The sequence below is a fragment of the Clostridium sp. B9 genome (assembly GCF_050509515.1).
Lineage (GTDB): Bacteria > Bacillota > Clostridia > Clostridiales > Clostridiaceae > Sarcina.
This window is the reverse complement of record NZ_JBNWKA010000003.1, coordinates 1,030,244-1,491,616: the sequence shown is the minus strand read 5'-3', so window position 1 is coordinate 1,491,616 and position 461,373 is coordinate 1,030,244. Positions and strand designations below refer to the sequence as shown.

General features: G+C 28.5%; 402 protein-coding genes, 1 tRNA gene, 4 pseudogenes, 2 CRISPR repeat arrays, 2 riboswitches and 1 other annotated feature (1 of these 412 running past the window's edge). Of the genes and pseudogenes, 65 read left to right on the top strand and 342 right to left on the bottom strand.

Annotated elements, in window-relative coordinates:
- Positions 1-117: 117 nt before the first annotated feature.
- The 3 genes from ACQZHJ_RS06690 to ACQZHJ_RS06680 form a co-directional block, all read right to left on the bottom strand.
- Positions 118-2,157, bottom strand: a complete 2,040-nt coding sequence (locus tag ACQZHJ_RS06690) for an FtsX-like permease family protein (RefSeq protein ID WP_430484768.1) — start codon at positions 2,155-2,157, stop codon at positions 118-120.
- Positions 2,147-2,923, bottom strand: a complete 777-nt coding sequence (locus ACQZHJ_RS06685) for an ABC transporter ATP-binding protein (protein ID WP_430484767.1) — start codon at positions 2,921-2,923, stop codon at positions 2,147-2,149. Before ACQZHJ_RS06685 ends, ACQZHJ_RS06690 begins: the two co-directional genes overlap by 11 nt.
- A gap of 176 nt (positions 2,924-3,099) precedes the next feature.
- Positions 3,100-4,029: an AAA family ATPase gene (locus tag ACQZHJ_RS06680; RefSeq protein ID WP_430484766.1), complete on the bottom strand. Its 930-nt coding sequence runs from the start codon at positions 4,027-4,029 to the stop codon at positions 3,100-3,102.
- A gap of 418 nt (positions 4,030-4,447) precedes the next feature.
- Between ACQZHJ_RS06680 and ACQZHJ_RS06675 the strand changes: the two genes are divergently transcribed.
- On the top strand, positions 4,448-4,774 hold the full coding sequence (locus ACQZHJ_RS06675; RefSeq protein WP_430484765.1) for a bacteriocin immunity protein: 327 nt from the start codon (positions 4,448-4,450) through the stop codon (positions 4,772-4,774).
- Positions 4,775-4,971: 197 nt separating this feature from the next.
- Here ACQZHJ_RS06675 and ACQZHJ_RS06670 read toward each other — a convergent pair whose 3' ends face one another.
- From ACQZHJ_RS06670 to ACQZHJ_RS06625, 10 genes are all read right to left on the bottom strand, one after another.
- Entirely contained in the window at positions 4,972-6,120 is a 1,149-nt protein-coding gene (locus ACQZHJ_RS06670) for a GNAT family N-acetyltransferase (RefSeq protein ID WP_430484764.1), read from the bottom strand.
- A 465-nt stretch (positions 6,121-6,585) separates the two neighbouring features.
- On the bottom strand, positions 6,586-7,629 hold the full coding sequence (locus ACQZHJ_RS06665) for a Fic family protein (protein WP_430484763.1): 1,044 nt from the start codon (positions 7,627-7,629) through the stop codon (positions 6,586-6,588).
- 264 nt (positions 7,630-7,893) lie between these two features.
- Positions 7,894-9,705 (bottom strand): DUF2357 domain-containing protein, encoded by a 1,812-nt coding sequence (locus ACQZHJ_RS06660; protein ID WP_430484762.1) that lies wholly within the window; start codon positions 9,703-9,705, stop codon positions 7,894-7,896.
- Entirely contained in the window at positions 9,689-11,644 is a 1,956-nt protein-coding gene (locus ACQZHJ_RS06655) for an McrB family protein (protein WP_430484761.1), read from the bottom strand. The genes ACQZHJ_RS06660 and ACQZHJ_RS06655 overlap by 17 nt, the downstream gene beginning before the upstream one ends.
- Before the next feature lie 15 nt (positions 11,645-11,659).
- Positions 11,660-12,832: a hypothetical protein gene (locus tag ACQZHJ_RS06650; protein WP_430484760.1), complete on the bottom strand. Its 1,173-nt coding sequence runs from the start codon at positions 12,830-12,832 to the stop codon at positions 11,660-11,662.
- A 258-nt stretch (positions 12,833-13,090) separates the two neighbouring features.
- Positions 13,091-14,398: an L-fucose:H+ symporter permease gene (gene fucP, locus ACQZHJ_RS06645; protein ID WP_430486870.1), complete on the bottom strand. Its 1,308-nt coding sequence runs from the start codon at positions 14,396-14,398 to the stop codon at positions 13,091-13,093.
- A gap of 41 nt (positions 14,399-14,439) precedes the next feature.
- Positions 14,440-15,144 (bottom strand): class II aldolase/adducin family protein, encoded by a 705-nt coding sequence (locus tag ACQZHJ_RS06640; RefSeq protein WP_430484759.1) that lies wholly within the window; start codon positions 15,142-15,144, stop codon positions 14,440-14,442.
- Between the two features lie 27 nt (positions 15,145-15,171).
- Positions 15,172-15,609, bottom strand: a complete 438-nt coding sequence (locus ACQZHJ_RS06635; RefSeq protein ID WP_430484758.1) for an RbsD/FucU family protein — start codon at positions 15,607-15,609, stop codon at positions 15,172-15,174.
- Positions 15,603-17,105, bottom strand: a complete 1,503-nt coding sequence (locus ACQZHJ_RS06630) for a rhamnulokinase (protein WP_430484757.1) — start codon at positions 17,103-17,105, stop codon at positions 15,603-15,605. Before ACQZHJ_RS06630 ends, ACQZHJ_RS06635 begins: the two co-directional genes overlap by 7 nt.
- 97 nt (positions 17,106-17,202) lie before the next feature.
- A complete protein-coding gene (locus ACQZHJ_RS06625; RefSeq protein WP_430484756.1) occupies positions 17,203-18,996 on the bottom strand; it encodes an L-fucose isomerase in 1,794 nt (597 codons plus the stop codon).
- Between the two features lie 162 nt (positions 18,997-19,158).
- Between ACQZHJ_RS06625 and ACQZHJ_RS06620 the strand changes: the two genes are divergently transcribed.
- Positions 19,159-20,031 carry an AraC family transcriptional regulator gene (locus tag ACQZHJ_RS06620; RefSeq protein WP_430484755.1) on the top strand — a complete coding sequence of 291 codons (873 nt, stop codon included), beginning with the start codon at positions 19,159-19,161 and terminating at the stop codon, positions 20,029-20,031.
- Between the two features lie 158 nt (positions 20,032-20,189).
- Here ACQZHJ_RS06620 and fucO read toward each other — a convergent pair whose 3' ends face one another.
- The 4 genes from fucO to ACQZHJ_RS06600 form a co-directional block, all read right to left on the bottom strand.
- Complete coding sequence (gene fucO, locus ACQZHJ_RS06615; protein WP_430484754.1) at positions 20,190-21,338, bottom strand: lactaldehyde reductase; 1,149 nt, start codon at positions 21,336-21,338, stop codon at positions 20,190-20,192.
- A gap of 348 nt (positions 21,339-21,686) precedes the next feature.
- Positions 21,687-22,715: a hypothetical protein gene (locus ACQZHJ_RS06610; RefSeq protein WP_430484753.1), complete on the bottom strand. Its 1,029-nt coding sequence runs from the start codon at positions 22,713-22,715 to the stop codon at positions 21,687-21,689.
- An 11-nt stretch (positions 22,716-22,726) separates the two neighbouring features.
- Positions 22,727-22,978, bottom strand: coding sequence for a YkgJ family cysteine cluster protein (locus ACQZHJ_RS06605; protein ID WP_430484752.1), 252 nt, complete (start codon positions 22,976-22,978; stop codon positions 22,727-22,729).
- Entirely contained in the window at positions 22,978-24,537 is a 1,560-nt protein-coding gene (locus ACQZHJ_RS06600) for a hypothetical protein (RefSeq protein WP_430484751.1), read from the bottom strand. The genes ACQZHJ_RS06605 and ACQZHJ_RS06600 overlap by 1 nt, the downstream gene beginning before the upstream one ends.
- A gap of 294 nt (positions 24,538-24,831) precedes the next feature.
- Between ACQZHJ_RS06600 and ACQZHJ_RS06595 the strand changes: the two are divergent.
- Positions 24,832-25,163 (top strand): annotated as a pseudogene (locus ACQZHJ_RS06595) ((deoxy)nucleoside triphosphate pyrophosphohydrolase); the annotation flags it as partial.
- Positions 25,164-25,287: 124 nt separating this feature from the next.
- Here ACQZHJ_RS06595 and ACQZHJ_RS06590 read toward each other — a convergent pair.
- The 19 genes from ACQZHJ_RS06590 to ACQZHJ_RS06500 all read right to left on the bottom strand — a co-directional run bounded on the left by ACQZHJ_RS06590 (position 25,288) and on the right by ACQZHJ_RS06500 (position 50,169).
- Complete coding sequence (locus ACQZHJ_RS06590; RefSeq protein WP_430484750.1) at positions 25,288-25,863, bottom strand: helix-turn-helix transcriptional regulator; 576 nt, start codon at positions 25,861-25,863, stop codon at positions 25,288-25,290.
- A 297-nt stretch (positions 25,864-26,160) separates the two neighbouring features.
- The gene (locus ACQZHJ_RS06585) at positions 26,161-26,388 is read right to left on the bottom strand and encodes a DUF4318 domain-containing protein (RefSeq protein WP_430484749.1); all 228 of its coding nucleotides are present in this window, start codon (positions 26,386-26,388) and stop codon (positions 26,161-26,163) included.
- A gap of 76 nt (positions 26,389-26,464) precedes the next feature.
- Positions 26,465-26,737 carry a hypothetical protein gene (locus ACQZHJ_RS06580; RefSeq protein WP_430484748.1) on the bottom strand — a complete coding sequence of 91 codons (273 nt, stop codon included), beginning with the start codon at positions 26,735-26,737 and terminating at the stop codon, positions 26,465-26,467.
- A gap of 244 nt (positions 26,738-26,981) precedes the next feature.
- On the bottom strand, positions 26,982-27,935 hold the full coding sequence (gene fmt / locus ACQZHJ_RS06575) for a methionyl-tRNA formyltransferase (RefSeq protein ID WP_430484747.1): 954 nt from the start codon (positions 27,933-27,935) through the stop codon (positions 26,982-26,984).
- A gap of 453 nt (positions 27,936-28,388) precedes the next feature.
- Positions 28,389-29,539: direct repeats of the CRISPR family, unit length 30 nt; unit sequence GTTTAAATACATATCATGTTAATGTTCAAT.
- A gap of 225 nt (positions 29,540-29,764) precedes the next feature.
- A complete protein-coding gene (locus tag ACQZHJ_RS06570; protein ID WP_430484746.1) occupies positions 29,765-30,454 on the bottom strand; it encodes a CRISPR-associated endoribonuclease Cas6 in 690 nt (229 codons plus the stop codon).
- A gap of 127 nt (positions 30,455-30,581) precedes the next feature.
- A complete protein-coding gene (gene csx2, locus ACQZHJ_RS06565; RefSeq protein WP_430484745.1) occupies positions 30,582-31,883 on the bottom strand; it encodes a TIGR02221 family CRISPR-associated protein in 1,302 nt (433 codons plus the stop codon).
- Between the two features lie 271 nt (positions 31,884-32,154).
- Positions 32,155-33,450, bottom strand: a complete 1,296-nt coding sequence (gene csx2, locus ACQZHJ_RS06560; protein ID WP_430484744.1) for a TIGR02221 family CRISPR-associated protein — start codon at positions 33,448-33,450, stop codon at positions 32,155-32,157.
- Between the two features lie 162 nt (positions 33,451-33,612).
- On the bottom strand, positions 33,613-35,781 hold the full coding sequence (locus ACQZHJ_RS06555) for a TIGR03986 family type III CRISPR-associated RAMP protein (RefSeq protein WP_430484743.1): 2,169 nt from the start codon (positions 35,779-35,781) through the stop codon (positions 33,613-33,615).
- Between the two features lies 1 nt (position 35,782).
- A complete protein-coding gene (locus ACQZHJ_RS06550) occupies positions 35,783-36,241 on the bottom strand; it encodes a hypothetical protein (protein WP_430484742.1) in 459 nt (152 codons plus the stop codon).
- Positions 36,241-37,497 carry an RAMP superfamily CRISPR-associated protein gene (locus tag ACQZHJ_RS06545; protein WP_430484741.1) on the bottom strand — a complete coding sequence of 419 codons (1,257 nt, stop codon included), beginning with the start codon at positions 37,495-37,497 and terminating at the stop codon, positions 36,241-36,243. The genes ACQZHJ_RS06550 and ACQZHJ_RS06545 overlap by 1 nt, the downstream gene beginning before the upstream one ends.
- Complete coding sequence (locus ACQZHJ_RS06540) at positions 37,487-39,076, bottom strand: RAMP superfamily CRISPR-associated protein (protein ID WP_430484740.1); 1,590 nt, start codon at positions 39,074-39,076, stop codon at positions 37,487-37,489. The genes ACQZHJ_RS06545 and ACQZHJ_RS06540 overlap by 11 nt, the downstream gene beginning before the upstream one ends.
- Entirely contained in the window at positions 39,077-39,718 is a 642-nt protein-coding gene (locus ACQZHJ_RS06535; RefSeq protein WP_430484739.1) for an RAMP superfamily CRISPR-associated protein, read from the bottom strand. It lies immediately after the preceding gene.
- Positions 39,718-41,256, bottom strand: a complete 1,539-nt coding sequence (locus ACQZHJ_RS06530; protein WP_430484738.1) for a hypothetical protein — start codon at positions 41,254-41,256, stop codon at positions 39,718-39,720. The genes ACQZHJ_RS06535 and ACQZHJ_RS06530 overlap by 1 nt, the downstream gene beginning before the upstream one ends.
- Positions 41,257-41,463: 207 nt before the next feature.
- Positions 41,464-42,717: direct repeats of the CRISPR family, unit length 30 nt; unit sequence GTTTAAATACATATTATGTTAAGGTTCAAT.
- A 580-nt stretch (positions 42,718-43,297) separates the two neighbouring features.
- The gene (locus ACQZHJ_RS06525; protein ID WP_430484737.1) at positions 43,298-43,432 is read right to left on the bottom strand and encodes a hypothetical protein; all 135 of its coding nucleotides are present in this window, start codon (positions 43,430-43,432) and stop codon (positions 43,298-43,300) included.
- A 224-nt stretch (positions 43,433-43,656) separates the two neighbouring features.
- Positions 43,657-44,178: a transcription elongation factor GreAB gene (locus tag ACQZHJ_RS06520; protein ID WP_430484736.1), complete on the bottom strand. Its 522-nt coding sequence runs from the start codon at positions 44,176-44,178 to the stop codon at positions 43,657-43,659.
- Positions 44,179-44,340: 162 nt separating this feature from the next.
- Positions 44,341-44,571 (bottom strand): DUF4318 domain-containing protein, encoded by a 231-nt coding sequence (locus ACQZHJ_RS06515; RefSeq protein ID WP_430484735.1) that lies wholly within the window; start codon positions 44,569-44,571, stop codon positions 44,341-44,343.
- A gap of 242 nt (positions 44,572-44,813) precedes the next feature.
- On the bottom strand, positions 44,814-45,620 hold the full coding sequence (locus tag ACQZHJ_RS06510; protein WP_430484734.1) for a nucleotidyltransferase domain-containing protein: 807 nt from the start codon (positions 45,618-45,620) through the stop codon (positions 44,814-44,816).
- Positions 45,621-45,779: 159 nt separating this feature from the next.
- A complete protein-coding gene (locus ACQZHJ_RS06505; protein ID WP_430484733.1) occupies positions 45,780-46,361 on the bottom strand; it encodes a sigma-70 family RNA polymerase sigma factor in 582 nt (193 codons plus the stop codon).
- 430 nt (positions 46,362-46,791) lie between these two features.
- On the bottom strand, positions 46,792-50,169 hold the full coding sequence (locus tag ACQZHJ_RS06500; protein ID WP_430484732.1) for a DNA primase family protein: 3,378 nt from the start codon (positions 50,167-50,169) through the stop codon (positions 46,792-46,794).
- 721 nt (positions 50,170-50,890) lie between these two features.
- Here ACQZHJ_RS06500 and ACQZHJ_RS06495 point away from each other — a divergent pair.
- Positions 50,891-51,427 carry a helix-turn-helix domain-containing protein gene (locus ACQZHJ_RS06495; RefSeq protein WP_430484731.1) on the top strand — a complete coding sequence of 179 codons (537 nt, stop codon included), beginning with the start codon at positions 50,891-50,893 and terminating at the stop codon, positions 51,425-51,427.
- Positions 51,428-51,792: 365 nt separating this feature from the next.
- Complete coding sequence (locus tag ACQZHJ_RS06490; RefSeq protein WP_430484730.1) at positions 51,793-52,218, top strand: ImmA/IrrE family metallo-endopeptidase; 426 nt, start codon at positions 51,793-51,795, stop codon at positions 52,216-52,218.
- Here the strand turns inward: ACQZHJ_RS06490 and ACQZHJ_RS06485 are convergent.
- The 6 genes from ACQZHJ_RS06485 to ACQZHJ_RS06460 form a co-directional block, all read right to left on the bottom strand.
- Positions 52,202-53,140: an HNH endonuclease gene (locus ACQZHJ_RS06485; protein WP_430484729.1), complete on the bottom strand. Its 939-nt coding sequence runs from the start codon at positions 53,138-53,140 to the stop codon at positions 52,202-52,204. The two genes, ACQZHJ_RS06490 and ACQZHJ_RS06485, sit on opposite strands and share 17 nt — an antisense overlap.
- 189 nt (positions 53,141-53,329) lie before the next feature.
- Positions 53,330-54,214 carry a hypothetical protein gene (locus tag ACQZHJ_RS06480; RefSeq protein WP_430484728.1) on the bottom strand — a complete coding sequence of 295 codons (885 nt, stop codon included), beginning with the start codon at positions 54,212-54,214 and terminating at the stop codon, positions 53,330-53,332.
- Between the two features lie 237 nt (positions 54,215-54,451).
- Positions 54,452-56,317 (bottom strand): DrmB family protein, encoded by a 1,866-nt coding sequence (gene drmB / locus ACQZHJ_RS06475; protein WP_430484727.1) that lies wholly within the window; start codon positions 56,315-56,317, stop codon positions 54,452-54,454.
- Positions 56,310-59,897 (bottom strand): helicase-related protein, encoded by a 3,588-nt coding sequence (locus tag ACQZHJ_RS06470; RefSeq protein WP_430484726.1) that lies wholly within the window; start codon positions 59,895-59,897, stop codon positions 56,310-56,312. The genes drmB and ACQZHJ_RS06470 overlap by 8 nt, the downstream gene beginning before the upstream one ends.
- Positions 59,898-59,899: 2 nt before the next feature.
- Positions 59,900-62,473 (bottom strand): DrmE family protein, encoded by a 2,574-nt coding sequence (locus tag ACQZHJ_RS06465; RefSeq protein ID WP_430484725.1) that lies wholly within the window; start codon positions 62,471-62,473, stop codon positions 59,900-59,902.
- Positions 62,474-62,669: 196 nt separating this feature from the next.
- Complete coding sequence (locus ACQZHJ_RS06460; protein WP_430484724.1) at positions 62,670-63,251, bottom strand: hypothetical protein; 582 nt, start codon at positions 63,249-63,251, stop codon at positions 62,670-62,672.
- Between the two features lie 180 nt (positions 63,252-63,431).
- On the opposite strand from ACQZHJ_RS06460, the gene ACQZHJ_RS06455 reads away from it, so the two are divergent.
- Genes ACQZHJ_RS06455 through ACQZHJ_RS06445 form a run of 3 tightly spaced genes read left to right on the top strand, consistent with a single transcriptional unit; the run spans position 63,432 to position 65,299 of the window.
- Positions 63,432-64,229: a hypothetical protein gene (locus ACQZHJ_RS06455; protein WP_430484723.1), complete on the top strand. Its 798-nt coding sequence runs from the start codon at positions 63,432-63,434 to the stop codon at positions 64,227-64,229.
- Positions 64,222-64,575: a hypothetical protein gene (locus tag ACQZHJ_RS06450; RefSeq protein ID WP_430484722.1), complete on the top strand. Its 354-nt coding sequence runs from the start codon at positions 64,222-64,224 to the stop codon at positions 64,573-64,575. Before ACQZHJ_RS06455 ends, ACQZHJ_RS06450 begins: the two co-directional genes overlap by 8 nt.
- On the top strand, positions 64,562-65,299 hold the full coding sequence (locus ACQZHJ_RS06445) for a hypothetical protein (protein ID WP_430484721.1): 738 nt from the start codon (positions 64,562-64,564) through the stop codon (positions 65,297-65,299). Before ACQZHJ_RS06450 ends, ACQZHJ_RS06445 begins: the two co-directional genes overlap by 14 nt.
- A 117-nt stretch (positions 65,300-65,416) precedes the next feature.
- On the opposite strand, the gene dcm (ACQZHJ_RS06440) is transcribed toward ACQZHJ_RS06445, so the two are convergent.
- From dcm (ACQZHJ_RS06440) to dcm (ACQZHJ_RS06410), 7 genes are all read right to left on the bottom strand, one after another.
- Positions 65,417-66,655 carry a DNA (cytosine-5-)-methyltransferase gene (gene dcm, locus ACQZHJ_RS06440; protein ID WP_430484720.1) on the bottom strand — a complete coding sequence of 413 codons (1,239 nt, stop codon included), beginning with the start codon at positions 66,653-66,655 and terminating at the stop codon, positions 65,417-65,419.
- Positions 66,656-66,790: 135 nt separating this feature from the next.
- Positions 66,791-67,186, bottom strand: coding sequence for a hypothetical protein (locus ACQZHJ_RS06435; RefSeq protein WP_430484719.1), 396 nt, complete (start codon positions 67,184-67,186; stop codon positions 66,791-66,793).
- 35 nt (positions 67,187-67,221) lie between these two features.
- Positions 67,222-67,812: a Bsp6I family type II restriction endonuclease gene (locus ACQZHJ_RS06430; protein WP_430484718.1), complete on the bottom strand. Its 591-nt coding sequence runs from the start codon at positions 67,810-67,812 to the stop codon at positions 67,222-67,224.
- 21 nt (positions 67,813-67,833) lie between these two features.
- Entirely contained in the window at positions 67,834-68,238 is a 405-nt protein-coding gene (locus ACQZHJ_RS06425) for a hypothetical protein (protein ID WP_430484717.1), read from the bottom strand.
- Positions 68,239-68,286: 48 nt separating this feature from the next.
- Positions 68,287-69,348: a 5-methylcytosine-specific restriction endonuclease system specificity protein McrC gene (gene mcrC, locus ACQZHJ_RS06420; RefSeq protein ID WP_430484716.1), complete on the bottom strand. Its 1,062-nt coding sequence runs from the start codon at positions 69,346-69,348 to the stop codon at positions 68,287-68,289.
- 3 nt (positions 69,349-69,351) lie between these two features.
- Positions 69,352-70,617, bottom strand: a complete 1,266-nt coding sequence (locus ACQZHJ_RS06415) for an AAA family ATPase (RefSeq protein WP_430484715.1) — start codon at positions 70,615-70,617, stop codon at positions 69,352-69,354.
- 116 nt (positions 70,618-70,733) lie between these two features.
- Positions 70,734-71,957, bottom strand: coding sequence for a DNA (cytosine-5-)-methyltransferase (gene dcm, locus ACQZHJ_RS06410; RefSeq protein ID WP_430484714.1), 1,224 nt, complete (start codon positions 71,955-71,957; stop codon positions 70,734-70,736).
- A 302-nt stretch (positions 71,958-72,259) separates the two neighbouring features.
- On the opposite strand from dcm (ACQZHJ_RS06410), the gene ACQZHJ_RS06405 reads away from it, so the two are divergent.
- The gene (locus ACQZHJ_RS06405; RefSeq protein WP_430484713.1) at positions 72,260-73,747 is read left to right on the top strand and encodes a Sau3AI family type II restriction endonuclease; all 1,488 of its coding nucleotides are present in this window, start codon (positions 72,260-72,262) and stop codon (positions 73,745-73,747) included.
- Positions 73,748-73,780: 33 nt separating this feature from the next.
- Here ACQZHJ_RS06405 and ACQZHJ_RS06400 read toward each other — a convergent pair whose 3' ends face one another.
- The 10 genes from ACQZHJ_RS06400 to ACQZHJ_RS06355 all read right to left on the bottom strand — a co-directional run bounded on the left by ACQZHJ_RS06400 (position 73,781) and on the right by ACQZHJ_RS06355 (position 83,760).
- Entirely contained in the window at positions 73,781-76,246 is a 2,466-nt protein-coding gene (locus ACQZHJ_RS06400; protein WP_430484712.1) for a hypothetical protein, read from the bottom strand.
- Between the two features lies 1 nt (position 76,247).
- On the bottom strand, positions 76,248-78,539 hold the full coding sequence (locus ACQZHJ_RS06395; protein WP_430484711.1) for a UvrD-helicase domain-containing protein: 2,292 nt from the start codon (positions 78,537-78,539) through the stop codon (positions 76,248-76,250).
- A gap of 12 nt (positions 78,540-78,551) precedes the next feature.
- Entirely contained in the window at positions 78,552-79,394 is an 843-nt protein-coding gene (locus ACQZHJ_RS06390) for a phospholipase D-like domain-containing protein (protein ID WP_430484710.1), read from the bottom strand.
- 147 nt (positions 79,395-79,541) lie between these two features.
- Positions 79,542-79,865 carry a hypothetical protein gene (locus tag ACQZHJ_RS06385; protein WP_430484709.1) on the bottom strand — a complete coding sequence of 108 codons (324 nt, stop codon included), beginning with the start codon at positions 79,863-79,865 and terminating at the stop codon, positions 79,542-79,544.
- A gap of 127 nt (positions 79,866-79,992) precedes the next feature.
- Positions 79,993-80,610: a hypothetical protein gene (locus ACQZHJ_RS06380; protein WP_430484708.1), complete on the bottom strand. Its 618-nt coding sequence runs from the start codon at positions 80,608-80,610 to the stop codon at positions 79,993-79,995.
- A 24-nt stretch (positions 80,611-80,634) separates the two neighbouring features.
- On the bottom strand, positions 80,635-81,429 hold the full coding sequence (locus ACQZHJ_RS06375; RefSeq protein WP_430484707.1) for a M28 family metallopeptidase: 795 nt from the start codon (positions 81,427-81,429) through the stop codon (positions 80,635-80,637).
- 84 nt (positions 81,430-81,513) lie between these two features.
- Positions 81,514-82,281 carry a Tim44 domain-containing protein gene (locus ACQZHJ_RS06370; protein ID WP_430484706.1) on the bottom strand — a complete coding sequence of 256 codons (768 nt, stop codon included), beginning with the start codon at positions 82,279-82,281 and terminating at the stop codon, positions 81,514-81,516.
- A gap of 396 nt (positions 82,282-82,677) precedes the next feature.
- Positions 82,678-83,160, bottom strand: a complete 483-nt coding sequence (locus ACQZHJ_RS06365; RefSeq protein ID WP_430484705.1) for a GNAT family N-acetyltransferase — start codon at positions 83,158-83,160, stop codon at positions 82,678-82,680.
- 129 nt (positions 83,161-83,289) lie between these two features.
- Positions 83,290-83,493, bottom strand: a complete 204-nt coding sequence (locus ACQZHJ_RS06360; RefSeq protein ID WP_430484704.1) for a hypothetical protein — start codon at positions 83,491-83,493, stop codon at positions 83,290-83,292.
- Between the two features lie 45 nt (positions 83,494-83,538).
- Positions 83,539-83,760, bottom strand: a complete 222-nt coding sequence (locus ACQZHJ_RS06355; RefSeq protein WP_430484703.1) for a DUF4318 domain-containing protein — start codon at positions 83,758-83,760, stop codon at positions 83,539-83,541.
- A gap of 216 nt (positions 83,761-83,976) precedes the next feature.
- Here ACQZHJ_RS06355 and ACQZHJ_RS06350 point away from each other — a divergent pair, with 216 nt between their 5' ends.
- The gene (locus ACQZHJ_RS06350; RefSeq protein ID WP_430484702.1) at positions 83,977-84,807 is read left to right on the top strand and encodes a CPBP family intramembrane glutamic endopeptidase; all 831 of its coding nucleotides are present in this window, start codon (positions 83,977-83,979) and stop codon (positions 84,805-84,807) included.
- 189 nt (positions 84,808-84,996) lie between these two features.
- Positions 84,997-85,830, top strand: a complete 834-nt coding sequence (locus tag ACQZHJ_RS06345) for a CPBP family intramembrane glutamic endopeptidase (RefSeq protein WP_430484701.1) — start codon at positions 84,997-84,999, stop codon at positions 85,828-85,830.
- Positions 85,831-86,060: 230 nt separating this feature from the next.
- Here the strand turns inward: ACQZHJ_RS06345 and ACQZHJ_RS06340 are convergent, their stop codons facing one another.
- Positions 86,061-88,337 carry a bifunctional diguanylate cyclase/phosphodiesterase gene (locus ACQZHJ_RS06340; protein ID WP_430484700.1) on the bottom strand — a complete coding sequence of 759 codons (2,277 nt, stop codon included), beginning with the start codon at positions 88,335-88,337 and terminating at the stop codon, positions 86,061-86,063.
- 287 nt (positions 88,338-88,624) lie between these two features.
- On the opposite strand from ACQZHJ_RS06340, the gene ACQZHJ_RS06335 reads away from it, so the two are divergent.
- The 3 genes from ACQZHJ_RS06335 to ACQZHJ_RS06325 all read left to right on the top strand — a co-directional run bounded on the left by ACQZHJ_RS06335 (position 88,625) and on the right by ACQZHJ_RS06325 (position 91,387).
- Positions 88,625-89,101 (top strand): YbaK/EbsC family protein, encoded by a 477-nt coding sequence (locus ACQZHJ_RS06335; RefSeq protein ID WP_430484699.1) that lies wholly within the window; start codon positions 88,625-88,627, stop codon positions 89,099-89,101.
- A 57-nt stretch (positions 89,102-89,158) separates the two neighbouring features.
- Complete coding sequence (locus tag ACQZHJ_RS06330) at positions 89,159-90,838, top strand: MutS-related protein (protein ID WP_430484698.1); 1,680 nt, start codon at positions 89,159-89,161, stop codon at positions 90,836-90,838.
- A gap of 381 nt (positions 90,839-91,219) precedes the next feature.
- Entirely contained in the window at positions 91,220-91,387 is a 168-nt protein-coding gene (locus ACQZHJ_RS06325) for a hypothetical protein (RefSeq protein ID WP_430484697.1), read from the top strand.
- Positions 91,388-91,647: 260 nt separating this feature from the next.
- Here ACQZHJ_RS06325 and ACQZHJ_RS06320 read toward each other — a convergent pair whose 3' ends face one another.
- The 3 genes from ACQZHJ_RS06320 to ACQZHJ_RS06310 form a co-directional block, all read right to left on the bottom strand.
- Entirely contained in the window at positions 91,648-92,805 is a 1,158-nt protein-coding gene (locus tag ACQZHJ_RS06320; protein ID WP_430484696.1) for an iron-containing alcohol dehydrogenase, read from the bottom strand.
- Between the two features lie 127 nt (positions 92,806-92,932).
- On the bottom strand, positions 92,933-93,328 hold the full coding sequence (locus ACQZHJ_RS06315) for a cupin domain-containing protein (RefSeq protein WP_430484695.1): 396 nt from the start codon (positions 93,326-93,328) through the stop codon (positions 92,933-92,935).
- A gap of 24 nt (positions 93,329-93,352) precedes the next feature.
- Positions 93,353-93,676, bottom strand: coding sequence for a carboxymuconolactone decarboxylase family protein (locus ACQZHJ_RS06310; RefSeq protein WP_430484694.1), 324 nt, complete (start codon positions 93,674-93,676; stop codon positions 93,353-93,355).
- Positions 93,677-93,900: 224 nt separating this feature from the next.
- Between ACQZHJ_RS06310 and ACQZHJ_RS06305 the strand changes: the two genes are divergently transcribed.
- Positions 93,901-94,785, top strand: a complete 885-nt coding sequence (locus ACQZHJ_RS06305) for a LysR family transcriptional regulator (RefSeq protein WP_430484693.1) — start codon at positions 93,901-93,903, stop codon at positions 94,783-94,785.
- 122 nt (positions 94,786-94,907) lie between these two features.
- On the opposite strand, the gene ACQZHJ_RS06300 is transcribed toward ACQZHJ_RS06305, so the two are convergent.
- The 3 genes from ACQZHJ_RS06300 to ACQZHJ_RS06290 all read right to left on the bottom strand — a co-directional run bounded on the left by ACQZHJ_RS06300 (position 94,908) and on the right by ACQZHJ_RS06290 (position 99,540).
- A complete protein-coding gene (locus ACQZHJ_RS06300; protein WP_430484692.1) occupies positions 94,908-97,178 on the bottom strand; it encodes a bifunctional diguanylate cyclase/phosphodiesterase in 2,271 nt (756 codons plus the stop codon).
- 588 nt (positions 97,179-97,766) lie between these two features.
- Positions 97,767-98,546 (bottom strand): HD domain-containing protein, encoded by a 780-nt coding sequence (locus ACQZHJ_RS06295; RefSeq protein ID WP_430484691.1) that lies wholly within the window; start codon positions 98,544-98,546, stop codon positions 97,767-97,769.
- Positions 98,536-99,540: a DNA polymerase beta superfamily protein gene (locus tag ACQZHJ_RS06290; RefSeq protein WP_430486869.1), complete on the bottom strand. Its 1,005-nt coding sequence runs from the start codon at positions 99,538-99,540 to the stop codon at positions 98,536-98,538. Before ACQZHJ_RS06290 ends, ACQZHJ_RS06295 begins: the two co-directional genes overlap by 11 nt.
- Positions 99,541-100,088: 548 nt before the next feature.
- On the opposite strand from ACQZHJ_RS06290, the gene ACQZHJ_RS06285 reads away from it, so the two are divergent.
- Positions 100,089-100,925 carry a CPBP family intramembrane glutamic endopeptidase gene (locus tag ACQZHJ_RS06285; protein WP_430484690.1) on the top strand — a complete coding sequence of 279 codons (837 nt, stop codon included), beginning with the start codon at positions 100,089-100,091 and terminating at the stop codon, positions 100,923-100,925.
- An 817-nt stretch (positions 100,926-101,742) separates the two neighbouring features.
- Here the strand turns inward: ACQZHJ_RS06285 and ACQZHJ_RS06280 are convergent.
- From ACQZHJ_RS06280 to ACQZHJ_RS06230, 11 genes are all read right to left on the bottom strand, one after another.
- The gene (locus ACQZHJ_RS06280) at positions 101,743-103,032 is read right to left on the bottom strand and encodes a family 16 glycosylhydrolase (RefSeq protein ID WP_430486868.1); all 1,290 of its coding nucleotides are present in this window, start codon (positions 103,030-103,032) and stop codon (positions 101,743-101,745) included.
- A 28-nt stretch (positions 103,033-103,060) separates the two neighbouring features.
- Entirely contained in the window at positions 103,061-103,945 is an 885-nt protein-coding gene (locus tag ACQZHJ_RS06275; RefSeq protein WP_430484689.1) for an HAD family hydrolase, read from the bottom strand.
- Positions 103,946-103,959: 14 nt separating this feature from the next.
- Complete coding sequence (locus tag ACQZHJ_RS06270; protein WP_430484688.1) at positions 103,960-106,305, bottom strand: glycoside hydrolase family 65 protein; 2,346 nt, start codon at positions 106,303-106,305, stop codon at positions 103,960-103,962.
- A gap of 20 nt (positions 106,306-106,325) precedes the next feature.
- On the bottom strand, positions 106,326-107,192 hold the full coding sequence (locus tag ACQZHJ_RS06265) for a PIG-L deacetylase family protein (RefSeq protein ID WP_430484687.1): 867 nt from the start codon (positions 107,190-107,192) through the stop codon (positions 106,326-106,328).
- 195 nt (positions 107,193-107,387) lie between these two features.
- Positions 107,388-108,245 carry a carbohydrate ABC transporter permease gene (locus tag ACQZHJ_RS06260; RefSeq protein ID WP_430484686.1) on the bottom strand — a complete coding sequence of 286 codons (858 nt, stop codon included), beginning with the start codon at positions 108,243-108,245 and terminating at the stop codon, positions 107,388-107,390.
- On the bottom strand, positions 108,242-108,376 hold the full coding sequence (locus tag ACQZHJ_RS06255) for a hypothetical protein (protein WP_430484685.1): 135 nt from the start codon (positions 108,374-108,376) through the stop codon (positions 108,242-108,244). Before ACQZHJ_RS06255 ends, ACQZHJ_RS06260 begins: the two co-directional genes overlap by 4 nt.
- A gap of 25 nt (positions 108,377-108,401) precedes the next feature.
- Positions 108,402-109,148 carry a carbohydrate ABC transporter permease gene (locus ACQZHJ_RS06250; protein WP_430484684.1) on the bottom strand — a complete coding sequence of 249 codons (747 nt, stop codon included), beginning with the start codon at positions 109,146-109,148 and terminating at the stop codon, positions 108,402-108,404.
- 141 nt (positions 109,149-109,289) lie between these two features.
- Entirely contained in the window at positions 109,290-110,552 is a 1,263-nt protein-coding gene (locus tag ACQZHJ_RS06245) for an ABC transporter substrate-binding protein (RefSeq protein WP_430484683.1), read from the bottom strand.
- 166 nt (positions 110,553-110,718) lie between these two features.
- Entirely contained in the window at positions 110,719-112,437 is a 1,719-nt protein-coding gene (locus tag ACQZHJ_RS06240; protein WP_430484682.1) for a sensor histidine kinase, read from the bottom strand.
- A gap of 10 nt (positions 112,438-112,447) precedes the next feature.
- Positions 112,448-113,974: a response regulator transcription factor gene (locus ACQZHJ_RS06235; RefSeq protein ID WP_430484681.1), complete on the bottom strand. Its 1,527-nt coding sequence runs from the start codon at positions 113,972-113,974 to the stop codon at positions 112,448-112,450.
- 91 nt (positions 113,975-114,065) lie between these two features.
- Complete coding sequence (locus tag ACQZHJ_RS06230) at positions 114,066-114,809, bottom strand: Type 1 glutamine amidotransferase-like domain-containing protein (RefSeq protein ID WP_430484680.1); 744 nt, start codon at positions 114,807-114,809, stop codon at positions 114,066-114,068.
- Between the two features lie 250 nt (positions 114,810-115,059).
- On the opposite strand from ACQZHJ_RS06230, the gene ACQZHJ_RS06225 reads away from it, so the two are divergent.
- Complete coding sequence (locus ACQZHJ_RS06225) at positions 115,060-115,860, top strand: aminoglycoside N(3)-acetyltransferase (protein WP_430484679.1); 801 nt, start codon at positions 115,060-115,062, stop codon at positions 115,858-115,860.
- Positions 115,861-116,256: 396 nt separating this feature from the next.
- On the top strand, positions 116,257-116,643 hold the full coding sequence (locus ACQZHJ_RS06220; protein ID WP_430484678.1) for a hypothetical protein: 387 nt from the start codon (positions 116,257-116,259) through the stop codon (positions 116,641-116,643).
- A 107-nt stretch (positions 116,644-116,750) separates the two neighbouring features.
- Here the strand turns inward: ACQZHJ_RS06220 and ACQZHJ_RS06215 are convergent, their stop codons facing one another.
- The 10 genes from ACQZHJ_RS06215 to ACQZHJ_RS06170 form a co-directional block, all read right to left on the bottom strand.
- Entirely contained in the window at positions 116,751-116,930 is a 180-nt protein-coding gene (locus ACQZHJ_RS06215) for a MarR family transcriptional regulator (protein ID WP_430484677.1), read from the bottom strand.
- A gap of 155 nt (positions 116,931-117,085) precedes the next feature.
- Positions 117,086-117,379 carry a hypothetical protein gene (locus ACQZHJ_RS06210; RefSeq protein WP_430484676.1) on the bottom strand — a complete coding sequence of 98 codons (294 nt, stop codon included), beginning with the start codon at positions 117,377-117,379 and terminating at the stop codon, positions 117,086-117,088.
- A 110-nt stretch (positions 117,380-117,489) separates the two neighbouring features.
- The gene (locus ACQZHJ_RS06205; protein ID WP_430484675.1) at positions 117,490-117,861 is read right to left on the bottom strand and encodes a DUF4440 domain-containing protein; all 372 of its coding nucleotides are present in this window, start codon (positions 117,859-117,861) and stop codon (positions 117,490-117,492) included.
- A gap of 48 nt (positions 117,862-117,909) precedes the next feature.
- A complete protein-coding gene (locus ACQZHJ_RS06200; protein WP_430484674.1) occupies positions 117,910-118,293 on the bottom strand; it encodes a hypothetical protein in 384 nt (127 codons plus the stop codon).
- 269 nt (positions 118,294-118,562) lie between these two features.
- Positions 118,563-118,697: a hypothetical protein gene (locus ACQZHJ_RS06195; protein ID WP_430484673.1), complete on the bottom strand. Its 135-nt coding sequence runs from the start codon at positions 118,695-118,697 to the stop codon at positions 118,563-118,565.
- Positions 118,698-119,134: 437 nt separating this feature from the next.
- Positions 119,135-119,269, bottom strand: coding sequence for a hypothetical protein (locus ACQZHJ_RS06190; protein WP_430484672.1), 135 nt, complete (start codon positions 119,267-119,269; stop codon positions 119,135-119,137).
- 166 nt (positions 119,270-119,435) lie between these two features.
- Positions 119,436-119,687 (bottom strand): hypothetical protein, encoded by a 252-nt coding sequence (locus ACQZHJ_RS06185; RefSeq protein ID WP_430484671.1) that lies wholly within the window; start codon positions 119,685-119,687, stop codon positions 119,436-119,438.
- The gene (locus tag ACQZHJ_RS06180; protein WP_430484670.1) at positions 119,684-120,277 is read right to left on the bottom strand and encodes an MBL fold metallo-hydrolase; all 594 of its coding nucleotides are present in this window, start codon (positions 120,275-120,277) and stop codon (positions 119,684-119,686) included. The genes ACQZHJ_RS06185 and ACQZHJ_RS06180 overlap by 4 nt, the downstream gene beginning before the upstream one ends.
- Before the next feature lie 108 nt (positions 120,278-120,385).
- Positions 120,386-121,354, bottom strand: coding sequence for an arsenic resistance protein (locus ACQZHJ_RS06175; RefSeq protein WP_430484669.1), 969 nt, complete (start codon positions 121,352-121,354; stop codon positions 120,386-120,388).
- Positions 121,355-121,580: 226 nt separating this feature from the next.
- Positions 121,581-121,829, bottom strand: a complete 249-nt coding sequence (locus ACQZHJ_RS06170) for a YgiT-type zinc finger protein (RefSeq protein WP_430484668.1) — start codon at positions 121,827-121,829, stop codon at positions 121,581-121,583.
- Positions 121,830-122,192: 363 nt separating this feature from the next.
- Between ACQZHJ_RS06170 and ACQZHJ_RS06165 the strand changes: the two genes are divergently transcribed.
- Both ACQZHJ_RS06165 and ACQZHJ_RS06160 read left to right on the top strand, forming a co-directional pair.
- Positions 122,193-122,387 carry a hypothetical protein gene (locus tag ACQZHJ_RS06165; RefSeq protein WP_430484667.1) on the top strand — a complete coding sequence of 65 codons (195 nt, stop codon included), beginning with the start codon at positions 122,193-122,195 and terminating at the stop codon, positions 122,385-122,387.
- Between the two features lie 48 nt (positions 122,388-122,435).
- Positions 122,436-123,161: a carbon-nitrogen hydrolase family protein gene (locus ACQZHJ_RS06160; protein ID WP_430484666.1), complete on the top strand. Its 726-nt coding sequence runs from the start codon at positions 122,436-122,438 to the stop codon at positions 123,159-123,161.
- Positions 123,162-123,672: 511 nt separating this feature from the next.
- Here ACQZHJ_RS06160 and ACQZHJ_RS06155 read toward each other — a convergent pair.
- The 8 genes from ACQZHJ_RS06155 to fliB (ACQZHJ_RS06120) form a co-directional block, all read right to left on the bottom strand.
- Entirely contained in the window at positions 123,673-124,371 is a 699-nt protein-coding gene (locus ACQZHJ_RS06155; protein ID WP_430484665.1) for a hypothetical protein, read from the bottom strand.
- Between the two features lies 1 nt (position 124,372).
- Entirely contained in the window at positions 124,373-124,705 is a 333-nt protein-coding gene (locus tag ACQZHJ_RS06150; RefSeq protein ID WP_430484664.1) for a PadR family transcriptional regulator, read from the bottom strand.
- Positions 124,706-124,952: 247 nt separating this feature from the next.
- Entirely contained in the window at positions 124,953-125,459 is a 507-nt protein-coding gene (locus ACQZHJ_RS06145; protein ID WP_430484663.1) for an N-acetyltransferase family protein, read from the bottom strand.
- 86 nt (positions 125,460-125,545) lie between these two features.
- Entirely contained in the window at positions 125,546-126,055 is a 510-nt protein-coding gene (locus ACQZHJ_RS06140) for a GNAT family N-acetyltransferase (RefSeq protein WP_430484662.1), read from the bottom strand.
- Between the two features lie 15 nt (positions 126,056-126,070).
- On the bottom strand, positions 126,071-126,529 hold the full coding sequence (locus ACQZHJ_RS06135) for a GNAT family N-acetyltransferase (protein WP_430484661.1): 459 nt from the start codon (positions 126,527-126,529) through the stop codon (positions 126,071-126,073).
- A gap of 15 nt (positions 126,530-126,544) precedes the next feature.
- Entirely contained in the window at positions 126,545-126,991 is a 447-nt protein-coding gene (locus tag ACQZHJ_RS06130) for a GNAT family N-acetyltransferase (RefSeq protein ID WP_430484660.1), read from the bottom strand.
- A gap of 215 nt (positions 126,992-127,206) precedes the next feature.
- On the bottom strand, positions 127,207-127,572 hold the full coding sequence (locus tag ACQZHJ_RS06125) for an Imm3 family immunity protein (RefSeq protein WP_430484659.1): 366 nt from the start codon (positions 127,570-127,572) through the stop codon (positions 127,207-127,209).
- 111 nt (positions 127,573-127,683) lie between these two features.
- Positions 127,684-128,838, bottom strand: coding sequence for a flagellin lysine-N-methylase (fliB, locus tag ACQZHJ_RS06120; RefSeq protein WP_430484658.1), 1,155 nt, complete (start codon positions 128,836-128,838; stop codon positions 127,684-127,686).
- A gap of 1,014 nt (positions 128,839-129,852) precedes the next feature.
- Between fliB (ACQZHJ_RS06120) and ACQZHJ_RS06115 the strand changes: the two genes are divergently transcribed.
- From ACQZHJ_RS06115 to ACQZHJ_RS06095, 5 genes are all read left to right on the top strand, one after another.
- Positions 129,853-130,536, top strand: a complete 684-nt coding sequence (locus ACQZHJ_RS06115) for a class I SAM-dependent methyltransferase (RefSeq protein ID WP_430484657.1) — start codon at positions 129,853-129,855, stop codon at positions 130,534-130,536.
- 168 nt (positions 130,537-130,704) lie between these two features.
- Positions 130,705-131,427 (top strand): class I SAM-dependent methyltransferase, encoded by a 723-nt coding sequence (locus ACQZHJ_RS06110; RefSeq protein ID WP_430484656.1) that lies wholly within the window; start codon positions 130,705-130,707, stop codon positions 131,425-131,427.
- A gap of 11 nt (positions 131,428-131,438) precedes the next feature.
- Positions 131,439-132,164, top strand: a complete 726-nt coding sequence (locus ACQZHJ_RS06105; RefSeq protein ID WP_430484655.1) for a TIM barrel protein — start codon at positions 131,439-131,441, stop codon at positions 132,162-132,164.
- A gap of 44 nt (positions 132,165-132,208) precedes the next feature.
- Positions 132,209-132,598 (top strand): SdpI family protein, encoded by a 390-nt coding sequence (locus ACQZHJ_RS06100; protein WP_430484654.1) that lies wholly within the window; start codon positions 132,209-132,211, stop codon positions 132,596-132,598.
- 240 nt (positions 132,599-132,838) lie between these two features.
- Positions 132,839-133,225: a DUF4829 domain-containing protein gene (locus ACQZHJ_RS06095; RefSeq protein WP_430484653.1), complete on the top strand. Its 387-nt coding sequence runs from the start codon at positions 132,839-132,841 to the stop codon at positions 133,223-133,225.
- A gap of 92 nt (positions 133,226-133,317) precedes the next feature.
- On the opposite strand, the gene ACQZHJ_RS06090 is transcribed toward ACQZHJ_RS06095, so the two are convergent.
- From ACQZHJ_RS06090 to ACQZHJ_RS05950, 29 genes are all read right to left on the bottom strand, one after another.
- Positions 133,318-133,557 carry a hypothetical protein gene (locus tag ACQZHJ_RS06090; protein ID WP_430484652.1) on the bottom strand — a complete coding sequence of 80 codons (240 nt, stop codon included), beginning with the start codon at positions 133,555-133,557 and terminating at the stop codon, positions 133,318-133,320.
- Positions 133,558-133,855: 298 nt separating this feature from the next.
- A complete protein-coding gene (locus ACQZHJ_RS06085) occupies positions 133,856-134,314 on the bottom strand; it encodes a 4Fe-4S cluster-binding domain-containing protein (protein ID WP_430484651.1) in 459 nt (152 codons plus the stop codon).
- A complete protein-coding gene (locus ACQZHJ_RS06080) occupies positions 134,311-136,071 on the bottom strand; it encodes a ribonucleoside triphosphate reductase (protein ID WP_430484650.1) in 1,761 nt (586 codons plus the stop codon). Before ACQZHJ_RS06080 ends, ACQZHJ_RS06085 begins: the two co-directional genes overlap by 4 nt.
- 271 nt (positions 136,072-136,342) lie before the next feature.
- Complete coding sequence (locus ACQZHJ_RS06075) at positions 136,343-136,576, bottom strand: hypothetical protein (protein WP_430484649.1); 234 nt, start codon at positions 136,574-136,576, stop codon at positions 136,343-136,345.
- Positions 136,577-137,073: 497 nt separating this feature from the next.
- A complete protein-coding gene (locus tag ACQZHJ_RS06070) occupies positions 137,074-137,382 on the bottom strand; it encodes a hypothetical protein (protein ID WP_430484648.1) in 309 nt (102 codons plus the stop codon).
- A 145-nt stretch (positions 137,383-137,527) separates the two neighbouring features.
- Positions 137,528-137,896, bottom strand: coding sequence for a hypothetical protein (locus ACQZHJ_RS06065; protein WP_430484647.1), 369 nt, complete (start codon positions 137,894-137,896; stop codon positions 137,528-137,530).
- Positions 137,897-138,341: 445 nt separating this feature from the next.
- Positions 138,342-139,958 carry an EAL domain-containing protein gene (locus ACQZHJ_RS06060; RefSeq protein ID WP_430484646.1) on the bottom strand — a complete coding sequence of 539 codons (1,617 nt, stop codon included), beginning with the start codon at positions 139,956-139,958 and terminating at the stop codon, positions 138,342-138,344.
- A 551-nt stretch (positions 139,959-140,509) separates the two neighbouring features.
- Positions 140,510-140,986, bottom strand: a complete 477-nt coding sequence (locus tag ACQZHJ_RS06055) for a cupin domain-containing protein (RefSeq protein ID WP_430484645.1) — start codon at positions 140,984-140,986, stop codon at positions 140,510-140,512.
- A gap of 1 nt (position 140,987) precedes the next feature.
- Entirely contained in the window at positions 140,988-142,088 is a 1,101-nt protein-coding gene (gene eutH / locus ACQZHJ_RS06050) for an ethanolamine utilization protein EutH (RefSeq protein ID WP_430484644.1), read from the bottom strand.
- Between the two features lie 98 nt (positions 142,089-142,186).
- Positions 142,187-142,738, bottom strand: coding sequence for an ethanolamine utilization microcompartment shell protein (locus ACQZHJ_RS06045; RefSeq protein WP_430484643.1), 552 nt, complete (start codon positions 142,736-142,738; stop codon positions 142,187-142,189).
- Between the two features lie 33 nt (positions 142,739-142,771).
- Positions 142,772-143,044 carry a EutN/CcmL family microcompartment protein gene (locus ACQZHJ_RS06040; protein WP_430484642.1) on the bottom strand — a complete coding sequence of 91 codons (273 nt, stop codon included), beginning with the start codon at positions 143,042-143,044 and terminating at the stop codon, positions 142,772-142,774.
- Positions 143,045-143,268: 224 nt separating this feature from the next.
- Complete coding sequence (locus ACQZHJ_RS06035; RefSeq protein ID WP_430484641.1) at positions 143,269-144,039, bottom strand: TIGR02536 family ethanolamine utilization protein; 771 nt, start codon at positions 144,037-144,039, stop codon at positions 143,269-143,271.
- Between the two features lie 251 nt (positions 144,040-144,290).
- On the bottom strand, positions 144,291-144,917 hold the full coding sequence (gene eutD, locus ACQZHJ_RS06030; RefSeq protein WP_430484640.1) for an ethanolamine utilization phosphate acetyltransferase EutD: 627 nt from the start codon (positions 144,915-144,917) through the stop codon (positions 144,291-144,293).
- 9 nt (positions 144,918-144,926) lie between these two features.
- Positions 144,927-145,703: a cobalamin adenosyltransferase gene (locus tag ACQZHJ_RS06025; RefSeq protein WP_430484639.1), complete on the bottom strand. Its 777-nt coding sequence runs from the start codon at positions 145,701-145,703 to the stop codon at positions 144,927-144,929.
- A gap of 250 nt (positions 145,704-145,953) precedes the next feature.
- Complete coding sequence (eutM, locus tag ACQZHJ_RS06020) at positions 145,954-146,244, bottom strand: ethanolamine utilization microcompartment protein EutM (RefSeq protein WP_430484638.1); 291 nt, start codon at positions 146,242-146,244, stop codon at positions 145,954-145,956.
- Positions 146,245-146,508: 264 nt separating this feature from the next.
- Positions 146,509-147,987: an acetaldehyde dehydrogenase (acetylating) gene (locus ACQZHJ_RS06015; protein ID WP_430484637.1), complete on the bottom strand. Its 1,479-nt coding sequence runs from the start codon at positions 147,985-147,987 to the stop codon at positions 146,509-146,511.
- The gene (locus ACQZHJ_RS06010; RefSeq protein ID WP_430484636.1) at positions 147,987-148,751 is read right to left on the bottom strand and encodes a BMC domain-containing protein; all 765 of its coding nucleotides are present in this window, start codon (positions 148,749-148,751) and stop codon (positions 147,987-147,989) included. Before ACQZHJ_RS06010 ends, ACQZHJ_RS06015 begins: the two co-directional genes overlap by 1 nt.
- A gap of 12 nt (positions 148,752-148,763) precedes the next feature.
- Positions 148,764-149,417: an ethanolamine utilization microcompartment protein EutL gene (gene eutL, locus ACQZHJ_RS06005; RefSeq protein WP_430484635.1), complete on the bottom strand. Its 654-nt coding sequence runs from the start codon at positions 149,415-149,417 to the stop codon at positions 148,764-148,766.
- Between the two features lie 47 nt (positions 149,418-149,464).
- The gene (gene eutC / locus ACQZHJ_RS06000) at positions 149,465-150,352 is read right to left on the bottom strand and encodes an ethanolamine ammonia-lyase subunit EutC (protein ID WP_430484634.1); all 888 of its coding nucleotides are present in this window, start codon (positions 150,350-150,352) and stop codon (positions 149,465-149,467) included.
- 16 nt (positions 150,353-150,368) lie between these two features.
- A complete protein-coding gene (locus tag ACQZHJ_RS05995) occupies positions 150,369-151,736 on the bottom strand; it encodes an ethanolamine ammonia-lyase subunit EutB (RefSeq protein ID WP_430484633.1) in 1,368 nt (455 codons plus the stop codon).
- 18 nt (positions 151,737-151,754) lie between these two features.
- Positions 151,755-153,188 (bottom strand): ethanolamine ammonia-lyase reactivating factor EutA, encoded by a 1,434-nt coding sequence (gene eutA, locus ACQZHJ_RS05990; RefSeq protein ID WP_430484632.1) that lies wholly within the window; start codon positions 153,186-153,188, stop codon positions 151,755-151,757.
- A 308-nt stretch (positions 153,189-153,496) separates the two neighbouring features.
- Complete coding sequence (locus ACQZHJ_RS05985; protein ID WP_430484631.1) at positions 153,497-154,903, bottom strand: histidine kinase N-terminal domain-containing protein; 1,407 nt, start codon at positions 154,901-154,903, stop codon at positions 153,497-153,499.
- 4 nt (positions 154,904-154,907) lie between these two features.
- The gene (locus ACQZHJ_RS05980; RefSeq protein WP_430484630.1) at positions 154,908-155,483 is read right to left on the bottom strand and encodes an ANTAR domain-containing response regulator; all 576 of its coding nucleotides are present in this window, start codon (positions 155,481-155,483) and stop codon (positions 154,908-154,910) included.
- A gap of 16 nt (positions 155,484-155,499) precedes the next feature.
- Complete coding sequence (locus tag ACQZHJ_RS05975; protein WP_430484629.1) at positions 155,500-155,934, bottom strand: EutP/PduV family microcompartment system protein; 435 nt, start codon at positions 155,932-155,934, stop codon at positions 155,500-155,502.
- Positions 155,935-155,937: 3 nt separating this feature from the next.
- Complete coding sequence (locus tag ACQZHJ_RS05970) at positions 155,938-156,288, bottom strand: BMC domain-containing protein (RefSeq protein ID WP_430484628.1); 351 nt, start codon at positions 156,286-156,288, stop codon at positions 155,938-155,940.
- A gap of 405 nt (positions 156,289-156,693) precedes the next feature.
- Entirely contained in the window at positions 156,694-157,824 is a 1,131-nt protein-coding gene (locus ACQZHJ_RS05965; RefSeq protein ID WP_430484627.1) for a 1-propanol dehydrogenase PduQ, read from the bottom strand.
- Positions 157,825-158,073: 249 nt separating this feature from the next.
- Positions 158,074-159,561 carry a phytoene desaturase family protein gene (locus ACQZHJ_RS05960; protein ID WP_430484626.1) on the bottom strand — a complete coding sequence of 496 codons (1,488 nt, stop codon included), beginning with the start codon at positions 159,559-159,561 and terminating at the stop codon, positions 158,074-158,076.
- 327 nt (positions 159,562-159,888) lie between these two features.
- Positions 159,889-160,311 (bottom strand): DUF5412 family protein, encoded by a 423-nt coding sequence (locus ACQZHJ_RS05955; protein ID WP_430484625.1) that lies wholly within the window; start codon positions 160,309-160,311, stop codon positions 159,889-159,891.
- A gap of 102 nt (positions 160,312-160,413) precedes the next feature.
- A complete protein-coding gene (locus ACQZHJ_RS05950) occupies positions 160,414-161,061 on the bottom strand; it encodes an NUDIX hydrolase (protein WP_430484624.1) in 648 nt (215 codons plus the stop codon).
- A gap of 180 nt (positions 161,062-161,241) precedes the next feature.
- On the opposite strand from ACQZHJ_RS05950, the gene ACQZHJ_RS05945 reads away from it, so the two are divergent.
- The 3 genes from ACQZHJ_RS05945 to ACQZHJ_RS05935 all read left to right on the top strand — a co-directional run bounded on the left by ACQZHJ_RS05945 (position 161,242) and on the right by ACQZHJ_RS05935 (position 163,193).
- The gene (locus ACQZHJ_RS05945; protein WP_430484623.1) at positions 161,242-161,400 is read left to right on the top strand and encodes a hypothetical protein; all 159 of its coding nucleotides are present in this window, start codon (positions 161,242-161,244) and stop codon (positions 161,398-161,400) included.
- A gap of 103 nt (positions 161,401-161,503) precedes the next feature.
- On the top strand, positions 161,504-162,055 hold the full coding sequence (locus ACQZHJ_RS05940; RefSeq protein ID WP_430484622.1) for a class I SAM-dependent methyltransferase: 552 nt from the start codon (positions 161,504-161,506) through the stop codon (positions 162,053-162,055).
- Positions 162,056-162,425: 370 nt separating this feature from the next.
- A complete protein-coding gene (locus ACQZHJ_RS05935) occupies positions 162,426-163,193 on the top strand; it encodes a LysM peptidoglycan-binding domain-containing protein (protein WP_430484621.1) in 768 nt (255 codons plus the stop codon).
- Between the two features lie 288 nt (positions 163,194-163,481).
- On the opposite strand, the gene ACQZHJ_RS05930 is transcribed toward ACQZHJ_RS05935, so the two are convergent.
- The 6 genes from ACQZHJ_RS05930 to ACQZHJ_RS05905 all read right to left on the bottom strand — a co-directional run bounded on the left by ACQZHJ_RS05930 (position 163,482) and on the right by ACQZHJ_RS05905 (position 168,496).
- A complete protein-coding gene (locus ACQZHJ_RS05930; RefSeq protein ID WP_430484620.1) occupies positions 163,482-164,555 on the bottom strand; it encodes an ATP-binding protein in 1,074 nt (357 codons plus the stop codon).
- Positions 164,552-164,908: a hypothetical protein gene (locus ACQZHJ_RS05925; RefSeq protein WP_430484619.1), complete on the bottom strand. Its 357-nt coding sequence runs from the start codon at positions 164,906-164,908 to the stop codon at positions 164,552-164,554. The genes ACQZHJ_RS05930 and ACQZHJ_RS05925 overlap by 4 nt, the downstream gene beginning before the upstream one ends.
- Positions 164,892-165,566 (bottom strand): response regulator transcription factor, encoded by a 675-nt coding sequence (locus tag ACQZHJ_RS05920; RefSeq protein WP_430484618.1) that lies wholly within the window; start codon positions 165,564-165,566, stop codon positions 164,892-164,894. Before ACQZHJ_RS05920 ends, ACQZHJ_RS05925 begins: the two co-directional genes overlap by 17 nt.
- 123 nt (positions 165,567-165,689) lie before the next feature.
- The gene (locus tag ACQZHJ_RS05915; RefSeq protein ID WP_430484617.1) at positions 165,690-167,348 is read right to left on the bottom strand and encodes an ABC transporter permease; all 1,659 of its coding nucleotides are present in this window, start codon (positions 167,346-167,348) and stop codon (positions 165,690-165,692) included.
- A 4-nt stretch (positions 167,349-167,352) separates the two neighbouring features.
- The gene (locus ACQZHJ_RS05910; RefSeq protein ID WP_430486866.1) at positions 167,353-168,096 is read right to left on the bottom strand and encodes an ABC transporter ATP-binding protein; all 744 of its coding nucleotides are present in this window, start codon (positions 168,094-168,096) and stop codon (positions 167,353-167,355) included.
- 211 nt (positions 168,097-168,307) lie between these two features.
- The gene (locus ACQZHJ_RS05905; RefSeq protein WP_430484616.1) at positions 168,308-168,496 is read right to left on the bottom strand and encodes a hypothetical protein; all 189 of its coding nucleotides are present in this window, start codon (positions 168,494-168,496) and stop codon (positions 168,308-168,310) included.
- Between the two features lie 444 nt (positions 168,497-168,940).
- Between ACQZHJ_RS05905 and ACQZHJ_RS05900 the strand changes: the two genes are divergently transcribed.
- Positions 168,941-169,261, top strand: coding sequence for a heavy metal-binding domain-containing protein (locus tag ACQZHJ_RS05900; protein WP_430484615.1), 321 nt, complete (start codon positions 168,941-168,943; stop codon positions 169,259-169,261).
- Positions 169,262-169,579: 318 nt separating this feature from the next.
- On the opposite strand, the gene ACQZHJ_RS05895 is transcribed toward ACQZHJ_RS05900, so the two are convergent.
- The gene (locus tag ACQZHJ_RS05895; RefSeq protein ID WP_430484614.1) at positions 169,580-173,533 is read right to left on the bottom strand and encodes a beta-N-acetylglucosaminidase domain-containing protein; all 3,954 of its coding nucleotides are present in this window, start codon (positions 173,531-173,533) and stop codon (positions 169,580-169,582) included.
- A gap of 214 nt (positions 173,534-173,747) precedes the next feature.
- Here ACQZHJ_RS05895 and ACQZHJ_RS05890 point away from each other — a divergent pair.
- Both ACQZHJ_RS05890 and ACQZHJ_RS05885 read left to right on the top strand, forming a co-directional pair.
- Positions 173,748-174,515 (top strand): annotated as a pseudogene (locus ACQZHJ_RS05890) (DUF1189 domain-containing protein).
- A 319-nt stretch (positions 174,516-174,834) separates the two neighbouring features.
- Entirely contained in the window at positions 174,835-175,488 is a 654-nt protein-coding gene (locus ACQZHJ_RS05885; protein WP_430484613.1) for a YitT family protein, read from the top strand.
- Positions 175,489-175,710: 222 nt separating this feature from the next.
- Here ACQZHJ_RS05885 and ACQZHJ_RS05880 read toward each other — a convergent pair whose 3' ends face one another.
- The 9 genes from ACQZHJ_RS05880 to ACQZHJ_RS05840 all read right to left on the bottom strand — a co-directional run bounded on the left by ACQZHJ_RS05880 (position 175,711) and on the right by ACQZHJ_RS05840 (position 183,202).
- Positions 175,711-176,157 carry a GNAT family N-acetyltransferase gene (locus ACQZHJ_RS05880; protein ID WP_430484612.1) on the bottom strand — a complete coding sequence of 149 codons (447 nt, stop codon included), beginning with the start codon at positions 176,155-176,157 and terminating at the stop codon, positions 175,711-175,713.
- A 102-nt stretch (positions 176,158-176,259) separates the two neighbouring features.
- Positions 176,260-176,754 (bottom strand): DUF1648 domain-containing protein, encoded by a 495-nt coding sequence (locus ACQZHJ_RS05875; protein WP_430484611.1) that lies wholly within the window; start codon positions 176,752-176,754, stop codon positions 176,260-176,262.
- A gap of 115 nt (positions 176,755-176,869) precedes the next feature.
- Positions 176,870-177,997 (bottom strand): aminopeptidase, encoded by a 1,128-nt coding sequence (locus ACQZHJ_RS05870; RefSeq protein WP_430484610.1) that lies wholly within the window; start codon positions 177,995-177,997, stop codon positions 176,870-176,872.
- A gap of 15 nt (positions 177,998-178,012) precedes the next feature.
- Entirely contained in the window at positions 178,013-178,243 is a 231-nt protein-coding gene (locus tag ACQZHJ_RS05865) for a hypothetical protein (protein WP_430484609.1), read from the bottom strand.
- Positions 178,244-178,354: 111 nt separating this feature from the next.
- A complete protein-coding gene (locus ACQZHJ_RS05860) occupies positions 178,355-178,834 on the bottom strand; it encodes a hypothetical protein (protein ID WP_430484608.1) in 480 nt (159 codons plus the stop codon).
- Between the two features lie 106 nt (positions 178,835-178,940).
- Positions 178,941-180,716, bottom strand: coding sequence for an aminopeptidase P family protein (locus ACQZHJ_RS05855; RefSeq protein WP_430484607.1), 1,776 nt, complete (start codon positions 180,714-180,716; stop codon positions 178,941-178,943).
- A gap of 278 nt (positions 180,717-180,994) precedes the next feature.
- The gene (locus ACQZHJ_RS05850) at positions 180,995-181,186 is read right to left on the bottom strand and encodes a hypothetical protein (RefSeq protein ID WP_430484606.1); all 192 of its coding nucleotides are present in this window, start codon (positions 181,184-181,186) and stop codon (positions 180,995-180,997) included.
- Positions 181,179-181,751, bottom strand: a complete 573-nt coding sequence (locus tag ACQZHJ_RS05845; protein WP_430484605.1) for a GNAT family N-acetyltransferase — start codon at positions 181,749-181,751, stop codon at positions 181,179-181,181. Before ACQZHJ_RS05845 ends, ACQZHJ_RS05850 begins: the two co-directional genes overlap by 8 nt.
- Before the next feature lie 191 nt (positions 181,752-181,942).
- The gene (locus ACQZHJ_RS05840) at positions 181,943-183,202 is read right to left on the bottom strand and encodes an MFS transporter (protein WP_430484604.1); all 1,260 of its coding nucleotides are present in this window, start codon (positions 183,200-183,202) and stop codon (positions 181,943-181,945) included.
- A gap of 483 nt (positions 183,203-183,685) precedes the next feature.
- Here ACQZHJ_RS05840 and alr point away from each other — a divergent pair, with 483 nt between their 5' ends.
- Positions 183,686-184,846: an alanine racemase gene (gene alr / locus ACQZHJ_RS05835; RefSeq protein ID WP_430484603.1), complete on the top strand. Its 1,161-nt coding sequence runs from the start codon at positions 183,686-183,688 to the stop codon at positions 184,844-184,846.
- A 112-nt stretch (positions 184,847-184,958) separates the two neighbouring features.
- Here alr and ACQZHJ_RS05830 read toward each other — a convergent pair whose 3' ends face one another.
- The 11 genes from ACQZHJ_RS05830 to ACQZHJ_RS05780 all read right to left on the bottom strand — a co-directional run bounded on the left by ACQZHJ_RS05830 (position 184,959) and on the right by ACQZHJ_RS05780 (position 204,144).
- Positions 184,959-185,168 (bottom strand): hypothetical protein, encoded by a 210-nt coding sequence (locus ACQZHJ_RS05830; RefSeq protein ID WP_430484602.1) that lies wholly within the window; start codon positions 185,166-185,168, stop codon positions 184,959-184,961.
- A 235-nt stretch (positions 185,169-185,403) separates the two neighbouring features.
- Complete coding sequence (locus ACQZHJ_RS05825) at positions 185,404-189,261, bottom strand: discoidin domain-containing protein (RefSeq protein ID WP_430484601.1); 3,858 nt, start codon at positions 189,259-189,261, stop codon at positions 185,404-185,406.
- The gene (locus tag ACQZHJ_RS05820; RefSeq protein WP_430484600.1) at positions 189,192-191,717 is read right to left on the bottom strand and encodes an alpha-N-acetylglucosaminidase TIM-barrel domain-containing protein; all 2,526 of its coding nucleotides are present in this window, start codon (positions 191,715-191,717) and stop codon (positions 189,192-189,194) included. Before ACQZHJ_RS05820 ends, ACQZHJ_RS05825 begins: the two co-directional genes overlap by 70 nt.
- Positions 191,718-192,010: 293 nt before the next feature.
- Positions 192,011-195,316, bottom strand: a complete 3,306-nt coding sequence (locus ACQZHJ_RS05815; protein ID WP_430484599.1) for a collagenase — start codon at positions 195,314-195,316, stop codon at positions 192,011-192,013.
- Between the two features lie 432 nt (positions 195,317-195,748).
- The gene (locus tag ACQZHJ_RS05810; protein WP_430484598.1) at positions 195,749-195,922 is read right to left on the bottom strand and encodes a small, acid-soluble spore protein, alpha/beta type; all 174 of its coding nucleotides are present in this window, start codon (positions 195,920-195,922) and stop codon (positions 195,749-195,751) included.
- A gap of 275 nt (positions 195,923-196,197) precedes the next feature.
- A complete protein-coding gene (locus ACQZHJ_RS05805) occupies positions 196,198-197,574 on the bottom strand; it encodes an MATE family efflux transporter (protein WP_430484597.1) in 1,377 nt (458 codons plus the stop codon).
- 283 nt (positions 197,575-197,857) lie between these two features.
- Positions 197,858-198,316 (bottom strand): hypothetical protein, encoded by a 459-nt coding sequence (locus ACQZHJ_RS05800; protein ID WP_430484596.1) that lies wholly within the window; start codon positions 198,314-198,316, stop codon positions 197,858-197,860.
- A 200-nt stretch (positions 198,317-198,516) separates the two neighbouring features.
- A complete protein-coding gene (locus ACQZHJ_RS05795) occupies positions 198,517-199,953 on the bottom strand; it encodes a DEAD/DEAH box helicase (protein WP_430484595.1) in 1,437 nt (478 codons plus the stop codon).
- A 393-nt stretch (positions 199,954-200,346) separates the two neighbouring features.
- Positions 200,347-201,468 carry a glycerate kinase gene (locus tag ACQZHJ_RS05790; RefSeq protein ID WP_430484594.1) on the bottom strand — a complete coding sequence of 374 codons (1,122 nt, stop codon included), beginning with the start codon at positions 201,466-201,468 and terminating at the stop codon, positions 200,347-200,349.
- A 200-nt stretch (positions 201,469-201,668) separates the two neighbouring features.
- Positions 201,669-202,925 (bottom strand): GntP family permease, encoded by a 1,257-nt coding sequence (locus ACQZHJ_RS05785; protein ID WP_430484593.1) that lies wholly within the window; start codon positions 202,923-202,925, stop codon positions 201,669-201,671.
- Between the two features lie 157 nt (positions 202,926-203,082).
- Positions 203,083-204,144 (bottom strand): CdaR family transcriptional regulator, encoded by a 1,062-nt coding sequence (locus tag ACQZHJ_RS05780; RefSeq protein ID WP_430484592.1) that lies wholly within the window; start codon positions 204,142-204,144, stop codon positions 203,083-203,085.
- A 288-nt stretch (positions 204,145-204,432) separates the two neighbouring features.
- Between ACQZHJ_RS05780 and ACQZHJ_RS05775 the strand changes: the two genes are divergently transcribed.
- Positions 204,433-204,840, top strand: coding sequence for a hypothetical protein (locus tag ACQZHJ_RS05775; protein ID WP_430484591.1), 408 nt, complete (start codon positions 204,433-204,435; stop codon positions 204,838-204,840).
- A 235-nt stretch (positions 204,841-205,075) separates the two neighbouring features.
- Here the strand turns inward: ACQZHJ_RS05775 and ACQZHJ_RS05770 are convergent, their stop codons facing one another.
- From ACQZHJ_RS05770 to ACQZHJ_RS05730, 9 genes are all read right to left on the bottom strand, one after another.
- Positions 205,076-206,248 (bottom strand): iron-containing alcohol dehydrogenase, encoded by a 1,173-nt coding sequence (locus tag ACQZHJ_RS05770; RefSeq protein WP_430484590.1) that lies wholly within the window; start codon positions 206,246-206,248, stop codon positions 205,076-205,078.
- Positions 206,249-206,411: 163 nt separating this feature from the next.
- Positions 206,412-207,575 (bottom strand): Sapep family Mn(2+)-dependent dipeptidase, encoded by a 1,164-nt coding sequence (locus tag ACQZHJ_RS05765; RefSeq protein WP_430484589.1) that lies wholly within the window; start codon positions 207,573-207,575, stop codon positions 206,412-206,414.
- A 182-nt stretch (positions 207,576-207,757) separates the two neighbouring features.
- Complete coding sequence (locus ACQZHJ_RS05760) at positions 207,758-208,732, bottom strand: N(4)-(beta-N-acetylglucosaminyl)-L-asparaginase (RefSeq protein ID WP_430484588.1); 975 nt, start codon at positions 208,730-208,732, stop codon at positions 207,758-207,760.
- A gap of 93 nt (positions 208,733-208,825) precedes the next feature.
- Positions 208,826-209,701 carry an ROK family protein gene (locus tag ACQZHJ_RS05755; RefSeq protein ID WP_430484587.1) on the bottom strand — a complete coding sequence of 292 codons (876 nt, stop codon included), beginning with the start codon at positions 209,699-209,701 and terminating at the stop codon, positions 208,826-208,828.
- A 354-nt stretch (positions 209,702-210,055) separates the two neighbouring features.
- Positions 210,056-213,124, bottom strand: a complete 3,069-nt coding sequence (locus tag ACQZHJ_RS05750; RefSeq protein WP_430484586.1) for an alpha-mannosidase — start codon at positions 213,122-213,124, stop codon at positions 210,056-210,058.
- Positions 213,125-213,572: 448 nt separating this feature from the next.
- The gene (gene rbr, locus ACQZHJ_RS05745) at positions 213,573-214,112 is read right to left on the bottom strand and encodes a rubrerythrin (RefSeq protein WP_430484585.1); all 540 of its coding nucleotides are present in this window, start codon (positions 214,110-214,112) and stop codon (positions 213,573-213,575) included.
- Between the two features lie 112 nt (positions 214,113-214,224).
- Positions 214,225-215,139 (bottom strand): hypothetical protein, encoded by a 915-nt coding sequence (locus tag ACQZHJ_RS05740; protein WP_430484584.1) that lies wholly within the window; start codon positions 215,137-215,139, stop codon positions 214,225-214,227.
- A 395-nt stretch (positions 215,140-215,534) separates the two neighbouring features.
- Positions 215,535-216,677: a pyridoxal-phosphate-dependent aminotransferase family protein gene (locus ACQZHJ_RS05735; RefSeq protein WP_430484583.1), complete on the bottom strand. Its 1,143-nt coding sequence runs from the start codon at positions 216,675-216,677 to the stop codon at positions 215,535-215,537.
- Positions 216,678-216,895: 218 nt separating this feature from the next.
- On the bottom strand, positions 216,896-220,876 hold the full coding sequence (locus tag ACQZHJ_RS05730) for a discoidin domain-containing protein (RefSeq protein ID WP_430484582.1): 3,981 nt from the start codon (positions 220,874-220,876) through the stop codon (positions 216,896-216,898).
- 169 nt (positions 220,877-221,045) lie between these two features.
- Between ACQZHJ_RS05730 and ACQZHJ_RS05725 the strand changes: the two genes are divergently transcribed.
- Entirely contained in the window at positions 221,046-221,348 is a 303-nt protein-coding gene (locus ACQZHJ_RS05725; protein WP_430484581.1) for a Dabb family protein, read from the top strand.
- 203 nt (positions 221,349-221,551) lie between these two features.
- On the opposite strand, the gene uhpT is transcribed toward ACQZHJ_RS05725, so the two are convergent.
- The 12 genes and pseudogenes from uhpT to ACQZHJ_RS05665 all read right to left on the bottom strand — a co-directional run.
- On the bottom strand, positions 221,552-222,973 hold the full coding sequence (uhpT, locus tag ACQZHJ_RS05720; RefSeq protein WP_430484580.1) for a hexose-6-phosphate:phosphate antiporter: 1,422 nt from the start codon (positions 222,971-222,973) through the stop codon (positions 221,552-221,554).
- Positions 222,974-223,146: 173 nt separating this feature from the next.
- Positions 223,147-224,688, bottom strand: a complete 1,542-nt coding sequence (locus ACQZHJ_RS05715; RefSeq protein ID WP_430484579.1) for a glycoside hydrolase family 31 protein — start codon at positions 224,686-224,688, stop codon at positions 223,147-223,149.
- 165 nt (positions 224,689-224,853) lie between these two features.
- On the bottom strand, positions 224,854-226,896 hold the full coding sequence (locus ACQZHJ_RS05710) for an FtsX-like permease family protein (protein ID WP_430484578.1): 2,043 nt from the start codon (positions 226,894-226,896) through the stop codon (positions 224,854-224,856).
- Positions 226,886-227,653 (bottom strand): ABC transporter ATP-binding protein, encoded by a 768-nt coding sequence (locus ACQZHJ_RS05705; RefSeq protein WP_430484577.1) that lies wholly within the window; start codon positions 227,651-227,653, stop codon positions 226,886-226,888. The genes ACQZHJ_RS05710 and ACQZHJ_RS05705 overlap by 11 nt, the downstream gene beginning before the upstream one ends.
- Positions 227,654-227,804: 151 nt before the next feature.
- On the bottom strand, positions 227,805-228,815 hold the full coding sequence (locus tag ACQZHJ_RS05700) for a sensor histidine kinase (RefSeq protein WP_430484576.1): 1,011 nt from the start codon (positions 228,813-228,815) through the stop codon (positions 227,805-227,807).
- The gene (locus tag ACQZHJ_RS05695) at positions 228,812-229,480 is read right to left on the bottom strand and encodes a response regulator transcription factor (protein WP_430484575.1); all 669 of its coding nucleotides are present in this window, start codon (positions 229,478-229,480) and stop codon (positions 228,812-228,814) included. The genes ACQZHJ_RS05700 and ACQZHJ_RS05695 overlap by 4 nt, the downstream gene beginning before the upstream one ends.
- Before the next feature lie 284 nt (positions 229,481-229,764).
- Positions 229,765-230,199, bottom strand: a complete 435-nt coding sequence (locus ACQZHJ_RS05690) for a hypothetical protein (RefSeq protein ID WP_430484574.1) — start codon at positions 230,197-230,199, stop codon at positions 229,765-229,767.
- A gap of 12 nt (positions 230,200-230,211) precedes the next feature.
- Positions 230,212-231,549 (bottom strand): MATE family efflux transporter, encoded by a 1,338-nt coding sequence (locus ACQZHJ_RS05685; RefSeq protein WP_430484573.1) that lies wholly within the window; start codon positions 231,547-231,549, stop codon positions 230,212-230,214.
- A 71-nt stretch (positions 231,550-231,620) separates the two neighbouring features.
- Positions 231,621-232,019 (bottom strand): arsenate reductase ArsC, encoded by a 399-nt coding sequence (locus tag ACQZHJ_RS05680; RefSeq protein ID WP_430484572.1) that lies wholly within the window; start codon positions 232,017-232,019, stop codon positions 231,621-231,623.
- A gap of 128 nt (positions 232,020-232,147) precedes the next feature.
- Positions 232,148-232,429, bottom strand: a complete 282-nt coding sequence (locus ACQZHJ_RS05675; RefSeq protein WP_430484571.1) for an ArsR/SmtB family transcription factor — start codon at positions 232,427-232,429, stop codon at positions 232,148-232,150.
- Positions 232,430-232,911: 482 nt separating this feature from the next.
- Entirely contained in the window at positions 232,912-234,444 is a 1,533-nt protein-coding gene (locus ACQZHJ_RS05670) for a PH domain-containing protein (protein WP_430484570.1), read from the bottom strand.
- 2 nt (positions 234,445-234,446) lie between these two features.
- Positions 234,447-234,656, bottom strand: a pseudogene (locus ACQZHJ_RS05665) (PH domain-containing protein); the annotation flags it as partial.
- 260 nt (positions 234,657-234,916) lie between these two features.
- On the opposite strand from ACQZHJ_RS05665, the gene ACQZHJ_RS05660 reads away from it, so the two are divergent.
- Positions 234,917-236,113, top strand: a complete 1,197-nt coding sequence (locus ACQZHJ_RS05660) for an IS110 family transposase (RefSeq protein ID WP_430484569.1) — start codon at positions 234,917-234,919, stop codon at positions 236,111-236,113.
- Here ACQZHJ_RS05660 and ACQZHJ_RS05655 read toward each other — a convergent pair.
- The 14 genes from ACQZHJ_RS05655 to ACQZHJ_RS05590 all read right to left on the bottom strand — a co-directional run bounded on the left by ACQZHJ_RS05655 (position 236,085) and on the right by ACQZHJ_RS05590 (position 253,200).
- Entirely contained in the window at positions 236,085-236,537 is a 453-nt protein-coding gene (locus ACQZHJ_RS05655; RefSeq protein ID WP_430484568.1) for a hypothetical protein, read from the bottom strand. The genes ACQZHJ_RS05660 and ACQZHJ_RS05655 overlap by 29 nt on opposite strands.
- 452 nt (positions 236,538-236,989) lie before the next feature.
- Complete coding sequence (locus ACQZHJ_RS05650) at positions 236,990-238,780, bottom strand: ABC transporter ATP-binding protein (RefSeq protein ID WP_430484567.1); 1,791 nt, start codon at positions 238,778-238,780, stop codon at positions 236,990-236,992.
- Positions 238,780-240,594: an ABC transporter ATP-binding protein gene (locus ACQZHJ_RS05645; protein ID WP_430484566.1), complete on the bottom strand. Its 1,815-nt coding sequence runs from the start codon at positions 240,592-240,594 to the stop codon at positions 238,780-238,782. The genes ACQZHJ_RS05650 and ACQZHJ_RS05645 overlap by 1 nt, the downstream gene beginning before the upstream one ends.
- Positions 240,595-241,069: 475 nt before the next feature.
- Positions 241,070-241,696 carry a DUF4004 family protein gene (locus ACQZHJ_RS05640; RefSeq protein ID WP_430484565.1) on the bottom strand — a complete coding sequence of 209 codons (627 nt, stop codon included), beginning with the start codon at positions 241,694-241,696 and terminating at the stop codon, positions 241,070-241,072.
- A complete protein-coding gene (locus tag ACQZHJ_RS05635; protein WP_430484564.1) occupies positions 241,681-242,421 on the bottom strand; it encodes a hypothetical protein in 741 nt (246 codons plus the stop codon). The genes ACQZHJ_RS05640 and ACQZHJ_RS05635 overlap by 16 nt, the downstream gene beginning before the upstream one ends.
- 30 nt (positions 242,422-242,451) lie before the next feature.
- The gene (locus ACQZHJ_RS05630; RefSeq protein ID WP_430484563.1) at positions 242,452-243,168 is read right to left on the bottom strand and encodes a hypothetical protein; all 717 of its coding nucleotides are present in this window, start codon (positions 243,166-243,168) and stop codon (positions 242,452-242,454) included.
- A 289-nt stretch (positions 243,169-243,457) separates the two neighbouring features.
- A complete protein-coding gene (locus ACQZHJ_RS05625; RefSeq protein ID WP_430484562.1) occupies positions 243,458-244,345 on the bottom strand; it encodes a CAP domain-containing protein in 888 nt (295 codons plus the stop codon).
- A gap of 48 nt (positions 244,346-244,393) precedes the next feature.
- Positions 244,394-245,890 carry a glycine betaine uptake BCCT transporter gene (locus ACQZHJ_RS05620; RefSeq protein ID WP_430484561.1) on the bottom strand — a complete coding sequence of 499 codons (1,497 nt, stop codon included), beginning with the start codon at positions 245,888-245,890 and terminating at the stop codon, positions 244,394-244,396.
- Between the two features lie 390 nt (positions 245,891-246,280).
- On the bottom strand, positions 246,281-248,689 hold the full coding sequence (locus ACQZHJ_RS05615) for a glycoside hydrolase family 2 TIM barrel-domain containing protein (protein ID WP_430484560.1): 2,409 nt from the start codon (positions 248,687-248,689) through the stop codon (positions 246,281-246,283).
- 350 nt (positions 248,690-249,039) lie between these two features.
- On the bottom strand, positions 249,040-249,690 hold the full coding sequence (locus ACQZHJ_RS05610) for a Crp/Fnr family transcriptional regulator (RefSeq protein ID WP_430484559.1): 651 nt from the start codon (positions 249,688-249,690) through the stop codon (positions 249,040-249,042).
- On the bottom strand, positions 249,653-249,868 hold the full coding sequence (locus ACQZHJ_RS05605) for a hypothetical protein (protein ID WP_430484558.1): 216 nt from the start codon (positions 249,866-249,868) through the stop codon (positions 249,653-249,655). The genes ACQZHJ_RS05610 and ACQZHJ_RS05605 overlap by 38 nt, the downstream gene beginning before the upstream one ends.
- Before the next feature lie 154 nt (positions 249,869-250,022).
- On the bottom strand, positions 250,023-251,723 hold the full coding sequence (locus ACQZHJ_RS05600) for an FAD-dependent oxidoreductase (protein WP_430484557.1): 1,701 nt from the start codon (positions 251,721-251,723) through the stop codon (positions 250,023-250,025).
- 43 nt (positions 251,724-251,766) lie between these two features.
- Entirely contained in the window at positions 251,767-252,087 is a 321-nt protein-coding gene (locus ACQZHJ_RS05595; RefSeq protein ID WP_430484556.1) for a rhodanese-like domain-containing protein, read from the bottom strand.
- A gap of 168 nt (positions 252,088-252,255) precedes the next feature.
- Positions 252,256-253,200 carry a hypothetical protein gene (locus ACQZHJ_RS05590; protein ID WP_430484555.1) on the bottom strand — a complete coding sequence of 315 codons (945 nt, stop codon included), beginning with the start codon at positions 253,198-253,200 and terminating at the stop codon, positions 252,256-252,258.
- 443 nt (positions 253,201-253,643) lie between these two features.
- Between ACQZHJ_RS05590 and ACQZHJ_RS05585 the strand changes: the two genes are divergently transcribed.
- A complete protein-coding gene (locus ACQZHJ_RS05585) occupies positions 253,644-254,852 on the top strand; it encodes an NAD(P)/FAD-dependent oxidoreductase (protein ID WP_430484554.1) in 1,209 nt (402 codons plus the stop codon).
- Between the two features lie 179 nt (positions 254,853-255,031).
- Here the strand turns inward: ACQZHJ_RS05585 and ACQZHJ_RS05580 are convergent, their stop codons facing one another.
- The 6 genes from ACQZHJ_RS05580 to ACQZHJ_RS05555 form a co-directional block, all read right to left on the bottom strand.
- Positions 255,032-255,538 (bottom strand): GNAT family N-acetyltransferase, encoded by a 507-nt coding sequence (locus tag ACQZHJ_RS05580; RefSeq protein WP_430484553.1) that lies wholly within the window; start codon positions 255,536-255,538, stop codon positions 255,032-255,034.
- A 286-nt stretch (positions 255,539-255,824) separates the two neighbouring features.
- Positions 255,825-256,310 carry a GNAT family N-acetyltransferase gene (locus ACQZHJ_RS05575; RefSeq protein ID WP_430484552.1) on the bottom strand — a complete coding sequence of 162 codons (486 nt, stop codon included), beginning with the start codon at positions 256,308-256,310 and terminating at the stop codon, positions 255,825-255,827.
- A 20-nt stretch (positions 256,311-256,330) separates the two neighbouring features.
- Positions 256,331-256,498 carry a hypothetical protein gene (locus tag ACQZHJ_RS05570; protein WP_430484551.1) on the bottom strand — a complete coding sequence of 56 codons (168 nt, stop codon included), beginning with the start codon at positions 256,496-256,498 and terminating at the stop codon, positions 256,331-256,333.
- 31 nt (positions 256,499-256,529) lie between these two features.
- Positions 256,530-257,552: a spore photoproduct lyase gene (gene splB / locus ACQZHJ_RS05565; protein ID WP_430484550.1), complete on the bottom strand. Its 1,023-nt coding sequence runs from the start codon at positions 257,550-257,552 to the stop codon at positions 256,530-256,532.
- A 193-nt stretch (positions 257,553-257,745) separates the two neighbouring features.
- The gene (locus tag ACQZHJ_RS05560; protein ID WP_430484549.1) at positions 257,746-258,666 is read right to left on the bottom strand and encodes a polysaccharide deacetylase family protein; all 921 of its coding nucleotides are present in this window, start codon (positions 258,664-258,666) and stop codon (positions 257,746-257,748) included.
- 156 nt (positions 258,667-258,822) lie between these two features.
- Positions 258,823-259,170, bottom strand: a complete 348-nt coding sequence (locus tag ACQZHJ_RS05555; protein ID WP_430484548.1) for a hypothetical protein — start codon at positions 259,168-259,170, stop codon at positions 258,823-258,825.
- 353 nt (positions 259,171-259,523) lie between these two features.
- Here ACQZHJ_RS05555 and ACQZHJ_RS05550 point away from each other — a divergent pair, with 353 nt between their 5' ends.
- Positions 259,524-260,102 carry a hypothetical protein gene (locus ACQZHJ_RS05550; RefSeq protein WP_430484547.1) on the top strand — a complete coding sequence of 193 codons (579 nt, stop codon included), beginning with the start codon at positions 259,524-259,526 and terminating at the stop codon, positions 260,100-260,102.
- Positions 260,103-260,175: 73 nt separating this feature from the next.
- Here the strand turns inward: ACQZHJ_RS05550 and ACQZHJ_RS05545 are convergent, their stop codons facing one another.
- The 4 genes from ACQZHJ_RS05545 to ACQZHJ_RS05530 form a co-directional block, all read right to left on the bottom strand.
- Positions 260,176-261,003: an HAD family hydrolase gene (locus tag ACQZHJ_RS05545; RefSeq protein ID WP_430484546.1), complete on the bottom strand. Its 828-nt coding sequence runs from the start codon at positions 261,001-261,003 to the stop codon at positions 260,176-260,178.
- Positions 261,004-261,128: 125 nt separating this feature from the next.
- Positions 261,129-262,034 carry a D-alanine--D-alanine ligase gene (locus ACQZHJ_RS05540; RefSeq protein WP_430484545.1) on the bottom strand — a complete coding sequence of 302 codons (906 nt, stop codon included), beginning with the start codon at positions 262,032-262,034 and terminating at the stop codon, positions 261,129-261,131.
- 255 nt (positions 262,035-262,289) lie between these two features.
- The gene (locus tag ACQZHJ_RS05535; protein ID WP_430484544.1) at positions 262,290-263,504 is read right to left on the bottom strand and encodes a M50 family metallopeptidase; all 1,215 of its coding nucleotides are present in this window, start codon (positions 263,502-263,504) and stop codon (positions 262,290-262,292) included.
- Positions 263,505-263,744: 240 nt separating this feature from the next.
- Positions 263,745-267,128 (bottom strand): endo-beta-N-acetylglucosaminidase, encoded by a 3,384-nt coding sequence (locus tag ACQZHJ_RS05530; RefSeq protein ID WP_430484543.1) that lies wholly within the window; start codon positions 267,126-267,128, stop codon positions 263,745-263,747.
- 211 nt (positions 267,129-267,339) lie between these two features.
- On the opposite strand from ACQZHJ_RS05530, the gene ACQZHJ_RS05525 reads away from it, so the two are divergent.
- Positions 267,340-267,666: a hypothetical protein gene (locus ACQZHJ_RS05525; protein WP_430484542.1), complete on the top strand. Its 327-nt coding sequence runs from the start codon at positions 267,340-267,342 to the stop codon at positions 267,664-267,666.
- A gap of 238 nt (positions 267,667-267,904) precedes the next feature.
- Here the strand turns inward: ACQZHJ_RS05525 and ACQZHJ_RS05520 are convergent, their stop codons facing one another.
- From ACQZHJ_RS05520 to ACQZHJ_RS05505, 4 genes are all read right to left on the bottom strand, one after another.
- A complete protein-coding gene (locus ACQZHJ_RS05520; protein WP_430484541.1) occupies positions 267,905-268,111 on the bottom strand; it encodes a DUF4177 domain-containing protein in 207 nt (68 codons plus the stop codon).
- A gap of 339 nt (positions 268,112-268,450) precedes the next feature.
- A complete protein-coding gene (locus ACQZHJ_RS05515) occupies positions 268,451-269,059 on the bottom strand; it encodes a hypothetical protein (RefSeq protein ID WP_430484540.1) in 609 nt (202 codons plus the stop codon).
- A gap of 112 nt (positions 269,060-269,171) precedes the next feature.
- Positions 269,172-275,810, bottom strand: coding sequence for an NPCBM/NEW2 domain-containing protein (locus ACQZHJ_RS05510; RefSeq protein ID WP_430484539.1), 6,639 nt, complete (start codon positions 275,808-275,810; stop codon positions 269,172-269,174).
- Positions 275,811-275,971: 161 nt separating this feature from the next.
- A riboswitch (cyclic di-GMP riboswitch) is annotated at positions 275,972-276,057 on the bottom strand.
- Between the two features lie 168 nt (positions 276,058-276,225).
- On the bottom strand, positions 276,226-279,612 hold the full coding sequence (locus ACQZHJ_RS05505; RefSeq protein ID WP_430484538.1) for an endo-beta-N-acetylglucosaminidase: 3,387 nt from the start codon (positions 279,610-279,612) through the stop codon (positions 276,226-276,228).
- A gap of 202 nt (positions 279,613-279,814) precedes the next feature.
- Between ACQZHJ_RS05505 and ACQZHJ_RS05500 the strand changes: the two genes are divergently transcribed.
- Together ACQZHJ_RS05500 and ACQZHJ_RS05495 are read left to right on the top strand one after the other, a co-directional pair.
- A complete protein-coding gene (locus ACQZHJ_RS05500) occupies positions 279,815-280,348 on the top strand; it encodes a DUF6143 family protein (protein WP_430484537.1) in 534 nt (177 codons plus the stop codon).
- Positions 280,349-280,675: 327 nt separating this feature from the next.
- On the top strand, positions 280,676-281,296 hold the full coding sequence (locus ACQZHJ_RS05495; RefSeq protein WP_430484536.1) for a YdcF family protein: 621 nt from the start codon (positions 280,676-280,678) through the stop codon (positions 281,294-281,296).
- 140 nt (positions 281,297-281,436) lie between these two features.
- On the opposite strand, the gene ACQZHJ_RS05490 is transcribed toward ACQZHJ_RS05495, so the two are convergent.
- The 3 genes from ACQZHJ_RS05490 to ACQZHJ_RS05480 all read right to left on the bottom strand — a co-directional run bounded on the left by ACQZHJ_RS05490 (position 281,437) and on the right by ACQZHJ_RS05480 (position 285,215).
- Positions 281,437-281,988 (bottom strand): hypothetical protein, encoded by a 552-nt coding sequence (locus ACQZHJ_RS05490; protein WP_430484535.1) that lies wholly within the window; start codon positions 281,986-281,988, stop codon positions 281,437-281,439.
- A 127-nt stretch (positions 281,989-282,115) separates the two neighbouring features.
- Positions 282,116-283,516, bottom strand: a complete 1,401-nt coding sequence (locus ACQZHJ_RS05485) for an SEL1-like repeat protein (protein ID WP_430484534.1) — start codon at positions 283,514-283,516, stop codon at positions 282,116-282,118.
- Between the two features lie 115 nt (positions 283,517-283,631).
- On the bottom strand, positions 283,632-285,215 hold the full coding sequence (locus tag ACQZHJ_RS05480; protein WP_430484533.1) for a metallophosphoesterase family protein: 1,584 nt from the start codon (positions 285,213-285,215) through the stop codon (positions 283,632-283,634).
- A 304-nt stretch (positions 285,216-285,519) separates the two neighbouring features.
- Here ACQZHJ_RS05480 and ACQZHJ_RS05475 point away from each other — a divergent pair, with 304 nt between their 5' ends.
- A complete protein-coding gene (locus ACQZHJ_RS05475; protein WP_430484532.1) occupies positions 285,520-286,035 on the top strand; it encodes a hypothetical protein in 516 nt (171 codons plus the stop codon).
- Positions 286,036-286,203: 168 nt separating this feature from the next.
- On the opposite strand, the gene ACQZHJ_RS05470 is transcribed toward ACQZHJ_RS05475, so the two are convergent.
- The 5 genes from ACQZHJ_RS05470 to ACQZHJ_RS05450 form a co-directional block, all read right to left on the bottom strand.
- The gene (locus ACQZHJ_RS05470; protein WP_430484531.1) at positions 286,204-287,493 is read right to left on the bottom strand and encodes a serine dehydratase subunit alpha family protein; all 1,290 of its coding nucleotides are present in this window, start codon (positions 287,491-287,493) and stop codon (positions 286,204-286,206) included.
- A gap of 202 nt (positions 287,494-287,695) precedes the next feature.
- Positions 287,696-288,214, bottom strand: a complete 519-nt coding sequence (locus tag ACQZHJ_RS05465; protein ID WP_430484530.1) for a hypothetical protein — start codon at positions 288,212-288,214, stop codon at positions 287,696-287,698.
- Between the two features lie 19 nt (positions 288,215-288,233).
- A complete protein-coding gene (locus tag ACQZHJ_RS05460) occupies positions 288,234-289,097 on the bottom strand; it encodes a polysaccharide pyruvyl transferase family protein (protein ID WP_430484529.1) in 864 nt (287 codons plus the stop codon).
- Complete coding sequence (locus tag ACQZHJ_RS05455) at positions 289,051-289,287, bottom strand: hypothetical protein (protein WP_430484528.1); 237 nt, start codon at positions 289,285-289,287, stop codon at positions 289,051-289,053. Before ACQZHJ_RS05455 ends, ACQZHJ_RS05460 begins: the two co-directional genes overlap by 47 nt.
- 9 nt (positions 289,288-289,296) lie before the next feature.
- A complete protein-coding gene (locus tag ACQZHJ_RS05450; RefSeq protein WP_430484527.1) occupies positions 289,297-291,129 on the bottom strand; it encodes a glycosyltransferase in 1,833 nt (610 codons plus the stop codon).
- Between the two features lie 152 nt (positions 291,130-291,281).
- Between ACQZHJ_RS05450 and ACQZHJ_RS05445 the strand changes: the two genes are divergently transcribed.
- Both ACQZHJ_RS05445 and ACQZHJ_RS05440 read left to right on the top strand, forming a co-directional pair.
- Positions 291,282-291,578, top strand: coding sequence for a hypothetical protein (locus tag ACQZHJ_RS05445; RefSeq protein WP_430484526.1), 297 nt, complete (start codon positions 291,282-291,284; stop codon positions 291,576-291,578).
- A 2-nt stretch (positions 291,579-291,580) separates the two neighbouring features.
- Positions 291,581-293,776, top strand: a complete 2,196-nt coding sequence (locus tag ACQZHJ_RS05440) for a glycosyltransferase (RefSeq protein ID WP_430484525.1) — start codon at positions 291,581-291,583, stop codon at positions 293,774-293,776.
- 222 nt (positions 293,777-293,998) lie between these two features.
- On the opposite strand, the gene ACQZHJ_RS05435 is transcribed toward ACQZHJ_RS05440, so the two are convergent.
- Both ACQZHJ_RS05435 and ACQZHJ_RS05430 read right to left on the bottom strand, forming a co-directional pair.
- The gene (locus ACQZHJ_RS05435) at positions 293,999-295,825 is read right to left on the bottom strand and encodes a glycoside hydrolase family 13 protein (protein WP_430484524.1); all 1,827 of its coding nucleotides are present in this window, start codon (positions 295,823-295,825) and stop codon (positions 293,999-294,001) included.
- Positions 295,826-296,206: 381 nt separating this feature from the next.
- Complete coding sequence (locus ACQZHJ_RS05430) at positions 296,207-296,398, bottom strand: hypothetical protein (RefSeq protein ID WP_430484523.1); 192 nt, start codon at positions 296,396-296,398, stop codon at positions 296,207-296,209.
- A gap of 471 nt (positions 296,399-296,869) precedes the next feature.
- Between ACQZHJ_RS05430 and ACQZHJ_RS05425 the strand changes: the two genes are divergently transcribed.
- Together ACQZHJ_RS05425 and ACQZHJ_RS05420 are read left to right on the top strand one after the other, a co-directional pair.
- Positions 296,870-297,415 carry a sigma-70 family RNA polymerase sigma factor gene (locus ACQZHJ_RS05425; protein WP_430484522.1) on the top strand — a complete coding sequence of 182 codons (546 nt, stop codon included), beginning with the start codon at positions 296,870-296,872 and terminating at the stop codon, positions 297,413-297,415.
- Complete coding sequence (locus ACQZHJ_RS05420; RefSeq protein ID WP_430484521.1) at positions 297,408-298,802, top strand: DUF4179 domain-containing protein; 1,395 nt, start codon at positions 297,408-297,410, stop codon at positions 298,800-298,802. Before ACQZHJ_RS05425 ends, ACQZHJ_RS05420 begins: the two co-directional genes overlap by 8 nt.
- A 91-nt stretch (positions 298,803-298,893) precedes the next feature.
- Here ACQZHJ_RS05420 and hisJ read toward each other — a convergent pair whose 3' ends face one another.
- The 21 genes from hisJ to ACQZHJ_RS05315 all read right to left on the bottom strand — a co-directional run bounded on the left by hisJ (position 298,894) and on the right by ACQZHJ_RS05315 (position 317,927).
- The gene (gene hisJ / locus ACQZHJ_RS05415; RefSeq protein ID WP_430484520.1) at positions 298,894-300,762 is read right to left on the bottom strand and encodes a histidinol-phosphatase HisJ; all 1,869 of its coding nucleotides are present in this window, start codon (positions 300,760-300,762) and stop codon (positions 298,894-298,896) included.
- 246 nt (positions 300,763-301,008) lie between these two features.
- Complete coding sequence (locus tag ACQZHJ_RS05410) at positions 301,009-301,485, bottom strand: hypothetical protein (protein ID WP_430484519.1); 477 nt, start codon at positions 301,483-301,485, stop codon at positions 301,009-301,011.
- A gap of 81 nt (positions 301,486-301,566) precedes the next feature.
- On the bottom strand, positions 301,567-302,196 hold the full coding sequence (locus tag ACQZHJ_RS05405) for an HAD family hydrolase (protein ID WP_430484518.1): 630 nt from the start codon (positions 302,194-302,196) through the stop codon (positions 301,567-301,569).
- Between the two features lie 61 nt (positions 302,197-302,257).
- Positions 302,258-302,449: a YwbE family protein gene (locus ACQZHJ_RS05400; protein ID WP_430484517.1), complete on the bottom strand. Its 192-nt coding sequence runs from the start codon at positions 302,447-302,449 to the stop codon at positions 302,258-302,260.
- Positions 302,450-302,462: 13 nt separating this feature from the next.
- A complete protein-coding gene (locus ACQZHJ_RS05395) occupies positions 302,463-303,365 on the bottom strand; it encodes a sensor histidine kinase (protein WP_430484516.1) in 903 nt (300 codons plus the stop codon).
- Between the two features lie 166 nt (positions 303,366-303,531).
- Entirely contained in the window at positions 303,532-304,392 is an 861-nt protein-coding gene (locus tag ACQZHJ_RS05390; RefSeq protein ID WP_430484515.1) for an ABC transporter permease, read from the bottom strand.
- Positions 304,392-305,309: an ABC transporter ATP-binding protein gene (locus tag ACQZHJ_RS05385; protein ID WP_430484514.1), complete on the bottom strand. Its 918-nt coding sequence runs from the start codon at positions 305,307-305,309 to the stop codon at positions 304,392-304,394. Before ACQZHJ_RS05385 ends, ACQZHJ_RS05390 begins: the two co-directional genes overlap by 1 nt.
- 344 nt (positions 305,310-305,653) lie before the next feature.
- Positions 305,654-306,343, bottom strand: coding sequence for a response regulator transcription factor (locus ACQZHJ_RS05380; RefSeq protein WP_430484513.1), 690 nt, complete (start codon positions 306,341-306,343; stop codon positions 305,654-305,656).
- A 194-nt stretch (positions 306,344-306,537) separates the two neighbouring features.
- Positions 306,538-307,158: a hypothetical protein gene (locus ACQZHJ_RS05375; protein WP_430484512.1), complete on the bottom strand. Its 621-nt coding sequence runs from the start codon at positions 307,156-307,158 to the stop codon at positions 306,538-306,540.
- 166 nt (positions 307,159-307,324) lie between these two features.
- The gene (locus ACQZHJ_RS05370; protein ID WP_430484511.1) at positions 307,325-307,780 is read right to left on the bottom strand and encodes a hypothetical protein; all 456 of its coding nucleotides are present in this window, start codon (positions 307,778-307,780) and stop codon (positions 307,325-307,327) included.
- Complete coding sequence (locus tag ACQZHJ_RS05365) at positions 307,761-308,183, bottom strand: nucleotidyltransferase domain-containing protein (RefSeq protein WP_430484510.1); 423 nt, start codon at positions 308,181-308,183, stop codon at positions 307,761-307,763. The genes ACQZHJ_RS05370 and ACQZHJ_RS05365 overlap by 20 nt, the downstream gene beginning before the upstream one ends.
- A gap of 81 nt (positions 308,184-308,264) precedes the next feature.
- Entirely contained in the window at positions 308,265-309,509 is a 1,245-nt protein-coding gene (gene fliB / locus ACQZHJ_RS05360; RefSeq protein WP_430484509.1) for a flagellin lysine-N-methylase, read from the bottom strand.
- Between the two features lie 100 nt (positions 309,510-309,609).
- Positions 309,610-310,365: a hypothetical protein gene (locus tag ACQZHJ_RS05355; RefSeq protein WP_430484508.1), complete on the bottom strand. Its 756-nt coding sequence runs from the start codon at positions 310,363-310,365 to the stop codon at positions 309,610-309,612.
- Between the two features lie 12 nt (positions 310,366-310,377).
- Entirely contained in the window at positions 310,378-311,097 is a 720-nt protein-coding gene (locus ACQZHJ_RS05350) for a M48 family metallopeptidase (protein WP_430484507.1), read from the bottom strand.
- A 119-nt stretch (positions 311,098-311,216) separates the two neighbouring features.
- A complete protein-coding gene (locus ACQZHJ_RS05345) occupies positions 311,217-312,146 on the bottom strand; it encodes a phosphotransferase family protein (protein ID WP_430484506.1) in 930 nt (309 codons plus the stop codon).
- A gap of 123 nt (positions 312,147-312,269) precedes the next feature.
- The gene (locus ACQZHJ_RS05340) at positions 312,270-313,232 is read right to left on the bottom strand and encodes a phosphotransferase enzyme family protein (protein ID WP_430484505.1); all 963 of its coding nucleotides are present in this window, start codon (positions 313,230-313,232) and stop codon (positions 312,270-312,272) included.
- Between the two features lie 128 nt (positions 313,233-313,360).
- A complete protein-coding gene (locus ACQZHJ_RS05335; protein WP_430484504.1) occupies positions 313,361-313,633 on the bottom strand; it encodes a CD3324 family protein in 273 nt (90 codons plus the stop codon).
- 277 nt (positions 313,634-313,910) lie between these two features.
- Entirely contained in the window at positions 313,911-314,336 is a 426-nt protein-coding gene (locus ACQZHJ_RS05330; RefSeq protein ID WP_430484503.1) for a MarR family winged helix-turn-helix transcriptional regulator, read from the bottom strand.
- A 303-nt stretch (positions 314,337-314,639) separates the two neighbouring features.
- Positions 314,640-315,569 carry a 2-dehydropantoate 2-reductase gene (locus tag ACQZHJ_RS05325; protein ID WP_430484502.1) on the bottom strand — a complete coding sequence of 310 codons (930 nt, stop codon included), beginning with the start codon at positions 315,567-315,569 and terminating at the stop codon, positions 314,640-314,642.
- A gap of 34 nt (positions 315,570-315,603) precedes the next feature.
- Positions 315,604-316,674 (bottom strand): PTS sugar transporter subunit IIC, encoded by a 1,071-nt coding sequence (locus tag ACQZHJ_RS05320; RefSeq protein WP_430484501.1) that lies wholly within the window; start codon positions 316,672-316,674, stop codon positions 315,604-315,606.
- Positions 316,675-317,159: 485 nt separating this feature from the next.
- Positions 317,160-317,927: a DUF2087 domain-containing protein gene (locus ACQZHJ_RS05315; RefSeq protein WP_430484500.1), complete on the bottom strand. Its 768-nt coding sequence runs from the start codon at positions 317,925-317,927 to the stop codon at positions 317,160-317,162.
- 285 nt (positions 317,928-318,212) lie between these two features.
- On the opposite strand from ACQZHJ_RS05315, the gene ACQZHJ_RS05310 reads away from it, so the two are divergent.
- Positions 318,213-318,449 (top strand): phosphatase PAP2 family protein, encoded by a 237-nt coding sequence (locus ACQZHJ_RS05310; RefSeq protein ID WP_430484499.1) that lies wholly within the window; start codon positions 318,213-318,215, stop codon positions 318,447-318,449.
- A gap of 148 nt (positions 318,450-318,597) precedes the next feature.
- Here ACQZHJ_RS05310 and ACQZHJ_RS05305 read toward each other — a convergent pair whose 3' ends face one another.
- The 15 genes from ACQZHJ_RS05305 to ACQZHJ_RS05235 form a co-directional block, all read right to left on the bottom strand.
- Positions 318,598-319,095 carry a hypothetical protein gene (locus ACQZHJ_RS05305; RefSeq protein WP_430484498.1) on the bottom strand — a complete coding sequence of 166 codons (498 nt, stop codon included), beginning with the start codon at positions 319,093-319,095 and terminating at the stop codon, positions 318,598-318,600.
- Positions 319,096-319,197: 102 nt separating this feature from the next.
- Complete coding sequence (locus tag ACQZHJ_RS05300) at positions 319,198-320,022, bottom strand: pentapeptide repeat-containing protein (RefSeq protein WP_430486865.1); 825 nt, start codon at positions 320,020-320,022, stop codon at positions 319,198-319,200.
- Between the two features lie 235 nt (positions 320,023-320,257).
- Positions 320,258-321,262 (bottom strand): TDT family transporter, encoded by a 1,005-nt coding sequence (locus ACQZHJ_RS05295; protein WP_430484497.1) that lies wholly within the window; start codon positions 321,260-321,262, stop codon positions 320,258-320,260.
- A 244-nt stretch (positions 321,263-321,506) separates the two neighbouring features.
- Positions 321,507-322,217: a Crp/Fnr family transcriptional regulator gene (locus ACQZHJ_RS05290; protein ID WP_430484496.1), complete on the bottom strand. Its 711-nt coding sequence runs from the start codon at positions 322,215-322,217 to the stop codon at positions 321,507-321,509.
- A gap of 187 nt (positions 322,218-322,404) precedes the next feature.
- Positions 322,405-323,103 (bottom strand): iron-sulfur cluster repair di-iron protein, encoded by a 699-nt coding sequence (gene ric / locus ACQZHJ_RS05285; protein ID WP_430484495.1) that lies wholly within the window; start codon positions 323,101-323,103, stop codon positions 322,405-322,407.
- Between the two features lie 48 nt (positions 323,104-323,151).
- Entirely contained in the window at positions 323,152-323,964 is an 813-nt protein-coding gene (locus tag ACQZHJ_RS05280) for a DUF438 domain-containing protein (protein ID WP_430484494.1), read from the bottom strand.
- A gap of 264 nt (positions 323,965-324,228) precedes the next feature.
- Positions 324,229-324,591, bottom strand: a complete 363-nt coding sequence (locus ACQZHJ_RS05275) for a hypothetical protein (protein ID WP_430484493.1) — start codon at positions 324,589-324,591, stop codon at positions 324,229-324,231.
- A gap of 22 nt (positions 324,592-324,613) precedes the next feature.
- Positions 324,614-325,435: an MFS transporter gene (locus ACQZHJ_RS05270; RefSeq protein ID WP_430484492.1), complete on the bottom strand. Its 822-nt coding sequence runs from the start codon at positions 325,433-325,435 to the stop codon at positions 324,614-324,616.
- Positions 325,436-325,498: 63 nt separating this feature from the next.
- Complete coding sequence (gene hisS, locus ACQZHJ_RS05265; RefSeq protein ID WP_430484491.1) at positions 325,499-326,797, bottom strand: histidine--tRNA ligase; 1,299 nt, start codon at positions 326,795-326,797, stop codon at positions 325,499-325,501.
- A 452-nt stretch (positions 326,798-327,249) separates the two neighbouring features.
- Complete coding sequence (locus tag ACQZHJ_RS05260; protein WP_430484490.1) at positions 327,250-328,674, bottom strand: sensor histidine kinase; 1,425 nt, start codon at positions 328,672-328,674, stop codon at positions 327,250-327,252.
- 1 nt (position 328,675) lies between these two features.
- Positions 328,676-329,389 (bottom strand): response regulator transcription factor, encoded by a 714-nt coding sequence (locus tag ACQZHJ_RS05255; RefSeq protein ID WP_430484489.1) that lies wholly within the window; start codon positions 329,387-329,389, stop codon positions 328,676-328,678.
- A 189-nt stretch (positions 329,390-329,578) separates the two neighbouring features.
- Positions 329,579-330,292: an ABC transporter permease gene (locus ACQZHJ_RS05250; RefSeq protein WP_430484488.1), complete on the bottom strand. Its 714-nt coding sequence runs from the start codon at positions 330,290-330,292 to the stop codon at positions 329,579-329,581.
- A gap of 13 nt (positions 330,293-330,305) precedes the next feature.
- Positions 330,306-331,052: an ABC transporter permease gene (locus ACQZHJ_RS05245; RefSeq protein ID WP_430484487.1), complete on the bottom strand. Its 747-nt coding sequence runs from the start codon at positions 331,050-331,052 to the stop codon at positions 330,306-330,308.
- Positions 331,049-331,993 carry an ABC transporter ATP-binding protein gene (locus ACQZHJ_RS05240; RefSeq protein ID WP_430484486.1) on the bottom strand — a complete coding sequence of 315 codons (945 nt, stop codon included), beginning with the start codon at positions 331,991-331,993 and terminating at the stop codon, positions 331,049-331,051. The genes ACQZHJ_RS05245 and ACQZHJ_RS05240 overlap by 4 nt, the downstream gene beginning before the upstream one ends.
- A 183-nt stretch (positions 331,994-332,176) precedes the next feature.
- The gene (locus ACQZHJ_RS05235; RefSeq protein ID WP_430484485.1) at positions 332,177-332,983 is read right to left on the bottom strand and encodes a MerR family transcriptional regulator; all 807 of its coding nucleotides are present in this window, start codon (positions 332,981-332,983) and stop codon (positions 332,177-332,179) included.
- A 143-nt stretch (positions 332,984-333,126) separates the two neighbouring features.
- Between ACQZHJ_RS05235 and ACQZHJ_RS05230 the strand changes: the two genes are divergently transcribed.
- Positions 333,127-333,753, top strand: a complete 627-nt coding sequence (locus ACQZHJ_RS05230) for a GNAT family N-acetyltransferase (RefSeq protein WP_430484484.1) — start codon at positions 333,127-333,129, stop codon at positions 333,751-333,753.
- 262 nt (positions 333,754-334,015) lie between these two features.
- Here the strand turns inward: ACQZHJ_RS05230 and ACQZHJ_RS05225 are convergent, their stop codons facing one another.
- Positions 334,016-334,471, bottom strand: coding sequence for a hypothetical protein (locus ACQZHJ_RS05225; RefSeq protein ID WP_430484483.1), 456 nt, complete (start codon positions 334,469-334,471; stop codon positions 334,016-334,018).
- 279 nt (positions 334,472-334,750) lie between these two features.
- Between ACQZHJ_RS05225 and ACQZHJ_RS05220 the strand changes: the two genes are divergently transcribed.
- Positions 334,751-336,115, top strand: a complete 1,365-nt coding sequence (locus ACQZHJ_RS05220) for a DUF4317 domain-containing protein (protein ID WP_430484482.1) — start codon at positions 334,751-334,753, stop codon at positions 336,113-336,115.
- 149 nt (positions 336,116-336,264) lie between these two features.
- Here ACQZHJ_RS05220 and ACQZHJ_RS05215 read toward each other — a convergent pair whose 3' ends face one another.
- Positions 336,265-338,385: a S8 family serine peptidase gene (locus ACQZHJ_RS05215; protein ID WP_430484481.1), complete on the bottom strand. Its 2,121-nt coding sequence runs from the start codon at positions 338,383-338,385 to the stop codon at positions 336,265-336,267.
- A gap of 266 nt (positions 338,386-338,651) precedes the next feature.
- On the opposite strand from ACQZHJ_RS05215, the gene ACQZHJ_RS05210 reads away from it, so the two are divergent.
- Both ACQZHJ_RS05210 and ACQZHJ_RS05205 read left to right on the top strand, forming a co-directional pair.
- Positions 338,652-338,978, top strand: a complete 327-nt coding sequence (locus tag ACQZHJ_RS05210) for a PadR family transcriptional regulator (protein ID WP_430484480.1) — start codon at positions 338,652-338,654, stop codon at positions 338,976-338,978.
- Positions 338,968-340,326, top strand: a complete 1,359-nt coding sequence (locus ACQZHJ_RS05205; RefSeq protein WP_430484479.1) for a DUF2812 domain-containing protein — start codon at positions 338,968-338,970, stop codon at positions 340,324-340,326. Before ACQZHJ_RS05210 ends, ACQZHJ_RS05205 begins: the two co-directional genes overlap by 11 nt.
- 137 nt (positions 340,327-340,463) lie before the next feature.
- Here the strand turns inward: ACQZHJ_RS05205 and ACQZHJ_RS05200 are convergent, their stop codons facing one another.
- A complete protein-coding gene (locus ACQZHJ_RS05200; protein WP_430484478.1) occupies positions 340,464-340,874 on the bottom strand; it encodes a peptide deformylase in 411 nt (136 codons plus the stop codon).
- Between the two features lie 377 nt (positions 340,875-341,251).
- Here ACQZHJ_RS05200 and cls point away from each other — a divergent pair, with 377 nt between their 5' ends.
- Both cls and ACQZHJ_RS05190 read left to right on the top strand, forming a co-directional pair.
- A complete protein-coding gene (cls, locus tag ACQZHJ_RS05195; protein WP_430484477.1) occupies positions 341,252-342,709 on the top strand; it encodes a cardiolipin synthase in 1,458 nt (485 codons plus the stop codon).
- 335 nt (positions 342,710-343,044) lie between these two features.
- Entirely contained in the window at positions 343,045-343,602 is a 558-nt protein-coding gene (locus ACQZHJ_RS05190; RefSeq protein WP_430484475.1) for a hypothetical protein, read from the top strand.
- Positions 343,603-343,742: 140 nt separating this feature from the next.
- On the opposite strand, the gene ACQZHJ_RS05185 is transcribed toward ACQZHJ_RS05190, so the two are convergent.
- The 8 genes from ACQZHJ_RS05185 to ACQZHJ_RS05150 form a co-directional block, all read right to left on the bottom strand.
- Positions 343,743-344,840: a linear amide C-N hydrolase gene (locus ACQZHJ_RS05185; protein ID WP_430484474.1), complete on the bottom strand. Its 1,098-nt coding sequence runs from the start codon at positions 344,838-344,840 to the stop codon at positions 343,743-343,745.
- Positions 344,841-345,246: 406 nt separating this feature from the next.
- Positions 345,247-345,399, bottom strand: a complete 153-nt coding sequence (locus tag ACQZHJ_RS05180) for a zinc-ribbon domain-containing protein (protein WP_430484473.1) — start codon at positions 345,397-345,399, stop codon at positions 345,247-345,249.
- 143 nt (positions 345,400-345,542) lie between these two features.
- A complete protein-coding gene (locus tag ACQZHJ_RS05175) occupies positions 345,543-346,142 on the bottom strand; it encodes a Gfo/Idh/MocA family protein (RefSeq protein WP_430484472.1) in 600 nt (199 codons plus the stop codon).
- 34 nt (positions 346,143-346,176) lie between these two features.
- The gene (locus ACQZHJ_RS05170; RefSeq protein ID WP_430484471.1) at positions 346,177-346,695 is read right to left on the bottom strand and encodes a topology modulation protein; all 519 of its coding nucleotides are present in this window, start codon (positions 346,693-346,695) and stop codon (positions 346,177-346,179) included.
- Between the two features lie 141 nt (positions 346,696-346,836).
- On the bottom strand, positions 346,837-347,805 hold the full coding sequence (locus ACQZHJ_RS05165; protein WP_430484470.1) for an HD domain-containing protein: 969 nt from the start codon (positions 347,803-347,805) through the stop codon (positions 346,837-346,839).
- Between the two features lie 767 nt (positions 347,806-348,572).
- The gene (locus tag ACQZHJ_RS05160) at positions 348,573-349,910 is read right to left on the bottom strand and encodes a hypothetical protein (protein ID WP_430484469.1); all 1,338 of its coding nucleotides are present in this window, start codon (positions 349,908-349,910) and stop codon (positions 348,573-348,575) included.
- A 298-nt stretch (positions 349,911-350,208) separates the two neighbouring features.
- Complete coding sequence (gene katG / locus ACQZHJ_RS05155) at positions 350,209-352,419, bottom strand: catalase/peroxidase HPI (protein ID WP_430484468.1); 2,211 nt, start codon at positions 352,417-352,419, stop codon at positions 350,209-350,211.
- 278 nt (positions 352,420-352,697) lie between these two features.
- Positions 352,698-353,711, bottom strand: coding sequence for a DUF4932 domain-containing protein (locus ACQZHJ_RS05150; protein ID WP_430484467.1), 1,014 nt, complete (start codon positions 353,709-353,711; stop codon positions 352,698-352,700).
- A 354-nt stretch (positions 353,712-354,065) separates the two neighbouring features.
- Between ACQZHJ_RS05150 and ACQZHJ_RS05145 the strand changes: the two genes are divergently transcribed.
- Positions 354,066-354,227: a hypothetical protein gene (locus ACQZHJ_RS05145; RefSeq protein WP_430486915.1), complete on the top strand. Its 162-nt coding sequence runs from the start codon at positions 354,066-354,068 to the stop codon at positions 354,225-354,227.
- Between the two features lie 279 nt (positions 354,228-354,506).
- Here ACQZHJ_RS05145 and ACQZHJ_RS05140 read toward each other — a convergent pair whose 3' ends face one another.
- A complete protein-coding gene (locus ACQZHJ_RS05140) occupies positions 354,507-357,905 on the bottom strand; it encodes an FtsX-like permease family protein (protein ID WP_430484466.1) in 3,399 nt (1,132 codons plus the stop codon).
- 16 nt (positions 357,906-357,921) lie between these two features.
- The gene (locus ACQZHJ_RS05135; protein ID WP_430484465.1) at positions 357,922-358,623 is read right to left on the bottom strand and encodes an ABC transporter ATP-binding protein; all 702 of its coding nucleotides are present in this window, start codon (positions 358,621-358,623) and stop codon (positions 357,922-357,924) included.
- A 397-nt stretch (positions 358,624-359,020) separates the two neighbouring features.
- Between ACQZHJ_RS05135 and ACQZHJ_RS05130 the strand changes: the two genes are divergently transcribed.
- Together ACQZHJ_RS05130 and ACQZHJ_RS05125 are read left to right on the top strand one after the other, a co-directional pair.
- Positions 359,021-359,578 carry a TetR/AcrR family transcriptional regulator gene (locus ACQZHJ_RS05130; protein ID WP_430484464.1) on the top strand — a complete coding sequence of 186 codons (558 nt, stop codon included), beginning with the start codon at positions 359,021-359,023 and terminating at the stop codon, positions 359,576-359,578.
- A 290-nt stretch (positions 359,579-359,868) separates the two neighbouring features.
- Complete coding sequence (locus tag ACQZHJ_RS05125; protein WP_430484463.1) at positions 359,869-360,078, top strand: DUF3955 domain-containing protein; 210 nt, start codon at positions 359,869-359,871, stop codon at positions 360,076-360,078.
- Positions 360,079-360,193: 115 nt separating this feature from the next.
- On the opposite strand, the gene ACQZHJ_RS05120 is transcribed toward ACQZHJ_RS05125, so the two are convergent.
- Positions 360,194-361,630: a carbon starvation CstA family protein gene (locus ACQZHJ_RS05120; RefSeq protein ID WP_430484462.1), complete on the bottom strand. Its 1,437-nt coding sequence runs from the start codon at positions 361,628-361,630 to the stop codon at positions 360,194-360,196.
- A 537-nt stretch (positions 361,631-362,167) separates the two neighbouring features.
- On the opposite strand from ACQZHJ_RS05120, the gene ACQZHJ_RS05115 reads away from it, so the two are divergent.
- Positions 362,168-362,875 (top strand): ATP-binding cassette domain-containing protein, encoded by a 708-nt coding sequence (locus tag ACQZHJ_RS05115; protein ID WP_430484461.1) that lies wholly within the window; start codon positions 362,168-362,170, stop codon positions 362,873-362,875.
- Here ACQZHJ_RS05115 and tnpA read toward each other — a convergent pair.
- The 6 genes from tnpA to ACQZHJ_RS05085 all read right to left on the bottom strand — a co-directional run bounded on the left by tnpA (position 362,827) and on the right by ACQZHJ_RS05085 (position 370,664).
- A complete protein-coding gene (gene tnpA, locus ACQZHJ_RS05110) occupies positions 362,827-363,282 on the bottom strand; it encodes an IS200/IS605 family transposase (protein WP_124044959.1) in 456 nt (151 codons plus the stop codon). The two genes, ACQZHJ_RS05115 and tnpA, sit on opposite strands and share 49 nt — an antisense overlap.
- A gap of 463 nt (positions 363,283-363,745) precedes the next feature.
- Positions 363,746-364,759 (bottom strand): serine hydrolase domain-containing protein, encoded by a 1,014-nt coding sequence (locus ACQZHJ_RS05105; protein ID WP_430484460.1) that lies wholly within the window; start codon positions 364,757-364,759, stop codon positions 363,746-363,748.
- Between the two features lie 497 nt (positions 364,760-365,256).
- Positions 365,257-365,559, bottom strand: coding sequence for a hypothetical protein (locus ACQZHJ_RS05100; RefSeq protein WP_430484459.1), 303 nt, complete (start codon positions 365,557-365,559; stop codon positions 365,257-365,259).
- Positions 365,560-365,700: 141 nt separating this feature from the next.
- The gene (locus ACQZHJ_RS05095; protein ID WP_430484458.1) at positions 365,701-367,032 is read right to left on the bottom strand and encodes an APC family permease; all 1,332 of its coding nucleotides are present in this window, start codon (positions 367,030-367,032) and stop codon (positions 365,701-365,703) included.
- Between the two features lie 527 nt (positions 367,033-367,559).
- Positions 367,560-368,846: a YeeE/YedE family protein gene (locus tag ACQZHJ_RS05090; RefSeq protein ID WP_430484457.1), complete on the bottom strand. Its 1,287-nt coding sequence runs from the start codon at positions 368,844-368,846 to the stop codon at positions 367,560-367,562.
- Positions 368,847-368,963: 117 nt separating this feature from the next.
- Positions 368,964-370,664 (bottom strand): FAD-dependent oxidoreductase, encoded by a 1,701-nt coding sequence (locus tag ACQZHJ_RS05085; RefSeq protein WP_430484456.1) that lies wholly within the window; start codon positions 370,662-370,664, stop codon positions 368,964-368,966.
- Between the two features lie 337 nt (positions 370,665-371,001).
- Between ACQZHJ_RS05085 and ACQZHJ_RS05080 the strand changes: the two genes are divergently transcribed.
- The gene (locus tag ACQZHJ_RS05080; protein ID WP_430484455.1) at positions 371,002-371,898 is read left to right on the top strand and encodes a LysR substrate-binding domain-containing protein; all 897 of its coding nucleotides are present in this window, start codon (positions 371,002-371,004) and stop codon (positions 371,896-371,898) included.
- A gap of 242 nt (positions 371,899-372,140) precedes the next feature.
- On the opposite strand, the gene ACQZHJ_RS05075 is transcribed toward ACQZHJ_RS05080, so the two are convergent.
- Together ACQZHJ_RS05075 and ACQZHJ_RS05070 are read right to left on the bottom strand one after the other, a co-directional pair.
- Complete coding sequence (locus tag ACQZHJ_RS05075) at positions 372,141-372,827, bottom strand: diphthine--ammonia ligase (RefSeq protein ID WP_430484454.1); 687 nt, start codon at positions 372,825-372,827, stop codon at positions 372,141-372,143.
- 211 nt (positions 372,828-373,038) lie between these two features.
- Positions 373,039-373,896: a helix-turn-helix domain-containing protein gene (locus ACQZHJ_RS05070; RefSeq protein WP_430484453.1), complete on the bottom strand. Its 858-nt coding sequence runs from the start codon at positions 373,894-373,896 to the stop codon at positions 373,039-373,041.
- 294 nt (positions 373,897-374,190) lie between these two features.
- On the opposite strand from ACQZHJ_RS05070, the gene ACQZHJ_RS05065 reads away from it, so the two are divergent.
- The 3 genes from ACQZHJ_RS05065 (at position 374,191) to ACQZHJ_RS05055 (ending at position 376,470) form a co-directional block, all read left to right on the top strand.
- The gene (locus ACQZHJ_RS05065) at positions 374,191-374,949 is read left to right on the top strand and encodes an HAD-IA family hydrolase (RefSeq protein ID WP_430484452.1); all 759 of its coding nucleotides are present in this window, start codon (positions 374,191-374,193) and stop codon (positions 374,947-374,949) included.
- An 81-nt stretch (positions 374,950-375,030) separates the two neighbouring features.
- Complete coding sequence (locus tag ACQZHJ_RS05060) at positions 375,031-375,528, top strand: hypothetical protein (protein ID WP_430484451.1); 498 nt, start codon at positions 375,031-375,033, stop codon at positions 375,526-375,528.
- A gap of 210 nt (positions 375,529-375,738) precedes the next feature.
- The gene (locus tag ACQZHJ_RS05055) at positions 375,739-376,470 is read left to right on the top strand and encodes a hypothetical protein (RefSeq protein ID WP_430484450.1); all 732 of its coding nucleotides are present in this window, start codon (positions 375,739-375,741) and stop codon (positions 376,468-376,470) included.
- Positions 376,471-376,623: 153 nt separating this feature from the next.
- Here ACQZHJ_RS05055 and ACQZHJ_RS05050 read toward each other — a convergent pair whose 3' ends face one another.
- From ACQZHJ_RS05050 to ACQZHJ_RS05020, 7 genes are all read right to left on the bottom strand, one after another.
- Positions 376,624-376,917, bottom strand: a complete 294-nt coding sequence (locus ACQZHJ_RS05050; RefSeq protein WP_430486914.1) for a hypothetical protein — start codon at positions 376,915-376,917, stop codon at positions 376,624-376,626.
- Positions 376,918-376,954: 37 nt separating this feature from the next.
- A complete protein-coding gene (locus ACQZHJ_RS05045; RefSeq protein ID WP_430484449.1) occupies positions 376,955-377,260 on the bottom strand; it encodes a hypothetical protein in 306 nt (101 codons plus the stop codon).
- 158 nt (positions 377,261-377,418) lie between these two features.
- On the bottom strand, positions 377,419-378,759 hold the full coding sequence (locus ACQZHJ_RS05040) for an MATE family efflux transporter (protein WP_430484447.1): 1,341 nt from the start codon (positions 378,757-378,759) through the stop codon (positions 377,419-377,421).
- A 78-nt stretch (positions 378,760-378,837) separates the two neighbouring features.
- A complete protein-coding gene (locus ACQZHJ_RS05035; RefSeq protein WP_430484446.1) occupies positions 378,838-379,662 on the bottom strand; it encodes a MerR family transcriptional regulator in 825 nt (274 codons plus the stop codon).
- Positions 379,663-379,911: 249 nt separating this feature from the next.
- Entirely contained in the window at positions 379,912-380,805 is an 894-nt protein-coding gene (locus tag ACQZHJ_RS05030; protein ID WP_430484445.1) for an SPL family radical SAM protein, read from the bottom strand.
- Positions 380,806-381,078: 273 nt separating this feature from the next.
- Complete coding sequence (locus ACQZHJ_RS05025; RefSeq protein ID WP_430484444.1) at positions 381,079-382,380, bottom strand: PTS sugar transporter subunit IIC; 1,302 nt, start codon at positions 382,378-382,380, stop codon at positions 381,079-381,081.
- A 256-nt stretch (positions 382,381-382,636) separates the two neighbouring features.
- Complete coding sequence (locus tag ACQZHJ_RS05020) at positions 382,637-383,251, bottom strand: hypothetical protein (RefSeq protein WP_430484443.1); 615 nt, start codon at positions 383,249-383,251, stop codon at positions 382,637-382,639.
- A 77-nt stretch (positions 383,252-383,328) separates the two neighbouring features.
- Between ACQZHJ_RS05020 and ACQZHJ_RS05015 the strand changes: the two genes are divergently transcribed.
- Positions 383,329-384,024 (top strand): MurR/RpiR family transcriptional regulator, encoded by a 696-nt coding sequence (locus ACQZHJ_RS05015; protein WP_430484442.1) that lies wholly within the window; start codon positions 383,329-383,331, stop codon positions 384,022-384,024.
- Between the two features lie 296 nt (positions 384,025-384,320).
- Here ACQZHJ_RS05015 and ACQZHJ_RS05010 read toward each other — a convergent pair whose 3' ends face one another.
- The 8 genes from ACQZHJ_RS05010 to ACQZHJ_RS04975 form a co-directional block, all read right to left on the bottom strand.
- Positions 384,321-385,109 (bottom strand): HAD family hydrolase, encoded by a 789-nt coding sequence (locus tag ACQZHJ_RS05010; protein WP_430484441.1) that lies wholly within the window; start codon positions 385,107-385,109, stop codon positions 384,321-384,323.
- 144 nt (positions 385,110-385,253) lie between these two features.
- Entirely contained in the window at positions 385,254-386,018 is a 765-nt protein-coding gene (locus tag ACQZHJ_RS05005; protein WP_430484440.1) for a DeoR/GlpR family DNA-binding transcription regulator, read from the bottom strand.
- A 267-nt stretch (positions 386,019-386,285) separates the two neighbouring features.
- Positions 386,286-387,137, bottom strand: coding sequence for a zinc transporter ZupT (gene zupT / locus ACQZHJ_RS05000; protein ID WP_430484439.1), 852 nt, complete (start codon positions 387,135-387,137; stop codon positions 386,286-386,288).
- 318 nt (positions 387,138-387,455) lie between these two features.
- Entirely contained in the window at positions 387,456-388,625 is a 1,170-nt protein-coding gene (locus ACQZHJ_RS04995) for an AI-2E family transporter (protein WP_430484438.1), read from the bottom strand.
- A 176-nt stretch (positions 388,626-388,801) separates the two neighbouring features.
- Positions 388,802-389,797 (bottom strand): glycosyltransferase family 2 protein, encoded by a 996-nt coding sequence (locus tag ACQZHJ_RS04990; protein WP_430484437.1) that lies wholly within the window; start codon positions 389,795-389,797, stop codon positions 388,802-388,804.
- 88 nt (positions 389,798-389,885) lie between these two features.
- A complete protein-coding gene (locus tag ACQZHJ_RS04985) occupies positions 389,886-391,088 on the bottom strand; it encodes an alanyl-tRNA editing protein (RefSeq protein ID WP_430484436.1) in 1,203 nt (400 codons plus the stop codon).
- 266 nt (positions 391,089-391,354) lie between these two features.
- Complete coding sequence (locus tag ACQZHJ_RS04980) at positions 391,355-392,824, bottom strand: DUF4179 domain-containing protein (RefSeq protein ID WP_430484435.1); 1,470 nt, start codon at positions 392,822-392,824, stop codon at positions 391,355-391,357.
- Between the two features lie 3 nt (positions 392,825-392,827).
- Entirely contained in the window at positions 392,828-393,355 is a 528-nt protein-coding gene (locus tag ACQZHJ_RS04975) for a sigma-70 family RNA polymerase sigma factor (protein ID WP_430484434.1), read from the bottom strand.
- Between the two features lie 211 nt (positions 393,356-393,566).
- Between ACQZHJ_RS04975 and ACQZHJ_RS04970 the strand changes: the two genes are divergently transcribed.
- A complete protein-coding gene (locus ACQZHJ_RS04970; protein ID WP_430484433.1) occupies positions 393,567-394,391 on the top strand; it encodes a hypothetical protein in 825 nt (274 codons plus the stop codon).
- Positions 394,392-394,442: 51 nt separating this feature from the next.
- Here the strand turns inward: ACQZHJ_RS04970 and ACQZHJ_RS04965 are convergent, their stop codons facing one another.
- The 6 genes from ACQZHJ_RS04965 to ACQZHJ_RS04940 all read right to left on the bottom strand — a co-directional run bounded on the left by ACQZHJ_RS04965 (position 394,443) and on the right by ACQZHJ_RS04940 (position 399,536).
- The gene (locus ACQZHJ_RS04965) at positions 394,443-394,949 is read right to left on the bottom strand and encodes a GNAT family N-acetyltransferase (protein ID WP_430484432.1); all 507 of its coding nucleotides are present in this window, start codon (positions 394,947-394,949) and stop codon (positions 394,443-394,445) included.
- A 182-nt stretch (positions 394,950-395,131) separates the two neighbouring features.
- Positions 395,132-395,680, bottom strand: coding sequence for a GNAT family N-acetyltransferase (locus ACQZHJ_RS04960; RefSeq protein ID WP_430484431.1), 549 nt, complete (start codon positions 395,678-395,680; stop codon positions 395,132-395,134).
- 403 nt (positions 395,681-396,083) lie between these two features.
- Complete coding sequence (locus ACQZHJ_RS04955; protein WP_430484430.1) at positions 396,084-396,992, bottom strand: sensor histidine kinase; 909 nt, start codon at positions 396,990-396,992, stop codon at positions 396,084-396,086.
- 61 nt (positions 396,993-397,053) lie between these two features.
- On the bottom strand, positions 397,054-397,851 hold the full coding sequence (locus tag ACQZHJ_RS04950; RefSeq protein WP_430484429.1) for an ABC transporter permease subunit: 798 nt from the start codon (positions 397,849-397,851) through the stop codon (positions 397,054-397,056).
- Positions 397,844-398,764 carry an ATP-binding cassette domain-containing protein gene (locus tag ACQZHJ_RS04945; RefSeq protein ID WP_430484428.1) on the bottom strand — a complete coding sequence of 307 codons (921 nt, stop codon included), beginning with the start codon at positions 398,762-398,764 and terminating at the stop codon, positions 397,844-397,846. The genes ACQZHJ_RS04950 and ACQZHJ_RS04945 overlap by 8 nt, the downstream gene beginning before the upstream one ends.
- 82 nt (positions 398,765-398,846) lie before the next feature.
- Positions 398,847-399,536, bottom strand: a complete 690-nt coding sequence (locus ACQZHJ_RS04940; RefSeq protein WP_430484427.1) for a response regulator transcription factor — start codon at positions 399,534-399,536, stop codon at positions 398,847-398,849.
- A 164-nt stretch (positions 399,537-399,700) separates the two neighbouring features.
- Between ACQZHJ_RS04940 and ACQZHJ_RS04935 the strand changes: the two genes are divergently transcribed.
- Positions 399,701-400,171 (top strand): hypothetical protein, encoded by a 471-nt coding sequence (locus ACQZHJ_RS04935; RefSeq protein ID WP_430484425.1) that lies wholly within the window; start codon positions 399,701-399,703, stop codon positions 400,169-400,171.
- A gap of 245 nt (positions 400,172-400,416) precedes the next feature.
- On the opposite strand, the gene ACQZHJ_RS04930 is transcribed toward ACQZHJ_RS04935, so the two are convergent.
- From ACQZHJ_RS04930 to ACQZHJ_RS04795, 28 genes and pseudogenes are all read right to left on the bottom strand, one after another.
- Positions 400,417-401,439, bottom strand: coding sequence for a zinc dependent phospholipase C family protein (locus ACQZHJ_RS04930; RefSeq protein WP_430484424.1), 1,023 nt, complete (start codon positions 401,437-401,439; stop codon positions 400,417-400,419).
- Between the two features lie 121 nt (positions 401,440-401,560).
- Positions 401,561-402,736, bottom strand: a complete 1,176-nt coding sequence (locus ACQZHJ_RS04925; RefSeq protein WP_430484423.1) for an aminotransferase class I/II-fold pyridoxal phosphate-dependent enzyme — start codon at positions 402,734-402,736, stop codon at positions 401,561-401,563.
- The gene (locus ACQZHJ_RS04920) at positions 402,733-403,215 is read right to left on the bottom strand and encodes an Lrp/AsnC family transcriptional regulator (protein ID WP_430484422.1); all 483 of its coding nucleotides are present in this window, start codon (positions 403,213-403,215) and stop codon (positions 402,733-402,735) included. The genes ACQZHJ_RS04925 and ACQZHJ_RS04920 overlap by 4 nt, the downstream gene beginning before the upstream one ends.
- Before the next feature lie 278 nt (positions 403,216-403,493).
- Positions 403,494-403,838, bottom strand: a binding site (T-box leader).
- Between the two features lie 88 nt (positions 403,839-403,926).
- Positions 403,927-404,916 (bottom strand): choloylglycine hydrolase, encoded by a 990-nt coding sequence (bsh, locus tag ACQZHJ_RS04915; RefSeq protein WP_430484421.1) that lies wholly within the window; start codon positions 404,914-404,916, stop codon positions 403,927-403,929.
- Positions 404,917-405,187: 271 nt separating this feature from the next.
- A complete protein-coding gene (locus ACQZHJ_RS04910; RefSeq protein WP_430484420.1) occupies positions 405,188-406,402 on the bottom strand; it encodes an ABC transporter permease in 1,215 nt (404 codons plus the stop codon).
- Between the two features lie 2 nt (positions 406,403-406,404).
- Positions 406,405-407,295 carry an ABC transporter ATP-binding protein gene (locus ACQZHJ_RS04905; RefSeq protein WP_430484419.1) on the bottom strand — a complete coding sequence of 297 codons (891 nt, stop codon included), beginning with the start codon at positions 407,293-407,295 and terminating at the stop codon, positions 406,405-406,407.
- 315 nt (positions 407,296-407,610) lie between these two features.
- Positions 407,611-408,093, bottom strand: coding sequence for a thioredoxin family protein (locus ACQZHJ_RS04900; RefSeq protein WP_430484418.1), 483 nt, complete (start codon positions 408,091-408,093; stop codon positions 407,611-407,613).
- Positions 408,094-408,114: 21 nt separating this feature from the next.
- Positions 408,115-408,264, bottom strand: a pseudogene (locus ACQZHJ_RS04895) (GNAT family N-acetyltransferase); the annotation flags it as partial.
- Between the two features lie 21 nt (positions 408,265-408,285).
- The gene (locus tag ACQZHJ_RS04890) at positions 408,286-409,143 is read right to left on the bottom strand and encodes a permease prefix domain 1-containing protein (RefSeq protein ID WP_430484417.1); all 858 of its coding nucleotides are present in this window, start codon (positions 409,141-409,143) and stop codon (positions 408,286-408,288) included.
- Positions 409,130-409,477 (bottom strand): PadR family transcriptional regulator, encoded by a 348-nt coding sequence (locus tag ACQZHJ_RS04885; RefSeq protein WP_430484416.1) that lies wholly within the window; start codon positions 409,475-409,477, stop codon positions 409,130-409,132. Before ACQZHJ_RS04885 ends, ACQZHJ_RS04890 begins: the two co-directional genes overlap by 14 nt.
- A 247-nt stretch (positions 409,478-409,724) precedes the next feature.
- Positions 409,725-410,240 carry a hypothetical protein gene (locus ACQZHJ_RS04880; protein WP_430484415.1) on the bottom strand — a complete coding sequence of 172 codons (516 nt, stop codon included), beginning with the start codon at positions 410,238-410,240 and terminating at the stop codon, positions 409,725-409,727.
- 20 nt (positions 410,241-410,260) lie between these two features.
- Positions 410,261-411,109 carry a prephenate dehydrogenase gene (locus ACQZHJ_RS04875; RefSeq protein WP_430484414.1) on the bottom strand — a complete coding sequence of 283 codons (849 nt, stop codon included), beginning with the start codon at positions 411,107-411,109 and terminating at the stop codon, positions 410,261-410,263.
- 273 nt (positions 411,110-411,382) lie between these two features.
- On the bottom strand, positions 411,383-411,712 hold the full coding sequence (locus tag ACQZHJ_RS04870) for a hypothetical protein (RefSeq protein WP_430484413.1): 330 nt from the start codon (positions 411,710-411,712) through the stop codon (positions 411,383-411,385).
- Positions 411,709-412,011, bottom strand: a complete 303-nt coding sequence (locus tag ACQZHJ_RS04865; protein WP_430484412.1) for a DUF2089 family protein — start codon at positions 412,009-412,011, stop codon at positions 411,709-411,711. Before ACQZHJ_RS04865 ends, ACQZHJ_RS04870 begins: the two co-directional genes overlap by 4 nt.
- Positions 412,012-412,208: 197 nt before the next feature.
- Positions 412,209-412,430 (bottom strand): hypothetical protein, encoded by a 222-nt coding sequence (locus tag ACQZHJ_RS04860; RefSeq protein WP_430484411.1) that lies wholly within the window; start codon positions 412,428-412,430, stop codon positions 412,209-412,211.
- A gap of 20 nt (positions 412,431-412,450) precedes the next feature.
- A complete protein-coding gene (aroQ, locus tag ACQZHJ_RS04855) occupies positions 412,451-412,885 on the bottom strand; it encodes a type II 3-dehydroquinate dehydratase (protein WP_430484410.1) in 435 nt (144 codons plus the stop codon).
- Positions 412,886-413,345: 460 nt separating this feature from the next.
- Positions 413,346-413,855, bottom strand: a complete 510-nt coding sequence (locus ACQZHJ_RS04850) for a shikimate kinase (protein WP_430484409.1) — start codon at positions 413,853-413,855, stop codon at positions 413,346-413,348.
- A gap of 155 nt (positions 413,856-414,010) precedes the next feature.
- A complete protein-coding gene (gene aroE, locus ACQZHJ_RS04845; RefSeq protein WP_430484408.1) occupies positions 414,011-414,829 on the bottom strand; it encodes a shikimate dehydrogenase in 819 nt (272 codons plus the stop codon).
- Positions 414,830-415,047: 218 nt separating this feature from the next.
- Entirely contained in the window at positions 415,048-416,169 is a 1,122-nt protein-coding gene (locus tag ACQZHJ_RS04840; protein WP_430484407.1) for a chorismate mutase, read from the bottom strand.
- Between the two features lie 278 nt (positions 416,170-416,447).
- The gene (aroC, locus tag ACQZHJ_RS04835) at positions 416,448-417,524 is read right to left on the bottom strand and encodes a chorismate synthase (protein ID WP_430486864.1); all 1,077 of its coding nucleotides are present in this window, start codon (positions 417,522-417,524) and stop codon (positions 416,448-416,450) included.
- Positions 417,525-417,846: 322 nt separating this feature from the next.
- Positions 417,847-419,163 carry a 3-phosphoshikimate 1-carboxyvinyltransferase gene (gene aroA / locus ACQZHJ_RS04830; protein WP_430484406.1) on the bottom strand — a complete coding sequence of 439 codons (1,317 nt, stop codon included), beginning with the start codon at positions 419,161-419,163 and terminating at the stop codon, positions 417,847-417,849.
- Between the two features lie 13 nt (positions 419,164-419,176).
- Entirely contained in the window at positions 419,177-420,229 is a 1,053-nt protein-coding gene (gene aroB, locus ACQZHJ_RS04825) for a 3-dehydroquinate synthase (protein ID WP_430484405.1), read from the bottom strand.
- Positions 420,230-420,275: 46 nt separating this feature from the next.
- Positions 420,276-420,764, bottom strand: coding sequence for a hypothetical protein (locus ACQZHJ_RS04820; protein WP_430484404.1), 489 nt, complete (start codon positions 420,762-420,764; stop codon positions 420,276-420,278).
- 70 nt (positions 420,765-420,834) lie between these two features.
- Positions 420,835-421,848 carry a 3-deoxy-7-phosphoheptulonate synthase gene (gene aroF, locus ACQZHJ_RS04815; RefSeq protein ID WP_430484403.1) on the bottom strand — a complete coding sequence of 338 codons (1,014 nt, stop codon included), beginning with the start codon at positions 421,846-421,848 and terminating at the stop codon, positions 420,835-420,837.
- Positions 421,849-422,627: 779 nt separating this feature from the next.
- A complete protein-coding gene (locus ACQZHJ_RS04810; RefSeq protein WP_430484402.1) occupies positions 422,628-427,685 on the bottom strand; it encodes an endo-alpha-N-acetylgalactosaminidase family protein in 5,058 nt (1,685 codons plus the stop codon).
- Positions 427,686-427,865: 180 nt separating this feature from the next.
- Positions 427,866-428,756 carry a potassium channel family protein gene (locus ACQZHJ_RS04805; protein ID WP_430484401.1) on the bottom strand — a complete coding sequence of 297 codons (891 nt, stop codon included), beginning with the start codon at positions 428,754-428,756 and terminating at the stop codon, positions 427,866-427,868.
- A 257-nt stretch (positions 428,757-429,013) separates the two neighbouring features.
- A complete protein-coding gene (gene fsa / locus ACQZHJ_RS04800) occupies positions 429,014-429,661 on the bottom strand; it encodes a fructose-6-phosphate aldolase (RefSeq protein ID WP_430484400.1) in 648 nt (215 codons plus the stop codon).
- 435 nt (positions 429,662-430,096) lie between these two features.
- Positions 430,097-430,639: an NADH peroxidase gene (locus ACQZHJ_RS04795; protein WP_430484399.1), complete on the bottom strand. Its 543-nt coding sequence runs from the start codon at positions 430,637-430,639 to the stop codon at positions 430,097-430,099.
- Between the two features lie 464 nt (positions 430,640-431,103).
- On the opposite strand from ACQZHJ_RS04795, the gene ACQZHJ_RS04790 reads away from it, so the two are divergent.
- On the top strand, positions 431,104-432,000 hold the full coding sequence (locus ACQZHJ_RS04790; protein WP_430484398.1) for a hypothetical protein: 897 nt from the start codon (positions 431,104-431,106) through the stop codon (positions 431,998-432,000).
- A 196-nt stretch (positions 432,001-432,196) separates the two neighbouring features.
- Here the strand turns inward: ACQZHJ_RS04790 and ACQZHJ_RS04785 are convergent, their stop codons facing one another.
- A complete protein-coding gene (locus ACQZHJ_RS04785; protein ID WP_430484397.1) occupies positions 432,197-432,559 on the bottom strand; it encodes a YccF domain-containing protein in 363 nt (120 codons plus the stop codon).
- Between the two features lie 350 nt (positions 432,560-432,909).
- Here ACQZHJ_RS04785 and ACQZHJ_RS04780 point away from each other — a divergent pair.
- Positions 432,910-432,998, top strand: a tRNA-Leu gene (locus ACQZHJ_RS04780).
- A 326-nt stretch (positions 432,999-433,324) separates the two neighbouring features.
- Here the strand turns inward: ACQZHJ_RS04780 and purD are convergent.
- From purD to ACQZHJ_RS04660, 24 genes are all read right to left on the bottom strand, one after another.
- The gene (gene purD, locus ACQZHJ_RS04775; RefSeq protein WP_430484396.1) at positions 433,325-434,575 is read right to left on the bottom strand and encodes a phosphoribosylamine--glycine ligase; all 1,251 of its coding nucleotides are present in this window, start codon (positions 434,573-434,575) and stop codon (positions 433,325-433,327) included.
- 442 nt (positions 434,576-435,017) lie between these two features.
- Entirely contained in the window at positions 435,018-436,523 is a 1,506-nt protein-coding gene (gene purH / locus ACQZHJ_RS04770; protein ID WP_430484395.1) for a bifunctional phosphoribosylaminoimidazolecarboxamide formyltransferase/IMP cyclohydrolase, read from the bottom strand.
- Between the two features lie 12 nt (positions 436,524-436,535).
- Complete coding sequence (gene purN, locus ACQZHJ_RS04765) at positions 436,536-437,150, bottom strand: phosphoribosylglycinamide formyltransferase (RefSeq protein WP_430484394.1); 615 nt, start codon at positions 437,148-437,150, stop codon at positions 436,536-436,538.
- On the bottom strand, positions 437,138-438,139 hold the full coding sequence (gene purM / locus ACQZHJ_RS04760; protein WP_430484393.1) for a phosphoribosylformylglycinamidine cyclo-ligase: 1,002 nt from the start codon (positions 438,137-438,139) through the stop codon (positions 437,138-437,140). Before purM ends, purN begins: the two co-directional genes overlap by 13 nt.
- Complete coding sequence (gene purF, locus ACQZHJ_RS04755; RefSeq protein WP_430484392.1) at positions 438,140-439,588, bottom strand: amidophosphoribosyltransferase; 1,449 nt, start codon at positions 439,586-439,588, stop codon at positions 438,140-438,142.
- A 29-nt stretch (positions 439,589-439,617) separates the two neighbouring features.
- A complete protein-coding gene (gene purC / locus ACQZHJ_RS04750) occupies positions 439,618-440,325 on the bottom strand; it encodes a phosphoribosylaminoimidazolesuccinocarboxamide synthase (protein ID WP_430484391.1) in 708 nt (235 codons plus the stop codon).
- The gene (gene purE / locus ACQZHJ_RS04745; protein ID WP_430484390.1) at positions 440,325-440,804 is read right to left on the bottom strand and encodes a 5-(carboxyamino)imidazole ribonucleotide mutase; all 480 of its coding nucleotides are present in this window, start codon (positions 440,802-440,804) and stop codon (positions 440,325-440,327) included. The genes purC and purE overlap by 1 nt, the downstream gene beginning before the upstream one ends.
- A 117-nt stretch (positions 440,805-440,921) precedes the next feature.
- Positions 440,922-444,701, bottom strand: a complete 3,780-nt coding sequence (locus ACQZHJ_RS04740; protein ID WP_430484389.1) for a phosphoribosylformylglycinamidine synthase — start codon at positions 444,699-444,701, stop codon at positions 440,922-440,924.
- 282 nt (positions 444,702-444,983) lie between these two features.
- On the bottom strand, positions 444,984-446,294 hold the full coding sequence (gene thiC, locus ACQZHJ_RS04735; protein WP_430484388.1) for a phosphomethylpyrimidine synthase ThiC: 1,311 nt from the start codon (positions 446,292-446,294) through the stop codon (positions 444,984-444,986).
- Between the two features lie 167 nt (positions 446,295-446,461).
- A riboswitch (TPP riboswitch) is annotated at positions 446,462-446,567 on the bottom strand.
- A 157-nt stretch (positions 446,568-446,724) separates the two neighbouring features.
- Positions 446,725-447,375 (bottom strand): dUTP diphosphatase, encoded by a 651-nt coding sequence (locus tag ACQZHJ_RS04730; protein WP_430484387.1) that lies wholly within the window; start codon positions 447,373-447,375, stop codon positions 446,725-446,727.
- A 199-nt stretch (positions 447,376-447,574) separates the two neighbouring features.
- The gene (locus ACQZHJ_RS04725; protein WP_430484386.1) at positions 447,575-447,880 is read right to left on the bottom strand and encodes a hypothetical protein; all 306 of its coding nucleotides are present in this window, start codon (positions 447,878-447,880) and stop codon (positions 447,575-447,577) included.
- A 121-nt stretch (positions 447,881-448,001) separates the two neighbouring features.
- A complete protein-coding gene (locus ACQZHJ_RS04720; RefSeq protein WP_430484385.1) occupies positions 448,002-448,739 on the bottom strand; it encodes a DUF4184 family protein in 738 nt (245 codons plus the stop codon).
- 62 nt (positions 448,740-448,801) lie between these two features.
- A complete protein-coding gene (locus tag ACQZHJ_RS04715) occupies positions 448,802-448,957 on the bottom strand; it encodes a hypothetical protein (RefSeq protein ID WP_430484384.1) in 156 nt (51 codons plus the stop codon).
- Between the two features lie 194 nt (positions 448,958-449,151).
- Positions 449,152-449,811, bottom strand: a complete 660-nt coding sequence (locus ACQZHJ_RS04710; RefSeq protein WP_430484383.1) for an MATE family efflux transporter — start codon at positions 449,809-449,811, stop codon at positions 449,152-449,154.
- Between the two features lie 53 nt (positions 449,812-449,864).
- Positions 449,865-450,470 carry a DUF4352 domain-containing protein gene (locus ACQZHJ_RS04705; RefSeq protein WP_430484382.1) on the bottom strand — a complete coding sequence of 202 codons (606 nt, stop codon included), beginning with the start codon at positions 450,468-450,470 and terminating at the stop codon, positions 449,865-449,867.
- A gap of 446 nt (positions 450,471-450,916) precedes the next feature.
- Positions 450,917-451,945 (bottom strand): GH25 family lysozyme, encoded by a 1,029-nt coding sequence (locus tag ACQZHJ_RS04700; protein WP_430484381.1) that lies wholly within the window; start codon positions 451,943-451,945, stop codon positions 450,917-450,919.
- A 113-nt stretch (positions 451,946-452,058) separates the two neighbouring features.
- Positions 452,059-452,310, bottom strand: coding sequence for a phage holin family protein (locus ACQZHJ_RS04695; protein WP_430484380.1), 252 nt, complete (start codon positions 452,308-452,310; stop codon positions 452,059-452,061).
- 15 nt (positions 452,311-452,325) lie between these two features.
- The gene (locus ACQZHJ_RS04690) at positions 452,326-452,559 is read right to left on the bottom strand and encodes a hemolysin XhlA family protein (RefSeq protein ID WP_430484379.1); all 234 of its coding nucleotides are present in this window, start codon (positions 452,557-452,559) and stop codon (positions 452,326-452,328) included.
- A 14-nt stretch (positions 452,560-452,573) separates the two neighbouring features.
- Positions 452,574-452,807, bottom strand: coding sequence for a hypothetical protein (locus ACQZHJ_RS04685; RefSeq protein WP_430484378.1), 234 nt, complete (start codon positions 452,805-452,807; stop codon positions 452,574-452,576).
- A gap of 12 nt (positions 452,808-452,819) precedes the next feature.
- Positions 452,820-458,705, bottom strand: a complete 5,886-nt coding sequence (locus ACQZHJ_RS04680; RefSeq protein WP_430484377.1) for a phage tail spike protein — start codon at positions 458,703-458,705, stop codon at positions 452,820-452,822.
- A gap of 12 nt (positions 458,706-458,717) precedes the next feature.
- A complete protein-coding gene (locus ACQZHJ_RS04675; protein WP_430484376.1) occupies positions 458,718-458,951 on the bottom strand; it encodes a hypothetical protein in 234 nt (77 codons plus the stop codon).
- A 73-nt stretch (positions 458,952-459,024) separates the two neighbouring features.
- Positions 459,025-459,291, bottom strand: a complete 267-nt coding sequence (locus ACQZHJ_RS04670; protein WP_078209908.1) for a hypothetical protein — start codon at positions 459,289-459,291, stop codon at positions 459,025-459,027.
- Between the two features lie 25 nt (positions 459,292-459,316).
- Positions 459,317-459,967, bottom strand: coding sequence for a phage distal tail protein (locus tag ACQZHJ_RS04665; RefSeq protein WP_430484375.1), 651 nt, complete (start codon positions 459,965-459,967; stop codon positions 459,317-459,319).
- Between the two features lie 3 nt (positions 459,968-459,970).
- Positions 459,971-461,373, bottom strand: partial view of a phage tail tape measure protein gene (locus ACQZHJ_RS04660; protein ID WP_430484374.1) — the 3' end only. The gene runs 2,389 nt beyond the window's last position; the window shows 1,403 of its 3,792 coding nt (coding positions 2,390-3,792); the start codon falls outside the window, past its right edge — the gene reads right to left on this strand; the stop codon is at positions 459,971-459,973.

The following is a 461,373-nucleotide window of genomic DNA, read 5'->3' as shown; positions in this document are numbered from 1 at the left end:
TAGTTTAAATACCTTGCTATATAATTTTAAAATATACTTTAATCAACATAATATAAATTCAACTATTTCTAATAGAAAAAGAGATTCATTAAGTGAACCTATTTTTAAACATAACTTTTAACTATCTTCTCTCTTGGTATCCATAAGTTTTGATATTTGCTTATCACTTATTCTCATTACAAAAGTAATATAAGCAAGTTCTACCAGACAAAGGATAATAATTGTAGGTAAGGCAATCATCATTAATGAAGTGATTTGGCTTTTCATTGCTGATGTTGAAACCCCTGTGAATAATGCTCTTATTCCAAATCCACTTCCAATTGCTGCAATGACTATTGGGAATGAGAAATACCATTTTATTTGGGCTCTAGCAGATTTGCATAACTCTTTATAGGTTCCACCTATGCGTATTAATGTTTGGTAACGTCTGCTTGTCTTTTGTTGCTGCATTAAGAATTGAACTCCTATAACTGTGTTTGCAATGATTAAGAATATTAAAGCTAGATAAATTGTTGTGTAACTAGCTGCTACTTTATAGAACAACTCTCTTCCCATATTTTGAAGATAACTTTCATATTCTAAGCCTGTATTATCAAGTAATCCATTTACTTTTAATATTGCTTGCATTAAGCCCTCTTTTTTCACAATACCATCTTTTAAAGTTGTATCCCAATAAGAACTGTAATCACCATCTACAAAATTATTAAAGTTCTCATCTGAAACAATTATGGCATAACTTATGTTTATGGATCTATCTGTGACTATATTATCTCTGTAAAACTTATCCACAAACTCATATTCTTTTCCTTTTATATTAACTGTTATGTTATCTTTCAGAATTTCTTTTAAAATTTCTGCTGAGTTTCCATAAGAAAAGTCTAACCCATTAAATAGAGCGACTTGGTTTTCATTAAGTTTAATTGGCTCTTTCCCTGCTGCTTCTAAAACTTTATTGTAACCTGATAAAGATATTATGTGAGGATACTCAAAGCACTGAAGATTATTAAGTAATACATCCTTCCCCTTAGAATCTTTTTGTTTTTCAACTACTTCTAATAAGTTTTTTGCAGAAAAGTCCTGTGAATCCTTTATCATGCCAAGCTTAACATCCCATGCCTCATTTAGATATCCATTCAATGGTTCTTCATTTAATTTCTGCTTTATCTCTTCTCCATCACCTAAAAAAGTATAATCTAATACATGCTGATTTTTTGAACTTGAATTAAAACTTACAGAAACCCCATATCCAAAGCAACAAAGTGCTAATAGGAGTAATAAGGATGATATAGCAAGTGAGTTTGATTTTAAGAATACATTCTCCTGTAGCTGCCTAAATGTGAATACTGATAATCCATTTCTATTTTTTCTATTTTTAAGGATAATCTCAAAAACTATTCCAATACTATTAAATAAAAGAAATGTGCCAATAACTCCCAAAAGAATTGTTATCCCCATATTTCTAGGATGTTCCCATGCAAAGCCTTCAATAGCTAAATAATAGGCAGTAACTAATATACCTACGCCTAAAACTAACTTTATTAAGGTAAAAACTTTATTATGAATCTTATGCTTCTCCCTTTGAGAAGTTGATAATAGCTCTGTTATGTCCTTTTTTGCAATTCTTCCACTTAAAATTAATAATGCTATTAATCTAATTATGAAGTATCCAAGTATTGTTAATCCTACTGCCTCTATGGAAAATGAAAACTTGTGTCCTATAACTCCTAGCCCAACAACTCTTGCTGTAATCATGCTGATCATTTCTGATATGAAAACTGCTATAGGAATCCCTATTAGGACTGAGATTATACTGTTCCAAATCTCTTCTAATAAAAGCATGGACAGTAATTTACTTCGCCTCATTCCTAGCATTAGATACATTCCAAGCTCATGACTTCTTCTTTCTAGCTGATACTTTCCTGCAAAATATACTAGAAAGAATAAGATGAATAATGAGAATCCATATAAAACTGGTGTTATTAATAATAGCTTATTAACTGCATCACTTTCCATTGTTTTTAAGAATAGAATTACATCCTGATTTTTTAAGGATAGTATGATGTAAAATGCTATTATGGATACAATCAAGGAAACAAAGAAGATTCCATTTTCCTTTCTGTTTTTCTTACTATTTTTCTTAACTAAATCAAAGAACATTTGCACTTCCTCCCCCTAACTGTGCCATTACTGAAATGATTCTCTTATAGAAATCTTGATGTGATTCCTCTGGAACTCTTTTTCTAAGTTCATGGAAAATCACTCCATCTTGTATAAATAGAATTCTTGAACAGTAACTAGCTGCATTTGGATCATGAGTAACCATTAAAATTGTTGCTTTTTGTTCTTCATTTAATCCTAAGAATTTCTCCATTAATATCTTTGCATTTTTTGAATCTAAAGCACCAGTTGGCTCATCTGCAAGTATTATCTCAGGATTTAAAACTAATGCTCTAGCTGCTGCTACCCTCTGTTTTTGTCCCCCAGACATTTCAGAAGGAAACTTTTCAATAACCTCTTCAATCTCTAAATATTTTATAATTTCATCAATCCTTTTTTCATCCTCTTTGCCCATCATGTTATGAATTGCAACTGGTAACATAATATTTTCTTTTCCATTTAAGTTATCAATAAGCTCAAAGTTTTGAAATAAATAACCAATACGATTTCCTCTATAATTTGCTAATTTCTTCCCCTTGAAACTTCCTATATCTTCCCCCTTTAAAAGAACCTTTCCATCTGTTGGACTAGTAGTTGTGGCAATACAATTAAGTAATGTTGTCTTTCCAGAACCACTGCTGCCCATTATTCCAACAAATTCTCCATCTACAACTTGAAAGCTAATTCCATCTATAGCCTTTGTAAGGTTATCTTTTTTTCCATAATATTTACGTAAAGCTTGAACTTCTAATATCTTTTCTACCATCTTATTCTCTCCCCTTCTTAAACCTGTTGTTTTCCTAACTTCTATCTTGAGTTCATTATACAAAACAATAGCTCCATATAAAACTTACAGTTCATGAAAGGTTTTATTTTAAATATAATAAACCCAAAATGGTCACTAAATTTTAATGTCCATTTTGGGTTTATATCACTTTTTATCTATATATTCATAATCATTCTAATTAATTCTTCATTGCTATCAATATTAATTCCATTGTTGTCTCTTTTTATAACCCTTAATTGCTTTGACTCTATATCCCCAATGATATGAGGTGAATGTGTTGCAATTATTAGTTGATTATTTTCACCTATACTTTCATATACATCAATAATCTTCTTTTGCCATTGTGGATGAAGAGATATTTCTGGTTCATCTATTAATATTATTGAGTTATTAGGATTTAAAAACTTAAGTGCCAATGCTCTTAAAAATAACTGCTTTTCTCCTGATGATAACCCTCTAATATCAAACTCTTTTCCTAAACTATTTCTGAAAATAGGCTTTGTTTCATTGGTTTCAGATAATCCAACTAACTTAACATCTAAATCCATAATTGAGAAAACACTATTTATCTCCTCACAAACCATATCAATAACTTCACCAATTGTCTTATTTCTATTCTTAAATATCTCTTTATTTATCTTAGTTGCTATAAGTGATGGTATGTTTTGCGTCATGTTTTGGTCAATTATATTTTGAAAAGTTGGTTCAAAGTTAAATGTGTTATCAACTTTATTAACTCTTTCAAAGTTGATTTCTGTTGGCATATAAATAACTTTAGAGTCAATTATAAATTTTCCAATTTCAAAGCTTCCAGGTATATCTAAATCACCAACTTCACCTTCATTTAGCATAACTGTTGCCGTATATGATTTAGGTGATAGTATCATCTTTTTATTAATCACTGCACATTCATCATCTTGTACACCAAAAGAATCATAAATGCTTTTTAGCAGTGTTGTCTTACCAGATCCATTCTCTCCAATAAGAACAATAGTATTTAATATTTCTCCATTATTATCTCTAAAATCTATATTTAAATCATTGAATACTTCATGATTGTTAAACTTAATTTTTTCTACCTTCATTTTGTCATCTCCCTTCAAAGAATAAAGTAAAAGCTTTACTCCTAATGCAAAATTATTTTCTTCATCTCATAATTAAGCATATATCTCATTATATCTCATAAAATAAATTTCTAACTATATTTCTTTAATTTATTTTGTAATTTTTATTTAAATTGAATGATATTCATACTTTCAGCAAAGATTACACTCTAAAAAACATTAAATTACTTACTATCTAAGCAATACTATGATTTAAGAAGCTTTTTGATGAAAAAGCCTATTATACGTACTTAATTTATTAACATTTCAAATTAAATTACATGATGAATTTGAATTTTACCATTTAAAGTTTTATATTGGGATTAGAAGTAATTTTTCAAATAATAGTAATTAATTACTTTACTACAGATGAATTTTTTAAAGAAAGTTGGGGATTAAGTTGAGTGAAAAAGAGAAAAGAATAGAATTAAAGAATGTTTTAGTAGCTAGAGTTTATGATTTAATTTTAAATACAGAAACTCATGATGATGAGCGTTCTAGACTAGTTGAATTTAAAAATGCAGTTGAATCTGGTGGAAATTTTGAAAAAGAAGTAATGGATTTAGCAGAATCTTTACGCTTGCTTGCTCTTAAGAAATATAAGAATAAAGAAACTCTTAGCAAAGATGTGGGCAAGCTTTATATGGATATTTCTACTACTGGATTCTTTGAGAAGAATTTAGCTTATGGAATAATAGTACTTGGTGCTGTTTTAAGTCCACATTAATTTTAAATAATAGGCATTGTTTTAAACCTTAACTATTTAAGAGTCCTTGTTTATCAAGATTTACTGATAAACAAGGACTCTTTTATTATTTGTTTAAATCTATGTTACTTTCTTCTGTAGTATTTTTTATCCAATGCTTAATTGCCTTTAGCTCTTCCTCTGATAAGCTATTGTTTACATCAAAAAGACATCATATATTATACACAGTCTGGATTTTCTATATATAATGGTAGTGGGAACCAACTATGTAGAAAGCTTGGGATTTCCTTGTCAAAATCAAAGTAAGACTTTATTGGTGAAAATAAGAATTCCATTGCTTGAAGTTCATTTAATTCAATATCAAAATCACCTTCTATTTTATTAACCCATACCTTATTTCCTTTAACTTTGATGTTTAGAATTCCATAATCTATTATGCTTATGTTGTACTCTCCATCTTCTAGCTTTGAGTAAGTTGATTTCAGCTTTAACATTAGTCTAACTATTTTTTCATAGTTAAAGATTCTAAAGTTATTATTTTTGCTTATAAAGTAATTTTCGCATATCTTTATTAGCTGTGATATCTTCTCTTTTTCATATGTTGGTACTCTAAAACTCACTTCATTATGATTGAAAGTTTTTATGTATGAGGCTATAACAATGTTCAAATCTTCATTATCCTGAAGAACTATTTCATCAATTAATCCATTGTTGGCAGAAATATATCCAATGAAGTTCTCTTCTTTAAACACAGAGTAAATACTGCAATTCCATGACTTTAATACATCTAAAAACTCCTCTTTTTTCCTAAGTACTTTCACACTTTTCTTTGAATGAAGTTCATATGCCCTTCCTAATATATCTTCATCATTTTCATCTAATAATTTAAGGCTTATGCTTTTATCAATTAACTCATTATGCTTATAATTTATGTTTAACTCTTGAATATTAAAGGTTATTTGTTCCCCACAAGGCTCATACCCAAAATATTCGTACCTTTGTCTATATCCACTAAGAACACTTATGTCCACATTTTCACTTTTCATCTCTTCAATAGCTTTATTCATAAGCTCCTTCATGTAACCTTGTCCCTTTGAATAAGGGTGAACTGCTACAGTTCCTATTCCTACAACATTTATATTTTCATCTAATAGGCTTAAAGTAAATGGGAATGCCCCTACTACACCTCTTATCTTGTTATCTACCTTTATTATGTGATGGTATTTAGCCTTGTCCTTATTCTTATATAATTTAGGCAATAATGATGGAAAATCAACTGCTCCACCTGAATGACTAAATACATAGTTTATGAAGTCAATTAACTCTTCATAATCCTTTTCTTTTGCTTTTAAATATTCTTTCCCCATAATTCTCTCCCATATTATCCAATGTTTAATTATATTACTCTGTTTTGAGTGAATGTTGATTTATAAATATATCTTTATACCTAGCTTAATTTTATCTATATCTATAAATACTATATTAAAACAGAGCTAATTATAAAAATAGTTCATAACATGCTACTTATGAAAATCAACATTTTAATTATTATGATTTTTACATTTCTTACATGTTTCTCTCCAATTTTCACACTCTAATATCTCACTAGATAAACCTCTTTTTTTATACATTTTTCTACAACATAAACTATAATTACGCAGTCACTAATATCTATATCCCTATTAAATATGGGATTGGTGCGTATTCTATGCTTACTTATATATTATTAAGTTGATTCTCCTCCACCAAAGAAGCTACAGTATCCATGTGTAGTTTCCTTACTTATATGTTATCACTCTTTATTAACATAATATAACACTTTTATTAATAATCTATATCTTTTTCCACTTAGTATTTCTTCCTTTTCCTACGCTTTCTATTTTTCCTTCATTTTTCATTTTCTCAAAAACTCTGTTGATAGTAGCTTCTCCTACATCTGGACATATAGTTCTTATTTCACTTTTAGTAAAGTATCCAAGTTTTTTCTCTATAGCTATTTCTATTCTTTCACTTTTGCTTCCTTTAGCATTTTCAACATAGCCTACTCTATCCTCTAATTCTTTATATGCTTTTATGATAACCCCAAGGAAATATTCAAGCCATATATTCAGATTATTCTTTCCATCATGCCATAGCATAGAAGCTTTATTTAATGATTCATAATAGGTTTCTTTGCTCTCTTCAATGATTTTTTCTAAACTTATAAACCTTCCAACCTCAAATCCATTTTGGTAAAGAAGTAAAAGTGTTAGTATTCTAGACATTCTTCCATTTCCATCATTAAAAGGATGTATGCAAAGAAAGTCTAATATAAAATCAGCTATTAAAACCAAAGGCTCTACTTCACCCTTGTCAATTTCCTTTCTGTACTCATCACAAAGTCTCTCCATATAACTTGGAGTATTGAAAGCATCAATAGGCTTAAATCTTATGAATTTACTTCCATCAGGTAATATCTCTTCAATAACATTATCAGTATTTTTATAGTTTCCACCTTTAGCTGATGAAAACTTATATAGGTCTCTATGTAATTGTAATAATACAGATGCTCTTATAGGTATAGCCTCAAAAGCGCTATGAACTGTATTTAATACATCTCTATATCCAGCTATTTCACTTTCACTTCTATCTCTTGGCTCTACTTTATTATTCATTATTTCACGTAGTCTTTTATTGGAAGTATAAATCCCCTCTATTCTATTAGATGATTCTGCACTTTGTATAACCGCTACATCCTTAAGTGTGTTTAATATTTGTGGTGATTGTTTTTTATATAAATCCTGTTTTCCCTTATATTCATTTATTGTAGTTAACATTCTTACTATATTCATTGGCAAACTTAAATTGTTTAACCTATTGTTTTCAAAAGAAATCATTTTATATTCTCCTTAATTAATTATTTAGGTTATTTATATTTTACCATAAACCTTATCATTTATACCAAAATGATAAGGTTTTTTATTAAATTAATATATTCAAAACCAAATAAACCTTATCATTTGCATGTAAATGATAAGGTTTATTTTTAAAAGCTATATTTTAGGTATGTTTTAAAGCCTTAAGTATTATTCTGGAGTAAACAATAGAAACTCTTTGCAAAATTAAATTAAGTCTTAAACTCTAGCTAGAAATCAACACACTTAAAGCAACTCATTTTCTAAGATAAGTTCTATTTCTTCTTTTAGCTCATTTTTTAAAAGTTCTAGGTTTTTGTTTGGTTTGAATTTTATGAATTTTAGGTTATAATCCTCTACTTCATCCATATTTATATATTCCGAATTAGCTTTTGGATATAGAATGATAACTTTATTTACTGGGAAGATTGGTAGTCTTTTTTCACTCTTTTCATCTGCTTTTCTTAGTATGAATTTACTTGCACAGCTTGTTCCATATGCTATTAATTGTTTTTCTATGCCTTGATCCATGCGCTTATAAAACTCATTATCCCAAATCACTTCTCTTTTTCTGTATTTAAATTCAAAGATTATACTTCCTAAGTATCTTCCATCCTTATAAACATCAAGTCTTCCATCTGGCTTATTATTTGAGGCTCTTATAAATAATGGATTGTTGTTAAAGTCACTTCTCTCACTGGAATTTGGAATTTTGGCATCATAATAAACCTTTATTTTAATATCATCCTTTAAGAATTCCTTAACTGTATTTTCTTCTAAATCATAGAACAGCTTTCTATTGTTTTTCCTTCTATAAAAATTTTCTTTATTATTAATAGGTTCATATCCTAAATCATTTAATGTCCTGCAAAGCTTTATGTAACACCACATTTCATAAAGCTTGTCCGTTCTTTTCCACTGAAGTGAAAGAGTCTCTTCATCATTAAAGTTAAACTCTTTAGAGTGCAGTCTTTCATAAACCTTGTATAAAATATTGTATCTAGAGTCTTGAATCAATACATGGGGCAAGCTAAAAATCTCCCTACTTTTTATGCTAGAATACCATTCAGTTGACTTTAAGATATTTATGGAGCTTATCATCTTCATTGCCTTGGTTCTAAGTTCATTTATATAGCTTAAGGTCTTCTCCTCTTTGTTTAACATTATGGTATTTCCATCTTGAGAGTACCTTTTCATTTCTTCTATTCTCTTTTTCTTTTTTATTAGTATAAATTCTACTTCATTTACAAAATCATTTAGTAGTGATAAAACCTCTAATACTATCTTTTTAACCCATCTATTTTCTGGCAAATCGTATTCCATATTCTTTATTGGTGCTTTCATAAATCCAGGTTTTCCTGAGCTGCTTAGGTGATTTCTGATGGTAACATTGTCTATATACCTAACCTTTTCCTCTGGTATTTGCCTATAATTTTTCACAACCTTATAGTTTGGCCTTACTCTAAGCTCCATAAGAGAGTTCATAATATTAGGGAATTCATTAGCTATTATAAAGAATTTATACAAGCTCTTTGGTAAATCTAAAAGCAAGTCCTTATCATAAACTGATAGCTTTTTTTTAATAAATTCAAAGCTTATTCCTTGAAGTTCCTCTTCTAAATCTCTTATTATTTCATTTGCCTCATCACAGCTTATCATTTTATTTGTAACTTTAAAAGCTGTGTAAAATTCCTTGTTATTTGAGATAATCCTTATTAAGTATATTCCTGGTATGAAAGGAGAAACCCCTCCTTTACATAGAAATATTTTCCTTTCTGAAGGTGTTAAGTAAACTTCATCACCTTTTACATGAATATTTTGATTTATAAGCTCTTCCTCTTTTAAATCCTCATAAAGTATAAGATCAAGCTCCTCCATATAAAGCCTTGCATCTTTGTTTTCTCCTCTAAAGATCAAGGATATTATCCTATTTTCCTCTATACTAACTATATTTTCATAGTCTATATCATTTAAATCCTCATAAAACTTTAAAAATTTAACTTCATTGTTGTATTGCTGGTGAAAACTTAGTTCAAACTCTTTATAATGTGTATCCATAAATACTAAGCTCTCTTGCCTTATTTAGAATATGTTTCTTTGAGGTTTTAAAATCTGATACATCACTATAATTCTCTAAAATACTTATTAATTTACTGTTTAAATCCTTAGAATGTATTCCCTCTTCATCATAAAGATTATATTCACCAATAAACTCTCCCCATTGCTCCTTAGTTCCTCTTATTTTGGGAAGAATTCTTTGAGATAACTGAATATCTATTCCCTCTTCCCTTGAGATTAAGGAACCACTTGGTATATTCCTTATATAATCATTGATTTGAGTTACTATTCTAAAGCCAATTCCAACATTTTTATTTAGAAAATTCATATTCTCATTTATCTCTGATAAAAACTTAAGCTCCCTATCACTTAGCTCAATGCTTTCATCCTTATCTATCATTTTATTATATTCTTCAAAGGAAATCTTTTTAATAGCTTCCTCATGATTAATTGCTATATTTTTTATTCTCTTAAGCTCTAAAAAGTTTGCTTGCTTTAATGTTATAACATTTGCTCTATCTAAAACCTTATCTGAAAAATGGTAGGTAGATTCATCTAAGTTTACAGTGCCAACTAATAATATGTTGTCCCCAATTCTTATATTAGCCTTGTACCTATTTGAATTCTTTATCTTATCCTCTAGCTCCTCATTATATAGCTTTAATACTCTCTCATCCTTATCTAGCTCTAAAACAGATAATATTTGTGAAAAATAATGTTCAACTCTAGCTAAGTTCATTTCATCTAAACATACTATGTAAAGCTCGTCCTTATTATTTTCAGCCTCTATTAAAGTATCTATAAACCCTGAATCTCCTGGTCTATATACATTGTTTATACTATCAACATAACCTAATAAATCACTATCATCTCCCCAAGAAGGTCTTACAGAAATAAAGTTTAGTCTATTTCCCTCCATTCCTAAGGCCTTACCATAAGCTTGTACAATCTTTGACTTACCAGTTCCACTCATACCTGCTAAAATAACAAGCTTTGATGACTTCATTGCAGTATGAAAGTTTATTAAGTCCTTTTCCTCATAAAGTAAATGCATTGACTTGCAGGTATCAATAAAAGTATTTAAAAATTCACTTTCATTTATATTGTGAGAAGATGTTCTTATTCTTTTAGCCTCCGCTTCAATTGTAATATCCTCTTTTTCACCTTTTTCCTCTAAATTATTTTTAGTGGCAGCAGACTCTTTTTCACTGCAATTTTCTTCTTTTCTTTCATAACTATAAGAACATTCTAAACCCTCAACAGAATCATTTGCTCTTGCTAATTTTTCTATCTCTAAGGCTGTATTACTCTCAACAAAGATTATATTTTCAAGCTCTGGACTTCTAACAAAATTATCATACCAAGCTTCATTTTCTTCTATAAAATAAATCTGTTCATATTCATATCTAACCTTTCCATATTGATGAAACTGTTTTGTAAAGCCTGTTAGTGCATAAATCTTCTCTTCATCCTCAAAAAATATTATGTTTGGAACATCTCCAATATTTTCTGAAACCCCTTTAACTTCCTCTATAAACTCTCTAGCCCCTAACTTCTCCCTAAACTCACTAAAAGTCAATTTCAAATTCTTTTTAGAAAAGACTGGTATAGCTTTATACTTAAGCTCTTCATTAAAATTAACTGGCTTTTTAACGAAAATTTCATTACAAGTATTTAAGTTTGTATTTTTAATTATTTTGTTAAATATAACAAGTCTTTCTTGCAAAAAGTCATAAAACCTCTCATCTTTGCTTTCATTTTCTCCCTCTATTAACCCATATTTATAAATAGAATCAACAAAGCAAGTAAATTTGTCACCTTCTATATTTTTATTATTGTCATCTATTATTGATTTAAGAGTAAACTGCAATACATCTACTGAATTTTCAAATACGTTGCTATCTAATTTTCCTAAAAAGTATCTATTTAAATTATCCATTATTCCTTAATCTCCTTATCTACCATTGTTTATGTGATTTTTTACTTCTTCAAATGTTTTGAACTTAAAAACCTTATAATTATTTTCTGCCCTTAAGATTTTGCTTTGTTCTAAGGAAGATAACTCATATAAAGTAACCCAAACCTCCTCATAGTCTTGAAGAAGATCATCTAAGTTATTGATATTTTTAAACTCTATATTTTTAAATTCATAGTCGCTTCCCTTTAAATGAATCTTTTCTATATCACCAATAATAGCTATCTTTTCCTTTGATACCTTCTCTAACATTTTCTTTATATTTTCAAGCTCAAAAGCAAGTTCCCTATTTTTCTCTTTTAGCTCATCCTCTTTTTTTCTTATACTATTGCTCTCTTTGGTTAAATCCTTATTTTCCTTTAAGAGTTCCCTTTCCTTCTTTATAAGCTCATCATATTTATTCTTTAAATTAATATAATTCTCATTACTCTTTGATTCCTTGCTCTGGCTTGTTTCTAGTTTTCTTTTTAAACTATTAACCTCTTGAGTTAAAACATTAATCTGCTTATTTAAAGATGATTTTTCATAGTTTATACTCTTCTTGTCCTCTTTAAGCTTTCTTATTTCAATGTTTAACTTTTCATTGCTACTCTCAAGCTTTGTTAAGCTCTTCTTTAATTTATTAATATCATCATTCTTTGTTTTTTCTGCTTTTATGCTCTCTTCTTCTAATTCTAAAGATTCCCCATTTTGATTTTCAACTTTACTTATTGAGTTTTTTGATTTGCTTGCAGTGGATTTATTCTTTTTTGAAATTTTATCCTCTTTTTCTTCCAAGTTTAAAGTCCCACTTTTGATTTTTTCAAGTAAATATTCTTTTTCTTCTAAATAAGCATCTTCATTACTACCAACTAAAAACTTTAAGATTTCTTCTACTTCCTTCCCCTCTTTTAATAAATCTATTATTTCATTATCCTTGACTTCATCCATCTCCAAAAAGGATTCTGCAAACAAGTGTTGAGTAAATCTTTCATAATTTTCTTCATCTTCTAATATATTTTTTATTGCAAACTTTGAAGGAATGATAGACTTATTTTTAATCTTTCTATTGCTAGAGAATCCTTTAATATTTAGTTTCACTCTATTTAATATTTCATTCAACTTCTTATTATCAATATAATTTAAATACCATTTTAAAATCTCTTTGTTCATCTTTATAACCTCTCTCTTCGTATTTCTAATAATTTATCTTCTAAAAATTAACTCATCTTACATAATCTATTATATAAGAAATAAGAGGTGTATCAAAATAACTTTTTAATAAAATAGGCTCTGTTTTAAGTTAATGTTGATTTCTAACTATATCTAGAAATCAACACTAGTTTAAAACAGAACCATAAAATAAAATTAATCCTTATTTATTTTTATTTTCTGAAATATATTAATATATTTGAAAATTCTTTAATATATTTATGCTGACTTTTTCTTTCTAAAGCATAATGAGTAAATAAGAACAACTGCAAAACAAATTACAGGTATAAAGAATGCTGAACGAACTGCAGCCTCTGCTCCTTGATATGATGAAACTAATCCTGATAAATTTCCACCATCAATAAATAATCCCATTATAGGTGTTATAACTGCACCACCTAATATTGCCATTATAAGACCTGCAGCTCCAACTTTTACTTCTTTTCCTAAGCCTTCAAGAGCTATACCATAAATTGTTGGGAACATTAATGACATACATGATGAAATTAAAACTAAAGACCAAACAGATAAACTTGTAGGTAAGTATATTGTTCCTAAGCTACATAATATTCCAAGTATTGCAAATACCGCCATCATAATAGCTGGTTCTATATATTTCATAAGTGCTGTACATATCCAACGACATGCTATAAATCCAAACATTGCTATAAGATAATATTTAGCTGCAGATGATTCATCTGTTCCAACAGTAACCATTACATATTTTATAGTCCAAGTCCAAACTGCTATTTGAACTCCAACATAGAAAAACTGTGTGATTACTCCAAAAGCATAGCGTGGAATTTTTACTAATTTCTTTATTGATTCAACTATATTAAGTTCACCTGAATTATCTTTTTCTGAACCTTTACTTCTCTTAAAGAAACACCAAATTATTATTGCTATAACAACTAAACTAACATATGGTACACACACCCATATTAATTCATTGTTTTGTATTTGGCTTAATGCCTCTGATTCCATTGAGACTCTCTCTTCATAAGTTGCTGGATGTAAGTTTCCTAATATTATATATTTAGCCATTATAATACCAGCTAATGAACCAATAGGATTAAATGCTTGTGCTAAATTTAAACGACGTACACTTGTCTCTTCACTTCCCAAAGAGATTACATATGGATTACAAGTAGTTTCTAATATTGAAAGTCCACCTGCTAAAATAAAAACTGACACTAAGAATAAATTGAAGTTTTGTAGCATTGCAGCTGGGATATATCCCATTGCTCCAATTATATATAATCCAAGACCTACTAATACCCCATTTCTATAGGAATATTTTTTAATAAGTATTGCTGCTGGTAAGGCAAGTACTGCATATGATCCATAGAAAGCTACTTGTACCAAAGATGAATCAGCAGCTTCTAACATAAATATTTTTCCAAAGGCTGGCACAAGGTTATCGGTCATATTGTTTAAAAGTCCCCAAAGTACAAAACATGATATAAGCATTATAAAATGCATTCTATATTTTTTAGGTACAATAGCTGCTTTTTCCATAGCACTCATTTTTTCCACAATAAACACTCCTCTAATATCTAAAATTAATATTATTCTTTAACTCTATAACGCTTAAATCCTGGGTGTCTTCCACTTACTCCATAGTCTTTTCTCATGTTTATTAATCTATCAACATTTTTTCTTGATATTTCCTTTTCTCCCCCTAAAAGATGAGCTGTTAAACTTATTTTTGCATATAGTTCTAGTGTTTCCATTCTATAATAAGCTGTTATCAAATCAGCTCCAACTGCTAATGCACCATGATTTTCTAACAATAAAACATCATGCTCTTGAAGATATGGTGCTATTGAATCTGGAACTTCATAAGTTGAAGGTGTTCCATAAGGAGTTACTGGAATTGAACCAATTGCAATTACAGTTTCTATCATGGTATATCTATCTAAATCAAGATGAGCTACTGCAAATCCTGTTGCAGTTGGTGGATGTGCATGAACAACAGCTCCAACATCTTCTCTTTCCTTATAACATCTTAAATGCATTTTTATTTCTGATGAAGGCTTTGCTCCTTCTGGTTCATCAAGTACTTCCCCATTTTCATCAATATGAACTAACTTTTCTGGTGTTATAAAGCTTTTGCTAATTCCAGTTGGTGTTGCTAAGAATGTACCATCCTCTAATTTTACTGACACATTTCCATCATTTGCTGCTACCCACCCTAACTGCCACATTTTATGGCAAACATCACATATCTGTTCTCTTACTTCCATATATCTTAAATTCTTTGTATTCTCCATAATAATCTCTCCAATCTATATCTTTTACTAAATTACTACCCCTTTTTGTAATATAACGTTTGCATATAAGGCTTTTTCTCCCGTTGCAATTATTGCATAAGCCTTTTTTGCCTCTTCATAAAACTTAAATCTTTCTATAGTTGAAACTGTATTGCTTCCACGATTATCATGCTTTACTATAATATTTTTATATTCATCCCAAATAGATGTTTTAACATTGTCACCTTTCATAACTTCCATTAGATTTACTGGATTTTCAACATAAGTATCAAGTGGGAATACTTCTAGTATTGCATCTAATAGCTCTGGAATTCCATGACCATCACATCTAACTACTATACAGTCCTTTCCCATACTTTCTGTTGGAAAATTGCCATCTGCAATTACTATTTTGTCACTATGTCCCATCTCACATAGTATTTTAAGTAACTCTGGTGATAATATTTGTGGTACTCCTTTTAACATTTAATTACCTCCTGAAGTTTAATTACACTTTTAAATCTTTCATATTCTTCATCCCATAATTCATAATTTTCAGGCTCATAATAACTCATATCATTAGAATTTCTTATAATCTCACGAGCTTCATATAAATTATTTATCTTCTTTGTTGCCATAAGCTGTATTGCTATATTTCCATAAACTGTGGCTTCAATAGGTCCTGCTGAAACTCTAATATTACATGCATTTGCAGTCATCTGGCATAATAATTTACTTTGAGTTCCACCACCAACCATGTAAATAATATTATAGTTTTTATTAGTACAATCCTTTATTTCTTCTAAAGAATACCTATACTTCATAGCTAAGCTTTCATTTATACACCTAACAATTTCTCCAAAGCTTTCTGGCACTTCTTGATTAGTCCTTAAACAATATTCTCTTATTCTACTTGGAATATCTCCAGCTTGTACAAATATAGGATCATCTGGGTCTATAAAGCATTTAAAAGGCTTTGCCTCACTTGCCATTTTTTCTAAAGCTGAAAAGTCACACTCTTTTCCTTCTCTTTCCCACTGTCTTTTACTTTCTTGAATTAACCACAATCCAATAATATTTTTAAGAAATGAGGCTTTATCTTCATATCCACCTTCATTTGTAATATTATACTTACTTGATTTTTCATTAATAATTGGATCACTAAGTTCAGTTCCAAGTAAAGACCATGTTCCACAGCTTAAAAATACAAAATCTGTTTCAGTAGTTGGAACCGATACTAATGCACTTTGAGTATCATGTCCTGCTACTGCAATAACTTTACACTTCTCTATTTTAAGTTCATCACATATTTTTTCTGATATATCTCCTATGAATGTTCCACTTGGAACTATTTCAGTAAATATCTTTCTTGGAAGCCCTAAATCATTTATTACCTTATCTGACCAAGTTCTATTCCTAGCATCAAATAACTGTGTTGTTGATGCTATTGAATTTTCAGTAACCATTTTTCCTGTTAGTAAATAATTAAATAAATCAGGCATTAGAAGCATTACCTCTGCTCTTTCAAGTAGATGTGCTCTCTTCTCTTTTAAGGCTAATAATTGAAATGCTGTATTTATTTCCATGAACTGATTACCAGTTATACTATAAAATTCATCTTTTGATATTTTTTCAAAACTCTTTTCTACCATTCCAATGGTTCTTTCATCTCTATAATGAACTGGGTTTTCAATTAATTGTCCATCCTTATCTAAAAGGGCAAAATCAACTCCCCAGGTATCTATTCCAATACTATCAATTTCTCCAAATTGTTTTGATTTTATAAGACTTTGCTTTATCTCAAAAAATAATCTTAAAACATCCCAATACATAGTCCCATTTATAAATACAGGGTCATTTGAAAATCTATGAACTTCTTTTATATTTATTTTTTCCCCATCAAACTCCCCAAGAATAGCTCTACCACTTGATCCACCAAAATCAAAGGCTAACACTTTACTTTTTAAATTTATATTTTTCATAGTATCACCTACTAAGTTTTTTATTTATGTCTCTTTTTTAAGTGAGTGTTGATTTCTAGAGAGTGCCAGAAATCAACACTTATTTTAAAATATATCCTTATTTATACATTGGGCCATAAGCCTTACAAGCTCTGTAATCTTGTCCCTCTTTATCCATTCCAAAAGCATTCCAAGCTGCTGGTCTAAATATTTTCTCCTCTGGAACGTTATGCATGCTTACAGGTATTCTTAAGATAGAACATAAAGTAATTATGTCTGCCCCTATATGTCCATGACTTATAGCTCCATGGTTAGCACCCCAGTTATTCATTACATCATAAGCAGATTTAAATGCTCCTTTTCCTGTAATTCTTGGTGCAAACCAAGTACAAGGCCAAGTGTAATCTGTTCTCTTCCATATCTTATCTGATACCTCATCTGGAAGTTTTACAGTATATCCTTCAACTAATTGAACAACTGGTCCAAGCCCTTTTACAAGATTTAAACGCATCATTGTCACTGGCATTTCAGCTTCTGTTAGGAATCTTGATGAATATCCACCACCTCTAAAGTAGCCATTATCAGCAGCATTCCATGTAGTTGCAGCAAGTATTGCTTCTTGGTCTTCTTCTGTAACATCATACCAAGCTTTCATTGTTCCATTTCCATTTTCATCTTTAGCTTGTCCACAAGCATCAAGACAAGCTGCACCTGAATTTATTAAATGTATGAATCCATCTGATTCTTTTGCTAATCCCTCTAATTCATATCCTGTAGCTTTTTTAACTGCATCAGGACTCCAATAAGTTCTAACATCTGCAAATATTTGCGCTTTATTTGTAAGAAGCTTTCCAAAAAGCATACCTAATCCATTTAAAACATCATTTTCAGTAGCTAATACATATGGCTCTCTAGCACCATCCCAGTCAAAAGAAGTGTTAAGTAAGGCTTCTGGGAAATCACAGTTTGGATAAAAATCAGTCCACTGTCTTTGTCCTTGGAAACCTGCTGCTATTGCATTATGTCCTAATTTTTCTTCTTCACATCCAGCTGGTAAATTTTCATTTCCATTCATTAAGTCCTTTATAATGCACATCATTTTAACTACAAATTCCCATTCCTTATCCTTTTCTTCTCTTGTCTTTTGAACATCCTCAGGGTTTTTATCAAAACCTTCCTTACATCTTTCCTTAGTCCATTTTAAAGCTCTTTCAAATTCATTCTTATCATAGATTTCCTCAGTCATTCTTCTTATAATTTCTACTTCATCAACAGATTCTACTCTCATACCTAAATATTCTTCTATAAAGCTTGGATCTATGATAGAACCACCTATTCCCATACATATTGATCCAATTTGAAGATAAGATTTTCCTCTCATAGATGCTGCTGCAACTGCACTTCTTCCAAATCTTAATATCTTCTCTTTTACATCCTCTGGTATTTCAGTATCATCTGCATTTTGAACATCATGTCCATATATTCCAAAGGCAGGAAGTCCTTTTTGAGCATGATTTGCTAAAACCGCTGCTAAATAAACTGCTCCTGGTCTTTCAGTTCCATTAAATCCCCATACCCCTTTTATAGTCATTGGATCCATGTCCATTGTTTCTGCACCATAGCACCAACATGGAGTAACTGTAAGTGTTATATCTACACCTTCTCTTCTAAACTTATCTGCACAAGCTGCAGCTTCTGGCACTCTTCCAATTGTAGTATCAGCTATTATAACTTTTACTTTTTCTCCATTTGAATATTTTAAATTTTCCTCTAAAAGCTTTGCTGCTGACTTTGCCATATTCATTGTTTGCTCTTCAAGAGAACCTCTTACATTAAGTCTTCCTCTTCTTCCATCAATAGTTGGTCTTATTCCTATTACAGGATACTTTCCTACTAATCTACTACTTGCCATAATTATTCCCCCCAAAATTCAATTCAAATTTATAACTTTTATGTTTGCTCTTTTTGGTTAATTTTTACTTTAATTTCATTTTACACATTTATATAAACGTTTTCTTGTGTTATAATAGTCAAAAAATGTAATAATATTCACTTTTTTAATAAGGAGGAGTTTATGAAGTATTTTGATTATAAAGAAAATAAACAACATGGGACTTTTGATTTTCCAATAGAGTTTTATCACGTCACTCCAAATCATTCTAGATACAATATGCCTTATCATTGGCATACTGAATGTGAAATAATTAGAATTTTAGAAGGAGAATTTATACTATTTATAGATAAAGAAAAAATAGTAGCCAAAAAGAATGATATTATTTTTATTCATAGTGGGATATTTCATGGTGGGTTACCTAATGATTGTATTTATGAATGTGTAGTTTTTGATATGAAATTAATGTTAAAAGATAATCATGCCTGTACAAAGCAAATATATGACATTATAAATCATAATAAAGTTATAGCACATAAGTTACCTTCAGATATAAAAGATTTAGATTCCTGCTGTACATCATTATTTGAAGCCATGAGACTAAAAAGTACAGGTTACGAATTTATAACTCAAGGTGCTTTATACTATTTAATAGGAACTATATTAAAACATCAACTATATGTAAATAATGATAAATACACAAAAAAGACTAAAGAAAGATTTCTCCAACTAAAAAATGTTATGACATTGATAGAAAATGAATATCAAAACCCTTTAACCCTTGAAGACCTATCTAAAGCCTCTGGTATGTCTCCAAAATATTTTTGTAGATTTTTTCATGAAATGATCAATAAAACTCCTATAGAATATTTAAATTACTATCGTATTGAAATTGCCTGTGAAAGCCTTCTGGCAACAGAGCTTTCTGTTACTGATATTGCTTTAAATTGCGGATTTAATGATATAAGTTACTTTATTAAAACCTTTAAAAAATATAAAGGGGTAACCCCAAAAAAGTATTTAAAATCACTAGATAACATTACTTTAGTAAAATAATAATACACAATGAAATCACTAGAAAAAGTTTTTCTTCTTTAGATAAATAAAAAAACACTCTCTTAAATGAAATAATTCACTAAGAGAGTATTTTTATTTTTAACCTTATTTTAAAGTTAGTTTTGACTTCTAGTTATCTCTTTATGGCTAGCTTACTCTTACATTAAAGATTCATATAAATCCATTATATCGTAAACAGATGTTTCTTTTGGATTACCTGGTCTACAAGCATCATTATAAGCAGATTCTGATAAGAATTTTATGTCTTCTTTTTTAACTATGTCTTTAAGATTAGCTGGTATTCCTACGTCTTGTGAAAGCTTTTTAACTGCATCTACTGCTGCTTTTCTATACTCTTCAACTGTCATATTCTCTGTGTTTTCAACACCCATAGCAGCTGCAATATATTTATATTTATCTCCTGTTTCATCCGCATTATATTCCATAACAGTTGGAAGAATAATTGCATTTGCAACCCCATGAGGTGTGTCATAAACAGCTCCTAAGGAATGTGCCATAGAGTGAACTATCCCAAGTCCAACATTTGAAAATCCCATTCCTGCAATGTATTGTCCTAATGCCATTCCTTCTCTTCCTTCTGGTGTATTTTCTACTGCTCCTCTTAAATGTTTTGAGATTAATTCAATAGCTTTTAAGTGGAACATATCTGTCATTTCCCATGCTCCGCCTGTTATATATCCTTCTATTGCATGAGTTAATGCATCCATACCAGTTGCAGCTGTAAGTCCTCTTGGCATACTTTGCATCATTTCAGGATCAATGATTGCCACTACTGGAATATCATGAGTATCTACACATACAAATTTTCTATTCTTTTCAACATCAGTAATAACATAATTTATAGTTACTTCCGCAGCTGTACCAGCTGTTGTTGGAACAGCAATTATAGGAACAGATTTATTCTTAGTTGGTGCAACTCCTTCTAAGCTTACTACATCTTCAAATTCTTTATTATTAATAATAATTCCTATTGCCTTTGCAGTATCCATTGATGATCCACCACCAACTGCAATAATATAATCTGCACTTGATTCTTTGTAAGCCTCTACCCCACATTTTACATTCTCTATAGTTGGATTTGCTTTAATATTTGTATATAATTCATAACTAAGATTAGCCTCATCTAATATAGAAGTAACCTTTCCTGTAACTCCAAACTTAACTAAATCTGGATCAGAACATAAGAAAGCTTTTTTAAACCCTCTACCTTTTACTTCTGTAACAATTTCTTTAATAGCACCTGCTCCGTGATAAGAAGTTTCATTTAATACAATTCTATTGACCATGCTTGTTCTCCCCCTTTTATTCTTAAAAACATACTTATATATTTATCTATATATTTATTTTAAGTTTATAAAACACACTATTCTATGAATATAATGTCATAAAATATAATAATATTCACATTTATAAAGGTTGTATTTAATAAATATTTTCTAATTCTTTATATCTACCTTATTACCACAAGCAACAAAAGTACTTATAAGTATATATGATTATTCTTTGTAAGATTAATTGAATCTCTTCTTTGAATAATATAAAAAAGAGGTCATATGAAAATAGTTATAAAACCCTTCATATGACCTGAAATTTTCGACTAAAAAAGTCCTCATATATTATAATTAGTTCTCTTATTATAGTCCTTTTTCATCAAGAAATATATTAGCGTTTTCAATAGATTTTTCTACTTCATCTAAATTTATTTTCTTACAGTCATCATTATTTTCTGATTCTAGAGTAAGTTTAACTTTCATCATATTATAAAGTAAATTTACAAATAAACTTGTGTTTTCTGTAATAACTTTTTCTTCATCAGTGAAATCATTCCAATCTATTTTATGATTAATGTATACTATATTCATAAGTTTATCTAAATGTTCTTTATAAATTTTATCTATTGAAGAAATCGATTCATGAAATCTATTTGATATATTTCTTAGCTCATTCATATATGAACATATTTTATTTATTTTCTTTTGATTTTCCTCCATTTGTGACCAAGCTTCTTCAGCTTTATTTGAAAGGGAAGAGCCAGTTATATTAAATATTATTCCTCCAACAAGCAATGAAATTCCAAGAGTTGCTCCACCAAGTATAGCACTTCCAAGAGCAATTCCCCCGCCCCCTGCTGCAAGTGATCCTCCTCCAAGTGCTGCTAATGTAGCATTTACAGCGGCAGCTCCACTTAAAGAAGAAATAGCAGTGCCTGTTGATGCTGCTCCTAATGCCATAACAGCAGAAGTAGTAGCTCCTGCAGCTGCAAATCCTCCTGCTGTTCCAAGTGCAGCTCCTCCTATTCCACCGAGTAATAAACCTGCTCCTATAGAAACTTTCTTTAATTCTTCTATATCACATTTAGGAATATTAACACCATCTTTATCATATGATTTAAAATCAGGCCTACATTGTATTCTTTCTATAACATCCGAAAATCCTTCAAAACTTTTAAGAATCTCAAGTTCTTTTTTACCTAACTTATCCAAAGTAATAGTCGTTATTCTACTTTCAGCTTCAAAATTCTCTATATTTGCTTTATTAATTTCGTCAGCTAATTTCATAGTATCTTTTGCTTTTTTCATTTTAACAGCTCCATGAATACCACTTCCAACTCCTGCTGTTCCTGCAACCGCAGCCCCTATTCCCAAAATTAACGGTAATGGCATAATATACCTCCTTATAGTGAACTATTTTTTAATTTATTACAAAAATTATAATTAATATTATAATATTCACTTTTTGTCATAATTGCTTTAAAAAAAATTTCATAACTTTCATCAATGCGACACAACAATGGTCTCTCTTCATAAATACTACATAAATTACCTTTTAAATATTTACATATACCATCTCCATTATGAAGTTCATCATATATATGTGACTTATTTAAATTCCTACAACATTCTCCACATTTATCACATTTAAACATTATTCAAACACCAACCTGTTATTTTTATCGCTCATAAAATCGTCAAACTCTCCATTCCAAGCCATGTTTGCTTCTATATTATTTAAGATATTCTTAAGCTTAATATTTAATTCATCTTCACTTTTTACATTTTCAATTTCAAGAGCAAAGGAATAATATAGGTCTGTTTCTTCACGAAATTTATTAATATCAATACTCATAAGCTCTGCTGCATATTTATCAAGATATTTAGCTTGTTTAATATAGTAACTAGCTCCTGTATTTAATATATCTAGTTGATCAAGCTTGCTAACTAATTTATTAATAGTCTCACTTCTATCAAGGAAATATAATAAAGAACAACTCATAATCCCTGTAACAAGGGTTCCACAGAATGTTTGAACAATCTCTCCAACTTCCGGGATCGCTCCTATTGGTGTTTTCTTTATTGCCTCACTAAAAACTGTTCCCATAACAATGCTTGCTCCTGTTGCAATCACCTTTACTACAGCACGCATTCTCTCTCCAAAATTTAATTTATCAGGATTTATTAAAAGTATCTTTGTAGCCTGAACAATAGATGCGTATGCTTGTCTAATTATTTTCACAACATTTTTAGCTGTTGTAAAAAATATATTGCATAGTGTAGTTGTAATACTTGAAATAAGTCCTGAACATACTCCTTCTTTAAACCTTTCAAGTAATTCTTTATATTTTTTTTTTGCATTTTCAAATCCACGCTTGATTCCATTTCCAATTGATATTAATAATTCTGAAAAGTCAAAATGACCAATTAAATTATCAAATTCTTCTTTTACTGTGAACCATACCTCTGTAAAAACAAATCCAAGAACTTCTCTAAAGCCCATCTTTAATCCAACGCTTCCAGCAGAATAAGCTACATCTTTAGCAAACTTAGAACTTGTGTAATAGCTCTTTGCTATCTTTGCCTCATATGCCTTTCTAGCTTTAAAATCCATTTCTTTCATTCTTCTTTTTTCTTCTTCAGTATATTCATGTCCATTTTTATCTAAAAATTCATCCATAGTACTTGCTTTTTTAGTTCTATTTGTATGAGGATTTGTAACTTGTAAATTCTCCTCACTATTTGCCAAATCAGCTCCATTTAAATTTGCTAAAACTCTTCCTGCATCCTCATGAACTTCTTTAGCTGAAATTACATGGTCTAAATCGCTTTTTTCGTTAATTCCTATGCTCTTACCAGTATATGAATCTTTTAAAGTACCTTCTTTTTTTTCTTTGCTAATTTGCTTATTTTTTTCTCTATAATTTTTATGATTATGATAAACATGGGAATCATACTCCCCTCTGTTTTCATAGTTTTTTTCGTTTTGCTTATTTTTATAGTACATATTTTCATCTTTACCTATTTTACGAACATTATTTATTGTATCAACATCTCCTCCATGTTGGTCTTTCACAATAAAATCTAATCCAAATGAAGTTATTAAGCTTTCAACAATAACTCTTTCATATTGCTTAAAAATGCTTCTCATAACATTTTCATTTGGATCTGGATAAAAAGTCGATTCACAATCATAAATATATAAATTGCTCATAATATTTACTCCTTTATTTTTTTAATTTACTTATATACTATTTATTCTAAATCACTTTCTATATCAATAATTAAGTTTAACTTCTTAGAATATAGTATTTCATAAAACATTTATAAAATATTGCCTCTTGAGTCTTAAATAACTATATAGTTAAAGTTTACTATTTATATAAGTCTAATATTAAACATTCTCTATTATCTAAAACATATTACTTTAAACAATTTAATAAAATATTGGAATTTGCTCTCAATTATAATTATGATAAAATAATCCTCGAGATGAAAAAAATATTATAAAAAAACAGTAAAAGTAGTTGCGCTATAATTGAAAATGAAAACAAAGAAATTCTTTGTACCTTAAGATCAAAAGATATGACTCTTCCTAAGCAATGTGAATTCCCAGGTGGAAAGATTGAGGAAGGGGAAGGTGTAGAACAAGCAATAGTTAGGGAAATTAAAGAAGAATTAGATTGTGATATAGAATACATATCTATATTTAATGATAATACTCATGAATATGAGAAAGTTATAGTTAACTTAATAACATTAAGATGTAAACTTGTTAATGGGACTCCAAAGGCTAGTAAACATACAAAACTTATATGGCTTCTAGTAGATTACCTTTAAACTCTTTCATTGGCTCCTTCTGATGTTCCAGCTGTAAATCAATTAGTAATTGAGAAGTAAAAAAACAGGATAAATATCCTGTTTTTCTTAATTATAGAACAGATTTTAAAATGTATTTTTTAATTTATGACAGTATATATAGCATAATAGCTGATATTGCTATGGTAATAACCGATACACCTGCTACTATGAAAATTTTCTGATACGGTCTTTTTCCATACTCTTGTTGTTTTTGAATCTCGTCCATACTTTTTCCTTCTGAAAAGGCAAGAATTTCTTTGTAAGTCTGAATATCAAAGTTCTTTTTTTGCTTATCAACTTTAAATCCATAATAATTTGCTGCTATGGCAATAACGCCCCAAATTGCAAATCCAAAATACCCCATGAATACTGTAAGTGGAACAACTAATACCATAGTACATAATAATAATACAACAAAAATATTTCCATCATGGTTAAACTTATCAATGTCTTCTGATTTAATTTTCTCTTTCATTTCTTTAAAATCTCCTTTAATAAGTACGTCAAGAGATACATTAAAGAGAGAGCTTAGTAGTAATAAGCTTTTCACATCTGGATAGTTTTTATTGTTCTCCCAGTTTGAAATAGTCTGCCGAGATACAAATATCTCTCTAGCTAATTCATCCTGTGAAAGCTTCATTTCTGTTCTATATTTTTTTATTTGTTTTCCAATCTCCATAATAATGTCCTCCTGCATACTCAGTGTATAACCTGAAATGAAATTCCACCATCAAAAGCCTTTGATATTGGCTATTTTAACCATGTCAAAAGTATTTTACATAGCTACAAATGGCTATATTGCTCACTTCTTGCTTACTAGTTTTTTTATACCTAAATCTGTTTTAAACCATGATTGATTTCTAAATAGAGCTTATATACCCTCTTAATTATCACTAGAGTTTCATCATATATTGGTATATTTAAGCTACTATTGACTTCTATTCCACTTAATTAAGACTAGATAAATCCCTTTTATCTAGTCAACTTCTCTACAGCTTAAAACCCAACAATTCACTCTACCAATTTGATATTTCTTTGTAATTTCGTACTTATCCCCTTCAATCATAGCAACTATAGGTGAAGTCCTTTTAATAAATTCAAAGGGTAAATTATTTTTCCCACAATATTTTGCAACCTCTAAACAAATCTCATCATCAGTTTTAGGAATACTGTCTAATTCAATTAAAAAGCCTTTTTTAAACATGCTATTTACTCTCTCCTTTAACAAAATTACTTTGTAAAATTTTCTACTTTGAAATATCTTTAATTAACTAAACTTACTAGTCATTTTTCTTTTCTAGTAATATATCTATGGATGTCAGTATAAATTTTAATGCTCTATATAAGGAAACCATAAATAATATTCCCCCTATAAACACTCCAACTTTGCTTGCTATTAATACTGTCCATGTCATATAAAATCCAGTTGCAGTACTTGTTTGAGAAAATGGTGTAATAAATGCAAAGAATGCTGAAATGAATATTATAAGAATTGATAGTTTAAGTTTTCTTAATATAGCAGCAGAGCTATCCCCTTTTATTTTTTCGCTCATCATAACCTCCTAACAATAAATTGTATATATGATTATATTTTACATTATATAGAATGATATGCAATATAAATTTAGTTGTAGCTAGTTATAATCAGATGGTTCATTTGAGTTAGGTTATAACTTAGTACATATTAATCCTATTTTTATAAATTAAAAGGCTCTCTTTTATAAGTGTAGGTTAATTTTTAGCTATAGCTAGGTATTAACACTAATTTATAAAGAGAGCTTAGTAATAAGCTAGGAATTATGTTAATATAATTCCCTTTTCTATTTTATTTCCTTTTAAAAATTCTTTTACCTCAAGAGGCTTTCCCCCTGGAAACTGTAATATTTCTATGTTAAGAATACCATTGCTTGTTGCAACTAAAATTCCTTCATCATTTGCTTCTATAATATAGCCAGGTGGTTCAACAGTATTTGCCTCTATTGATTTTGATTTAAATATTTTAATTGGTGTATCTTTATAATAAGTATGAGCTGTTGGCCATGAGTTTATATTTTTATATGGCCAAGAACTTAATCCTCTTATTAGATTATGTATGTTAATGCTACTATCACTCCAATTAATCTTTGCCATGTTCTTATTAAGCATCTTTACATATGAGCTTCCCTCACTTGGCTGTTTTACTCCACAAATTTCACCTGATGCAATTCCATCTATTGTTTTCTCTAAAAGATCAGCACCATCTATTTTTAATACATTATATAATTCTCCTGCTGTCATAGAGTCAGGCACATTAACTTCACTTGTCATAAGCATATCACCTGTATCTATGCCAGTATCCATTAGTATTGTTGTGTTACCAGTTTTCACTTCCCCATTTATTAAACTCCAATTTATTGGTGCTGATCCTCTATACATTGGTAGTATAGATGCATGTAGACAAATACATCCAAGCCTTGGTATATCAAGTATCTCCTTAGTTATGATTTGACCATATGCTACAACAATTATAAAATCTGGAGCTATCTCTTTTAATTTATCAATTACTATAGAGTCTGTTTTTATTCTTTCTGGTTGTAGGATTGGAATTTGATTGGATAGTCCAACCTCTTTAACTGGTGAAATAGCTACCTTCTTCCCTCTTCCACTTGGTCTATCTGGTTGTGTTACAATTGCACTCACATTATATTTCTCTATAAGCTTCTTTAATGAAGGAACTGCAAAGTCAGGTGTTCCCATAAAAACTATTTTCATTATCTCTACCTCCTTTAATGCCACAAAATATATTCTGTATTCATTCATCAGTTGCATACTATAGTTGAATAACAAAAAATCATAATACATTTAAATAATACCATAATATTCAATATATTATTATTTTTTCATAGTATTTAACATAACTTATTTTAAGTTGCTCTCTAATTTCTTTATTTATTCTTTGATTATAATTTAACTGAATGTTGATTTTGCTCATTAATTCAGACCTATCTAAAATCAATGCTAGTTTAAAATATGGCCTATTCTTTTAGTCTTTTTATTTTTGGCTCTCTTCGAGAAATTATTCAGGGTATGAAAACTTGAATATGATAAGATATGATGTGAATCATGGAGTGAGTGGATTTATTCTTTTTGGGGTTTGCTAGAGGTAGAATGTATAAAGTTCTATGGTAATATTTTAGAAGAAAAGCTGGTTCTCTTTGTGCCTTGATTTAAATACATATCATGTTAATGTTCAATGTTATAGCTTCAGAATTTCAAGAAGTACAAGTATTCAAGTTTAAATACATATCATGTTAATGTTCAATATTAATTTTCCAGGAGGAGATATATTCGCAGCAAGGTTTAAATACATATCATGTTAATGTTCAATTAGGACTAACAAGCACTCAATATGCTAGTGAGTTTAGTTTAAATACATATCATGTTAATGTTCAATACAGAGAAAAAAGGAAAATAGTTATGACATTACTTTGTTTAAATACATATCATGTTAATGTTCAATTTTACTCTAGATTTTATAATTAAGTTTTTTTCAGGTTGTTTAAATACATATCATGTTAATGTTCAATGTGCTACTACTTAGCAGTAACAATTTTAGGCATGAGGTTTAAATACATATCATGTTAATGTTCAATGATGCAACTTGATTAGTTTGGTTAACATCTTGTGGAGTTTAAATACATATCATGTTAATGTTCAATTCTAGAATCAGTTGCCAATTCTCCGTCCTCAGTTATGTTTAAATACATATCATGTTAATGTTCAATTGATTTAACCGCTAAACCTAATAGAATTAATTACACGTTTAAATACATATCATGTTAATGTTCAATTAAGATAGTTAACGATATATTAGAATACGATAAAGAGTTTAAATACATATCATGTTAATGTTCAATAAAATATTTCTATTAATAGTTTGCGTAGCACTTGGTTTAAATACATATCATGTTAATGTTCAATTGATAACATGACTTTAAAAGAAATATTTAATTATTAGTTTAAATACATATCATGTTAATGTTCAATAAAAGGTGAACGAGGTTATTTTTATACACCACACATGTTTAAATACATATCATGTTAATGTTCAATAGGTGGTGCAATAACTTTAATTGGTAGTTCAATTAGGTTTAAATACATATCATGTTAATGTTCAATGCGTAGTACAACGGCTTATGGCACTTTCTCTTGTTAGTTTAAATACATATCATGTTAATGTTCAATTTTAATATAGTATCTCCTTGTAATATTCCTTCACCGTTTAAATACATATCATGTTAATGTTCAATTTTTAACTTCTAAAAAATTATGTAACTCTCTAGCACGTTTAAATACATATCATGTTAATGTTCAATACTTGTAAAATAGCCATTCTTATTTTTTTGTTTTATTGTTAAATATAGTTTTTTCAATGCTTCTATTATTATTTTACCAGTGTTTTAATAAATTTCAATATTCCTTTTTAATACTCTCAAAAACTAGTTATTTAAAGGGGTTAGAAACTTTCTTTTTATTTTATCACTGGTAAAATTTTTGCTTAGATTTATATTATTTAAAATAAGTAGTACTATTAGAGTCCTTTATTTATAATTAATATATCCCATTCCTCTAGCATTTAATTCTAAAATGCCTGTCCCTAAACTCATATATGATAATAGTTGTGCTTTTTCATTATCTAATATTTCTAGCTCTATCTTATCACCTAAAAAATTTATTCCCTTATAGTTAAACTTAATTGGCTTGTTGTTTATAAACTTTATATTACTTATAAGTTCAAAATTTTCACCTATCTCATTACCCATACAAGTATTATATTTTTTTATTAAATTTTTCTTTATCCTATCTTTATATTCATCTAAGGATATATTATTTTTCCAATACCCAAAATCATTTTTCATTATTGCTGGTGTTATTGAATAAAGTTTGTTTATCTTTTTGAATTCCTTTTCCTCAATCGATACTCTTAGTACATTTATACAATTACTGTTTACTTTTCTTAGATTTTCCTTCAAGTAATTTGCTAATTCATTATCTATTGTTCTTATTTGAAATGTGTATATGTAATCCTCTTTATAAATCTTTTCTCTTTCTAGTGGATAAAAGCCATTAAAAACATAATTCTTAAACATATTTTTCTTGTGCATTTCTAAAAACTCTTCACTTTTCCCTAGTGCTAAGTCTAATAAAAAACCTATCTGATTGCTCACGTCTTCTTGCTTTATATTATTATTTAAGTAACATTTAACTGTTAGTTCAAAAACTTTCAACATCTCTATCTCCTATATCTTAATAATAAATTTATTTAAGTTAGCTACATTTACTATATATGTTATAATAAAATCTTTACACCCTCAAAGGACTTAATTAATTCTTATAATTTAAAAATCAATTTTATTCTTAGTACTCTTTCCAATTCATAAATTCTGCTTGTTTTTTAAATTTATCAAAATATGATTTCAAACGCTTTCTTATCTTATCTGATTCTAATGGCTTATCACTAAGTCCAAAGTGGTTTATATCGTTTCTAAGCTTACCTAAATCCATACTAAGGTTAACAAAATCAGTAGGTATTTTATTTTTGCCCATTTTAAGCTTCAACATATTTATTTCATACTTTTCATCCTGACGTAACTTATTGTATCTCCATTCTTCTCCTTCCACCTCTAATAAAGTTTTTACTAGTCTTCTTTTATTATATTTAATATAATCTAGATTAAACTTAATACAAAGTAATACTTTCATAGTTTCATCTAAAGCTGTTATTCCCTGTTGTATTAACCCATTTTTTATACACCAATCTACTGTAGCTATACCTACTCCTACTGGATCTTCATCTTCAAAGAATTTTGTGTCATCTGATACTTTTTCAAGAAGAGGTGTTAATGCCATTGCTAGATTATCATTTTCATTATGTTTGTACTTTTCTATTTTTTTCTTAAATTCATCATGAGCTACTAATATTGATTTTTTACTTCCATCCTTTTTATTTTTAAAATTTATATTTCCTCTGCATGTCATTACTGCATTAGAAAAATCATTTAAAGCTGAAATAGTTTCATTTAAAATATTATCTTCATTTTTGCTTTTAATAGTCAAATTATCATATACATTCATTAAAACATTACTATTCCCTGTGTTTAGCAATGTATTTATACCATTTGTAAAATCCATTATCACATTATACAAAGTTAAGTCAACTATTGGTACTATTTTCAGTGCATCTTTCCCCTGCTCGCCTACTGCAAAAGCTCCATAATATATACCTCTTACTTTTATATTTTTTAGTAATTTAGCATAGTTTAAAATAATCATTAAAAACATTGGAATTGTTCTAAAACTGTTAGTTATATCTACTATTACTTCATCGCCATACTCTAATGAATTAAATATAGTTTCAAAAAGTTCCCACTGTTCATCTGAATTACTTCCAAAAGGAATCATTTTATTATCTGATTTAATTTTTTTTGCCCTTAATCTATCCTTCAAAGTATTTTCTTCATCCCAATGAAGTTTTCTTGATTGTTCTGTAGTAAATATTATAACACTATCTTCTTTTCCCCAATCCTCACAAAATATATTAACTATTGCTTCTTGTATATATTCTGTTTCAAAATTCTTGTTATTCCCCCACGTATATATACATTTTTCATATTTTCCTTTAATACCTGTTCCTAAAACAGAAATAAACTTTTTAGCCATTTTAAATATACTCCTACTTCTTTTTATATCTTTTAGTTGCTTTTAGCTTTTATTATTGGACTGTGTTTTAAACTAATGTTTACTTTTCTTATTTAAGTTAACTCATATAAAATATACTTTTGACAAATCATATTTAGCCCTTATTAATTAATATTCTTAAATTATTACTAATTTAAAACACAGTCCTTTGTTTAATTTTATAAAATCAATTTTTAGAATTTAATTTTTTGCCAATTTAAAACTCTAATTTAAATTTAAACAAATGATTTTTTTAAGACAATTCTTCGATTATTAATAAAAACTTCTTAAAATAAGTTTTTAACTTAGTCTCCATTTTATTAAATGCATTAATTTTTTCTTTTCTCATACCAAAATGGTTTGCATCATTTCTTAAATCTGATATTTGAATCTCTAAAGTTAATAAACTTTCTGGAATTATACCCGAATTAAGAATCTCAATTATTAATTCATAATATTTTTCTTTTTCAGTTATTTCAAACCTTTGACTATTTAAAATTGTATTGCATATTGCTTCTCTATGTTCTTCCTCATACACATCAAAATCTTTATTCAACCTTTTATTTATATAAATACAAGTAAATGTCTTTATTGTTTCTTCTAAAGCAGTTATGCCTTGCTGTATAAAGCCTTTTTTTATACACCATTCAACAGTACTTATACCATTTTTAACAACATCAATATCATCAAAATTCTTTGTTTCTTCTTTTACTTTTTCAAAAAGAGGATTTAACGCCTTTGATAACATATCTTCTGAATTTTCATACTGATTTAAATTCTCTTCCATTTGCTTATAAGCCCAATATATTGACTTATCTTTATCTCCAATCATTATATTTCCTCTACAAGTCATTATAGCTTTTGCAAAGTTATTTAAAGATTTTACTGTCATATTCATATTTTTTAAAGATTTATCATTATTTCTGTAAGCTTGATTATTAATTTCATTACAAAGCTCAGTTAAAATGGTACTATTTCCTGTTTTTAAGAATGTGTTTATTCCATTAGTGATATCCATCAATAAATCATACATTGTTAAATCAAAAATTGGAGTTACCTCAACACCTTCTTCATTTAATTTTCTGTCCTCATATGCTCCATAATATATTCCTAATACCTTTATATTTTTTAATACCTTTGCATAACTTAATATTATTATTAAAAACATTGGAATCGTTCTAAATCCATTAGTTATATCTACTATTACCTCATCTTCATTTTCTAAAGAATTAAATATTATTTCAAAAAGTTCCCATTGTTTTTCTTCATTATCGCCCTTAGGTATCTCTATATTTGAAACGTCTGCATTAATTGAAGATAGTTCTTCACTCAAGCTTAATGCCCCTTCTTCAAGATTACCAAACCAATTATTTTTTTCTGCTTCTTTTGTTGTAAAAACAATTACTTTATCTGTCTTTGTCCAGTCCTTACAAAAAATATCTGTTAGAGCTTTTTGAATATATCTATTTTTAACAATCTCATCTCCATAACAATAATTACAAATACTATATTTACCTGCTCCTAAAACTGATATAAACTTCCTTGCCATTTTATCAATCCTTTCTTTACTATTAAATAAAAATTATCTTATTAATAATTTTCAATTTAATCTCTTATACTTCTTTATACTTTTATATTATTTTTTAAAGGTTTCTGCTAGACTTGATCCACCATAATAACCTTTGTACTCATATGCAGTTCTATTACTATTTTACTTTTTATATGATTTTGAATAATCTCTATTACTGTTTGTCCTATTTCTATTGTTTTTTTGGTTTCTATTATATGAACTTTTATTACCTTTAGAATTACCATTTGAATTATTCTCTTTTGAACCTACTTTATTTTTTACCTTTAATTCTCCATTTAATATTTTTCTAAATTCTACAGCTAATGGTAGTGGTAACAACTTAGAAAATTCATTTTTATCATTAATATTAAAGTCTTTTTTAGGATTTATACTCATGTATCTAACTTCATTCGTATCCTTTTCATGGACTAAGGTTGTTTTAATTGTTATTAAGTCTATTACTGAATGTGACTTATCTAAATCAATTGAGTACTTATCTTTGAAATATGTTTTGTAAGCTTTAATATATTCCTCTTTGTTTATGCACTCTTCAGGTTCGTTTACCATTGAAAAATATTTAAGCTTTAAATTTTCTTTGTAAACCTGTATATTTTCTAAGGATACAGTTCCAAATCCATAAGGTTTTCCAAGACCAATAGTTTCATAAGCCTTTTCATCTACCTTTAATGACCATAATAAAAGTCCTAATTCCTCTTTTTTTAGATTTTTAAAGTTTATTCTTCCTTTAAAAATTGCTCCTTCACCTACTGGCTTTATGTTAATATTTAAATTTTTATTTTTAACTTTATTGTTACTAAGTTCAAAATCCCTTGGCCAGTATTCCTTTATTCCTCTTATTTCAAATCCCTTAGAATTATAATTTAAAATCTCCTTTGCACTTGCTTGTATATCCTGTTTTAAGTAAAGATTATAGGCTGAAGCACTTGGATTTCCCGCAACTATGCTACATGTATTACTTTCTTTTCCCTCTTTTACTAAAGGTGCATCTTGAAAGCTTACTCTTCCCTTAAAACTTTTGTTTTTTCCTTCTTTTAAATCCTTGTTGGCAAATCCAAAAATGCTTTCTAAAAATGAAATTCCCTTTTCATTTTTATACTCATTGCTAACCCCATCTAATATGCTATAAAGGTATGGAATTCTAACATAGGGACTAAATCCAAAGCAATACATTCCATTAAATGAGCCATAAAATAGGGGCTTACCCTTTTTCTTTCCTCTTTCCTCTGGAAGTAAAAAATATGTTCTATGATCCTTTGGTTTCTCATTTGGACTTCTCTTTTTCTTTGTTCTTAAACAGTCGTCTTTATAAAACTCTATATATTTTAACTTGTCATTTTCTTTATTAAATAGTATCTCTGCTTCTTTTTCACTGTGCTTTGGAATAATATAATGAGCTAATTTCCCATCTATATATTGAGAACTCATTAAATATCCTTCATAATGATATTCCCCAGGATTTCCAATATGAGTTATGTTTCTTTTTCCACTTAAATTAAAGGATACTATAACACAATAAGGATGATATTTTCCTTCTCTTGAATTTTTCCCATCATTTTTAATACTCTTTAAAAACCTTTCTTTTTCGCGTTTATTTTCCTTTCCTTTATATTTCTCTTTATTTCGTATAAGCTCTAAAATATCCTTTGTATACATAAAGCTTATGCCCTTAACCTTAGGATTTAGTTTTCTTAAATACTCTTCACTTATTCTAAAATAACTATATCCATTTATGCTTTTTGCAGGTATTATTGAATACTCATTATTACTTTTTTTATAAATAAATCCAGTTTTCATTGTTAAAGGAACTAATATCTTTTCATTATCTTTATCAGTGTTTTTATCATTTTCAGATCTTTTTGGAATCCTCAAAGCATTCCTATACTCCTCTTGACTACTACCCTTTCCAAAGCTTCTATATAAAAACCTTTCATCTTCTATACTTTCAGAAATATTGCTATGGCTTAATATGGCTAAGTTATTTGCAATTACTCCCCTTATACTGCTTCCTGGAATTACTTTCTTTCCCTCTGCATTTTTGAAGAACTCCTTTGCTTTAAAATTATTATGTGAAGTATTTTCTTTACCCTTTGAAAGTTCACTATCACATACTATTGTTGGAGTTTTAGTTTTTATTTCATAATCTATATGACCATTTAGAAGATCTTCTCTCATGTCATTATGCTTTGGAATATCAGAAATTTTCTCATAGGCTACAATAGCTTTTTTAGGTAAGGTAACAAAGTTGTATGGAGCTACACTGTATCCCTCTAGTTTTTTATATGCACACATCTTATTTTCCTCCTTCAAAACTACATGGTTTTACATAAGCTATATAAGCTGTATTGTCCTCATCATATTTAATAATTTTTTGAGTTTTTAATATGCTGTACTTTTTATTTGAAGCAAATCCATTTCTATTTCCATATATACAAGATTCATCATTTATAACCTCACTAGGGTTATTTATAACAACTATATTTCCACTTAATTCTTCCCCATTTACTCTAAGTGCAACTTCCTTAGACTTATTGAAAAATCTTGCTTCAATAATATTATTTATGTTAAACTCCAGCTCCTCTATCTTTCCAAACTGAATTGAATCATAGTTGTAAATAATACCAAATTCTAATCCAAGCTCTTTGTAAATCTCTTTATGGCTTAAAGTTTTATATAAATCCTCTTTTATACGGTTACAACTTAGCCCAAGCTTCTTTAAATTTTCTATATTCAAACTCTTAAACTCATTCATTAGTTTTCTCTCCCTACTAACTTATTTATAAAAGAATCAATTTCATTTACTTCAACCTTACTGTTATCAAAGTTCCACTTAAGAATTGTCTTTTCTCCTTGAGATATAATAAGTTCTTTTCCTCTTATTCTTCCTCTACCAACATTATTTCCACTACCTAAGGATATTTTTCCTAAGGCTATATCTCTAAGAACCATGGCTATTAGTCCAACATACTTGTAATCTTCAGTTCTTAGACTTCCCTTTATGGTAACTGCTCCACTAAAGACTTCCTCATTAAATAAAGCCCCAACTTGTGTTCTGCCTGTAAACTTGTCTATCTTTATTCTCTTGCATATTTTGCTTCTTACATCTTCTATGGTAGAGTCCTTTATTCTAAAATTACTTGCAATATTCTCTTCTTCTTTTTTTCCACCAAATATATTGATGCTTTCTTCACTGTCATAACCTAAATATTTAAGTATTCTTTCACTTTCAGCTCTTATTACTCCTTTTAAGCTTGTCCCAGGTATTATGTAATCGCCATCTCCATTTATATACCCTGTTGCATAAATCTCATCCCCAAACATTTTCTCTGATCCTTTAACCAAAATACTTGTCTTCAATCTTCCTTTTAGCTTGAACTCAAAGAAATTTTCTTCAGTTTTTATTCTACTTAATTTATCTAAATCAACCTTTTCCCCCTTCTTTTCCTTAAGTAAATAATCAAATATATCTTTCTTATCATCAAAGAAAAACTCATCTTTTAATATTTCATTTACTTTAAAAATTCCTGCTCCGCTTGATTTATATGCTCCTAAGAGAATTTCTTCCTTATTTATTGCAATTAAACATGAAATCACTTTTCTATATCTATCTTTCAACTTTTCCTTAGTATCTCCCCAGATTTTTATATTTACATCAAATTTATGCTTTGATGAAACATAGGCTCTTGAAAACTTATTATCACTTGTACCTGTTTCCTTATCTATGGAAGCTGCCTCTCTTATTTCAATACTCTTTAGCGGACAATAACTATCCATGAAGAATATCTTGCTTTTCTCCTTATCTTCTCCAAAATCTTCTTCTATACCTTTTTCATTACAATTATTTAAATACTCTCTAAAAGCGCCAGCTAAAGTAGTACCTGGTAAATATACTTCTCCTTCTTCAAGGGTAATAATAGGCATTCCATTATCATCACCAATATTAAATGGTGTAGTGTTTTCAAGTTGTATTTTTAAATCTATCATATATTTCCCATTATTAAACGCCATTATTTTCTACCTCCCTTAACTTAAGCTTAAAGATTTCTTTTAAGATATTTACCTTAATTTTATTTAAATCGTCTTCTGTTATATCAGAAGCTATTCCCCCTATATTAACTGGTTTGCAATATTTTTCAAATAATTCTTCCTTTGTAATATTTATAAAATCTTTTGTGAAATCTTCTAGTTTTTTATCCTCAATATAAATTTTAGAAAGTGTATTAGCTAAATTCCTATTTATTGTTTTTTGAGTTATATTATAAAAATACCAATCTATACCACTTATAAGTTCAGCTTTGCTTTTTCCTTCTAAACTTTCCATAAGATTAATAAGTTTACCCCACTGACTATTAGGAAGATTATATCTTTTATGCTTTATTGAACCAACTATGTTTAGCACTATTTTAGGAATTTCATTATTAATCTTATTTAAATAAATTCTCTTAGTCATGAGCTTTAATTGACTTTTTTCTTCGTCATTTAAAATAATTCCCTCTGCTTTTTCTGAAAGAATTTTCCCCTTTAAGATTTTTTCAAAATTTATAACTGGAATTAATATAAACCTACCAAAGCCTTCTTGCTTTCTTTCTCCTAAACCTTCCTCCATAAAACTTATAAGATTCTCTTTTAAAAGATTTCCTTTAAATGAATATTTAATTAAACTGCCTGCTTTGATTCCATTTGTTATTGGAAGTCTATATCCCCATTTATTATTAAAACCTGTGAAAATATCTGTATCTATAAAAATTTCTTCTTCAACAGCTTCAGTTATTCCAAGTTTATTCTCTATAAATTTTACATCTGGAGCATTTGTAATTACCCCAAAATCATTTCTTAATATGGCATCAGAAGTGAAAAATAAATAGAATTCATTGCATTTAGAAGAAACTAATTCCTCAAATATGTTTTCTTCTTTTAAATAATTTAACTGTGGATTTTTATTCACTACCTCAATCTTACTTATTTTACATTTCCCATAGCCAGAGCCTCTAGATCCACCTAAATAAAAATTTCCTTTTTTCATTACATTTAAAACTTCCGCCTCATATTCTTCTTTAAACTTTATAATTCCACTAAACTTAGTATTTTTATCTATTGCTTCATATGTGAATAGCTTAGTGTTTTCTTCCTTATTGTTCGGAGTCTTTATATGAATACTTGAAACTTTTTTAACCTTCACAGATTCTATAATCTTATTTTTAAAGTCATAATTTGCAAACTCAATACCCTTAACCTTTTGAAATGCTTCCATGTCATTTCTAGTTATTAACTGCATAACTTCTTTGTCACCAAATCTTTTCATTTCATCTTTGGTAGTGAATAAGTTTCTCATAAAAGGAAGAGTTATCCCTTTTTCTCCCTTTGGATAGGCATTAAAAAATTCTATCTTTCCTTTTAGAAGCATTTCTTTATCTCTCTCATTTAAATCACTTAATCCAGTTAAATTCATATAGTTTGCTATAAAAGCTCCCCTTAAAGCACTACCCTGTATGAAACTTTTAGAAACTTCACTATCTATTTGCACTGAAGTTTGACTTAATTTTAATGGTTCTAAATTTTCTATATCAAAAGAAATATATTTATACATCTAGATAATCTCCTTTCTAAAAGCTAAAATAGATTTTTCCGTTATATCTTTTCCATCTTTATATAAGGAACACTTTACTTCACCTTTACCTCTACTTCTCATCATTCCAATTGATTGTAATCCCCTTAAGGAGGATGCTAAAATCCCCAATTCTTTTTTATTAAGTTCTTTTATGCTTTCTAAATTACAATAAAGAATTAATCCCCTTTTTATTACTCTAGAGCTTCTTAATGAACCATCTATAGCTACTCCATTTTTTAGTCTTGTAAAACTTCTAACCTCTGTTAAGGATTCTAAAACTTCTTCACTATTTAGTTCTTTATTAGAAATTGCTTCTTTAATTATTGCTCTTAAATTTGGACTAATTGTACAGTCTGAAAACTTAAGAGTTTCAAAATCATTCCCAAATTCTACCCCCATTAAATTTTCAAAAATTTTAGTATATTCCTCTGAACCTACGCTATCTAAAAAAGCAGATAAACATTTCATCTCTTCTCTTAAATTACCTTTAAATGTTTTTCCTTTTAAGTATGGTAGTCCTAATTCATCTTTTAAGATTTCATTATCTATAAATTTACTATTTTCTCCACATCCAAAAATACTTTCTGAAAGTAGTTCTATTTTTATTTGAAATAGCTCCATTAAAATTCCTCCTTACTGCTTAGTGATATAAAGAAATCCATTACTTCCATTCCATCTAAAAACAAACATATTCCATCCTCACTAAATCCGAAATTATCCTTAGCATCACTTAAAGCTCCTATATATTCAGGTATTTTGTAGAATTTAAAGAACTTTTCTGTAGCATCTTTACCTTCAAAAAATACATTTTTCATTAACTTAACTTTACTTCTAGCTATTATATCTTTTTCAATGACCTTATTTAAACCTTTTAAACTATTTATGAATGCTCCATATGTTCTAACCTTATTTTCATTACTAATTAATAAAGGCTTCATTGTAAGAATTTCACCATTCTTACTTACATACTGCTCTCTTATGTTATCTAATCCCTCACCACAATCTCCTTGTAAAAACTGAAAATCAATAGCTGATTTGTCTTCATAATTTTTCTCTAGTAAAAAAGTTTTAGCACTTGAACATAATTCCTCTGCTAGTTCATATGCCCTCTTAAATGAGTATCCCTTCTTAGTTATTGCAATACCTGCACATGCACTAAGATTAATATCTTCATATCCAGGAATACTTACTTTTTCTTTTTCTAAATACTCTAACATTACTCTTGCACTTTCAATGGCTATAGATGCATTACATACATAAGTAATATCGTCACCTGCTAGTATTATTGGTCTTAAAGGGAAACTTCTTTTCTCTTCATCTGAATCGTTCTTATTCATAATAATTTCTTTACTTAAATTATTATTTTCATTAATTGCCTTATCTACAACTTTGCACATTTTAAAAAAAGCTTCTCTATACTTTTTGTTTATCTCTTCACTTAAATCACACAAACTTCTCTTATATCTTTTGTTAAATTCCTCTTGAGTTTCTGAGTTACTTTCAGGTATGCCATCTAAAAAGGCTTTTATCTTTTTCCCCATCCCATTTCCATCTATATGAACAACTCCAGTATATTGCTTTCCATTATCTTCAACTAAATCATCTAAGCTTACCTCTAGTTTATAACCACTTGGAATTAATTCTTCAAAATTATCACCTTGTTTCCTATTACAATAATTTCTCTTAACCTTTATCTCATTTGATATAAAATTTCCGTCTCTTTCATCTTTAACTGAACTTATTAGACCTGTTTCGCTACATTTTCTTTCTATTCCAAAACCCATTTGATATAATGCGTTCTTTTTTGTATTTTTCTTTTTATCTAACTTTTTGTAGATTTCATTTATTTTCAATCTCAAATCATCTATTTTAAAATCCATATCAACAGAAGTTATTAAAAGCTCTAATCCTGGGTAATTTTTCAAAATATTGAAACTCAAATTTTTTATAAAAGTATTAGCCTCCTCTTTAGTTTCAAAATAATAAATAGTTTTTCCTCCACCTTTTGTTATAAAATTTTCTTTCTTTAAATATTCATTGTAATAATCCTCTGAAAAGTCCTTAATAATAAGCGAAGCACCTATAGCATCCTTAAGCTTATTGCTATTAAAAATATATGTTTGCTTTTTACCTAATTCCCACAACACTAAACTTCCCATCTTATAACACCTTCTTTCCATTTTTAATTTCAATATTATTTTACCATTGACTCATATTTTGTTAAAATATTACTTTAAATTTTCTAAAAAAAATTAGATATCCCTGTGTAAACAAGGTTATCTAACAAAATTTTACATATATATATTTTTTTGCAACTTCAATTGTGGTGATATAAATATATGCATGAGAAAGTAATTTGTAATAGATTTAAAATACATATCATGTTAAGGTTCAATAGCAGAAGGTAATAAAATTAGTATTTTAAGCCATGGGTTTAAACACATCTTATGTTAAAGTTCAATTATAAACAAGATAAAAAAGATATTTTATTGCCTTTGTTTAAATACATCTTATGTTAAGGTTCAATGCAGCTTGAAGTTATAGAAAAGCTTAAGAGAGAAACGTTTAAATACATCTTATGTTAAGGTTCAATAAGTTCGTATTCTATTGAGAATAGTCTGTTTAAATACATCTTATGTTAAGGTTCAATGTTACATTAAAATAACTGTTTTAATCAAAATTTAATGTTTAAATACATCTTATGTTAAGGTTCAATTGCCTACTTTCCCTGTCCCTAATGGGTTTAAAGAGTTTAAATACATATTATGTTAAGGTTCAATAGTTGAGGTTTAGAACTTTTAAATTTAATTTAGGTGTTTAAATACATATTATGTTAAGGTTCAATTGTTTCCACAGGTGTTCCTAGAACAGATATATTTTTGTTTAAATACATCTTATGTTAAGGTTCAATAAGTTCGTATTCTATTGAGAATAGTCTGTTTAAATACATCTTATGTTAAGGTTCAATGTTACATTAAAATAACTGTTTTAATCAAAATTTAATGTTTAAATACATCTTATGTTAAGGTTCAATTGCCTACTTTCCCTGTCCCTAATGGGTTTAAAGAGTTTAAATACATATTATGTTAAGGTTCAATAGTTGAGGTTTAGAACTTTTAAATTTAATTTAGGTGTTTAAATACATATTATGTTAAGGTTCAATTGTTTCCACAGGTGTTCCTAGAACAGATATATTTTTGTTTAAATACATATTATGTTAAGGTTCAATGTAAACTTATCAGAGAGATTATTTTCTGTTAATGGGTTTAAATACATATTATGTTAAGGTTCAATCTGCTACTCCACCCATCAGAATAATTACCTATTATGTTTAAATACATATTATGTTAAGGTTCAATTTTTTAAATTCTTTAGCTATCTTAGAGGCTAGTTCTGTTTAAATACATATTATGTTAAGGTTCAATTTATCTTTCACACACTTTTTCTCTTAGAATGTAGGTTTAAATACATATTATGTTAAGGTTCAATTTTTGAAAAATTATAGAGTTTTGAGCCAGTTCTTTGTTTAAATACATATTATGTTAAGGTTCAATCCATCACCATTAGATGTAGATTTCAATGCATCTTTTGTTTAAATACATATTATGTTAAGGTTCAATACTAGCAAAATAGCCATTTTCATATTTAATAATACTACTTTAAGCCTATTATTTCAATATACCTAGTAGAACTTTACCAATGTCTACTACACCTTTTATAATTTATAGCGTTATGCTCTCCACCCTTGTGTTTTCAATGGTTCACATGATATAAGCAGTTTTTCATCATTGGTAAATTCAATGTCTAGTATATTCTTTTTTTCTATTTAATATTTATTTTTCTTATCTTTCTTTAACGGCTCTGTTTTAAATCAAGGTTGATAATAGATTGATAAAAATGGACAAAATTACTTGTCCACTTTTGATATAAATTATAATAAAATAATCCTGCCTACTTTATTTTGAAATACAACAAGCACTAATTCTAATTCTTACTCCTAATACACTCTTTTTATCTTTGATTTGCTCTCATTATACATAAAAGTTCCAAATATAATAGAAGCAATAGACCAAATAACAACTTGATATAATTCTATAGTAATTGCTTTTCCTAAAATCCAAGGAAAAATATACTGTGTTACACTAAAAACAAAAATCCCCCATTGAAATGCCTCCCTAATACATTGTCTTTTCAATTTTTTTATTTGCATATTATAACTTTGATCATCATAAAATTCAGTTTCATCAACTCCACTTTTTTAATTTGATCTACAATATAACATGAATTTATACTCTGAAGTACCACTAATGCTACTGTTCCAATTCTTTCTACCATACCCTTGACCTCTTATTAAATTCTATTAAAGAATATAGAGTTATCCTTAATTTACATCACAACTTATATTCAATTCCATTGTCCTATTTCTAGTTGACATACCTAAGGATTTATAAAACCTTATAGCCTTTTCATTGAATTCCCATAACATTTAACTAAATTGATTTTCTGCAACCAAAAAGCCATCGTTAATTGGTCTTTTCTAATCAACAATGGCTTTCTATTTATTCTTTATTCTCTGCAATATCTTTGAAAATTCTTGAATATGCCTCTTCAATATGTTTTTTGTTTTCAATGTCATTATAAAATCCATATTCTCTAAATATTAATTCTCCATTTTTCTTTAATATGCCAGTAGCAAATGGAGGTGAATCTGATAACTGCTCTGCATCCTCATATGTTATCTCTTCTGCAATAAATGGTATAGGGCCTTTAGTATCTTTAATAAAGAAGAATGGAACTACACATTTATTATATACAGGAGCATACTCTTTTTTTGAAGCTTCCTGTAAATTCTCTTCTGTAATAAATATAGCATCATATTTCATTAACTTGCTTTCTTTTTCTAAATCATTGAATTCTAAATTCTCAAATGCTATCATCTTTTCCTTAACATCTGGAATTTCACCAATAACCCCTATATTTAGACTTTTCCCAGTATATTTCTCAAATCTTTGGCTATTTAACCACAATAAACAAGTTAGGATTAATATCCCTATTACAAATACTTTCATATATTTTTTCATTAACTCCACACCCTTAATTAACATTATATGTAATTCATTATATTCATTTAGCTTTATAAGCATTACTAATCTCTGTTCTTTTCTAAAGCTGAAATATAATAAAAATGCCCATGTCTATTAGTCTTCGCTAACAAACAAGGACTCTTTTCTTATAATCTATACTTAACTCACTTCCTTAAAACTCAACACCCAATGATTAAGAAATCTACCATTTTGATATTTCTTTACAATTTCATAGTTATTCTCTTCAATTTTAGCAATAACAGGTGAAGTTCTCTTTATAAGATCTACTGACAAATTATTTTCCCCACAGTACTTTTCAACTTCTGCACAAATATCATCATCTGTTTTTGGCATATCATTTAAATTAACAAGAAAATCTTTTTTTAACATAATGCTTAATATCCCCCTTAATAAAATTTTCTTTACAATTATATTATATGTTAAGGGAATCCTTGTTATACATTTTTTACCATTTAAATTTATTGTTTAGTTCTGCTTTAATTTTATTCCTATATTATTAAGTTCTCTTTCACTCTTCTACATAAGCTTTTTCTTCTTATGCCTAGCTACTCCAAAGCTAAACACAAAAAAGTCATTGTTAACTTTACTTCCTAATCAACAATGACTTAATTTTATTCATCTATTTTTTTATATTTAAGAAAAACTTTATCCTTACTTTCCTCTAAGAATATTTCTAGGTTTGCAAGTTTTACAAAACAAAATTCTTCTATTGCTTTTTCACTATCTTCTCTTAAGTAATAATCATGAGTATATCTATTTCTAAGTCTAACTGATAAAACTAAATATTGCTTTAGTTTATTATCAAAAAAACCCATCTCATGTGCTTTTTCAACTAATTGTGTTGCAGAAGTTGAACTTTTAATCTTCCCATCATTTATTAATATATAACTTTCACACATATCAACAATATATTCTGTAAAATCTTGAAAGAAAGCAAACATAGCTCTTCTTATAATTCTACTATCAGTTTCATTATATTCTTTTATAGCTACTTTTAAATCTGATAAATTATCAGTTGCTGATTGATACTTCTCTTCTAACTTTAGGTTTCTACTAAGTTTTTCATTATTTCTTATATACTTTAAAACATTATGAGTGAAATCATACCACTTTTCATCATTTAATATATATTGCTTTTCACTATCTATTGCTATCCTTGCGAATTTATTAGAAAAATTATTAAATAAAATGAAAGTTAAATGTATATCAGGATAGTTATAAAATTCTTTTGCAATTTCTAAAATCTCATCTTCAATTTCTAAGGTGTCCATAAAAGTTATATTTGGAGCTGTAATTACTAATAAATCAATATCACTTCTATCTTTAATCCATTCTTCTGTTCTAAAACTTCCAAATTCAACTATAGCAATTATACTTTTCAAATTCTTTAGCTTTACTAAGAATTCAGCCTCTATCATATTAATCACCTCATTATATTCCTAGTATTATTATAGCCTAAGAGCTCAAGTTTATAAATACATACTTATGTTATACTTTAATTAGATTTCTAACCTCTTACCCTAACTTTAGTAACTATTTAAGCATTTACATATTCTAATAGAATCATACCTGTTTCTCTATTTTATATTCTTAAATTCCTTCTCAATCCTCTCCATAATCTTTTTCTTCTTATATCTAACAGCTCCAAAACTCATTTCATCCTTATGTGCTTCATAGTACTTCTGCAAGTTTCCTCTCTCCTCATTAATATAGAATATGAATTCTCTTTCCTCATCACTTAAACTTGCCATAGCACTTAATAATAGATTAACCTCCTCTCTATCCTCAAAATCCTTTTCCATTGAAAAATCATCCTCCAAAGTGTCCTTAATTGTGATATCCTCCCCTATTGGTGTATCTAAACTAGAAAACTTCATAGCAAACTCTTTTCTTCTTAACATACTTCCATATTTATTTCTCAAAAGAATAGTTATGAATGCAACAAAATCTATTCCAAAACTTCCATCATACTTCTTAACCCCATCCATAAATTCTATCCATGCTATTTGCTCTAAATCTTCCCTATCATAACCCTTTATGAAATACTTAGTTGAATACTTATATATTAATCCTTTGTGAATCTCAAAAAGCTTTTCCATGGCTTCTTTATTTCCCTTTTTCCCCTCTACTAGCAAAATATCAACCATTTCTTTATTCATAAACCCTATACCCCTAAACTTTATATTTTCCCTATTAAAACACCTTATTTTCATGCTAATCTACTTATAAAAAAGTCAATTCCAATTATAAATTTTATATTATTTCATTGTTTAAAATACTCTACACACCTAAGGTGACACTTTTTATAAAAACCTGTCATCGCTTCAACCCTTGATATAACTTGATGGTAACAGAGGTGACAAGAAAATCCCTATTTTCACTTATTAATAAATACATATATTAATTTATTTTCATTAAATATTTATTTCCTTATATATAGAAGTGAAAAAAAGCTGTCATCACTGTCACCTCATTGAAATCACTGACTTTGAGGCATACAAAACCTGTCACCACTCTGTCACCTTACCTGTCACCCTTATAACATTATTAAAATAGTTAGCTTTAATACTACTTAAATTTATTACTAAATTACATATAGCAACTTTCAACTTTAATCTGTATTCTCTTCCAAAGTCTATAATGTTTATTTCTATCTTTTAATACATTAAAATTAACTTCTAATTCCTTATTGAACTTACCATGTGATAGTGCCTTAACTCCATTTTCTTCACAAAACTCCTTATATCTATCATAAAGTTCTCCTCTAATACACTGAAAAGTTTCACCAAGCTCACAGCATTCCTCAACAAAAGAGATTACATTATTATTTTCACGCTTATAATCCTTCTTAACCTCCTCAGTTATCTCATTCTCACTAAACTCAAAGTTATTCTCATATAACCTTTTTAACCCTTCTAAAGCCCAATTTAATATGCCTTCCTTCTCCTTTTGGAACTTAGCTTTTAGATGCTTGTCCACCTTACTTTTCTCTATCTGTCTAGTAAATGGAACAATTATAATCCTTCTATAAAATCCTTCTGTTCTATCCACATAGTTTCTAGGTAATTCATTACAACTGAAGACAAGTCTTGAAAATGGCTTAAATTTAAATGGATTCTTATTTTTCTTTTCTGCCATCAAATAGTCCTCTCCTGTTACCACCTTAAATATGCCTGTATCATCTATTGATTTACTTGGAAGATCTGAGAATACATTGGCTAATTTCCCTAGAAGCTCTGCTGTTTTAAACTTGTCTCCAATATCTTGCCATGGTATATTACTTACATTGATTTTCCCAAGTAGTAAGTATTCCACCACCCATAAAAGTGTACTTTTACCTGTTCTAGCTGGTCCCCAAAATACAAAGGACTTTTGAGCAGCAGTATTTGTGGTAAGTAAATACCCTACAATCTCCTGAACTAAGGGAATTAGCCTACAATCTAAAACTTCATTTAGAAACTTCTTAAATTGTGGACAATCAGCATGAGGATTATACTCTACATTAAGCTGAACTGTACTTAAATAGCTAGGTGTATGCTCCTTAAAGCTTCCATCTCTAATGTCCAAAAGCCCATTTCTTGTATTAACTATATAAGGATTCCTATTAAAATCATCAAAATCTCTAGAAACAAGTATGTCCCATTGATTCCTACAATCTCTAATAGTCCCCATAGTGCAATAATTAGGTAGCATATAATCCATGATTATCCTTCCTGCTTCCTTCTCTCCACTAATGTTATAAACTCCATTTTCATATATCAAAAAAGATTCTCCTCCATAGTAGACATGCCTAGTTTCACTTAAATGCTTTGCCAAAACAAAAGGTAAAAACTTTAAGCCCTTGTCCTGCTCCTCATACCATGGAAGATTACCACCATTCTTTTGCTTATTATCCTTCTTACCCTTAGCTTCATTACCCTTATCCTTCTTAAACTTCCTAATAATCTCCCTATAAAATGCAATAAGATCCTTTGGATTCTTAATCTTTAAATAATTAGCCAAGTCCTCCTCAATAAGACTCTTCCCTAGGGCTACTCCAATGTTATACATGTAATTCTCTATGAACTTAAGAGCAGTATCAACATTAGTGGCATTAGAAACCTCACTAACTTTTAAAGTTTTTATACACGCTCTAAGCTCCTTCACAGTTAAAGGCTTAAAAGCTAAAGATGCTGGACTTTTACAATTACAGGTCTTTCCTAACTTTTTGCAAGTATATCCCCTATCCTTAAGTGTTTCACAAGTCATAGGACCTGCCCCAGACTTTAGAAAATTACTTATCTTGCCATTAGTTTCCCTCTCACTATAGGTCTTATAACCCTTACTAAGCTCATGAATTCTTGCACTTCCTCCACTAAAAAGAGCAAGGTTAGTAATCATTCCATGCCATAAAGGTTCAGAAAGAGTTTTTGAATTATTCTTGCAGTGCTTTATAAAATCACATTTAAAACAAATAACCTCTAATCCATTTTGAGTATTTATTCCTTCTTCCCCGCCATTACTTCTCTCTAGGTTCTCTGATATTAAGGAAGATTCATTTATTAAGTCAGATTTATTACTTATTAGACTATTGGTAGCTTGTCCACTAACCCCAGTTAAATAATCTTGCCCTTGAAATCCACTCTTATTTATAGTTAAAACTTCTTCATTATTACTTGTTCTAATTACTTCCTCACTTATTAAAGATACTTGTCCACTTACTCCACTTTCCTCATAAATATGACTACTTATTGAAGGTGTTTGTCCACTAAACTCAGTTGAATAACTATATGGTTCTTGTTGTTTCTTATTAGTTAACTCTCTATCTATTATGTTAATTAGTTTATTCTCTGAAATATTATCATCTGACATGCTATGCAAGTTCTCTTCATTCTTATATGAAACTTGCTCTTTAGATCTGTTATTTAGATTTTCTTCATTACTTCTTGAAATGTTATCCCTGTTTATTAATGTACTCTCTTGTAAATCACTATGATAATTTGAAATGTAACTATCTAAATTCTTATTATTGTTTTCAATACCTACCTGGCATAATTCTTCTATATCCCTTTTAAAATCACCTAACTGAATTTCATTCCATGATATCAGTGAAATATTTTTATCATGTAAATTTATGCTTGTCCAATTAGTTTTTCCTATACTGCTTTCACCTAAAGAATAGGTTGTCCACTCTGCTATTTCTAAAGCATCAGTATTTAAATGAATGCTTGTCCACCCTACACCTTCAGCTCTTATTTTCTCTTCTCCATCATATATCCACTCTATTTCTGAATCTGTTTCTTCCTTATTACAATTTTCATTGATTTCTTTACTATTTATTGTTTTATCATCATTTACGCTGAACTCACTTTCGCTATAACTAAGTTCTCTTTCTAATTCATCTTGTGTATATACTAGGCTTGGATTAAGCTTTATGCATTTCACTCTTACTGGCTCCTCTTTACAATGATAGAAACCTGGAACTCTCATTACTCTGCTTTCATTTATACAGCTTCCATCTCCATTAAAATACTTAGCTAATTTCCTCTGTATTCCCCTAAACCTTTCTACCTCTCCATCCTTTATTAGAAAATACACATGAAGAGATTTTCTAGTTTGCACTATTATACTAGGCTCTATAGGAAACCTACTTATATTCTCCAACTGCTCCTCTAAGGAAAGAGTATCACACTCAAAGAACTGAGCATTAATCTTCTTTATCTTACTATCACTATTACCTCCAGAGTTAACCACAAAGAATATTCCTCTCTCAGCCTCATTATGAGCCATTAATATCTTGCTCTTAGAAGAGAACTCCTTAATATCAAAACTTAGGTTCTTCCCCTTAAAGTCTGTCCCCTTCTTATCTGAAAAGACTCTAATATTAATCCTCTCACTAGGTTCCTTAGAGTTGTCCCCTTTAGTAAAACATTCAAGAAACCTCTTAGCCTCATTTAAGTCCCACTTCCTAAAACCATCTTTATTCAATTTTTCAACACCCCTTTATTACTCTGTTTTAGGTCTTATTTCATTTTAGCTAGCCTTTCCACATTATTTATTCCTTGCTGAATTTATACAGCTTTTGAGCTGCATGATTTAATATTTATTCATGTTATAAAGTTATTCAAAATATTTTAGTATGCTTTTCCGTCATTTCCTCTTCCTTTAAATCATCTTAATGTATTTAGATTATTATTTACTCCACTTTTCAAATTTCTTTTGATTAATAACACACACATTTTATTTGCACTACTATCCTTCTTTTAAATAGCTAGGTGTGACACAAGTAACTATAACTTGTACTCCCCTTACCAACTATTTACAATTGCATTATATACTTTTTTTACCATTTTATAAAACCCCATTTTTTACCAATATTTTCAATTATTCTTTAAGAACTCTCTTTTTCTTCCTTTTTCTTACATTTTCTAACACTACGTGTATTTCACTAAATTTATTATTGCTTTATACGTGTGACACTGATACAATTAAGTTGTAATAATTTTACATTTATAGTATTTTAAGAGAAATATCTGTGATTAAACATCTTAAAATTAGGCTAATATCTAAATATCAATATTTTTTAATTATTATTAATCATTGATATAGTAGATAAAAACTTGGGGATAGCTTACGATTTTATCTCTTGAAGTGCTACTGACTTAGTTAATTAAGCTTGTTAAAATATTTATATAAAAGGGGGACTTTTATGCTTATTGGCCATAGGTTACAACAATTAAGAAAAAAACGAAAATTAACTCAAAAGGTATTAGCAGAAAGAGCTGGTATATCACGATCATACCTTGCAGATATAGAACATAACAGGTATAACCCTAGCTTAGGCACCATAGAAGCTCTTACTAGTGCCTTGAAACTAGATATGAAGTCATTCTTTGATGATACTATTTTAGCTGATTCATACTATTTAAAACCACTTAATGAAGAAACTGAAGAAGTAGAAGAACTATCTGACAATGAAATTGAAGAGCTTTCTGAAAATAATATTGTTGAAAAGGAAATATCACGTCCTTTAAACACTTCATGTTTATCAGAGAAAGAATTAAGAGATATTAAAGATGACTTGGATATAGCACTCAGTCATTTAGATGATTTAGAAAAGGATTTAATGTTTGACGAGGATGTAATGGACTTAGAAACTAGACAGATACTGAAAACCAGCTTAGAACACTCAATGCAAGTAGCAAAGGCTATTGCTAAAAGTAAGTTTAATCCTAAAAGAAAATAATACTTGCTAAGATTAATTTTTAGATAAATTTAAATTGGTCGCTAGTTTATCTAAGAATTAATTTAATTCTTAATCAAGTTTTTAAGGCTAATCTAAATTTTATCTAGAACTTAGAAATGATTAAGAACATGTAATCAAAAGAAGCTTGAATAAAAACTAAAAATAATAACTCTATTTTAAGTTAGTTTTAATTTAAAATAGAAGCAAATTAAATATTAAGAATAAATAGATAATTAGTAAAACATACTACACACACTTAAAATTGACACATAACACTAGTATCCTTCAAATAATGACTAAATTATTATTTGAAGGGAGGGAGTTTGAAATCTTAGTGGGACAACCATTAAATTCAAACAATCATTATGGAAATAAAAAACATAGTAAATCAATTAGTCAAAAAATATGGAACAAGAGATCCATTTATCTTAGCCAAAGCTAGAGGAATGCGTATTTGCAAAAAAAGCTTAGGAAAAATATATGGTTATTCAAGTACCTATAAAAGAATAATGTCTATACACATCAATTCAGAATATCCAGAAGAAATACAAAGGCTTGTTTGTGCTCATGAACTAGCTTATCTATTAATGTACCCAAAATCAACTTGCCATGTAGTACTTGATTTGTCAGGAAGCAAAAATCCTGACTTTGAAAAGTATATAAAGCTATTTATGGCTCATTTGCTTATTTCTGATGAGATGCTTAAGAAGTATATAGGGGAAAAGGCTGATAGGCTGGCTGAATGTGAAGGGATTCCTTTGGAGTTGGTTCAGGTTAGATTGAATTCTTAGGATAACAAAAGAGCCATATTACTTTATATGGCTCTAATAATATCACTTTCAAAATAGTACATAATTTAATATAAGTATTTAAATTGAAAGAAGTCTTTAAAATATTTAATCCTCTATTGCAATTTTTACATGATAAAACCAAATTCCAAACTCCATTTAAATTTACTTCTGGCATTAAAGGTTGTAGCATGTGATGGAAAAAATGGTCTACATCACATAAATCTTCAGAACCTTCTATTACTGATATATCATCAAAACAATAGAAACATTTACCCTTTTGGTATCCATTTAATGCTCCTCTTGATGATGTTATATCCTTTCTTCTAAATCTATTATCTTCATCAACAAAGAATAACTTACTTTCCTCATCATACTTTACTGTTAGTAAGCTTTTTGATAAGTTTAATTCCCAAGCCTTTTCTACTAAGTTCCACCTTGATTCAACTTCATTTCTAAAGTTCTCTGAGTTTTCTAACTCTTGCAACTTAAATACTTCATCAGTTAATATTATCTTTTTACTTTGTTTAGAATAATCTTTTTCATAAAATTTCACTGGTATCTCTCCATTAGCTACCACATGAAAAGCATCTATTACATTATTAAATCCTAATTTTGCTGTTATACTAAGAAGTTCATCATATGAAACCTCACCATTATTATATCCAGTGCAAGTATCTAAAACTCTACTACTCTTACTTGTTGCTTGTTTAGGTGAATGCTTTATATGTTCACATAAATGAGCTGAAAATGGCTTTGCAAGTTCTTCTAAAGTAACTTCTGTTTTACCTTCCTTTGATAACTCTAATAATGATTTTGCTAATGCAAATTTATATGATGCTACATTTCTTCCAAATAAAATTACTGATCTCCAGTATGATTCTAAAGATGGATGTTCTTCCTGAAAAGTTATTATATCTGACACTCCTATCCCTCCATTCTATTTAATTATAATAAATTATTAACAATAAAAAAATAAAATAATCCTTGTCTAAAACAAATATTTAGACAAGGATTATACTATATTTGGTATAGACTAATAGAAACCAAATAATTTTAAATATAAAATAATTATTCTCTATTTACAATCTTTACAAATATAAACTATTATTCATTATTTTTTTTTGAATACTTCCTTTAAAACTTTTAACTGCTCACTTGTAACAAAATAATTATCCTTTTGTAAAGTAATCGGGGGAGTTTCTGATATATTCTCATTAATAAATTCATAACATATTTTTTGGCTATTCCACGTTCTTTTTCTCCACGTTTTACCATCTTTATTAAAACGTTCCGGCAAATTATTATATGTTTCTTTATTCTCTTCATTAAATTCACTTCTATTTTTATATATATGCTTTAAATTTGCTACTGTACAAATAATTCCTTTAGGAGCAAAAGCTTTAATATCCCAAAATTCTTCATGAGAAATTCCACCTAATATTTTACCTTCAATAGTTCTATTAGCAATAAGTTTATCGTATGTTAGAAATTCCTCTTTTCTCTGATTATATATCCCCCATCCAAACTCCTTATTAATAGATACTTCAACTAAAACATAACTATCTACTCTTATATTTTTCTCATTATTATTTTTATAACTATATTGACCATTATCAGTGAATCTATTAGTCTCTATCAATAGATTACTTGACCATTGCTTTACCCCTTTAATACTTACAGAATAATAATCTTCGCTATTTACTTCTCCTACTTCAAGATCAGTAGTATCCCATATACCTCTAGGTGATATGCTGAAGTCTAAATCTGTTTTTATATATAAGTTTTCATGCATATTTTTTATTATATTATTCCTAACTTCTATTTCAGCAAATTTCCCCCTAAAATCATCTCTAAAAATTTCCCAATCTTTCCTATCTTGAATTGTATCTGGATTATGGTTTCCCTTCATACCTACAGAAAATTCATAACATAATTTTTTAGCTTCTTCATGTGAAATAACCTGATCATTCTTAAGTTTTAATAAAATATCTTTCATAATACACTCCTTGTCTCACTTAACAAATTCAATATTAATACTATTTACATTTATAATACCATTAATGTAATATTAAGTAATACCAAATTGTTAAATGTTTCAAAAATCTAAGTAATATATAAGCATCAATTATATAATTTATGCTTTAATTACTAGAAAACTAAATGTATTAATATGATAAAATTAAAGCTTATTTTTAAAAATAATAATTAATTTTTTAAAAATAAGCTCATATAATTAAATCATATTACTAAAAAAACCTATATCTTTATCTTCTAATGTTCCAACTATCAACGCTCTGTCTAATAACACATTAAACTCCTCACAGCTTGTCTCTGATATTAGAGTACATGCATGACATGCTGACAAATTCAAACTCTCTCTACCTTGACCTAAACTTTCTATACAAACAGGATCTGATGAACACCACATAGCTTTTCTTACTGAATTTCTCAGAATTTTAGGTAATGTATCATATCTTCCTTGTCTAACAAGACCACCTAATGTTCCTTCCGAATCACCTGATGATGTATATATTAGTATTCCACTCATATTTTCTTCTTGTTCTTCTGTATTACAATAAATTCTCTCAGTTAAAGCGGCAGAATCATAACCACATTGGAAACTTAATTCCTTAATTAATAAATGAGCAATTGTGTGTAGTAATACATATTTAGGCGTTATATTTCTCTCTTTATTACCTAACTTTCTTTGTTTTATATTATATCTTTCATTTACCAAAGAAATTCTATGTGTAATAGCTTCACTATTTTCTACCCACTCTTCTATCTTACTATTATCAAACTCTAAAAATATCCCTTCACCTCTTGTTTCATATGCAGGATACCAATTAGTTTCTTTTTCTTTTATTGAAACAAAGTTTTTTGGAGCATCTTCTTCAAATCCACTAATCACATTCGAATCACTTGGCTCTATCCTACTAAACCCAACTAAAGCTCTAACTTCCCTCAACTTTTTTACCAACGTAACTCTGCTTATTTCTGGGATATTATATTTCTCCAAATCACTTATTAATTCTATTTTAAAATCTCTTTTATTCATACAGTCTTTAGGAATATCTCCTATTAGAGCATTATATTCTTGTAATCTATACTCTTCTCTTGAGAGAATATTATCCGATTTTTCTTTATTCAATATTCTATCTACGATTACTTCAGTAATATTCTCTTCTAAAAGTATTTCTTTAGATATTTTTTCTACATACTTCTTTATAACTTTATCTCTACCTACAGCCTCAATATAGTCACTATCTTCTAATATATCTGTTAGAGTCTTAAACATTCTACTAGCAATAACCATATCATTAAAATCATCAGAATATGGAGGTATCACCAAAGAACTTACCAATTTTGGAAAGTATATATTTAAAGCTCCTCTTTGTATTGCTCTTGGATATAATTCACATACTTCTTTTTTACCTTTCCATGGCATATTTCCTGAACACTTATATCTTCTTTTATGTTTTTCTTGCATTTGCTCAAATATATCTTTATTAAAAGCTCCTCTCATTGTTGCCTTAGCTCCACAACTTACACACTCAATTGTCAAACCTTCTAACCCCAAAGCACTTGAAGTATTTCTCATTCTTAATAAAGATTTACTACACGGCTTATTACTTTTATCATGAACCCATTCACGCCACGGGAAATCATCTATATGCCCATGCTCACAAGCTACAACTATACCAGCAGGAACCAATTGTAAATTACATTCCGAACACATTGGTGTAATCATTTCTGTTTGATTTCCTCTTCTCTTAGGTCTATATTCCTGTTCCCACTCCTTTAATGATTTAAATATTTTACAACGTGGACAAAAATACCACTGTGGAAATCTTACAAATGGTACGCCACTAAGCATATCTTTATCTGGTGGTAAACAAAATTTTTCAACTCCTAATAAAGATTCAAGTCTTTCATCATGTATTTCAATAGATTGTTTCCAAAACTCCGGTGCCGCTGCCATTAAAGTTTGCTCCTTAAAATCAACCATAGCACCAGTCCCATACGTTGATGTAGCCTGAGAAAATCTTAAGGAATATTTATTTTTATTAAGAGGTATAGTTTTCTGTATCTTACTCATTGTTATCATCTCCAAGTTCTATAATATCTACTTTTGCTTCATTATCTACATTTCTTAAAGATTGCATAGTAGGAAATGCATTAGTTTCATTTACTTCTAAAAATGGTATCAATAAATTTTTATTATATTTCTTTGATTTATAACAAACTTTATCTTCTGATGTTGCTGTCTTAACTTTATTATCCCAAATTGATATAACTTGTTCTAACTCGTTTTTTGTATCAATAATAGTATCCTTTAGTTCACTTCTATCTATATCTTCTACTCTTTTTAATATAAATTCTTTTATACCATCTAAATTTTCAATATTACAGCTAAAATCATTAGCTTCTTCATCATCTATTAACTTTAAAAGATGTCTAACCATACTTATAAATACAGCATGTAAGCCACGTTCTCTAGCTTGTTCAGAAAATGGCGTAATACTTGTTGGTTCTACATATTTATAAAATGTTTGATGATAAGGATAGAAAACTTCATAATGAGATCTATCTCTTGTTTTGGATTGATTGTATAATGTAAATACTAATCCTGGATATCTTCTTCCAACTCTACTTGAAGCTTGTATATACTCAGAAGTCTGTTTAGGTTGTCCAGTAACAACCATCACATTTAATCTAGATACATCAACCCCAACAGATATCATATTACTTGCAAGCAATACATCTATAACGTTATAATTTTTCTCTTTATTTCCTTTATAATTATTTTCTAAATTTTTAAGAATCTTAATAATCTCTGTTGACTCAATTCTACTTGTTAACTCTTTTGGGAAATTAACAAATCTCATATCATTTCCTTTAAGTAGCCTCTTCATATATCTAATATTGTTACTTGCAATATCATCAACAACTAAAGTTGATGTTTTCCCCAATTCCCTTATTGAATTAAAATATCCGACAAGAGTCCAATACTTGTCGATAATTTCATCAGTTGAATCAATAAACTTAATTCCTTCTAATATTGCTGTATAAAGTCTTATTTGAGTTGTAGTTGGAGTTTTTCCTGATGGCATAATTCCAACATATTTTCTACCATGTTTTACACTCACAGGTATTTCTTTTATAAAAAATGAATCTTCTATATTTATACCTGATGGTGGAAACTGTTCTACCTCTCTGTTAAATAACATTTTACATTGTTCTTTTGCTCTTTTTATAGTTGCAGTAGATGCTATTATTTTAGGTCTTATTCCATTTTCGTTGCATACATTGCTACACATTGCATCAATAGCAGTTTCATATAAACCAACCATACTTCCTAAGGGACCTGATATTAAATGTAACTCATCTTGTATTATTAATTCAGGTTGTTTTCTTCTACTTTTCTTATCTAATCCAAATAAATTAGAGACTTCACCATTCCATGGTAATGCTGCAAATTTATCTACAGTTCCAAATAAAAGTGTCGGTGGATTTTTATATAATTCTTCGTCAACAACTTGAATCGGTAATTTTCTAGAAAAGTCACATCTTCTCTCTGGACAGAATATTATATTTCTTTTATTATACTCATATCCCCAACTTCCTTTCTTCTTTCCATCAACATAATCAACTTCAAGTTTAGTCCCACACCAAGGACACTTTAAAACTTGGAACTTATTATTTTCTCTTTTTAAGTTTTCAAGTTCATATTCTGATGATGTAGAAGAAGTAAGCTTTTTATATAATTCTTTAGCTTTGCTATTTGTATTTGGTGTAGGTGAACCCCCTACCCATAGACCAATTGATATCTCCTCTTTTCCTAAGTCATAAATCTTAGATTCTCTTCTTATTTTTTCACAAGCACATATAAGTATAGATGCTCTTACAAATTGTTGTGCTGCTAATAATCTTAAAGTATATCTCATTATTATAGCTGTTCCATCACCATTTTTAGGATCTCTTAATCGTCTTAAAAAAATAGTAAATGCTGTTAACCCTAAATAAGCTTCTGTTTTACCTCCACCTGTTGGAATCCATATTAAATCAACTATATCTCTATCCATACTATTTGAATCACTAATACCATCTATATTCATTAGTACAAATGCTAACTGAAACGCTCTCCAACTTGCATCTCTTCTTTCTATAGATAAATAATCAATTTTACTAAATTCCTTATCTCCTGGATATCTATCAAATTCTCCTCCATTTAATTTAGAATGAGCTCTTTGCATAAGCATTGCTTTATTCATTAATAAAAAGGCATTATAAATCGTTTCATTTTCATATAAAATATCTATTCCCTTTTTCATTCTATTAAGAGCATTTTTACATTTAAGCACTTGTTCTTCAGCAACCGATTTAAATATTTCCTCTACCTCTTTACTCCTATCCTCTAGTTCATTAATCCATGCTTCATATGCTTTACAAAAATCATAAAGTAAATTTATTCTACTTTCCTTATCTCTCTCTGAAAAATCAGATAACTCAAACATAGATAATACTTCTTCGCTATTCTGTAATCCTTCTATATTAAATTCTAATTGTGGCACTTCAAAGCTAGGCATAAAGTCAGTGTATATACTACCCTTTCCTGTTTTATAATCTACATCTTGTCCAGTAGCAACACCATGTCCAACAGCATAACTTTTTTTATTTCTATAAAGTAGTTCATACACTAAATCTTCATTGTTTATTATCCCAACACCCTGTCTATTCATATATGAATGCTCAATAAAATCTATATTATTATTCTCAGTTGACACTTTAATTTCTGGTTGGAAAAAGCACTTTTTATAGTTTTTTTCTCCTGTATATTCATTTACTAGCACCACTGTATAACTAAAAATATTCTCGCCATATTCTTTCTTTAAAACGGTTATTTGGATTATGCCTTTTTCAGAATTAATATTGCAATTTTCATCAATGAAGACTCTATTTATATCTTCTTTTAATTCTACTGTTACTATTTTATTCTTTAAAAAAGGATTCCTTGTATATCCATTATTTTTTTTATTAACTGTACATAAATCTGATAATTTATATAAAATAGCAACTAATTCTTTACGTTCTTCGCTTATAGGTTTTCCTGAAACTAAATTAAGAACATCCTTTTTAGTAATATTTTTCTTTAATTTTATAAATCCATCTTCTATATAAACAAAAGATTCTAAATTGTATTCTTTAATATCCTCTACATTATTATATAAAACCATACAGTCTTTAAATGTACTTTCTCTATATGTAGCTGCACTAATGTCTAAATTAATTTTTTCAATATTACCTTTTGCAAAAAAAGTTAACCCCATTGCTGAAGGTAAAAATTGATTTGTCATTGTTATTTGTTCTTGTATTCCATCTTCAGAATAAGAATTTACTGAACTTTTAGCTTCCTCTTTAAAATTTCTTTTATTATCAACTTCAGCTTCTAAAGAATCATCCATACCTTCATTTTCATCAGCGGTGTCATTTCCACACTCATTTTCATCATATAAACTTTGTTTAGGGAATAATATACCAATAGCATATCTCTCTAAAGGCGAATCAGATATAACCTCTTTTTCTATATCACACCCTAAATCTTCTGATCCTGGGCCTAACATCTCTGCTTTACAACGGTTTATTATTTCCTCTCTAACCATTAACTCATTCTTCAAAACTATTCATTCCTTTCAGTTAATCTATTTATAAATTGTCCGCTTATTTCCTCATTAATATCTTTTATATGTGATACTTCACCAATGTAAGCATAATCATCTATGTCTTTTATTAAACTATTCACATACCTATCAATACTCTCTTCCTTAAAGTCATTCGTAACGACTGAATTTATTATAACCCTTGCTATAGCTCTACTTACTTTGCTTTGAATACTTCTAACCTGTTTACAAGAAACTATAATATTATCTATATTTTCTTGTAATTCCTTATCATCAGTAATCTCGGCAATATATCTTAAGAACTTTGTATCTCTAGGCCCAACTATATTTCCATTTATCCAATTTGATATTGTTAATGGATGTATAGCTTGTCCACATATTTTAAACTTATTTGCTATATCATGAAAGGTAAAGTCATTAACTTTCATATATTCATTTAATATATTTTTCCAAAGCATATTATTCTCAAAATATTTGTTATATTCATTTCCAAATTCTTTATTTTCAAGTAACTTTGATATAGTTTCTTTTACAATATCTGTACTTCCATTATTATTAATTACAAATATCATCTCATCTCCAAGTTCTATATGGTTTATATCTTTGGTTACTATATCATTTTTAGTTCTATCAATAATATTAACTGTATAATTTTCAGATAAAAATGCATAATTATTATCTTTAAAAACTATTAATTTTTTTGCTAAATACTTACTTACTCCATTGGTATTATTGCTATTATATACAATTTCATTTTCAATTATCCTAATGAAATTCACATCAATAGTATGATTGATATTTTCCTCTATAGAGCTTAATTTTCCTTCTTCCTCAATATCAATGTCATTACTAAAACTTTGATTTAAAGTATTTTCATTAACACCCAAATTATTTTTTTCCCATATGTCATTTAATAATTGTGCATATTCCCTTTCTTTATTTCTATATCTTTGATATTCTCTTTTACAACATATTAAAGTAACATCTTTAAATTTACTATCATTAAATATATTGTATAAATCCTGATAAAAGGGAAGTATTATATTTTCAAAATTTTCTATTTTTACTTTTCTATTAAATTTATTTATATTTATGTTATTTATTCTCTGAGCCATTAAAAAGCGTTGAAATTCTTTAATTTCAAAGTCATTTTTAACCAAAAGAGTATATCGTTCATTACTACTTTTGGCTATCTCTCTTATTAAATCAAACTTAGCATTCTTATTTGATATTATACCAATTGCTTCGTTAATTAATACAATTATCCTATTCATTAAGTCAAATTCTACTCTAGTAAAATCAAACTCATCTTTTATATCATTCATTATAGAGACTTTTTTTATCATATCTTCTTTGTTGTCAGAAGAATATCTCAATGGAATTATAGTCCCTTCTATTAAATTACTTAAATGATATGAAAGTCTAATAAACTGAAGTATAGTGCCATCTATATCGCTATAACTACAAAGTTCTTTTGTTAATAAAAGTATTCCTTTAATGCATCTATCAAATTTTTCATTTTCTTTAACAAATTTGATGCAAATATTTTTTTCAACTTTATTTTCAAATAATTCTAATGTTTTCTTTTGAACATTACTTAGATTATCTCCACTATTTAACTTTATATTTTCTAGTATATAATCTCTTGTTATAGCATAAAGTTCAAACTCATTATCATTATCTAAAAAGTATTTAATATTTTTTACATCTTCTCCACCAAAAACTACTAATTTTTCTATATTGTAATCCAATCTTATATCTCTTAGCTCAGTTTCAAGATATGATTCACAACTCTTATCCCCAAATATAAAAACATTTTTTATATTTTCATTATTCCATATTAAATCTCTAACATCACCCATTCCACAAGTTATATTAAATAATATATCTTCTTTTCTTCTATTCTTTATAAGAATACAATTTTCATCACTACTCCAGTATCCCATTGGAATTAATTCAGGTAGTGGAGTTATTTCACCATTAATTTCAATATCTATATTTTCAATTAATTCCAATACCTTTTCTTTTCCATTAAAAATCATTAAACTACTATTGTTTATACAACCACTTAAATTATCAATTCCACATCCAAATAACTTATCTATAAATAATTTTGTTATATTATTTTTAATAGTTACTCCATTAACCTTGTTAATTCTTGTTGCACTTCCATTATATATAGTTAATTGAAATGCATTTTCCTTTAATATATTGGTAATTAACTCTTTTGAATCCTTTAATTTTATATACTCTATACCATTTATGTTGTTATAACCTAAAAAAGTGTTAACCTTTCCATCATAGCAAACTTTTTGTCCCTTCTCTATAATATCTAAAATATCATTTTCTGGATCAATCATATTTTCATAATAACTATATATTCCAATTAAAATAAAAGAATAAATAGTTATTAACTCATAATCATCTATGAATATGAAATTATTCTTTTTATCACTCTTAAAAACTTTATCAATAATATCAATTAAAACCTTATCAATATCATTAAGTTTAACTTCTTTGTCAAAATATCTTATACTAAACTTTTCAAAACAATTAACGCTTAAATTTTCCATAATCTACTCCAAATCACATATTATAATTACATTATATATCATATAGTTATATTTTTTGTAAATTTTTTATCAATAAATATATAAAAGTTTATTATTTATTAATTTTTAATACTAAAATATATTTATTTAAGATAAAGTTAAAAGCTAATCTCCTGTATTGGAAATTAGCTTTTAATTTTATAATATTTAATTTCTACTAAATGAATTGATTTTCATAGGCTCCAATTCCAGAAGGCTCAATTGTATAATATAATCTTTCATTAATTATGCTATGAAAAATAGCATTTATTTCATAATCACTTGGTGCTCTGTATCCTTCTATACGAAATATATTATGCTCCCTTCTTCTAAGTATTTCTAACATCTCTTCTTCTAATCTCTCCATTAGTTCTTCATTATCTATATCTACTCTTCTTACACAAACAGAATCTATTCCAGCTGAAAGTAACATGTCATAATTAGCAAGAACCCATGGCTCTATTTCTAATACCTCTCTTAATATCCATTCACCTAAATCTGAATTTGGACAACTCATAAGCGCTTTACAGTTAGATTGACAAAGTTTAGCTATAAGTATTCTTTCATTAGGTAATATTAATGCAAAGTGAGTATCTCTTTCTGGGAAAAATTCTGGTAAATCTGTATGAATTTTTTTAGGAATTGGAATATAAACTTCATTAAAATTTCTAGGTCTGCCATCCGCATTCCAGTGGTTTAAACCACTTCTTTCTTGTACATGTCTTCCTCCTTGATTTGAATACAAAGGTAAGTATCTCATAATTTTCTCTCCTTTTTTTTCTATTTTTTATATTTTTAGTATATATAATTTTAAATTTAATGTGAACGGTCTATAGAACGTTTATAAAAAAAATAAAAAATATTATAATGTACGAAAAGCAACATAAGAAAGCAACATTGCATTTCAGCTTTCATTTTCTAATATTTAGGAGGATATATTATGATACTAAAACCAGTAAGAAAATCGGAACTCATGGAAATCTTTGATGAAACATCACTAGATGTACTAAGATTTTATATTAAAAAAGCTATGCTATCCCAACCCGAAATTTTAATTGGACAAGACCCTTTGTCAGTTCAAGTTCCAAAAGAACATATAGAACAATGGATAGTTCAAGCTATAGGTGGAAAACCTGTTGGAGCAGGAAGTTATCCTGTAGATATAATTCATGGGAAATATGGAATAGATGTTAAAATGCTAGCAGCTAAAACCACTAAAAATGGAGAATTAGCAAACTCAGACTCTGGCGAAACATCTCTAGCACAAAAATTTACTGAATCAGGAGTAGCTTTAGATGAAATGTTTAAAGAACGTAAGTACGGTGATATTGTAGATGGGTGGAAGGATATACTTTTTAATAAGTTAAATAGAGTTTGTAAAGAACAATCATTAGAAAAAATCTATTACTTCTTTATTCTTAGATCCGAAAAGAATTTCCATTTATGTGCAACTTCTGTAGATATTAATGAAATTAATAATATGGATGTACTAAGGGGTACTGATTCAAGTGTATTTGTCAGTGGCCTTATCGATGAAAGATTTGGAAACGGGAAAATATATAAAGCAAAAAAAAGATTGGAACTTAGATTAAAACCAAAGTACTGGTATGAAGCTGGTTATACTCTTGACTTCGATTTAGATTTTATAATCCCAGCTAAAAATATAAGAAACTTAATAAAAGAAGGGTCTTTAGAAGAATATTCTAGAGAATTATATAAATTCTTAATAAATGAGTAATTACAAGAATCATAATAACACTAAAAAATCTAAGTTTCAAAAAAAATTTGATGAAAAACTAGGGATACTTATTATGAAGAAAAGACTTGAAATCAAAAGTAAAAGAACTGATATTTTACCTGAAAATTTATATTTAGGTGAGTATTCTATACTGCCAAGTATTGATTATTACGGAAGAATAGAACGTGGAGAAAAGTCTATATCATTGTTTAAATTTTTAATTATTGTAGATCGACTAAATGATGCTATTGAAAATTATAATAAAGCAAATAACACTTCAATAGAAAAAATCAACCTGAGTCAATGTTTACAACAAATGGAGGGATATTTAAATGAAAATATATAACAATAATTATACAGTCACTAAAAAAGTACCCTTTGATGGAATTGAATTTAATAAATCTACTTATGTAAAAGAAGCATTTGACTTTGCTTATGATATGAGTTTTGGTGGTAAAGGAAGGCATAGAGACCATAGAAGTGGTGGACAAGAAAACAGGAAAAATGGACAAATCTTCGTAAATACATTCCAAGGAAAGTTAGCAGAACTAGGTTTTTATAACACATTTATCAATAATGGATTTGACATATCCTATCCTGATTTAGAAACCTATGATTTAGGTTCTTGGGATAGTGCTGATTTCGAAGTAAAAAAAGATAATAAAACATTTTTATTTTCCATAAAATCCACAAAATCTTATGGAAACTTAATGCTCCTAGAGACTAAAGATTTTAATATATTAGGTGAATATATACCTAACAAAGAAAAGGGAAAATGTAAATATGATATATTTGCATTAGTTAGAATTAAGCCTGATGCTGAATCTATCCTTAAGTCACACAAGCAATTATATTGTGACACTATTGATAAGAAAGATTTAGAAAATATGATACTAAATGAAAAATGGAAATATGACCTTCCTGGTTATATAAAAAATGAAGATTTAGTTAAATCAATAAAATCTAGAAAAATAATTCCTCAAAATTCACTTCTAAATACTAAGACAAAAATGGATGCAGAAAACTATTATATAGAAACTGGAACTATGAGAAAATTTAAAATCAAATAGAACTAATTAGTTCACTTTTAAATTAATATATAAAAAAGCTGACTTATGTACTAATTAGTCAGCTTTTTAATTATTACTATAATAAAATTTAAAAACTAATGATATATTATACTATATTTATTTCAATGATTTTAATATTTCTTCTGCTATTAATCTTATAACTGGAACTGAAACAGCATTTCCAGATTGTTTATAAAGTTGACTTTCTGGATAGTTTCTATTATTAAATTTCTCTGGGAACTCATACCCATCTCCAACAGGAAACCCTTGTAATTTAAATGTTTCTTTAGGTGTAAGCTTTCTTATACCATCTTTCACTTTAATAAGTGGAACATTATGACCACCGGTACCCATATTAGCAGTTAGGGTTGGGCATACATTACTCATATTCTTTCTTACATACATCCCTCTTCTTACTTGATAAAATTGATTTTCTTCAACAATATCTTCAACAAGATTTATTCTTACTGCTCTTCTTTCTTCCTCTGGAGTCTTTAAGTATTCTGCTTTCTCTATAAAGTAATTAGGATATTTATCTTTAGTGTAGTAATACTTAAGATGTTCTTCTTTATTTACACTATTATCTAATATGTTTTTTATATCACTAATTCTTTCATTAGGAGTTTTAGATATAAAATAATCATTTATATTTTCAAACATAGTGAATCTATTTGCTTCCTCTTTATCTAAGAAACCAACAATATATATTCTTTCTCTATTTTGAGGTAAATGTGAAAAGTTCATAGTATTTAATACTTGCTCTTTTATTGTATATCCTGCTTTTTCAAGTTCACTTTTTATAACTTTATATGTATTTCCAGAATCATGACTCATTAAGTTTTTAACATTTTCTAAAAGTAAAACTCTAGGTTTTCCATGTAAAGGTTCAAGCATTTTTATTAAATCTATTACACTCCAGAAAAGATTTCCTCTATGGTCTTCAAATCCTTTTCTCTGTCCAGCTATACTAAATGCTTGACATGGAAATCCTCCATTTAAAACATCTATTCTATGACTTAATATTTGCTTTTTCTTCTCTTCATATAATGGTTTTTCTAGATAACACTTTTCAACTAATTTTCTAAATTTATCTTTTTCATTTTCATCTTTAGCACTCGCCATTAATTCTATAAATTTTTCTTTTTCATTTTCAATTATATTAGGATCTAAAATCTTTTCTATATCCCCAACTATTAATTCATGTTCAAAATTATTATTATATGTTGTTGCTGCATGTTCATCCATTTCATTAGCCCATACTAATTCATATCCTAAGCCCTTATACTGAGCCTGCTCAAATCCTAAACATATTCCTCCAACACCAGCAAATAAACTTCCTACTTTTAATTTTTTCATAAATAATTATGTCCGCCTTTCTTTCTCTACCCCATATCTTTTAAAAGTTAATTATATCATAGGTATTTATTTTAGTTAATAGAAAAAGCAGCTTTACGCCGCTTTTTTATTATATCCAAATTATTCAATTTTAATCTACAACTTAAATATTTCTTTTCCATTAACATATTGAAAAAATTGTGGAGGGTAGAAGTTTTCTATATATAACCTCGGATCAATAGGCTTTTCTAACCATTTAAAATTACCAACTTCCAATGCATACACTAAATTTTTCCCTTTAAAGTATTTCATAAGACTATCTTTTGTGCTACCAGAATCTTGTCCACATCTACTCCAAATTTCATATGGACTTCCTTCTATAACCTGTATTACATCAAATGTCGCTACTATCTTTTTAATTGGTACAGTTGCATATACATATACTTTTCTTACTGTTTTATCTTTATAAATACTTCTTCTAAACTCAAACTTTTTAACTCCAGAAGCCATCTTTTCAATATTTTTAGGATAAAGCGCTAATATTATATCCATTTTAATCCCCTATCAATTCATTAAAATATAGCTCACTAAATCTCTATTATTCTGTCTGATTCTATCTTGAAAGTTTCTTTTGATATATACTTTTCTTCTAATATAAGTCCATTAAAAATACTAAATCTTGGTCTTCTATTTTGTGCTTTTTGATCAGCTACTGTTTCTGAACTATTTACATAAAAATTATTTACATCATCTGTATCTATTTCATAAACATCAAATGTTCCGTCCCAATTTCCTTCTCTAAAGAAATCGACAAAAAATATTCTATCCCACTCTGATCTAGGTCCAAAAGAAGTTAAATCTGGTAAAACACTACATGCTTTAACTTGTATTCTATTCTTATGTCGTTCTCCATTTAAATCATAACAATCAAATGATGAGTTAGCTCCACTTATACTCTTAGTTACCCTACACATATTCTTTGCTAAACAAAATGCTGTTTCTGATAGACCTTCTGGTAAATTAACAGATCTAGCATTAACTTTATTTAGGTTCATACTTAAATGTCTCCAACCATCGTATATTTCTTTTAATGTTGTTATATCCTTAGGCTCAAACTCTAATACTTGACTTTGAAAATCACCTTCTGGTAATAAAAGATCTATTTCTTTAGTCTTCATAAAAAAAACTCCTTAATTTAATTAAATGTACTCAATTGAAATATCTGTTGTTGATGTCCAAGTTACTCTAACTTGTCCCCCAACAACAGCATTACAATTAGCAAACCAATTTCCTATCGCTTGTAAACTACCATTACCTTGAAGATTCTTTGCATAGATATCTCCTCTTTCTGATGATCCACACATTTTTACTTGTCCACAAAATAATCCGTCACTAGAAGTACAATTAAATACATTTGTACCTAAAATATCTTGTCTATTTGTATAATTACTATTATATATTCCAAATACTACTGCAGCTCTTCTTGGAATAGGTATATATCCCTCTCCATAAACATATCCTCTTGAATTGGTATATCTATGTGTTCCCCAATTCAAGTGAGTTCGTCCCAAAGTCACAGTAAATGAATCACCTCGTCTAGGCATTATCATCATCCTCTCTATCTATCTTATATTAACAATTATATCATATTATTAACAATATTTACATATTATTATTTTTTCTAAACTATTTGAAATTTCTTCCCATCTATATGTAAAATTTAATGTAGTAACACCTATTTTTTTGAAATTAATACCAAAATTTATATTAATATCATTGTTTACTGTTGGATATAATAACATCCCCTTAACTTCACCATCAAAATCACTATTATTTACATAAGTCAATATCTGATACAGATGGCTTGTCCTTATTTTCTTTCTGCTTCCCCATCCACTTGAAACTAAAGCTTCTTCATAATATTTCGCATCTATTATTAACTGAGTTTTTTCAACCTTATTTTCTATCACAATATCAGTTCTCATTTCTGGAAGTAGTTCTAGAGCTTCATCACTTACTTCTCCTGTAAGTTTCCACCTTATCTTCGGAGAATGTACTTTATATACTTTTTTATCTAAATGCACCTTATAAAAATTAAGAATAAACTTCTCATAAAGCTTTGCCATTTGATTTTCTTTTATAAATCCTGCAAAAGTAAAATCTCCATTTTCTTCATTAGTTATTAACCCTTCATATAAAAGTTGACTTATGTTAATCAAAACTTTGTAATGATTATTATGTTTATTATATCTAAGAGAAGAAAATAGCTCTTTTCTTAACTTAATTTCATTTATATCTGAAAAGTACACCCTTAACTTAATAAGCTTTTCTCTTAATCCCTTATCTAAATTTGGTGCTTTCAAAAATAAATTTAATGTTGTTTTTAATATTTGATTCAACCTTATATCTTTAGAAAATTCATCAAACTCACAAATTAACTTATTAGAAAACAAAGTTTGTCCTTTTATTGATGATGATACATTTATTTTCCCTCTCAATGTAGAAAGTGCTTCTTCATTTCTCAAATAATATTTATTAAAGCCTCGCTTTGTAAGACTCTCCAGCTCTTTTATATACATTTTACATAGAAGATTATAAATATTATCAAACTCCTCATTTCCTAAAGAGACCTCTTCTGACTTGTCCACCATTTCCCAAGCATAACAGAGCATATAATATATATTTTTAATTGGTATCTTTGATATTCCCTCCATATCCTATCCTCTTAGTAAGTCCTCAATATAATTGTCTGCCTTATCTTCCTCATCAAACCAATACTCTCTTAATAAAGGATCAATCTCATATCTTATAATCTCTTCATACCAATTATCATTATCCTCATAATTACAAAAATAACTATGACCTATTCTAAATCCTTTACCTAAAGTCCTATCACTCTCTATTTCCTTATTAACCTCTCCAATTCTATATACAATCTTATTAACTAAATCTTCATTGGCCCCTTGTGAAATAAGATATCTTTTAAATGAATTAGTTCCAAAAGCAGGATTTAACTCAACAAAACAAAACCTTCTTCTTAATGCATAATCTATAATTGCTAAACTTCTATCAGCAGTATTCATCATACCTATTATGTATAAATTACTTGGAACAGAAAATTCTTCATTGGAATATGTAAGAGCTAACTTTTCACCACGCTTATCACTTTCTATAAGCATAAGTAATTCACCAAAAATCTTACTCATATTACCACGATTTATCTCATCTATAATAAAGTAAAAGTCCTTATTAGGCTCACTAGAAGCTTTCATACAAAACTCATAAAAAGGCCCATATTTAAGTTCAAATCCATTTTCACTTGGTCTATATCCCATTACAAAATCTTCATAAGAATAGCTTTGATGAAATTGCACCATCTTAACCCTACTATAATCTTTTTCTCCCATAATAGAATATGCTAACCTCTTAGCAGCAAATGTCTTTCCAACTCCTGGTGCTCCTTGAAGAATTAAATTCTTCTTTCTCTTTAAAATATCTTTCATAGTTTCATATTCTTTATCACTTATAAAAACATCATTTAAAAAATCAAATTTTGTATATAAATTTTTTACTTGTTCTATTGTTTCTTTTTCTATATTATTATTTTCATTGTTTTCTTCATTAATATCTACTCTTAAATTGAGAAACTCTTTATATTTTAATATTCCTGCTGATAATCTGCCCTTACTATATTTTTCATTTACTTCATAAAAATTCTTAGAATTTCTTATTTTTTTTTCTGCTTCTATCAATACATTTAAGTCACTTATATAGAATAAATTTTTATAATTCAACTCCAAACCTTCCAAATCATAACATGCCTTTTTTAAAGCTAGCGCATAGCCAGTTATAGTACTATAAGAGTAACCTTTCTCTTTATCATCTTCTGTATTTTTCTTAGGCTTTACTTGGTTATTCATCCATTCTTTAAATTTTTTTTCGTTCTCTGTAGATTTATTATTAATCTTTTCTATTTTTCCCATTTAAAATCTCTCCCAATTTAACTAAATTCTTAATTTTATTTTTGTAATAAAATAACTCCATATTTTATAATTTTACCATAAAAAGAGCATACTAAATTAATAGTACGCTCTTAGCTCTAATCTTCTAATTCAAATATTTTATTTAATTTTCTGCCCATTCTTTCAATTAATCCAACAACTAATGCATTTCCCATACAGAAATATCTAAACTTCTGAGTCATTCCTGTATTAGTCCATTCATCATCAAATCCATTTAGTCTTTCACACTCTACCGGTGTTAATACTCTTAATCTATTTGTTTGTGGATCTCTAACTACATGAGTACTTCTGTTTATACTTGCCTCACTTGTTAGCATTGTTCTTGCAGGTAATTCTAAGTTATCTGGGAATCCAACTGCTCCCTCTCTATAGATATACTCAAAACCTTCTTTAGTTGTTCTTGGCTCTGCCTTAGCCCCTTTCATATAAGTCCATCTATCTAATTCTTCTCCTAAATAGAACTCTTCACTTACATCTTTTTGAAGTATTTCTCCAAGTGTAATTGGCTCTTGACTTTGTGGAGTATATCTAGTTGTGTATATCTTATCATTTATTAAGACACCTGACTCTTGGAATCTAAATGAAAAATGGTCTGATACTTCAAGTATATCTTGATCTAAGACTTTTTCATCTTCACTATATATAGTTTCTATTGGAAATGGCTCTGCAAAGAAACCATTCTCTCTTATGTAAGCTTCCATGAATCCTTCATTGTCTAATCCTTGAGTTACTCTTTCACAATAATTAGTATCATGTTTATAAGCAAATATAAATACTCTTCTTCTTCTTTGAGAGAATCCATAATCTGCTGCATTTATAACTCTCCACTCAACGTTATATCCTAAATCTCTAAAGCAAGTTAACATTACTCCAAAATCTCTTCCTCTTTGCTTTGCAGGAGATTTTAATAATCTATCAACATTCTCTAAAAGAACAAATGGTGGCATGTCTCTCTCTAAGAACTTTCTTATCTCCCACCATAAAACTCCCTTTTTACCTTCTATTCCTTTTGATTTTGTAGCAGCTACTGAATAATCTTGGCATGGAAAACCACCTACAAGCAAATTATACTTTGGAAGTCCAAAAGCCTCTGGATTTTCGTTTACTAAAGCTATATCTTCATTAACAGCATTTGTCTCTGGAAAATGCTCTGCATAACATTCATATGCATGCTGTACCTTTCTTGAAGGTTCCCATTGATTCGCCCAAAGAACCTCCCAGTCTGCTGATGATTTGCTTAATCCAAGGTGAAATCCACCAACACCAGCAAACAGTTCACATACAGTTTTTTCTATCGCCATTATATGCACCTCAATCTAATTCGTCTCTTTGTCACTAATTAATTATACATAACATTTTGATAAATTCAAAGGGGAACTTACTCTTCTTTAATTATGTTAATATTAGTAAAAATTTATTCAAAGTGCATATTGTAGCAATACTATTTCATTGTTTTCTTTCAAATTATTTTAAATACTCTATTTACCTATAATTAATTTAATTTAAAAATAATTCTATAGTATAATATGGTTATAATTACTATTTAAATATAAATTACCAAAAGATTATTATATCTTTTTAATATATTAACAAGGAGAAGATTATGTCAACAAAACTGTATGATGAGACAAGCCCTATAAGTATAGAAAATTATGCTCAAAAACTTATAGGAAAAACATTTAATGATGTTTTAGAGGATTATGCAAAGTATGAATCTGAACTTTTAGTAAGTGAAGAAAAAGATGAATATGCAGAGAATCATGAAAATAAAAAAAGAAAAGGTGGACTAGGTGATCTTATAGAAGAATGCTATTTCCACTATAAGTGTAATAATGATTCTAGACCTGATTTTCCTGATGCAGGGGTAGAGCTTAAAGTAACCCCATATAAAATAAATAAAAATAAGTCTCTTGCTGCTAAGGAGCGCTTAATCATAACTATGATTGATTATTTCAAAGTTGTTGAAGAAGACTTTGAAAATAGCCATCTTTTGGCTAAGTCTAACCTTATTTTATTAGTGTACTACTTATATTCTAAAGAAATAAAGAATAGATTAGACTACCCAATAAATTACGTTAAATTATTTACTCCTCCGGAAGAAGACTTAGAAATAATCAAAAATGACTTTAAAATAATTATAGATAAAATTAAGGCAGGTAAAGCTCATGAGCTTTCAGAAGGAGATACAATGTATCTTGGTGCTGCCACTAAATCAGCCTCTTCTTCTAATAGACGTAGACAACCTTTTTCAGATATTCCTGCTAAGCCTAGAGCTTTTTCATTTAAAACATCTTATATGACTTATGTTCTTAATAACTTTGTAATTCCAAATAAAACAACTTATGAACCAATCATTAAAGATGTAAATGAACTTAAATCTAAAACTTTTGAAGAAATCATAATCAATAAAATTAATTCCTATGCAGGAAAAACTGATGAAGAGCTTTGCGAAATATTTGACAGAGAATATAACAACAATAAAGCTCAATGGATTGAACTAGCTTATCGTATGCTAGGAATAAAATCTAACAAGGCAGAAGAATTTGAAAAAGCTAATATAACAGTAAAAGCTTTAAGAATTGAAGAAAAAAATAAAATAGTCGAAAGTAGCCCTCTTCCACCATTTAAGTTTAAAGAGCTTACAGAAGAAACTTGGGAAGAATCAAAACTCTTTAACTATCTTGATCAGCAGAAATTCTTATTTGTAGTTTATAAAAAATATGGTAATAGATATGTTCTAAAAGGTGCTCAGCTTTGGAATATACCTTATGATGATTTAAACACTAATGTACGTGAAGGTTGGGAAAACATAAAAAACATTATAATAGAAGGAATTCAGTTTATTTCTAAAACTGATAAGAATGGTAAGGTAACCTATGGTAATAACTTACCTAAAAAATCAGCTAATGAAATAATCCATATAAGACCTCATGCTCAAAAAGGTGCATATAAATTTGAAAATGGAACTGAAATCGGTAATATCTCAAGAGATGCTAATGAATTACCAGATGGAAGATACATGACAAATCAAAGCTTCTGGCTAAATAACACATATCTATTAAGTAAATTAAATGAATCTTTATTAAAATAATCTAAAAGAGCAATATTAAAAATATTGCTCTTTTCAATCTTGATCTAAATTACTTTTTATATATCTTTGACTGCACATTTCTCTAACGGCACAATACATACATGTTATCTTCTCACTTATTGCTAATGGATTCACTTTATTTTCCCATATAACCTTTCTATTTTCTCTAGGAAACTTATTCTCAAAATTATCTTCTATATCATTCTTAGAAAGCTTACCCCAATCTTCATTTTTTTCACATTTATGATTATCTTCTTTTAAAAACTTAATTGTTGTTCCCCTAAATTTACCTTTTTCTATATTTGAATACTGAGGTAATAATATTAATAATTTATCCAATATCTCTTTTCTTCTCTCATAATTCACTTCATATTTTTTTAATATATTATAAAACAAATGACTTATTGAATGCTCTACTAAAAAATTGTCACTATAAACCTCTAAATCATCGTTAACTCTATAATAGAATCCTCTTAACGGACAATACTTAGTATGTATAACTCTAGTATTATACTTCTTTTTTTCTTTTAATTTATACGATTTTAAATCTATATTTCTCTTAACATTCTCAATATTTTTTTCTTTTGTATCTTTAAGTACTTCAACATTATTCCCTCTAAGAAAGACCTCATAAAAATGAGCATTGTTCTTATCTTTTTCTAACCTAGAAATTATTTTATTTACTGGTGACTTTAAAAGCAACCAAAATACATATCTTCCTATTAAAGCATTATCTCTAAGTAATATTATTTGTCTATCAATTATTTTTTTATTTTCTAAATTTTTTTTATTATTCTTTATTAATTCAAGTTTCTTTATATTTAAGAATATAGAACCAACATTCTTTTTATTTGGAAAATTATCTCTATCAAAGTCAGTTATTATTATATCTGTAATTTCATTACTTATAGATTCTATTGAATCTATAGGAAAAAGATTAACTATATAGTTGCTTTTCTCTTCTTCCTCTACATCATTTATATAAAAATTTATCGCTTCATTTAAATATTTATTACTTATGCTTATATTTATTTTCCTATTTCTCTTTAATATAATCTCTTTTATTTTTTTTAACAATTCACAGACTATTAAGTTATCCTCTTCTAAAATCACATTATTTTCTATAATATTCTTAAGATTTTTTAAATGATTTTCTATTTCTAAATCATAATCATCAGCTACAAATATGGTATTGGTTATTTCATGTATTTTATTTATTATATTGTTAATTTCATCTAATATAACTGGTTCAATAGAAAAAGGACCATAATACTCTTTTAATTCTTTATATTTACATCCTTTTATATTTTTTTTTAATAAATTTAATCTCTCAATAAACTCATTGAATGTTTTACAATCAATAAAATAGTTTGAAATAAGTTTTAACTCTTCTAAAAATAATTTTGAACTAGTTCCATTATCACTTTTTAATATTCCTGTTTCAAAAATCTTACAAAAAGAATCTATATTAAATACTATTTCTCTTCTCCTTCTATCCCACATTGAATATATTTCATTTAGAAAAACACCTATTGGATAAAACTTAATTGATATTTTATTATTTTTATTGAATTGTCCTCCAAAAACAGACAATCTATCAATAAGCAAACTGCTATTAACAGCGTATATATTATTGTTATCCTTTATAATGTCTTTATTATATCTATTTAAATCATCATAAATTTTTATTTTTATGTTTTCTGATTTATGAATATCCTTTATTGAATTAACTAATTTATTATCTAACTTCTTTGCAAAAATTTGATATAATTTATCATTATCCTTTTCAAAATCACCAATACTATCTATATTATAAGAATTGAAAGTTTTAAAAATTATTTCATTAACTTTTTTATTATTTTTATCCAAACATATTAAAGGTGTAATTTTAAAACCACATTTATTTAACAACTGAAATATTATCTCCTGCATAGGAGTAATGTAATAAAACCCTTGTATATATATTTCAATATTTTTGTCAAATATCCCATCATAACTATCTCCAAGAACTTTTTTTGCTACATTATTTAAATCATCTTTAAACCTTTTAATATTTTTGTTGTAATTATAGATTTTTATATCAAAATCTATAAAATTTTCTTCTATATAAAGAATTTTCATTATATCTAAAAATAAGTTTTCTTCATCATTCAATGAAAATTTTTCATAATCATCTATTTCAATTCCTAATTCCTTATAAGATTTTATCGTATAATAAATTTCATTAGATAATTTCGAAAATCTCTTTTTTAAACTTTCATTTTCAATATTATCTAAAAATTTACGTACTTCAACAATATTGCTATATTGTTTTTCTTTATTCTTCCACCCTTCAAAAATATTATCTATTATCTCATTTATAGAAATACTTTTTACTTTTAAAACTTTATTTAAAATCTTACTAGTATCTCTGTATGCTGTTATTATAAAAGAAATCTTGTTTTTTTCATCTAAAAATCTTAAATCTTCTAATTGATTATATGCTATTAATCTATCCATCCTATTCTCCTAACAAATTTGCTCTTTTTAACAATGCACCATGTGTACCATCTTTTAAATATTTATCATATAAAATATATAAATTGTTCTTTGCTCTTGTCATTGCAACATATAGTAAATTTATTTCATCAGCTTCTGTCCTTATAAACTCTTTTTCTTTGCTAATTTCATAATTATTATTTTTAATAAACTTACTTTTTGCATGATTTTTATAACAAATTCCAATATTATTATCATCTATTATCAAATCAACAATTTTATTACTATCAATATCTTGATTTGCAAAATCTTTATCATATTTATTATCAGCTACTAGTATAACTGTATCAAACTCAAGACCTTTGGTAGAATGAAAAGTACTAATTACAACTTTACTTTCTGCATTTAATTCTTCAGAATTCTTAGTTTCTTTATCTGAATTCATACTTACTACTAAAAACTCCTCTATTTCACTAAATGTTGTACACCCTTTCTTTATCAAATCTTCTGTAATAATATTCAAATCTTTTTGGTAATTCTCATTGTCATTCCTAAAAGAACTATCATATATTATGTCTGTTAGAATAGTTAAAGCTGTTTTTTTATCACTTATGAACTTATTTATATTGAACTTTAAATCATCTATTAAACCTAAATCATACTCAGTCACTAAAGTCTTAGAATCTATTCCTAAATCAAAATCACAGTAACCAGTTTCAAGTAATTGTAATCTGTATATTCTATTTTTAGGATATAAAATGTAGCGTACTAAGTTTAATAAATCTCTAGTAGCATCTGACTGATATAGTGATCCTCCTCTTTCTAAATCGCATGATATTTTCTGTTGTTTTAATTCTTTAAAAACTTTATTAGCTTCATAATTGTTCCTAACTAAAATCGCTATTCTATTTTCTTTATTATTTTTATTTATTTTCCTTTTTTCTTCTATTTGAGAAAGTTCATTTTTAACTATTCCGGCTAATTGATGATATTTATTATTATAAGTTGATTTAATTTTTTTAATTTTCATACCACCTAAATTATTGCTATTTAACTCTTTGTAATCATCACCTTTTAAATTCTTAAATGTACTATTTATCTCTTCTAGAATTTCTTTCTTAGTTCTATAATTTTCAATCAAATTTAAATCTAAATCAGATATTTCTTTGAAGTTATTCATAGATTCAGGGTCTGCATTTCTAAACCTATATATTGCTTGAAGATTATCACCAACAGCAAAAATTTTTCCTCCTGTCAATTCCAAAACATTTCTTATAATTTCAAATTGAATATCCGATGTATCTTGGCATTCGTCTATGAACACGTATTTATATTTTGTTATTTTTTCTGCAAAATCAGCATTATATAAAAACATATTGCTTAATTTATAATTTATATCACTCATCATAACTTTATCATTATCAACTAATTCATCAAATAATTCGTTTGAAATCTTTTCACAAACCAAAGTCAATAAATCCACCAAATTTTTTACTCTTTGATCAGAATCTAAATTATCAATATTAAAATCTTTGATTCTGCTAATATCAATCTTTTCATTTGTAACTATATCTCTTATTATTTTAGTTAAATCAACTAAATAAACTCCATACTCATTTTCAGTTAATTTAGATTTTTCAAATTTACTTTTTATAATATCTTCTATAAATTTCTTTAACTTTTCATTTAGTGAACATATAGATACGTTATTTGAATATCCATACCATCCTCCTAACTCTCCAAGAAGTGTTAAAAAATACTTATGTAATGTACATATTTTTAAATTATTTATATTTTCTAAGAGCTCTAAAACTCTTAAATTCCCAGTCAACTCCCATCTACTTATAAGCTCATTGTATATTTTTTCATATATATCATCAGCTGCATTATTAGTAAATGTAGTAACTAATATATCTTCAAGTTCACATTCATTACTAAGTAATAAATTTAATATAGTCTCTATCGTTGTTGTTGTTTTACCAGTTCCTGCTCCTGCATTTATAAGTAAATTAATATCTTTTGAATGGTTTGATGCAATATACTGTGGATAATTAAAACTATTAATATTTTCTAAAAATCTTAATTCATCAATTGGCGTTTCTCTATCTATCCTTTTAAATCCACACTCAAAATTATGCTTATATATTCTAATAAGTTTATTATTTAATTCGTTATTCCTTAAAAACTCATTAATTAGTATTTCATCATCAGCATGATAAAATATATTTATAGTCATTCCTTTTAAAAATTCATCTTGCAACTCATTCAAAAAGTCTTCGCTAAATATAAAATTCCTATTTAGTATATATATCATTTAATTACACTCCTAAAATTCTTTACATTTTTCAATTAATTCTTTTCTACTCAAAATATTAACTGTAGATTCTTCCTCTGGACAATCTTCATAATCCATTGAATTGCTAGCATAATTATAAGATCCTATTAAATAAAATCTATCTATTATTGCAATTTTCTTATGTGTATTTACTTCATGTACTGAAAATTTTTCATACTTGTTCAACTCATATTCTAATTTAAGCATAAGATTTTTAGTTTTTTTATATCTTTTATCATCACTATTAGATTTTATACCAAAATTTATTCTAACTTCCACACCACGATTTAAAGCCCTAATGATAGCATTCTTGTAATAATTAAATGCATTTTCGTTAAACCAAGGACATTCTAAATATATTATATCTTGAGCTATGTTTATACTATCTAGAAGCCATAACTTTATATTATCTTTTTTTAAATACTTTACCTTGTCCCATTTCTCTCTATATTTTATAATATATTTCATTTTCTGATTATAAATATTTTCATGTGTAGGTTCTATATCTATTACAGTTCCTATTACTTTTATTTTTGTATCGTCTAAAGAAATATACCTTATAACCTCATTATAATTTTTAAATTTATCTGCAAACATAAAAATATATGTTTTTTCTTCATAAGAATCTTTATAAATATTGTCTTCTAAAATATATCTGATATTTTTACCGATAATAAGATCTCTATCTTCTAATAAACTTAACACTAGACATTTTATCTTTTCATCCGGGAAAACTACTACTACGTTCTCTGTATCATCAATTCTTACTAAATTATATATTAAAATATTTATCAGCTTATTAAAATCACTATTTGAATAATATACTGTACTCATTTTATTCTCCTCACAAAAAAATTAATAATATCATTTATTATAATACCATAATTTATAGTTAAATTTATTTATTATACCAATTCTTGTATTTCAAGTTAAAATTTAATATTTGTAAACATTTATCCTTAATATAAAACTATAATTTAATTATACACTCAAACTTTCTTTAGTATTAACACCAATAAATTTCTCTAAAATACTATCTAGCTCATACTTACTCTCATAAAACATATCACACTTACATCCCCATTTTTTCTTTTTCCAATAGTATACTGCCTTTTCATATCCCATCTCTAAAACTTTCTCTGGAACTTTTGCTGCTTTATTAAAGGTGTATGTTTCCTCTAGATTTTCTTTACTTATCCTATCTTCCTTATATACTGCTCTATTCCCTTTCATTCCTTCAATGCATTTTATTATTTCTTCCCTTCTTCCTTTTATCTTTATATAATTATCACACCAGTTAGGCATATTATTTTCCTCTATTCTTTTATTTCTTAATCATAAAATCACATCCCTAACTATATCATGATCCATAAAATAGAAAAAGGAACTATTAAGTTTTATCCTACTTAACAATCCCTTTATTATAAAATATTTATAAATACATCCTTGAAAGATTTTTATATTTAATAACTTCATTCTCAATATATTTATCATATAACTTATCTTTACTATAAAAAACATCAAATAAGCTATCCTTTTTTAAAGCATCAACTTCATATATTTTTTCTATTTTAAGGCTATTATTATTTTCTACTAAAATAATCTCATACACATATTGTTCTTTGCTTTCTTCACTTCGTCCAACTAAATTAAAACTTCTATCATAGTTAAACAAAACTTTTAATTTATTATCTTCACCCTTACATATTTCTTTTACATCAATATCAAAATTTACATTTCTTTTTTCAAAGTTTCTTTTCAAGTTTACTAAAAATCGCTTTTCATATATATAAATTAACCTCTCATCATTTTTAGTAAAGAAACTCCCTACATTAGATGTATCAAGAAATTCTCCTATATCATTATTAAAATTTTCAATCCTAAAAAAGTTTTTTAATAAAGTCTCTATATTTTCTTCTAAATTAGTATCCTTTATAGTTATATACTTTTCACTTTTATTAGCTATAAATATTTTTCCTAATACAAGCCCTATTATTATTAAAATAATTACATTACGAAAGATCTTTTTCCTCTTGCTTTTATTCTCCACTTTTCTCTCCCTAAATTATCTATATTAATAAATTAAACTTTCAAGTATTTTTATAATAAAATCTAAAACCATTTTCATAGCCCTTTCTTCAACTATTCCAATAGAATCTCTAGGTCCATTATGAACTGTGCTCATAAATTCTGGTGGATTAGGTATAAGTTCCTTTGTTGGAACTATATTTTCACATTCTAGCTTAATTAATTTTTGTATTATAGCTACATCACTTTTAGGAACAACTCCAATAGATATATTAGGTATTCCTTTATTTTCAAAACTTCTATCATCAGATTCTGGAGTTCTTTTTATAATTTCAATATATTCTTTGTCTAATAACTCTTCACTTAATATCTTTTTCTCTTTCATTATCTCTAAGTTCTTTTCAGGACCAATTAGCATAATATCTCCAAATCCACAGGTGTCAATATTAATCATTGCCGATATATTCTCTATTTTAGTGCTAATAATATATTGCTCACTTCCCCTATCCTCATATTCTTCTCTATCAAAGAACACAATATCAATAGGTATTCCTACCCTATTTATTTTAAGATATTTTGCAATTTCTATTAAAATACTAACTCCTGAACCATTATCATTTGCTCCACAGCTTCCATCAATATTATCATAATGAGCACCAATAACTAACTTAGGAATGTCTATTTCATTATTAAATGAAACAATTATATTACTAACAAAGTGACTTCCTATTTTCTCATTTTGTATCTTATACTCAATATTGTTTTTCATAAGTATATTTTCTAGAGCTTCCCTTCGCTCTTCCACATGAATTTTTGAAATTTCTCTTATATTTCCTAACATAAATCCCCCTAAAATTAATATCTAAAGTTATTTTAACACAAAAGCCTATAACTGTAATTTAATTACAATTATATGCTTTTAAATTTATTTCAACTTATTTTTCTTATTATTAATCTTATGTTCCACTCTTCTAACTTCCTTTTTAAAATACTCTGAATTATATTGTGGTTCATTTTGAAGTATCTCTGCTAGTAACCATTTATTATTTCTATATACAAATTTCCAATACTCCTTTCCATCCTCTATGGATTTGCTTCCTTCAACAACAACTTTTTTATTTCCCCTTGATTCTATTATGTAATCTTTCATGGAAAAATTAATCTCAACCCATAAAAAGCCTTCAAATTCCTCATTTCCTTTAAAATAGGCTTGTATTATTCCATAACTAAACTTTATGTTTTTTAATATGTTTCTTCTATTTTTATTTCTCATATCCTCCAAAAGATTAGTATGTTCAGTATATAATTCATCTGTAAGCAAGTTGGAGACTTCCTCATATTTGTCGTTTGTCCAAGCTTTCTGAACCTTATAGAAATTATCTTCAATCATTAAATTAATATTATCAAACTTCCAATTAGGATTACTTTCTCCTATTTCATCTAACTCCTCTTTATATTTTCTTTTCTCTTTTCTTAAAGATACTAAACCATATGCTATTAAGAATGTAAAACCTCCTAAAAGCAGAAAATCAAATATTTTAAAGTTACCGCCACTAGAACTTCCTGAACTACCATGAGAACCACCATGACCACCACCATGACCTCCACCAGCTCTTGCATACGCAATATTAGCTGGTAATAAAATCAACATAAATAATAAAACTATAACTACTAACTTTTTAACTTTCTTCATTCTTATAACTTACCTCATTTGTTTTATTTTAAAACTCTGTTTTAAAACATAATTTTGATTTCTAGACATAGATTAAGTTAAATTTGAAGATATATCTGGAAATCAACCAATAATTAAAACAAAACTATTTTTGTATAATTTATTTAATTTTTCTATTTTACCCCAAATAATATACACGCAAAGGATTATCATGATAACAATAAATAAAGTGCTTCCCATTATTAACCCCTCCTTAGTGACATCTATCTTAGTAAGTAAAAAATACCCTGTATATAATAGTATTAATTTTGTATAGAACTATAAACCATTTTTAATAAGAAAAGTCTAAAACACCTTCTAAAATCAACATATATCTAAAACTTATTCCAAGCATATTATTAAAGTTATAGCTCTTTTCTAAATCTCTCTAAACTTTTCTAATCTTATATTCCCTTCGTCATCAACTTCTCTAACTCCATCCTTAAAGTCATATCCAAACTTCCTATAGAATTCACAGCCAGTAATTGATGCAGGAATCTCAACTCTTCTTGCTCTCAAAAAGTACTCATCCTTCTCTAATGTTTCTATTATCCTTCTACCTATTCCTTGTCCATGTAACTCTGGTTTAACAAATATAGTTAACAGAATGCTTTCCTCTTCACTTCCCCAGAAGCTTGATATTGCACCTACTCCAACTACTTCCCCATCTACACATACAACATACATATGAGCATAGCTACTAACAAACAAAACCTTTTCTTCATTATAAACTTTAGCTAATTCCTCCATCTCCTCTTTAGGATAATCCTTTATATTAACTTCTAAAAAGTTTCTTTTTATTAATTCTGCTACATTTTTTGCATCTTCATTTCTAAATCTTCTTATACATAAATTCTCCATATAAACACCTCTCCAAAGACTTCAAAACCATTTATTACGCCACAATTTTTAATATCTATATTCTAATAAGTCTTTTACACTTTCAAATATCTTAATTAATCTTTTTAGCCTTTTACTAAATTATCCTCATTAATTCACTTTACTACACTTAAACATTTTTACAGAACTATATATAATTATTGGAAGCATAACCACTTCTATAATCCCTAGCCCTCTTCTCACCATATCTGATAATCCAATCCCAAACATTGAAGAAAAACTATTTATAATCTCTATAATAAAGATTATAAGCAAACTACTTCCCCATATGATTTTATTCTTCTTACTATTCATCCTTTGTAACCTCCCAATAATATTAATTAAATAACTCTTACTTTATTATTCTGTAGCTGTACAAACTAACATATATCCACCACGTGCCATCCTAACTTCAACTTCATATATTGTATTTCCCATCTTAAAAGATACTGGAGTTTCTCTCCTTATAAATTCAACTTCTCCTTTTTCCTTTAAAATAGTCTCACATATAACTTCTGAAGATGGATACTCTACTGAATTCTCTAAATCAACATCAAAACTTTTTCTAAACATTTTCCACATAAAACTCGTCCCCTTTTATTTTTTAGATTTAATTCTCTATATATAAACCGATATCCACTTGGAATAGAATATTTTTAGCAATTAATTATTTAAATTATACTCCATAAATGTATTATAATTCCACATAAAAAGATGAGAACATTAATAATATTTGAACATCATGTTAATTCTTGTTAAAATATGTTTATAATTACAATCTTAAGGAGGTACTACAATTTGACATTAGAAAAAATCAACCTAAAAGAACTAATAAAAAGTATTCTATTCCTATTCTTAATCTTGATAAAAGCTGAAATATTATCAGCCCTAATTTCTGTGCCCTTCTATTTAATAGGTGATCAAGTGCTAGTCCAAAGATTTGGTCTAAGTAATATTGATACTTTACTAGAAATGTTCTACTCATGTTTAACTCAGGTATTATCAATATTTTTCTTTTATAAAATTTATAAGAATAAAGGCTTTAACCTAATTAAGAGTAAAGAAAATCTAAATCTAAAAACTCTAGGAGAATTTTCAATAATAACTATTGGTGCTATAATTTTTGATTATCTTTGGATATCCTTAGTAACATTTTTATCTACATACTCTTCATTTTTTAAAAATAACCTAATAGAGTTAAACAACTCAATGAGTATTCTTGATGAAAATTTCCTATTTGCACTTATCTCAGCTGTAATTCTTGCTCCACTAATGGAAGAGCTAATCTTTAGAGGAATTATATTTAATGAAGCTGAAAAATATAAAAAAGGAGCCTTTCCAATCATAGTATCAGCTATATTATTTGGACTACTTCATATAAATCCACTTCATATTGTTGCTGCATCATTTTCTGGAATCATACTAGGCATTGTTTATAGCAAAACTCGCTCACTAAAAATAACAATATTTATGCATGCCCTAAACAATCTGCTATCTTGCTTCCCTGAAAGCTTTGATACAGCCATATTAATTTTATCAGTAATTTGCTTTATACCGATGATATATTTCCTAATAAAGCTTTATAAACCAAAGAATACTTCTAAAGTTCAAAGTAGTACTACACTTTAACTCAAAAATAACCATAGCCAATAAAAGGTGTTAAGTTTATAGGCTATGGTTTAATCCAGTTTTTATTTCAATTGTAGATAAAAAATATAATTAAAAGCAATTAAAACATAATAATATTTAATAAAAATTGAAATTCACTTAAACTTTATTAATACATACTTACAATTACATATTACAGGAGGAATACCCTTGACTTCATCTAGAATACGACTACTAAAGTTAATAAGAAATTTTATAGTGCTTTTTATAATTTTTAAGGCTACAGAACCCTTAGCCCACATAATATTTATACCAATTGATAATCTATTAAACAAAATACTTCCTTCAAATCTATCTAAGGAAAGCTATGATAACTTAAAACATATTTTTCTTATGTTTACTTATCAAATTTTCTCAATTTTCGTCTTTTATATAGTCTATAGACTAAAAGGCTACAACAGAATAAAGAGAAGAATAAAACTGAACTTAAAAACTTTTATTCAATTTGCAATAATAACATTTGGTTCTACTATACTTTCTGCCATTTGGATTGTATTAGTACTCATTCTTTCAAAGTTTTTTGCAGTTTTCAGAAATAGTTTAAATGCTTTAAATAGTTCCTTCAGTTTTCTTAATGAAAATATATATCTAACATTTATTTCAGCAGTAATTCTAGCTCCAATAATGGAAGAGTTATTTTTTAGAGGGATTGTATTTAATGAAGCTTCAAAGTACAAGAAGGGAGCATTCCCAATAATAGTCTCTGGCTTATTATTTGGACTAGTTCATATGCACCCAATACAAATTGTCTATGCATCAATCTTTGGAATTATATTAGGGCTTGTTTACAACAAAACACATTCACTTACAATCACAATATTTATGCATATGCTAGCTAACTTATCAGGTTTAGCACAAGGAAACTTAAAATTTTTCTTATGCCTATTCCCTGGTATTTGTTTTTTCCCAATGATATCTTTACTAAAAAATCTCTATAAACCACAGAAAAATGGACAAAGCTATAAAAACAACTTACAAAACTAATTCCACCTATAACAAAAAGCCCCACACATTACGAAACCTCATAATATGTGGGACTTTTTTAAATTTATCCTCTGCTCTAAACCATAATTAACCTCTAAATATATAACTAGAAATCCCCCATCTAAAACAAAGCCCTAACTATTATTCTGGAATAGACAATAGAAACTCTTTGCGAAATTAAGTCAGGTCTGAAGATATATCTATAAAGCAACCATCACCTAAAACAGTCATTATTTTAAAATAAAGCTTTCAAGCTCTTCTTTACTAATAGGTCTTGAGAAATAATATCCTTGGAAAAAGTCACATTCTATATTAACTAAAGCTCTAAACTGTTCTTCTGTTTCAACACCTTCAACAACAACCTTAAAATCTAATTCATGACCAATATCCTTTATACTATTTATTATTCCATAATTATTTTGAGCTGCATCATCTAATATACTTTTATCTATTTTTAATGACCCACCTTTAAATTTCTTTAAATAAGAAAATGAGGTGTATCCTGTTCCAAAATCATCTAAAGATAAACTAAAGCCCATCTCTCTTAGCTTATTAAGATTTTTAATAGATGTTTCATCCTCTTCAATCATTACAGATTCAGTTATTTCAATACATAAGTTCTTTGGACTTATATAATTTATATCAACAATGTTTTTCACATTATCAGCAAAACCTTTTTCTAAAAGCTGAATTGAAGAAACATTTATATTTACAACTAAATCCTTATTTTTCTTAATAAGATTTCTAATATCACCACAAACAGTATCAAATATCCAATACCCAATTTTTATAATCTCTCTATTTTTCTCTGCAATTTCTATAAATTCCATAGGAGGAACAAATCCAAGACTTTCATTCTTCCATCTTATTAAAGCCTCAGCCTTATTAACCTTTCCTTCCCTGTCCACAATAGGTTGATACATCATGAAAAGTTCATTTTTATCAATTGCCTTATTAAGTTCCATAGATATAAAATCTCTTCTTTCAATCTCCTTATAAACATCCTTATCAAAGAAACCTAACTTATAAAACACACCTTTCTTCTTATTTGTGTACATCATATAGTCACTTTTCTTTATTAAAGTTTTAATATCTTTTCCATCCTTAGGATAAACAGCAACACCAGCTGAAAAACTAATTTCTAACCCATATCTTAATAGCTTTTTATGTTCGATAATCTTTAGTATTTTCTTTTCATAAAAATCTCTAAGCTCATCATCATTTACAAAGTCTCTATAAAGAATTATAAATTCATCCCCAGATACTCTTGTTAAAACTCCCCTATCCCCTATTAACTTAGATAATTCATAAGAAAACTCTTGCAAGAAATTATCTCCTACAGGGTGACCATACATATCATTTATATTCTTAAATTTATTCAAATCAATAAATATAAGTGCAAAACTACTTCCCTTCTCAACTTCCTTATCAAAAATCTCCTCTAACCCTTTTCTACTTGGAAGTTTTGTAAGAGAATCATAGAAAATATACTCCTTAGCTTTCTCATTAATAGCTGAATCAAAGGCACCAACTATAAAATCTAACTGATCAAAACCTTTTTTATTTTCAAACTCTTTTTCATCATACTCATTTATTTGATGAAGAATTTTCTTAAGCTTAGAAATATTATTAATTAGTGGATTTAAAGCTCTTCTCTTAATAATCCAAAAAGCCCCAATAGTAAATAAACTAAATATTGATAATATAATTAAGTTTGCCTTACTAGTATCATTCATAACCTGATGTATTAATGTCTTCTTCTTATTAAAATCGAAGATAAAGTCATTAGATTTAACAATTAAGCTATTTTTATTTTTACTTATGTCCTCATAACTTTTTATTCCATCATTATTATAATACATACCATTTGGAAGTTTTACATATATCTTAACAACCCCTCTTTGTCCATAAAGCTCTTCCATATATTTAGTGAAATTATCCATATAAGCATTTAAAACTACACACCCTATTATTTTATCATTAGAATTCTTTATAAAAGAAACTACTGAAAGAGTTTCTCTATTATTATAAATATCCTTATGTACAGGAGTAATGATTACTTTTTTACCCTTTAAATCTTCTTCATATGCATACTTATACCAAGGTCTACTTTTCATATCAAACTCAGCATAATACCCCTTGCTACTGTAAAGTTCCATTTCATTATTGTCAACAACATCTATATCTTCTACAAAACTTGTTGAATTTACTAGCCCTTCTGCATACTTTATATGAGTTTTTATTTCCTCTTCTTTAGTTCTATAGTTACCATTCTCCTCAATAAGCTTTATAATCTGAGGGTCACTTGCAAAATCTTCAACTAACCTTTTAAGACCATTAAATGTACTTTCGGTTAAAGTTTGAATTTCTTCACTATAGTTTTCACACACTTGTTTATTTACATTTTCCACAACAACCCTAGACCAAATATATCCTATAATATTTAAGGAAATAATCAATACTAAAATTAAAGTAAAAAACAACTTTAATAATTTTTCTATCTTCACAAAAATATCCTCCCAAATAAACTATATCTATTAAAAATTTATTCACACTCCGTTAATAAACATTATATCACCATTAATCATATTTTTCTTGTATTTACATTTATTTACACCAATTACTAATTTCCCAATATATTTACCTCTATTTTTTAAGCAACCAAATTTGAACTTCTTGTCAATACTTGCTAAAATATGTTTATAATTACAATCTCAAGTTAATTTTGTGATTATTTACATGCAAAATAGATTATAATATAGATATCAATTATATTTAAAGGAAAGTAAAAGCTATGTATAACAATATCAAAAATATTTTAAAAGAAAACAACATAAACTTTGAAGAATATGATCATGAACCTATTCTGTCATTTAAGACAGCAAAAGAGGTAAGAGATAGATTACAATATACTGGTGTAGAAAGCAAAAGTTTATTTATAAAAGACAAGTCTGGAAATTACTACATATTTGTAACTACAGAAGAGAAAAAACTTGATTCAAAAGTTGTAAAAAATATTATAGGTAAAAAAGTCTCTCTCTGTTCTGGTGAAGAACTAATGCAGATAACACACTGTGTACCTGGCTGTGTATCACCTTTTGGATATAAAGAAAACATCTCCCTTATAGTAGATGAAGATATTTTTAATCATGATAAAATAATTTTCTCACCAGGAGTGCCAGAAAAGACATTTATTATTACATCTAATGAATTTAGAGAAGTACTAAACAATTTAAATAATACAGTTTATAAATACATACTAAATGAGTAACGATCTTGACTTTATCTAGAATAATACTTTAAATACAAGAAAGAGAGAAACAAAACCATGTATTTTCACATTTATATTATTATTGGAATACTTCTAATAATACTTTCAGCAATTCTATATAACACTTATAGCAAAAAGAAATACTTAAAAAGCCTAAATGAAACCTTTGGCGATTCACCTAAAGACTTCCTTGATGATTTTGACATGAGTTTTCTTAAACATTACTACAAACTACGTAAGGATAATGAACCCTTTAATGAATCAATTGATGAATTAACATGGAATGATCTAGATATGGATATAGTTTTTAAACGCCTAAACTATACTAAAACAACCTTAGGTGAATCCTATTTATACTATAAACTTAGAGAAATTAACTATAATAAAAGTGACTGGAAAATAATAGAGAAACTATCTAATGTGTTTACTAATAATGAAAAGCTTAGAAATGAGATTACCCTACTACTTCAAAGCATAGGAAAACTTAATGATTTTAACTTAACTAATTTCATATATAATCCAACCTTTGTAAAGATAAAAGGCTATTTAAAATATCCAATTTTAACTCTAGCCCTAGTTTTTTCAGCAGCTCTCTCTTTTATTTATCCAAAGATTGGACTACCACTTTCATTCATATTCCTATGCACAAACATACTTATTTACCAAAGTGCGAAGGTATTTTTAGATGATAAATTTAAACCAATGACATATCTTCTAAGCAATATAAACCTTTGTAGAAAGCTTACTAAGATAAAGTCAGAGGATTTTTCATTCTTTAGAGATATAATTAAAACTAACCTAAATCCTATTAAGGATTTAAACAAGGTAAGATTTTATAGCAGTAGCTTTAAAAAGAAAACACCTTCATTCACAGACATAGATATTATAAATGATTACATAAAGATGATTTTCATGGTAGACATAATATCCTATGAAAACTCAGCTAAATTCCTTGAAAAGAACAAAGACAATCTATTTCAAGTTTATGACCTAGTAGCCAAGCTAGACTTTGCCCTAAACCTTGCTTATTATAGAAAAAGTCTTTCTCAGTATGTTCTTCCTGAATTTACCCCAAGGGATGACATAGAACTAGAAAACCTATATCATCCACTAATTAAAAATCCAGTTAAGAACTCAATCATCATAAATGACAATCTACTATTTACAGGCTCCAATGCCTCTGGTAAATCAGCCTTCATAAAGGCAATAGCTCTAAACTGCATACTAGCTCAAAGCTTAAATACTGCTCTTTGTTCAAAATATAAATGCAGATTTTCTAAGATAATAACATCTATGGCAATAAAGGACAACATACTCTCTGGAGATAGCTACTTTATGGCAGAAATAAAAAGTCTAAAAAGGTTACTAGACTCACTAAATGGAAACTTGCCAGTCTTAGCTTTTATAGATGAAATCCTAAAAGGGACAAACACCCTCGAAAGAATTTCAGCCTCAGCATCCATACTAAACTATGGAAAAACTACTAATGCAAAACTCTTAGTAGCAACCCATGATATGGAGCTAACCAAAATCTTAAGTGGCTATACCAACTATCACTTTAGTGAAAAAGTAACAGAAGATGGAGTAACCTTTGACTACAAGCTAAAAAAAGGGCCCTCAAAAACAAGAAATGCTCTTAGACTCCTAAAGACACTAAACTTCCATGATGACATAGTCTCTAGAGCAAATTCTATATACCAAGACTTCCTAACCACAGAAAAGTGGACAAAACTATAAATTTAGCTTTATTCCATTATAAATTTAGCTTTATTCCATTATATATTTCACTTTATTATATATATTTCACATTATTTCATTATATATAAAGTTCTAGTTAACATTTATCCCTTAGCTCTCTTTTAAGAGCATCTTGTATTTAACAGTATAAAGACTTTATTAGCTCTTATACATAAGGTAAAATATCATATATAAGATAATATTTTGCAATATGTAACTTTGAACTACTAACAATTTTTAAAATAATGCTATGTTCTAAACCAGTGTTGATTTCTAGATATAGCTAAAAATCAACACTTACTTAAAACATAGCCTAAAATAAATATGAAAGGAAAAGTTGCCAAATATACTTCTATAAGTTTTAGGCAACAAAAAACTCACATGAATGGACTAAATAATAAATTTAATATAAAGTATTTAATAATCTTCACAATACTAGGTCTTATATCTGGTCTAGTATATGACAAACTACCACTTTACTTAGGTGTTAGTATAGCCATTGGACTTGGCTTAGATATCTCATCCTCAAAGAAAGACAAATCAAAATAAAAAGAGATTATATCAAATAACTTGTTAATAAAATTTATAAACAGTATGAAGAGAATATCTAGATAAGCTTTAGAATTTAAGTTATTATGGAGAAGATATTACGTTAAGAAGCTGAGGCTGTTCGAAGCGAAGCAAGTTTCTAAGCTTTAGTAATATCTTTGGAATAATAACTATAAATTCTTAGCGAAATCTAGTAACTCTCTGAATATGTTTATAAATTTTATTATTAAGTTATAATATAATCTCTTTACTTAAATTAACTAAAAAGCACCTTCTAAAATCTTACGACTTACTTCTAAAGTTATTTCACCCTTTTCACCTATAGCAGTCATATTATGCTCTTCTAAAGCCTTAACTAAGTCATCAATACTTTCCTTCTTAACTCCATAATCACCTAGTCTAGTTTTGATTCCTAAACTTTCAAAAAACTCTCTTGTCTTATCTATAGCAAGGTCTATTCTCTCTTCCTTACTTCCTTCAGTTATTCCAAATACTCTCTCTCCATATTGTAATAACTTTTCACCCTTACTTTCTCTCATAACATTCCAAAGTGATGGAAGTATTACTGCAAGAGTTTTTCCATGGTCTATTCCAAACATAGCAGTTAACTCATGTCCTATCATGTGCACAGCCCAATCTTGAGGAACTCCTGCACCAATTAGTCCATTTAGTCCCATAGTTGCACACCAAACCAAGTTTGCTCTTAAATCATAATCTGTTGGATTATCTATTGTTTTTCTACCAATCTCTATTAATGTTAAAAGAATTCCCTCTGCTGCTCTGTCCTGGAATCTTCCCTCTGCTGGATAAGTCACATACTGCTCAAGAACATGAACATAAGTATCTACAATACCATTTGCAACTTGAGTTTCTGGTAAAGTATAAGTTAATGTTGGATCTAAGAATGAGAATTTAGGAAATACTAATGGACTACCAAATCCTCTCTTACCAACCTTAGAAGTAATAACTCCCCCACTATTCATTTCTGAACCTGTAGCAGGTAAAGTACAAACTGTTCCTAAAGGAATAGCCTTAGTAATCTTTCTAGTAGCAGTTCTATCTCTTAATAAATCTAATGCATCCCCTTCATAAGAAGCAGCTAAAGATATAAACTTAGTTCCATCCATAACAGAACCCCCACCTACAGCTAAAAGAAAATCAATATTTTCAGCTTTAACTACCTCTACAGCTTTCATTAAAGTATCAAATCTTGGGTTTGGCTCTATACCTGAAAACTCAACAACTTTTCTTTCCTTTAATCCAGCTAACACCTTGTCTAGAGTACCAAACTTCTTAACGCTACCTCCCCCATAAGTTACAAGAACCTTTGCCTCTTTTGGAATTACATCATCTAACTCATCTAATCTATCTTTTCCAAATATTATTTTTGTTGGATTGCAAAAATCAAAATTATACATATATAATCTCCTCTCAAAATTTACTCTTTACATCCTTATAAAATATATTTTAAACAATATTTCTTCTCTATTCTATAAAAATATATGACCAATAACTTTTTATAATTCTAGCCCTATTCTACAAAATCTATTTTAACTTTTCATACTCCTCATCACTTACTTCTTCTAACCACTCATTACTAGCACCTTCTGCTGGCACTTCTATAGCTAAATGAGCAAACCAACTATCCTTTGTAGCCCCATGCCAATGCTTTACTTCAGGTGCAATATTAACAACATCTCCAGCCTTTAATTTTCTTGGCTCCTTTCCCCACTCTTGGTACCAACCTTCGCCAGCTGTTACAAGTAGTATCTGCCCACCTTTATGGTGTACATGCCAATTATTTCTACAACTTGGTTCAAATGTTACATTACCTATAACTATTTGCTCAAGAGAAAGCATGTTTAAATAACTCTGTCCTTTAAAGTATTTTGCAAACATATCATTTTTATCTCCCATTGGGAATACACTTAATTCTTTCATCTCTTAATACCATCCTTCTAAAATCTATTTTTCTGTATACACTTCTTTTGCCATTGTCATAGCTGCCCATGCTTTAGGCCATCCTGCATAAAAAGCAGCTTGAGTTATAATTTCAACTATTTCTTCTTTTGTTACCCCATTATTCTTAGCATTTGATATATGGAACCTTAGTGATCCATCTAATATTCCACTAGCTATCAAAGCTGTAACTGTAACAATACTTCTATCTCTAAGAGAAAGCTTGTCTTCTCTTGACCAAACTTCTCCAAATAACACATCATCATTTAGTCTTGCAAATTCTGGAGCAAATTCTCCAAGTTGATCCCTTCCTGCTGTAACTTTAATCATAATATCCTTCTCCTTTTCATTGTTGTACCTTACACTGAATACACATATGACCATGTACAATTATCTTTAATAATATTTCAAAAAAATAATGAAGTCTCTTCATATCTCACAATGTTAATCACTTTATGTCTATAATAAAATTATATATAAAGCAAAATTGAATATGAATCTCCCATATGTTAAAATAGTTTCAACTTAAAGTTAAAACTAAGGAGGTATTTTTAATGTTTCATCCTCAGATTAATACATTCCTATGTGTTGTGGAATGTGGTAGTTTAAATAAAGCATCAGAAAAATTATATATATCTGCAACAGCTGTAATGAAACAGATGAATCTACTTGAAGAAAGACTTGGAATAAAATTAATCATAAGAAATTCAAAAGGTATAGTCATAACAAAGGCTGGTAAATCTCTATATGATGACCTTATTAGACTAAAAAAGGAAGCAAGCAAATCAATTAAGAAGGCTCAAAAAATAGAGCAAGGTGAAAAAAATATAATAAGAGTTGGAACTTCTATACTAAATCCCTGCAATCCTTTTATGGATTTATGGTATAGCGTAAGCAATAAGTTTCCAGAATTTCAAGTTGAAATAGTACCCTTTGATGATAACCATGAAAACATATTAGGAGTTATTGAGGAACTTGGTAATAAGTTTGATTTTATAATTGGAGTATGCGACTCTAAAAAATGGCTTAATAGATGCAATTTTTATCAGCTTGGATATTACAGAAAAATGGTTGCTGTCCCTATAGGACATCCCCTTTCAAATAAAAAAACTCTAAATTTAAGTGACCTTTATGATGAAAAACTCATAATGGTAAAAGAAGGTGACTCTCCTTTAAATGATTTCTTAAGACATGATTTAAAGCAGAATCACCCAAGAATAATTATTGAAGATACAGACTACTTTTATGATATGAATGTCTTCAATAGATGTTTAAAAGAAAACTGCTTGCTACTTAATATAGAATGTTGGAGTGATGTTCACCCCTCTCTTATTTCAATACCTGTTAATTGGGACTACTCAATACCTTATGGTATATTACACTCACTTAATCCCTCAGAAAATGTTAAAAGATTTTTAGATATGATAAAAACGATCTAATTTAAAAATCAGTCTAATTTAAATATTGATAACATTAAAAATATAAAAGCTCCACACATTATGATTTTTCACAATGTATGGAACTTTTGTATTTTTCTTAAATAAGAATATTCTCTGTAGTTTTATATAAATTTCTTAAGTTCCTCCAGGCTAATAGGTTTTGAGAAGTAATATCCTTGGAAATAATCACATCCTATGTTCACCAAAGTTTCAAACTGTTCCGCTCTCTCAACACCCTCAACAACTATCTTAAAGTCAAGTTCATGCCCAATATCCTTTATGCTATTAATAATACCATATTCATTTTGTTCAGCATCATCCAATATGCTCTTATCTATTTTCAATGAACCTCCCTTAAATTTTTTCAAATATGAAAATGAAGTATATCCTGTACCAAAATCATCTAAAGATAATTTAAATCCCCAAGCCTTTAAAAGGTTAAGATTTCTTATTGAAGTCTCCTCTTCCTCTATCATTACAGATTCAGTGATTTCTATACATATATTCTCATATCTAACTTCATGTTTCTCTACTATATTCTTAATCCTATACGAAAAATCTCTCTCTAGTAGTTGAATTGATGAAACATTGATATTCACAACAAAATCTTTATTCTTTTTAATAAATTCTTTCATATCAGCACAGACAGTATCAAATATCCAGTATCCAATTTTTATTATATCTCTATTTTTTTCTGCAATACCTATAAACTCCTTAGGAGGTACAAAACCAAAAGTTTTACTGTTCCATCTTACCAAAGCCTCTACCTTCTTAACGCTTCTATTCTTATCAACAATAGGTTGATAAGCCATAAAGAACTCATCCTCTTCTATAGCTCTGCCAAGCTCCATAGCCATAATATCTTTTCTTTCTATCTCCTTAAATACTTTATAATCAAAAAAAGCTAACTCATCAAATATTCCCTTTTTCTTGTTTGTGTACATCATATAGTCACTCTTCTTCATAAGAGTATTTAAATCTTTTCCATCCTTTGGATAAACAGCTACTCCAGCAGAAAAAGAAACATCTAAATCACCATTAAGCAATTTTATATTTTTAAAAGCTCCCTTTATATCACTTTTGTAAAATCCCTTTAGCTCCTTATTGCTTGAAAAATCCTTATATAAAATTATAAACTCATCTCCAGATATTCTAAATAAAGTTCCTCTTTTACTAACAGCCTGTGACATCTTTTCTGCAAATTCCTTCAAAAAGTTATCTCCTACTAAATGGCCATAAACATCATTTATATTCTTAAACTTATTTAAATCTATAAATATCAGTGCAAAACTCTTTCCTTTTTCAACCTCTTTATCAAAAATTTCTTCTAATCCCTTCCTATTTAATATCTTTGTAAGTGGATCAAAGAATATATACTCTCTTGCCTTCTCATTAATAGCAGAATCAAAGGCATTAACAATAAAATCTAACTGATCAAATCCCTTTTTATCTTCAAATTCCTTTTCATCATATTGATTTAATTGTTTCAAAAGCCTTTTCAATTTAGAGATATTCTTTAAAAGAGGATTCAAAGTCTTATTTTTAATAATTTTAAATGAAATAATGGTAAATAGAATGAATAAAAAAAACATAAATTCATTTGACTTGTTTATATTACTCATTACATCATAAATAAGTGTCTTTTTCTTATCAAAATCAAAGACTAGATTTTTTCTTTTAATAATAACATCATCACTATTCTCTATCTCTTTTAAAGTTTTTGTTCCTTCACTGTGATTATAGTATTTGCCATCTGGAAGTTCTATATATATGGTTACTCCTCCATTTTGCTCATAAAGTTTTTCCATATATTCAGTAAATGTATCCATATATACATTTAATAAAACGCATCCTATAATATCTCCATTTGAATTTTTTATAAATGAGACTATGGATATGGTTTCTCTGTTGTTAAATAAATCCTTATGTATAGGTGTAGTGATCACATTTTCACCTTTAAGACTCTCCTCATATGCTTCATTAAACCAAGGTCTAGTTTTCATATCAAACTTAGCATAATACCCTTTGCTGCTATAGAGTTCATTTTCCTTAGAATCTACAACATCTATAGATTCTGCAAAGCTTGTAGCTATTAATAATCCTTGAGCATATCTAATACTTTTTTTAATTTCTTCTTCCTTCTCAGTGTAATTATCATCACCCTCTATAAGAGCTATTATCTTAGGGTCGCTTGCAAAATCCTGTACTAGTTCTTCAAGCCCCTTAAAAGTATTTGTAGTTAAACTTTCTGTCTGTTCGCTATTATTTAAACAAACTTTTTCAGTTATATTTCTGACAATGGCTCTTGACCAAAAATAATCTATTACAATCAAAGAAACTATTAGTATTAAAATTAATCCAAAAAACTTCCTCAATGATTTCTCTATTTCCAAAAATACTCCCCCTCATACTTATAATTATATTTTCTATTTTTAAACATTATTAACACTTTATTGATATTATTATAGCATTTCTCTTGCCAAAACAACTTAAACAAAGTATTTCATATTTTCAAAAAAATAAGATAAAAATATGAAAAAGGAGAATTTTTTTCTCTTTTTTTATGTACAATGTCATAATTCAATCTAAAATTTTAATGTATAGCTAAATATTTTTTCACTTATTTACTATTCTTATTTGATTACAAAATCAAAATTAATGAAATATATTTATTTTCATAAAAAAAACTTCAAAAATTTATAATACTATTTAATAAATACAACTAATTAGAAATTCTTAATAATATTTATCTTACTTAAACATATCATTGAAAGGATTTATTATGGATAAAAACAAAGATTTTATTAAAAATATGAAATTAACTCGATTAATACTATTAATAATTACTATCATCGCCTTAATCCTCTCTTCTTTTAAACTAGATACTACTATAGGATTGCTACTTATTTCAGTTAATATCCTTACTATAATAATAGCAAAAGCTAGTAAAGAAACTGACAACACTTAAAGCTTTATTTTAGTTATTTCTCTTTTTCTTGCTCAATAACCTCTTTTAAGGTACCCTTAATCGCCTCTAACTCCTCTAGTCTCTGCTCTGCAAGTTCTGGACTTTGTCCTAAAACATCCGCTCTTTTAACCTTTAATAAATCTAAAAAGCCTTCTTCTCCAACAAGTTTTAAAAGCTTTCTTACAGATTTTTTAGTATTAGCAATCTGCCTATCATGATATTTTATAAGTAAAGCTACTCTCTCTATGGTTTCATCATCATACTTTAACCTCTTTAGTATCTCCCTTGCTTTCTTAGTTGATACCTCTCCATGTCCATAAAAATGACCAATACCTTTTGCGTCAACTGTTTTGCACTGTGGCTTTGCTATATCATGAAGTAACATAGCAAATCTTAACTCTCTCTCTTCATCAATATTGCAAACTGTACTTATTATATGATTATAAACATCAAAACAATGATATGGATTTTGTTGATTCACTCCTACACACTTATTAAGCTCTGGAATTATATACTCCAAAATCCCACAACCTATTAAATCATCTATCTTCCTTGGATTGCTTAAAAGTATTTTTTCAAATTCATCTCTAAGCTCTTCCATCTCAACATTCCTTATATTATGTACTTCCCTAATTATTGCTTCTCTCTCACTTGAATCAATATCAATTCCCTCTTCTGCTGAGATTCTTATTATCCTTATCATCTCTAAAGGTTCTTCTCTAAAAAGCTTATAAAGGTTATTCTCCTCAGTAATCTTCTCATTTTTTATATCATTTACCATATTAATTCCCATTTAAAATCACATCCTTATATATCTCCATGATTAATTTCTCTATCTTCTTATAATTAGGCTCCTTCTGAAGTTCAGTCCTCTTAGCAGCTTCCTTAAAAGCTAACTCATACTTATCAACCATTTCAAATATCTCATCATAAGTATATTTTCCATTTCTAATATCAAGTAAAAATTCTCTTTCATTTTCTCTAAATGTATTAACACCTTTACCTTCTAAAATCTCTTTTCCCATTATAAGAAGCCTAATCAAATGCATAGCATGTTTATTTAAGTGTAACTCATCCTTCTTAGAATTTCTGTGATTTAATTTGCTATAATCCTTAACAACATTACTCATTTCAGAATAGATATTCTTAAAATCTCTCAAAGGATAGTTCTTCAAGTCAATATTCATAAATATCTCCTCTTCCATATCCTCCTTTAAAGATTTATCTAAAAACAGCTCCAACTTCCCATTATTAAGCTCTCTATATCTGTCCTCAATACTATTCATCTGATTTTCTATACTATTTAATATGTGCTTTTCCTTCTCCTTCTGAGGATAATTCTCTCTTGCCAAAGCGTTCTGAAGCCTTCTAAGCTGGGCAGTTGCATACCCTCCAAAGCTTTGAATAGCCTTCTGTGATAGAAATAAATCCAAATTATCTCTAAGCAACCTTCCATACTTATTGCAAACAATCAATTGATCCTCCCTAGTTCCTAGCATCTCTATAACATTAGGATTACAATTTTGCAAAAGCACTATAACCTTCTTTAATCCATAAATAACTGTATCAGTTTTTCTATCCTCAAACTGTTCAAAAGAAGACATACCTATAATCTCCTTTGGCCTCTCCACAGCTATACCTCTTATATCTAAATCACTCCCTGAAACATTAGTCCCATATGCATGAGAACCCCCTAATGTTAAAAGGATAATATTCTTATTTAAATGTTCATCACTTCTCAAAAACTCATACTCTTCACTCTTTAAAAGCTCTTTTATCTTATCCATAACTCCTCCAAGTGCTCTTAACACTTCGCTTTCCATAAGAATTTCTACTTTAATCTTAGTCATATTCTACCCTTTAACAACTTGTTTTTTCAACAAAAATCATTTATGAAATACATAAGATATTATAGAAATTTTTTACAAAATAAAAATAGATATTAATATATAGCTACTAATTAATACCTAACGAAATATACTACCTTTATTTTGTAATTTCTCTTATAATAACCTATATAGACTAAAATATACCAACAAAGTTTGAACTATATGTTAATTCTTGTTAAAATATTAAGTATAATTACAAAACTTGGATTAGGAGGTTTTTATATGAAGTCATTAATAAAATACTTAATAAAACCCTTAGCAATAGTCTCTTGTGTGCCATCAATAGGTTTACTCTCTTACTACATAACAGAAAACAAGACTTTGCTAATAACAAGCTTACTTCTATATTTTGGTGTCATACTTGGTTTCACATTTAAATACTTCTTAACTCTCAAGTGTAACTCAATTAAAAATTAATTTTAGATATATAAGAAAGGATGAATCAAATGTGTAAAAGAACATTATTTCAAACACTAAAAGTAGTATTCTTTTTACTATTACTTTTTTTATTTTTACAATTTGTTATAGCACTTGTGGCATCATTCGCAATTATGTTCTTAGTAGGAGCAATATCAGCTTTTATGAAGATACCTAATAAAGCCATGTTCATAGCAAGTTTTGAAGATTTTACATTATTACTTACAAATTGTATTTTTCAAATAATAGCACTTATATACTTTGCAAGAATGTATAGAAAAAGAAAATTCAATATCTCAAATATAAAATTTGAAATAACTCCAAAATTTTTAGGAAAATGTACATTAATAACCTTTGGTATAGGTGGTTTATCAGGATTATGGATTCTAATTGTCCAAAGTTTGTCTCCATTTGTACCCTTCCTTAAAAATGGTTTAGCTGACTTTGTTTCATCTATGTCATCCTTAACTTCTGATCCAATTCTTGCCTTCATCTCAGTAGTAATACTTGCCCCAATATTAGAGGAAGTATTCTTCAGAGGAATTATATTTAATGAACTAGCTAAATATAGACAAGGTGCATTTCCTATAATACTATCAGGTTTAGTATTTGGACTAGCTCATATGCAATCTATTCAAAGTGTTTATACATTTATAATGGGAATAATTCTAGGATTTGTGTATAGTAAAACACACTCACTTAAAATAGTAATATTCATGCATATGTTAAACAACTTACTTTCAATGCTACCTCAATCCTTATCTCAATTTAATGATATACTAGGATTCATATGCATAGTTCCTATGGCATATTTCCTAATAAAAATGAAGACCCAAAAACTTCCCCAACTAAGTCATTCAAACTAAAAAACATTGCTATTTTTTAATAATTATTAATTTCTAGTATATATTCATACCTAACTTAATTTACACCAAAATTAAACAAGATTATTCTTATAAATTTTCAAAAAATTTTATATGTATAACTTAAGGGGGGTATTATGAAAACAAAATTTATGCTAATATCATCAATTATTCTATTCTTAGTTTCAATACTTTTTTTACTTACCGGTAATAGAATAACTTGGCTTGTATTATTTATCATTGCGATGCTATTAAACCTTACTAGACAACTCATAGATTTAAAAAACAAATCAAAATCAAACTAACTCAAATTATTATTAAAGGAGGTTTATTATGAATGATTTAAATCCGCAGACTTTCCAATAATAATGAATTACTCATGCTCACTAATATTGCTATTTTCCTTACTAAAAATAATCTTTCCATTTGGTGAAGATAGTGGCTTAGAGAAAAGAGGTGTTAAAAAGACAAAAGTACTTTAAGCGAACATTGCTATCTAGCCAATCTTTAAAGCTATATATACTTAAATAAACAATAAAATAATGGAACTCCCCAAAAGAGCTCCATTATTTTATAAAACCTTATTATCATAATAATTTAATTTACAATTTTTTGTAAAAGACTATGTTTTAAAACAGTATTGATTTCTAGATATAGATTAAATAGTCCCTTACACTTACAAATTATATTTCAAAATATAAAAAATGCCCTCAAAACTAGATGCATTTTTTATTCTATAACTTTAATAATAGGTCAAGCTTTTTTTAAATATTATATACCTTTATTATTTGTAAACTTTTTTAAAATTCAATATAATCTTTTATTCTACAGGTATAAATCTCCACTGACTTGTCCAGTATGTCTCTGGAACATTTCCATACTGTAAAACCCCTTCATAGCTTTCTGTATGTAGTGCCACTGGATACTTCCATCTATTTACCAATCTTGTATAATCTCCTTCTGAAATTTCCTTCCATTGAGCACTCCACCATGTATTCGGCACTATTCCATGTTCTACATACCCCGTTTGACTTTCTATATTTATGTACTCACCAGTTGCTTTATTTTTTAATAATACATACCCATCTCTATATTCTTTTTCCCATTTTGCAGCTTCTTCATTTTGAGCACTTATATCTCCATATACCACATTCTTATTATCCTGTGATATATACATATACTTTCCAGTTTGTCTATTTTGAACTAGATAATTATTTGAATGTGATTTTTCTGGATACCCATCAACTGGTTTCCAAACTCTAAAATAATCAATTGCCCATTCCTTTGGCCAAACATCATTATGAGTTCCTGAACCTGCATCTGTATATATGTTTAATATTGTTCCCATTTCATAATCTGGTGAACCATAAATCACTTTAAATAATTTATTGTCATAATAAAACTTTAAACTACTTGGACTCCACTCCATACCATAAACATGATATTCTGATGTTGGATTTCCTTCTGGAACCTTATCTTGTGATAAATACCAACTTGTTTGGAAGTTAGGGTCATTCCATCCATAAGCAGCAATCCTCCAAGTATCTTGCTTACTAAAGAAAGTTTCTAATATATCAATTTCTCCAGTCTGCTTAGAATTAAACCAATCATTAGTGTCATCTTGCATTCCTACCATCCACCAAGCCTGATGACCACCACCACCAACATTTGATAATTTAGCACGAATCTCAAAATACCCATACTTTGTTGTGTATCCCTTCCACTCATTTCTCTCATGATTATCAGTTGTTCCACTAAAATTGTGTACCCAACTTTTATCAAAAGACATTATGGCAGATGACCTAACCTTACCATCATGTTCTGGACACCAAGGCTTTTGATCCTCTTTTATATATTCAACAAGAGAACCATTTTCAAACCTATAATTTGCCTTAGCATCCTCTGGATTATCACACCAATGAGGTAGATAATAGTCTGTCCATTTATTTCGGTCTAAAGCTGGACCATTAAATTCATCATTAAAATCCAACTTATATCCTGGCTTATCCAAAGGATTTGATGGGAAATCCTTTGCTTCTGCATTTGTAAATGGTAATAATATTAAAACTGCCAATAAAAATATAAAACTTAACAAGCTCTTTTTATTCAAAGCTATCCCTCCAATTTTAAAGCCTGACCTATTCATTTTCTTTTTCATTGCCTTGCTCATTTAAGAATTTTAAAAACCTATTTACTCCTCCTGAAATCACCTTTACCTCTTTTGGTCTGTATCCAATAGCATTTGAAACATCAAAAAAATCTCCATCTCTTGATAACTCAGTTATCATAAAACTATCGCTCCCATATAGATTTTCATCAAGTCCTATATATTCATCCCCCCAAAAACTACATTGGTCTGGAGTTATAGAAAAGTTTTCATTAAAGTATTCTAATATACAATCAACATTATCGCTTTTAGTTGATAATCCAACTTCTAAATATTTAGCATCAGTAGTTACACTTAGTAAAAGCCCATGTTTTTCACCAATTTTAACAGCCAATTCAATAAGGCCTTGAACTCCCCCATAAAAATTATGTATTTTCAAATTATCTTTTAAAACCATTAGTTCATCCTCTTGAAAAAACAGATTATCTCCTCTATTACTATCTACCATAAGATCAATTTTACAGTAATTAGGTCTGCTAAAAACAATGTCTGTTTTAAAATCATATTTTTCTAAAAGCTCCAAGTGAATGTCAAAACATACCTTATGAATTTTTAAAAGCAACTCCTTATTAGGAATATTATTGCTAAATATCTCTATTTTCTTATTTTTCCCAAATCTATAATTGTATGCCCCTCTTCCTAAGCCTAAAAACAAATTCTTAAGTTCATCCTCTTCAAAATAATCCTCTAAATTTCCACCTGCTATATTTTCTATAGTTGTACCACTTATTATGGCTAACTTAACATCATTTTTTAAAAGCTTTTTCATTTCAAGAATAACCTCATCAACTGGTGATTTTCTTGAAGTTACTGCTGTTCCATCCCAATCAAAAAATATACCTCTATACTTTCTCATATATACCCCCCATTTTATCTATTATCTATAATTCTACTTATTCTTTTGTCCTCTTTAATATCTATGATTTCACCATATATGCCTAATGAAATTGTATCTCCTTTTATAAGCTTAACTTCAACGCCTCTTTTATTAACCTCTATTTCTATTAATCTTTTTCTGTAATTTATTCTAAATTTATAACTAGTCCACTTTTCTGGTATTGTTGGATTCAATTCTAAGAATCCTTTATTCATTCTAAGTCCTGCAAATCCATTTACTATCCCCTGCCATGTTCCTGCCATGTTAGCTGCATGTATTCCTGCATAAAAATTATTGTGATAATCATCTAAATCCATCCTTGCAGATTGAGAAAAATATTTATATGCCTCCTCGTGATACCCTATTTGACTTGCCAAAATTCCAAATACACAAGTTGACAAAGAAGAATGATGTAATGTAACTTCTTGATAAAAATCATAGTTTCGTTTAAGCTCTTCAATAGTAAACAGATTACTATGTAAATACATTCCTAATATAGCATCTGCCTGCTTTGACATCCTTTGTCTATAAACAAACAATGGGTGATAATTTTCATATAACAAATGTCTTTTTTCCACTGGAATTTTTGAATCATCCCATTTTTTCCTCTTCATAAATCCATCATCTAATGGATAAATCCCAAGTTTTTCTTCATATGGGAAGTACATATTTTCAATTATTCTCTCCCAATAAAAAATCTCATCTTCTTTTAAAGATAATTTCTCAACCAAACTTTCATATGCCTTCTTGTCCCTCTTTTTCAAAGTTTCTAATGCCCAAATAGCATCCTTTAAATTTTCCCTAGCCATAAGATTTGTATAGAAATTATTGTCAACTATTGCATTATATTCATCAGGTCCTGTAACTGCACATATACAATACTTATTATCTTCATACTCTGAAAAATCCCCTACATCAGCCCACACTCTTGCTGTTTCACAAAGAACCTCTGCTCCTTTTTCCTTTAAATAGTCAAAATCATCAGTAACATCCATATAAAGCTTAAATGCATAAGCAATATCAGCATTTATATGATACTGAGCTGTTCCAAGAGGAAAGTATGTTGATGCTTCCTCTCCATTTATTGTTCTCCAAGGATATAATGCTCCCTTATCATGACCAAGAACCCTAGCTCTTTCTCTTGCTTTATCTAAAGTGAAGTATCTGTAATCCAAAAGAGATTTAGCTATTTCAGGCATATTGTAAACAAAGACTGGAATAATATACATCTCTGTATCCCAAAAATAATGTCCTTCATACCCTTCACCACTTAAGCCTTTAGCTCCCATTCCTGTTTTTCCATCTCTCCCAACAGCTTGCATAATATGAAAAAGATTAAATCTTAATCCTTGCTGAAGAGCATCATCACCTTTAACTATAATATCTGCATTCTCCCAAAACTCTTTCAAATATGCTTTTTGATCTTCTTCTCCCTTTTCATACCCTTCTTTTTTAGCATTTTTAAGAGAATCTCCAATAAATGCCTGAAGACTTTCTTTATCAATATCTAGCGAGGATGTATAGCTTATAAACTTTCTAAGTATTATTTCCTCTCCTTCCTTACCACTCATTTCATAATAAATGCCTCCACTTAAATCACTTTCATAAATTCCACCGCTAAGCTTTTCGCCAACTACCTCATGAATGCATCCGCAGGCCATTGTTAACTTACTATTCTTAGTTGTTCCTTCATAATAAATGTCATCATTATTTATTAAAATCAAGTCCTTCATTACTCTTCTTCCAAAAGGACCATAATCCACCAAAGGATTAGTTTTTCTTGTATGATTTTCTACATTTCCATCTATCATAGAAAGCAAGGTTATATTACCACTAAAGTTAAGTGGAGTAACCTTATACTCTATTTCCATAATATTTTTATTTTTAAAACTAACAAATTTTCTTGTTGATATTTTTACTCTCTTACCATTTGGTGACTCCCAAATAAGGTTTCTTGTAACTACTCCCGCTTTCATATGAAGAGTACGCATATATTCTTCAACATTACCTGAGAACATGCTAAACTCTTCATCTCCAACAAACAACCTAATTATTTTGCAGTTTGGAAGATTAATTAAAGATTGGCTTTCTGTAGGAAACCCAAAATTCCATTCTCCATATCTTATATGCTCACTTTCATAAAATCCATTTATAAAATTGCCTTCCAATCCAGTATTAACATCAAAATCATATCCTTCTTCAAAAGTTCCTCTTGTCCCTATATAGCCATTACTTAAAGCAAATGTTGTTTCATTTCTATAATTATTATTTATATCAAAGCTATCCTCTGTTATATTCCAAGGTTCTATCTTATAAATAGACTCTATCTTATTTCCCATTTTCATTCCTCCCATAAGAATTAATAATCTATTTTCCAAAACACCTCATCCATTTTTACAAAAGAAAATAAAAACTCTATAGCATCTGGTTTAAGAGCTGTTTTATGCTGATTAATTACATTCCATTTTAAATTTAAATGATTTATATTTGATTGCATTTCCATTGGAACTCTAAAGCTTAAGCACTCTTCCCTTTTTAAATTTGAAGTTTCTTCCAAACTTTTAGGAACAGTAAATCTTTCAATATTCTCTGTAATAATAGGCCAATTTTCATCTCCATCAAAAGAATGAACTATTCCACTATACAAGTCTATTTTTATTCCCTCTTCCTTTAATTCTCTTAATACATCAACTACAAAAAGATACAAATAACTATGATCTCCATGATTATCAAACTGAGATGTTGTAAAAATATTCATAGGTTTATATTCCTTTATAACTCCCTCTAAATCACCCAAAAAATCTTTTCTACAATAACTGCCCTCTTCACTAAAGTTTTTAAAATGATATGTATTTCCATCTTCTAATGAATATGTTTTTTCAGAACATCCTGAAGGTATTATTCTATTTATGTCACTTTCTTCATAAAGTCTTCCTATAAAACTCTCTTCCTTTGGCATTCCTGTATCTGCATATCCTAAAAAAATCACATTTTCCCTATCTAACCCTAAAAGAGTTAACCCATCTAAACTCTCTTTCATCCTAGTTCTTCCAATCGAAAAATCACTTGCTCCATAATCTCCATTAGTAGCCAATACAACTTTTACGTCAAGCCCACTATTTAAAGCACTTTTTATCACACCTGCTGTCATTAGCAATTCATCATCCTCATGTGGAACTATAATCATAATACTTCCAAAACTTTCATCTATATGCTTATCGATCATAACTTTTCCTCCTATACTATGATTCAATTTCTATAACCATAGAAGCTCACCAAACTTTAACTTTCACAAAATTAAGTAAGCTTTTTAATACTAGTTTTTAATAGCTAGCAAAATCAACACTTCTCTAAAGATAGAATCTTATTTTAAGAATATGCTCTCTTGCTAGCTAAAACATTAATCATATTATTTGAATTTCTAACCCTTTACTGCACCTGTTGTAACTCCACCTATTATGTACTTTTGCATAAACACATAAAATATCATAAGTGGTGCAACTCCTAACATAAGCATTGGGAATAATGCTGTCCAATCTGTTGAGAATTGCCCTATATTTCTTGAAACCTCTTGTAATATAACTCCATTTGATCTACTTTGTAAGAATAATAATGGTGTTAAGAACTCATTCCAAACATTTAGTGTTACAATAATAACTACTGTTGAAATAACTGGCTTTAAAAGAGGTAAAACTACTCTAAAAAACTTTTCAATTATTCCACATCCATCTATATCTGCTGCCTCCTCTAGCTCAACAGGAATAGTAGCTTCAATAAACTCTTTAAAAAGGAATATTGCTTGAGGAGTATTTATTGCCACATTTACCAATATAACAGCAAAAGGACTATTCATAAGATGTAAAGTCTTCACTATTTTATATAAACTAACTATATTCATTTGAAATGGTACAATTAATCCTGCTAAAAATAGCAAGAACATACGATTTCCAAGCTTAGTTTTTGTCCTAGCTAATGCATATCCAGCCATAGATCCTAAAATTACTATTAATATAACGGCAGTAGCTGTTATAAAAACAGTATTTCCTAAAGCTCTTGGGAACTCCATCTTCTTCCATGCCTCTGCATAATTTTCAAATACCCAAACTGATGGTAATCCAAGTGGATTTGCTGTTGCCTCCTTAGGTGATTTAAATGTTGTTACTAATAAATAGTAAATTGGAGTAAACCATATCATAGCTAAAAGAATCATAGCTACTTCTAGTCCCCATAATTTCTTTGTTTTATTATTTGGTGATTCTAAGTTTAATTTACTTATCATGATATAGCCTCACTCCATTTCCCCATTAGTTTTGTTGTTACTCCGCTTATTATAAGAACTATAACAAAGAAACAAACACCAAATGCTGCTCCCGTACTATAAAATCCATCTGATATACCTTTTTTCATCATAACTGTCATAACTGTTTCAGTTGCATTACCTGGTCCGTCCTGAAGTCATTGAGTAGATAATATCAAATACTTTCATACCTCCTATAAGACCTGTAACCACAATTATTTTAACTGAAGGACACATCAAAGGAAGCGTTACATTGAAGAATTGTTTTAAGCCACTAGCACCATCTATGCTGGCTGCTTCATATAGCTCTTTTGGTATAGATTGTAGATTTGCTAAGAATATAACCATTGCCCATCCAGTCCATTGCCAAGCCTGTGTTAATATAACTGAAAATAAGTCTCTGTTAGTTGTAAAGAAATTTACTGTGTCTAGTCCTAATGAATGTAATATATTATTTACTAGTCCATAATCTGAAGAAGATAATATAAAATTCCATAAGTATCCTATAATCAATGAACTAAATACTGCTGGAAAGAAAAATACAGCTCTTAATAAGTTTCTACTCTTAAGCTTTTTATTTAATAAGACTGCCAATGGAAGCCCAAGTATAGTTTGTAAAGCTGTAAGAACTATTGCATATATTACTGAATTCTTTATACCTATTAACATAACAGGTGTTTCAAAGACCTTTAAATAATTCTTTAATCCTACAAAATCTAAATTTGTTGGATTTATATCTGTGTAATTTGTAAAACTATAAAATATTGTATAAACAAAGGGTATAATACTAAATATTAAATAAATTGCTAAAGCTGGTAATATAAAAATATAAAAATACTTTCCTAATGTTCCAGGCTTTCTTCTCCTTTTTTTAGCCAATTCCATATATATTCCTCCTAAAAATTAAAGCTTTGCTTCTTTTATTAATTCCTCATTTGGTATGACATATTTTAAAGAAAGCAAAGCTCTAAATTAAACTGCTTATTATATTTTAAATAAATTTTTATTTCCGCTAATTCTTAAAACCTATTTGTTTATAAGTTCACCTGCAGCATTATCAACATTTTGTAATGTTGTTTTTAAATCTTGATTTCCAAGTAAATAGCTTTGCATTTGTTTACCGTAATCTACATGAACAGCTCCAGCATCTCCCCATTCATTCCATGGACAATAGATATGTCCTGCATCTATAGCCTTTTCAGCACCATTGAAAGCTGCTGGAAGTTCAAATGTTACTCCTTTTAAGTAAGATGATCCACCTTGGTTATTTTGCCATAGAGCTTTTTGTCCCTCTGGAGTTGCTATTGCTTCTAAAACCTTCATTGCTTCATCCTTATTCTTTGATTTAGCATTTACTGCAAATCCACATCCTGGTCCACCAATTAACCATCCATCACTTGGTTTTGTTCCATAGAATGGCATCATATTAAGTTTTAAATCAGGGTTCTTTTCCTTTATAGCTTCTAAATCCCAAGGACCGGAACAAAACATAGCTGCTTTTCCTGTTGCAAATTCTTCTAAAGCCTGATCATGATCTATTCCTGTCATATCCTTTGTATAAATTCCTGACTTTATCATTTCTGACCATTTTTCTAAATACATGTTCCATGTTCCATCTAACTTAACTTTGCCTTCTCTAAATTCTTGTCCAAAATTTTTACCAGCATCTGTTGATAAATACTCTGCAGTTACAAAAGCCATAGAATTTTTAAGCATTGGCTCCCAAGATTTCAAACCTGCAGCCAATGGTTTTATACCTAGTTCTTGCAATTTTTTGCTAGCTGCTATAAATTCATCAAAAGTTTTAGGTAATTCTATATTATTATCATTAAAAATTTGTTCATTGTAATATATTCCTTCAAACCAACTTATACCTGGTAAAGCATATACATTTCCATCATACTTATAAACATCTGTACCCGAAGGAGAAAATCTCTTTGATAAATCGTTTACATTAACTAGATAGCCTAACTTAGCATGTTTTAAAGCTGATGCTGGTGATTCACATATGATATCAGGGCCCTCTTCAGCTGAAAGTTGAGTATCAACTATTGTATTATAGTTAGAGTTATCAATAAACTGATATTCAATTTCTGCATTAGGAACTTTTTCCTTTAAATATTTAAGTAAATCCTTCATTGTATCCTCATTATTCCAGTTTGTCATACGAAGTTTTACCTTCTCACCTGATGCCTCACTATTTGTTTTAGCTTCTTCACTTCCACATCCAACCATAGCAGTAGCTCCAAGTACCACACACAAGATTGAACTTAAAATTTTCTTTTTCATTATGTACATCCCCCTTTTAATATTCTTTCACTCTTTTTTCTGTTTTAGCTTCTCTCTATGATTAAATTATAATCTCTTTAACAAAGTTCATATATAATACATTTTTTCGAAACATTGCACTATTTTATGTACTTTACAAAAAATAGTGCAATATTAAGAATTTAAGCTATTTAATTTTAGGTAACTTTAAACTTACACATACATATATGCCATCTACCTTTTCAACTTTCAAATTACACTTAATATCATAATAAAGCTCTATTCGCTCTCTAATATTAGATATTCCATACCCCTTCCCAGAGCTATTTAAAATAATTTCTAAATCAATATTTTCATCTCCATAATTTGTATTATAAATATTAAAAACCAAATTATCCTTTTCATTATTAAATTCTAATTTTATTTTTCCTCTTTCCCCACCATAATTACAATCAATTCCATGCTTTATAGCATTTTCTGCAATAGGTTGAAGTATGAAATTTAACATTTTACATTCCATACCCTCCTCATCAATTATATATTCCACATCAAAGTTATTTGAATGAGCTAATCTTTGTATTTCCATATAAGATTTTATATTATCAATCTCATTTTTTACAGTTGTAAGTTCCTGCCCATTATTTAAACTTGTCCTATAAAATTTAGCCAAATGTCCTGTTATATCACTTATATCATCATTTCCCTCTCTAATAGCTTTCCACTTAATCGTTGATAATGTATTATAAAGGAAATGTGGATTTATCATAGCTTGAAGGGCTTTTAACTCTGTAGCTTTCTTCTCTAATTCAATTTTATAAACTCTATTTATCATTTCATTTAATTGTTCACTCATATTTCCTAAACTATTTGTAACAGCTCCAATTTCATCTGTGTCTTCTGTAAATATAGGTCTTTTAAAGTTTCCCTCTGCTATTTCCTCTGCCTTATCCTTTAAAAGTAATATTCTTTTACTTAACAATTTAGATAGCACACTAATCAATACCACCTCTAAAACCAAACAGATTCCAACTATAAGCAAAGTAGATTCAATAATTGGCATAAGCTCATCTGTTATATTAGCTTTATTTATATAATAAAATACTCTTAACCCTATGCTATCTATTTCATTATCACAGATTAAATATCTCTTTTTATCAAGTATTTCTCCTAAATCTCCACTAGAATTCAATACTTCTTCCATAACCAACTTATCTATCTTCTTATTATTAGAAACTTTTACAGTAACAATACTGTTTTTATTATCTTTTATAATAATTCCATTTCCTAAGTAATTCATTTTTTCAACTGGTTCATTAATAATACTATTAAAGAACTCCATTCTAAGAACTCCAATAACTCTACTATTAGTTTTAGTATCTAAAATAGCTCGTGTCAGAAAAATCTTACCATCATCATACTGATAAAATGTTTTAAAGTTCCTTTCACTATTTTTATACCACTCTTCATCTTCAACTAAAGTACTTGGCTTTAAAAAAGATCCAATCTCCTCATTTACATTTGGAGTATATATATCTATTTCTTTTATATAAGAATCACTTGTTATAAAGTACCAAAATATTGGCTCTACAGTCTCATTTAATGTTTGTGCTATAGAAATATTATCACTTGATTTATTTTCTATAACTCGCCTAAAATTTAAATTATATGCTAAATATTTTGCATAACTTTCTTCCTTCTTAAACCTAGAATCTAGCTCATTAGTTATGCTTTTCATATTATTAACCATAGTTTTTTCTGTTTGTGCCATTAGATTTTGTCTTGATTCACTAAAAGCATATATTCCTAAAAGTATTATTGGAATAGAAACCAATATGCTAAAGCTTATAATTAACTTTTTTCTTATAGATGCCTTCCCTAAAAACCATTTAATAACTCTCTTTCCCATAAGCTCTCTCCTATTTACAAGCACTTTCTTTAAATACCTTTGGAGTCACACCAAATGTATTTTTAAAAATACGATTAAAATAAGATTGATTTTCATATCCACAAGCCTTTGCCACTTGTACTATCTTCATATTTCCAATTTCTAAAAACTCCTTGGCTTTATCCATTCTAAAATCAGTTATATATTTTACAATATTTGATCCAGTTTCTTTTTTAAATACATAACTTAAATAAGATGATGTAAAATTAACCTTTTCTGAAATATAATCTAAACTTAATTCTTTGTCATATTCAGCTTGTATTATTCTAATAACCTTATTTGCTACCCCTTTTTCATCTATAATTTCATTATTGCTAAACTCTCCAACCTCTTCAATAATCTCATGAAAGCATAATTTAATATTACTATTAGAATTACATCCTAACACTTTTTGAATCATACTTTTCTTTTTCTGCTTATCATAAATATTAAAAGTTACAAAAAGCTTATCCACCAAATCATAAAAAATATGGTGTATATATATTGTGCTTGCAGCCCCTTTTTTTAATAAATAATCTATAAGTTCATCAATATAAAATCCAGTTTTGTTTAAGTCTTTTGATAAAATAGATTTATTAATATTTTCTCTAATACTCTCTATTTCATTTTCAAAAACTTCATTGGATATATTAAAATTATTAATCATAAATACCTTTGGTGTAAATTCATAGATTTTTGACTTTATCTCTTCAATCCTCCTAGCCTCCAAAAAGATATCACTGACCATATTAAGAATATTACCTACAAAAAATATACACTCCTCATTTTTTAACATCCTAATTTCCTTTAACAGTTTATTACAAAACTCTTCCACTTCTAATTCATTTATTCTAGAATTGCTATGTAAAATCAAATATGATTCATTTGGGTAAAAGTTAACATATTCATAGTCATATTTCATATATGCACTAACAAGTGTTAAGAAAACATTTTCATATTCTTGAAAAAAACTATTCTTGCTCTCAATATTTATTATCAATAAATTTTCTAAATTTAAATTTATATTATAAGAACTCAACCTTTCCTTAATACTCTCTTCACTATTATCTTTAGTAATTAAGTCATATAGAACAATTTTTTTATTTGACTTCATTAGAAATATTTTTTTCTCTTCTTCAAGTTTATTTCTATTACAAGACTCTATAACATCACCCATAACCTTTTTGAATTCATCAATTTCTATAGGCTTCAATAAATAATTAAAAACCTTAGCCTCTAAGGCTTTCTTTGCATAGTCAAACTCACTATAAGCACTAAATATTACTGTTTTTATTGTCTTATCAAAATTAAAAACTTCTTTGGCAAGTTCCAATCCATCCATAAATGGCATTTTTACATCAGTAAAAAGTATATCTACACTATGCCTCTTTATATAGTCTAAAGCTTCTTTTCCGTTGGTAGCCTTATATATCTCTAATTGAAAATCAAATTTCTTTATAAGAAACTCTATTCCATCACGCTCTGTAGCTTCATCATCCACTAATAAAATTTTTAACATAAATCTCCACCTCATAACCCAATTTATATATTTAATACTTCTGAAAATTTTTTAAAAACACCTCTTCGCCATAAAACTACTTATAACTATATTATAATAAGTTCATATCTAACAATGAAATACTTCTAAAATCATCATTTTTCTTAATTTCTTCCTTAATTATTTTACCTTCTTTTGAGAAAATCTTATATGCTCTACTTTCCTCTTCAGAAGATAAAACTCTATACTTTCCATCAATTAGTGCTATAGCACAATTATTATCTAGGGCAATTCCAATCTCATTCCTCTCTCTTATCATTCTATAGAATTCTTCTTCTCTTCTTCCTTCATTGAAATGTGGACAATGGAATCCATTAATCAATCCCAAGCCCTCAATTTTTATATACTCAAAGCCATCTTCGCTCTCTTCATCTTCAATCTCACTTTGTCCATACTTAAACCAACAAATAGAGCCAGCGCTAAGCCCTGAAAGTAAAGTTCCTCTTTCATATGCATCCTTTAAGAATTTATCAACCCTTTTCTCTTTCCAAACCTTAAGCATATGGATGGTATCTCCACCACCAACATAAATAATATCTGCCCATTCAATCTTCTCTTCAATCTCACTCTCTGACAACTTGTTATCTAAAAGATATAGAACATCTACTATTCCGCCTAATTTTTCTTCATATAGAGCTCTAAATCTTACACAATAGCCCTCTGGTTCAAAGCTTGCTGTTGGAATAAATAAAACATTAGGCTTCTCTTTTCCATATAACTTAACTATCTCTTCATCAATCCTGTAAGTCTCTCCTTTAGAAAGCTCTCCTCCACCTATTGCCACAATCTTCCCCACAAAATCTCTCCTCTCAAATATACCTATTTATATATTAATCTATGTTTTAATAAAAAGTCTCACTATACAATTCTTATAAAAAAGTATATCACATAAATTGAAACATTTCCCATAATATACAAAACCCAATATATATTTAAAGATAAATGCTATACTTAGTCTAAGCACAAATTTATCTAAATTTCTAGCTAACCAAAATCAAAACTAATTTTGAAACAGATTTAAGTAACTATAAAAGGGAGTGAATTAAATGGGAAAAGATATTAAAAGGGAACTTGTTTTAAAAGAAGACTTAATTCAAGGATTTAAGAAACTTGGATTGGAAAAAGGACAAAACATAATGGTGCACGCCTCTCTTAGTAGCCTAGGCTTTGTCTGTGGTGGAGAGCAAATAGTAATTGAATCATTAATAGATGCTGTTGGTGAAGAAGGAACCTTAATGATGCCAACTCAAACTTGGAAAAACCTAGACCCATCTAGTGGTGTTCACTGGGAAGAGCCTGAAGAATGGTATGAAGCAATAAGAAATAATTGGCCAGCCTATAACAAGGATATAACTCCAACAAACACTATGGGAAAGGTTGCTGAAATGTTTAGAAAATGGCCTAATGCCAAAAGAAGTAATCACCCTGTAAGATCTGTTGCTGCATTAGGTAAAAATGCTGAATATCTAACAGAAAATCATAACCTAGAAAATATATTTGGTGAAAATTCTCCTATAGACAAACTATACAAACTAGATGGCTATGTACTATTAATAGGTGTAGGCTACGATAAAAACACCTCAATCCATTTAGCAGATACCTTAGCAAAGTACCCTTCAAAGCATCATGAAGACAATAGTTGTGCAATGATTGTAAATGGAGAAAGAGAATGGGTAACCTACAAAACTCTCTATGTAGATGGAGAAGATTTTGAAAAAATAGGTGAAGACTTTGAAAAATCCAATAAAGTTAAATCCTTAAAAATTGGTAATGCCACAGTTAAATTTATGAAACAAAGAGATTTAGTTGACTTCTCAATTAAATGGATAGAATCAAACAGAAAGTAAACACACTAATTACTTATGTAAACTTAAACAAATTTATTTAAACTCAATAATAGACTATGTTTTAAATTCATGTTGATTGCAGCTATCTACTCAGTCCTACTTAAATTCACAAAGAGTATTTATTATTCTCAATAGATTATAAAACTCTAACATAAGTATTAGGTGATTTTTCACCTGTATCTAAAACAAGCACTACTTTAAAACATAGTCAAATAAAAAACTTTCAAACAATAATAATTTACTAAAAGTACTTTTTAAACTTATTATATATTAATCACCTCTATTTCACTTTTCATCTTTAAAACTTTTCATCACTACTCCCTTACACTAAAAGGAATTTATTGTATTTAATAGAACTATATATCTATATAATAAACTATTTTTAAGGAGCCTTTCATGAATGAGTTAATTTTAAAAAGATGTAAGTACTGTGATCAGAAATATACTGGTTCAAGTGAAAGCATCTGTTGCTCTGATACTTGCCAAGATAAATACTCAAAATATATAAACTTAAGAAAAAAAGCTAAAATTCCACTTAACTCCATCTATATAACTCTTATGATAATTCTTTTAATAAGTTACTTTTTCTATCCAAACGCTCCACTAACACCATATTGTTCTCTAACTTCCATACTAATCATATACATCTTAGAAATAATCTTCCCCTTTGGTGAAGATGAAGGTTTAAAGAAAAGGGGTGTTAGAAAGACAAAAATTCTTAGAAGATTTCTTTGGAGTATCGCCCTTATCTACTTCTCAATACTTTACTTTAAAGCTATTTAACAGAATAAAATCTGTATCTTAATGATTACTATCTATAAAAAATAAGCAGATATAAATTAAAATTTTCTTCTAACTTATATCTGCTTATCTCACCATAACTAATCATCCTATTTGTTTACTGCGTAATAACATCTTTTTGGTGACATTATTTTCTCATCTTTTTTAAGATCTTTGATAGCTTTATCAACATCCTTTTTCTCTAATCCAGCTTTTTCAGCTATCTCTCCACCTTTTAATGGCTCTTCTGAGTTACTTAAAACTTCTAGTACTTTTTCTTTTATATCCATGTCCTTCACTCCTTCTTAAAAAGAAATTTTCCTGATATATTTATTATAACTCTTTCTATGATTATTTTCAAATAATCATTATTAATTAATTGTAATAATCTATACAGCAATAAATTATCATAAAAAACAATATATTATGTACTATATTCTTTCAACTAAATTTTATTTGAACCTATAGTAGTATTCTTCACCTTATTAAAAAGTAATTTCACTATTAAAAATATTACATAAAATACTATTATATTTTGTATTAAATTTAATACGTTTATTCCAAATCCAGATAAGAAAGTTCTATTCAAATCTTGCTCGTGAAATGTTAAATATTTTAGTGGATATCCAAATGATTTATATCTTTCACCTGTATTTGGTATAGGATATAATAATGTAAATATTAAATTAGTCCAAAGAGCATAATTTAATATCTTTAAGTTAAATATTTTTTTCCTCATTTTAATCCTCCTTCGCTACTCTTAATCAAGGTGTATCGCTTCTTTATAACATTTTCAAATACATACCTAATCTTCTTATTTAAGCCCAACCTTTAATAAGAATAAAACTCTTAATTAACTAGCAAAGTCCCTTGATGAAAAAACATCTTAAAGCTTTTTCCCTCTTTTCTCCATAAAGAGCTACGAAGTGAATATCTCTTTCTTTCATCAATTTCATCATATTTAACCACCTTATAGGTAGCTAGTACACATTTATCATCTATTTCCTTTATATCAAAATTTAAAATCTCCCAATTTAAGCTTCTCTCATCATCTTCCGCTTGGAAAACATCACCTTTTTTATAATGATATTCGCTCCCCGAGCTACTGAATTCAACAAAGTCATCTGCTAAAAGCTCATTTATCTTTTCTGCTGACTTTCTAACATCAGAACTTAATAAATTCTTCTCTAACTCCAATATTTCATCTCTTGTACACTTCATAATAAACACCTCAAATTCATCCATAATATTTTCCCAATCTGCATATATCTATTTAAGTGTCTTAGCTTCTTTTTCTATATCTTTAAGCTTCCCATATGTCTCCAAAGTTTTTGCATCTAAAAATCTCTGGTTTCTCATATAATCATCTTCGTCACAGAATGCTTCATCTTCACTCTCTTCCTTATATTGCTCTCTATATTCCCTAATAGCACAGATCTGCCCATATAACCATTCTGATATATTCCTAACTTCATAAATATTCTCTAAATCGAAACCACCTTTAAATTCCTTTATTAATATGCTCTCTCCATCTCCTAGAATCTTATTTTCACTTCTAGGTAAATCTCCTTCTTCAATAACAGCCTCTAACTTTTGTAAACTTTCTATAAGATTAAGCGCTCTTTCTGCAAGCTTCATCTTTACACTACTCATGGTCTTCCCCTCTCAAATAATCAAATAAATTAAACTAACGAAATTTATTATTTTATCAATTCCTATTTTACATACAAATTATTACAGAATTAAGACAAAACAAAAAAGATTTAAAGCTAATTTAACTTTAAATCTTTCTAATCATTTACTATAAATAATCCTATGTTTCATAAGCTTTATACCTACATTGTATAATAAAAAAATATATAATACCTATTGAAAATCCTTACACTCATATTACAATTTTGAAACTATTCTTAATATGTTATCTAAAACTCTTCATAACTTATGTTATGATCTTCATCTGGAAGACTTTTATTCAAAGTAATGTAAGCAAGCCCTACTAAAATAGGTAAAGTTAATATTGATAATGTTAATAAAATAGATAAGCTAAATAAGTTCATAATAAAATCCTCCTCTTAAATATAATTTAACTAATTTTTAATTATGTTTCCTAAACTTCTTAAATTAATTATATATAAAAATACTAAAATCATACATCGAATTACATTACACTTAGATTACAAAATTGAAACATTTATTAAGAAAAGATAACTCTATACTTCCACAATACTAATTTAAAACAGAGCCTAAAAATAAAAAGTTGTATAAAACCTAGCCTAATAAAACTCTTTTCTAGGAAGGTATCGCCCTTCAAGTTTTATTGTAAGTTTATCATACAACTTATTATTTAAAATTATTCAATTGTAATTTAAGCTTAGCTTTGTTTTAGGTCATTGCTACTCTTTAGACAAATTCAAATCTGCTTTCCAGTTCTATCTAAAAAGAAAACATCAGTTTAAAACAGCTAATTTCTTTAATATCATCAAACCTATTTATATTAAAATTCCTCATAACTTATGTCAACATCTTCTTCAGGAAGATTTTTATTAAAAGTAAGATAAGCCAATCCTACTAAAATAGGTGCAATCAATATTGAAAACGTAATTAAAACAGGTAAACTTAATAATTTCATAATAAAACCCTCCTCTTATTAATTAACAAATAAGTATCTAATGTTATTTGTTAATAATATTATAACACCCTAAAATATAAATAAACAGTCTGTTAATAAAAACGTTTTCATGATATAATAGGAAGGTAGGATATCTTATACAAACCCTCCTTATATTTCAAATAAATTAAATCTCTATTTTCATACCATCATAGGCAAACTCTATACACTCAAGCTCCTTCTCAATCTCAATATAGTCATCATAAGACTTACCCCAATCCTCTTCTAAATGAGTAATAATAACCCTCTTTATACTATACTTATCCTTTAGGTTCTTAACCTCATCCATAATAAATAAATCATTCCTAAGCGGATTATCTTCACCTAATATAACCCCATCCTTAAGTACATCACCAACTATAGTATTTCCTATAATCATGCAATCTGCTCCATTAAATATATGGTCTCTGGAAATGGCTTAACATCACATGGTGCATATATAAGTTTCTTCCCCTTCTTTTCAAAAACAAATACAGTAGCATGATTAACGCCAATAAAACTTATTTTTATATCATCAATAATAATCTCCCTATTAACATCTTTTCTCTTAATAAGCTTTCTAACATTCTCATAATAATCCATATAAGGACCAAACTCAAATCTTATAGAGTTAATACTTTCAATAACATTCTCTAAAGCAATAACCTCAATGGGATTATCACACTCTTTTCCCAAAGAAACATCAAACCAATTAAGCCTAAGCTGTTCAAAAACTCTCATTCCAAGAGTATGATCTGGATCAACATGGCTAAATAAAACTCTATCTATTTCTCTTACTCCACAATTATTCAATCCATGACAAATATCCTCTGGAGTATCAACAAGTAAATTCAAATCCTCTAAAAACAAACTACACCCACATCTAGAATAAGGAATCCCCTTAATTCTAGCCTCTTCACAAACCTTACACATACATATTGGTCTAGGTAATGCCACACATCCACCACTACCAACAATAGTAAATCTCATGACCTTCTCCCCCTTTAAAATCTATATTTCACTCATACTACCACACTTTTTACCAATTTAAAACCGCATCATTTCCCCTTTTTCTCCTAATCATCTCTTAATATAAAACTATATTATAGACACTTTATTTTTTCTTATAAAAAGCAACAATTTAGCAACTAAAAACAAAACAGGTAGCTCTATTAATGGTCCTATTATAAGTGCTAAAGAAATTAGTGGTTTATCTGGAAATGAAGAAACTGCTATAGCTAAAGCTATAGGTGAATTCCTAGCAAGCGTAGTTAAACTTAATGAAACACCATCTTCGTAGTCTAAATTTATTACTCTTCCAATAACTCTTCCAACAAAAAAATTAATTATAAAGAATAATAAAACTGGTATAAGCAATATAAATAGCACCTCATAATTTTCAACTAATATCCTTCCTTGAGAAGCAAACATTGCTACTATAGCTAGATTTAAAAAATGTCCCTGAAAATCACAAGCCCTAGGAATAATCTTTTCTTTAAATTCATAAGTTCCAACCTTTTTTAAAATACCCCATCTAGCCACTATTGATGCCGTCAATGGGAGTATCAAACTTAAGATTACGCCTTTTCCTAAATCTAAGATATTGATATCTATACTAGCGCCCCCTATAAATATTATGTAAAGCGGTAATAAAGCTAACTGAAGTATCAAATTCAAAGGAAGTATAGATGAACCTAAAGCCACATTCCCCTTAGCAATTCCTGTAAATATTAAATACCAATCTGTACAAGGTGTCACCATAAGCATAACAAATCCAACTAAAAGCTCTGGTTGATCTCCCAAAAATAATTTTCCCAAAATAAATATTAAAATCGGTGTCCATAAAAAATTTATACTAACTGACCATACTGTAAACTTTAAGTTCTTAAATGAAGCTCCTATGTCTCTTAAAGGCACTTGTATAAAAACTAAAAATAACATTATCATTAATGAAGGCATTATTAAATATTCTGAATACCTATTAACAATTGCTATTTGTCCAAGCAAAACACCTAATAATACCATAAATAAAATATTAAAACTTTGAAACCTGTTTACATCTTCCATTAATTCACTCCTCATACTTAAACTATCTTTCAATTATGATTTCTCTTTAGTTCAATCTTGATTTTTTTCTCATAATCATCTTCACTACTTTACATACTACTATTAAACACTCTCATCACTTATAGAAATGGTAGTATTCTCTAAAAAACAGATAAATTTCTCTAATCTCGCCATATGATTATGATTATCATTTTAAATTATACAAAATATTAAATTATCTTTCAAGTCAAAGAAGAGTATTTGCTATAACTCCCTCTTCCTCTTCACACTTAAAATAATCTACAACTTTCATATTTTTTTGAAGTGAATACTGAATTATTCTATTTCTAACAATATCATGTACAAATACCATTCCACATTTAGGACACTTTTTCCCTGGAACATTAATTGCCTTAATCACTTTGCCCTCATACTCCACATCAAAATCAGTTGTAAAATCCCTCAACCACTTCTTGCAATCTTTACATCTAAACAAATCCATCCCCCCTATTCACCAAATCTATACTTTCATTCTATTAATGTCACTTTATGTTTTATGTATATTTCCCACAACAAAATATAGCTATAAATTAAAAAGCTTACAAAATCTAGTGTTTTTCATCTTTACTTATCACTAAAGATTATTTAAACCTTTGACTCTTTTTAAATCCAGATATTTCCCCACTAAATCTTCTTAACTCCCTATTTAAATTTATCTAAATTTAACCTATAATCAACTCCAAGTCTAATTAAATAAAGTTTAATAAAAATTAACCTAACTCTAAAAGGAATCTTCATTTGTAATCTAGAAAATAATCTTATGCTAAAATAATTATTTAACTAAGGAGAACTATTAATTATGCTAAGAAAATTTATTACGGGAAGTGAAGTAATAGAGAAATCTTTAGGTTACTTTCCTTCATTCCATGATGATATCATTGAGAAAGTTGAAATATCCAAAGAAGGAATAAAACTATATTTAACCTTACAGTCACATCCTAAAAACATAAAATCACCTAAAATAAGACTTAAATTCCTTCATGTCTTAAGCTAATCATAAAAGTACATTTTTAATAACTCAAAATCTTATAAGGAGAAAAATATGAAAATAGGACTTGCCTCTAAGGAATTCATAAACAATGATATTCAAAAAAATACTTTAACTATAATTGAAACCATGAAAGAAGCTAAAGAAAATAAAGCACAAATGATATGTTTTGGAGAAGCCTTTCTTCAAGGATTTGATTCTCTAAGTTGGAACTATGCTAAGGATAAAGTAATAGCAATAACTAAGTCTTCTCTCCACATTAAAGTCATAAGTAAATTTGCTAATGACCTTGATATAGCAGTATCTTTTGGATATATAGAAAATGATAATGACCTTTTATATTGCAGCTATATTGCGATTGATAATACTGGTAATATAATTCATAACTTTAAAAGGGTTTCCCCTGGCTGGAAGGAATCTTGTGATTTCAAATATTATAAAGAAGGTACTGAATTATCAACTTTTGCTTATAAGGATTTAACCTTCGCTATAGGTTTATGTGGAGACTTTTGGTATGAGGAAAATATTGTTAAAGTCTCAAAACTAAAAAAGGATGTTGTTTTATGGCCATTATTTGTAGATTTTGCTATTGAAGAATTCGAGAAGCAATATAAAGAAGAATATGCCAAACAAGTGAAACCCTTAGGTTCAAAAGTACTATTTATAAATAGTATATGTAAAAAAACGCCCTCCTTTGGAGGATGTCTTGAATTTTTAGATGGTAATATTCTTAGCGAACTTCCTATAGGTAATGAAGGTATCCTTTATATAGAAATCTGAAGCTCAAATATTTTTACTAATCGTATATATTGGTGTTTTAATGTATCAGATATAAAATATCTTATTTTGACTATTGACTGTGCAAATTTAACATCATGCAACCTTACAAAAAAATGCGGTTTTGAACTCTTTGAAAAAAGAACTCCACTTAGTCATAAACAACATAATTTGGAAAGTGATAGCTACTTTTACTACAGAAAATATAGAAACTCTAAATTAAATAGGGAAACTTAAAATATTTTTTCATTTTTTGTTGACAAGCACTCTAAATTGATGTTATTATAAATAAGCAGTTGGTACTAATACAGTGCTAATTATGTAGAGCTTGGTTGTCCTTCGCCGGATTCCAAGCTCTACTACTTTATATAGACTTTTATTTAATTACCCATCTAATTTAATTAACATATAAATATCAACATATGTACCATATAAATAATCATTAAATACTCTAAGCTAAACACTTTCTTATATTTTATTATATATCTCAATATCAACAAAACTTATCCTTAAACTACTCTTTGCTTTTTCCTTTTTTACTATCTATCAATAACTTAATACTCCATATTATAAATATTAAAACCACTATAGTTGATATTATTAGGCATATAAAATAATTTGGAATTGATATTAATATAAACTTTCTAGAATAATATCCTATTAGGACCAAGATTCCTATATAACACAAATTCCCTAAAAACATAAAGACAAAATCTTTCTTTTTTCCGTTTGAACTTATAATTATGCCGAAAACTAAATATATCATTGGAACTGAAAGTATTAATCCTGCTAAAGGTAATAATTTTAAATTAAAACTAGAATTCCAAAGTGAATTAAAGTTTAAAGGGTTTATTGCTCCTAACTCTGTAATACAATTTAAGGCTATAAAGAAAGGAGCTACCTTAATTACTGACAAAATTATTGATTTAATGTTTTTCATTTCATAAAGTTTATTATTTCCTCTATATTCCTCAACTATCCTATTGCAAAATTCTTTGTAATCACCACCTATAAAATCATATAAGTTTTCTCCTCTTTCTTGTGCTCCCAATAGCATATCTAAAATATCATTTATTGCTTCTTCTGAATCCTTTTCTGTTAACTTAACCCTTATGTAACATACAATATCAGTTACTAAATCATTGTACTTTGAATCTATCTTTTGCATATTTTCATAATTAAACTTAATTTCTTCATTTATACTTTTTCTCATGTTATTCACTCCCCTTTACTAATAGTCCATCAACAAATCCTTTTAATTCATCCCAAAGATCTTTAAACCCCTGAAGCTCCTCTTCTCCTAAACATGTTAAAGAATAATACTTTCTTTGTGGCCCTAATGGAGAAGGTTTCTTACAAGAACTTAAAACACCTCTTTTTTCTAATCTAGTGAGTATTGGATATATTGTACTTTCACTTGCAGACTTAAATCCATAATTCCTAAGTTCCGTAACAACTTCATATCCATAAGTCTCTTCCTTGTAATTAATTATTTGTAATATACACCCTTCTAAAACACCTTTTAAAATCTGAGAATTATTATTCAAACATCCACCCCCCTCTACTACGTATTGCATAGTAGCTTTCCCTCATTTTACCACTTGCAACACTACTACGCAATACAAAGTAGTTATTTTTACTAATACTAAGCATTTCAAATTTTATCCTCTAAAAATATATATCAAAATTAATATTAGCAATAAAAAAACCGAATTTATCTTTTTAAAAATATAAATTCGGTAATAGCTTGGATTTATATACTCCATTTAAAACATATTTATTATTATTCAATTACTAACCAATGATTTTTTCATACCTATATTCATTCAAACTTTTTCCTATATTAATTTCTTTAATAGTCCCATCATGTTTAAATCCAACTTTTTCATAGAATTTTCTTGCCTTTATATTATCTTCAAGGACCCATAAAGTTACCTTCTTATAACCTCTATTCCTTAATTCACCTAAGCCCCAGTTGATTAATTTAGTTCCTACGCCCCTTCCAAAATACTCTGGCAATAAATATATTCCCCATACTTCACCATAGCTATCAGTTTTATCTGTATCTCTACATTTTCCTATACATATAAATCCAATTACCTCATTATTACTCAAAATAACTGCATTCTCTTCCAATCCATCTTTTATAACTCTTTCAAAGTATCTTTGTTTTTTTTCTATATTAAAATTATCTAATATCTCATCTGGTATTATTCCCTTATATGATACTTTCCATGAGTTTGAATGTATCTTTGCTAAATCTTTAGCATCACTTATATATGCATATCTAATATCAAACATATTAATCTCCCTTTTAAACTTTATTGCACTATCTAATAGCTTGATAATTCCCCATCTATTCTTACCTTTCAAAGGCAATATAATTTCTACTTAACTAAACTTTTATAATACATAACTTCCTTAGCATTGCTAAACATCTTAGATTTTTCAGTCAAAACAAAGCCATACTTTTCATAAAACTTTCTTGCTCTACTATTCTCCTCAAAAACCCATAGGATTAAATCCTTAAAGCCAGCTCTTCTTACCTCTTCTAAAATATATTCCATCATTATTGAACCATATCCTACACCCCAATTTTCAGCTAAACTATGTATGCAAATCAGTTCTGCGTAACCCTTCATATTTTCTTCTCTTGCATCATTCCAATATGCTATACAATGTGGCTTCCCACCAACTGATAAGATATACCCATTTCCTATATCTTCTTTTAACAACATAGAATACATTTCCTCTGCTTTTTTTACATCAGAGAACTTTTCTATTTCTTCTCTAGACAAAATTTCACCAAAAGCAGCTTTCCATGATTCAGTTTGTATATAAGCTAATACTTTTTCATCCCCAACTTTCACTTTTCTTAAATCAATATTTTTCCCCATAATTCTTTCCTCTCTTCATATAATAGACTTAATATAAATCTGACAAGGATTCCATTCATCCCAAAGTGTATCAAAACACTCAAATTCTTTAAATCCTAAGCTTTTATAAAACATACTTGTTCTATTATACACCTCATAACAACCTTCCTTTACCGTCTTAACTTGCATATATAAATACCCTTGTTCTTTAGCATAATCATAACAAGCTTTAAATAAATCATTACCTATTTTATTCCTATGAAACTGCTTTAATACTCCCATAACATAGACTTCAGCAGTATATAGGCTTGTTTCTTTTAATGCAATAAATCCTCTCACTTGTTCATTTTCTATATCAGCCCAAAAAGGCATCTCCTTACTATACTTAATGTATTCAGCTGTACTATCTGGTAACCCAAACCATTCTGATAGCTCAGATAATATACTTTTTGCAATCTCTTCTTTCCTTTTTCTATCATCAATAGCAAATATCATTAAATTCTCCTTCTATTATTTCTCCATAATATAATTATGTAATAACACTCCATTTCTTTTTATGTTCTGTTTCTTAATGACTTTGTATCCTCTTCTTTCAAAAAATGGCCTTGCTGTAATTGAAGAATGTGTAATTATCTTATCCACCTGAAAAACACACTCTAACTCATCACAAATTGCAGTAGCAAATCCTTGATTTTGGTAATCCTTATGAACATATAATCTATCTAAATATCCAGTCTTATCTATATCTCCAAAACCAACTATAGTGCCATTTTTAACCGCAACAACCGAAAAATTTTCCAATAAAGATTGGTTCCACGCCTCTAAATCTACACTTCCTGTTGCCCATACGCAAAGCTGTTCTTTTGTATAATCCCTTGCATTAATTGAATGTACAGTATCATGAAATAACTTAACTAATTCCTTACAATCTTCAGGCTCATATCTTCTTATAATCATCTATTTTCTCCTAAATAACATATAAATAAATTCTTCTTACTTAAAAGCACTTATCTAAATATATTCTTTAACCCTAAATCAAATCCTCTTTATATATAATAATTCTTTACTCTATCTTAACAAATGCTAAGCCTTATTTAATTCAAGAATTAGAAAAAAAGCATTTTAAAATAACCACAACCGGCAATTTAAAATGCTCTTTACCATCCTAATTCCTAACATCTAGGATCTATACCTATCATCATAGAATTTACTTTCTCTTTAACAGCTTCTATTCTATTCTCTAATTTTATGAATTCATCCTCTGGAAAACCAATTTTTAATTTTTCTTTCAAATCATTAAATATCTTAAACTGCCTATTTATTAACTTTAATTCTCCTATAAATATTTTATCATCCTTTGAATCTTCCTCAGCCACAAACAAAGCCAATATAACATTATTAAAATCATCTATGTTATGTAAATATGTATCTTCAATTAATACAGCTATAGCAAACCTTTTTCCCCTATTCTCTTCAAGATTCATACTGTATAAATAATTTAAAGTTCTCATAGTTTCATTAAATTCAGCAAAATACATCTACCTCACTACCTCCTTCAAATAAACTTCTCACCATAAATCAATAATAACACAATTTAATATGCAATCATAAAAGGATTTAGAATCAAATAGACTCTAAATCCTTTTACTCTAAAAATCAGTCATTAACATAATTAATACTTCATAAACTTCAAATAACTCTTCTGTCTCAAAAATCTCCTGTAAGTTCTCCACATTTTCATCTGAATGTTCTATATCCTTAGAATAAATACGGCTAACTTCCACCATATCCTCTTCAGTAAATTCGCCCTTATCTATGAATCTTATTACAGCTAACTCTTTAATCATTAGTGTACTTATTATAGCTAACTTTATTTTTGCAGACATATCATAGTCAAATATAGACTTCATGAAATATCTAAATATAAAGTAAACTAAGATATTTTTAAACTTGTATAAGTTATCCTTGTAATACTCATTAAACTCTCTGTGTTTCTCAAAGTAGAAATCTTCTCTTCCCTCTAAATACTTTAATCCATTATCTAACCCCATTGGATCATTAGAATTTATATGCTTTATACCTTTATACACATTAAAGTATTTATATAGATTCTTGTATTTCTCACTACTCTTATTCTTATACTCATTTAACTCTTCTATAATTTCGCCTATTAACTTCTCTTCCTTATATTCTGAAACAACTTCTTCTATCTCATCCATATCCCCTAAATCAATCTTGTTTTGAACTTCCTTAACAAATCTAAGTGCTAATGCCCCCTTAACTCCTAAATCTAAATCAGAACGCTCTATAATATTAAGCACAACATCTCTACAATTTAAGAAGTCTAAAAGAATATCCTCCTCAATATCACCTTCAAAATCCATCTCTTCCTCATCTTCACTTAAGTTAAAAGTAGTGTTTTCTGGATTTCTCAAGATAATTCTTGCAGCCTCAGGACATGATAAAGACAATCCTACTTCTCTTAAATCTAAAAACTCCTCTGTATATCTAGGAAACTGCTGACAAGTATAACAAAGATGTTCTTCCCCAAGGTTTATATAAAAATCACACATTTTCTTATCATTTAAAAAGGAACAATTCCCATTATTAAGAAGAAAAATATTATCTCCATCGCTCTTAACCATTCTGCTTCTTAATATATCACCAAACTCACCTTTTACATTCTTATAATACTCATAACTTTCATCATCAATAACTATCTCCCACCCAGCACAGCAAGTGTCTTCACACTCTGATGCAATACATCTAAACTCATTAAAATAATTTGGTACTCTTACTTTCATTTTCTTCCTCACTATTTCTACTAATTCTAAATTTCACCTTCTAATTATATCAAAAAAATTATACATAAGGGCTATATTTTAGACAAGTGTTAATCTCAAAACTATTTTCCATTATTTTATACTAACACCAAAGGAATCTTTTTCACTACCTATCATTTCTATATCAAATATTCTTCCATCAATATTCAGTTTCAAACCCTAGCTAAAAAACCATAATAAGAACTTTATTGTTTCATTATCTATAGAATAATAATGCTAACTATTTATAAAATTAGCTCTAAACCATTAATTATAAATTAATACTCATTAAAAACATAACCAAAACAAAAAAAGATTTAAAGCTTACACTAGCTCTAAATCTCTTTCATTCCAACTTATTCATAATATTCTCTTTTCTATTTAATTTTATTTCTTAAATACAAAACTACTCATTCACTTTTCATTACTTTAAATCTTCCTTTTCGTCATACCCTAAAAATGCTGCCTTAACTAACACTCTTACTAAATTCATCGCTTTCCTCATAACTCATTCTCTCCTTCTCATCTTTTTAATTTATTTATTACTCTCAAACCACCTTTTCATTATCTTAAATCTTCTTTTTCGTCATATCCTAAAAATGCTGCCTTAACTAACACTCTTACTAAATTTATTGCTTTCTTCATAACTCATTCTCTCCTTCTCACACTGTTTTTTTGTTGTTTTCCTTAAACCCTTGACTAAATTATATATCCTAAAGAGAAATCTACATATTTAAATTCATTACACCAATATTACATATTTGAAAGGTAAAACTTATACTTTGAAAACAATAAGCTACTTTTTAGTTTTAAAACTCACCCTAATTCAACCTTTTCCTAGAAAAACTTTTAATCAAAATCTGTTTTAATTAGAATGTGCTTAAAATACAATAACTTTAGAAGTTTGGTTCTATAATATGATAAACTTTGAAATTATGTTATAATTATCCATATAATTAAATAATTGTAATAAAATATTGAGGAGAAGTATTTAAAATGAGTATAGAAAATTTTACAGGTAAGGCCGAATCTTATGCCAAAGGACGCCCAGGATATCCTAAAGAAGCTATAAAAAAAATATTCCAACTTGTCTCATCAGAAGCTATATTTGCAGATATAGGAGCAGGAACAGGAAAGTTCACAATAAAAATAGCAGAGCGTGGATATTCAGTATTTGCAGTTGAACCTAATGCTGATATGAGAAATCAGCTTGCTATTACCCTTGAACCATTTGAAAAATCACATATTATTGATGGAACTGCTGAAACTACAACACTACCTGATAACAGTGTAGATATTATAACCATAGCACATGCACTTCACTGGTTCAATATTGATGAGTTTAAGATAGAGTGTACTCGTATTTTAAAACCTAATGGCTTTATAATTGTTATTTATAATCATTTATCGGATAAAAATACAAATGATGTTTACAAACAGACTGTAGATAAATTTTTGACAAATTATACAATGTTAGAATTTGCAAACCCAATCACTTATACTCTTGAAAATTGGATTAATTATATAGCATCTCAAGATAACAACCCATCACATGGTGAACCAGAATTTGACGAACATATTGCTGCAATAATTTCAGACTTTGAAAGTAATAGTTCAGATGGTCTATTACAATGTGATAGAGTAACTAGAATGTATATAAAATCAGATTTTAACAATTAATGTATCCTATCAAAATTATATTTAGTAGCCATATTGAGGTTTAATATAAAAACAAACAAAACATCATAACTTACTAACTTTTATACTTTCTATCATCAATCATGGTTAAAACAGATTCTAAATATCCAATCGAATTACAATATAATAAATTAGAGGTGAATTTTAAACTTGGATAATAAAATAAACAAAGAAATTATTATTACTAATGAAAATACATTAACTATGCTAGATAATATATTAGAAAAAAGAGATGCTCTATGGTGGGATAAGTTCTACTCTGATAAAGAAAAACCAATACCATTTTTTAAAAATATCCCTGATGAAAATCTCATATCTTATTGCAAGTCTAATATATTAACTAAAGGTAAAGCTTTAGATATCGGTTGTGGAAATGGTAGAAATTCATTATACCTATCAAAGCAAGGCTTTGCTGTAACAGCAATAGATATTTCTAATAATTCTATATCTTGGGCAAAAGACCTATCAAAAAAATATGATAAAGCTCCAAACTTCCTATGTAAATCACTATTTGACTTTACTGATGAACCAAAAAGCTTTAATTTCATAAATGATAGTGGTTGCTTCCACCATATAAAACCTCATAGAAGAAGCAATTATTTTGAAACCATACTAAAATACTTAAATGATGATGGTTATTTCTCAATGACTTGCTTTGATTTGGAAGGTGGTGCAAACATATCAGACTATGATGTTTATAGAGACTATTCTATGCATGGTGGATTAGGTTTTTCAGAATATAAACTAAAAACTATACTAGAATCCCACTTTAAAATCATAGAATTTAGAAAGATGAAAGAATCAAAAGATCCTAATATATATGGAAAAGACTTTTTATGGGTTGTTCTTATGAAGAAAAAACTTTTAAATTAGAGGTGATATTTATGCTAAAAATTGGATGCTTAGCTCGTTTCTTTAATAGATATAAAGATGAAGTTAAATTTGCAAAAGAAAACAACTTTGATTTTATGCAGCTTTGGTATGATAATAGAGGGTTATGCATGCATAAAGATGATAAAGACTTTATTAATACAATAAAAAATCATAACTTTCCAACAATAATTCATGCTGTATTAAATATAAATGAATTTGAAGAACATGTTCCTAAACTGATATACATACTAAATAAACTGAAACACAAAGAACTAATAATACACCCAATATGTGAGAATGAAGAGATTACAAAAGAAACAATTTATAAATTAGATAGTAGTGTCAAATATGCTTTAAATCTACTTAATCCACATGGAATCACTCTCTACTTAGAAAATAACAGTAAACTTGATCCAATATTCTCAAATACTGATGAAATCAAAAAGATAATCACTCAAAATCCTGATTTAGAATTTTTATTGGATATTGCTCATATAGATGATATTCCTCACTTAACTGAAATTATTAATATAAAGACTCCTAAAATTATTCATATTGCAGATAGGCATTTTGATGTGATTCATGAACATTTGCCAATAGGACAAGGTGAAATAGATTTTGAACTCATATTCAACTCCATACTCCCTAATTATAATGGCAAAGTAATTTTAGAAATTGTGAACAGTAATCAAGATATAATTAACTCAAAAAACATAATAAATTCTTTAAATAAGTAAGTAATTTACTCTTAAAGTCTAAATTAATAAAAGGATGTGTTACTTTGTTTGAAAACTTATTTTTATTTATCCTTGAATTAGCATACAACTATTTAACCCCATTAATATTATTCTTAGTTGCATACTCACTAAAAAAGAAACCCTATAAAAAGATTAATTCATCTAATGGTTATTGCAGTAAATCTTCTATGGAATCTCAAAGTTCTTGGGATTATGCTCAGCTAATAGCACCAGAAGTAATGTTTAAATGTGCTTTTGCCTCTATGGTATTCATAGTTATTTTGCAATTATTATCCTTAATAAACTTAATAGATACATCTTCTGTAGAATCAATAAGCAACAATATTTGGTTAATTGTTTTACCTATATACTTTATTCTAGTAGAAATAAAGATACGAAAAACTTTCAAACCAAGTAAAAATCAAAAAAGCTAATAAATATTCCTCTTTAATATAATCCAAAAAGAAAAATTTCATTAGAATTTTTAGAAAAATCATGCTCTATTTTAATAAGGAGGTAATTCATCATTGAAAACTAAATTTAATAAAAGATTCTGCCTTAAACCACTATTAATTTCTAGTTCTAAAAATATAACTAGAAACCAATATTCAATTAAAACAAAGCACAATAAAAAAATAAAGCTGATATTATCCATGTGCCTAATTCTTATTCTATTGCCTTTAGTATCCTGTGAAATTAATGAAGAAAGTAAAAATGTAGGAATAGACATTGGACAATCAACTAAATTCACTAAAGAAGAAATTGAAAAGGCAATAAATGAAATAATATATAACTTTGATTTCCCTGAATGTACTTTAACAAATGTAAGTTATGATGAAGAAAAATCTAATCAAATAATAGAATCCTACCTATCAAATGGAAGTGGTAAAGTAAATGGAGCTATCTCTGAAAATGTTATAGTCCTTTTATCTAGTTTTAATGTTGATGGATCTGGTGATAACCCTGTATTAGAACCAAATACAACATACACAGATTATACATGGACTTTAATAAGAGCTAAAAAATCAAGTGATTGGAAGATAGATGAGCAAGGCTATTAAAACAAATTTAAACGGAATTATTTAGACTGAATTTCAAAATAGGATATATCAAAATAATGTTTAATTAAACTTTGATACATCCTATTTCATTATTAATTTTTTGACTTAACTGGTTTTCCCTTTAAAAAATATATACATAGTGCAATAAAAGCTCCGAAATTTAAAACTGTTAATCCTTTTTCAATAGAATATAAAGCTTCAAAATAATCTATATTCCATTCAGTAAAAATACTACTAAAAATTTGAATTAAGCCTTTTCCAATTGGTTCAACAAGTGCATTAAATAAGCATATAATTGCAGCTAATATTATAAACTTTGCTACCTCTTTCATAAATCCCCCTCCATAATTCAAATTATTTTAATTTATCATAAATTTATAGTTAATTTTCTATATAACATCAATATACTACACATTTTAACAATTATTTTAAAATTAACAATTTATATACAATATATGTATAATATATTTGTTTTCTTAACAATTGGTTAATATTTCTAATTAATATATTTAAATTTTTACATAAAAAAGGTCTATAAATCCACTAAGAAAACTTATTTAAGTATTAAGATGAATAGATAGTTGTTTTTAGAACTAATAAGTTTTCTAAGTCATTATAGACTCTTTTAAGCTATTTAATTAAAATTTTTTGATTTGATGTGGCTAACTTAATATCATACTGAATATTGTCATTTACCTTTAAACTTTCATCATAATTACCGAACTTAAAGTACATATTTCCCTTAAGTTCATAAATGTCTGGAAGCTTTTTTTTAAACTCTTCTTCACTTAATCCAGAATAAATCATAACCTTAAGCCCCTTTTTTCTAGCTAGACTCACAAGTTCCCTAAGTTCCTCTTCTTGAAGAGACCATTCTAGTCCAGCAAGTATTATTCCTTCATTAAAAGGATTTTCTAAAACCTTATTCAATATCTCTTCTGAATCCATTTCTATAGTTTCTAATTCTTTTATATGTTGATTAAAACATCCTTTACAATTTAAGTTGCAATCTATAGCACTAATAAGTGCTCCAATAAAAGGAGCATCCTCTACTCTTTCATGCACTATTCCCTTTACTCTTATATTCATAGACATAGTTGATTTCTATCCTTAAATTCTGATTTTTTACCATCATTAAAGAATTCAACTTTTCTCAAGTAGCCAGTTATTCTTTGATATAAATCAAGTTTCTTTCCACATATAGGACATACCTCTACCTTCTCCTTTATGTAGCCATGATCCTCACAATATCTATTTAAAGGCGAAATACTTACATAAGGAGTTCTATACTTCTCACAAACTGTTTTTACTATGTGTTTTGCCTTATCTCCACTTATAGCTCCGTCACAATAAATATGAACAACAGTTCCACCTGTAAACATAACTTGAAGCTTGTCCTGATGGTCAAATAATTGTTTTAAGCTTTTAACCTCATTAGGTGGTATGTGACATGAATTTGTATAATATGGAGCCTCTTTTCCCCCTCTAACTATAATATCATCAAAATCTTCTACATCCTTTTTAGCTAATCTATAACAAGTTGATTCTGCTGGAGTTGCTTCAAAATTATAAAGATTTCCTGTCTCCTCTTGAAACTCTATTAATTCCTCTCTTATGAAGTTACAAACCTTAGTGGAAAACTCCATTCCTTCTTTAGTTAATATATTTTTCCCAAAGAAATTTTCACACATTTCATTTAATCCAACTATTCCTATGGTACTAAAATGATTTTTAAGAGTCCCAACATAAGTTGAAAAAGCTGGTAACATATCTTTATTTATTATGTTTTCATTTAACCATTTTCTCTTCTTTTCTAAGCTATCTTTAGCTATAACTAATATTTCCTTTAAAGCTTTAAAGAATTCTTCCTCATTATTCTTATGTTTATATGCTATTCTTGGTAAGTTTATTGTAACAACGCCAATACTTCCTGTACTATCTCCACTACCAAAAAGCCCCCCATTTCTCTTTCTAAGCTCTCTTAAATCAAGGTTTAGTCTACAGCACATAGATCTTACATCACTTTGATCCATATCTGAGTTAACAAAGTTTGCAAAGTAAGGATAGCCAAACTTTCCTGTCATACCAAATAATAAATCATTATTTGGATTATCATAATCAAAGCTACTATTTATATTGTAAGTTGGTATTGGATAAGAAAATGGTCTTCCATTGGCATCTCCTTCATTCATAAGTTCATAGAATGCCTTATTTAACATATCCATTTCTTTCTGACAATCCTTGTATGTAAACTCTTGAAGCTTATCTCCAATTAAAGCAGGATCATTTTCTAAATCCTTTGGTGGAAAAAGATCAAAAGTTATATTAGTAAATGCAGGTTCAGCTCCTGCTCTACTATTGCTATTTATACTAAATATAAAATTTTGCATATTCTGCTTAACCTCATCATAAGTTAAGCCATCATTCTTTATATATGGTGCTAATAGTGTATCAAATGAGTTAAATGCAACTGCTCCCATAATCTCATTTTGATAAATGGTAACTAAGTTTGCTATTTGATTTAATATGGCATCAAAATGCTTAGCTGGACTACTAGTTGGTATGTTTGGTATTCCTTGTACTCCCATAAGAATTATGTTTCTTAATGAATAGCCACAACAATATAGTGTTAATCCACCTAAATCATGTATATGCATATCTCCACTTCTATAAGCATCTATTATCTTTTTATCTTTATACACCTCATTTAACCAATAGTCCTTAGAAACCTCTGCAATTATATGTTTATTAAGACTTCCAAAACTATATGGTGAGTTAGAGTTTTCATTAACTCTCCAATCAATTTTATCAATATACTCCCCTACTATCTTTTTGCTAGATAACATATATTATATTCACTCCCTTTTTCAATCCATTATATCTCCTAAAAATATTATACATCAATTCAAAAATTAATAATAAATAGACATATATTATATATGTCATAAGAATTTTCTATTTCATTTTTCATAAACATTGGTTCAATAAGACTAAATCATCTGTTATCTACTATTTCTATATAAAAAAGAAGCCCTACTAAACCTCTAAGAAATTTAATAAAGCTACTTTTTTCCCTTATAATTATTTAATATTCCTATATATCAATTTCATATAATTTTATTTATCACAGGCTTTAAATTTCCAAAAGTAAGCACAAATTCCAATAAACATAATAATAGATATTAATGTTATTGTTTGTCCAACTGAATATACCTTTGAAAAATAACTTAAACTTTCATTTCCAAATCTAATTATATTAGACTCAACTAAAAATTTACTAATTGGTGCTATGAAAGCATTTAAAAGACATAAAGAAACTATTAAACTAATAAATGTTACAACATCTTTCATATTATTCCCTCCATATTAAAATAGCGTTGCTATATTTCATATAAGTACCTATCTTCACCAATTAACCCTTATTCCAATTTAAAATTATGTTAAATCCCCTTATTTTGGTCCCCCATTGACTAAATTGTTACATAAAACACATTCTTTGATAGTTTTTTTAAAATCATAAAAATCCCTCCTAAATTACTAAAAGTTTTTTTGCAATATTTAATCTTTATAGTTTATCAATACCTTCATCATTAAGTTTTAAACTAAAACCCCTAAAAACAAAATGCTATATACTAATTATATCGTATTTAACCCTCTAAACTGGCTATATCACTTAATATAACAAAAAATTCATTTTTTGTTATTTTCTAAATTAAAGAGCATTAAATATTAAAAATTATAAACAATATCACTTAAAATCACATTTATAACCTCTAAATATTTAACGCTCACTTAGTTTTTTAAACACCTTTATTAATTTCTTATTAATAATATATTTATAAAAATTACTAGTCTAAAATTTTTATCTCAAAGACTTTATTAACTATACCAGGATAGCCTTCAATTATATCACTATTATATTTAAAATTAACTCTCATTCCTGGTTTTATATAATCTATATTAACCTTAGACCCATCATAATCAAAAATCTTAACCTCATCATCTATTATTAAAATAAGCATACCTTGTATTCCATCAGTAAGTAACTGATTTGAATCATTATCTACAATTAAAGCAACATCTTCTTCTGTATCATCTACATTTTTTATGTATATAAAAGCACATATAACTACAAAAACAATAACCACTATTACCACGAAATATACACCTCTAATTTCTAGCCAATTTATCCTCAAACTAATTTTTCTAAAATAATGCCTTTATCAATTAATTTACTAGACTTTATAAATTAATTGATAATTTGAATTCATATTATATCCCTAACCCAAATATAAGTTCAAATCATAATCTTATAAATCTACTTAAAACTTTAGGTGCAAAATAACCACAAAATTCTAAAACAGTATAAATAATCCCATATCCTAAAGCTGAATAGTTATAGAATATAATAGCAATTGATCCAAAGCTAATCATAGAAATAATCCATGGACAAATAATTCCCATCTTATTTCTATAAATCAAATACCCTTGAAGAAAGAAGATTATAGGAAATCCTATTATAAGCAGAAAAAACATAACTTCCTTAACCTCTAATCTACTCTCTTTTAAAAATATCTCTGAAGAAACAAAAGTAGTAATCAAAAACATAATAAAAGCTGGGAAAAATATAATACATCCTCTACTCTTATTTAAACTTCGTTCTCCATTCAAAACTTAATCCCCCTATAAATTACTAACTACTAATAGATTCAACCTCTATTGCTTATATAAGCTGAATCATTCTTTATAATTCCATATAAAATTTAAGTTAATTAACTCTAACTTATTCTTTATTTTCCTTCAAAACACCTCCTCCATTTCTCAAAATTTTAGTTATAAGTTTCTTATTACTAGAAATCAGATTATAATTATAAGCAACAAAAAACAAACCATTAACTATATAATACTCATAATCTCCCCAAATTCCTTTTAAAAGCAAAATAATTTACTAAAATTTTTCATTAATCTCTAAACATAAAATATATTTAAATTAAGTATTGATTTTTTAAAATAGACCAAACAAAAAAAAGACAAGTACATATTAAATATACCTTGTCTTAATACCGATATTTTCATCATATATTATTTATCACTTATAAAAATCTACAATTATTTTTTAAGATATTACATTAAAATATTTTAATCTTTCAATATCTAAAGGCTTTGAATAATAGTATCCTTGAATATATATTTTTTCATAGGAAAACGCTTTAATCATATCAACTTGTTTTTTCTGTTCAACCCCTTCAAAAACAATTGTTCTATTAGACACCTTACAAACCTCAGAGATAAATTCTACTATCTTCACATTTATAATATCATCTAAATTATCAACAAAATATTTATCCAGTTTTATTATGTCAGAATCAATCTTATGTAATAAATCTAAATTGGAATACTCAACTCCAAAATCATCAATAGCAATTAAAAAGCCATAATTTTTTATCTCTTTTATAGCATCCTGTATTTTGCCTGCTTCCTTAACTCCAAACTTTTCTACAATTTCTAAACAAATTCTATTATCTATATCATCATATTTTTCAACTCTTTGCAGTAATTCCTTTAAAAACTTAGTATCTCTTATTTCTTCAAAAGAGACATTAAATGAAATGTAGAACTTGTCTCCCTTAACCACATCATAATTTTTTATTATTTCATAATCAGAAATCACTTGTTCATAACACCATAAAGCTACCTCTAAAGACATGTCATACTCTTCAATATCTTTAAAAAAATGATACGGAGTTAATATTTTATCATCTTTTTTTAACCTTAATAATGCTTCAAATCCCTTTATCCTATTTGTCTTAGGATCAATTATAGGTTGATAATACAATAAAAATTTGCCTTTTTCCAAATCACTTCTTATGCTTTCTTGCTTTCTCCTAAATCTTATTTTCTTCTTTTGCTTTCTAAAAATTAATATTCCTAGAACCACTAAAGCTATAATAGCAATCAACTGACCATAAATATTCTTTTCTCCAAAATATTTAAAATATAATTTTTTAAAACTACTTTTTGAACTTATCAAATAATTGCATTCATCAATTTTCTCCATTAAAGCTTTTTCATCTTTTCTTGTTACTATATATACTGGTTCAGTAGAAAATTCAAATATAGACTTAATGCCTTTCTTATTTTTTATATTGTCTTTTCTGTTTTCAACAGTAAAATCCGCTTTCCCATCCTTTAATAATTCATAAGCTTCTGGAGATGATTTTACTTTAATAACATTTATATCCATTCCCTTATCTTCAAGCATATCTAAAATACAAGAATCATTAATATCACCTTCAACATAAGCCATTGTTGAGCCATTCAATTTATCTATATCTCCAAATTTAATATCTTTATTTGTAAATATTGCATAATTTTCATTATTTATATATTGTTGTCCAAATAAAAAGTCTTTCTCCCTCTCTTTAGTCTTAGTAATTCCAAAAGCTAGATCAATATCTCCATTTTTAAGACTTTCTAAAACATCTGCCTTTACACAATCAACATACTCATAGTTAAAATCTGCTTTCTTCGAAATTTCTTCCAGCAAATCATTATAGTACCCAGTTATTGTTCCATCCTGTTTACGATAATAATATGGATATTGACTATAAAATCCAACCTTAATTACTTCTTTATTATTCTTTAATTTGTAATTATAATTTTGAAAGCAAACAATACTTAATGTAGTTATAAAAATTAATATTAAAGTTAAAAAAAAATGTTTTTTTCTCATAAAATTTCACCTTTAGTATTTTTATATTAATCAGAATAATATTACTTAATAGTTATATCTTAACATAAAAATACTACATCTTTCATACTTAAGAAATTTTAACATATTAACTTTTCTTGAAAAATTTTTTATTTAATTTAGTAATATTCCTTAAAAATTTATCATATACATATCATAGTAGGGGAGTTTTTTGTTAATGCAATAAAATCGCTTCTTCACATAAATTGCAAAAAAACTTCCTAATCTATATTATGCCAAACTCTAAATCATATAATAAATCTTAATATTTATCTAACTCTATTAACCAAAAAGAAAGAGCTTGCTTTTCACATGAAAAGTAAGCTCTTTCTAACTTTATCCCTCAATCTACTATATAACTAACTAATTTAATTTTACCATTTATAAAAACTTGCCTGTTAATCGCTTCTCACCCACTACAGTGAAAGCTCTCTTAAACTTCTACGTAACTTAGTCAATTTCTAAAGCTATCTTCATAAATAAAGCTCTAAAAGAATCAACCTAAAACACTTATAACTTTTAAATTCAAACTACTAAGCTTGATCTGCCCAGTCTGCTGGATAAGTTACATATAAATATCTAGCGTATTCTGGCACTGAGAACTCTATTGTACTTCCTTTTGGTACAAGGTAAAGCTCTCCTGGTCCAACTTCAACAGTTCTTCCATCAATTAATATATTTAAATGTCCATCTATAACATATCCTACTTCATCATAGTTTAAAGTCCATGTAAAAGTAGTTTCCTTCATTTCCATGATTCCAGCACCAAGTCTTGGACTTTCCTCTAAAGTGAATAAATCTTTAGTATAAACTACATCACCAGCTTTTCCTGTATCCATTCTGTTTGACTCATCAACCTTAACAGTTGGTAGCTTAACTGACATTATTCCACTCTTGTCCTTTGTTCTAACAAAGTCCACTGTGTCATTACTTCCACTAACTCCTGCTAGCTTCTCTTCTATGATTTGTCTTACTAGTTTCTCTAATAAATCTTTACTTATGTTTTCCATCTTACTTAGCTACCTCCTCTATTTTGTTTAAAGTTTTCTTTGCTATAAACATTGCAAGTATAACTGCTGTAATACCACCAACTAATTTAGCAACTATCATAGGGAATATCATCTCTGGATTAAATCCTGCTGTGAATCCTAAGTGGTCACCTAATACGAAAGAAGCTGATACTGCAAATGCAACGTTTATTATCTTTCCTCTATCATCCATGTCTTTTAACATTCCAAACATTGGGATGTTGTTTGCTAAGCTTGCAACCATACCTGCTGCAGCTATTTCATTCATTCCTAATAATTTTCCAAGTCCCATTAAAGGAGTCTTAAATACTTTAGTTATGATATAAACTAATGGGAATGCTCCTGCTAAAACTATAGCAATATTTCCAACTATCTCTATTCCTTCTCCTATTGGAGCCATTCCTGGTATTAAAACTATTCCTGTTAAAGCTTCTATAATAGCAGCTGCTAAAGCTAAAGTTATTATTATAACAACAATCTTACCAAAGATGTTGAATCCTTTGATCATAGCTTCTTCTGCAAATGCTAATCCTAAAGCTATTAAAATTGCAAATATTATGATTGGAACTAAGTTCTTGATAACCATCATTACAGGAAAACCTGCAACCAATCCTCCAACGAAAGCTCCTACTGGTATAGTGATTATTCCTGCTAGTATTCCTGTTGCTAGGAATTTATGGTCTTTCTTTTCTATAATTCCTAATGATACTGGTATTGTAAATACGATAGTAGCTCCCATCATAGCTCCTATGATTAATCCACTGAATAATCCAGCTTGTGGGTCTTGTGCTAAACTAACTGCAAGAGGTGCTCCTCCCATATCATTTGCTAATATTGAACCTGCAAACATTGCTGGGTCTGCTCCTAAAGCATTAAATACTGGTGTTACTATTGGTCCAAGTACATCTGACAATACTGGAGCTAAACAAATAACCCCTACCATTGCTAAGGCTAATGAACCCATTGCCATAATACCTTCTTCAAATTGCTCTCCAATTCCAAACTTATTTCCTAAGCATTTATCTATAGCACCTAATGCCATACATACAACCATTATATATACTATAATATCATTAATACCCATTTCTCTTCCCCCTTAATTCTCTCATCTTATAAATTTTATTTATTAGGACTTTTTATATTTGATAGTTTTAATTTATAATATTTTAAAAGATTAAAATATTAAAGCAAATTTTGGGCTATTTCATTATGAACAAAAGGTATTGTTGAGATGTTTATAATGTCCCTTTCATTCAAAATAGCCTCAGCTTCTTTTATTCCATTTTCAACACTACTTAAATCGCCTGAAACTATGTACACTAGCTTTCCACCAATACCAAAAGCTAATTGTAATTTAACTAAGTTAACATCACTACTTTTTAGTGTCTTGTCCAAAGCTAATATACCCGAAGAAACCTTAGCTGTTTCTACTATTCCAATTGCTCTATTCTCTATATTTTTATGAGAATACTTATTCTTTAATCCCATTAAAATATCATCATGAACAGAATTAATGATGAAGCTTCCAACTAAAAATTTTCCTCCAAGACTTTCTCCAAATTCAATAGCTTCTTTAACCTCTCCAGCATCTCCATTGATAAGTAAGAAAAACTTCCCTGGACAAATGCTCTTAAGATATGAAACCTCTACGAAAGCCTTTTTTACAACTTCATTTGAAACCTCAATGCCTTTACTGATACTTCTAAACTCTAAAGCTCCCAAACTTTTATTCATTTAAAACGCCTCCAAGAAACTAACATTACTACTTTATTCCTCTTCAACATCTATAGAATCAACAATACCTACTATTGCAGCATCTATAGGAATTTCTCTATTTCCAATAGATTGTCTAGCAGCTCCACCCTTAGTTATAAGAACAGTATCTCCAATACCAGCACCTGCATTGTCGGCAGCCACAAAGAATCCCTCTCTTAGTTCATCCTTGCTCTTAAGAAGTTTAACAACTAAAAACTTCTGGCCATTTAACTTTTCATCTTTTCTAGTTGCCCATACATTTCCTACTACTTTTCCTAATTCCATAATAACACACTCCTAATCCAAATATTGCTATCCTTCTAGGTTATAAAGCGCTACTTTAAAAAGAGCTTCCATTATAATTTTATTTAGCTTCTGAGCCTTAGATATAAATCATTGACTATCTTAATTAGCATTTAGAATTTAATTGCAAAATTAAGCTAAGCCTTGAAGTTATATCTAAAATTAAAAAACAATTTAAAAACTCTATTTAAAATAGCTACTTTATTCTAAGAAAGCACAACATTTAAATTATTTATGCGTATATAATCCTTAGCTAAAGGAGTAATGATAGCCCCTTTGCTAATTACAAGGTTTCTCACCCCATTAATATGAGGCTTTCTTAGATCACCTTCTGAAACTAACTTCTTCTTTGAAAGATTTATCGTAAATTCATCTTCTATTACTTGAGTATTTAACTCCTTACTTTCTTCTTTACAAGGTGATTCTTGCCCTCTTCTATTAGGCATTTCAAGTCCTCTTGTTAATTCACAAGTTGATTTTGCACCCTCCTGATTTAAAGAGATTTGGTTTAATTCACCTTTATTCTTAAGTAAAATCTTGTTTAAGCCATCAATGACTTCTATTCCATATGATAAAAGTTCTTCTTCAAACTTAATATATTTGTTGTATAAAACCTTTGGAGCTGTATGCTTGTACTTCCTGTACTCTATACCCTCCTCAAGAATATAAACCTGCTTACCTTTTAGAAGCATTTCTAAGGCAAAATGTTCAGCCTTTGTTGTACATGTTCCTTGAGCAATATTACTAAGTCCTTTAATACAAAGCTTTGATATAAGTAAAATATCACATTCCTTGCATTCTTCTGTTAAGGGATTAACATCAAATTCTTTTAGAACTTCTTTATAAAAATCAACATTCTTCTCTCCAATGACAACAACTGATTTCCTATTTTCCATAGGAAGATACCCCTTGCCTTCATCTTGAATTCTCTTATAGATCTCATCCACTAAAAATTCAATAAGCTTTTCATAATCCATATTAATTTTTACCCCCTTTCCATATAGAGGTTTTTATATTAACTTTTCATTTCGACATTACTTATAGCTCTTAATTCATCCTTAATTTTATTAAGTAAAACCTTCAAACCTAATTATTTGCTAATAACTCTAAACAAAGACTTATTAACTTTTATGATTGATGCATTTAAACTAATTTTCTTTAAGCTTCACTTTATTTCAACTAAAAACTTATCTAAGCTAAAAGCATCTTGTCAAAATAGCTTTCCAAGTTATTTTCCAACTATTAAAGCGAAAGTTCCCTTTGAAAAACCACAGGCATTAGCCTCATCATAATCAATATGCATATAAGTCTTATAATCATTGCTAACTCTAACAACAACATCATCAAATATAAGAGGTCTTTTTCCTAAAACCTTTACTCTTACATTTTCATTGTTTGAAACTCCAAATTTCTTTGCATCCTCTGGAGTTGTGTGTATATGTCTTTTTGCAACCATTAATCCACTTGTTAAAATAACCGAAGCTCTCTCTGTAGAAATTTTTATTCCTTCAGTTCCATCTAAATCTCCACTTAACTTAACAGGTGGCTTAACCCCTAATATTAGAGCATCAGTGAAAGAAACCTCAACTTGAGTTTCTTTTCTTGGTGGTCCTAAAACTACAACATTTTGAATGCTTCCTTTAGGCCCTGATATTGTAACTCTTTCCTTACAAGCGTATTGACCAGGTTGTGATAAGTCCTTAATCTTAGTTAATCCATGTCCTTCTCCAAATAAAATTTTAATATGCTCTTCACTTAAATGGACATGTCTACCTGAGGCCTCAACTTCAATAAAAGCCTGCTCTTTAACTCTTCTAACTACTTCCTCTATAATGTCATTTAATAGATTGTCCATAGTTTCCTCCTATTTATCGTACTTTCCTGTTCTCACTTTAAAGATCATAATCCAAAATACTGAGGATAGTCTATTTAAGGCTCTTATTAAATCTTCCCTCTCAACTTGCCCATACTCACCCTTAAAGGCTGCATAAGCTGAAAGTTCTGTTTCTCTAGTCAATGTTCTTAAAACATTTAATGCTACAACAACTTCCCCCATTTCATAGCTTGGCATTTCATGTCCTATGCCAAAGTACTTTTTAGGGTTATGTGACTTCTCCCTAAGATCCTTTTCATCCATTCCCTGAAGAGAAAATTCTTTTAAAGGCTCACTTAAAACTTCACATCTTAAAATATTGCCTATAAAGCTTAAAATTTCTTGAAGGTCTTCCACAAGCTTATTCATTCCAAGCTTATGACAAAGAACCTGAGTTTCTATGATTCTTGCTTCAAGAGAGTCTATTTTCCCTCTGAATATTATTCTTTTATGATCCTTAAATACAAGTAGATTACCTACCAAATGAGTCATATGCTCTGGTTTCTCATCTAACTTTGCTCCAAAAACAGTTTCATACTTGTATTCTTTTTCCCTAATAACTTCTCTTATAATTTCTTTAGGTTCTGTTTCTTTTTTTAATTTTTCTTCTTCAGAATCAACATAAACTAAATTTATATTATGTTCTGCTAGGTATGACTTTGCAGATGGAGTAATAATCTCACCTTTAACAACCTTGAATTCCTTAAGACTTCTAAGATCTTCTCTACTAAGTCTCTTCCTAACCTCACCTTCTGTCAAAACAGCCATTTCTATCACATCCCCTATTAGATGTATAAGGAGTGCTTGAAAAGATTTTTAAATAAAACTTATAAATATATTTAGAGAATTAATTACTCATCATTAAAAGAATCACCTTCTCTTCATAATATCTATAAGTTTAATTTTCAATCATCTATACCTATAAGTATTGATAGTCCTCATTAAATACTTATATAAAACTATATTTAGGAAGGGAATTTCTCCCCTCCTAAATTCACTCCTAAGTACAAATTATTAATTATTCAGCTTTTGGTGCCTTTGGTAATATAGCATCAACTTCAAAATGTGGTCTTGGTATTACATGAACTGATATTAAATCTCCAACTCTTTCTGCAGCAGCAGCTCCAGCATCTGTAGCAGCTTTAACAGCTCCAACATCTCCTCTAACCATAACAGTTACTAATCCTCCACCTACTTGCTCTTTTCCTACTAATTGTACGTTTGCAGCTTTAACCATTGCGTCTGCTGCCTCTATTGCTCCTACTAATCCTTTAGTTTCGATCATTCCTAATGCGTTTGCGTTTGCCATAATAAATTCCTCCTCAAAATATCCTTCTTATTTTTAATTTAATTATTTTTTATATAAATTTTAATTTTAAACTTTTAACTTAATTTTTTACATTGAGCCTAAACTCATTTTACATAACTTTTAATATTTATTTTGAAAGTCTTGTAAATACTTTCATATCTAACATAGTATATTGTTTAACTGTAATATCTTAAATTTGTATATCTTTGACTTGCTTTTTAACATATAATTATAAGTACTAATTATATAAATTCATAATCTTAATTATCTTAATTCTTCAATAATCTTCTTAACTAATAAGTTGATCAACTCTTCCTTATCACCTAAATCTAGACCAGCAGCAGCCTCTTTTGTAGCAGTTCCAGCTAGTTCTCTTATATCTTCAAGTTCTCTAACTCCATATGCTACATTTCTTGTATTCATTAAATCTAAAGGTCCAATGTTATGTGAAGTTGAACTTCCACCTACTGCCCCACACCCTAGTGTTAATGCAGGTACTAAGTTGATTGTAGCTCCTATTCCACCTAGAGCTGATGGTGAATTAACAACCATTCTTGAAACTGGCATTTCTAATGCAAATCTCTTAACTAGCTCTTCATTATTGGCATGCATACAGAATGTATGTCCTGCCCCTTCGTTTAATAGAATCTCTTTACATTTTGCTAATACAGCATCTACATTCTCTTCAACATAGAAAGTTAAGATTGTTGTTAACTTCTCTCTTGAGAATGGATACTTGTGTCCAACATGGCACTCTCTTGGAACTAAAACTCTTGCCCATGATGGAATTCCTTCTAAACCAGCTAACTTAGCTATATCTTGTGGAGTTTTTCCAACTATTTGTGGGTTCATTGTTCCATTTGGTCTCATAACAAACTTAGAAAGCTGATTTGCTTGCTCTTCTGTTAAGAAGTAAGCTCCTTGTTCTTTTAACTCTCTAACAACTTCTGCTTCCATAGCCTTTTCAACTACTACTGATTGCTCAGATGCACATATTGTTCCATTGTCAAAAGTCTTAGAATCTAATATTCTCTTAACAGCTAATTTAACATCTGCACTCTTATCTATGAATGCTGGTCCATTTCCAGGTCCAACTCCTATAGCTGGAGTACCTGATGAGTAGGCAGCTCTAACCATTGCTTCTCCACCAGTTGCTAGGATTAATGAAGTATCTTTATTTTTCATTAATTCATCAGTTCCTTGCATTGAAGGTACTGTTATACATCCTATAGCTCCTTCTGGACAACCAGCCCTCTCAGCAGCCTTAGCTATGATCTTAGCTGTTTCAATGATACATTTCTTTGCACTTGGATGCGGTGATAAAACAATTGCATTTCTTGATTTTATTGAAATCATTGCTTTGTAGATAGCTGTTGATGTTGGGTTAGTTGAAGGTATAAGTCCTGCAACTACTCCTACTGGAACCATTACTTTAAATGCTCTTTTTTCAACATTTTCTTCTACTATTCCAACTGTTTTAACATCTTTTATTGAATCATATACTGTCTTGGCTGCGAAAACATTCTTTAGTACTTTATCTTCCCATTTACCAAAGCCTGTTTCTTCCTTAGCCATTTTAGCAAGCTTTTCTGAATTTTCGTAAGCAGCATCAGATATAGCCTTAACTATTCTATCTATGTCTTGCTGACTCATAAGGGCTAATTTGCTTTGAGCTTCTTTAGCCTTCCTTATAAGCCCCCTAGTTTCCTGGATGGAGACTAAGTCTTTATCTAAAAACTCCATTAATTTTCACCCTCTTTACCGTATTTTAGTAGTATTTCTACTAAATCCTTCTTCTTTAGAGATTTTAATTTATTTGTATTAATAGTAGGATTTAAACTCTTTATTTTCTTTCTTAAATCCTTAACCCTCATCTTAGATATCTTTTTAATATCTATTTCAGATTCATCAGCCTTTTCTTCTCTGATTTCATCTTGTACTTCTTCTATATTTTCAAGCTTTTCAAATTCCTGCTCAATGTCTTCCTCAACCTTAACCTCTTCAATTTCAACTTGGACAAAATCTTCATCCTTATTTTCAATTTCTAAAGTTTCAACTTGGATAGTTACATCACTTTCCACAGGCTCTTCCTTGATTTCACTTTCTGACTCTTGAATCTCTTGTTTAAGTTCAGTTCCATTTTGAATAGCCGTATTGGCTTCCTCATTAACTTCTTCAAGCTCTCTAGCTAATTCATTCTCATCTTCAAGCTTTTTAAGTCTTTCTCTTTCTTTCTTCTCATTGATTAAAAGAGCTTCCACCTCATCATCAAGTCTTGGAATAACATGGGCACTTCTTAAGCTTCCTATTCTACTTGCAAAATTCTCAGCAGATTCAACTGCAGCATATACAGCATCTACATCTCCTGTAACCTTTACTGTAACAATTCCACCAGTAACTTTTTCTATTCCAATCAAATCAACATTTGCAGCTTTCAAGGCTGTATCAGCAGCACACACTGCTGGCACATAACCTATAAATTCAATTAATCCTAAAGCTTTTCCCATAATCCTAGCCTATTAGAATCCCATTGGATTGTTTGCTACTGATTGTACTGCTTCTGCGAAAGCATCACATGCTGCCTTACATGCTGATTGTGATCCTGTAAGTAGGGCTCCTGCAAAGTTTGTCTCTGATGGAGGTCCAAAGAATTCACACATTTCAACATCTGCTGCTTTTAGAGCTGCATCTAAAGCATACATTGCTTCTATTGGAGGAGCTATTAAGTAAGCTAATGCCTCTCCTTCTCTTATTCCAGCAGTTTTTGAAAGATATGTTCCTGTTCTTGATACACATTGAGCATAGTAACAAATTGAATCATCTTCATTTGCACTTATGAATCCAACTCCACTTTCAAAGAAATCTAAAGTAGCATTTAATCCACTTCTAACTTCAGCTGGACTTGGTCCTGCTAAAATACCGATTACTTCTCCTGCTAACTTTGTTGAAGCATTTCCAGCTCCAGCATACATTGATCTAGCATAAACTACATCAACCTCAGCAGCTTTTGTTGCTTCATCTAAAGCTGTATATGTTACATCATCACAGTCAGCAGTTATTAATCCTAAACTTTTGTGATGTGGCTCTAATTCTAACTTTTTAGCCATCTCTGGACTAACATTTGATATTATCTTAACGCTTAAAACATTAGGACGTATTAAATCATTTCTCATGTTTAACTCCCCTTTTCAAAACTTTATTAACTTTTTATCTAAGCAAATTATTTTAAATCTATTCCTGAAGCTTTCTTATCTAACATAGTTTTGATTAACTCTGCAATGTGAGCTCCTGCTTCAACGGCAGTAGTTCCACCCCTGTGAATGTTTGAGATAACCGTTCTCTTAGCCTCTGGCATTCCAACCTTTGGTCTGTAAGCTAAGTAAGCTGACATTGACTCTGCAGTTACAAGTCCTGGTCTCTCTCCAACTAGTAAGCAAACTACATCTGCTCCTGTAGCTTCCCCTACAGAATCCATAGCTGGTACTCTACAATATTTAACAAATAGTATTGGTCCAACTTCTAATCCATACATTTTTAATCCTTGCTCTATTGAAGGAAGTATATCTTCTAAGTTAGCTTCTATAGCAGCTGAACTTAACCCATCTCCAACCATAATTTGAACTTTAGGGTTCTTAGCACATTTTTCTTTTATAACTTCTAAAGTTTCTGGTGTAAATTTTCTTCCAAGGTCAGGACGAGTTACATATTCATCTTTATCTGTACACATAGTCTTAACTGGAATTAAGTTATTTTTCTTTATAAATTCTTCAGAAACATCTGAGAATACTGAGTCTTGAGCTGCAGCATGGTCTGCTCTAACTCTTAAAGCTGTTATAGTCTTATATCTAGCCCCTGCTCTTCCTGTTCCAAGTCTTGCAGGTGTTTTAGCCTTCATTTCTAAGTAAGCTTCTCTATCAGCTGGGTCTTCAACTAAAAGTTGCTTTCTTATATCTATTTCTGTGATATCTGGTATAAACTCATCATTCTCTTCGTGGACTTGAGTTTTTGCTACTTCTTTCACTACTTTCTCTACTGATTGCATATCAACTTGTCCAACCATTTGGCTAACTAGTTGCTCAACCATAAGTTTTAAATCCTTTTCGTTCATAACTCTCTTCTCCCTCCTATCTTAAAAGTACAGATGCATCTCCTGCTTTTTTAGTAAGCTTTCCATTTTCATCAACAAAGCCCATTTCAACCATCCAATCTTGGAATTCCTTAATTGCTGTTAACCCAAACATTTCTCTTAAAGCAGCTGTTTCATGATATCCTGTTGTTTGATAGTTAAGCATTACATCATCTCCATGAGGGATTCCCATGAAGTAAGTACATCCTGCTGCAGTTAATAATACTGCTAAGTTTTCTATATCATTTTGGTCTGCTTTCATGTGATTTGTATAACATGCATCACATCCCATTGGTATTCCTGTTAATTTACCCATAAAGTGATCTTCAAGACCTGCTCTTATAACTTGCTTTGAATCATATAAGTACTCAGGTCCAATGAATCCAACAACTGTGTTAACTAAGAATGGTTGGAATCTCTTAGCAAATCCATAACATCTAGCTTCCATAGTTACCTGGTCAACTCCATGGTGAGCATCTGATGAAAGCTCAGAACCTTGTCCAGTTTCAAAGTACATTACGTTTGGACCAGTAGCAGTTCCTTGTTTTAAAGCTAATTGTCTAGCTTCTTCTATAGTTGCTGCATTAAATCCAAAAGCTTCATTTCCTTTTTCAGATCCTGCTATTGATTGGAATATTAGATCTGTAGGAGCACCTTGTCTTATAGCCTCCATTTGAGTAGTTACGTGAGCTAGTACACAAGTTTGAGTTGGGATTTTAAACTTCTGCTTAATTTCCTCAAATCTCTTTAGTACTTTAGTAACACTCTCAACTGAATCATCAACTGGGTTTAATCCTAAAACCGCATCTCCAACTCCATAAGTTAATCCTTCTAATAATGAAGCCATTATTCCATCTGGATCATCTGTTGGGTGGTTTGGTTGAAGTCTTGCTGATAAAGTTCCTTTTTCACCGATTGTTGTATTACAGTGAGCTGTAACCTTTATCTTCTTAGCTCCATATATTAAGTCCATATTAGACATTAATTTTGCTACTGCTGCTACCATCTCAGAAGTTAAACCTCTTGAAACTCTTCTGATATCAGCACCTGTTGTATTATCATCAAGTATCCACTCTCTAAAGTCTGATACTGTCCAGTGTTTTATTTCATCATAAATTTTTTCATTTACATCGTCTTGAATAATTCTTGTAACCTCATCTAATTCATAAGGAACCGCTGGGTTATTTCTTAAATCCTCTAAAGTTATATTTGCTAATACAACCTTAGCAGCTACTCTCTCTTCTGAAGATTCAGCAGCTAATCCAGCTAACCTATCTCCTGATTTCTCTTCATTTGCCTTAGCCATAACTTCATTTAAGTTTTTGAAAGCATAGACTTTGCCAAATAATTTTGTTTTTAAAATCATTTTTTCTCCCCCTTCCAATTAGTTAAAAACCAATGTTTTTATAACAACAGGTAATACTCTTCCTTCTGCAATTGGTGCTCCAAGGTCAATGTAATCACCATTTTCTACCTTAATACCATCAATGCAAATAATTTCTTTATTGAAATTAAGTAAGGAATATATTGCTTGTCCTAAAACCTTAGCCATGTCATTTTCAACAACCACTATTAGTTGGCCGTCTTTTTCAATTAAATCCCTCATTCCATTTACAATACCCTTGGCATATTCTTGTATATCTTTAAATGATGGATTTTTCTTACCATTAACAGCTATTGCAATCTTCTGAAAATCATTTTCTAGTCTGAACCATTCAATTTTCTTCTTAAGAGCCTCGCAAAGTTCATCTGCTCCATGACTTTCATCTTCAATACTTAGCTTTAATATAGGTAAATTTTTAATCGGGAAACTATCCTTTGTGTAAGTAATTGTACTTCCACTTATTTCTGTTGTATGAGAACCTGCTCCAACAACAGTAGCTCTAATGGTTTCAATAGATTTTACTACTTTAAGCTTCTTACATAAGTCTGATTCTCTAATAGCTTGTCCTAGTATTATTCCTATATCACCATATTTAAAATAATCTTTGATTTCTCCCTCATAATATATATAATCTGCAACCCCTCCTGAGAAAGATATGCATTTTATCTCATTATCTAAGGCAATACTTTTATTTGTTACTATGTAATCAAAGTACTTATCCTTTTCTATTAAACCAACACTTTCTTCTAACCATTTGACCATCATATTTACAATTGGCTTAATATTTTCAACTGTTGCTCTAGTTCCTATTTTTAGTCCTAGATTATTCTCATTTATGATTTTTTCAATCTTAGGTGAAATATATGTTATTTCTTTTGTGCTTGGATTAATCTTTATAAGTCTTCCACCTACATCAAGACATCCAGTTTCCTTAACATCTCCTCTTAAGAAAAGTGCAAGGTTACTAGTTCCTCCTCCAATATCCATATTAACAACACTAGTTGAGTGTTCTTTAGAATAAATATGAGCTCCAGCTCCCTTTCCTGCTATAATACTTTCTAAGTCAGGACCAGCAGTAGCAACAACAAAATCTCCAGCAAATCCACTTAAGGTATGTAAGACATCGTTTGCATTTTCCTTTCTAGCTGTCTCTCCAGTTATAATAACTGCCCCTGTCTGAATATCATCCTTACTTATTCCAGACTTCTTGTATTCCTCTTCAATGATTTCTTTTATTCTTCCACCATCTATCTCTGTATTAGAAATAAGAGGAGTAAAATAAACATCACTTCTGTAGATAATCTCCTTATCTACAATACTAATTCTTGGAACAGTAAAAGCTGACGCCTCATTCTCAACAATTAACTTAGAAAATATAAGCTGAGTTGTACTAGTCCCTATATCAATTCCAACACTTAAAAGTTCATCTCTCATACTCTCACCTCCCTTAATACCCTCTAATCCTCAAGATTTATTTTTCATAAAACCTCGGAAATTACCTTTTTATTTCTGCCAAGTTTTTATTCTTAGATAAAACTTGCAGTCTAGCTAAAAAATAAACACACTCTTAGCTAAAAACTTATTTGAAAGAACTAAAAAGGCTTAAAGCTACAGAAATATAAACTATAGACCCTTTGTCTAAGTTTTCATTTTCTATAACCTTAAGCCTCATTGCTCAATTCAAACTACTGCTTCGCAGTTCATAGTTATCCTTTTTAATATTCAATTTATAAAAGAATTAATTATTTAAACTTTAATACTACTGTGGTTCCTTCTTTACTAGATTTCATCTCCATGGAACCTTTTAATTGATCCTTAACATAGCTATTAACTATAAATAGTCCTAAATTACTACTCCTATTAATTGACCCTAAATCAAAGCCACACCCATCATCAACAACAGCTATAGTCTTTTCATCAACACCATTTTGAATAAGAATTTGGATATTCCCCTCTTCCTTTCCTTCAAAAGCATGGTCAAAACAATTTTGTATAAGTTCATTCATTACTAAAAGTAAACCTGTTAATTTTTCACCATCTATATAAAAGTTATTACCTGTTATATAGATATTTATATTAGATCCAAACCAACTTCTCTTTATGTTCTCAGTTAAAACCTCTAATGCATCACGCACTTTTATGTTTCCATCTTGAGACTTAGATAATAAATCATGAGTTGTTGCAATAGCTAGTATTCTATTAACACTTTCTTGTAAGTATTCCTTAGCTTCTTCACTTTCACATCGTCTACTTTGACTTCTTAGTAAAGCTGCTGCTGTCTGCAAGCTATTTTTAACTCTATGGTGAGCTTCTCTTAAAGCTACTGATTTTAAAACCAACTCAGCTTCTTTATTTCTTACCTCACTTATATCCTTTATTACCTCTATAACTCTTAAATTATCTTTATTTATAATAGTTCTATTTATTTCAAAATAAAAATCATTTAAATGTACTTCTAAATTTTCTTCTTTATAGTTTTTATTTTCAAAAATATCTTTAAGTTCTTTAAATTTCATTCCATCTAATGAAAGTATATCAAATTCATCTCCACAACTTATATTTTTATATCCTAAAGCCTTATAAATTTTATCTGCCTTACTATTTTTTATAACCAATCTTCCCTTTTTATCAAAGACAAGAATAGCATCATGTAAATTGTTTGTTATTAATAAGCCATCTTGAAGAAGATTTAAAAAATCTTTTGATTTTGAATTTTCATTAGCTAAACTTATATCTATCTTAAAGTCACTTTCAAGTTCATTACTTATGTCTTTTTCTACTATTACAACTCCTACAACCTTCTCTTCATGAAGAATTGGATGTATTCTTTGCTTAACCACTTTATTTTCTTGGGTTAATGCCTTTATATCTTTATTAACTGTTCCTGTTTCTAGTGTTTTTATAGCACCTGGTTCATTTTCATTTAATGCTTTTTTTCCAATTACTTTATCTTTATATAAGGAAGGCTTTTCTTTTGGAATAGCATGGTCTACTACAATCGCATATTCTCCACTTTCACTTAAAACATCTATGAAAACATCACTCTCATAAAAATCAGCCATAAGTTGTAGAGATTTTGAAACTTCTCTAATCTTATTTATCTCATCATCATTTAAATGTGTGTATCTTCTACACAGATTTCCTATCATTTACCTAGTCCTCATATCCAACAATGATTATTTTAGCTATTTCTGCCATAGTAGTTCTTCTATCCATACTAAGTTTTCTTATTCTATTATAAGCCTCGTCCTCAGTTGTATTTAACTGTTTAACAAGTATTCCCTTTGCCTTCTCTATTAATTTTCTATCATTTAATTTGTTATTTACTTTATCAAAATCCTTCTTTAATGTTTCAAAGGCTTTTGCTCTTGATAAGCACATTTCCACAGTTGGAATAAATACTTTCTCATTTACAGGCTTTATCATATACCCAAAGGCCTCAACTTCTTTAGCCATCTCAATATACTTTTTATCCTCAAATGCTGTTAATAAAATTATGCCCCCAACTAAATTTTCTTTTGTTAAAACTTTACTTGCCTTTAGCCCATCTAGCATAGGCATATCTATGTCCATTAAAACTAAGCTAGGATTATATTTTTTGCAAACTTCAATTGCTTCAAATCCATCAGAAGCTTCTCCTACAACCTCGTATCCATTAGCCTCTAAAATTTCTCGAGTATCCATTCGTGTAATAGGCTCATCATCGACTATTACTATTGTCTTTTTCATTAACGGTCACCTCAAATTAAAATTTGTTTAAGTAGTTAAATAATTCCTCTATCCCTACATCATCTATTGTATCTACTTTAAAGATTTTACTAACTCCAGCTAATTTTAATCTTTCTTCTGCTATGTCTATCTCGTCTTTATCTTTAGCTAGATTTACTTTTGTGATAATACCAATTACTTCTTTACAGAAGATACTTGCAAACCCTGGAGCTATATAATTCTCCTCTGATGTACAATCATAAACTAATGCTATAATTTCAGCATCTGCTGCTGTAACTATCAATGCATTGTAATATCCTCTGTTTTCTATGTACTCACCTGGAGTATCTATTGCATTATCATATAATTCTATGGATTGAGTTTTCTTATAATTTATTTCTAACTTGTCCAAAGCTTGACACAAAGTAGTTTTCCCACATCCTGTCTTACCCATAAATATTACTCTACCCATATTTTAAGTCCTCGTAATCTTAGTTGATGAGAAATTAAGAATATTACTTAAAACATCTAAAACTTCATCTAAGGCTGACTCTACAGAACTTATGTCCCCTGTAATTACTACAGATCCACTAAATCTATCTATAAATCCTAATGAAACTCCTGAAGCCTTTGTTGCAACATCAGCTGCAATTATTGATGCTTCACTTGGTGTTATTGTTAGTATTCCTACAGCATCCTTTTGAGCTACTACAAGACCTAACTTCTTGTATATGTCATCATTAGGATTTGCTATTATATGTGCTAGTGTAACCTGCTTACCTGGTACATATTCTTGTATAATCCTCTGTTTTGACTCTTCTCCCATAATTTTCTCACCTTACTTTCCCACACTTAACCAAATAATTTTAATTAAATTAAATCCTTTTCATAAGAGTTTAATAAAAAAGCTCCTTAAAGTTTCATTTATATGATTTATAAAATGAAATTCCTTTAAGAAGCTACATTGCTCTAAAAAAACTTAATCACACCTTTGTGATAACTTTATTATAAATTTAAATCCATCCATTGTCAACTTGTTCATATTTTTTTAATATTATTTTGTCACTTTTACCATTTTGCTGTATCTTTTTAACCGTTTAAAGGCTTATTTCTGCTGCAAGTTTAATAAAAATTATAATTCATAAAACCATATTAATATTTTATTTATAATTATACTTAACTCTCTATATTGTGCTTAAAAGTCATCTGAATAAAAAACTAAATATTATAATTATTTGATTTTACTTAATATGTTTATTATATCGCTTTCACTAGGAACTCTTGGATTAGCATCTGTACAAGCATCCTTTAAAGCTAATTTAGCTATTTCTCCCTCTAATTGTGTAACATCACTAGAGTTTACTTTACACTCACTTAAAGTTGTTGGCATATTCATAGCTTTTTGCATCTTCTTAATCTCATTAACCAGATTTTTAACTAAACTTCTAGTATTTGATCCCTGTATTCCTATAATTCTAGCTATGTTAGCATACTTTTTAGCAGCTTCACTAAACTCTCTTGAATTATATCCCGCTATATTTGCATTAAACTCTATTACATGAGGTAGTAATATTGCATTAGTTCTTCCATGTGGAACATGGAACTTTCCACCTAAAACATGGGCAATACCATGATTCACTCCTAATGATGCCTCATTAAATGCAAGACCTGCTAAACAAGAAGCGTTGTGCATTTTTTCTCTAGCCTCTAAGTCATTTCCATCATTATATGCCTTAAGTAAATACTTAAAAACTAAAGTAGCGGATTTTTCAGCTAATGCATCTGAAAAATCTGTGGCATTTACTGATACATATGCCTCTAATGCATGAGTAAGTACATCCATTCCTGTATCAGCAGTTATAAAGTTTGGAACTGTCTTAACAAGCTCTGGATCTAAAATAGCTATGTTTGGTAATAAATCATCTGAAACTAGAGGATATTTAACTCCTTTTTCTTTATCGGTAATTACGGAGAATGAAGTAACTTCTGAACCTGTACCACTTGTTGTTGGTATAGCTATAAATTGTATATCATCCACTTTAATTATCTTCTTAGAAAAATCTATTATTGCCTTTGTAGCATCAATAGCTGAGCCTCCCCCTAAAGCAATAACAACATCTGGACAAAAATCCTTAAGCTTCTCAATTCCACTTACAACAAGCTCAATTGGTGGATCTGGAACGATTTCACTAAATACAGAAACTTCAGCCGCCTCTAAATTACAAGTTAATTTCTCTATTGTTCCTGACTTAACCATAAATGGATCTGTAACTATAAATACCTTTTTGTTTTTAAGCTTCTTTAAATAATCCAAGGCTCCTTCTCCAAAAAGTATTTCGGTTTTAATCTTGAATCTCTTCATTTTATCCCGTTGCTAACAGTTATAAACTTTAATTTATAACCTTTACAACACTAACCTCCCTTTTCATCTTATTTTATGTAAAAAAATAAGAAGCTCCATAGGGATTTCCTATGGAGCTTCTTTGCTCTCTTTACACTTCATTGTGTTATTTTTAATATACTATTTTTAAAATAGCTTGTCAATAAATCGACTACTAAGCTTTATTTTTTATTCTTATACTATTTATATTACTAAATCTATTAATTTAGTTTATTTATTATCCAACTTCAAAATTCTCTCTGCTTCAACTATACCGCCTGATATAGCTCCTTCATAACCACCGCCAGGGCTTATCCATGCACCAACTAAACTTAAATTTTCAATAGATGTTTTACTTCCCATTCTATATTTACCTGCTTGTTTAACTGTCTGAGCATATCCATAAACTGCTCCCTTTGGATTACCTGTATATCTTTCCATGGTTTTAGGAGTACCTAATTCTTTTACAACTATATGTTCTTTTACTCCTGGATAATATCCTTCAATCCTATCTATTATTTCCTCTGTAGCAATTTCCTTTTGTTTTTTATAATCTATATTATCTTTAGTCCAATTATCATAATTATCAATATAAGTTACTGTTAGAACGCCTTTATCATTTTCATTCAAACTAATATCCATTCCATTATAATTTGTAAGAAGAAAACTAGCGTTTTTATAATCACTATCTAATGATATCTCATAGTTATGTTCATGACTTCCTTCTCCAATAACAAAAACTTCATCATTAGGTATATTTAATTCTTCTGGATTGCAATCTAAACCTAAATAAAGCTGAGTAAGTGTGCATCCTATTTTATCATCAAAAATCTTTTTAACTTCTTTTTCGCTTAAAGCATCATTAGGAAGCATCTTATATGTACTTATGGGATTTACATTTGAAACTATTCTTTTTGCTGTAAATATTTCTCCATTTTTAAGTACTATACCTGAAACTTTCCCATCCCTATAAAGAATTCTATCTACCTCACTTCTTAGTTTCACATCTCCTCCATTATTTTTTATAACTTCTACAAATGCATCTGATAAAGCTTGTGCACCACCTTTAATATAATATTTCCCATACTTATGATATGAAATCCAAGGAATGAAGAAATATAATGCACTTAACTCCTTAGGCGCAAGCCCATAATACATCCAAAGAGTTGTAAATACTTTTATAAATTCTTCATTCTTAACATATTTCTTCACAACTTCATATGTTGTTTTTCCTGCCCAATTTATAAATAGAAAAACATCCTTATTAATCTTGCTAAAAAGACTTGAATCTTTTTCCAAAATAAATTTATTAAATCCAATTTCAAAACTATCTATTGCACTAAAAAGATTTCTTATTCCTTTTTCCTCTAAAGGAAATTTGCTTATTAAAAGATTCAAGTACAATTCTTTATCATTAGGAATACTTATCTCCTTACCATCTAAATTAATATAATATGATTCTTTATTTCTTAAAGGGAGTATTTTCCCACTTATTCCACACGCTTCAAAAACTCTTCTTAAACTACCGCCCTCATCTAAGCCACCTATTCCATGTAAAGAAACGTCAAAATTATATCCTTTTCTCTTAAAGTTTGTTGCATATCCTCCTGGTATAAAATGTTTTTCAAAAATCCCAACTTTATACCCACAACTAGCTAGTCTACTACCTAATGTTAGTCCTCCCATTCCACTTCCAATTACAATAATGTCATAATCCATATTATCACCTACTCTTATACCTATTTTTCATATTATTTCTATATATAATTATAATGTATTTTTTCCCATTTTATAAGTTCACATATTTTTTCATTTTTTGAAAACATTTTCTTGATTTTCTTAAAAAGATATCGTATAATCAATGTAAAGGTTTTATTGGTGACACCCTCTTTTCTTAATGTCATCAATATAACAATATTTTTTCATTTTTAATGCACTTTTGTGTTATTTTACGTATTATTGAATGTGATTAAAAAAGACAAGTACTTTTGTACTTGTCTTTTTTTTCTTTAGTAAATACTATAAAGTGATTATATAGTATTTATACTAACTCTTCTTTCTCCAGTCATATACTTCTTTTTCTACATTTATTTTATGTCCATTTATTAAAACTGTATCATTGTCTATCCATTTTATATCCATAGTTTCAACCTTATAATCCCAATAAATATTTTTAACTTCATCAGTATTATTATCAACTAATTCACACCTTGCAGCCCAATCAACAGATTCGCCTCTACTACATATATAAGATTTTATTGAATATTCTTCATTTGGAGACTCATAAACGCATTGCAAACTTCCTATTGGCAAGTTATTCATATTCATCTTATTATATCTAAGTTCTTTATAGTAGTAATTAAAAGTGGAAAACAAAACTGCTACTAAAGTAGCCATAGTAATAACAAAGGTAAGTATGATAATTATTTTATTAATTTTACATATTTTCTTAAAATCCTTATTTTTCAATCACTACTCTCCTTTTCCTTATAAAAACTAATACTTCCAAAGTTTTAATTTATCATATTACCATTAAACTAACAATGCTTTTAGTTGAAAGATAAATTATTTTTAAATAGTTTTTATGGATTTTTTATAAAAATTTATAAAGTTTTCTAAAATTCTTGCTGTCATTCCCCAAATTACATAATTTTCATATTTATAAAATAAAACCTTATATTTTCCTTCTCTAAACTTATAGTGTTTTCCACCAATTATATTTTGAAATGGAAAGTCTTCAGCAGGAATGTTTAATATCTTATTATAGGCTATTTCTGCTTCATAGCTTTCAAAATATTCTAAAGGAATTGTAATTAATTTATAGACCTCATCTTTATTTAAAGATAATTTTTCAAAGAACATTTCTTCTTGTTCCTTTATAACACCTAAGAATGGATATATAAGTATATTATTAGGAGAAATATAAAAATCCAATTGACTTATTATATCTATCTTTTCCTTACTTATACCAATTTCCTCAAAACACTCCCTAAGAGCTGCTTCTCTTGGACTTTCTCCCTCATCAATTCCTCCACCTGGAAAACATACTTCCCCTGGATTTGAATTTAATTTGTTATTTCTTATTTCAAAAACAATATTGTATTTTCCATCTATTTTAACTAAAGGAATTAAAACAGAGCATCTCTTCATTTCCTCTGATCCATTAATTCCAATTTCATAATTTTTAAAAGCTTCTTTTAATCTATTAATATCATACATAATTTTCACCAAACACCTTTCATAGTCGCTCCTATTAATTCATATAATTTATTAATAGAGTATATACTTATCTATTCATCTATTTTTAATTTTACTCTAGTATTTATCATAATATAAACTTTTTAAATTTTCTTAAAAACTTAACCAAAATTCACCTTAAATCTAAAGGAGGTCCTCTTTATGGAATTTATTCAAGTTATTATACTTTTAATACTTGGGATCTTGCTTCTAATATTAGGAAAATTAACTAAAAACAAACTTATAACAGTGCTTTCATTAATTCCCCTCTCAATAATGCTTATTCATTTAATTTCAATGTTTACTATTGCAGTTTCTTAAACTACTCTTTACCTCATATGACTTTCTAATAATAAGTTTCACTCTATTAGTTAATACTAAAACTAAATACCAAAAGATATTATTTTTAGAAAGGATTTTTAATATGGACCATAAATTTAATATTGAACACATAGAAAAACTAAATTCTCCTAAAAGACTAACCCTTATCGATTGGGTTGAGGTTTTAAAGGTTTTATCACTTCCTGACAAGCCAGTAATAGCAGATATTGGAGCAGGTACTGGCTTATTCTCTCGTGTACTATTAGAGAAACTACCTAATTCAACAGTATATTCCTTAGATATATCTGATGATATGCTTGAATATATGAATACAAACTTAGCTCCTTCTTATCCTAAAAGATTAACGGTTGGGAAAATGCAAGAAAGTCATATTCCACTTAAAGATAACTCTGTTGATTTAGTCATTATGATAAACATACAGCATGAACTAGCTGAGCCTTCTGAGCTTCTTAAAGATGCTTATAGAGTATTAAAAGAAGATGCCAAGATATTTATAGCTGACTTCAAAGTTGGTGAACACAAACATGCTATAAGCAAAGAATCAATAATATCTGATTTAAAAGAAGCTGCTTTTTCACCTGTTGAAGAAATCATAGCATCAAATGAACTCATTTGCTTAATAGGTGAAAGCTAAAAATATCTTTCACATATTTTTAAACAAAAAAAATGTCCTCCTTAAACGCACAGGAAGACTAAAATCAATAAAATATATAATTAAACTATACATATATAAATCAATATCTTAATACGTTTTCATTATAATTCTATTCTATTATTTAATCAATAGTTTTTTGTAAAAATATAGTTATTTTTTGAACATCGATTAAACTGTGAAATATAATAATATATCCCCTTTATGTTATAAATTTTTGAGAGCTCCAAGTAAATATTTACTTGGAGCTCTTTATTTTTTAAATAAAAAATATATTTTTTTATTATTAACTGTATAAAATTTTAAAAGCCGTCAATAATCCAAGTATAAATTTAAATTGGAGGACTATAAAATGAATAAAAAAGATGTATTAATCCTTGCAGGATCACTAGTATGTGTAGCTTTTCTAGGCTATTTCACTTACTCAACAATCTCAATATTTATGAAAGATAAAACACCCTCTCAAGCAGTATTAAATGAAAAGAAGAATGATACTGATAATGAGAATAAAGATAAAGATTCTAGTACAGAAAGTAGTTTAAACACTAGACTAGAGGATACTTCAGATAACTCTAATGACGCTTCTAGCGAAAGTAAAAAAACAAATGACAAGAACTCTCAACAACTAGAAGAAAAAGAAACTACTTCAAAATCAAATGAAGTAAAGAATACAAATTCAGAAAAAGAGAATGAAAAAACTAATAATGATGATAAAAAAACATCTTCATATGAAGAAAAAGAAGTACTTACATTCTCGTCTTACTTAGATGAGATGGAAACTGAAAAATATACTCTTGAGGAAGAGGAAAGTTTAAGTGATGTTGCTAAAAAGTTTGATGATACTTGTGCTACTAACTCAAGCTTAAACATATTAAAATCTCTCAACCAAGTAAACAATGTTTCAGCTTTAGGAACTGGTGATACAGTATTAATCCCAGTTAGTGCTTTTGAAGATGGCACTAAGTACACAGTTAAAGAAGGAGATACTTGGTATAATCTAGCAAGAGAATATTATCCTACTTATAATCACGAAGTAGTAATAGATTTTCTTATGGATGTAAACCCATTCTCTAATGAAATACTTCCTCTAGGTGAAGATATATTCTTACCTGAATTTTAAAACTTCACTTAGATTATCACTTTAACTAATATACCCAATACATAAAATATGATAACCTCTTTATTGATCTAAGTTTTGGTATAACTTAAAACTTTAAGATTTATGTATTTATTAAACTTAATTCATTTTATCTTTTAAATCAAGTTATATATTTAGATTTAGCCAATTGTAAATACTAATAAAAGGCTATATAAGCCATTCATAAAAATATATTTTAAAAACTTTATAGAATCCACCATTCTTTAAGCATTATTAAAATAGTTCTTATGACCAACTTATATAGCCTAATTATTCGTTATGTGGATTAAAAGATAACCTAAAGATAAACTTACCTTCTTCAGTTTCTATTTCATATTCTAAATGCCCGTGAGCTTCTATCAAAGTTTTAACTATATAAAGACCTAAACCACTTCCAGCAACGTCTTTATTTCTCGATTCATCTCCTCTGTAGAAAGCTTTGAACAATAAATCCTTATCTAAATCTTCTACTCCCTTTGAATAGTTTATTACACTTACCTGGCCATTTTTATTAATATGTATAGTTATCTCTTTTCCCTCTTCTGAATATTTCAAACTATTATTTACTATATTTGAAAATATCATTTTTAATATATTTTCATCACCTATAGTATATAAGAAGCCATCTTCCTCAATTTTTATATTTAAATCATTTTCATTTTTAAAGTAATCATGTCCATAAACCACATCATAAATAATATCATTTAACTTAACTTTACTATATACTATAGATAACCCCTCTTCATATTTAGCTAAATTTATAATTTCTTGTACAAGCACTCTAAGCTCTTCTACACATTCTAAACTCTCCTTTAAGTATTTATCCCTATCTTTATATTGTCCTATATTGTAAAGCATACCTTCTATCTGCCCATTTATAACAGTTATAGGAGTTTTAAGTTCGTGTGATATTGCCTTTAAAAAATCTCTTCTTCTCTTATCTTGTTTTTTCTCTTTTTCAATATCATTAACTAAACTTGCATTAGCTCTTTTTAAATCTTTTATAGTCCTTTGAAGATTATAACTTATAGAGTTTATACTTCTTGAAAGCTGAGCTATCTCATCATCTCCAGAATAATCTAAGGTTTCACTAAAATCTAACTTAGCAATCTTTTTAGAAGCTTCATTTATTTTACCTAATGGTCTACTTATTACTTTTGAGTAAATATATTGAGATAAAATGCATATACCTAGTGTTATTAAAGCAATTATAGGTAATATAGTTACCATTATCTTTTGAATTTCATCTCTCATCCTATTGGGAGAAATTATTGTTAAAAGACATTCTTCATTTATTCCTTTAAAGTAAAACATTCTAGTTATCTTTATATCATCTTTTCTCATAGCAAATGACTGAATTTTTTTTGAGGATCTATTCTATATTTTGCCAACATGTTATTATTTGAAGCATATACAACCTCTCCTTTTATTGTTGTTATGAAAACAAAACTTTCATTCTTATATGAATACTGATTTAGTTCATCTGCATAGTTAATCTCTTCTTTATTTTCTAATGTTCTTAATATCTCATCTGTAGACTTTTCTATACTATTTCTTTTTGAATTCATATATATAGCTGGTATCAAAGCAAAAAGCACAGTATATGTTATTACGGAGGTTATTAAAATTACTGCTGTTGATATTATAAAAAGCTTTTTCTTTATTCCTAAATTGCTCCACTTACTTTTTAAGTACATATCCTATACCCTTAACAGTTCCAATATAATCATGAACTATTTTCTTTCTTATATTTTTTATATGTGCATCAATAACTCTCATATCTCCATAATAATCATATCCCCAAATTTCATTCATAAGCATTTCTCTAGAAAGTACTCTTGGATATGCCTCTATCAAAAATTTAAGTATATTGAATTCTTTTAAAGTTAACTCAATTTCATCTTCATCTATATATACCTTATATGTATCTAAATCCATCTTTAATTTTTCAAAATTAATACAACTCTTATATTCTTTTATTTTTTCTTCCCTTTTACCACTTCTTCTTAAAACAGCTTCAACCCTCTTTATAAGAATATTAAATGAAAAAGGTTTAGTTATATAATCGTCAGCCATAGCATCAAAGGCCTTTATTTCATCATTTATCTCACTTAATGCTGTCAAGAAAATTATAGGAACCCTACTTTTTTCCCTAATAAGTCCACATAGAGAATATCCATCAAGTTTAGGCATCATAGCATCTAAAATAACTAAATCAAAACTATTTTCATTAAACTTATAAAACCCCTCAATACCATCCAATGCAAAATCAACAAAATATCCTTCACTTTTTAAAAACTCAACTATTAACTCATTTATTTTTTTATCATCTTCTACAACTAAAATATTCTTCATAAAACCTCCTAAAATTGTATAATGCAAAGTCTTTAAAACTATTCTATAAAAAAATCTATAAAATATATTTCTTAGCTTTTTACCATTCAAAAACCAACTCTCATATACTTTATAGACTTCTTTTTAAAATTTAATTTTATGGTACTTTCCTTTTGAAACAAAGTGCCACATTAGAGCTATTCCAACCATGATTATTCCTATGAATATATAAATACCAAAGTTTAATTTTGTAACAAAATATTGTATTCCACCTAATACTCCACTTAAAATCCCTATAACAATGGTAATTCCCAAGTCATCCATTTTTTCTGCATCCTTAAAACTAACTGTAAATGGAAGATGCTTATCCATAGCTTTCAAAGCTATTAAGCTTAAAAATATAGCTACTAAAAATATCCCTATTAAGTTTGGAATTACTCTAACTCCAAATATCCAAGTATATAATATTGCTACAAAGATAAATACTGGAAAAATCATTTTATAAAAAACAGCCTTGTAAACACCTTTAAACACATCTGACAGATCAGCTATTGGAGTTGCTTTATATATCCATGCCGCCTTATACTGATCTGAGTATTTTATATACATAATTGTAGGTGCTAATATAAATATTGATAAGTACATTGTATAGTAATCATTAGAAGTTGCCATTCCAACTCTCCAAGCATGAAAACTACTATAATCATCCACCGTATTAATCAAAAATATAAATGGAAATATAAGCCCCATAGCTAAATTCGGATAGGTTCTTAATTTAAAGTTTCTTTCACTCTTTATAATCCCCATAGTAAAATTAAAAAAACTTTTTTCTGTATTACTTCTACATATTAAATTACTTACTCTAAAAAATAATGGAGTTCTATCTTTTCCTCTATATGAGTTATTATTTAACTTTTGAATATAATTTTCAAAATTATTAGCTATCATAAAGTAAATCCCAATAGATACCAAAGGAACTACTATTGCTAATATTGTAAGTATTATTAAGCTTTGATTAATTTGTCCACTTTCTATTATTTCAAGAGGAGCAGCAAACCATAAAGATGGTATAAACCATTGCCACAAACTAGTTACACTGAAAACTTTATCTGTAGTTTCTACAAAATCAAAGACTCTTCCTATTAGCTGATATCCTATAGTTATTACTATTGTAAGCGCTATTTGAATAATATTTATAATATCCTTAAGCTTTTCTCCATCAAAAAACTTAAGAACTAAATAATAAATAAAACAAGTTAATAAGACCATAAAAAGATTTATAAGAATAAGTTCAATTATAAAAACTATTCCAAAAAGAATTCCATATCGAAATGAAACTAAAGCTCCTGGCCCACCTAAATATAAAGTTACAGTAGTCATATATATAATTACATTAGTAAGTTTAGCTGCATTTATTGTCTTAGCATCAACCCCTGTAATTCCAAGAATATTTTTATCCTTAACATCTAATAAAACACTAGCAAAATCTACAATAAAGCACATTCCTATAAAAAACATAATCATCCCAAAATACATTGTCATCTGAATCATTATATTAAACTTAATAAGAACAAATATTGCTATGAATACACCCATAACACCGTACAAAAGCTGTTGTCCACCAAACTTGTCTGTCTTATCTTGATTTTTAGTACTATTAGTCATAATAGCAGGTGCTCTTCTAGTATCCATTAATAGTTTAGTTTTTAAAATGAGTCTCATCATCTCATAATTAACGCCAAATTTTTCATAAAGCCCGCTAAATCTATCAATTACCTTTAAAGCTTTATTCTCCTTATCCATATAACTACACCTCTCTTATAAGTGCAGTAAATTCTTCTGCTAGCTTTTTATGATTATTAAATCCTGTTAGGTCATTAAATATTTCCTCCAGTGATTCTTCATTACAACTTTCTTTAAGTTCCTCAAAACTACCATCTGCTGCAACAACCCCATCATTTAAAAGTATTATTCTATGACTTATTTTTTCAACAACATCAATTATATGTGATGAATAAAATATAGTCTTTCCTTCCTTAACAAGTTCAGATAATATCTCTTTTATAACCATAACACTATTAGCATCTAATCCATTTAAAGGTTCATCTAAAAATAATATATCTGGATTGTGCAAAAGGCTTGATATTAAAAGAACCTTTTGTCTCATTCCTTTTGAAAAACTTGAAATTCTACTATTAAAAACATCATCTATCCCTAGAATTTTCATAAGTTGCTTACTTTTATAAAGAACATCTTTATAATCTAAACCATATAGCTGACCAATAAAAGTTAAATATTCCTTAGCAGTTAATGTATCATATATATCAGCCATCTCTGGAACATACCCTATTCTTTTTTTATAGCTTTCATTTCCTTTTGATATATCTTCACCAAATATTTCTATAGTGCCAGTGTATCCTTCTAAAAGTCCAAGCATTATTTTAACTGTTGTACTTTTTCCAGCTCCATTACTCCCAATATAGCCTATAATTTCCCCCTTGTGTATATCCAAATTTATTCCCTTTAAAACCTCTTTAGTTCCAAAGTTCATTTTCAAATCCCTAATTTTTATAATAAGATCTTTTTCTCCCAAAATTTCTCTTTCCACCTTATTAATTCACCCCATCCACAAAACTTAATTATAAAAAGAACTATATCAAACTAGTGTTAAAACCATTAATAATTATAAATATATTAATATTAAACTATAAATTTTATTTATCTCTGTTTTGATATAGTGCTTTAAAATATGTATTTATTTTTTATTTATCTTTTAATTCTCTCATATAGCCAGCTAATTTATGTGATGTTTCCTCTATTTGCTCTTCTCTATTTTTTTCATCCTCTTCTTCTTTTAGGTCTTTTATCATATCTGCAAAGCCCTTTGTACTTTTTCTAAAAACTTCATCTCTAGCTTCTTTATTATTTTTAAAATCATCAATATTTGTCATCTTAAACAACTTCCTTTTTTTGAGTATTTAATACTAGAGTAAACTCCTGCATTATACAATTATTTTACATTACAAAATTCGTTCATACAAACTTCACATTTTTAAAATAATTCACTAATTCCTCTAATTATCTACCAAATAATTCTTTTATCATATAATACCCTATTATTTTGTTAAATTATTACTATAATTCATATTAATCTTTAAATATAAGTTTAATATTTCAACTTAAAGAATTTTATAATATTATTTAATAAGTTTTTTAATACTATATATTGATTTATTTATTAACTCATGATATTATATATTTAACAACTTAGTTGGTAGCAAATTTCCCCTATCTATTATCATACCAACTAAGTTCCCCCTATAATAATTAAGATTATAAATTTTAAAATTAAACATAAATTATATTATATTAAATACTTTTAGGAGGCGTGCATTATGCTAATATTAACAACTGAATCAATACCTGGTAAAGAAATAAAGGAAATCAAAGGACTTGTTAAAGGAAGTACAGTAAGATGTAAAAACATAGGTAGAGATATAACTTCAAGCTTTAAGAATCTAGTTGGTGGTGAAATGAATTCATATAATGAAATGCTTACAGAAGCTAGACAAATAGCTATAGGAAGAATGGTTGATGAGGCTGAGGCTTTAGGTGCAAATGCAATCATAGGAATGAGACTTATGTCTTCATCTGTAGCTGCTGGTGCTGCTGAAATGGTAGCTTATGGAACAGCAGTAGTCTATGATGCTAAGTAAGGAAGTGTTTTAATATGGTTATAGCCGGGCTTGTAATTCTCTTTTATGGAGCTATGATTTTAGGCTCGATAATACTGCTTATTTGGGCAATCAATAGTAGAAGAAAAGAGAAAAAAATAGAATCAAAAAAACACGAAAAATATAAAAAATATTAATATAAATTAATTAAAAAGCTAATAATTTTTATAACTTATGTAAATTATAATAGTAGGATAGGTTAACATACCCTTATCCTCCTTTAATTTTATATAATATCCCCCTATTAATAAAGAAAGGATAGCTGAATATTATTTCAGTCTATCCTCTCTTTTTATTTATTTATTTTTTTCTCTTTTTAAGAGTTATTCCTCCAACTGTAGCTAAGGCTGCTCCCATTAGCATTAATCCTTCTGTTCCTATTGGACTACCTGTATTTGGTAAATTCCCATTTTCATTATCTTCACCATTGTCATCTCCAGAATTATCATCTCCACCAGAGCCTTCATTATCATTTCCGTCTCCGTTTCCATCACCTTCTGATCCTCCGTTGTCATTTCCGTCTCCATTTCCATCACCTTCTGAACCTCCGTTACCATCTCCATCTGGCTCACAAGTATCGTCTTCCTCATCTTCTGATGCTATAAAGTTATCTATCTTTTCACCTAACTTCTCATAGTTTCTAACAATTTCATCATGAGAAGCATTTCCTTTTATTAATCCCTCTAAGTGCTTTATAGCCTCTTCTAATTCTTCTCTTTCATCATTATTCTTGTCATTAAATTCTATTAAGGCATCTTTTCCTCTATTTATCTCTTCTCTTATTTCATCTATAACATGCTCTAAAGAAACAAATGTTGGCTTAAGCTCAAAAACTTCAACCTTTCCTGCATTCTTTTCCCATAAAAGCTTAACAGAAACTAACTGTCTTGGATTTTCAAGTTCAAACTCATTTAATCCTTTATCCAATGTTCCAAGCTCTAAAGTCTCTCCATTTACAGTTTTACCTATAACCTTAGCGCCTGATAAATTATCAGTACTTTGAGCCACTGTAATCTTTGAAACTAACTTGTCATTGAATATTCTACGAAGTAAATAATCACCTGACTTAATTTCACCTTCTGGAATATATGCAGTATTTAAGTTATTGTCTCTAACATTCTCACTTCTATCAGTGTAAGTTCCTACTGAAGATGCCTTAGTTTCATATTCCTCTACTGTTGTGTTTACAGTAAACTCTCTAACTCTTGACCATCTATCTTTGTATCCCTTAGATAAAACTCTTATATATTGTGCTTCTAAATCTAAGTCCTTTATTAGAGTATCTGTTCCTTCTACTTCTCCAACCTTTGTCCATGTTTCACCATCAACAGAGTACTCAATATCTCCATCAATATAATCTCCACCCGGTCCTTGAACTAAATTTATATCTCTAATATGCTTAACTTTTCCAAGGTCTAATTGGACAAAGTCATCTTTCTTAATAGTATCAGAACATACAAATGATGAACCATAGTCATTATCTATTATGAAGTCTGGGTGTATATTAGGATTTGTACTTATTCTTCTATTTGTTGTAATTGATCCTGATGTATGTCCTTCTATAACAACCTTAATTTCTTCAATATTAGCTTCAGTTTTTTCCTTAGCTCTTATTCTGAAATATTTTCCTACTACAGGAATTTCACTATTAAAGCTTGTTCCACTTCCTACTTCTTCCCATTCTATATTGTCAAAAGAACTTTCTAAAACAAAACTATCTGAATTAATCTCACCTAAAACTTCAAATCCAAGAACATTATTAACATCATTTATAGAAACTCCTATAGAATCTCCCTCTTCAAAAGAAACCTTATTTATATTTCCTAAAGAAACAGTTTGATGCTCTTCCTTTGCCCCCTTAGTAATAGTAGTTCCTTCAACTTTTAAACTACCAACTAATTTCTCTTCACTCTTACCAGTATTAACTTTAAATTCTCTAACATATAATCTGTTTTCTGAATCCTCAATGGCTCTATATCTTATATATCTAGCTTTTATAGAAGTTTCTTTAACTACTTCTTTAGCCCCATTATTAACAAGTAACTCTGTCCAATTTTCTCCATCTTCTGAGTATTCTATAACTCCATTAGTTATTACCTCAGCATCCTTGTTGTTTCTTCCCATTAGAAGATAAACATCTTTTATCTCTTCAACAGCACCTAAGTCAAATCCAACATATTCATCTTTTTTAACATTTTCTGCTGACCAGAATCCAGTATTGTCTTTATCATCAAACATATACTCTGGCACATGAGTTTGTTCTGATATAAACCATTCTGAATATTTATGATCTTTTATATTTCCTATTGATTTATATGAATAAACCTTATCCTCTAATATTGTAGTTTCCTTATTAAAATAGTCATTTCCAACTTCATGAACTTTTCTTATAAATGGATCAACAACATTATTTGCTATAGTTGCCTCTATTCCATCTAAATCTCTAAGATACTTAATTCCTTCAAAATTGTTTGACCAGAAATCTTCCATATCTCCATCTAATATATTTTCTAAAATTTCTATAGCATTTAGTCCTGCTTTTCCATATATCTCAAACTTAGTTAAATGAGAATCTAATTGACTTAACAACTTTTCATTATCAAGATTTTCTCTTAACTTACCTGGAACCTCAACCATTTTAGAGAATTCATCTTCTAACTTCTCTATTTCGACTTCTACACTTTGTCCATTCTCCCACTTTTCCCATAAAGTAGTTATATTATTTTGAATCTCTGGTGAATCTGGTCTTCCAGTATCTAATCTAGTTGAGTGATTAGCAAATATCTTAAACTCTTCTTTCATCTCTCCAGCTATTATTTCTATAGCCTTATCCCATGAACTTTCAGATTCATAACTTACAGTATTCCATCCATAGTCTGCTCCAGTTAAAGTAGAAATCTTTGAAGCCTCTGCAAATCTCATTGGATTTACAATAAATCCTGAAACCTCTTGATCTAAATTCTTATCTAAATCATATATTGGTCCTAAAGCCATTTTGTCTTCCTTATAATCATTTACAGGATAATTCCACCATAGCATCATTTCTCTCTCATATACATCTGAAACTTTCTTAGCATCCTCTAAACTAACGCCATTTGGAGGAATAACATCATTTCCTGTCCACATAACTTCTATATCTTTATCTAAAGTAGCAGCAAAATCCCTAGTATATTCCTTTACATTATCTCCATCAAACATTGAGCTTCCCCAATATTGAACTGGAACAGTTATTAAAGGTTTAACATCTTCTTTAGCCTTTATAAACTCTTCATTAAATCTATTTAAAACCTCTGCTTGTTGGACTCCATTATGGTTTTCTATATCATCCCACAGTATTGAGAAACTTCTAACTCCCATTTCATATAAAGCTTCAGCTTTATTTATTAATGCTTGGAAATCTGCTTCTCCTTCTTCACCTTCAAATCTTATATCTAGTCCTGGAGATATTGCAAATACAAAATCAACTTTATTTTCATTAGCAGTTTGTATAAGTTCACCCATTCTATCTAACTCTGATACTGGATATGGTTCTCTCCACTTTTCTCTGTGATAAGGATCAGATTTTGGAGCATAAATATAAGCATTCATCTTATATTCCCCATACATTTTTATTTGGTCTAATCTTTCTTCTTGTGACCAAGGAGTTCCATAAAACCCTTCAACAACAGCTCTTAATTTAAATGTAGGCTCATCCTTTACAACAACCTCATTTATACTAACATCTTCATCTTTGTTTATTATCTGCTTTAAACTCTGTACTCCATAGAAAGTACCAGTCTCGTCATTTCCTCTTATAACAATTCTATCTCCTGCTTCATCTTCATCAACTGCTAAGATATAACCATCATTCTTAGTTACTGATTCCTTATCGATACTTAACTCATTTAATACAGAATCCATTCCCTCAATATTGTCTTCTGCCTCACCAATATAAATTGTCGTAGCTCCTTCAATCGGAGTTTCATTTATTGTTATAGCACAATCAGTTAATACATTCTTTAATAACTCATAAGCATATGTATCAGCCAAATCTCCCCCAACTATATTTACTGAATTATCTAATATAATTTTATTTTCTCCTACAGTTAACTCTTGTGGTGCAGGATATATACTTACCTCTTTAGTTATGTCATTTTCTTTTATTTCCTTTTCTAGAACTTCATCAGCCCTTACTGATATAGTCATTCCTAAGTTTAACGCCATAACCGATGCTAAGCACATAGTAATTTTTTTTCTAAAATCACTTCTAATCATAAATTTCTTCCCCCATATTTCAGTTAGTATTTTCTGTCCTGTATCAAATTTCACCCTTTTAATACTTATTTTTACATTTAATACAAAATTATATTATCACACAACCCGCATTTTTTGAATCGTTTTCAAGATAATTAAACAAATGTTAATAAATTAGATAACTAATAAATTTTAAGCTAAGTGGCAAACTAATAAAAAAAGAAAGGGTGATTTTATGAATATATTCAAGCGGTTTTATGTAAGCTTATTTAAACCAAAGAAATATAAAGAGCTTCTTAAGTCCTCCGGATTTGCAGCATTTTTCTATTTATTGTTACTTTCTTTATTACTTGGATTATTAGCCTTTAGTAGAAGTTATTCTGATTTAAATAATTTCTTTGTTGCTAGAAAAGAAGCTTTAGAGGAAAAAATTCCTCCTTTTGAAATTAAAGATGGTGTTCTTAATTTAAAAGGATCAAATTTTATCGTCTTCCAAGAAGAAAACTGAACCTTTATATTAAATGATAAAGAAACATCCGATAATCTTCTTAATGATTATCCTTCTGGAATAGCACTTGGAAAAGATTCTGCAACTTTTAAGTATAATAATACTAATTTAGGAACTACAGATTATTCTAGTATGAATTTATCCTTAACAGATACTCAGCTAAAAAATTATTTAACTACACTAGACAATTCCTTAGGAAATACGTATTTGACTCTTATGGTATTATCATTTATGATATTCTCATTTGTAGCATCATTTATATTAGCCATAATTGGAAAAATAATTGCTAGTGCTAAGAAAATAAACCTTAGCTTTGGAAGTGCTTTTAAACTTAGCCTTTATGGTATAACCCCATGTTTAGTAATATTAGCACTTCTTTGCTTATTAAATATGGGATTTGCTTTAGCTACCCCACTTTGCTTCCTAGTATCAGTATTTTACCTTTACTTTGGAATAATAACACTAAATGAATTTACTTTTGGAAGTAGAAGCTAAATAATTTAAACCTTAAAATACATTTACAAATAAGAATAGATGAAAGAATACACACTAAGGAGGAAATCTGATGACCACAGAGGCTATTAAAGTTTATAATGATTAGCGCTTATTAATAGCCATTCCTCTTGTTTTAAATGGTTTGCTATTAATTCTAAGTAGCATTATAATTAAAACTAGTAATTTACATAAATTACTTTTTAAGCAGTTTCATGCTTTTTCTTTTTAAGTAGTAGACCTATATAAAAGTCTACTATTTTATTTTGATAAATTTTTATTTAAAATGGAGAGTGGTATTTTGGATTCGAGGAAAAAGATCTTGAAGAGTGTTACTATGGTTGCACTTGGTTCATGTATCTTAGCATTTGGTAGTTATAACTTTAACTATCAAAATAATGTAACAGAAGGTGGAGTTTTAGGATTATTACTTTTATTTAAAAACCTATTTGATATTTCTCCATCAATAACAAGTTTGATAATAGACTTATCTTTATTTGCATTAGGAGCAAAGTTCTTTGGAAAAAGATTTCTTATCTTTTCAGTTTTCTCAACTATATGTTTCTCAATATCATATAGACTATGGGAAAGCATTGGATTCTTAGTTCCTAGCTTTGCAGACAATATGGTGATAGCTAGTATATTAGCCGGTATAGGTGTTGGAATTGGTGTTGGAATTGTATTACGTGGTGGTGGAGCTTCTGGTGGTGATGATGTTATCGCCTTATTAGGAGATAAATTTACTCCTTTAAAAGTAAACCATGTATATATGATGACAGATGCAATAGTTTTATTACTTTCTTTAGTTTACTTAGACTTAAAGCAGGTTTTATTCTCTATATTAGCAGTTACTATAAGTGGTAACATAATTAACTTAATATATCAATATAAAAATAATGATACTAAAGAAGAAACTAAAGAAAAAGAAAATCTTTGTGAAGAGGCTATTAAAAAAGGAGCTTCTGCACCAGCTTAAATTTTCTTATTAACATAATATAATATTTTGACAGACTAAATTCTCAATTGCTATAAAATATGGAAAGATTATCTACAGTCAAAAAAAGCTCATATCAAGACTTAATAATTTATAAATTCTATTACTAAGTTACTTGACATAAGCTTTTTTTATTTAGGCTCTGTTTTAAGTAGGTCTGAAGGACTAGATAAAATCAACACCAGTTTAAAACAGAGCCTTTATTTAAAGTTTAAAGCTCTTATTCATTAAAGTTAGTTCCTCTGGAATCTCATATCCCATTTTTCTATAAAATTTCTCAGCTATATCTCCTTTTAGTGTCCAAAAATGTATTAAAGAAACACCCTCTTTCTCTAAGCACTTCTCAAGATGTAATAAAAGTTTTTTACCTATTCCTTTTCCTTGTATATTAGAATCTATAAAAAACTCTTTAATATAGAAATGTTCTCCATCATACCACTGCTCTTTATTACCTAAAATAGCTCCATATATTTTCTCATTTTCACTATAAACAAAACCTTTAAATTCTGGACTATTATATGCATCACTAAGCCTTTTCCCAGCCTTCTTAACAGTCCACTTTTCATTCCACGGTTCTTCATTAAATGTTTTTACAAAAAGCTCTGCACATTCTTCTAAATCCTTTTCTTCTATATCATAAATTAATTTCATTAATTTCTCCTCTTATCTATTCTTAATTGATTTGTGAGTTTGAATCGCCCACAGTTATAGAAGCGTGTATATTCTTCATGATTTTATCTAAAACTTTAATCACTATGCTATTGCCTTTGACTTTTTGTTATATATAATTGTAGTTATTATTAATCCCAATATAATTACAGGTATGAATATTAACGATATATGTTCCTTTCTAGTAACAGCTGAATAAAGTATATTAGCTTGTATATACGTAAATAAAATCAATATCTCTAAGCAAAATATTCTTAAAAATTTTGAAACCAAATTATACTGTTCCTCTCTATTTAAGGGAGTTATTCTCACAGTATAATTACAAATATTAGGTCTGTTACTTATAAACCTAAATAATAAGTATATAAAAATCATAAAAGGCAAAATTATAAATAGAGTATTTTTTGATCCATAAGCATCTACCTTTCCATTAAATCCATAATGAGTTGCAATTACAACCGGTAACTTACTCCAAAACATAGTCGTTATACCAGCCATTATAATAATAATTGCTAAATTAACAAAATCTAATATCCTATTAAATCTCCTATTCTCTTCACTACATTTCCATTTAGCCATAATACCACCTTCTCTTTAAAGCAATTATAAACTTTTTATTTTTTTATATACTTTAATATATTCACTATAAAGAAATAGTTACTTAATTATTAAAAAAGCTATCTTACTCTCAAAATTAAAGGTTATATTTTTCTAATATCTCCATCTTAAACTCTCCATTTTCATAGAAAAGCTCTCCATCTGCATATATTTTTCCACCATTTCTCATGTCACAAAGCATATCCCAATGAAGTGATGATTCATTCTTTCCACCAGCCTCTGGCATAGAATCTCCTATAGCCATATGAACTGTCCCACCTATCTTTTCATCAAATAACATATTTCTAGTAAATTTCTTTATTCCATAGTTTGTTCCAATAGCAACTTCTCCAAAATGACTTGCTCCTTCATCAGTTTCTAAAAGTGCTTTTAATAAATCTTCCCCTTTTTCTGCTTTATAAGAAACAACTTTACCATCTTTAACCTCAAGCTCAATTCCTTCTACTTCTTTCCCTGCATATATTCCTGGGAATGAGAAAGTTATATGCCCATTTATCTTATTCTCTACTGGCGAAGTGAATATTTCTCCATCTGGAAAATTCTCTTTACCATCACAATTTATCCATTTTCTACTATCTGTTGAAACCTTAATATCAGTTCCTTCTGCTAAAATATGAAGTTCTTTTTTAGTATCTAAATATTTAACCCATCTTTCTTGATTTGCACTTACTTTCTTCCATTCTGAAACAGGGTCTTCTGAATCTAAAAGTCCTGCTCCATAAACAAAGTCTTCATACTCACTAAAACTCATAGAAGCTTCTTGTGCATCAGCATATGTTGGAAATTGAGTCCCACACCATCTTAAAGAACCATCTCCAGTTCTTCCTGAATAGAATTTTCTCCAACCTTTTTCTCCTGCTCTACTATCTTTTATTTTCTCTGAATCTATATTACTAAATACTCTAGTATTTCTTTCTCCCCAAGCACTTAACCAAACATCTGCTCTCTCAAGCATAGTTTCCATTATTAAATTTCCTGATAATAATTGCTCTTTTGTAGAAAATTTAAGTTTTGCCTCTTTAGCTTCCTCTGATTCTAAAATATACTCAACATGAGCTCCTGCCTTAGTAGCCTCTTTAACTACTTCAGTAAGCCAAGGATTGGCAACTTCATTACAAGAAACAAAAACAAAGTCTCCCTCCTTAACCCCTGTTGAATAATTTACAAGCAATTTAGCTAACTTATTTAATCTTTGATCTGCCATAACTCTCTCTCCAATCTATTTACTAATTTTTGATTCTGCTATTCTCTTAGCACTATTTATATTCATAAGAAAAATTATTCCTATTGGTATAGTATATAAAACTGTTCTATATCCATACTTAATTCCACCATAGAAAAACCAAAATACTAAGAATGCTACCATTAACCAGTTTATTCCCATGTATACTTTTCTTTTACTTTCACTCTCAAATATAGATTGATTCCAAGCTCTTAATCTACTAGCCATAAAATCATCTCCTTCTCTTCAGTTATATAATATTCTTAAGCTAATATTATGATTTTATTATACTCCTGTAAAAATTTGAAAACCATATTAATATAAAATAATATGGAATTATTAACCAACATTATTTTTCTTAATATTTATTATGAAGTAGCTTAAAAATCCTAATAATGTTACATATAACGGTACTATAACTTCTGTTATTTTAACCATATCAAAGCCTACTAATGTCCATATAATTCCTTGGAATGGCATTGTAGTATATATTGCAATAACACTCATAATTGGAAACTTCAGATTATCTGGAGTACTACCTATATAAGTTTCAAAAAAGCCCTTATTTACTATTAAAAATAAAAGTAAAAACATTATTATAACTAAAAATATAACAACTGTTTCAAATTTTACTTTCAATAATCTTATTAAAAGCAAAAATACAATACTAAAAAATATTAATGCTATCCAATATTTTTTAAGTTCAGAGTATGTTGTAAAATCTATTTCGTCTGATGTAGCAACAATTCCTATTGAATAAGCTATTGTTGAAAGAAAATAAACCAATAATATTTTTCCAGTTTCTTTAATCACTGTCATAAACTAAATAACAACTCCTTTATCTATTCCCTATTTAAATCTCATAATAATATTTAAAATAAGCTGTATTAAAATTACTTCCAATACAGCCTAAAAATTTATTTAATTATATTGCTCTTGTTTCATTTTTTAGGAACATTTTCTCCTCTTCATTTAAATATGGTGATAAAACTTCATAAACATTTTTATGATAATCATTTAACCACTTTCTCTCTACTTCACTTAATAAACTTACTTCTACAGCTTCTAAGTCTATTGGACAAAGTGATATAGTTTCAAACTTATAGAATTCTCCAAACTCTTCTGAAATACTATCTCTTACAACCACCATAGTATTTTCTGTTCTTATTCCATATTTTCCTTCTCTATACACACCAGGCTCATTAGTTAAAATCATTCCTGGCTCTAAAGCAATCTTGTTTGGCATTGGACTTATACTTTGAGGGCCTTCATGAACATTCAAGAAGAATCCTACCCCATGTCCTGTTCCACACTTATAGTCAATCCCTTCATTCCATAATGGTTCTCTAGCTTTTATATCTAATGCTGATCCTGTAGTTCCTTTTAAGAACTTAGCCATCATAAGCCCTATATGTCCTTTTAATACTAAAGTATAATCTTTTTTCTGTCCTTCAGTTAAATCTCCTAAAACAAAAGTTCTAGTTATATCAGTAGTTCCATCTAAGTATTGTCCACCTGAGTCTATTAATAGGAATCCTCTTGGCTCTAAAATATAATCACTTTCTTCTGTAGCAGAATAATGCATCATAGCCCCATGTTCTTTATGCCCTGCTATAGTTTCAAAGCTTATTCCCTTAAATAATTCTCCTAATCCTCTAAACTCTTCCAATTTATCAGCTGCTGATATTTCACTTATATCACACTTGCCAATGTTTTCTTTAAGCCACTTCATAAATCTTACCATAGCCACACCATCTCTAACTTGGCATCTTTTTAAATTTTCTAGCTCAGTTTCATTCTTAACTGCTTTAAGCTTAGTAGTTATATTTTCACCTTCAATTATACTTTCCTTATTTTCTATACACTCATAAATAAATGAACTTATCTTATTAGGATCAATTAATGTTTTTCCTTCTAAACTTTTAACATCTTCATAAATCTCATTATATTCTTTTATGATTACACCTTCTGATTTTAAAGTTTCTTCCATTTCCTCTGTAAACTTTTCCTTATCTACATATAATAAGGCTTCCTCATCTTTAACTATTGCATAGCTTAAAACTACTGGATTACATTTAACATCATTACCTCTAATATTATAAAGCCAAGCTATATCATCTAGAGAAGCTACAATGTAATTTGAAGCTCCAAGCTTTCTCATATTTTCTCTAACTTCACCTAACTTCTCACTAGCACTCTTTCCACAATATTTAACTTCATGTAAAAATGCTTTTTCTTTAGGAAGCTCTGGTCTGTCTGACCAAACCTCATTTAATAAATCATCTTCTATTTCAATGTTTATCTTCTTATCTTTTTTAATATTTTGAAACTCTTTATATTGAGAAGCAGAAAATACCTTACCATCAAAGGCTAAAGTTTCTCCTTCTTTTAAATTCTCTTCTAACCATTCAGTTAAGCTTGGCCATCCTAGTATTCTCATTTTAAACATTTCAATTCCAGAACCCTTTAACTGATCTAATGCTTGGATAAAATATCTTCCATCAGTCCATAAAATAGCTTTTTCATGTCCAACTAATAAAGTTCCTGCTGAACCTGTAAATCCAGACATATAAGCTCTGCCCCTATAATATTCACAAACATACTCACTTTGATGAGCATCTCCACTTGGAATTATATAATAATCAATTCCTCTTTCCTTCATAACTTTTCTTAAAGCTTCTACTCTTTCAGTTACCTTCATTTTTTCTAGCCCCCATATCATAAGATTTCTATTAAAATACTATTTAACAAATCAAAGATTATATATTACAGTATTTTCCTAAGCTTTAACTAATAATATCATAAATATTATTAGTTAAAAACGCCTTAAAATTATTTTAACACATTAATTAAATATAATAATTTTAGGCTCTACCTTAAACAAGAGTTGCTTTCTAGATATAGTTAGAAATCAACACTCATTTAAAATAGAGCCTGAGTTTTAATAATATATAGTAATAATTCTGAATAAACTACTAGTTATATACCTATGAACTGCATAGATAATACAGCTCCTACTAAGATAAAGTTACCTATTAATATTTTTATAAAAATCTTATTAAAAAACTTATTATCTTTTAAAGCCTTTCTTATAAACAAAATAAATATTATATAAATTCCAATTGCTATTATATATGTCCATACTACATGAGTTCCAAGTAAACTAGCCAATTAACTCTTTTATTACTTCTATTCCTTTTAAAGTTTGATTTTCAATTCCTCCTGGAAACTTTTCTTCTGTTTCAAATTCAAATCCAGCCCATCTATATAATCTTATAGCCTTATGACTCCATGTTTGAGTTGGAATATACATAATACAATCTCCCTCTATACTAACCATAAGCTTCACCCCATTAGATATTAAGGCTTTTCCTAATCCTTTTCCTTGATATTCTGGCTTAACTGATACCCATTCCATAAAAGGATGTCTTCTTTCACCTGTGTATCTCCACCACGCTGTAAATGTTGCAACCTTTTCTCCATTTTCATTTTCAATAAATATCATTCTTCTTTTTATTTCATCTAAATGTGGTAAAAACTTCTTTCTAAAGTACTTTTCACCCTCTTCAATACTATTGAATTCTAAAACTGAACTTTCAATTTCTGCCCAAGCCCTTTCATCACCTTCCTGAAACTTAACAAATTTAAATCCACTTGGTAATTTAGCTTCTTTTATCTCCCTTCCCTGTTCTCTTTTTAAAACTATTCTAAAAAATTCAACACTTTTATCTAACATTTTTACTCTCCTATATCATTTAAATATCAATTTATACTAAATCATAAAAATTAGTTTATTATAAAATTTTCTTATTAAAATCCTATATCTTTACACCTTAAAGTTATTTTCTTATATAATATTGGAGTAACTGTTTCAAATATAAATAGTGCGTATATTATTTATTTTCCATATATATTTAATTAATCCTTCTATACTGTAGTTTCTAAATTATTGAAATCTTTTTCTTCCTTTATCAACTTTAAAAGTTTAATAGTTCCTAATGAGCATATTAAACTACAAAAACCTATAAATAAGAAACCTGCACTATATCCTAATTTAGTCCCTACCTCAATTCCATAAATATTAGAAAAGATAATCTTGACCAAATCAACTACTACTCCTACAAGTAAATTTCCTATAACAATTGCAACTCCCATGAATGTTAAAATAAATGACATGGCAATTTCTATTTTTTCTCTAAATTCTTTAGCTATAATAGCCATAACAGTTGGATATATTGGTGATATTCCAAAACCAGCTAGTATTAATAAGAAATTAGCTCCACTTCCTATTAAAACTCCTACTAATATAGAAATCCCTGCAAAAGCTGAAAGTATTAAAAGTGATTTTTCAAAACCAACTTTATCTATAATAGGACCAAATATTAATCTAGCTAACATAAAACAGAAGAAAAATCCCATAAGCATTTTTGATGCATCTCCACTAGAAAATCCTTGTGCTTTTTCTAAATAATTAACTAACCATCCTCCAACAGTCATCTCACAAGTTACCCCAAAAGATAGAATAAAAGTTATTAAAAGTATCTTTTTATTTTTACCCATTTCTTTAAAGGATTCTTTTATTGAAACTTGCTCTTCTCCCTCTGATTTTGGGAATTTACCTAATAAAGTTGGTATTATTGGTATTAAAGAAAGCATTAAAACTATTAAATACATTCCTCTCCATCCCAAAGTTTGTCCAGAAATATCTGTAAGCATAAGTTTAGTTGCTATAAGCGGAGCAACCATAGAACTTAACCCATAAAAAAAATGTGCTAAATTCATCATAGTTCCAGTATTCTTTGTAAAAGCTATGGCTGCAATTACACCTAAAGCAATTTCAAGCATCCCATTTCCTAAGTACATAACAAAATATGATCCAGAAAACATAACAAAGTTTTGTGACATACCTATTAATATTCCTGAAAAAGCCATGATTAAAAAGCATAAAACCGTAGTGTTTTTAAGTCCTATCTTCTTTGATAAAAACGGTGTATAGGTACATGCTATCAAATAGCCTATAGAATTTAAAGCTAACATAAACCCTATTTGTGACTCACTTAAAAAGAAATCTTCCTGAATTCTTGGAACAGCTGGTCCTTTAATATTTTCAGATAGGCCAAAAACTAAGAATCCTACAAAAACAGTTAGTATCAATATAGTTCCGTTTAAATTCTTTTTATTCTCCATATATGTTCTCCCTTAAAAATTATAATTTCTACTAAAGTATATATACATAATTAGTTCTTTTATAGTGAAAATTTTCTACCTTAACTTGTCTATTTCAAATAACTTACAGATTTATTTATGTTTCAAGTAAAGTTAATTTATAGATATAAATAAAATACTATCTTAATAATCCTTAGCTATTCCTCTGGCATAGCCAATATAAACTCTTTACGAAATTAAGTTGTATCTGAAAATACATCTAGAAATCAGCACTTTCATAAAACATAGCCTATAAACTTAATTATCTAATGAAGCCACTACCATTTAAAATTACGATTAGGGTGGTTCTTCATTTTATGTTACAATATCTTATAATAGTATTATAGGAATTCACTATTATAAGTTTTACTCTCTTTATGAGTTAAATAATAATAGTAAAATACATTGTATTTGATAATAAAATTTTTAATAAAGCAAAAGATTACTTGAGGTGTTTAGATAATTATGGATATATGTGTTAGACCTGTATGGGCCGAAATAGATTTGGATGCAATCGCAAACAATATGAAAGAAATAAAAAATTTAGTTGGAGATAAAGAGATAATAGCTGTTGTTAAAGCTAATGCTTATGGACATGGTGCTTTAGATGTAGCTCCAACGCTATTAGAAAACGGTGCTTCAAAATTAGCTGTAGCAATAATAACTGAAGCTGATGAGCTTAGACTATCTGGAATAAAAGCTCCAATAATGATTTTAGGATATACTCCTTTAAGCTTTGCAGAGGATTTAATAAATAATAAAATAGAACAAACTGTTTATGACTTAGAATATGCAAAGGAATTATCTCATATTGCAGTTGGATTAAAAAAGAAAGCTAAAATACACATAGCTTTAGACACAGGTATGGGTAGAATAGGCTTCTTACCTAATGAAGAAAACTTGGAAAAAGTTTTAGAAATATGTAAGTTACCTGGTATTGAAGTCGTTGGATTATTCACTCACTTCTCTACTGCAGATGAAGAAGATAAAACTTATACTTATGAGCAATTTTCAAAATTAAAGAATTTCAATAAAGCTCTTGAAGAGAATGGAGTTCACATTCCTTTAAAACATGCTTCAAACAGTGGTGCCATAATAGATCTTCCTGAAACATATTTAGATGGAGTTAGATGTGGAATTATATCTTACGGATATTATCCTTCAGAAGAGGTAAAAAAAGAAAACTTAAAATTACTTCCTGCACTAACATTAAAAACTACAGTTGCATATGTTAAAGAACTTGAAAAAGATATGTATGTAAGCTATGGAAGAACTCATAAAACAGAAAGTAAAAGCAAAATAGCTACACTACCAATTGGATATGCCGATGGATACTCAAGACTTCTTAGTGGAAAAGCTAAAGTTATCATAAATGGACAGTTTGCTAATGTTATAGGAAGAGTTTGTATGGATCAATGTATGATCGATGTAACTCATATAGATGAAGTCAAAACTGGTGATGAAGTAATACTTCTTGGTGAAGCTGATGGACTTAAATTTGATGCTAATGATATGGCTGAAATAATGGGAACTATAAACTATGAAATCCTATGTATGATAAGCCATAGAGTCCCTAGAATATATAAGAAAAATAATGAAATAGTTAAAGTTAGAAACTATATTTAAAGTTAACTCAACTTAGTTTTAATATAAAAATACTCAAAAGGACAAGTAATAAATACTTGTCCTTTTTATATCTCTAACCTTCCGTTCTTCCCTCTTCATATCTATCCACCCTTTAATATTCTGCAAGATTATCTTCTTCTTTCTTTTTACCATCATCTTTTAATACTAGAATTAATCCTAAAGTTGCAAATACTACTACAAGTGGTGTTTCACTAGTAAGCATAAAAGGTAGAAATCTTGCTATTAAATAATCATACAACCCACCGAAAAATGGACCTAAAACTGGACTTAACACAATAATGGCATATCCTAAATATTTCATATTTCTTCTCCCCCTCGCCTGCTGATATGATATCGTCTTAAAAATACTAAAACTTGTCTATTATATTAATATGCTAAATGAAACTATTTAATTACTGAAATATATCACCTTTATCTCCATTTAAATTTCAAATAAAAAAATCCATAGACTTTTCTTATTTACACTGAAAGTTTAATTAAGAAAAAGTGCTATGGATTTTATATATAAATTATTTGAGCGGGCCTTATATTAAAAGCTATCTACTTGTTCTTAAAGTTATAGATTCTTTTGAAGAAATTTCTCCATTACTATATTTAGCTGCTATTTTAAAGTTGTAAATAGTATGTCTACTTAAATCTTTAAATTCATAACTAGTTTCATCTTTTCCAACTTCAGCAACCTCCTTACCATCTTTATAAAGGATATACCCTTCTAATCCCTTAGTGTTTTCTGGCAACTTCCATTCAACTCTAACCTTTTTCTTCTGAACCTTAGTTGCCTCGAAATCTCTAACCGGTTTAACTATTATATCAGTGTTCTCCATAGCATCTAAAGCTTCTTGAATTACTACTTTTAAGTTAACTATAGCAGAATCAACATTTTCTTTTAATGCATTTACATCATTATTAACATTTTCTGCTTCTAAAATAACTTCCTCTAATCTTAATTGAATTTCATCAAGACCACCAAATGCTTTAACATTTTCTAAAACTTCATAAGCTCTTTCTATTTCTAAAACTAATTCTTCCTTATTTGGTATCTTACAAAGTTCAAATTTAGCTTCTGCATCAACTAAAGCTTTAATAGCCTCATCAATTGCACCTTGGCTTGAGTTAGGATTATTTAATACTTCTTTAGCCACTTCAACTGCTATTTTCAATTCATCTATTCCATTAGGAGTATATACTCCTTCTGCATTATTTATCTTATTGCCTACTGAGTTAATAAGCTCTTCTAAAGCACCTTTCTCAACAATATTAGCTGAGTCTTCAAACTTTTCTATAGAAGTTTTTAACTCTTCAACTAAGTTTCTTACTTCATTAGGAGTAGTAGCTCCTTGGAAGTTTTCCTCTGAAACTCTAATCGCTTCATTAAATATATCTAAATTTTCTTGAGTATATTGTCCATCTCCCTCTCCAACAACTGCATTAGCCGCCTTTTCCTTAGCTATTAGAATCATAGATTGATAAGCTGTTTCTGCATCTACTGCATCATAATAAGAATCTAAAGCACTCTTAAGACTTTCATATGCACCATCTATCTCACTTTGAGAAACTGGAACCTTGTTATAAACTTCCTTAGCCTTAATATTTTCTCCATTTAATTTTTGAATTTCTCCTTCAACGATAATTCTTGAACTTAAGTTTAAATTATTCTTTATTTTTGGAAGAATTTCATTTAATAATAAGTCAACATCACTTATTAACGTAGCTAATTTAGTTCTATTTATTTCAACAACACCTTTGTAAAAATCATTTAATGCAACTTTAAGTTTGTTCTGAACTTCCTTGGCTTCTAATGAGTTGATATCATTACTCATAGCATTTCTTGCTTCTTCAATTGCATTTCCTAGACTATTTTTAGCCTCTTCCGTATAATTACCAGCCATATCTCCAACAACTGCACTATTGTATATTCCTTCTACATAGCTTATATAATTTGAAAGTGCTGAAATAGAATCACCCTTATAAATTCTGATTTCATTTATTTTTACATTTTCACTAGAGAAATTAACTTTTATATATCTATTAACTATAGGCTTCTTAAATACTTCTGAATAGACATCTAAACTTACAGTATTATCAGCTTTATTAACTATGCTTGTCCACTCGCTTCCATCATTAGATCCTTCTATACTATATTTTAAAGCTTCATTATTTCCGCTTAAAATTTCAATAGCTGCAATATCTTTTTCTTTGCTTAAGTCAAATATTACACTCTTATCTTCTCCACTTACAGGACTCCAGAATGTACTTTCATTTCCATCTTTTAAGTTATTTACTTCTGATGGATTTGATGTAGCTTGAACAGTAGTGCTATCTGATAATGATAAATTTTCTGGAATAGCAAAAACATTTAATTCTGCTGCTGAAGCAAATCCGCCAATTCCCTCTACAGCTACTAACTTAGCATGAGTGGCCTTCTTTGCATCAAAACTCACTATTTTTAATGCTCCATCGTCAGCCCATTCTCCTTCTGAAACTTTAGTAAAGTTTTCTCCATCTTCACTTAAATGTAATTCATATTTAGTTATTATTCCATTTGGGGAACCTGTTCTTGGTAGATAAGTAAATTTATTAACCATATAACCTCCACCAAGCTCTAATGTTATACTTTGTGGTAATGGTTGAATTTGTGAGTAGTTAGTATGCCATATTGTATTAGGGTTTCCATCTATAGCAAAACTAGCTAATCCTTCACTTCCAACATTCGGATGCTCTGATGTAGCTGTAGCAGTCATATTTCCTTGTGGTATAGCTATTGAAGCTTGCTCTCCCTTATTAGAGCTTTCCTCACCCATAGCTTTTATCTCCGCAATAGCTGCCCATGCTGCTGGATGCTCTCCACCTTCTGCTTTTCCTGTAATTGTCGCATGTATTTTACTTATTTCTTTTCCTACAGGAATCTTATAAGATTTTTCATTATCCTCTATATTTGAAGTCATATCTAAAACAGTTTCTCTATTTCCATTAGCATCTTCAACATCTACTTTAAATTGGAATCTAAATCCTGCTTTTTCAAAATGAAGCTCTAAGAATTCTACAAATTTATTCCCCTCTAAGTCTACAGTAGCATTAGCAGGTATTGACCCATTTGCACTTATCCAAAGTGAATTTAAATCTCCATCTGTTATATTTGATAAAGGATTTCCACCCTGAGAAGCTGATCCAGTAACTGACTTATTTTCAGCAAGATTAACATACTCTACTTTTTCTTCCTTTGACATAGCCTTTACTTCAGCAATAGCTGCCCATGCTCCTGGATATTCCCCACCTTGTGCTTTTCCTGTCATTGTTACATGAACTTTATTTATATTTTTTCCTACAGGAATCTTATAAGATTTTTCATTATCCTCTGTATTTGAAGTCATATCCAAAACAGTTTCTCTATTTCCATTAGCGTCTTCAACTTCTACTTTAAATTGGAATCTAAATCCTGCCTTTTCTAAATGCAACTCTAAGAATTCTACATTTTCTGTTCTTTGTAAATCAATAGATGCAGATGCTGGTGTCTGTCCTCCATTACTTACCCAAAGACTATTTAAATTTCCATCAGTTATATTTGATAGTGGCTTTCCACCTTCCGACTCAGAACCTGTAACTGGCTTTCCTAATGCAACATTAGTATATTCCTCAACTTGCTCTGCACCTTCATAAACCATTATTTCTGCTAACTCTGCTGTTGTGTATGATGGACTTAATTCTAAGTCTACATCAGTTAAAGTCACTTTAACTTTTTGAGCCTTTCCTTTATAGTCAACTTTTTCTATTATTCCCTTACTAGAATAATCAGCTGATTTGTCACTAGCCATAACCCATTGTCCATTTTCATCTAAAACTTCAACCTTATAAGCTACTGCTCTATCTCCTGCTTGATTTCTAAATGCAAACTCTATTCCATCTACGCTCTTAACTCCATCTAAATCTACTATTACACTAGATGGATATCCTTCTCTATCTGCAACCCACATTGAACCAGTATTACCATCAGTAATATTACTTAGCGGGCTATCTACTGCCTCTCCATGAGTATCACTTGTAACTTCTTTTCCTAAGGCAATATTTACTTTCTCACTTGTTTCAATATCACCTAGGATTTTTTCCATATTTGTTACAGAATACCCTTCCATAGCTATCTTAGCTAACTCACCTAAATTTCCATTTGATGCTTCTATTGGATATAGTTTATCTGTATCGCTTTTCTTATTAACCCAGTCATACTCCATCTTAAACCAATCTATCCTAGTTGCATTTGGTCCTCCATCTAACTCTGTCTGCAATCCACCTATCCATTTTTCCCATCTTGTATAATAATAATCCTCAGTTAATCCTGACCACTGTCTATTAGAGTAATCCTTAAGTCCTCCACCATCAGCATTATTTCTTGATTCCAAGTTGTGACTAAAGCTCTAGCATTAAATTCAAATAAATCCTTTGTCCAATCATCCGCTCCTTCAAGCATTGTTCTAGCATCATTTATCCAATTTCCTATTAAAAATTCTGGTCTTGTACTTAAAACACTCTCTTGTAATTTTATAAGTTCCAAGAATTTTCCTGAAACAAATCTAAACTTTTCTGCATCACCATTATTATAGGCATCACACATAACCCCATAATATTCTTGAGCTGAGTTTGCTAAAAGTTGCTTTAAGATGTCTGCAAAATCATAAAGGAAAGCATCACTATCCTTAAACTCCTCATAGTTATCAGCAAATAACTGAATTGCTTTCTCAAATTCTGCCTTATCATAAACAATCTTAGAATGTCCCCATGTAGAAGCACTTTGTATTCCAAATCCTGGTCTAGCATTTATTATTGACTCAGCTGCTCCTTGATAATAATCATTTCTCTTCTTATAAGCTGTATCTAATATAACATTCCAAGCTTCTAATATCTCATCATTAATCTTTCCATATCTTCTCTCAATATATTCATATGTCCAGTTTCTAAAATCTATTTGATCTCTTGTCCAAGACATATCAAATAAAAGTTCATAAGCTAATGGATTTGTATTTATGGCTTCTGGAGTAATTCCTATACCAACCATATGCTCTGAATTGGCTAATGCTTTTGGAATTTCTGTTGCAAGCTTTTCTGGTGCAGCATCCATTCCCATTCTTCCTCCAAAGTTATGAAGCATGTTCCAAACCCAAGGAATATCTCTATCCTCTAGTCTCTTCCAGTCAGGCGTAACTTCTGAGAAAAGGTCTAAAACTATAGCTTGATCCTTCTTAGTTAATCCCTCTAATTTGTTATTACTTGGATTGCCTTGCCAATTCTGAATAACCCAAATAGCCCTTTCATCATGTTCTATCATTTTATCTTGAATTATTTGATATATTCTTCCATTATCTAATCCACCAGTATTTCCCCCCTCATGGAATGGGTCAACACCATAAAAATCAGTAATGTCTCCGAATACTTCTTTTTGCTTTTCATAAAAGACGTCTGCAACTTCTTGGAAGTAATCTCTCTCCCCTTCATTAACGTACGTTTTAAGCATATCTGGTCTGTCAAATCCACACCATCCACCTTGTGAAATAGTTTGAGCCTCTGGATTTTTTTCTCTAAAGTCTCTTGGAACCATTCCTGAATAACCTTGAAGAACAGGGTTAATTCCAAAGCTTTGCATTCTATCGTGCATTTTTCTTCCAAGCTCTGCTCTTTGCTCAAACCAATCATTTGGAAGTGGTCCTCCAAATCCAGTCATGTTCTGCATATAAAACCAAGCAAAATATGCCGGCCCAGAAATAAATTCCTTAACCTCTTCATCACTATAGCCAAATTCATTTAATGTTCTTCTTAATACTTCTTCTTGTCCAATTATATCTAAAACTAAATTAACACCATTCATTGCACACCAATCTAAGAACTCCTCATATTGATCCCAGTCCCAAAAAGACATAGTGTATGAATAAGTACAGAAGTTTAATGCATATCTATGCTCATATGGTGTATCTATAACAATTCTATCTCCAACCTTAGGTAGTTCCTTTGGCATATTTAAATTAGAACCCATTATTGGATTATAGCTAACATTACAATAATTCTTTAAATAATAGTTAAATCCTGATGCTAATGAAACTCCATTATTACCCTTTATTAATATCTTTCCATCTGTAGAATCAGAAACCTCAAAAACATCATTTCCATTTAATTCTTCTCTTAACTCAAAAGAAAAATGTTGAACAAATTCAGAACCAATTACTCTACTAACCAAATTCTTAATCTCATTTATAGTTTTTTCATTAGCATACTGACTATCAGCTTCAAATTTTTCATATTCTTCAGACCATTTAGTCTCACTAAAATCACTTGTTGATATAGGCGCTACTTCTGGTAATGCTTCTCCAGTTTTTTCTCCAAATATATTGATTTCTGCTATATTAACCTTATCCCCATTACTATTTTGAACAACATCAATTCTAAGCTTTCCAGCTCTTATATCCTCAAGAGCATGTACATCTCCACTTCCTGATGCTATATTGTTATCGTTTTTATATGAAACCTTATTAAAAGTTTCTCCATCCTCTGATGCATATATATTATATTTATAGATTGATCCCTCATTATTAAATATCTCAATCTTTGATAAATTATAAATTTCTCCTAAATCGATTTCTATCCATCTATAATCATTTGATGATTCCCAATATGTAGATAAATCACCGTCTATAACTAGATCTGCTGTATTCCCCTCTGTATTTCCTTTTGCAGTTACTGTTATTCCATCTGTAATTTCTACCCCAGTAGATGCAAATACTTTGATTGAATTAGGATTGATAAATCCAAATAAAAATGTACTTGCTAAAACATAAGCCATTTGTTTCTTAAATCTCTTACTAAACAATTTATAATTTCCCCTTTATCCCAAAATTATCGATAAAACTTTTTTTGAATTTACTATTATATCGACATGTTAATTATAAACCAAAATTACATATTTTTTACTAAAATATATAATTTTTACATTATACACATTTTATCCATATTTAATTTTAAAATATAACAACTTTTCTAATTTCCATTTTATTATCATTAAAATAATATAGAATTTTATAACAATATTCTCTACTATAAACAAAAGGTAGATGCTCACCATCTACCTTTTAAAAATCCACCTAAAATATTGAATTTATTATATTACTTATTTACTAATTCTATAGTATAATCACCTGTTCCAGAATTATCATACTGATAAACGCATAAATAATATTTACCTGGATTTAACTTACATGTTTTTGAAAGCTTATCACCATCAATATCCGCATAATCCATATAATTACTTAAATCATTGTCTGAATATAATAACCAGTTCATTTTTATATTGTCCTTATTTTTAACAACTATATCTAAATCACTTGGATTTTCTATATTTATACTAAATATATCTTTATTATCCTCATTGCTTAATTGCCCATTTATTTTGCTATTTGCCTTAACTTCATTTGCATTCTCAAAAGCATCATTATTTTCTGTTTCTTTTAAAACCTCTGGTTCCTTTTGTCCTTCACTATTAGCCACAGCACCTCTAAGAACCATATTATAATCTCCACTTTTCTCATCATAAGTATAAACGTTAATATAATATCTACCAGGTTCTAAGAATTTTTCGCCTTTCATCATATTAGTTGTATTCTGCTCTGGATATAAAATATAATTCTTTAAATCATCTTCTTTATATAAAGTCCAATTTAATCCTATTGAATCTGTATTTTCTAAGCTTATTTTTACATTTCCACCTTCCAAAACATCAAAATAATACTTATCTGCAGTATCTCCATCTCTAAAAGAACCTAAAATCATTTTATTAGCTTTATCTATTTTATTAGCTTCATCAAATGTATTATTTTTTTCTTTCTCATACATATATTCAGTAGGAACTACCTCTTTTATTTCTATATTCTTGTTAGTAGTTCTTGTAGCACCCTCATTATCAGTAACCTTTAATTTTACAGATTGTGTTCCTTCTTCATTGAATATATATTCTACCTTAGCTCCATTAATAATATCTCCATTTGAGAATGTCCATTCATAGTTAACTACTTCTCCATCACTATCCTTTGATTCAGAAGCATCAAGAATAATTTTTTCTCCAACATTTGCTGAATCTTTAGCCCTTATAATTGCCTTTGGCGCTCTATTTTTAGGTGCATTTAAATCTTTATTTATTCCATGAAAAACTACATCATATTCATAATTTCCATCTTGATTTACTCTATGATTAACAAAATATGCAGTAACTGTTCCATATCCATCCCAATCCTTTTTAGCTAATTCTTTTAAAATACCATCTAGCTTTTTATTCATATTATTCCAGTCTTGAGCTTCTCCATTACTTCTTTCCCCTACATAAGTTCCACTCATATCATATGTACTGAAAAATTGTGATTGTTCTGCTTTTATTGAAAGCTCTTTTATATTTGAAGCTTCCTTTATATCATTACATATTTCATTTATATCTTTTTCTGAATGCCCAATTGTGTAATCATCAGATACTAATGGTACATTTAATTGCTCTATATTGTTAACTAAATTATCCATATATTCTTGGTAAGCATTCTCTAGATTATAGTCACTACACATTAATTGAATAGAGTTTTGATAAGCTTGTACATTATCATTCATTATGTAATTTGTTAGATTCTTAAAAGTTTCTATTCCATTATTGTACATGTAATTTGAAAATGCGAATCCATAATGATAGAAGTCCCAAGATCCATACTTAGCATGTAATAACCGATTTAGATTCATTCTTTCACTTCTATTATGTCCAATATTACCTGCAACTGACTTTCTTGGTTTTATTCCCTCTGTTCTAGTTGATCCTGCAAAGAATTCTGCTGTTCCTTCTTCATACCAAGTTAAAACGCCTTCCTTGTAAAAATCTCCTCTTCCCCACATCCCTGGAACTACATATCTTCCTTGAAGATAGTGAGTAAATTCATGACGGAATAACTCTTCTAAAGTATATATACTTTCCTCTGGAGTTCTTTCATATGTATAAAAAGTACCTTTAGGCTCAATATAAATTCCACCATTATCTGTACTATATCCATTTAATAATAGGTTAAGCTTATACTCCTCTGGAGAATTATATATAACAACGTTTAAAACATCATCAGGATTTCCTTCTTCTAATGCTTTGTCATTTTGCACTACTCTAAAGAATTGAGCCTTTACTTCATTTGATGCCCAATATAACCTTTGTATCTTTTCCACTGAAACTTTATCCCCAGCTTTTACAATAAATTTTCCATCATCAAAACTATAAGTTTTTGATAAATATTTATTCTGAGCTGCTTCTTTTATGCTCTTAAAATCTATATCTTCCCCTTGTGAATTCTTTCCTCCAAATTTAGAATCTAACTCACTAGCAGCACTTATATATTGATATGATAGATATGGACATTCATTCATTGCATTTTCTAAAGCTCTTTGAGAAATTGAATTATCCTCTCTAAAAACAGACATTCTTCCTGTAAAGTAGATAGCATTATTTACAACCCATGCATTATCAGTATTTAAGTTCTCCCCTATAGAACATAAACTTTCTAGTTCATTCATGTATGGATTTATTTTTCCATAGTATATTGTATTCTTAGCATTATAGTCTTTAGCATCATATACTGATGTATTTGTACAGTAATCAATGCCTTTCATTACATTAAATACAGCATTTCCTTTATAAAAGCTACTTCCATATTTACCTATATTATCTTTAAATGACTTTAATATTGGTGCTGTATTATTTATAACTTCAGCATCAGCTGTTGTATTACCTATAAGTCTTCCTAAAGCTGATACCACCTCATCTTGAGCTTGAGTCCCTAATCTAAAATTAGCATTTCCTTCAATAGATTTCATTGCTGGCAAACATTTTTCTTTATACTCTAAAGTGTTTAAATATGATAACTGCTCATTGTAATACCCTAAATAATAAGCAGCTCTTAGAAATTCTACTAAACTTGGAATTCCTTTATCATCCTCTGGTGTATAAGTTTTTCCTGCTTCATCTAAAGCATTAATAATAGCTTGTACACGATTTCTATCGCCAAAAAAGCTATATGAATCTGAATTAAACTCAAATAAACCTTGAACTTTTTCATAGCCTTTAGTTTTTATAAAATCAATCAATTCATCATAACTTAACTTGTTTAGTTCTGAGAACGTATATGTTTTTTTATTATCTGTATCCTCTAGTTGAACAGCATAACCAGATAACATATTGTTTTCAGCAATATTTTCTTTGAAATCTTTTTTATTTAAAGAATTCTCATAATTGCTTTCAATAGCAATATTACTATAATCCAACTTAGAATTATTTGTTGCTGCAAAAACAGAACTTGCTCCTCCTACAGTAATAAATGACGTTAATGTTAAAATTACCGACGTTTTCTTTAAGAAATTTGACTTATTTCTTTTTTCCTTAGCTAAATTGACCTTCATAGCTTAGGTTCCCCCTTTGTTTTTTTATTTACTTTGTTTTACCATATGATGATTATCCCCTAATCATAAATATTTACATATAGTATTCCAAAACCAAATATGTATATTTTTTGAATATATACACATTTTCTTAACACATTTGTTAGTATATCATATTTTTATGTAATTTTTTATTCTTTTTTCTAATTTATACAATATTTTTTTATTTTTTATCATTTTTATTTAATTATTTAATATTTTAAATTAAAGCTATTTTGATTTAATCAAATTTTATAACAATATGAAAAAAAGCTATATCAAACACCTTTTAATCATAGCTTCATCAAAATAACTTTTAAGCAAAATCATTTTGATATAGCATACCATTAATTAAATTTGATATAACTTTTATCTCACTTTTAAATAAATTTTAAATAATCTTTAATTTTTTTGTTATTGTGGTCCCATATATGGGTTCTCTCTAGTTTTATCTTTTCCAAGCTTCCTTGATTCCTTAGAGTAACCAATTTCATTAGCAGTTTCATTCTTCATTTTCTCTAGTTCTTTTTTAGTCTTTTGCCCTACTTTTTTGTTTGCCTTACTATTTTTATTGTTTTTATGAGTCAAAATTAAACACTCCTTTCAAAAACTTTAACTATAAATTTATTTCACTAAACTACGAAGTATAAAATTAATGCTTCTAAATTATTATCTATCTTATGTTCATTTACTATTCCTAAATAATTTTCTAAAATTTCTAATTACTTCTTATTTTCCACAAATTATCTTAAAATATTATTTCAACTTTACTTTATAACTAACTACTAAACTAAATTAATATAAATAAGAAATTACTATATAAAAAGACCCAGTTTCATAAAACTGAGCCTTATATATTATCTTTAAGCTTTAACTTCCTCTAATTCATAATCTTTAGTTATGTCATTTACCCACTTTCCACTAGACACTCTAACAACACTCACTACGGACTTTAGAATCTCATCACACTTTATAACTAAAAATACTAAAGCTACTGGAAGTTCTAAAACAAAGGCTGCAAAGAATCCTCCTGGAATAGCTACAAGCCACATAAATATAATATCATTTATTAAGACAAACTTAGCATCTCCACCACCTCTTAAAACTCCCATCATAAAGTTTACTCCAAGTGATTGGAATATTACTATTATTGAAGTTACAGTCATTATCTGCAATGCAATGGCTTTTGTTGCTTCTGAAATATTATAAAAATCAACAATATTACCTTTTATCAAATTTATCAAAATACTTGCTATTATTCCCATAACCAACGCAAATACACCAATACTCTGTGCATACTCTCTGGCTTTTTTCTTTTCTCCTCTTCCAATAGTATTTCCTATTATTACAGCAGTAGCATTAGACATTCCAAACACAAATACTGTTACAAATTGGTGAGCTACTGTGTTTATACTATTGGCTGCTACCACATCAGTTCCCATTCTTCCTACTATAACAGAAATCATTGAAGCTCCTGTTGACCAAAGAAATTCATTACATAAAACTGGTGAAACTAGTCCTATATAATCTTTAAGTATGGTTTTATCTATTTTCAATAAATGTTTAAACCTTAATCCTATTTTTCTTTCATATAAAATCATGAAAACTAAAACTATTAAAAACTCTGTTATTCTAGCACATACTGTTGCAATAGCTGCTCCTTGTATCCCCATTGCAGGCATTCCAAACTTACCAAAAATAAGAATCCAGTTTAATACTGCATTTACTACTAAAGATGCACTATAAACTATCATTGATATCCTTACAGTTTTTACTGAACGTAACATCATTATTGTACAATTTGTTACTGCATAGAATAAATATCCTATACATACAATTCTTAAATAACTAGCACCAAGATCAATTACTGCTAAATCTGTTGTAAAAATCCCCATGAATTGTTTTGGTAGAAATAAAGCTATAACTATGAAAATTGCTGTTATTGCTATACAGAATCTATACATTATAGCTAAAATCTTATGAATTGTTTTAACATTTCCTTTTCCCCAATACTGTGAAATCATAATATTAGATCCACCAGCAAGCCCAAACATTAAAATAGTAAGTACAAAGAATAAATTATTAGCAACTGCTACTGCTGACAATTGAGTCTCTCCCAAGGATCCAACCATCATTGTATCTACCATACTTACCATAAATGTTATTAAGTTTTGTACCGCTATTGGTAATGCTATCCCTAACAATAGTCTATAAAATTTCTTATCTCGCGTTATAAGCATAATTCCTAACCCTCCTATTTACTTATTCCCTATATAAATTTACATAATAACTTTTTAAATTAAGACTATATTTTAAACTAGTATTGATTTCTATATAGCTAGAAATCAAAAATTCAATGTAAATTATAGCACCCTAAGAGAACTTAAAATACACACTTTAATTTAACAATATATTAACCTTTCACTCTAATTGTTCATAATAAAAACAATCTATTTTCACAATTTAAATTGGTAGTTTTTAAAAATAAAAAAGCCTAAGGCTTTAAAACCTTAGGCAACAAATTTAAATTAAATCTCCATTTATATAATGATAAATTCCTTCATTAGTTTCTATCTCTTTTAACATTTCAGAATCAATATAATTTGATGGTAAATAAGTATACTCTATAAGCTTATCTTTCCCAAGCTTATCAGAATTCTTCACAAAAGCTAACATAAACACATCATTTATTTCTGAATTGTATGTTTTGTCTGGTGCATATGTATTTACAGATTCGAAGAAATCACTTACATCTCTATAAGGAGATATTAAGTAAACCTCATCCCACTCAAAAGCTGTGCTCTCACTTAATTCAGAGAAATCAAGCTTTTGATTTTCTCCATTTTCTATTAAATATACTACCTTTTCATTTAAGGATTTATTTTCACCAATATAGTCATTATGGTAAAGACCTAAATAGACTATGGCTAAAATAAATGCCACAAATAAGGTACCAATAGAGAAGGCAACTTTTTTCTTCATACAAACCACCTCTCAACATTTAGTTTTCTACTTAAACCCATACTAAATATATTTTTACTTTTAATTAAAATTAGTAGAAGTTCAATTTAAAAACTATATTAAAAAAGTAAGATATATATATACTATATCTTACTTTTATTTTACCATATTTTACACTTAATAAGCACATTTATAAAAAATTTAACATAAATACTTTATTTCTATTTTTTAGCTCTTTGAATTTTTACCTTCTTACCTTTTATATTAACTTCTTTATATTTTCTAAGAATCATATTTCCTTTTCCGTTTAATATATCAACATATGAGAATCCATCTTGAACATCTATTATTCCTATATCATCCCCTGTTACCCCTTCTAAATTACTAAAACAACCCACAATATCGAAAGCTCTTATTTTCTTTTTCTTTCCACCGTTAACATGTATTTTTACTATATCACTATGAACTTCTTTTTTAGGCTTTCTACTTTCTTTTAATTGTTCTTTTTGACTTTCTTTAAATAACTTTCTTCCAACCTTAACAATATCATCATTTGGTACTGAATCCTTCTTTATTTCATAACCAATATACTCTTCTACCGCATCTAAAAACTTCTTCTCATAATGATTTACAAATGTAATGGCCTTTCCTTCTTTTCCAGCTCTTCCAGTCCTACCAATTCTATGAACATAGCTCTCCATTTCCATTGGAACTTCGTAGTTTATAACAAGTTCTATAGTATCTACATGAATTCCTCTAGCTGCTATATCTGTACAAACTAACACTTTGAAATGCTTATCTCTGAAGTTTTCCATAACTTCAATACGTTTCTTTTGTTCCATATCTCCATGAAGTTCATTACAAGTTACCCCTTCATCCTTAAGCATTTTATAAACTGCTTTAACCTTGTTTCTAGTATTGCAGAAAACTATAGCACTTTCTGGATGATAAGCATAAAGACACTTCCATAAAGCTTTTTCTTTATTCTTCTCTTCTATTTCAATTACACTTTCTTCTATTCTATCTCTATTAAATACTTTAGATTTGATTTCTAAAAGAGATGGATTTCTCATATACTCTTCACAAACCTCTTGTATTTCCTTAGAGAATGTTGCTGAGAATAAAGCTGTAGTTTTATTTAATCTTAACTCACCTAATATATCTTTAATTTGGTCTATAAATCCCATAGAAAGCATTTTATCAGCTTCATCTATAACCACATAATTAACTCCACTTAAATCAAGAGTTCCTCTTTCCATGTGGTCAAATACTCTACCTGGAGTTCCGACTACTATATGTACTCTTTGCTTAAGTTCTCTTACCTGATCATTAAAAGGCTGCTTTCCAAATATAGCTGTACATCTAACTTTTTTTAATCTTCCTATATTTGATAACTCATCCTTAACCTGAATGGCAAGTTCTCTTGTTGGTGTTAGTATTAAACATTGAACATTCTTCTCTTCAATATTTATCTTTTCACATATAGGAATACCAAAACTTGCAGTCTTACCACTTCCTGTTTGCGATTTAACTATTATGTCCTCTCCATTTAAAAGTCTTGGAATTGAAGCTTCCTGAACTTCTGACGGCTTTTTATATCCTAAATTGCTAAGTGCTTTTAAAATATCACTGCTTAAATTTAATTCATCGAATTTCATATATTATATTTATCTCCTTTGTTTAAAGCTTGTGTTTCAACTATAAGTTATACTCTATTTAGTATAACTCACTAAAATCCTAGTATAACACATGAAACTTAAAATAAAAATCATATAAATTTAAAGTATAATAAAATACGAAAGCACCAAACATTAAATAAGTGTTGATTTTACATAGAAATTAAGTAGGTTTTAAGTGCTAGCTTAAATCAATACACACTTAAAATAGAGCTTAAAATTAAATAAAAAGCTATGTAAAAGTTAAAGAACTAGTTAACTAATTCAAACTTTTACATAGCTAATTTTTATTATATATTAGATAAGATTTTCTTTAACTTTATACTAATTCTCTCTATATATTTAACTTAACTAATACTGATTAACAGTAAAATCTTACTTTAAAAGCCTAACAATATTCTCAGTTGTTATCTCTAAATTTCTTGCTCCATCTTCTAGCGCCTTATCCAAAGTAGAAACTCCAGTCATTATGCTAAATATACTCTTTATTCCTATGTCATAAAGACCTTCTACTCCTTCACCAACTCTTCCAGCAAAGGCTATAGTAGGAATACTTGCAGCATTAGCTACAGTAGCTACTCCCATCGGTGTTTTTCCATATATAGTTTGATCATCTATACTACCTTCACCAGTAAATATGAAGTCAGCATCCTTAACTTTCTCAGCTAAATCAGTATGCTTTATAACAAGTTCTATTCCTCTCTTCAATTCTCCGCCTAATAATAATAAGGCTGCTCCTAATCCGCCTGCTGCTCCAGCTCCCTCTATATTTGAAACTTCTTTTCCTAAATCCCTACTTATTATTGAAGCATAGTGAGCTAAATTACTATCTAATTCTTTAACAATCTCTGGTGTTGCTCCCTTCTGAGGTCCAAATACTGCTGATGCCCCTTTTTCTCCAACTAATGGATTAGTAACATCACAAGCAACTTCTATTGATACTTCCTTTAATCTTTCATCTATTGAACTTAAATCTATACTAACTATATCCTTTAATGCTCCTCCACCAAAGGCAATTTGCTCACCTTTGCTATTAAGAAGTTTTCCACCTAGTGCTTGAATCATACCTGCCCCACCATCATTAGTAGCACTTCCACCAATTCCTATAACTAAATGCTTTATCCCTTCATCTAAAGCTGCCTTAATAACTTCTCCTGTACCAAAAGTAGTTGTTATTAAAGGATTTCTCTCTTCTCTTTTAACAAGTTGAATACCTGACGCACTTGCCATCTCTATAACAGCCGTCTCCCCATTTCCTAATATTCCATAGAAAGCCTCAACCTTTGTTCCTAATGGTTCAGTAACCATTAACTTCTCAATCTTTCCACCAGTAGCATGAACTAAAGCCTCTACTGTACCTTCTCCACCATCTGCCATAGGAACTTTTATGCACTCTGCATCACTAAATACCTTCTTTATACCTCTTTCCATTGCATTACAAGCTTCCATTGAAGTCATACTCTCTTTAAATGAATCTGGTGCTAATACAAATTTCATAATATCCCCTCCTGATATTTCTATTCTAACTTTTATCTAATTATTTTTTCATTTTATACATACTATACTTTTAATTATTTGGTTTAATTTATAGCTATGTTTTAATTCAATATTGCTTTTTTACAATACTCAATTAAATCATAGATAATAATTTATATAGGAGATGTATCAAAACAAATTTTGATACATCCCTAAAAATACTATAATATCATTCCAAATATTATTGTTGATACTATTGTCATTGTTAATCCAACTAATGACTCATAAGGTATAAGTCTTAATCTTTCTTTCATATCCATAGCTACAGATCCACCAGTGGCATGGAAGAAGCTTCCGTGTGGTAGATGATCTAATACTGTAGCCCCAGCATGTATCATAGCTGCTGTAGCAAGAGGCGCTACTCCTAACTGAACTATAGTAGGTCCAAATACTGATGTAGCAACTGCCGTACCAGAAGTAGTAGAAGCTGTCGCCGCAGACATAAGTATTCCTGATACAGGCGCTAGCATAAAGCTTGGTAATCCTAAAGTATTAATTCCACTTATAATAACATCCTTTAATCCTGAGTTAGCTATGATTCCTGCTAATGTTCCAGTACCTATTAAAAGTATCGCAACTCCACTCATCTTAGCTAGTCCATAAGTAGCATATTGGTTGATATGTTTAACCTTTCCCATTGCTATTATTCCACATATTCCTCCAACCGGTAATGCTATTAATGGATCTATAGCTATACCTGCTATTGGTCTTAACATTAATAATACTATTGCCACTAATGGCCCAACCATAGCTGGTAAGAATCCAGGCATGTCCTCAATTTCTTTTATATGCTCATCAGAATTTACAAAACTTCCTTTTTTCTTTATTCTACTTGCTAATATACATGTAACTATAACTCCAAAAATGGCAGGAATAATTCCTGCTAACATTACATTAGTTAACGAAACCCCTAAATTATCAGCTGCAGCAATTGTATTTGGATTTGGAGACATGATATTTCCTGCCTTACCTCCACCTACCATTGCTAATAATATAGCTGGTTTACTTAATCCTGATTTATGAGCAATAGCTAATGCTATTGGTGATACTGTAATTACTGAAACGTCTACAAAAACTCCAACCATCGTTAACACCATAGTTGCTATAGCTAATGCTATAAGAGCTCTTGATTCTCCTATTTTTTCAACTATTGTTTCTGCTATCTTAGCAGCTGCTCCTGACTCAATAAGAACCCCTGCTAAAACCCCAGCTGTAAGTATTCTTAAGATAGCTGGCATCATATTTTTTGCTCCATCCATCATTAAGTTAACTGTCCCTGTTAGTCCTGCTCCCCCAACAAGTCCACCTATTAATGCTCCTAATATAAGTCCGTATGCTGGATGAACCTTTTTTATTATAAGAGTAATTGCAACACCAAGCGCAATAACTGCTCCTAAAGCTGTAACTGTTATTTCCACAATAATTCCTCCTTTGCTTTTATAAGCTAAAACTTAACTTATTCTTAATTTTGTTGTTGAATTATATTGTATATGTTTTCATTATTAAAATCATTATTAACTTTAATCAAATAAAATAGGCTTTCTTTATGCATTTGCACAAAGAAAACCTATTCTTTCACCTTATCTCATTTACTATATATGTAACCATAAATTGAAATAAATCTAAGTAACTATCAAAGCTTAATCCCGTTATTTCCTCAATTTTCTCCAATCTATAATTTAATGTATTTCTATGTATATGTAAGGTTTCAGCAGTCTTTTTACGCTCTCCACTAAGCTTCATATACGTTGTGAAGGTTTCCAATAATTCTTGTCCCATATTTTCCTTTAAAATCCTATTCCTTAGATCCTCCCACTCTTCTAAACATATAAAATCTTCTAAAATGCTAAATAGTTTAATCTTATTATATTCATGAAAAATTTCATTTTTATAAAGTTTTCCTCCAATATCAACTGCTTCAACTGCTTCTTTCATTGATTTTAAAATCACCTTATGATTTGTACTAAGTCCAACTCTAGAATTTGTATCTCTTATAATTCCTTTTAACTCCCTTAGCCTTTTTTCTAAAATACTATTATCTAATAAAAGCATGACTATTCTATTTGAAGTTAAATTTATATAATACTCATCATCTTTTATAAATCTCTTAACTTTTTTAATTAACTCTTTAAAATCCTCTTTTTCAAATTCTAATACAGCTACTATTCTATCAAGCGAAATATCAATATTAACATTTGCTCCTCTTTGAATAAATTCACCATCATAATTCTCCTTTAAATAAAGCCACTCATAAATAAATTCCTCTTTTAATCTTTCTTTTACAATATGCTTATTCAACGTATACTCCTGATTTATAAGAAGCTCTGCAGTGACTGTAACTAGTTGAGTAAATTGCCTTACATTCTTTGGATTACCTGTTATTCCAATAACCCCAATAACCTTGTCCCTAAAAATTATAGGTGAATTAACTCCTGCTTTAACCTTATCCTCATCATTTAATATTTCTACTACTTTTCTAACTCTAAGAGCTTCTAATGCACCATTGTGCAAAGTTCCAATTCGACTTGAATCCCCACTACCTATAATAATTCCTTCATGATTCATTATATTAACATTATAAGGTATTACCTCCATCATTTTATTAACTATGTTTTGTGCCAATTCTCTATCTAACATACCCACATTATCAAAATAGTATTAATCTTTAGCTTTAATATTCTTTTTTTACATTCTTAAGATTCATTAAGTAATATTTAGTACTAATCTAACATATTAACCTATTAATTTTAATATATACTATATTGATTTCTCCTTCCCTTAGAACTGATGCTATCAAAAAATTTAAACATTTACAAGACATTTGATAAATTGCTTATAATTTGTTTAAAATTAGACTTAGTAGTATAATTTATATCTTGATACTTTTAAAAATTATAATAAAAAACTATGAAGGAGATTAAACAGATGAAAAAAGCTTCAAATTGGCTATTTGCATTTATACTATTATTTATAATCATGTTTACTTTACTTGTTGGAGTAAAACTCTTATTAGTTATATTTCTAAAATCTAAATTCACAATAAAATCTGAGCTTATAATATCACTTATATTCTCATTATTTTCTGCCTCTGTTTATTCAAAAGTAGAGATTGAAATACCTAAAAAGAAAAGTTATTCTATGGAAAAACTAAAGAGAATTCTTAAAGAGAATAAATTTGAAATTAGTGAATATAGTGATAATAAATTTAAAATAAAGCTTCCATTTAAAGACAGACTGCCATTTCTTAATTTAGAAATAACAGTCCTTGATAAAATATTATTAATTGAAGGACCTAAAAGATACACTGACCTTATAAAAAAGCTTTTAGCTTAACCTATGTTTTAAGGAAGTTTTGATTTCTAGCTATATCTTCAGACCTAACTTAATTTCATATATATCTAAAAATCAAAACTTGGTTATTAAAACAAATGAGCTGTATCAAAATAACTTTTTAATAAAACCTGCAAAGAGTGTGAAAACAATAACTATAAATTCTTAGAGAAATCTAGTAATTCTCTGAATATGCTTGCAAGTTTTATTATTAAGTTTTGATACAACCCAATTTAAATTATAATGCTAGTTTATATATTTTAAGTACATCATTAGAATTTAATTCTACAAAATGACCAACTGTATGTGTATCATTTCCTGTACATTTTTTAGCCATCTCTTCTAATCTATCTTCTCCAATTTCTAACTCTTTTAAAGTTGTTGGAAGATTTATTGATTTAAAGAAATCTTCTAGTTTTTGAATTCCCTCTAAAGCAACCTCTTCTTTAGATTTCTCTCCAACTTGAACATCAAATACTCTTGTTGCAAATTGATTAAATCTATCTACATCATGCTTATAGACAAATTTCATCCAAGCTGGGAATACAACTGCTAAGCCTGCTCCATGAGTTACATCATATATTCCACTTAATTCATGCTCTATTTGATGTGAAGCCCAATCTGTTTCTCTTCCCGTGCTTAAAAGATTATTATGCGCTATTGTACCAGCCCACATAACTTCTGCAAAACTATCATAGTCTTCCTTATTTTCTAAAACCTTAGGAACATTATCTATAACAGTCTTCATTGTTCCTTCAATTAATCTATCTATAAGTTCAACATTTTGTGTATTTGTAAAATATCTTTCCATTAAGTGAGCTAAGATATCTGCACTACCTGAGGCTATTTGATATTCTGGTAAAGTTGCACATAACTCTGGATTTAACATTGAAAATTTAGGATATAAAAGTGGTGACCCAGTTGATCTTTTATACCATCCATCTTCATTTGTTATAACTGTTCCTGAACTTGACTCACTTCCCGCTGCTGGAATTGTAAGTACTGTACCTATTGGTAACGCTTCTTCTATCTCTATATTCTTGCTAAAGAAATCCCATACATCTCCTTCATATGGTACTCCAAGTGCAATAGCCTTAGCTGAGTCTATAACACTACCACCACCAACTGCTAATATAAAGTCTACATTGCATAATTTACAAAGTTCTATTCCCTTTTTAACTAAGCTTAATCTTGGGTTGGGCTTAACCCCTCCAAGTTCTACTACATGTAACCCTGCTTTATTTAATGAATCCAAAATTTTATCGTAAAGTCTACTTTTTCTTATGCTTCCTCCACCATAATGGAAAAGCACTTTAGTAGCTCCTAAACTCTTTATTTCCTCTCCAACAGAACTTTCAACACCTCTTCCAAAATTAATCTTCGTAGGATTGTAAAATGTAAAATTATTCATTCAATTCACCCTTTCTATAATTTTTCATCTATATGTCTTTGCTAAGTTCCTTAGTAAATAATATTTCATTTTATCCTATTATATATCACTTTTATCATTAATGAAATCCTTTTTAATATTTATCCTAAAAGCAAGTTATTATTAATAAATATAATTAATTTTTCTAACCATCTGAAGTTGATAATTTATATATTGAATTAATAAATATTTTTATGTTTATCAATAACTCTTCAATCTCTATATATTCATTAGTCATGTGTGGATTACCATCCAATCCTCCTAATGATGGTCCAAAAGGAACTATATTAGGCATAACTTTAGCATAGGTTCCTCCATTAGTTGGTACAGATTTCCCCACTTTCCCTGTTACCTCTTCAAAGCTATTCTCTAAAATACTTATAAGATTACTCTTTTTATCAAAGCTAACAGATTGTAAATGATTAATTATTTTAATATTAAAAGATTTCTTTTTCGCTATACTAAGTAATTTATTGTTTATCTCTTCAAATGTAATAGTAACTGGATACACTATCTTAATATAGAAATCTAAAGTTCCTTCTCCTAATTCAACTTTGTATTGATTTAAGCTTAATTTTCCTGATTCATCCTCAAAATCTAATTCTTCTAGCTCATTTTCTATGTTTATATTCATTAATTCATTAATTTCATATTCTGTTTTATTAAAATACTTATCTGTAAAACAATCTACATCTTTAGTTAATTTTATAAATAATCTTCCTCGTTCACCATATATAACTGGATATTTACAATCCGGCGTAAATCCCATTATTGGTGGTTTCTCGTTTTTTAGATAATATGCTATATCCTTAAACCCAGATTCTTCATTGGTTCCAAAAATAATTCTTACATTTTTCTTTAGCCTCAAACCCATATCCTTTATTATCTTTAAAGAATATAACGCTGCCATTATAGGCCCCTTATTATCTAAAACTCCTCTTCCATATAATCTCCCATTGCTTTTTGTTACATCAAAAGGACTATAACTCCATCCTTCTCCAGCTTCAACAACATCTACATGCCCTATTACTCCTATATAATCATCACATTCAAAATCTCCATACTGAGCATATCCAATAGCATTTTCAATATTTTTAGTTTTAAAGCCTAGCTCTTCTGAAATTTTCAATGCTTCCTCAAGAGCCAATTTAGGTTTAATTCCAAAAGGATTATCCTTTGTAGCTTCTCCTTGTACACTTTCTATCTTAACCACTCTTCTAATAGACTCTATAATTTCATACTTATAATCATTTATTCTACTTTCAACTTCAAGTAAATCCTCTTTCCAGTTTAATTCTATATTCCCCACTTATCTCTTTCCTCTCATGAACTTTTTTTTTATTTTTGTTTTAATTTTAAACTAGTATTGATTTCTAGATATAGATGAAAGACCATCTTAATAAACAATAGAAACTCTTTGCGAAATTAAGTTAGGTCTGAAGATATAGCTAGAAATTAACACTCACTTAAAATATGTCCAAATTAAATAAACTAGCTTGTAACTAAGTTCTTTACTGGTGATTTTATTCTTTCTAAGTATTTATCTAACCATTCTTGTGAGGCAAGTGAATATAGAGTTTTTCCTTCTTCATTCAAGCTTGTAATGTAAACACTTGGCTCCTCATTATTATTACAAACTGCAAAAGTAAATTCCTTAATATTAGTTGCAACTCCCCATTCTCCATCTTTATTCATAGCTACAACGGATAAATCACCAGCTTCGCCCCTTCTTTCTATTAACTTTCTATTTAATTCAATAACCACCTTATCACAAGCATCTTGAGGACTCATTCCATTTTCCATAAGTCTAACTATCTCATAGGAAATACATCCCTTCATTAAATCTTCTCCAAGCCCTGTAGCTGTTGCTCCTCCAATTTTACTATCAACATAAAATCCTGATCCTATTACAGGTGAATCTCCAACTCGTCCTCTCTTTTTCATAAATAATCCGCTAGTTGATGTAGCAACTACCATCTTTCCATTTTGATCTAATGCAATAGCCCCAATAGTATCATGTCCATCATATGGTGTTAAGTTTTTCTCTAATATTAGCTTCTTCTTTTCTTCATAAAACTCCTTAGCTCTTTCTGTAAGCATCTCTTTCTTTTCAAATCCAGCTTCTTTTGCATATTCATTGGCCCCTTGCCCAACTAAGAAGCAATTAACCCTTCTTTCACTTAGCTTTCTTGCTATAGAAACTGGATTGCTATATCCTTTTAATGCAGCAACTGCCCCTATATCTAATGTATCACCATCCATATAGGCTCCATCTAATTCAACTTCACAATGCTCATTTGGAAGACCTCCATATCCTACTGATTTAAAAAATTCAAAATCTTCAACAATATTTATAACCTTCTCAACAATATCTCCAGCATTCAAAGCACCATTTTTCATATCATTTTCAACTTCATTTATACCATCTATCCCCATTCTCCAAGTAGTTATAACTCCATACTTCATACATTCTCCCCCTAACTTATACATATCTATTATTTAGCCTCTGTTTTAAAGCAACATCCACTTAAAACAAAGCTACTCTTTAAAATAAACCTGTTAATAAAAATAGTTATATGCAGCACCTATAATTCCTGCATTATTTTTATGCTTACAAACTTCTACTTTACACTTAACATATTTCCAGTATGGTATCTTATTAAGCTCCTCTTCGATTTCAGAGATAAATTCTTTTCTTGCACTTATTCCTCCACCTATTAAAATTTTCTCTGGATTTAAAATAGATGCAATATTATGAATCATTATAGCCATATTACTATACCAACCATTAATTAATTCTTTTATTTCTTGATTTTTTTCACTTTCTGCAAACACCTCTTCTCCTAAAACCTTCTCATTCTTATCTAAACTTCTATATTCTCTATAGATGTTTGTAAGTCCTGTCATTGATGCGTTTTGAGAACAAGTTTTATATCCATCTTTCTCTTTTGTTATCATGTAACAAAACTCACCCCCTTTAAACTCCTTTCCCCTTATTAAACCTCCATTCAAGAAAATTCCACCACCAATACCGGTGCCAATAGTTAAACATATGAAATCATCACACTCCTTTGCATTTCCATTAAACTTCTCAGCAAGTGCAACACAATTAGCATCATTTTCAACTAAAACAGGTAAATTAAACTTTTTTTCTAATATAAATTTCAAATTACAGCCCTCTATAACTTTAATATTAGTGCAAGCATTAATATTTCCAGTCTTAATATCAACAAATCCTGGAACGCTTATTGAAATTCCATCAATCTCAAACTCTTTCCTATATTTTTCATTTATTTCAATAATACAACCAATAAATGATTCTAAATTTTCTAAACTAGTAGGTGTTTTTTCACCCTTTAATATATTTCCACTTTCATCAACAACCCCATACTTAATAAAAGTTCCCCCAATATCTATTGCTATTACTTTCCTCATAATTTCACACTCTCCATTATATTAAATATATAAACCTTATTAAGCTATAATCCTAATACTTATAAATAGACCTTTTTACCTATTTTAATAGAATTCTATATCTTAAACGAGTTTAATTTATGACTGAAAATCAAAACTCGCTAAAAAACACCTAAAAGAAAAGACAGCCCTCCATTAAAGGCTGTCTTTTGCTATAAATTATCTAATTTCCCTTAGCAAACAAATTGCTATTTTTAAGTAAATAGATGTCTTCTTTTAATTCTCTTGATATATATTGTTAGTATTATATCTATATTAATTTACTTAAAACCTTATTAATATATTAGTCGTATCTATTTATTAAAATTCACCTAACTACTTTAATTTTACTCTTAAAGTATGCACCTCAAATGGCTTGAATACAAGTTCCATAGTATCTGCATTAAACTCAGTTCCTTCAATGCTATCCTCAATTAAGTTAACCATTTCTATGTTAGCATATGGCACATTTACATTAACCTTAACCTTAGCATCTTCTCCATGACACTCATATAATCTAATTATCATGTCATCTCCATCTTCTGATTTCTTAATTGTATCAATTATTACATTGTCACATTCAACTGAAGCTATTGAATCTTTAACAAGATTATCTCCTAAGTTTTCACTGTAGATTACTTGAATTGGAGCATTAACTTCATGAGCTTCATGAACAACATTTCCTTCAATGTAATCACCTTTGTGTGGGAATAAGCAATAAGTAAACTCATGCTCTCCTCTATCAGCATCTGGATCTGGGTACCCTGGGCTTCTTAAAAGATTTAAGTCAATCTTAGTTTCTGAAACATTATGACCATACTTAGAATCATTTATTAAAGCAACCCCATAATCTCTTTGTGATAAGTCTACCCATCTCTGAGCACAGATTTCTCCCTTAGCCATATCCCATGAAGTATTACTATGAGTTGGTCTCTTTATTGTACCAAACTGTATTTCACAATCTGCTTCTCTAGTATAAACATTAGTGTTAAATGATGTTCTAAGCATCTTACCATTTTCTTTCCAATCTACATTAGTCTTAAAGTCAACTCTCTTGCTTCCCTCTAATATGCTTACTTCTTGAACTAAAGTAGACTCACCAAACTTATAGTTTTGCTTGATAGTAGCTTTTGGTCCATCAACAACAACCTCTGATTTTACTAATTCAAATATTTGAGATGGTCTATCTTCATAAACACCTGAGAAGTCCCAAGCATCTCCATTATCTTCATAAACTCTTAGTTCATTTCCTCTATCATCTCTTAAAACTTCTTTATTTAGCTCTTTATCAAAGATTCTTCCTATTGTTCCATCTTCATTAAACTCAACTTTAACTAAGCTGTTTTCTAAGTTATTTTCTGAAACTTTTAATGTTGAAACTTCGCAATATGGCTCAACATCTTCTTTTCTTATAACTTCTCCACTTAAAGGCTTAACTTGAACCTTTGTCCATCTATCATAAAGCTTAATCCACTGCTTTCTGCTCCATGATAATGAGTTAACTAAAGCTACTCCCACTTCATTACTATCAGCCTTTTCTAAGATATCTCTATATAACTTCTCAGTCATGCCTTCAACCTTAGCAAGCATTTTTTTATAAGCTTCTACTGATTCATCGTACACTCTACCAATTGATGACCCTGGTAAAATATCATGGAATTGATATAAAAGAACTTCTTTCCAAATTTTATCTATTTCTTCTTGTGGATATTCACCTTTTCCTAAAACTTTAGCTTGAATTGCAGCTAACTCTAAGTTTTTAAGTGCTATTTCCATCTTTCTATTATATTTCTTATTCTTACCATGAGTTGTATAAGTTCCTTGGTGTTTCTCTAAGTATAACTCCCCACTCCAAACACTATACTTATCCATGTCTTTCTCTATTCTCTTAAAGAAATCAGTTGATTGCTCTTGCTTAACTGGAGCTAATCCACTAATATTACTTTCTCTTCTTAATCTCTCTAAGTGCTCCTCTCCAGGACCACCACCTCCATCACCAATTCCGAATAACATTAAGCACTCATCTGATAATCCTTTATCTAAGAAAGCTTTCTCTGATTTCGCTACTGCTCTTGGTGCTGCTGAACTATTATAAGTTCCTTCTGGCGGCATATGAGATAATACTCTACTTCCATCTAATCCTTCCCATACAAATGTATGATGAGGGAACTGGTTATGATTATTCCATGATAATTTAATTGTCATGAAGTAATCTACTCCACTCTTCTTAAGAATTTGTGGAAGAGCTGCTGAATATCCAAATACGTCTGGAAGCCATAAAGTATCCATTTCCTTTTTGAACTCTTCTCTGAAATATCTCTTTCCATATAATAATTGTCTAACTAAAGATTCTCCTGATGGAACGTTAGTATCTGGCTCAACCCACATACCTCCTTGAGCTTCCCATCTTCCTTCTTCAATTCTCTCTTTAATTCTTGCATATAAATCTGGATAGTAATCCTTCATCCACTCATAAAGTTGAGGTTGGCTAGCTCCAAATACATACTCTGGATACTTCTCCATGTTAGCTAAAACTGTTGAATATGTTCTAGCTCCTTTTCTTATAGTTTCTCTTATTGGCCATAACCATGCTAAATCTATATGAGCATGTCCAATAGCTGAAACTGAAAGTGATGGATCTCCACCTTTTTTATCTAATTCTTTCTTTAAGATTTCTCTAGCTTTTTTAACTTCTTCTTCTTTTAAGATTGTAACTTCTTGTTGAGTAACAACTCCATCTTTTAAGAAATCACATCCACTCATTCCAGTCTTTATACTTAATACTCTTGATGCTTTATATAAAGCATTTAAGATTGTATGATATCTTGCACTATCCTCTGGAAGTTGATTCATAAGCTCATGTAAAACTTCTACATCATAGTAAAGAGCCTTTACTTCTTCATTACAAGTTGCTATATAAGCATCTTTTATAACTCCATTATCTCTATACTTACCAAATAAATCGTTACAAGCACAATCTGCCCATATATCTATAACTTCTCCACCTTGAGCTTTTTCAAACATAGGAACTTCTCTCTTACCAGGCATTCCTAAGCTTAAATCAAACTCCGAGTTTAAAGTAGTAAGTCCTCTAATTGGAGCTCCCTTTTCATCTACTACGAAAGCTTCTCCACTTACATCTATTAAAAGAACAACCTTTTCACCTTCACAACTAGCTGGAACTTCACCTTTAAAGTTAAACCATCCACAGTCCCAAAGTTCTCCCCAAGACTCTCCTATATTTCCTTTTTTAAATTCTCCACTTAATCTATTTTCATAGCTTACAGGCTCCTTAGTGATGTACATATCTATGTCTAATGGTGCCACTACATTGTATATCGCTTTCTCTAACTTTTCACACAAACCGTTTACAATATTCTTACGTTCATTTATCTGAAATAACATCTCATCTCACCCCTTGATAAATTTAAAACTTTAAAATAAATCTTTAGAGCTGTTTTTTATCAGCTTCTCCTCATTAGATTCATCTAAATTCTATATTTTAAAGATATCTTATAAGCACTTAAGTGTAAAGTGGAGAAATGTTAGTTTTATGTGTCATATTTTTAATACTTTAAATTAATTAAAAAGTTCTTCTAAACTTTAATCTCTATTTTAAATTGGCATTGATTTAAAATATAACTAAACTAAAAAAGTCAGAGACCTTTTTTATTAAAAGCCTCTGACTTCTCGGCCAAGTTGACCTAGTATTTATTTAAAAAGAATAAATTTATTTATCACAGTCTTAATTTAGACTAATTTGCGGAAGAAGTTAAATTCTATGATAAATTGCTTTATTCTCATTAAATGCTTTGAAATTGTATTTTATAAACTTCAACTGACATTTTGATTATTAGTATTTCTCACAAACTATTTCAAAGAATGCCTTAGGATGATGACAAACTGGACACTTCTCTGGTGCAACTGTTGATTCTAAAATGAAACCACAGTTTTGACATCTCCATAATTGTTTTTCTTCCTTCTTGAATATCTCTCCATTCTTTAATAAGTTATGTAATTCTAAATATCTAGCTTCATGATGTTTTTCTATTTCTCCAACCTTTTCTAAAAGAAATGCTATGTCATTAAAGCCTTCTTCTCTTGCTTCTTTAGCAAAATGAGCATACATATCCGTCCACTCATAATTTTCTCCACCAGCTGCATCCTTTAAGTTATCTACAGTATCTCCAACTTCTCCATCATGTAAAAATTTAAACCAAATCTTAGCATGAGCCATTTCATTGTGTGCTGTTTCCTCAAAAACATCAGCTATTTTATTGTATCCTTCTTTTCTAGCTTTTGAAGCATAATAAGTATATTTATTTCTAGCTTGTGATTCTCCTGCAAAGGCAGTCATAAGATTTTTTTCTGTTTTACTTCCTTTTAACTCCATAATATTCACCTCAAAATACAATTTAGGTTTAATTAAATTTATTATTCAATAAACCTTAATACAATTTAATTTTTCCCTTTTTGAGGTTTTCTATTCTAAATATTTTTAAATTTTATATAACTCTAATTTCTTCTCCTGTTTCTTTATTAATAATATATATCTTCATATTTTCTCTATCAACATCATCTAAATCATAAAACATTCTTGACATAAAGAATTGATCATTTTGTGAATTTTCATCATATCTATCATCAATACTACTATATTTTCTTATAGCTAACTCACTGAATCCAACCCATTTTTCTAAATCAAAACTCTTTTCATAATCTCCACTTACTAATTTTATATCATACTGTCTTGCAATTCTTTTACATTCTTCTTCATCTTTATTACCCACAAAAATATACATTAATGAACCAAACTCAAAATTTGCTAAGCTCCTAATTTCAAAGCTAACATCATTAAACTCAACCTTTTTATTTAAACTTAAATAATCTTCATCCGTTACATAAACCTCTTCTTTTATTGATACATCCTTTGATATATAACTACCATCCTTAGATCTAGCATTAATTAAAAAACTTAACTTTGCTGGTGAATCCTTATTCTGTTTAGCAATTATTTCTCCAGTTGAAATACTACGCACACTAGAATATTCCCATGTTCTTTTAACTTCATTTGGAGCTATATAGAACTCTATTCCTTCAAAATCAACTCTTCCAGTAATATTAACATCAGTCGTATTTACATAACCTCCATCAATTTTTTCTACTGAATAATCAAATAATGCATAGTCTTCAAATACTTTAACTGAATTTATGATTATATTATAATCTAAAAATTCTACATTATATGGAAAACCTCCACTCAATTCATTTTCATCTTCTCCACTGCCTACAAAAATCTTCTCAAGAACACTTAATTTATTAACTACATTATTTTTCACTTTAAATACCATAAAAATAACTAAAGAAAATATTAATACTCCAATCAACCCAAACAATATTATCTTAATAACTTTTTTCATAAACCCTCCTATTTTCCCATTTTATAGATAATATCATTTCTTTATAGATTGCCTTTAAACCTCCTATTAAATTTTTGCAAAAAAATACTTAATAAAGATAATTTCATCCTTACTAAGTATTTATGTGTAAAGTAATTATTAATTTATATTCTTATTTTACTCTGTTTTAACCCAGTGTTGATTCTAGATATAGATGAAAGGCCATCTTAATTAGCAATTAGAGTTTCATTGTCTATGGAAGACTAATAGCGTTAAGAAGCTTTTTCTGTTTGAGCGATAGCGAGTTTAAAAGCTTTAGCTATTATTCTGAAATAGAAAATAGAAACTCTTTGCGAAATTAAGTTAGGCCTGAAGATATATCTAGAATCAACACCCTCTCTAAACAGAGCTAATAATTAAATATTTTTCATAAATAATTCAACTAAGTTCTTTTCACTTTTAAATCCTAAAGCTTTTAAAGACATATCTATTGAATTTAGTGCATACACTATTCCTTCTAGTCTTGCATTTTCTCCCATATGTCCTATTCTTAAAAGCTTATCTTCATACTTATCTAATGATGTAGACATTAGTAAATTATATTCTTTATCTAAATATTTTTTTAGATTTAAAGCTCCTATTTCACTTGGAATTTCAACTGCTGTAACTGTATTTGAATATCCATTTCCTAAGAATAAGTTTAATCCGTACTCTTTTAATGCAGTTCTTGTTGCTTCCCCAATTTTTTTATGTCTTAAAATCACATTTTCTTTTCCTTCTTCTAATATATTATCTATAGCAGTTCTTAAAGAAATAATATCACTTATTGGCATTGTGTATGGAAACCACTTATTTTTATAATAATCTTTCCATATATTTAAATTACAGTAGAAACCTATAACTGGAGATTCCCTATTTTCCATAGCTTTACTTGCATCTTTGCTTATACTTACCATAGTTAAACCTGGTTGTGCTGAAAATGCTTTTTGTGATCCGCCTATAGCTATATCAACCTTCCATTCATCAACTTTAAGTTCTTCACCAACCATTGCAGATACTGAATCTACCACAGTTAATATTCCGTAACTTTTTAATAATGGACAAATTTTATCAATTGGATTCAATACTCCAGTTGGCGTATCACAATGAACCACAGTTGCATATTTAAATTCATGATTTCCTTCTAAAAATTTAGATAAAGCTTCAATATCTATTTCTTTTTTATAGTCTCCTGTAAAGTAAGTAACTTCTCCACCATACATACTTACAAAGCCATCAAACCATCTTCCATAAAGACCATTATCAATAACTAAAACCTTATCTCCTTTTTCAGTTAATGAAGCACATGCTGCTTCTAATCCTAAAATACCTTCTCCACAAAGTATATAACACTGATTCTTTGTATTTATAATTTCACCAAACTTTTCACAAGTTTCTTTATAAAACTCAACAAATTCTACATCTATATCTGGATTTGTTGTTTTTAAGGCCCTTGCCATTCTAACATTTTCACTTGCATTAGTTGGTCCTGGTGTATAAATTATTTTCTCACACTTCATAATAAGTTTCCTCCAAGCACTCTAAATTCTCTTATATATAAAAATATCACAAAGATTTAATTTTTAAAATTCTACCGATACAAATAAAAAAATTATAAGGAGTTGTACCAAAACAACTTTTAAATAAAACTTATAGACAATATTAAGTGAATCCTAACTCTTCCCTTAATCTGTCTGTAAGTTTTATTATTAAGCTTTGATTCAACTCCTTATAAAAATTACTCTAGTATCTTATCTGATATAAATGTTAACTCATATTCTGTGATGATTTTATCTCCATCTAAATCCCACTCTTCTTTTTCTTGACCATAATATTTAGATACTAATGATAAATCCCCTAAGTCTACAAAACCATTTCCATTAAAATCTCCAATTATCCCTTCCTTTTCTTGAGGTCCATAAACCTCTAGTTCTAGAACTGAATATGAAGCATTATTGTTTCTCTTAGTACAATTAATTCTTACATACCTAGCACTCGCATCTTCAAATGTTATAGAGTTTATTTTTTCAGAATTATTACTTAAACTAGAAATTTTATTCCAATTATCTCCATCTTCTGATACCTCAACGTTAAAGTCTTTAGCCGAATTTACCCATCTAACTAATAATTCATTAATCTCCTTAATTTCACCTAAATCAACCATAAGCCATTGGTTATCTGAATTCTTGGATACCCATTTAGACCCTTCATTTTTAATATCCCCATCTGTAGCTCTCCATTCTTTTGTATATAACAAATCATTAGAAGAAGAATACGCATCCTTTCCACAAGCTAAGTTAACTTTATAATTTTCATTTCCTGCAATTTGTTCATCTGATAAAACTCTATTGTGAAGTTTAATGTTATCTATTCCCCCTACTAAACCATCACCTATTTTTTCTAAAGGTAAAACGAAGGTAGTTAAGAACTCCTGTCCACTTATAATATTATTATCATGTCTTCTGTAACTATGAAGTTGCTCTACAAACTCTCCATTTACATATAATGATAGTCCTTCAAAAGTACCAACTAAAGTTAACTTTGTCCATTCACCTTCAGGTATCTTGTAATCAAATTCTTGCTCATAAAAGCTTCTTCTTATTCCTAAAGTTCCATCTTCTAAAACCCTTAACTCTCCTTCATATCCTGAGAAAAGATTCATAACACTACCAATTTCATCTACCTTAACATCAAATGAAATTGTATATGGATAAGCTAGGGCTTTTAGTGGTGTTTCAAGTAATGTATCCCCATTAAACTTTAAATATTTATTGGAATCTTCACTTTCAATCACTCCATTTTGAACATTTCCATGATACTCATTTCCACTCTTATCTGTAGCCTCTTCCCCATATTCAAAGTTATAATCAACAACTAGGTCACTCTTACTTTCTATTTCTCTTGAAACCTCTGTATTAGGTCCTTCATCTAAACTATTAAAAGTTTTCATAAACTCAGTGTAATCACTATCTTCTTTATTTCCTCTCCATGTTTTCTCACTTAATGTAGCAATAGCAGGCATTAGTCTTTCATGTAAATCAGCCTCTACTATTCCTTCCATGGATTCATCTCCCCATATAGCCATTTTTCCACCTAAAAGATTTGGCTCTCCTAATGGTAAGAATGTATTATCATTAAATTGAACTGGCTCCCAATTGTTATAAACATATTGAGTATCCATAAAGTCTTTATGCCATCTTGATGGAGTTATATAAGTATATGGCTGAGGCACATTTACCAATTTATATCCTTCATCAATTCTAGCCTTAGGATCTTCCCAACCTAAGCTCCAAACATCTATAACAGTTTCCTTTGGAAGCATAGTATCTCCTCCAAAAGGCTTTAATGAACCCCATACTCTTGGAGTTTTTCCATTATCAATTAAATACTGCGACATATCAGCAGCATATTTTCTAAATCTATCACCAACTCTTGTATCATATTCATCTATTCCTAAATGAACTGTATCTCCTAAGAAAACAGGATTTTCTTCATCTACAAATTCTCCTAGTATCTCTTTTATAAAATCAGCACCCTCTTTACTATCTATATCTATATGATCAAACCAATAATTTTCAGAATTTATTGGTGTTCCTTTTTCTCTCATATATTTTGTGAAAGGAAGTGAGTGTGCTGGAGTATCTATTTCTGATACAACTTCCATACCTCTGTCCATAGCATCTAACTGTAGATTTATATATTCCTCTTGTGTATAGTAAGGATCATTTAAATCATTATTACTAGGCTTTAATCCCGGGTGATTTTTACTTTCCAACCTAAAAGCATTATAGACAGAATCCCAACTTTCCGGCTTATTATAATTTGTTCCAGATGGTGCCCATTGATTATCATTTAGGTGCAAATGGAATTCATTTATCTTATACCATGACAATATCTTTGAATAGTCTTCTAAAAACTCCATTCTCATAGGCATTCTTGCTACATCCAACATAGCTCCTCTTACCTCATATTTTGGGAAATCTCTCATAACTCCACAAGGAATCTTATCATGATTTTCATCTTGCCATAATATTTGAAGTAATGTAGTAGTTCCATATAAGGCACCAGTATAGTAACTTGAATATATTTTTATAGAATCTTTAACCTCAGTTAAGTAGCCCTCTTCTCCAACTTCATACTGATCATCTAATTGAGACTCTATATAAATATCTCCAGGCTTAACATCATTATCTGATTCAACCTCTAAGACCTCAAGCTCGACTCCTTTAAAATCTTTTAAACTCTCATTAAATAACTTAGCAACCTTTATCAAATCTACATTGTTTTTATCATTTATTAATATTCTAGAGTTTTCAGTTAATGTAAAGTTTCCATTAAGTCCATACCATTCTTGAAGACTTGGAATTACTTTTGGCTCCTTATTCCCATTTTCTACTGGTGGAAATAACTCTGAATTTAAAGAAGTTTTTTCTGGAACATTTAAAATTAAACTTTTCTCAACTGTTTTTTCAGGATTATCCTCTTTATATATCTCTAATAAAAGACTTACATCTCTATCTTCAATATTAGAATCTGTTATCTCTCCTTCATGAGTAATTATATTTTCAAACTCACTTCCCTTTAATCTAATTCCAAATCCTTCTGGTACTTCTGGTAATTTAACCATATTATCACTCACATTAACTTCTGGCAAAGAAGTAATTGTATTGGCAACTTGTTCTAAAGTTAGTTCAAAATCTGGAACTATTTTTTCTGTTCCCTCTACCTCTAACTCCCTTATAGATACATTATTATAGGCATTTCCATTTCTTTCTCTTACATAAATCCTTAAATACCTTGCATTTTCTTTTTGGTCAAAAATTATTTCATCAACCTTATTCATTTCATCACTTGGATTATTTCTTACTCTTTTAACTTCTCTCCATTGCTCACCATCATCTGAAACCTCTATACTATAGTCTTCGGCAAAAGCTTTTTTATACCAATGCACCTTAGCACTTTCAATTTCTAATATTTTCCCAAAATCAACATAAACCCATTGATGAGTATTATCTGTAGGTTCTACAGGCATAGTAGGACTTGCCCATCTTGAATCATCTGAAGTAATATCGCCATCTACTATTTTTTTAGAAGTCCAACTTGGATTATTATTTTCAATCCCTGACTCTCTTGTTTCTTTGCCTTGTGCTACATTCCCTTTAAAAAGTTTATATCCCATGATTTCAAATTCTCTAAGACTTACACTTTTCCATTCATTTCTTTTTGTTATATATATTCGAACATATCTTGCTGATTCTTCATTTTCAAAATCAATTCTATTAACCTTATTTCTATCTACTACATTTTTCCCTACAGGATTAGTTAAATTTTCAGTTACATCCTTCCAAGTCTCATTATCAGAAGAAGTTTGTATCTTAAACTCAGTTGCATAAGCAAAATTTTGCCACCTAACATTTATATGGTCTATAACATACTCTTCCCCTAAATCTACAACAAGCCATTGTGGACTTATAGATGTTACTTCTCCACTTGACCATCTAGAATCTTCTGTAACGTAATCTCCATCTACAGCCTTATCACCCATCCAACTATTAGATACCTCTAAACCTGAAACGTTAACATCTTTGTCCAAAGCTAAATTGATATACTCAGCTTTATTTTTTACTAAACTTTCATTAGCCATAGTATTCATAGGAACTTGAACTAAATTCATCATAAAAGCTCCACATAATAAAGCTCCTATCTTTCTTCTATTCATAACACATCCCCCTTTAAAACAGTCATTAAATTAGCAAAATCACTAATAATATATTTTTAAACATGGACTCAATAAAAAATTAAGTTAAAACCCATCTTAATATTTATATTCTTATAACAGATAATATATAATTAGTTTGTAGACAAAATTTTATAAGGAGTGATTTTTTATGATAAAACATATAGTAATGTGGAAACTTCAAGAAGATGTTGAAGGAAAATCAAAAGCTGAAAGCGCTAAGATAATAAAAGATTCTTTAGAAGGATTAAAAGGAAAAGTTGATGAAATAATTGATATAGAAGTTGGTATAAACCTAAACCCATCAGAACAAGCTTATGATGTTGTTCTTTATTCAACATTCAAAACTATGGATGATTTAAATACATACCAAAAACATCCTGAGCATTTAAATGTAGCAACATTCGTAAGAAAAGCAGCCTGCTCAAGAGTTGTAGTAGACTACGAAGTATAAACTTTTAAAAAGTTATTATATTTTAAAAGTTAGCTCTGAATATATCGCTAGAATCAACCTTATTTAAAACAGAGCTTAAAAGTTAAAATAAACAATTTAAAAGCATCAAAGTAATGAGTTGAGCTCAAAACTTTGATGCTTTTTATATTAAGATAAACATTTAACCTATATTAATTTAATTATATTTATATTGATTTATTATGTTAGCCAGCTAACTTTTGTGCGTTCATTTCTCTTTCTGCTTTAAGTGCTTTAAGTCTCTTTTCTTCTCCATAAGCTACAACTAAAAGTAATAAAACTCCTATGATAAGAGCTGCGTAGAATACTACGAAAACATCATTCCAGCCATGAAGATTGAATCCAAATAAAGTTATTCCATTTGACTTTGGATCTGCTATTTTAGCTAATGCAACCTTAGCAGTTGAATCTCCAAAAAGATATCCAAATGTACCACTTAAACCATTTGTTACAGTTGTGGCCTTCTTAGGCGAGAATCCAACAATGGATATACCAATCAGAAGTTGTGGTCCAAATATTAATGCTCCTAAGAAGAATAATGATGTATTTACCATTACAACACTAGTTGCATATCTATATCCAAGTACTGCAAAAGCAGTTATTCCTAAACAAAAAGCAGCAAGTATAGCTCTTCTACCTTTTAAAAGGTCTGATAAATATCCCCAAGTCATACTTCCTAAAAGTGCTCCCATTTCAAAATAGAAGATTGTATCAACTGCATCTCCCATTCCAAATCCTAAATGTTCTGTAACATAAAGTGGTGCCCAGTTATCTATTCCTATACGTACTATGTAAACAAAAACGTTAGCTACACAAAGTATCCAAATCCATGGGTTCTTTAAAACATACTTTTTGAATATTTCAAATTTACTCATAGATTCACTTTCTATGTTATCGTTAGCTACTGGTTCGTCAAATATTTCTTCAACTCTATTCCAGCCTAACTCTTCTGGTTCATCTTTACCGATGAACATAAATACTATACCAACTACAAGTGTTATAATTGCTGGTACTATAAACATACCTGCTACATTACCGTGGAAGAAAGTATTTGCTCCCCATAATGCTAATATACCTGCAAGTGCTCCCCCTATGTTATGAGACATATTCCAAAATCCTAAATATCTACCTCTTTTAACAGTAGGTGTCCATCTTGAAATTGTTGAATATGATGAAGGACCACCTGGTGCTTGGAAGAATCCACTTAATCCCCAAAATAATAATATAATTCCTGATGGTTGTTTACCATTTAATAATAAAAGTCCAATTATTAAAACCATAGCGGCTGACATTGCTAGTAAGAATGAAACTATACGTTTTGCATTTCTACCGTCAATAACATATCCTAATAATGTTTTTCCTATTGCATATGTTATTGAGAATCCAAACCCTATGTATCCAAGCTCAGATGTAGTATATCCTAATTGCTCTTTTAAAAGTGGTTGAGCTGCTTTGAAGTTATTTCTTACTAAATACATACAAGCATAAACCACAAATACTACAAAGAAAGCTTTTAAAAACTCCTTAAACCATTGTTTTCTTTGCTGCTCCATTGGTACAGAAACAGGCTTCTTATGAAGTCCAAAAAAATTACTAATTGTATTCATATAAATCCTCCTATTTAATTATATATATGTGTTTGCAAAATACTCCTCAAATCTTCTGTAAACATTTTCTGAAATATTTTACTCTCTAAGTATAAAAGAGAATATATACAAAACAATCTCTTAAATGTTTCATAAATGTAACATTTAAGAGATTTATAAAAATTCTTTTTATTTTAATTTTCTATTTTTTCAAAAACTAAAAGCATATTTATTTGGGCATCAAATTCCTTTATTACTCCACCAATGATATCTTCTCCATGCTCAGACCTCCACATTCCCTTAGGAAACTTTACAGTTCTTTTTTTTATACCTTTACAAACTACAGGTGCTACCAAATATTTATCACCTAACATAAATTGATCATTTATTTTCTCAAAACCTTCATTAGGAAATTCATACTCCATAAATCTTATTATAGGCTCGCCTGTATTACTAGCCTTTTTAGCTAATTCCCATATATATTCTGAATACTCAACATGTTTCCAAGCCGCTTCTATGCAAAGTTCAAGGTTTTGCTTTGATAAAACCCTCCATGGTGCTACTGAAAATTGCATCATAGGTGTTAATGCTGAACATTGAGCATATCTAACAATTAATTCTTGATCTAAATTATTGCTATTTTCTAAAAAATTCGTATACTCTCCTCCCCCAATTAAATCAGGACAAGTATAGGAATATCCTAACAACCCTTGAGTTAGTTGATTTGGAATAAGCGATTTTACTCCATTATATTCCCAGCTATGATTCTTGTCGGCTAATCTTTGAACAAGAGGTAAACCTGCACATTTAAAACAAGATCTGAATTCATTAAACTCATATCTCAAGCCTATCTCTGCCCATAATCTACTTTGTTCATTAGCCGTTACACTTCCATAAGTTAAATCATCATTATTATAAAAACTTGCATCTCCTGCATCGAACTTAAATCCATCAATTCCATATTCACTAACTAAATAATCATTTTGGTCACAGTACCACTTGACTGCTTCTGGATTACTTAAATCTAAGACTGCTGAATATCCATTCCACCATTTTTTAATATCTACATTTCCATATCTATTCTTTACTAAACAATCTTTTTCTCTTAAATATCTAAACTCTTGAGTATCTGGTGTTATAAACGGACAAGTCCAAAGCATAACCTTAAATCCTAAATCATGTAATTTTTCTATCATTTTCTTAGGATTTTTAAATTTTTCTTTATTAAACCTCCATTTACCATAATAGTCACTCCAACCATCATCAATCATTATTATTCCAACAGGCATATTATTTTTTAAAACTGAATTTGCATAATTTAATATACCCTCTTCATTTTGATTATAAAGTAATTCTATCCAAGTATTATACTGAGGACTTGTAAAAAATATTTTTGGTGGCACTTTTCCACTAGGTTTCATGAAATTATTTATTGCATGTAAAAATGCTTCTTTTAATGTAGTTCCACCTATATATAATTTAGGTGAATCCAATTCACTTTTAATCTCTATCTCTCCATTTAAAACCGATAACTTGAAACCACTTTCGCACCATATATATCTTCCCTTATTAGATAATAAAATAGTATTCACTTGATTTGGGCTTTCATTTGGATATAAATTAACTTCATAAACTGATTCCCTGCTTAAAGGATACTTACACCCATCATTAACTATTGGACCATACCAATATTCATTTTCTAACATATTGAACTTATAAACCTCAAAATTACTCATTTTAATCCCCCTAAAATACCCACTTAATTATTTTTATTTCATGGTAATTCTATATTTCCTTATAATTTAAATAAATTATACTACTTATTTTTCTTTTTAAAATTAATATTTTTTTAATATGTTATTAATAAAAAAACTAAGCCCATCAAGGCTTAGTTTTTTTCTTTATTTTTGTTTCAAAGCATTTTTTACTGTTGATTTATATCCTGTATATGTTGCATAGAAGTATCCGCCATAGATAATTATCATTATTAAAGCTGTTATCAATGATGAAGCACCAATATCTGGTTTATTAAACATAGCTAAGAATTCATTAACTACTTTTATTGCAACTACTGAATGTACTAATGACACTATTAATGGTAGCCCAAAATAAATACTTATTTGTGTAAATATTGACTTATTTATCATTTTCTCAGTTACACCTATTCTCTTTAATGATTTATATCTTTCTACACTATCACTAGCTTCTGATAATTGTTGAAGAGCTAAAACTGCTGTACTTGTTATTAGGAATATTATTCCTAAATAAATAGCTATAAATAATATCATACTTGTAATACCGTTACTTTCTTCAAATATAGCTGTTCTTGTGTATCCATTAATAAATCCGTATTCATCAGTATCAATCTTTCCATCTCTGTAATCACTAAATAACTTTTGTACTCTTACTTCTTCTTGCTTATCTACGAAATTAATATTGATCTTATTGAATATTGGATCTAAATCATTAACCACATCATCAGGAACTATTAAAGTTAAGAAATTACTTGCTATACTAGTACTTTCAAGTGATCGATCTATAACTTCATTTTTCCCAGTAGCTTCTTTATTATCTATCTCATATTCCTTACCAGCTATATTTAATGTACTTTTATTTTTTATAATATTATTCAATGTATCTTTTAATTTATCAGAATTTGAAGAAATTAAAACTTGGTTATTTTTTAGCTTTATTGCCTTTTCACCATTTAATTCGATTATTTTATTATAATCACTAATACTTATGGCATTTACTCCATAAGAAAATAAATTACTTGCATTTTTCTTTACTTCAGATGTTGTAGCATTTTTTTCTAATAATATATTAATATTTGTATTATCCAAATTATACTCACTATAATCTGCAATTTTATCTCCTGGATTAAATTTAAATCCCAGTTTTTTTATTGATTCCTCTGCTGTTTTTATTTTATTATCTTTATCTGGAAAATACATTACTGATGCATCAAAAGGTGTTGTTGCTTCTAATCCCTTTTCTAAAGCATTCTTAAAGCTTAATCCAGTTGATAATGTACTTATTGTTAAAAACAACATAAGGCATATTACTGTCATTGATATAAAGTTTGTATTTATTTTACTATTTATTTGTCTTAATACAAAAATATTAAGCTTTTTTAAATATAAATTTTTATTCTTTTGAAATATAAATAAAGTAAACCCAGCTAAGCTAAAGAATAATAATAATGTTCCTATAACGCCTAATATCACTGAAATCCAAAACATACTATTACTTGGATTTAATCCTACTTTTATTACTATTCCATAAGCACTTCCTAAAATAGCTAGTGATAATAAAAATATTATAGCTGTTAGTATTGGATTTTTAATCTTTATATCTTCACTTTTTCTAGATGCTGTTAACATATCTATAAGTTTATATTTTGAAATTACAATAGTATTTAAAACCATAACTAATACAAATATTATTCCAAAATACAATACAGTTTTTATAATAGCATCTGTTGATAATAAGAATTTGTAGTTACTTAATGGAACTTGGAAAAGTTTTGCTGCAAAAGCTGAAATACCTTGTGAAAGTATTATTCCAATTCCTAATCCTATGATTAAAGAAATAATCCCAACTAATGCTGTTTCATATGTAAGTATTTTAGATATTTTATTTTTCCCCATACCTAAAGTCATATATAATCCCAATTCTTTTTTACGTTTTCTAACTAAAAAATTATTTGCATAAAGAATTAATCCACCTAAAACACATGATATAAATACTGATATTCCTGATATTAAACCTTGTAATACTTTTATGTACTCAGCTTGTTTTGTTCCTATTTCTAAAAAAGCTTTCTGATCTCCTATAGAGTTGAAAGCATAGAATATACACACGCCTAATGTAAGTGTTAGAAAATAAATCGAATAATCCTTAAAACTCTTTCTAACATTACTTAATGCAATCTTAAAATACATCTCTACTGTCACCTCCAAGAAGTGTTATAACCTCAATTATTCTATCAAAGAACTCTTTTCTTGAATCTGTTCCTCTAACAAGTTCATTGAATATTTTTCCGTCCTTTATAAATAATATTCTATGTGCATAACTTGCAGTAAAGGCATCATGAGTAACCATAAGTATTGTTGCTTCAAGTTCCTTATTTAAATTCTCAAAAGAATCTAAAAGCATTCTAGCTGATTTTGAATCTAAAGCCCCAGTTGGTTCATCTGCTAATATTAAAGCTGGATTAGTAACTATTGCTCTTGCTGATGCAACTCTCTGTTTTTGTCCCCCTGATATTTGATATGGAAACTTATTTAATATCTCTTTAATCCCTAAATTATCAGCAACCTTATTTATAAGTTCATCAATTTCCTTTGGTTTTCTACCTTGAATCGTTAAAGCTAATGCTATATTTTCATAAGCTGTTAATGTATCTAAAAGATTAAAATCTTGGAATATAAATCCTAATTCATCTCTTCTAAACTTTTCTAATTGTTTTGACTTTAATTTTGTAATATCTTTTCCGTTAATAACTATGTTTCCTGTAGTTACAGTATCTATAGTTGATATACAATTAAGTAATGTTGTTTTACCACTTCCTGATGGTCCCATTATTCCAACGAACTCACCTTTATCAACTTTAAAATTAATCCCATCAATAGCCTTTGTTATATTATCTTTATTTCCATAATACTTCTCTATATTTTCAACACTTAAAACATTTTTCATTTTTATTTCCTCCTCGTTTCATCTTACAAACTTATTTTATCCTAAATAATAAATATCACATATTTATTTATCTTTCACTTACATTACAATATTGTAAGATAAAATAAAGAGGCAATTCAAAATTAATATTTGACATTGCCTCTTATAATAATTACTTAGCTAATAAAGCATCTCCTATTGGAAATACCAAACTAACTTCTGTTCCTTCATTTTCTTTTGAATAAATTCTTATTCCAAGACCAAGCTTATCACAAAGATTTTTACAAAGATAAAGACCTATTCCTGTAGATTTAGTAAATCTTCTACCATTCTCTCCAGTAAATCCTTTTTCAAAAACCCGTCCTAAATCTTTTTCTGGTATTCCAACTCCACTATCTTTGACCTTTAAAATGATACTATTTTTGTTTTGCTCTGCAAATACACTCACTTTTCCATTATTAGGTGTATATTTTATTGTATTATTTATTATTTGGCTTAATATAAACTCAACCCACTTTTCATCGCTATAAACTACATAGTCAAAGTTTTGTAATTCTAGAGCAATTCTCTTATTTATAAAATCCCTTGAATTTCTCTTTATTACATTTCTAATACTTTTAATTAAAGAAAATTCTTTAATTAAGTAATCTTTGCTAACATCTGTACTTCTAGCATAATATAAAACTTGATCTATGTATCCTTCAACCTTCTTAATTTCTCTTTTCACTCCACTAGCTGCCTCACTATCGCTATTTTCTAAAATAAGATCTATTGAAGCTATGGGTGTTTTTATTTCATGAACCCAAGTTTCTATGTACTCCCTATATTCCTTTTGTTTAACTTTAAAGCTATTAACATGCTCATGCATATCTTTATCTGTTTCCTTCAAAACTTCATAAAGAAACTTTCCATGATAAAAATTAGGTTCTTCTACAACCTCCGGTAATAAATATTTTCTATCTAAATTTTTCAAAGCAGAATCTATCTCATCATAATACTTCTTACTTTTAAAAAAATCTAAAACTATATAACTGATTAGAGGAATAAACCATATGCACCCAATTAAGAATATTATTGCAGATCCAATTCTTCCTAAATATAAAATTACAGTTACTGTAGCAAAAATCAATAGATTAACTATTAAAAAAAATAATTTATCTTCTAAATAATCCTTTATTTTCATGGCATTATGTATCCTAATCCTCTTCTAGTCTCTATAGCACCTTTCATTCCAACTTCTTCCAACTTCTTTCTTAATCTAGTTACATTTACAGATAAAGTATTATCATCAACAAAAATATCTGAATTCCACATATAATCCATTAAATCTTCTCTTGAAACAACATTACCTTTGCTTTTTAAAAGACAAGCTAAGATTTTAAGTTCATTTTTAGTTAACTCCTCTTCTTTTCCATTACAAGAGATAGTTCCATTAGATAAATTAAGCTTTAAGTCTCCGTAAGTTAAAACTTCTTGCTCTGCTAATGAATATGTTCTTCTTAATATTGATCCTATTCTAGCTAATAAAACTTGAGTATTATATGGTTTAGTTATGAAATCATCAGCACCTAGATTCATGCTCATGATTTCATCCATATCACTGTCTCTACTTGTAACTATTATTATAGGTACATTTGAATCTTTTCTAATTTCTCTACAAATATGATATCCATCAAAGTATGGAAGATTTATATCTAAAAGTATTAAATCAGCATTATTTTCTTTTACATATTCTAGTATATTTTCAAAGTCTGTTGGAGCTAAAACATCATAGCCATATCTAGCAAGTAACTTTGTAAGTTCTTCTCTTATAGTATCTGTATCTTCAATTATAAGAATCCTTTTCATAAGTAATCATCCTTTCTTACTATTAGGTTCTGTTTTAAGTAGACATTAATTTAAAATCAGATCCTATTCTTAAAATTAGAATATCATAATAAATAAATATTTCAAATGTTTATTACTTCTAAATAAAATAAAAGTGACTATCTAAAACTTAATAGTAAAACTTTCAAACAAATTCAAAGAATCACTATATGTTCTCTTCATAACGTTTGAATGTTTTATTAAAAAGTTATTTTGATAAAACCACTTTTATAGAATAATTATTTAATTTTTCACTTTATATTTTTTTAAAATATAAAGTAGAATACTAATGAAGAAGCAAATACTAATATAAATCCTAGTATCATCCTATCAAGTGTCTTAGAATATCCTTTTGGCGTAATTTTATTTTTACTATCTAAATATCTAATGATAGGTGATAACTTCCAATAGTAAGATGCTATAGATAATATTAAAGCAACTACACTTAATAACTTAGTTGTTTCATTTCCTATTAATAAAATTACTACCAATAAAACAATAAATATTAGCTTTGTTCCTGCTACCCAGTAAACTAAGTACTTAACAAATTCGTGTAATTCTTTATCTTTTTTTGATTCTTCCCAACCATCAAATACAGCAACTCCATTACCTAATTTAGAATCTGGTTTAAAATATAAAATCATTATGTTTGATGTTTCTAATATAATAAATAAAATTATGGCTATTGATAAAATGTCCATTTTAAACTCCTTTTATCCTACAATAATTTCTTCTTTAAGAATATATTTTTTATAAACTTTAAATCTATAAACCAAGAACGCTGTACTTCCCTTCATTACATTCGATAGGGCAATGCTTATCCAAACCCCATTAATTCCTAAGAATTGAATGAAAAATATAGCCATTGGTATCCTAAGCATTGTAAAAGTTATGCTTATCGTTGAAGGTATCTTTGGAAGACCTAACCCAGAGAAAACTCCATTTGATATCATTTCAAAACTACTAAATATTTGAACTACTCCTAAAACTCTTAAGTAACTTGCTCCAATAACTATTGTTGCTTGATCTTTAATAAAAATCCCTACTAATTGATTAGGCATAAGTATAAATAATGCTGATATAATTAATGAATATATTGATCCTAATAATAAGGCAGTCTTATATCCATCATTAACTCTACTAAACTTCTTTGCCCCAAAGTTTTGTCCTACAAATCCTGATATAGCACCATTTAATCCACCAACAACCATAAAACTTACAGATTCTATTTGAAGTCCAATTTTCTGTGCTGCTATGGCATCTGCTCCAAAGCTTGCAATTATTCTAGCTAAAACTATATTAACTAAAGTAAATAGTACTCTTTGTGAAGCCATAGGAAATCCTAGTCTAGCTATCTCTCTTATCTTTTCATAGTCTAGCTTACTCTTTAAATTTATTTTAAATAATCCTTTTCCATGATACATGTAAATAAAGAACATAAGAGCATTTGCTATTAATGTTGCAATAGCTGCTCCAAACACTCCCATTTTAAATACATATATTAAGATAGGATCTAAAACTATATTTAAAACTATACCTATTGCACTTATTTTTAAAGCTAACTTATTATTCCCAAAGCTTGCTAATATTCTAATAAACAAACTATTAAAGAAGCTAAAGAATAACACTGGTGCACTAACTGCTAAATAAATATAAGAGTCTCTTTCAACTAAAGGATCATTTATATTTAAAAACCCAATAAAATACTTACCTAAAAATATTAAAACTAGTGCATAAATAATTCCCATAAATAAATTCATAATAAGTCCACTACTTATATACTCTTCTGTAGACTTATCATTCTTTCTTCCAACCTCATGAGAAACTTTTATCCCAGTTCCTGTAACTACTAATGCATTAATAGAATATCCAAGACCTAAGAAGAAACTTGAAGAACCTATACTAGCTACTGCACTACTTCCAAGTCCTCCAACCCAGAACATATCTATAAGTCCATAAGCAAACTGAAGCAAAGAACTTCCCATAATAGGTAAAGCCAAAGTAGTAAGTACACTCAGTACTCTTCCCTTCGTTAAATCTATTTTTTTCATATCATTTTCTCCTATTAATATATATAAGCTTTTATTTTAATAAAAACTTATAATTTCTTATTAATTCATAATTAAAGTTGTCCAGTTTTTATACGATTAACTAGTTCTTCAACTTTTTCTTTTATTCTATCTCTTGTATAGATGAACTCTTCATCACTCTTTCCACTTGGATCATCTAATCCCCAATCTTCTCTATGTTTGCAAGGTAGCGTTGGACACTGAACATTACATCCCATAGTTATTACAATATCAACTTCTGGAATTTCATTTAGTAATTTGGGTCTTTGAGTTAACTCCATATCAACTCCAATTTCTTTCATTATTCTAACAGCATCTTGGTTTATCTTGTCTCTTTCTTCTGTTCCTGCTGAATAACTTTCAAAAACATTTAACCCTAATACCTTTCCAAACGCCTCTGCCATTTGTGATCTACAAGAGTTATGAACGCATACGAATGCAACTTTCTTCATAATATAAAATCCTCCTAATTTCCCATTTCATTTAATCTATATTTAAGTTGAAATTCCGCTATGATATCAACTTTAAATACTATCTTTGATATAAAGTAAATAATAAATCCACTTTATAATTGTAAAAACTATTTATTTGTTATTGTTTCCATAAAAAATAGCATTACTTTATTAGCCTCATTTAGATTTAAGCTATAATGATTCCATGTACCTTCTTTTCTACACTTTACCAATCCACATTCACTTAAAATCTTCATGTGATGTGATAATGTTGATTGAGATATATCGAAACTCTTCAATATTTCACAAGCACATTTTTCTCCATCAGATAGTAAATCCATTATTCTCAATCTATTTGAATCACTTAAAGCCTTGAATACTCTTGAATTTATTTCAAATCTATCTTCCATAAAACTTACTCACATCCTAATTTATTTTAATTTCATTATAATTATATCGATATATATGAATATTTGTCAATGCACCAATCATAATTAATAGTATTTTTACGTATTTTATCTTTTATAATAAACTACATATATCTACATATGTAAATATATAATCAAAATAAAGAATACTAAAACATAACATTAGCATACATTTTTTTCAAGTTTCATTATATAATTGGAATATATTTATAATTAGGGGGATTTAAAAATGTAACTTTCTAACTTTTTACTTCTTATGATTTTTATTACTACAACTCTTATGTGTTTCTCTATTTTAAATCAGAATAGCACTATTAAAATGAAGCACTTTAGAGGATTAACCTCATTCTTAGTATGTAACTTGAAATCAACAAGTTCTCAAAGAAATTGCGTATATCTTTATTTACAGTAAAATTTAAGGAACTGTATCAATAATAAAAGTTACCTTGATACAGTTCCTTAATCTATGCTAGTCCTTTAGATGCTTTAACTAACTTTTCTACATATTGTTTGTCCATATATTGCAATTTTATTTCTTCTGAAATTTCACTATAATAATCAATAGTGATCTTACCTATATTATTTTTAGATTGTATAGGATTAGTATTAAAAGCAACTGCTTGTATATCCTTGCCTTTTAAAATATATATAGTCCTAAATAATCCACCATTTGTAGCTCTAACATTTTTATCTTCAATACTAATATTTAAGTTTTTAATTTTTAATATTGAATTTATCAAAGTAAATATACTAAATAAATTAATAAGCCAAAGCCACTTTATTTTAAATATTAAATAAGCTATTACTGAAATAATAAAAATCAATATAATTGGTTTTATTATAATAGAAATTTTTCCATGTCTTATTCCAGTACCCTTTCCTTCAAAGCTCCAATCTGGAATGAAGTTTTCTATAACCTCTTTCACCTCATTAAGATCACCTATTGGATACATTATGATTTTATCATTACCTTCTCCAGTATATCCTTTAACAACCAAGCTCAGCTCATATATATTTAAAAGTTGTCTTAAAGGATTAGATTTTATTTTAACAAGCTTTATATTATTATCCCTAAATGAAAATTCCTTTGTACTAAATAACCCATAACTTATCTTTATATTATTTCCTTCTTTATATAAAGTGAAGTTATAATACTTAATAACATAATATATAGTTGCTATAATCTTTAATATGATTAGTAAAATAAGTAGTCCTATTATCATAAAAATAATAGATGTTCCTATAACACTGTTGCTAATTGCACCATCTATCATACTTGTCAAATAATCTGAAGTAATAAAATCATCTATATTTCCTATAATATTAAAAATAAATACTGAGACAATAACCAAATTAAAACTTGTAAATCCATATAAAAACAATTTTTTAGTTTTTATCTTTTTCTCTTTTATTTCTCTACTATCTATGTCATTATTAATAGTATCATTTGATGAATAAACTTCCTCTTCATTTAAATTTTCTTCATTTGAAATAAGGCTATTTTCCTTATATGAATTCTCAAAAGCAAATGATTTTAATATATCTATTTGCTCATTAGTTAAGCTCATTTTTATATCATCTGTTCCAAAATCCTTTGATGGATTTTCTATCTTTACAACCTTATATCCTAAAATTCTTTCTATTAAATTTTGAGATATATCCATAGATTTAAAGCTTTTCTTTTGAATTATTAGTGTGTCTTTTGAAAATATACCTTTATGATAATGAGCTTCTTTATCCTTCAACTCTATATACTCATAGGTCCTACTTATTATTGAAAATATAACTTCTAAAACAATTAAAAGTATTATAAATAACCAAAACCATTGTTTTAAAAACACTATAGAAATCAATCCTAAACCAATATTCCCCATGGTTCCTTTTGCAACATTATAAATTAAACTTTTCCAGTTATTTTTTATCTTTAAATCACTATCTTTGAAGCTCTTGTTTTCATAATTAGTTTGATTTTCTTTACTATTTAAATCTTCATTCATAATTATGCCTCAAGCTCCTCTCTAACATTTTCATTTATCTTAATTCTTAAAAATTCTCTTATTTTTTCAACTTCTTCTTTATCAATGTTAGGTATCTCATAGCTTCCCCCTGCAGTTCCAATCTTAACAGCAGCTAAATCAAACTTTCTATTTATAGGACCTTCAGATAAATTTATACTTTGAATTCTTACAATTGGAATAGTTACACTCTTTGGTACTGTTTAATTGTAAATAAAAATCATAATATATGATTAAATATTTGCACTTATTTTAATTTATAATAGAGGGTGTAATTGGTCTGACGGCGCACTCTTTGGGTTTATAATATCCGTTTTAAAAACTGTTAGCCTTCCCCTTATTATAAAGATTCGATTAAGCAGGTTGAAACCATTAAGGCGTTCGTGTAACTAACCAAAATGAATTGTAATAAGTGTAGGTAGGATTAAATTACAATACTTTTAGGAGGAATATGATGATTAGTATAGGAATTGATGTCTCAAAAGGGAAAAGTACTGTTTGTGCATTAAAACCTTATGGTGAGGTTTTTAAAGATCCATATGAAATTCAACATACAGAAACAGATTTGAAAAATTTAGTAAATGATATTTTAAGTCTAAAAGAGGACGTAAAAGTTGTAATGGAAGCAACTGGCGCTTATCATTTACCGGTTCTTACTTATCTTAAGGAGCACAATATATTTGTATCTGTAATAAATCCTTTATTAATGAAAAAGTATTCTTTCAGAGGATTAAGAAAGGCTAAGACTGATAAGATTGATTCTATTAAAATAGCTAACTATGGAATTGATAATTGGTTTAAGTTGGTTGATTATGAAATTACAGATGAGATATATTCGGAACTAAAATTATTAGGAAGACAGTATTCTCACTATGTAAAAATGAAAATCGAAAGTAAGCTTGTGTTAGGTAATTTATTAGATATGACAATGCCGAAAATAAAAACTTTATTAAGGAATAGCTTAGATAAAGTAGAGAAAGATAAGTTAAATGACTTTATAAGGGAGTATTGGCATTATGATAATATTACTAAAAAAAGTGAAAAGCAATTTATAGGTAGCTATATGAAATGGTGTAAGAAGAATGGATACCATCAAAGTGAAACAAAAGCAAAGGAAATATATGCTTTAGCACAAGAAGGTATCCCTACATTATCTTCTAATTCTCCATCTACTAAAATGTTAGTATTAGAAGCAGTTAGAGTTCTTGATGAAGTAAATAGAACTCTATATATGATTTTATCACAAATGCAAAAACAGGCAAGAAAGTTAAAAGAATATGATGTAGTTAGAAATATGCCTGGAGTGGGAGATAAATTGGCTCCACGTTTAATAGCTGAAATTGGTAATATAAAAAGATATCACAATAAAAAAGCTTTAATAGCTTATGCAGGAATTGATTCTCCACCTTTTGAATCTGGACAGTTTGTTTCAAATAAACGTCGTATTTCAAAGCGGGGGTCTGCTTTACTTAGGAAAACTGGATATGAAATTATGCAATGCTTAAAAAGTAATAAGCCTAATGATTCCGTATATTTATATATGCTAAAAAAAGAAATTGAAGGAAAAGCTAAAAAAGTAGCTAAAATTGCTGCTTTAAATAAGTTTTTACGAATTTATTACGCTAAGGTAAAAGAAGTTTATATGACTTAAATTTTGATTTGAAAAATAATATGAAATAGGCTAAATGAGAAAACTCATTTAGTCTATTTGGCATGTAAAAAATTAAATACTTAAGCAATAAACCTGCTAATAAAAAACACTTGATTTTTATTAGCAGGTTTTTAAACACAATTCCCTCTGTAAAGAAGATTTCCTCTTCGTTAATTCTGTAACTCCACTGTTTATACTCAAAAAATGGCTCAACATAAGCACTTAAAGCAGTTAAACCAATAATTAAGAAACTAATTGCATTTACCCAAATCATATGGTTGTCCATAACATACTTAACCCATTCTATTTGAAACATAGGTAAAATAAATCTAATTCCTAAATAGATAGCTATTAAAACTACTAAAGCAATTGTTCTTCCTATAATCCAAGATTTAATAGCCTTGTCACTAAGTTTTTTATCCATTATTCATCCCCCATTAAAAATTTGTTAATCTTTCCTTAAAATATCATATATTACATAACAATTCAATTTTTCATATAATAATTAAGATAAATTTAAGTTATTGTAGCGAAAATATTACATTAAGAAACTAAAACTGTTTTTAGGCTCTATTTTAAATTAGTGTTGATTTTAGATAGAACCGTAAGACCCTCTTAATAAGCAAATTAGAGTTTCATTATCTATGGAAAAACAATAGCGTTAAGAGGATTTTTCTGTTTGAGCTATTTTTTAAGGAATACAATCTCACTAAAGTTCGATTGCATAAGTTCAAGATACCAAATTGAAAATTTGGACTTTCACTTAACCCTTAGCTATTGTTTTGGAATAGATAATAGAAACTCTTTGCGAAATTAAGTCAGGTCTGAAGGACTAGCTAAAATCAACACTTACTAAAATAAAGCCTATTAGTTTAACTAAACATAATACTGTGCTTGAGCACTGTACATAGTTTCATATTCATTTCCTTTATCTTTTACAAGTTCATCATGAGTTCCACACTGTATAAGCTCTCCTTTATGGAATACTGCTATTCTATCGCAGAACTTACAGCTAGATAATCTATGAGAAATATATATTGTGGTTTTCCTTCCTATAAGTTCATTAAACTTACTATATATTTCATGTTCTGCCTTTGGATCTAAGGCAGCTGTTGGTTCATCTAGTATTACTATTGGTGCATCCTTATATATAGCTCTTGCTATTGCTAACTTCTGAGCTTGACCACCTGAAAATTCTATTCCTCCCTCATCAAAATTCTTATAAACTGGAGTATTTATTCCCTTAGGTAACTTTTCTAAATCCTTATGAAATCCAGCCTTTCTTAAGACCTCTTCTATATCCTCATCTTTTATATTTTCAATTTTATCTAATGCTATATTTTCTTTAATTGAAAATGACAAAAGCTTAAAATCTTGGAATACTACTGATAAAACCTTCATGTATTCATCATAATCATATTCCCTTATATTCACTCCATTTAAAAGAATCTCCCCTTCTGTTGGATCATAAAGTCTTGCTAGAAGTTTTATAAAAGTAGTTTTACCTGCTCCATTTAATCCAACTACTGAAAGTTTTTCTCCTTCACGAATCTTAATTGAAACATTTTTTAAAGTGAATTCTTTACTCCTTGGATATTTAAATGACACATTTTTAAATTCTATATTTGCCTCTTCTAAATTTTCAATGTGCTTACCATTCTTAACTTGTTTTGATTCAACACTATCAAATTCCATATATGCTTGAAGATATCTGCACATTTGTCTTATTGTTACATAGTTTTTAAAAAGGTTAGAAATTGATGTACTAAAGTTTATAGCTGCATTTGTGTACATTGCAAAATCACCAATACCTATACTTTTATTTAAAACTCTATAAGTTATATATCCATAAACTACAAGCATTTGCAATTGAACAACTATCTGATTAAATCCATCAAAAAGTCCAAGTTTATTAAACATTTTAAACCAAATACTCATACTATTTTTATTAAATTCATCTATCTTATTAACTAAAAGTGGTGCTATATTATAAAGTCTTACATCCTTTGCTGCTCCAAAATCATTTACCGTATTTGCATAATACATATACTCTCTATTTAGTGGAATTAACATATCATAAAACTTGTGTTGTAATCTTTGAGATTTCTTATAAACAATAGTATTTAAAAGTACTATTCCAACTATAATAACTATAATTACCCAGTCTAAAGTTAATATCAAACCTATTAATCCAATGATTTTTATTACTTCAGTTAATATACTTGATAAATTAAATATAAGCTGCCAAATAGCTCCTTGATTTCTTATAGGGAATAAAGCCCTCTCCTTTAGGTTAAGCATTTCTGGATCTTCTATATTTTCAAAATCCATATCCATAACCTTTTTCCCTATTAACAAATCAAAGCCTGCAACTATTTCCTCATTTTTAAAAGCACATTTATTTTCTAAAATTTTATTTATGGCATTTAATATTCCATTACCTATTACTGTTGCCAGTACTAATAAAAGAAGTACTTTTACTCTTTTAGCTCCTAACAATTCATCTATAATATACTTTGGCATTATTATATTTAAGAAAGGAACTGCCGCTGCAAAAAATGATGAAAAGAACAATATAGGCAAATAAGTTTTTGATATGCCATGTGCTGTTTTCAAGAAATATTTTATTATATATAAGTCACTAGTGTACTTTTCCTTATTCTTCATTATGCTAAAGCCTCACTTTCTTCTTTATAATATTGAGACTGTATGTTAAACATCTCACTATACTTTCCATTTTTATTTAAAAGTTCTTCATGTGTTCCATATTCAACAACCTCTCCATTTTCAAAGAAAGCTATAACATCACAGAATTTTGTACTAGCTAATCTATGAGATATATAAATTGCTGTTTTTTCTCCTATTAATTCATCAAACCCTTTATAAATCTTATATTCAGCTACGGCATCTAATGCAGATGTAGGTTCGTCTAATATTACAATCTTTCCATTCTTATATAAAGCTCTTGCTAAAGCTAATTTTTGATTTTCTCCTCCTGATAGCTCTACTCCCTCTTCATCTAATATTTTTAGAAGTGAGTGATCTATTCCTTTTTCAAGTGAATTTATCTTTTCACTAACTCCAGCCTTTTCAATACATTTTAACACTCTACCTCTATCTATATCTTCTATATTGCTTAATGCCACATTCTCTGCAACACTAAATGCAAAGGTTTTAATCTCTTGGAATACTACTGATAAAATCTTGAAATACTCTTCCTTAGAGAAGTTATTTATATTAACACCATTTATTAATATCTCTCCACTTATTGGCTCATAAAGTCTACATAAAAGCTTAACAAAAGTTGTTTTTCCAGCTCCATTAATTCCAACAATAGCAAGTCTTTGCCCTTTTTTTATCTTTAAAGAAAGATCTTTATAAATATATCTTTCTGTTCTTGGATACTTAAATGATACATTTTTAAATTCTATCTCATAAGAATCATCTTGTGGAATTTCTATTGGATTCTCTACCTCATCACCATCTTTCATATCTAAAAACGCTCTCATATCATCTAGGTACATGCTTTGAGCCTTGATATTAGCGATATCCTCTAAGATACCTTTCATCCAATCTCCAAAACCATTAATTGTTGCAAAATACATTGTAAAATCTCCAATGGTCATAGCAGCAAATAATACCTTATATATCAAATATCCATAAACAACAGCTTCCCTCACTACAAGAAGTCCAACATCTCCTAACTTAGCTTTTATTTCTTTTTTTCTTAAAGCCTTAGAAATATCTAGTCTTGCCCCTCTAAATTTTTTAAACTTTTTAACTAAAAGATTTTTCAAATTATATATCCTTATATCTTTTCCATATGAAAAATCATACATAGTATCAAAGGCATAAAAACTTCTTCTATCCTTATCAGCTGCGTCATCTTTTAAACTATACTCATATTTCTTAACATTGAAAGTTAAGAAATAACTTATTAAAACGTTTAATATTAAAAATAATAAAATCCATGGACTTAAGAAAAACAATATTGAAATATATCCAATAAAAGCAGTAAGCTTACCGCAAAGTCCTAATAATAGGTGATATAACCCCTCTACTCCTGTATTATTAGTATTGACTGCTCTATATACACTCTCTATTTTATTTAAAAATTCTGGATCCTCAGTATTCTTAAAATCCATACGCATTGATTTTTCACTTATTTTTGAAATATAATCCATTCTTAGTTTAACAACTCTCGGATAATAGGCATTTCTAAGCCAAGAAACTATAAAATTAGCTATTGATGATAATACAAAAAAACTAGCTAGAATTATTAAAATGACCTCTACTCGTTGTTGTCCCATTAATTCATCAATTAAAAATTTAGGTAAAAATATACCTAGAAAAGTAACTGCTGGTGCTAAAATAGTATAAATACCACATTGCAGAAATAATATTTTATCCTGTTTCCAAGCATATCCTAAAATATACTTTAAATTACTCATAAGAGTCCCCTTTTTCTTATGACCACTCATAAATTCTCATCTCCTACTCCTAATTATTTTAAGTGCATATCTCATATATAAGTTCTAATTATTATTTCGCATATTAAAGTATAATCTAAAATTAATAATAAGATTATTTAAATATATAAAAACTTTATTAGAACATATATATTTATTTTAACATTATATTTTACCTTTTATGGTAAAATAAGTATATTTATTCAATTTATTAACTTAATCTAGAATTTTTACTTTTGTCTCCTTTTTAAATTAGGCTTTGTTTTAAAATAGGGTTGATTTCTAGATATAGATGAAAGACCATCTTAATGAGTAATTAGAGTTTCATTGTTTATGTAAGAATAATAGCGTTAAGAGGCTTTTCTGTTTGAGCGCAGCGAGTTTAAAAGCCTTAGCTATTATTCTGTAATAGACAATAGAAACTCTTTGCGAAATTAAGTAAGGTCTGAAGATATAGCTAGAAATCAATCCCACTTAAAACAAAGACTTAAATTATTAGACTATATTTTCTTACAGACTCTTTTACCCTATCTAAATTTATCTTATGAATTACCACAGCTATTTCATCTAAATCAACCTCTTTTCCTTCATTAACCAAGTAATAAAAACAAACACCCAGCTTTCTTTTTACTACTAATGTCATCTCTTCTTCAATTCTCCCATATTCTCTCTTTAATGCTAGTGCCATATTTCTAGCTTCATCCCCATTAATAAGCCCACTTAAAATCATTTCATTATATATTAAAAGTGAAAATAAACTAACCTCATTATAATTTTCTTCTCTACCAGCAAAGCTTTCAAACATATTTAATACAGTTTCTGAAACAATGTTACGCTCTAATATATAAGCTCTTCTTAAATAAATATTTTTAATATCACTTGAAAACTTTTCTGCTAATTCATCTAATGATGCATCATCCTTAAGCTCAATTATTGCATTAATTCTATCTATTATCTTTTCTCTTGGGAAAAATGTCTCTTGTCCTGTTGAAACACTCTTCTTTATGAACCATTCTTCTGGAATTAAACTCTTTCTCTTCCATCTATATAACTGTCCATATGATATATTCATTAAACTTAGTAAATCTTTTTTTGAAATTAAATCTTCATGCATACCTTCTCACCTACTGTGCTCTTCTTATCTGTAATGTTTATTTCTCCTGTATATTCAACTTTTTCTATTTTGCACCCTTTTCCTATGGTAATATCTCCACCTCTAACAATCTTACACTGAGTATTTTCTAAATATATTTTGTCACCTTCTATAGTATCACAGTTTAAAACACCATCTGAACCAATAGAGATCTTAAAAAACATAATTTTTGTCTTCTTTTCAGCTTTTATTGTTATTTCTTCTCCACCAATTTCTTTTATATATGAATTTCCTTCTGGGATTATACTTATCTTATCTGCTGCTAAAAGTCCATCTATTGATATATATCCAAGACTTGAAAACTCTTCACCTTCACAATCACCTTTAATTTCACATCCACCGCGTGAAATCATCTTTTCAAAACTTACATTTCCACCAACTTCACAGCTACCATTAACAACTATTTCTTTTCCCTTTAAATTTTCTTTTATCTCTCCTGATCCGTTGACTTTTAAAAGCCCTTCAACATTCATACTTCCATAACATTCTAATGTTCCTGATGCTTTAACAAGCTTTGAATTTATATCTCCATGAAATTCACCGGTTCCACTTACACTAACATTCTCTGCCTTTATTGTTCCAAGAACTTCTCCTGCTCCTGCTATTTTTACATTACCATATTCTCCTGCTGAAATATTCCCTGCTCCTGCTATTCTTATATCTTGTATATCACTCTTATTTTCCATATAACTCTCTCCTATTCTTAAAATTATTTATTAAACTGCTATCTTTTCCTTAACCTTACTTCCTTCTTCTATTTTTAATTCTCCTGAACATTCTATCTTCTCAATAACACAGTCTTTCCCTATTGTTATATTCTTTCCTCTTACAACCTTAGCAATAGTATTTTCAAGGTATATATTATCCCCCTCTATAATATTGCAACACAACTGAATTTTTTGAATATAACTGAAACAAAAAATCTTTAAACTCTGAGTTCTTCCTGCTATAATCCTTATATTTTCTCCCCCTAGTTCATTTGCTCTAGACTGACCTAACAATTTCAAGTCAATTTCATCAGCTGATAATAGCCCTTTTACATTGACTTTTCCCTCACCACAAATTTTTCTACCTTCACAGTCACCAATAACTTTAATCAAACCAGATAATTCAATTAAATCAAAGGTTATATTACCTAATGTTTTTAAGCTACCACATATGCTCAAGTTATTAGCAACTATATTCTTATCACATTTAAAACTTCCTGAACATGCTATCTTTTCATTTGCTTTTACATCTCCAAAAACTTTAAAGTAACCAGATGTACAAATATTATTTACCTCCAGATTGTTTAATACCTTACCAGATCCTGATACATCCATAATATTTGCCTTAACATCTCCTAGTATTTTTCCACTACCAGATATATTTATATTGTTATACTCTCCACTTGGAACTTTACCAAGTCCAGATATATTTATATTATTTAGCATTGTTTTAACACCCTCCCTTAAGCGTAACATTGTTACATTACCTTATAAAAAAATATAGATTGTTTTACCAAATCATTCTCACTACCCTATTATTTATGTTCATTTGCGTAACATTGTTACATATTTTTCAAAAAAATATATAAATCTTACTTTTAATTTTAGTATATACTCACTCCCACGTTTTGTAAACAGTTTCCACAAAACATTTTTTGTAAGAGATCACAAAAATAAGCTATATTTAAATAAACATAGCTTATTTTTATATTGTTTAAATACATTACATAAAATTTTATTTTAAAAACTCTTGAGTTGCATAATAAGTATCCCCAGTTTTATAAACACCAACTCCTATTGATGTAAAATTAGTAGATAGTATGTTTGCTCTATGACCTGATGAGTTCATCCAGTTTGTCATAAATTGATTTGCAATTTTTTCATTTCCAGAATATCCTGATAAATATGCTATATTTTCTCCCCAAGCATTATATTTAACTCCATCAGCCTTCATCTGCTCTGTTATTAATTTACCACTTGGATCTTCATGTGAAAAATATTTTCTAACCCCCATATCTTTTGACTTAATTCTAGCATATTTTTGAGCAACATCACTATAATTTAGTGCTGGCACTCCGGCTTTTGCTCTTTCCTCATTCACTTTTTTAAATATTAATTGTTCAATCTCAGAAATAAATTCACTATCTGTCGGTTGATTTGTGTCTGGTTTCTCCTCTGGTTTACTCTCCGGCTGTTTATTCTCTGGTATCTGAGTATTTCCTTGATCAGGATTTGTATTATTACCATTTGGAATATTATTTTGTTCTTTATTAGGAGTTTCTGGGCTTATTGGCTGTTGTGGACTTATCGGCTGTTGTGGACTTATTGGCTGTTGTGGACTTATTGGCTGTTGTGGACTTATTGGCTGTTGTGGATTTATTGGTATAATATTTTGCCCACCATTAGGATTTTTATTTTTATCACAACCACAGCCATCCTTTTTAGGTATATTAAATTTCCATTTACCTCCTCCGCCTTTTTCATTTTCTTTATTACATAGTGATTCGTCTACTAAAGTAACTGAATTTTCTTTTACAATAGGCTTTGCCTGTATTGTAGAAGCACATATTGAGCTCACAACTAAAATTCCAGCTAAAATTGAAACTATTCTGCTTTTGTTCATTCTTATTACCATCCTTTGTCATTAATTGAAAGTAAATTTATATGAAAATTACTTTTTCTCATGCTTATATCTAACTTGTTTAACTAATTTTTCTTTTTTGAGTTCTTTTATAAATGATATTATCATTGCTATCAAAATTATACTGAAAGGAAAAGCTGTAACTATAGCCATAGTTTGCAAACCACTTAATCCCCCACTTAAAAGTAATGCTATTGCTATCAAAGATTGAAGCACTCCCCATATCAACTTAACCTTTGTTGAAGGTTTCATAGACCCCTTAGAGCTGAACATTCCTAATACAAATGTTGCAGAGTCGGCCGATGAAACAAAAAATGTTATAATAAGAATTATTGCTATAACACTTATTATTACTCCCAAAGGCAAACTTCTTAATGTTACAAACAATGTAGATGTTATATCTGTTTCCACTAACTTGATTAAATCTAACTCAGTATTTCTTTGAAGATTTAGTGCTGTTCCTCCAAATACAGAAAACCAAATAAAACTAAATACAGCTGGAACAAGTAAAACACCTAGTACAAATTCTCTTATAGTTCTTCCCTTTGATACTCTAGCTATAAATACACCAACAAATGGTGACCAAGCAATCCACCAAGCCCAGTAAAAAAGAGTCCAGTTTGATATCCACTTCGATTCTCTAAATGGGGTAAGGTTTAAACTTAGTTGAATTATATTTTGAAAATATTCTCCTAATGTATTTGTAAATATCTCAAAAATCTTAGAAGTTGGTCCTGTTATTAATACAAATAACATCAATATGATCGCTATTGATATATTTATATTACTAAGAATTTTTATTCCCTTTTCTAAACCTGTTGATGCTGAAAGCATAAATAAAACAGTTGCTACACCTATTATTATAATTTGATTTAAATTGCTAATTGGTAATCCAAATATATTGTTTAATCCACCATTTATTTGTAATGCTCCTAAGCCTAAAGATGTTGCAACTCCAAAAGCAGTAGCTATAATAGCTAGAATATCTATAAACTTAGCTATATTTGAATTGTTCCCTTCTCCAATTAAAGGTTCTAGGGTAGAACTTATCAAAAAACTTTTTCCTTTTCTAAACCTAAAGTAAGCTATTGTCAATCCTACAAGGGAATATATTGCCCACGCATGTAATCCCCAATGAAAAAAAGAATACGTCATAGCTGTATTAGCCGCATTAGCAGTCAACGGGACTACTCCTACAGGTGGGTAAACATAGTGGTCTAGTGGTTCTGCAACACCCCAAAATATAAGTCCAATTCCCATTCCCGCACTAAAAAGCATTCCAAACCAAGTTATATTCTTAAACTGTGGTTTATCGTCATCTGCTCCTAATTTCAAATGACCATATTTGCTAAAAGCAATCCAAATTATAAAAATCAATATTGCGAAAGTTACTATCAAAAATAACCATCCAAATTTATCTGTGGTAAATTTCAATGCCATATTAGCTGTACTAGCTAATCCACCTGGTGATACTAATCCCCATAAAACAAATAATCCTATTAATACGACTGATATGTAAAATACCATAAAAACACCCCATACTCTAAATATTACATATCTTATTTTGTTTAAATACATCAAAAATATTCATAGGATAATTAACATTTTTATTGCGAATACTAATATTGACCTCTTACTTCTTTTTTACGTGTATTATAGATATTTTCATTTGGCAAGTATTGTCCCTTCTGAAAATCACACAAAAGGATAGACTATAAAACCCACATTAAGGTTATATAGTCTATCCTTCATTTTTATTATTTTATATATTAAATTTTAAGAATTAACTTTAATCCTATTTTATAAAATTACCTATCTTAATAGTTATTAAGCAAGTTAGTTGGAATCACATTACATAAGTAAACATAATAAACAACTATAAGAATACTTACAATATAAAAAATCTTGTAACTTATATTATTTGACTTCTATAGTAACTTCCTCTTCAAAGTACATACTCTTAACCTTTAATTTGCAAACTCCTGCTTGTCCATGAGTTCTAACCCAGAAAGCTGTTGCTCCACCTGAGATTCCAAACTTACTTGGTCCCATTATGCTTAATGGTTCATGAACTTCAACTTCAATAAAGTCATTATTGAAGAACAGTACCTCTCCTAAATTATCTAAAAGCTTAACAACTACTCTTGTAGCATCATAACTTGATTTACTTAATGAAAGTTCACTATCATCTGGAGTAACCTCAAGTCTATCCATACTTCTTAATTCTCCAATCTCTTTTGATGCCACTTCTTCATTATCTATAAATCCTTTTATTAATAAAGAATTCTCTTTATCTCCCCATCCACCAGCTATTCTATAAACTATAGACATTATTTTAAATACTGGTGCTCCTACTCTTTCACTAAACTCTTCAATATACTTATAATCTTCATCAGTTAACTTTGTTAAATTAGCATTTTCCATCTTGTTTAAAGCAAACTGTCTTAACTCATCTTTATCTTCTTCTTTAATTTGTAAATCAGAGTCCATTTCTAATATATGAGTAACCTCTATTGGAGGATGTGGTAAGTTAGGGAATTTTTCTTTGTTTGGATAATAAGTATCTATATATATTTCATCCTTAAATACTTTTATATAATCACAATTTGTAAGAACTGAGAAAGGAAGTATAGCTCCACCATCTCTTTCCCCTTTTGCGCCTAATGAAATTGGTTCTAAAACAACTCCATCTTCCTTTTGGCTAGCATATGAATATGCTGCATATTTAGGGTTTCTAAACATATCAGAAACTCCATGGTAGCAAATCTTATCACTTGAACCAAATGTACTATGAGTATTATAATCAAAAGCACACCATCCAATTGCTCCACTTATTTCATCTAATTTAAATGCTTCATTCATAACTCTTAAGTGTCTATATGCATGCTCAACTCTCTTGCATTCTTGGTCAAAAGTCTTAGTTGGATACATATGTCCATTATACTCAGTTACTAAATAAGGTACCTTGTGAGGTTGTCCAGTAACTTCATCTTGAGTTCTTAATACCTTTTCTCCACCACTATGTATAAAGTCATTCATAGTGTAAACATCTTCTAAGAAATCACTATCTGTTAAATATCTTACTCCACCTGTTTGTCTTACAGGATCTAAACTTTTAGCCATTGCATTAGTTTTTGTGTAGAAATCATGGCTATCTCCAGATTCATTAATTCTAACGCCCCATAAAACTATAGATGGTCTATTATAATCTCTTTTTACCATTTCCTCTACATTCTTAATAGATATAGCCTGCCATTCTTCATCTCCAATATGTTGCCATCCTGGAATCTCTTCAAATACTAATAGCCCAATTTCATCGCATCTCTTTAAAAAGTGTCTTGATTGAGGATAGTGAGAAGTCCTAACTATATTAAGTCCTAAGTCATACTTTAATATATCTGCATCCTTCATTTGAACTCTCTCTGGCATTGCATACCCTACATATGGATAAGCTTGATGCCTGTTAAGTCCTATCAGTTTTATTTTTCTTCCATTTAAGTAGAATCCATCACCCCTAAATTCAGCCTCTCTAAATCCAAAAGTATCAATATATTCATCTAACACTTCTGAGTCTTTAATCAGTGTTACTTTGATTTCATATAACTTTGGATTATCTATATCCCAAAGCTCCACTCTACTTAGTTCATCTATTTCTAACTTTTTAACAACTAGGCCATTTTCTATAGGAACTTTCATTTTTAAAACATCATTAAAGTTATCATCCCCAAATTCGACTACTATCTCAATATCATTTCTCTCTTCTTCAAAGTTATTTATCTCAATATCAAGTTGTAATGTCTTTTCATATTTTAAACAATCATAAGACCTAGCATACAAATTGCTTATATGAATTGGCTCAACTATTCTTAAAGAAACTTCCCTATATATTCCTCCATATGTTAAGTAGTCAACAACATATCCGTGAGGAGGTATATCTGGTCTTTCAGTTGAATCAACTACAACCTTTAATAAATTTTCTTCTCCTAGATTGATTGCCTCTGTTATATCTACTGAAAAGTTAGTGTAACCACCCTTATGTCCACCAACATGTGTTCCGTTCATGTAGACTTCGCAAGCCATCATAACCCCTTCAAAATCTACAAATACTTTTTTCCCATTAATACTATCATCAAACTTAATTTTTTTAATATAAGTAGAAACAAATTGATATGTCTTCTCATCAAAATAATTGTATGGAAGTTCTATATTTGTATGAGGTAAATCTACTCTCTTAAAATCATTAAAATTAAAGTTATTTTCTAAATACTCCTTTTTGTAATCATTTGCATAGAACCATTGATCATTGATATGAACTATTTTTTTCATAAATTCCCCTCCTAAATTTTTACCTTAAATACCATATGAATTTTAGTTAATTTTAGTAAATTATTACTATATATATTATACCTTTTTTCTCTATGAACTTTCTTTTAACATTCCATTTTTTATCCATAAAATATAAAATACTATAAATATTGTTCTTTACGTACATTATACATATAAAGAACAATATTTATAGTATTAAAGTAATTTAAATTAAGCTTTATTTATTTTAACAATTATTACTATGTTTTTTCCATCAAAAATATTAAACATTTTATTCTATTTTAAAGCAGTATTAATTATAAATTTAGTTATAAATAAATACTCACTTAAAATATAGCTAAACACTTTAATTATATATCTTTTAGTAAAGTTATTTTACCTCTTGATAAAGCTAATATCTCTTCTTTTTCCAACTTTTTAAGTTTTCTGCTAATAACTTCTCTAGAAGAACCAATTTCTTTGGCTATTTCATTATGAGTTATGTAAATATTATTTGTATTTTTACTCCTTAAAAAGTTTATAAGCCTAGTATCTAGTGGCTCATGTATTATATTCTCATTTTTATCTATAATCCTTTTAAACTTAGAATATAAGTCCTTATATAGAAATTGTAAGAATTCAGAATCATTGAACAAAAATTTTCCAACTGCATCAGTAGGTACTATAAATATCTCAGAATCTTGAATTGCATATCCTTCTATATTTAATGGAATACAATTCATAAAACATCCTAGAGCCTCATGACATAATTCACCTTTCTTTATTGTGTAAAGATTAGTTTCGTCTCCCTCTTCATTAATTCTCTGTATCTTAAGTTCTCCCCTTATAACAAAAGGAAAACCCGCACAACTTTTATCTTCACTAGATCTTATAAAGGCTCCCCCTTCAAGTTCAATAAGCATTAATTTTTCTTCAAATACTCCATTACTTTTTTCATTTATATCCTTTAAAAATGGATATGTTTCATAGAGTAAGCCAAACTTTTTCTCCATATTTTTCATTAAACCCACTCCTTTTATTTATAATCCAATTACAATTATTCCCATAGTCTATTAATTCAAATGCAGCTCCTATTCCTCCATTAGGTTTAATAAGTAACTTATTTTCATTATAACTCCATTTATTTATAGGTGGAAATGTGCAGTTTATTAGATAATATATTATACCTATAAAAATCATTATAAAACCTACTATTTTTAGAATTTTATTATGTTTTAAATTTATTTAATAGTCTGTGCTAGATTAATACTTGAAAAACTTGATAACATTAATAAAAGGAGGTATCTCCCGAAGAAGATACCTCTAAACCTAATGATTCTGAATCACTTTTAAATTAATTAAAGTTGTATTCTGTAACTATTGGCTCTCTGCCCATAATTTTATCATTAAAGTACTCATATAAAGATATTTCTAAAAAGCTACCTGTTATATTGGTTACATTCTTATATCCTAAGTTTTGTAGAGCTAATGTTGCATTGTAGCTTCTTTGTCCTGATCTACAATGAACATATACCGGTATGTCTTTTGGTATTTCATCAAATCTCTCTCTTAACTGGCTAAGAGGTATATTTTTAGCTCCTTTTATATGACCTCTTTCATATTCATTTTCTTCTCTAACATCTACAATATATGCTTCTGATTCTACTAAGTCTCTAACTTTATCAACATTTACTTGTTTAAATGCCCCTCTTAGAAGATTTGAACCTACATATCCAGCATAGTTTACTACATCCTTAGCAGTTGAGAATGGTGGTGCATAACAAAGCTCTAAATCTCTTAAGTCATCTACTGTTGCTCCAAACTTAATAGCAGTTGCTACAACATCCACTCTTTTAGTAGCATCTCCTTTGCCGATAGCTTGTGCACCTAAGACTTTACCTGTTGGTATTTCATAAATTAACTTAAAGTGCATAGTGCTATTTCCTGGCATAATTCCAACTTTATCTGATACAGCTATCCTAACTATTCCATACTCTATATCCATCTTTAAAGCTTTGATTAACCCTTCATTTAAGCCCGTTGAAGCTCCATTAAAATCAAATACCTTAATAGCTGACGAACCAATATATCCTTTATTTAAAACTGGCATTCCATTTATATGGTCTGCTACATTTCTAGCTTCCTTTTGAGCTGGTCCTGCTAGTGAAATCTTAGCTTTTGAATTAGTTAAAACATTATATACTTCTATAGCATCACCTACAGCATATATATCATCATCTATAGTTCTATAGTTTTGGTCAACTTTTAATGCTCCAGTTTCTCCAATCTCTAAATTAGCTTCTTTTGCAAGCTCAGTTTCTGGTGAAACTCCAATTGCCATAACAACTGCTTCTGCATTAATCTCTTTTCCTGACTCAAGTAATACCTTATTCTCCTCAAAAGAAGTAACTTTATCAGAAACTATCAGGTTTATTCCATGGTCATATAATTCCTTATGAAGAATTTGCACCATGTCATAATCAAAAGGTTTTAATATTTGATCTGTAGCTTCTACTAAAGTTACATTATATCCACCTTCTTTTAGATTTTCAGCAGCTTCTACTCCAATATATCCTCCACCAATAACAGTAACATCTTTAACACCTTTAGTTTTTATAAAAGTATTTAGTCTATCAATATCTACAACGTTTCTTATAGTAAATACATTGACCTTATCTATTCCTGGTATATTAGGAACAATTGGTTTAGCTCCTGGAGATAAAACTAACTTATCATATGACTCAGTATAAACTTCACCTGTGATTAAATCTTTAACTCTTATCTCATTATTTTCTCTGTTTATAGCCATAACTTCATTATTTACTCTAGCTTCAATATTATATTGTTTTAAAAACTTTTCTGGACTCATAAGAACAAGTCTACTTGCTTCTCCTACAGTTCCACTTAAGTGATATGGAAGTGAACAGTTTGAAAATGATACATGAGGCCCTTTTTCAAACATTATAATTTGATCCTCTTCACTATGTCTTCTTAATCTAGCAGCCACAGAAGCTCCTCCTGCAACTCCTCCAACTATTAAAATCTTTCTTCCCATAATTAATTACCTCCGAACTTATATTTAAATACAACATAAATAACTACTTAATTTTACTTCCAACATATGAACCTATTCCACCAGATACATTAACAACATTATATCCTGCTCTGCTTAAAGCACTTGTTGCTCTTGAACTTCTTCCACCTGATTGGCACATTATATAGTATTTCTTATTTTTATCTAAATATTTTTCTGGATTCCCTAAAACCTCTCCCATAGGAATATTTTTAGAGTTTTTTAATGCTCTAGCTTTATATTCATAAGGTTCTCTTATATCAATTAAATTAACCTTTCCTAACATAGAATCCATATCATTTACATTTATACTCTCTACTTTATTTTTTCTTAAAAATGAAAACATACTTATTCCTCCTTTAGTTACTTCTATTTCAATCCGTTATTAATCAACAATTTATATTATTAACAAAAATCTATTATTTATCTTATGTGATTATTATAACTCTAAAAAGAAGATAATTATGTGACTAAGTCACACAATTATCTTCTTTTATATAAAATAATATTTAATCTAATTTATATTTTCTATAATACTATCTATTTTATCGTTTAATTCTCCAACTCTTATATTTATAATATTTTCTCTATCTTCTAGTTTAATCGCTAACCCTTTTAATTTATCTTGGAAAATTTTTATTCTAGTTAGAGAATCATTTATCTCTCCTTGTATTGACATATCTGTAAATATATTATCAAAGAATATATCTAATGTATGAGAAAAACCACTTATATTAAGACTGTCTCTAAAAATATCTGTATTTAAATCACTTAACTCCTTATTTAGCCTTTCAACAGCATATCCTAATCTGTCCATATCACTTTTAGCATCATCAATTCTATTATGTTTAATTACAGAAGAAACTAATCCTCCTCCAACCATGTCATATATTCCCCAACCATGAGCACTATCTAAGGAAGCTTCTACATCTTTACTTAAAGATTTACAAGTATACACTTCATTTAGCGCCTCTGAAACTTCTGTTTTTTCGCTTAATAAATCCTTTATCTGTTCTTCTAGAGCTATTATTTCATCTCTAACATTAAAGTTTAATTTCTTTATTAAATCTCTCTTTTCCTTAACAAGCTCCTTATACCTATTATCTATATCTCTTAAATAACCTAGTCTTTCTATTGTCTTTTCAACATCATTTCTTAAACTCTCTACACTACTCTTAAAATAATCATATTTTGACTTTGCTTCTAGATATTCTTTTTCCTCTTTCTCAATCTTCTCTTCCTTATTTCTTAAAACACTTGCAATAAAATTTGAAAAAGAAAGTGATTTTAGTTTTTGAACATCCTTTAACTCCTTAGCTAAATTCTTTTCTAAAATATATAACTCTTTTTCTTTTCCATCCAAATCAGCTCTTAGTGAAAATAACTTCTTTTCTAAAGTTTCCTTTAGTATCATATCTTCTCTACATTCTTTGATTTTTTCGTTAATATCTTTAATCATAAACTTTATATTGCTTAGATATATTCTTAAAATTATCTAAAACAATATACCCCCTTTCACCTATAAATTTTGAACTCTATTCTAAATTAATTTTTATTATTAAACACTAAATTTAATTTAATAAATATGTAATAAAACATACATTATTCTTAAACCTCTTAAACTTATAGATTAGTTATTATTATATAATTTTAGATAAAATATAACATACAAACATTACCATGTAAATATTGGTAACAAAAAAATATTTATATTATCCCTTATTAAGCTTATGTCTTATGCACATAATATAATATCTACTTTTAAGCAAATTATTATAAGTAACTCTGTCTAATTTAAATGATCTGTTTTAAACTAGTATTGATTCTAGATAGAACTCTAGATCATATTAATTAGCAATTTAGGATTTAATTATACATAATTTTAAAATATGGAGGTGCTTTATGAAAAAACATATAGTCAGAGGAAATCCTTACTTTTCAGATATAACTAAACCTAAAACTTCATATCCAATTTTAGATGAAGATATAACAACTGATGTACTAATAGTAGGTGGTGGAATAACAGGTCTTTTATGTGCTTATTACTTTAACAAAAATAATGTTAATACTACTATTGTTGAAAAAAATAGACTTGCAATGGGCTCAACATCTATAACTACATCATTATTACAATATGAACTTGATGAATTATTATCAGATATTGAGAAGAAAATACCTTTAAAAACATTAATAGATGGATATAAACTTGGCACTTGTGGATTAGAAGAGATTCAAAATATTGTTTCTGAACTTGATATTGATTGCGATTTAAAGCTTAGAAATTGCCTTCTATATACTGATGATAAAAAAACTGTTCCTAAATTAGAATATGAGTACAAAATTAGAAAAGATAATAAATTCCCAGTTGAATTTTTAAATAAAGATGATAAAACTAGATTTGAATTCCCTATGAAAGCAGGTCTTCTTTCTATAGGAGGTGGACTTGAATTAAATCCTGTTAAACTTGCCTATGGTCTTGCTAATAACCTTTCAAAGAGCGGTGTTAAAATCTTTGAAAAAACAGAAGTTTTTGAGGTTAATCATTTAAATGAATGTGTAATAGTTAAAGCTTGCGAAAATACAATTACCTGTAAAAAACTAATAGTTGCTACTGGATATGATATTTCATTATTTACTAAGGAAAAATTTTGCACTCTATACACGACCTATAATATTGTAACAAAGCCTATAAAGGAAAATTTCTCTTGGGAAGATCACTGTTTAATAAGAACTACAGAAGACCCATATATCTATTTACGTACAACACCAGATAATAGAATAATAATAGGTGGCGAAGATACTAGATTTATTCCAGAGGTACTTGAAAATAGTGTAGCAGAACTAAGATATAATAAACTTGAAAAAAGACTACATGAGATGTTTCCTAATATAAACTTTAATGTTGAATTCAAATATAATGGTTTATTTGGAGCTACTAATGATAATCTGCCTTATATAGGACCAGACCCTAAGAATAAAAACATCTGGTATTGCTTAGGATATGGAGCAAATGGAATACTCTTTTCAACAGTCGGTTCTAAAATTTTAAGCGATTTATATTTAGGAAAACTTGACGAAAGAATTTCACTTATACAAGTAACAAGAAAGTAATTAAATTTAAATTAGGCTTTATTCTAAACTAGTGTTGATTTTAGGTAAAACTATAAGGGCATCTTAATAATTAATTTAGAGTTTTATCATATAGGAAAAAATAATAGAAACTCTTTGCGAAATTAAGTAACTCTGAAGTACTCGCTAAAATCAACACTTACTTAAAACAAAACTTAAAATTAATATTTTTTAAATTCATAACCTAATATATCTACAGTTTCCTCTTTATCTAATTTCTTATTATAATTTTTTCTAAGCTGTATTATATTTAAATGGTCAAAACCACACTCTTTATATAATTTTAATGCACTAGTATTTCGAGGAATAACATCAACAAACATAGCTACAATATTCTTTTTGATCATTATCTCATCTAATCTCTCTAAAGCTGTTTTTCCTATCCCTTTTTGTCTATAATCATCTAATATAAATAAGTCCTCTAGCCAAGCAACTTCTTGTCCACCAAACTTAACATACAAAAAACCCACAACCTTATTATCAAGATAAATATTATATATAGTACCTTCGTGCACCCACTCTTTTAATAATAATTCTGATTGCTCATCACTTTGCCAATACTCTTTCGGTGCATTAGTTAATCTTCTATGATAATTCATAAGTTCAGTTATCATATGTACAGTTTCTTTCTTAGTTTTATCACTAAATTCAAAAATTCTTACTTTCATAATATCCTCACTATTTAACATATTCTTTATACCATTTCGGAATAACTTCTTCAAAATAATTATAATCTTCTAAAGCTACTCTTCCTCTTTTTTGCATATCTAAAACCTCTTCTATTCCAAAAGAAATCGCCCATGTTATTGATGTTAAAGATGAATATGCAACATATACGGCTAATATATCCCAAAACTCTTTTGGTGGATTATCGTCAAAATACCCATCTATCTGCCCAACAGAAAATGGTATACTTCTCTCTACACATAGCTTTTCCCCTAATTTATATTCAGCCTAATATCTAGTTACACTAAATGTTCTTAATTCACTATTATCTTGATTTAAAGGTTCATCACTAATCATTCCTAATTTCTTTATTAGAGCAATAGATTTCTTATTATCCGTCACTACTTCTGCAACAACCTTATTTATCCTCATTTCATTGAATGCATAATTAAATATTTCTTTGCTTATTTCAAAGCAATAATTTTTCCCCCAACACCGCTTGTCTATTATCCATCCAATTTCATAAACATCCTCATAATCAAATTTATGAAAAATAATATGCCCTATAATATTACCTTTATTCTTATCAATTAAGGCATAAATTAGAGGATTTGAACTAATCCCATATTTCTTTATAAAATCTTTTGATTCTTTATATGTAAACGGAGCTTCAATATATTTCATAACATCACTATCACTTAAATATTCTAAAGCCCCCTTTAAATCCTCATAATTAAAATTTCTCATAACTAATCTTTCAGTCTCTATATACATGTTATATCCCTAATCCCCCCCTATTTTAAAAGTAAATTTTGATACTTCGCTAACAATCCCAATATTAAAATCAAAAATGCTAATAAACCAAGTTTAATTTTAACTCTTGTCTTTTTCTTTTGTTTTTCAATAATTTTATCTATTCCTCTACTACCATCTCTAATCACTTTGTCAGGAATAAATGCCATAACTACCTCCTCTTTTCACTCCCCATATTACTTATATTATATATTTAATTCCACTTATAGGAAATCTCTTTTCAATTTCTTCTGTAAAGAATATCTTTATTTCTTGCATATCTTCTTTTGTGTAGACATACTTTCCATATCCAAACTGACCATATTTAAACTTTCTTTCATCTTCATTCATTGGAAGTGTTGTCTCTGGAAATATTTCAAGAATTCTATTTTTAGCTTTTATAGTATATCTATGACTTATAACTTCAAATCCTAAATTCTCATCTTGCTCTATTGGTATTTCTTTTCTAAGTACATCTAAAAGTTCTCTGTAGTCATCCTTCCAATTCTCATATAAAAAAACTGGTGCTATTATAAAACCTAATGGATATCCTGCCCTAGCTACCTTTCCTGCTGCCTCTATTCTTATTTTTGATGATGCAGTTGAATGCTCATATTCTTTAATAACCTTATCTGTGTTTATACTAAACCTTATCTCTGTATGTCCATTATGCTCAAGGCTTAAAAGACTATCTACATCATTATATTTTGTTACAAATCTAAATCTAGCTAAATCCTCTTTTCCAAAATACTCTATACATTTAGCTAATGAATGAGTATATGGTTCAACTGGAATAGGATCTGATGTTGCAGCTCCTTCAAATATTGTTATATCAGGCTTTCTTTCATTTATATACTTCTCTGCCTGCGCTAAAATTTCATCAATATTGACATGAACTCTAACAAATGGTTTATCTCCAAGCTGTGTATTTAAATAACAATATTCACATTGACCCATACAGCCTGATACTAAGGGAAGTTGATAATGAGCAGATGGCTTACAACTTTGAAACTTCATGCTTTTCTTAACTCCAACTACTAGCGTTTTCTTTCCTTCCCTATATTGATCATGAAGATTTTCTCCTGGAATAGATGACTTTACTCTATTTGAATTAAGTTTTATAATTTCAACGCTATCATTATCTTTAAATCTTCTATAAATTTCTTTTCCTACCTCATAATCCAAGGCACCTTTTTCAAAAATCACTCTTTTCGGAATAAGCATATATTTTATCTAGCTTAACATTTTTTAAGCTAGAACCTCCTCTCTAAAACATATAAAATTATTTCTTAGTATTCCCAATTCATATAAAATTATATTGAAACATAGTCTAAAAAATAAAGAGTCTTAAATTATAGGCTTGTACATGTTATGTACAAACTTATATTTTAAAACTCTTCTTTATTTATATTAGGTATTAGGCTGATTTTATGCTCTTAAATTCAAAGCCCTTTCCTTTTAAATATTCTATAATTTTTGGTAATGACTTAACAGTCTCCTCTTTACCATAAGTATCATGCATTAAAACAACAACACTATCTGCTTTATCTCCTAATAGCTCTACGCTATTTACAAAGTAGTTATATAGTTCATCAGCATTCTTTTTTTTACCTTCCGCATCACCATTTAATGCATTCCAGTCTATATTTTCTATACCTGTTTCAACCATTTTTTCTTTCATTGGAGTTCTGTCTTTCCAAGACCAATATCCACCTGGGAACCTAACAACCTTAGTATTAAAATCTTCTCCCAAAACACTTTTCATAGCCTCATTAGTCTTATTAAATTCATCCATTATGTTAGAAACATTCATACTTCTATTTGGATAAAGATATCTATAATCATGGCTATATGAATGATTTCCTATAGCATGTCCCTTTTCAGCTATCTCCTTTAATAGATTTTTTGATTCTTCATTCTTTTCTATAGATTTTCCCATAACAAAGAATGTACCTTTAACTCCATACTTGTCCAAAACATCTAAAACATTTTGTGTATTAGTTGTTGATGGACCATCATCAAATGTTAAATATGCTACTTTCTTTCCATCTGTTCTTACAGGGTATTTAAGTGTACCTTTTAAAAGCCCATTTGTATGCTCTGATACAACTTTAGCATCTTCTGCATTAGGATCATCTTTAAGTGCTAAGTATTTAACACCACTAGAATCACTTTCTTTCTTTTCCATTTCTTTATTGTTAGTTACATCATCACCTTTAGCAACACTTACACTTTCCTCAGCATTAGCTTGTACAGTTTTTGAAGAACCACACCCCACTAAGGCTCCCATACATATTAATGTTGTTAAAGCTATTAGTACCTTTTTATATCTTTTCATTTGTCCCCCTCCGATTCTTTAGTTACTATAATAGATTGTACACAAACTTTAATACCTAAAAAAAACAAATTAGAAACAAATAGTTTAAAATTCAACTAAAAATTTATATAAATTTAGTTAAAAATAAAAAATAGAAAGCTACTTAATTTAAGTAGCTTAGATAGATGCCCATGCCATGTAATAATCATCTTCATTATCTTTGTTAAAGTTAACTTTTATAACTTTATAAGAATCATCATCACAGCAACAAGTCATTTTATTGCCATATTCATCATAAGTTCCATTCTCATAATAATCTTTTAGTGAAACAAAGTCATACCCTAAAGAATGTACTATTTCTCCTAAATTCTCTACTCCATTCCCTTTTATACCAAGCTCTTTTATTACATCGCATTGGCACTCATCACATAGTGTCATAGCGTATAGGTTTAGTTCATCATCATAAAGAACTAATTCCACAGTCCCATTTTTATTTAATAAATTTTTAAGTTCATCTTTGAACATGTGCTACTCCCCCTCAAATATAAACAACTTTATTATATTTATATCCCGTAAGTAAAGATTTCATACATAATAAAATTATGTACTATAAAATTTATTATACCCTTCAGAAAATGCTCTATCAAACCGCAATAAATTCCTTAAATCTTTGAAAAATATCAATATCTCACCTTTCCTTAAAATAGTTTACTTTTATACTATTTTACTTATTTGTAATCTTAATAATAAAAAATCTTAACTGCAACACTAAACAAACAAAAATTTAATAGAATATTAACCCTTCCCACTTTCCATATTATTGAATTTTTTCATTTATATTGATTTAATTAATGTATAGATTATTTTAAGGAGGCTATATGAAGAATTATAATATTTCGCTAAAATACAAACTTATACTTATTGCTCCATTTGTATTATTCCTATTGTTTTATGGTATTATATACATGGATAAATCTAATAACATATTTGTTGGTGATCCTTTCGGCAAAGGTACTGATAGATACTGGGGAACAGATGTAAGAGTTGAAGATGTTCAGAACTTTGAATTTAATAATAAAAAATTTAATATTGTCTTAAGCACAAAACAAGGTGATGAAAATTATAAATACTTGAATGTATATGAAGAAAAACTTGGTGGGTTGTATTATAAATGTATAAGAGCCTCTGAACAAGGCGAAAGTGAAGCATTAATTAGTTTTTCCAAAGTGATTCTTGAAAATAATAAAACTTTTACTATAGCTTATGGTGATAATAGAGATTTAAAAGTTAAAAGCTGTGAAATTGGAATTGTAGATAATCATTTTAGTGATTATGATATAAGATTCCAACTACCTGAAAAAAGATTTTTCATTAAAGTTTTTGATGGAACTTTTAATGGTTTAATAACAGCAACATTACAAGATGGAAGTACTAATGTTGATTATTTCATTGATTAAAAATTAGATTAATATAAAAAGTGGACAATACTGTTTGTCCACTTTTTATATTTCTACAAATAAATAACTGCTATTATTTTAATCTTTCAACTAAAAACTTAACAACAGCATCTTCATTGTTATTTCCTATAACTTTAGTTGATATATTTTTTAATTCATCACAAGCGTTATCTAAAGCATAACACTCATCAGCTATTTCAAACATTGGAATATCATTTTCTCCATCACCAAAAGTTATAACTTTGCTATGATCAACATAGTCTGCTAAAAACTTTATTCCATTTGCTTTAGATGCATCTTTATTGAAGACATCTAAGAAAAATGCACCTTCATTATATATGTCTTTATAACAACTACCTGTTACCCCATCAACTTCTAATATCTTTGCAAACATCTCTCTAGCTATCTTTTCATTATTTTCAAAGAAAACAAAGTTTATTATTTGATTATCATCTATAACATCTAAATAATTGTCTACTTTTTTAAATGTCTTTAATGGTTTATTAAATCTGTCTTTATAATATTGCTCTTCAAATTCATATGTAAAGTCCATATGATAAACCCATAAATGGTCATCTTTTATTCCATAAAGGAAAAAAGTCTTATTATAACCTTCCAATATTTCAATTACTTTCTTAACACTTGCCTTATCTATTTCCTTAACGTCTATGTATTTATTATTTTCAATATCATAAATAATGACACCATTCATAAGAACTACTGGAGTCTTTATTTCTATTCCGTCTAATATTTCAGAAACAGTAGCAGGACTTCTTGCCGTTGCTATAGCAAAATTAACACCTGTATTTATAATTCTATTAAGTTCCTTTTTTGAATAATCTGATATAATTTGATCTTTATTTAATAAAGTACCATCTAAATCTGAAACAAATAAATCCATTGTACCCCTCTTTTCATATGCATAAATATTATTGTCTTTTTAATTAATATACACTAATAATTAGAATTATTCAAAATAACCCTAAATCACATAATTATATTATACATGACTTAGGGTGTAGTTTCTTAATTATATTTTCTTAATGAGGTTTCTATAATTAAATCTATGAAATCTGAATAACTTATTCCTCTTTCCCCAGCACTTTGAGGGAATAAGCTTGTAGCTGTCATTCCTGGTAAAGTATTTATTTCTAATATATAAGGAATTCCTTCTTCAGAAATTATCATATCTACTCTTGCATAAACTTCACATTTTAAAGTTTCAAATGTTTTTAATGCCATAGATTTAACTTCATTATATAGAGAATGCTCTAACTCTACCGGTAAATGTTCAGCTCCATTTTCTGAATATTTCTGCTCATAATCATAAAAATCTGTTTTGGCTTTTATCTCAAGAATAGGGAAAAGTTCTCCATTAAATATAGGGCAAGTAATCTCTATTCCTTTTATAAACTCCTCAATCATTACCTCTTCATCATACTTTAATCCCTCTAAAACAGCTTTTTCTATATCATCTTTTCTATAAACCTTAAATGTTGCAACACTTGATCCACCACTATTAGGCTTAACAAAAACAGGATATCCAATTTTCTCAATCTTATCATAATCTATATCTTCTACTGATTTAACTGTAGTCCAATTAGCAGTTCTTATGTTTTCATCTCTTAAAAGCTTCTTACTTAAATTTTTGTCCATACATAATCCGCTACTTAAAGCACCACATCCTGAATATGGTATGTTCATAATATCTAAGAAAGCTTGTACTGTACCATCTTCTCCAAACTTTCCATGTAATGCTAGCAAAGCAAAGTCTAATCCTTTTACTTTCTCTATAATATCACTTTTACTATCTATAACTATTTTACACACATCATATTTTTCTTTATTTATGTGATTAAAAATTGATTCTCCACTTGCTAAAGAAACTTCTCTCTCAGAAGAAATTCCTCCCATAATAATTCCAACCTTCATGTTACAATCCTCCAATTACAGTATTATATTGTGTTCTAATCAAGTATTGATTTTAAAATATCTTTAATATATAACTAAAAATCAACACTCACTTAAAATGTAACCTACTATTATTATAAGATTTTCACATAAAAAGGTAAGAACCACTATGACTTTAAATTTTCATAGTAGTGGTTTACCATTATGGAATATTAACCTAAATTCTGTACCTATTATAGTGTAAGTCCTAAATCAATTTAGCCTTTAATTACTTATTTAATTAGTCATTCTCCACTTAAAGATTTTCTCATTTATACTCTCTTCAATTTCATAGTACTCATCAAAAATGCTCCATATTGGCCATTCTTCAGAAGGTTTAATATTTCTCCTATCAGATAAAAACTCTCTATTATCACTTATGCCAAATAAATGTTCACACTGCTTTATATGATAATCTACAATCTCATTTTTCTTATCATTATTTAACGTCTCACTAGCTTTATCATACAACAATTTAGCTCTATGATATTCTCCTTTTTCAATGGCTAAATACTCTATTACAGAAAACAATACTACTTTTGCACCTAAAAACTTATGATTTAATAATACATATGGATTATTTTCAAAATATTTTATATAGTCCTCTATATTGCTTAAAATATCACCTTTATCAGATAAAGTTATGCTTAAAGAGTTTCCTATGACTCCCAATGTAAATATGTTTAAAGATTTACTCTCAAACTCTTCTTTAATATACTCATTAAGCATTGTACTTAAATAGCTCTCCTTAGACTCATATTCTCCCTGCATAGTTCTATACTGCTGAAGCATAATAGCCATGAATTCCTTATCCTCTTTGCACATTTTATAAGCTGGGAAATCACCAATAGCAAGTTCATTTTTTATTAAACAAGACAAAGCCAAGAAACTATTTATAATAAATAAAGAAATAGTTATAAATAAAAAAACTCCTTTTAAAGTACCATTAGAAGAAGTTATTCCTATTAAGAAAGTTATTAACCCAAAAACTACTGGTATTAATATTGTTACTATAGGTGCAGCTATGATTGAATTAGCAAAAGATTTTTGATAGTATTTTAACTCCTCCTCACTTTTTATCTTTGGAATATAAGGTATAGCCACTCCTCCTCCAAGCATTACTGAATTGAATCTAAATCTAAAACTCCACTTTCCATTTTTCTTTATAAATAACAAAAACATTATATATAAAGCTCTCATCTTTATTCCATTTCTTATAAAAGTAATGAAATGTCCTAATTCATGTAAAGCTACTGAAAATATGTATGCACCTATAAATATCCCTATTTTTATCCATAAAGAAATACTACTAGTTAATGTTTTAATATTAAAAATATCCTTACTATATACTAAGAATATAAAAAATCCTAAGACTCCAAATAACACTCCTATTATTAGTTGAATTAAAGTCTCTTTCTTTTTTGAATATAAATCACTTTTTCCCCTACTCATTTTCCCTCCTAAATATAAACACTACCTAAACTACTTTCTTCCAATATAATTAAATTCCTTCAAAATTTATTAAAGTTCAAAGAAATTTATCTTTTAATAGATTTATAATAAATTAAAAATTCAAATTCTTTTAAATAATTTAACTATACATTGATTAGACTATGTTTTAAGAGATATTAATAAAAAAAGATATTAATCATTGAAAGTTGATTAATATCTTTTTTATTAAGTTTTAAAATCCTATCTAGCTGTTCTTACTGTTAGAGGCTGTTTTCCTGATGTTTTTCCTCCTGAATATTTAGCTGCTACCTTAAAGTTATAAATTGTATGTCTATTTAATCCATCAACCTTTAATTCAGTAGTATCAGCTGAAAGTTCTCCTACTTTCTTACCATCCTTATAGATTATATATCCATCTAATCCATAACTATTCTCTGGAGCCTCCCAAGCTAAAGTTAAACTCTTCTTCTGAACATCTAAAGCTCTAAAGTTTTCAGGCTTACCCTTGCCTATCTCCATTTCTATTTCACCAAATCCTGAGTATGGAACTTCAATTCTTCTAGCTTTTTTACCTTCTGACTTTATTTCTAGTGATAATACCCCACCTTCTGGATTTACAGGTATTCTTTCTAATCTAGCAGTATCGTCACCTTTGGCTACTGGTACACTTGACTTATCTGGGAATACTGATGAAGCATCTGTGAATATACTTACTACATCACCTTCCTCTAAATCCTCTATTTCTAAAGTACCATAATTAGGGTTTACCTCTTCCATTCCTGGCGCTTTATAAGGACTTAATTCAAACTCTTCTGGAGCCTTTGAATATTCCCAATCTTCTCCCTCAAAGGCAACACTCATTCTTAAACTCTCTTCTTTTCCCTCTTCAGATATTCCATAGTAAACTCTTCCGCCTTCTTTTCCTAAGTCTAATCCTTCAAATTGAACTTCACCATCAACGTTTATAGTTCCTGTTGCAAAAGGCATTTCCTCATTTAATGCCTTATAAAGGTTAACAGTTTGTCCTTCTTTACCTCTAGTAACTAGAACAGTATCATTGGCTCCTTTGTTATTATTAGCATATACAAATCTCATAGGTATTTCTTCTGTTTGATCCACAAAAGTATCCTCATATAATTGGAACTCATATATTCTTATAGCTCCCCATGGTGAGTTACCTGAGTCATCTATTCTTAATCTTAAATGTTGAGCTGTTATTGGCTCTTTAAGATTTCTATCTGTAATAGCCTCTTCATTTCCTGTTACAACGTCAACCTCTTGATAAGTTTGTCCTCCATCATATGAAACTTCTAAGGCAAAGTCGTTTGTATTCATGTCTTTAGCCTCTCCACCAGCCTCAGCATGTTTAACAACCCATCTTTGAATAGTTCTTGGCTCTTGTAGGTCAATTGTTAACCATCCATCTTTAGCTCCAGCTGCACACCATTTACTATTATTATCGACTTCTCCATCAACCGCCTTAAGTCCTGGCTCTGCTGCTCCCTCTGCACTTGTTTCAACTGGCATGTTTAATGCAAAGTTAACAAACTCTTTCTCTTCTGGGATTTCAGTAGCATCATGAGGAATTCCCCAATTAAATGTTACTCTCTCTCCCTCTCCTCTATTGTGATTTACATCAACTGGAACTACTTCTATATCAAATGACATTTCTTCACCATATCTATTAAACTCTTGAACATAGTAAGCATCATTTGGAGTTGCTCCCATTAACTCTTTTGATCCATCTGGCTTAATTCTGTAGATTTCATAGAATGCTAAATCTGCTTCATTTCCTTCTTCTAATCCTTCCCAGTATATTCTAGCCTCTGCACTATTTGCATTATGAACCATTGTTTCTTCTAAAACAACATCATTAGTTTTTAATCCTTTATTATTTGCAGCAGTTTCTTCTATAGATATTTGTCCTACATTCATTTTAAAGTTTTCAATATCTTCAGCACTTTCAAACTTTAATGATATTGCAGAAATAGTTTTTCCAACATGCTCACCTAAAGGTATTTTAACTTCAGTCCAAGCTCCATTACTCTCCTTAGTTACATCAAAGAAAGTGAAGTTTTCTTCATCATAAGTCTTTCCAAAACATAATCCAACCTTCATGTTAGGTGTTGATTCTGTCTTGTAGACAATTGATAATTCTGTTGAGTCACTTGCAATAGCTAAATCTGTACTATAAAGTTTTACGTGATTTGGATTTGCAGCCTCTAAATTACCTTCAACCTTTAATGAACTTCCTCCATTGTAAGCAGTTGTAAAATCAAAGTCTGGTGATAGTTTAGAACCATTAGATTCTACTATCCATCTCCAAGTTGGTAAGTAATCCTGCATTGCTCTGTTATTCCACTCTTCACCTCTTGAAAGTAAGCCATCTATATAATAATCTTCTCCATGCCCTAAATTAAAGTTAGTTACAAATGGCAATTGATTTATTGCTGATCTATCTGGAACATAGTTAGCTAGTCCAACCCAGTCTTGCTCTGTATCAGATTGTGATGGATCTCCAGTAGGTCCTATCCAGAATTTTTGATCATGCTTATAAAAATCATACACATCTTTAGCCATTGAGAATGTAGAGTTTGGAGTGTACATTGCTAAAGAAACTCTAAGCTTTCCATCCTCATCTAATAAATAATCATCATTAAATGGTGTATTATACGCATTTTGTTGAACATCTAATCCTGCATAAACATCAAATGGACTTCTTCCTAAAGCTGTTGCCGTATTAACAGTTGTTTCTATTTTCTCTGGTGTCCAATTATAGTTCAAGAAGAACTCATCAGTTGTTCTATTCTCTCCATTTTGGAAGAATGGAGCATTCTTATCATTTAAAGCATCTTGCCATCTTACATTTCCATCTACAGTCATAGAATCATACCAACCTATAACCATATTAGGAGCTTTCTTTTTAATATATTCAAGCATTTCTATCATAGTATCTGCATCTTCTTTTACACAACCATATGACTCTTGGTTAAAGAAATATCCATCAAATCCATAATACTCTGCTATTTCAATCATCTTATCTGCTACTGGGAAATTTCCATTCTCATCTTTTTGAAGGAATGCCCTTACTTGTTCTACATATCCATCTCCAGGTCCCCATGGGAATCCTATTGTAGCTAAAACAGGAACTCCATTCTTATGAGCATTATCTACTACGTCTGGAGTTGGTAATGCAAATATTCCTCTACTTGATCCTCCCCAATAAACATATGAGTTTACATATTGCCAATATGAAAATACATAAGCATCCATTGAATCACTACCTTGTGATGGAGCCTTGTCCACATATGGATTAGTTAATGCAACATTCATTATTTTAGCTTCTGGATGAGCATTTTCATTTACTATGTCTCCCATAAACCTATCTTGAAGTTCAATACTTGCTCTATTGTACTTTGCATCTGGATCACTTTCTGGATTCCAGTTTAATAATGTCTCAATACTGTAAACCTCTCCTAACGGCGCTAGTGATTCTTTTTGGTCGTACGGAATATTAGGTGAAGCTTTAACTTCAACTCCTCCAAAACCAAATAATGAAGTTGTTACTGATGCCATACACAAAACTGCTAGCAAACGTTTACTCATGATACCTCTTTTTCTCATTTCTTTATCCCCCTATAAATCTAGTTATTTAATTATGACTTTATATGTATATGCACTAAAACTCTTAAATATTCCAAAAATCCCAAAAAAATTTTCAGAAAAATTTAAAACTTGTAAAAATTAGTATTATAATTAAGTATAAACTCTATTTTTAGGTTTTTATGTAATATAATTACACATTATTAAATATATTAATAAGGAGTTGTCTGTTATGTTTTTTAATATTATTTTAGTTTTTGGACTAATTATTTTACTAATAGGCTTAGATGTAATAATAAACAAAAAGTTCAAACTAGGATATTATTTGTTTTATCTTAGAAATATAGAAAATCCAGATAATAAGGATGATGTTGTAAATAAAGATGAAATGTCTAAAATAATTGGTCGTACCTTTCTAGTAATAGGAGTATTTTTAATATTAACTGCTATAATATTTTTTATATTTAAACTACCTGATAAATACTTACTGGCTCCACTTATTATATGTATTATCTATTATTGCTTTGAATATTTCAAAATTAACTCTAAAATATCTTAATAATTAACAAAGGCTATAAAAAATAACTTTTTATAGCCTAACTAAAACCAGTAACTTTAATTATTTATTATCTATAAAATACATTTTTGTTTTTCACCTATTTTAACTAGATGCTCAACTAGCTAAAGCTTTATTTATAAATATTAAAATTAATATTATTGTGATTCATAAAAGAGATTAATACATTATTAGGTAAAAATTTCACTACTTTTTTAACATAAATTCTATTACAAAATTATTATTCTATTTTCTTCTCAAGAATTATTTCATAACAAAAAGGTGCATCTGCATATGTTTTTTCATTAACTGGAACAACTATTTGCTTTAATCTCCACCCTTGTTTTGATTGCTCACTTACTATTTCCTTACATTTTTCAAAAGATTCTCCCCTATTAGATCTAAATCTTCTTTCTACTGGAACATTTATAAATTTATAATCGTACATAATTAACTCTCCCTTTTAATTATTTTCATTTACCCTAGCCATTTTCCTAATTTCACTTATGCGCTTATAATCCTGTATATTTACTTCTCTAATTAAAAGTTCCATATTAATCTCCTATATAAATAAATTTAAACATCTACAATATTTATTCATTAAAAAACTTCTAAATCCTCTAACTAATTGTTTCTATACATTTAATTTACTTATAATACTTTATTAACAATTAATGTAAGTTCTAAATATTTCTAATTTAATTATTTTAATTACTGCTTACATTAAATAAAATATAAAAAGCATATTGGAGAAATCTCTAATATGCCTTTATTTAAATATATTAATTTATACTGGTTTTTCCCATTTTTGAGCAATTACAATTATATCAAATACACTTAATTTATTTTCAAATGCTAAAGCAAAATTAAAATTGCCTAAAAGAATTCTTAATCCTACATTAATGTCAGTTACATTTAAAAGAAATTCAGTTGTTAGCGTATTCTCTAATACTGCATTAGGATCATTTGGTATTATTCCATTGTAAACCATAGATGACAAATTCGTGTTATTAGTATCCATTATATTGAATAATATTTGATATACAGAACCAAAAGCTGGTGGTGGATTAGATAATAAAAAGCTCGCTCTTAATGATATCTCTATATGATATAAACCTGTTTCAGGGAATTTTAAGGTATCATTTGTCACTTGTGTTGTCTCTAAACTATATTCACCAGTAGTAAAAATTGGATTAATACCTTCATTAGACAAATTCAATGGTGAATTTGCTGTAAGCTCATTGGTGTAATTTCTATCAAAAAGTTGAACAAAACTTTGAGGTGCAAGTGGTCCTTGAGGCCCTGGTGGGCCTGGTGGACCTTGCTTACATTTTTCATATACACAAGCTGGATAAACTGTGGTGTGTTGAGTAATACAACGTTCGTTATACCTCATAATTTCACATCCTTATTTGTTTTCTCACTAATAATATATGATGTTAACTTTATTATGTTTACTACTAATTACTATGTAACGTATAGTACTTTATTTTATTCTTATATAAATTTTACTCTATATAATAAAGTTTTGAATCACCAAAACTAGCATGGTCAGAGCCATTTCCATTTCCTCCTTCAGTAACTATAAGCTTTAACATTTTAGCTCCTTGAAGGTTTACCTCAACATATTTTTGTGGCATTTTAGCTGTCATTAATCCACTATCATATACTTTTTTATTATCAAGCCATACTTCGAAAGTTACAGAGCCTACTGTTCCATACATTTCTCTATCTACTCCTATATAACTTGAGAAATATCCATAATCTTTTTTAGTTAAATCATAAATTATAGTTGATGTTGAATGTGTTCCTATTCCTTTTTTATAAGTTATACTTTCTCCATCTTCATTAGTTAATCTTAATGGATTTCCACTTACTGATATATCCTTATTAGCCTTTGCATAAGTATTCTTAGCTGATACCCAATCTATATCACTTAAATATATACTATTATTCATGTCAACAACCTTAATTGTTCTAGTTGCCTCAGCAAGATTTCCATCTGAATCCTCTACAGAATAAGTAATTTTATAAACTCCAGCCTTATTGAAATCTACATTCCCTTCAATAACAACCTTTGAAGTTAAATTTCCATCTTCAACATCTATAGCTGTATATTTTCCCGTTATGCTCTCTAATGGTTGACCTACCTTTGTTACAGCATCCTCTTCAATATTTAAAACAGGTTTAGAATTCATTACTAGTAACTTAGCATCAGCAAAGTCTGCATGGTCCGCAGCATTTCCATTGCCACCATCATTTACTACTAGCTTTAATTCTTTTGCTCCTTTAGTTTCAACAAACACATCTTTTTCTGAATCACCAGATTTCATCATTCCACTATCATAGACTTTCTCGCCATCTAAATAAACTTGGAATATTACAGATGAAGCTGAACTTCCTGAAACTTCTTGGTCTACTCCAACTTTAGCCATAAAATATGAATAATCTTTTCCACTTAAGTCATAAACTATTTCTGAATTTGAATGCGTTCCAATTCCCTTATCATAAACTTTATTTTCATCTATTCCTTTTAAAGTTAATTTATTTCTTTCAACACTCTTATCCTTTTCTACATTTCTCCAACCTGAAACGGCTTTTGTCCAATCCATATCACTTAAATAATCTTCTTCTGTTGTTACAATAACACGTCTTTCCTTAGAGGTTTTACGTCCTGAAGTATCAGTTAACTCATATACAACTTTATATACTCCTGCCTTTGAAGTATTCACATCATTTTCCTTAACTACAATTTTATTAGTTATATTTCCATCCTCATTATCTATTCCTCTAACACCATCCATTACGCTAAAGTTATCTTTAAGATGAATTATTGTGCTATCTTCAACTTTTATTTCAGGTTTCTTAGAAATTAAATCCTTAGCCTTTTCAACATCTTCCTTATAGTAATCTTTTAATTCATAATTTTGAAGTTCATTTTCTATATCATTTATTTTGCTTATATCTTTATATTGTTCTTTCAATTCATTTTTAGATGAGTCAACAAATAAATCATCTAAAGTAGCTCTTAACTTATCTTCCTTATACATCCAAAACTCTGATGCACTTGCCCAACCATCTTTAGCATTTTTAAATACAAATTTAAATCTCTTAGCCTTAGTTGGTGAGAATTTTATTTCAACAAAATCTCCAGTATTTCCGCTATATGACCCTTCTGCAATTTTTCTAAAAGTATTTCCTGATTCAACATTTGAAGCATATAACTCATACTCAAGAGGGAATCCCTTTCCTCTTGCTCCATCTTGTCTAGTAGCATATACTAATCTATCAACAACATCATTACTATTTTCCATAGTTAATATCACTTCATTAGTAAAATTATCACTATTTGGAGTACCTGTTTCCCAATGCGTATTTCTATTTCCATCTATTGCTTTATCTATAGAACTTGAACTGTACTGTCTTCCATTATTACTAATACTAACTATATTTTCTTTATATTTTTCATCATATTTAGGTAAGTTCTCATTGTTTAATAAGTTAAATTTACTCATTGTAGAAGTAGTATCTAAGTCCGTATTATTTACCACAATTCCTTTTGCTGTAGCTTCTATATTACCATCAGATTTTGAAACTGCTATTATTTTAATTTCTCCATCATAAGCTACGCCAGTTCCCTTTAGAACCCCATTTTCATCTATTGTTACATACTTATCTACAGGTTCATTAGTCTTGGCATCAAGAACTTTCCACTTAACCTCTTTATTAGTAGCATTTTCAGGATAAGTTTTCACATCTAAATCAATACCTTCCCCAATTGTATTAATTTCATATACATCTTGTATTCCCTTCTTAGATGTAATGTCCATTTTATCAATAGGTATATTTTCCTCAGTTGTAAATGGACTAAATTCTAAGACAGCCATTTTGTCATCACCAAACTGAGTTTCTAAGCACTCAAATCTTATATATCTTGCAGTATAAGTTTTACCTAGTAATATATTTTTACGCTCTTTTACATCTGCCCTTGGCACTACTCCATTATCAACTATTTTAGTAAAGTTTTCTCCATCATTACTTATATATAAATTATATCTCTTAACTTGTCCTTCTGTTGAGTTTCCATTGGCTTTATTATGATAAGCAAATCCGTTAAAGCTAAATTCATTCTTCATATCTATTGTTAAATATTTAGTTCCTTCTTGACTAGCAGATTGGAATATATCATACTCTCCTGTTTTTCCATCTACGGCCTTATTAGGAGCATATCTCCAATCAGTAGGAGCACTAGTTTCAGCTGTCCAACTATTTTTTTCTATATCTTTAAATGTTCCATCTTCAGCTATCTGTGAAGCATTAGAAGTTATAGTTATCTCATCCATTATCTCTTTATTATATTTTGATGTTGCTATTACTTTAACAGTTTCTACCTTTCCTGTTGAATTAGGTGTTAAAATTGCTTTTTCACCTGATACTTTTAAATTGACAGCTTTACTTTTCTCTCCAGTCTTAGCATCTACTGCCTTCCATTCCATTTCTCTTAATGTTGCTCCTGTTGGCTTAATCTTTGCTGTTAAATTTATTCTTTCTTCAAGTCCATTAAGCTCTTTACTATTGCTTTCATTTACTATTTGAATCTTTGACATTTCTATATCTTTTTCTTTTTTAATAGGTGAAAACTCAGAAACTGTCATAAGTCCATCTTTTTGAATACTTTGTACACATTCAAACTTTATGAATCTAGCATTATAAGTTTTATCTAATAAAATTTCTTTTCTTCCCTTTTCTGAAGCCTGAGGTATATTACTATTATCAACTATTTTAGTAAAGTTCTTGCCATCATTACTTATATAAAGATTATAAGTATTAACCATTCCTTTGCCATTGCTATCATTTGTTGAATTGTAATACTCAAAACCGTCAAAGTCTTTATTTTCCTTCATATCTATTAAAAGATATGGGCTTTCCATAGGATTTCTTATTCCTTTTTTGATTTCATCATCAGTAACTTTCCTAGTTTGGAAAATACCATACTTTGAATATTTTTCATCAATTCCTTTTGATGCTTCCATTCTATCAACTGTTAGATAATTTGTTTTAGCTTCCCAGTTACTTTTATCAAAGTTTACATACGCTCTTTGAACTTCATAGTTAACAGGATCACTTTCATTTGAAGTAGATAAATCTTTTCCATATGCTCTTACTTTATACTCATATTTTGTATTAGAATGTGCTGTCTTATCCGTAAAGTTTGTTTCTGTAGTAAATCCAATTACTTCACCATTTCTTGTTATTTCATATCCTAATAATTGCTCTTTAGGTATATCAGAAGAAAATTTAAGTTGAGGTTGTCCAAAGTTATTTTCTTCTATTTCAGAATTCATAGTAGGTTTTTTGCTCTCATCTATTGAAGGTCCTTTATAATTTATAGAGCTGTTGTTTAAATACCATATCTTTTTAGAAGGCTTATTATATTTATTTAACTTTTCTACAATTTCCTTACTTGCAACAAAACCATGTCGTTTAAAATACTCTGACAAATCTAAATTTAATGCATCAGATGAATACTCAACGAATATATCCCTCTTTTCTTGTTCATTCTTAGGTGATGGTTTTCTTTCTCTATAAAGTTTGTTTAGAGTTGGCCAATAATTAGAATCATACATTTGAAGTTGCCAGAACAATCCTAAACTTTCAAAATAATCACCATGGATAAACTCCTCATCTCTTTCATTTGGTGCAACATTAGGATAAATTTCTGACTGATATGGTATTCTATTATCTATATTATTAAATTGAACTCCCATATACATAGGTAGCATATTATTGGTAACTTCTCCCCATGTACGCCCATTAGTATCCATTCTATGGCCTATTTCATGTATGAATCCCCAATAACCCCCTTTTATGGCACTTGGATTTAGCATTGAACTCATAGCACTTTTTTGAACACCAACATGATCTCCGGCAGCATACATTGCTCCAAAAGGCTGAGCTAATCTCATATGTTCTTTTATGTTTTTAGGTGTATTGACTTCACTACTTCCATCAAAACCATAATATTTAAATAACTCCTTCATAGTTTCATTCCAAAAAGTAGTAGTTTCACTTGGTTTAACCCCTTTAGTTATATATGCATCATAGGCTCCAGTTGTAGTTCCCGATAATGTGATTTTATCTGAATCAACCTCAGCAATATCTAAAACTTTATTAGTTCCTGCTTCATTATCTTCATCTAATTTTTTCTTATATTCTACTAAAAAGTTTTTAAACTCCTCTTCATTATCTCCTTCTTTAAATAAAGGAAATCTTTGGGCTCCTTCAATTCTTATAATAGGAGCTTGTCCTTGCTCTTCTGGAGTATATGGATTTTCTATATATATCGCTCCACCTGCTTTAGGATTAGTCTTATAGTTTCCATCTCTATTTATTGTAGGAACAACTATTTCGTTTACTCCATTATGTAAATTTATAGTTCTTCTCCAACTACTATAACTTCCTTCATTTTGTGAAAATATTAATCTTGGCATTGATTTTCCTGACTCAGCATTTACATAAACTTTTAATTTATCCCCTGGTAATGCATAAAGTCCTGTTACTTGGAAGTTCTCTCCCATACTTGACATTCTTAAAACTTCACTACCATATCTAGCTAAATCTCCATATTGAGTAGCAACAAATTTTGTATTTTTAGAATCAATTTTATTATCTAATATTTCCTTTGCAATTTCTAACTTTGAACTCATCTCATCCTTTAAAGGATGCTCTTTAATATCTTGTTCTAAACCATTTATGTATTCAATATTTTTAAACTCTTCCTTTAAATCTGAGTATGTTTTATCTGTAAATATGTTCTCTACCTTATCCGCTAATTCATCATTTTTATAAAATTTAATTTCTGATAAAGTTGCCCAGTTTTGATCAGATTTTTTAAATACAAATTTAAGTCTTTTAAACTCAGTTTCTTTAAATTTTGCTTCTATAAATCCACTTGTTTTATAATATGATCCTGTTGCAACTAATTGATATGTATCTCCTTTAGACGTGGTTGAACCATATATCTCAAATTCTTCTGCAAAACCTTTATTGTCACTAGGCCTTGCCCCATATACAACTCTACTTAATTTAGTATTATTTTTAAAAGTAACTTCTACTTCATTATTAAAATTACTACTATTTGATCTGCCTGTTTCCCAATAAGTTTTTAAATTTCCGTCTATTGCATTCTTTATATTCTGAGAAAGATATTGACCACCATTAGTACTTATTGACTCTATATTGCTATTATCTATTTCAAAAAGCTTATTATACTCTTCATTATCTTGTAAATTAAACTTATTTACTTCAGCCTCTTCCATCTCAATTTTACTACTCTTAAGTATCATTTTTGCATTCTCTATATCTTCTTTAAATGAATTATATAAAGGATGTGTTTTTACTTCCTCTTCTAAAGATTCTAATTTTTCTATTGTATTAAACTCATCATTAACCTGACTTAATGTATTATCTTTAAATAATCTATTCATCTTATCTAAAATTTCATCTGGTTTGTATAACATGAATTCAACAGCACTAGCCCAATCTTGATTTGCTTCATCAAAAACAAATTTTAAACGTTTAAATTCTGTAGGTTTAAATTTAATCTCAACTATATCACTATTTGATTTTGAATAATCTCCATTGCATACTAATTTAAAATCGTCTTCATTTTCACTTGTTGAAGCATATAATTTAAACTTTCTTGCAAATCCTTTTCCCATAGCAGAATCACGTCTTGCACCATAAACTATTCTATTAATTACTGTAGGTTCAGTTAATTCAATTATAACCTCATTCTTAAAATCTGTTCTATTTGGAGTACCTGTTTCCCAATGAGTTTTAAGATCTCCATCTATTGCTTTGTCTATTGATGAACTTCCATATTGTCCCCCATTATTAATTATTGACTTTATTTTTTCTCTTTGAACTTTAAATGCTTTATTATACTCTTCAATATTAGTAGCATTTAATAAATCAAATTTTTTAACTGTAGATTCTGTTGAATTTTCATCTTCAGTATTTTCCTTAACTTCAGTTAATACAACTTTTTCCTTTTGAACTTCATCTGCTAAGGTTATAATAGCAGGCGTAGAAAAATTCGATATTACTGCAGCAACAATAATTAATGAAATTTTTTTCTTTAACATAAGTGTTTTTACCCCCTGTTTTTAGCCCATTTCCCAAAAGAAATACTAAAAAAAGCTACTCTTTTACGAGTAGCCAAGATGCATAAAATTATATAGAAATAAGTCAATAATACTTAAAACTATTAAAATTAATAAAACAAAATGTATAATAATATATACCTTTTGGCAACTGGCTAACATTGTTATTTAAACTTTAGTCCCTATAGCTTTGCGTCCTTAGGTTTCCCTAAGTTTGCCTATTAAATTTTATTTAATAAAATAATATCACATCTTGTACAATTTATGTATAAAATTTATTTATTTTTTTATATTTTTATGCTTTATTTAAAAAAACACTATTTTTTTATTGAATTATTATATAAAAAACTACTGTTATATTAAATAACAGTAGTTTTAATTTTTAAATTTCAAGTTTTTATCTAGCAGTTCTTAAAGTTAATGATTCTTTTTGTGATAACTCTCCACTTGAGTATTTAGCCGCTACTTTAAAGTTATAAATTGTATGCCTGTTTAATTTTTCAACGTTATACTCTGTAATATTCTTTCCAACCTCTGCAATCTTTTTACCGTCCTTATAAATTACATAACCTTCTAATCCATAAGTTGATTCTGGAGCTTCCCATCCTAACTTTACATTTCTTTTTTGAACATCTAATGCCTTTAGATTTCTTGGAGCTTCAACTTTTACTTCCATTTCAAATTCTCCAAAGCCATTATACTTAACTTCATATCTAACAGCCTTTTTACCTGGATTCTTAACTTCTAATATAAATGAGCCTCCATCCTTACTTACTTCTATTCTATCTAATATTGCAGAACTTTCTCCTACTCCAACCTTAACTGAAGTCTTTTCTGGAAGAATTGAATCCATACTTGAATATAGACTTACTATGTCTCCTTCATCTAATCCTTTTATTTCTAATGTTCCATAGTTTGAAGATTCTACAGTAGTTCCTGGTGCTATATAAGGTTTTAGTTCATAACTTCCTGGAATATTAGTTTCAGTCCAAGCTTCATTTTCATATTCAGCGCTCATTCTTAAGCTTTCTTCTTTTCCCTCTTCAGCTATAGCATAATAAACTCTTCCTTCATCACTTCCTAAATCTAATCCTTCAAACTTAGCTTCTCCATTTCCATCAATAGTTTTAGTAGCAAATGGAGTTTCATCTCCTATGGATTTATAAAGATTTACTGTTTGTCCTTCTTTTCCTCTTGTAATCGCTACAGAATCATCTGACCCAATATTATTCTTAGCACTTACAAACCTCATAGGAATATAATCAACTTGTTCTGTGTAAGTGTCCTCAAATAATTGGAATTCATATATTCTTATTGCACTCCATGGTGAATTTCCTGAGTCATCTATTCTTAATCTAAAGTATTGAGAAGTAACTGGCTCTACTAAATTTCTATCAGTAATGGCATCGGTATTTCCTCTTACAGTATCGACTGGCTCATAAGTTTGTCCTTCATCATAAGAAACTTCTAAAGCAAAATCATTTGTATTTGTTTCCTTAGCTTCTCCACCGGCTTCACCATGCTTAACCACCCATCTTTGAACAGTTTGCGGCTCTCCTAAATCAACTTCTAACCATCCTGAGTATGCATTAGTTGCACACCACTTACTATTATTTTCAACAGTACCATCAACGGCTTTCATAGCAGGTTCTCCACTATTTTCTCTACTAGCTCTGACCGGCTTATTTAATGCAAAGTTAACAAGTTCTTTATTTTCTGGAACCTCAGTTGCATCATGTTTTATACCCCAATCAAAAATAACCCTTGAACCAGTTCCCCTATTGTAATTTATATCTACTGGAACTACTTCAATTTCAAAGTTCATTTCATCACCATGTCTTGCGAAATCTTGTACATAGTAAGCATCATTTGGGGTTGCTCCCATAAGTTCTTTTGAACCATCTAGATTAATTCTATATATTTCATAGAAAGCTAAATCTTCTTCATTTCCAACCTCTAATCCATCCCAGTAAATTCTAGCCTCTGCACTATTTGCATGATGAACCATTGAATCTTCTAAAATAACCTTATTAGTTTTTAATCCTTTATTATTTGCTTCAGTATCCTCTATAGATAACTGACCTATATTAATTTCGAAGTTTTCTATATCTGCTTCACTTGCAAATTCTAAAGAAACTCCTGAAATAGTTTTTCCTAAATGATCTCCTAACGGAATCTTAACTTCTGTCCATTTTCCATTACTATTTTCAGTTACATCAAAGAAAGTAAAATTTTCATAATCATAAGTGTCTCCAAAACATAATCCAACCTTCATGTTTGGTGCAGACTCTGTTTTATAAACAATTGATAATTCTGTAGACGCTTTTTCTATATCTAAATCTGTACTATAAAGCTTAACATGATTTGGATTTGCAGCCTCTAAGTTACCCTGAATTTTTAAAGATGAACCTCCATTATAAGCTGTCTTGAAATCAAAATCTGGAGTAAGCTTTGATCCATTTGACTCAACAATCCATCTCCAAGTTGGAAGATATTCTTGAAGTGCTCTATAGTTCCACTCCTCATCTCTAGATACTTGTCCATCTATATAATAACCTTCTCCATGACCTAAATTAAAGTTTGTTACAAATGGTAAATCATTCACTGCTGATCTATCTGGAACATAGTTAGCTAATCCAACCCATGATGCTGAAGTATCTGAACTTGAAGGATCTCCTGTTGGTCCAACCCAGAACTTTTGGTCATGATTATAGAAATCATAAACATCTTTAGCCATTGAGAATGTAGAGTTTGGACAATACATTGCTAATGAAACTCTTAACTTATCATTTTCATCTAATAATTGATCTACTCTAAAATTTGTATTATAAGCATTTTGCTGAACATCTAATCCTGCATAAACATCATAAGGACTTCTTCCTAATCCAGTTGCTGTATTTACTGTAGTATCTATCTTCCATTTGCTCCAGTTATAGTTTAAGAAGAATTGGTCACTAGTTGTTTTATCTCCACTTTGGAAAAAGGGAGCATTTCTATCATTCAATGCATCTTGCCATGATACACCTCCACTAACCGTCATTGAGTCATACCATCCAATAACTATGTCTGGGTCTTTTTCTCTAATATATTCAAGCATTTCTATCATTAAGTTAGCATCATTTTGATTGCAACCATAAGACTCTTGGTTAAAGAAATATCCATCAAATCCATAGTAATTAGCTATTTCAATCATTTTATCTGCAACAGGAAAATTTCCATTTTCATCTTTTTGAAGGAATGCTCTTACCTGCTCAACATATCCAGCTCCGCTTCCCCATGGGAATCCTATTGTTCCTAAAACAGGAACTCCATTTTTATGTCCAGCATCTATTACATCAGCTGTAGGTAATAAGAATATTCCTTTGTTTGATCCACCCCAATAAACATAAGAATCAATATACTGCCAGTATGAGAATACATAAGCATTTATAGACTCTGTCCCTTGTACAGGGGCATTATCACTATGAGTATTAGTTAAAGCACAATTCATTATTCTTGCCTCTGGATGAGCATTTTGATTAACTATGTCTCCCATAAACCTGTCTTGAATTTCTATACTCGCTCTATTATATTTAGCATCTGGATCACTTTCTGGAGTCCAATTTAATAAATCTTCAATACTATATCCTTGTCCTAATGGTGCTAAAGACTCCTTTTGATCATATGGAGTGTTTTGTGAAGCCTTAACTTCAGTACTTGCTCCAAAAGTAAATAAAGATGTTGTTACTGAAGCTAAACATAGTACAGCTAGTAATCGTTTACTCATTACACCTCTAAAATTCATTCTTATTTTCCCCCTTAGAAATAATTGTAGTAGAAATCAACTACTTTATATTTATATTCCTAAAGAATACACTTATGCTTTAAAACTCAACTTATTAATATCATATATGTTATTATCGTTTTTAAAAATATGTAACTGTATTTTTTAATTAATCATAATATAAAGTAAACATGCAAAAAATAAATTATTATAGGTGATTGTTATGTCATATGAAAAGCCTTTTAAAACAATATCTATTCCTTTTGATCTTTATGAATCTAAAATAGAAAATTACTTTATAGGCCAAACTCCTACCATAATTGGTCAGCCAAGTAAAGCAATAGCCTTATTGCTTAATCCTTATAATTCAAGAGTTAATATATATCTAAATGCAATAACAATAACTAATCTTTCTAGTAGCAACTTATCTGGTACAATTTATCTTAAATCTATTGCTACTGGAACAAATAGTAGCCTAGTAAGTTGTGCTAATATCGGTATTAACCCTCCACCAATCCCTAAGGGTAAAATTCAGTCCTCAATTAGCATTAACTCACCATTAAACGGTATTCCAATCTTTAATAGAATTGTTTCTCCAATTTCAACTTTAGTATTAGACGGAAGCCAGATTATTATTTCTCCTGGTGAATCAGTTTTAGTTTCCTTAGGCGAATTAGTTACTACAGATGTAAATGCCATAGTTGCATTTGGTTGGTGGGAAGAAAAAATTTTTTATTATGGGTGTTATGCTGATTAATTATTAATAATTAAAAACTTTTTAGTCTATGTAAAAATAACTTTTTAATAAAACTTGCAGACAATATTACGAGAATAACTATGAAATCTTAAATAAATCTAGTAATTCTCGGGATATATTTATAAGTCTTTACCAAATCCTTATATCAACAAAAATCTTTCTTAAAATATCGTAATGTTTTTTTCATAATTAAATCACAAGTTTGTAAGGTCTTTATGAGAGAATAATATTAAGGATAAAACTTACATTTAAGTAAAAGGAATGTATTTTTATCCTTTGCATTCATTTGTGTAATAACTTAAAAACTAATGAAAAGGAAGTGATAAATTGTTTAAAAAGAAAATAGTTCTTATACCTATAATAATACTAGGATTATTTCTTGCTACTTTAATATTATTTGAAAGCTTTTTAACATATAAAATGATGACTTTCAAAAATATAGATGAACTTAAAGATGTTAAATATGAAATAATTTTAGGTGCTGGACTATATGGAGATAAACCAAGTCCTATACTTCAAGAAAGATTAGACGCTGGACTAGCCTACCTTGAACTTCATCCCAATACCAAAGTAATAGTTTCTGGTGGACAAGGCTCAAATGAACTTATTTCAGAAGCTGAAGCCATGAAAAAATTCCTTGTAAGTAAGGGAATAAATCCAGATAGAATAATTGAAGAAAATGAATCAAAATCAACTTTTCAAAACTTAGAATTTAGCCAAGAGAAACTAGAAGAACAAGGTGTTAAAAATGATGAAGTCCTTATTGTAACAAGCGACTTCCATCTATATAGAGCTATGGAAATAGCAGATTATTTGGGCATAAAAAATGAAGGACTCCCCTCCAAAACACCAATAGTCCTTAGAGTTCAATATATGGTCAGAGAATTCCCTGCAATGATTAAATTACTTCTTCAAGAAGCATTCTTAGACACAAAAGACATAGTATAAGATAATTATTAGGCTATGTCTTAAACTAGTGTTGATTTCTAGATATAGATGAAAGACCATCTTAATTAGCAGTTAGGTCTGAAGATATAGCTAGAAATCAACACTCACTTAAAACAAAGCCAATTATTTTTTAAAGTTAGCTATTTATTTTTAAAAGCTTCATAGTTTTTTATTTTTGTTTTTATTATCCCTATCTCAGGATTATCTTTATCTACATTTTCCATTTTAGTTACTAAATACTTAGCATATTCTGTATTACCTTGTTCTAAGACCTGATTAGCTTGTACAACATAATTTTTTATTATAGCATCTTTACACTTTTTTATTTCAATCTCACTATTTTTACTCAACTCTTCTGCCTTTGGACTAATCTCTTTAAAGACATTAATAGCTTCATAATAGTTATTCATTTCTTCTAAATCCATGCCTCTACTGTAAAGTTGGTTTTGTTCTTGATCAAATTGAATCTCATCAAGCTTTTCATATATTATTGGAGCATTTCTATTGATTGACTTTGCCTTATCTAATAAAACTTCTGCTACTTTATACTCCTGATTGTTTATAGCTTTATTTGCATTATCTATATATTTATTAAATCTTTCTATTTTTAAATTATTATAATGTTTACCTATTAATACTCCTAAAATAACTAAAATACATATAGCTATTACTATTTTCACTAGTTTTTTCATGTAATCTCATCTCCAGTACAACCATGCTAAATATTATGCCTATTTATTTTAATTTTCTCTATTTTTCTGGCATAATGAACTTCTATAATAATTATACCACACCCTGAAAACGTTTCTTAAATTTCTTTTAAGCCTCTTTTACAAATAATTTTTCCAATGACTCTTGTGCATCTTTGTTTCCTTGCTCTGCTGACATATTAAATAGTTCTACTGCCTTTTGCACATCTTTCTCTGTACCTTGTCCTAAATAATACATAAACGCCAAGTTACATTGGGCATCTGCAACACCTTGTCCTGCAACTTCATTAAATAATCTAAATGCCTTATTATAATCCTGTTCTAATCCTTGACCTAAGTAATACATTATTCCTAAATTATTTTTAGCAGGAGCATGTCCTTGAAAGGATGATTTATTGTATAAATCAAAAGCTTTACTAAAATCCTGCTCAACTACTAATCCGTTTTGATACATAAATCCTAGATTACACTGTGAATCAGCATGTCCTCTCTCTGCTCCACTCTTAAAATACTCATATGCTTTTTTATAATCTTGGTCTACTCCTTCGCCTTCATAATACATAGTTCCTATATTGAAATTAGCTTCTAAATGCCCCCTTTCAGAGGCTTTTGTAAATAAAGCAAAAGCTTTATCTAAATCTTTATCTACACCTTCACCATTCTGATACATTATTCCCAATCTATTCATGGCATCTGGTATTCCTTTAGACGCTACATCACTAAAATATTCAAAAGCTTTCTCAAAACTTTGTTCTACACCTTGTCCATAATAATACATTACACCTAAAGTATTTTTAGCTAAGGCACTTCCCTTCTTAGCAGCCTTTATAAATAAAACCTCTGCCTTTTTATAATCTCTTTCTACACCTTTCCCTAAACAATATAATATTCCTAGATTGTTTTGAGCCTCTGTATTACCTTGCTTCTCTGCTCTTCTATACCATCTGTAAGCATTATTAAAATCAACTTTAGTTCCAATCCCTTGCTGATACATTTCTCCTAATTTATTCTGTGCATCACTATTTCCACTCTCTGCTGCCTGTCTAAATAATTCAAAGGCCTTCTCATAATCTCTTTCTACGCCTCTTCCCTCTTTATACATTATAGCCAAATTATTTTGTGCTACATGATATCCTTGTCTAGCAGCTAACAAATACCAAGATACTGCCTTATCATAATCTTGTCTTACTCCATGCCCTAAGTAATACATGTTTCCTAGGTTAAATTGAGCTACTGAATATCCCTGTTCTGCAGCTCTTCTATACCATTTTTCTGCTTTCTTATAATCTTGTTTTACTCCCTCTCCAATATAATACATAACACCTAAGTTTAACTGTGCTACTTCATTTCCTTGTTTGGCAGATTTTAAATACCATTCCTCAGCTTGTTTATAATTTTTCTCACCAATCTCTCCAGAGTAATATAAACTTCCTAAATTTAATTGAGCTATAGGATTTCCTTCCTTAGCTGCTTTAATATATAATTTTTCTTTTTTAATTCCCTTCCCCATGTATTCCACTCCCATTTTTTTATATTTTTACTATTTTTAGTATATAGCATTACATAAACAAAATATAGTTAATACGATTACATGGGAGTTAACTTTTCTTGAATATATTTTTAGCTTAATTAAGATTATTAGTTATGAAATTAATCTGATAAGCATCTCTAACATTTCTCTTATTGACTTTTTCAATTGTTAATATAAGTAATTCATACTCTTTTCCTGCCTCTAAATTAGTTAAAGAAATATATGATTCTCCTTGAGGAACACTTATTCTTTCCTCCTTATTGACTAAAATTTCTCTAACTTCTATCTCTTCATCGATTAAAGCTGTCCAACTTATTATTGCTTTATTTCTTTCCACCTTAATCACAAATGGATTATATGCACTCTCTATTTCTGATTTTTCTAAAAAATCCTTATAAGTTTTTATATTTAAAACATTAAATCCCTGTGATAACTTATTTTCTATTTCATTAACTCTTACTTCTCTTCCATTTAGATATAAAGCTATTTCTCCTAATTCCTCATTACAAAAAGCTAATTCTACTACTTCACCTTGTAGCTTAATTCTTGCTATTATAGAAAAATCTTTATTTATATCATTATCATCAAAACTTATTTCCGAAAACTTCTCAGTACACATTATAAAGTCTTCAAAATTTTTAAAGTTAATTTTATCATCTTCAAATTTTATAATCTCTAAAATCTCTTGAACTTTTTTCTTATTATACTTCTCTAGTAAAACTCTTTCAAAAGCTTCTTTACTTATTAAATCATAATCTATAAATTTTGAAATACTATAATACTTAGAGTTTAAATCAACTATGTAATTGTAGCCTTTAATATATCTATGATTTAAATAATCATATAAACTTATTTGAACTTTATCTTGGTAAACAGTTATATGATACCCTATTTGTCCTCTTGAATCACCTTGATCATTAGAACGAAAACCAGGTACATCAACCATTATTCCATACTTTTTCTTTAATATATCTAAAGTACCAAGCCCATTATGAATATGTCCAGAAAAAAGTATTATTCTGGGATACTTTCTTAATACCTCTTTTATTTCAAAATCTTGTACCCCCTCATCCCATTCATTACTATTCCAAAAAGTTCCTCTCAATGGTTGATGAAGTATTAAGAACACTGGTTTTCCATCTTCATATCCTTCAGCAATCTTTTCATCTAACCAATTTAGCTGTTTCTTTGATATATAAGCTCTATCTTTTATGTTCCACTCAGTATTCATTACAATAAAATGATACCCATTTATCCATTTATCAAAATAAATATTGTCATTATTTTCTCCCATATATGGCTTATTATAATTTATATATCGATTACAGATTGGTTCCCACTGATCTAACCATCTTACTTGATGATTACCTATTGCAGTTATAAACTCTAATCTATCTTTATTTTCATTTAGAATACTAAAATATCCCTTAAACTGTTCCTCATCATTGCTCTCTGCAAAATCACCACAAACTAAAAGAGCTTTTGACTTAGGAAATTTTTCTTTAATATCTCTAATAGCTTTACCAAACTTAAGACTCAGTTCATCATTTGGGTCATCAGTTGTAATGTGAATATCACTTAAAACATCAAACTGAAAAATCCCTTCATCTGGTTCTTCTTCTGTCTTATAAAATCCAAACTTTTTTCCATAAAAACTTTTCACTAAATAATCACTCATAATCTTCTCGCTATCCTAACTTATCGTAAAGATAATATTCCTATATAATAATTAGAATAGCTCCCCCCTAAACTTAATAATAAAAATATAAATCACTATCTTAATTAACCTTACAACTATACCATACTACTTATCATAATAAGTGTACATTGTACATTATTACAAACTCATAAATTTCCAATTATTCTATTTACTACTTTACTTATAACTTTAAAAGTACTATATTAATAAAGGACCAATTCACACTTTGTTCAAATTTAATTAAATTTATATAAATCAAAAAGTATTTTAAGGAGTGAAACAATTGAATAAAAACGATAAACTCAAATCAACTATTTCAACAATAATTATGATAATAGCATCATTTTTCATTATTGGACTTTTACATGATATTTCTAAAGCAATTATAGGTGTGATATGTAATGGAACTTTAAGATTTGATCATGGAATAAAAGTTTCAAATGCTCATTATGGTAGCATAACTTATCCAATTAACCTTTTAATAGGTATAATTATTCCTATATTATTCTTATTTATTTTAGTTCTTATATTTAATAATTCATTAAGAAATGGAGTATATCATAAATTTACTCTTATATTCTTTATATGTTCAGTATTAAGCATTTCAATATACTTAATATTCTATCCATTAATCTTAACATTTACTAATCTTGGGCTACATACTGAGTTAGATGACCTTATAAAAACAACTGGAATAAGTCCATTAATAATAATTATTATAGCTATATTAATAGTATCTTTACTAGTTAAATTAGCTGCAAAGAAACGATTATTTAGACATATGAAAGGCACTAATTAGCTTAAATACAAAGCCCTATTTTAAAGCAATGGTGCTGTATCAAAATAAGTTTTATTATTAAGTTTTGATACACCCCCGCTCACTTAAAGCTCACTTAAAATAGAGCCCACAAAAAATCTGCAGCATGGTTTTATCAGTTAACTTATCCATACTGCAGATTTTTTAAAATTATTTTTCTTTTTTCTTTTTGTCTAGCATTATATTAAGTATTGTATCATCTACATTATTAAATCCATTTCTTATTAAAACCTCTATGCTTTCTATGGTCTTTTCAACATCTTTAGATACTATTCCATCATTAGATGTCGCTGATATGCCATTCATTGCAAGATTTGCACATTGAATAGCTGCATTAGTCCCTGTAGCTATCTTTAATGCACAAGTCTCCTTAGCTCCATCACATATCATCCCTGATAAATCTGATATCATATTATTTATGCAGTAATTTATATTTTCTAAGTTTCCACCTAATAAATATGTTATTCCACATGATGCTCCTGTTGCACCAGCAATTCCAGCTCCACACAAAGGTGATAATCTTCCCATATGCTTTTTAATTCTTATAGTAACTAAATTACTTAATACTAACGCTCTAGCCAATTCTTCTTCTGACTTTCCAAGAAGCCTACATGTTGATGCAACTGGTATTGAACAAGCTATACCTTGATTACCACTACCAGCAGTTGTCATTATTGGCATTGGACATCCATCCATTCTTGCATCAGAGGCTGCCGCCGAAGCTGCTATAATTTTATTTGAAGCATCGTTAGAAAATAAATTAAAGTTTCCCTTCTCTAATATTTTGCTTCCTACTTGAAGACCATATTCTCCCTTTAACCCTTCTTCTGATACCTGCTCATTCATTCTCGCACTTTCTAATATAAATTTTATATCATCAAAATCAGTTTCTTTAGCAAAATTATAAATATCTTTTATTGTAAATAACTTATAGTCTTCTTCTCTCTCTATTGCACTTTCTCCACACTCTTTATCTAATAAGCACTGATCATTTTTTCTAATAACAGTAACATTAGTATGTGAATCCTCTATTATAACCTTACTCTTATCTTTTCCATCTGTAAGTTCTACCTCTATATAAAGAGCCTTGTCTATGTTCTTTTGTCTTATATTTATTATGTTGCTATCAACAATTTGCTTAGCCCTTTCAAGTTCCTTATCTGTAAAGTTTGATAATATTGTTAACTTTTTATAGGATTTTTGAATTGAGATTCCTAAGGCAGCTGCTATTTCTATTCCAACGCCTCCATCTGTTCCCGGTATTCCAACTCCTAGTGCATTCTTTATTACATTTGTACTTAAAAATATATTTACCTCTTTTACTTCTCCATCTAATTGTTCTGCCCCTATTGATGCTGCATAGGCTATAGCTATAGGCTCAGTACATCCTTCTGATGGTACTACTTCTTTTTTTAGTGTTCTTAAATATAACTCTCTCATATTCTCACCTTCTTAAACTCTAATTACATCTTAATTATAACACCTCAAAAGCCTTTTGTAATCATTTACAAGAATATTCATTATTTCTTCACTTTAATCTAATCTTATTAATGCATTTAAATTCTATATTAGTATATTTTTTAAGTGGTTATATCAAAACAACCTTTAATATAACCACTTATTAACCTTAGTTATCAAATTTTTATTTTAACTCTGTTATAAACAGTAATCCTCTTCCATTAAGAAAGCATTCACTTCCTGTAATTAAAAAGTCTAGCGCTGCGGCACATTCATCGGTAATTATCTCAAAGCTTTTAGCAAGTTTAACTTCACCCTTTTCATTTGGCTCATTAGATTTAGCTATTCCAGAAGTAACCTCCTCTTCATTTATTCTTGGTATAACAGTTCCATATCCACTTTCACCAACATATAGCTTAATATCATAGTTAACCATATATCTTCTATTAGCTTTTAAATATATCATTGTTGGTGATACTTGTTTTATAGAACTTCCAGCTATCCATTTAGCTTTGAACGGCACGTTACTTTCACTTGGCAATTCTTCTATTATTGCAGCCCCTTCCCAAAAAACCTCATCTTTACAATCCTTCTTTTTCATCATGTTATTTCCATTACAGCTACTCTGACTATAAGTTCCATAATAACAAATACAATCAGATACTTTTTCTTCACAACAATTTTTAGTATTCTTTGATTTCATATTAAAGCACCTCGCTTATTTAAATTAAGTTATCTAAAGACTTATCTAAAATCTTTTTATATGAACTAATTTTTCTTATAATTTTTCCAGATATAACTTCATTATTTCTTTCTATATTAGCAATGACTCTCTTTACCTCTCTGTAAAACTTAGTACTGCCCGTAGAAACAACTAAATTTTCACACTCTATGGACTTAGCAAAATCATAGCACTTAAGTCTATAACCTAAACATACAAAAGGCACTCCAGCTACTGCTGATATAATATTAGAATGCAATTTAAAATTTATTGTAAAAGTACATTCCCTTATTATATCTACCAAATCTTCACCTTTTCTATTTTCTAAATCACATATAACCTTATGAGGTTTGTCTAAACTTTTATAAAACTTTAAAATGCTTTCAGTATCCTTTGGCCACATTGAATAAAGATATATACTATATCCTGAATCTATAAGCTCATTAGCTATTTTACTTAACTCATTAAATATTCGTTCTTCATCTCCGCCATAAATCCTATTCATAGATGTTCCAACATTTATCCCTACAAATTTATTCTTTTTTTTAAAGCCAAATGGATTTTCCTTTCCCTTTCCCTTAAGTAAGAATCCAGGATCACCAGATAATATAACCTTGCTCATATCTATATTTGAACGCTCTAGAATTTTATAAGTTATTGGGCCTCTTACACCAAAAAAACTAGCTTTCTTAGATAATTCATATAATTTTTCCTCAGTTAAATCTGGATAAATATATACATATTTTCTATTCATTAAACCATCAATACTTTTAAATTCATCAAGTGAATCATATGCTGAACCCCAAACCATTACTTTCTTACCACTCTTTAATGCTCTGTGCAAAACATTTACAAAACCATGCATTAGTATAGAGTCCTCCACCAAGACATACAACATCATATTTATCAAAGTCATTGAAATTCTCACCACACATGATTCCATGCACTACACAGCCCATACCAAACTTTTCTTTAGCAAGATTTTTAAAACAATCTAGCATAAGTTCATCACCTATATTTTTAGAACCAACCCATCCAATGTAAAGAATCTTCATAAAATCCTCCTATTGAAAAGCTTCCATATATATATCTATTACTTGATTAGCTATATTGGAAATTTCAAATATCTTATTACTTTTTTCAAAAACCTTATCTAATCCCCTATCTATCGCTTTCTTATTCAGCCAAAGCTTTTTAATATCATCATAAAGGTAAATAGCATTATTACTCCTTTTAGAACCATGATCTCCAAAGTACATTCTCCAAGCCTCATCAAAGTTCTCCTCATTGACTAATCCAAAATATCCATTATTCCCGGTAGCTATAACAGGCTTTTTAGATGCCATAGCTTCTATAGCAACTCTACCAGTCCCAACCACAAAGTCACTACAATTATAAAAATCTGGCAAATCAGTTTGTCCACCAGTAAAATGTATTAATTCTTTTCCAAGCATCTTGTTAGCTCTATCTCCTATATTCTTAAGCTCCTTGTATCCCGGACCATCACCAACTATTAAGGCATGTACTTCTATACTTTCTTCTCTTTTTAAATCCCTACATACCCTTATTAGATTTTCGCATGTTTTAACCTTTCCCCATGCCATTCTACTGCAGTACATTGCCACAAAATCATTATTCTTTATTCCAAATCGTCCTCTTATATTCTTTCCTAGTAATTTTTCATTAAACTCATCATAATTAACACCATTTGCAACAACCTTACCATTAATACCATATCCTAATAACCATTCATAAGTAGGATAACTAACACAAATAACTTCATTAGCTAAAGGTAATTTTGTAGAAACTATATCATGATAATACATTCCATGAATGGTAAATACACTTGCTATTCCCATTTCATTTGCAACATCTAAAACTAAACTCCCAGAAGGAGATTGATGAAGATGAACTAAATTAATATTTTCTATATTAATTATCTTTTTTATCATCTCTTTATATTCTCTACTTTTAATAGAATCCTTTAAAACAGTGGTTGGAAAATTCACATTGTAGACCCTACAGTTTAACTTTCTAAATTCAGGCTCTAACTCTCCTCTTCCTCCTAATATACTTACTGAAACGCCTCTTCCCATAAGTTCTTTTGCTAAATAAAGCACATGTGTTTCTGTTCCTCCTATGTTAAACTGATCTAATACTAAAAGTACATTTAAATCTTCTTTTTTAATTCCTACTACATTATGTTTTTTACTATAAAACTTTCTAGACCTCTGTTTTTCATGAGCTCTATACATATATAACTCTTCATTTAAATTATCTAATCCATATGGCAATAACTTAACTATAAACTCATAATCTTCAGCACCATCTAACCTTCTTGTTAATCCACCTAACTTATCAAATACTTCTCCTCTTATCAACAGAGTTCCATGAGATACAGCATTTCCTCCTTTTGCGAAAGTATCTTTTATCTCTTCAACACCAAACTGAATAAAAGTTGGAGTATTAATTCTTAATCCATCATCCTTAAAAATTGAATAATCTGTCCCTACAGCATTTATTTCTTCATTTGAAATTAAATATTTAACTTGCTTTTCTATCCTATCTTTATTAGATATATCATCTCCATCTTGCATTGCTATAAATTCACCACTAGCAATATAAAGACCTGTAGTAACAGCAGCTGCAAACCCACAATTTCTAGGCATCTTTAAAAATATTAACTTTTTATTTTTTCTTAATGCCTTTCCCTTTTTTTCAATCCAGTTTTCTATAATTTTCACGCTATTATCAGTAGAAAAATCATCTATAATAATTATTTCTATTTTTTTGTAGCTTTGGTTAATCAGTGAATTTAAGCATTCTTCGATATAGTCTTCATTGTTATAATTAGATATAACTATGCTAACTAACCCCTTTTCTCGTTCTTTAACCATAATTAATTCATCCCTCTTACTCTAAGGCTTAACTACTATATTCTATGAAAACAAATATTTTGCGTACACAATTTTTAATAACATTATCAAATAGTTTTATATTTTCATAGGATATAATTATGGAATTTTTAATTATAATGTGGAGGTTTTTTATGAATAAATGCTCGTGTGGAATCCTAATGCGTCCTGAAAATGCAGATACTTTGGTTATAATCCTAAAGAATGCAAATCCATGCTTAAGCTTTCAAACTATTTCTATATACGACTGGGATACAGGTTCACCTGTGCTAGTACATTTACAAAACTATTTTATTCCTGGCAATGGAACAAATACCATAGAGTTTCCTTTAATTTATAACGGATATGACTGCAGTTATATAATAGATAAATATGAAGTAAAGACAGATCCTCAGATTAAGGGGATAACTGTTAAGATTTCAACAAAGTAAGTATGAATTTTAAAGTAAGTTTATTACTTTTTATTCCTATCTCACAGAATTCATTTAAAAATTATAAGAGTGTTGAAAACATGGATGTTTTATATGAATCTCCCATGAAATCACACTCCTTATTTTTATTTGAAAGCTTAACTAGCATAATAAATCAAAGCTATAATGATTGGGAACTCTTAATCTTTTCTAATAATAAAGAATATATTTCAAATTTAATTGCAACATCCTTTAGTACTAACCCTAAATTGCCTAATGATATGATAAAAGTAATAGAAGTAGATTATGGTTTTACCATTAAAGATATGCTTATTACTGGATATGAGATAAGTAATGGAAAGTTTTTGTGCCCAATAAACTATCACGATATACTTCACAAAGAAAGGATTAAAAGACAAGTTGAATTAATAGAAAAAACTGACTCAGATATAGTTTCATCTTTGGAAATCCCCTTAAACATATCTAAAAATATTTTAAATGAATCTATTCCAATAACTAATATAAAAGATTTTGAATTTAAAACTAATAATAATGAGTTATATTTTTCTTGTAACGATTCTAATAAGTTTATTACAAAAGAAGAAATAGATTTTGCTTGCTTAAGCTCATATATACCTTTAGATTTATATACCTTTATGATAAAAAGAAGCTTTTTAAAAAAACTAAAGATTATACTATCAAAAAAGCAACTAAAAAATGAACTTCATTTAATACTTTTTTTACTATCATACACTGAAATTGAAAAAGCTAAAGATGCATTTACCTATATAAGAATTGCTAGAATACCTCATGAAGAAAATATAAATATAGATAATAGTTCATCTAGTAACAATATTATTTCAGTATTTAACAGGTATAAAACCATAGAAAATAGAAAGTTTTTAAAAGAATCAGTAGAAATTCATGATAACAAACCTCAAAATATATTAACTTATTCTGAGTCACCTAATATCAAAATACTAATTCCTATTGAAGAACTTAATATAGGAGGAACAGAAACATATATACTTTCTCTTTGTAAGGCTTTGATAAATAATAATTTAACTCCATATATTCTTACTGCTGGTGGAATTTTAGAAGATATATTTATATTAAACAATATAAATATTATTAAATCCTCATCAGTTTTTCTTAAAGAAAAAAACTCATCAAATAACTCCCATAACCCTACTTTTCCTAAACTTGATATATACAAATTTCCTAATTTAAAAGAACTAAAAAATATTATAAAAGAAAATTCAATTGATATTTTGTTATGTCATGGTCCAAATGAAATCAATTTATGTTACGAATTAAAAAGAGAGTATTCTATTCCTGTTTTAGCAACTATTCATGGAACATTTTACTCTCATGAAACTATTTATAAAGCAGCTTCTATTTTTGAATCTCTTGTATTTGTAAGTAAAATGACCTTTTTAAACTATAACTCTATAATTAAAGAGTTTAATGAAAACCACTTTTATATAATTCCTAATTCTATTTCTATTGAAACTTCTTCTTGTGTTATTAAAGAAAACTTTTTTTCATCTCACAAGGATAAAAATCTTTTAAACATACTTTTTGATAAGATTACTAACTCCTCTACAAACTCTTTTAAAAATAGAGGCTCTCCTAAGTTTCTTACTTATTGCAGTAGGCTTTCTTTAGGTAAATCAAAACTAGCTCTATTATTTTTAAAAAGCTTTGAAGAACTTCTAAAAGTCCATAAAAATATCTATGCCTTAATCTTAGGAGAAGGTAAAGAAAAGATAAAAATAATAGAATATGCCAATAAAATAAACTCAATATATGGAACAAAAGTCTTTGTTATCGGCTCTGTAAGAGATGTTGATTACTTCTATAAAAAAAGCTATGCAGTAATTGGTACAGGTCGTGTTGCATTAGAAGCTTTAAGACTAGGAACTCCAGTATTTGCATTAGGTCTTTCTGGATTTAAAGGATTAGTGTGTGAAGAAAATATAGAAGATATGATAGATAGTAACTTCGGTGATCACATAGATAACTCTTCTAAAACAAACTTATTGGATGAAGTTACTGCAAATAAACTTAGAGAAGCTTTAGATTATTTTCTAAACTCCCTAGACTATGATTTAATTAGTACTTGGTGTCAGGATTACGTAACCAAAAATCTAAATATAGATATTACAAGTAATAAACTCTCCAATATAATATTAGGTATATATAATAACTTCAAGTAACTGTTATCCAATAATATATCATTATAATTTTTTAAGACAATATTATTTCTAAACTATAAAATACTAAAGGACTGTTAGTAAAATAGTAGAATATTACTTAATAATATTCCACCTTAATTCTACTCCAGTCCTCCTTGTGTTAAACTATATTTTAAACCATTTTTGATTAAAGACTGTATTAATTAACAATTAAAGCCTCGTTATCTTATATAATATAAAAATTTATTTAATTTTATAAATTTTAAATGAAAATGCTTTTAATCTTAATCTATCATTTAAATTTTCTATATCACCATTAAACAATTCTCTCAAAGTCTTATTTCTTAATTCTTCTGGCAATATAATCTCTTCATCATTCTCTGAATTATTTATAACAATGTATATGTCACCTTTAGAGTAAATAAGTATATCACTATCACCTATTATCCAATTATTATCTAGTAAATTGAACTCCTTATTTTCTTTTCTTAACTTTATGAGTCTCTTCATAAATTGAAGCATATCCTTATCTTGCTTTTCTTCGTCCCAAATCATACATCTTCTATGAAGTTCCATTCCCATGCCTTGGTTACCCTCCATACCAACTTCATCTCCATAATAAATACATGGAGAACCAGCTTGCGTAAACATAAATAGATAAGCTAATTTCATCTTATCCTTATTACCACCAGCAACAGTTAATATTCTCGGAGTATCATGACTATCTAAAAGATTAAAAATTGTTTCTCCAACTTGTCTTAAATAACTGACCTTATTCTCTTCTATCATGTATATAAACTCTTCTGCATTAGTCTCATTTAAACAGAAGAATTCTTTAATAGCATCAGTCATAGGATAGTTCATAACAGCATCAAATTGATCTCCCATAAGCCATGGAAGTCCATCATGCCACACTTCTCCTAAAATATAAGTATCTCTTTTAGTCTCCTTTATAACCGCTCTAAATTTTCTCCAAAACACATGATCTACTTCATTACAAACATCAAGTCTCCATCCATCTATATCCATTTCCTCTACCCAGAATTTAGCTACTTTTAGCAAATAATCAACTACCTCTGGATTTTCAGTATTTAATTTTGGCATTGTCTTTATTCTTCCAAAAGTTTCATAATTTAAATTTCTTCCATCTAACATTTTAAAAGTTGTTGGAACAACAGGAAACTGCTTAATACAAAACCAATCTTTATATTTTGATTGTTCATTATTCTCTACAACATCCTGCCATTGAGGTGAAAAATATCCTATATGATTGAAAACCGCATCTAACATTATTTTCATTCCTCTTTTATGTGCCTCCCGAACTAATTTTTTAAACAACTCATTAGTTCCTAAAGCTGGATCAACTTTAAAGTAATCTATAGTTTCATATCTATGATTTTCAGATGCTTCAAAGATTGGACAGAAATATAAACCATTTACTCCAAGTTCACATAAATAATCTAAATTATCTAAAACCCCTTGTATATCTCCACCCATAAAATTATATCTAGTAGGTTCTGTTCCCCATGGTTCAACATTTTCCGGGTCTATACTCCTGTCACCATTACAAAACCTATCTGGGAATATCTGATACCATATAGTCTCTTTAACCCAACTTGGTATCTTGGCAACATCTGCTTTATTCAAATATGGAAAACAGTAAAAATCCCCTATTGCACATAATTTTCTATTGTCATTTTTTCCATCTAATTCATGAACTCTTTTCTCTGTATATAGTAAAACTTCTTCATCTCCATGTAATATAAAAGCATATCTTGAACGTCTTGTTTCTGGTTTGTATTCTATAATCCAATGGTCAAAATATTTAGTTTCACATTCTTTTTTCATAAGATAGTTTTTACCACCAACCCATGATTCTCCTGTAGCATTCATATTTCCACCATCACATCCTCCTTCATCCCAGATGTATGGATCTCCAACTCTTATTTCAACTTTATTAACTTCATCCTTTTTAGTTTTAATTCTTAAATGTAATGTATCATCATTATATCCATAAGAATAATTGCTCTGAGCTATATGATGTATAGCCTCCCTAGTTATCTTTGCCATAAATTTAATCCCCCTATAATATTCTCTCTCTAAATTTAATCGAAGTTTTCGGTAACGGTTCCAAAAGGTTCAAAAAAATTTTTTATCTCTTTTCTATTTAATAAACTTACCCTAAAAAAGATTTCATTCATTATAGAAATTCGATAAAAATACTCTACGCATGTAATTATAAAACAACTAATGAAAACGTTCAACTTTTTTTCACAAATTATTTTATATAATTTCTTATAATATTTCTTTGATTGTTTTGAATTAAGTTAAAAGCTATACTTAACAGCCCTTAACTTAATTCAATAAATATAATATATTTCTTTTTTCAAATTCATACTCAGTTAAAAATATCCTTTATGTCTATCTAAAATTATATTATTTAACTACACATCAATCTCTAGAATAAAACTCTAGATAAACAAGTATTCCTATTAACACACAATTTATAGCTGCACCCATTACAAAATTATTCATATTGAAAATCATATCTAATAAAAATATAAGTGCCCAAATTCCATAAACAAACAATCTAATATCTTTAGCTTTTTTCTTCTTTAATTTGCTTCTTCTCTTTTCTACCATAATTAAATCGCCCCTCTTTTTTGTAAAATATTTCCATACATTAAGAATACATCATTTTCTTATTTTTCCCAAGCTTACTTATGTTAACTTTCTTTTAACTTAAGAAACTCTACGATTCATCTCATTTTTATAGTTTTCTAATCATTACTTCCTATAACTTTACACCAATATGGTTAAATCTTTTTACAAATTAAATATGTGAAAAATGATACTCTATATTAAGATTTACTTATTAATTGGCGTTGTTATTAAGATAATAAACATCTTCTTATATTTATTGAAAGGTTTAAACTTAAAACAAAGCCAAAAATTAAATTAAATCTTATGATATATATCAACATTAATTTAAAACCAGGCCTATTAATTAGGCTAAATAATAATTATTTTAAAAACTAGCGAAAGATAATATAAAATTATTACGACTTATTTTATGAAGGTACTTTCAAAGAAACTAAAGGGGGATAATCTCTTATGAGAGAAAATAATTTTATAAGGCATTTAAAGAAGAAAAATCCTAAAGCCTTAGACTATGTCTTTGATAATTATGGGAATTTAATCTTTAAGGTTGCCTATTCTGTTTTAAATAATAGAGAACTTAGCGAGGAATGTGTAAATGATGTTCTTCTTAAGATTTGGAATAATATAGATTCATTTCATAAAGGCGACGAAAAATTTAAAGCTTGGATAATAGTTATGACAAAATATACAGCTATAGATATGCTTCGCAAAGAAAAAAAGCATGATAATGTTGTTAGCCTAGAAAACTATGATAGAGAAGATACTTCTTTCAATTCACTCTTAGAAAATAAAGAGATGAAAGAAAAAATTCTATCTGTAATAAATAGTTTTGACTATGAAAATAAGGATATTTTTATAAAAAGATTTTTTCTACACTACTCAATTAAAGAAATAAGTAGTTCTATTGGAATTAGCGAAAATGCTATAAGTAATAGAATTAGACGGAGTAAAATTAAACTCTCAGAAGCGTTAAAAAAGGAGGATATTAAAATTGGATAATAAAGAACTTTTAGATATGCTAGATGATTTAAATATAGATGAATGTGAATTTGACAATATAAATGTTGAATTAAATGACATAGAAAAGAAACGCATAAAAAAGACATATAGAAAAGCTATTAAAAATAAATCCTTTGGCTTCAAAAAAATAGCAATGGTAGCTGGATTAAGTATTATGGTGTGCACAGGAGCATTCTATGCTTCCCCAGTTAAAGCAAGTAATATCCCTGTTCTAAGCAGTATATATGAAATCTTAGGAGTCTATAATGAATATATAGACTATAGTCAATATGTAGGTGTATCTCAAGAAGTTCAAGGTGGTAAATATACCATAGAAGAAATACTAGTAACTCCTTATAGATCATTGATTGCTATTAGAATTACAGGTAATGAACCCTTAAAAGAAAATGCATTTAATAACTTTATGGTTTCTTCAGCAATTGGAGATGCTCATTTTGAATCTGCTACTTCATCTGCTCATAGAATTGATGATTACAACATGGTTCAAATTATTGAAGCTAAATATAATTCTAGGATTCCAGAAAAAACAACAGTAAATATAGCTGTTCATGAAATGGAAACTCCTGAATCTAATGCTAGTTTTGGACATGCTAACTTTAGCTTTAAAGTTGACTTTGGAAAAAGCTATGATAAGTTTGATAAATTATCAATAAGGAATACTAAGCTTAATGATTACAAATTAAAGTTTAAAGAAATTAACTCAAGTGTTTTAGGAACTGAAATTTTAGGAACTATCCGCTCATTTTCTGGTGAATCTATTGAAAAATTACGTTCAGTAAATGACCTATTCTATACTCTTAATGTTGATGGAAAAATGTATGGTGGTCTTAACTCAGGTAGCTTCTCTTCAATTGGCAATATAGTATTAGGTGAAAGCTCAACCTTCTTTAAAGGAATAGCCATCGATGAATTCCAAAAAGCTAATAATATAAGCTTAAGTGTATTTAACCCTAAATATAATATAGATGAATTATTAGAAATTTATGAAACTGATTCCTATAAAACACTTCAGCTAAAGAATGAAAGTGAAGAAAATAAAGTCACCAAAGACGGTATATCCTATTTTAAAACTTTATATTATCATAATGGAAGTACAGGCGAGTTTTATAACTCTAAAAGGGATGGTCAAAATATAAAACTTTATTATAAAGGTAACCCTAATGATATAACTAATTTAACTAATATAATAGCTACATCAAAAGATGGATTAGTAGTCCATTACCCTGAAGTATATCCAAACCCCTCTAAGCTTAATGAATATATATTAGAGTTTTCTAATATACAAGAAAATACTGATATTTCAATAATTAATAATACAAACTATGTAAATGACTATACTTTAATTGATGAATTTAAAATAAAGTAATTTAAAATAAGGCTCTGTTTTAAAGTAAGTGTTTAAAACAGAGCCTATTACTAAGTTTTTATTCAATCAATTCTTAATGTTCACCTATAATTTATAAAAACTCTTTTAATGTTTCTATATATTTAGCTGAATGTGAATCACTTCCTAAAACCATTGGTATTCCCTTTTCAATAGCTAGTTCAAATACCTTTCCTTCTATATATAGTTCCTCACAATCATCTTTTCTTAATCCTGCTACATTAAAATCAAGTTCATATCCCTTTTCCTTTATTAAATCTAATATCTCATTTATCTTAGGAATAAACTTTTCATAATCATAAGGGAACTTTTTGTTAAATTTTCTTACCAAATTAAAGTGTCCAATTCTTTTTGGTTTATACGCTCCTAAATCACTATTTAAAGCCATTATTAATGTATCATAATATTTATTATACACTTCTTCTATAGACCCCAAATCATCTATAATCTTTTGAAACTCTTCTATGCTAAAGTCAATACAATAGTACTTATCTTTTTTACCTTTTATCATATGAACTGACAATATACTATCATCTAGTAAAGCCCCATATTTGTTTAAAATACTTTTTATTTCTTCTTCATATCCTTCTATATAATCAACTTCAACTCCAACATTCACGCGAATTTCATCTAAATATTTGAGCTTAAGTGATTTACCTTCATTTATATATAAAATTAATTTTTCAAATTTCATTGCACTATCATTAATTGGAGATGGATCTTTGAAATTTTTAGGCAGTGGTAAGTGTTCTGTAAAACTTATTTCACTTAATCCACACTTTATTCCTTCCTTTATATATTCTTCCATATTATCATCACTTCCATGTGGACAATAATGCGTATGTACATGTCCATCCTTACTTTTAAAGTCACATAAGTCTATACTACTAAAAAATTTATATCCACTTTTATGTTTATTTTTAACCCTATACATAGCAGTATCTGCATTTCTTATAAGAAGCTCAATCTTTTCTCCATCATTAGGATATATTGTTATTCCTATAGATGAATCTACATTACAATTTTTTTCTCCTAAAATTATATCCTCTCTTATAAATTTTTGAATATGTTCAACAATTTCAATAACCTCTTCTTTAGAATGAATATCATTTAATATTATTGCAAATTCATCTCCACCTAATCTTGCAAACAAATCTTTTTTTCTTAAGCATTCACCTATTCTTTTTGCAGTGCAAACTAAAACTACATCACCAGCTTCATGTCCATATTTATCATTTATAGACTTAAAAAAATCTAAATCTAAAAACAACACTGCAAAATTGCTATTTTCCTTTTTACTTTTTTTAAGTATTTCTTTGAAGCTTTTAAAAAATAATCGTCTATTAGGAATGTTGGTTAATTTATCATAATTAGCCATTCTATCTAACTTTTTTTCCATCTCTTTTCTTTCTGTAATATCAATTCTTGACCCAACTATAAACTTTCCATGTTCCTCTTCTAGAACTGGTGTTAACTTTGTAAGTGAAAATTTATTTACATCATTTATTTTTAATTCATCTTCAAATACACATACTTTTTCAGATTCTATACAATCTTTATAGTAGTTCGCAAATCTTTCTCCAACTTCTTCACCAAAAATTTCTTTTGGACTTTTATCTATAATATCCTCTCTGCTAAGATTAAATAAATCTAAATATGCATCATTAATTTTTATATATTTAAAAGTCTCGTCATCAAATATTTGAACTAAAAACAAAGCATCTTGTGTACCATTAAAAACTATTTCATATTGATTCAAGAGCTTTCTAATACTTGCAATTGAATATTTTAATTTTTCATTTTCCTCACAATCTATACACCTAATAGATATTTCATTTAAATTATCTTGCCATTTAAAATCTAATCTATTTTCATTTTTTTTAGTAACTTTTTGATGTTGAACTAATCTATAAGTATTCATTTTGAAATATTCTCTTTTCATTATTTCCTCCAATATATAATAAAAATTATCTCCAATCATTAAATAACATTTATTATATAGTTAATTACAAATTTACATATTATAACTTAATATAATTATATCATAATATATAATAAACATTTTTCTCATTTTCACCTATATATATCAAGTCTTTTCATGAAATTATAAAGGGCTTGTATCAAAATTTAATGATAAAATATAATTTGATACAAGCCCTAAATACCTATTATTTAATTCTAAAAATCATTAAACCGGATTAGATTTACTAACTTTTTTATTTACTCTTAAAATAGCCGCTAATAAAAATGACATACATTCTAAACTAGCAATCCAAAAACTAATCATAGTAACAGCATTAATAATTAAATCTTCTATTTTCACTTTTCCACTTAATCCAATTACAATAAGCATGATTAATAATAAAATAATCAAAACTGAAAAAGCTATTGCTGAAAATTTAAACAATTTATATATAGGCCCAACATTAACCTTTCCTTTTCCACATCTTTCTGAAAGTGATTTAAACCACCTATTCAAAGTTAAATTTCGCCTTTTTAGATCCCATAAATGATATGCAAAGGCAAAGAATACCCAAGTAGTAAACAAAGATAATATAATAATGTTTTCCACTAAAGTATTATCATCTCTAAGCATAAAAAAATAAGCTATTGTAACTATAACTGTTATTATTTCAATCTTTAATTTTCTTTCGTATACCTTCATTTCATCCTCCAACTATTAAATCTCAATTAAATATTATCAATTTATATATTTTTTGTAAACATAATGAAATTTAACTTTTTATTACACCACTAATATATTAACTAAATCAATAGGCGTTTCTAATTCTTTGATACATTCTATACCATCCTTATTAACACATCCCCAAAGAGCTAATGCAAAATCAGTACCAGCCTCTTTTGCACACAAATAATCTGAATATGTATCACCTATATAAAGACACTCACAAGGCTTTGCCCCTAAAATTTCAATTGCTCTCAAAATTGGTTCTGGATGAGGTTTACTATTTACTACATCTTCAAAAAGCACAGTAGCTTTCATATATTTATGGAATCCATTTTTGACCATATCTATTTGATACTGATCTTTAGTTTTAGAACTTGCTACAGCTTGTACATATCCTAACTCTTTAATACTATCTAAAACCTCTGTAATCCCCTCATAAGGAATTGCACCAAACTTATCTTCATTTACATATTTAACCCATCTTTTATGAACATTATTTATATCACCTATACCTAACTTCTCTAAAGTGACCTTACCTGGAAACGCCATATATTTAACTAATTCATTAAATGATAACTCTTTTTCTAATTCTTCATATACGATCCTTTGTAATGTCCTAACATTTATCCCTATAGTATCTAAAAGTGTACCATCTATATCCCAAATTATATATTTATATTTTCTCAAAATATAACCTCCTTATAAATTCTAAATACATATATTAAATAATATACTATTATAATAATAATTAAAGTATTTCTTTTACTCTTACTACAATTCCACCTTCTAACATAACTTTTATTCCATGATGATGATTAGGTGATTTTGTAAGTATTCTTTCTATTATTCCTTCAGTCAATTTGCCTGAACGTTGATCCTGCTTTTGTACACCTCTAACTTTTATTCCTGGTTTTAAATTAGCTCTTATTGTCCCATTCATATTATCTTTCTCCTTATTGTTGCCTTTGGTTCTTTTTCCAAAGTATCTCTATGCTTATTTTATCATACTCCTTATAAGTTCTTATTCTATGTCCTAAATTTTCAACAAAAGCTTTTGTTATTGATAATCCCAATCCTGTATTGTTATTGGTTCTTGATTTTTCACTCACATAAAATCTTTCAAAAATCTTTTCTATATCTATTTCATCTATTTTTTCAGTTGAATTGGTAAATTTAGTTATTATTACATCATCCTCTTCTCTCAAAGTTATACTTATAAAAGTACTACCATGTTTTATCATGTTCCCTATTAAATTAGAGAATACTCTATTTACTGCATTTTCATCAGAAATTATATTACTAACCTTGTCATCAATAATAACTTCTGGTTCAACACCACTATTTATAAAGCTTCCATAGTAAGTTGCTATATTTTCATATAATAAATCCTTTAAATTTATAGATCTTAAATTAAACACATAATCCTTACTATTAAGTCTTGATAAATCATAAAAGTTTGTGATCAACCTTTGAAGACTTTTAGCTCTTTTCTCAACAATATTCAGATATTCTTTCTTTTCCACTTCGCTACTCTTATCACTTTTTATAAGTTGAATATATCCACTTATTGATGTTAGAGGTGTTCTTAAATCATGGCTCATATTTGATATACTTCGTCTTAACTCTTCGTCCATTCTTCTATTTTCCGCTTTAACCATTTGATTTTCATCATAAATACTATTTATATCCTTTACAAGTTCCTCAATACAATTTTCTATGTCATTAGTTCTTATATTAATATTTTCACCATGCCACTCTTTTATTTGCTTTGATATATTTTTTATTTCTAATTTCATTCTTATAATATGCATGACTAAAAATACAATTATAAGAATTAAAAGAATATTTAAAATCATAACTCTCTCCTAAATAACAATAAGGCATTATGTAAAACACTTAAAAATTTATACCTATTAACTAAACAGACTATATAAAATAACTCTCATTATATTTTTATATAGTCCTATTTAGTTTTATATAGACATTTAAGTTATTTTCATAAAGCCTTGTAAAATCTATTCTCTATTTTATATCTTGTTTATTAAATATTCTTGAACCTATAAAAAGTCCTGATAAAATAGTAACTATTGAAACTCCCATAGACCTTAATATATCACTTATTTCTGCATTTTGTGATATTGCTAAAGCATTATTATAATATGGAGTCATCTCATATATAGCATCAAAAGTTGAATTTGTTCCATAGAATACTCCTATTATAGTTGGTACAAGTACAAATAAAACTACTGATATACCTATTGTTGCTCCATTACCTTTAACTAAGGTGCCTATTATCATCATTAATGATATAACAGCTGCACTAGCCATAACTGAACTTAAAAATGTTACTACCATTCCCCCAATTTGAGATAACTCAATTCCTGAAAATCCATTCATAATACCTGTTCCAAGAAAAGCTACTAAGGTTAATATTAATGTAAATATAACTACACCAATTACCATTGCTAGAAACTTAGATAAGTAAAATTTATTTCTACTCTTTCCATAAGCAAGTATATTCTTCATAGTTCCTTCTGTATATTCTTTAGCTAAGAATCCACCTACTAATATTCCTATTAATATTTCAATTACCCCTACTCCAAAAGATACATAATAAATATCTATTGGGCTATTGCTTTTTGGCAAACTAAATCCTATTCTCCCCGTAACAACCACTTCATTATTTGCCATAGCTAACTGCTCAATCATTTGAGCTTGTTGCTCATCACTCATAGCTGACATAGCTTCTTCCATAATACCAGTCATTATATCCGATGCTGCAAATATACTCATGAACGCTAGTATAATACACGCTCCACATAAAACTCTAAAAACCTTGTTCTTTGTTAATTTCAATAATTCTGCTTTAATCAATCTATTCATTACTTAGTACCTCCAACAAGTGTCATAAAATATTCTTCTAAACTTTCACCTTTTAAGCCAATGCTCTCAACAACTACCCCATTCATTGAAAGTGTTGAGTTTATTAATCCAACCTGATCTAAGTTGTTAAATATTTTTATGATGTTGTTTTCTAGCACCTTGTAATTTTTAATTCCCATTTCTTTTTCAAGTAATGTAACGGCTCTATCCTTATCATCAACCTTAAGTTCTATATTTTGTCTACACTTTTCATTTAAAGCTTCCTCTGAAAGCTCTTCTATAAGTTTTCCTTCACTCATTATTCCATAACGAGTTGCAAGTTCTGAAAGCTCTCCTAATATATGACTTGATATTATTATTGTCATATCTTTTTCTCTATTTAATTTCTTTAAAAGTTCTCTTACCTCAACTATTCCCATTGGGTCTAATCCATTTATAGGTTCGTCCAATATAAGTAACTTTGGATTGCCAAGTAAGGCATTTGCTATTCCAAGTCTCTGTTTCATACCTAAAGAAAAATTCTTAACTTTTTTCTTACCAGTATCATCTAGCCCTACTAATTTTAATACCTCATCAATGGTTTCTTTTCCAGCTATATTCCTAACTATTCTAGAAATCTCAAGATTCTCTCTAGCTGTCATATTAGGATAAAAACTTGGAGACTCTATTAAACTTCCAATCATAGTTCTTGCATCATTTAATTCTCTTTCACCATTTCTTCCAAATAGCTCCATATCCCCACTTGTTTTATGAGCTAGCCCTGTAATTATTCTAATTAATGTTGTCTTACCAGCTCCATTTTTCCCTATTAATCCATAGATGTCACCTTTTTTAACAGTAATATCTATATTATCATTTGAAAGTTGCTTCCCATACTTTTTAGTTATACCATGTGTTTTTAAAACTAAATCTCTCATTTAAATTTCCCTCCTGATATCTTATACTCTTATTCTATAAGGAACTTTATAAGATACCATAAATCAAAAGTTAAGAAAGTCTTAAGATTTTATTTAAAGCTCTTAAGATATTTTAGTTTATAGCTAAGCTTCAAGAACTGATTAATTTCACAAAGTATTTCTATCATCTACTCCAAAATAATAGCTAAAGCTTCGAAACTCACTTCGTTCAAACAATCTCAGCTTCTTAACGCTATTATTTTTACGTATATAATGAAATACTAATTGTTCATTAATACGTTCTTTACGCGTTATCTATAAACTAAAATATTTATTAAGACTCTATTAAAATTTAAGTAGTTACTTTATTCAGCTAATTTAAAACCTATTCCCCATATTGTTTTTATATATTCTGAATCTTTATCTGCTTTTGATAATTTAGTCCTTAAATTACTTACATGTACATTTACAGTGTTATCATCACCTAAGAATTCATTGTTCCATACTGATTCAAATAGATTTGCTCTTGTGAATACTTTATTAGGGTTTGATATTAAAAGCTCTAATATTGAAAATTCTCTGCCTGTTAATCCTAATTCCTTTTTATTTATAAAAGCTTGTCTAGATTCTGTATCCAATATAATATTTTTAAACTCAAATTTAGTTTTTCTGCTATCATTTTTTGAAAATCTCTTGTATCTCCTAAGCTGTGCTTCTACTCTTGCAAGCACCTCTTCATTTTCAAAGGGTTTACTTATAAAATCATCTGCCCCTAATTTAAGAACATTGATTCTACTATCTACCCCTTCCTTAGCAGAAATAATTATTATGGGAACAACACTATTCTCTCTAACCTTTTCTATTATCTCTTCCCCAGTAACTCCAGGTAACATTAAATCTAAAATTAAAAGATCATACTCAAATTGTTCTATACACATAATTCCTTCCGAACCTGAGTATGCACCTCTAACAGAATACCCCTCATTTTGCAGTATTCTACATATAAGATTATTTATATCTACATTGTCTTCAACAACTAAAATGTTCAACTTCATATCCCCCTACGTTCTATATACCAATTGTTAATTTTATACATACAAACATCTTATCATATCAAAATTTAAAATAATGCCCATATGAAATTAATTTACTTAATTTTAAAGATTAATTATAAATATACGCAAAAAAGCTGTACCAAACTAAATTTTATTATTAAGCTTTGATACAGCTTTTTCACAAATTCAAATCATTATAAACTTTTTAAGTAATCATCATAATCTTTTCTAGCTTTTATCTCAGCATTCATAGCTTCATTAAATAACTCTTCCTCAGACTTAAATAACTTAGCTAATCTCCCCTCATTATCTTTAAATTGATTTAAAGGAACATCATTAAGAATTCTATCTATATAAAACTTTCCATCCTTTTCAACCACATAAGCAGTATATTCATCACTTCCAGCAGATATAGTATCGTCCTCTTTATCAAATTTTATTTCAAATTCTCTATGAAATTCTACTTTATATTCATCATCTGGCTCTTTCACGATATTCTTTATATCTATATTTGACATTAACAATTCACTATTCAAATTATATTTAACTGTAGAATTAAAAACGGAATTATACTTATCTGCAACATCCTTATTACAAATTATTTCTTCACAATTTACAGGCTCTTTAGCGAAATCAAAAGATATAAATTTGCTTACTAAATCTTCAATAGGCGCTTTAATATTTTCATTATAAGTAACATTAGTTCCTATATTTTTATAATCACTAATCTCCTTCTTAGCAATCATGATAGACGATAAAGTTAAAACTGTTCCAACAGCTAAAAATGCAACAGTTACTCCATTTTTTCTTTTCATAGCATATTACCCTCCCACATTTATATTCCTTATTTTACCACTAATTTTAAATTTGAAAATTACAAAATCTTATCAAAAATAATTATTGCCTTTTATACTCAACTATAAACAAAAAGAGTGAATTAGAACTTGGTTTTAAAGTTCTGATTCACTCTTATAACTCCCACTAAATACTATTAGCCTCTAATTTTACTTTTTCTTCTGTTACTTTAAGAAATATTTCTAATAACTCCATTCTATTTATAGCAAAGTCTAAAATATCCTCTTCAACACGCTCTCTTTTATAATAATCATGAGTATATCTATTTCTAAGTTTTATAGCAGTTGATAAAAACCTACTTAAGTCATTATCAATAAATCCATATAAGCTAGATTTCTTTATAAGTTCAACTCCAGAATAACCATCTATGTAGTTTCCTGACATAACCAAGTATGTTTCAGCCATATCAATAATATACTCAGAAAAATCTTGAAAATATCCTATAATAGCTCTCTTTATATAAATAGATTCAGTGTTTTTATATTCTTTAATAGCTCCTTGCATAAGAATCAATGTCTCTTTTGCACTATTAAATTTTAAATTTAAGCTTTCCTTCTTATATTTATAATATGCTGCCGCCATTATATTCCTCCACTAATTTATTATCTCTATCTATCTTCTTTATTAAATTATCATTTTCTCTAATAAATTTATTAACATATAATCTGAAATCTATTTCCTTAAACTCATCTATTATTAATTTATCTTCACTATCTATGTATTGTCTAGCAAAAATACTATCAAAATCTCTCATATTTATAAATGTTAAATGTATTTTATCATATTCAAAGTACTCTTTTAAAACTGGTTCTAATTCATCCTCTAAATCAAACTCATCCATTACACTATCTCTTTTTTCTATAAGGACTAAAATATCTATATCACTTTTACCTTTAATCCAATATTCAGTTTCATAACTTCCAAAAACAGACAATGCTATTAAATTATTCATTTTATTTATATTTAAATCCTTTAATAACTTCAAACAAATCCCACCTTTAAATAAATACATTTACTCTATAAATAATTATACCATTACTATTCCATAATTATAAAATAATATTTCTTACTTAGCTAACAAAGTTTTTACAAACTCTAAATTATTGTAGTCATGCTGCTTTATATAATTTAAAAGATCTACTAAATAAGTCTTATGATGCTCTACTACCTTAGCAAAACATTGTACAAATCTTACGACTTCTTCTTTTGAAAGAGATATATTTCCTTCACTCTCTTCATTATTTAAATACATTCCAACTAAGTAAAATCTCATAAATGTATATCTTATAAGTAACATTATATAACTATCAAATATTGATTCTATTTCGCAGAATGGGAATAAGTTGCTATATATGAAGTTAACTAAGAAGTTTTCGAATATATAGCTGTTAGGCTCTAAGAACTTTTCTTCATATTCTTCAAAAGCTTTTACAAATCTCTGAACATTCTTTTGTAGGTAACCTTCTTCATTTAAGCTAAATCCATCTACAACTTCTCTTGAATATTCCTTAAATCTTTCACTATCTATATCTTTTTCTACTCTAAGCATAGTAAATATCTTTTTAAAGAAATCAACTTGAATTGCATAGTTTAATGGATTTTCAAAGTAATCTTCTTGAACTGAATTTATATCATACTCATTTATATACTCTAATGCCTTTTCAGGATTATTTTCATATTCATCTTCTAATCCACTTATGAACTCACCTAATATGTATAATCTTCTGCTTAAAGAAAACTTTCTGTTTTTTATTATGTTTATACTTACTTCTCTTATCTCTTTTAAAAACTCAACTGGAAGCCATTGTTCCTTTCCAAGTTCAGTATTTACCTCACTTGAAACTATATGCTTTCCTAAAACCTCATCACTTTCTGAGAAAGTTAATCCATCCTCTTTAAGTAAAAATATTCTAGCTGCTTCAGGACAAGCTACTGCAAGTGACATTTCATATATTCCATCTATTTTATTAAGTACTCTAGGAAAAGATGTACAAACATTTGAAAGATACTCTTCTCCTAAATTAGAATGAATAATGCAATAATTATCGCTTTTTAAGAAAGGACATCTTTTATTATCTCCTAACTTAACCTTAGCAAAATCTATTTCATCACATTGGCATCTTTTATTTTTAATAAGATTACTTTCAAGAATGTTTTTCATTTCACTTTCTTGAACACCTTCATATTGCTCAAAAGTAATCTTATCAATATCAACATCCCAACCTATACAACAACTATCTTCACAGGCTCCCCCTATACACTTAAACTCCTTAAGATATTTAGGGTATCTCATTCTCACGCTTTTACTCATTAATATACTTCCTTTTCACTTTATTTAACTCACTAAATTATTTTATCATAATATCCATATTAAGTTATGTCTGAAGATATAGATAGAAATAAATTTTCACTTAAAATACAGTCTTAATAAAAAAACTTTTTATATGACTTTCTAAATTTTCTTTATTAGCATTTAATTGAGGAATTCTATTTACGTTAGCTCCAGAAGGATGTGGAAATCCTTTAAGAATCTGCTTCTCATTTATTAATCCATCGTCTTGAAGCTTATCTAAAACCTCTTCAACAGCCTTTCCTAAAGGAATCAATAGTATATTCTCAAAATCCTCTAAGCTCTTAAGCTCCTCAACAAAATTTTCATAAACATACTTCATTAAAAACTCACTTTTCATAAGTTTAGGAGTATGTCCAGTATAGTTAGCTTTCTTAACAAATACAGGATAAGGTATTAGAGCAGTTGTATGTAATAATGAATCTTTCTCTCCAAATAGTTCACTACAACTTTCTACGCCTAAGACTTTATTAAGTTCAACCTCATCTAACATTTCAATCATATTTTTTCTTAAACTTCCACTGAATCTACCTGCAACTTTACAGTCATATTGTATCTTTTCTATTGGATCATTATTTTCAAAGCCCTTTCTTGCAGTGGCTAAAGCTGTGCTCATCTGATTAAATCCAGGTGTTATTCCAACTATAAAGACCTTAGCCTTAGGGTTTATAAATTCATTATGTGGTGCATAATAAATTTCAACATTACCTTCCCTATCAATTAAAAAGTCCTCTGTTAGTATCTCATCTTTTGTATATTTATCTTCTAATGGAAGCTTTCTTATAACTTCCTCATAATCATATAATGTTTTTTTCATAATATCTTCACCCTAACTTTCTATATCAAGTTTTATTCCATTCTCTTTAAGCCAATTGCTTCTAATCTTATAATTAGGCATAATTCTAGAAACTTCATTCCAATAATCTTTAGAATGATTTTTATGTATCATATGAGTCATTTCATGAACAACAACATAGTCAATCACCTCAACTGGAGCCATTATAATCTTCCAATTGAAAAGCAAGTCATTATAATATGTGCAACTACCCCATCTTCTTTTTTGTTCTTTAACCTTAATACTTCTTGGCTTCATAGAATAATACTTTTCGTAATAACTTACTCTTTCTCTTATTTTCTTAATAGCCATATCCCTATACCATAATTCCAAAGCCTTCTTTATCTTATTAACCTCTTTAGTATAGCTTTCAATTATAATCTCATCTTCAATTATACTTACCCTTATTTTCTTAATTCTATTGTCTATGATTACCTTAAAACTGTATTCTTTTCCTAAATACAGAAACTTTTCACCATTCTTAAAATCTCTAATAGGTTTATTAGAAAACCTCTCCTTAGCTCCATCTCTCTTTGCTATTATCCAATCTCCCTTTTTAATAACTTGATCAATGATTCTATCTTTATCAATTCCTATTGGTGCCCTAACCTTAACTACCCCATTTTGCAAAACTTCTATACTCATAGTTTTTCTTTTGCTTCTAATAAGTTGAAATTCTACAATTTCTCCTCTGAACTGAAAACTTAAATTCATTTCTCCTCCTAATTTTAAAAAGGCTTAATTTCAATTTTAGGCTCTGTTTTAGACCATGGTTGATTTCTAAATATATATTAAAGACCCTCTTGATAAGAGATCTATAGTTAATTATCTATTTAATTTTTGTATGTATTTAATAGCTTCTCTAAGAACTCAATATTCTCCATATAATAATCATTAGCCCTCTCATAGGACCAACTACAATGCTCTATAACCATAAGAATTAAATACTTATCCAACAACTTATAGAACCCTTTATCAACTCCTATATACCTATTATATCCTTTTAAAAATTCTTTTTCATAATCTTTATTTCCATTAAAATACTTAAAATATAAATTAGCCAAATCATTACAATAATCATCTGGATAACTCTGTTCAAAATCTATTATAGCTTGAATACTATAAACTCCATTTTCATTTTTAACCAATACATTTCTTCCATCAAAGTCATTGTGTGTTAACCTAAAGTTTTCTTTTTGAAATAAACTATTATAATTTTTTCTAACTATCTTAATTCCTTTAATTAACAATTCCTTATAGGGTGACTTCTGTTCATAAATTTCAATCACTCTTTCCTCAAACTTCTTAATTTTATATTCTTTAAAATCATTTATTCCAATACTTTTATTCCAATTTAGTGCATAATCAAAAGTTTTATATGAATGAATTTTGCCTAGAGCTTCTCCAAGTTCATAAAATAACCTTAATATGTTTTCCTTATTTAAAGTTAAATATATATTTTCAAAAACTTCTCCTTCTATATAATCCATCAAAATCCATTGCTTATTGTTATACTCTCCAAAATCTTTTATTATAGGTACCCTAGTCCTACAATCGCTTAGAATTTTTAGAGAATTGAGTTCTCTTTCTCTCTTATCATTTCTATAGTAACTCTTAAAAACAAACTTATCCTTACCATTATCAATCCTATAAACTAAATGTCTTCCTATATGATGGTTCCCTATAGAATTAATTATAATGTCATTGTTTAAATTAATATGTTTACTTATTAATTTCTTTATTTTCTCTTCTGTATAACTCATATCTTCTCCTACTTACCTTTCAATTTAAGCCATTAATTTTAATATACACTTTTAAAACTTAAATAACAAAATTTATAAAAAAATTGCTAAACTAGATTTTACTCTAACTTAGCAATCTTCTACTTATTTATAATTCCAACTTTCATTTATCCAATTAAACATTTTAATATTTGAAAATGCTATATCTCTATATCCCTCTTTTGCAAAGAAAGCAATCATTATAAGTTCTATAGATAACATCATATTCTTTAAGCTTAATTTCTCACTTTCATTTAGTGAAAGTTTTATATCATACCCTTTAATAAAGCTCTTTGAAAACTCTATCCATTTTTCTCTTTTTTCTTCATCATTAAATATTGTGGCTAAAGCCCCTGTACATAAATAACATAGATCAAATATTCTTGCATTTATCTGAGTTAAATCAAAGTCTATGTATCCAACTAATTTTTCATTCTCAAAAATCATATTTTCACCATGAAAATCTCTATGAATAAGTTGTCTAGGTAATTCATTATATATAGTTGAAAAGTTTTTAATTGTCCCCTCAATACTATTAATAAATTCTAATTTTTCACATTCACTTAAATCACAATTATCTAAATATAAGTCTATTTCACATTTGACCCATCCATTTAATTCCTCAATAATATTCCCATCCATTATTTCTTTGCTTAAATTTACTTCTTTACTTAAATTGAATAAACCTTTATGAAGTTCTGCTAAACATTCTCCTAAGTAAGCAGCTCTTTTTAAATAATCACCTTCAAAGTAGTCCTTAAGAGCATCTCCCTGAAGCTTATTAAATAGTACATAATACTTTTTATCTAATGAAAAATATAATTCCCCATATTTTGTTGTAACAACTCTTTGTACTGGAATATTTTCTTCTAAAAGTGATGTTGATATATTAATATTTTTCTTAATCTGTTCTTCATTTCTATTCATTTTCAATATATATTTTTCACCTATACCCCATATGTGTTTTTCTCTATCAGTTTTATACTCTATATTCTCTTCCATAATATCTAGTGACTTATCTAAATCCCAATTCTTTAATATAAATTTCAGTTCTTTTTTAGTACTCAAACTTTTCTCACCCTTTTCTTTATCTTATATTAATAATATTAATGTCTTTTACTAATATATTAAACCTATAAAACTCTTCATAAAAAAATATGAGCCAAACTACATAATTTTAGCTTGGCTCAATTAAACTATTTAGATTTTTCATTCAATATTATTCTATCTATACTTTTTCTAGATAAGAAATACTTTTCTGAAAGTTCTTGTCTATTAACTCCATTTAAATATTCCTTATAAATACTCTCATTTCTCAATTTAATTTCTTCACGAGCAGATGTTTTACTTCCCCATTCTTGTCTATTACACTCTTTCCTGGGGATATAAATATATTCTCCATCCACATATTTCTGAATTAACTCAATAACTTCCTTTGGTAATACTTCCTTTGCTGCAATATAGCACATACTTAATGCCCCTCCTAAATATATAAAAACTTAATTATTTAGGTTAGCAAAGGCTATTATTTATTTAACAAGACACTTTAATAATTAGTATATTATCTGATATGTTTTACTATTATATCATTAAACTAAAAGTTCTTTCCGTAGACTATGTTTTAAAGTTAATTTTATTTTAAACTAAGTCTTTATTAAAAATGCAATAGCCATTTGCTATGCATTATTAGCAGGTTCCATCATAAAAAAACTCCTCCTCTTTATACCATATATTTATAGAATTATATTAAATACTCTCTAAAACTCTAGCAGAATCATTTGTAAGTTTAATTAACAAATTATATTCTTCTAAACCTAATATTTCTTTATATCTATCATGTAGTTTAACCCTGTATTTTTGGATATCTTCTTGTATTTCTTCACCTTTTTCAGTTAAATGTATATGCGACATCTTACCTATCATTCTTCTTTCAACTAGTCCCTTTATAACCAATTTATCAATTAATCTCGTAATTGTTGAAGGCTTTAAATGGAGTTCCTCGCATAATTCCTTTTGAGTTATTCCTGGTTTAAATTTTACTCCAAGAAGTATATAAATATATGTAGGTGACATTCCTAATGGTCTTAATTCTTCCTCAGCTATTTGTGCTGCTATTTTCTTTAATCTAGTAGCAGTAAAAAACAAACATTCACAGAAATTTTGTTCAAGCATAATAATCCTCCGTCCTGTTCTTTGTAAAACTATTTATTAAATCCCTTACTTTTCCTATATATATTATATTAAAGATTAAAATTAAATTTTGCAACAAAATCTATTCCACATTTTTACACGAAAACAGAATATAGCCATAACCAAACCCACTATATGCAAAAATATAAAACAAAAAGGGATGGTATCAAAACTTAATAATAAACCTTCTAAAGATTATTAAGAAAATATAAATCAATTCTCCTAATATATCTGTCCGCTTCATTAATAAATTATTCTGATACATCCCTTTTCAATTCACACTAATTATTTTATTAGTAATTGTTCTTTAGCATGTACAAAAGTAGTAAGTAAATCATTATAAGGTGTGCTTATGTTAAACTCCTTACCCTTTCTAGATACATATCCATTTATATAGTCAATCTCTGTAAGACGATGATTTTGAATTAAGTCTTGGTGCATTGATGGGTAATGCTCTCCTGCTTGACTTGGATCATATATCTTTTCTATTCCTCTTGCAACCTCTTCAACATTTAATGTAACATTATATTTTTCAGCTATACTTGCAAATTCTTTTATTATGCTACGTATAAGTTCTGAAGCTTCTTTTAATTCTCCGAACTCTTTTATATTACAATCTAATATTGTACAAGTACTATTTAATGTTCCATTAACACAAGCTTTTCTCCATATTGAGAATATTACATCCTCACTATAATGAGCTTTTAATCCAGCTTCACTTAATATATCACATATTTCTCTTGCTTCAACATTCATTTTTGGATCTAAATTTTGTACTTCTAGACTTCCGTCACCAGTTAACACAGCATGTCCAGGACCTGCTAATCCGGCTGTCCATAAGGTTACACCCATAAGAATATTTTTTCTATCTATATATTTTTCAAGAGTTTCATCATGTCCTAATCCATTTAATAAACATAATACTCTTGTATGTTCTCCAATTATATGTTTAACAGATTTTAACATTGACTCTAAACCCATTGATTTAGTAAATAATATCATTAATTCCGGTACTTCTTTAGCCTCTTGAGGTAACATAGCTGGTATTTTTACATACTTAACTTGTCCATTTTCTTCGATTGCTAATCCTTTTTCATTAATAGCATCAACATGAGCTTTCCATCCATCCACTAACTGAACAGTATTACCTGCTTCATGTAACATATATCCAAAACGTGAGCCCATAGCTCCTGCTCCAACAATTGTTATTTTCATTTAAATCAACTCTCCTTTTTTATCATATAGTACATTAAATATATTTAAAGATATTTTCATCATATAAATGTAGAACTTTTCTACAAACAAAATCTACTGCAAAAGCTCCAACAAATGGAATTACAAAGAATGCCATTATTACGCTTATAATAGATGCTGCACTATTCATAGCAGCTAGTGGTCCTACTAAACCAACTATTCCAAAACCAGCACTATTTGCAGTTCCTAGCATATTGAAGAAATATGCTCCTAATCCACTTATAATACCATTTAATACTATTGGTACTGCTATTATTGGATACTTTACCAAGTTTGGCATCATCATTTTCATAGCTCCTAATAATACTGATAAAGTAACCCCACTTTTGTTTACTCTAATTGATCCAATAACTAATACTGCTGTACAAGCTGTAACACCTATAGCAGCTGCTCCTGCTCCTAATCCAGTTATTCCAATAGCTATACCTATTGCAACAGTTGAAATTGGTGAAATAATTAAAATTGAGAATGAAATACTAATTAAAATACACATTAATAATGGCTGTAAAGTTGTAAAGTTATTTAATAAATCTCCGATTACTACTGTAATTTGTCTAACATATGGTAGCATAAGCATTCCAATAAATCCAACGCCAGCTCCAGCTATTATTGGTAATAATAATATTGTTAAAGAACCTAATTTATTTCCTATTAATCTAATAACAAGTACTGCTATACAAGAAACTAACATTATATTTATTAAGTCTCCTATACCAACTAATTGCACCCCTACTTCAGTAACTTTAAATGCTCCTGAACCTAAGAATACTGCAGCTCCTACTATAACTGATTGCATTGCATTTAAGTTAAACTGTAAAGCAACTAAACATCCTATAAGTACTGGAACTATAAATTGCATTATATTTACAGCATTATATAGCGTAGCAAATATAGGTGATACATCTATTAATCCTTTAAAAATTGATCCTAAAATTGCATTTGGAATTAATCCAACAACTATTCCTGTAGCTGTTCCTGCTAACACCTTATTTAAATAATCTTTTGGTGTTAATCTATCACTTTTTGGTATAAGTTTTTCTTTTTCTACTATATTCCTTTGTGCCATAATACTCCTCTTCTTTCCTTTTTAATTTTATATAAAATCTTTATATAAAAAATCCTTAAAGATTAAGTTAATTTAATTTTCCCTGAATTGTTTGTTTATTTTTTATCATTCACATGCAAAAAAAATATTTCCTAAAATATAAATCACTAGTAATTTATCTCAAAATTAATTGTTTACACTGCAAATCTCTAAGTTTTTCAAAATTATATTTGTATGTACAACTAACTTTCTAAAAACAATATATCACAAAGCAAATACAAATTGCAATATATTTCGACAAAATAAGTTAAAAAAATAACAACTTTTTTTAAGATAATTTAAATTGCCCCACAAATTCTATTTATACTTTAAGAGTTACTAGAAACGCTTCTTGAAATAAAGTATCTCTGAAAGCCTAACTAAACTCAACATTAGCTTAAAGAAAGTAAAAAAAATAAGTTAAGCATAAATAAACTGATATTCATACTTAACTTGGCATATTTTTATTATTCTTTTACCCAATAACTACTACAATCATTAGAACGATTTAAGAATCCATATTCTATCAAAGCTCTTCTTAATCTTGCATAATCATCATATATTCTTTTCAAAATCCTATTTATTTCTTTTTCTGAATACTTTTTACCCTTTGAAAAATTTTTAACTACTTGACTAAGTATTATTATCTTTTTCTTCTCTTTTGAAGGAAATGTTTTTATTGCTCCACTTTCATCCATATAAATTTTAATTACACTTTCTTTCTCTTTATCTGTAATATTATATCTATCATCTAAAGTTGTGGCTGTCTTGTGCGCATCACATAATGACTCTTTTTCTAATATAGTTATATTTTTCCTTGTATTTGATGATAGTAATTCCATCATGGCAATAAAAAGTCTTGCCTGTTTTTCTTTCTCTCTTAATTTATATCTATGATTTCTTATTGTTGATTGAGCCACCCCTAGCTTGCTTGCTATCTCTTTATCACTTAATCCTGATGCAATAAGTATTAATAATTCTCTTTGTACTTCTGATATTCCTGTAAATGAAGTGTTCATTCCTAAAAGATATTCTAATGTTGAACCATGCTTTTCTTTTATATGAATCATTGTAGCCTTTTTGGCATCATAAAGCACAGAATCTATATCATAGATTCTCCCCTTAATAAACTCTTCCTCACAAATTATACATTTAAATGATTCCTCTAGTTCAATGTACCCCCTTTTTACTTCTTCAATATTAGCACTCCAGAACAATTCTTTATTATCATTCATAATTCTCAACTCCTTTATTATTTTCACTTTAGACTCTATTTTAATAACCCAATATCTTCTTACTATTATAATATAGATATTTTTATATTTTGTCTATATATAAATAAACTTTAATGTATTTTATCTATATTTTATTCTGCACCATATAATAAAAATTCTTTCAAAGACTAAAATTGAATCTATTTATTAAATCCGGATAATTTTCGGAAACTTTAAATAAAAATTAACATCTTTTTAAAAATATTTAAACAATCAAAATAAGAAATCAACTAAGGAGAAATACATATGAACTTTTGGAACACTATTAATAAACTTATTGGAATAATAGGCATTATTTTATCCCTATTAATAGGCTTCCCTAGAGTATATGTAGGCCATCATTATCCCCAACATGTCCTTGCTTCATTTGTAATTGTAATTATCTTAAATATACTCTATGTCAAATTCTTAAGTAAAACTGTTAAAAGAATATATTTTTCACTTGAAAAACATATTCCTATATTAAATAAGTTAGTAAAATAAAAAATATAATTTAATTTATAACTTTTCAAAATTTATATTAGGTACAATTTAATATAATAAAACTAAAAGCTATATCTCCCTTAGGTGATATAGCTTTTTGAATTCAATAAACTTAAAATTTATATCGTTTTAAAGACGTATTTTACTTTTATAATCCACAATCCACTTCATTTTCAATGTTATATTCTTCATCTCCAAATACTCCATTTAAAAAATCTGGCATAAAGAATTTGTTACTCATTTTCTTTAAATCTTCTTTATCATAAATATTATGTTTAGTTAATATTTCTTTGGCATCTTTTATATTTTGATTCATTGATATTTGAAGTTCTTTAGCCTTTTCTGAATCTAATGACCCATTATTATGACATAAGAATTCTCTCAATTCTATTAAAGAATCTCTAAATTTATCATTTAACTCACTAATAGTTTTAACCTCTTCATCTGATAAATCTTCTTCATCATAATCAGCACTCGGATCTTCAAATAATAAATCAGTAACTAGGTAATAATACTCACCTTCAGCTTTTTTAGCAAGCTCTTTTAATTCACTGATTTCATGATGAGCAAGATTCTCTAATTTATCTACTTTGAATTTTTCCTTAAACTCTTCTTCTGTAATATGTTTTATATGTAATTCTTTCATATCTATGTTCTCCTTTATAATAAATCTTCTGTAAATAAAATCAAAATTTCTACTATAATATATTTTAATTTTATTATATCATCACTATATAAAAATATAAATCTACTTTTCCCAATATGGTGGTCTCTTTAATTGAGGTGGTAACTTTGTCTTATTATCACCTATTGCTGTATTTATTTGTGACTGAGTAAGAAATACTGACTTACTTAAATCTGCTCCCTTAAGATTTACATCTCTCATATCAGCTGCTTGAAAGTTTGTTCCACTTAAATCACATCCACCTAAATCTGCCGCAATAAGTAAAGACCCTCTTAAATCAGCCCCTCTTAAATTGCTTTTTTTAAGATTTTTTCCAATAAGATTCTTACTTATATTTTTATTAGTTGTATTATACTTTTTGATAACTAAGTTACTTACTTTTCTTAATACTAGATTAACTCTCTCTCTATGTTTTTCTACATCTAAATTTAATAAATCACTAGCTTCTAAACCAGTAAGCTCTTCTGTCTCATCAATTATACATTTAATATCTTTCCTTATACTAATACTTTCTTCCATAGTATAAGCCTCTGTAAGATACCAAAGCATTTCATATAGTTGTCTCATTACTAAAAATGAATCAAATATTTCCTGAGATAGTCCCTTAGATTCAATCCAGCTTTCTCCCTTATATGTTTCTTTAGCAACCTTTTGCCCTGCACCAAAGCAATCATAAGAAGTGCATCCTTTGAGTCCTTTTTCTCTTAAACTTTTATGTATTTTACAAGTAAAATCTTTATTTAAATTAACACATGGCTTACCTGCAACTTTATCTACTGGAAAACCATCGCATTTTGAAAAATATAAAGCTACACAACAAAACCCAAAACACTCTCTACAATCTATATTAAACTTACTAAACAAATTACTTTTATCTTCATAAAATATTTCAGACATAATCTATCTCCTAACTTAAATATTAAACTGCCTTTCCTAATTATACACCATAAATATTAAAATTAACTTAATACACACATATATAAATATTAGTTTAAAATATAGCATTATATAAAAATAAGGATATATCAAAATAGTCTTTAATAAAAATTTCAAACATGCTTCCTTGAAATATATTTGAAAACTTATTATTAACCTTTGATATATCCTCTAACTATTTATTTTATTAATATTCTTTATTTACTACTCCTAAACCAGCTTCAACTAATTCCATTTCTCTTTCAACTTCTGGACTTATTGCTTTTACAAATAGATTTAAGAAATTGTATAACACATAGAATATAACTCCTGTAGCTATAAAAATTTCAACTTGTGCAACTAATCTTAATATATTACTTAGTACACTATATTCTGAAAATAAAGCACTCATTTTCATAGCTGCTACTACACTTATTGCAAGTGGGAATGTTAATGCTGCATATGTTGGTACAAATCCCTTTTTAATAAATCCTATAATATAAGTATAAACTAATCCTAAGTTGAAAAATGAAGTTACTGCTAAAAATCCTAAAAGAAACATATTAGGTGTATTTGTTATTGTTAAATATCCTGCAATACAAAGACTTGCTGGTGCTGCCATAATACCTATAGTTGGCATTTTATGATCTTCTACTTTATCTTTATGCCAAAACATTCTATAAACCATTATTGGCCAAGTTACTATATAGAAAAATACTCCAAAGTAGAAAAGAAATCTTGCTACTCCCTCATGTCCCATTCCAGGACTTGCTACTGTTCCAACTACCATTCCAATCCAGACAACAAACCAACTTGGTATCATATCTTTAAATCTATGTTCTTTAATTCTTATAGTGAAAAATATTAAAAATATTGAAAAGTGAAATATAACTGCAAATATCCATATACCCTCTGCTAAGTTTGGTAAAAAATCAACCATTGTTGATGCTATTAAAAATAATGCCATATCTATTGTTGGATAAAAACTTCCTAAAACAGGATGTTTAATTTCTTCAACTATTTTTTTTGGAAACATTATAGTTCTTATTCCCATTAATGTTAATGCTATAATCGCTACAGCTACTGATATTGGTTTTAAAAATTCAACTCCAAAGCCTTGCCATGCGTTACTTATTGTCATAAAAGCAAGCACTGTTCCACATATTCCTATTGGATAATTTTCTAATTTATTTAAACTTTTTTTTAAATTCATTTTGTGTCCTCCTTGACTTCAGTTATCTTACAACTTTATGATAACTCCAATATATGCATAAGTGAAATATTATCATTTTATAAATATAATAATTAAATACTTATATATAAATATTTTTGTATTTAGTTTTAAAAACTAATTTGCTTTTAATTTTTCGTAAAAAAAACTAGTAAATCCAATACTGGATTTACTAGTTTTTTATAAATAATTTATTCAAAGTTGATTTTTAATTTTAATTTCTATTTTATTCTGCTAAATTTAATAAATACTCTTTATCTTTTACAAAAATAATTTTATTACCCTTTAATTCAATTACTCCTAATTTATCAAACTTAGAAAGTTTTCTACTTACAGTTTCTCTCGTTAGTCCACAGTAATTAGCCATCTGTTCTCTATTGAGTGGCAATAATATTTTTACCCCCTCTTCATTTTCATGTCCATACTTATACATAAACTCTACTAACATTGTAGCAACTCTAACTTCAACATCTTTTGTTGCTAAATTCTGAGCCAAATTCTCTGCTGAAGTTATTCTTTTAGCCATTTCTTGAATTATCTTTATTGATATTTTAGGATTATTTAAAAGAATCTCATCTAAATCTTTTTTATTAAGAATACATACTTTTCCTTCTGTTAATGCATATGCTGAAAAGTTACTAAGAGTATTCTCAACAAAAACATTGTTTTCTCCAAAGAAATCCCCCTTAGATAATATGTATACAATTTGTTCTTTTCCATCCTTTGTTAGCTTACAAATTTTAACTTTTCCCTCTCTAATCAAAAAAAGTTTATCTGATTCTTCACCTTCTCTACAAAGAACATCGTTTTCTTCAATATTTTTGTGTTCTGTCATATTCACTATTTTAAGTAATTCATCATCAGATAATGAAGAAAAAATTAATATATTTCTAGCACAAAGTCCATTCTTTGATGCACAATTGCATGTATTACACATAACCTCAGTCCCTCCTAATTATTTAGCTATATCAATTATATAATAAGGCTCTGTTTTAAACCAATATTGATTTCTAATATAACTTAAAAACCAACACCTTATTAAAACAGAGCCTTATAAAAAGCAAATAATACATCACTAACTAATAGTAACACTTACAAATATATATACCGATTAACATCTTCCTCTAGTATCTAGGAAATAATATACTATTCTCTTTATGAATATGTATGAATAAATCTTTTTCTAGATCATGTAATTTTTCATACACTAATCTGTAAGTAAAGCAAGCCCATTCTGGAGCCTTATAATCATTAGTTATTTCTGCTAACTCCTTCAAAATATCTCCTGCTGCTTCATGTTCAGAAACAATCATCCTTATCTCTTCTTCAATCTCCAACTTTTCTCTTTCATCTTTTATTTGATCGTATTTCAACATTAAAGGGAATAAAACTTTTTCCTCTTTAACTAAATGTTCCTCTAATTCACATTTTAATTGACCAAAAAGCTTGTGAATCTTTATTAAAAGTTCTGGCTCATGAGAAAAATGTACTCTAAGTATTTTGACCATTAATGGGTCTATTTCTTTTAATAAATTAAATGTAGTTTCATGATGAGTTTCTACTATATGTTTTATCAAATTTTCTGAAGACTCTTCTCTCCAATCTACATACTTAGAATTTTCAAATTTAAACTCTTTGAATTCATTATTTAACTCTATAAGAAATTGATCAATGTCTATCCCCTTTTCTTTAAGAGCATTTTCTAAAGTTATTGTTCCTCCGCAGCAATAATCTAATTCCATATCATTAAATCTTTTAACTACTGCTGGATAAATAGTAACTACTTCACCTAAACTAAAATCTTTTTTAATAACTTTTTCCATATCTTTCTCTCCTCTAATATCTTTAATTATATATCTAATTCTTACTTATTATCTCTCTATACATTCTTTTGGAGTGAATGGACAATATCCTATTTCATCACACTTATTCCTCATACATTTCCAAATTTCTTCATCCTTTATAGCTTCTAATGCTGTTGGATATAAAATATAATTTTCTTTAAAAATATGATCTTTAAGTTCAAAACAAATTTCTTTAGATAAATCTTGAATATTTACTTTAAAATCTTCAAAATCAAGGTACTCTACAACTTTTATAAGTTCTTTTAATCTGCTCTTCTTTTCTCTTAATTGATCATGTTCTAATCTCATAATTCTTGTTGGTCCTGTTATTTCTCTTTTCTCTAATTCTGGGAACAATACATCTTCCTCTCTCTTATGATGAAGTTCTGCATCTAAAATCCCTTGAATTATTTCTAATGCTCTACCAAATTCTTTTCTCTCTCTATCATACTTATCCATTTTTATTATTTCATTACTTACAGTATCAAGTTCATCTAATAATCCTAAAATCTTTGTATGCTCCTCAACTAAAGTATCTAACACATGTCCTCTTGATATATTACTTTTTAACTTTTCAAGTTCATCCTTAAGTACTTCCATATGTATATCACAAAGATGTCTTAATTCACTCGGCTCCATACCATCATCTATAAGATTCTGCTCTGCAATTGATAACTCTAATGGATCTATTGCTTTTACTATATCTAATCCCTCTTCTTTTAATTCTTTAGTTATTCCATCTTTATTTATTCTCTTTAAGAAATCTGTTAGCATGTCAATTCTTTCTGAGTCTATTATTTTTGCTTGTCCATTCTTTAATATAACTTTTTTATTTTCCATATATATTTAATAGCAATTTAACTTTATTGCTATATCCTCCTATAAAATCAATTTTCTTATTGGCTAGTTGCCTCTCTTATGGTGCTATTATAAATTCAAAATACATATTTAAAATATGACTGGAATCACATTAGAAAAATTCTTATCATTTTAGTATGATATAATTTTAAAAATATAACTCTTCTTAAAGTATAAAAATAAAAGCATAATGAATTTAAATTCATTATGCTTTCTTTGATAATTTAAAATATATAATCTTTTCTCTTATTTTTTCTTAAACTCTTCAATGATTTTTCTTAAAACCTGATCCAAAACTTCACCAAGAATTAAAATAATGAACAACTTAGGATATTTAAATAAGATATAGCCCATAATTCCAAGACTAATAATACAAAATAATAACATTAAAATAAGAAATCTACCTATTGTAATGGTTCCATCATCAGCTTCTAACTCTGTATCCTCCAATGATTTTTCCAACCTAGGTTCAATTATAGGAGAAATTATTCTATCTAAAATAAACACTGACCAAAATATCATCCACGCTCCACTTTTATAGCTATAAATATATATTGGCAATGTAGCTAATGCTAATATAAATGTAATTATTATACTTGTTTTTTTCATTCTATCCCCCTATTTATATAAGTTATTTTCTTAAGCCTCGTAACATTAATAATAATCCTAAGCTACTTATTATAAAGCAACTCATTAACCCTGTTTCTAATGATATATTTGCAGTAAACCCTATTACAGGATTAATTGAAATAGCTACAACACTTCCAATTACAGAATATATAGATAGCATAGTAGCCCTATCTCCTGTATTTATAGATTTATTTTTTATATCTATAACCATTGGAACCATAAGTTGACTAGCACCAGTAATAACCATTATAAATAAAACACTTAGTATTGGTGAGTAAGTAAAAATAAGACTTCCTACAATAATTGAAATTACAATACTCAAAACAATTAAAGCTTTATTTTGTCCTAACTTTGCACTTACTTTATAAGACTTAGCCGATATTAACCTTACAATCGCTTGTACTGCTAATATAATACCAAAATATTTTATTGCAATTCCACTTCTAACATATTGTCCTTGATTTAAAAATACAGTTATACTTTGTACAACTTCCTCAATCAATGCAAAAGATATTATAAATACAATAAAACTCTTGTTTTTTATAGCTAATTTAAAATTTTCTTTTAAGTTTACTTCCCTGTTTACCTCTTCTCTCTTATCAATTAAAAAGAATGCAACAATAAAAGCTATTCCATAAGGAATTATTGTTAAAAATGCTGATGCTTCCATAGAAATATTTATAATAAATATTGATAATATGGATGATAAGAAAAATCCACTATTAGCATAAAAGCTATACTTTCCAAAAACCTTCTCACTATTTTCTTCTTCATCTATTGAAAGATAAAGTAATGCTTCATCACATCCAGATAATCCAGCCAAAGATATTGCTAGATTTATTATCTCTATTTTAAACTAGCATTGATTTTAGATAGAACTGCAATACTATTTGCAAATCTCTACTTTAATCTTATTCTCTTTTCCTGACTTCATATTTTTTATATTTACAAGCCTATTTTCCACCTCTTCCTCTCCAATTAAAATCACATTACTTACTCCAAGTTTATTAGCGTACTTCATCTTTTTCTTCAAAGAGTCTTCCTCAAAATAAATTGATACATTATAACCTTTCTTTTGTAAATAATTCATAACTCTTATGCTATATTCCATTGTATCTCCTATTGGAATAATTAAATAATCTTCATTATTTTCAATAATATATTTATCTATAAAACCAATTTCTTTTAATACAAAGAATAATCTTGTTAATCCTATAGAGATTCCTACACCAGGTAATATATTATCTGTATATATTTCTGCTAAATTATCATACCTTCCTCCTGAACAAATAGATCCATAACTTTCATTTCCTAATAATAAAGTTTCAAAAACAGTTCCTGTATAATAATCAAGTCCTCTTATTATTTTTAAATTTATATCAAACTCATTTTGCCCTACTCCAAGTAATTCTAATGTACCTAATACTTTCTTCAATTCTTCTATGCCAAGATTAAAACACTTATCCTTAATATTAAAATTTTCCAACTTATTTAATACTATTTCTCCTGTTCCACTTATCTTTAACACTTCATTTAAAAGTCTACTCTTTTCATTTCCAATAAGTGTATTAAGTTCTTGCAAGAAATTTTCTTCTTCTATTTTATCTACTTTATCAATTAATATCATAACTTCATTTGTATTTTCAATTTTAAGTTCATTAAGCAATCCCTTTAATATCTTTCTATTACTTATTTGAAATTTATAATCCATTAATCCAATTTCTTTAAAAGCCTTAGATGCTAAACTAATTACCCATGCATCATTTTTCAAACTTAAATTATCCTTTCCAATAACATCAACATCACATTGATAAAACTCTCTATATCTTCCTCTTTGATTTCTTTCACCTCTATACACCTTTCCTACTTGATATCTTCTAAACGGAAAAGATATCTCATTATAATACTGTGCTACATATCTAGCAAAAGGAACTGTTAAATCAAACCTTAAGGCTAAATTATTTTTTCCCTTCTGAAAACTATAAACTTGCTTCTCTGTTTCTCCCCCACTTTTAGCAAGTAAAACATCAGCTTTCTCTATAATTGGTGTATCTATAGGCAAGCACCCATTCTTCTCATAAACTCCTGTGACTTTATTTACTATGTCATTAAACACCTCCTGTTCTCTTGGTAACAGCTCCATAAATCCTGGTAATATACTTGGTTTAATTCTATTCTTTTTCATATTTATCACTCCATTTCTTTTATTCTAACTCTGTTTTGAACTGGTATTGATTTTAGATAACTCCAAATGCCTAACTAAAATCAACATTCATTCACTTAAAATAGATTCTAATTTTTTATAAACAAAAAGCCATGCAGGCAAAATATCCTACATGGCTTAATAAATTATGATTACACTTAATTTATCATTACCAGAGCAAGATACAAGCCCACTTTAAATAGACTTGCACCTTTTCCGGTCAAGTCTCTAGTAATGATGATGTATTTTATTTCCTCTAATTATATTAAGTGCTTTCATAATTATCCTCCTAAAATATATTGATAATATTATATTCCTTATTATTATACAATTCAATCTATTTTTTATTTTCTAAATATAAACTTGTCCAGATTATTTTGTTAATCTCCTGCCTTTTCCTCATTGAGATCAATAAAATCAGATTTCTTCATAACTCACCTATCATTTTTCTTAATAAACTCAAATACTATTCTTATTTCACTTCCTACACCTATTGTGCTACTAATGTCTATATAGCCATTATTACCTTCAATTATTTCCTTACTAATAGCCATACCAAGCCCTGAGGATTTTACTCCTTCAATAGTATTTTTCCCTCTATAATATCTATTAAAAATATTCTCTAAGTTTTCTTTTGATATACCTTGTCCATTATCTTTAATCTTTATAGTCACCTTATTATTTTTCTTTTCAAGGAGAACATGAATAATTGTATCTTTAGAATTATGAACCAAAGCATTAATAATAAAATTATTTAATGCCCTCTTAATATATTTCTCATCACATAATATATTCATATCTTCATAATCATACTCAATATTTATTTTTCTCTCAGAAAACTCTATAGAATTTAATATATCAATAACTACCTCCCTAGTAATATCTACAATATTATTATTTTTCATATCAAAAGGCAAAACCTTATTTTTCAGCTTATAAATTAAAGATAAATCTTCTATAAGCCCTTGCATATAATCTGCCTTATCTTCCATTATTTCACCATATCTTTTTGCCTCTTCAATGGTTATTTCATAATCATTAGCAGATATTAATTCTGAATATCCTTTTATAGAGCTTAAAGGTGTTTTTAAATCATGTGCAATATTTTCAATCCATTGTTCTTTTGACTTATCTATTTTTTCTCTTTCAATTTCATTCTTTTTCAAAACTTCAGAGAGTTCATTTATATTGTCCTCTACACTTTTATATAAAAAGTCTGTATTTCTAATCTTAGGTTGCTTGCCTTCTTTTAATATTTCAATATCATCTATTATATTGCCAATAGGCTCAACTAATCTTTTGCTAAAGAAATATCCTACAAGTAAAGTCAATCCAATTGTAAATATTCCCATATAAATAATTTGAAACTTAAATCCCTCTTCTGTAAATGTAAGCTTGTGTCTAAAAACCTTATCTATTGGTAATCCAACAACTAAAGTATTATTAGCCCCATTTCCATTAATACTATCCACAATTAATGTTGAAGGATACGGAGAACTCCACGGGTTGTCTTTATAATTAATAAGCTCTGATGTAGTATATTCTCTTGGAACATCTTTTGGTTTATTCACTTCAAATATCTCCTCATTATTGTTATTTAAAATTTGAAGCCATATGTTGTTTTGAACGAATAAATTTTCCATGTTATTGTTAATTGAATATACCCCATCTTTCAAATAAATATTTTCCTTAGATTCTTCTATAAAATTGCTGATATTAAAACTTGTATTAAATACTTTCTCTCCAAAAGAAATGTCATTTTTCATTATAAAAATATTCATAATAGTAAATATTAAAAATCCTATTTGAAATAGAATTATATTACATAAAAGAAACATAAATATTAGTTTTTTCTTCATTCTATTTTATCACCAACTTATATCCTAACCCTTTAAGCGTCTTTATATATTTAGGATTACTAGGATCTTCCTCTAATTTTTCTCTTAAATGCCTTATATGAACCATTATAGTATTATCGTTTCCATCATAATCATAACCCCAAATCTTTTCACAAATAGTATTTTTACTAAATATTTTATTTGAGTTTTTAGCTAAAAATAATATAAGATTGTATTCTTTTGCAGTTAAATCCACTATTTTCCCAGACCTACTAACTTCTCCGGCCTCTTCATTTATCACAACGTCTCCAAAGGTTATGAATTCATATTTGTTCTTATCCTCAGTATAATTACTTCTCCTAAGTTGAGCCTTTATTCTTAAAACCACTTCTCTTAAATTAAAAGGCTTTGTAACATAGTCGTCTCCACCTACTTCTAAACCTTGTAATTTATTTCTATCCTCATCCTTTGCAGTTAAAAATATTATAGGACAAAATGAAAAGCTTCTAATTTTTTCACAAACCATATAACCATCTATATCTGGAAGATTTACATCTAAAATTATAATGTCTGGCTTTATATCCTTTGCCATCAATATTCCATCTATCCCATTGGTAGCTTCATATATATTTTTAAATCCCTCTTTACTTAAAACTTCACTTAAAAGATTCAAAAGCTGTTTTTCATCATCAACTAATAAAATTTTATTTTTTAAAAAAATATTTTCATCCTTCATCTTATTCCTCATTTTCTTTAAAACTTCAAATATATTTTACCATAGTTTTACACTATGAACTTATTAGCTAGCACATTAGACCGACTTAATTTCGCAGAGAGTTTCTATTAAGACGGTCTTGCAGTTCTATCTAAAATTAACACTAGTTTAAAACAGAATCTTAAACTTAAAGACCTTTTTCCTAAAATATTAATTTGATAAGTCACAATAAGTGAACTTTATTAAATCACCAACTAATATGAATGCTGATAATATGATTGATATACTTATAACCTGAAGTAGCTGTACATTGCTTATAACTCCAGAAACTCCAACTATAGCGTATGTCCATGGTACAAATACCCAATAATCACTTTGAGCAATAAAAAAGCCAGTTATTAAAAAGAATATTCCCATTACCAAAGGAACAATTAATGTATTGAAATTCCTTGCTATTACAAAAAGAAATGTTGCTACAGGTATAATAAGTAAAAATACTAAAAATAAGTTTATTAGTATTGATAAATTTATATTTCCACCCATTATCAATGTTATTAATAAAATAAAAATAAGAAATGATATCAATGATACTCCTATAGCTATAAATATTACAGAAATTTTAGAAATATATATTTTCCATCTTTTTTCAGGTAATATCAATAATCCTCTCCACCCGTTATTAGAATTTTCTATTTTAGTTATTATGCAAACCAAGTAAATTATTAATAAATTTAATAGCATTCCAACATAAATTGATGATGATAGTCCAAAAATAGACTCCATAATTAAATCGGTTCCTAATTTATTTTTCATTAAGTTATATAAACTTATTCCTACAATTATAGAAGGTAAGGATGTTATGGATGCTAATAGCAAAATATTAAACCTTTTTAACTTTAAAAACTCTATTCTTAATAACTCCATTCTACGCCCCTCCTTAATATACTTTTTTACTATTGAAGTATCTAATTAATAAAAATCCACCCAATACTATAATTATTGCTGAACCACAAAATACAAAACTAATACCCATTGCATCTTGAGTTATAGAAAATAATGAATACCCATATGGATTTAAATACATTATAGGATTATTGTAATAATATAAATTTGAAGAAATCATACTAAGTACTCCTGCAATACCAAAGGATATTAATATATTTTTATTCTTAATTAAAATAAACTCTTGTATTATCATTACAGCAGCACTTGCTAATAATTGTATAATTATCATTTTCCCAAAATATCCCCATGGAATCTGCTCTGGAAAATCAAATATTTTGCCAACCACAATTAAAGAAATTACATTAAAAAATAACATTAAAGTCAATATTATTAATGCAGTAATATACTTTGATAATAATATTTCATATCTTTTTATGGGCTTAGTTAAAGTTAAAGTCCATCCATTATTTTTATATTCATTTTCAAACAATTGCCCTAAAATAAGAGTAGCAAATAAAGGCATAAAATCATTAAAGTAAAGTATCCTCTGTTCCTTAATTAATATATTCCAAGAAGTTATTCCCTTTCCAATAGCATTAGGTAAAAGCCAACTTTCATATCTAACCAATAAATCAAAACTCAATAATAATGCTATTCCAACAGGTAGAAGTAATATCATAACTAATAAAAAATTTCGTTTTTCCTTTAAAAACTCATTTTTAATTAAAGTAAAAATCATAAGTCTTCCTCCTTAGTTAAGGATAAAAATATATCCTCAAGAGAATTTCTTTTATAACTTAAATAATTAACATCATATCCTTTTAATATAATTATTCTACATATTTTACTAGCTGTTTTTTTATTGCCTAAAATCACAAACTTGTCCTCTTCACAGTTAACACTATATCCTTCATCAGTTAGTAACTTTGTTACACTCTCTTTATTAGCCTCAAAATCCTCTAATCCTAAAAGTATATTTTCACTACCTTTTGCTCTTAAACTATCTAATGTTCCCTGATATATTAACTTTCCTTTATTTATTACCCCAACATTATCTGCTATAAGCTCAATCTCACTTAAAATATGGCTAGATATAATAACCGTAATACCCTTACTAGGTAAAGATTTTATAAGTTCTCTAATTTCTAAAATACCAGCTGGATCTAACCCATTGGTTGGTTCATCTAAAATAAGTAGTTTAGGATTTCCAATAAGAGCTTCTGCGATTCCAAGCCTTTGTCTCATTCCTAAAGAAAATTCTCTAACCTTTTTATTTTTAACCTCTAAAAGTCCTACAGTTCTCAAAACATCATCTATATATGTTTTCTCTAACTTTAATACACGCCTTATAATTTCCATGTTTTCATAAGCAGTTAAATGTCCATAATAAGATGGACTCTCTATTAACGCTCCTATATTTTTCAGAATCTTTTCTCTATCTTCTTTTATATCCATACCTAATACTTTCACTTGGCCTTCTGTAGCCTTTACTAAGCCAAGTAAAATTTTTAGAGTAGTAGACTTTCCTGCTCCATTTGGTCCTAAAAAACCATATATCTTCCCCTCTTCTACTCTTAATTCAATATTATCTAATGCTTTAAAATTTTTAAAATTTTTACTTAAACTCTTAGTTTCAACTATATAGTTATCCATATTTACATCTCCTATATCAAACTTCATTAAGATTATATAAGTTCAAGTTTAATCCCTCTTTTTCTTAAACTTAATTCTACCTTAATTTCATTTTTATAATCGCTTAATCAATATACTATATATCATTCATATACTAACCCTTACTTGCAGCTTGGCACAAATAAAAAGCCATGTAAGAAGAATCTCTCACATGACTTAACAAGTCAACAACTAATTTTCTATTTTCAAATATATTTTTACAAAGTATTTTACTTCCTTATCCTTTTTAGGCAAATAAAATCCATACTCTGTAAATCCAAAGTTATTTTTATTACATTTAAAATACTTATTAATACTCAAGATGTAATCATTTATTTCCTCTATAGTTCCATAGAAATCTACGATAATAAATTCTCCTTCTATTTCCTTAGAGAATATATTGTCTTTATCAATTGTTTTATTCAAAAATTCATCTATACAACTGTTATGTCTTATAAAAAGAATCTCATCTTCTGTGATATCCTTATTATCATGTATCTTATAAGAATACAAGTATGCTCTATCCTTTAAATCTATTAAACTTTTTTCTAATTTAGCTTCTTTATCTAAACTCAAAACACTTTTCAACTTTACTCCGTAAAGTTTTAGGTTTATATTTTCTATATTTAACTTGCAAAAATCATATTCATTTTTAAAATTCATTATTTTATTTACTATCTCTCCACTATTATTTAGTGATTGTTCTAATTTTTTCAACTCTAAAACTTTTTGTTCTATTATTTCCTTCTGTCTTTGTATAAGATTATAATAGTCTTCTATTTCTCCACTTTCTATGATTTCCTTTATATCATTTAGTGATATTCCTAAATATTTTATTCCCAATATTAACCCCAATTGTTCTAAATGCCTCATATCGTAAAATCTATAACCGTTTTCCTTATTAACTTCTGGAGTTAAGATTCCTATTTTATCATAGTATCTTAAAGTATCCTTACTTATATTAAATAAATTTCCAACAGCTCCTATAGATAATTTCATTTTTATCACCTCTCTATCCCCAATTATATAATATTGAATCATTTTAATGCATATATTTTCAAAATACTTATTGACCTTAGAGTTACTCCATTGTTTATACTTATTTAATATAGAAATTATAATGTGAAAGGATAATAAAATTTATGAAAAATATAATATATAGGGATTTAAAGAAAGAAGATTTAAAAGAAATAACAATGTTAATTAAAGATGCTTTTAAATTTCACGAATTCATCCATAACAAAGAATTATTAGATATTATATCTACTATTTATCTTGAGGAAGCTCTATACAAAAGTTCATTTGTTAAAGTTGCCTCTAAAGATAATAAAGTTTTAGGTATTATATTATGTAGTGCTAACAACTCATTAACCAACTATCATCATCTTTTAAGTTTAAAGAAAGAAAAAGATTTTTCTATGCTCCCAATAAAGGATAAAAGAGATAAAAATGAACTTACTGAATTTATTAAAGTGAAAGATATCTATGATGAACTAATAAATGGAAAGGAGTCTCTTTTTGATGGTTCAATTGAGTTATTTATTGTATCTAAAGAGGCTAGAGGACTTGGTATTGGTAAAACATTATTAAGATTAGCTCTTAAATATATGAAATCTATGGATGTTTCTTCTATTTATCTATTTACAGACACTAGATGTAATTATGGTTTTTATGATAGTCAAGGCTTTAATTGTTTAAATGAGAAAAGTCTTTATATAAAAACTATAGACTCTACTCTTCAAACATTTTTATATGAGTATATGCTATAGCTTCATTGATTTCTATATTTGATATCATCAACCGTTTGGAAATTAACAGTATGTGTTTATTTGATATTAAGTTATATATTTAATATTTGGAATAATTCATGGGTTATATTCCCTATTGTTGCAATATCATTAAGCTGCTTCTGCTCTATCTATAAAAGCGTAAAAGCAGCACCTAGTCATTAAGGTTAAGGAGCTATATCAAAATGATATAGCTCCTTAACCTTAATTATATTCCGTATAATAAATTATTACACTACACTGTTTATACTACTAACTCACTTTTAATTGGCAAATTGCTCTTTAATATATCAATTACTTTTTCATAATCCGCTTTTTTAAAATAGAAATTCTGTGACATAAACTTCCCATAGACTTGAACCTTAATCTCATTAGGCTCTTTATTTACTACTACTTTTTCAATATCATTCCACTCAATTTTTTCTTTGTCCCTATACATTGATGAAAATCCACTTGAAGTAATCCCTCTTTTTAACCACATTAATATAAACATAATCATAGCCAATAAACATATTAAATAATGCATCAACTTACTACCAAAGAAAATTGTTATACCTCCAAAAGCTAGTAAGCCAACTATTAAGGTGCTAATTTCTACAATACCCTTTCTTGTTGGAATTATTAATTTTTTTATGTATTTTACTTGTATTAGAGTAATAATAACAAAAAACATTATTATTATAAAATCTGTAATTCTCATTTTATCTCCCCCATAAATGTATATATTTATAATCATAACACACCCTTGTAAAATTTAACAATTAAACATTCTTAATGAGATTATACCTGTTTTACGTTTCTTAAATAAATTTTACTGCTGGATTTACCACAAGCTTTTCACAAAAAATAGTAGCTAATTTTTATAATAAATTTCCATAATTTATTATTGATATAATAAAAACTTTAATTAATACCTAAAAAATACTATACTTAATATTGTAATTATGTAAATTAGATTAGAATGAGAGGTTTTTTATATATGCAGAAAAAAGATATACTTGAACTTAAAAAACGTTTAAAGAAAGATCACTGTACCTTCACCAAAATGTGTGGTTGCTATGTTAATGGTGAAAAAAATATACTTTTAAAATTTAGAGAAACATTCTTAAACTTAGAAGAAGATGAATACTTTAAGTACTTAGAAATTGCTAAAAAAGTTATGTCTGGAACAATAGGAAACAATGTCTTGGAGCTTAACTTCCCTCTTAATGAGTTCTCAGTTAATGAAAAGCAAGTTTCTCTTATGCAACTTAAAAATAGTAAGTTAAAGGATGATTCTGTTCTTGATGAATTTTATAATTCAGTTATAAAGAATTATGACTATACAGGAAACTTTATAATTCTTCTTTTCCATGATGCTTATGATGTTATCACTAAGACTAAGGATAACCTTAAAGTAGATGAATCAGAAGAAGTTTATGAATATGTCTTATGTGCAATATGTCCAGTTTCTCTTTCTAAGCCAGGTCTTAGATACTTTGAAGAGGAAAACTCAATAAAGGCTCGTATTAGAGATTGGGTTGTTGAAAATCCTGCTAATGGATTCGTATTCCCAGCATTTATTAATCGTAGTTCAGATGTTAACTCTGTTATGTACTATACTAAAAACGCTAAGGATACACATCCTGAATTAATGGAAAATGTATTAGGATGTCCATCAAAACAAACAGCTACTATTCAAAAACAGACCTTCCAATCAATAATTAAGGATTCTTTTGTTAGTGAAGAAAAGGCTGAAAAAGTATTTATGGATGTACAAGAAAGCTTAAATAACTTAGTAGAAGAACATAATTCTATGTATGAAGATACTCCAGATAGTGAGCCTATGATATTAACGGAGAAAGATGTTCAAAACATCTTGATAGAAAATGGAGTTACTGAAGATGTAGCTAAACAAATTGAAAGAAACTACTCTGAAAACTTTGAAGATGATGTTCCACTAGCAGAAAACTTAATTGATACAAGAGCACTTAAAGCAAATGAGCAAAGAAAAAAAGAAGAACGTCTAGAAAAGCAAGTTGAAATTTTAAAAGCTAGACTTGAAGAAGTTAAGCAAGAAGCTGCTATACAGAATGAAGATACTGAAGAAGTAGCAGTTGATGAAAATGGTGAAATAGTAGAAGATATTATAATTGATGAGGATACTGAAATCTTAGAGGAAGCTCTAGAAGAAGTTTTAGAAGAAGAACTTCAAGCTAATAACAACTATGATGTTGTCCTTCATGTAAAGCCTGAAAAAATATCACAAGTAAAATCACAAATAATTGATGGTAAGAAGTGTATAATAATCCCTATTGAAGAGGATGAACAAGCTACAGTTAATGGATTAGATGATTTAATTTAACCCTCTTTTAAATTTCTAATATCTTATATTTGAAATATCAAAATTACAATAAAATAGGTAGCCTTGTTTTAGACAAAGCTACCTATTTTTTATTAAAGTCTTAGAATTAAATTCATTAGAATCTATTTGGCTTTCTCTACTTTTTAACTTTAATGATGACAACATCTTATAACTTCAAATTCTCCACTAATTTCTAAATTTTCATAACAAGGAGATTTTGATATTATTGCATTTATTTCATATTCTCCACATGATTGTGCAAAATAATTATTTTTATAATATTTAACATAATCACATCCATTAGTAACTATATTTACACATACTAATCCATTTTGATTTGTAGTTAAATTAAAGGTTCTAAATATATTTAATGGTGACTTAATGGTTAACTCAACATTTGCATTGGAAACTACTCTACCTGATTCATCTTTTACCCATACCCAAAGTAGCTCATTATCATTCATACAAATTTTATCCTTTACAAAAATATCTCCCATTAAAGATGTTTCTAAAACACTAAAAGATGTTTCTGCTAAAGCTGTTTTGTAACATTCTTTAGTTGCCTCTAACTGGACCACATAATCTCCTATTTCAGTCAATATTGGATCCATTCCATCTTGAAGAACGCCTGGACAGTCCACTTGGAAATTAAAATAATACATTCCAAAATCATTAGTCTTTCCATATACTTCTATCTGTTGATTACTTGGAGTTATAATAGTTAATTTTAAATCAGCGTCGTCTACAATCTTTCCATCCCTATCCTTAACTTCCCCAATAATAACTCCATTATCTATAGATGAATATACATTTTTATTAGGATAAACACTTGCTTGTAACTCACATTCTTCTATTATAAATGAAGCTCTTGCTGTCGTTTCTGGTGAACATGTTGGATATGCTGTAACTTCAACTGAATATTCTCCTATTTCATTTAACTCTATTAAATTATCTGGATTTTCATTACACATGCAACAGTTAAATAACATTTCCAATGTTGCCTTACCATTACTATCTGTTTCAGTTGATGCATTAATCTCAATACCACTTGGAGTTGTAATTTTTATATCTATTGGCACCTCTTCTATTGGATTTCCAAGATTGTCATAAGCGAATATATTTAACTCTCCAGTTTTCTCACAATCATACACATCCATTGAAGGATTTACTATTAAAGTCATAGGATATAGTGGACATCTTACTAGCCCATTTCCATACTCAATATCATAACCTGGATTCCCTAAATCAAGAGCTGATGCTGTCAATATTTGTTCAATTTGTGATTGAGTTCTTGATGGATCTTCATCTAATAAAAGTGCAATTACAGAAGTAACATGTGGTGCTGCCATAGATGTTCCACTAACAGTCGTATATCCATCATTTAAATCAGTAGTATATATATCTACGCCCGGTGCAACATAGTCTAAACCATTTCCATAATTGGAAAATGTGGCTCTTACATTATTAATATCTGTAGCTCCTACTGATATTACTCCATTAGCTGATCCAGGATAAAAAACTTCGTTAATTCCATCATTTCCTGAAATTCCAACAAAAATACATCCATTATTTCTTGCTGAAAGCAAAGCTGCCTGAATAGCTAATCTAGATAAAATTCCTGGCTGACCTTGATCATAATATAAGCTCATATTAGCTACTTGAATATTATTATTGCCACACCAAAGTATCCCTTGAATTAGCCATGCTGTTGTTCCATTTCCTGAATTATCCAAAACTTTTACATTATATAAACTAACATCATAAGCTACCCCAAGTTCCAAATCCCCAAAATTTCTGGCTGCAATAATTCCTGCAACTCCAGTTCCATGTCCATTTCCATCGTCTGTTGGCTCGCCAGTAAAAGATACATCTCCAGCAACATTTAAATCTACATGTGGACCTATTCCAGTATCTAAAACTGCTACCTTTACCCCTTGTCCTGTTATACCTCTTCTCCACATACAAGGAGCCAAGACTCTGTTTACCCCCCAATTTTTATAATCTACCACAGCTTCTAATGGTGCTATTTTACTCTCTAAATTTTCTTGTTCATTTACTTTTTCTAAATTTACTTTAAATATTTCATCTTTAAATATTTCTTGTACATAATCTATTGCTTTAATTAAAGCAGATTGATTTTCATCTATAATAATTATAAATATTAAGGAATCTTCATCTTTAAAATCTATAACTATATTATTTTGCTCTAAATATTCTATAAACTCTTGAATTTTTAATTTATCTTTTAAAAGAACAATATATTTTTCCATTAGTATATACCACCTTAAAGGTTATATTTACTATATAATATGCATACACTATATTCCATGTCACATAATTAAATTATGTCAATAATACTAGCTATAGCTATTTATTAAAATATCAACACCCAATATATTTACAATTAAAGTATTTATTTCAAAAATCTTCTTGACAATATTGTATATCGATATTAAACTAAAAATATATTAATCGATTAACGATATTATTTCAGACTCTAAAATATCGATATTCAATATAAGGGGGGCAAAGCTTAGTGCCAAGAAAGCAATTTCAAACCTTAACTGAACAAATGTACTACATACTACTCTCTCTGCTTCAAGAAAGATGTGGAGTTGATATTATGAATTCAGTACAAGAAATTTCTAAAGGACGTATAAAGGTTGGACCAGGAACCCTATATACTCTGCTTAGTAAATTTGAAAAAGAAAAAATAATCATAGAAACCTCAGTGGAAGGAAGAAAAAAAAGCTACATTATAACTGATTATGGCAAAGAAATCTTGAATGAAGAATACAAAAGATTAAATACTCTAGTCAGAGATGGAGAATTATTTATTCAGGGGGAAAGCTATGAAAATTAAAAATATAAAGATAAAATATTTTACCTTTTCAGCATATGAATGCACAGCTATTCAAGAATTTTTAGAAGAAATGGCAAGTGAAGGTTGGCTATTAGAATCTATAAGTGGATCAAGATTTAAATTTACTAAAATTGAACCTAAAAATCTAAAATTCTCAGTGGAGCCAGTTCCTCAAATTTCTACTCTAGATGTTAAAGATTCAAATACAGCTCTTGAATACAGAGAATATTGTGAATCTGCTGGTTGGAATTATGTATGTGAAAGAGGAAATCTACAAATATTCTATCGTCATAAAAATTCTGAAATAATTCCAATTCATACAGATGAAAATGAAAAGTTTAAATCTATTTTTAAATCATCATTGTTTGATATAGTATTAAAACTCTTACTTATCGCTCTTATAGCATTTAATATCTATAATTCTATTTCTTATGGTAGTATATCATACTTCTTATCGTCTAACTTAAGTCTAGCATCTACTATAGTCTTTTTAGTATTAATATTAGTAAATATAGTAGAAGTTACATCCTTTACAAAATGGAGCATACAGGCAAAAAGAAAATTAAATAATGGAGAGTTTCTTCCATATAATACCCTTAAACAGTTAAGAAGAAAAAATCTAATAAATAGATGCATTGCTGCAAGCCTCTTAATATTCTTTTTACTAACTGTAATTATAGATAGTAATAATTTTGCAGATGCCTCTACATCAATACTCATATCAGTCTCAATGGTTCTTGTAATACTTTTAGTAGATATTTTTACTAGAAAGTTTCTACTAAAACCCAAATATTCTAAAAGAACTAATATACTTATACGTTGTGGAAGTATTATATTTACCTTCTTCTTAGGCATGTTTGTTATGATAAGTACTATTATGGGAATTGCAGGAGACGGATTTATAGGTAAAAATAATGTCTTAAGCTCAAATCCTCCGCTAACCTTAAATGATTTTAACCTATCAAGTTCTGAACCTACTGAACTATATGTAGATGAAAATACTAGCATTATAGCTAAAAATATCTTTTATTCTGATTCATCATATGAGCAATATTTAAGCTATTCCTTATTTGAAAGTAATTATACTTGGGCAATAAATGCTGTAGTAAATTCATCAGTTAAATTTGAAAATAAAATTAGAAAAGATATTAATCCTAACTACACGCTTAAATCACCTTCAATAATAAATGGTGTTAAAGTGTACTCTTTTGGCGATTACAATAACTCATATCTATTTATTTCAGATAACAAAATTCTTGAAATTGATAATTCATTTGAGAATATTAGCAAAGAAAACTTTATATCTTTAATTCTTAATAAAGTATTCAATAAAGATATTACATTATAATAAATTTATTAAATAATTATTTTATATAGAAATAAGGAGTACATCTGTAACCATGATATACTCCTTCTTTTAATAAATCTATATTATTTATATAAGTGCAATCCTCAAGCCCTGCCAAAATTTATATACTAATCTTCTTAAATTATTATTCCCTCAAAATGATCTACTTCATGTTGAATAATTTGTGCAGTAAATCCAGTAAACACATCCTTATGCTTCTTAAAGTTTCTATCAAGATACTCTACTTCTATCTTTTCATATCTTGTTGTTTTTCTAAAACCAGTTAATGATAAACAGCTCTCTTCTGTTTCATATGGCTTTTCTTTCTTTAATATAACTGGGTTTACCATAGGAACTATGACGCTCCCCATAGTAAATACTAATATACGCTTTTTAACCCCTATCATGTTAGCAGCCATTCCAACACAATATTCTAAATTTGCTCTTAGTGTATCCTCTAAATCATAAATAACAGATATATCCTCTTTAGTTGCAGTCTCTGATTTTTGTCCTAAAAATAATATATCTCTAACAATCGGTTTTACCATATCTATTCCACCTTTCTGAATATATAATCTATAACAACTTAAATTTTTTGTGAATATAAAATGCTAACATATACTAATCTTATATCTTTTAATTTTAGTCCTTTTAATTATACTCTAACATACATAATTTCAAAACTAATTTGTATATTTTACTACAATATACATACATGATTATCTTAAATATTTAATCAACATAATTAAAATTCTTATTATTTATGCGAAAATAATAATTTATAAAAAATAGTTTAAATTCAATTAAAATGATATTATTATAGTATAGATTTTAATTTTTTATAAACATTTTTTTAAATATTAGATTATCTTTTAAATGATAGTTTAAAACAAAGTTAAACATTAAAGAAAGGATTTACTTAATTATGATTTATTCTATTTTTTCTACATTAATTCATATTCTAAACTTACTAACAATTCTCTATATGATTTTCAAAGAAAATCGTTCGCCTAAGAGTATAATCTCTTGGACTTTAGTACTTATTATACTTCCTTATATAGGTTTTATACTATTCATAATGTTAGGTAGAAAAGTTAATACCAAAGATATCTTTATAATGAAGCAATCTGAACTTAACATTTTTGAAAAATACATTAAAAAGTTAAAAAACAACCAAAAATTAAGTAAAGATTTAAAAACTCCAAAACACGCAGATATGATTAAAGCTATTGAAAGCATGGAATATTCTCCATATAGAGATGATGTGGAAGTCAAAGCATTTTTTGATGGCAAAAAACTATTTGAAGATATTTTAGAAAGCTTAAAAAAAGCTGAAAAAAGTATAAATATAGAATTTTACATATTTAAAAATGATGATTTAGGTTCAAAAGTTTTAGAAATTCTAAAAGAAAAGGCTAAAGCTGGAGTTGAAGTAAGACTTTTATATGATTCTGTTGGTAGCAGAACTCTTAATCGTAAAAAACTAAAGCCTCTAATTGATGCTGGTGTAAAAGTTGGTGAATTTTTCCCTGCTCTATTAAGACTAATAAACATAAATATGAACTTTAGAAATCATCGTAAGATAATAGTTATAGATAATAAAATAGGTTTTGTTGGAGGTTTTAATGTAGGTGACGAATATCTAGGTAAAGACCCTAAATTTGGTTATTGGAGAGATACTCATATAAAATTCATGGGAGATTCAGTAAGAGACTTAGATTTGAGATTTTGGGCCGATTGGAGATATGCTACAAAAGAAGATGTTGATTTAAGTTATCTTATAGATTATTTAAATGAAGAAACTCCATCATCTATTGAAGGTTATTCAAAATCTGGAATGCAGATAATATCTAGTGGCCCTAATCCTAATAACCTTTATGAAATCAAATTATCTTATTTAGAAATGATTCAAAGGGCAAAAAAATATATTTATATTCAATCTCCATATTTAATTTTAGATGATAGTATAGCTGATAGCTTAAAACTTGCATCTCTTTCTGGAGTGGATGTAAAAATCATGATACCTGGTAAAGGTGATCATCCCTTTGTTTATTGGGCAAACCTAATTTATGCTGGGGATTTACTAAACTTTGGTGTCAAAATATATCACTATGATAAAAATGCATTTCTTCATGCTAAAACAGTTGTTATAGATGATGAAGTATGTTCCATAGGAACTGCAAATATGGATACAAGAAGCTTTGAATTAAACTTTGAAGTAATTTCAATTCTATATTCAGAAGAATTAGCTAAAATTCAACGTAAAGAATTTGAAAAAGACATGCTTATCTCAAAACAATTAACTAAGGAAGAGTATCTTAATAGAAGCACTTCTGTTAAGATTAAAGAATCTTTTTCAAAGCTATTCTCAGCTTTACTTTAGTACTAATCTCATTTTTATTTAAGGCTCACTTTAAAGCTAATATTGGTTTTAATAGAGCCTTATTTTTATTTAGTCCAATATCCCCATACTATTTCATAATTGTATTATTTTAATCAATTTAATTCTTAGTTTTAAACATGGTCAAGAAAAAGTTAACTTTATTATTAATAATACTTAAACCTATTAGCCTTTTGTAGATTTTATTGCTAATTGTTAAATTTCTTCCATTTGAATTATCCCAAATAAAGTTATAAATTTTAAATATATACTTTATTTCAAATAAATCCTTAATACTTTGTTGAAATAAAGTTAATTTAAATTGGAGGTGCTTATAAATGAGTAAGTTGAATCTTAAAGAGGAAATAATGAACTTAAATTTTTCAAAAGATGAAGTGAAAACTCTAGAAGAAACTATATTGCATAGAAAAGAAGGAGTTGGACTTGAAGCTAAATATATAAAAAATGAATATTTAGTAAGAATTAATTCATATGATGAAATGTTAAGTAAAGTTAGAGGAATGTTAGAATCTGATGAGGAATTGCTTATAAGTAAAATAAATATTCCTTGCAAAAGCGGAACTGCTGGCATGTCCACTGCTTTGTATTATCAAGGTTTATTCTTTACAAATAAAAGACTTTTTGCATTTAACATGGGATTTAAATACAATCACCTAGATAACGTAAAAATCTATTCACTAAATGATATATGTGATATAAAGTATAATTCAGAACTTGATGATTTTACTCTTCAATTTAAAAACTCAGAATTTTATATATTAAAATACTATTCAAAAGATGAAAGAACTTTAAATTTAATAATAATAAAATTTTTATTAGATAAAGGAGTTAAACTTTCTTCAACTAATAAATTAATTGAAAAACTATTTTATTAGACTTAAAGTTTAATATTAGGCTCTGTTTTAAATTTTACTAATTTAAAACAGAGCCTTAATTTATAATAAATATCATCTAAATCAAAAAAGAGATTTACATCAAGATAATTTGATATAAACCTCTTCAAATATTAACTTATTTATTTCTTAGTTAAATATTTAAACTCAGTTACTCTTCCAAGGTCAAATTGTACATAATCATTTTTGCTTAATAAATCATTTAAATCTATGCATTGTACTGTTTGATTTTCATAAGTTACCCAGTAGAATTTTAATGACTCAGCACACATCATTGATGTATACACTGTATAATCAAATGGAACTACCCCTGTAGCATTTTTTAAATCTCCAGGTTGTGAAACTCTTACTATACCTAAAGGCATTGCTACATTATTGAGTAAATGTATTCCATAAGTAATACCTTCTTCTTCTGTTTTTCCTTTAACTGCATATTGTTTTAAGAATGCAAGTCTTACGAATCTAGATTGAGATGTACAATCTCCTGGAAGTCCTAAAGTACCATTTCCTGATGCACATTGTTCTAATGTAAATCCATTAACTGTTAAATTATCATAATCTAAATCTCTTATATTAAAGTAATTATATAAATTCAATTCATGCCATGAGTAGCTTGGGCTATTAGTTAATACTCCCATTGAATTACGATATATTGTTACTCCTGTTTTATCTGGTTCTATGATTACTGTTTCACCAGTTTTATCTGTAAATGACCAATGAACTGTCCCCATACTTCCAAACATAGGAATATTTACCAATGTTATTTTAGTTGTTAACGCATCAACAACTTCTTCTACATTCGCGCATTGTGTTAATAAATATGTAACAACATAAGGTGGTTGTACTGCTATTGTACCAGCTTTTGCCTTTGGCTCATAATGAGCATAATTACGATAATACAATTGTCCACCCATTAATCCTTTTTCATTAACGCCTTCATATAAAACTGGTGTAGACTCCATCAAAAGTGATCCTGTTCCTACAGCCGCATACTTAGAAGTTAATTTTGTAGATTCATCTATGTTTTTTTCTAGTATATTACCACATCCATAAAATTCTTTTCCTTTTGGAACATAAGTTATCATACTACCATTAGCGATGTGATTAAAGTCAAAATTCCTTCCCCATAAGTGCTTTCCATCCTCTGTAGACCAAGTTATTGAACTACATCCAGCATTTACATCATTCATAAGTTCTTTTACATTTTTCATGTTATCCATATATAACTTCCTTCCATTAGACTATATCAAAATAGCTTTTTTAATACAGTCTTTCTTTGTTTGTAATAAGTATTTTATATATGTCTTTTATAATTTTTAATAAGCTAAAAAATTCAGTAACAATAATATTATTAAAAGGCATTTTAAAATATAAAAAGGATTCTAATTAAACTTAATTATTTATTTGTATTATATATTAACACTTATGCGACTTCAAACTAGTAAATTTATCAGAATAAATAGTTTTATCTTTTGTTTATTATTAAATTAACTACATAAATTTATTTCATTCCTCTATAATATTAACAAAATTTACAAAACACTAAATATTATATAAAAATCCATATAAAGTATTTTTATGCACAAAAAAAGCTGTAGTAAAACTACAGCCTATAACAATCTAAAATTATCTTCTATTTTGTTCTTTTTTAGCTCTTCTACAAGGTAAACATCTTGTAGGCTCGTTATCGAATCCTTTTTCTTTGTAGAACTCTTGCTCTCCTACTGTGAATATGAATTCTTGTCCGCAATCTCTGCATTTTAATGTCTTATCTGTCATTATTATTCCTCCTAAAATTAAAGATTCTAAATTGATATAATAATCTCTAATTTACGAGAAACTATTTACCTAAATGAAACTTTTTTGTTAGCAACTTTGCTACCTCTTTATAATAACATAGCATTTCTATAATTGCAAGCTTTTTATTGTTTTTTATAAAAATTAATTATATTTTCTAAAAGTCTTTGAGCTTTCAAAGCTTCTTTCCCACTTGTAAGAGGTTTTAGATCATTTTCAACACAATCAATAAAATGATGAATATAATCATCGATTAAAGTTTCACTGAAATCTACATCTCTAATAGAATTTGAAGCATGTTTACAAATATTAATTGAAATAATTTCACCTGATTCATCTTTTATCTTTTTATACATAGGTGAAAATCTTCTATTAAAACCAACCATTAGTTTCAAGTTTTTAATCTTGCTTAATTCAATAAGCTCTTCCCCTTGCTTCACTGTAGATGCTAATGGCTTATCTACATAAACATGTAATCCAAGTTCTAAAAGTTCTTTAACAACATCATAATGTGACTCAGTTGATGTATGTACAAATGCTGCATCACACTCTTTAGCTAAATCTTTTATAGAATCAAATACTTTTATTCTATATTCATTACAAATACGAATTCTTTTTTCCTTATTAGGAGTAAATGCTCCAACAAATTCAAAATTTTCAGCTTTTGATAATACTGGAAGTATATAATCTATAATTAATTTTCTAACATCAATCATTTTTTTCATCCCTTAAATTCATTGATAGAAAATAACTATTTACTCATTCCCTTAAACTCAAATCCTTAATAACCTTTTCTATCTCATCATAATTATTTATTACTATGAAAATTTTTTCTTTATACTTTTCTACTATCTCTTTTACTCTTGGCAAAGTATCTACTTCAAAACTTTTAACAAAACTAGCAAATTCTTCTGTTACAGTACCATCGAAGTCTTTAGACATATCCTCTCTATTACTACAATTTTTTATATATTCTTCTTCCCTATAATAAATATTTCTTAAACATACTTCACTTGGAATATTTAAAAGTATTACTGTATCTGCTAATTTAACTCTAAATTCCAGAGTAGATATATAGTTCCCATCAATAATCCACTTTTCATGTTTACTAGCAAACTTATTTACTGCTTCAACTAATTCTTCTCTAGTTATATGAGATTTACCTACCGTATGATAAACCTTGTCTAAGTGCATAACTGGATAATTCAAAACTTTATTTATTCTTCTTGTAAATACTGACTTCCCTGCACCAGGACACCCAACAATTATAGCCTTCATATGATATCCTCCTATTTTAAATCCCTAACAATACTAATCCATATGACTTTATTTTACAGCGCACTAAGAAAGTATGATAGCCTAAAGCTAAAATTCATTCTAAACAATTTATAACTCCTAGTTCAAACTTATTATCACGCTTTATTTTAAATACTTTAATGCCAAATCATCTAATTCTGACTTCAATTTTGATTTATTAAGCTTTGCTGCAATTGGCGAAAACATATCTATTGTTGATTTAGCCTTTTCTCTCCATTTTTCTGGTTCAGTAAATTGAATTGTTCTCATATTATGAAGACAGTCTGCCAATCTAATTAGACTTACACTATCATAAAACTCGTCATCTTCTCTTATTTCCACAGATTTATCATAAGCTTTTGTTGTATTCTCTATAATTTTTGATACCAATGGTGAAAACTCCTTCTCTACCCTATTTAATGTAACTTGAGTTTTTTCATCAATAATATCATGTAATAGTCCTGCTATTATTATTTCCTCATCTACTTCCATTTCAGCTAATATAATAGCTACATTAATTGAATGAGTAACATATTCTTCACCTGATTTTCTCTTCTGTCCTTCATGAGCAAAACAAGCTAATTTATAAGCTTTCTCTAAGTTTGTAAAATCATCAAACAATTTATTTTCCTCAATAGTTTTAACAAGCTCATTGTATAGCTCCTCTGATGTTTCATAATTCTCTGTAGATTTTAAAAACATATTTGCCTTTTCATATACTTTATTCTTATCCATAAAATACTCTCCTCCATTCTCTTTATAATTTTTCTTTACCCCTAACACTTTAATAACAACTGGAGAAAACCCATACTTTTTACGAAAGGCTTTAGTAAAACCATTATTTGTTTCATATCCATATTTTATAGCTACATCAAGTATCTTTTCTCCCAAAACAATTTCTTCTGCAGCCCTTAAAAGTCTTCTATCTTTAACATATTCCTTAATGGATACCCCCATTTCTCTCTTAAATACTCTTGAAAAATGGTATGAAGAATATCCCATTTCCTTTGCTATTTCATCTACAGTTAAACTCTCTGTAATATTCTCTTCAATATATTTAATACATGAAAATATGATTTCTGAATATCTCATGCATATTCCCCCTTTAGCTACCACGTGGTAATTCTAGTATAACCTCTATTCTATATTATCACTGTTCCATTTTTGCTATATATCTATAAACCCTATTTTAAGAGAGTATTAATTTCAATATATTTCCTGCTTTAGATTTATATAATAATCCCTTTCTAGTTACTCTTAATAATAGATTTTCTAAAATACAATTTAAAAATTCTTTGTTATTTGATTCTTTAATATGATTTATATTATTAGATTGGTTTTAAAACATAATCTTTTTGTTTCAAAATTAGTTATCAAAGTTAAATTTCTTGGTATTCACATATAACTTAATGGCAAAGAGAAAAAGCACCCATCCGACCAAGAATAGTGCTTTAAACTCTTAAATTTAATTATTTATTTATCAAACTATTCCAATAGACCTAAAACAAAATAAACCTTTACTTTTTCCCTTTAACTTTAATGTATTTAGAATCTATGCAACTCTTTCTTTATCTTTAACCTAATATCTCTTCACTATAGTAAAAAACTATGTTTATTATATGTCTTTTATATACCGTAGTCAAAGTACATATTATTATAAAAACTAACAGCACCTACTTGTCCTAATCACAATTCTTCATCAAACTTTATTTCACTATTTTAACTAAATTAATTTAAAATAAATTATACAAATTCTTAATAACAAAACTTACAAACATTATAAAAAGAATATATAATAATCCTTTAAATATATTTGTAAGTCTCATTAAAAATTTATTTTGATATAATTATTTCTCTATTTATTTTAGATTTACAGAATTAAAATCAACTTTAATATTTTTATTTGTATATTTCCAGATATGATGATAATGATTTACATAGCTAGCCCAATTTCCAGTAACCCAACAATGATAATGATCTGCACGATGACCAAGTTGTATTTCTACAGAATTTTTAAAGTTACCATCTGAATACCAAACACATTCAGTAATAGCTTGAAGATTCCTAAGTGCTAACTCTGGTAATGATCTCACTTTACCTTTTCTCATAAAAGAACTTGAAAACATATCCCATATGCTATTTTCAAGCATGTTCAGGTTAAAATTCCATTCGCCAATTATTCCACTACTATTGTTTATAATACTAAAATCTGAAATTGTAGCTGTTTTTGATTGAGAAATGCTATAAGATGGGGAAAAACTAGGATTTTTAGAAATGTCTACACCAACTGTAAATGAAGAGCCAGTGGTATATTGTGTTTGATTATTGACATTTTTAGGTTCGCTTGATAATACTCTTAAGTTGTTATTATCTGGCTTCATATAAACATTAACATTAGATTGAAAATATCCTCTATCATAATCATTATACCATGATATTGGACCACTACCTGATGGATGGAATCCTGCCCCTACACTTCTTATTCTTAAATACTTATAATTAGGATAAAAAGATGCAAATAAAGAAACTTCCATAATAATTTCATTTTTAACAGTTTGATTTCCTATAATATATTCACTTGTAATCGGAATATAATTCATCCAAAATTGATTTGCTGGTAGCGCACCTTGTTCTCTTAAAGCTTTATTTTCCTCTTGAAAAGCTACGGGCACTTTAAAAGTAGAGTCTAATATTTTCTTTATAGCCTTTGCATTTTCTTGAGGACCTAAATCTTGTAACTTTTCTTTATATTTATTACACTCAGAACAATCATTATTTACTGGTAACCCTTGAAAATTACCTAAATCATCTTGTAGAAGATCTCTTTTACTATATTCATTATAAGTGAAGTTATCTGTATCAGCTATATTAAACACATTAAAGTTTTCATATGGTCTAATAACAGCCCATTTACCATTAAAATCTATCCCTATAAATTCTGATAAATCATTTGACTCTGAAATATTTAATAAAACCACAGGAATCTTTTTAGCTAAATACTTTTTTACAAATGATAGATCTTCATTGTAAGAATTTAAATCTGCAATTACAGCAACATAGTCTTTATCTTTAATAGATTTTTCATTGTTTAATTTAACGCTATCATTTATTACAAGAATATTATCATACAACTTATTTAATTCATAAACTATTTCATCAATATTTTTCTCTATTTCATTAGTCTTTTTCTTAGTCATAATAATTACCTCCATAAAGAATGAATATTAACTCATCACTACATTATATTAAAATTTATCGTTAAGGGTTACATAATTTTAAAACGTTCACCATTAATAATCCCTTTAATCTTTGTTTTTATTAACAGTTATTTTAAATAATATTAAACGTAAAAGAAAAAAGCACTCATCCTACCAAGAATAGTGCTTTAAACTCTTAAATATTAGTTATTATAAAACCATTTATATAGTTTTCATCTTTTAAAGGTTAAACTATATAACTAGCTAATCTATTTATAAAAGAATATATAAAATTATTTTAATCATTCTTTTTAATATCAAATCTATCTGCATTCATTACCTTATTCCATGCAGATACAAAATCTTCTATAAACTTTTCCTCATTTCCCTTAGATGCATACACCTCAGCAACTGCACGAAGTTGTGAATTTGATCCAAATATAAGATCAACCTTTGTTGCTGTCCATTTTTTCTCTCCTGTTTCTCTATCAGATCCTATATATCTTTCCTTGTCTTCTGGAGATTTATTCCAAACTGTATCCATATCAAGAAGATTCACAAAGAAATCATTTGTAAGACTTCCTTCTCTATTTGTAAAAACTCCATCCTTTGAATTTTTATAATTAGTGTTTAATACTCTCATACCACCAATTAATACTGTCATTTCTGGAATAGTTAAATTCAATAATTGTGCTTTGTCAATTAGCATTTCATCTGATGACTCTGCATACTCTTCTTTTACATAATTTCTAAATCCATCTGCCTTAGGTTCAAGACTACCAAATGAATTTATATCTGTATCCTCTTGAGTTGCATCAGTTCTTCCTGGAGTAAATGGGACAGTGATATTGTGTCCTGCCCTTTTTGCAGCTTCTTCAATTCCAACACATCCCCCTAATACAATAACATCAGCTAAGGATACTTTTTTACCCTTTGAATGTGACTTATTAAAATTCATTTGAATTTTTTCTAATTCACCTAAAATCTTACTAAGTCTTTCTGGCTCATTAAGCTCCCATTCTATTTGTGGTTTTAAGCGTATTCTTGCCCCATTTGCCCCTCCACGCTTATCTGAATTACGAAATATTGATGCAGATTCCCAAGCTGTTGTAACAAGGTCTGATATTCCTAATCCTGAGTCTAAAATCTTTTTCTTAAGCTCTTGAATATTCTTTTTATTAACCACTTTATAATTAGCTTCTGGTAATGGATCTTGCCAAATAAATCTCTCTTTTGGAACTTCTGGTCCAAGATATCTATCTATTGGCCCCATATCTCTATGTGTTAACTTAAACCAAGCTTTTGCAAAATCCTCTTCAAATTTCTTTGGATTTTCTAAATAATTCTCTGCTATTGCTTTATACATAGGATCGTGAATAAGTGCTAAATCTGCAGTGGTCATCATAGGTCTATGTTTTTTCAATGGATCATAAGCATCAACTACCATATCCTCTTCATCTACATCCTTAGCTAACCATTGGTATGCCCCTGCCGGACTTTTAACTAATTCCCACTGATATTTAAATATTGTTTTTAAGTAACCCATTGTCCACTTTATAGGCTCTGATTTCCACGCACCTTCAATTCCACTTCCTATTGTGTCTGGTCCCATACCAGTTTTATAGCTACTTTTCCATCCTAATCCTTGTTGTTCAATAGGTGCAGCTTCTGGCTCTGGTCCAACATATGAAGGTGATGCAGCTCCATGACATTTACCAAAAGTATGTCCACCAGCTATAAGAGCAACTGTTTCTTCATCATTCATTGCCATACGAGTGAATGTTTCTCTTACATCATTAATAGCTAACCCAGGATCAGGATTTCCATTTGGTCCTTCTGGATTCACATAAATTAATCCCATCTGTGTAGCAGCCAAAGGATTTTCGAGTTCTTTATCCTTCTTCTCATCTCTATCACGGTCAGCTCCAAGCCATTTTTTCTCACTTCCCCAATAAATATCTTCCTGTGGTTCCCAAACATCAACTCGTCCACCACCAAAGCCAATTGTCTTTAATCCCATAGATTCAAATGCACAGTTACCAGTTAATATTATAAGGTCCGCCCATGAAATTTTATTTCCATATTTCTTTTTTATTGGCCAAAGTAAACGACGTGCTTTATCTAAATTTATATTATCTGGCCAACTATTAAGTGGTGGAAAACGTTGAAGACCTTGTCCCCCACCACCTCTACCATCACCAATTCTATAAGTACCAGCACTATGCCAAGCCATACGAATAAAAAATGGACCATAATGACCATAATCAGCAGGCCACCAATCCTTTGAGTCTGTCATAAGCTTATACAAATCTCTCTTTAATCCATAATAATCTAACTTTTTAAACTCTTCAGCATAGTTAAAACCTTTAGACATAGGATTACTTAGTTCACAATTTTGACGAAGAACATTAAGTCTAAGATGATCTGGCCACCAGTATTCATTGGTTGTTCCACCACTAGACATACCTTTACTAGTTCTTCCTGTCACTGGACATCTTCTTTCTTCCATATATCATTCCTCCTTACCAATCTTATTTACCTGTTTTCATACCTACTTAATTTATGTAAGCAATAAGTAGTAAAATCTTTCTTATATAAATACTATTCAGTAAATTATATAAATATATAAGTATTACTATGAATGAATTAGTAAATAAGATTTTGTAAGTTCTACATTGATTAATTTTAGGCATAAAAATAGTAGCTATCTAAATTGGGAAGAAGCTACTATTTTTAAGTATTAATTTAGCGAAGCTCTTGCTTATTTATGATAAGATTCATTCTTAATTATTCTAAAAATACTTTTATAAGTTCTGAATAAAACTGATCTATTGAATTATACTTACTTTTATTTTTCTCATACTCTTCTAACTTATTAACTAAAGGCTTAATATATCTATATCCTAAATTATAATCATGCTCAATTCTTCCATTGGTAAACTCTTCACCAAAGTAATTTTTACATAAATGTATTGATACTGCTCGTACCATATGTTCATTTATGCATTCTTCCCAATCACCATAACCACTAAACTCAGTTTTATATTTTTCTAAATCTTCATATCTCCCCTTATACATATCTACTAACTCTGTATTTTTCTCTGTTATTGGATTTATTATAGGATGGCTAAGCTCATGAAAAATCAAATTACATAAGTCATAATATCTATCTACAAAAAGTGTTTCCCCTAGCCAAATATTTAGATTAAATATAATATTTATGTATTTTTCTTCCCCTATGTTCAAATCAAACCCAAAGTTATTCTTAGATAAATTGCTCATAACAAAATTATAGTTAGTATTTTTTACACCTGATAATTCTTCTAGATCATTGATAAAATCATACTTTTCTAAAATTTCATTAAAGTATTCTAAATCCTTTTTATAATATTCTTCAATCTTAGTAAAAAACTCATCAAACTTTGCTTCTTCCTTAAATGAATTAAATAAATCTTTAAACTCTTCTAACTTCTCAATTCCACCACTTAGATTTACATTGAATTCACTAATCTCATACTTAAAGCTTGAATCTTTTTCATTATCTAAAGCTAAAGCAAAAACCATAGGTCTTCCAAAAAAGAATCCTTCCCTAATCATTTCTTCAAACTTTTTATAAATATCATGATTAGAGTACTTTCCAAAATGATTTTTTATATCACTTATGTATTCCTCATTAGAATAATCTACAAAGTCTACATTAAATCCAAAGATCCCACTTAAAATTTCATTACATCTGCTTGTAAGAATAATTATATTCATTAGTTCAATATTCCTATTTACTTCTAAATTTACTTTTCTCATACACTCTCCTATTTACCATTTAAATTTATTTTATGTCAGCCTCTTCTTATACAATTTGTTTATTAAATTCTTTTTCCTTCTAATAATACAAATAATACAAACAATTTATCTAACCTTTGCTTTTTATTAACACTTATTTCAAATAAACTTCCATATAAAATAAAAAGTCCTAATCATTTAAAGATTAAGACCTCTTCCAGTTAATTCCCCTATATTTATTCTAGATAATTATGGTATAATATCCAAGTTAGAATATAGAAATTCCGTAGTAGGATGGCTACGGAGGTTTTGAACGTTTTATCCTCCTGGGCTATGGGTGAATAATTTCACTATAGCTAGGGGGTGGTATTGGATATGCTAGCATTGATTATAAAAAGTTTTACTACGATTTATATTATTAGATTGGTTTTAAAACATAATCTTTTTGTTTCTAAATTAGTTATCAAGGTTAAATTTCTTGGTATTCATATAGAACTTAATGGCAAAGAGAAAAAGCACCCATCCGACCAAGAATAGTGCTTTAAACTCTTAAATTTAATTATTCAATTTATTAAATTCTTCCAATAGCCCTAAAACAAAATAAGCACTTTGTGAAAGCGACTATCACAAATCAAGGATTTGGATATCTGCTTTTGTTCTAAGGATTGCTTAGTGTTACAGCACTAAGCTTTTCTTATTTATATTATATCAAATTTTTATAAAAAATAAACCTTTACTTTTTTTCTTTAGCATTAATCAATGTATAATTTTTGTCTCTAAGTTTTGATACATACACTTTTCTATTCATTATTCTAATTATTCATTTGACTTTAACGCATCAATCATATTAACCTTTCTTAGCTTAATATGCATAAGAATCATAACTACTACTGAGAAGAAGATAGTTATTAAGGCTGATATTACATAACTACTTAGTGCTATATTAGGATACATCATCATTGTATCTGTTTCTGATGTTCTTATTATAAAGGCATGTAACATCCTTCCTAGTACTCCACCTGTTAATACTCCAAGTAGTGTTAATATTATATTTTCTCTTAGTATATACATAGTAACTTCATCATCAAAGAATCCTAGTACCTTTATTGTTGATAGTTCTCTTATACGTTCTGATACATTTATATTGTTTAGGTTGTATAATACTACAAAGGCTAAGGCTCCTGCTGATAGGATTATTACTAGCATTACTACGTTCATGTTTGCTGCTGATTCTTCTGTTGTTTTTTGTATTTGTGATGTCATTGCTACATTTATTACATTCTTACATTCCATAAGTTTTGATATTATTTCGTCTTCATTCATTTTTTCTTTATTAAAGTTTAGAAGATCTGTGTTATACACTGGTTTCTTTCCAAATACTTTTTCATAGTATGATGGTGACATATACATTGAATGCATAATATAGTTTTCTGCTATATTTTCCACCTTAACTTCATAAGAATTATCCTCTTCATCCTTAAATGTTATAGTATCTCCCACAGAAACTCCTAAAAGGTTTGCTAGCTTTTCATTTATAACAACGCCATCTTCTGGAACTTCATATTTTTCTCCTGAAACTCTATCATTTAAAACTATAAAGTTATTTAATTCATCTTTATTTTCTGGAACATAAAGACTAACCGTTTGCTTATTCATTTCTTCCTTACTGAAAAATACTGATTCTTGGTGCATTTTTAAATTGGCTTCATAGCCAGGTAATGATTTCAAAGTTTCATTATATTTATTAACTTCTTCAGTGCTTGGATTATCTCCAAAGACAACCATAGCTTCATACTTCCATACCTTATCAAACTGCTTTTGAACCATTCCATTATTTGAATCCTTAAGTCCAAATCCAGTAACAAGAAGTGCCATACATCCTGCTATTCCAAAGATAGTCATAAACATACGCTGCTTATATCTAAATAAATTTCTGAATGTTACTTTTTGATTGAAGTTTAATCTCTTCCATAATGGAGTAATTCTTTCTAATAATATCTTTTTACCCATCTTTGGAGCCTTTGGTCTCATAAGGTTAGATGGCTTATTCTTAAGCTCAACTCTTATTACAAATAAGGCTGCTCCAACTGTGCATAAAATTGAAATTACTAAGGATTGAATTATATAACTTAGATAATAATATGTTTCTATCTTAGGAAGTGCATATACACTTGTGTAAGCATTACTTATTATATTTGGTATAATGTTGCTTCCAACTAAAAGTCCAAAGATACATCCCAATACACTTGCTAAGGAAGCATACACAACAAACTTTAATGATATTCTAAAGTTATCATATCCTAAGGCTTTCATAGTACCTATCTCAGTTCTCTTCTCTTCAACCATTCTTGTCATTGTTGTTAAACAAATTAATATTGCTACTAAGAAGAAGAATACTGGTAATACTGAAGCTATACTGTCTAAACTGTTTATTGAATCCTTATATCCTGAATATCCTGGATTATCAGTTCTATCAAAGATAATATACTTACTCTCACCTAAATCATTTAAAGTTGATTTTTCCTTTTCTTCAACTTCTTTTTTTCCATCCTCAAGCTTTTTCTTATTTTCTGCTATAGCTTTTTCACCCTCAACTATACTCTTTTCTGATTCATCAAGTTTAGCTTTAGCCTTGTTAAGTTCTCTTTCTCCCTTAACTTTACCTTCTTCAAAGGCTTTTTTGCCCTTAGCTAATTCTGCTTTACTATTAGTTAATTTAGTTTGTGCTTCTTCTAGACTAGCTTTTCCACTATTAAATGTATTTAGCTGTTTCTCATATTCTGCTTTTCCTTCTTGGTACTTAGTTATTCCAGCTAATAAAACTCCTAATTTTGAAGAGTTTTCATTAATAGCTTTAACATTTTCATCTAAAGAGTTTGCTATACTTAAGGCTAATTCTTTATTCTTAGGATCACTCTCTAATCCACTTATTGCTCCATTTAAATCACTTAATCCTAAGTTAGAAATTATCACTTTCCAATACTGTATTTTCTCAGAAGGTATCTCCCCATTCTCTGGAATTGCATTAACTGTATTTCTTATATCAGTAGAAAGCATAGTCATTGTTCCTGATAGTTTTTTAAGACCATCTATTTTATTTTGTAATTCACTAGTACTCTCATCTGGATTAACCCCTTGATTTAAGAACTCTTGCCTACCTTTATCAATACTCTCTTTTGCTTTGTCTAACTGAATTTGTCCTTCTTCAAGAGTGGCTTTTTGCTTATTAATCTCAGCTTGCCCTTCTTTTATTTTCTTTTCGCCTAAAGAGAATTTTTCAGTTCCTTCTTTTATTCCCTTATCATACTCTGCTTTACTTTGAAGGTATTTTTTCTTTCCTGCTTCTAACTCTTTTTTCCCATTCTCTAATTCTTTTTCCTTATCTAAAAGCAACTGTTCATTTTCATTTAATTCTTCACGAGCTGAATTAAACTCATTTTTAACCTCTGCTCTTATTTCATCTCCTCTTTCAACTTCTCTCTTTAAATATAAGTCTTCAAGATATTTATTATTTTCCTCCATTAAATTCTTATATTCATTTCCATAAGCATCAAGCCCCTGTGTATTTTTAAATCTAACATAAATTTCAGTATAAGGCCCCATGTCTATATCAGCACTATTTAAAACTCCAAAGTAATCAATAGTTCCTTTTCCAACGGGAGTTGCTCCTCTTCCCTCTTTTTCAATATACATTGGACTTTTTACTATTCCAACAATCTTAAACTTAGTCTGCTTAAAATTCTTCATCGTATCTTCATCAGTGTCAATTACAAACTCATCACCAATTTTAAGATCCTTATTAAGCTTAAATGCTTTTTCATCTAAGGCAATTTCTCCACTTTTCTCTGGTAGTTTACCCTCTAATACGACAAACTTATTTAAGTTATTTTTCTTATCATACTCCATAAATCTAACCACCTTACTCATATTAGTAAGATTAGCGTCAATTGTATGTGTTCCATAATAATCTAGTATTTTATCATTATTCTTTAGTAAATCTAAATCCTTATCTGTTAATCCCATAGTTGAAACAATCTTACTATCCATTAAGTTTTGATTCTCATAGAAAGTATTTATTGTCTTATTCATATCAGGACCAGCTGATTTTATTCCTGAATAAAATGCAACCCCTAAAAAGATGATTACCATTATAGAAAAAAATCTAGCCTTCGATGAAAGGATTTCTCTTGTTATAGACTTCTTATATGTCTTCATTCCTAAGCTCTCACCCCTACCATTCAATATCTTCAACTGAGATTGGCTCTTTATTTATCTCAATACTTCTTACTTTAGCATCGTTAATCTTAATAACCTTATCAGCCATAGGTGCAAGAGCTGAATTGTGAGTTATTATGACAACTGTTTTTCCAAGTTTCCTACAAGCATCCTGTAAAATCTTAAGTATTTGCTTCCCTGTTTTATAATCTAAAGCTCCTGTTGGTTCATCACAAAGTAATAACTTTGGATTTTTAGCTAAAGCTCTGGCAATAGAAACTCTCTGTTGTTCTCCCCCTGATAATTGAGAAGGAAAATTATCTTTTCTATGACTAAGTCCAACTAACTCTAAAGTTTTATCAACCTCTAATGCATCACTAGATATCTGTGTAGCAAGTTCAACATTCTCTTTTGCAGTTAAATTTTGTACTAAGTTATAAAACTGAAATACAAAACCAACATCAAACCTTCTATACTTAGTTAATTGTTTATTATTAAATTTAGCAATATCTGTCCCATCAATTACTATATTGCCTTCGTCACAATTATCCATTCCACCTAAAATATTAAGAGTAGTTGATTTACCTGCTCCACTAGGTCCTAAGATAATAACAAACTCGCCCTTTTCTATAGAAAAGCTAACTCCATTATTAGCAACCACTTCATTATCTCCAACTTTATATCTCTTAAATATATCTTTTACATCAATATAAGCCATAACTATTTCCTCCCATTCTCATTATCTAAATTACTAATCTTATCTTTAAGTATTGGCTCTTATTTTATTTTTAACGTCTAGTTATTAAATAGACACTTTGTATATTTAATACTATAATCAAAGTATAAATTACTAATCATGCTTAAACAATAATCACATAAATCCATAACGTTATTAAATGAACATATAAAATAAAAATGTACAGTTAATAACATTTAACATTAAATTATCTAAAACTCTATTTCAGAGTTTATTCTGAATAAAAGTAATTAAGTTTTAAAATACTAATATGTTTTAGCCTAGTTTTGATTTTTAAATCGAAATCAAGTATGTCTTAAGAGCTATCTAAAAATCAAAACCTACTTAAAACATATCAAAAGTTTAAAGGAGAATTTATATGGCAGGAGTTAAAGGAAACCGTAGAGTTTTATATACTAAAAAAGTTATTAAAGAAAGTTTAATAGAGCTACTTCAAACTAAAGAAATTCATGAAGTTACCGTTACTGATATATGTAAAAAAGCTGATATTAATAGGGGTACCTTTTATAGCCATTACAAAGATGCTTTTGATTTACTTCAGTCTATGGAAGATGAATTATTTGATCAAATACTGAAATATATACAAGAAGTTCCTATTAAAGAATATAACAGTGTTCTACTTCTTAATGTTCTTAAATTGATTAAAGAAAACAAGGACTTATGCAAAGTACTGTTTTGCAATCAAAGGGATGGAAGCATACTAAGCCGTATTTTAGTCATTGCAAGTCAAATAGATATTAGGAAAATCTTTGACAATTCAAACCTAATCGATGATACCCTTGCAAATTACTACATGAGATACTCTGTAGGAGGATGTCTTTCAATTATTGAAACTTGGCTAGAGAATGATTTACCAGAATCACCAGAAGAACTAGTTTTAATAATAAACAGTATAAATAAAGTTAATATAGACTAACTCACTTGATATTTATATGAAATTTAATAAACCAAATAAATGAGCACCATTCATCCTTTGATTGGTGCTTTCTTTTATTAATACTTTTAAATTTTTCAACTTAATAATTCCATTCTTTGTTTCTATTCAAAATACTATGTTTTCTCTTAGTATCCTTTAGATTATTTATTTTCCTCCCCCTTCACAATACAGTATTTAAATATATTTTTATTGAAAAACAATAAATTATTATTGACTATACCACATAACAATTGTAATATATAATTGTAAATTGAAAGGAGATTTTACAGATGAAAAAATTATTATATGCTTTACCATTTATTTTAGGAGTATTTTGCTTCCTAGGAGCATCATTATCTCCATCTACAGTATTAACTAGTGGATTGCTTTATGAACCATATTTCTTCTTAATTCCTATTGGTTATATATTCATTTTTATTGGAGTATTAATTGTTGGTATCGGTGGATGCATAACTTTATATAAAAAAAAGAAATCCTAATTTAAGGATTTCTTTTTATAATAATACTATGAATATCATTCTATTTTCATTTAATTTCATATTTGCTATTTCTTCTTTGTTTATAATTAAGACTTGATACACTACAAACTATATTCTATTTTTCAATAATGTCTATTTCTTCAACTACTTCAACTTCTTCATTGCCTTTTTTACAATATCTCATAAAGATAATAAATAAGACTAAAGCAAATATTGCTCCTGCTATATTTGAGAAAGTTGCATTTAATCTAAATCCTTCTGGTGCTTGAAGAATATATGCTGAGGTTACTGCTGACATGAATACTGCTGGTATTAATGTAATCCAGTAATTATTCTTTGCTTGTACCATATAAGCTGATGCAGCCCAAAGCATTATCATTGCTAATGTTTGGTTTGACCAAGAGAAATATCTCCATATTATACCGAAATCAATAAATGTTAATGCTATACCAATTACAAATAATGGAATTGCTATTTTAAATCTATCTATAATTTTGTCTTGTTTAAGTTTGAAAGCATCCGCAATTGTAAGTCTTGCACTTCTAAATGCTGTATCCCCTGATGATATAGGGCAAGCTACTACTCCTAATATAGCTAAAACTGCTCCTACTTTTCCCATTATTGTATTTGAAATAATATTTACTACTGTTGATGGTCCTCCATTTTTTAATGCTTCTTGTAGACCAACTGTATCACCAAAGAAGCACATAGCAGCGGCTGCCCATACTAAAGCTATAACACCTTCTGCAATCATTGCTCCATAGAATACTTTTCTTGCTTCTGATTCTTTCTTTACGCATCTAGCCATAATTGGTGACTGAGTTGCATGGAAGCCAGAAATAGCACCACAAGCAATTGTGATAAATAAGAATGGGAATATTGGTGATCCATCTGGATGAAAATTTGATAATTGAATCTCTGGAATATTATATCCTTGAATTACAAGACCTCCACCAATTCCAATAGCCATTATTAAAAGACAAAGTCCAAAAATAGGATAAATTTTTCCTATAACCTTATCTACTGGTAATACAGTAGCAGCTATGTAATAAACAACTATGATAACTATAAATATATCTCTATCTATTCCTGTTAGAGTTTTTAATAAGTCCGCTGGCCCAGTTAAAAATACTACTCCAACTAAAATTAATAATACTATTGAAAATACTACCATTATTTTTCTTGGTATTTCTCCAAGATACTTTCCTACAAGTTCTGCTACAGATACTCCATTATTTCTAATTGATAAAACTCCAGTAAAATAGTCATGAACAGCTCCTGCAAAAATACATCCAAAAACAATCCATAAAAATGCTACTGGTCCCCACAAAGCTCCTGCTATTGCACCAAATATTGGTCCAAGTCCAGCAATATTAAGAAATTGAATCAAGAAAATTCTTGGCCAACTCATAGGAACATAATCAACACCATCAGCCATAGTTTCTGCTGGTGTTTCAATAGAATCACTTGTGCCAAAAGTCTTGTCCACAAATTTTCCATAAGTAAAATAACCTACTACTAATAATACCAATGACAATAAAAATGATATCATTTTCTCATCCCCTTACATTATTTAATTCGTGTTATATTTTGATTATATCCCTTTTAGAAAACGTATTCATCAAATGCTTTTTATTTTATTATCAATCATTTCACATTATATATATCAATTTAACTTTTTATACATTATTTTCATGTAAAGTTAAAAATTTTAAATACAATTATCCTTAAAATTCTTAAGTAAATCAACTTATATTATTAATAAAATGCTTATTTAAGTTTAAGTTATATTTTTTGGTTAATAAAAGCTAAAATTTCTAGATAAAATTTACTATAAGTTAATATAATAAAAATATAATTATAAAAATTTAAGAAAGGTAAGAGGTAGTTTCACTAATGGATATATAATCTATTTTTCAGATTTAATTACAACAAAAAGTATTTATTTTTAGCTTTAAAAATAAGCAATTTTAGTTTTTTTTGTTGTGTTTAATTTTATGGAGAGTAGATTATAGTGAGATTAAGTGTATATTTCTGTCCTTTTTGTGGCTATATATACTCTCCTGTAATTTATAGGAGGGATTTTTTTATGTCTTTAGCAAGATTAAATAAAGTAAAAAAATATTATGGAGATAGATTAATTTTAGATAGAGATAAACTAGAAATATTTGATAGAGATAGAATTGGTTTAGTTGGAATTAATGGTGCTGGTAAAACTACTCTTCTTAGAAATATAATTTCAAAAAAAGAAGGCATTAAAGTTCTTGATAATGTGGTTATAGGCTATTTTGACCAATCACAAAAAATCTTAGATTCCAATAAAACTATATTAGAAAATATCTTAAAAGATTGTTCTTATGATGAGAGCTTCATAATGATAAATCTAGATGGTTTTGGATTTAAAGGTGATACTGTTTTTAAAAAGGTTTCACTGTTAAGTGGTGGTGAAAAGGTAAAAATAGCACTTTGTAAAATTTTATTATCAGATAATAACCTTCTTATCTTAGATGAACCAACAAATTATCTTGATATTAAATCAATGGAATCTTTGGAAACAGCCTTGATTAACTGCAATAAGACATTACTTATCGTATCACATGATAGAAGATTTATTTCTAATATATGCGATTATATAATTGAAATAAAAATCCACCAGCTTAGCTGGTGGTATTTCCTCAGCCCTATAAGGGCATGCTACTTGCGTTGCGTCTTAAGACGCTTAAATTGGTCCGCCAGCCGCATACTTCTTTACTTGCTACCCTTAAAAGGGTCCATATATTCTTTTATACTAATTTGATCAGCTATCATATCTTCTTGTTCTTGATTTCTTATATATTCTTCAATTGCCTTCTTATTTTTTCCGACAGTATCAACGTAAAATCCTCTGCACCAGAAATGTCTATTTCCATATTTATATTTTAAATTTGAAAACTTCTCAAAAATCATAAGACTACTCTTACCTTTTAAAAATCCAACGAAACTTGAAACACTCATTTTTGGTGGTATTTCAACAAGCATATGTATATGGTCTACGCAAGCGTGCGCTTCGACTATCTTAACTCCTTTCCATTCACAAAGCTGTCTTAATATCTTACCTATCTCTTGTTTTTTCTCTCCATATATTTCTTTCCTTCTGTATTTTGGTGCAAATACTATATGATATTTACAATTCCATTTTGTATGTGCTAAACTGTTTGTATCCATTTAAAAACCTCCCTTTGTTACGAAAATTGGCTGCGAACCTATTTTCATTTTAACAAAAGGAGGTTTTTTATTACATCGCTAAAGCTCATCTGAACACACTCGCATAGCGAGTGGTTTTCATTAAACAATAAAATCTAGAAAAATCTATGAGTTTTCTGGAAGTTATGATGAATATATAGATTTTAAAAATAATCCAAAGCTAGATTTAAAAGAAAGAGAACAAAAGGACAACATCCTTTTATTAGAAAATAGACTTTCAACAGTAATTTCTTTATTATCAACTGGAATACCTGCTGAACAAAAGTCTACTCTAGAAGAAGAATATAATTCAATATTAAAAGAACTTAAAATATTAAAAACTATATAAATTCTAAGAAAGAAAAAACATCAGTTTAATCTGATGTTTTTTCTTTTGATAAAAATTATTGATAAATCACATTATGTTAAAAAAACGGCTAATAAATTAAACTAAATTAATATTATCTTCAAAAGCCTTAGAAATTTCATAATCTCTAAAGTCTCTATTACCTAATAGACTAAGTACTACACCTTCCTTTGGATATATAGAAGAGATAAATGTTACTCCTGGATCTCCCCCTAATAAATAATACTTATAAACTTCATCACCTCTTTTAATAATCCATATTCCGTATCCATAATAAACATCATTGTTTACATAAACCTTAAGAGCTAAAATCTTGTCTGTTATCTCTTTATTTAAAAGCTTATACTCTAATAATCCATTCCAAAATTTACTTAAATCTTCTTCTGTTGTAAATATACCTCCATCACCTCCACCAACTATTGGCACTGAATATATATTACTTTTGAACTTATTTTCTTCTACTTCTTCATATCCATAAGCACAATTAGCTGGAAGCATATCCATAGGATAGTATCCTGTATTTTTCATATCTAAGACATCTAAGATATTCTCTTTAACATACTCAGTAAAAGATTGACTACTTACTTTTTCTACAATTAATGATAAAATCAAAAACCCAGAGTTATTATATGAAAATTTTTCTCCTGGCTTTGATTTCATATATCCTTCTCTTAAAATTGGTAGAAAATCCTTTGGTTCTCTTAATGTATACATAGGAGTCTTTTCCCAAATTTCTGAAAAATCATCTAATTTATCTTCATCAAAATAATCTGACATTCCTGAAGTATGAGTTAGCAAATGTTCTATTGTTATGGATTCATCGTAATTAGGTAAGTCCACATAATCCTTAACTAAGGAATTAAAATTTAATTTACCATCTTGCACTAGCTTACAAATAGCTATTGCTGTAAACCCTTTAGCCCCTGATGCGATTCCAAACATTGTCTCTAAGTTATTTTTTCTTTCATTAGGTAAATCAGCATATCCTCTTACCTCACTAAATAAAAGATTTTCCCCTTTTCTTAAACTTACAACGCCTGAAAAATTCTTTGTTTTATCTATCTGATTTTTTAAGTTCTCATAATTTCTCATAATCTCTACCTCTTCTCATTCTTATATAATAATTTAAGAATTTTTTATCCCTATATAAATTTATACAAAAATAAAAAACCATCTGTTGCCAAATGATTTTACATGTACACAAATAAAGCATAGATATTATTTTATCTAAATGCATCCATGATATAATCTAAATTTGGCAACACAATAAAACGTATGAAACATACGAATTTTTTATTATGTTCTTCAAAAATAGATTACTTGCTCATTTCAGCACCTCTTCCCTTTAATAATAGACCAATATTTTAAATACTTAATGATTAAAATATAATCTAACAGTAAAATTATACCACCTTTAAGTAAACGTTTCAACCACTCCTTCAAAACAATGCTTTCTTTATTAAAACATTGATATAATCAAATCAAAACTATTTTTACCTTTAATTAATTATACTTTGTCTACAATAATAACTAAATTATAATAAATAAAAATTAAGAGCTTAACCCTCTCTAGATTAAGCTCCTAATTTTTATTTATAATATCCATATTCACAAAGTAATTCATGACAAGCATTTACTTCTTCATCTGTGAAAAGCTCATTATATTTACTATTAATAACAACAGCTTCCATTGTAAGATCAAGACGATTTGCCTTTTGTAATTTATCAAATCCATCTGAAACTCTACCCTTACGTAAAATCTCTTGAACTGTTCTTACCCCACCAAACTTTTCAATATTTAGTAAAAGTCTTTTTTGAGTGCATCCACACTCTTTTTCAGCTATTTCACACTTCTTAATAAGCTCTTTTTCAAAATTATTTTCTAATGACATAATATTAACTCCAAACATACTTTTTTTGCAATTAATTATACTACATCATTATAATCACATCAACGGAAAAGCTTAAACACCTTTTAAAAGATGTTAATAACTTAAATAGTCTATGGCTAAATATTAACCATAGACTATTTATTAATTTATTGCTTTGTTATTTCTGATCTTGTAATATGCAAAACCTCCAACTATACACCATATAGCTAAGGCTATTAAAGACTCCTTACTTAACGAAGCTGGTGAGATAGGTAAAATTAATAACCCTATAAATACTATACTTATAATAATACCTACAATAGCTATTATTCTCTCTCTATGACTTTCTGCTTTTTTTACTCCTATTAGAGAAACATAGAAGTAAGCTACTGATGCCCCTAAAGATGACATATCAACAATCCAAATTATTGCCTGTCTTCCAAACCAAGGCGCTATTAAACTTACAATACTTATAAAAATTATAGCATTTCCAAAAACACCATTCTTATTTACCTTTCCCATTTTTGAAGGAAGCATTTTATAGTTAGCAATAGCTCCTAACAATTTTGAACTACAAATCATAAAACCATTTATTCCACTCCAAACAGCAGCTGTTAAAGCTATTATTAGTAGAAGAAAGGCTCCTTTTCCTAATGTACTTAACACTGCACTCCCTGCAGCCCAATCTAAAGCTAGTGCTTGTTCTGGTGAATAAGCTAACGCAGTTATAATATTCAATACATTATATATTAAGGCTCCCATAACTAAAGATATTACTGCAACTCTTGATGCTTTTTTCTTAGAAAAATTCAGTTCCTTACTAAGCTGAGGAATAGCATCAAATCCTATAAATGCAAAAGGTGTTATAGCAAAAACTTTTATTATTTCACTAAGATTAAATGAATAATCTTCAATATATGTATCTACAAATTGTATTTTATTCCCCTTGATTATCATTCCTAAAAGTACAAGTATAACCATAGTTATTAAACTAAAAATTATTACATTTTGAACCTTACTAGTTTTCTTTATTCCTTTTAGGTTTAAATAGGCAAAGGCAAGTATTATTATACTAGACATCAATATCTCTCCTAAGTAGATATTGTATCCAGCTATATTATATAAGTATCCAAACTCTAATATCCCTCCAAATAATTTTTTAATTACAAGGGGAAATGCTGTTGCATTTAATGGAATCATTGTAAAATAAGCCAGTGTTAAAAACCAACCTACTATAAATCCATGCTTTTTGCCTAGATTATTATATGTATAAGAGAATTCTCCTCCCTCTTCATCATGACTTTGCATCATTACCAAATAGTTTTTTTCAATTATTATGATACAAATTACTCCTAAAAAAAGGCCTAAGAAAGTATTTATTACCCCTGATTCCTTTAAAAACTTAGTCCCAGGAAGCATAAATGAACCCCATCCTATTATTGCCCCTAAAACTATAGAAAATATATCTATCCTATTTAATTTAACTTCCTTCATATTTCCCTCCAGTATAAACTCTGTCTATATTTAAATAATTGTAATTATATCTATCTTTAAATAACTAAAGGCACGCTTTTAACTATGCCTTAAAACAATATTGACTTATTATAATTTTCTTTTTGAATAGTTTTAATTTTAGATAGAACCGTAAGACTATCTTAATGAGCAGTTAGAGTTTCATTATCTATTGAAAAATAATAGCGTTAAGAAGCGAAGTTGTTTGACCAACGGGAGCTCTGAGCTTTAGCTATTATTTTGAAATAGATGAATTTGAATAGGAAGCACCTTCTCATATCCATTCTAAGGTATAAGTTCAAAGTACAAAATTGAAAATTTTGATTTTTACTTAAAATTAAGTAAGTCTGAAGGGCTATCTAAAATTAAAACTTTACACAAAACAATTTATTATTATCAATACTCGTTTAAAGCATAGTTCAAAACAAAAGCTATAATCAGTTTTATTTTAATCAACTAATTATAGCTTTTTTTCAAACTATTTTATATTTCTACTTAATTATTAACTCTTATTTGTTATTAACTTCTACTTCACAGCATTTTTTAACCATAATTTTTTTATAAACTATGTTTCCTAATACTCCACCTACAACTAAGAATACTAAGAATATCCATCCTGATAATGAGAAGTTAGCTATTGGTGTATAAAGAGCTCCAACGTTACATCCATTTGATAATCTTGTTCCGAATCCCATTAAGAATCCACCAACTACGTAGATTAAAGCTTCTTTAAAGCTTATTTGTAATCCAGCTTTGAAAGTAGCCTTAAAGCTTCCAGCTAAAAGTAATGCTACAAGTGTTCCTAAGATTATACCAGTATTTTGTACGTTCATTCCATTTGAGAAGAATGGTGCAGTAAACATTTCTACTGGCTTACCAGCGAAAGCTGCTACATTCTCAGGTGATATTCCACATGCTACAAGCGCTCTACCAAACCAGAATCCATAAGGAGTTGATGCTCCCCATCCAGCTTTAGTTACACCCATTAATAATATGAATATACCACCAATTACTATAGCTCCAGTAGCTAAAGTCCAAGGTCTTACAAATAGCTTATCATATGTAGCTTTACTAAATAATTTAAACTCACCTTTTTCTTCATGCTTTTCTTCTTGCATTATTTCAGTATCAACACCACAGTATGTGTTGTTTGCTTTTCTTTTTTCTTCGTATAATTTAGCTACCCAAATTGTTAAACAAGCTAAAATAATAGTTACTATAATTGCTCCTAAGTATCCTTCTAATCCATCCCATTTAAATAAGTCTGGTAAAAATACTCCATTTTTAAATGTTTCAGTTGATATCATTGAGTCCTTTACCCAACTTGCAGATCCTTGAACTGGAAATCCTACATATACTCCCATTCCAAAGAATATTAAAGTTATAAATGCACGAGGTAATCCTGTTACCATATCTGTAAGAACTCCTGATGCACAACAACTAGAAAATGCCATTCCAAATCCGAATAATATTCCACCTAATATAAGCCCTAAGTTTATTGGATTAACCCATAAATCATATGTTGTTGGATCTTGTCCTATAAAGAAACAAACACTTACTATTGCAGTCCCAACAAATAATATCATTAGCATTCTCATTAATTTTGTAGATCCTGCTCTATAACTTCTATTTACTCCACCAGCAAAACCAAAGAATGATCTTGTAAGAGCATATCCTAAACCTAATCCCATTAATAATCTAAAGTATAGCATTGAACTACCTAAATTTAATTTCCCTAAAATTAAAATCGCAGCAAGTAATACAAACCCTATAATGTATTCCGTATATTTTTTCACTTAAAATTCCTCCACTAATTTGTTAATTAACAAACAATTAATATTATTGTTTATCTATCCCTAAAATATTTTTTAATTAACTATGGTGCTTAAATTTAAACACCATAGTTAAAATTATTAATCAAAATTATATTCTGTAACTATTGCTTCTCTACCCATAACTTTATCATTGAAATACTCATAGAAACTTATTCCCATGAATCCACCTGATATGTTATATACATTTTCGAATCCTAAGTGTTGTAATGCTAAGCATGCATTGTAACTTCTTTGAGCACTTCTACAATGTAAGTAAACTGGTCTATCAGTTGGTATTTCATCTAATCTATCTCTTATTTCACTTAAAGGAAGATTTTTAGCATCTTTAATGTGTCCTGCTTCGTATTCATCAACCTCTCTAACATCTATTATGAATGCTCCACTTTCAACTAATTCTCTAACATCTTGAACATAAACTTGTTTAAATGCCCCTTCTAATATGTTTGATGCAACTAATGCAGCATGGTTTACAACATCCTTAGCTGTTCCAAATGGAGGTGCATAACAAAGTTCTAAGTCTTTTAAGTCTTCTACTGTTCCACCTAATTTTATTAAAGTAGCTATAGTATCAACTCTCTTATCAGCAGCACCCTTACCAATTGCTTGAGCTCCTAAGATTCTTCCTGTTGGAACTTCAAATATTAATTTGAAATGTAATGGCTCACTACCTGGCATTAATCCAACTTTATCTTGAGGAATAACTCTTACAACATCATAATTTATATTTAGATTTAAAGCTTTAATTAATCCTTCAGTTAATCCTGTTGAAGCTCCATTGTAATCAAATACTTGAATACATGATGATCCAATATATCCACTATTTCTTGATGCTCTTCCATGTATATGATCAGCTACTGCTCTTGCTTGCTTTTGAGCTGGTCCTGCTAGTGGTAATTTTGTTATTGAGTTAGTTAATGCATTGTATACCTCAACAGCATCACCAACAGCATATATATCTTTATCGTTAGTTAAGTAATTTTGATTTACTTTTATAGCTCCAGTTTGTCCAATTTCTAATCCAGCTTCTCTAGCTAAATCAGTCTCTGGTGTAACTCCTATAGCCATAACTACAACATCAGATTTAACTTTTTCTCCTGATTCTAAAACTACTGTATTTTCTTCAAAAGAATTTACCTTATCTCCAACGATTAAGTTTACGCCTTTATCGTATATTTCTTTGTGTAAAACTTGAACCATATCATAGTCAAATGGTTTCATTATTTGGTTCATTGCTTCAATTAGTGATACATTATATCCTGCTTCACATAAGTTTTCAGCAACTTCAACTCCTATGAATCCTCCACCTATAACAGATATGTTCTTGCTATCAGTATCTTGTATATAAGACTTTAACTTAGCTATATCTACAACATTTCTTACAGTAAATACTTTCACATCTTCAATACCTTTTATTGGAGGTACTATAGCTTTCGCTCCTGGTGAAAGAACTAATTTGTCATAGCTCTCAGTATATTCCTGTCCATTTACAACGTTTCTTACTGTTACTTCCTTAGCTTCTCTGTTTATTGAAACTACTTCTGTAAAAACTCTTGCATCTATTCTATATTGACTATAGAATTTTTCAGGGCTCATAAGAACTAAATCTTCATGATGCTCCACTTTTCCACTTAAATAATATGGTAAACAACAGTTTGAAAATGAAACGTGAGGGCCTCTTTCAAACATTATTATTTGATTGTTTTCATCTAATCTTCTTAGTCTTGCTGCTGTTGAAGCTCCACCTGCAACTCCTCCAACAATAACTATCTTCTTACTCATTCCAGTTCATCCTTCCCTTAAGTAATCTTTATCATTGTTAATTTTTTATCTTTTAACTTTGCGATTAACCAATCCCCTAATTAACAATAACATATAAGGTATAACAAAGCATAATAAGAATCTGTTATACTTAATAACACTTTGTTATACACTCTATTTTATAAAAATCATTTGATTTACAATTAATTATGTAGTTATTTCTGTTTTAAAATTAACAAATGTTGATATAAATCTTTAATATAACTATAATTATTTAATTAACAATAATAAAAATCTATTTACTTTAATGTAGATAGAATGGTATAAAAGAAGAAGAATCATATTAGGAGGTGACATTATGAATTTAACATACCTTCGTTCTTTTTACACAACTGTTAAATGTAATAGTATGTCAAAAGCTGCAAAGCAATTACATTTAACTCAACCAGGAGTTAGTATGCAAATTCAAAAGCTTGAAAATGAAATGAATTTTAAGCTTTTAAATAGAAGTAATACTGGAGTTAGCTTAACATCCGCTGGAGAAATTCTTTTCGATTTTGCTGACTCAATGTTATCTATAGAAGATAATTTACAGAAAAAATTAAGTGAATTAAAAAATATTAATTCTAAATTAATAATATCTTGTTGCAAGAACCTAGGCGAACATATTATGCCTTGTAGCATATATACATTTAAAGAAATACATAACAATATTGATGTTTCAATGGAAATAGATAATAGCTCAAATGTTTTAAAGAAGTTGCTTAATCTTGAAACAAACATAGGAATTGTACAAGGAAAACCTAAAGATACTAAAAATCTTGAAATAATTCCTCTTATGTCTGATAAGCTAACTTTAGTTGGCGGAAAAGATACTGACTTTAAATCAGTTACTATTGATGATCTTAAAGATCTTCCTTTAATAGCTAGAGAAGATGGGTCTGCTAATAAGGATTTGCTAGAAATAGCTCTAAAAGAGCATAAAATTGATATAAAGAAATTAAACTTTGTTTTATCACTTAACTCTCCACAATCAATAAAATCATCTATATCATTTGGTCAAGGTTATGCATTTTTGCCTGCTATAACTTTAAACCATGAATTAAGAAGTGGGGCATTAAAAAAGATTGAAATTGAAAATATAACATTCCCATTTCAATACTACATTGTTCTTAGAAAGAACTATAAACTTGATTATTACGAAGAAAAATTTGTAGACTTTCTAACTTCTAAGAAAAGATGTTTTTGTTACTAAAATTATTATAAAGCTATAAAACTTATACATAGATAATAATTAATAAATTTAGCCATTATTATAAGGTCTATTAAATATGCCATAAACAAATTATGTTATTTAATATCCACCTTAAAATAATGGCTATTTTTATAAATATTATTCTTTAAAATCTAATTCATTTATAAATATTAGTTAAAAATCCTATTAACTCTGAGGATTAAACATGCATAACTCTTTTACAAATCCTTATATTCTAATAATTACTTTTCTTCATCTAGCACTAAAGTTAAATACATATAATTCTTATCTGAAATAATCTCTCCATGCTTTACATTTATTTCTTCCTTGAAAAGTGGACCTGCTATAACAGTAGTATGGAATTCTCCTGCTTCTCCACAAGGGTCTATCCCTCTTTCTTCAAGTTCTTTCATATATTCAAAATCAAGGATTCTTCCTAGATCTTCTTCTTTCATTCCCTTATCTAAATTAACAGTTACAATCTTTGTTTTAAAACCTAAGTTTATAAATTCTTGTACCACCTCTTTATGGCTCATTCTCCAAAGTGGCATACCAAGTTTAAGTCCAACACTTTCGGTAACTCTTTCATGCCAACATTCATGTTCTGGAACATCTATATCTCCTGTTACTAAAACTTCTGCACCTAATTCTTTTGCCTCTTTTAACTTTCCTACAAATATCTTTTCATAGTTTTCCCAGTTTGTAGCTGCCCTAAAAAGAGGCAATCCTATAGCTTTTGCTTGAGCTTCAAGAACAGATGGAAAAAGGCTATGTGCTCTTGACCTTTCACCATCTTCCTCCATCATAACAATAATACCTACGGCGTCTCCTTGTTGCATTGCTTTATATAAAGCTAATGTACTATCTTTTCCTCCACTATATGAAGCTATAAACTTTCTATTTATTGCACCATCATTCCAATTTTTCATGCTGTATTACCTACCTAGAAAATTATAATCATTACCTATATACTCATAATTTCCACTTGGTTTTTCCTCTCCTATTTTAAATTCATAATCTTAAATTGATAATCCTAAATTTTTAATAAATATAAGTTGAAAATCTTAGTTTCTCTTTACTTTAGTCTATCTTTAACCTAGCATTGATTTCTAGATATAGATTTATTTTAAAGCTAAGTGCCTAATACTTACTTATGAAGTCATAAACCTCTTCATCTTCCCATGGAGATATTTTTAGGTTTCCTGATTCTCTTTTTTTATCTTCAAAGCTTAAAAATTTTCTTAGTTCATCCTTATATTCCTCTCTATCAATTTGCTTTTTGCTTATTAATATCTTTTGAACACAAGGCTTACTATTAGCATCTGATGGTAACATCATTAAGGCTATTCCACCAATATATCTATTTTTATTTAAATTTGGTTTTATCATATTTATGTACGCTATACCATCATGTCCACTTTGTAAATTAAAGAATATAAGCTTTTCTGAAGTTTTATATTTTCCATTAAAAGACTTTACTACATTTCCTTTAGCAAAAATATTAAAACTTACTTCTTCACCATTAAAAGTAATTCTTCCCTCATGAATAGCTCCCTCTTTACCTATATTGGTTACTAAGAAGTATGTATAATATTTTTCTTCAAATATTTCATCATTTAATCCATTGTTATTTTCTAAGTTTTCAATATCTATAGCTGTTAATGTTCTATTTAATAACTGCTCTAAACTTATATCATATACTTTACAAATATATATTAGTGTTTCTATTGATGGAAAAGCTTCTCCTGACTTATATTTAGAAAGCAAGTCTTCTGATACTCCTATCTTCTTCGCTAATTTCTTTTGAGTTCCCTCTAATCCTATAAGCTTTTTCAAATTATATACAAAAGTGGTTGAAGCCTTATTATAAATACTATTCTTAATACATTTAACTTCATTTATATAAACTTTATTATTATCTTCTTTGTCTTTCAATCCATTCATTTTAAACTTTATTTCATTATCTATTTCTTTCAAAACATCCAATTCCTGATTCAAAATTGCTCCTCCTAAATTTAATATATCTATAAAACTTGAATTTCATTCAACTTTATATCCTGTACTTTTCAAGTAAATTTTATATTCCTATATAACTATTGTAATAAATAAATGGATGTATTACCATAACATCATAGTTGTTAAGAAATTCCTATTCTTGACTCCTGTTTTAAAATGTTGGTGATTCTTTATCCTTAGTTTTAAACCTACTACCCTAAAGAATCGCCAACCCCCTACTAAAAAATTCTACTTACTATGACTAAAAAGTTAGTCTCTTATAAGGAGAGTGTTATTATGAATAAGTTAAAAATAAATTTCAATAAAGATAATATAAAAGCCATTTTATTTGATTCAGGAAAAGTTTTAAATTTCTCTACTACTGGACATTGGTTTATAAGTCCTAAGTTCTTTGATTTTGTGGACAAGCAAACTTTTAATTCCATAAAACCATCAAAAAAGAAACTGGCATTTTCTAAAGCCTATGATTATATAAAATCTCAAAATTTTATTCAAACTGAGGCTGAAGAGTATATGCATTTTTTAAAGTTCTATAAAATCTTTTCTGAAGCTCTTCCTGAGTTAAATTTAAGTGATTATGATATAGAAAATATAGCTAAAGACTATGTATATAATTATGGAAAATATATATTCTTTGATGATGCACTAAGTGTTGTTCCAAACCTAGCTAAAAGCTATAAGCTTGGAATAATTTCAGATGCTTGGCCTTCTTTAGAAGGAGTATTTATAAATAAAAATTTCAGAAAATACTTTGATAGCTTTGTAATTTCCTCTCAAAAAGGAATCACAAAACCAAATGATCTCATGTATAGACTTGCACTTACAGAACTTAATATTTCACCAAATGAAGCTATATTCATTGATGATAACCCTAGAAACTGTGAAGCAGCTGAAAGATTAGGAATACATTCATTTGTATTATGCAGAAATTTTAAATCATTTATTTATACTAAAATTAAATATCGAAATTTAAATATAATAAGAAGTCTAGATGAACTAAAGTTTTTAAGTTCATCTAGGCTTTTATTTACATAAGAATATTTTGTAACACAATTCTACTTTGGATAATATACTATATTAAGATAATTTAAATTTAATATATTGAGGTGATTATTTATGATACAACATCATTACTATTATCCATCAAAACCTTGCTATGATGACTTAGCTCCTAGCTATGCAACATTCTGGCAAGATGAATTTATAACAATTCCTTTAAACGAGCCATTCTTCTTTAAATTTACTGGTCCAACCACTCCAGATATCTATCTTTTAGACCCATCCACAATAAAAGTATCCAAAGCTGGCGTATATCAAGTAAACTATCAAGTTCTCTTAAACGTTGATGCTAATACTAACCCTAGTACTCTTGTTTCCCAAAGAATAAGTTTATATGTAAATGGAATTCAACAACCTAATAGCCAAACAAGTTTTGGAATAGAACTCATTGAAACTCAAGCCTGCTTCCCTATTTCCGGAAATTTCATAGTTGAAATACCAGCAGATGCAAATTTACAACTTAAAAATGACGGTATATATACAGGAAGTAGTCCAATAACTACTTGTGATAATGGAGTAAATTCCGTTTCATTTAGTATTATAAGAATAGACTAGATTTTAGACTGAATTAACTTTGGTCTATATCAAAGTTAATTCAGTTTTTACATATAAATTTAGTTTTACTAAGTTCACACTACCTATTGGACTTATACTAAGTTAAGTTATTAAAAGAATACTCCTTAAGCTAGTGTTAATTTTAAACATATATCTAATATAAACATGCTAACATATAATGCAGTAAATTAATTATAATTAGGTAGTTTTATGAAGCACAGAAAATATTCAAAACATAAAAAACGAGATATGAGAATATATTCACCTACTCATATTAATTCAGGTGGAGTTATTGATTACAAACTTCCAATATGTGATTTCATGGATAATGTTCTTAGTAAAAAACCTTATAGCATAAGTGTTTTAACAGAAAACTCTGATGGGACTAAATATTATTATGAGTATGATTTTGATGGTAAAAATATAATTGTATCCAAAAGCTTAGTACCTACTGATTCTCCTGAATTAAAATTAATTGAAAAATATAAAGGAAATGTAATAAAAAAAGAGTTTTTAAATGACTCTATTGTTTGGTCATTATATAAAAATGAAGAAAAAGTTGCTGATACTGTATCATATAAAAGTGATTTGAATTTAGATGCTGATATGATTATAGAGTTTGGAAGTTATTTTTATAGACTTCCATTATGTGAGTTCATGGATAATATATTAACAAAAACTCCAGATAAACTAAAAATTATATTCTTTGGATTTGAAGGTGATATGTATTATATTACTCTCAATTTTGATGGTGAATATATCTCTTATACTAAATACATCATAAGTAATGCTAAGTTAAAAGAAATTGAAAAATACACTGGCAATAGACTTGTTAAAGAGTTTACTGATGGTAATAGTATTCGTCTTAATCTCTACGATGATGATTCTTTAATAACTACTATACTCGCTTATAGCAATAAGTATCTTCCCTATAATTTATAAATATGAAACATCTTCACAATGTTACGAAAAGACAAATAAAACTTATAGATATACTTTAGTAAGTTAATATATAAGAAAAATCTAACCTATTAACTATCAAAATATATTTATAAGTTTTATCATTAAATACCTATGGTATTGTCATTCATATTATTAATCATCACTACATACGCAGAAAGAGTTTTGAAGTTTCACATACTCCTCATTTGATAAAGAATTTAAATACTTATTAAAATGATCATCATTACAAAAGTATCCAATCTTATTGTCTACGTAACTATCCTTTGGTTCTTTCTCTAAATCTTTTCCACAATAAAGACATTTTTTCATAAATGTACACCACCTATTTATTATTAGTTTTTTAATATTCATTATATATTCTATAAAGCCTGTCTCTTCATTAGCTTGCTCTTTAAATATTTTAAATCCACTTTTTATACAATTCAACAGTATTTATATTTTCTTTGTAAATCTATAAATTAAATTAATCACAGTCTCCTCCACCACAATCTCCTCCACTGTCACAATCACAGTCTCCTCCACCACAATCTCCTCCACTGTCACAATCACAGTCTCCTCCACCACAATCTCCTCCACTGTCACAATCACAGTCTCCCCACGAATCACAACAGTCTGAATCTCCCCATCCATCATCACAATCACAGTCATTATCATAGTTATCATCACTTGGAAAATAATTATGGTTATTTGAATTATAGCTACCAGAATTACACTCCTTAATTGCTATAACAAACGTAAATAATACAGCAAATATTATAATATACTCCATACTACCACCTCTATCATTTTAATTTAATCAATTAATATTTTAGCATACAAATAATATAAACCCCAAATACACCAAAATCAAAAGAGTTGTATCAAATTAGCTCTTAATACAACTCTTCTTTATATAAATCTATTTAAGTTTTTCTTATACTTTAAATATTAAGCTATCATTTCTAAGGCTAAGTTTCTATTACTAAGCTTAGTTAGTCCTATGCTAATTAAAACAGTCATTATTTCTGCAAATGGAACTGTTAACCAAACTCCTGAAACTCCTATTAAACTTGGTAATATAGCCATTCCTAATAATATGAATAGTATTCCTCTAGAAGCTGCTATAATTACAGCTGCTCTTGAATCACCTATTGCTGTGAAATATCCAGCTTTTATTATATTAAATCCACATAATAAGAATGCTATTGCATATATTTTTGAACCACCAATAGCCAATTTAAGTATCTCTTCATTTTCACCTGCAAACATAGATATAAGTTCTCTTCCAAATAGGAATAGTGTTAAAAACAATATAACTCCAACTATTAAGTTTAATTTTATTGCTATATTTAAAGCCTTATTAACTCTTGCATTTTCTTTACATCCATGATTAAAGCTTACTATTGGAACTATTCCATCTGATATTCCAAACATTATAAGTGTTCCAAACTGGCCTATATAGTTTATTGTTGTGAATGCAGCCACGCCCTCTGCCCCAGCTATTTTCATAAATGTCATATTAAATACATAAGCAGTTATTGCTGTAGCAAGTGATACAACACCTTCTGCTGATCCATTATATATAACTGGCCATATAAATTTTTTGTTAAACTTACCTTTGAATACATTTATTATATTATGTTTATCAATCATAGGCTTTATAACTATTAAAAGAGCTGATGTATATGCTAATCCAGTTGCAAAAGCTGCTCCTTTAACACCTAATCCAAATTCTTTTATAAGTAAATAGTCTAAAACTATATTAACAGCAACACTTAAAATCATTCCTTTTAAGTATAAATCTGGTCTTCCTACAACCCTATTTACAAATCCAAATAAAAACATTAATCCTATAAATGGTGCAAACATTGAAATTACTCTTATATAACTTGTAACTCCTGATAGTAATTCTTCATTTGCTCCTAAAGTTACTGCTATTCCATTATTAAATAGTTCTCCAAACAACATTATTAAAATAGAAGTTAGCACAATAACTACAAGGGAAGTTCTAAAGATATTCTGAGCCTCTTCCTTCTTTCCCTCACCTAAACTTCTACCTATAAAACTCAGCGAACCAATACTTATTATAAATCCACAACCAGTTAAAATTTGCATAAATGGTTGTACAATATTTACACTAGCCATTGCATCTGGACCAACAAAATTCCCTAAAAATATACCATCTATTATTGTTTGTGTTCCAGCTATAACCATAGAAATTACTGCTGGTATCATAAACTTAATGAATAAGCTTGACATCTTTCCTGTTGCTAATATATTATTTTTCATCCAATTATAGCCTCCTTCAAATTAAAATCTTTTTGCCGAAGACTATTTTAAACCTTTGTGTAACACAAATGTCAATACTTATTTTATAGGAATTTGTATTTCAAATAATTCTTCCTCAGTTCTATCAGTTACACTAATATCTATCTGTATAATTTGTATAATATCCCCACAAATTTCATAGGAATTTTCTTTTATAAATGCAAACATTTTATCTAACTTCTGCTTAACTTCATATACTACGCCCTTATAGTACATACAAACATATTTACCACCCCTAATAACCCTAAGTCTTTCAGGATTTACACTATTTTTATCTTTAATAAATATAAATAATTTAAATAACTTACTTGTATTTATATCCTCATAATTGTTTGTCTGTTCTATAATCGCTCCATATCTATTGCTTCCAACTATAGGAGCTATTTCATTTAACTCATTTTCAAGATCTAAGCATAAATAACTCAGTTCAACACTATTTCTTCCAACTCTATCAAAGGTAACAACATATCTTTCCTCAATATTCTTTATTGTTATTTCATCAGAGTCATTAATCTTAGAAATATTCTCTAAATGCTTTATTTTTTCTTTAGTACTCTTCTCTAGAGCTTCTAATTCTTTTATTTTTTCCTTAAGTTCTTTGTATTTTTCTTTTAAAATACTAATAGACTGATTTAAATTTCTATTATCTAAGTACCTTTTAATCTCTTCAATTGTCATACCAAGTTGTCTAAGCTCTAAAATTGTTCCAAGCTTTTCATACTGTCTGATAGAATAGTATCTATATCCTGTATTTTCATCTACATAATCTGGCTTAAATAAATCAACTCGATCATAATGCCTCAATGTCTCAGCTGTAATGTTTCTTAACTTTGCTAATTCTCCTACAGTTAATCTATCTTTCACTTTTACTCCCCATTTCAAGTTTAATTTATATATTTATCTTTCTATATTTTTATTTAGATTATATTTTAAACCAGTGTTGATTTCTAGATATAAATGAAAGACCATCTTAATGAGCAGTTAGAGTTTCATTTTCTATGTAATAATAATAGAAATTCTTTGCAAAATTAAGTTAGGTCTAAAATTATAGCTAGAAATCAACACTAACTTAAAACAGAGTTACTATGCAAACTATTAATTAGAATCTATATGTCAAAATAAGCTGATTTGTGTTTCTTCATATTTGTTTTTATAATCTTTAATTATGTCTTTCATCTTATATTTAAGCCCATATTTATTGCACTCTTCCTCAAATATCTTAGAAAGCTTTATATGATTTGGTGATGGACATTCATAACTCTCTCCATAAACCTTTTTATACATATTTACTATTTCATCATTCCCATAAATCTCTCTTAACTTATCATAATAATACTCTCTTTGATTATGTCTTAATGTAACTCCAATACCATAGGAAAATACAAACTTTGCTCCACTCTCATATGCCTTTTTAATTATCGCTCTTACATTTTCCTCAGTATCATTTATAAAAGGTAATATTGGCATAAATAACACACCTGTATATATTCCATTATCACTTAATTCCTTTATTGCTTTAAATCTCTCACTACTAGGACTAACCCCTGATTCAACCTTTTTACAAAGCTCATCATCATAGGTAGTAATAGTCATTTTTACTATAACTTCTGAATGTTCACTTATTCTTTTAAGTAAATCTATATCTCTTGTTATTAAAGGGCTTTTAGTTGCTATTCCTATTCCAAAGTTATATTTATCTATTAACTTTAATGCCTCTCTAGTTAATAAGTACTTTTTCTCAAAAGGGTTATATGGATCACTCATAGCTCCTGTTCCTATTACTCCTTTTTTTCTCTTGCTCTTTAAATCTTGCTCTATTATTTCTGTTGAATTTTTCTTAGCCCTAACTCTATCAAAATCTATTATATTATAACAACTACTCCTTGAATCGCAGTAAATACATTTATGACAACACCCTTGATATATATTCATATTATAATTTAGTCCAAACCAATTATTGCTCTCTATATAACCCGAAACAATCTTTTTTGCTTCTATAAACTCCATATTCTCTCTCCTCTACTGATACTCATAGCTAGTATTTAATAAATCTAAACTTTTACCAAGTAAAATAATCTTAATAATTAACTAATTACTAAATTATTTAAGTTACTAAATTATTTTAACTTATATCCTTTCTATAATTTTACCCTAAATAATAAAATATTGTACTAATACTTTTTTTGTTTTTAATACTAATTCAAATATTTTTAATCAAATAAAGACCCTATCAAAACTTCTTAATAAAAGTTGTTTGATAAGGTCTTTTATAATATATCTCTAGCTATTTGTTACTATTTCACTCTTTAAAGTATTCTTCTCAAAAATTTTGAAAAATGGATAATATATTACCATACTTACTGGTATTAATAAAAATACAAATACAACATTCATAAAATCTAATGATGATAAATATGCCTGAGCAAAAAATGGTGTAAATGATGGGTCTACTATGTATCCTGGTGTTATAAATCCTGCCACCTGTGCTAGGTAAGTTAAACTACACGTAACTATCGGAGTTAAAACAAATGGAATTGCTAGTATTGGATTAAACACTACTGGACCACCAAATATTACTGGCTCATTTATTCCACATATTCCAGGTACTAAGGATAGTCTACCTAAGGATTTTAAATGTATTGATTTACTCTTACACATTAATAAAACTAATCCTAAAGTATTACCTGCTCCCCCCATTATGGCTATTCTGAACATTTGAAGGTTCATAAGAGCCGTTGGGTCTTGTCCTGCTGCCATTAACTCACTATTTATACCTGTATTAGTTATTCCTAATGAGAATAATATTGGAAATATGATTGATGTTCCGTTTATTCCAAATAACCAAAGTACATTACCAAAAGTTATTATAAATAAGAAGCCCCATATGTTATCTACCACTGATAATGCTGGTGTTAAAATACTCATTATTGCTTCTGGAATATTTTTCCCAACAATTGAAACTAATATTATGTTAATCCCATATAAAATTACTATGTTCGCTAAAACAGGAAGTATAGAATTAACAAATGATGTTACCGCTGGTGGTACTGAACTTGGGAAGCTCATTTTGAATCCCTTAATCTCTATAAATCTTGTTATTTCAACTGATAAAAGTGCTATTATTATTCCAACAAATAATCCATCTGCTCCTAAGTACTGAGTACTTATTCCTCCTTCAATTCCAGGTGCTGCAATCATAAGGAATACAGAAGTTGATATTAATCCTACTATTGGTGCATTTAACTTATAATCTTTTGCTAGTGAATAAGAAATTCCAAAGACGCTTAAAAGTCCAAATATACCCATTGTCATATTAAATGGTGCAGTTAATAAAGCATAATTCTCTGTAGCAAAGCTCTTCCAGTTAACTAGCATTTTTATAAAAATATTTGTTGTGTTTGGATCTACTAAATCCATGTTTATTGGTGGGTTTGCTATTATAAGGAATAATGCTCCAACCACTATAAGTGCAAGAGGCATCATCATACCTGCTGAAATAGCTCTTAAATGTATTTGATTACCTAATTTCGCCCCTAAAGGAGAAAGTTTTTCATCTAATTTAGCTAAAAATTTGTTTTCCATCTCAAGTTATCCCCTTTTGTAAAATCACTATATACGCATAAATTTATGTACAATATTACTATTAAAATTACCTACTAACTATCAAAGACTCTGTCCCTTAATAGAGCCTTAAAAAGATTGTCTATTTTTAGTTAGAATAACTAGAATTCTAATATAAGAAATGTAAGTTAAAATTTAATATCACATTTTAAACTCTGTTACCTAACTAAAAATTAAACCACTAAAAAACAATTTATTTATAAGATACTAAAAGTTATTAGTATTGGAATCCATTATATTTAAATGCTGATTCTACTGCATTTTCTGGTTTATAAACATTAAGTATCTCTTCATACCTTTCTTTATAATCATTTTCTACTTCCATTTGAGGTATAACCTTACTTGCCTCATGTAAGAAATGGAATGAATCTCTGCCCATTTCTGCACCTCTAACCGTGTGCTTATCTAAAGCATAGTCTGGAATTTCTGGTACTTCACCCATGGCGAATCCTTTGATTACTATGTTTTTAAGTAAATCACTTGATCTATCCTTCTCACATGCACAAAGATATCTTATTGCATGAATAAAGAATATTGGTCTATCTCCATCTGCATAATCAAATTCTTTTCTCATAGAATTTAAGTTGTTGATTAAAATTGGAGCATCAGTATTACCCATTCCAATATCTTCAACAGTTATTGTTATAAGTCTTCTCCAAAGTTTGTCTTCCATTTGAGGTGAAGTTATGTACATTTCATAAGCAAACTTACAAGCCTCCTCAACAAGTCCTCTTCTTATTGATTTTTGAAGTGATGAAATAACCTCATCTCCTCTTAATCCATTTCTAGTTACAATGTTTGCCCATGGGTCTTGAATAAATTTTTTACTCATAATCGCTCTCCTATCTAAAATAATATTTAAATATGATATAATTTATCTTAAAATAATAACTTCATAGAGGTGATTTCATGACATTTTTTTATTCTACTGACAAATATAATCTAAATGAACTTGAGATAAATATTCTTAAATATCTAGAAAATAATATAAATGACATAAAAAACATAGGTGTTAGAAAATTAGCTAAGGATAACTTTACTTCTACAGCTATAGTGTACAAGCTTGTAAAAAAGCTTGGTTTTGATGGATATGCTGATATGATATATTGCCTTTACTATAATAACCTTAATAAAAATAGTGAAGAGGGGTCTGATAGACCTTATAGTGTAATCGAAAACTCAATTGCCCCTTGCAAAAAGAAGTTTTTAGACTACCTAAAAAGATATAAAAACAAACAAATTGTTGTTACAGGTATGGGATTTTCTCAAATAGTAGCTGACTATATGGCTGAATCCCTATTTCTAAAAGGCTTTAATATAACATCTAAATTACATATACAATTTTTAAACGAAAGTAATGCTAATCAAATCCTATTAATTGTTATATCCCAATCAGGTGATACTCCTAGACTTGTTGAACTTGCTCAAACAGCAAAAGAAAATAATCTAGAAGTTATAAGTTTTACAGCTTCTGATAATAATAAGCTAAATAAAATCTCTAACCTTTCAATAACAATAAATGAAAATCCTAATTTTAAATCAGAGAGTAATTTATTCTCTGGTGAATGTATTATAGGAATTGAACTTCTAACAGAAACTCTATAAAGCTTTCTATGCCTATACTTTACTCCATTGTTTAGAATTATAGAATACTTTTTTGCCTTTTAAAAACATGTTATAAAATTTTAAAACATTGTTTTACATCATATTGTTTTTAACATTAAAATTTATTTGAATAATATATTTATATCAAAATTTTTTTGCTTAGGCTTAAATCAATATTTAATTTTTATAATAAAAAAACTTACAAACATATCATGAGAACTTAATAACTTATTAATTCTCTACATAATGTTTGTAAGTTTTATTGAAATATTGTTTCTATATAAATATCTATAATTTTATAATCCAATTACTTCTTTTATCTGATACATAACTCCATCTTCATCGTTATTTTTCTCAGTAACAAATCTTGAAACCTTTTTAAGCTCATCATGAGCGTTCTCCATAGCATAACTGTGATATGCACTTTGCATCATCTCTAAGTCATTTAGATAATCTCCAAATACCATAGTTTCTTTAAAATCTATATCTAAAAGCTCTTGAATTTCTTTTATGGCTACTCCTTTATTCACTCCACCTGCTGTCATATCAAGCCATATATCACCTGCTATAGCAACTTGAAGCTCGTCCTTATATTTTTCAAAGTACTTATAACTATTCTTATCAGCACCACTGAAATCACACATAGTTACCTTTAAAATAGTGTCATCAACTTTTTCTAAATCATCTACTATTTCACATCTTGCATAATACTTTCTAACTTCACTTAAAAATTGTTCATCGGAACTTTCAACATAAGCTGAATTCTTTCCACATAAAACAATATTAGCATTATCTATGGTTCTTCCTATTCTTATAAGTTCGTTAGCAAGCTCTCTATCTAATCCATTTACTACAAGCTCTTTTCCTTTATAAACAACAAAAGTTCCATTTTCAGCTATAAATAGCATATCCTTTTTTATTTCATCAAACTCTTTTAATAGAGTGTAATATTGCCTTCCACTAGCTGCTGCAAAAAGTATCTCTCTCTTCTTTAGTTCTTCAAAGACATCATAAAACTCTGGGCTTAGCTCTTTTTTACTATTTAATAGAGTTCCATCCATATCTGTTGCAATAAATTTTATCATATATATGCCCTCCTAAGTATAAAATCTAAATTCTCAAAATCATTTCTATATTCTTAATTATTTTTAAAATTAATTTATTATCTATATTACTATTAAACATATGGCTTGTCCAACCTAATCTAACTATATACTTACCTAATCCAATCAATATATAATTGAAATATTCTTTTCATTTAGTAGCTCTAAAATCTCCTCATTAGGCTGATTATCACTTATTATAAAATCTATATCATCACATTTAGCAAATGAACATACTCCATCAGTATAAAACTTTTCATTTTCTGCTACTAAGTACGTTTTTATGCTAGATTTAATTATAGCATTCTTCATTCCTGCTTCTTCTAAATTAAAATTACTTATAAAATCATCCTTAAGGTTTATTCCACCAACCCCTATAAAGGATTTATGAAATCTATATGTCTTAACATCCTCAACAGCCTTTACTCCAGTAGTTCCTCCAAGATTCTTGTTATATCTTCCACCAATACAAATAACATCTATCGAAGGATGTGCATCAAAAAGTATAGATATTCTATTCATATTAGTTACAACTGTTACCTTCTTATTTGTTCCTAGCAACATACTAGCAATAGAATAATTAGTTGTTGATGCATCTAAAAAAATAACATCTCCATCTTTAATCTCATTTAAAGCTAACTTTGCTATTTTATCTTTTTCACTTAAATTTTTCATAAGTCTTGGCATTATGCTATCATCATGAACAGTTTGTCTCTCTAATATAGCTCCACCATAAGTTCTTTTAAGCTTTCCTTCTTGTTCAAGTTTTTGAAGATCTTTTCTAATCATTCCTTCAGTAACATCAAACCTTTCGCTTAAATCTTTAACAAAGACTTTTCCATCTCTTTTTAATATTCTTAGAGTTTCTTCTAACCTCTCCTCCATGAACATATTTTCATCCCCTGTCACTATTTAAAATCTATTATTGTTTGTTATTATTCTTTATTATTTATTCTTCTTTTTTCATTATATATTATCATTCTATTTCGTTCAAGTACTGTAATATATAAAAGTAAAATATATTACAATACTGTTTAATAAAACCTAAATATAATATTTTGAGAGTTACCAAACCTCTACACTATATTTAGGTTTTGATAACTCTCAAGTATATTCTCATAAGTCTTCTTATTAAATTTTTACACTAACTTACTTTATTTACAAGAATAATAATAAACTTACTGCCATAACTATCATTCCAGCTACTAATCCATAAATTGAAAGATGGTGTTCCCCGTACTTTCTAGCAGTAGGAAGTAGCTCATCTAGTGAAATAAACACCATTATACCTGCAACTGCTGCAAGTAAAATGCCTAAAGTCATATCGTTAAATATATTTCTAAGCAATGTATATCCAATTATAGCTCCAACTGGCTCTGACATCCCTGATAAGAAAGAATATTTAAAAGCCTTCTTTTTATCTCCTGTTGCATAATATATTGGAACTGAAACTGATATTCCTTCTGGTATATTATGAATTGCTATAGCAATAGTTATAGGAATTGCTAAATTAGGATCATCTAAAGCTGCAACAAATGTTGCTAATCCTTCTGGAAAGTTATGAATAGCTATGGCTAAAGCAGTTACAATCCCAGTTCTAAGTAACATTTTATCTTTAATTTCTCCGCATCTGGCTTCTTCTTCACCATTAAGTATTTCACCAAACTCCTCATTAATATTATTCATATCTTCCACACTTCTTATTTCATGTGGATTTTCTCCTTTTGGAACAAATTTATCTATTAAAGCTATTATTGCTATACCTGCAAAAAATGAAACTACAGTAACTAAACTTCCCATTTTTAAACCCATAGCACCAATAAGTGAATTTTTAGCTTCTTGGAATATTTCTATCATAGAAACATAAATCATAACACCAGCTGAAAATCCTAAACTGACACAAAGAAATTTTTTATTAGTTTTCTTAGCAAAAAATGCTATACAACTTCCTATCCCAGTAGCTAATCCGGCTAATAAAGTCAACATAAATGCTATAAATACACTATCCATATCTCTTCCCCCTTTATTAATTGATAATTATTTTCAATTATAAAACATTCCCCAAACTTTGTCTAGGTAATTGATAATAATTATCACCATTTTTTCTTTATAGAATATTCTATGTAAAAAACAGTCTCATGCTAACTTATCTCGAACAAGGTTGTGAAATTAATCCATTTAACTAAACATGGATAAAATATTTATAAAATCATCTTTAAACTTACTAAAATCAAAACTCATTAAAACATAGTAAAAAAATAAGATCTATAAACTATTCCTTAAGAACAGTTTATAGATCTTATAAGTATATAGAACTTATTAATTAGCTTATACTTTTTCCTCTTCTACTTGTTTATTTTCCTCAATTAACAGACCTTTTTTCTTTAATCTATTATTTGTGACACTTCCAAATACGAAGTATATAACAGCAGCAGTTGGAACACCTACTAACATTCCAATAAAGCCAAAGGCACTACCACCTATCATAATTGCAAGCATAACCCATAATGATGATAATCCTACTGATCCACCAACAACTCTTGGGTATATTAAATCTCCTTCAATTCTTTGAAGAACTAATATAAATACAACAAACCAAATAGCTTTTATTGGATCTATTATTAATATTAAGAAGAATGAAGGAATTGTTCCAATGAAAGCCCCTAATATAGGAATTAAGCTTGTTGTTCCTACAAGAACACTTATTAAGAAAGCATATGGCATTCTTAATGCTAACATTCCTAAAAAGCATAGAGTTCCTATTATTAAAGCTTCTGTACATTGTCCAACTATAAATCCTGAGAATACTCTATTTGTAGTTTGTCCAACATTTAATATCTTATCTGCAATATCTCTTCTTAAATATGCATACATTACTTTTTTAAGTTGACATATTAGTTTTTCTTTGCTTGAAAGCATATAAATTGCTAATACAAATGCTAAACAAAAATCAATTATTGCTGATGTTACATCAACTGTTACTCCAACTATATAAGATGCTAAACCACCAAACAAATGAGTTACAGTTTTTAATATTTCTTGCCAAGTATTCATTACCTGGTCCCAAACCTTACTTAATAGAACAGTTGAATCAGCATAATTATTCATGTTAACTTCAAATGTTTTTAAGTAACTTGGAATATTTTCCGTAAGTTTTATTATGCTTGATGTAATTTGAGGTACAACAAATAAAATTATTGCACTTATAGCACTCACTAAAACTACTATAGTTACAGTAATAGCTAAAGGTCTTTTTAAACTTTTAACCCAAGATTTCTTACTGTTATCTAATTTTTTAAAAAGCTTCCTTTCAAAAAATTTCATTGGTATGTTTAATACAAATGCTATTGCGATACCTAATATTAATGGTTTAACAAGACTTGTAATATAACCGACACCACCAAATATTGTTGAATACTTCATAAGTATAAAAGCTAGTACTATTCCATATGTAACAACAATTAATGCGCCTTTTAATTTCTTATCCTTAGAAAACACATTATCACCTCTCTATTCTATTGTTTAATTAATACACAAGTTTATTATAAAATCATAATGAATAATTTTTGTTATAATTTTAAAGTTATTCTAACTAAACTCTAATTAACCATACCATATTATTAAGTTTTTGTTAACACCTTGTTTTCTGTATTTTTTATTTTTTCATCGTAATTCTATTTACCTGAACGCTTTAAATACATATTTATAAATAACTTTGGTGTATATGCTGCAAGCTTTGTATAAATATATATATTTTTTCCATATCTATTACTTTTATAGGTAGATTTTTTTAGTGCTTTTTTAACATTTTTATCTTTAAGAACTCTTAAAGTATCTTCCTTAGTTCTAGTAGTTAAATACCCTAAAATTTGATACATTATATGTTCAACAGTAAATTCTTTTTCTATTATTCCTTTTAAATTTGGTTCTAAATTGTTTTTCTCAACAAACTCTACCAAATCGTCCATTGATTTTATAACTGTTATATTTTTATCTAAATTTGGATTGTTAGTTAAAGAATCTTCTCTTTGATAATAGAAAACTAAACTGTCCTCTATTCCTTTAACCTTTTCTGAACTTAAAAGAGCTTTAAATATAAAGTTTAAATCCTCAGCTCCATGAGCTCCTTCTAAAAACTTAATATTATTTTCTTTTAAGAAGCTTTTTTTATATATTAAACTTCCTGTCCAAAGTCTTATATTATTATTTTTGTAAGCATAAAAAACTTCTTTTCCATACTTCATTTTACCAAATTCAAAATTCTGTTTGTATTTTGCCTTTATGCTCTCATCTTCTTTTATTCTTTTATGATCAAAGAAGATGATATCTGGTTCATCTGAAATACTATTTTCTAAAATCTGAACTAAATTATTTTCTGCAAAATCATCTGAGTCTAAAAATAAAAGATATTTTCCTTTTGAATATTTTATACCTATATTTCTAGCTACACTTTGCCCTTGGTTTTTCTCACATCTTATGACTTTGTGATTTATATTGAACTTTTCTAGAAAAGCTTCACTTCTTTCACAAGTATTATCTATTGACCCATCATCAATAACTATTACTTCAAAATTATTTGATGTTTGTCTTTCTAAAAACATTAGATTTTTCTCTATGTATTTTTCTGAATTATAAGCAGGAATTATTATACTTAAAAATTTCTCACTCATCACATTTCATCTTCCTTTTAATTATTCTAGTATTCTTTTTAGTCTAATCAATTGATTGTTTTTTAAGCTTAATATGTTTTGAAAATTCCTATGCTAAAGCTGATTTTAATTTATTATTAGCATAATCAATTGCTACCTCAGTGTTACCATTATTTTTTCCTCCACCTTGGGCTGCAAATGGACTTCCACCACCTCTTCCATCAATTAGAGTTATAGCATCTTTTAATAAATCACCCATATTAACATTTTTTATCTCCTTAGAAGAATTGAATATTAAGTTAACTTTATCATCATTTTTCACTGCAAATAAAACTACAGCTTTATGATTCTCTGTAATTTTGTTTGCTAACTTTCCTATATGCTTAATATCTCCACCATCAAAAACCTCTTTAACGATAGTTACGTCTCTAACAAATTCTGATTCACTTATCATTTCTTTTATCTTATAATCGCCTATTTCAGCTTTAATCTTTTTATTCTCATCTGAAAGATTTCTATTGCTTTCTAAAAGGTTCTTAACTGCATTTAGAGTGTCTCCTTCACCAGATTTTAAAAGCTTACATATTTCTCCTAAGACTTCATCCTTAATAAAGAAATCTGAAACTGCTCTCTTACCAGCAACATACTCTATTCTTGTAGCATTTTTATGCTTTTCCCACCTTCTTATTTTTAAAACTTGAAGATCTCTTGTATTACTTGGATGTACTCCACAGCAAGCATTAACATCTAAATCTACTATCTCTACAATTCTTATTTCCTCATCTGTTTTAGGTAAAACTCTTCTTGTCTTAATCTTTTTTAATTCCTTTTTACTTGGAGCATAACTTTTAACTTCCAAGCTTTCAAATATTAATCTATTAGCTTCCTTTTCAGCGTCTCTTATAGTTTTTTCATCTAAGAATCCAACTATATCAACTGTACTTATCTTATCTCCTAAATGGAATCCACAAGTATTTGCTCCAAATAAATCAAAGAAACATCCTGAAAGTAAATGCTGACCTAAATGCTGTTGCATTCCATCAAATCTTCTTTCCCAATCTAGTTCACATTGAATATTTTTAAGCTTTTTAGGTTCTTTTTCTAGTACATGATAAACATTTCCGTTTTCCTCATAAACATCTATAACTTTTATTCCACCAATAGTTCCTCTATCCCCTGGCTGTCCGCCTCCACCTGGGAAGAATGCTGTTTGATCTAAAGTAACATGGAACTTTCCATCTACTTCTTTTACCTCTAGGATTTCTCCTTTGAATTCTCTTATGTATTGATCTTCATAATAAAGCTTTGTCATTCTAAATCCACACCTCAATCATTTTATAAATAGCCATAATATTAAACTCTTCTAATACTATCTTTTTACTATGATTTAACTAAAAAAATTTATAATTTCATGAAATTAAATATTTATAACTATCTATTTAATTTTTTCTTATATTAAATAGTATACTACTAAAATACCATTAAAATAAATTATAACATTTCTCCTAAAATAATATATATAGAAAATAAAAAAGAGTGCACTTTATTTTAAGTACACTCAAGCCCTTAATATCTTAATTATTTTAAATCAATTATTATTGAATTTCCTGCTCTTTCATAATATTCATCAATAGAAAAAACTGCTGAATAATCTCCTTCTGTCAAATCACCATCAAAACTTACTACGTACTTATTATCACCTAAATATTTAAGATTTTCTGCAAATGCTTTTTCAGTATCACCTATACTACTTGCTCCTATTGGAAATATTTTTTCTCCCCCTTTATTATTTACTATATATAAAGGCATTCCATAAATTGAATTCTCTGATTCAAAGTAAACTTTAGTTATTTTACCATCACTTTCAAGCTTATTTATTTTCGAATAAATTCTTCCATTATTCAATAAAATTTCTTTATCTCCTTCAGCATTCAACTTAATCTTTGATTCTTTATTTTCAGTAACACTTACATCTTCACTTGCAATAACATATTCTTTAGAACTTACTTTTTCTTGATTATTTTCTTCTGATTCTTGTTCAATACTATTATACATAGGCTTTCCTTTGAAAGGAATTACTGTTAAACTCTCGCTATCTTCATAAACTTCCTTGAAATTATAAGTAAAATATAACTGTATTCCTTTTTCTCCATATGGAAATCCACTAGAATTTGCTCCCTTAGGGACTATATATCTTCCTTTATTATCAAAAAGCACAAAATTCATATCACTATTGCTATCTTCCTCTTCATATTTAACTCCTTGTATAACGGTATTTATTGGAGTCTGTATAAATTTCTTTATTGTAGCGTCACCTAACTCTAAATTTAATTCCTTCTCATGTACATTTCCATTAACAAGTTCACTACTTACTGGTATATTGAAATCCCAATTTCCTTTTATATCACCCTCAGTTCCTAAACTTCCTAAGCTATCTATATTTATTTTTAAATTAAATTTATCTGGAATATCAATATCTCCACCAAATCTTTTCTCTCTTAACTCCTTAGGAACTAAATCATCTGAATTAACTGTGTAATCTCTCATACCAACATAAGTATTTTCGTTTATTAATTCTCCTCTTGCACCAAACCCCAAATTTAATTTTTTATTTTTTATCTTTAAATCCATATCAACTATATCTATTTCACTCTCAATAGGTTCATCTGATTGAACAGTATAAAATATATTAAGCTCTATCCCATCATAAGCAATTTTATTTATAGTAACTCTATATCCATTGCTCTCCTTAGTTACATTTAAATCTGATGAATACTTATCATAATTCTCATATCTATTATCATCAAAAACTTCAAATATCTTTCCTATAACAGGAATGTTTTGTGCATATGTTGGCATAGTTATACCAAATATCAATGTACCTACAACACATGCTGCACAAACTCCAGCCACCTTTTTATATTTTTTCTTTCCTAATTTATTAAAAGCATCATTCATCTTTTTATTTGACTCCTCTGGGACAACATTTATCTCTTTTTTCAATTTATCTCTAATTTCTTTATCAAATAAATCATCTCTATCTCTCATTTACTACTTAACCTCCATAAAATTTCTAAGCTTTTCTCTTGACCTTGTAAGCCTTGACCTTACAGTCCCCTCTGCTATATTAAGCATCTCTGCTATATCCTTAGCAGACATATCTTCAAAATAAAATAGTACTGTAGTAACTCTTAATTCTTCGCTTAGTGAATTAATTGCATAAGTTAACTCCATATTTTCATACTCTTCAGTATAACTCTCTGCATTTTCTAACTTCTCTAAAAATACAGTTTTCTTATTTCTTCTTAGAATAAGATTACATTCATTTATAAGAATCCTTATTATCCAAGTCCTAAAGAACTCATCATTCTTTAGAGTAGCTATTTTCTCATATGATTTTATTATTGTATTTTGAAGTGCATCCTCTACATCTTCTTTATTGCTAAGAATCCCTCTAGCAACCCTATAAATATTTAATCTATTTTCATCTATAAGACTTAAAAATGCCTTTTTATCTCCTTTTTTTGCTTGAGCAACTACTGAATGCTTTCTATAATCTAAAAATGATAATAACTCCACAATTCTCCTCCTAAAATACTAACTTAGCTAAGCTTTATACTTATTAGATGGTTTATCATATTAAAACGCTCCCTTAAAAACAAAAAAATTATAACTTTTCATGTTTCTTGTCAAAAACATTTTAATTTACTATAATTGGATATATACAATTTGTTTAAAAAATTTTAATTTTAGTTACATTTCAATTGATTAATAAAAGAGGTGGAAACTTATGAAAAAGAAACTTATATGTGGAATGTTAGTAGGAAGTTTAATCTTTTCTAGTGTTATTTTAACTGGATGTGGAAATTCAAGTGATATAGATCAAAATACTACAAACCAAGAACAAAATACTGCTCCAGAGGCAAATTCTGACAATTCATCAGCTAATGCTAATGAAACTGAAAACTCATCTAATAATCAAAACGACTTAAATAACTCTAAAGCCAAAAACTCTGATAGTAGTAAAGATAATTCTAAAGCTATCTCAAATGATAAAAATAAAAAAGAGCCTTCAAATTCATCTAAAAATGAAACTGAAAACTCTAAAAATATAGATAAAGATACTTCATCTAATACTGAATCAAGCAACTCAAATTCTGAGACTAATGATTCAAATAATAAAAATTCAAAAGATAATACAAATATTGATAGTTCAAAAAATACAGCTAATTCAACTAATAAAGATATTTCAAAGGATTCATCAGCTAAAGAAGTTAATAACCTTTCAATGCAACAGCTAGCTGATAAAATAGCTGACTTTGAATATGGTGGAAATGTTAAATACATAACACCAGTAAAGCCTCTAGGTTCTGGCAAAGACTTAACATACGAAGAAGATTCATCAAGCAATATATTTTTCTGTTCTGATGATAAATTTGATAGTAAAAACTTAAAGTATGGTACTTTAGTTAATCTTTTCGGATATGATAAGAAAAGTGATTCATACTCATTTAGAGTAACAAATTATGAATCATTAAAAAATGGTGGAACAGGTACTATAGACTATGGAACTATAACTTCTCAAGGTAAGATAAATTCTGCTAATGCAAACTAAAAATACTTAAATAAAAAAATAAGGATGCCTTAAGACATCCTTATTTTTTATCTATTTATAATGTTGATCATATTGTAATCTATATCTAAACTTTTCTAGCTTATAAAGCCCTTCTTTATCTAATTCCCTAAGATTATACTTATGCTCATAACCTAAACTTTTATAAAAGTCACAAGCAGTAATAGTTGAAGGAACTTCTACTCTTTTAGACCTTAAGAAATATTCATCCTCTTCTAAAGCTTCTACTATTTTTCTTCCTATACCTTTTCCTTGTAGTTCTGGTTCTACAAACACATTTAATAAAATACTTTCACTATCACTTCCTGATATATTTGCTATGGATCCACACCCAATAACTTTACTATTTAAACTCGCAACATACATATGGGAAGTTTTATTAAGCTCTAAAATTTTCTCGTTATCAAATTCATCTGCTAACTTTTTCATCTCTTCTTCATTATAATCTTTTATATTAACTTCTAAAAAATTTTTTCTTATTATCTTTGAAACTTCATTTGCATCAGTGTCTTTAAATCTTCTTAATTTTAAGTCTTTCATCTTAATTCACCCCAGTCACAATTTAATTGTACATCTATATACAAAACTTATCTAGTATCTATTACCACATTAAGAAGTCATAATTCTTGATTATTTTAATATACTGTCCATATATTTGAAAAAACTTTAATATACAATGAAAGTTAAAACTCAATTATAAAAATATTATATTTAGGAACTCTCTAATATAATCTATTTATATATTCTTCTTTTGATATATTGTAGTATAAAGCTTTAACCTCTTTATTTCCTAAAAGCTCTAATACCTTATCTCTTGTAAATTTATATTTTAAACCATTCTTTTCACAAACTCTTTTTGAGTTATTATTATCTTCAAAATGGCAACACCAAATTAAATCTAAATCCAACTGATTAAATCCATAATCATATAAAGAATTAATAGCTTCTCCCATTATCCCTTGTCCCCAATATTTAGGATTTAAAACAAATCCAAACTCTCTTTGATTTAGATGAGCCAAATTTTTATCCGGCATTCTGCGATGAAGTCCTATACTGCCAATAACCTTATTTTCTGATTTTAATAAAATAGCAAACACTTCATCACTTTTTATAAAATGTCTAAGTATACTCTTACTATCCTCTATACTTTTGTGTACTGGCCATCCAGCATTAGGTCCTACAATCTCATTGCTGGCATATTCATATAAATCATTTAAATCTTCTTCTTCCCATGTTCTTAAAATAATTCGTTTGCTTTCTATTATCGTCATAAACCTAGCCCCTTTCTAGAGTTCTAACTCATAAAAATTTTCACTCTCCAAACATATAAATATATTTTCAATTTACATCAATATATGTTTTCAAAAATATGTTAAAATCTATTATACACTTTTTACTTATCTTGTAAACATTATAGAACTAATAATTTTATGCTATTATTTAACTATAAATACCAAATCTATTAAGACATATTGATATTTCTAATAAATTATCCATACTCACTAAAAAAGATAAAAACCTTTATAAACTTTAAAATAAATTTTTAATACTCAAAACAAAAGTTTTTTGAGTTTACCTCTTAAATTCCCAAAGTATATTATAAATATTTATAATAAAAAAACTCTATAAAATAACTATAGGTTTCTCTCCTAATTAGTAATTCTATAGAGCTATCTATTCAAATTTATTCCATTCACATTCTATAAGTAAAAAATCTCCTTCTAACCTTGCAGAAGCTCTTCCCTTCATTTTCTCCATAAAACTTCCAACAATTGACAAACCTAATCCTGTACTATTTTTATTAATTCCTCTTGATTTATCAGCTTTGTAGAATCTATCAAAAAGATGATTAACATCACTTTGAATTAACCCAACTGCTTTATCTTTAATTATAAGAACTATACTGCCTTCTCTATCTTCTAATAAAATCTCTACATTTCCCTTTGAATGCTTAAGTAAGTTACTTATAAGATTTTCTATAATTCTTTTTACTGCTTGAAGATCACCTAATATTGAAAAATCCTCTCCTCTAATAATAATCTTAGGCTCTACCCCCTTTAGTGAAAACTCATCGTAAAATCCTGTTATTACTTCAGTAAAAACTTCATATAAATTTATTTTTTGAAAAGTTAGTTTATAATCTGAAGACTCAACCAAAGATAATGTGAAAAAATCATCTAATAAACTCTGTAAGTCCTTAGCTCTTTCCTCTATTTTACTCAAATACTTCTTTACTATATTATTACTAAACTCTCCTCTTCTCATAATTTGAATATATCCAAGCACTGATGTAAGAGGTGTTCTTAAGTCGTGTGAAATATTAGCTATTGTATCTTTTAAAATATTCTCTTTTTTATTTTGATCAGCCTGAAGCTTTGTAAAAACATCTATATTATTGTTTATTTCTTGAGCTAAGCTTTCAATATCTTTATCAAATAATGATATATCTATTTTCTTTCTGTTTTTAAACTCTGTATAATCCCTAAGTTGTTTATTAATGCTTCTTATTTCTTTCTTTATGTAAAATAAATAGGTGAGTAAAAAACCCACCAAAATACTTAATCCTATAACAACTAAAAGCATTCACTCACCGTCCTTTATTTAAATGTGTTAATTTAATATTAAATTAGATTCTAAACTCAAATTATTTAATCTCTTGTTTGTTAAAGACAATACAACCTAATATATTTGTTACTACTATGATTATTAAGCAGTTTATTATCCATGTAGAAAAAAGTGGGTTGTTTATTGGCTTTGCTGCAAAATCTAAAATCATAAATGATGGCTCTTTATCAAATAAATAATTACCCCATTTCTCTATGATTAAGGCTGTTCCTAAAAAAGTATATAATGCCCCAAATGTTGCTATTACCGCTTTATTTTTTATAATAGTAGCTAGTAGGCTATATATACTTGCAATTGTAGAAAGTATTATAATCCAAATTCCTGTAGCCTTTAACACTTCCACTATTATGTCTTTCGTCAAAGCATCTTTTGATTGAAATATTACACTTAAAATTCCCATTGAAACTACTAAAGTAAATATAATAATTATTGCCACACCTATAAATATAGTTATAATATTAGCTAAATATATTTTGCTTCTACTATGACCATAAGAAATTACATTCTTTAAAGTCCCATTCTTATATCTAGAAATAACCATATCTACAACTAAAAATAAAATTATAATTATTATGAACGGACTTAGTGAAACTGTAGAGTAAAAAAATTTAATATAACTTTCATTACCAACTATGTCTCCCATAGTAAATCCATAAAATCTATCATTCATAAAAGCTCTATTTATAGCCAAAAAATTATCTTCTGATAAAAATAATATATTTAGTAATAGTATAATTAAAGTCATTGAAATAAGGCTTATTTTCAATACACTACTTTTTCGTAATCTATAAAAATCACTCTTTAGCAAATTAATCATCTTTTCTTCCTCCTAATAATCCCATAAAATAACTTTCTAAATTCTCACCTTTTACAGAAAGCTCCTCTACTATAACATCATTATTAAGAAGATTTTTTGATACCTCTCCTGGATTATTTATATAATCATATAGCCTAATAATTCTTCCTGGTAGAACCTTAAAGTTATTAGTATTGAGTATATTTTCAATAACCCAAGCTGCCTTATTAACATTATTAACTTTAATTTCTAATGAAGTTTTACATCTTTCATTTAATTCATCTGAACTAATCTCCTCAACCAATTCTCCATTATTTATTATTCCATAACATGTTGCTAATTGACTTAACTCTCCTAAAATATGACTTGATATTAAAATCGTAATTCCTTTATCACTATTTAACTGCTTTAGAAGTTCTCTTAATTCTATTATTCCCATAGGATCTAAGCCATTAGTTGGCTCATCAAGAATTAAAAACTCTGGATCACCTAGTAAAGCCATTGCTATTCCAAGTTTTTGCTTCATTCCTAAAGAAAAGTTTTTAATCTTTTTCTTTTCAACTTTATCAAGTCCAACTAAGGCTAGTTTTTCCTCAATACACTTCTTACCTGGTATTCCTTTTTGAAGTCTTAAGAGTTCCATATTCTCACAAGCTGTCATATTAGAGTAGAATGCAGGATTTTCAATTAATGATCCTATTCTTTTCCTACCATTTATAATATCCTTAGGTGAATCTTGTCCAAATAATTCTATTCCACCATTAGTTATTGATGATAGTCCAGTTATCATTCTTATTAAGCTTGTCTTACCTGCTCCATTTTTTCCTATAAAGCCATATATATCGCCTTTTTTAATGTTTAAATTAACTCCTTGAACAGCAAACTTTCTGCCGTACTTTTTACTTAAGTTATAAGTTTTCAAAACATAATCCATTTCTCATCCCTCACTTTCTTATAAGAATAATATAAAATATTAATCCTAATTAACTTCAAAGAAAGTCTTAAGAAAGTCTTAATTAATCAAATTTATATCCAATTCCCCAAACAGTTTTTATATATTCTTCTTTTGCTCCTACTTTTGATATTTTACTTCTCAAATTACTTACATGAACCGTTATAGTATTATCATCACAAAGAAAATTCTCTCCCCATATACTCTTAAATAGATTACCTTTTGAAAAAACCTTCCTAGGATTCTCTATAAAAAGCTTTAATATATCAAATTCTCTTGTTGTTAAAGCAAGTTCTACACCATTGACGAAAACTTCTCTATTATCAGCATTCAATTGTATTTCTTTATATTTTAATTCACTTGTTTCTTCTTTATTTTTAGAAAATTCTAAAGCTCTTCTTAAATTTGCATATACTCTAGCTAGTACATCATCAACATCAAAAGGCTTCATTATAAAATCATCTGCTCCATTTTTAAATGCATTTATTCTAAATTCTTTTCCTTCTTTAGCCGAAATAACTATAATAGGTACACTACTCCTTTTTCTTACTTCCTCTAAAATCTCTTCTCCTGATTTTCCAGGAAGCATTAAATCTAATAATATAAGTGAAAAAGTTTGATTACTTAAATAAATCAAAGCTTCAGTACCTGAATAAGCAGACTGAACCTTGTATCCCTCTTCATTTAATATATCTTTTAATAATTCATTTATATCATTATCATCTTCTATAACTAAAATATTTATATCTCTCATAACACAAAACCTCTTATTCATTAAAGTCCTAAATCAATATTAACATAATTTAGTAAAATAACCTTTGAAGAAAAAATAAATTTTCTATTATTTCAAAAAGCAGGATAATTTTTGACTACAAAAAGGAATTGTTGTAAACTAAGAAATAAAATCTAATTATAAGGGTGATTTTTTTGGCACTGATTATTTTAGGAATCTATATTTTAATTAATATAGTTTTATTACATAAAACTAAAAAATTTAGAAAAAATAAAAAAGTGGTAACTATAAGAATTGTAAGTCTTGTAGCAATCATAATGTTTTTATTATCAATGCTTGTACTTGCTTCAAGTGCTATGGGAGTATTGAAAAACGGAAATTTATTAAACATAATTATTCCAATAATATATTTCTTCATTCTATTGTTTATTTCATATAAATTCATATGCTTATATATAACAGATGAAGCAATAATATTTGGATATAATGCTTATTTATTTAAAGAAATTAAGAAAATTGAAATTAGAAAAATAAAAAATAAATATCATATTACTATTTACATAAAAGGGACTACCTTATATTTCAAGCTTAGCTATTTAAACAAGAAAAAGCTTCTTGAATCACTTCATGGAAAAGTCCTATGTATAAACCTTTAATATTAGGCTCTATTTTAAGTGAGTGTTGATTTCTAGCTATATCTAAAAATCAACACTGGTCTAAAATAGATCATAATATAAAACTGAAGGGTTGTATCAAAAAGTATTTTGATACAACCCTTTTATTCACCTATAAACTAGATATATTATTAAGTATGCATATATCAACTTCACAATTTAATTAGCCTTAAAGCTCTATTATGCTTTTTTATTCTACTTTATATAGAAAAATATTATTTTAGTATCTAACTTGCACTTAAAGATACATTGTAGAATTTAAGACTAGGGTCTATGAATTTTCCCTCTTTTACATTGTAGTTGCAGAAATAATATAGGAATCTTGCTAATTGTATTTCTGCCATATTTAATGTTCTTATAGCTGCTAATGCTTGTTCTCTTGAATAATCTTCACGGGTATCTTCAACAAAATCTTTAGCATATTCTGCACTTTCATCCCCTAAATATCTGCAGTAATCATCAAAGTCTAAATCGATATTTTTATAATAAACATCTAATACTTTATGTCTTTCATCTTCTTTAAAAACAGCTTCTCCTTCATCTTTTAAGATATAAGAAAATAATTCTCCATATGTAGGAACTCCACTTAAAATGATTTTCTCATTTTTATTTTCTTCACCTAAAATTTCTTTTATATCATCATCACCTTTTAGCCACCCTTGAGCTAAATTTTCAAATCTACTGTGGTTTGAGAATTGTCCTTTTCCTATTTTTTTTATATCAAATTTATTAAATATACTCATTATAAATTCTCCAGGCTTTGCAATGTTATGAGTTACATGGTGTGGTTCACTCATATCAGCTAAATAATGACAAGCAAAGCTTAAATACTTCATGCATTTTTTTCTCTTTCCCTTATCTCTATACTTTAAGGCTTTTTTCCCAAAGAATATAAACTTACACATAGCGGTTTTTCCTTTTCCTAAACCTCCAAAATAATTATCTTTATTTTCCCCATGATAGAAGTGAAATGAGAATAATGTTAAAACTGATCTTATCATTATATCTGGCTTTCTAGAGTACGATGGTCTAATCCATCCAAGACTTTTACTAACATTGTAATTTAGCTCTAATATGTCCATACACCATTTTAAATTTTTATAAAAAACTCTATTATTTAAATATCTACTATTATCACTAATTACTATTCTATTAGCTTGCTCCAATAAGATATCATGAGTATTAGATTTCTTAAAGGATTTTTGTATTATCTTTGGCATTTTCTTTAGTATCTTTTTCATGTTATCCATGGGTTATCGCCTCCAGCTTATATATAATAATTATATCACCAAGGTAAAAATTATTTTAACCGCAAAAAAAGGTAGCAAAGGTCAAATTAACCTATTACTACCTTTTATAAAAGATTATCTACTACTCTTGTACTTTATGTTTTTCAACAAATCTTCTTATTCTTTTAACAGCTTCCATTATATCTTCCATTGAAGCTGCATAACATGCTCTTATGAATCCTTCTCCACACTCTCCAAAAGCATTTCCTGGCACTGCAAGTACCTTTTCTTCGATAAGAAGCTTTTCACAGAATTCATCTGAAGTCATTCCTGTAGATTTTATGCAAGGGAATACATATAAAGCTCCTAATGGTTCAAAACAATCTAATCCCATGCTTCTAAAACCTTCAACTAAAATTCTTCTTCTTCTATTGTATTCTCTAGCCATTTCAGCTACACTTTCATCTCCATTTTTTAATGCCTCTATAGCAGCATACTGAGCAGTTGTTGGAGAACACATTATTGCATATTGATGTATCTTTTTCATAGCATCAATTAGAACTCTATGCCCACAAATGTATCCTAATCTCCATCCTGTCATAGCATAAGCCTTAGAAAAACCATTTATAACTAATGTTTTTTCCTTAACTTCTGGAAAACTAGCTATAGAAACATGCTCTTCCCCATATGATAGCTCTGCATATATCTCATCAGAAATTATTATTACATCCTTATCCTTTAGAACTTCAACAATTCCTGCAAGCTCTTCTCTATTCATTATTGCTCCCGTTGGATTATTAGGAAATGGAATAATTACAACCTTAGTTTTTTCTGTAATTGCCTCCTCTAAAAGCTCAGGTGTTAATTTGAAATCATCCTCTGCTCTTAAATCTATTGTCTTTGAAGTAGCTCCTGTAAAAGCTGTACAGCCCTTATATGCAACAAAACTTGGCTCTGGAATTATAACTTCATCTCCTGGTCCAACTAAGGCTCTTAAAGCTAAGTCTATTCCTTCACTACCTCCAACAGTAACAAGTATTTCATCCTTTGGATTATATTTTAAATCAAATCTTCTGTGTAAGTACTTAGAAATTTCTTCTCTTAATTCAATAAATCCTGCGTTTGATGAATAGTGAGTATGTCCTTGCTCTAAAGAATATATACCTGCTTCTCTAACATTCCATGGAGTTACAAAATCTGGTTCTCCAACTCCTAGCGAAATAACATTATCCATCTCATTTATTAAATCAAAATATTTTCTAATACCTGAAGGTGGCATATTTTTAACATTATCTAAAATCATATTCTCTAGTATCATATAAATAACATCTCCCTATCATCTGTTTTCTTTTCTCTAAAGATTGTTCCATGATCCTTGTATTTCTTTAATACAAAGTGTGTTGCTGTTCCTGTAACATATTCTTGGATTGCAAGTTTATCAGACACAAACATTGCAACCTCCTTCATTGTCTTACCTTCAACAATAACAGTTAAATCAAATCCACCTGAAGACATTAAATAACATGCCTTAACTTGTGGAAATTGATATATTCTCTCAGCAACCTTATCAAATCCAACACCTCTTTGAGGAGTTATCTGAACCTCTATTAAAGCTGTAACAGTTTCCCTTCCTGTATTCTCCCAATTTATAAGTGTAGTATATCCTGCGATTATACTCTTTTCTTCATAATCTCTTATGGCCTCTCTAACTTCCTCAACTGTTTTGCCTGTCATAACAGCTATCTCTTCATCAGTGTATCTACTGTTTTTCTCTAAAACTTCTAAAATTTCTTCCATGACACATTGGCCCCCTTTGTTATTACTTATTTTATTTAAACAATTTATTTGTATTTAGCTTTTTAATTATTAATTACTCTAAAGTTTAATATGACTTAATTACTATACTTTTATAACATTTTTTAATACTATATGTGTTATGATAAAGCTTTTACACTTTTAAACAACTTAGTCAATCTTTCTAGACTGTTTACTTAATTAATTTTAAGATATATCCAGAAATAAACACTCACTTTAAACAGAGTCAAATTTAAATAAAAAAAGCTCCATCATCCCAATAAAGGGACGAAGGAACTACTTCGCGGTACCACCCTAATAAGCAAAATAAATTTGCTCACCTCAGCTAGAAATCTATTGAGGTATTAACTAGTATAAATCTCAATCTAATTTCTATCCTCTTTAACGGGAGGAACTCGTCTTAATCTAATTAAAAGTTCAAAACTATTATTTCATAAATACTTCAAATAAAATATTGTATTAATTTCATTTGATTTCACATTAAACTTTTAGTTCTCAACAAGAAGCTCTGAGACTGCTTCTACTAAGTTTTCTTACTAAATCACACCAACCTTTAGCTCTCTGAAAAGTTTACTCAGTATACTATTTCTCTTCAATGCCTCTACACTTTTTTGTGTTTTTTATAATTATATACACAAATTTTAATAAATTCAATATTTTTTTATAAAAATTAATACAAATTTATTTCCTTTGCTAATTTTCATAGTTTATATTTAAAGTTGTATTATACTTATAAACTTTCATTTCTTTCCCATCTAAATTTTCTTTTTTCATGCCTATTGCATTTACTTGATTATTCTCATAAGTATTATAATAATAAACTCCCTCTTCTAAATCCATACACGCTGTATATTGAGTCAAATCATTTTTTCCAGCTGGTGTTACAACAGATCCACTAATCATAGCCACATTATTTAATATATGAAAAAACTCCATAATATTTATTGAATCCTTGGCATTTTTCATCATAGCATCTCTTAATAAAGCAACTCTTATAAATCTAGATGCTGGAGTAAAATCACCTGGCAATCCAACTAAACCTGTTCCTTGACCTAAAGCAGTTAAATCTTCATTCCCTACTTGTAATGATGTAATTTGGTTATAATTCATGCTTAAGTATTGGCGTAAATTAGTCATATGCCAATCAAAAGTTGGAGAATTAGTAAGAACTCCAACATTATTATCAAATACTTTTAACCCATCTTTAGATTGTTCTACAACTATTGATTTGCCTGTAGAATCACCGATAATCCAATGTAGAGTAGAATTAGGTACATTTTTACTAATTCTTTCATCTACTAATATTGTATTTTTTAAAACTTCTTTAACTTCCTCAACAGAACTAAAATTAGCTAAGATCCATAGTGTAAAGTCATATTGTGGAATATTCTCTTTTCCTATACTTCTTTCTTTAGGATAATATGCATATCCAGGGAAGTTTAATCCTGCAACTCCTAAACCTTTTTCATTAAAGCCATCTGCAAAAGTTGGATATTCATTAAAAATAGTTCCCATTCCAAGAACTGCATATTTAGGTGTAACCTTTCTACCTGTTTCAGTATTTATCCCTTCATAATTTCTTGGTAAAAAAATTATTGATTGATTAAATGAAAATTCAATATCCATATTTCTACCAAAAAAATAATTACCATTCTTTGATTCTAAAATTAATCCCGTACACATTTAAATCACTCCCATACAATTTCTTCTTTCTGAGTAATATACTACAAAATTAATATTTTTTCACTTTTATTAATTGTTACATTAATTATTTTACCAGTAATTTTTTATATGATTCTGATTAAAATCACCATTTATTGTTTGTGTTACTAATTAAATACATAGTATTTTACAAAACTATCTTAAATTTATTTTATTAACCATTTATATAAACAAATAGAGATTGTATTAAATTTTAAAATTAATACAATCTCATATAATAATTAATTCTATATTATTCTTTTCCTCTAATAATTTTAATTAACGAAGCTTTTTTACCATAATGTAAAGTTCCCTTTTTGTATAATTTACTACTAAAGTATCCTACTATTATTATAAATCCTACGTTAATTATTGTAGTTATTAAAACTTCCATAAAGGTTACCTTTGATAAAACAATTCTTTCAAACATTATTAAAGGAGAAGCAAATGGAATATAACTAAATACCTTTGCTAAAGTTGATTCAATGTTAAACATACAGTTCATTGCAAGCATGAAAACTCCAACGAATATTAATGTTATAGCTCCCATTGATGAGTTTACATCCTGTGCACTTGTAGCTAATGAAGCAACTGCTGCATAAAGCATTGAGAATGTTAAATATCCTAAAAGGAAATATGCAACAAAAGCAAATATAATTCCAGCATTTAAATTTAGTGAGCTTATAGCCTCTAAACTTACTCCTGAAGTTTTAAGCATGACCAGTCCAAATCCTAAGAATAGCGCTATTTGTGTAAGTCCAACAGCACACACACCTAATACCTTTCCAAAGAAAAGTTCCATAGGCTTAGCCATTGTTATTAATGTTTCCATTATCCTATTACTCTTTTCTTCTATAACTGAGTTAGCAACCATAGAACCAAAAGTAAGGGTTATAATGTATATTCCAAATACAAGAGCATAAACAAGTACCATTCTCTCCTGTGAAGCATTTCCACTCTGTACTACTTCTAACTGAGCAGGCGTCATTATATTCGCATATTCCTCTGGAGTTAAATCAAACTTCTGCATAGTAAAAGTAAACTTAGTATCATTTAAAATCGTATTTACTTTCTTACTTAATGAATCTCCTGGCATCTCATTTACATATAACTTACCTGTTACTTCTTGTCCTGCTGAAATTTCAAGCAAAGCCTTGTATTTTGAATCTCCACTTTCAATTTGTTTTTTAACTGTTTCAGCTTCGTTTGTATTATTATTTAATACTATTTCAAAATCATTATCATTTAATCTCTCTAAAACATCTTTGCTTATAAGATTTTCTCCTGCTGGCATACTTACCATTATTGAATCTCTTGAAGAATCCCCACCCTTGAATAATCCAACAATCTTATCCATATTAAAGAATCCAAGCATTAATATTAAAGTAATTATTGTGGAAATTATAAGTCCTTTATTTTTTATGGTTTCCGTGTAAGTAAAACTAAAAATACTCCAAAACTTTTTCATTATTAATCACCTAACCTTTCTATGAAGATATCATTTAAAGAAGGTCTTTCAAAATAGAAACCTCTTATATCCATATTTGAATTAGTGATTTTTCTTAAAAGTTCCTTTGCTCTTTCTAAATCTTTAAGATTTATTCTATAACAACCTTTTTTAAATTCTACTGGAACAAATCCCTCTCTAGTTAAGAATTCCTTAACCTCAATTTCTCCTTCAACAACAAGTCCCTTAATTCCATAATCCTCTTTTATCTTATTAAGATTTCCTTGAAGTATAGTCTCACCTTTCTTAAGCATTATGATATCATCACAAAACTCCTCAACATCAGCCATTCTATGACTACTAAATATTAATGTCTTTCCTTCTGATAATAACTCTCTTATAACAGTTTTAAAAAGCTCAACATTTACTGGATCTAATCCACTAAATGGCTCATCAAGAATTATTACTTCTGGATTATGCATGACTGCTACTATAAGTTGTATTTTTTGTTTATTACCTTTTGATAAAGTTTCTACTTTTTTATTCAAATACTCACTTATTTCAAATTTTTCAAGCCAATACTCTATTTTATTTAAAGCATCTTTTTTCTTCATTCCATAAAGAGCTGCAAAATAAAGGAGCTGATTTTTAACAGTGTACTTAAGATATAATCCTCTTTCCTCTGGTAAATATCCAAAAGCATTATCATCAAAACTTAGCTTTTTATTATCCACTAAAACTTTACCTGTATCACTTGGCAAAATTCCTAATAATAATCTTATGGCAGTAGTTTTACCAGCACCATTTCTCCCTAATAAACCTAAAGCATTTCCTTTCTCAATGGTAAAGCTTAAATTTTGTAAAGCCTTAACATCTCCAAAGGTCTTGCTTATCCCTTGAGCTTCAACTCGCATGTGTGAAGTCCTCCTTTATATATCAAAAATATTAAATTTTACATTATTAAAATGATACCATTTTTTAGCTAATTTTGAAATATAAGAATATCTTAAAAAAGTCTTAATTAATCTTAAAGTTTTTTATTTTGGTAACTATCCTTTTAATTTAAGTCTATATTTTAATTGTCGGTAGTTTCTAATTGTATAAATAAACGTTTATCTTGAATAATATTATAGAAAAGGTCTATATCAAAATAACTTAATAATAAAACTTACAAATATATTGTTTTGAAATTTTATTATTAAGTTTTGACACAGACCTCTTTTAAAATATTAAATTAATATATTGAATATTTCTTCTTCTATAGCGCTATCATACTCATTACTTCTTAGATTATTCACTATATTTTCTTTTTTCTCTAGATTGTTATTTATTTTTTCATCTACCACTTTAGGAAATTCTATATACATTCTTGTTACTTTTCCATCTTCAATTCTAAGTATTGACGGAACCCTCTTGGCTCCAGTTAATTCTTCTAAAAGTTCTTCATTACCTTCTCTATGCCAAAATCTAATATTTATATTCTTATTTTTCTCAGTTAACTTAATTAAAAATGGTATGGCTGAAGCAGCATCTTTACATCTAGTTATAGAAAAAACAGCTATATCAACTTCCTCATTTATTTTATTTATTTCTTTGATATTTTCTTCATTAACATTTACTCTATTAAAGAATTCAGCTATCATTTTCTTATCTTCTTCTGTTCCTGTTTTTAAGTATTCTTCATAAGTTAATCCACTTTTCATATCTAGCATAATTTCACCTCATACATATGTTTATCTTATTTTATCTATATTAACACATCTAAATCCAGTATTTTCATAAAGTCTTAAGGCTTTTTCATTCCACTTTGCAACATGTAACTTAATTGGATTAATATTATTTTTCTGCATTTTACTTATTGCATAAAATAATAATTCCTTACCATAGCCTTCTCCCTACCTCTATTATTTTCTTCTTACTCTTAAATGGTTATATAAAAAATACCCAAACAATACTCCAAGTACACTTACAAACCAATAATCTATACCAAAATAAATTGAATGAATTGATATTACTCCAAAACTCAATAGAAATTGTACTATTGGAACTATGCAATAAATCAATGAACCTAATACTATACAAGTCAATATATTATTAAATTTTCCTTTTATAAAAGCTGGATAAAAACCTAATGGCATAAATAAAACTAACCTTATTAATAAGTTCTTAATAATAAATAACGGTGTTATACCTCTACTCATCAATTCTATAAAACCTTTAAATGGTATTAAATCAATTTGAAAATTAATATACGATGTTTCTCCAAAATTTAAAGGAAACATATACCATCCTATTAATAATATAATATAATTAGAAAATAAAAATTTATAAAATTCTTTTTTCCAACTTATGTTGTAATTAATTCCTTTAGCTTTATAAAAAATTAAAATTCCACCACGAATTACAATATACATAGGTATAGATATCATAGCTAATGCAAGTATATTTATCATATCAAATCTCATTACTGATAGATGTATTAAAAATGCTATTAATATTATCATAGAAATTCCTACCGTACACATTAAAGGTTTCATACCTTTCTCCACTACAGTTTCTAAATCTCCTCTAATTTCTTTAACATCTCCAAATCTCTCTAAAGCAATTTTAATACTTTCCTCTTCACTATAACCTTCCAGTTTTAATTCCTCTACAGATTCCTTTAGATGCTCCTTCATAGCTTCTTTAAATTCTTTATTTTCTTTTGAAATTACATCAACATGTTTATATAAAGAATCAATATAGTTATCAATTTCTCTCATTTTGCTTTCCCCCTAAAAAAACATCCATAATACTTTTTAAAAATTTCCACTCACTTTTCTTTTCATCAAAATATTCAATTCCCTCTTCTGTAATCTTAAAATATTTTCTTCTTCCACCACCACTTTTACAATCTCCCCAGTATGAGCTCACTAAATTAGATTTTTCAAGTCGTTTTAAAACTACATACAAAGTTCCTTCTTTAATTTCAAAAGCTTCTTTGCTATTCTCCCTTATCAACTTAGAAATCTCATATCCATATAAATCTTTATCTTGTAAAAGTGATAATATTATACTTTCAATATGACCTTTTATAATCTCTTTATTCAATTCCAATATTATCCCTCCTTAGGATAATTATACCATAAAGTACTCTATTGTATAGAGTACTTTATAAAATAGAATTAAGCTTATTTAATTAAATAACCCCATCTTTAAATTAATATTAAATATAGCTCTAAATTAAAAAGCTATATCAAGAAATTTTCATAAAACTTACAAAATGAATTCTAGTAAATATATTTATAATCTACTAAACACATTTATAAGTTTTATAATTTAATCTCGATATAGCTCTTAATATTTAACTATTAAATTGTTCTACCTTCAAGCTTTTTTCTAACTTTCTAAGAGTTATTTGATGAAGATAATATCTATACATATGACCTATTTCTAAATCATTATATTTCTTTAATTCATCAATGATACTTTGGTTATTTCCATTGAAAAGTAATCCTAATGAATACTTTAAATAGACATTACAGTAAACCTCATAATATATAAATTCATACTTATATCTTTCTTCACTGTAATCATACTTAGGATCATTACATAAATACTTGGCTTCCTCTCTAAGGTTCTCCCAGTTTTTTACGAATGTATCATAATCCTTAGGAAATTTCTCCTCCCTAAAGACTTCTTGCAATTTTTTCTCAGCTAAATCTTTAAGACATTTTAAATGCCTTACTTCTCCATGAAGGTTATCGCTTACTGACATTCTAAACTTTAAAGATTCTTTTAGATTTCCTTGTATTTGGTCATCCGTTGTAGCCAAAATTTGCTTAACTATTCTCTGTAAGTTTTCTACTCTCTCTTCCATAATCCAATTCCCCTTTTACACTATTCTAAATTCTCTCTTTTTTCAGTTGAACTCTTAAACAAATTTTTTAATGTTTCAGAATCATCACAGCATAAGGACCTTTTTATCTTTTCTAGTTCAACCTGAAAACTCTCAATTCTATTTATTAAATTTTCTTTATTCCCTAAAAACAATTGACTCCATAACTCTTCATTTATCTTTGCTATTCTTGTTAACTCCCTATAGCTATCCCCTATAAATTCCCCTGTATTAACATCTAAGTTGTCACTATTAACTAAGGATACTGCTATAGCATGGGGTAACTGACTTGTAAAAGAAATTATTTTATCATGTTCCTTTGGACTTATTTTTTTGATTCTAGAGAACCCCATTTTTAAAGCTAGTTCTTCTATTAACTTTATATTTTCCTCACAATTATTTTTTACAGGAGTTATTATAAAGTTAGCCTTTTTAAAAACTTCTGAAGAAGCATAGTCTAAGCCTTTTTTCTCTCTTCCTGCCATAGGATGTGAAAATACAAAATCAATATTTAATGGTAATATATCCATTACTTCACTAATGAAACTTTCTTTTATTCCAGTAACATCAGTAATTACTAGAGTAGCTTTAAATGATTCCCTATAATATTCTATAAAATTTATTATGCTATCTGGATAAATGCATAAAATAAGTAAATCTGTTTTCTCAATTACCCCTATTGATTCCTCAGATTTAAATAACGCTCCCTCTTTTATAAGACCTTGTTTTTTAGCTCTTTCTAAGTACTCTTGGTTTATATCAATTCCACAAACATCATACTCTGCCTTACCTTTTAAAGCTAAAGCATATGATCCTCCAATAACACCTAGTCCAACTATTGTTATATTCATATAATCCCCTTGCAAATCTAATATAATTAATATTAAATTATAGCAAGGTTTCACCCCCTAAATATTGCTTATAAAAACTAATTTGCAAATTGTAAAACCTAAATAAGTCGATAAAATTATCTTTTTAACCCCATGAAAACTTTATCATTCTTATAATATAATCATACCTTTTTTATACTTATTTTTCCTTTTATTTCTATTAATTAAATGTAAATTTATTCTAAATATAACTATATTCTACAAACCACAATCTTATTTATTTAATTCTCTAAACTATAGATCTTGAATATTCATTTTATCAACTTTATTTTTATTAAACTTAATATATCTACATATAAAATATATTCCTAGTAAAATAAAGGTTGAAATGTTTGAATATATAAAAGACATTCCTATAGTTATTATCATTTCAGATACATTAGCACCTATCATAAAAAAATTAGCTATCATTAATAATGAAAAACTAAAAGTTATTCCTGGAATTATAAGTCCTAAATATTTATTTTTTCTAGTTGAAAGATATATTTGTAATATAACTCCACCAAATAATTGCACTAATATTAAAATTGGTCCAATTAATGTAACAATTGATACAGTACTCACTTCTTCTCCTCCTCAATCCTTCTATATTCTGTAATTAAAACCTTCGCAGTATCAAAATCTATTTTTTCTTTCAAAGCTAATTGCTTTATTAATGAAATATATGGCTCATCTAATGAGTTTTCATTTATATTTATTTTTTGAATTAATTTATCTAAGCGTAATCTAACAGTAGGATAAGTAACTCCATATAAATTAGCAATCTCTTTCAAGGAGCCAGATGATAATATAAACTTCTTTATAAAATTTATATCCTCTTCATCCAATCCTTCCAGCCACTTAGGTATTCTTTCCAATAACAAACACCTCCTTCTATTATTTCCCAATATATTTATATGCTTTAGTAAAATTAAATATTACTTTATCTTTTACTTTAATAATAATCAAGTTAGCTTTAAATTTATTAAAGTTAACTTGATTATTAAATTAAGACATAAAAATAAAAGGAAAGTAAAAATACTTTCCTTCTTAATCTTTTTGATACTTCTTAAAACCTATATCAACTTTCTTTTATCTTATCATTACTTTTAAATGGATTATCAATAAACAACAATATTCCAAATGCTAATATCGCAATAAAAGTAAAAATTTGAGTCATTATTATTCCTTCATCACTATAAATATATTTACCAATAATCAACATAAAAAAATCACTTATTGGAAAAGTCAATACTGGGCTTAGTAAAACTATTATTGCCCCAAAAATCCTATTATTTTTCATATTTCCCCCTTAAAAATTCTCTATTCTAAATGATTAATCAATGCATTTAGTCCCATAATATACCCATATTCTCCAAATCCACTAATCTGTCCTATACAAGCCGGTGCAGTAACTGACTTATGTCTAAATTCTTCTCTCTTGTGAATATTGCTTAGATGAACTTCTACAGTTGGAATCTCAACACCTTTTAAAGCATCATAAATTGCTATGCTATAGTGAGTGTAAGCTCCTGGATTAATAATAATTCCATCATACTTTTCAAAGTATGCATTATGAATAAAGTTAATTATTTCTCCCTCAATATTACTTTGGAAGCAATCGACTTCTATTCCTAACTTATTTCCCTCTTCTTCTATATAATTTATAACATCATTGAAATCCTTTGATCCGTATATATTCTTTTCCCTAATCCCTAAAAGGTTCAAATTAGGTCCATTTATAACCATTATCTTCATAACACTCTTAGTTAAACATTCAAATACCATCCTTTAAATAGCATTTAAATACTTACTAAAGTTCACATCCTTCCTATACTTAAATCCATCTCAAACTTTAATTAAAGATTTTTAACTAGTGTTAATTTTAGATAGAACTGTAAGACCATCTTAATAAGCAATTTAGAGTTTCATTGAATATGGAAGAATAATATCGTTAATATTTTTAATATGAAGCACATTTTCTCTACGTTCAAATGTATAAGTTCAAGATACCAAATTAAAAATTTGAACTTTCACTTAACCAACGGGAGTTCTTCGCTTTAGATATTATTCTGGAATATTCAACTCTAATAGGAAGCACCTTCTCATGTCCATTCGAAGGTATAAGTTCAGAATACAAAATTAAAAATTTTGATTTTCACTTAAAATTAAGTAGGTCTGAAGGGCTATTTAAAATTAACACTAATAATAAAACTTATTAATTATTATTTTCAGCTAATTTATTTATTTCATTTACTATCTCTTTCACAGTATCTTCAAGAGATCCATCATTGATAACTTCTATATCACAATATTTCTTATATAAATCTATTCTTTCTCTATATAAATTTGTAAGTCTTTCCTTACCAGCCCATAAAAGTGGTCTTGTTTCTGTATCTATATCTTCTATTATTAAGTCTAGTGGTCTATTTATAAATACTGTTATGAACTCTTCAAAATTGCTCATATTCTCTTCTCTTGTTATTATTCCACCACCTGAAGATATTACAACATTACTTAATCCAGATAAAAGTTCACAACTTTTGCTTTCTAAATCTCTAAAAACAACTTCTCCCTGAGCAAAAATTTCATTTATCTCTTTTCCTGTACTCTTCTCTATAAATTTGTCTATATCTACAAAATTCATCCCTATTGCCTTTGCAAGAACTCCTCCTATCGTTGTTTTTCCTGATCCAGGCATTCCTATTAAAAGTACTCCTTTTTTCATATCCTAAATTCCCCTTTTCTAATGTTTTTCTTACCCTTCTTATAACATAATTCTTCTTATAATTAATTTATATCATACTAAAATAGATTAATGTTAAAATTAACATTTTCTTATATAAATCTTATCAAAACTTACAAATTTTTAAATGGTTATATTTATTGAAATCTGCTCTTTAAGTCATTATATATTTTTTCCTCAGTTAATTTATCAACAGTTATTCCATTCCATATTTCTTCAGCTTTTACTCCTTGTCCTACCAACATAAACAATCCATCTACAATTTTTAATCCAAGCTCTTTAGAAACTCTTAAAAACTTAGTTTCTAATGGATTATAAACTATATCAATAGCTACCTTAAACTTCTCTATTACATTTCTAGACACAGCAATTGTATCTACTTTAGGATACATTCCACAAGGTGTTGTATTTACTATGGCAAACTCATTATGAATATTATTTAACTCTTCATAACCCATAAACTCTATATTAAAACTTTTAAACCTTCTAGAAGCCTTTTCCTTATCTCTAGAAACCAAAACTATTTTGCTAGCATTATTATCCTCTAAATATTTTAAAACACTTCTAGCTGCTCCCCCTGCTCCAAGAACAAAGAAACTATTTCCACGGACCTCTACATTTTTTCTAACTAGCATCTTGCCAAATCCATAATAATCAGTATTATACCCATAAGACTTTCCCTCTTTAATAAGTATTGTATTTACAGCTCCAATACTCCTAGCTTCTTCTGATATAAAATCTAACTGTTCCATAACAGTTTCTTTATATGGAATAGTAACATTACATCCTGTTACTCCTAAACTTTTTAAACTATCTACTATATTATGTTTATATTCCTGCTTTACGGAAAAAAGATTGTATAATCCTTTTATTTTATTATCTTCAAAAACTTTATTGTGTATTTCTGGCGAAAGACTATGTCCTAGTTTTTCTCCTATAAGACCAAAAATCTTCATAACATTTTACCTACCTAAATTTATACTCCATAATTTTTTCATAATTATATGATTTACTTAACTTGCAAAACTTATAAATTAATTGACCTAAATAATCTTTTAACATCCCCTGTCAAAAGATTAATTACGATTTTAAGTTTTATTGTTTAAATATCCAAAACCAAATACACAAGTTCATGTGAGACACTTAGTTACCCTACTAAGTGTCTTTTCATTTACTAAATTGTATCTCTTTTATAGCATCCTAAAATTCTATAATCACTTATGGAATCTCTCAATTCACTTAATATATCTTTAATCGGCTCATCTTTTATGTTTCCATCTATATCAATATAAAAAAGATAACTAAATGTTCCATCACCAATCGGTCTTGACTCTATCTTTCTCATATTAATCTTATTATCTGAGAATATCTTAAGCTTATCATAAAGAGAACCCACAGTATTAGGAAGTGAAAAACTTAAAGTCATCTTATCACAAAGCTCATTGCTTTCTAACTCTCTCCCTATAATAATGAATCTAGTGTAATTTTCTTTAATATTATTTATTGAAGCTTTTAAAACCTCTAAATCATAAATTTTACTAGCTCTCTTACTACCTATAGCAGCTTTACTTTTATCATTTTCATCACTAACATATTTAGCACTTATAGCAGTATTATAATAAGGAATCTTCTTACATTCTTTCATATCCTTTAAAAATTCACTGCTCTGCTCAAATCCTTGTAAATGTGAATATATCTCTTTAATATCTTCAACCTTAGCCCCTTTAACACCGAGCAAGTTATGCTCTATTCTTAAGTTTTTCTCTCCTACAATATGAAATCCAAACTTATTTAACAAATCATAAATATCAGTTATTGAACCAGTTGAAGAATTCTCTATGGGTAATATCCCATAGTCTATATTTCTAAACTTTAATGCTTCAAAAACATCTTCAAACTCATCAAAATTGAATGTTTCATAGCTTTCTCCAAAGTACTCAATTAAAGCCTCTTCACTAAAAGACCCCTTTTCTCCTTGAAATCCTATCTTTATCTCGCTACCCTTACTAAGTGGAATCTCCGTCATTCCAATCTTATCTTGCTGATACTCCTTGCTTATATCCATCAAGGCATGAAGCATTTCCTCAGCATAAGGTAAAAGCTCTTTGTTATCAATTCTTTTTAAATTTTTCTCTATAACTTGATTCTCTCTATCTTTATGAAAAATAGGCATGTTTCTCTCTTTCTTATACTGAGCAACACCTAAAACAACATTCATTCTTTCCTCAAAAAGCTTCATAAGTTCCTTATCAATTTCATCAATCCTGTTTCTACACTGAATTAACCTATCACTCACGACTTCACCTCTACTACTATATTATTTTCATCATAGCATTAACCTTAATAATTATTTTAAAGTAGTGATAATTTCTAGATATAGATGAAAGACCATCTTAATGAGCATTTAGAGTTTCATTGTTTATGGAAGAATAATAGCGTTAAGAGGCTTTTTCTGTTCGACGCGTAGCTAGTTTAAAAGCCTTAGCTATTATTCTGTAATAAACAATAGAAACTCTCTGCGAAATTAAGTTAGGTCTAAAGATATAGCTAGAAATTATCACTTATTAAAATAACCTAATAATTTAATAACTCTAAAACTGAAAGTGCTGCAATAGATTCTATAACTACTAAAGCTCTTTGAACTATACATGGGTCATGTCTTCCTGTTACACTTAAAGTTTCATTTTCCATTGTACTTATATTTACAGTCCTCTGTTCCTTTGAAATTGAAGGTGTTGGTTTAATAACAACTCTGAATATTACAGGCATACCATTAGAAATACCTCCTGTTATCCCTCCATTATTATTTGAATAAGTTTTGATTTTTTTCTCTTCTATGAAATATTCATCATTAGCCTCTGAGCCTTTCATATTCGCAAAATCAAAACCTACTCCAAATTCAATTCCTTTAACTGCCGGCACTGAAAAAGCTAGATGTGCTATATTACTCTCTAAAGAATCAAAAAATGGATTCCCAACTCCTGCTTTTAATCCAATTATCCCACACTCAACTATTCCTCCAATAGAATCGCCTTCCATTCTATATGAAGTTATTTCTTCCTTAACAGCATCTATCTTTTCTGAATCTATTAAAGGTAATTCTTTTTCAAGTAAACTTACTAAGTCCTCTTTATTTAAAGTTAATGAATCAAAAGATGAATCCTTAACTTTACCTACTTGCTTAATATGAGATCCTACAAAAATTCCTTTTTCTTTTAATACTTCCTTTGCTAATGCTCCTGCAAAGACCAAAGGTGCAGTTATCCTTCCTGAGAAGTGTCCACCCCCTCTATAATCATTAAAGCCATTATATCTAACGTACCCTGGAAAATCTGCATGTCCAGGTCTCATTACATCCTTTATCTTAGAGTAGTCTCTTGATCTCTTATCAGTATTTCTAATTATCATAGAAATAGGTGCCCCTGTAGTTATTCCATTGAAAATACCACTTAATATTTCTGGCTTATCTCCCTCTTTTCTTTGAGTAGATAAACTATTTCTACCTGGAGCTCTTCTCTCCATATCCTTCTCTATGTTCTCCATATTAATAGTTATTCCTGGTTCTATCCCATCAATAACAATACCAATACCTTCCCCATGAGACTCTCCAAATATAGATAACTTAATCTTGTTACCCCATACTCCACCCATTAGTGTGCTACTAGAGTTTCTCAAACTCTAATAACTCCCTCCTTTCAAAAATAAATTTGTTATTTCACCTTAATCTACATTCGTCGCAATATACTATTTATAATTTTTTAAGATTGGCTTTATTTTAAAACAGTGTTGATTTCTAGATATAGCTGAAAGACCATCTTAATGAGCATTAGAGTTTCATTGTATATGGAAGATTAATAGCGTTAAAAAGCGAAGCTGTTTGACCGAAGGGAGTTCTTCGCTTTAGCTATTATTCTGGAATATACAATAGAAACTCTTTGCGAAATTAAGTTAGGTCTGAAGATATAGCTAGAAATTAACACCTGCTTAAAATACCACCCAGCTTTTTAAAATCTTCCCAAAATCCTGGGTATGATTTTGATACACAGTCTGGTTCTTCTAATATTACGTCACCAGTACATCTAGTTGAAGCTATAGCTAAACTCATAGCTATTCTATGATCCTTATGGCTATAGACTTCTCCACCATTTAATTCCTTAACACCATTTATAATGAGACCGTCTTCTAATTCTGTTATATTTGCTCCTAGTTTATTAAGTTCTGTACAAATAGCATTTAACCTATCACATTCCTTAATTCTAAGTCTTTCTCCGTTGATAACTTTAGTTTCTCCTTCACTTAAAGCAGCTACCACAGTTAATACAGGTATTATATCCGGACATTGAGAAGCATCTATCTCTGTACCATTTAAATTTTCACTAGCTATTCTTAATGTTTTATCATTTATATCTTTATGCCCATTTATCACTTGCTTTTTACTTACTTCCTTTTTTATTAAATTACATCCCATTCTTTCTAGAATCTCAATACATTCCTTATCACCTTGATAAGAATCCAGTTCTAAATCAAGACACTCTACTTTATTTCCTAAAGCTCCTGCTGAAAAATAAAAAGCCGCCTGTGAATAATCTCCTTCAACCTTATAATTCATAGGCTTATATTCTTGATTCCCTTTTATAATAAATTCTTTGTAATTATTATTTTTAATATTAACTCCAAACTTTTCAATCATATCTAAAGTTAAGTCAATATATCCTTTCGACTCCATCTCAGTAGTTATTATTATCTTAGAATCCTCTTTTAATAAAGGAAGTGTAAATAATAAACCACTTATAAATTGAGAACTTATATTTCCTTTAATCTTAAACTCTCCGCCTCTTAAAGCACCATTAATTCTTAAATCAAGTTCTCCTTCTTTATAAAAGTACTCAATATTTTGCTCATTAAATATATTATAATAAGTATTTAATGGTCTTTTTCCAAGATTTCCTCTTCCAATAAAATTAACCTTATTTTCTTCCACTAAAGATATTGGAACTAGGAATCTTAAAGTTGAACCTGACTCATTACAATCTATAATTTTTTCATTACTGTTTCTAAAAATATTTTCTCCATTTATAATTAGTTTATCTTTTTCCACTTTAATATTTGATCCCATAGATTTCATACCCTCTATAGTTGCAATAATGTCATCTGAAAAATCTATATTAGTAATAATACTTTCTCCCTTGCTTAAAGAGGCACAAATAATAGCTCTATGTGCCATACTCTTTGACGGAGGTATCTTAACACTTCCCTCTAACTTACTAGGAGTTATCCTAACTTTCTTCACCTTCACCACTCCCTTACTTGAAAAACTCTACTGTTGTGCTATGTATGTAGCTTTCTCCAATATCATTTAGAAGTATAACTTTTAAATCTCCATTTAGATTTTTTTTATCTAATTTTATAGCATCTTCTGCTAAAGTCTTATCTTCAAGATTAACTTCTATTCCTAATCCGTATTTCTTCAACAAATTAGCAATCCTATTGGCAGTTCCTTTTTTAGTTAATCCTTTTTCTTCTGATATTTCTGTTATCATGTTCATTCCTATTGCAACAGCTTCCCCATGAGAATATGTTTCATAGTTATAAATTTGTTCTATAGCATGACCTAAAGTATGACCAAAGTTTAGAACCATTCTTTCTCCTAAATCCCTTTCGTCATTTTCTACAACTTCTCTTTTTATATCGCAACATTCATATATAATGTCACCTATATTTTCTTTTAAATCTTCTTTGTTCTCAAAGCTCTCTAACTTCTCAAATAACTTTTTGCTTTTTATACAACCATATTTTATAACTTCTCCAAGTCCATCATTAAAGAACTTCTCTGGAAGAGTTCCTAAGATATTTGGATCTATTAAAACTAGTTTTGGATGATAGAAACTTCCCACTAGATTTTTTCCTCTTTCTAAATCAACGGCAACCTTTCCTCCAACACTTGAATCAACCTGTGCTAATAATGATGTAGGTATTTGTATAAAGTCTACTCCTCTTAAAAAAGTTGATGCTACAAATCCTGCTAAGTCTCCAACAACACCTCCACCAAAAGCAATTATCAAATCACTTCTTGTTAGTTTAAAGTCTAAAAGCTCATCATATATTCTAGGCAATGTATCAAATGACTTACTCTTCTCTCCAGGAGTGACAGAAATAACTTTTACCTCTAACCCCTCATTTTCTAAGTGGCTTTTCATAAAGCTTCCATATATATCATTTAAATTATCATCAGTTATTACAGCTACTTTTTTCCCATCAAATACAGTCTTTATGTATTCTCCAAAGTAGTCTTTTAAATCCTTTTGAATAACTATATCATAACTTTTTTCATCTAAATTAACTCTTAAAACTTTCATAACATATATTTAGCAAGAACATCTTACTAAACTTGCCTCCTCTCACCTAATTATTTTCAGAATAACACTCTGTATCTAGCCAATTCTCCCAAAACCAACTATCCTTCTCATTAATTTTATTTAAAGTTCTCATTTTTTCTTTTTCCAACTCTTGTCCTTCAAGTTCATCCATAATAGATGCAAACTCACTTACTATTTTTAATGACTCAATAAAGTTCAAAAAACTACTTGAAATCTTAATTTCATTCCATTCATCTTCTCCATGCATAGCTGTAAAAACAGGATAGTCATAATTGCTACAATCAATAAATATTGGATCTCCAATCAAGTCTTCATAACCTATAACAAGCCACTCAGCCTTCCAATCTCCAGCTTCTTTTCCAACAAGAGATTCACCCTCTGGTGTAATGCTATATCCTACTTGAGCTTTTTCAATTTCATCACTATTAAATAAATAAATACCTTGTAAATCTATAGAAACATATTCTGGTTCAATTTTATTTCTAAGTTCTTTATATCTTTTTATGTCCTGCATTAAACTCTCCTTTAAAATAAATTAAGGGACTATATCAAAATACTTTTTAATACACTCCCTTAATCAAATCTTATAGTTCTCTGCCAACAGCCGTTGCTATAGCTCTTAAGTCCTCTAAAAGCTTACCATATTCCTCTGGCTTAACTGATTGCTGACCGTCGCATAAAGCATTTGCCGGGTCATTATGAACCTCTATAATTAATCCATCTGCACCTACTGCTATAGCTGCTTTTGATAATGGTTCAACCATCCAAGCTTTACCTGCTGCATGACTTGGATCAACAATTACTGGTAGATGACTTAACTTCTTAATAGCTGGTATTGCACTTAAATCTAAAGTGTTTCTTGTGTATGTTTCAAATGTTCTTATTCCTCTCTCACAAAGAATAACATTCTCATTTCCACCAGCCATTATATATTCCGCTGACATTATTAACTCTTCTATTGTAGCTGATAAACCTCTCTTTAAAAGGATTGGTTTATTAATCTTTCCTAGCTCTTTTAACAAATCAAAGTTTTGCATATTTCTTGCTCCAACTTGAATAACATCAACATCTTCAGCAAACTTCTCTATCATGCTTGTTGACATTATTTCAGTAACTATTGGAAGACCTGTTTTAGCCTTAGCCTTTTTTAATAACTCTAAACCTTCAAGTTCAAGTCCTTGGAAACTATATGGTGAAGTTCTTGGCTTAAATGCTCCTCCTCTTAAGAAGCCAGCACCTAACTCCTTAACCTCTTTAGCAATCTCTGTTATCTGCTCCTCTGTTTCAACAGAACAGGGCCCTGCTATTAAAGCTATTTTCTTTCCACCAATCTTATTACCTAGTACATCTACTATTGTATTATCAGGATGGAATAATCTATTTGCCTTTTTGAAAGGCTCTTGAACATGCATTATTCTCTCAACATTCTTGTTTGCTTCTAGCTTAGATGGGTCTATTTTGCTCGTATCCCCTACTAGACCAACTACACACATTTCTTTTCCAGAAATCCTCTGAGCCTCAACTCCAAGTGATTCAATTTTGTTTATCAATTTAGTAATCTCCTCTTCCTTTGTTCTTGGCTTTAAAATAACTATCATAAATTCGCCCTCCTTTATTTTAACCTTTTTATATAAAATAGTCTAAGTCTTAAAAACGAACTATAAAAAAACCTCAAAGATATAAATCCCAATAACTCTATTAAATAAAAAATAGAACCCATTTTAATGAGTTCTATCCAATAAATTATAATATGATATTCCTATAATATTATTATCTATTATGCTGTTATGAAAACCCATTAGTTAAAAGATTATGATTTTTTTCGTACACAAAATATCCAGCGCTAAAAAAATAAAAGCCCCAGCTAGAGTAAAAGCTATAAAATTGTGCTATTAATCCTCTTACTAATAAATTTAGCATAACATCCTCCTTCAGGATTTATTTAAACAGTCCATTTAAATCATTTTTAAGCTTATTATACACTCTGTAAATTCAAAGTCAATAATATAAAATTTTTTTAATTTTTAATTTCATCATATGTTGTTATAAAAATATAGTTCCAAAAATTTAATCCTTAACATAATATATATTATATAAAGTATAATTTAATTAAGCTTCTAATTTACACTTAATCATTTTTATAAAAATCTCTATTTTAAAATATCTTACTCAAAAAAGTTGAAATTATTCTCTTCTTATAAAAATTATCCTTATATATCATATAAAATTTGAAATAAATTCTCAATATAAATCTCCAAGAATAATTCCTTAAATTCATTAAAATTAAAGGATTGTATGAAATTATTAAACTCTAGGCTTAAATTTCATACAATCCTTATTTTTTTACTTCAATCTAATCATTAATTTATATTATATACTATCTTTCAGTTCTAACTGTAATGGATTCCTTAGTTGAAAGTTCTCCATTAGAGTACTTAGCTGCAACTTTGAAGTTGTAAATAGTATGTCTGCTTAATCCACTAAATTTAAACTCAGTTTCATCAGCACTTATCTCTTTAACTTTCTTACCATCTTTATATAAAACATAACCTTCTAATCCGTAAGTTGTTTCTGGTGCTTCCCAACTTACTGATACAGATTTTTTAGCTTTATCAGTAACCTCAAAGTTTCTTACTGGATTAACTATAATCTCTTCTTCAACTTGTGGATTACCAACTTTAACTCTTACTGTGTTTGAAGCTAATTGATTGCCATCTACAGTAACATAAGCAGTAACATCAACAAATGCTTCAGCAACAGCTGTCATCATTCCATTTTCAATAGTTAAAGCTTCTGGTTTTGAAACCTTATATTCAACTTGAGCCTCTTCTAAATTAACTGATGCACCATTATTCATTAACGCATTTAATCCAAATGGAACACTTTGTCCAACTTCTAAATCATGCTCTACTGTATTTAAATTTACACTAGCTAATTCTGGTGATTCTATTGATTCGTCTATTTCTTTAACATAGATGTTATCTAATATTACTTCTTTAAATCCTTGTCCTTTATCTAAAGTTAAATAGTAATCTCCATCAAAATCTCCAGTTGTAAATTTATGAGTTACTGATTCAGTGTTAGTATAAACACCCTCTCCGTAATTAGCACCTGTAGCATCTAAAGGAATACTTACTACACTTTCTCCACTTCTTGTTTTAATATTAACTGTATATCCTGGAGTAGCGTCGGCTAATGAATATAGGAATCCTAATTCATAAGTTTTGTTTGGTTCTAATTGGAATGATGAAACATCAGTAGTTAACATTTCACCTATTTCATTTGGTTGTTGGTTAGATTTTAATGAAAATCTTCCATCAAGTACCCAGTTCATTCTTTGATTAGCATCTATAGATATATCTTTTTCTGCTAAATGAGATCTATTTGAATGTCCTCTACCAGGAGCTAAATAGAATGGTGAAATACCTTCGTCTACGTTTTCAAAATCTTCGTAGAATACATATCCATCTCTATTAGTCTTACCTGGATGATCCCAAATTCTAAAGTCATCAACTATTACAACTGATTCCTCTGAACCTTCTGAAACATTTAAATAAACATCAGCTGAATCCACGCCTTTAGGTACAGTAAATTCTACTTCCATTCTTACGAAAGTATCATCTATATATTTAACACCTTCTCCTTGTCTTCTCTTACCACCACTTGTTATAACATTAGTAACCTCTTCGCCACCAACATTAACTCCTAGTGTAACTTCTCTATTGTTATCATTCTTAACCCAAGCAGATACTGAATAAGTTACGCCTTCTTCTAATCCACTTATACTTTGAGAAACTTTAGCGTCTGCACCATTATTTCCACTTACTTTAAGAACATCATTACCCATTCTCTTTTGAACTTTTTCATTTTCAACAGTTATATGATCTGTATTTTCAGCACTTGACTCTTTGCTCCACTTATCAAAACTTTGTGAGTCAAATCCTGGATCAGCAATTTCTGAACCATATCCCCAATCATCTATTCTAGTTTCTTCAGCTAAAGTTTTAGTTACTATATATGGAGTATCTTGCTTAACTTCTAAAGTAACCTTTCCATCTACAACTGGTACTTCCTTAACTAAAGTTCTTCCTAAATCTGATAACTCATATAAATAAACCTTATCATCTGAAGTCCATCCTTCTGGTAAAGTCCATTCTGAAGTAGTTCCCAATGGATTCCAGTGATAAATCTTTTCACTATTTACTTCGTCGATTGGATTCCAAGGTAAAAATAATTGAGTATCACCTATACCAGTGCTTCCAATTGAAGATTCTGGAGTTGTAGCTACTAATCTACCATCTCTATAGTAGTTTATATTCGCACCCTCTCTAATTGATTTAACTCCATTTTCAAATAATACTTCATTATCACTCATCTTAACTATTGGGAAGTGTTGTAAATACTTAGTTGGTAAAACTTGATTATAGAATACTTCTGTACCAAAAGTTCCTTCTATATCATGTCTAGTTCCCCATCCACCTGATAATAAGTGTTTATTACCTTTAACTAACGGATCAGCTAAGAATGAATCTTGAGTATCATTTTTCATGAATCTCATTATTTTACTTGCATTACCTTTGTTCGGATATGCAGGGTCTCCTCCCCAGTGAGTCCAAGGAACATGTTGCTCTAATGGTCCATTCATTTCTGTTGCAATCATTATTCCATATTCATTTATCTTTTCTCCTAATTGGTGAGCATTCCATCCATTTCCTGTATAAACGTCAACGTAAATCCATCCTAATTCTGGGGCATCTTCCATTAACATATCTAATCTTCTGAATAATTCACCAGTCATGATATCTTCTCTTTGATTTACATAATAAGCTTGGTCTAACCAACCCCATCCTGGTGCATTTTCATTAACTAATTCTGTAGGATATTCAAAAGCATCCATTACATACTCTGTAGCATTTATATGAACACCAATCTCAGCATTATACTTCTTACCTTCTTCTATTAAAGTGTTAAAATCTTCTTTACCACCTTGTCTCATACCAATATGTCCGCCGTAATCTGGATGTGAGTCATCATGACCTTCTCCTTGATATCCTTTATGAAGAACTAATTGTCCAAATCCATCAGTGTAATTTGAAAGTTTCTTTATAGTATCTAATGATCTTAAGAATGGATTTTGAGTATATCCAATGTTGAAATCAATATATGACATTTGATTTTTTATGTCATCTCCACCAACAGGTATCTTCATATTTTCTCTATATTGAATAGCACCATCTTGCCAATCAACTTGTCCATCTTCATTTTCATCTCTAGCGATGATTACTTCTGACCATGGCATTTCACCTTGATATAACTTACTTCCTTGCTCTGTTGTATCTTGAAGAACCTCTTTGTAAGTCCAAGTACCATTTGATATTCCAACCCTCTTATAGTTAGTATTATCTTGCATAACATCATTTTCAGTTGTTAATGCAATTCTGTTTCCACCTTCAATAGTGTTGTTATTTATAGTAACTGCAAACTTATCATCATTTATAAATGCATAAGTTTTTCCTTTTACTCCTGGTTTTAAATCTGCAACATCTGAAAAATCTTCACTTATATTGTTCCAGTCTCCAGTTGTTAATACAGATGCAGTCTTTCCATTATCTAAGCTAGTTACTGAAGCTAAACTATGATTTGGGAAGTTTAAAGTTTGAAGTTTAACTTCACCTTCTTGAATATCAGTAACTTCCATTCTTAATTTATTTCCATTAACACTCATCTTTAAAGTTATTGTCATTCCAATATCTTCAAAGTTTAATGTATATATACCTTCATTGTTTGTAAATTCACTTGTTACTTTTGGAATTCTCTTTTCTCCATTTATTTCAACAAGATATTGAGCTTCTAAATCATCAACATAAGCTCCTTTTAAAACATCCTCAGTTCCCTTCCACTCATATCTAATAACTGTTGGGAATCTGTTGTCTAAAACAACTTTCATATCATCTGATTCTATTACTTGCTCTTCTATTGGGCCTACTTCAGGTGCCATTAAGCCCCCTAACTCCTCAACAACAACATTATCTAAAGTAACATTTTTATTTCCATACCAACCTGTTAATCCTATTTTTCCTTTAACATCTGGTAAATTAGATACTGCAACTTGTCCTATTTTTTCTCCATCAACCCACATAGTAATATTTGTATCTTCTACTTTAAGCTTAATTCTATAAGTTTTACCTGGCTCTGGTGTAAATGAACCTGGGAATGAACCATATTTTCCATCTCCAGTTTTCCATACCCAAGAACCAGCATCATAACATACTGCTCCCCACTCAGATTCTGATACATATCTGAATAATAGTCCTATTCTTCCTCCATCATTACTAACAGAAAAATCTGTTTCGTAAGTAAAGTTTTTAACATCCGGAGAATTCATATCTACAGCTGTAGCAACACCATTCATAGGTACTGTAATAGTTCCATTTTCAACTACTGGCTCTCCACTACCTTTTATCAATTGCCAATCTCCACTAGTCTCTTCTGTTTCAAAATCAGCCTCATAAAATGCTAAGTCTGAACTTACAGTTACATTAGCTATAGCTTTTATATCTGTACCTTCAACTCTTCCTTCAACTTGGAAACTTCCTGGTTTTGAATAGCTTTCCTTAGAAATATAATTCCATGCAACTTCTTTTATACTAGACATTCCAGTTTCATGATTTACAGTAACTGTAGATGGTAACTGTGGTCTAACTCTTGGATAAGTCTCTACATTCACCTCATTTATTGAAACTATAGGTCCCTTATCAACTACCATAGGTGAATATTTTATATAATCAACCTTAGTAGTTTTAGATCCACCCCAGCCTCTGTAACCAACCTTTCCTGGTTGTACTGGTACTATATCTGATTCTTTATCATATATTTTCTCAAATTCGCTACCATTAACTGAAACATTAACAGTTATATGCTTTTCTACAAAAGAAGCTTTAACAGTTACTTCATCTCCAACCTCTAATTTTGGTCCTGATATATCTTCCCATTGATTTTTATTTTCTATAACCCAACCTGTTCCAGAATTGTAGTTTATCATTCCATAATTTGAAGCATTAGCTCTAAAGATTATTCCTGTTTGAGGACCACCAGCTATAAATTTAGCCTCTAACTCACCATTTTTTATATCAGGTGATTGATCCTCCATAATTCTATAATCTCCATTGTTAGTTACAGATAAAAATCCATCTGCTACACTAGCACTACCATTTCCAGCTAATGTTGTCCAAGTAATACCTTCCGGTCTATCATAGTTTTGTATGTATGGATCTACATCCTCATCACTATGATTCAATACTTCAACAGACTCATTCTTAACTTCATTTCCAGCATCATTAGCCGGAGTTGCTAAAGCTGAAATCGGTAATTGACCAATTATAACTGCTGCAGCAATTATAGCAGCAATTTTTTTGTTCATGCATTTTCTACCCATGTGTCTATTTCCCCCTTAATTTATTCAAGTGTATATATAATCACATTTAAATGTTTACATAAACTATTGTAGCTTTATTTGTAAATTTATCCCATGCACTTTTTCTACTTAATTATGTAATTTATTTACAGAATATTTTTTTATCATTAAATATTAATTTAATATATAAAAAAGAGTTATCTAATTATCAGATAACTCCTCTTTATGCGATAAAATACTACTTAAAAATACACTTATACAAACAACACTTGTTATAGAAATAAGTATAGAAACTAATTTAGCTAAAAATATATTTGGCAGTATATCACCATATCCAATTGTAGTAAATGTAATCATAGTATAATAAAACAAATCGAACTTTCCATTTGCATTTAAATATGCATTAATACTTGTTCCATTTACTAAGCACACCATTAAATATAGATTTAAAATAATCATAAATAATATAAGCATTGAAGCAACTATTATCCGCTTAAATAAGTGCTCATCACTTTCTTTATCTTTAATATTAATAGGATTAAACATTAAATTTATTAATGTTTTCATATTAAGACAATAACAAATTACCATACCTAATAATCCTATAAATGTATTTTCCCTAAATGCATCTGGAAACACGAACAGAACTGCTAAATATGAACTTATTAAAAAATAACTTATTAAAAAGTCAATTTTCAAATCTTTATTTTCAACTTTTATTATGAAACCTTGAATTTTCAAACTAACATAAAGTATGTATCCTATAGCATAATGAACTATTATAAATGAAACTAAAACTATCATTACTTTTAATCCCATTTCTAAAAACTCATTCCCAAAGTTTATTATTATATGCCTTATTACACCTGTATATATTGTTATAAATGAAGTAAACTCACCAACACAAATTAATATTATTTGTATTACTCTATATAAAATTGATTTTTCAAAAAAAATATTTTTATAGGCAGCATTTATTCCCCTTACAAGATTTAATATAGCTCTAAAAAAAGTTTTTTCTCTCTTTCTTCCTCTTACACTTAAAACTATTAAACTAATAAATGTAACTAATAATATTATAAACTCTCCCATTATGACCTCCTCTTATATTTAGATAAAACTTTTAATAAGCCCTAAAATAATTTATTATTAATTTAAATTATAACTTTTATTTATCAAATAAACCAAATAATTTATTATTATTCTACTCACAATAAATTATTTTTTTCAAATTAAAAAGTCTATTCTTAAAGAATAGACTTTTTATTAAGGGTTAATTGTGATTTATAATATATATTTTATAATGTAATATTTAGTATTAATAATCTTCTATATGCAATAGTTCAATATTATTTATTGAAAGCTTTATTATAATCTTCTATGAATTTCTTCATTCCAGCATCAGTTAATGGATGTTTAATCATTTGAACTATAACATTGTAAGGTATAGTTGCAATATGAGATCCAGCCATAGCTGAGTCTAAAACATGCATTGGATTTCTAACACTTGCAGATATTATTTCAGTATCTATTCCATGTAAAGCAAACATTTCTGCTATTTGAGATACTATTTCTATTCCAGGATTTCCTATATCATCTAATCTTCCTAAGAATGGGCTTACAAATGAAGCTCCTGCTCTAGCTGCTAATAAAGCTTGTAATGGTGAGAATATTAATGTTACATTTGTTCTTATTCCATCTTTAGCTAATATTTTTACAGCTTTTAAGCCTTCTTCACACATAGGTATTTTTATAACTATGTTTTTATGTATTTTAGCTAGTTCTCTACCTTCTCTAACCATTTCATCGCACTCTAAAGCCATAACTTCAGCACTTATAGGTCCGTCAACTATGCCACATATTTCTTCTATAACTTCTTTTATGTCTCTACCTTCTCTAGCTATTAATGATGGGTTAGTAGTTACTCCACATATAACCCCTAATTCGCTAGCTTTTCTTATATCTTCTACATTGGCAGTATCGATAAATATTTTCATTTCATATCTCCTTTTCACTACTTTAAAAATATTAATTTAAATTCCATACTTTTCTTCTAATCGTTTCCACAAATAGATATTAACATTCACTTTAAAATTATTCAATATTTTTCTTAATTATTTACAATTTATTAATTTATTTTTATCAAATAATATGTTATAATATAATATTTTAACTATTCAATATATACTATTATCTCATTAGTCTATATCTATAGTAATCATTTTCACAAAAAGTATACACAAATAATCTAATTAATCTTCATATATTTTTTCTGTGTTTTTATATAGAAGATATACTCACTTCGTAAAATTAAGTTAAACCTAAAAATATAATTAGAAATAAATAATAGCCTGAAATATGTACTTATATAAAATAATATAAAAAAAGCTGTTTAGGAATTTAAACTCCTAAACAGCTTGTCTTATTTAATCTTATTTGAAATGTCTTGTTAATAATCCTTCAAAAGCTCTTCCATGTCTAGCTTCATCTTTACACATTTCATGAACTGTGTCATGGATTGCATCTAAGTTTAATGCTTTAGCTAAAGTAGCTAAATCTTTTTTACCTTGGCATGCACCTTGTTCTGCATTTACTCTTGCTTCTAAGTTAGCTTTTGTATCAGCTTCTAGTACTTCACCTAACATTTCAGCAAATTTAGCAGCGTGTTCTGCTTCTTCGAATGCTATTCTTTTATATGCTTCTGCAACTTCTGGGAATCCTTCTCTATCAGCTTGTCTTGACATAGCTAAGTACATTCCTACTTCTGTACACTCTCCAGTAAAGTTAGCTTGTAATCCTTCTATTATTCTTTCATCTACACCTTTAGCAACTCCAACTCTGTGTTCATCAGCAAAAGCTAATTCTCCACTTTGTTCAACGAATTTATCAGAACCTGCTCCGCAGATTGGGCATTTTTCTGGTGCTTTTTCTCCTTCATAAACATATCCACAAATTGTACAAACAAATTTTTTCATAATAAACCTCCAAAATTATATAAAAATTAGATTTATTATAGATTATTAAGAAAACTATCTTTAAATCTCTTTCTTTATAATCTATAATTATAAATTTTTATAGTATATTTTTTGTTAATTTTTTCTTAACTCTATAATTATTATAAAATAATTATTCTTAGTTATCAATAGATTTTAGTTAATTTATCCTTTTTTATAAGAAATGACAATTTCAACTTTATTTATAGCTAATTATAATCAATTAATTTATAATTTTAGAAGTGAAACCCTTTTTATTTTATAACTTTAATTTTTTTCTTATTACTTTTAAGAAATAGTATAAGATAATAATGTAATGTTATTTTGATTTTATAGTGAAATTAACACTTTATACTCACTATTCATATATTAATTTACAATCAATAACCTAAATATACTTGGCAATCTGATTCCATTTAAATGTATAAACTCGAAAGGAGCAAATTATGACCAAAAGCAAAAAAATATCTCTTTTGTTTTTAGCCAGCACTATTTTCTTCTCAACTATTTTATTTCCATCAACATTCAAATCTAGTGCAAAAGAACTTATAACTAAAAAATTATCTAGATCTCAGAGAACTTATCAAAATCAAGAAATAATTAAAGGGATTTTTTCTTGGTCAAGCTCTCAAACACTTGAAACTAATAGAGAAGATACCTACCATTGGGTAGATAAATTACAAATCAATGAAATATATCAAAGTGGCTTATTTAGAATTTCTACTGAAGAAAGAGTAAAATTCATAAGTGACTTAAAAAACAATAAAGATGTAGATGTCTATGAACTTACTGGTGATCCAAGTTATTTTAATGATATTAGTAATTATAAAAGAAAAATAGATTTAGTTAAGAATCATAATAATTCTGTTCCAGATGATGCTAAACTTAAAGGAATTGTTTTTGATGTTGAACCTTGGGTCTTAGGCGATGGTAATTGGCCCCAAGAAGAATATGCCGCTACTATTAAAGAAGCCTATACTTATGCTAAATCATGCAATATAAATTTAGTTATTGTAATTCCTTTTTGGTTAGATAAAAACATCTCTAAAATAGTTATTAAAAATTCAGATAAGACCATAGTCATGAATTACAATATAACTGCACCTGTTAAATTTATGAAAGAAGAAATAAATTGGGCTAAAAAATATAATAAACCGATATCAACTGCTGCCGAAACTCAAGCAAATTCATCTGAACATGGTGTTGATGATAAAACAACTTATTATTATGTAGGTGTTAATAGACTTATTGAAGATTGGAAATCCATAAGTTCAACTTATAATTATGATAAACTTGAATTCTCTCTTCATAATTTTGATAGTGTTAAAAATTTTATAAATTAGAACTTTGAACTTTCATTTTAAACTATTTTTTTGAATAAATAATAGAAACTATAAAAAATTAAGTATATTTTAATGGTTGTCTAAAGTTAACACTAACTTCAAAGAGCTTAATAAAAAATAACCCATAAAGGAGATTTACTCTATAAATTAGATTAAAATCTCCTTTATTGGTTATTGATATTTTTAATGTTCTAAATTATACTACTTTCTTACCAAAAGGCATAAGTGATAATTTAGCTAATTTTAATGATTGTATTGCAAATGGAATCCCTACTATAGTAATAGCAAAAATTGCTGCACTTATTAAGTTTCCTATAGCTAATGTAAATCCACCAAATATTAACCATAATATATTAAGTATTAAATGACCTGCTCCATCATCTACAGTTACTACATCTTTTCCAAAAGGCGCGAATTGTAATCCTGCTAATTTAAAACATTGAAGTCCTACTGGTATTCCAACTATTGTTATACACCATATACATCCCCAGAATAACCATCCTAATGCGTTGAAGAATCCTCCAAATATCATCCAAAGTAAATTTCCTAAACAACTCAAGGTATTACCCCCTTTCAAAATTTCTTTACTTTATTATATATTAAATCGATTATTTTGTTTTTGATTTTAAATAATATTTCTTTGCTTAATCCACGTAAAAAATTCTAGTAATCTTTCTAAAATAAATAAGTAAAAAAATATAAAATAAATCTAAAACTCAATAAATCATATTTAATTGTTTAAAGCAACTTATGCATAACTAATTATTATGCTAAATTATAGCATAAATACTCTATTTTTTAATAAATAAATCTTTCTTTTAATATAAATAATTTTTTTTAAAAAAATTTTAAAAAATATGTTGACATTTATCTTTAATATATATATAATAAATATTGTCAACAGGACATGCCGAAGTGGCGGAACTGGCAGACGCACAGGACTTAAAATCCTGCGGTGCTAACACACCGTACCGGTTCGATTCCGGTCTTCGGCACCAAAAACACTTAAACTTAGTTTAAGTGTTTTTTTATTGTTTATAAAATAAAAAAGTCCAAACACAAAAGCTCTATTAGAGTTATTTAATTTATTAGATATAGAATATATAAACTAAATTACACTGCTTTTAGTTTTTTCTATATCTAATATAAATTTTTTTTCTAATAAAGCCTTTATAAATATTTTATTCTATTTTAAATCCCCAAAACTATTCTTTATTCCAACCACTCATTATATTTCTAATATATTCCAAATAAACTATTTACGAATTTAAGTAGATATTAATAACTAACTAAAATCAACACTCACTTAAAACAAATAATAATATTATTTAGCAGTTCCTATATCACTTCTACAATACATTCCATCAAAATTAACCTTATCTATATTGCTATAAGCATTTCCTCTAGCTTCTTCTAATGTTTTTCCTTTTCCTATTACGGATAAAACTCTTCCACCACTAGTTACTAGAGAATCACCTTCAACTTTAGCCCCAGCTATAAAATATTCTCCAGACAAACTTTCATCAATACTTATTTCATATCCTTTTTCATAAGCATCTGGATATCCTTTTGAAGCTAAAACTACATTTACACAATATCCCTCTTCCCAAGTTAACTTAGTTTCACTTAACTTTTCCTCTAATGAACTCTCAATAACTTCTAATAAATCATTCTCCATTAAAGATAAGACACTTTGAGTTTCGGGATCCCCCATTCTAACATTATACTCTAAAAGCTTAGCTCCTTCTTCAGTTATCATTATTCCAAAAAAGATAATACCTTTAAAATCAAATCCCTCTTCTTTTATTCCTTCTAATGTTTTTTCTAATATATTTTTATTAAAATCTTCTAATACCTCTTCATTAACATATGGGTTAGGAGAAACTACTCCCATCCCCCCAGTATTTTTACCTTTGTTTCCATCAAATATCTGCTTATGATCCTTAGCTGATAAAAATGGTAGTATAACTTTACCATCAGTAATAGAAAGTATAGAAGCTTCAACACCCTTTAAAAACTCTTCTACAACAACCTTTTTCCCAGCTCCATTGAAAATATCATCTACCATAAATAAATCTAATGTATCTAAAGCTTCCTCTTTTGATTCACAAATAACAACACCTTTACCAGCTGCTAATCCATCCGCTTTAATAACTCTTGGATATTTACAATTTTCAAGATATATTTTAGCCTCTTCATAATCATAGAAAACTTCGTAGTCAGCAGTCTTAACACCATACTTTTTCATAAAATCCTTAGAAAAGCTCTTACTACCTTCAAGCATAGCACCAGCCTTATCTGGTCCAAATACCTTTAATCCACTCTCCTTAAAAGTATCAACAATTCCTCTTATAAGAGGTTCCTCTGGCCCAACTACAGTTAACTCTACATCATTATTTTTAGCAAACTCTAATAATTCATTTATATCTGTTATATCTAGATTTTCACACTTACTTTCCCTAGCAGTTCCACCATTGCCAGGAGCAACAAAAATCTTACTAACTCTAGGACTCTTACTAAGCTTCCATGCTAAAGCATGCTCTCTACCACCCGATCCAATTAAAAGTATATTCATATATATAAAGGTTATAGCTCCTACAAACTTTCTATTAAATCCATATATCTTTTTAGACTAAATAAAAAACTTATAACTCTATAACCTAATTCACCTCCCTAAACCTAAAATCATTATAAAGATATTAACCTTATCTACTCCATACTCTAAAAAGCTAAACAACATAATAAAACTTATAAATAATATGAAGAGAATATTTGGATGAACTTTAGAATTTAAGAAATTACGTAGACTAGATTTCGTTAAGAAGCTGAGACTGTTCGAAGGGTCGCAAGTTTCGAAGCTTTAGAAATATATTCGAAGTAATTTCTATAAATAAATGACTCCAATGCAACTAAAGTTTCCATTGGATAAGTTCAGGAATCCAAATTAAAAATTTGGACCTTCACTTAAAATCCAATAATTCTCGGAATTTATTTATAAGTTTTATTCGTTATTAGCTTTAATGTTTAAAGTGTCTGATTCCTGTGAATATCATGCTTATTCCATGTTCATCACAAGCTTCTATAGACTCTCCATCTCTCATAGAACCACCTGGTTGAATTATAGCCTTTATTCCATTCTTAGCAGCCTCATCAACACAATCTCTAAATGGGAAGAATGCATCAGATGCTAAAACAGCCCCACCTTGTCCTCTTTCTAAAGCTTCCTTAGTAGCCCAAATTCTATTAACTTGTCCACCACCTATTCCAGTAGCAACTCCATCTTTAATAACTACTATTGCATTAGATTTTACATATTTAACAACCTTCATCCCAAATACCATATCTCTTAGCTCTTCTTCTGTAGGTTGCTTTTTAGTTACAACATTATATTCATCAGCAAGTCTACTATCTTCTTCTTGGACTAATATTCCACCATCTACTGTTACCATATAATTTTTAGCATTTGGAGTGTTATTACATTTTATAACTCTTAAGTTTTTCTTAGTTCTTAATACTTCTAAAGCATCTTCATCAAAGTCTGGTGCTGCCACAACTTCTAAGAAAATCTTAACCATTTCCTCAGCAGTAGCCTTATCTATCTTTCTATTTATAGCAACTATTCCACCAAATATTGAAATAGGATCTGCTTCATATGCCTTTAAGTAAACCTCATGTGGATTTTCTCCTATAGCTACTCCACATGGTGTATTATGTTTTAATGCACAACATGCTGGCTCTTCGAACTCACAAGCTACTTTCCAAGCTATATCTAAATCTTTTATATTGTTATAAGATAAAGCTTTTCCGTTTAAAACTTCAAAACTATTCATAGCTCCATCAAACTCTGTTGAACTATAATAAACGGCTCCTTGATGTGGATTTTCTCCATATCTAAGGTCTTGTATTTTTTTATATGAAACTGATAAGTATTCTGGATATTCCTCTTCCCCATCTAATAAAAAGTTTGAAATAGCTGCATCATATGCACTCATTAAGTTAAATACTTTTCCTGCAAGAGTTTTTCTAAGTTTAAATGAAACTTCTCCCTCTTCTTTTATTTCATTCATTACTTTCTCATAATCTTTTTTATCTGAAAGAACTACCACATCTCTGAAATTCTTAGCTGCTGCTCTTAACATTGTTGGTCCACCAATATCAATAAACTCAACTTTTTCTTCAAAACTTAAATCTTCTCTAACTTTTTCAAAGAAAGGATATAAATTAACTACAACATAATCCACAGTATTTATTTCTCTTTCCTCTAAAGTATTCATATGCTCTTCATTGTCTCTTATTGCTAATATTCCAGCATGAACTAAAGGATGTAATGTTTTTACTCTTCCATCTAACATCTCTGGGAAGTTTGTTATTTCACTAATTTCTTTAACTTCTATGTCATTTTCTTTTAAATATCTGTAAGTACCACCACTAGATATTATTTCAATATCTCTATCTCTTAAAAATTTTGCAAGTTCTAAAACTCCATCTTTATCAAAAACACTTATTAAAGCTCTCTTTTTCATGAAAAACACTCCCTATTCTAATACTTTTACTCTTCCATTATGAATTTCTATTTTATCTTCACATAAGTACTTAACTACTCTAGGTAATAATATATGTTCTTTTTCTAACACCTTTTTTTGAAGACTCTCAGCTGTATCTTCAAAATCTACTCTAACAATCTCTTGGTCAATGATTGCTCCTCCATCAACCTCATCATTAACAAAATGTACTGTGCATCCAGAGTATTTAACTCCTTTTTCTATGGCAGCCTTATGTACATTTAAGCCATACATCTTATTTCCACAGAAGGAAGGAATAAGGGAAGGGTGTATGTTTATTATCCTATCCCCATACTCTTCTAAAAGTTTCCCCTCTAATATTGAAAGGTATCCAGCTAAAACTATTAAGTCAATCTCATTCTCTTTAGCTAGTCTTAGTATTTCATCAGAGGTATTTTCCCCAAACTCTTTTCTAGAAATAACTACTGAATCAATGCTATGATTTTTAGCTCTCTCTAAAGCATAAATACCTTCTCTACTTCCTATCACTAAAGAAACTTTTCCTTTTATATTTCCATTTTCAACATTATCTAAAATTGACTGAAGATTAGATCCACTCCCTGAAGCTAATACGGCTATTTTATACAAACACCCTCACCTCCAGCCTTTATATATCCTATTTCAAAGGCTTTTTCTCCAAGTTCTGAAAGCTCATTTAAAACTTCTTCAACATCATTTTCATCTACACATAAAGTAAATCCAATTCCCATGTTGAATGTATTATACATTTCCTCTTCATTAACTCCAAGTTCCATAACTTTCTTAAATATATCTGGAACCTCATAACTATCTTTATTAATAACAATGCTAAGTTCGTCTCCGCTTAACATTCTAGGAAGATTCTCATAGAAACCTCCACCTGTTACGTGAGCCATTCCTTTAATATTGAATTTCTCTATAAGCTTTAATACAGGTTCAACATATATCTTTGTAGGAATCAACAATTCTTCCCAAACTTCTTTCCCATTAAAATCTTGTTCTAAATCTTCAAAAACTCTTCTCATAAGTGAATATCCATTTGAGTGTACTCCCGAAGAAGCAATTCCTATAAGCTTATCTCCAGACTTTATATCTTTACCATTTATGATTTTATCTTTGTCTACTATTCCTACTGCAAAACCTGCAATATCATAGTCTCCTTCTTTATACATACCTGGCATCTCAGCTGTTTCTCCTCCGATTAAAGAGCATCCTGATTGAAGACAACCATCTGCTACTCCTTTTACTAAATCAGAAGAAACTTCAGCTTCAAGCTTTCCACAAGCTATATAATCTAAGAAGAATAATGGCTTAGCTCCATGGCACAAGATATCATTAACACACATCGCCACACAGTCTACTCCGACAGTATCAAACTTTCTTTTTTTACAAGCTATATCAAGTTTTGTTCCGACACCATCTGTACCAGAAACTAAAACTGGCTTTTTATACCCTTCTGGAAGTTCAACCATTCCAGCAAAAGAACCTAGTCCATTTAACACATATTCACTCATAGTTTTTTGTGCATATTCCTTTATAAGCTTAACTGATCTATATCCTTCTTCAATATTTACTCCTGCTTCTTTGTAAGTTAACATCTAATTCTCCACCCTTTCAAGATTATCCTCTAAAGCTTCCATAGGTGCTGCAACTGGATATACTCCATTGAAACATCCTACACAGAAATTTCTTCTTCCTTCAAAGCTTTCGTACATACCTTCTAAACTTAAATATCCTAGAGAATCACAACCAATCATCTCTCTAATCTCTTCAACACTTCTACTTGCTCCAATTAATTGGCTTCTATATGGAGTATCAATTCCAAAGTAGCATGGATACTTAACCATTGGCGATGCTACTAAGAAATGAACCTCATTAGCTCCTGCTCTTCTTAAAGATTCTATTAAATGTCTTGAAGTTGTTCCTCTAACAATAGAATCATCTATTAAAACAACTCTCTTGCCATCTACATTAACCTTTAAGGGATTAAGTTTTACAGCTACTGCCCTCTCCCTTATTTCCTGTGAAGGCGAAATAAAAGTTCTTCCTATATATCTATTTTTAACAAATCCAACTTCATAAGGAATTCCTGAAGCCTTAGCATATCCCATTGCTGCTGGTATTCCTGAATCTGGTACGGCTACAACTATATCAGCCTCAATTGGATGCTCCTTAAATAAAATCTCACCTTGTTTAACCCTTGTAGTTTGAACATCTAACCCATCTATAATTGAATCTGGTCTTGCAAAATATATATACTCAAAGGCACAAGTTTGACAAACTGCATTCTCTGAATATCTATAACTTTTAATTCCATCTTCATCAATAACCACTATTTCCCCTGGTTTTATATCTCTCACAAACTCTGCTCCAATTGTGTCTAAAGCACAACTTTCAGATGTTAATATATATCCTTCTTCAAATTTTCCTAAGCATAAAGGTCTGATTCCATGTGGATCTCTTATACCAATCAATTTATCCTTAGTCATTATTACCATAGCGAAAGAACCCTTAACTGCTGATATTGCATCTATAACTGCTCTCTCGATTCCACAGTTATTTGCTCTTTTAGCAATTAAACTTATAAGAACTTCTGAGTCAACGCTAGTGTGGAAAACTTGTCCACTATCTTCTAAAAGACTTCTTATCACATCTGCATTTACTAAATTTCCATTATGAGCAGTAGATATAGGACCAAGTTTAGTATTTCTAACTAAAGGCTGAGCATTTTCAACTGTCTTTGCTCCTGCTGTAGAATATCTAACATGACCTATAGATATATGACCATTAACTTCTCTTAAATTTTCTAAATCACTTGCTTTGAAAGCTTCTGTTAAAACTCCTAATCCCTTATGAACTTTTATATCTTTTCCATTAGCTACCGCAATGCCAGCGCTCTCTTGTCCTCTATGTTGAAGAGCATAAAGCCCATAATAATTTATAGAAGCAACATCTATTGGTTTATTTGCGAAAACTCCAAAAACTCCGCATTCATCTTTAAATTTATCGTTTTGTGGATCCATAATATCAAAATTTGGCTTCACCATATTTTCTACTCCTCTTACTCTAATTTACATTAAGCTCTTAATCTACTTAAAACCTCTCTATACCCATTCATTACATTTCCCATATCTCTTCTGAATCTATCTTTGTCCATTTTTTCTCCAGTTGTAGCATCCCAGAATCTACATGTATCTGGTGACACCTCATCTGCTAAAACTATTTCTCCATTATATCTTCCAAATTCTAATTTAAAATCTATTAAGTTAATATTTTGTTTCTTGAAAGCATCTTTTAAAATGTCGTTTATCTTAGCAGTCATTTCATATATTGTATTTAACTCTTCAAAAGTTGTAGCTCCAATTCCTACAGCATGATAATCATTTATTAACGGATCTCCTAAAGCATCATCTTTGTATGATAATTCAAAAACTGTTGTCTTTAATTCATATCCTTCTTCTAGTCCTAATCTCTTAGCCATGCTACCTGCTGCTACATTTCTAACTATTACTTCTAAAGGAACTATTTCAACCTTCTTACATAATTGATCTCTATCATTTAACTTCTCAACAAAGTGAGTTTTAATTCCTTCTTTATTTAACATTTCAAATATGATACTAGTTATTTCGTTATTTAATATACCTTTACTTTCTATTTGAGCTTTCTTTTCTCCATTGAAAGCAGTAGCATCATCCTTATAGTGAACTATTACCATATCCTCTTTATCTGTTGCGTAAATTTGTTTTGCTTTTCCCTCATATAACATTTCTAATTTATTAACCATTATAAATCCACTCCTTCTCCATTTTCTTCTATAAATTTGTGTTTCATATCAATTCTGAATTGAACTAATTTTTCTCTAAGCTCTGGATATTTTAATGAAAGCATTTGGACAGCTAACATTCCTGCATTATAACTATTATTTATTCCAACTGTTGCTACCGGAATTGATTTTGGCATTTGAACTATTGATAATAATGCATCCATTCCTTCAATAGCTGCTCTTACTGGAACTCCTATAACAGGAAGTATTGTATGAGAAGCTATAACTCCTGGTAAATGAGCAGCTAAGCCAGCTCCTGCTATAATAACTTCACAGCCTTCCTTCTCAATATTATCTAAAGTTTTAAGAAGCTTTTCTGGAACTCTATGAGCTGATAAAACATATGCCTTATACTCAATTCCAAACTCCTTAAGAGCATTTGCTGCCCCTTTCATAACATCTATATCTGACTTACTTCCAAAAAATATTGCTACCTTCATTAAAATTTCCTCCCTATAAATATCTCTAACTTAATATATCTTTTATTAAATAGGGTTTTTAAATGTTGATTTTTTAGATAGTCTGAAGGGCTAACTAAAAAATCAACATAACCAAACCTATTTTCTAAAGTAATTAACACCTGATTTGAATAGTTGTTGGTCGAATTGTCCTGGTATGTTTCTGTATAAGTTGTCTCCAACTCTTTCTGAGTGTCCCATTTTACCTAGGATTCTTCCATCTTTGCTTGTTATTCCTTCTATGGCTAAGTTTGAACCATTTGGATTATATGGCATATTCATTGTTGCATTTCCTTCTAGGTCTACATATTGAGTTGCTATTTGATTATTATCTGCTAACTCTTTTAATAAGCTTTCTGATGCAACGAATCTTCCTTCTCCATGAGATATTGGAATGTTGTGAATTTCGCCTAGTTCTACTTCATTGAACCAAGGTGATTTTTTAGAAACTATCTTAGTTCTAACCATAGATGACATATGTCTATTTATGTTGTTATAAGTTAATGTAGCCATATCCTCTTCAATATCTAAGATTTCTCCATATGGTAGAAGTCCTAACTTTATTAAGGCTTGGAAGCCATTACAAATTCCTAATATTAATCCATCTCTTTCATTTAAAAGACTCATTACTGCATCCTTTATTTTAGGATTTCTGAATATTGTTGCAATGAATTTTGCTGATCCATCTGGTTCATCCCCTGCTGAGAATCCACCTGGTAACATTATTATTTGAGCTTCATCAATTTCTCTTTTTAGAATCTCTATTGATTCTATTAAAGCTTCTTTATTTAAGTTCCTTATAACAACTTCTCTAACCTCTGCACCCTCTTTTTCAAAGGCCCTTCTGCAATCATATTCGCAATTTGTTCCTGGGAATACTGGAATAACAACTCTTGGCTTTTCAACTCTAGTTACTTTAGATTTTAATTTTTCATCATATATATGCATTGATACCTTTTCTTTATTGCTTATTAAATCTGAAACGCACTCACTAGAATTCTCTATTTTTGATTTAAATACATCTTCAAGCTTTTCTTCATAAGCTTTCTCTAAATCCTCTAGAGAAAATTCAAAATCATATTCTTCACATCTTATTACCTCATTTTCTGATGTTTCACCTATAACTTTGTAATTAGTATCTTTAAAATCATCCTTAAGGTTAACCCCTTCTTTAACCTCTAAGATTAAGCTTCCATAATTAAATCCAAATAACTCTTCTTCAGTAAGAGAATTTATTTTAGCCCCAATTCTATTTCCTAAACTCATCTTAGTAATTCCTTCTGAAGCTCCCCCAAACTTAAGTGAATAAGCTGAAATTACTTTTCCTTCTCCCATTAATTCATAAAGCCTTTCTAGATTTTTCTTAAACCCTTCCATCTCTATAGTTCCATCTTCTAACTTTTCAGCTTTTATAAGAACTAAGCTTGAACCAACTTCTTTAAATTCTGGTGAAATAATTTTTGAAGCTTTTTCTAAGCCTACTGCAAATGAAACTAAAGTTGGCGGAACATTTATTTCTCCAAAGCTTCCTGACATTGAATCTTTACCACCAATAGCAGGTAATCCTAAATCCATTTGAGCCTTATAAGCACCTAGTAAAGCTGAAAAAGGCTTTCCCCATTTTTCTTTATCTTTTAATAGCTTTTCAAAATACTCTTGGAAAGTTAATCTAACCTTTTTATAATCTCCACCCATAGCAGCAATCTTAGTTACTGATTCAATAACTGAGTAAAATGCCATATGGAATGGACTCCAAATTCCTAAGTAAGGATTAAATCCATAAGTCATTAAAGAAGCATCCTTACTTTCTCCTCCTAATACAGGAATCTTAGCAGCCATACCTTCTGAAGGAGTTAATTGATATTTTCCTCCTAAAGGCATTAAGACTGATCCACCTCCTATTGTGGAATCAAATCTTTCTATTAGCCCTTTTTGACTACAAACATTTAAGTTTCTCAATGAATCTAACCACTTTCTCTTAACATCACACTTCTGAACTTCATATGGATATGCAGTTGGTGATTTAACCTTTAGCGAAATTTCTTGCTTTGCCCCATTTGTATCTAAGAAAGTTCTCTTAATATCAACTATTACATCATCTCTCCATATCATTCTTAATCTATCAGTATCAGTTACTTCAGCTACAATATTAGATTCTAGATTTTCATCCTCTGATAGTTTAATAAATCTCTCTGCATTCTCTTTTGAAACAACTACTGCCATTCTCTCTTGAGATTCTGAAATAGCAAGCTCCGTTCCATCTAGTCCCTCATATTTTTTAGGAACTTTATTTAAATCTATATCAATCCCTCTGCATAACTCTCCAATGGCAACTGACACCCCACCAGCACCAAAGTCATTACATCTCTTAATCATTTGAGCTACTTCTTTATTTCTAAATAATCTTTGAATTTTTCTCTCTGTAGGTGCATTTCCCTTTTGCACTTCTGCGCCACATTGATTTATTGATTCTTCAGTATGTTCTTTAGATGAACCTGTAGCTCCTCCTATACCATCTCTTCCTGTTCTCCCTCCAAGAAGTATAACTAAATCTCCTTTTGAAGGTTCTAATCTTATTACATTTTCCTTAGGTGCTGCTGCTATAACTGCCCCAACTTCCATTCTCTTTGCCGCATAGTCTGGATGATAAACTTCTGAAACTTGTCCAGTTGCAAGACCTATTTGATTTCCATATGAGCTATAGCCATGAGCTGCTCCTAAAGTTATCTTTCTTTGAGGTAATTTTCCCTTTAAAGTTTCCTCAATACTAACTGTTGGATCAGCTGCTCCTGTCACTCTCATGGCTTGATAAACGTAACTTCTTCCTGAAAGTGGATCTCTAATAGCTCCTCCTAAACAAGTTGCTGCTCCTCCAAATGGCTCTATCTCAGTTGGGTGATTATGTGTTTCATTTTTAAACATTAAAAGATATTCTTCTGTTCCCTTATCAGTTTCTATGTCAATATTTATTGAACAGGCATTTATCTCTTCTGAAACATCTAAATCATCAAGCATGCCTCTTTTTCTTAGTTCTTTCATAGCGATTGTAGCTAAATCCATAAGCTTAACATCTCTAGTTTCTAACTTATCACCATAAACATAAGCTCTTGAATTTTTATAATCTTCATATGCTTTTTTTATTGGTTCTGAATATTTACCGTCCTCAATTTCAACATCTTTTATTATTGTCTCAAAGGTAGTGTGTCTACAATGATCTGACCAGTAAGTATCAATAACCTTAATCTCTGTTATTGTTGGATTTCTATCTTCACTCTTAAAATAATCTCTTATCATTTCTAAGTCTTCTAAACTCATTGCTAAAGAATTCATTCCGTGGAATTCTTTAAGCTCTTCCTTTGAAAAATTTGAGAATCCATTTAAAACTTCTACAGCCTTTGGTTCTTCTAAATTTTCTTCTAAAACTTTTGATAAGGCTTCAACTTCTCTTGAATCAACCGGATTTATATAATAAGCTTTTATTTTTTCAACTTCTTCTTCACTTAAATCACCTTTAAGAACTATAACTCTTGATGATTTAACAGGAACTTTTTCACCAGTTAAAAGCATTATGCACTCTGATGCTGAATCTGCTCTTTGATCATATTGACCTGGTAAGTATTCAACTCCAAATACTTTTTCATCCTCTGCAATATTAAAATTCTCCTCATAAACCTTATCTACAGGAGCTTCTGACAAAATAGTATTTACCGTATTTCTATATTGCTCTTCTGCCATGTTTCCTAGTATGTATTTATTTAAAACTCTTACATCCTTTAAGCTACTAATTCTTAAGTTATCTTTAAAATCCTTAAGTAATATCTGACTTTCAACATTAAAACCAGTTTTCTTTTCTACAAATACCATTCTAATACCAGACATTTTTATCCCCCATTCAAAACACGAACATTATTTATTATTAATTATTAATCATTCGTTAATTAAACATTACCACTCTAAACACGTATTGTCAACACTTAAAATTATTCAAACGTTCGTTTTTTGCAAGTTATTTTATACATAAAAATCATTTTTACAATAAAATAATTCGTTATTATGTATAAAAATAGAGATATATAATTAGTTTTATCAATTCAACTTTCGTATTTTAATAAATATGCTAGAAAGTAAATCTTAAAACTAATAAATATATCTCTTATAAAATTAGTCTTCTCTTAAAAGGTTGATATCTTTTCCTTCAAGAATTTTATTCATATTTCTTATTGAGCACATCTTTCCACACATAGTACAACTATCCTTATGCTCTGGTGTAGATTCTTCTCTATATCTTATTGCTTTCTCACTGTCTATAGCTAATGAGAACATTTCATCCCAATCAAGTCTTTTTCTAGCATTACTCATATTATTATCAACTTCTCTAGCTCCTTTAACTCCTTTAGCTATATCAGCTGCATGAGCTGCTATTTTTGCTGCTACTATTCCATCTTTAACATCATCTAAATTAGGAAGTCTTAAATGTTCTGCTGGAGTTACATAGCAAAGAAAATCTGCCCCATAAGTAGCTGCTATAGCGCCCCCTATAGCACTTGTTATATGATCATAACCTGGAGCAATATCAGTAACTATTGGCCCCAAAACATAGAATGGTGCTCCATGGCAAAGTTTTTTCTCTAAAATCATATTCGCCTCAATCTCATCTATTGACATATGACCTGGTCCCTCAATTATAACTTGTACATTTCTTTCCCAAGCTCTTTTAGTTAATTCCCCTAAGGTTATTAACTCTTTTATTTGAATAGCATCTGTTGCATCTGCTATTGAACCGGGCCTACAAGCATCTCCTAAGCTAAGTGTTAAGTCATATTTTTCACATATATCTAATAATCTATCAAAGTATTCATAGAAAGGATTCTCTCTGTTATTTAACTCCATCCAAGCAAAAAGAAGTGATCCTCCTCTTGAAACAATATTTGTTAATCTCTTATTTCTTCTAAAAGTATTTATAGTTTCTCTATTTAAACCAGCATGTATAGTAACGAAGTCAACTCCATCCTTAGCATGCTTTTCTACAACATCAAAAAATTCATCTACAGTAATATCCTTAAGCTCCTTATCATAAAAACCAACAACATCATACATAGGAACAGTACCTATCATAGCAGTAGAAATCTCAACAAGTTTTTTTCTAAAATCATAAGTTTTTCCATAACTACTTAAATCCATTATGGATTCTACTTTCATTTCTATAGCTTTTTTAACCTTATCTAACTCTAAATCAATATTTGCACAATCCTTAGAAATTCCTAGGTTAACATTTATTTTTGTTTTTAACCCTTGTCCTACACCTTCTGCACTTATGCTTTTGTGGTTCTTGTTAGCTGGTATTACTATTTTTCCTTCAGCCATTAAACTCATTAACTCTTTAACATCAAAGTTTTCTTTTTCTGCAACGATTTGCATTTCCTTTGTTATTATGCCCTTCTTGGCAGCATCCATTTGTGTTGTATAATTCATAATTAGTTCTCCCTTTTTTATTATTTCTTAACTGCGCAGTTAAATTAAATTTAGGATCCTATTTATATATTTTTATATTTTTATAAAAAATAAAAGCTTGCCATAAGGCAAGCTTAATAAACACTTAAATAAATATATTTAACACCTAAATGTTTAAATATAAATAAACAATAGTTCTTTGGCTTCCCTACGGTAGTACTAACTACATCAGGTTTTAAGGGTTAGACAGACAGCTGTCCTCTCAGCACATAAAATGCACCCCTAGCACATACGATTAATTTTATTCATTTTTTCTCATTATATTCCTATTATTTAATAAATTCAAGTATATTTACTATTTTTATTTATCTAATATTTCTTACTCTTTATCCCATTCTAATAATCTTACACTCTTCTTGCTAAAAATTATATATATTTCTATCTAATTAATCTAAAAACCAGTATGACCAAATCCCCCGCCTCTATTTACACTTTTATGTTTTGAAACGTCATCAGTTTCTATAAAATTAGCCTTATAATATTTAGCTAAAACCATTTGAGCTATTCTATTTCCTTTTTTTATGTATATAGTTCCATAAGGATTTCCATTCTTATCTAAATATATATAAGTCTTTAATAGTTTTCTATATGCTCTTGCGCCTTCTTCTTCATAAACACTCATATCATTCCCTTTTGATTCCAAATAATCCTTTAATCTAACTTCTGTATAATTATTTTTTAAATCCTCTAATATTTCAATGTTATTAGCAATTTCATAAGGAAGATTTGCTATATTATAATTATTTTCTAATATTACAGATATGTTACTTATTGAATCTGCATCAATAGTCCCTATTGAATTAGAAATTTTTAAGTTTGTTCTTAATGAAAGTCCACTTCTTGCTCTAATTTGTATTTCCATATTATCAGGAATTGCAAATTTTAAGTTTAAGGGAATTGCAACTTTCTCAAATGGTCTTATAACCATATCCCTTGCTGCAAATACATCTGCACCTGCCGCTAAAGGAGTTTCATATTTTGGAGTTTCTCCATCTTGTTCATATTGGATATATACGTCTCTGACTTTTTGTTCACCAGCCATATAATCACCACCCTTCATGTTAATTTTATTTTAAATTTTACAATTTCACAAACTCTGAATATACTTAAAATAATATATAATTAGCACTTTGTTAACATTTTATTAATAATATTTTTAATTAACTTATAATTACAGAACTTTTCTCTATATAACATAAAAAGCTTAGAATAAAATTCTAAGCTTTCTTACTAATCACTATTTACAAACTTTTCCTATTAGAATTATATATACAAATTCCAGTAACAAATCCCGTTAAAGCAATAACTATAAACCATGAAATTTTAAACACATATATTCCAAAGTAATTAATTGTCATAATTACTAGAACTGCCAAAACCAAATGTAAAATCCATTCCCATTTATAATTAATTTTAAAAGGGTCAAAAATTTTCTCTGTTAAGCTATACTTTTTATCAATAAATCCATATAATATTGCACCAATAATAGATGAACCTACAAATATTAATGCATCTAATATATTTTTCACTAAAAGAACTTTATCCATAAGACTTTATTCCTTTCCATCAGTATCTTAGTAGCTATATTATACCATCTCCTAAAGCTATAACTCACTAAAAAATTATAATAATAGTGTAAGATTTATGTAATAATACATTCTTGGTAATTTACCTATATATAAACCCTAATATTATACTTCCAATAAAAACACTATTTATTATAGATATAACTAAAGCCCCTATTCCATAAGTTATTCCACAAAAACTAAACACTAAATAGCTTAATACTAAAACTACAATAGAAATAATTATTATAGAGATATCATAAATAAATTTTTCCTTAAAACTTCTATGTCCCCATAAAATTCTTTTTCGCTTATCCTTAAGTAAATATAAAGCTATTAATACTATAATTAAACCTATAAGTGTACTTATATGTTGTACAAGCTTATATCCATAAACATCATACCCACCAATTGTAATCATTTTCTTCTGAAGAAAACCTATATGATTGACAAAGAATCCTGTTTTATGAGTAAATGCATCCCATACTATATGTGTTAACATACCTAATAATGCCGAATATGAAAAAACTAAAACATCTTTAAATGAAGTTAAAGTAAACTTCTCAGTTCTTAAATAACCATACCAACTGTCTAGTGGCCTTGGCATATGACTTATAAGAGGTGCCTTCACTACATTATGAAATACATATGCTAATAAAAAGCATATTGGTAAATTTAAAATTAAAAATCCTAAAAACTCATGCCCCAAATGACCATATGGTCTAAAATTAATAAAATATAAAAAATCTGGAGCCATACTTCCTAAAACTAAAGCTGTAAAATTAAATCTTTTATTCTTTAAGCAGACAATAGCTGCTGGGTGTGCCAATGTAAAAGGCATACCTAGTCCCCCTTCATTTGTTAGTATTACTAATTATAACACAGAAAATATACAAGCCCCAATCACTTTTTATTAGTAATTTTCTTCCTTTCTTTACTCCAAAGCCAAGATACCATAACAAATAATATTGCTATTATTAAATTGTATACCCATTCATCAAAAGCTCCTAAAGCTATAAATAAAACTACATATAAAAAAATATAGACATATTCTTTCATAACCCTCACCTGCTCATAATAAAATTTCAGCCTCTATTTGCTACCAATATTTTAACATATTATTCAATATTTTGTTAATATTCTATTTTAAGTTATTATCGAATCTATAATGCCTTAAGCCTACTTAATTATCTAATCAGTTTTACATTTAAGCTAAAAAAAGGGTTGTATTTAAAATACAACCCTTCTTCTAATTATCCTAAAGCAACTTCTCCAGTTAAAGCTGCCTCTTTTTCCTCTTCTTTTAAATTCTTTTTAAGTTTTGATGCCAATACTACTGTCAATAGTATTGTAAAGAAATCTGATACAGCCTGTGTTAATAACACTCCATCTAATCCAAATAATTTTGGAAGTATTATTATAGCTGGTACAAAGAATATTCCCTGTCTTGATATTGATGTTATTAAAGCTTCCTTTCCTTTCCCTAATGCTTGGAATAATATAGCATATAATTGTTGATACCCAAGTAATGGGAACATAAGTGTACTAAACCTTAAAGCCTTAGCACCTATTTCTATAACTTCTGGATCATTACTAAATACTACTATAGCTTGTTTTGCAAATATCCATAAAAGCAATGTAGTAACTACTGAAAATATACTTATTCTCTTTATTGAGATCTTTATTGCCTCTTTTAATCTTTCAAAGTTCTTAGCTCCATAGTTAAAACTTGCTATTGGCTGGAAACCTTGATTATAGCCAATAACCACAAATAAAACTAATGCTGAAACTCTTAAAGTTATTCCCATAGCTGCTATAGCTGAATCTCCATATGGTTTAGATGCACTATTTAACATTCCCATTGAAAGACTTATTAAAGCCTGAGTTAAGAATGTTGCAGTTACTAGATTCACATAATAACATATAAATAATAAAAGACTAGGAAAAATCCTAGTCTTTTATTATTTTATTTAAGTGAAAATTGAACACTTTTGTTTCCTTCTACAACTAACTTAATGTTATCTAAACTTAAATCTTTAGGAACTTCAAATACTATATATGTTTTCTTTGTCATTCCAGCGTTAAATTTATCATATACACCTATAAACTCTTTGTTTTTATTGAATATAGTTTCTTGGCTGTTTAGATTTCCCATAGCCTCAAATGAGTTATCATCAATTTGATAGATAACATCATTGTTTGTAATTAATTCAAATTGGTTAGGTTCATATTGAATAGGTTGCTTGCCATTATTTTTTAATGATAATTCTATTACTATAAACTTACCGCTTGCTGTTGAATTCCCTGCTTCATTATTTATTTGCTCAGTTTCTTTAACACTTAAAACCTTCATACCTACATTACCCAAATTTTCTTCTTGATTTAATGAAATAATTTTAGCTTCTTCTTTTTTAGGCTCTTCTTTAACTTTTTCTTGAGTACTATTGTTAGGTATTGTATTTCGTATAGAGTTTAATCTCGAATTTTCCATCTTTGATCCAAAAATTCCTCCAAGAATAAAAAATATAATTGCTATAGCAATATTAATTATTATTTGCTTTTTGTTTTTCATGCTTATCCTCCTAGTAATTACTCATTAACATTATATAACATTTATGTTAATGAATAAAGTTCATACTTTATATGAATATTCTTTAGAAGTTTGAATATATTAATAACTGGGTATACTTAAATTAAAGCGGTGATAAAGATGTTTAAAATCACTTACACTTTTATACTTATTTAAACTAAAAAAAGAGAGGTAAGTATATAAATACATATACTTACCTCTCTTCTAAATTACATAATAGTTAAATTTTAATAAATTTCTAATATTAAGAATATTTATTTTTTCTATTGAATATAATATTAATGCCTAAGGTTGTTAACACTATAAAAAAGAAAGTTGAACTTTTATATATTCAACTTTCTTTTTGTTGATAAAAAGGGATATAAATTCTTATATCAACTAATATATTAAACTTATTTTCAAAAAAATCAAGTAATACATAGAAAAAATTAAATTTTCTTTACAAATTCAGCATTAACAAATCCTACTTTTCCATTCTTAGTTGTTATTCTGTACCAACCTATAAAATCTTCATCTACCCAATCGATTCTAAAAGTATCTCCTTTACTTATCTTGTCCACTATCCTTGAATTTAATGATCCTTCTTCTCTAACATTTAAAAAAGCACTAACATTGTAAGTAGTAGCCATTTGTAGCTTTTCTACATAATCTGAGCTTACAAAACCTTCAATACCTTGATACTCTATGTAATACCAACCAATATAATTTTTATCAACCCATTTTATTTTAAACTTCTCATTTGCTGGTATAGTACCGACTATTTTAGAATTAATAGTACCCTTTTCTCTTATATTAAGTTCTGTATCTACATTCTTAGTAGTAGCGTTGTCTAAATTAAAGCTGCTTGAATCAATAAATATATCTTCTGTAAACTCATTCATATCACATTCACCACTTACACCAGATACATCTCCATCATCTGCATATTGGAATCCAATCCACTCACTCCATATATTATTGGCTCCTGGAGTGTTTACTCCATAATGTGCAATCCAAACTGGATAATTACCTAGTCTACTATCTAAGTTGTTATTTGCAAAGCTTGTATATGTATATACAACAACTTCTTTTCCTGTAAGTCTTTTTACTTCTTCTAAGAACTCTATACACATAGTAGTTAATTCTCTTGCTCCTACACCTTCTGTAGTTTCTATATCTAAAGCTAATTTACAATCATAATTAGTTGCTCCTATTTCGTTTAGATAGTTTATAAAGAAATCAGCTTGATCCTTAGCATCTTTATTAGCTCTAAAGAAATGATAGAATCCTACACTTAATCCTTGCTCCTTAGCACCATTATAGTTTTGTTGAGCGTATTTATCCTTGTAATAATTACCTTCTGTAGCCTTGATATAAATTACTTCTACACCATCATTTTTAACTGAAGAAAAATTAATATCTCCTTTCCAGTTTGATACATCAATTCCTTTTAAATTTTCACTATTTCTACTTTGCATTTTAATTCCTTCTTTCTTTTTTATTTTGTTAACGACATTTATGTCGGTACCATTTAATTAAAGGCAATAAAAAAAGGCTATTTCTAACCTATTCTATTGCCTTATATAAGCTTTTATTTATTTACTGTTTGTTTTACTAATTGGTTAGTTGCAATAGCTCCAAATGCACATATAACGCCTTGTAGTATGCTAGTGGGATTTATACCCATTATAGCTATACTAAATCCTACTCCTAAAACAAGAAGTATCCAAGGTATACTCCAATCTAAAACCTTAGGTGTTTTCTTTAAAAACATTCCTATAACATAAAGAGCAGCTACAAGTATAAGTAGTTGCTCTGGTACAAATTTTATTAAGTTTTCCATTTTACTTCATCCTTTCTATTTAAAAATATGGTTTTGAATTGCATAAAAAAAGAAGCCTACTATAGCTCCACCAAATACTGTTGTAAAAATCTTTAATACTGTTATTAAAGTATCTATGCTCTTTATTAAGTTAGATATTTGAACTTCTTTTTTAGCATCACTTTGTTCTAATTTATCTAATCTATCGGCATGATTATTTAATCTATTATCATGTGTTTTTAATTTATCTTCTACTAATTCTTCATGCATATTGCTGTCCTTTCTTAAAGTGTTATGTCAACTTTATTTTTAAGTTCTATTTTATTAGTTTCTAAATTAACTTTGTAGTTAGAAGAAGTAACTATAAATTCATTGTTTAAGTCAGTTACTTTTCTAATGCAGTATGCTTTTACATCTTCTTCTCTATCGCAAAAAGTATCAAAGTCAACTTCTCCACTAAATGCTCCTTCTATATTCCCAGTAAACTTGCTATAAAATATAGTCATTTTTTCATTCATTATTTCACCCCCTTAGGCTGTAGCCATCCAAGAAATATTAATATTGTTTTGGTATGCTCCATTTGCACTATGTCCAAAAGCTTTTATAGTAAATGTAGCATTGGCTATATCGTAGCTTTCTACAAGTACAGTTAATGTATCTAAACTACTTTGTCCTACAGACCAACCAGAAGGACAAGCTATTACCTTAAAATATTTCCCTCTAAAATAAGCTGGCAGTTGAATTTTTACTCGAGTATAGTTACCATTTCCATATTGTTGCAAGTTGAAAATTCCAGTTTCCATAAGGCAATGGTATGCATGGCTCATATTATTTGCATCAAACCAAGCGAATCCATCTTCAGCTATTTTGGTATAAGTGCTATTTTTAAATCTTGCTGTAAAGCCTTCATTATCAAAACTGTAATTAGTATTGTAGTTCTCATTTGGATGTTGTGACCAAGGTTGCTTACAATTACCTTCTGTTAACTGAATACCAGTAACCCAATAATCTCCTGGTGTACATTTACTATTTACTACACCTAAATAAAGAGTTGTAGTATTTTCTTTAGCTGTAAATGTAAAGTTTATTTCTCCCCAAACATTCTGTGCACCACCAAAATGATTACCGTTGTAAACACCTGCATTACTTACCATAGCTCCAATAACACCTCTAGTAGACCATACTTTACATGTAAATGTATAAACTTTTCCTATTATTAATCCTGAAATTTTTTGTTGAATACCTTGATTACTTCCAGTAGTTACAATCTTACATGCCCATTTATGACCACTTGGTTCATTGTTCTTCCAAACGACAGGATCAGCTATACTTCCCCATTTAGTCCAGTTTCTCCAGTCTTGGCTTTCAAAGGCACTATTTCTAACTAAGTTACTTCCACCAGAACTCGCTAAATCCATAACAAATTTATTATTGCTCTGTTGGAACTCTGTAAATTGTTGTCTTGTTACAGCATTTGCAACTTGTCCATTTAAAGTATTTATTCTACTTTCTGTACTAAACACTCTATTAGTTATTCCATTTAAATTAGCTTCTAAAGAAACAACTTTACTACTAACATTATTTACTTCTTGCTTATTAGCCTTGCCATTTAAGTTTGTTTCTAAAGTACGAGTTTTACTCTCCGTATAGCTTACTCTCTGTGAAATTCCATCTAAACTAGCTTTTATAGTTGCCACTTGATTATTAACTTCTGTAACTTCTTGTTTAGATGCTTTTCCATTTAAGCTTGTTTCTATAGAATTTGTTTTGGAATTAATAGCTCTAATATCTGTTGTTACGCTATCTCTAAGTTGAGTTACTGAAGAAGATACATCAGATATATTACTTTTAATTAGAGTTGTTTCTAATCCCATATTATTAGGATTTACACCTATAAAAGTTCCATCTTCGCCAACTTTTACGGAAACTTCAGCAAATCTTTTATCAGTAGCTGTTCTAGGAATAAACATTTCTACTCCATTACCTCTACCTAACTTTGATTTACCTATAAGAGAATAAGCTTCTCTATAAGTTCCTTGTTTGTTATCAAACAGTGTTGCTCCTATCTTCTCTAAAGCTTCTTTTATAGGTGGATGTAGTGGATAAGAAGCATCTTGAGAAGTGATTATTATTATATAATCTCCCTTATTAAGTTCGTTTATTTTATTTACAAATGATACTTTAGCATCTTCGGAACCATAAGTATCATAATCTTGTAGAAAAACTCTTTCTAATGTATCTTTATTTAAAGCATTTATTCTTAGTCCTCTACCTTGTCCATCAGTTATTGTTTTACCATTAACTTTTACTATAGAATTAGCTGGATAATCATTTCCTGTACCTCTAGCATATATTATTTTTTCTGTTCTTATAGTTGTTACAGCTTTATCTATATCTGATTGAGATACTTTGCTATTAATTCTATCTGATAAAATATTAAGATTACTTTCTACATTGTGCACTTTGGAATTAACTGTAGTTATCTGTGCGTTAGTATAAGCTTTAGCATTATTTAAAGCTTCTGTAACTTTGCTATCCGCATGAGAATTCGCACTATTTATAGCTTCTTGTTTAGCACTATTAGCTTTATTAGTTGCTATATCCGTAGCAAACCTTTTAGCTACATCTAAATTAGAATTTATCTTACTTGTTAAATCTCTATTTATATTACTTACATTAGTTGTAATAGTTTGTGTTGTAGAATTTAAATCTTTTACACTAGCTTTTATACTGTTATTTTCTTGTGTAAATTTACTTTCTACTGTGCTTATTTTATCTGTTACTGTTTTAATATTATCTACTATTAATTGGTTTGTATCTTCTGGAGCTGGTGTCCAATCAGTTGGTTTGTTTCCCTTTTCTAACTTTGCCCATTGTATAAAAACTTTACCGTTCCTATCTCCCCCATTAGGAAATAAATAAGTCATAAATTTATAAACACCTGTTTTTTTAGGTTTAAACAAAGCATGTTTAATTTGATTTACTCCTACAGAAGAAATATCTATTGAAACACACCCATACTTCCATGTATCTTCATATATGAAACAAGTTAGTGTTTTTTTATTATCTGCTGCAACCTGATCTATATGCCCTTTAATTGAAAAGCAATAAGTTTCTCCTTCTTCAAGGTTTACAGTCAATTCTCTAGGAAAAGCACCATAAGCACTCGTTTCACCATTTATATATGAGTTTTTAATCAAGTTTCTTACACCGAAGTTAACTTTTTGAATAGATTTATCAATATCACTTTGACCAACCTTTAACTCTATTTGTTTTTTCAAAACATTTATTTCTGCCGTAGCTTTATTAAGATGAGAGTTTACTGTTGTTATCTCTGCATTAACAAAAGCTTTAGCATTATTAAGAGCTTCTTCCTTAGCTCTATTAATATTATTATTTATAGTAGTTGTAGATTGAGTAAAAGTTTGTGAATCTACTTTTAACTTAATAGCATTATCTAAAGCCTGTATAGTAGCTTTCTGACTAGATAATTCTTTTCCATGCTCTGTGATAATATTCTTTTGTGTAGATAACTCTACATCTAAAGTCCTATCCCCTATTTGTACCTTAGTACCTTTAATAGTTTCTGTTCCTTTATTATTTACTTCTCTAATTACAGAGTTTATATCTAGCTTATTACCAGCTATATTTGCATTATCTGCAACCTTATTATTATCTATTGCTCCATCTGTAATACCAGCGTTATGTACTCCATTACCATCTAGCATTATAGTTTTACCATCTTTGGCTCTAACTAATAATCCATATTCGGTAGTACCATCTGTTTTTCTATACTCTCCTAAGATAACTCTATTGATATTATTTCTATTAATAAGAATTTGATTACCTACAATTTCTATAGTTCCATCTGCACTAACAATTCTATGTTTGCTAGTTGTTATATCACCAGCCTCTAGCTTGTTTACGCTTAGAGAACTTATTTGTGAACTACCTATAGCTCCTTCTGCTATTATTGCACTTCCTGCTGTAATAGCGTTAGCTTTAAAATTATTGGCTGTAAGGTTACCTGCAAGTTGATTTTCTACACTTATAGTTTTACTTTCTAGTACAGATATTTTTCCAACAGCTGCGTTTAAATCTGTTACATTAGCTTTTATTGCATTTAGATGTTGTATCTCAGCACTTACAGCAGTAACTTGAGTAATGTTAGCTTTAGTAGCTTCTAGTGTTCCTATCTTAGCATTAACAGCATTAAGATCTTGTATATCAGCTTTATTAGCTTTTAAGTAATTTATATCTGCATTTATTACTTCTAATTTACTTACCCTAAGTATTTCAGCATCAAAATCTTTTATTTGCTTAGTAGTAATAGCATCAACTTTAGTACCATCTAAAGTATCGTTATCAAGTGTAATGTTGTTTACAGTGTTGGTTGTTTCCTGGTTCTCTTGTTGTATATCCTCGAACCTCAAAGTAGCATTAGCTAACTCTACAGTGTCCTTGGTATGGTCTTGTGGCCACTCTACAGTTTTAACTATTCTTTGGTTATCTCTCACATTATTATTCTTAGAAAGTAGATATACAGTATCTCCTAAGTTGTAATCTAAAATATTTGTATAAGTATCATTAAGATCTGCAAGATTAAGAACACTTGCAGCATAGGAAACAAAAGGTTTAGATATTTCTTCTAGTTTTGCCTTGGCATCTTCTAATAAACTTTCTTTAACTGTGTATCTATCATCTTTCCAGTATATTGTTTTTACCTTCTTAGAATACTGATAGTTTTCTACATAGTTTTTACCATTATTAATATCCGCAAAAGATAATCCGTCTTTACCTTCAGCTATTATTCTAGTTGCAAATTTATAAGAATCTGATTGGATCTGTAACGCCTTAAGGTTAAGAGAATCTATAAAATAAACTCCTCTATCTTCCCCTAAATGTTCATATACTTCTATTATTTTTTCTAAAGTATTAAATACTATATCTACTCTATAAATTTTCTTAATCTCTCTAATTACTTCTAAAACGCTTTTATTAGCTATTCTAACAGTTCTTTTTTTAGAGATAGTATTTTCTTGTATAGTCCAACCAGTTCCAACTACAGCGTAATTTAAAGCATTTGTTATTGTTTGTTCTACACTTTCAAATTTTTCGATTGGAGTTCCTTCTAATTCTTCTAAGTTTAATACACATGTAAAAGTTGTATAATCTCCACTAGTATCTTTAGCTTTTATAACAAACTGGTCTTCTTTAGTTTCTATATAATTTTCTTCGATTATATAATCATAAAATTTTTCTCTTTTTGAATAAGAAAAAGAGAGTGTTTTAGATCCACTCTCTAGTACGCTTTCGATATTTAAATTTTTAACATTTTGTAGTAGTGCAATTAACTCTTTATTTTGGCCACGTAGCTTTATGCCAGGATAAGATTTTTCTTTATGAGTTTCACAAGTATTATTTATATATTTAAAGCTTCTATCTTTACCTGCTCCAAACCTGGTTAAAAAACACATATTATTTCTTATTGTAAGATAATCTAAAGCTATTTCGTTTACTGTTCCAGTAGCATTTTTTATAGCACTTGAACCATATCTATAACTGCAATTTGAACACGTAGTACTAACATGAGCTATATTATCTTTATAAATAATATTATCTGTGTGTACATGTCCAAACAAGCAACAAACTATAGTTCCTTTTTTATCGTAATTTACATTTATATTATATTTAAATTCTCCAGTAGTATTAGAATTAGAATAACTAGATCCAGTAGTATAAGCCTTCATTATTCCTAACATTGCTTCTACATTTATAATAGGAAAATCTGAAGCTTCCGCATTTTCAACCATAGGAACATGACTACAAAAAATTATTTTATAATCTGTATTTAAAGCTACATTAGCTACCCAATTAAGTTGTTTATTAGAAAAAGCAAAATAATATTTCCCTTCCACTAAATAATCTCCTGGTACATCTTCAGAGTTAAGTACTATTAATCTTATACCTTTTTCATCAAAGTCTTTATAATAATACAAGCCATCACCAAAATGTACATCTCTCATATCAGAAAACATTAAATCTTTCATCTCTTCGTTATCAATAAAAGATATTGGTTTTCTCATCATGGAGTTATCATCGTGGTTTCCTAAAGTTATAAATAAATTAGATCTATCTTTAAATCTATCTTTAAAGTTTTTAAGTCTATTTATAACTACATCCTTATCTTCGTGGTTATTTATATAATCTCCACCTGTTAGGATGTAATTTATATTCTTTCTTTTATTAACTTCTTCTATAACTCTTATACTATTTAGCCATTTATAAGTAGTTGTTTCAGTGTTATGTACATCAGTTAAAAAAGCAATCGAAAAATAAGCTCCATACTCATCCACTTTATTTAATTTTTTTAATTTTAATTCTGTATTTTCTTTTAAAAAGTTTGGAACTGTCATAATATACCCACCTTATTTCAAATCTACAGTTAATCCTCCATCTGCTAATTTAGTTACATAAACTTCAGCTCCAGCTACAGCTACCTTTTTAAGTATTTCACCTTTAGAAATTACAGTAATTACATAGTTTCCTTCCTCAAATGTTGGTTTAACTTCTTCTTGCTTATTAACTTCTTTGTAGTCAACATCAACTATCTTTTCCTTACCTTTGTTCTTTTGAAATTTTCTATTATTTTTATTTGCCATAATTTAAACCTTCTTTCTTAAAAATTTTTAAACTTTAAATATAAAAAGAGCTTACATTTTATAAGCTCTTATACTAAAATACAAAACAATTTAAGCCCTTTCCTACTTGTGCAGCTTTATCTCTAAATTTTATGACTTCCGCTTGAACAAGTTGAGAGTTTGCTAAAAATAAATCCATATTAGTTACATAAGTTTGAATGTTAGCAACAGTATTTTGAGTTAAACTACAACTCATTGTTAATACTGTTTGTTTCATTCCATCTTTTTCAACCTCTACTGTTCCATTAAGATTCGTAGATTCTGTTATTGTGCTTGTTACTTTTACATTTTCTTCTGACATTTTAGTTCCTTCTTTCTTTTAATTTTTATAAATAGCGTGGCTCATATTTTATTACCACATCACAACTATTTTTACTTAAAATAATTTCATTGTTTCCTGGCATTAAAAAAGGAAACTCCCACAAGTCAGTATCATCAAACTTATTAATACCTTCTTCTAAAACAGTTCCCTCTTTACCATCTATTATTATTTTTTTATTTGCGTGTAAATTTTTAATTATTATAGAATCATTGGCCAAGCCGTTAATGGTTAAATCAATAATATCTACACTTGGAACAATTTCAACTATAGCATTAGTCTTATAAGTACCTAATACATTTATTGTTTTAGTATTTACTCTATTCAAACTTTCAATTATTTCACTTCCAAAAGCCTTACATTCAAATTCAATATTTAAATATAACCATTCATCTAATTCAGTATCTTCTATAGAAGAATCACTAATTTTCCCCTTAAAATAATTACTTAAATTTTTAAATTTTATTGTTGCTTCATCTAAAAATAATTCATTGAATTTTGATATATTTTCATAAATTTCATCTCTGGTTTTACCCTCAAATAAAATTTTTATAGTAATACTCTTGGAAATTTCATCTTTATCTATTTTAGAAGGTTGTATTAACTTTTTGCTAACAGTAGCATTAAACTTTTTTATATCTATTCCATTAGCGAACATCTTTTACCTCCTTCTACATTTTACAGCTAATTGATTTGAAACTACATCTACAAGCTCTCTATTACCTACCTTAACATTATTCTCTAATGTTAATTTTTCAAAAGCTAATATCATACCTGAAACTAATTTATCAGTTAGTTCTTCTAATTTAGATTCAGCATTAAAATTATTATTTATATTAGAATTTTGAATATAATTGTTATTTATATTATTAATTAAATTCTGACTTTCAAGGCTATTTCGTGAAAAATAACTACCACTAGATATTACATCTCTCAACATGTTAACCGATCTATTATGTGGAATAATTTTTTCACCACCACTAAACCTTCTAAATTCAGGACCACTTAAACCAACTAAAGTCATTTTATTTCCTTTGGTAGCTATCTCAAAACCTTCTTCACCTACTATATGTGTTCCCGATGGTGCATTTTCTGTACCTTTAGCAAATCCAAAGACCCCTTTTATTCCATTGCCTATAGCTTCAAAGAATGTAGTTACTGTTACACTCTTTTGTCCTGGTATATTTCTTACTTTATTATCTACTTCTGTTAAATTGCTTATTGCTCCATCAGTATTTGCTTTAACATTAATAGGTGTTCCATTTAAATTCAAAATACCTTCCTTTGTTCCATCAGCATTAGTTTTTACATCTTGTAAAGACCAAACGATTTTCCCGTTAGCATCAACAATATTTCCAGATGCATCTATGGTACATGATTTCATACTATTTAATGCATTATTAACGTTAATACTAGCATTTTGAAAGCTAGAACCCAAACTATATGTGTCATCTGCTATTGCTTTACTATATCCGCCTGATTGTTGTGAAAAATCTGAATATACACCTAAAATTTCTCCAGTTTTTTCATCAACTTTAACAGACACGGCATCCCAAGAACCAGTTGTATTATTTAGCATAATATAATTTCCAGTTTCAGTTATATTTTTCAATCCATCATATTGAGCTGTTAATTTACCAAGCATCTCCTGTGATTTATGATCTTCTTCAGTCAATATTTGTCCATTAAACTTGTTTATTTCTGCTAAAATAGCTGGATTCTTTTCACCTAAAATTTTTAAATAACCATCATACAAATCATTATTAATTTGTAATTTTTGATCTCTTTCACTTGTTAAAGATTCAATTTGCTCCTGGATAGCTGTTCTTTCTGTTTCATTCGCTTTACTTAAATTTTCTTGAAGCATAGTTATTTTAGTGTCATAGTAACTTTTTATTTTAGTAAATTCATCATCTCTTATTTTTGCCTTTTCTTCCATAAGTTTAGATGCATCTTCTAAGCTTATATTATTTAATCTATTTTGAAATTCAGTCTGTGCATATACTATTTCTTCATGTGTTTTACCTAGTGCTTCCATTTCGATTTGTTTTATTCTATTAGTTT

Coding starts and splice junctions, on each gene's coding strand:
- ACQZHJ_RS04790 (WP_430484398.1), top strand. CDS start 431,104: ATGACCAAAAGCAAAAAAATATCTCTTTTGTTTTTAGCCAGCACTATT.
- ACQZHJ_RS06650 (WP_430484760.1), bottom strand. CDS start 12,832: ATGAACAAAGAGATTTTAAAATGGTATTTAAATTATATTGATAATAAG.
- ACQZHJ_RS04720 (WP_430484385.1), bottom strand. CDS start 448,739: ATGCCTTTTACATTGGCACACCCAGCAGCTATTGTCTGCTTAAAGAAT.
- ACQZHJ_RS05120 (WP_430484462.1), bottom strand. CDS start 361,630: ATGATATCATTTTTATTGTCATTGGTATTATTAGTAGTAGGTTATTTT.
- ACQZHJ_RS05280 (WP_430484494.1), bottom strand. CDS start 323,964: ATGGAAAATAAAAAAGTTATATTAAAGAATGGACAAGCAAAAATAATA.
- ACQZHJ_RS05310 (WP_430484499.1), top strand. CDS start 318,213: ATGAACTTTTGGAACACTATTAATAAACTTATTGGAATAATAGGCATT.
- ACQZHJ_RS05965 (WP_430484627.1), bottom strand. CDS start 157,824: ATGAAGAGATTCAAGATTAAAACCGAAATACTTTTTGGAGAAGGAGCC.
- ACQZHJ_RS06620 (WP_430484755.1), top strand. CDS start 19,159: ATGAAGTATTTTGATTATAAAGAAAATAAACAACATGGGACTTTTGAT.
- eutD (WP_430484640.1), bottom strand. CDS start 144,917: ATGGACAATCTATTAAATGACATTATAGAGGAAGTAGTTAGAAGAGTT.
- ACQZHJ_RS06165 (WP_430484667.1), top strand. CDS start 122,193: ATGCTAAGAAAATTTATTACGGGAAGTGAAGTAATAGAGAAATCTTTA.
- ACQZHJ_RS04725 (WP_430484386.1), bottom strand. CDS start 447,880: ATGGATAAAGTTCTTTTAGTGAAAAATATATTAGATGCATTAATATTT.
- ACQZHJ_RS06360 (WP_430484704.1), bottom strand. CDS start 83,493: ATGAATAGTAAGAAGAATAAAATCATATGGGGAAGTAGTTTGCTTATA.
- aroC (WP_430486864.1), bottom strand. CDS start 417,524: ATGGGTGGAGTATGGGGTAACAAGATTAAGTTATCTATATTTGGAGAG.
- ACQZHJ_RS04675 (WP_430484376.1), bottom strand. CDS start 458,951: ATGGCAAATAAAAATAATAGAAAATTTCAAAAGAACAAAGGTAAGGAA.
- ACQZHJ_RS05295 (WP_430484497.1), bottom strand. CDS start 321,262: ATGAATTTAAAAAAAAGTTTAAATAAATTAGAAAATTATCCAATAGGA.
- ACQZHJ_RS04665 (WP_430484375.1), bottom strand. CDS start 459,967: ATGTTCGCTAATGGAATAGATATAAAAAAGTTTAATGCTACTGTTAGC.
- ACQZHJ_RS06155 (WP_430484665.1), bottom strand. CDS start 124,371: ATGAGAAAAAGTATAAATGAAGAAATTAAGTTTAATTATGAAAATATG.
- ACQZHJ_RS06325 (WP_430484697.1), top strand. CDS start 91,220: ATGAATGGACTAAATAATAAATTTAATATAAAGTATTTAATAATCTTC.
- ACQZHJ_RS05505 (WP_430484538.1), bottom strand. CDS start 279,612: ATGAATTTTAGAGGTGTAATGAGTAAACGATTACTAGCTGTACTATGT.
- ACQZHJ_RS06180 (WP_430484670.1), bottom strand. CDS start 120,277: ATGAGATTTACTATTGTTGGTAGTGGTGGATGTGTGGCATTACCTAGA.
- ACQZHJ_RS04730 (WP_430484387.1), bottom strand. CDS start 447,375: ATGGCTGGTGAACAAAAAGTCAGAGACGTATATATCCAATATGAACAA.
- ACQZHJ_RS06465 (WP_430484725.1), bottom strand. CDS start 62,473: ATGGAAAATTTAAGCGTTAATTGTTTTGAAAAGTTTAGTATAAGATAT.
- thiC (WP_430484388.1), bottom strand. CDS start 446,294: ATGAATTATACAACACAAATGGATGCTGCCAAGAAGGGCATAATAACA.
- ACQZHJ_RS06690 (WP_430484768.1), bottom strand. CDS start 2,157: ATGTTCTTTGATTTAGTTAAGAAAAATAGTAAGAAAAACAGAAAGGAA.
- ACQZHJ_RS06385 (WP_430484709.1), bottom strand. CDS start 79,865: ATGCCTAACTGGTGTGATAATTATATAAAGATAAAAGGAAGAAGGGAA.
- ACQZHJ_RS06640 (WP_430484759.1), bottom strand. CDS start 15,144: ATGGAGAATACAAAGAATTTAAGATATATGGAAGTAAGAGAACAGATA.
- ACQZHJ_RS06580 (WP_430484748.1), bottom strand. CDS start 26,737: ATGAGCGAAAAAATAAAAGGGGATAGCTCTGCTGCTATATTAAGAAAA.
- ACQZHJ_RS04795 (WP_430484399.1), bottom strand. CDS start 430,639: ATGAAAAAATTTGTTTGTACAATTTGTGGATATGTTTATGAAGGAGAA.
- ACQZHJ_RS05865 (WP_430484609.1), bottom strand. CDS start 178,243: ATGGCTAGTAGATTAAGAGCTTGGAATCAATCTATATTTGAGAGTGAA.
- ACQZHJ_RS05175 (WP_430484472.1), bottom strand. CDS start 346,142: ATGAAAAAAATGATTGATGTTAGAAAATTAATTATAGATTATATACTT.
- ACQZHJ_RS05710 (WP_430484578.1), bottom strand. CDS start 226,896: ATGTATTTTAAGATTGCATTAAGTAATGTTAGAAAGAGTTTTAAGGAT.
- ACQZHJ_RS06400 (WP_430484712.1), bottom strand. CDS start 76,246: ATGGATAGATTAATAGCATATAATCAATTAGAAGATTTAAGATTTTTA.
- ACQZHJ_RS05645 (WP_430484566.1), bottom strand. CDS start 240,594: ATGAGTGGTCATAAGAAAAAGGGGACTCTTATGAGTAATTTAAAGTAT.
- ACQZHJ_RS05075 (WP_430484454.1), bottom strand. CDS start 372,827: ATGAAAAATTGGAATGATGGTGCAATAAATAGAAAGTTTATAGCTTCA.
- ACQZHJ_RS05845 (WP_430484605.1), bottom strand. CDS start 181,751: ATGTTAGATAAAAGTGTTGAATTTTTTAGAATAGTTTTAAAAAGAGAA.
- ACQZHJ_RS04715 (WP_430484384.1), bottom strand. CDS start 448,957: ATGAAAGAATATGTCTATATTTTTTTATATGTAGTTTTATTTATAGCT.
- ACQZHJ_RS05555 (WP_430484548.1), bottom strand. CDS start 259,170: ATGTTCAAAGATGAACTTAAAAATTTATTAAATAAAAATGGGACTGTG.
- ACQZHJ_RS04920 (WP_430484422.1), bottom strand. CDS start 403,215: ATGGAAGAAATTTTAGAAGTTTTAGAGAAAAACAGTAGATACACTGAT.
- ACQZHJ_RS04685 (WP_430484378.1), bottom strand. CDS start 452,807: ATGAATGAAAAAATGACTATATTTTATAGCAAGTTTACTGGGAATATA.
- ACQZHJ_RS05715 (WP_430484579.1), bottom strand. CDS start 224,688: ATGAGTAATTTTGAGGTTTATAAGTTCAATATGTTAGAAAATGAATAT.
- ACQZHJ_RS05580 (WP_430484553.1), bottom strand. CDS start 255,538: ATGAAAGTAAGAATTTTTGAATTTAGTGATAAAACTAAGAAAGAAACT.
- ACQZHJ_RS06090 (WP_430484652.1), bottom strand. CDS start 133,557: ATGAAAGAGGTAGCAAAGTTTATAATATTAGCTGCAATTATATGCTTA.
- drmB (WP_430484727.1), bottom strand. CDS start 56,317: ATGAGTAAGATACAGAAAACTATACCTCTTAATAAAAATAAATATTCC.
- ACQZHJ_RS05840 (WP_430484604.1), bottom strand. CDS start 183,202: ATGGAGAATAAAAAGAATTTAAACGGAACTATATTGATACTAACTGTT.
- ACQZHJ_RS05320 (WP_430484501.1), bottom strand. CDS start 316,674: ATGGCACAAAGGAATATAGTAGAAAAAGAAAAACTTATACCAAAAAGT.
- eutA (WP_430484632.1), bottom strand. CDS start 153,188: ATGAGAGATGAACTTTTAAGTGTTGGAATTGATATAGGGACTAGTACA.
- ACQZHJ_RS05655 (WP_430484568.1), bottom strand. CDS start 236,537: ATGGATAAAAAACTTAGTGACAAGGCTATTAAATCTTGGATTATAGGA.
- zupT (WP_430484439.1), bottom strand. CDS start 387,137: ATGGATAGTGTATTTATAGCATTTATGTTGACTTTATTAGCCGGATTA.
- ACQZHJ_RS04740 (WP_430484389.1), bottom strand. CDS start 444,701: ATGTCTGGTATTAGAATGGTATTTGTAGAAAAGAAAACTGGTTTTAAT.
- ACQZHJ_RS05775 (WP_430484591.1), top strand. CDS start 204,433: ATGAAAAAAGCTTCAAATTGGCTATTTGCATTTATACTATTATTTATA.
- ACQZHJ_RS06655 (WP_430484761.1), bottom strand. CDS start 11,644: ATGGATAATTTAAATAGATACTTTTTAGGAAAATTAGATAGCAACGTA.
- ACQZHJ_RS04900 (WP_430484418.1), bottom strand. CDS start 408,093: ATGCTAGATATGAAAAGTGGATTAACTTATGAAGAATACTTAAAAACA.
- ACQZHJ_RS06445 (WP_430484721.1), top strand. CDS start 64,562: ATGAAAATATATAACAATAATTATACAGTCACTAAAAAAGTACCCTTT.
- ACQZHJ_RS05605 (WP_430484558.1), bottom strand. CDS start 249,868: ATGATTTTTATAGGTATAATATATTATCTAATAAACTGCACATTTCCA.
- ACQZHJ_RS06185 (WP_430484671.1), bottom strand. CDS start 119,687: ATGATTATAGGAAATACTATAGTTGGTGATGTACTTAAGGATGGGGTT.
- ACQZHJ_RS05055 (WP_430484450.1), top strand. CDS start 375,739: ATGAAGCACAGAAAATATTCAAAACATAAAAAACGAGATATGAGAATA.
- ACQZHJ_RS05815 (WP_430484599.1), bottom strand. CDS start 195,316: ATGAAGGTCAATTTAGCTAAGGAAAAAAGAAATAAGTCAAATTTCTTA.
- ACQZHJ_RS05570 (WP_430484551.1), bottom strand. CDS start 256,498: ATGGCATTTATTCCTGACAAAGTGATTAGAGATGGTAGTAGAGGAATA.
- ACQZHJ_RS05525 (WP_430484542.1), top strand. CDS start 267,340: ATGTTTTTTAATATTATTTTAGTTTTTGGACTAATTATTTTACTAATA.
- ACQZHJ_RS04860 (WP_430484411.1), bottom strand. CDS start 412,430: ATGAAAAATAATAGGATTTTTGGGGCAATAATAGTTTTACTAAGCCCA.
- ACQZHJ_RS05635 (WP_430484564.1), bottom strand. CDS start 242,421: ATGGAAAATAAGAGTGATATACAAGATATAAGAATAGCAGGAGCAGGG.
- ACQZHJ_RS05485 (WP_430484534.1), bottom strand. CDS start 283,516: ATGGGGAAGGGAATTAAAAAAGAAAAATTATATATTAAAGCAGCTAAG.
- ACQZHJ_RS05675 (WP_430484571.1), bottom strand. CDS start 232,429: ATGGAAGATAGATTTGAAATAAATTCAAGAGTATTCAAGGCTTTAAGT.
- ACQZHJ_RS05025 (WP_430484444.1), bottom strand. CDS start 382,380: ATGGAAAACAAATTTTTAGCTAAATTAGATGAAAAACTTTCTCCTTTA.
- ACQZHJ_RS06505 (WP_430484733.1), bottom strand. CDS start 46,361: ATGAATAAAGAAATGGTTGATATTTTGCTAGTAGAGGGGAAAAAGGGA.
- ACQZHJ_RS05160 (WP_430484469.1), bottom strand. CDS start 349,910: ATGACTAAGAAAAAGACTAATGAAATAGAGAAAAATATTGATGAAATA.
- ACQZHJ_RS05800 (WP_430484596.1), bottom strand. CDS start 198,316: ATGAAGAAAAAAGTTGCCTTCTCTATTGGTACCTTATTTGTGGCATTT.
- ACQZHJ_RS05540 (WP_430484545.1), bottom strand. CDS start 262,034: ATGAAGGTTGGAATTATTATGGGAGGAATTTCTTCTGAGAGAGAAGTT.
- fsa (WP_430484400.1), bottom strand. CDS start 429,661: ATGAAAATATTTATCGATACTGCCAATGTAGAAGATATAAGAAAAGCT.
- ACQZHJ_RS05200 (WP_430484478.1), bottom strand. CDS start 340,874: ATGGTAAAACCGATTGTTAGAGATATATTATTTTTAGGACAAAAATCA.
- ACQZHJ_RS06145 (WP_430484663.1), bottom strand. CDS start 125,459: ATGTTTGATATTAGATATGCATATATAAGTGATGCTAAAGATTTAGCA.
- ACQZHJ_RS05660 (WP_430484569.1), top strand. CDS start 234,917: ATGATTAGTATAGGAATTGATGTCTCAAAAGGGAAAAGTACTGTTTGT.
- ACQZHJ_RS05875 (WP_430484611.1), bottom strand. CDS start 176,754: ATGGCTAAATGGAAATGTAGTGAAGAGAATAGGAGATTTAATAGGATA.
- ACQZHJ_RS06295 (WP_430484691.1), bottom strand. CDS start 98,546: ATGGGAATTAATATGGTAAATGATATAAAAAATGAGAAGATTACTGAG.
- ACQZHJ_RS06130 (WP_430484660.1), bottom strand. CDS start 126,991: ATGATTATAAGAAGATATGAGCCTGAAGATTGTAAGGAATTAGTTAAG.
- eutH (WP_430484644.1), bottom strand. CDS start 142,088: ATGGGTATTAATGATATTATAGTATATATAATGGTTGTATGTATGGCA.
- ACQZHJ_RS04905 (WP_430484419.1), bottom strand. CDS start 407,295: ATGCGAGTTGAAGCTCAAGGGATAAGCAAGACCTTTGGAGATGTTAAG.
- ACQZHJ_RS04890 (WP_430484417.1), bottom strand. CDS start 409,143: ATGAGAGAAATTGATAACTATATTGATTCTTTATATAAACATGTTGAT.
- dcm (WP_430484720.1), bottom strand. CDS start 66,655: ATGAAAAAATTAAAAGTAGGAAGTTTATTTGCTGGTGTTGGAGGAATA.
- ACQZHJ_RS05695 (WP_430484575.1), bottom strand. CDS start 229,480: ATGAAAAGGATTCTTATAATTGAAGATACAGATACTATAAGAGAAGAA.
- ACQZHJ_RS05945 (WP_430484623.1), top strand. CDS start 161,242: ATGGAATTTATTCAAGTTATTATACTTTTAATACTTGGGATCTTGCTT.
- ACQZHJ_RS05305 (WP_430484498.1), bottom strand. CDS start 319,095: ATGAAAGAATTACATATAAAACATATTACAGAAGAAGAGTTTAAGGAA.
- ACQZHJ_RS05015 (WP_430484442.1), top strand. CDS start 383,329: ATGACATTTTTTTATTCTACTGACAAATATAATCTAAATGAACTTGAG.
- ACQZHJ_RS05450 (WP_430484527.1), bottom strand. CDS start 291,129: ATGGTTAAAGAACGAGAAAAGGGGTTAGTTAGCATAGTTATATCTAAT.
- ACQZHJ_RS06660 (WP_430484762.1), bottom strand. CDS start 9,705: ATGGATACACATTATAAAGAGTTTGAACTAAGTTTTCACCAGCAATAC.
- aroB (WP_430484405.1), bottom strand. CDS start 420,229: ATGAAAGTTTTAAGAGTTAATTTAGATGAAAAAAGTTATGATATAGTT.
- ACQZHJ_RS05930 (WP_430484620.1), bottom strand. CDS start 164,555: ATGAGAAAAGATGATATAAAGATAACTAGAATGTTTTACTTTAAAGGA.
- ACQZHJ_RS05330 (WP_430484503.1), bottom strand. CDS start 314,336: ATGCTTGAACAAAATTTCTGTGAATGTTTGTTTTTTACTGCTACTAGA.
- hisJ (WP_430484520.1), bottom strand. CDS start 300,762: ATGAAAAGAGAATATTTCAAAATGAATACTTATAGATTAGTTCAACAT.
- ACQZHJ_RS06570 (WP_430484746.1), bottom strand. CDS start 30,454: ATGTTGAAAGTTTTTGAACTAACAGTTAAATGTTACTTAAATAATAAT.
- ACQZHJ_RS05940 (WP_430484622.1), top strand. CDS start 161,504: ATGGACCATAAATTTAATATTGAACACATAGAAAAACTAAATTCTCCT.
- ACQZHJ_RS05510 (WP_430484539.1), bottom strand. CDS start 275,810: ATGTTAAAGAAAAAAATTTCATTAATTATTGTTGCTGCAGTAATATCG.
- ACQZHJ_RS04695 (WP_430484380.1), bottom strand. CDS start 452,310: ATGGAAAACTTAATAAAATTTGTACCAGAGCAACTACTTATACTTGTA.
- ACQZHJ_RS05020 (WP_430484443.1), bottom strand. CDS start 383,251: ATGAGTAAAAAATTTATTCAAGACCCATGGGCAAACATTGTAACTAGA.
- ACQZHJ_RS06270 (WP_430484688.1), bottom strand. CDS start 106,305: ATGGGAAATAAGATAGAGTCTATTTATAAGATAGAACCTTGGAATATA.
- ACQZHJ_RS05900 (WP_430484615.1), top strand. CDS start 168,941: ATGCTAATATTAACAACTGAATCAATACCTGGTAAAGAAATAAAGGAA.
- ACQZHJ_RS06680 (WP_430484766.1), bottom strand. CDS start 4,029: ATGAAGGTAGAAAAAATTAAGTTTAACAATCATGAAGTATTCAATGAT.
- ACQZHJ_RS06275 (WP_430484689.1), bottom strand. CDS start 103,945: ATGAGAAAGTATAGAGGTATATTTTTTGATTGGGATGGAACAGCAGTA.
- ACQZHJ_RS06515 (WP_430484735.1), bottom strand. CDS start 44,571: ATGTTAAAAAAAGATTTTCTTGTTAATTTAAATGATATGCCAAAAACA.
- ACQZHJ_RS06670 (WP_430484764.1), bottom strand. CDS start 6,120: ATGGGGAAAGAATATTTAAAAGCAAAAGAAAAGGATTATGAAGAGTTA.
- ACQZHJ_RS06105 (WP_430484655.1), top strand. CDS start 131,439: ATGCTAAAAATTGGATGCTTAGCTCGTTTCTTTAATAGATATAAAGAT.
- purF (WP_430484392.1), bottom strand. CDS start 439,588: ATGGTGAAGCCAAATTTTGATATTATGGATCCACAAAACGATAAATTT.
- ACQZHJ_RS06125 (WP_430484659.1), bottom strand. CDS start 127,572: ATGTATTTTGCTGAATTTAATGAAACTATGAGAACTTTAAATTATTTA.
- ACQZHJ_RS05560 (WP_430484549.1), bottom strand. CDS start 258,666: ATGAAAAGATATAAAAAGGTACTAATAGCTTTAACAACATTAATATGT.
- ACQZHJ_RS05100 (WP_430484459.1), bottom strand. CDS start 365,559: ATGTCATTAGAAAATAATTTTGAAAAAGAGCTTATTAAGAAGTGTGAA.
- ACQZHJ_RS05345 (WP_430484506.1), bottom strand. CDS start 312,146: ATGAGTTATACAGAAGAGAAAATAAAGAAATTAATAAGTAAACATATT.
- ACQZHJ_RS06085 (WP_430484651.1), bottom strand. CDS start 134,314: ATGAATATAAGAGTAAAGGGAATAGTGCATGAAAGAGTAGAGGATGCT.
- ACQZHJ_RS06195 (WP_430484673.1), bottom strand. CDS start 118,697: ATGAACTTATTTAGCTTATCTATTTTATTAACATTATCAATATTAACT.
- ACQZHJ_RS05515 (WP_430484540.1), bottom strand. CDS start 269,059: ATGAGGTATAACGAACGTTGTATTACTCAACACACCACAGTTTATCCA.
- ACQZHJ_RS04910 (WP_430484420.1), bottom strand. CDS start 406,402: ATGAAAAAGTTTTGGAGTATTTTTAGTTTTACTTACACGGAAACCATA.
- ACQZHJ_RS05910 (WP_430486866.1), bottom strand. CDS start 168,096: ATGAACTTTGGAACTAAAGAGGTTTTAAAGGGAATAAATTTGGATATA.
- ACQZHJ_RS05895 (WP_430484614.1), bottom strand. CDS start 173,533: ATGATTAGAAGTGATTTTAGAAAAAAAATTACTATGTGCTTAGCATCG.
- alr (WP_430484603.1), top strand. CDS start 183,686: ATGGATATATGTGTTAGACCTGTATGGGCCGAAATAGATTTGGATGCA.
- ACQZHJ_RS05400 (WP_430484517.1), bottom strand. CDS start 302,449: ATGAATGGGACAATAAGAGCTAATTTAAAACCAGGAATAAAAGTTAGA.
- ACQZHJ_RS06455 (WP_430484723.1), top strand. CDS start 63,432: ATGATACTAAAACCAGTAAGAAAATCGGAACTCATGGAAATCTTTGAT.
- hisS (WP_430484491.1), bottom strand. CDS start 326,797: ATGAAAAAGAATAGAATTAAACCAAGTATATTACCAGGATTTATGGAG.
- ACQZHJ_RS05240 (WP_430484486.1), bottom strand. CDS start 331,993: ATGAAGTTTGATATAGGAGATGTAAATATGGATAACTATATAGTTGAA.
- ACQZHJ_RS06395 (WP_430484711.1), bottom strand. CDS start 78,539: ATGATATATATACTAAATAGGAATTTTATATTTAGCGAAGACTTTTTG.
- purC (WP_430484391.1), bottom strand. CDS start 440,325: ATGGTTAATAAATTAGAAATGTTATATGAGGGAAAAGCAAAACAAATT.
- ACQZHJ_RS05480 (WP_430484533.1), bottom strand. CDS start 285,215: ATGAGTGATTATTTAGTGAAAAGTTTTTATGGAAAAAAGTTTGGATTT.
- purD (WP_430484396.1), bottom strand. CDS start 434,575: ATGAATATACTTTTAATTGGATCGGGTGGTAGAGAGCATGCTTTAGCA.
- ACQZHJ_RS06415 (WP_430484715.1), bottom strand. CDS start 70,617: ATGGGAAAAATAGAAAAGATTAATAATAAATCTACAGAGAACGAAAAA.
- ACQZHJ_RS06480 (WP_430484728.1), bottom strand. CDS start 54,214: ATGAAAGATATTTTATTAAAACTTAAGAATGATCAGGTTATTTCACAT.
- ACQZHJ_RS05095 (WP_430484458.1), bottom strand. CDS start 367,032: ATGAAGGAAGTTAAATTAAATAGGATAGATATATTTTCTATAGTTTTA.
- ACQZHJ_RS06205 (WP_430484675.1), bottom strand. CDS start 117,861: ATGAAGTGTACAAGAGATGAAATATTGGAGTTAGAGAAGAATTTATTA.
- ACQZHJ_RS06625 (WP_430484756.1), bottom strand. CDS start 18,996: ATGGCAAGTAGTAGATTAGTAGGAAAGTATCCTGTAATAGGAATAAGA.
- ACQZHJ_RS05755 (WP_430484587.1), bottom strand. CDS start 209,701: ATGAGGAAAGTAATAGCAATAGATATTGGGGGAACTTTTATTAAGTAT.
- ACQZHJ_RS06055 (WP_430484645.1), bottom strand. CDS start 140,986: ATGGAAAACATAAGTAAAGATTTATTAGAGAAACTAGTAAGACAAATC.
- ACQZHJ_RS04985 (WP_430484436.1), bottom strand. CDS start 391,088: ATGACAAAGCTTTATTATGAAGATCAATACATAAGAGAATTCAAAGGA.
- ACQZHJ_RS05065 (WP_430484452.1), top strand. CDS start 374,191: ATGAATAAGTTAAAAATAAATTTCAATAAAGATAATATAAAAGCCATT.
- ACQZHJ_RS05185 (WP_430484474.1), bottom strand. CDS start 344,840: ATGGATAACATGAAAAATGTAAAAGAACTTATGAATGATGTAAATGCT.
- ACQZHJ_RS05735 (WP_430484583.1), bottom strand. CDS start 216,677: ATGAAGTGTGAGAAAATAATTTATACACCAGGACCAACTAATGCAAGT.
- ACQZHJ_RS05640 (WP_430484565.1), bottom strand. CDS start 241,696: ATGCATGAAGATTTAATTTCAAAAAAAGATTTACTAAGTTTAATGAAT.
- csx2 (WP_430484745.1), bottom strand. CDS start 31,883: ATGGCTAAAAAGTTTATTTCTGTTTTAGGAACAGGTATTAAAGGAAAA.
- ACQZHJ_RS05445 (WP_430484526.1), top strand. CDS start 291,282: ATGAATAAATGCTCGTGTGGAATCCTAATGCGTCCTGAAAATGCAGAT.
- uhpT (WP_430484580.1), bottom strand. CDS start 222,973: ATGAATACAATTAGTAATTTTTTTGGACTTCATAAGAAGCCTGTTTCT.
- ACQZHJ_RS05685 (WP_430484573.1), bottom strand. CDS start 231,549: ATGAAAAAAATAGATTTAACGAAGGGAAGAGTACTGAGTGTACTTACT.
- ACQZHJ_RS06010 (WP_430484636.1), bottom strand. CDS start 148,751: ATGGGAAAAGCTTTAGGATTAATTGAATTTATAGGTTATGTGCCAGCA.
- ACQZHJ_RS06555 (WP_430484743.1), bottom strand. CDS start 35,781: ATGTGTGCATATAAAAAACTAGAGGGATACAGTGTAGCTCCATACAAC.
- fliB (WP_430484658.1), bottom strand. CDS start 128,838: ATGAAAGTAAGAGTACCAAATTATTTTAATGAGTTTAGATGTATTGCA.
- ACQZHJ_RS05375 (WP_430484512.1), bottom strand. CDS start 307,158: ATGAAAAGAAAAAATGGAGTAACTGTTGCATTTTTAGCTGTTGGAACA.
- ACQZHJ_RS06390 (WP_430484710.1), bottom strand. CDS start 79,394: ATGAGTACAGTATATTATTCAAATAGTGATTTTAATAAGCTGATAAAT.
- ACQZHJ_RS05250 (WP_430484488.1), bottom strand. CDS start 330,292: ATGGAGTTATTAAGAATAGAGTTTTTAAAGTTAAAAAGGTTTAATATT.
- ACQZHJ_RS04700 (WP_430484381.1), bottom strand. CDS start 451,945: ATGCAAAGTAGAAATAGTGAAAATTTAAAAGGAATTGATGTATCAAAC.
- ACQZHJ_RS04820 (WP_430484404.1), bottom strand. CDS start 420,764: ATGCAGGACATAAAAAGATATAAAGAACTTAGAAATAAAATTGAACCA.
- ACQZHJ_RS04980 (WP_430484435.1), bottom strand. CDS start 392,824: ATGAGAGATAGAGATGATTTATTTGATAAAGAAATTAGAGATAAATTG.
- ACQZHJ_RS05725 (WP_430484581.1), top strand. CDS start 221,046: ATGATAAAACATATAGTAATGTGGAAACTTCAAGAAGATGTTGAAGGA.
- ACQZHJ_RS05905 (WP_430484616.1), bottom strand. CDS start 168,496: ATGACAAATATTGATGATTTTAAAAATAATAAAGAAGCTAGAGATGAA.
- tnpA (WP_124044959.1), bottom strand. CDS start 363,282: ATGGATACAAACAGTTTAGCACATACAAAATGGAATTGTAAATATCAT.
- ACQZHJ_RS05255 (WP_430484489.1), bottom strand. CDS start 329,389: ATGAAGGATGAAAATATTTTTTTAAAAAATAAAATTTTATTAGTTGAT.
- ACQZHJ_RS05770 (WP_430484590.1), bottom strand. CDS start 206,248: ATGAATAATTTTACATTTTACAATCCTACGAAGATTAATTTTGGAAGA.
- ACQZHJ_RS06550 (WP_430484742.1), bottom strand. CDS start 36,241: ATGAATGAGTTTAAGAGTTTGAATATAGAAAATTTAAAGAAGCTTGGG.
- ACQZHJ_RS05180 (WP_430484473.1), bottom strand. CDS start 345,399: ATGACAGATAAGACATTAAAATGCAGAGATTGCGGACAAGAATTCATA.
- ACQZHJ_RS05915 (WP_430484617.1), bottom strand. CDS start 167,348: ATGGATAAGGAGAATAAAGCTTTAAAGGTAATTGATAGATTTAGCGGG.
- ACQZHJ_RS05920 (WP_430484618.1), bottom strand. CDS start 165,566: ATGAAGAATATTTTAGTTGTAGAAGATGATAAAAAAATAAATGAGTTA.
- ACQZHJ_RS05080 (WP_430484455.1), top strand. CDS start 371,002: ATGAATTTAACATACCTTCGTTCTTTTTACACAACTGTTAAATGTAAT.
- ACQZHJ_RS06305 (WP_430484693.1), top strand. CDS start 93,901: ATGTTTCATCCTCAGATTAATACATTCCTATGTGTTGTGGAATGTGGT.
- ACQZHJ_RS05355 (WP_430484508.1), bottom strand. CDS start 310,365: ATGAAAAAAACATTATATGATTATGAGGAAGTTATAAGAAAGCTTCCA.
- katG (WP_430484468.1), bottom strand. CDS start 352,419: ATGGAAGAAAGAAGATGTCCAGTGACAGGAAGAACTAGTAAAGGTATG.
- ACQZHJ_RS05880 (WP_430484612.1), bottom strand. CDS start 176,157: ATGAAATTAATTTATGATATAGAAGAAAAGGATTTAGAAGAATGTGCA.
- ACQZHJ_RS05260 (WP_430484490.1), bottom strand. CDS start 328,674: ATGAAGAAAAAACTAATATTTATGTTTCTTTTATGTAATATAATTCTA.
- ACQZHJ_RS04805 (WP_430484401.1), bottom strand. CDS start 428,756: ATGGGAGAGTTTATAATATTATTAGTTACATTTATTAGTTTAATAGTT.
- mcrC (WP_430484716.1), bottom strand. CDS start 69,348: ATGGAGGGAATATCAAAGATACCAATTAAAAATATATATTATATGCTC.
- ACQZHJ_RS06600 (WP_430484751.1), bottom strand. CDS start 24,537: ATGAGCAATTTATATATTTATGATTGTGAATCGACTTTTTATCCAGAT.
- ACQZHJ_RS05465 (WP_430484530.1), bottom strand. CDS start 288,214: ATGAAATCAAAGAATACTAAAAATTGTTGTGAAGAAAAAGTATCTGAT.
- fucO (WP_430484754.1), bottom strand. CDS start 21,338: ATGGTCAATAGAATTGTATTAAATGAAACTTCTTATCACGGAGCAGGT.
- ACQZHJ_RS06035 (WP_430484641.1), bottom strand. CDS start 144,039: ATGGATTATGAAAAGCTTATTGAATTTTTAGTGGATGAGATCTATAAG.
- ACQZHJ_RS05125 (WP_430484463.1), top strand. CDS start 359,869: ATGAAAAAATTATTATATGCTTTACCATTTATTTTAGGAGTATTTTGC.
- ACQZHJ_RS06520 (WP_430484736.1), bottom strand. CDS start 44,178: ATGAAAAAATATATGAAAGTATTTGTAATAGGGATATTAATCCTAACT.
- ACQZHJ_RS05215 (WP_430484481.1), bottom strand. CDS start 338,385: ATGGAAAAATATATTGTTCTTTTAAAAGATAAATTAAAAATTCAAGAG.
- ACQZHJ_RS05030 (WP_430484445.1), bottom strand. CDS start 380,805: ATGGAGTTTATAGAAGCAAAAAAGATTGTTTCGGGTTATATAGAGAGC.
- ACQZHJ_RS05315 (WP_430484500.1), bottom strand. CDS start 317,927: ATGAATGATAATAAAGAATTGTTCTGGAGTGCTAATATTGAAGAAGTA.
- purE (WP_430484390.1), bottom strand. CDS start 440,804: ATGAAGGTAGCAATATTTTTTGGAAGTAAGTCAGATATAGATGTTATG.
- ACQZHJ_RS04965 (WP_430484432.1), bottom strand. CDS start 394,949: ATGAAAGACTTAAAATTAAGAAGATTTAAAGACACTGATGCAAATGAA.
- aroE (WP_430484408.1), bottom strand. CDS start 414,829: ATGAAGATTTTTGGTCTTATAGGAGAAAAACTAGGACATAGTCTTTCG.
- ACQZHJ_RS05690 (WP_430484574.1), bottom strand. CDS start 230,199: ATGGACATTTTATCAATAGCCATAATTTTATTTATTATATTAGAAACA.
- ric (WP_430484495.1), bottom strand. CDS start 323,103: ATGGAAAAAGTTATTAAAAAAGATTTTAGTTTAGGTGAAGTAGTTACT.
- ACQZHJ_RS05610 (WP_430484559.1), bottom strand. CDS start 249,690: ATGAAAAATATGGAGAAAAAGTTTGGCTTACTCTATGAAACATATCCA.
- ACQZHJ_RS05010 (WP_430484441.1), bottom strand. CDS start 385,109: ATGATAAAATTTATTGCAACAGATATGGATGGAACTCTATTAAATAGT.
- ACQZHJ_RS05190 (WP_430484475.1), top strand. CDS start 343,045: ATGAGTAAGTTGAATCTTAAAGAGGAAATAATGAACTTAAATTTTTCA.
- ACQZHJ_RS05105 (WP_430484460.1), bottom strand. CDS start 364,759: ATGAGAAATTATGAGAACTTAAAAAATCAGATAGATAAAACAAAGAAT.
- ACQZHJ_RS06140 (WP_430484662.1), bottom strand. CDS start 126,055: ATGGGGAAAAATATTGATTTAAGAAAAGTGAAAGTTGGGGATGAAAAA.
- ACQZHJ_RS05860 (WP_430484608.1), bottom strand. CDS start 178,834: ATGACAGTGATTAAAGAAACTGGAAAAATATTATTGGTTTATTTTCTT.
- ACQZHJ_RS06425 (WP_430484717.1), bottom strand. CDS start 68,238: ATGCCTAGACGAGGTGATTCATTTACTGTGACTTTGGGACGAACTCAC.
- ACQZHJ_RS04955 (WP_430484430.1), bottom strand. CDS start 396,992: ATGCTTTTAGTTGTTATAGGATTAAGTATTTTGGTGGGTTTTTTACTC.
- ACQZHJ_RS06200 (WP_430484674.1), bottom strand. CDS start 118,293: ATGAGTAGTGTAAAGATGAAGCTTGCAGAAAGAGCGCTTAATCTTATA.
- ACQZHJ_RS05435 (WP_430484524.1), bottom strand. CDS start 295,825: ATGGCAAAGATAACTAGGGAGGCTATACATCATATAGCTCAGAGCAAT.
- ACQZHJ_RS04670 (WP_078209908.1), bottom strand. CDS start 459,291: ATGTCAGAAGAAAATGTAAAAGTAACAAGCACAATAACAGAATCTACG.
- ACQZHJ_RS04690 (WP_430484379.1), bottom strand. CDS start 452,559: ATGCATGAAGAATTAGTAGAAGATAAATTAAAAACACATGATAATAGA.
- ACQZHJ_RS05935 (WP_430484621.1), top strand. CDS start 162,426: ATGAATAAAAAAGATGTATTAATCCTTGCAGGATCACTAGTATGTGTA.
- ACQZHJ_RS05115 (WP_430484461.1), top strand. CDS start 362,168: ATGTCTTTAGCAAGATTAAATAAAGTAAAAAAATATTATGGAGATAGA.
- ACQZHJ_RS06590 (WP_430484750.1), bottom strand. CDS start 25,863: ATGGAGATTGGAAAACAAATAAAAAAATATAGAACAGAAATGAAGCTT.
- ACQZHJ_RS05730 (WP_430484582.1), bottom strand. CDS start 220,876: ATGAATAGAAGAAAGATAGGAGCTTTATTATGTGGAGCTTTTATGATG.
- ACQZHJ_RS04960 (WP_430484431.1), bottom strand. CDS start 395,680: ATGACGATAATAGAAAGCAAACGAATTATTTTAAGAACATGGGAAGAA.
- ACQZHJ_RS04945 (WP_430484428.1), bottom strand. CDS start 398,764: ATGGATTATGTTTTGAAAACTTATAACTTAAGTAAAAAGTACGGCAGA.
- ACQZHJ_RS05245 (WP_430484487.1), bottom strand. CDS start 331,052: ATGATTTTTACTTTAATTAAAAATGAGTTTTTAAAGGAAAAACGAAAT.
- ACQZHJ_RS04940 (WP_430484427.1), bottom strand. CDS start 399,536: ATGAGAGATATAAATATTTTAGTTATAGAAGATGATAATGATATAAAT.
- cls (WP_430484477.1), top strand. CDS start 341,252: ATGATTTATTCTATTTTTTCTACATTAATTCATATTCTAAACTTACTA.
- ACQZHJ_RS05790 (WP_430484594.1), bottom strand. CDS start 201,468: ATGAAATTTGTATTAGCACCAGATTCATTTAAAGAGAGTATGACTTCA.
- ACQZHJ_RS05220 (WP_430484482.1), top strand. CDS start 334,751: ATGCAGAAAAAAGATATACTTGAACTTAAAAAACGTTTAAAGAAAGAT.
- ACQZHJ_RS06220 (WP_430484678.1), top strand. CDS start 116,257: ATGAATGAGTTAATTTTAAAAAGATGTAAGTACTGTGATCAGAAATAT.
- ACQZHJ_RS06135 (WP_430484661.1), bottom strand. CDS start 126,529: ATGATATTTGCTATTGATGATAGAAAAAGGAAAGAAGAGATTGCAAAA.
- ACQZHJ_RS05740 (WP_430484584.1), bottom strand. CDS start 215,139: ATGAAAAAAGTTATTAAGATAATATTGTTTGGGTTGATTGGAGTATTA.
- ACQZHJ_RS06605 (WP_430484752.1), bottom strand. CDS start 22,978: ATGTTTAAATGTGATAAATGTGGAGAATGTTGTAGGAATTTAAATAAG.
- dcm (WP_430484714.1), bottom strand. CDS start 71,957: ATGGCGATAGAAAAAACTGTATGTGAACTGTTTGCTGGTGTTGGTGGA.
- bsh (WP_430484421.1), bottom strand. CDS start 404,916: ATGTGTACGGGATTAATTTTAGAATCAAAGAATGGTAATTATTTTTTT.
- ACQZHJ_RS06190 (WP_430484672.1), bottom strand. CDS start 119,269: ATGAAATTATTAAGTTTACCTGTTTTAATTACGTTTTCAATATTGATT.
- ACQZHJ_RS06630 (WP_430484757.1), bottom strand. CDS start 17,105: ATGAAAAATATAAATTTAAAAAGTAAAGTGTTAGCCTTTGATTTTGGT.
- ACQZHJ_RS05830 (WP_430484602.1), bottom strand. CDS start 185,168: ATGAAATATTTAGGATATGCCATTATTGTGTTAAGTCCAGTTTTAGGT.
- ACQZHJ_RS05150 (WP_430484467.1), bottom strand. CDS start 353,711: ATGAGAAAAGTAAATTTAGAAGTAAATAGGAATATTGAACTAATGAAT.
- ACQZHJ_RS05290 (WP_430484496.1), bottom strand. CDS start 322,217: ATGTGTAATACATGCAATTGTGCATCAAAGAATGGACTTTGTGCTAGA.
- ACQZHJ_RS05595 (WP_430484556.1), bottom strand. CDS start 252,087: ATGTTTTCATTTTTAAGAAAAAATAAAGTAGAGAGTATAAATGTAAAT.
- ACQZHJ_RS06545 (WP_430484741.1), bottom strand. CDS start 37,497: ATGGCGTTTAATAATGGGAAATATATGATAGATTTAAAAATACAACTT.
- ACQZHJ_RS05795 (WP_430484595.1), bottom strand. CDS start 199,953: ATGAAATTCGATGAATTAAATTTAAGCAGTGATATTTTAAAAGCACTT.
- ACQZHJ_RS05490 (WP_430484535.1), bottom strand. CDS start 281,988: ATGAAAAAACTAGTGAAAATAGTAATAGCTATATGTATTTTAGTTATT.
- ACQZHJ_RS05085 (WP_430484456.1), bottom strand. CDS start 370,664: ATGAGTAAGAAGATAGTTATTGTTGGAGGAGTTGCAGGTGGAGCTTCA.
- ACQZHJ_RS05500 (WP_430484537.1), top strand. CDS start 279,815: ATGTCATATGAAAAGCCTTTTAAAACAATATCTATTCCTTTTGATCTT.
- ACQZHJ_RS06335 (WP_430484699.1), top strand. CDS start 88,625: ATGTATAACAATATCAAAAATATTTTAAAAGAAAACAACATAAACTTT.
- ACQZHJ_RS05335 (WP_430484504.1), bottom strand. CDS start 313,633: ATGTGCTATATTGCAGCAAAGGAAGTATTACCAAAGGAAGTTATTGAG.
- ACQZHJ_RS06365 (WP_430484705.1), bottom strand. CDS start 83,160: ATGGAGAATTTATGTATAAGAAGATTTAGAAATGAAGATGCAAAAAAT.
- ACQZHJ_RS05590 (WP_430484555.1), bottom strand. CDS start 253,200: ATGATTAAAGATATTAACGAAAAAATCAAAGAATGTAGAGAAGATATG.
- splB (WP_430484550.1), bottom strand. CDS start 257,552: ATGCTTATTCCGAAAAGAGTGATTTTTGAAAAAGGTGCCTTGGATTAT.
- ACQZHJ_RS06265 (WP_430484687.1), bottom strand. CDS start 107,192: ATGATCGATAAGCATATAGATGAAAGTTTTGGAAGTATTATGATTATA.
- ACQZHJ_RS05385 (WP_430484514.1), bottom strand. CDS start 305,309: ATGAGAGATTTAGTTTTAAAAACACATGGTATAACTAAAAAGTATGGG.
- ACQZHJ_RS06530 (WP_430484738.1), bottom strand. CDS start 41,256: ATGGGAAGTTTAGTGTTGTGGGAATTAGGTAAAAAGCAAACATATATT.
- fliB (WP_430484509.1), bottom strand. CDS start 309,509: ATGAGTAAAAGCGTGAGAATGAGATACCCTAAATATCTTAAGGAGTTT.
- ACQZHJ_RS06235 (WP_430484681.1), bottom strand. CDS start 113,974: ATGTTAAAAATTTTATTAGTGGATGATGAAGCTACAGAGCGTGATGGA.
- ACQZHJ_RS05950 (WP_430484624.1), bottom strand. CDS start 161,061: ATGTATGATATTAATAGATTAAAAGAAGCTTTTAAAAATTATGAAATT.
- ACQZHJ_RS05140 (WP_430484466.1), bottom strand. CDS start 357,905: ATGAAGACATATAAGAAGTCTATAACAAGAGAAATCCTTTCATCGAAG.
- ACQZHJ_RS06635 (WP_430484758.1), bottom strand. CDS start 15,609: ATGTTAAAAGGAGTACCACAAATATTATCACCAGAGTTACTTAAAATA.
- ACQZHJ_RS05780 (WP_430484592.1), bottom strand. CDS start 204,144: ATGTTAGATAGAGAATTGGCACAAAACATAGTTAATAAAATGATGGAG.
- ACQZHJ_RS06290 (WP_430486869.1), bottom strand. CDS start 99,540: ATGGATAAGATAAAAGAGCTTTTAAAGAGTGAAGAGTATGAGTTTTTG.
- ACQZHJ_RS05235 (WP_430484485.1), bottom strand. CDS start 332,983: ATGAAATTATCTATAGGAGCTGTTGGAAATTTATTTAATATAAGTAAG.
- ACQZHJ_RS05275 (WP_430484493.1), bottom strand. CDS start 324,591: ATGAAAAAAACAAGTATAATAATTACATTTATATTAGCATTAGCTACA.
- ACQZHJ_RS06435 (WP_430484719.1), bottom strand. CDS start 67,186: ATGGATATAATATTAGCGCTTTATCCTAAAAATATTGAAAAGATGGCT.
- ACQZHJ_RS05170 (WP_430484471.1), bottom strand. CDS start 346,695: ATGAAGGCTATAATTGTTGGGTGTCCTGGTGCAGGGAAGTCAGTATTT.
- ACQZHJ_RS06405 (WP_430484713.1), top strand. CDS start 72,260: ATGTCAACAAAACTGTATGATGAGACAAGCCCTATAAGTATAGAAAAT.
- ACQZHJ_RS04705 (WP_430484382.1), bottom strand. CDS start 450,470: ATGAAAAACAAAAAGCAAATAATAATTAATATTGCTATAGCAATTATA.
- ACQZHJ_RS05325 (WP_430484502.1), bottom strand. CDS start 315,569: ATGAAAATAACAATTGTTGGAGCAGGAGCTATGGGCTCACGTTTTGGA.
- ACQZHJ_RS06245 (WP_430484683.1), bottom strand. CDS start 110,552: ATGAAAAAGAAAATTTTAAGTTCAATCTTGTGTGTGGTACTTGGAGCT.
- ACQZHJ_RS05535 (WP_430484544.1), bottom strand. CDS start 263,504: ATGAGTAGGGGAAAAAGTGATTTATATTCAAAAAAGAAAGAGACTTTA.
- ACQZHJ_RS06450 (WP_430484722.1), top strand. CDS start 64,222: ATGAGTAATTACAAGAATCATAATAACACTAAAAAATCTAAGTTTCAA.
- ACQZHJ_RS06040 (WP_430484642.1), bottom strand. CDS start 143,044: ATGGAATTAGGAAAAGTAGTAGGAAATGTATGGGCAACTAGAAAAGAT.
- ACQZHJ_RS06060 (WP_430484646.1), bottom strand. CDS start 139,958: ATGAGAAAAAAACATTTTTTTTTAACTTTAATATTAATTTTTATAACT.
- ACQZHJ_RS06585 (WP_430484749.1), bottom strand. CDS start 26,388: ATGTTTAAAAAAGGCTTTTTAATTGAATTAGACAGTATTCCTAAAACT.
- ACQZHJ_RS06610 (WP_430484753.1), bottom strand. CDS start 22,715: ATGCCATTACCGTTAATTTTGGGAATAGGGGCTGCGGTTGCAGGAACA.
- ACQZHJ_RS04875 (WP_430484414.1), bottom strand. CDS start 411,109: ATGAATATAACAATAGTTGGACTAGGTGTTATTGGAGGATCATATGCT.
- ACQZHJ_RS06665 (WP_430484763.1), bottom strand. CDS start 7,629: ATGATTTCTTTTGAAAACAATAGGTTAAACAATTTAAGTTTGCCAATG.
- csx2 (WP_430484744.1), bottom strand. CDS start 33,450: ATGGCAAGGAAGTTTATATCAGTTTTAGGAGCAGGTAAATATAGTATT.
- ACQZHJ_RS05855 (WP_430484607.1), bottom strand. CDS start 180,716: ATGAAGGTAACTGAAAGAGTAGAAGCTTTAAGAAAAGTTATGAAGGAA.
- ACQZHJ_RS05550 (WP_430484547.1), top strand. CDS start 259,524: ATGAAGAATTATAATATTTCGCTAAAATACAAACTTATACTTATTGCT.
- ACQZHJ_RS05520 (WP_430484541.1), bottom strand. CDS start 268,111: ATGTACGATTATAAATTTATAAATGTTCCAGTAGAAAGAAGATTTAGA.
- ACQZHJ_RS04970 (WP_430484433.1), top strand. CDS start 393,567: ATGAAAAAGAAACTTATATGTGGAATGTTAGTAGGAAGTTTAATCTTT.
- ACQZHJ_RS06460 (WP_430484724.1), bottom strand. CDS start 63,251: ATGAGATACTTACCTTTGTATTCAAATCAAGGAGGAAGACATGTACAA.
- ACQZHJ_RS05130 (WP_430484464.1), top strand. CDS start 359,021: ATGGCAGGAGTTAAAGGAAACCGTAGAGTTTTATATACTAAAAAAGTT.
- fmt (WP_430484747.1), bottom strand. CDS start 27,935: ATGAAAATAGTTTTTATGGGAACACCTGACTTTGCAGTTCCTTCATTA.
- ACQZHJ_RS05615 (WP_430484560.1), bottom strand. CDS start 248,689: ATGAAAAAAATAGTTCATATCAATGATCAATGGTTCTATGCAAATGAT.
- ACQZHJ_RS06310 (WP_430484694.1), bottom strand. CDS start 93,676: ATGATTAAAGTTACAGCAGGAAGGGATCAACTTGGAGAATTTGCTCCA.
- ACQZHJ_RS05205 (WP_430484479.1), top strand. CDS start 338,968: ATGAAAATTAAAAATATAAAGATAAAATATTTTACCTTTTCAGCATAT.
- ACQZHJ_RS06320 (WP_430484696.1), bottom strand. CDS start 92,805: ATGTATAATTTTGATTTTTGCAATCCAACAAAAATAATATTTGGAAAA.
- ACQZHJ_RS05545 (WP_430484546.1), bottom strand. CDS start 261,003: ATGGATTTATTTGTTTCAGATTTAGATGGTACTTTATTAAATAAAGAT.
- purM (WP_430484393.1), bottom strand. CDS start 438,139: ATGTTAACTTACAAAGAAGCAGGAGTAAATATTGAAGAAGGATATAGA.
- ACQZHJ_RS05225 (WP_430484483.1), bottom strand. CDS start 334,471: ATGAGAATTACAGATTTTATAATAATAATGTTTTTTGTTATTATTACT.
- ACQZHJ_RS06490 (WP_430484730.1), top strand. CDS start 51,793: ATGGAAATAAAAAACATAGTAAATCAATTAGTCAAAAAATATGGAACA.
- ACQZHJ_RS05395 (WP_430484516.1), bottom strand. CDS start 303,365: ATGATTTTAAATATTCTTTTAATTCTTATAATTGTATTTTTAGTCATG.
- ACQZHJ_RS05680 (WP_430484572.1), bottom strand. CDS start 232,019: ATGAAGAAAGTTGCATTCGTATGCGTTCATAACTCTTGTAGATCACAA.
- ACQZHJ_RS06260 (WP_430484686.1), bottom strand. CDS start 108,245: ATGATAAGTAAATTAAACTTAGAATCACCAAATAATAAAACAAAGAAA.
- aroQ (WP_430484410.1), bottom strand. CDS start 412,885: ATGAAGATAATGGTTATAAATGGACCTAATTTGAACCTTTTAGGGATT.
- ACQZHJ_RS06255 (WP_430484685.1), bottom strand. CDS start 108,376: ATGATGAAAAAAGGTATATCAGATGGATTTTATAGTACGGGAGCAGCA.
- ACQZHJ_RS06535 (WP_430484739.1), bottom strand. CDS start 39,718: ATGGAGCTATTTCAAATAAAAATAGAACTACTTTCAGAAAGTATTTTT.
- ACQZHJ_RS05430 (WP_430484523.1), bottom strand. CDS start 296,398: ATGGTAGAAAAGAGAAGAAGCAAATTAAAGAAGAAAAAAGCTAAAGAT.
- ACQZHJ_RS05145 (WP_430486915.1), top strand. CDS start 354,066: ATGCTAGCATTGATTATAAAAAGTTTTACTACGATTTATATTATTAGA.
- eutC (WP_430484634.1), bottom strand. CDS start 150,352: ATGAACGAAAAGGATTTAAAACTTATGGTTGAGCAACTAGTTAGCCAA.
- ACQZHJ_RS05575 (WP_430484552.1), bottom strand. CDS start 256,310: ATGTATATAGAGACTGAAAGATTAGTTATGAGAAATTTTAATTATGAG.
- ACQZHJ_RS05455 (WP_430484528.1), bottom strand. CDS start 289,287: ATGAAGATTCTTTACATTGGATGGGTTGGTTCTAAAAATATAGGTGAT.
- ACQZHJ_RS05970 (WP_430484628.1), bottom strand. CDS start 156,288: ATGGGAGAAGAGTCAAAACAGAGGATTATACAAGAATATGTACCAGGT.
- ACQZHJ_RS05670 (WP_430484570.1), bottom strand. CDS start 234,444: ATGAATGAAGATTTAAATAGTAAAGAAAATCAAACTAATTATGAAAAC.
- ACQZHJ_RS05960 (WP_430484626.1), bottom strand. CDS start 159,561: ATGGATTATGACATTATTGTAATTGGAAGTGGAATGGGAGGACTAACA.
- ACQZHJ_RS05750 (WP_430484586.1), bottom strand. CDS start 213,124: ATGTTATTTCAGATAAATGAACGTAAGAATATTGTAAACGGTTTGTGT.
- ACQZHJ_RS06285 (WP_430484690.1), top strand. CDS start 100,089: ATGTGTAAAAGAACATTATTTCAAACACTAAAAGTAGTATTCTTTTTA.
- ACQZHJ_RS06430 (WP_430484718.1), bottom strand. CDS start 67,812: ATGAAGACTAAAGAAATAGATCTTTTATTACCAGAAGGTGATTTTCAA.
- ACQZHJ_RS05040 (WP_430484447.1), bottom strand. CDS start 378,759: ATGAAAAATAATATATTAGCAACAGGAAAGATGTCAAGCTTATTCATT.
- ACQZHJ_RS05045 (WP_430484449.1), bottom strand. CDS start 377,260: ATGGAGTATATTATAATATTTGCTGTATTATTTACGTTTGTTATAGCA.
- eutL (WP_430484635.1), bottom strand. CDS start 149,417: ATGAGAAATGATTTAATACGTCCTAATGTTTTAAGCGTTAAGATAATA.
- ACQZHJ_RS05980 (WP_430484630.1), bottom strand. CDS start 155,483: ATGAAAAAGACAATAGTAATAGTCGATGATGAGCCTATTACACGAATG.
- ACQZHJ_RS06175 (WP_430484669.1), bottom strand. CDS start 121,354: ATGGAAGATGTAAACAGGTTTCAAAGTTTTAATATTTTATTTATGGTA.
- ACQZHJ_RS05700 (WP_430484576.1), bottom strand. CDS start 228,815: ATGAAAATAAAGGATTATTTAGAAGATAAATTATTTTTTTTAATAGTT.
- ACQZHJ_RS06075 (WP_430484649.1), bottom strand. CDS start 136,576: ATGAAAGATGTTGTAACATTTATTAGTTTAATAGTTTCTTTATGTCTT.
- ACQZHJ_RS06210 (WP_430484676.1), bottom strand. CDS start 117,379: ATGAGGAAAAAAATATTTAACTTAAAGATATTAAATTATGCTCTTTGG.
- ACQZHJ_RS04925 (WP_430484423.1), bottom strand. CDS start 402,736: ATGATACTAGAGAATATGATTTTAGATAATGTTAAAAATATGCCACCT.
- ACQZHJ_RS05460 (WP_430484529.1), bottom strand. CDS start 289,097: ATGCATGGTTTTGTAAATGTTTTGCACAGAGCATTAAAGAGTGGTAAG.
- ACQZHJ_RS06370 (WP_430484706.1), bottom strand. CDS start 82,281: ATGAAGAAAGTTAAAAAGTTAGTAGTTATAGTTTTATTATTTATGTTG.
- ACQZHJ_RS06375 (WP_430484707.1), bottom strand. CDS start 81,429: ATGTTAGGAAATATAAGAGAAATTTCAAAAATTCATGTGGAAGAGCGA.
- ACQZHJ_RS06315 (WP_430484695.1), bottom strand. CDS start 93,328: ATGAAAGAATTAAGTGTATTCCCAATGGGAGATAAAAATGATATGTTT.
- ACQZHJ_RS06250 (WP_430484684.1), bottom strand. CDS start 109,148: ATGGAATTGGCTAAAAAAAGGAGAAGAAAGCCTGGAACATTAGGAAAG.
- ACQZHJ_RS06495 (WP_430484731.1), top strand. CDS start 50,891: ATGCTTATTGGCCATAGGTTACAACAATTAAGAAAAAAACGAAAATTA.
- ACQZHJ_RS05760 (WP_430484588.1), bottom strand. CDS start 208,732: ATGAAGTATGGAGTTATAACTACTTGGAGAATGGGGATAGATGGTATA.
- ACQZHJ_RS05440 (WP_430484525.1), top strand. CDS start 291,581: ATGAATTTTAAAGTAAGTTTATTACTTTTTATTCCTATCTCACAGAAT.
- ACQZHJ_RS05135 (WP_430484465.1), bottom strand. CDS start 358,623: ATGGCTTATATTGATGTAAAAGATATATTTAAGAGATATAAAGTTGGA.
- ACQZHJ_RS05005 (WP_430484440.1), bottom strand. CDS start 386,018: ATGTTCATGGAGGAGAGGTTAGAAGAAACTCTAAGAATATTAAAAAGA.
- ACQZHJ_RS05625 (WP_430484562.1), bottom strand. CDS start 244,345: ATGAACAAAAGCAGAATAGTTTCAATTTTAGCTGGAATTTTAGTTGTG.
- ACQZHJ_RS05805 (WP_430484597.1), bottom strand. CDS start 197,574: ATGCTTATAACGCGAGATAAGAAATTTTATAGACTATTGTTAGGGATA.
- ACQZHJ_RS05995 (WP_430484633.1), bottom strand. CDS start 151,736: ATGATTTTAAAAACAAAATTATTTGGCAAAGTCTATGCTTTCAAAAAC.
- ACQZHJ_RS06510 (WP_430484734.1), bottom strand. CDS start 45,620: ATGATAGAGGCTGAATTCTTAGTAAAGCTAAAGAATTTGAAAAGTATA.
- ACQZHJ_RS04880 (WP_430484415.1), bottom strand. CDS start 410,240: ATGGAAGAGAGAGTAGAAAACTTACAGAGAATAGTTAAGCAAATTTTG.
- ACQZHJ_RS05230 (WP_430484484.1), top strand. CDS start 333,127: ATGAAAAATATAATATATAGGGATTTAAAGAAAGAAGATTTAAAAGAA.
- ACQZHJ_RS05370 (WP_430484511.1), bottom strand. CDS start 307,780: ATGGCGGCAGCATATTATAAATATAAGAAGGAAAGCTTAAATTTAAAA.
- ACQZHJ_RS05975 (WP_430484629.1), bottom strand. CDS start 155,934: ATGGGTAGAGTAATATTTATGGGTAAGACAGGATGTGGGAAAACTACT.
- ACQZHJ_RS05060 (WP_430484451.1), top strand. CDS start 375,031: ATGATACAACATCATTACTATTATCCATCAAAACCTTGCTATGATGAC.
- ACQZHJ_RS05630 (WP_430484563.1), bottom strand. CDS start 243,168: ATGCTAAATAATATAAATATATCTGGACTTGGTAAAGTTCCAAGTGGA.
- ACQZHJ_RS06215 (WP_430484677.1), bottom strand. CDS start 116,930: ATGGATATAAAAGAAAAAGTACTAGAAGTTTTAAGTAACTCAGAAGAG.
- ACQZHJ_RS05425 (WP_430484522.1), top strand. CDS start 296,870: ATGAGAGAAAATAATTTTATAAGGCATTTAAAGAAGAAAAATCCTAAA.
- aroF (WP_430484403.1), bottom strand. CDS start 421,848: ATGATAGTTATTTTAAAGCCAAGAACAAAGGAAGAGGAGATTACTAAA.
- ACQZHJ_RS06115 (WP_430484657.1), top strand. CDS start 129,853: ATGAGTATAGAAAATTTTACAGGTAAGGCCGAATCTTATGCCAAAGGA.
- rbr (WP_430484585.1), bottom strand. CDS start 214,112: ATGGAGTTAAAAGGAAGTAAAACAGAAAAAAATCTTATGACTGCCTTT.
- ACQZHJ_RS05530 (WP_430484543.1), bottom strand. CDS start 267,128: ATGAGAAAAAGAGGTATCATGAGTAAACGTTTGCTAGCAGTTTTGTGT.
- eutM (WP_430484638.1), bottom strand. CDS start 146,244: ATGGCAAACGCAAACGCATTAGGAATGATCGAAACTAAAGGATTAGTA.
- ACQZHJ_RS06525 (WP_430484737.1), bottom strand. CDS start 43,432: ATGGTAGAAAGAATTGGAACAGTAGCATTAGTGGTACTTCAGAGTATA.
- ACQZHJ_RS05165 (WP_430484470.1), bottom strand. CDS start 347,805: ATGAGATATTCAGAAATCATATTTTCATGTATTAAATATATTGAAGAG.
- ACQZHJ_RS04950 (WP_430484429.1), bottom strand. CDS start 397,851: ATGATTAATTTGCTAAAGAGTGATTTTTATAGATTACGAAAAAGTAGT.
- ACQZHJ_RS05600 (WP_430484557.1), bottom strand. CDS start 251,723: ATGGGAAGAAAGATTTTAATAGTTGGAGGAGTTGCAGGAGGAGCTTCT.
- ACQZHJ_RS04930 (WP_430484424.1), bottom strand. CDS start 401,439: ATGGATAACATGAAAAAGATACTAAAGAAAATGCCAAAGATAATACAA.
- ACQZHJ_RS04810 (WP_430484402.1), bottom strand. CDS start 427,685: ATGGGTAGAAAATGCATGAACAAAAAAATTGCTGCTATAATTGCTGCA.
- ACQZHJ_RS05985 (WP_430484631.1), bottom strand. CDS start 154,903: ATGATAGGAAATCTGTGTAGAAGATACACACATTTAAATGATGATGAG.
- ACQZHJ_RS06225 (WP_430484679.1), top strand. CDS start 115,060: ATGGGAAAAGATATTAAAAGGGAACTTGTTTTAAAAGAAGACTTAATT.
- ACQZHJ_RS06355 (WP_430484703.1), bottom strand. CDS start 83,760: ATGTGGAAAATGTTTAGAAAAAGTTTTGATGTTGATTTAGAGAATTCA.
- ACQZHJ_RS06160 (WP_430484666.1), top strand. CDS start 122,436: ATGAAAATAGGACTTGCCTCTAAGGAATTCATAAACAATGATATTCAA.
- purH (WP_430484395.1), bottom strand. CDS start 436,523: ATGAAAAAGAGAGCTTTAATAAGTGTTTTTGATAAAGATGGAGTTTTA.
- ACQZHJ_RS04850 (WP_430484409.1), bottom strand. CDS start 413,855: ATGAAAAAAGGAGTACTTTTAATAGGAATGCCTGGATCAGGAAAAACA.
- ACQZHJ_RS06540 (WP_430484740.1), bottom strand. CDS start 39,076: ATGTATAAATATATTTCTTTTGATATAGAAAATTTAGAACCATTAAAA.
- ACQZHJ_RS06240 (WP_430484682.1), bottom strand. CDS start 112,437: ATGGGAAAGAGAGTTATTAAATGGTTTTTAGGGAAGGCATCTATAAGA.
- ACQZHJ_RS06080 (WP_430484650.1), bottom strand. CDS start 136,071: ATGTTATCTAGCAAAAAGATAGTAGGGGAGTATATTGATAAAATTGAT.
- ACQZHJ_RS05390 (WP_430484515.1), bottom strand. CDS start 304,392: ATGAATAGATTGATTAAAGCAGAATTATTGAAATTAACAAAGAACAAG.
- ACQZHJ_RS05380 (WP_430484513.1), bottom strand. CDS start 306,343: ATGAAGTTGAACATTTTAGTTGTTGAAGACAATGTAGATATAAATAAT.
- ACQZHJ_RS05870 (WP_430484610.1), bottom strand. CDS start 177,997: ATGGCAGATCAAAGATTAAATAAGTTAGCTAAATTGCTTGTAAATTAT.
- ACQZHJ_RS04990 (WP_430484437.1), bottom strand. CDS start 389,797: ATGAGTGAGAAATTTTTAAGTATAATAATTCCTGCTTATAATTCAGAA.
- ACQZHJ_RS05620 (WP_430484561.1), bottom strand. CDS start 245,890: ATGGTATTTTACATATCAGTCGTATTAATAGGATTATTTGTTTTATGG.
- ACQZHJ_RS05350 (WP_430484507.1), bottom strand. CDS start 311,097: ATGAATTTAAGTTTTCAGTTCAGAGGAGAAATTGTAGAATTTCAACTT.
- ACQZHJ_RS06045 (WP_430484643.1), bottom strand. CDS start 142,738: ATGAATAAAAGTTTGGGAGCTTTAGAGTTTAGAAGTATCAGTAAAGGC.
- ACQZHJ_RS05585 (WP_430484554.1), top strand. CDS start 253,644: ATGAAAAAACATATAGTCAGAGGAAATCCTTACTTTTCAGATATAACT.
- ACQZHJ_RS05470 (WP_430484531.1), bottom strand. CDS start 287,493: ATGAGAGAGTTATATTTAAGAACACTAAAAAAAGAAGTAGTACCATCA.
- ACQZHJ_RS04680 (WP_430484377.1), bottom strand. CDS start 458,705: ATGACAGTTCCAAACTTTTTAAAAGAAAATACAGAATTAAAATTAAAA.
- ACQZHJ_RS06025 (WP_430484639.1), bottom strand. CDS start 145,703: ATGGCTGTTTTGACAGAAGGTGAGGTTAGGAAGAGACTTAGTAGAGAA.
- ACQZHJ_RS06330 (WP_430484698.1), top strand. CDS start 89,159: ATGTATTTTCACATTTATATTATTATTGGAATACTTCTAATAATACTT.
- fucP (WP_430486870.1), bottom strand. CDS start 14,398: ATGAGTGCTATGGAAAAAGCAGCTATTGTACCTAAAAAATATAGAATG.
- ACQZHJ_RS05925 (WP_430484619.1), bottom strand. CDS start 164,908: ATGTACTTAAAAAGTAAGTGGAGCAATTTAGGAATAAAGAAAAAGCTT.
- ACQZHJ_RS05705 (WP_430484577.1), bottom strand. CDS start 227,653: ATGAAAAATGTTTTAAGTGTTGAAAATATAGAGAAGTATTATGGAAAT.
- ACQZHJ_RS05650 (WP_430484567.1), bottom strand. CDS start 238,780: ATGAAGAATAAGGAAAAGTACACTAGTGACTTATATATAATAAAATAT.
- ACQZHJ_RS06015 (WP_430484637.1), bottom strand. CDS start 147,987: ATGGAGTTTTTAGATAAAGACTTAGTCTCCATCCAGGAAACTAGGGGG.
- ACQZHJ_RS06685 (WP_430484767.1), bottom strand. CDS start 2,923: ATGGTAGAAAAGATATTAGAAGTTCAAGCTTTACGTAAATATTATGGA.
- ACQZHJ_RS05410 (WP_430484519.1), bottom strand. CDS start 301,485: ATGAAGGTATACGAAAGAAAATTAAAGATTGAAATAATAACAGTTATA.